This window comes from Hymenobacter negativus, from assembly GCF_017571495.1.
In the GTDB taxonomy this organism is placed as follows: domain Bacteria; phylum Bacteroidota; class Bacteroidia; order Cytophagales; family Hymenobacteraceae; genus Hymenobacter; species Hymenobacter negativus.
In genome coordinates this window covers 396,184-850,021 of record NZ_JAGETZ010000001.1, presented here as the reverse complement: position 1 = coordinate 850,021, position 453,838 = coordinate 396,184, and the positions used below count along the sequence as shown (strand labels likewise).

Below are 453,838 nucleotides of genomic sequence, written 5' to 3'. Positions count from 1 at the left end.
CCGCCTGCTGCTGTGCGTGGCCGATGTGAGCGGCAAGGGCGTACCAGCTTCACTGCTGATGTCGAACTTCCAGGCCGGGCTGCGCACGCTGCTACGTCAGGGCGTAGCGCTGGCCACTATTGTACCGGAGCTCAATCACTTACTGTTTCGCAACTCGGGCGGTGAGAAGTTCATTACGGCCTTCTTTGGCATCTACAACCGCCGCACTCGCCACCTGCAATACGTGAACGCCGGCCACAACGACCCGCTGCTGCTGGCCGACAACGGCACTGTGAAGCCCCTCAAGGACGGCACGGTCATGCTCGGCATTATGGAAGAGCTGCCGATTTTGCGGGTGGGCGAAATCGCGATTCCACCGCACTCGCTGCTGCTGCTCTACACCGATGGCCTTACCGAAGTATTTGACGAGCACAGCAATGAGTTTGGCGAAGAAGGCGTGCTGGAAGTGCTGCAGCGCAACCGCTACCTGCCGCTGCCCAAGCTGCACCAGGAGCTGCTGCGGAGCATCAACGCTTTTAGCGCCCACGATGCCCAGTTTGCCGACGACGTGACGATTCTGAGCTGCCGCTTTAAGTAGGAAATGATGCAGCCCGCCGCGCTGATAGCAGAAATAAACCATGCCCTCGTTTCAGCTTTCGACCAGCTAAACGAGTGGTTTGCCGCGCCCGGGCCTTTGCGTGTTTATCGGCCAGCCAGCGGTGGCTGGACCATTGACGAGATTCTGGAGCATGTGGCGCTCACAAACCATTACCTGCTCATCCTGATTGAAAAAGGCGCGACGAAAGCCCTCAAAAATCTCAACAACCTCGATTTGGCAACTGAGCTGGCAAATCTGCATTTCGAGCGGGATAAGCTGAACCAGATTGGCCAGCACCGGGCCTTCCCCTGGATTCGTCCCGAACATATGGAGCCGAGAGGAGAAAAATCACCTCTTGAAGTAGCGATTACGCTGCAGCAGCAACTGCACCAATGCCAAGCCGTATTGGCGCGTATGCCCAACGGAGAAGGCGTGCTTTATCACACCACCATGACGGTAAATGCCCTCGGAAAAATTGATGTGTACGAGCTGGTGTATTTCCTGGCGAAGCACGCGGAACGTCATGTGACCCAAATTCAGCAAGTTGCCGCTGAATGTTCGTAGTGCAAATACTCCGTTACCCATCCGCCTCCCAACCGGAGCTTTCCAATAGCCAGCCAACCCGACTATTTACTTTGTGAGGCGGCCTTACTGATGGCTTGCCACAACATCTCAGCGCTACGGGCCCACGAAAACCGGGATATGTTGGCCAGGCCCTGTGCCACCAATGACTGCCGCAATTCGGCCTCCTGCCACAAACGGCCCAGGCCGGCGGCAATGTCTTCAGCATTGCGCGGGTCGACGAGGAGCGCACCATCGGGCCCGGCCACTTCCGGCATTGAGCTGACGCTGGCCGTTAGCACCGGACAGCCACTGGCCTGCGCCTCCACAATGGGAATGCCAAACCCTTCAAAATAGGGAACGTACACCGTGGCCCGGGCTGCAGCATAGAGGCCGGCCAGCTCAGCGTCGGCTACGCGACCGGTGAAATGCACCGCCTTTTGGTGCTGCATCTGCTGGTAGGCATCGAGGATGGGCCCTGCTTTCCAGGCTTTGCGGCCCACAATGAGCAACTGGGCATCGTGCGCGGCCGGGCCATTGTTTTCCTTGAATAAATCGAAAGCGCGGAGCAGGGTGCCGAGGTTTTTGCGGGGCTGCAAGGCCCCAACGAATAGAAAATATGGCTGGCCGTGGCTGAATTTACGCCGGGTTTCGCGCTGGCTGGCCTCGGGCTGAGGCTGGAAAAAGTCGGCCGGAGCATTGTACGCTACGCTGATTTTATCCGGAGCAGTACCGTAGGTCTGCACCACATCGGCCTTGGTGGCTTCCGAAACGACTACCAATTGCGCCGAAGCCCGGGCAAAGCGCGGCATGAAGAAGTGGTAGTATTTCCGTTGCAGAAAGCCTACATCAAGCGGAAAATGCTCAAAGGCTAAGTCGTGGATTACCGTCACGCGCGGCACGGTGGTGTTCAGGGTCGTAAAGCCGTCGGTGCTGAGGAAAGCAGCCGGTTTGTGCCGGGTCAGCCAACGTGCTACCGCGCCCTCAAACCACGCAATGAACAGGAACGGGTGCCGCGCCGGTGGAAACAACACATGCGGCACCACGTTGGGCCCAAACAGGTAGCGCGCATCGTAGGCCCGGTCGAAAAGAAAGTGAAACGTAACCTCCGGATGCTGCGCTACCAGATGCATCAACGTCTCGTACGTGAAGCGGCCAATGCCTTCCAGATGGTCGCCGGGCAGCAGAAAGCGGGTATTGATGGCAACGTGCATCGCAAACGCAGGGTTTTAGCAGGTTAATCGGATTAGGAAACCAGAACGGCTTTTAGGGGCGTCATGATTTTTTTCCTGGCAGCAGCTGGCTGATTTCGCTCTGGCGCACCAAGCCGGTTCCCAGCACAATCAACCCAAAAACCACGGCCATGATGCCTGATTCCAGCCACCAACTCAGGTACAAGCCGTATTGCAGCCCAAACCACACGCCGCACAGCAGCCCAAACGCCAGCAGCAGCCGCGCCAGTAGCCGGAATGGCACACCCACGCCCGTGCGCCGGCTCACCAGCACCAGGTAGCCTACCGATACCGCCGCCGCGCATACAAGCGTATCGACCGAAGCAGCAACGGCGCCGAAACGCGGTAAGAACACCACGTTCAGGCCCACGTTTAGAATGATGCTGAGGGCCACCAACCAGCTTACGGCGCGCTCGTGAGTGGTACTGGTGAGCAAGGTGCTATAAATGGCAAATAAGGCGTGTACTAGTACGTTGATGAACAGTATCTTCAGACACAGGGTCATGCGTGCAATTTCGGCCGGGCTGCTATGGCTGAACTGCCAGAATACGACCTCGCCCCGGAAGAGGATGAAAGCCACGACGAAGAGCATGGGCAGCGTGACCACGCGCTGCCCAAACCAGAGCAACTGGCGCTGAGCGCCGGCATCTTTTGGCACGCTGGCAAACTTGGCAAAAAACAGCGGCAGCACCGTCCAGGCATACATCATCACGGCATCGACCCAGCGGTAGGCACCCGTGTAATAGCCGGCCTCGGTGGGGGAGGCCAGGCGCTCAAGCATCAGCATATCAATGCGTTCATTGACCCCGTAGAGCAGGGTCATGAGGGCAAAGGGCATGCTGGCTCGCAGCGCAGTACGCGCCAGCGGGCCATGCCAGCGGTATCTAACGCGGCCAAAAAAACGCGTCATCAACCCGTAGAGCAGTACGGTGGTAAATACTGCCGCGCCCAGCCTCACGCCGACGTAGCGCGGCAGCGTGAGGCCCACCGGGATGAGGACCAGCACGGCGCCGAGCAACAGGAATTTCTCCACTACCGAGAGCACGGCATCGGTATTAAACTTTTGATGCGCTTGCAGCGTGCCGCGTAAAAACTGGCCGTATTGCGCTAGTAGCAGTGCCGTGCCCACAGCCAGCAGCAGCAGCAGCTCGGGCCCCCGATAGCCCCATAGGTAACCTGCCAGGAGCATAGCGGCCAAGGCTACAAAATTGAGCGCACCACGCAGGGGCAGCAGGGTGGGAAAGGTTTCGGCCATGAAGCTGGGCTCGGCGGCCACGCGCTGCACGGCGTAGGGCGTCAGGCCCAAGTCGGAAATAGCGGCCACTACCATTGCCAAAGCCGAAAGGGCGGCTATAAGGCCAAAGGTGGCATGCCCGAGCTGGTCCTGCACCAGGTTTTCGACCACGACCCAGCCGGGTTTCACCAGCAGGTTGAGCAGGACGACGAAGCTGATATTGCCGAAAAACCGTTTGATGCTGACGAAGAGGCTAAAACCGAAATAAATCCCAGCGCGCCGCGTTGGGGAGCGCAAAGCTACACAATGGGCCGGGCCAGCCGCCGAAATTACCGTACCGGGGCCATTTTTCGGCTATCTTTGCCTGCCCTCATCCCGTTCCTGCGCCTTTCAAATTACGAGCGGGGATATGGGTGCCTTTTTCGTTTTTATGTCAACACCTTCTTTCTCGCTGGTGGGCCTGGGGCCCATTATCAACCGCTGGAAATACTTTGTAGCCGGGGCCGTAGTACTTGCTGCTATTGTGAGTGTTATCGTGGCGCTGCTGATGCCCAACGTATACCGCTCCACCGCCATTTTCATCCCCACCAACCCGCAGACCACCGACCCCGACCGCCTGGTTGACGGCGGCAAGCTGGAGCTCAGCGGTCGGGCGGAAGACTTGGATCGGGCCATCACCATCGGCGAATCGCAGCCGGTTGCTGAGCTGGTTATCAAGAAGTTTAATCTTCATAAGCACTACAAGGCCGGCGCGCCAGGCGACGATGTTGCTGATAACTCTGTACTGAGCGAATTTACTAGCAACCTGAGCATTGTGCACAATGAGCGCGATGCCATTGAGCTTACCTTCAGTGATAAGGATAAAAATATAGCGGCGCAGATAGCCAATACGCTGGTGCAGGTCATCGACTCGGTAAACCAGCAGCTGACGTTGGAAAACCGCCGTCAGGTGCTAAACCTCTATCGCCAACGCTACGAGTACCTGAGCACCAACTACGAGCGCAGCCGCCGCGAACTGGTTGGGGCCCGCCACCGCTACGGCATCTTCGGGCTCGAAATGCAGGGCCGCTACATGGTGAAGCAACTCATCGAGACGGAAGCCGCTCTGCGCAAGGCCGAAGCAAGCGGCGGCGATGTGGCCGGCCTCAAGCGGATGCTGCGAGGCCTAACCCGGGCTGACGGCGGCAACCTCATCAATCTGGAGCGTTACGTGCAGGGCGCTGACTCGCTGTCGATGTTCACGACCCGCGTAGCCGACTTGCAATCCCGCCTCATCGGGGCCCGTTCGGCTTATGAGACTGCTGAACTGAGTATTAAAGGACGGATTTCAAGCCTGTACCTGGTACAGAAGGCGTATCCGGCTACCCGAAAATTTAAGCCGGTGCGTTCACTTATTGTGCTGGGCTCGATGCTGCTGACTTTTGCGCTGTCGGTGGTGTTCATCGCGCTGCTGGAGTTGTACCGTCATAACCGGCCCACCGCCGTCCGCCCCGCGTGAATCCGTCCGTGAACGAGCGCCTGGGCCAGTGGTGGCGGTCGTTGGAAGGACCGCAACTGCTGTTTATGGGCTTTGTGGCGCTGCTGCTGCTGGGCGGAGCCGCAGCCGCACTGGCCGAGATGCCGGCGCTGCTGCTGCCTGCCGTGCTGGCCGTAGGCCTGACGGTGGCCCTGGTGGAGTGGCGCTGGATTTACTACACATTATTTTTCCTATTACCCTTCACGCAGGAAATCAGCCTGTTTGGTGGGTTGAGCATGGACGTGCCTTCCGAGCCATTGATGTTGGCGCTCACGGCCTGCGTGGCCGGCGCTCTCATGCTGGGAGCCGGCCACCTGCCACGCCGGGAATGGGTGCACCCGCTACTGGTTATTCTGGCCCTGATGGTGCTGTGGACGGCTATCGATACGATTTTTTCGGTTGATAAGCTCAAGTCCTTCAAATATTTGCTGGCTAAAGGTTGGTATATCACGCCCTTTCTGCTGGGGACTTTGCTCATTGTGCGGCAGCCGAAGGATGCCTGGCGCTTCGTGGTGCTATACACCACCGGAGCCTGCCTGAGCGTGCTGTATGTAGTGAGCCGCCATGCCACCGATGGCTTCAGCTTTGCCAAAATCAACTGGGCGCTGCACCCGTTTTTTCGCAACCACGTCATTTATGCCACTATGCTGGCACTGCTGGTACCGTTTGTGTGGTACGCCATGCGGGCCACACAAAACCTGACGGCTCGGCTGGTTTGGCGCATTGCACTGGGCATCCTGTTGTTCGGGCTGCTCACGTCGTTCACCCGTGCTTCCATTCTTTCGATACCGATTGCGGGCCTGTTTTATTGGGTGATGCGCCTGCGCCTGACCAAGGTGCTGCTGCTGACGGTTGCCGTGAGTACAGTGCTGGGCGTGGCGTATGTGGTGACCGGCGACCGGTACATGGAGTACGCTCCCAACTACGAGCGCACGGTGTTCAACGGCAAGAACTTCGAGAAGCACCTGGAGGCTACCTACAAAATGCAGGACGTTTCGGGCATGGAGCGCATCTATCGCTGGGTAGCCGCTGCCCGCATGATTGGCGACAAGCCCCTGACCGGCAGCGGAGCGGCTACCTTCTACCCGGAGTATAAGCGCTACACGGTGAGGAGCTTCCGTACCTACGTGAGCGACAATCCCGAGAAATCGACCACCCACAACTACTTTCTGCTGCAACTGGCCGAGCAGGGGCTGCCGGGCTTTCTGCTGTTCGTCACGCTCATTGCCACGGCGCTGCTGGCGGGCGAAAACCTCTATCACCGCTCGCGCCAGCACCCCGAAGTGCGGCGTGTGGTGCTGGCCGCGCTGCTTTCGTTCGTCGTCATCGTGTTTCACCTCACGCTGAATGAGCTGGTGGAAGTAGATAAGATTGGGCCGGTGTTCTTCATCTGCCTCGCCCTGCTGGTTCGGGCCGACTCCTGGCTGAAAGAAGCTCCGGCGCTGAAAGAGGAGTAAGCGTTTTATCGTTCCGCACTTAGCGCCGCGTCCGTACTTTTGCTGCTGTTATGGCCCGTTCGCATCCCTACAATTTTACGCATGTGCTATTGCCGCAATTGGCGTGGCGCCGGCCGTTGTCGGTGCGCCGCGAGCTGAGCGACCCGTACCTGGCCAAGGAACTGCTGCACTATGTGTGGGACAAGGCCGCCGAAAACCTGCCCCTGGCCGACCGGGTGGCACCCCGGGGCCTGCGCCTGAGCTGGCACGAAGTAGCTGGCCGTGTGGCGGCCCTGCTGCACCTACCGGCCCCACAAGCCACCATGGAGGCCCATTTCTCGGCCCTCATCTACGAAGAGGAAGATGAGCCGGCCGAAACCGAAGCCGAGGAAAAGCGCCCGCGCTATTTCACTCTCGAAGCCACCTTGGGTCTGAGCGGGCCAGCTGGCACGCCCACCGTGGTGGGGGAGTGGGCCGGCGACGTGCACCGGCATCTGGGCCGTGGACCCGCGGGCGGCCAGCCCAACACCGCTGACGCCTTCCTGGAAATACTGGCTGCCGTGCTTGGCCCGTTGCCCGATACCACTGTGCCCTTCATGCGCGTGGTACGTTTCTGATGCCAACGGTAAATGCCTGGCTCGAAGCGGCGCTGCTTACCCGCCCGCCCCGGCTGTTGCACGCCTTGCTACCTGGCTGCGAATGGACCGGCCCGCGCCGTACCCCCACCGGCGCTCCGGTGCTCTACCTGACTTTCGACGACGGCCCCATTCCCGAAGAAACGCCCTGGGTGCTGGAACAATTGGCGCTTTACAACGCAAAGGCGTCGTTTTTCTGCGTGGGCGAAAATGTGGAGCGCTACCCTGATATTGCCCGTGCCGCCTTGGCAGCCGGGCATCGTCTTGGCAACCATACCTACCACCACCGCAGTGCCTGGGCTACTGCCCACCCCGACTACCTGGCCGAAGCTGCCCGGTGCCAGCAGGTACTGGCCGGCGTAGGGCTGGCTGAATCGGTGGCTAAGCCCCTATTTCGTCCGCCCTACGGCCGCCTGACCTGGCCCTTGCTCCCCGCCCTGAAGGCTGATTTTCGCCTCATCATGTGGTCGGCCCTCACCCGCGACTACGACCCCGCGCTCAGCCCCGAAAACTGCCTGCGGTTTGCCTTGGCTGCCGTGCGGGCCGGCGACATCGTGGTGTTTCACGATAGCCGCAAGGCCAGTGCGCGGCTGCGGTTCGTGCTGCCGCGCCTGTTGGCACACTTCGCCGAGCAGGGCTTTCAATTCTGCGCATTGTGAGTACTATATGGCTGCTGCTGATGGTGGGATTTCTGGCGTTGTGGCTGTTGGGCATGGCCTACACGGCGTGGCGCTTCGGCAGCCGAAGCGGGGCCAGCCTGACGGGGCCACTGCCTGTGCCGTTGCCGCGCGTGAGTATTCTCATCGCAGCCCGTGATGAAGAAATGGCGCTGCCCCGCTGCCTGGCCAGCCTGCGGCAGCTGAACTACCCGGCTGAGCTACTGGAAATACTGGTGGGCGATGATGCCAGCACCGACCGCACAGCCACTGTGGCGGAGGCTGCGATGCAGGGCTTCGCGGGCCATTTCCGGGTTATTCCCATCACCGAAATGCTAGGCCAGGCGCGGGGCAAGGCCAATGTGCTGGCGCATCTGGCGCGACTAGCAACTACTAACTTTTTCTTTATTACCGATGCCGATATCAGTCTGCCTACGACCTGGATAGAGGCGGTGCTGGCGCACGCCGCGCCCGGGGTGGGCACCGTCACGGGCATCACGGCTGTGGATGGGTCCCGCCTGTTTCATCGGCTGCAAGGCATCGACTGGCTGCTGTCGCTGAGCATGGTGCAAGTGGTGAGCGACCTGGGGCGCCCCGTAACGGCCATGGGCAACAACATGCTCGTGACCCGCGCCGCCTACGAAGTCACAGGCGGTTACGAGGCCTTGCCCTTCTCCGTGACGGAGGATTTCGCGCTGTTTCAGGCCGTGCTGGCGGCCGGTTTTGGCTTCCGGCAGGTTTTTAACGCCCAAGTGCGAGCCGACTCATTGCCGATGCCCACCTGGTCGGCGCTATTGCGGCAGCGGCAGCGCTGGCTGCGCGGCGTGGCGGGCTTGCCGTTGCGGCTGCGGCTGGAGCTGCTGTTTTTCAGTGGCTTCTGGCCGGCGCTGGTGGGCGTGGCCTTTTGGGCTGGGCCGGGGCTGGCGCTGGGCATCTGGGGCGCGAAGGTGCTGGTGCAGGGCACACTGGCGGGGCTGGCTCATTGGCGGGCCGGGGTGCGGCTGCGCTGGTGGCTGCTGCCGCTGTTTGAGTTGTACACCCTGGCCATTACCGGCGCCATTCTGGCCTTTCAGCTCCGCGGCGGGGCCGTGATATGGAAGGGGAGACGTTATCAGTGATATACTGGATTACAAGAAGTACATTATGGGCTAAGCCGCCGCATGAAGCTGCTCCTTGCGGGCCAGAAGCAGTTCGCGGGTTTCGCGGTGGTCGGGGTCGTCCACACAGCAATCCACGGGGCACACTACGGCGCATTGGGGCTCTTCGTGAAAGCCGACGCACTCGGTGCACTTGCCTGGCACGATGTAAAAATCTATTTCCGACAGTGGAGCATGCGGGAGCAAGGCCAACTCAACCTCCCCATCGGTGTTGGCAACGGCTTGCAAGGTGGTGCCATCGGCCCAACGCCAGGTCGCGCCTTGCTCATAAATGGCATTGTTAGGGCATTCCGGCTCACAGGCGCCGCACTGAATGCAGTCGCTGGTTATGAAGATGGCCATGGGGTTGGGCGAGGAAGGATTTCACAAACAGCCCAAAGCTACTTTCCAAGGGCGCGAAATTACTAACTGGGAGCTTTCACCGACCAAAACCGCGCTGATTGTGCTGCCGCGCCCGACCTTTGCAGCTTCAAACCATTGCCATGCACATTACCGACTCGCACGCCCACCTCTACTCCGAACAATTTAAGGCCGACCGGCTCGATGCGCTGCGCCGTGCCCAGGACGCCGGCGTGCGCACCATCGTGATGCCCAATATTGACCATTCCAGCATCAACGCCATGCTGGAGCTGGAAGCTCAGTCGCCGGAAACCTGCTTTGCTATGATGGGGCTGCACCCGTGCTCGGTCACGCGCGGCTTCGAGCAGCAGCTGTATGAGGTAGAAACCTGGCTGAACCGCCGACCCTTCGCGGCCGTAGGCGAGGCTGGGCTGGACCTGCACTGGGACAAAACCTTGCTGGCCGAGCAACAGGAAGCGCTAAAAATCCAACTCAGTCTGGCCAAAAAGCACAAGCTGCCCATCGTGCTGCACACCCGCGAGGCCTTTGCCGAAACCGTGGCCCTGGTAGAAGCCGCCCAAGATGGCACGTTACGGGGCGTATTTCACTGCTTCTCGGGTTCGGCTGAAGAGGCGGAGCAGGTTATCCGGCTGGGATTTAAGCTGGGGATTGGTGGGGTGGCTACCTTTAAAAACGGCGGGGCCGACAAAGTGCTGCCCGGCATTGGCCTGGAGCATTTGCTGCTGGAAACGGACTGCCCCTACCTGGCGCCCGTGCCGCACCGGGGCAAGCGCAACGAGCCGGCTTACCTGCCGCTGGTGTTGCGCCGCGTAGCTGAAATGCTAGGCAAACCCCCCGAAGAAGTGGCCGAAGCTACTACCCGCAACGCAGCCGAGCTATTCAATCTATAACCAGTTGAGCAGCGTTATTTATGCCAAAAAGAAGGCCCTGCAAATTATAGCAGGGCCTTCTTTTTGGCATAAATAACGCTGCTCGTTAGGCGGCTTGTTCCAGGCCGGTGAGCAGGCGTTCGATGCGGTCGGCATAGCTATTCACCTGGTCGAGGCCGGCCCGGGCTTCTTCGAGGTGGCCGCGCTGGTAGCGGGTGGCCAGGTCCTGGCCGGTGCGCAGCATCTGCTGGAGCACTTGTTCTAGCTCGCGTACGGCGGACTGGCCGGGAGTTTGGGGCTTAAGAACGGTTTGAATCCACTGGCCGAGCGGGTTTTCGGCCACGGAAAAGAGGGCCGGCTCGGCCTCGCGTACCCCGTAGAGCACCGAGCGCAGCCGCGACTTAAACAAGACCTGCTTCACGCGGGCCTGCTGAAAGTCAAAGGAGGTAAGGGGCATGAGAAGGGGAAAAGGCGAAGCGAAAAAAAGAGACAGGCACGCGGCTGAACGGACCTACTGGGCAGTGCCATCGGCCTGGCCGGCAGCTCCCAGTTGTTCAAGGACCAGGCGCGCCAGCACAAAGTCGGTGACTTCGAAGGCGAACACCATGATACCGGCCGGCTGACCGTTTTCGCGGAACTGCTGGTAGGTGAAATTGAAATACGAGTCGTGCAGTGTGCCACTGGCGTCGCGCTCCAGCTGCAGTTTCAGTTCGTTGCCGTGGAAGGTTTCGCCAGTCTGGTACACCTTATCCAGAATATCGATGATGCCTTGTTCTTTTACTTCGGGCAGCACCTCGGCCACCGTGTGGTCTACCAGCTGCCGGTGTGGGAAGAGCTGCTGATACTTTGGGTTCACAAACTCGTAGCGGTGCTCGGGGCCGCGCAGGATGCAAATCATGGCTGGCGCCTGCATAAACAGGCTTTCGTAGGTTTCGCGCTGGCCCTCGGCTTTCTGGTACATCTGGTAGGCCTGCTCCGAAAGCACAGCTTGCTGCTCGTTAGCCTGTAGCAGTTCCTGCACCATCTGGCGCTGCTCGTTAATGTCGGTAGCGCCGCCCACCCACATGGTGATGTGGCCCTCGGCGGCGCGGCGCGGGGTGGCGCGCGAAAGTATCCAGCGGTACTGGCCGTCGTGGCGGCGCAGGCGGTATTCTACTTGGTATGGGTCGCCGGTAGCAGTGGAGTGCCGCCAGGAATTAAGCACCCGGTCTTTGTCGTCGGGGTGCAGGCGCTCGGCCCATTGCCAGCCGGTTTCCTGGTCCATTGTGAGGCCGGTGAAAGCCAGCCAGCGCGGGTTGAAGAAGTCGCGGCTGCCATCGGGCTGCGCCGTCCAGATGAAGACGGGCAGGTTGTTGAGCATGAAAATGGTGCGTTCCCGCGACTCAGCCAGCGCGGCCTGGGCCAACGCGGCGGCCTGGGCGGCCCGGTACTGCTCGGTCACATTCTGGGTGCGTTGCACAATGTATTGCAGCTGGCCCTGCTCGTTGAGCACGGGGTAGTGAGTAGCCTGCCAGTACATTTCCTCAAAACCGCCGCCCTGCTCGGCGGGCACCTCCAGGTCGTAGCGAATGAGGGGCATGGTGTGAGGCTCCAGGTGCTGGCGTACGTGCTCGTGCGAGGCAGCAATGACGTCGCCCTGGTTCTGGTCGACCGACGGGTAGGCTTCGAACAGCGTGCGGCCCAGCACTTCTTCGCGCGATTTCAGCGAAGCAGCTACGTGGCTGTCGGTATTGTCCAGGATGGTCGCGTCCGGGGCCATCACAAGAAAGCTGTCGGGTAGGGAACGGAACAGGTGCTGATAGTCAATGGAGGCGGGCATGAGCAAAAAAAAGCAAAGCGGTTAGCACAACCGCAAACGAAGCATGAAAGTAAGACAGGGTGGCAGGCCACCGCCGTGGGGGCGGCTATTGTGCCAGGGTATTTTGCTCTAGGGTATGCAGCAATGCCTCAATGCGGTCGGCATAGCTGTTCACCTGGTCGAGTCCGGCGCGGGCTTCCTCAATCTGGCCGCGCTGGTAGCGGGCGGCCAGGTCCTGGCCGGTGCGTAGCATTTGCTGAAGCATGCGCTCCAACTCATGCACAGCGGGTTGCGTGCCCAGCTGAGGTTTCAGCGACGACTGCAGCCACTGACCGAGCGGGTTTTCGGTCACAGAGAAGAGGGAGGGCTCAGCCTCCCGCACCCCGTAGAGTACCGAGCGCAGCCGCGACTTAAACAAGACCTGCTTCACGCGGGCCTGCTGAAAGTCAAAGGAGGTGAGGGGCATGCAAAGACTGGGAATACGAGGTTGGGAAAACAATTACCGGGCCACGGCCCTACACAACTGACAAATTAGCCCGGCGGAAAGCCGGTGGGACCGGCATCACGGAGGCGTTCGAGGGCATGCCGGGCTTGCACCAAAGCGGTGACATCGAAGGCCGAAACCATGATGCCAGTGGGCTGATTGGCCTCGGAAAAACGCTGATAGGTAAAGTTGTAAAACCCACTAAACGCGGTGCCATCGGGGCGCTGCAATTGCAGGGGAACCTCATTGCCGTAGAACGTTTCGCCGGTGCTGTACACGTTTTCGAGCAGCTCTACAATGCCCTGCGACTGCAGCTCGGGCAAGGCGTCTACCAATGGCAAACCCACCAACTGCCGGCCCCGGAACAGGTCCTGGTAGCGGGTATTCACGAAATCGTAGCGGAAATCGGGCCCGCGCAGGATGCAGATAAGCGCTGGTGCCTGCATAAACAGGCTTTCGTAGGTTTCACGTTGGACTTCAGCCTGTCGGTAGGTTTGGTAGGCCTGGTCGGAGAGGATGGCCTGCTGCTCGTTGGCTTGCAGCAGCTCCTGCACCATCTGGCGCTGCTCGGTGATGTCGCTGCCCGCGCCTACCCACATGGTGATGCGGCCCTCGGCATCGAGCCGGGGCGATACCCGAATCAGCAGCCAGCGGTACTGGCCATCGTGGCGGCGCAGGCGGTATTCGTGCTGAAACAGCTGGCCCTTGCGCAGGGCATCCTGCCAGGCTTGCACCAGGTTGGCACGGTCGTCGGGATGGGTAATGTCATCCCAGGTTGATTCGGTTATCAGCTCCTCGTGCTTCTTACCCGTAAGCTCCAGCCAGCGGGGATTGAAGTAGTCGGGTGTGCCATCGGGCCGGTTGGTCCAAACCAGCACCGGCAGGCTTTCGAGAATGAAATCGGTGCGTAGCCGGGCTTCGTCGAGGGCCTTCTGGGCCTCGGCGGCCTGTAGGGTGGCACGGTGCTGTTCGGTCACGTCCTGCGGCATTTGCAGGATGTATTGCAGCTGGCCCTGGGCATCGAGAATGGGATGGTGCGTGATTTGCCAATACCGCTCCTCGGTGCCGCCGCCCTGCTCGGCGGGGCGTTCCAGGTCGTAGCGCAGCAGGGGCATGGCATCGGGGCGCAGGGTGCGGCGCACCTGCTCGTGTGAGGCATCGAGGTCGCGCTGGCTTTCGGGGGCCGAAGGGTAGGCATCGAAGATGTTGCGGCCCTGCGACTGTGCGCGCGGCAGCATGGACACGGCTACGTGCTGGTCGGAATTGTCGACCACGGTGCCGTCGGGGGCCAGCAGCAGGTAAGAGCCCGGCAGCGCATGAAACAGGGATTGGTAGTCGACGGGAGTAAGAGAGGCCATGGTAATGACGGTTTCGGCACGAAAAGTAGAGTTTAGCACATGAGGGCGTTGTGAAGCCTGTTATGCCGGGCCGCAAAAGTACCGGACGGATTCCCGCTGGAACGTTCTCATGCCAACGACTGGGGCGGCGAGAGGTTCGGTTGTATCGGCCAGCAGCTCGGCTAAACCGGCCAGCGGTTCATCTGGCCCGACGAGCGGTCCATCCGGGCCGATTGGCGCTTCGGAGGCTTTTAATTGAACCCTGGCTGGCCCGCCGTCACCTTTGAGCCATCAACTAACCGCTGGCTCCCGATGAAAACCTCACTTCTCCCGCTGCTCTTCCTGCTGAGCGCCCCTGCCACCGCCCTCGCCCAAGCCGCGCCCGCCGAAAGTTCCCCCATCCGCTCAGCCACCCAGTCGCTCAGTGGAGTTGTGCGCGATGCGGGCGGCCAGCCGCTGCCGGGCGTGAACGTGTTTCTGAAAACCACGTTCGACGGGGCCAGCACCGACTCGCTGGGCCGCTTCTCCTTTCGCACCGACCATGCCGCCGGCCCGGCCGTGCTGGTGGCCACCTTCATCGGATACGAGCCGCTGGAAGTGCTGGTGACGCTGGGCAAAGGCCCTATCAGCCTGCCCAACCTCAAGCTGAAAGCCAGCCGCGCCGCCCTCGGCGACGTGGTGGTGACGGCCGGGGCCTTCGAGGCCAGCGATGAGAAGCGCGCCGCCGTGCTCAAGCCCCTCGACATCGTGACCACGGCCGGCGCGCTGGGCGACATTGCCGGGGCGCTCAACGCCCTGCCCGGCACTACCCGCAACGGCGAAACCGGCCAGCTCTTCGTGCGTGGCGGGGCGGCTTCGGAAACCAAAACCTACCTCGACGGCCTGCCTGTACAAACGCCCTACGGCAGCGCGGTGCCGAATGTGGCTTCCCGCGGTCGGTTTTCGCCTTTCCTGTTTAAAGGCACGGTGTTCAGCACGGGTGGCTACTCGGCCGAGTATGGGCAGGCGCTGAGCGCCGTGGTGGCCCTGAACTCGACCGACCTCGCCCCCGAAACCATGACCAGCCTTTCGCTGCTGAGCATAGGCGGCAGCGTGGCTCGCACCAAGCGCTGGGACCGCACCAGCCTGGCCGTGACGGCCGACTACACCAACCTCGCACCTTACTATAACCTCGTGCCCCAGAACCTGGGCTGGGAAAAAGCGCCTTTGCAAATGGGCGGCTCGCTGAAGCTGGCCCACAAAGTAGGGGAGGCCGGCATGCTGAAAGTGTACGGCACCTACAGCCGCCAGCGCCTGGCCCTGCGCCAGCCCGATGCCAACCCCGAGTTTGAAGCCACCGGCCACCCCGTGAGCCTGGCCAACGACAACGCCTACCTCAACGCTACCTACCGCGCCCCCCTCACCCGCGGCTGGAGCCTGAACACCGGCCTGGCCCTGACCCAGGATGACAACCTCATCCGCCCCGACGTGCAATCCTTGCACGACCTCGACCGCTCGGCCGTGGCCCGGCTGGTGCTCACCAACGACTCGGCCAGCACCTGGTTCAACCTCAAAGTGGGCCTCGAAGGCTATGCCCAGCGCTACCGCCAGCAATACCAGGCCACGGCCGAAGCGCCCACCCAGGACCTTGGCGTGGACGAGCAGCGCGGCGCCGCCTTCCTGGAAAGCGACCTGATGCTGAGCAACAAGCTGGCCGGCCGCGCCGGCCTGCGCACCGAATACTCAGCCCTGCTGGGCCGCTTCAACGCCGCCCCGCGCCTGGGCCTGGCTTATAAAACCGGCGAAAACAGCCAGCTCTCGGCTGCCTGGGGCTACTTCTACCAGTCGCCCACTACCGACTTGCTGCGCATCAGCCACGCCCTGCAGTTTGAGCGAGCCGAGCACTACATGCTCACCTACCAGCACCAGGTGAAGGAGCGCACCCTGCGGGCCGAAATCTACCAGAAGAACTACGCCCAGCTCACCACCTTCAGCGCCGCCCAACCCTACAACCCCACCACCTACCAGAACGCCGGTAGCGGCTACGCTCGGGGCCTGGACGTGATGTTCCGCGACCGCACCACCTTCAAAAAGGCTGATTATTGGGTGAGCTACGGCTTTGTGGACACGCGCCGCCTGTTCCGCACCGACCCCATCTCGGCCGTGCCCACCTTCGTGGCCCGGCACAACCTGAGCGTGGTGGGCAAGTACTGGGTACAGAAAATCCACACCCAGGTGGGCTTCACCTACAGCTACGGCTCGCCCCGCCGCTACAACAACCCCAACCTGCCCGGCTACAACCAAAGCAGCCTGCCCAGCTACCAGGACCTGAGCCTGAATGTGAGCCACCTCACCCATTGGTTTGGGCAGTTCACCATCATTTACGTGTCGGCCAGCAACATTCTGGGCCGTCAGAACATCTACGGCTACACCTTCGCCGGCCAGCCCGACACCAGCGGCCAGCTTCGCAGCGCCGCCGTGACGCCCCCCGCTCCCCGCATGTTGTTCGTGGGCGTGTTCATCTCCATCAATAAGACCAGCAAGGTCGATTTGAACGAGCGGCCGGACTGAGGCAGGTGGATGGTGCAGGGTGGTTGGTTTGGATACCGCTGGCAGCCTATTGGGGGCCGCACCTGTCAGGTGGGGGTATCCAGGACCCCCGCACCTATGCCTGTTCCTTTATTCTTCGCTCGGTTGCTGCAAACGGCCTTATTGGGGCTGTTTGCAGTCCTGTTTATTTCGTTGTCTGTTTCCACCGAATGCTACGAATGTAACACGCTGGCCACCATCCGCGACCTTAGCGACCCGGCCGGCTGCGGCTCCGTGTTGGAGCTGGCTACTGGCGAACGGCTGGAGCCCAGCGGCTTCACCTGGCTGCGCTTCAATAAACTCAATGGCCAGCGGGTGCGCATCGGCTACCGGCCAATTGCTGCCAGCAGCTGCCTCGTTGGCCAGACGGTGGAAATTACCTGCATCGTGGCTGATGGCTGCCCGCCAGATGAGCGGTAGGTAGACCCAACTAGTGCGTTCGGCTGCGCGGCGTAGCCTCGCCCAAATAGCCGGCACGAGTTACGGCTAAACATGCGTCAGTGGAGGGACTGGGCGTTTATTCTTACCAGGACCTGCGCAGTCGAAGAGCCGCGACGCGGCAGCATGTTGGTAGATATACTAGAAAAAACAACACAGAGCCGCAATACGGGGTACCACCGTTGAACAATTAGTGCCGCCGCGTCGCGGCTCTTCGACTGCGGAAGTGCTACTTTAGACTTGCTCCTAAATAACCCAAGTTGCGGACAATGCGGTTAAGCACCAGCGGGGTCGTACCCGGAGGCCGACCTATCGGTAGTAACAGCCGCTATGGGTGGATTTTAAATCCCCAGCGGGGTCGTACCCGGAGGGCGACACTCGTTGGACAAGTGTCGCCCTCCGGGTACGACCCCGCTGGGGCTCTCATGCCATCGTCCGCAACTTGGGTTAAATACAGAAAATTGTAAAGTCGGCTGCGCTCAGCAGGACGTTCTTTTTTCATTTTTGCGTATTCGGGAACAAGTCTTTTCTATAAGCCGGCCGGCAAGCCCGCTTAATGATGGTGGTGATGGTGTGACGAATGGGTTTCGGCCGACATGGTTTCCTCTAGGTTGTTGGTTGAGCCGCTGGGCAGGTCGAAGGAATCGGCCGATGCGTTGGGGTCGAAGGAATCGAAATCGGTGTCTTCGGAGAAAGCGTTGTTTAGCCGCTGGTGCAGCCGGTCGAGCAGGCCGGCTGCATTGGACTGAGGTGGTGGGGTGTAGTGCACGGCCAGCGCCAGGGAGGGCAGCGCGGCCGGCGCGTGGTGCTCGATGTAGGCCAGCGCCGCCTTGGGTACCCGCACTTGCTCCGAGTAGAAGACGTCGCAGCGGCCGTGGTCGGGCAGCAGAAACAGGACGGCCTGGTAGCTGCTGAGGCGGCGCAGGGCCGGCCCCGCTACCGCCGCGCTGCGCAAAGCGGGGGAGCCCGGCGGCAGGGGCTCGAAAATGGTGCTGTAGGGCTTGCGGTCCAGGGCGGTGAAAAGGGGCGCGTTGGCCGCTACACTGGCCAGATAGCTGGCGCGGGCCAGGCGGCAGTGGGCATTAAGCTGGGCATCCTGCACGTAGTAGGTCACGCTGTCGGTGCGCAGGTCGGCGATGAGGCCGTACCGCTCGGTAGAATCGGCGAAGCCGCCGGGGCGCACCTCCCGCCGCAGCCGGGGGCCGTCGAAGGTGAGCGTGACGTAGTCGGTGCTGCGAATGCCCAGCACATACCGATGCTCCACCAGCCGGATGGTGCCCACGAAGGGCTTTTCGGCTGCCTTCGCCGGACGGGTGGCGGTAGTCGCGGCGGGCTTGTCGGGGGTGGGGGAGCAGCCGGTCAGCAGCACGCCCAGGAGGGCTACGGCCGGCAAGTGGTGCGAAAGAGGAAAGGTCATGATGGTGCAGAAAAGGCGGAAGGTACGGGTGTGGCGTCGCCAAAACGAAGCATCCGGCGTGGCCCTATTCATTAGGGTGACTCTCTTCGTCGCCAGGCTTCCTATCCCGTGCTTCACTCTGTCGGCGGATTTATCTCAGGTAGCGCAAACAGCTTTTGAGATAAGCCACCGTATCGAGGACGGATGGCGCGCAGGCGTTCCCGGTAGACAGTGTCCCGTGGCATCAAAAGCAATATTCAGTGCGAAAGGCTCAGTTCCGGTATACAACACAGCTTCTCTGCATTTAAATAAAGATAGTGCTCAACGTATAGTTAATGGGAAGGCGAGCGTTACTACCTAAATCCACCTTCTTATTTCCATACATGAACTCCCCTTTACGTTTGCTGACGCTGGCCTTCCTTACCAGCAGCACATTTGCTCTTACCGATTGCAAAAAATCCAGCGAGCCAGAGCCCGCCAAACCATCTCAGCGGGAAGTATGGCTAACAAGTTCGGGGTGGAAGCTGGAGAGTTTCGCTATAGTAGAAACTACTGCTGCGGGCGTAGTGACAACCACCACCTATCCGCTTACAAGCTATGACCCCTGCTCTCTGGATGACTTCGAATATTATCATGCCGACAAATCCTTTACCATAGACGAAGGACTGATAAAGTGCAGTGCTACTTACCCGGGGTACCTTATTAGTGGAACCTGGGCTTTCGCGTCGAACGAAACGGAGATTGTGCTCAATCCCGGCCAACCAGGGTCAACTCCTAAGTATGTACGGAGCCTGACGGCTACTACCTTGACTTCCGCATCCGCACCCTATACCAACAACGGAAGCACGTTCGTTGATATAAGAACCTATTCAGCTCATTAAAGGCGGGCCCCTGGCGGCTACGACCTCGCGCCAGCCGGGTCAGTCGGCCCGTCGGAAGTTATAGGCCAGCCCCGGCAGCGTGCGTCCGTAGCCCCCATCAAGGCATGCATTGGCATAGGGCGTCAGCTCGAACACCACTTGCACATTGCGGTAGCTGGGCCGGGGCTTGATGCGCGCTCCGGCCGTGAGGGGGGTAGCCGTTTACCAAGGGCAACTCGTTGAGCGCCTCGTTCGGCCGAAGCACAGCTTCGGGGTACAGCGTACGCTAGGGCAAGCAGCTTCTTCGAGAAGCAGAGTGGAGGTAGGATATTTTTGTAGCTTCAAAAAATATCCTACCTCATTCATGGCTCGTAAATCAATCCCGTCTACCACACTGGTGCAGACCGTGCGCCACTATTTTGGCTTGCAGCAAAGCGAGCTGGCTGCCTACCTGGGTGTGACGGCGGCCTTCATCGGCCACCTCGAAGCTGGCCGGAAAGTGCTGCCCAGTCAGGTGCTGCTGCGCCTGGCCCCGCTGGCTGCCTGGCTGCCCGCCCCCGATGCCCCGGCCAGCCCAGCGGCCCCCGTCCCTGAAGCCCTGCCCGACCCGGAACCCCTGAAGGCGCGGTGCGACTTTTGCCAGTACCGGGCCGCCAACCTGCGCCGCCGCCTGCGCCCGCTGGAAGTGCACGCCGCCCAGGCCCGGCGCTGGCAGCAGGTGCTGCCCGCTCTGCTGGCCGCGGCCGATGCGCGCACCCGCCCCTGGCTGCTGCGCCGGCAGGAGCAGGCCGCCCGGGAGCTGGGCCCCGAGGCCGTGGCCGAGCGCCTGGTGCTGCGCCTGCAGGCCGAGGCCTTTGAAACCGAAGCCGCAGCCCTGGCCACCCTGCTGACCGGTGACGAAGCAGGGCGGCTGTAAGGCGCTAAGATATATTTTGTATCAACAAGTTGAATTACGTATAAATATGGATATGTTTGGAAAACACAACTAATTTCCTTCAACCCTTTTACCCACTTTTTATGGCCCTTGACCTAACCAAGCTCACTACCCGCGCCGAGTGCGACGAAGCCCTCGAAAGCCTCGAGGCAGAGCTGGATACCTACCAGCACCGCGACGACAGCCTCGACTACGCCGACCGGCAGGCGGGCCGCACCAGCACCTCGGTCACAGCCCAGCTGGCGGGCGTGAATGCCGAAATTGCCGGTCTGGAGGCCATGCTGGCCGTGCCTGGGCTCACGGCTGCCCAGCAGCGCACCACCAGCGGCAAGCTGCGCCGCGCCAACGACCGGAAGGACAACCTCACCGAGCGCGGCCAGGCCCGCACCGGCGCCGTCGCCTTCCTGGCCGATGTAGACACCGAGCAGGTAAATGCCCAAGTAACGGTGCTGACCAATGCGCAAACCCTGGTAACGGCCCACAAGCCCACCCTGCCCGCTTAGAGCAGGAATGTATTAGCATTAATCCATTAAAAAGGCCGCTCCGTTACCGGAGCGGCCTTTTTAATGGATTTACGACCCTGCACTACTTCCCAAACCGGTAGCGCAGGCCGAGCGCGGCGCTGCCGGTGAGGCCTCCCTGGTAGTTGAAATAAATAGGCGAGGTGAGGGAGCGGTTGAGCAGCAGGTCCAGGGAGAGGTCGAAGCGCGGGGTCAGGCGGTAGCGGGTGCCCAGGCCAGCCGTGAGCAGCAGGGCGTTGTCAGTGCCGCGGTTGTCGTAGGGATTCTCGTTGCGGCTGCCGCCCACGCTGTCGATGTAGGTGCCGTGGTCGGCGCCGCGGCGGTATTCCAGGGTGAAGCCACCCAAGGCGTCGAACTGCAGGCGGTGTTCGGGCTTGCGGGTGAGGGTGTAGCGGGCCAGCACCGAGGCCGAGGCTGTGCGAATGTTGCTCTTGCCCGTGTAGCGGTAGTAGGTGCCCTGAGGCCGGTTGAGGTTATAGAAGTAGCCCTCTCCCTCGTAGGCATAGGATGAGCCGCTGTACGCCAGGCCTACCTGCACCGCTAGGCGCGGGCGCAGCTGATAGCCCGCCGTGAGCTGCAGGGGCACCGCGAAGCCGGAAACGCCCGGGCGGCTTTCGAGCGGCTGGTAGTAGCTGCGGTAAGCGGCCAGCCCCACAAAGAAGCGGGGCGCGGGGGCCGGGGCGGTTTGGGCCTGGCCGGGTAGCGACACTTGCAGCAGCAGGCCGCTCAGAGCAATAACGGAAGGGTAGCGCATACGCTGGATAAGGAGGAAAAGAGGGTTGGAATGCTGGTAGGAGCCGCCTGGGCGGTGCGGGGTTGCACTCGGCCGGCCAAAACCTGCGCCCGACTGGTCCAGGCCGGCTGTCGCTTCATCGGCCTCATCCGACGCTTCGGTCACGGCAATTTTCGGCCGGCCCGGCCGGCTGCCACCTTTGAATCATCAACCCGGCCACTAATTCTAACCACCTTTCAACCCCCAGCCCCAACCGATGAAAACTGCCCTGCTCACCCTCGCCCTCGCCGCCGCTTCGCTTGCCGCCGTGGCCCAGTCGCAACCCGCCGCGCCCGCTGCGGCCGCCGCCAGCGCCGCGCCCGCCGATTCCTACACCACCCTGATGGCCTCCACCATTGCCGACCTGATGAACACCGGCGACCCGGCCGCCCTCAAGGCCGTTGCCGCCAAGCTGGAACGGGCCGCCACCGTGGCCCCCGCCGACTGGTTGCCCCGCTACTACCAGGCCTATGCCTTGCTCATCAACGTGTTTCAGAGCAAGGAAGACGGCGACGCCAAAGACCAAACCCTCGACCAGGCCGAAGCGGCCCTGGCCCAGGCCCGCAAGCTGCACGGCGACGAATCGGAGCTGCTTACGTTGCAAGCCTACATCTACCAGGCCCGCCTGGCCATCTCGCCCATGGCACGCTCCATGAAGTACTCGGGCCTGGTAAATGAAACCGTGGCGCAGGCCAAAAAGCTGAACCCGGACAACCCCCGCGCCTACCTGGTGGGAGCCAACAACGTGAACTTCACGCCCAAAATGTTCGGCGGCGGCCCCGAAGTCGCCAAGCCCCTCTACCAGGAAGCCCAGAGCAAATTTGCGGCCTTCAAACCCGCCACCGCTCTAATGCCCAACTGGGGCCAGCGCCAGCTCGAAGGCCGGCTGAAGCAGTACGAGGTAGCCACTGCGGCCACCAAGTAAGGCCAAAAGCGGAGTTGGTTAACCTTCGAACGTCATGCTGAGCGTGTTGTTCGAAGGTTTTTCAAAACGCTATTCAACCATTCTGACTTCTGCTGTTAGCCCCTTACTTTGATGCAAACTTCTCTGTCTGCTGCCGTGGCTGCTCCCGATTCTTCCGCTTCTGCCATCCCCAATGCGTTTCGGGCGGCGCCCACCTCGTTGCGGGCATTGGGACGGACCGTGCGGATTATCCTGGTTATGGCCTTAGGCATCAGCGTGCTGATGAACCCGAGTGCGCTGCACAGCTGGAAAGCCTTTGCCATCACCTACGCTTATACCGTGTTTTACAGCGTCAGCCTATGGTTCACGAATGGCTACGTAGTAGAATGGCTCAACCGCCTCTACCCGTGGTCGGCGCAGCCGTTGCGCCGGCTGCTGCTCACCCTGGCGGTGTCGCTGGGCGGCTCCGCGGCGGTGATTGTGGGAATGAATGCCTTGCTACTGCTCATTCAGCACGAGCCAATGGCCCGGCTATGGTCGGGGGCCATGTACTGGCAGGTGCTCATGCCGCTTATTATCACGGTCATCGTTTCGCTGTTCAACCACAGCCGGGCGTTTTTCTTTCAGTGGCGCGATGCCGCCGTGCGGGCCGAGCGCCTCGAAAAAGAAACCGCCGTAGCCCGCCTCGATTCCTTACGCCGGCAGGTGGACCCGCATTTTTTGTTCAACTCGCTGAATGCGCTGACCAGCCTGGTGGAAGAAAACGACCCCGCCCGCGCCGTGCGCTTCATCCGCCAGCTTTCGCAGGTGTACCGCTACGTGCTCGATAGCGAAAGCCAGGAAATGGTGCCGCTAACCCAGGAAGTGCGTTTCGCCGAAAGCTACCTGTACCTGCAGAAAACCCGCCTCGGCAACGCCCTGGCTGTAGAAATGGACCTGCCACCCGCCGTGCTGGCCCCGTACTACGTGCCGCCGCTGGCCCTGCAGCTGCTGCTCGAAAACGTCATCAAGCACAACGCCGCCTTCCAGGCCAACCCACTGCGGGTATCCGTCGCGCTCGACCCCGCCGCCCACACCCTGACCGTGCGCAACACCCTGCGCCCGCGCCGCCTCGCGCCGGGCGAGTCGTCCGGCCTGGGCCTGAAAAACCTGGCCGCCCGCTACGCCTTCCTGACCAATAAGCCGTTGGCGATAGGGGAGGAAGCCGGTGAGTTTGTGGTAACGCTGCCACTGCTGGTGCTGTAGGTTTTAAACTTAAAAGAACCTTATCCAGCGCGCAACGCAGCATCTTTGCCGCAGTAGTAATCCCGTTTGATGGCGTTAGTATTGCGGTAAAGATGCTGCGCCCTACATGACGTTCTGCTTCTCCTACAGCTTATGCCCCTCCGTGCCCTCATCGTTGAAGACGAACCCCTCGCCGCCCGCCGCCTCGCCGACATGCTGGCCCGCCAGCCCGACCCTTTGCAGGTTCTCGGCACAGCCGAGGCCGTGAGCCAGGCCGTGGCCATGCTCGAAACCGGTCCCGCCCCCGATGTGCTATTCCTCGACATTCACCTGGCCGATGGCCTGAGCTTCGAGATTTTCGAGCGAGCCACGGTGCGCTGTCCGGTCATCTTCACCACCGCCTACGACCAGTATGCGCTCCAGGCCTTTAAGGTAAATAGCGTCGACTACCTGCTTAAGCCCATCGATGAGGAGGAGCTGCGCGACGCCCTGCGCAAGCTGCGCGAACGCCTGCCCGCGACGCCGGCCGCCGCTCCGGCGTTCGACCCGGCGCTGCTGGCCCAACTCATGCAGCAGATGCAGCAAGCGGCACCGCCGGCCACCAGCTACAAAACCCAGTTTGTGGTGCGGGTGGGCGAACACCTGAAAGTGGTGCCCCTCGACCAGATTGCGTACTTCTTCAGCCTCGAAAAAGCCACCTTCCTCCAAACCACCGAAGGCCGCAAGTTCGTGGTCGACTACACCATGGACCAGCTCGAAACCCTGCTGGACCCTCGCCGCTTCTTCCGCCTCAACCGCGCCTATCTGGCCCAGCAGTCGGCCATCCAGGACATCATCCACTACACCAATTCCCGTCTCCAAACCGTGCTCAAGCCCACCGCCCCTGATGCGCAGGTGCTAGTGAGCCGCGAAAAGGTGAATGTGTTCAAGAGCTGGCTGGATAGGTAGTGGAAGGGTTGCGTTTCGAAACGCAACCATTTTAAAAATCCTTTTTGAGTCGCCGCAGCTCCAGCGCAAAACCGGGCATTAGCGGCCCAGCCACCAAATCCTGTTCAAATCCCACTGTTGGCCGCACGGGCTGGCCGGGCTCAAAAATATAAACCGACTCAGTGCCAGGGTCGATAAGCCAGCCGAGCTTCGCCCCAGCTTCGAGCCAGTGCTCCATCTTGCGCATGGTGTCGGTGAGGCGGTCGGTAGGCGAGAGCAGCTCTACTACAAAATCGGGGCAGATGCGGGCGAAGCCGCGCCGGTCATCCGAGCTCAAAGCATTCCAGTTTTCCCAGGCTATCCAGCTGGCATCGGGCGAGAGCATGGCTCCGGTATCGAGCGTAAAGCCAGATGAAGAATCAAAGGTCTTGCCCAACTTATGCTGGCGATTCCAAATCACAAGGTCAGCTGCAATTTCACTATTAGCAGCGCCGGTTTCAGAGTTGGTAGGGGGCATAATAGTGATTTGATGTTGGGCATCGCGCTCGATGCGCTGGTCGCGGTTGTCCATGCAGAACTGGTAGAACTCCTCGTCGGTGAGGCGTTCGAGCAAGGGGCTTTTTAGCTTGATGGCAGTCATGACAAGGGAATTAAACAAACAAGATACGCCGAAAGCTACCCTTCCAGCCACGTTTTTACGGTGCTGGCTTTCTCGCGGCTCACCAACACTTCCTCTGGGGCGGCGGGGTGCAATTCGACCAGCAGCTTGCCGTTGAAATGCGGGTGCAGGCGGCGCACGGCCGGCAATTGGGCAATGATTTGGCGGTTGAGGCGGAAGAACTGGGCGGGGTCGAGCAGGCTTTCGAGCTGCTCCAGCGTGTAGTCGAGCACGAAGCGGCGGCCGTCGGTTGCGACCAACGTCACAGTTTCGTTGCGGCTGATAAACCACGCCGCTTCGGCCACCGGCAGGGGCAGCAGCACGTCGCCCTGCCGCACCAGAAACCGGGTTTTGTAGGGCCGGCCGGGCCGGGGCAGGGCATCGAGCAACCGCTCGATGGGAGAGGTGGGCGCTGCTGAATCAGGAATACCTCTTGATTCCCATTGCCGCAGCTTGGCCAAGGCGGCTTGCAACTCGGCCAGCTTCACGGGTTTCAGCAGGTAGGCCACGCTGTTGGCCTGGAAAGCCCGGATGGCGTAGGCATCGAAGGCGGTGGTGAAGATGACCGGGCTGGGTACCACGGCCTGCTCCCAGATTTCGAGGCTCAGGCCGTCGGCCAGCTGAATGTCGCTGAGAATGAGGTTAGGGGCGGGGTTGGCCGCCAGCCAGGCCAGCGCCCCGGCCACGGTGTCGAGCACGGCCAACACCTGGGCGTCGGGGGCGGCCTGGACGAGCAGGCGCTGCAGGCGTTCGGCGGCGGGGTACTCGTCTTCGAGGAGCAGAATGGTCATGGTGAGGGAGGCAGCAACGGAAGTTTTACCGCGAATTTGTCCGGTGTTTCCTGGATTTCGACGGGCACGGCCACGCCCAGCAGCTCGTAGCGGCGGCGCACGTTGGCCAGGCCAGTGCCGGTGCCCGGGGCAAGGCCGGCGGTACGGGGCCGCAGGGTATTTTCGACCAGTAGGAAATCGGGGGCGTCGGCCGGGGCCGCGATGCGCAGGTGCAGCGGGTGCTGGCGCGAGGCCTCGTTGTGCTTCAGCGCGTTTTCCACCAGCAGCTGCACGCTGAGCGGGGCCACACGGCGGGCCAGGGCGGCGGGCGGCACGTCAATGTCGACCACCAGATTGTCGCGAAACCGGGTTTTGTGCAGCGCCAGGTAAGTCTCGATAAAGGCCATTTCCTCGGCCAGCGGCACGGTGGACTGGCCCTGGGCCAGCAGCACGTAGCGGTACACATCGGCCAGCTGTTCCACAAATTGCTGGGCCGGCGCGTTTTCTGGCTCGATGAGGGCGGCCAGCGTGTTGAGGTTGTTGAATAGGAAGTGCGGGTCGAGCTGGCTTTGCAGGGCGTCGAGCTGGGCCTGGGTTTGGGTGCGGGCCAGCTGCTCGGCGCGGTGCAGGTTGCCTTTCCACTGCTCGAAAAAATACATGGCCTCGTAGAGCGTGAGCACGGCCGCCGTGGGCACCATGCTGAACTTGGTTTGCTCGAGCAAGGAACTCCACGACAGCTCAAAGTAGCGGGGCATCAGCCAGTGCATGGGCAGAAAAAGTGCCACCGACGCCAGCGTGGTGAGGAGTAGGGCCAGGCTCGCCAGCAGCCAGAGGCGCCGCGGCGTCTGCTCGGGGCGGGGCAGGCGGCGCAGTAGCCCGGCCCACAGCTGGCGGTTGCTCAGCCAGTACCCCGTGGTGAAATACACCGAAATGACCCAGTGCCCAAACAGCAACCGCCCACTGTACCCCCCAGTGGGTAGCGTCAGGACCGTAATCAGCAAACCCAGCAGCGGAATGCCTCCCAACAAAAAGCGGCGGTCGTTCATCACCCGACCAAGGTACTGGACTTTAGCCACTGATTATCTCCAAATCAGCAACTCGCTTCCGCCGCTGCCAGTACACCATCCCCATGAAGCCCCACGCCGCCACCGAGCCCAGCACCGAGGGCACAAACTGGCTGTACGGCTGATAAGCGGCCAGCACTGTGCCCGTAAAAGCCGACAACAGCGCGGCATACGTGCTCATCATCTTCCAGATGTGCTCGTAGAGCCAGGCCCCGCGCCGCCACCGTGCCCGCCACCCAAACCGGCTCAAATCGTACACCGTCATCGTCAGCAGCACTCCCAGCGTGCTGTACATCACCACCGGCGACCACACCAGCCGAATGCGTGGCAGGAGCAGCAGAAACGTTAGTCCGCCCACCAGAAACACGGCCGAAAACACCCCGTCGCGCAGGGTAGGGCCCGTGGCCCGGGTGCGCAACGCCCGGTAGCCGGAATAGGCCTGGTACACGCTCAGCAGCACAATCACGGTAAGAAACGGTCGGAAGTTGAACACCGCCAGCCCTAGCACAGCCGTGATGAGTGCCCCCGTGGCCAGCCCCAGAAACCAGCGGCCGAAGCGGACGTGGGCCGCCCCGCCCTTAGCCGTGAGCATGGGCCCGAGCCCCACCAGCAGCGCCAGCGAGCCAAAGGCAACGTGCACAAGAATGTTGAGCTGATGCAGCGAGGGCATGATGAACAGGCGCGAGTATGGAGTAAATCAGGATTGGGGCTGCGGAAGGATGCGGACCGTGGCTGTAGGGATAGGGGCCTACCCGGAGGACTTGCTCCTCCATTGTTCAATTGCTGCCCGCCCACAGCGGGCGCCCGGCCATAGCCAGCGCAAACAAGCCCCCCACGGCCGCGGCGTAGAGCGCCGCCCCCATCCAGGTGAGGGGCGCGGCTAGGCGCGGCGTCCAACTGCTCAGGGCCCAGCCCAGCAGCGGCAGCACTTGCAGGGCGTGCATGCCCAGGAAGTGGGCAATGCGTAGGTCGCCGGCGCGGGTGCTCCAGCCCAGGCCGGGCAGGCCGGGGCCGCCGTCGGGGGCGCCCACGGTGTGCTGCATGTTGTGAATCATCATCCCGCCCAGCACGCTGCCCACCAGAAACAGCAGCAGCCCCAGGCGCACGCCCCACACGTAGCCCACCGGCCCGTGCAGCGGATGCTGCCACACCAGAAACAGTGCCCACACCGTCATTAAGGTATTTACCAGGATGAAAATGCCCATCAGGCCGAACAGGATGCCGTTTAGCGCCGAGGTACCGTTATAGTGTGAGGTGGTGCCTCGGGCCGCCTGCACAAAAATCACGAATTGCTCCACCACCATGCTCACTGCCACGCCCCAGCTGATGTAGTGCACGGCGCGCTGCGCCGCCAGCGGCAAATCGGCCAGTAGCCAGCCCAGCGTCCAGGCGAAGGCGAGGATGGACAGCGAGAACTTCAGCGGCTTCATCCAAACCGGCGCGCCCGTCACCAGGCGGTGGTCGACCAGTAGCAGCGTCAGGGCCAGTATGGCCAGGGCCACATTCACCCAGCCGGTCCACGACAGCAGCGGGTTCACGCGGTGTAGCACCCGCAGCGCCGTCGTTAAAGACGAAAAAACGGACCCGGTCGGGGCTCCCGACGAAAAAAGCGGCGTTTCAAGCAGGGCAGTTTTCATGGCATAATGGAGTTTAAGGAGGGAAGTGGAGTTGTGTGATACCGTGCGCCGGCTGACTGTCATCTTCAGTATTTTGCGCACGGTAAGCAGAGACGGAGGGCCTTGCCACCGCTGAATAGCAGGCATTAAATCAATCGGGGCAGGAATGGCGCGGCCTTGGACGGCCCCATCCCGAGCCTCCTGCCGGCTACACTTACCGCTGTTTGTTCTTCTTTTTCGGGCGGCTAGCCAGTTCTTTAATCCATTGAAGGGCCGCGTCGGAAGGTTCGTGCGCGGCATCGAAAGCCGTGTTATGCCCCAAAGCCGGAAACAACCGGTACTCGTAAGGCTTGCCCTGGGCTTTGAGCACATCAAGGTGTTCCATCGACAAGCTCACCGGAGCCTGCACGTCCTTCCCACCAAAAAGCCAAAGCCCGGGGATGGAGAGCGTAGCGAGGACGGCACGCGCATCGGTATCTGCAAACTGGTACCGGTCGGTGTCGTTGCGCAGGTGTTCGCGGGCCTCCGCTTCGGTGTGCGTCTCCCAAAAATCGCGCTTGCCCTGCGTAAAAAACTGAAAGCGCAACTGCTCGCGGGCCGTAACAACGGGTCCGCTAAATACCACCATGAACCGCACCGTGCTGTTCTTTCCGGCGGCCATTGGGATTACCCAGCCTGCCTGGCTAGCACCCAGCAGGCCAATCGGCCCGTGCTGGGCAGGCAAATGCGCCAACAGCGCATTAACGGCAGCGCTGGCATCGCCCGCCAGCAGGTCGAGATTGGCCGCGTCAACGTTGTTGGTGCCGACTTCCGGGCCCGCATACACTCCACCCGATTCGCCCACGCCGCGCTTGTCATACGTCAGCACCGCAATGCCGCTTCCTGCCAGAAGGGTTGCCCAGCCCGTCATCCGTTTTTCCTGGCCAGACCCGTGTACGAGGACGACCGCCGCCACCGGATGCCTGGGCGTAAACACGGTGCCGGCCAGTGTCACTCCCGCACAATCGAACCGGATATTTTCCGTGGTGAAATCCGGTAGCTGTGCCTGGGCCGGTACTACCAAGAGCAGGAGCATCAGCAATAACAGATAGCCGCGGCCATATTGCCGCACAATGTCTCCCATACCGGGGAGCCTTTTACGTTGCCCGGAGTTCCGGCTGCGGGTGGTGTGGGGTCCGTTAGTGCTCATCGGCATTGGTCTGGGGGTAGGTTTCTTATGATGTCATCCTGAACACAGCGAACCGAAAGCCCTGCACCCAGACCTGTATAGTCGCACGGACGCAGTAGCGCGGACTACAGCGTCCGTGCAACAATGCCCTGAATGCGAGACTGCGCTAAATGGCCGCCACGGCCGGCCGTGGATAACGCCGCCGCGCCGCCGAGTACAGCAGAAGCCCCAGCGGGCCGAGCATGAACGTGGCCACCAGGCAGGGCAACAGCAGCAGGTGGGGCACCCCGCGCCGCTGGGCATCGCGGCTTTCCCAGATGCCCACCGCCATATCAAAACACAGATAATGCACCCAGCCCGCCGTCAGCGCCCACGGCTCACGAAACAGGGCCGCCACCTGCGCCAGCGAGTTAAATCCCGCGCCCGGCGCGGGATGGGCCACGGTCTGGTAGCCGATGACCACCACATAAGTGGCAGCCAGCAGCAGGGGCAGGGCGCCACTGAGCACCACGGCGCGGGTGCCGCGCCAGCGTGGGGCCAGCAGCAGCAAGAGCCAGCCCAGCACGGCCACGTTGTTGGCAATTTTAAACAGCAGGTCGGGCGTAAGCATGGCGGGCGGGGTTGGGATAACTGCGTCAAACTTACGTTTTGAAACTGCCGGCCGCTAGGGCATCCGGGGCGAAGCGACTGATTCGGCAGGCGAAGCAGCGGGAGCGGCGGGGCGAAACAATCCATTGCAGAAAGGTCACGTCCTGCCTTTTCGAGCCATTGGGCATCTCACTCAGTCTGCATTTCTCCCCGCTTCAGAGGTAACGTAGCCAATTCCTGCGGATTTAGGGCTACCGCGCCTCCTTGCTAATCGGCTTCCGGTACCGACGCGGAAGTAGTGGCGGCCAGCACCGCCGGACCAGCCTGATAACTACCAGCGGTCCGCGCGGTTATTATCCGGCTGCGGCTGCCACCCGCTGCACTGTTCCTACGTATCTGGCACCTATGTCTTTGTTTCGCTATTTGTTGGGTGGGCTATTGTTGGCTGCACCGGCGGCCCTGGCCCGCCCGCCCGCTGCCGCATCCCGCGACTCGCTCAAGGGCCGGCCGGCTATTCCGCGACTGCCGCACAACCGCTTTGTGGCGCAGTACGACTCGCGCTATTCCATCATCAACCACCACCTCACCACCATCAACGGCCTCAAGCTGGGCATGGAGTTTAAAAGCCGTTTCCGGACCGGGGCGGCTATTTATTTCCTCAGCACTGGCGTGCCCACCCGCCAGGCCAAGCCCGACAACGCCGCCGAAGATGCCGACGCCGAGCTGCGCTTTCGCTACCTGGCGGCCTACGCGGGCTACGTGCTGCTCGAAAACCGCCGTTGGGAACTCAGCGCTAATATGCAGCTGGGGCTCGGCTCCGTTTACGTCCTCTACGAAGCCGACGACGGTGACCTCGACAAAACGCCCCGGGAGTTTCTGGGCGTCGTCGAGCCCGCGATGGCCGCGCAGTACCGCATCTTCCGCTGGGGAGGGGTGGGCACGGGTGCTGGCTGGCGGCAGCCGGTATTCATACCCAAAGGCATCCAGAAAGAGCTGAATGGTCCGGTGTTCTACCTGCGGGCCAACCTGTTTCTCGGCGAGCTCATCAAAGTGTTCAAGGAGAAAGAGCCGTTGTTCACCCAAACTAATATGCGGGGCAGCTAGCAGCCGTCCGGAAAAGCCCCAACCCCGCACCTATTTCCCCGTCGAGTACGTGAAGCCGGCCGATAGATTCGTGTTGACCGGACTGCGCCCGGCCACGTTGATGCTTTCGAGCGAATAGGTGTAGGTGATGGTGAGCGCCAGGCGGCGCGAGAGGCGCATGGTGGCGGCCGCGTTGCCATTCACGCGGTAATCGGTGGTGGGGGCCTGCACGGCGGGCTGGTAGTACACCAGGGCGTCGAGCACCACCGGGCCAGTGGTGAAGTGCGTTTTGAGGCGCGCTGAGTGGCGCAATACCTGCCGATGCAGCTCGGTTAGGTACTGGGTTTCTTCGTACAGCAGGAAGTAGCTCAAGCTGATTTCGTTCTTGAGCGTGTCGCCATAGAGTTGGTAGCCTGCACCCAAGCCACCCACCACGCGGTAGTTGATGGCACGCAGGTTGCTGCGCTCGGCATTGGCCAGGCCGTAGCCTTTCCAGCGTCCGCGCTGGTACGAAGGCGTGGCTAGCAGGGCGGCCTCGCGCTCGTTGAGCAAGCCGTTTTGTCGGCCGTAGCTGAAATTAAAGCCCAGCGGCAACCGCCACCGACCACCCTGGAAGGCAAAGTTGGCCGTGTGGCTGGTGCTCAGAAACACCCGGTTCACGGTGCCGGTAGTGTAGAGGCCAGTGAGCGAGGCCGTGTAGCGCACGCCGCGCCCGCTGGCGTTGTAGGTCTCGAACTCGGTGGAAGGCAGCCCGGCGGCGCCCCCGGCCGCCGGAGCCACGGTGGGCACAGCAGTCGTATCGGTGCGGGCGGTGGTGCTCTGGGTGGTGTCGGCCGGAGCCAGCGTTTGGGCCCGGGCGCTGTGCCACATGCTGCCAAACAGTAACAGGCTAACGACCAGACGAATGATTGGAGGGCTTGGAAGGAAAATCAGGCAGTTCTTCAATACACAGCAGCAACGTGAGCGGGCACCGGGCCCAAAACAATGCGGCCGGTTGTTCGGAGCAGAACAACCGGCCGTAGCCAACAAAGTACGCCCTCAAGGCAACGCTAGTCAATTAAGCTGGACTGCAGTGCGCGCTATGGTCCGCTATTACTTATGCTCTAAATGGCCCGTCGCAGCCAGGATTTTACAGTACCCAAAGCCCTGCGAACGCAAACGGGGGCTCCAAATCGAAGCCCCCGTTTGGGTGAGTTGCCGGGTGGGCAGGTGCCTGCCAAGCGTTAGTTGTAATTGGGCAGGAAGGAATACTTTTTGCCGTAATCCAGCATCTGCTGCGGGAAGTTGGTGGGGTACTCAATGGTCACGTCCGTCACCTGGTCACCGTTCAGCGTAGGCACCAGGCGCGGCTGAATGAAGCCCTGGTAAGGCGCAATGTGCAGCTTCTCGTAGCGGGCCAGCACCTCCTTGTGCAGGGCTTGGTCGACTTGCACGCCGTAGGTTTCGATGAGGTTTTTGCCAGCTTTGAAGTCGCCCTCGCTTGTGAGGCGTTGCAACTCCCGCAGCAGCTCGCCGAAGAGCGTGCGCAGCTTTGCGTAGTCGTTGATGTGCACGAAGGTTTTGCCGTCGCGCTTGGCCAGCTCCACCACGTTGTCTTTTTTGCCGTGCTCCAGCACCCACTTGGCCACCATTTGGCGGTTGCGCATGTGGGCTTCCTCCACGGTTTCGCCCGGTTGCAGGCGCGTGAGCTGCGTGATGAGGCCGCCGCGCAGGTAGGAGTCGTATTCGGCCTTGGCCACGTCGGGCGATGGGGCCACGCCCAGCTCCTGTAGCTTGGCATCGGGCAGGTAGTAGAGGGCCACGAGGTCGGCGCGGGCTTCTTCCAGGGCCGAGGCGTAGTTTTTCAGGGTTTCCTTGGTGGTGCCCACGCCGGGGTTTATCTGCCCCGATGCGTGGCCGATAACCTCGTGCATGTCGGTGTGCAGCTTGCCAGCCAGCGCGCCGTATTGGCGGGCGCGGGCAATTTCTTCGGGCGAGTACGCAAACTCATCCAGCATGCCGGAGCTGGCGCTGGCGCGGTCGTAGGCCTCCACAATGTTGCCAAGGTTCACCGATTTAGAGCCGTACTGCTTGCGAATCCAGGTAGCGTTGGGCAGGTTGATGCCGATGGGCGTGCTCGGGGCAGCGTCGCCGGACTCCACCACCGTCGTAATGACTTTGGCGGTGATGCCCACTACGTTTTTCTTTTTGTGCTGGTCCATTATCGGCGAGTGGTCCTCGAACCACTGCGCCTGGTCGCCAATAGCCTTGATGCGCTTGGTGGCTTCCTCGTCGCGGAAGCTCACCACCGATTCGTACGTGGCGCGGTATCCCAGCGGGTCGCCGTATACCTCAATGAAGCCATTCACGACGTCAATGGCCGACTTCGTGTCCTTGACCCAGGCAATGTTGTAGTCGTCCCAGGTTTTCAGGCTGCCGGACTGGTAAAAGCTGATGAGCTTGGTCAGCGCATCTTTTTGCTCGGGCGTTTCGGCCACGTTGGCGGCCTTCTGCAGCCAGCCCACCATGCGCTTAATAGCGGGCGCGTACATGCCGTTGGTGCTCCAGGTGCGCTCTTCCAGTTGTCCGTCTTTATTCTTGGCCAGCTGCGAGTTCAGGCCGTAGGAAATCGGGGCTTGGTCGTTTTTGTCGATTTTCTTGGCATAGAAGGCTTCCACTTCGGCCTGCGTCACGCCCTCGCCATAAAAGTTGGTGGCCGACGTTTTAATCAAATCCTGGCCCGCCACTTGGTTCACTCGCTTCGGGGCCACGTTGGGGTCGAAGATAATGGGCGTGATGAAGCTGATGAATTGGTCTACGGTTTCGCCCGGCTGCAAGGGCAGCGTCTTGGCATCCACGGATTTCACCAGCTTGGCAAAATAGTCCGGGGTGCATTCGGGTACAAACTTGCGGGTGGAGTAGTGGTGGTGAATGCCGTTGGAAAACCACACGCGCTTGGCATACACGCTCAGCTTCTGGGCGTCGTCGGAGGAGCTCAGCTGCTGCTGGTTCGCTTCCCAAATGGCCTCCAGCGTGCGGCGCACGCGCAGGTTGTGCTTGTAGTTCTGGTCATACACGATGTCGCGCCCGCTCAGCGCCGCCTCGTAGAGGTAATACAGCATTTCCTTCTGCTTCGCGCTCAATGCCGTGAACCCTGGCACCTGGTAGCGCAACAGCCGCAAGTCCGCAAACTGCTCGTTGATAACCTTAAACGATGCTGTATCGGCCGCTGCGGCAGTCGTGCCGCTCTTATTCGCCTCCGAAGACGAAGTGGAAGAATTGCACTGGGTGAGCGTGAGCAAACCCAGCGCCGCAACGGGAAGTAACCTGCGTTTCATAAGCAAAAAAGTGAGCTGTAGTGGAGCACAAAGCTAGCCTTTTTGCCGTAGCGCGAATTCGCCGCCACCGCACGAGCCCCGGCGTGTTTCCTCGTTGCAGCCGTTACCATGTCGGCGCTTAAGTTGCCCACGGCGAGGTGCTGGCTATTGCGCCGCTACAGCGTGCGCAGCGTAGCGGCTCGGTTCAGCTTGCCGGTGGCCGTGGTCTGGAACTCGGGCACATACACCACCTGCTTCGGTTGCTCGTAGCGGCCCAGGCGCTCAGCCAATAGCTTTCTTAGCTGCTCTTCCTGCGCCGCTGTCAGCGCCGGGCCTTCTATGAAAGCCGTTATGGCCTGGCCCAGGCGCTCATCGGGCTGGCCCGCCACAAAGCAGCGCCGCGACTCCCCGATTTCGGCCAGGGCCACGTCCAGCACCAACTCTACTTTCTCGGCCGGCACCTTCACGCCGCCGGAGTTTATCACGAAGTCGGCGCGGCCCAGCCATTCAAAGGTGTGGGAATCGAGCAGATTCACCACATCATTAGTGGTGATGAGCTGGTCGTCGGTCACATCGCCGCGCAGGGTCAGGCAGCCGCGCTCGTCCTGCCCCGCCGCAATGCCCGACAGCACTCGGAACGAGGTACTCGCCTGCGGGCCATTCAGCCGGCGCAACGCTACGTGCGAGCAGGTTTCGGTCATGCCATATGTCAGCCACACGGCAGCGCTGAGCGGCTGCAGCTCCTGTTGCAGCGTGGCATCGGCCGGCGCGCCGCCTACTAAAATGGCCTTCATTCGGTTGAGCCGCTTCGCGTGGCCGGCTGCTAGTATCGTCTTCAATTGCAGCGGCACAAAGGCGGAGAAATCAAATTCTGCATTGGCCGCCACGTGGGCAAATGGGTCGGCGTGCGGCTCCACAATGGTCAGGTGCATGTTGCGCTCCAGGCCGCGCACCAGCATCATCATGCCACCGATGTATTCGCAGTTGAGGCAGACCAGCGCCCGGTCGCCGGGCCCAAGGTCAAAAAAGTCAGCGGTGCGTCGGGCCGACGCCTCCAGCTGCCGCCGCCGCAGCACGATGGGCGCGGGTGGCCCCGTGCTGCCCGAAGTCGTCAGGTTAAATTCCTGCGTGCCATTCAGCCACTGCCGGATAAAGTCCAGCACCTTGGCTTCGTAGCCGTTCAACGGCTCTGCTAGGCGGGCCGGATATTCTTGAATGGCGGCGTAGCTGAACTCGCGACCATTGAGCAGCAGGGAAGTGGGAAGGGGAGGAGTCATAGGGTAAAACTACGGCGCATTGGCATGGTCCGGCCCATCCAGCGCCCGCCACCGGCCTGGCGAAGGCCTTGTAGCCACTTGCCTTTCAGCTGAAAAAAGCGTATTATTACTACACACCATCCAAGCTCAGCCATGAATTCCCACCCGCTTCCATTTGTTGCCGGAGTGCCGGCTGTACCCCAACCCACCGCCAACGTGCCATGCCGCAGCTTCACTACTGCCGAAATCAAAGCCCGCGCCAAGGCTATCAAAAAACAGCGCAAGCAGGAAGACCGGCGGTTCTTCTTTAGCTGGTGTTCGTGCCTGCACGCCATTGGGTTCAGCTACTAACGCAGCCAGTTCAAGCTGCAAGTTGGCTTAACAAGAAACCGCCCGACCCGCAAAATGCGAGTCGGGCGGTCTTGTAATACATCACTTTGAGTTACTTATTGCACCAGCAGCTTCACGTACTCGACGTGGGTGCGGAGTTGGAGCGTAACGATATAAACCGAGGGCGACAGGTTGGCCGGCAGTAAGTAGCCCAACGGCTGTTCCGATACGATTTCGGCGTGCGTGCTGGCTCCCACGGGCAGGCCCCGGGAATCACGCAGCACGATGTCGGCCGGGCCGTCGTAGCCCGTCACCGTCAGCCAGGCTTTGGTACCAGCCTGCACCGGATTGGTAATGGTGACCACCGGCTGCTCGGGCGTGGAGGCATTCAGGCGGCTGGCTATTGCCGCCGACGAAGACCAGGCGACGGACTGGGTCGAAACGCGCAGGGTGTAGGCCGAACTGCTGGTCGCGCCGTTGTAGCCGTACACTTTCACGTAATAGGTGGCCGCTGGCGCACCGTTGTAGACAATGGTTTCGGCCGTGGTGCTGGCTGAGGTCGAGGAGTACAGCAGCGTGCCGCCGGCGTCATAGAGTTCCAAGTCATAGTCGGCCGGCAGGGTAGTGAGGGTCACCTTGATGTTGTTGTTGGTCGTGCTGCTGCTGAAGCGGTACCAGTCCACATCAGCCGCCGGGCACACGTAGGCCGTGTTGTTCACGTTCACGCCAATGGCTTTGCCAGTCGCCAGAGTTTCGTTGGCCTCGTAGCTGTCGGTGGGGCAACTGGCGCTCCCGCCACCCGCCGACGACCAGGTGGCCGCGAAGCCGGGCCGCGTGGTGGCGCAGTCGCTACGCAGCTCCAAGAACATTTTGCCCGACGAGGCCGTGAGTGTGCCTGGGCTTGCTGTGCCCGAATATTTGCCGATGAGCGGCGCCTGATTGTTGGCCCCGTCATACACCAGTAGGTGGTCGTAGCCGCTTTCCACGTCGAAGCTGCTGAAAGTCAGGCTAACGCTTGTGGCACCCGTTGGGGCAATGAGCTGGCACTGGCGCACGTCGTCGGGGTAGTTGGCGCTGGCCCCGCCGGCGTCGTACACGGTGCCCGTGGCAGCCGTCAGCGTCGTAACCGTGGGGGCGTTGTTGATGAGGGTGTAGAATTTCTCCCAGTTCCAGTTCACGCCGGGGTCGGTATGGGTTTGGTTGGGGAAGTGCTGGTGGCCTTTGATTTTCACGCATGCGCCCGTGCTGAAGGTCCCCGTGGTAGCCGCCCCGTAAAATGTGCGCAGCCCGCTGATGCCGTAGCCGCTCGCGCAGATGTCGCGGGCCAGCGCCGCCGAGCTATTATACATCGCCGTAGTGTACCAGGAGGCATCGTCTACGTAGCCTTCGTGCTCCGTGCCAATGGTATAGGGGTTTTCCGAGCCGATGTGCCAGGCCTTGTTGGCCTCGCTCACCATCTGCGTCACCTGCCCATCGCTGGAACGCACCACGTAGTGCGCCGATACCTGCGCCGAGCAGTTCTTAAACCACGAAATGCAGCTGGCGTACGTGCCCTGCACCGTATGAATAGCGTAGTGGGTAACGGCCACGCCGCCACGCGAGCTGTAGTTGCACGTTGTTAGGTCCGTGATGGCGGGGCCGTAGTCGCTCGAAGCCACCCGGGCGTAGGTCGAGCTGTTTGGGTCAAATGTCTGGCCTTCGCCTCGCACCTGCCGCTCCGATACCTGAGCTGTGCCGGAGCTCAGCACCTGGTAGTTGGCGCCAAAAATTCTCTGCAGGTCCAGGTGATAGTCCGGAAAGCCGTAGCGCTGCTGGTTTTCGGCCTTGTTGAGGAACGTCAGCACACTGTAGAGATGCGAATCGAGCGTGAAGGTGCTCACCGCATCTTTTGCCAGGGGCAACTCGCTCAGGGCCAGCAGCACTGGCAGGTGGCGGGCCGGGTCGGCAGCGGTGAGCTTTTGCTCCGTGGCCAGTCGAGCATAAGCCGCCGCGTAGGCCAGGATGTGCGCCCGCGGGCTCGTCTGGATAAGGTCAGCATTTACGTCGGCGAGCCGGGCCACCAGCCCCAGGTTTTCGCGGAAATAGCCTTTGCCGTCGGCAATCAGGCCCATCACGCCAGCGGCCAGGGGCATGCCTGTGCAACTGGCTTGCTCAGTAGGGCCAAGGTGCCGGATGTGGGTTTGGGTGTACGCCACCGCTTCCAGCACCCCGCGCGGAATGGCAGGGTAGCGGCGGTAAGCTTCCGCAAAATCAGTGGCGTACGGCGTGTCAGCGCTCACGGCTTGGCCAGCCGCCTGGCGGGAGCCCGTCTGGGCATGTAGGGTGGGGGACAGGCCCAGCAGGCCCGCCCACAGGAGTAGACTTTTCTTCATAGTAGACTGCCGAAAGGGTTCGTGGTTCAGGAGGATTTCGGCAGTCCTAAAGTATCGATTGTTCTTTGTATTTGCTATCGAATATGTAGGTAAAATCAGGTTAAATTTTCGATAATTTCAACAAAACAGCTATTAAATAGGGGGAAAAAGCAAAGCGCCTGGCTAAATAGCCAAGCGCTTTGTGAAATGTCAAGAAGCAATGTTGCGTTACGGGAATTTGGGAAATTTCGAGAAATCGGGTTGACGCTTTTCCATGTAGGCGTTGCGGCCTTCCTTGGCTTCGTCGCTCAGGTAGTAGAGTAGTGTGGCGTTGCCGGCCAGCTCCTGAATACCTGCCTGCCCGTCGAGTTCCGCATTGAAGCTCGACTTGAGCATGCGCAACGAGAGCGGGCTTTTCTGGAGAATCTTGTGGCACCAGGCCACAGTGGTTTCTTCGAGCTTATCGAGCGGTACTACTTTGTTTACCAGGCCCATGTCGAGGGCTTCCTGGGCGTCATACTGGTCGCATAGAAACCAGATTTCGCGGGCCTTCTTCTGGCCCACCACGCGGGCAAGGTAGGAGGCGCCAAAGCCGCCATCAAACGAGCCCACATTCGGGCCAGTCTGACCGAAACGGGCGTTGTCGGCCGCCACGGTCAGGTCGCACACCACGTGCAGCACGTGGCCGCCGCCAATGGCCCAGCCCGCCACCATGGCCACCACCGGCTTCGGGATAGAGCGGATGATTTTCTGCAGTTCCAGCACGTTGAGGCGGGGTACGGTGTCCTCGCCCACGTAGCCGCCGTGGCCGCGCACGCTTTGGTCGCCGCCCGAGCAGAAGGCCCGGCCGCCCTCACCGGTTAGGATGATAACGCCAATATCGGTGCGGTCCTGGCAGATGCGCATGGCATCAATCATTTCCTGCACCGTGAGCGGCGTGAAGGCGTTGTGCACCTGCGGCCGGTTGATGCTGATTTTGGCGATGCCGCCAAACTGCGAGAAGATGATTTCTTTGAACTCCTTAATCGGAGTCCAGACAATGGGTTCGGTCATAGACTTTTGTCATTCTGAGCACAGCGAAGAATCTTATCACGTCCGCGCTGCAAGAGTTACTAAAACCAACGAAAGCAGCCGTGATAAGATGCTTCCTTCGTCAGCATGACAGTTACGAAAAGGCGTGTTTCACCGCCGCCCGGTATTCTTCGAAGAACGCCGCGTTGGTCTTCGAGTCGGTGAAGACTTCCAGAATCGCCGCGCCGGTTTCGGCCGCAAAGAAAACCGGTAGCGCGGCTTCAAGTTCAGCATACGAGGAAACCGGGAAGTAGCGCAGGTTGAAATCCCGGGCCGTGTTCTCGGCCGTAAGCAACTGGCGCGTCTCGAAAAACTCGTCCAGCTCCGGCTGTTGGCGCGGCCCATCGATGATGCGGAAGATGCCGCCGCCGTGGTTGTTGAACAGCACCACGCGCAGGTTCGGCGTGGGGTAGTTGTGCCAAAAGGCGTTGCGGTCGTAGAAAAACGCCACGTCGCCGGTCATTAATACCACCGGCCTGCCGGGCTGGGCCAGCGCCGCACCCACGGCGGTGGAGTTGCAGCCGTCGATGCCACTGGTGCCGCGGTTGGCGAAAACTTCAATCTGCCGGCCTTGCGGGATGCCGAGGATGTTGGCGTAGCGCACGGCCATGCTGTTGGCTAGGTGCAGGGCGGTTTGGGGTTGCAGTGCTGCCAAAGCCACGCGGAAAACAGAGAATTCATTAAACACCGCTTCCGAATTGAAAAACGAATTCAAAAAAGTCGTGGCTCCGGCTTCGGCCTGCTGCCAGGGCTGCAAGGTTTCGCGGGCAGGCAGTTGGGCCGGCGCCCAGCGTGAAAAGAACTGTTCGGGTTCACAGCGAATAATTTTGGTAAGGCTGCGGAAGGTGTCTGCTACTGGTCCGGTTGCCTGAATATGCCAATGTTGCGAGGGCGCTGCGTCTCGCAAAAACAACTTTAAGCTCTTGGAAATCAATGATTGGCCAAATGTGATAAGCAGGTCCGGCTGTAAATCCTGTTTGACCGCTGCTGGCATGCCCGCTAGAAATACATCCTGATGCGTCATCAACTGGCCGGCCGATGCTAATAAGCTGGATGCATCGGGATAATAAGCTCCGGAACCCCCTTCCCGAATTGGAATCGGGCTGGCAATGTTGGCGATGCTGTCACTTACTACTGGCACGCCAAATACCTCTGCGAATCGGAGAACTGCTGCTGTAACCCGTGCATTTGCCGGTTGCTGGCCGACTACTAGTAGCATTCGCTTCGCCTGCTTCAACTCTTGATAGACGTCTGCATCAATGCTTGAAGAGGGCATCGGTGCTTCCCGGGTAATCTTCACATCCTTCTCATACCCAATGCCCTCGCCAGCCTTGGGGTAAAACGGCTCCCGCAGCGGCACATTCACCTGCACCGGCCCGGCGGGCGCGGCCTGGGCCAGGTTGATGGCCTCGTTCACAATGCGCGCCGAATGCCATTTAGCATCGGCGTGCGTGGTATCCACCGGGAACTCGAACTCGCCCTTGGCATGCGCGCCGTATAAGTTGCGCTGTCGAATGGTCTGTCCATCAAGCTGGTCAATCCATTCCGGCGGCCGGTCGGCGGTGAAAATCACCAGCGGAATGTGCTGGAAAAATGCCTCTGCTACAGCCGGCGCGTAATTCAATCCGGCCGTACCCGACGTGCAGACCAGCGCCACCGCCCGCCGCTGGGCCTGGGCGATACCCAGACCTATGAATGCCGCCGCCCGCTCGTCGGGTACCACCCGCACCGTTAGTTCCGGGTGACGGGCAAAAGCCAGCGTAAGCGGTGCCGAGCGCGAACCAGGCGAAAGTACGACATCGGTAATTCCGTGGCGGGCGCAGATTTCGGCGATATTATAAACAGCCTGCATTTTTAATCAATGAACAATTAACAGTGAGCAATGAGCAATTTTTGAGAGCAGCTAGAACACATTATTCATTGCTCATTGTCAATTGTTCAATGCAGCACCGCACTTATGGTTTGCATTTTCATCTCCGTTTCCTGCCATTCCCGGGTCGGGTCGGAGTCGATAGTGAGGCCGGTGCCGGCGTAGAGGACGGCCTCGGTGGCGCGCATCTGCAGGCAGCGCAGGTTCACGAAGAGGCGCGAGATGCCGGGCGCGGCCACATTCACGGGGCCTAGGAAGCCGCTGTAGTAGGCGCGGTCGTAGCCCTCGTGCTGCTGTAAAAAATGCATTGCCGCTGTTTTGGGCATACCGCCTACAGCCGAAGTCGGGTGTAGCAGGCGCAGCATATCGGTGCCCAGTGAGGCCGGCGTAGGCACATTTTTGAGGTCCACTTCAAAATCGGTGCGCAGGTGCAGGAGCTGCCCGGCGGCTACGGTGCGCGGGCCGGTTTCGTGGTACTCACGCAGCCGCAGCTGCTTGAAGCAGCTCACAATGTAGCGGGCCACCAGCGCTTGCTCCTCAATTTCCTTCTGCCGCCAGATGGCATCCTGCGGCAGCAGACCGGGCTTGAGCGGCTGGGTACCCGCCAACGCCATGGTGTGAAACTGCCCATCGGCCGTCACTTCCGCCAGCAGTTCCGGCGAGGCGCCCAGCCAAGTGCCCACGCCCGGCGCGCTCACCAATGACACAAACGCCCGTGGGTACTTCTCGCTCAGCTCCATGAAAGCCGCCAGCGGGTCGAAGCCCGGCGACAGCGCCCGGCGAGTTGCCCGCGACGACACCACTTTCACCACCGATTTCCCGGCAATGGCTGCCACGCCTGTGCGGACCAGCGCGGTGTACTCGGCCTCGGTGGCGGTGTGGGGCACGGGGTTCTGGCTATGGTGCCAGACCAACTCAGCCAGGGGCGGCATGGCTAGCCAGGCCGTGAGGCCAGGCAGCAGCTCGCGGGCAGCGGCTGTCACGGTCACTGTTTCGGGCTGGGCCAGGTCGTAGCGCACGTCAGCGGGCAGGAACAGGGCCGGGTTGTGGTCCGAATCGCGGAAGGGAAAGAACGCAAATCCTGCCGGGGCCTGGTCGTTGAGAGCCGGCGGCAAACCAGTATAGCTGGCTTCGAGGGAGCGGGCCGCCAGCATGCGGGGGTGCTCCTGGCCGGGCTCACGCCAGATGGCCAGCGGCCGGCCGGTGCGCAGCGCCCCCGCCGCCAGATGGCGCAGCCGGGCCGGGGCATCGAGCTCGGCCGCCACGGCCGGCCAGGGCAATTGTCGAAGTTGACCGGCCTGCATCTAAACAGCTTTTGGGCTAGCGGCCGGCAAGTCAATCACGGCCATCGTGATGCGGCTGAGGCAGACCAGCGCGCCCGTTTCCTCGTGCGTGATGCGGATTTCCCACACCTGCGTGCTGCGCCCGATGTGCACCGGCGTGGCCCGGCCGCGCACCCAGCCATCGCGCACCCCTTTGATGTGGTTGGCGTTGATTTCCAGCCCCACGCATGCTTGCTTGGTCCGGTCCACGCGCAACATGGCAGCGATGCTGCCCAGCGTTTCGGCCAGCGCCACCGAGGCCCCGCCGTGCAGCAGGCCCATGGGCTGGTGCGTGCGGCCGTCTACCGGCATGCGGCCTTCCAGATAATCATCCGTCACTTCGGTGAGCTCCATGCCGAGGGCATCGGCCAGAGTAGGGCGGGAGGCGGTCCAGCGCCGTATTTCTTCCAGGGTCATAGGTTCGTTGTCAGGTATCTGTTGTCAGTTGTTAGTCTGTGGAAGGAAATAACCTGCGGACATTGTTGGGCTAACAACCAACAATCCGCAACGAACCACTAAAAGTCAAACCCCGTACTTTGAGGGATTGTTGACCGATTGTTACGCAAAATTACACGCAACGTGAGGCCCCGAACCATTTTCCTGCTGCGCCACGGCCAGACTGATTTCAACGTGCGCGGCATCGTGCAGGGCAGCGGCGTCGATTCCAGCCTGAACGACACCGGTCGCCGCCAGGCTGCGCAGTTTTTCGCCGCTTATGGCCACATTCCCTTCGATAAGGTTTACACCTCCACGTTGCGCCGCACCCACGAATCGGTGCAGCAGTTTCTCGACCTTGGCTTACCCCACGAGGCCCACGCCGGCCTCAACGAAATAAGCTGGGGCGTGCGGGAGGGCACTCGCATCACCATGGACGAGGACGCCGAATACCGCGCAGTGCTGGCTGGTTGGGTAGCCGGCGACGACAACGCCCGCCTCACCGGCGGCGAAAGCCCGGCCGAAGTAGCCGCCCGCCAGCGCCCGTTCATTGAGCTGCTGAAAGCCCGCGACGACGAGCAAACCGTCCTCGTCTGCATGCACGGCCGGGCCATGCGCGTCATGCTTTGCCAGCTGCTCAACTACCCGCTCAGTTGTATGGAAGGCTTCGAGCACAGCAACTTGTGCTTGTATAAGCTGGAATATACCGGCTCGGTTTTTACCATCAAGAACTTTCTGGACGTCGCGCATTTGCAAGCAGCTGGTTGAGAAGTCACCCCTACTTATATAGCATCGGTTTGGCGGACGCCGGATGAGCATGGCGTTTTAGTATGACGACTTTTTTCGTTATTATAGGGAAGAGTTTCATTCTCCCGGCAATAACATTGCCCCCGCCAACTTTTCCGGCTAATTTTGGCCTTCTCAACCCTAGCGCTTCTATATCCGATGGCCGAAATCATAAAAATGCCCAAAATGAGCGACACGATGACCGAAGGTGTCATCGCGGCATGGCTCAAAAAAGTGGGTGATAAAGTTAAATCCGGGGACATCCTGGCCGAAGTCGAGACCGACAAAGCCACCATGGAGCTGGAAAACTACGAAGATGGTACCCTGCTCTACATCGGGCCGAAAGAAAAGGACGCTGTGCCGGTTGATGGTATCCTGGCCATCGTGGGCAAGGAAGGCGAAGACATCTCTGGCTTGTTGAACGGCCAAAGTGGCGGTGCTGCTCCGGCTGCACCCGCGCCCGCCGCAGCACCTGCTCCCAAAGCTCCTGAGCCCGCCCCGGCCCCTGCCCCTGTTGCTGCTGCGCCAGCCGCCCCCGCTGCGCCTGCCAATGGCAAAAAAGCCACCGTGGTGCGCATGCCCAAGATGAGCGACACGATGACCGAAGGCACCATTGCCGCTTGGTTGAAAAACGTGGGCGACAAAGTGAAGTCGGGTGATGTGTTGGCCGAAGTCGAGACCGACAAAGCCACCATGGAACTGGAAAACTACGAAGACGGCACCCTGCTCTACACCGGCCCCAAAGCCGGCGAAGCCGTAGCCGTCGATGGCATTCTGGCCATCATCGGCGAGGAAGGCGCCGATATTCAGGCCCTGCTGGGTGGTGGTTCGGCTCCGGCGGCTGCTCCCGCTCCGGCTGCGGCTGCGGCTGAAGCCCCGGCTGCTCCCGCTGCCGCGCCGGTTCAGCCGGCCGCTGCCGCCAACAACGGTCGTATTCTGGCCTCTCCGCTGGCCAAAAGTATTGCCAAAGAAAAAGGCATCAACCTGTCGCAAGTAGTAGGCAGCGGCGACAACGGCCGCATCGTGCAGCGCGACGTGGAGAACTTCCAGCCGGGTGCTGCGGCCCCGGCAGCCCAAACCGCTCCGGCTGCTCCAGTTGCTCAGGTCGCTGCTTCGGCTCCGCAGGCAACTGCCCCCGCTGCTGCTCCGGCTCCGACCGCCAGCGCGCCGGCCTCGACCGATACCTATACCGACACGCCGGTATCGCAGATGCGCAAGGTCATTGCCAAGCGTCTGTCGGAAAGTCTGTTCACGGCTCCGCATTTCTATCTCACGATGGAAATCAACATGGACAAGGCCATGGAAGCCCGTGTGAAGCTCAACGAGCTGTCGCCGGTGAAACTGAGCTTCAACGACCTCGTGCTGAAGTCGGCGGCTATTGCGCTGCGTTCGCACCCGGCCGTGAACTCCTCGTGGCTCGGCGACCGTATCCGTCAGAATAAAGTCATCAACGTGGGTGTGGCCGTGGCCGTAGACGAAGGTCTGCTGGTGCCGGTTATCCGCAATGCTGACCAGAAAGGCCTCGCTGCCATTGCCACCGAGGTGAAGGAATTGGCCGGCAAAGCCAAATCCAAGAAGCTGCAGCCGTCCGAGTGGGAGGGAAGCACCTTCACCATCTCGAACCTGGGCATGTTCGGCATTGATGAATTCACGGCCATCATCAACCCACCCGATGCCTGCATCCTGGCCGTGGGTGGCATCAAGCAAACGGCCATTGTGAAGGACGGTGTGCTCGCCATCGGCAACATCATGAAGGTGACCTTGAGCTGCGACCACCGCGTGGTGGACGGCGCTACCGGCGCTGCATTCCTCCAAACGCTGAAGAGCCTGTTGGAAGACCCCATGCGTTTGATGATTTGAGCCTGATATTAACCAAAAAAAACCAGCCTTTGCGGGCTGGTTTTTTTTTGCCAAAATGCATCGGGATAAGCCCACCCTGTTCTGCATAATCTAACTAATATGACTACTGCCCCGCGCCAGGAAATGAGCGCCAGCACCAGCGTGGGGCTCGATGTGCTGCGCATTGTAGCAGCATTGGTAGTGGTGGTGTTTCACGCCAGTGGGCAGTGGCTGACAAGCTATCCGGCGGCTCACAGCGCGCTGGGCAAGATGTCGCATGCGGCAGTAGTCATATTTTTTGTTATCTCGGGCTACGTTATTGCCTTTACTACAGCCACAAATAATCGTGGAGCGCGTCGCTACGCCGTGGCCCGCTTGAGTCGGCTGTATGCTGTGCTGGTGCCAGCGCTGCTACTTACAGCGCTGGTAGAGGTGGTGGTGCACGGCGACGCGGCACTCACAGCGCGTTATGTAAGGGAGCACGCGGGGCTGCGCTATGTGATGAGCGCCCTTTTTCTGAATGAATCCGGGAGTTTGTCAGCTGCTCCGCCCCTCAATTCTCCGCTCTGGTCGTTGAGCTACGAATTCTGGTACTACATACTTTTTGGCATTTGGTGTTACGGAAGCGGCCGGCGGTGGGCACGCTGGGCACTGCTAGCGGCGGGCGTCGTTGCCGGCCCCAAGATTCTATTGTTGCTGCCTATCTGGCTGTTTGGCGTGGCGGCCTACCGTTTGCCCCGGAATCGTCTTTCCGCTGGGGTTGCGTGGCTGCTGGTGGGCAGCTTATTTGGCGTGCTGGCAGTTGCGGTGGCGTATTTGCCGGCCCTGCCAATGACAGTGGGCGACCAACCGCTGTTCATGGCCGGCCAGTTTTTGACGGATTGGCTGGTGGGTGGAATTTGCGCCTTGGCCATCTGGTGTTTGCCAGCCGGACCGGGCCTGGAAGGCCGGAGCTGGTCAAAATCCCTGCGCGCTATCGCCGATTTGTCATTTCCAATCTACACGCTGCATTTCCCACTGCTGGTGCTGTGGCGGGTCTTATTCGGATTGCAAGCCAATGATTTCGGGCAACTCGGGGTGGCAACGGCGACCGTTATTTTCCTGGCGGTAGCCATCGGGTTGTTACTGGAGAAGCAACGACCCCAGTGGGTTCGCCTGTTTGCGTGGGCCAGCGATGCCGTCAGCCAAAAGCCATCGGGCCGCTGATAACGATTATTGGATAAGTAACGAATCGACTTTAGGGCTGATGGGGGAGGAAGGACGTTGTATTTTTGCGCCCTTATGCAAGCAAAAATCCGCTCTACTACCGTCCTCGGCATTCGCCACAACGGCGAAATCGCCGTAGGAGCCGACGGCCAGGCCACCATGGACAAGCACGTGGCCAAAAACAATGTGCGTAAAATTCGCAAGCTGCAGGATGGCAAAGTCGTGACTGGTTTTGCCGGTTCCACGGCCGATGCCTTCATGCTGCTCGACCGCTTCGACGAGAAGCTGACCAGCTACGGCGGCAACCTCAAGCGCGCTGCCATCGAGCTGGCCAAAGATTGGCGCAAAGACCAGTACCTGCGCAAGCTGGAAGCCATGATGGTGGTGGCCGACAAAGACGAGCTGCTCATCCTCAGTGGCACCGGCGACGTATTGGAGCCCGACTCCGACGTGGCCGCCATCGGCTCGGGCGCGATGTATGCCCAGGCAGCCGCGCTGGCGCTGAAGAAGCACGCGCCGCATTTATCAGCCCGGCAGATGGTGGAAGAAGGCCTGCACATCGCGGCCGACATCTGCATTTACACCAATCATAACCTGATGATTGAGTCGCCCTCGTAGGCTCTCAGTTGCACAGCCAACCCGGACGTCATGCTGAGCGTAGCCGAAGCATCTCGCTCGCACCGCTGCAATCGGTATTGATTACTGCGGTGCGAGCGAGATGCTTCGGCTACGCTCAGCACAACGTTCAATTATTACAGACAACAATTCCCCCAACCCATGCAAATCACCAACTTCATCCGCCACCACTTCCGCCATTTCAACGCTGCTGCCCTTGTGGATGCGGCCGATGGCTACAACAAGCACCTCGCCGATGGCGGCAAGATGATGATAACCCTGGCCGGCGCCATGAGCACCGCCGAAATGGGCATCCAGCTGGCCGAGCTGATTCGGCAGGATAAGGTGCAGATTATCAGCTGTACCGGTGCCAACCTGGAAGAAGACATCTTCAACCTCGTAGCCCACGACTTCTACGAGCGGGTGCCGCACTACCGCGACCTCACCGCCGCCGATGAGCACGAGTTGCTGAAGCGCCACATGAACCGCGTGACCGATACCTGCATCCCCGAAGAGGAGGCCATGCGCCGCATCGAGCACACCGTGCTCAAGCACTGGGAAAAGGCCGACCAAGCCGGTGAGGCATACTTCCCACACGAATTCTTCTACCAGATTCTGAAGTCGGGCGACCTGGAGCAGTACTACCAGATTGACCCCAAAAACTCCTGGATGCTGGCCGCGGCCGAGAAAAACCTGCCCATCATCTGCCCCGGCTGGGAAGATTCCACGCTCGGCAACATCTACGCCGGCCACGTGATTTCGGGCGACATCAAGAATGTGCACACCATGAAGACGGGCATCCAGTACATGATGTATCTGGCTGACTGGTACACCAAAACCGCGACGGAGGAAAGCAAAATTGGCTTCTTCCAGATTGGCGGCGGCATTGCCGGTGACTTCCCCATCTGCGTGGTGCCCATGCTGCACCAGGACTTGCAGCGCCACGAGGTGCCGCTGTGGGGCTACTTCTGCCAGATTTCGGACTCCACCACCAGCTACGGCAGCTACTCCGGCGCCGTGCCCAACGAGAAAATCACCTGGGGCAAGCTGGGCGAGAAAACCCCGAAATTCATCATCGAGTCGGACGCCACCATCGTGGCCCCGCTGGTGTTCGCCATCGTGCTGGGGCAGTAAGCTGGCTTCATAACAATGCGAAAAGCCCGCCGCTGTTATTCAGCGGCGGGCTTTTTTGCTGGTTGGGAGGTGGCTAGCGGCGGGCGGCTTCGGGCTTGGAGCGGTAGCCGATGCCCTGACTGGCGGGGCGGCCGTAGGCGGCTGGCACCAGATACTTGCCCCGGTTTTCGGGCTCTTTTGGCTCGACTACGGGAATGCGGTTTTCGTCGGCCCACTTGTCGTGGCGAATGCCCGTGACCTGCCAACTTACTTTCCCGCCGGGCTGGCCGGCAATGCGGAACCGGTTGCCGGCCACTTCGGCCAGCACGTAAGGCGTGAAGGCCGCGCCAATGGGCGTGAGTTGATAGCGGAAGTCGCGGTTGAGGGCCTCGAACCAGTCGGGCAGTTGCACCGTGGCTTCTCCTTGGGCGTTGAGCGTGATGTTGCCGTTGTAGACGTTCATCATGTCGGGGCTTTCCACAAATGAGTGGTAGAGGTACTGGTTTTCGGGGTCCAGCGGGTGGTCGATTTTGAAGGAACCGCCGCTCTTGGCCAACGTGCCTTGAACCTGCACGTTTCCGAGAAAATTAGCTGCTTTGCCTTGCATAACGCTTACGGAGAAGGCGCCGTTGTTGGCGCTGCCCGCCGTGGCCGATACCACCAGGGGGGTGCTGGCGGTGTTGCCAAGGTTGTAAAACGCTCCACCAAAAGGACTCAGCGTAACGCCCGGCGTGCTGCCCTGCTGTGCAAGGGTCAACTCGTCGGAGTTGGCAGTCAGGATGGAATTGCCGCCGGCATCGACCACGACGAGGCCGCGGTTATAACTATTGGAGCCGAGGCTAGAGGCATTGGGATGGATGATATACAGGCCGGCTTTTGCGCTATTTGTGCCAGAGGTGATGATTTCGACGGCGTTGCCGGTGCTGGCGCTATTGCTTTGACTAAAGTAGCCAGCGCGGCCGGTGCCACTGACTTGCACTACTAGCCCGTCGGCCGTGCCCGAGGCAAAGCCGTTGAGCGCCCGGCCACTATTGCCACTGGCAGAGCCGTTGATGCCCCAGCCGCTGCTGCCGCTGGCCACCCCGCGCACAGCCGAACTGGTAGTGGTAGTACCCAGTACGCCCACGCCGCCGTTGGTGCTGCTGCCAAATACGCCCGCGCCGTTGCTGGCCCCCGCGGCGGTGGTGCCCTGCACGCCGTAGCTGCTGGTGCTGTATCCCTGCACCCCGCTGTTGCTGGTGCTGATGCCGTAGGTGCCCACGCCGCTGCTGCTCGTGCCCGTCACGCCGTAGCTGTCGGTGGCGACGCCGCTCACCCCGTAGCCGCCCGCGGCCGAAGCTGTGCCGCGCACGCCGTAGCCGTTGCTGGTTTGGCCCAGCACGCCTACTGCCGCGCCGCCCCCGTAGTTGGTGCCTACCACCCCGCCCGTGGAGTTGTCGTCGGCGTTGCTGCTGCCGCTGACGCCCGCCGCCAGTGTGCCGCTGGTCGCGTTGACGGCCGTGCCCACCACCGCGGCTTGGCCCGCGCCCCGGGCGTTGGTGGTGGCCACCACGGCCGAATTGCTGTTGCTGGCTCCGTACACGGCGTAGTCGGCGTCAGCCAGGCCTACCACGCCCGCGTCCTCAATGTTGGGTACGGTGGTACCTTTCACGCCGACCACGCCCTGGCCGGTCCCGGTGCCGTTCACGCGGCCCACCACGCCCTGCCCACTGGCCGAGGCCCCGCGCAGGCCAATTCCGCCTCCGGAGTTGGTGATTTGAAACACGCTGCCGATGGTGCTGGCTGTGCCGGAATAGGGCAACGTGAGGCCACCACTACCGCTGGCCGCATCGAGGTACACCCAGCCGCCGGTGCCGACATAGTACCAGAAGCCGGTTTGCGCCCCGCCCGAGGCCGAACCGTCGGTTTGGTAGACCATCAGGCCTTGTGGGGGCGAGGTGATGGCCAGGCGTTGGGCTTGCGTGAGACGCGGAATGAGCAGGCCCTTGTCGGTGGCCCGAATTTCCAGAGCGGATTTGGCATCGGGCGCGGTGGTGCCGATGCCGACGCTTTGAGCGGTGGCCCGGTGGCCGGCCAGGCTGCCGGCGGCCACGAGGGCCAACAAGCGAAAAGATGATTTCATAAGGAAAGGGATAGCAACGCGGGCCCGCCTCCACGCATGGTTTCAAATCAATCCTCAAAACTATTGGCCGTTTTCAGCCGCAGAAATAGGTAAGATTACCCAGGGGGGCGCCGTATATTCGTAAGCCGGCAGGGCGTATTTCGGCCTCGTACCTTTCATGCAAGTTCTTAGCCTCCACCACGCCAGTCAGCTCAGCGACGCGCTGGCGGCCCTCTATGCGCAGCCCGACCCAGCCACGCTGTTCGACCGGCTGGCGGCGGCCCTGCAGGGATTGTTCGGGGCCGAAGCGGTGTGCTTTGATTTATTTGACCAACAGGGCGGGGCGAGGTTTCTGGGCGCGTGGCCGCAGCATTTGTTCACGGAAGAGAAACTGGCGGAAACGGGGCCGCTGCTGTCGCAGCATCCGTTGTTTTCGGAACTCATTGTCAAGCAAAGCGTGGTGCCGCTGCGCACCAGCGACTTTGTGACAGTGGCCCAGTTTGCCCGCACCGACTTATACAACCACCTGTACCGCGCCAGCGCCCTCACCCACCACCTGATGCTGGCCGTGCCGGTGCCGGGCCAGGGGCTGGTGACGGGGGCCTTGTTCCGGCGTCGCCGCGATTTTACCGATGGCGAACGAATTCTGCTCGGCTTTGTGCGGCCTCACGTGGCCGGGCTGCTGCGCCTGAGCCAGTTGCCAAGGCGCCAGGCCGCACCAGACCCGGCGGCAGTCCAAGTGCATTTCGGCCTCACGCCCCGGGAAGCTGAAATCGTTCATCAACTCGCCCTGGGCCGCACCGACAAGGAAATCGGGCACTGGTGCCGCATCAGCCCTCGTACCGTCCAAAATCACCTGCAAAGCATCTATGCCAAGCTGGGGGTCGACAACCGCACAGCTGCCTGTCTGCGGGTGGTAGCGGGCAATTGAGTGAGTGGCCCGGGCAGCCGGACGACATCGAAAAATAAAAGCAAAAAGAGCCTGCCGCTTCATCAGCGGCAGGCTCTTTTCGTAGTGCCTAATGCGGCGGGGCTACAGAGCGGTAGTGTCGGCGGGTATGGGCACGCGGGCCGACGGGCGGCCGCCGCGCTGCCGGCACTGCGCTACCAGGCGGTCGGCGATGTCGCGTTGCGTGCTGCTGCGTTCGTTGTTCTCCTGTTGGTGGAGGCGGGCGAAGCTGCTGACGTTGAACTCCTGGAAGTCGTAGCGGGTCGAGTCGTCGGTGGGGGAGAAGATGATAGGACTTTGGGGAAACACGCCCACGTCGTCGCGGCCCAGGCTCGTCCACGAGGTGGTGGAGTACGGGGCAGCGTTGGGGTCGTCGTCGTAGTTTTCGGATAGCTCCGTGAGTTCGCGCAGGTGCTTGCCGGCGCGGTCCACCACGTAGTATTCGTTGTCGGAGGTGCTGTAGTAGCCTTCGTTGGGGTACTGGTTTTCGGGGGCGTTGGAGTCCCAGGCTGGGTTTTGGGTGATAACGATGCCGTTGGCGGGCACGTGGTAGATGAGGCGTCCGTCGACCTTTTCGGGGGGCAGGCCGCAGGGCTCGCCCAGCACCAGCAGCACGGGGCCTTCGTAGCCGTCGGGAATGAGGAAGGTGGCGGCAGGCTGCTTTTTGGCCAGCCGTTGGCTCACTACGGCCGTGCCAAACCAGGCCAGGATGGGAAACAAAATGGCCAGCACCTTGAGCCACGCTGGCGGCTTCGGCCCCGACACCAGCACCAGCACGGCCCCTGCTATGTAGAGGGGCACGCAGAAGATGAAGAGGAAATACAGAATGGAAAAAAGCCACACTGCCATGCCCATCAGGCACAGACCCACTACCAGCAGGATGCTACGAGCGGCGGAACCGGTGGACGTGTTAGGCTTGGGCGGCGGTTGGTCCATAGTGGTTGGGGTTTCTATTCCCTACTCCCCGCAACGGGGGCGAGTTGCGTTGTGCTGAATACGCGCCCGTCGGGGGCATCATGTAAAAGAGCCGGCCACTGATGAAGCGGCCGGCTCTTTGGCGTTGAATCGATTAGCGAAATTAACGGGCGGTCATTTTATCCATCACTTCGCTTAGTTGCCACTGAGGGACAGTATCAAATTCGATTCCGGTTGCTCGGTAGGATTTGAAATACCTGACGTATTCGTGTAATCCATTTATAACAGCGGCCACGTAAGCAGTCCTGCTAAATTCGAATCGGGTCATTTTTTCGAAAGGTATTTTGGGTACTTGCCAAACTACTGAGTTATGGAAGAGCGAAACCTGGATTCCATGATAGATGCCAGCGCACTCTGGCACTCCACAGGAACAGGTCCAGATAAAATGCTCGCCCGATTCCTGGGCTGAATTGTAAAGGGCCAGGATATCAATTGAAAAGTTCGGCGCTACTACTACCCTATTAATGGCTACTGCCATCGTCAGTTCGGGCGTTGGCTGTCCTGCCGGAATTTCAAATCTGACTTCAGGCTGTATTGTATCCATATTGAGCGCTGCCTTTACGCCAGTTCCAGCTCTCGCTCTTGCGCCACGCCCACGGCCTCGAAGGCCTGGCCCAGGTCCAGCATTAGGTCGCGGGCATCTTCTACGCCGATGCTGAGGCGTATCATTTGAGGGGTGATGCCCATTTCGGCTTGCTCGGGGACGGAAATGTCGGAGTGCGTCATGGTGGCGGGGTGCTCGGCGAGGCTTTCGGTGCCGCCGAGGCTTACGGCCAGCTTGATGAGGCGCAGGGCGTTGAGGAAGCGGAAGGCTTCGGGCTCGCCGCCTTTGATGTCGAACGAAATCATGGAGCCGGGCGAGAGGCAGTGGCGGCGGTAGATGTCCTGCTGGGCGGGGCTGTGCTCCAGGTGGGTGAGGTAGTAGGTGCGGGCCACCAGCGGGTGCTGGCGCAGCCAATCGGCAATGAGCTGGGCACTCTGGGCGGCGCGCTCCATGCGCAGCTTCAGGGTTTCGAGCGAGCGCATGAGCATCCAGCCGGTGTTGGGGTCGCACATGGTGCCCATGAAGGTGCGCATGGCTTTTATCTCCTTCATGAGGGGCTTGCTGGCCAGGGCCGCACCGGCGATGAGGTCGGAATGGCCGCCCAAAAACTTGGTGGCCGAGTAGAGCACCACGTCGGCCCCGTGTTTGATGGGATGCTGAAAGACGGGCCCGAGGAAGGTGTTATCGACCACCAGGCGGATGGGGTGCTCCGTGGTGCCGTGCTGGCGGGCCAGGGCGGCACAGGCTTCCAGGTCGACGAGGTGGTTGGTGGGGTTGGCGGGGGTTTCCACGAAAATCATGGCCAGGCGGCCCTGCTCGATGCCGGCCACCTGGGCAGTGAGCTCCTCCGGGGTGGCGGTGGGGCGGAAGCCCACGGCGGTGATGCCGAACTTGGGCAGTACGTTCTTGAGGAAGAAATCGGAGCCGCCGTACACGGGCTCGGAGTGCAGCACCACATCGCCGGGCTTGAGCAGGGCCAGCAGCGTGGTGCTGATGGCGGCCATGCCGCTGGCGAAGCTGGCCGCCTCCTCGGCGCCGTCCCAGAGGGTGAGGCGGTGCTCCAGAATCTCCAGGCTGGGATTGTTGAGGCGGGAGTAGATGAGGCCCATTTCCTCGTCGGGGTTGGCCTGGCGCAAGCCATACGCCAGCTCGAAGTAGGCTTTGCCTTCCTCGGCGCTTTTAAAAACGAAGGTGGAGGTTTGGAAGATGGGCGGTTTGATGGCGCCCTCGCTCCAGGCGGGGGTGTAGCCGTAGCTCATCATCAAACTTTCGGGGCGCAGGTGTTGGCCGCCGATGTGGGCGTGGTCGTGAAGGGTGGGCATAAAGGGGGGTTGGGTGGGATGGAGAATAAGTGGAGCGAAGGTAGTATTTTGTTTTGAGTGGCCCCAAAAAAGCCCCGCCGCTGGAGAGCGGCGGGGCAGATGCAGCACAGATGGCCCGCGTCGTTTAGAAATTGTGCAACGATTGCAGGCCCGGAGACCTGCCCGTAGCCAGCACGGGCTGCCGGCCCGCGCCTTCGTTCAGACGGTAGCCTACGGCCGGGGCGCGGTTGCCGGCGCCGACTTCGGCAGCAGGGCCCGCTGGCGTTCCACTTCTTTCTGGAAGCCTTTCTTGTAAGCGCCCCAGTTTGAGGCGAACATGACCACGAGGGTGCCGCCCAGGACCAGCCCGTAAGTGGCCAGGGCGGTGACTAGGCCGCGCCACCAGCGCCCCCAGCGACTAAGTGGCGTTGCGAGTAGCAGCTGCCCATAGGCCCAGGTCTGGTAGAGAGTGAAGACGACCGAGCCCGCCAGAGACATGGCTGCGTAGCTGGGGCCGGTGCGGGCCCAGTAGTAGGCCGGCATGAGCAGCAGCGACAGCAAGTTGCCGGCGGCCGTGACGTAGAGCACGGCCACGAGGTTTTCGGCCAGGTTGAGACCGTTGCGGCGCAGCACACGCCGGGCAAACAAGGCAATGAAAGGTGCTGCGGCCACATAGAGCCACCCCATGTAGCGCATTACCCATTCGCTGGCGTGCACGTTGGCTTCGCGCAATTCGGCCACCGTATTGGGGTCGAGGGCGGTCTGGGCCAGCTCCCCGATGTGCAGCTTGGCAGCCACGAAGCTGGTCACGCCCGTGACGAGCAGCAGCAGTGAGATGGGCGCAAAGTGCCGGGCTCGCTGCCCCTGCAGGTAGCCCAGAATGGTGGCCCCGGGCCGCAGCAACAACTCGCGCAGGGTATAGAAAATGCCCTTGTCGACGTGCCAGATGGTGTGCGGAATCTCGTGCAGCAGGTGCCCCATGCTGAGGCGGTGCGTGGCAGCCGACTGCCCGCAGTGGGGGCAAAACTTGTCGGTGAGGGGCGTGTCGCAGTTGAGGCAGGCCATGGGGTGGGCGTGGCTGACGGCGGGTGGGGCCGCTTCGGTGGCCGCGACGGTGCCCGCGGTGGGGGAGGTAGCAAGGTCCATTTTTGCAGAAAGGAAGGTGGTGAGTGTGGGTAAATTAAAGCAGAAAAGCCCGCCCGAACAAGGTGGGGCGGGCTGCCTGGGCGTGGGCGGGGTGGGCTACGGGGCGGTAGGGGCAGCGCCCGGAGCGGGCTTGGTGGGCTGCGTAAAAATTTTTGGGTCGTAGAGGGCCTTCACGTCGTCGGGGGTGTCGATGTGTTGCTTCACCTGCTCAAGCAGGTTGAGCTTGAGCTGGCGGGCGGCGGCTTTGCGCAGCTTCTTTTCTGCCTTGCTGTCGCCCTGCACGGCGCCTTTGCTTTGGCCTTGCAGCTCACGGTCCGTGTCGTAGTTCTTCTTGAAAGAGGCGGCTTTGTCGGCCAGGTCCTTGCCGAGGGCATCCTTATAGGTAGCGGTGAGGGTGGCCGCGCGCTCGAGCAGGGTGGGCAGGGTGAGCAGCGTGACGCCGTTGTATTCGGAGCGGCCCTGGGGCAGGAAAGCGGCCAGGGCCACGGCATCGGGGGTTTTGCGGCCGAAGACGTAGGCCACGTCGACGAGCAGCTCTTCTTTGGCGAAGCGCCTGAAGTCGGCCAGCAGCTGGTTGACCACGTCGGTGCTGCCCATGCGCTGGCCCAGGTTCACATCCTGCGTGCCCAGGAAGGTCGCGTAGGCGTCGTGGTGGGGCTGCAGGGCGGCTATCTGGGCTGTGTATAGGCCGGCGGCGTTCTGACCCGCCATGCGGGTGAGGGTGCCGGCCATGAGGTCGCGGAAGTCTTCGCGGGCCAGGTTTTTGGAGGCGAACGGGTTCTTGAGAAACGGTAGGAACATGGGAAACTGGGAATAAATGATTATGGAAGTGGTAAGGTAGGTAAACTATTGCTTCCCAGTAATATTTTCACCGTAGCAAGGAGTCATCCAAACGTTTGGAGGACTTCCTTGCCGCTCAAAACCTCTTTCCAAACGTCGGGAGGGGAGGGTTTGACCCCAAAACCTCTTTCCAAACGTCGGGAGGGGAGGGTTTGACCCCAAAACCTCCTTCCAAACGTTTGGATGGCCAGTGCAAGGGCCAAAACCTGCTTCCAAACGTTTGGATGACAGGTTTTGGCCCCAAATCTCCTTTCCAAACGTTTGGAAGCCTCCCTTAAGCGCCAAAACCTGCCTTCCCGACGTTTGGAAGCAAGGGTAGGGGCTGGGCCCAAACGATAACCGCAGAAACAGCCGAGCCGGCGGAATGGCGGCCCGCCTTACCTTTACCCGGTGCCCAGCAGGCGCAGAAAGCACCTGTTCCGACTCCGGCTTCATTCACACCACGCCCTCAAATGAGCTTGTGACTTGGCTTAGCGCCAAGGCCAACGTAGAAACGACCCTGTCCCTGGGCGAGTCGCACGGCCGTGTGCACCTGCTACCGGCCGAAAGAACCAAGGCCGTTGAAAGCAGCTACCTGCAAGTGGGCAGCTCCTTTGTAGGGCATCCCTACACCGACCGTGTGCAGTGCACATATTTCTGTAGCGGCTAACTTTCTATATATGCTGTGTGGCTTAACAAATAATGTATTAGTCGAGCTAGTGCTTGGTAAAAGGACAGCCACCGTTCACCTGCCTGACTGGTACTTGGCCGGCAGGTGTATTTGGGCTGGGGCTTTTTGTGATGGGTACGAATTAGAGGCTTCAGCAGTGGCATCGCGTGGCAGCTGGAGCTGGTTGGGAGATGCTGTGGACACGCTGCTCTTTGACCAAGATACCTGCTTGCTGCACAGTGTAGCGCTCCGTTTACCTGATTCGGTGCAGTTGGTGAACCACCACTTTCATGCGGCTGATTACCTCATTGATAGGGGTACCCTGCAATTGAATTCCGAGGCAAAATTTTTCCGCGTTGAAACTTGTAGCACAAGCGCATATCATATAGATGACGACACGCTTTTCCTGATGGCTACAGGTAACGCAAATACATTTCGTTACGATTTTGCCCTTACGGTTTTCGACGATTTTTCGATATTATTCCGCAAACAGCGTTACGCTGGCTGGATGCTACAACAGGCATCCAGCCACCTGGTATCAGAGGGTAGTTCTCGCCAAAGGCGTTATGGAACAAGCGCTAGTAAGCAAACTGCTTTGCGGCGCTACCTTGGGTATTTCAATGAGGAAACTGCTGGTCGTATGGAGGAAGAGGACCCCGCTATTAAAGAGGAGTTAACGGCCTTTTTGGCTGAACTGGACCTAAAGCACGACCCGCAGCTTAGCGGCATTTCGGAAGGCATTGCCAACCTGCTCCACGTATACTTTGGCATTGAGGCAGTGCGCTCTTCGTACTTGTAAACGTTCCGGTTTAAAAATAGCACCCCTTGATTGACGACCAAACCCAGGCTGCTGAGGAATTGCAGCAGCGCTTACGCCAAACCGTAATCGTGCATGATGAGCTGCCTACCGAGATTCGGACGGTGGCCGGCGTTGACGTGGCATATGAGCAGAACAGCAACCGCTTGGTTGCCGCCGTGGCGGTGCTCGACGTCGCCAGCCTGCAGGTTATCCGGATTGCCTCGTACCACGGCGAGGCCACCTTTCCGTACATCCCGGGCCTGTTCTCGTTTCGCGAGTTACCGGCCGTGCTAAGCGCCCTCGACCAACTGCCCGTGAAGCCCGATTTGCTCGTGTGCGATGGGCAAGGGCTCGCCCATCCGCGCCGGTTTGGGCTGGCTTGCCACCTGGGCGTGGTCACGGGCATTGCCACCATTGGCTGCGCCAAAACCCGCCTGATTGGCGAATACGAGCCACTCGGTGCCGACCGGGGTGCCTACCAGAGCCTGGTAGATGAGGGCGCGGTAGTGGGACGGGCACTGCGAACCCAAACGGGCAAAAACCCCGTCTTTGTTTCCGTGGGGCATAAAGTGAGCCTGGAAACGGCAACCGACTGGATATTGCGCCTGACGCCGACGTACCGCCTGCCCGAAACCACCCGCGCCGCCGACCAGGCCGTGAAAGCCCTGCTACGGGCACCCCGCTAATGATGACGGCTGGTATTTTAAAACTGCGCTTGGTCTGATTGGTTAACTATCGGCTTATTCCTTCCATTATCCTCATGCCTAGGCCCATTCCCCAAAAGCTTTTCGCCCGCCAGCACGAAATCACCGCCGATTTCCTACGCGAAGTAGACCGGCACCTGGCCGATATCGTGGCCGGACGGGCCACTGAAATGTTCGAAATCCGCGACTTTGCGGGCATTCTCTGCATCCACCCCACGCACCTGAGCAACACCATCAAGGGAGCCACCGGTCACTCGCCATGTTACTTTTTCGAGGCCCGTATCATGGACGTGGCGCGGCAGTTGCTGCAAGACCCCAAGTACTCGGTGGCTGCTATCGCCGCCAACCTCACCTACGACCCTTCCAACTTCACCAAGTTCTTTAAGCACTTTCAGGGCTGCACGCCCAAGCAATACCGCGAGCAGGTGTGGGCCGCCCGCCGCGAAGCTCCGGAATCGGAAGGTGTCACCATTTAAACTGAACTACTCACCATAAACCCGGCGTGCCGCTCCTGGAACTTTGCCTCATCATCCACCCTAATTACTTCAACCGATGAGCAGTTCCAAAATAGCCCTCGTCACCGGCGGCAGCCGGGGCCTAGGCAAAAGCATGGCCCTGAACCTGGCCAAGAAAGGCATCGACGTACTTCTTACCTACCACACCCAGCAGGCCGAAGCCGAAAGCGTAGTGGCCGAAATCCAGGCGCATGGCCAGCGTGCGGCCGCGTTGCAGCTCGATGCTTCCAAAGTGACCAGCTTCGAGGCCTTCTTCGCCCAGGTCGGCACCACGCTGACGGAAATATTCGGCGCCGAGAAATTCGATTTTCTCATCAATAACGCTGGTACGGGCTTATATGCCCCCTTCGCCGAAACCACCGAGGAGCAGTTCGACCAGGCCATGAACATCCACTTCAAAGGCCCGTTTTTTCTCACCCAACAAGCACTGCCGTTGCTCCGCGATGGGGGCCGCATCATCAACATCTCGTCGGGGCTGACGCGCATCATCAACCCCAACTCCTCCGCCTACGCCAGCATGAAAGCCGCTATGGAAGTGCTGACCAAGTACCAGGCCAAGGAGCTGGGTGCCCGCGGCATCGCCGTCAACATCGTAGCACCTGGTGCCATTGCCACCGATTTCGGCGGTGGCCGCGTGCGCGACAACCAAGAGCTTCAGGACTACATCGTGTCGCTCACCGCCCTCGGCCGCGTGGGCCTGGCCGACGACATTGGCCCGGTAGTGGCCTTCCTCTGCACCGACGAGGCCCGCTGGATAACGGCTCAGCGCCTGGAGGTCTCGGGTGGCCAGAGCATTTAAAGCAGAATCAGGAACTGTGCCGCGACATGAAAAAGCCTTCCCATACCTTGATGGGAAGGCTTTTCGTATTAATCGATAAGGCTCTTGTAGATGGCGAAGCTGTTCAGGAAGTAAGTCAAACAGTGCTGTCACGCTCAAAAAGCAGATTCACCACGAGCGGAGCTTAGGCTAGCAGAGAGGTCGCTGTATTGTGCCCGGCGACGCACCACCCCTTTAATGCGCGCAAAATTGCCGCTGAAAGTCAGCAGCACCGGCGTGGCGATAGCCGAAGCAGGCTGCCCGTTTTGCAGATTGGGCAGGGGCACCAGCTGGCCGTTGGCATCGGTCCGGAAATAGCCATAGTTGCCGGTGGGTAGCGTGAGCACCTGCGCCCCTTCCCGCCGCAGCGAATCGAGTAAGGCTACGGCTGCGGTTTGGGCAGCTGCAGAGCGGGCGTAGAGCTGCCCCCAGATGGCATTGGCAGGGATGCGGTAAAGGATACCGTTGCGCACAGCTACGGTGTTGCTGTCGCAGGTTGTTAGCTCTATGCGGTCGGGCAGCACCAGCAGGGTGCCAGTGGTACGCTTTAGGCCAGCCGTTAAACCGAGCGAGTAAGTACCGACCGCAGTGCTGGCAAGGTCGATGATGGTGCTGGCCGGACCAATGGACGTAAGGCAAATATTGGGGGCCACAGCGCTTCCGAAGGCAATTTGCATGCCCCCGTCGACGGGGGTAACGGTCCGCGGCAAGGAGTAGTTAACGCAAGGGTGCATGACGTCGTCGCGGCACTGCAGAATGAGAGCCGGCCCGGTAGCAAGCAGCGATTCACGCGGCTGCATCACCACCCTGCCTGCAGGCGAGGCCGAAGGGCCGCTACAAGGAAGCAGTTTGGGCGCCGCTTTATCAGATTTGCAGCCGGAAGCCGCCGTCAGCACTAAAAAGCCAAGCGTGACAACACGTAGAAGAGTAGCTGATGTCATGTGCTGGGTCGAATGGATAAGTGTGAATGCGCGCCAGGCCCGCCTGTTATCCTGGGCAAAGTAGTGGCTAGAAAGTTGCTCTTAGTCTTTGGCGCTATGCTCCTGACCGGTGCAGTCGGCAGTTGGTTGCATGCATCTGTGGGCCCTGTATCTGTGACCGTTGCACCGAGTTTATGACAATTGTTTTTAAACTAAAAAGGCCTTTCCATTGGGTAATGGAAAGGCCTTTTTGATGACTTTGGGAAACAAGCTATTTGGTTTTTGCTTTTCGCTGCCGGTATGAATCGACCTGTTGCCGTAGCACCGCCAGCAGGCTGCCGTAGCGCTGACGGGCTTCCGTGTGGCTCTCCAGTCGTTGAAGCTGAGCGCTAATCAACTCCGAGAAATCCTCGGTGGAATAAGAACGTTTCGACGGGGTGGACACGGACAAAAACGAAAAGGACAACCGGGCAAAATAGCCAGACAGTTTGCGGCCAGTACGTAGCCACTCCAAACATAGTGTGGAAAACTTAGAAACGAAACAGCGGCCGGGCCGGATTCCAGATGCCCCACGGAATCATGAGCAGCACCAGCAGCAAAGCAATGCCGAAATAGGTGAATAATTTCTTGTGCTTAAGGGTCGAATCAGTTGCTTTCTTCATGGCAATGCGACCCACCTGCGCCAGCACAGCGGCCAGAATCATCACCACAACATGCTCCATGCCGAAAAAGCGGGCAGTCGGGTCTTTCATGGCGCCGGCCTGCTTCATGGCATTGAGGCCCCAAGGGCTAAGGCCAAAGTATAGGCCCAGCCCGATGAGCACCTGCAGCCACATAAAGCCCGAAAAAGCGGCACTCATGCCATTGTCGGCGCCCACAAATGGGCGGCGGCCCGTCCAGCCCACGTAGGCGCGGTACACAGCAATAAGGCCGAAAATGAGCACAAACCAGCGGGACCAGGAGTGCAGAACGAGAAGCGTTTGGTACATAAAAAGAGGAAATAGGTAAGCAAAAATCAATTAGAAAAGCCGGCCATTTGGCACTAGCCAGCTGCTGCCAGCACCAGCCGCTTCTTGTCGCGGTGCACCACAAACATCACCACGAACAGCGACACGTACGGCAGTGCACACCCCACGCCAAACCAGCGCCAGAACGACCGGCCATGGCTATAAGCCATGAAAGCCGTCATGATGGGCATGAAAAACAATGGCGTCAGAATGACAATAAGGGCCTCAATCATCGTAATAAATCAGGAACAGTACGCGCAGGCAAAGGTACGGCTGTTGGCTCGTTGGGGCGGTATTAGTAGACATCGGCAGCTAAGAGCGTGGCGGCATCTGCCGTTGCTGTTGCTCGGCTAGGTCCTGGGCCCGCCGGTCGCGCATTGCCATAAACAATGCGATAAATACGGATACAAACGGCAGCAGTAGCCCAATGCCAAACCAGCGCCAAAACGACCGGCCGTAGTTGTAAGCAATGTACCCGGTGATGGGGGCGAAGACCAGCAGGGAAACCCCGAAAATGAGCAGCAGGCGAAGGAAGAACATAAGAAGAGAAAGGATATAAGAAGTATGGCACAGAGTCCCCCGAAATGCCACTTTAGCCCACGTTGGGTAAGTAATTCCACCGCGAGCCGAAACTCAGCTTTGGGGACCTCGTGCCCGGTGGCGCGGCCTAGCGCACCTTGCCGCGCTTTACCAGATAGGCATACAGCACTTTCTCGAAGGGCTCGCGCACATCTACGGGCACGAAATCGATGCGCAGCTGACCGCAGCGCTGCGCCAGCTCCTGCTCGTAGGCCGTCATAGCAGCCTGGTATTGCTCCTTAATCTGGGAGGGCTGGAGCTTGATTTCGAGGCCAGTTTCTACGTCTTCGAAAATATAAGGCCGTTCGGCAAAGTCGAAATTGGCTTCGGTGGCGCGGTCCAGGATGTGAAAGAGGAGCACCTCGTGGTGCTGGTGCTTGAGGTGCTGGAGGGCCGCCAGGGCCGCATCCTGCTCGGCAGTGCCACGCCCCAGCATGTCGCTGAAAACAATAACGAGCGAGCGTTTGGGAATCTGTTGGGCAATGGCGTGAATGGTGCCGGCCACATCGGTGCCCCGTCCCGATTTGGGTACCGGTGGCCGCTCCAGCAGCTGTTGCAGCGCCAGTAGCAGCGTATGGCGGTGGGTGCTGGTGGAGCGCACCGGCGTTTGGAGCTCAATGCTGTCGGCGAAGGTGACGAGGCCCACAGCATCACGCTGGCGGGTGAGCAGCGTGGTGAGGGCTGCCGAAGCCAGAATGCTGAACTTCAGTTTGTCGTGGCCCGGCGTCGGGTAGTACATGCTGGGGCTCACATCGAGCAGCAGGTGGGCGCGCAGGTTGGTTTCTTCCTCGTAGCGCTTCACAAACAGTTTATCGGTGCGGGCAAAAACCTTCCAGTCGATGTGGCGCGTGCTCTCGCCGGGATTATAGAGGCGGTGCTCCGAAAACTCCACCGAGAAGCCGTGGTAAGGCGACTGGTGCAAACCCGTGATGAACCCGTCAACCAGCTGGCGGGCCAGAAACTCAAGGTTTTCGAAGGAGCGGATGGAAGCGAGGTCGAGCGGCATGAGAGCAGGGAAGGGGAGTAGCAGGGAGCGGAAAGGAATGAACAGAGACTATTGAGACTATAAAGAACGTCATGCAGCGCGCAGCGGAGCACGACGTTCTTTATAGTCTCGTTGCTTCAACACCCGCCCCGCGTCCGGCGTTTATCTTTGTTCTCTAATTCGTAAGTTAGGTCTTTCAACCAAACGACTGTTTCTATTTCCCACCCATACCCCCAGCCCATTCCCGTGGACGACCGTCACGAACAGGAAGAAATTTATTCCCAACGCATTAAAGCCGGCAAGCGCACGTATTTCTTCGACGTGAAAGCCACCCGCGGCCAGGATTACTACCTGACCATCACCGAGAGCAAGCGCCGCCAGAATGGCGATGATTCCGTCTCGTACGAAAAGCACAAGATTTTCCTCTATAAGGAAGATTTTCTCAAGTTCGTTGATGCCCTGCAAGATGCTGTGGACTACGTGCGCGAAGAGCTGCTGACCCCCGAAGAGGTAGCCGAGCTTGACCGCCCGCGCGAATATGATGACCGCGACCAACCCCGCCGCGAGTTCGACCGCCCCGCCTTCGACCCCAACCGGGCCGACGATGCCTACTAGTTTTTAAGCTGTTAGGTAATAGCTATTAGCTGATAGCTGGTTAAGATTTTAACGGCGCGAATGGACTGCCATCCATTCGCGCCGTTTTGCGTTGGCGTAAGCCGTACCTTTGCGGCCGAATTGCCCGCAATTCAACACTCAATATTCAACACTCAACCCTACATAAATGGGCCTCCGCTGCGGTATCGTCGGCTTGCCGAACGTCGGTAAATCCACCCTTTTCAACGCGCTTTCGAACGCCAAGGCCGAATCGGCCAATTACCCTTTCTGCACCATTGAGCCCAACGTGGGCGTCATCACCGTGCCCGATGAGCGTCTCCAAATCCTGGAAGCCCTGGTAAACCCCAAGCGCGTGCTGCCCACCATCATTGAGTTTGTCGACATCGCCGGCCTCGTGAAAGGCGCCAGCAAAGGCGAGGGCCTGGGCAATAAATTCCTGGCCAACATCCGCGAGGTAGACGCTATTATCCACGTGGTGCGCTGCTTCGACGACCCCAACATCGTGCACGTGGCCGGCGGTGTGGACCCCGTGTTTGACAAAGACGTTATCGACACCGAATTACAGCTCAAAGACCTGGAAAGCGTCGAGAAGAAGCTCCAGAAGTCGGAGCGGAGCGCCAAGGCCGGCGATGCCGTGGCCAAGAAGGAAGTGGTGTCGCTGCAGAAGTTCAAGGCTGCCCTTGAGGCCGGCCAGAATGCCCGCGCCGTGGACGCCTCGGCCGATGACCTGGAGGCAATTGCCGACCTGCAGCTGCTCACCATCAAGCCTGTGATTTACGTGGCCAACGTGGACGAGGCCAGTATTGCCAGCAACGGCAACAACCACGTCACGGCCCTGCGCGAGCACGTGAAAGCCGAAGGCGCCCAGGTAGTGCTGGTGTCAGCCGCCATCGAAGCCCAGATTGCCGAGATGGAAGACCCCGAGGAAAAAGCCATGTTCCTGGGCGAATACGGACTCACCGAGTCGGGCCTGAACAAGCTCATCCGAGCCAGCTACGAGCTGCTGAACCTGATTACCTACTTCACCGCCGGCGTGCAGGAAGTGCGCGCCTGGACCATCCACCGCGGCGACAAAGCGCCCGCCGCGGCCGGCGTCATCCACTCCGATTTCGAGAAAGGCTTCATCCGTGCCGAGGTGATTAAGCTGCCTGATTATCAGGAATACAAGACCGAAGTCAAAATCAAAGAAGCTGGCAAAATGGCCGTGGAAGGCAAAGACTACGTGGTGCAGGATGGCGACATCATGCACTTCCGGTTCAATGTGTAGTTAAGTACGAAGCATACCAAAATAAAAGCCCTGACCGTTACGTCAGGGCTTTTATTTTGGTATATGATAAAATCGGCCGTTCTGCTACTCGCCTTTACGCTTGCTGTGCATGCGTGTAATGATGTGAAAACAACCAACGGCCAAGCGACTACTGCCGAAAATGCAGAGGTTTATAATGTGGATACATCAGCGTATTATTTCCCGAAAAAAGCATTTCGGGACTATAATGATAGCACCAAGGGCAATAGTTTCAAGCTCGATTGGTATTCAGGTATGCTCCGTGCATTGAAGGAGCCGGTGTTATTCACCGAAGCAGGGGAAGGCGAAGTTTATCGGTTTACCTGCCTCCGCACTTTTCATGCACCCTTTGCCATTCGCGTCATCCATAAAACGGGAGATATTACAATGCTTGTTCTGAAAATTTCAGACGGCGCAGGCGGATATACATCAAAGAATTTGGTGAGAAACGAAACCAAAGCATTATCGGAAGCTGATTGGGCCCGGCTCACTGCTGCCTTGAACAGCACTGCATTCTGGAATATGCCCACTGAAAAACCTGATTTCGGATGTGATGGCTCAGAATGGATTGTTGAAGGCAGGAAAAATGGCGAGTACCATGTCGTTGCCAGATGGTCGCCTCGAAAAGGTGATTTTTACGGTCTTGGCAAGAAAATGATAGAATTAAGTGGTGCGCGAATTACCCCGCTGTACTGACCATTATTTGCCCACCACCTTATAAAGCATTCCTTTGCTCAGCTTGTCGGTGGTTTTCATGCCATTGAGAATGGCTAGTTCCTCGTAGCGCTTCGAAGGAACCCCAGCAGCAGCGAGAGCTGAAGCCAGTGTAGTAGCCGAAGCCGCCGTTTTGATGCGGATGTGCTCGGGCTGGCGGTTCAGCTTGTTGGCATCGGTGAGGCGGCCGTAGCCTTGAGCCGCTTGCTGAAACTGCGGTGCGTAGGTGCTGAACGAAGCCGGCGCGGCGAGGCCCACAAAAGCATAGATGCTCTTGCCATCCTGAATGAGCTGGGCCAGGACGTGGGCCGGCGTGCTGGAGCTGGAGCTCTGGCTGGAAGCCTGCTGGTCGCCTTCAAACACGAGGGCGGGGAAGCCATTGATGGTGGTTTTGCTGGCGTTGGCCGAGGCCAGGCCGATGGACTTGGCCAGGCTTTGGCCGGCTTCATCCAGGGAGTTGCCACTGGCCCCCAGGAATACAAGCAGGGCTTTGCCGTTGGGTTCCTGCATCTGGAATTGCTCGGGCGAGTTTTGCGACTTCCAGCCCGAGGGGATGGGGAAGCGGAATTTCAGGTCGGGGTGGTAGAACACGCTGCTTTCCACGAAGCCCTGGCGTGGGTCTTCGCCGTAGTTCAGGCCTTCGATTTGGCGCAGGTACTGGTCGCGGTTCACGGCCAGGGTGCGGTTGCCGACCGATTGCTTGGCTTGAGCGGCCAGCTGCTTCACGCGGGTGTAGCGGTCGGCCGAGTTGGGGTGAGTGCTGAGGAAGGTGGGGATGCTGCTGCCGCTCTGCTCTTCGGTACGTTGGAGCGTCTGGAAGAAATCGGCCATGTAGCTGGCGTCGTAGCCTATTTTGGTGGAGTATTTCACGCCCAAGCCGTCGGCTTCGTTCTCGTCGTCGCGGCCATATTTTAGCATGCCCAGGCCCACTACCTGCTGGGCCACACCGCCCACCGACTGCATCACGCGAGGGGCAACCACCGAGCCGAGTATCATGCCGATGCTGGCAATGGTGCTGCGCGTTTGCTGCTTTTTGCCGTGCTGGGCGGTAATGTGGCCCAGCTCGTGGCCGAGTACGCCGGCAAACTGGGCTTCGTTATTAAAATAGGCCATGATGCCACGCGTGAAGTACACGTGGCCATCGGGGGTGGCAAAGGCGTTGATAATGGGCGAATCAACTACCGTAAAGCCGTAGTCGCCGGGGCGGTCCGATACGGCCGTCATCTGCTTGCCCTTGGCGTCGATGAGCTTTTGCAGGGTGGCGCTGTTGTAGAGGCCAAACTGGGCGATGACGGCCGGGTCGGGCTTGGCGCCTTGCAAGGGCTTGGCAGTGGGCATATTGGGGGTAGCCGGGCTGCGGGCCGCCCAATCGGTGATGCTGGAAGAACTAGCCAGCGGCAGCAGCAGGGCAAACAAAGCGCCGGTGCGCAGGGAGCGGAACAAAGAAGAATTCATGAGGATAAATAAAGCGGAATTACCCGATACGAGCTACGGATGGGCTTGCAACGGCGGCAGGCCCGGCGCGGTTACGCCAAGGCTTCCGGAGGTGAAAGTGTCGTCGGATTGCTAACGCCGAAGGCGAGTACCAATGCGCCATAGGCTATTTCCCTGCCAATTTGCGACCAGACTCCTCACTTTCACTTGAAACACACCTGGCAGCGGGTAGCATTGCAACTGTTTTACCTGCTTACTTGCCCTGTGTTTCAATGACTATTTCTCGTTTTTGGCCTGTGTGGCTGCCGGTCGTTTTTTTGTTTGGGGCGTGCAGCCGCCAGCCCACGGCTAGTAGCGCCAGCCAGTTTGCGGCCGCGCCACCCACCATCGACGGGCAAGCCTCGGAGTGGACCGACTCGCTGCACTACGACCCTGCCAGCAAGCTCCAATACCAAGTGCTAAACGACGGCCGCATGGTGTATGTGCGCCTCAAAGCCGCCGACCCCATCACGCAAGCCAAAATCGTGCGTCTGGGCCTCACCATCTGGCTCGATACCACTGGCCGCAACCAGCACCAGTTTGGCGTGCATTACCCGCTGGGGCGCCTGGGCACTGGCCGTGGCCCGGCGGGTGAAAACGGCTCCCAACCCGACAATCCCGATGCCTCAGCCCCCAACCGCCAAGCCGAACGCCAGGCCCGCATGACCCAGGCCCTGGCCGAGATGACCGAAATGGAGCTGCTCAACTACAAAGGCAGCAAGGAGCCCACCCTGACCGATGCCCAGTCGCAGCTGGGCGTGAAGGCTGCTGTGGCCCTCAATGCGCAGGAAGACCTGACGTACGAGCTGGCCGTTCCTTTGCGACTGCTCTATCACAAGCTGCCTGCGCTGGCTACCGGCCAGAAAGCCACAGTGGGCGTCACATTGGCCGGCGGCAAGCTCACCATGCCCAGCCAGGGCGGTGGAGGCGGCATGCAGGGCGGCGGTATGCGTGGTGGGGGCGGGGGTATGCGTGGCGGCGGTGGAATGGGTGGCGGGGGCATGCGTGGTGGCTCGCACGGCGGCGGAGGCCGTGGCGGCTACAGCGGCGGCCAGCAAATGGCTCCGCTGGCCCTGAAAACCAGCGTGCAGCTCGTGGGGCGTTAGTTGCTTGTTGATTTATTGAACTGACAATGAGCAATTGAAACGATACTACTGCCGGCTGTTCATATCTACGGCTTTGTAGCCGATGAGCAGGTCGGCGCGGGTGCCGGGGGGGCGGTAGTAAACCAGCAGGTCGTACTGGTTTTCGGTTTCGTAGTGGCTGCCCTCGAAATACACTTCGTTGGGAGCGGTGCCCTGGGCGCCGGCTACGGCAAAATCGTAGTTATAGTAGCCTTGCTTGAGCAGGGCGTGGCCGGTGTAAAGCTGCTTGGTTTCGTCGTAAGTCAGCTTGAACTCGTCCCTCAGCTGCCAGTCGCTGAGGGCCCCAAACACGTACACCGGGCCGGGCGCCGGCTGGTCGGCTTTCAGCTGGAAGGTGACGTCGGCGTAGTCGGCATTGGTGGCGCCATTGCCATATTCACGGCTTTCGAACACGCGCTGGCCGTTGGAATCCACGTATTGGTTGTAGGCCGTGAGGTTGCGGGTTACTTCCTGCTGCAGCTCCACGGTGGTAACGGGCACTGCCCGTGGGTTGACGTGCAGCACACCCAGGCCCACCGTTTGGGTAGAGCGGGTATCAAAATACCGGTACTCGCTGAGGCCCGGAAAAGCGTTTTCAAAGTTGAAGTATTGGTAGTCGAGCCGCCGCTCGGTGTCGCGTACGAAGGTGGGGTGCAGGTTGTACTTGGCATTGTCCCAGCGGAAGTTCTGGCGCAGCACCACCTTCACTTCCACGGCCGGGTTCACCAGCTCCACACTGCCGTAGCCCACGCTAAAATCGAGCTGCTGCATGGTAAACCGCTCTTTGCCGCCAATGACGATGCCCGGTGCCAGGCCCACCTGCACCTGGTTTTCATACACTAGCAGCCGGCGTGAAAGCAGCGGCACCCCCGCTGGCGTTTGCACCACCATCAGGTAGTTGCCGCTCAGTTTCACCTGCGGCGCCCGCGTTTTGTAGTGGAAATACGGCGCCTTGGTGCCCGTGCCCACCCGGTAATCGGTAATCAGAAACTCGTTTATCTCGTTCAGAAACTGCATGTCCGTCAGCACCGAGGGCTGCCAGTTGGCATCGCAGTGAATGAGCTTGGCGTTGAAGCGCTGGCTTTGTTCGCCCAGCACATCAAACTCCAGCACGATGGCCGGCGACTGGCCCAGCGGCACCACCGGCGGCTGAAACACTTCGTTGGCCTGGCCCGTGCCCGTGTAGCACTGCACGCTGCGCACATCGGGCGAGTAGGTGTAGTCCTGGTAGCGCAGGGATTTATCGGCGTAATATTCCGGCGGCTTCTGGGTTCCGGGCGTGGTACTGGTGATGGGCGTGCCCAGCGGCACGCAGGCAGCGGCAAGCGAGAGGAGGGAGAGGAAGGGAAGGATGCGCATGGCTCGAAAGGTACGGAAGCTTGCCTTCAGGTAAAATGCGCTGCCGGGTTCGCCTTACCGATGCTACATTTAGCCATTGCTGAAACAACCCCTTTTGCCATGAAACCCTCCCGACTTCGGACGCTGCTTATTGGCCTGGGAGCTGGCGTGGCTTATGGTTTTTTGGCCATGCTGGTGGTGCTGGCCAATGAAGACGGCGTTTCGGTTGGCTACATCTACGTGTTGCCGTTGGTGCTGGGTGCGGTGCCGGTTCTGTTCTCCACGCGGGAGCAGCTTCAGGCTTACAAAGACTATATACTGCTGCCGTGGGGCATCGTGCTGACGGTGTTTTTCCTGTCTTATATCAGTGGTTTTGAAGGCCTCATCTGCCTGGTCATCATCATTGGGCCATTCCTGCTGCTGGGAAGCTTAGGCGCCCTGCTATTTCGGTTCATCAAACTACGGGACGCTGGCAATGGCACGCGGCTCTACGCCTCGCTGCTGCTGCCGTTTCTGGCGCTGCTGGTGGAAAAGGCCATCCACCCCGTCGACCAATTTCACACGGTCACCACATCAGTTTACGTGGATGCTTCGCGGGCGCAGGTTTGGTCTAACGTTCAGAATGTTCGCCACATTCGGCCCGGCGAAATAACCACGCACTTTGTGCACCTGATGGGCGTGCCCAAGCCCCTGGACGGCGCACTCGACTACCCCGGCGCGGGTGGAGTGCGACGCATTACCTGGGAAAAAGGTATTCGGTTTCAGGAGCGCATCACGGCCTGGCACGATAGCACCGGCTTCGCATACGACATCGATGTGGACCCAGCCTCCATTCCACCCACCACCCTCGACGAGCACGTGATGATTGGCGGCGAGTATTTTGACGTAGTGCGCGGCAGCTACTCCCTGGCGCCAGCCGGTCCGGGCCGTTGCCGCGTCACGCTCACCTGCACCTATCGTGTTACCACCAACCTGCCGACCTATAGCCGCTGGTGGGCTGATTTCGTGCTCGATGACTTCAATACAATGATTCTGGAAGTAATAAAGCGACGGAGCGAGCAAGTGGTATCTTAACAAAAAAGGTGGCCTCTCACAAGGCCACCTTTTTTATTTAAACGAAGCTATTGGTTACGCTTTGACCAGGTCAAACCGCCCCAGGTTCATCACCTTGGCCCACACGGCCACGAAGTCCTTCACAAACTTCTCCTGCGAGTCGGCGCAGGCGTACACCTCGGCCAGGGCGCGCAGCTCGGAGTTCGAGCCGAAAATCAGGTCGACGCGGCTGCCGGTCCACTTGGTGGCGCCGGTTTTGCGGTCACGGCCCTGGAAGACGTTCTGGGCATCGGAGGTGCTGCTCCAGGTCGTATTCAGGTCGAGCAGGTTCAGGAAGTAGTCGTTGGTGAGCGAGCCCGGCTGGTCAGTGAACACGCCGAGTCGCGATTGGTCGAAGTTGATGTTGATGGCCCGCAGGCCGCCAAACAGGACCGTCAGCTCAGGAGCGGTCAGGGTCAGCAGTTGGGCTTTGTCAATCAGTAACTCTTCGGCGGCGGCGCGGTGGTGCGTCTTCAGGTAGTTGCGGAAGCCATCGGCGGCCGGCTCCAGGGCGGCGAATGAAACCACATCGGTTTGCTCCTGCGAGGCATCAGCACGGCCTGGGGTGAAGGGTACCGTCACGTCGTGGCCCGCATTTTGGGCGGCTTGCTCAATGCCGACCACACCAGCCAGCACAATGAGGTCAGCCATTGAAACCTGCTTGCCGCCAGTCTGGGCCGTGTTGAACTCCTGCTGAATGCCGCCGAGCTTGTTCAGCACAGTCGATAGCTGCGAGGGGTTGTTCACTTCCCAGTAGCGCTGCGGGGCTAAGCGCAGGCGTCCACCGTTGGTACCGCCGCGCTTGTCGGAGCCGCGGTAGGTGGAGGCCGAAGCCCAGGCAGTGGACACCAGCTGCGGTACCGTGAGGCCAGCCGCCGCAATCCAGCCTTTCAGCGTGGCCACATCCTGGTCGTCAATCACTTGGTAGGTGATGGCCGGAATGGGGTCTTGCCAGAGCAGCTCTTCGGTGGGCACTTCGGGGCCGAGGTAGCGCTCTTTCGGGCCCATGTCGCGGTGCGTCAGCTTGAACCAGGCGCGGGCGAAGGCGTCGGCAAACTGGTCGGGATGCTCATGGAAGCGACGCGAAATCGCCTCATACGCTGGGTCGGCCCGCAGGGCGATGTCCGAGGTGAGCATGAAAGGGGCGTGCTTCACGGCCGGGTCGTGGGCATCGGGGATGGTGCCGGCACCGCCGCCGTTCACAGGGCGCCACTGGTGCGCGCCGGCCGGGCTCTTGGTCAGCTCCCACTCAAAACCGAACAGGTTGTCGAAGTAGTCGTTGCTCCACTTAGCGGGCGTGCGGGTCCAGGCGCCTTCGAGGCCGCTGGTGATGGTGTGCTCCGAGTGGCCCTTGCCGAAGCTGTTGCGCCAGCCCTGGCCCAGTTCTTCGAGGTTGGCCCCAGCGGGCTCGCGGCCCACATATTTGGCGGGGTCAGCGGCGCCGTGGGTTTTGCCGAAGGTGTGGCCGCCGGCAATCAGGGCCACGGTTTCTTCGTCGTTCATGGCCATGCGGCCGAAGGTTTCGCGGATGTCGCGAGCCGAGCGCTCCGGAATCGGCTCACCGTCCGGCCCTTCGGGGTTCACGTAAATGAGACCCATTTGCACGGCGGCCAGTGGGTTTTCCAACTGCCGGTCGTCTACGTAGCGCTTGTCGCCGAGCCACTCGGTTTCGGGGCCCCAGTACACGTCTTCCTGCGGTTCCCACACGTCGGCACGGCCACCAGCGAAGCCGAAAGGCTTCAGGCCCATCGACTCCAGGGCGCAGTTGCCGGCCAGAATCATGAGGTCGGCCCAGGAAATTTGCTTGCCGTATTTCTGCTTGATGGGCCACAGCAGCAGGCGGGCCTTGTCGAGGTTGGCGTTATCGGGCCAGCTGTTGAGCGGGGCGAAGCGCTGCGCGCCCGCGCCGGCGCCGCCCCGGCCATCGGCAATGCGATAGGTGCCGGCGCTGTGCCAGGCCATCCGAATGAAGAAGGGACCGTAGTGGCCATAGTCGGCTGGCCACCAATCCTGCGAGTTGGTCATCAGCTCGAACAAGTCCTGCTTTACGGCGTTCAGGTCGAGTTTCTGGAACTCCTCGGCATAGTTGAAGTCCTTGTCCATGGGGTCGACAAGGGGCGAGTGCTGGCGCAGGATGCTTAGCTTGAGCAAATTGGGCCACCACTCACGGTTGGTGCGGCCCCCACCGGCTGTCTGCTTCACCGCGCCATTGATAAAAGGGCACTGGGCGGCGTCCGCATTCAGGTCGTGGAGGATGGAATTTTCCGGGGGAAGGTCGTGCAGATTGGCGCTCATGTTGAGGTTGAGTTTTGTGTTGTGCTTTTACAAGGCAAATTTCAGCAAAAAGTTTGCGGTTTCGCTTGTGAAGCTGCAACGTAATGTGGGCGATGGTCGAGATAAAATGATTCCTCCTCTTCGCTGATTGGCTGGAAGCGGAAGGTCGACAGTTAAAGGCCTTCTGGATTGTACTTTAACTTTCGCCGGTGTTGTGCGGAGTCCTACGTATTGCGATGGTCGTACATTTCGAAGGGCAAGCAAACCGCTGATGAAGTGTAAAGTGCTCTGCGTTCAATAGTTTAAGAAATACATACTCCTGCTTTATGGAACAAACTGCCTTCAAAGAAGCCATTAAACCTTTTTTCTGGTCCGAACACGACGCCACCGCCTCATTGTGTCTGGAGGTAGGAAGCTACCGGACTGATTTATTCGCTACCCGCGCCGACGAAGGTTTTGAGGGTACTGGCTACGACTGGGCCTCGTTGGCCGACGTGTTTCTGGCGGAGCAGCCCGCCGCCATGCAGCAGGCCATTCGCTTCGACCCTGAAGGCAGCATGTTCTGCGCCTACTCAGCCGACAAACCGGCGCTGCAACGCTTTGCGCTTGATTTCAAAGCCGCCTGCGACGACGAGGAACGAGCCCAGGCCTTGTTCGCGCGGGCCGAGCTGGATTAGCCAGCTGGGAGATTGGTAACGTAATGAGCCGGGGCGATACCCCGAAGACATGCGCTTGCCAGCCCACAACTGGGCAGCATGGTGGCACTCGGCTGGGCAGCCACCTGTATTTAATATTCATTGTCAACTCAATGGACGACACCTGGAACTACGACCTGATGGGCTTGCTCAGACAAGCCTGGGCGGGCCAGTCGGCGCCCCTCACCGACTTCCTGAGCCGTTTTGCCCCGCTAGCGGCTACCAACGCCGACCACAGCGCCCTGCTGGTGCTGCGACGCTTCGACGCCGCATCCAGCCAGGACCAGCGCCGGGTGCTCAACTGCCGGCCCGGTGGGCTCAATTTTCAGCCCGGCATCACCATCACCACTTACTCCGACACCGGTGGGGCTCAAAGCAACGCCTATCTGCCTATGGGTTTCAGCTATAATGGCCTGCAACTGCGGGGCCAGGAAGTGGACCTGCTGCGGGCTGACGCACCAGCCCTGACAACCAACATCACGGAGTTGCTTCGTAAGCTCAATTTCTGGGGCACCTTCGCCGAGGACGCCCTGCGGGCTGCTTTTGGCCGCCTCTGCAACGAGTATTACGCGCCCCGCCAGCCCGCCGCTCCCGCCCCAGATGCGCTGGAAATTGAGTTGCCTAGCGCGGGTAAGCTCACTTATAACTCCCGCTACGAGTGGTACGAAGGCAAAATTGTGGTTGACAACCAGCCCGTGGCGCTTACCGTGGCCTATGTGGCCCCGCCGCAGCTGACGCCGCAACTGGCCTGGGTGGAGCAGCAGCTACGGGCGCGCTTTTGGGAACCAATGCTGGTAGCCATGACCGACCAGATGCTGGCCTTGAAAAACGAGACGTGGCTTGACGATGACGAAGGCGAGCAGGAACTTCGCAAGGAAGAATTCCAGCAGCGCGCAACCATCAGCGACGTGACCTTTTATGCCGACGGTTCGGCCGCCATTTATTGCGACGACGATGACATGTTCTTCGGGCATACCATCGAAATCATGGTTGATAAAAACGGCCAATACCGCACCGCGCAACTAGCAGGCTAGCGCCATATGGGACTGTATCTGGAAGAACTGAGCGCGTTGCGCCAGCGCGCCGCCACCGGGGTGCGGCACGGCCTGGCGCTGCTACACCAAACCAATGGCGATGTCGCGGCTGCCGAAGCCCTGTTTCGGCTGGAACTGACGCAGCTAGTGGCACAAAAAGCCGACGTGCCCGAAGCCGCCGCCCGCCAAGCCTTGGAACTTGCCGGCTACAACGTGCCGCAGGCGTTGCAGCAGTTGGAACAAGCCCGTTACTCGCTCACGCAGCGCATTCTACGGCGGTATCGCGAGCCCGCCAACGCCGTGCGCCGAGTGGCCGACGCCGTGGAGGAGGCCCGGCAGATGCCCCGCAAGCACTGGCTCTGCATTGATGCCGCCCAGCTGCTACCGTCACCCCTGGCCTGCGTGCTGGTGGTGAGCGAGTGGCTGGCCTATGAAGACTGGGAGGGCCTGGACGCAGCCGTATACTTCCACCTCGATGCGGTGCTGGCCTGCCTCGACCAGTCATTGGCACTCCCACAGGCCAGCCAGGCCTTGCGGCACGTTGCTACCCTGGAACATGCGCAGGCCGAGTCCCGTCGTCGCGATTTGGCCCGTACTGGCAGCTTCATGCCCACACTGGAGTTTGAGGCAGCCAGTGTGGCATTTGAGGCACAGCGCCCGCGCATTGTGCAAGCCCTGTACGAGTTGATTGAACACAACATCGGGCTCTTTCCGTGAGTGAACACCCAGGTTTTACATCCTCAAAATAGCTGTTCCGCCCGCATGCTGACCGAAACCCAACGCCAACTGCTCGCAGAACTGCAGCAGGAGGTACAGTCCCATGGCCTCCAATCGGGCGAAATCATCCTGGAGCTGTCTGAAGTTGCGGGCAGCCGGTACGCCGTTGAGCCACTGCTGGTGGCTTTCTTCTCCCAGCAAGCTATTCGGATTTTTCCGGAAGGCTCAGCGGTAAGTGAAATAACATATCAGCAGGCAGTTGCGTCGATGAAGTATGGACTGAGTTCGAAAATCAACTACACGCGCATCAACCGCGAGTTCTCACCCTCGGACCAGAACCGAATCGTGCATTCTTTTCTGCGCCTGTTCGATAAGCCCCGCTTCTATTCAACCAGCGCCAGAATTTATCGGGCCAACCTGGACCTAGAAGATTTTTGGGAAAGCGGCGGGGCCATTGTCATCGACGAGCACGCCATCGGCATTCTGTGGGAAAACGACCTGTACGCCAAGTTCCGGTAGCTCCGCTACATTCGCTGGGCACTATGAGCCCCGCACCAGTAGCAGCCGGCCTTGCTAGCGCATGGAGGTTTCCTCTGTTCGGGATAGATATCTACCCCTTGCCATTTCAAAAACACAGCCTCAGCATACACACATGAGACTTCTGGAAATCGTAAAATTGCTTGATGGCCAGCCCAATGCCACGCGGCGAGCGTTGATTATTGAGCACCTCGATGCATGGGACGTGCGCTACGTAGAGCAGAAGTACGCAACCGGCACCAATCTATTCGTTGACCTGGGTCGGGCAGAACGTAAAATTGGGGTAGGTACTCATTTTGACCGCGTGCCCGTTTCGGCCGGTGCCAACGACAATGGCTCGGCCATTGCCGTTGGCTTGGATATTATTCGCAAGCACCAGGAGGCTGGCAGTGCCGCCGGCGTGCGGGTATTCTTTTTTGACGAGGAGGAAACGGGCCTGAAGGGCTCGCGGACCTACGTCGCCCAGTACGGTATCCAGAACCTGACGGGACTGCTCAACATGGAGCTGGTTGGCATGGGCGACAAATTTGCTCTGTGGCCCGTAGACGCCTCTGGCAGCGGGCCGTTGCTCAACGCGTTTGAAACCGTGGCCAGGCAGCAGCAGGTGAGCAGCAGCCGGTTCGACCAGATAGTAACGAACACCGCCGACCACTTGCCTTTTCGCCAGGCTGGACTGCGCGACGCCTTCACCATAACGTGCATCACCGACCAGGATATTGCTACTGCGCAGCACTACTTTCAAGCAGTAGAGCAACAAGCCGATACCAGCAAATTAATGGCTATTCTGACGCAGGCCCCGCTTTTCAGGCATTACCACCAGCCCACCGATACCTATGAAAAGCTGAATGAAGCCGCATTAGCAATGACATCGGCCGCCATCTGGGAAACCATTTTAACAATACAGTAAGCCCATTTCAGCCAGTAAGCGGACAGTGATAAGCTTCTGTGCATAAATGGAATTCCTGCCTAAATAGCCTTTTGCGTTTACAAATCTTCAAATGAAAATTTATTCAGCACTACAAATCGGTGAGTACCACATAAACCACTGCGAAGACTATCTATTTGTTGGAGATATCGGCGATAACAAGGTGCTGTGCGCCGTTATGGATGGTTGTACAATGGCAATAGATAGTTATTTTGTATCAACTCTGGTTGGAAAAATACTTCGGAAAATAGTGACAGAAAAAGGATATAAGGAACTGTATAACACTGAAGTTTCTTTGGATGTTGACGAATATTTGAAGTCAATATTAAAAGATTTGTTTAAGGAGTTGACTATAACTAAGCATCAGCTTATGCTTGACCAGAAAGAATTATTGACAACTCTTATCATTCTACTTGTTGACAAGCAAACTGACAAAGGGATTGTGATGGTTGTCGGCGATGGACTGGTAAGCATAAATGGTGTTGTTACTGAATTTGACCAGGATAATAAACCAGATTACCTAGGCTTTTATTTGAATGAGGACTTTGATAAATGGTACAATAGTCAAGGTCAAAAAATAGTATTTGATAGCGTTCAAGATATCAGCATTGCTACGGATGGAATTTTTATGTTTTCACAAGTAAAGAAGGTTGGCCAAGTAAGTGTAATCGACCCAATAAATTTTTTAATAACTGATAAGACAAATGCGGAAAAAGAAGAAATGTTAAGTATGAAATTAAAAAAGCTAGAATATAGCTGCGGTTTGAGGCCAACAGATGATTTTGCCATGATTAGGATTATAGCATAATTTTCTGATAATGAATATTGACTTACTTAAAATAACTGCTATGTGTAAATTTATTGCACGACATACTTGCCTATTGCTAGTAATTATTCTAACTTCTTGTGAGGTGAGGTCAACTAATAAGAATGCTGAGGGAAGGGGAATTGAGTATCCCAAAGTCGACTCAACAGCAATCGTACATACTGATGTTTCGACCAAACAAGCTTTAGTAGATGACACAACCGACTATAGCAATGCTGATTATGCTACCTATTATATCGTGGTAGCGGATACGAGCTTTGACTACCATATTCTTCACAAGGAAATGTTTAGTCTCAGTAATCAGCTAAGTATACCTATTGACACAATGGGAAGACTTTATAACAAGACAAAGAATCTTATTGCCCTGCCTGATAATGATGAAGATGAAATGTATGCGGGTGATTACTTTCCGAGGCGTACCCTGTCAGAGAACTTAAGCTTAGAGTATTTGAATTGCTACCAAAAACACGCAGGAGAAAAAACAATTGCTTTGGTGGCTGGTATTTACGAGACAGATAAAAGTGCGGACAGTGTAGCGACTGTTTTGCGAAAGGTAGAGAAAGGAGCGTTTAAAATTAAATCAACTATTTATGTGGGCTGTATGCACTAAAAGCCAAAGCACTACGCTTTCATCATTGGTACATTTTTATGTAGTAGTTAATATTGTTTCTGCATATAAGGATTGCTACTAAAAAGTAAAATTCCTCAAATATTCGCAAACTGTTGTCAATAAGAAAAGCCTCTCCTGAAGCTACTGACTTCGGGAGAGGCTTTCGGTTTTAATAGCCTTGCTGGTTACATCTCTGCCAGTATTTCCCAACGGTCATTTAGCTGGGCCAGCTCTTTTTTAACGGTTTCAAACTTCATCGTCGCATCTTTCAGCTGCGCGGCGTTTTCGTAGATTTTCGGGTCGGCGAGCTGCTTTTCGTAGCCGGCCAATTCCTTTTCCAGCGTGTCGATTTTGGCTTCTACTTCGGCCAGCTCCTTGAGGGCTTTCTTCTGGTCGGGCGACGAAGTTTTGGCGGGCATGGCTTCGGCTTTTTTGTCCTCCTTCGGCTGGGGCTTATTGGCCGAGGGGCTGGGCAGGCCGGCTTTCTTGGCGGCTTTCTCCCGGTCTTCCTGCCACTGCTCGTACTCCACGTAGGTGCCGGGGTACTCCTTCAACTGGTAGTCCTCAATAAACCAGATTTTGGTGGCCACGTTCTCCACGAAATACCGGTCGTGGCTGATGACGATGAACGTGCCTTCGTACTGCTCCAGCGCTTGGATGAGGATGTTGACCGACACCATATCCAAGTGGTTGGTCGGTTCGTCGAGCAGCAGGAAGTTGGCTTCTGAAATCAGGGTTTTGGCCAGCGCCACGCGGCTTTTTTCGCCGCCGCTCAGCACCTTGATTTTCTTGAAAACCTCCTCGCCCGTGAACAGGAACGAGCCCAGTACCGAGCGCAATTCCATGTCGTTGCGCTTCGAGCCGGCCTCGCTCATCTCCTGTAAAATCTCGTTGTCGAGCGTCAGGGATTCCAGCTGGTGCTGGGCGTAGAACGACATAATCACGTTGTGGCCCAGCTGGTGCTTGCCATTCGTGGGGGCCTCGGTGCCGGCCACGAGGCGCATCAGTGTCGATTTGCCTTTGCCGTTGGCACCAATTAGCGCGATTTTGTCGCCCCGCTCAATGTGCACATTGGTATCGCGGAAGATGAGCTTCTGGTCGTACTTCTTCGTCACATGCTCCATGCGAAGGATGTGGCGGCCGGGCTCAACTTTGAAGGTAAACTTCATGTTGATTTTGGCCGCGTCCTGGGCCACGTCCTCGATGCGCTCCAGCTTGTCGAGGGCTTTCACACGGCTCTGGGCCTGCTTGGCCTTGCTGGCCTTGGCCTTGAAGCGCTCGATGAAGCGCTCGGCCTGCCGAATCTGGGCCTGCTGGTTTTCAAAAGCACCCTTCTGGATGAGGTTGCGCTCCTCCTTTTCTTCTAGGTAATAGGAGTAGTTGCCGGCGTAAGGCACCAGCTTGCCGCCGGTTACCTCCACCGTTGTATTGGTGGTGCGGTCCAGAAAGGCGCGGTCGTGACTCACGATGATAACGGCGCCCTCGTAGTCGGCCAGGTAGTTTTCAATCCACTTGATACTCGGCAAGTCCAGGTGGTTGGTGGGTTCGTCGAGGAGCAGGAGGGAAGGCTGCTGAAGCAGGATTTTGGCCAGCATTACACGCATGCGCCAGCCACCTGAAAAGCTCTTGAGCGGCTTGGCCAGGTCTTCGGTCGAGAAGCCCAGGCCTTCCAGGATTTCCTCGGCGCGGGCCTGCATGGTGTAGCCGCCCAGCGCCTCAAACCGCTCCTGCATGGTGGCCAGCTTGTCCACCAAATCATCGGAGTAGTCGGTTTCGAACAGCACCAGGATTTCATCAATCTTCTTCTGCAGTTCCAATGCTTCCTCGAAGGCTTGCATGGCCACGTGCAGGATGCTCTCGTGGGTGTCATAGCTCAGCAAATCCTGGTTAAGGAAGCCCAGGCTCACTTCCTTACTCATCGAAATCGAGCCGCCGTCGGCCTTGTACTCGCCCACCAGCAGACGCAGCAAGGTCGATTTACCAGTGCCATTGAGGCCGATGAGGCCGATTTTATCCTTGGGCTTGATGTGCAGGCTGGCGTTGTCGTACAGCGTACGGGAGCCGAAGTGGAAGTCGAGGTCGGAAATGCTTATCATGGAGTCGCGGGGTATTCGGACACAAAGGTACGGCCTACGCTTGGGGCTACCGTCCATTAAAAAGCGACGGGCCGGTTTCTTAACCAACAATTGGCGCCGAAAAGTGCATGGATAAGCCTACAAGCCGCTTGGCCGCGACAAAGTACCGGACACAGGTGAAGCACCAGTGGCAGAACGAAGGCCGTAAAATCGGGTATGCCGTTCCGAAGAAGTGGCCTCTATGGATGCTCCCGGCCGCTTTCGGCTTGCCCGGTTCGCAGCGAAGAAGCCCGGATGTACAAATCAGGCTGGAGCACCAGGTGGCGTGGGGTAAAGGGCTGGTTTTGCTCCTGCATTATCTGGAGCAGCAGGTGGGTGGCCGACCGTCCCATCAGCTCGCAATGCTGGTCGATGGAGGTGATTTTGGGTACGGTAAGGCGCGAAAAAACTTCGTTGCTGAAGCCTACCAGGCCAATGTCTTCCGGCACGCGCAGGCCCCGCTCCTGAAGCAGTTCAAGGGCCCCGGCGGCTGAAAAGTCGCTGCCCGAAAACACCGCATCGGGTGGCTGGGGCAGGGCCAGCAGCTGGTGCATTCCGGCGCGGCCATCCTGCATGGTCATGTCGCTCACGAGGATGAGGTCTTCCTGCACCGGAAGGCCGTACTCGCGCAGGGCATCCTCGTAGCCCTGGCGGCGCTGCTTGTAGATGCTGAGCTGCTGCGGGCCACTGAAGTGGGCAATGCGCCGGTAGCCCTGGGCCAGCAGGTGGCGGGTGGCGCGGTAGCCACCAGTGCGGTCATCGAGCACCACGGCATTCACCTGGTAGCCTTCCAGAATGCGGTCGAAAAACACCAGCGGAATGTCACGCTTGCGTACTTTCTCGAAGTGCTTGAACTCGGTGGTGGTGCGTGAAACCGACACCAGGATGCCCTCTACCTGAGCATTCATCAGAATTTCCAGATTCTCGCGCTCGTGCACCAAGTCTTCGTTCGACTGGCAGATGAGGACGTGGTAACCCGCCTGGCTGGCCGCGGCCTCGATGCCTTTGACCACCTGCGAGAAGAAGTTACCGTCGATGTGGGGCACCACCACGCCCAGCATGTTGCTGCGGCCCCGGCGCAGGCCCGAAGCCAGGCTGTTGGGGTGGTAGCCCAGTTCCTGGGCCAGGTCGGTCACGCGTTTCACGGTGGCTTCGCTGATGGCGGGGTGTCCGCTAAGCGCCCGCGAAACCGTGGAAACAGAAACGTTAAGCTGCTTGGCTAAATCGGTGATAGAGGCGCGTTTTTTTGCCACAGTAAGGAAGGGAAGGCCGGGTGCGGCGTTGGCTACGTTGCTTCGCAAGATATTGATGCAAAAACGCATGCAAATATTGCACAGAATTGCCCTGCCAACGACTTGCCTCGTCGCCGATGAAAATTCCAGCCTGAGCACAGCTGCGCATAACCTTGCCAGTGCTTACATGACTGCGTATTAATCCGCAGGCGCCACTTGCCAGAAATGAGGTCACGCTCGAAACGCGCCCGGCTCCCTAACTTTGGACTATGCTCAATTCTACTCCGTTACGTTCCTCCCGCGTTAGCCTTGTTGCCTGCCTGGCAGGAGCTTGGCTGGTTTCGATGGCCGCCGCCCACCCCGCCACGGCCAGCCCAAACCCTGGCCGCCCGGCCCTCGATTCTGCCCTGACGCGGCGCGCCTATGCGTTGGGCCCGGAGTTGGAGCGCGCAGAGTGGGATGAATTTTCGCAAACCCTGCGCTACCGGACACAGCCGGTGTGGGCTGGCATCGGCAATCATGCAGTAGGGCTGCGGGGAAGGAATTTATATTGCCCTAACAATTTGAGCGTAGGTGAGCGCAATCAATTGGGCTTTAATCAGTGGGTGAAGTACAAGTCTACTGGCTATGGCTGGACGCCGAACAGCGCGCTGATGCAATTCAGCCACCTGCAGTTCGATTTGAAACCCCGGAACCGGGGGCACTGGAAAACCACGGCCGGCCTGCGGCAGCTCAACAACTACATGGACGACTTGGACTTGGAGCGCCGGGCAGTGGAGTATGAGCGCCTGAGCATGGTGTTGCGCGAAAAAGCCAGCAAAATGCGCAAGCTGGAGCAGGCGCTGCCCGTGCTGGTCTTTACACTAAGTGATAATGGCCAGGTAGTGGGCGTGGGCGTTGATGCCACTCGCACCAAAACCAAGCTTTCCAGTCGCAGCCGGGGCCTGTTGCTGAAAGCCGTGCGCAATGAGCGTTTCCGCCTGCCCGCCCGGCAGTATCAGGTAACTACCAAGAAAACCAACTTTCAGCCGATGACAGTGCACCCACTGGAGCAGCCGCGTCCATTTCGCGAAAAGCTGGCGCGGCTGGCGCTGGGCTACCGGGCCCGGCAGGTAGTGGGTGGCGTAGCCTGGGTGAGCCGGCCGGTGGTGTTGCCGTTGCGCGGCTTACTCTACCGCAAAACCGTTTTGCATGGTCGCTGCGGCGAAACCCGCATCGAATGGATACCGCGCTTCTGGGGGCGGCACTAGAGGCCTCAAGCACGTTGCCCGCGAAGCGTATCAGGCCGCCTAAGCTACTACTTCGGAGAGGTGCCTTGGAGCTTTTAGCTGGATGATACCCAGCTTGTCCAGCGCCACAATAACCGGGTAGGAGGGGTCGAACTCCCATTTCTTGACGCCGAAATTGACACGGCTGGGTAGCTTGTGGTGGTTGTTCTGAAACAATTCGCCGCCGGTTAGAAAATCGAAAAACAGCGAGTTGCGGCTTTTGTCGTGGTTGTCGAAGTTCTGGTAGCCGTATTTGTGGCCGGCCCAGTTCACAATGGCCCCGTGCACCGCGCCCATCATGAGGTGAATGGGGAGAAGCAGGTACTGCCACCAGGCCGTGGCAAAGTTGATGTAGAACAGCATGTAAGCTGTGCCCCAGGCCAGGCGCGAGTACCAGCGGTGGGCAAAATCTTCCAGCACCGGCCATTCCGGGTAGTCGCCCTCGAAGCGTTGCGCGGCCACCGAAGTGCCCTGAATGCACTCCTGGTACGTATTGCGCGTTTTCCACATCATCGCAAAGGCGTTGGCGCTGTTATGGGGCGAGTGTGGGTCGTTGGGCGTATCAGAATAGGCGTGGTGCATGCGGTGCAGCAGCGCGTAGGCCCGTGGCGACATAAAGCTGCTGCCTTGCGCCACATACGTCAAGATGAAAAACAGCCGCTCGGCCAGTGGTGACATCGTGAACATGCGGTGCGCAGCGTAGCGATGCTGAAAAAACGTCTGCGTAAAAAGCGACAAATACCAGTGCCCGACAAAAAACAGGAGAATAGCCATCAAGGAAATAAATAGGTTAGCTCGCAGGTCGAAAAAAGAAACCCGGAGACCTATTTAGTGTGGCTCAGTTGCTTCGCTTTGGCTAGTGCTGGGGCAAGGTACAGCTAATCTCAGTTGTATGAATTGTGGCCGAGCCGAAGCAGGGCTGGGCCTTTGAGGTAAAAAGCCCATCATGCCGAGCGCAGCTATTTCGGCAGCGGTGCTTCGTCGGCGCTTTCGCTGAGCTTTTGGGCCAGCTTCTGGGGCACACCCACGTTGTTGAACAGGCCGCTTACCACGCCCTGCCGCCAGAGCGTGAATACCGAAAAGCGTGGCTCGCGGGTACTACTCATTTCGCCCGATACCAGCTTGCCGCGCTTGCGCGGGTTCTGGTCGCGGATGACGATGACATTCGCCGCTTTTGAAATGACGCGCTTTAACAACGTTTTTTTCATTTCCTCGTCCTGATAGCCCAGCAGCTCCATTTGCAGGCCCGTGTATTCGGTCCGCATAGTACCAGTCACGCGCTGGCGGTCGGCCTGCAGGCTGAAGCGGATGCGCTGCACGTCGCCGCTCTTGAACTTGACCAGCCGGGTGGGCACCGTCATGGGGTTGACGAGGGCGAATTGGCCCGGGCCGAAACTGCCCCATACCCGGTGCCGGCCCTTGGGGTCGAGCACGTACGCCGAAATCTGCGCGTCAATCCGGCACTTGTTCTGGAGGTAGGTGGTGGCCCGGCCGGTAAGGGGCGTGGCGGGCGTCATGTGGCGGCGGTCGTTGCTCAGATTGAAGAAGCTGCCGTTGAAGCGGTTAATGCTCATCGTGCCCACAATGGGCGTGCGCGGGCTGCGGTAAGTGGTGTAGAGGTTGCCGTTCACAAGGTCAAGGCGGCGCACATCCACCGTGATAGGCAGCTTGCGCATTTCCTCGGGCGAGATTTTCGAAAGGTTCGGATTGATGGGCCCGCGGCCGTCGGAGGCAATGAGTACCCGTGGGCTCTGGGCCGTGGCCCGCGTCAGGCGGAAGTCGCCGTGGCGCACCAGGTTGGGGTAGTCAAGACCGGCCAGCGTCAGCGAAGCTACCTTGAGGGTGACAGCCGGCGCCTGGTAGCCCTTGTGCAGGTTCATGCCCACGGGCGAGTAGCTGGGTTTCAGTCGCATGTCTTCGAAACGCAGCAGGCGGGCGTCGGTATCAATTTTCACCCGCTCGGTGCTGGCAAAATAGAAGGGTGGGTCGAATGGCGACGACAGCCGGCCCGACTGTCCCTGCCAGGACCGCGCGTAGGCAATGCGGCTGGACTCGTCGCTGGCCGCTTGGTCGATGCGGATTTCACGGCCCGTCAAATCCAGGGCGCAGATGTGGGGCGAATGGCGCCAGCGGCCAATACGGACTTCGGCGTTGCGCACGCGCAGCTGCGTCAGGTCGGAGCGGTAGGCTACTTTGCTCAGCAGCTGCCATAGCGGGGGCGGCGGCTGGGTAGGCGGAATGAAGAGAAGCTTCGCCCCATCTAATTCAAGCTGCTTCGCCTGAAAGTGCTGCTGATGCTGCAGCTGCGCGGCATCAAAGCCGGTGAGAGCCAAGCGCGGCAGCGTCAGGTTGACGCGCACGCCGCCCGGCTTGCCCTGGCCCGTCACAGGCTGGCGCACCCGCAAGGAGCGCAGGTCGAACGTGCCGGTTTCGGTTGATAAATGCAGGCTGCTTAGCGCTACCGCATGGGCCGCCAGCGTGGCCTGGCTGGGTCCCAGGTCGACCTTCCAGGCTTTGGCAAAGAACACACTACGACCATTTGCCGCCGTGGCCGAATCATAGTGAATGGCCGTTGCCGCCATTTCCAGCTGCCGGATAATAGGGTTCTCCGGTGTGCCGGCCAAGTGCAGGTAGCCGCCACGCACGGCCAGATGCGCCACGTCAAGCCCCTGCAGAAAGGCTGGCGCAGTGCTCGGTTTAGGCGAAGAAGCTTTGGCGGGCGTCATGGTCAGCCGTGGCCCCTGCACCAGCAGCGAATCGGCCCGGAAACGATGCTGGTGCTGCAACATAGCCGCATCCAAACCAGTCAGTACTAGGCGGGGCAGGGCCAGGTCGAGGCGCAGGTTACCGGGTTTGCTGGCTGCGAGGGGTAGAATCCGGACTGAATCGAGCCCCACCCTTTTGTCGGCGGTAGAAATATTCAGCCCGGCCAGTGCCAGCGAATGGCCCAAGGCCCGGCCCTGACTGCGTTGCAGTTTCAAGCTCCAAGCTTCCGCATAACCCAGCCGTTGCGAATCGGCGGCGCCTTCGGAGCTGATGAGCAGGTTGTTGGCGCTGAGGTCGGCACGCTGCAGGCGGACGGTGGTTTGGGTGCTATCGGGCAGGTAGGAGACTTGCGTATGCTGCAAGCCAAAGTAGTTGATGTCAAGCCCTTTTAGCTTAAGTGGCAGGCGCTGGTGCAGGGGCTGGCTGACGTTGTGGGTAGGCTGTGTTGCCAGAGCCAATACGTCGAGGCGCACCGAATCGAGCACCACGCTGTCAACGGGCACCTCGCCCCTGCGCAGCAGCGCGAGCAGGCCCACACCGGTCACGTTCAGCTCGGCCGCGTCGAGGCGCAGGCGGGGGAGGGTGTCGGCGACCTGGGCGGCGGGGCGCAGGCGTACCCCGCGCAGCCGGATGGCGCGTTGCATCAGGCTGGTATTCAGGTCTGAAATTTGCAGCCGATACTGGCCGTGGGTTTGCTTGTTGACTTGCTTTTCCAGCGTGTTCAGCAACCAGGCATCCAGAAAATGCAGCCCCACCAGCGCGACTGCCAGCAGCAGCCCAGCTATTCCCAATAGCCACCAGCCCCAGCGCCGGCCGTGGGCAGGAGTAGCAGCAGGAGAGGAGTTGACAGGGCGAACGGTTTCGGACACGGGAAGCAGGGCAAGAGTAGCGTAACGGGAAAGGTCCCGGCTAGGGTTGTGCGCAGGGCGGCCCGAGTCGATGGAAACAGCCGTTTTCCCGACCAGCCCGTCCCTAAATGCTCCTCGCGCCCGGCACCCCGTCGGGCACACATTGGCCGCAGGCCCTACATTTGGGCATGCACAAGCCTTCCTCTCCCGATGCTGTTGGTGCCGCGCTGCTGGCCTCCTTCCGCCACAACTTTCAGCAGTACAAAGCCCTTTCCGACCGTGCGCTGGCTCAACTGAGCGAAGCCGAATGGCTGTACCGGCCCGCGCCGGGCAGCAACAGCGCGGCCGTCATAGTGCAGCACATGGTGGGCAACCTGCGCTCCCGCTTCACCGATTTCCTGACCACCGACGGCGAAAAGCCCAGCCGTCAGCGCGACCAGGAATTTGCCGAGCCGCAGGACGCCACCGCCATTCCAGCCCTGAAACAGGCCTGGGAAGCCGCCTGGCCTATCCTGTTCTACTTGCTTGAGTCGCTACAACCTGAGGATTTGCTGCGTACTGTTACCATTCGGGGAGAAGCGCATACGGTGCTGGCCGCTATCCAGCGGCAGGCGACGCACTATGCCTACCACGCCGGCCAGCTGGTGCTGCTGGCCAAACTTATCCGCGGTGAAGCCTTTCAGTCCCTAAGCATTCCCCGCGGTCAGAGCGAGCAGTTCAACCAGCAAATGACCAGCGCCCGCTAAAAACTACCCCATGCAGCACGACGATAAATTTCTAATCCTTCGGGACGTAGACGCGGTTATTCAGCAGGAAGTCGAAAAAGAACGTACCAGTCCCATGCTCGCCATCACCTCTTTGCTTAGCCCGCCGCACGTCTTACGCATCAACGCCATCATCAAGCGGCTGGAAGAAAAATTCGGCCTCGACGACGTACAAGCTACCCTCGACCCACACCTGACCTACCAGCTGGCGGGCGTGCGCAAGCTGAGCTCCCTGAAGCAGGTGCTGGCCGAAGTGGCCGCCACCACCGAGCCATTTCCAGCCTTCACCACCGGTCTGGGCGTGTTTCCGGGCGAAAATCCGGTTATCTACATCCCCGTGCTGCGCTCCGATGCGCTCAACGCCCTGCACCGGCGCATCCTGGACGCCACGGCTCCGCTGTGCCTGCGCACCGATAAGTTCAGCGGGCCCGACTGCTGGCTGCCGCATATCTCGCTGGCCCTGCACGACACCACCCCCGACCTGCTGGGCCCCGTACTGGCCCTGCTTAACCAGGAAACTTACAACCTCCAAATCACCATCGATAACCTCGCCATTCTACGACAGGAAGGCGAACTATTCGTAAAAGAAGAGGTATTTAAAATGGGCGGAAAGGTGCTTAAAAAGCAGAAAGAAGCTGCGGAAAGCACCCAGGAATCATAACCAGGGACGACGTCAAAAAAGAAAGTCCGACAGTGCACTGCCGGACTTTTCTGTTCTTTTCTAAACTGTCGGAGGAATCTGGGTGCCCTGGTCGAGGCTCTGCCAGAGGTACTTGCAGGCCAGCGAGCGGTACGGCCGCCAGCTTTCGGCAATGGTCACCATGCGCTTTTGCAGCGCGCGGCCGGTTTCGGGCAGGCCGTAGTGCTTGCGCATGGCGTTTTGCACGCCCAGGTCGCCTTCGGCAAACACGTCGGGCTGGTCGAGGGCAAACATTTGGAGCATCTGGGCCGTCCAGCGGCCTACCCCTCTAATGGCCGTAAGGTGCTGGGTGAAGGCTTCTTCCGAAAGCCCGGTCAGGTGGTCGTATTCTAGCAAGCCCCGCTCGTTATACTCGGCAATAGCCTTGAGGTAGCCCGCCTTCTGGCGCGAGAGGCCGGCGGCGCGCAGCTCATCTTCGCTCAGGGCCAGCACTTCGCGTGGCTCGGGGTAGCCTTCGGGCGGAAACAGGCTTTGGAAGCGCTTCCAGATGGCCGCCGCCGCCTTAGTCGAAATCTGCTGGCTGACAATGGCCCGCAACAGCGACAGGTACAGGTCTTCGTGGGGCCGGGGGTGAATATCACGCCCGTTGGCAATGATGCCGGCCATAATGGGGTCAGCGGTCGAAAGATGCTGAATAGCAGCTTGATTAAGCATTACGGGAAGAAATGTGAGTGAACGTAGAGGCATCCGGCAAATCGGCTGGAATCACCGGCAGCTTGATAACGTCGAGCACCTCGCCGAGTGGCGTCAGGCGCAGGGCCGTGAGGCTGCCCCCAAAACAAGCCCCCGTATCAATGTACCAAGTGTTGGATTCCCGGTCGAAGTACGGCTCCTCATTGGGTGTATGGCCTACTACCTGAATCTGCCCATCGAGCCGCTTAAGCGTGCCGCGCGCCCAGAGCAGCCCATCATAGCTTTCCGAGTCGAAGGCATTGGGCGAAGTGCTGATGCCGGCGTGGCTCACCAGTATATGCTCGTTTTGCCACAGCAACGGGCGTTTCTCCAGCCAGGCCAGATGATGGACCAGCAGATTCGGCCGCAGTTTGTATTGACTAACGGTGCTCCGGCCACCCCAGCTTAGCCAGCCGGTATAGGGGCCATTGGGTCCAAAGTGATACAGCAGCCCATCCTCATGGTTCCCCTTCAGAAAGGTGGTCGAGTCGGGATAGTCGTGGCTTAGCTGCCGGGCCAGTTCCACCGCGGCCGGAATGTGCGCGCCCCGGTCCACCAGGTCGCCTACCTGAATGAGGTGGTCGGTGGTTGGGTCCCAGTGCGCGAGTAAGCTGTTGAAGGTATGAAAGCACCCGTGCACATCGCCAATGATGAACAGATTCATGGAAGTAGATGGTGGGTGAGTAGGTGAAAATGGGGCAGCCGGAGCACTGCCGAAGGACCTTCTAACATTCAAACGACTCGTAGTAATTCAATCGGCTCAGACATTAGAAAGCCCTTTACGGCGCCCTGCCTGCCCCATTTTTACCTACTCACCCACCATCCCGAGCGCCGCCTCAATACGGGCCAGCATGGCATCGTCCACGTCCAGGTGCGTCACAAACCGAATCCACTGCGGCCCAAAGCTGCTGGCCCGGATACCCTGCCGCTCCAGTGTGGTCAAGAAATCAGCGGCCGGGTGGCTGTCGTGCAGCCGGAAAATCACGAGGTTAGTTTCCGGGGCCAGCACCTCGGCCACGTAGGGCTGCTGGCGTAGTACGTCGGCCAGGCGAGCGGCGCGGCGGTGGTCGTCGGCTAAGCGGCTTACATTATTTTCCAGGGCATAAATGCCGGCGGCCGCCAGGTAGCCAGCCTGCCGCCAGCCCCCACCCATCACCTTGCGGATGCGCTTGCATTTCCGGATAAAATCGGCCGAGCCCAGCAGCACCGAGCCCACCGGTGTGCCCAGGCCTTTGCTCAGACACACCGAAATTGAATCGAAAAGCTGCCCATAGTCTTCGCTGCGTTGCCCGGTGGCCACCAGTGCGTTGAAAATGCGGGCCCCGTCCAGGTGCCGCGCAATGCCGTACCGCTTCGCTACGCTGCTGATGGCCGCCAGGTCTTCCAGACTGTAGCAGGTGCCGCCGCCCCGGTTGTGGGTGTTTTCGAGGCACACGAGGCGCGTGGTGGGATAATGCACGTTCTCGGGCCGGATAGCAGCCTCGACCTGCGCAGCGGTGAGGCGACCCCGGTTGCCAGGCAGCAGCGCCACCGATGCCCCTGAGTGGAAGGCAATACCGCCCACCTCCCAGAGGTAAACGTGGGCCGTCTGCTCGCAAATAACCTCGCTCAGCGGTTCGGTGTGGGCCTTGATGGCAATCTGGTTGGTCATGGTGCCCGAGGGGCAAAACAGGCCTGCTTCGAGGCCAAAGCGTGCGGCGGTCATTTCCTCGAGGCGGCGCACCGTGGGGTCTTCGTCGTACACATCATCGCCGACGGAAGCGGCAAACATGGCTGCCAGCATGGCTGGGGTGGGCCGCGTCACGGTATCAGAGCGCAGGTCAATTACGGGCAGGGAGGCGGTTTCAGAAGACATATTAAAAAGAGGAAATGGACCGAAGCAAAAGATAAATTGGAAAGCAAAATCAGGGGCCATCAGCAGCCGGAATGGCAAAAGTAGCGCCTGAAATCGCCCATATTTCATCGGTCTGAATGTGCAGTAATTCAGCAAAATGCCTCATGGGCTTGCACTTTCAACCTGAAATCCCTACTTTTGCCCTCCGTTTCGTAAGCCCTAGACTTTAATCATCCCGGTACCATGACCGTTACCCGCCTCAAGCGCAAGCACCGCAAGAACATTGCCCGCGCCAACAACAAGCAGCACATCATCAAGGAGTTGCTCCGCACGCCCGTTCTGAAGAACGTGGACATCGAGGAGTTGAAGTCGCGCTTCACCACGACTGGTGCTACTACAGCTGCCGCTCCTGCTGCTAAAGCCGAAACCAAAACTGCTGCTAAAGCCGAAACCAAAACTGCTGCTAACGCTGAGGCTTTCGACGACGCCGAAGCCGTGACCAAGCCCGTTAACGAAGACGGTCAGGAAGGCGAGCACCCCAAGCCCGAAATCGCGCTGTAAGGTTTTTCGCTGTCTTTGCTCGGAAGGCGAGACGACGCAAGTTGTGCTTTCCCTCAGCAGGCAGTCTATTGACTACGACAAGCCCCGTTCCCTGTTCAAGCAGGTTGCGGGGCTTGTTGGCTTTAGGTTATCCCAACAAGCAAGGTTATACCTTCCTGCCGGGCGGCGCGAAGCATCTCGCGTGTACTGGACTCAATCAAATGGATTGCTACTGCAAGCGAAATGCTTCACTGCGCTCGCCAGGACGCACAGGTAACTAAAAGCAGTTTCCGCTGAAAGGAAACTACCAAAAGCGCTAGCGCCCGCGCTTGCCCAGCTCCACCGCCTGCAAGTCCACTACTTTCCCCTCGTCAATTCCAAAGCGCAGCAGCGTACGCACCTGATGGAAGCCGTGCTGGCCGGCGGCGCCGGGGTTCAGGTGCAGCAGGCCGAGCTTTTTGTCCGGCATCACCCGCAGGATGTGCGAGTGGCCGGTGATGAACAGGCCGGGCCGCCGGCTGGCCAGCAGGGGGCGGGCTGCTGGCGCATAGTGCCCCGGATAGCCGCCAATGTGCGTAATCAGCACCCGGAGGCCTTCAATTTCAAAATCTTGTACCAAGGGCTGGGTCTGGCGCACGTCCGTGCCGTCGATATTGCCGTACACGCCCCGGAAGCGCGGCGCTAGGGCCTGCAGTTCGTCCACTACACGGGCGTCGCCAAAATCGCCGGCGTGCCATATCTCGTCGCAGCCGCGCAAATGGTGCGCTATGCGCTCGTCGAGGTAGCCGTGGGTGTCGGAAAGCAGGCCTATGCGTGTCATGGCGCAAAGATGGGCCGGCGAATCGGTTCGGCCCCGTATCTTGCGCCCGGTGCCGACGCTGGTATTCGTATTTTTTCTTTAGATGTTAGTGACCGTTGCGGCTCAACGTCTTTTTTCAACTCGCTTTTCCCGATGAATATTTTCATCAACGACATTCCGCTGGTTATCAAGAAGCTCAGCGAAAAAGTGTATAAGCACAAGTTCGACCTGATACTCAATCCAGACGATGACTTTACGTCGAAGGATTTGGTGGGCGATGTGTTGGTGCGCGACGCTGGTCCCCTGTTCATCGACCGTCTGCTGCGTCTGATGGAGGTGAAAAAGCTGAAAAAGCTGAAATCCCTGACCATGCTGGTCAAAAAGAAAAAATTCATCACCCTGCACTTCAAAGACCAGTTTAAAATCGCCAAAGCCGGCGGTGGACTCGTCACCAAAGGCGACCAGGTGCTGATGATTTACCGCCTCGGCAAGTGGGACCTGCCCAAGGGCAAGCTCAAGAGCGACGAGGACCAGGCCGCGGGTGCCCTGCGCGAAGTAGAAGAGGAAACAAACATCAAGCTGGAACTGGGCGAAAAGCTGCCCAGCACCTGGCATAGCTATGCCTACAAAGGCAATAAGATGCTGAAAAAAACCAGCTGGTACCTCATGAAGTCCCTCGACGACAGCCTAATGAAGCCCCAGACCGAGGAGTATATTGAGGAGGTGCGTTGGATGTCGCCTCAGGAGGCACTGGCCAAACTGGACGATTCCTACGCTTCGATTGCGCTGGTAGTGCGGCATTACCTTACCAACATGGCCGGCAAGCCCTCCAAAGCTCCGGCCAACGGAAAATAAATAGCGGTAAATTGTCGGCTATGCGGCTAGCTGTACATTCTTTGGTAAGTATGCTCGTGCTGGGGTTTGTGGGCGCCTGCTCAGGGGCACACGAATCCCGACACGAGCATACAAGCACAGCGGCGGCACCATTGAGCAATGCTCCCCGGCTAAACGTTCCCGTCCTGCTCAGTCTCACCATCGATGAGTTGGGGCAGCAAATTGGCCATTCGCGGCCGGTCCCCCTGAATTTTAGGGACCCCACATTGCCTCCGCTACAGCAAAAAGGGGAGCACGTCGATTCTACGGCATGGTTTGAGTACCGCGGCTTGAACATGGTGGTTACCTATGACCATCGTTCCCGGGCAGTGAAAGACCTGCTGGTAGTGGGCGGCAATGAGGACGAGCTGATGCAACGGTGCCAGCTACAGCTTGGCAAGTCAGAATACCTGGTGCTGCCGGTTTTTCAGCGGGAGCGTCCAACGAAACTGATGGGTCTGCGCGTGCTTGCTCTAAACACTCGTTAGGAAATCGTCGCTATTCCTATTCGGCGCGGGCAGGCATCGGAAAAGGCACAAACGCATCCACATTGCCACCAAACCGGTGAATGTCGCGAATGATGGTGCTGCTAACGGCTCCCAACGTAGCGGATGTAAGCAAAAAAACCGTCTCCAAACCGGGATAAACGTGCTGGTTGCCGTAGGCAATGGGCTTCTCGTACTCGAAATCCGGGCTGTTACGCAGGCCGCGTAGCAGAAACCTGGCCCCGGTTTCGCGTGCAAATTCCGCCGTAAGCCCTTTGAACGTGCGCACCGATACCCGGGGCTCGTCTTCGAACAACCCGGCAATGAACTCCTGCATCTGTTCTATCGGCAGGTAGCGCTGCTTGCTGCTGTTGGTGCCGATAGCCACGATGACCTGGTCGAAAAGCGCCATACCACGTTGCACAATGTCCAGGTGGCCGTTGGTGAACGGGTCGAAGGAGCCGGGAAAAATAGCGATGCGGGACATTGGATGGGATTATAGGTTTTAGGAAAAGACGGCCATACTTCGGCCAGCTCAGCATGAAGTTCAATTGCCCCTTTGAGCAGGTTCAATCCCAGCACTAAGCGAAGTGCAGGCTGAGTAAATCGAAATAGCGGTACTCAAACACGTCGTTCAGGCGGTAGCTGTACTGCACATTGCCCGGTCGAAACCCAAAGCGTACGTTGCGGATATAGGTACGCAGCAAGCTAAACACGGCCGAATCAGGCATTAGCTCGCCCCACACGGTTACTTCGTCCTGCTCCGGATCGAGGCCCAGCTCCTGCATTACCAGGATGGTGTAGTACACCACGTCTTCAGCAGTGGTGCAGGCGAACACGTTGCAGTATTCCAGATGCTGGCCCAGTACTACCAAGGTGAGTTCCTGTGGACCAGGATTGAGGTAGAGTCGGCGGGGCGAAGCTGCGCCGCGCTGGTTCACAATGCCAGCCAGCAAGGCGCTGGTGTGGTGTAGCATGCGGCCCGTCGCACCGTAAGTGGCGGTCAGCCAGTCGGCCAGCGCTGCATCGGCGGCAAACACATTCACCAGCTCCAGGCCAGGGTGGGTGGTATGGCGCACGGTTTCGGTCGGGGTGGGGGTGTGGTGCAGGCGCAGGGCGGCTAACTCATCGCCGGCCCGAAACAACGGCGACGGCAACAGGGTGAAGGCCCGGCCCGTAACCGCCAGCCGCACCGCGTTCCAGCCGCGCAGGCTCAGGAAATCGTGTTGCTCGGCCAGCGCGGGCACCCCGCCGGTGGTCAGCTGGTATTCTTCGAGCGCCACAAATTTGCGGCGCTCTACGTCGGCCACAGCCAGGCACAGGCGACCGGGGCTCGCCAGCAGGTACAGATTATAAGCACCCGGGTTGGCCGGGTCAAAGGTTTCGTCGCGCAGGCGCAGCAGAGTGGGCAAGGCAGCCGATGACGCAGAAGGAGCAGTAGCAGGCACGAATTGAAGCTAAACCGGCCCAGTGGCCGGCCCTAAAGATAATGCTTCGCGCCGGGAGGGGGTACCTATGGCCCGCTTGAGGCTGGCCCATATCGGTGTTACATCTCTTGTAAAATAGCAGCAAAATCAGGGCTATAGCCGCATGAAGGCAGATTGCCGCGCGATTAAACGAAGTGCGTTTGCGGCACAAACAGGTCGTCGGGGCTGAGCACCATGCGCAGTACCGGGTGGACCTGGACGGGCGGCAAGTGCAACAGTTGCCGGGGCGTTTGCCACGCTAGCTCCGTAATCAACTGCTCACCAGCCGAATGTTCAGGGTCATGGCCAAGCTGCGGCTGGGCGTTAGTATCAGCCAGAACTTCAAAAAATAACTCCAGCGCCTGAAGCTTGTCGGTGCTGAACTCGTGCAGGTGCAGGAAGCGGCCGACTTCCACAGTCAGGCCGGTTTCTTCCCGAAACTCCCGCACCAGAGCCTGCTGAATGCTTTCGCCAAACTGCCAGCCGCCGCCTGGTGGCGACCAGAACGGGGCCTCTTTGGGCAGCAGGCCGCGATGCGCCGCGAGCAGTACCATGCCGTTGCGCACCAACAGACCGCCCACACGTACGCGCACCTTGCCAGCATAGGCCTGAAGCAGAATGTCGGAGGAAGCAGGTTGTAGCTCGGGCATAAGTATTGAAAAAGAAAATGGAGGGGAAATCGTAGCGTGTACGACTAACGCCCGATACACAACAATGTTTTATTCGTCGAAGGATAAAAGGAAATTGTAGATGGAGCACTCGTCCACATGATGCCGTGCACCAATCCTTGCCACCTAACCCTACTGCCGGCATTAGGGAGCAACAATACCCAGGACCGTGGCAGTACCTTTGACTGTAGTCGCATAAACTGGCCCTGATTAATAGTCAAGGCAGTTTCGCGGGTTTAAGAAGTTCTAAAATTTAGTGTCTGGTACAAATCGGTACAAACTTGTTCCATCTTCTGTTCCTACTGCACGCATTTACTAAGCTAAGCAATTTGATGTCTCTCATTTCAGATAATCAGTCCCCTACTTCTAGCAACGCGACCGATTTAGAGGCCCGTATCCGGCGCAAGCTCACCGGCCAGCGCTTCATGCATCTCATCGGAGCTGACCTGACCACCATCACTCCCGGCCGCGTCGAGGCCGAACTGGATTTGGTCGACAAGCATCTGCAACAGCGTGGCTTTGCCCATGGCGGCCTCATTGCCACGCTCGCCGATTTAGTAGCAGGCTTCGCCGCCGTGACCTTGGTGCCCGATAATTTCGGCGTAGTCACTTCCGATTTGAAAATCTCCTACCTGCACCCCGGCGTAGGCAAGCGCATCAAAGCCATTGGCTGGGTATTGAAGGCCGGCCGCCGCCTGCACTTCTGCGAAGCCGAGGTGTGGTGCGATGAACTGCTCATTGCCAAAGCAAGTGCCACCATGGCCGTAATAGAGCCAAGTTAAGCAACTGGCCATGGGTGTTTTCAAGATAATATCGGGGCTAGCTTGGACTTGTATAGGCGCCTTTTTTACTGTTGGTTCTATAACTAAGATGCGTAGTTAAGCCCTAGAGCGATACTTGCAAAGCATATGGCATAGAATATCAGGAGTGTAAGGATAGGTATGGATACAACTCAGGTCAGAGTAATAATGGGGAGGGCTGCAGAGGTAAGTACCTTTCAGCAGGAGCAGATTTATCACTACACCCATCAGCCGGGCTCTTCTGCCAGTTATCAGATTAAGTTCGGTGCTACTTATAAAGTGATTGAGATGAATAATCTCGACTAATTTTCGGTTTACTAATAATGCTCTCCCTTCGTACCCCTTCCGTTCGCGACTACTTTCCCTACGAACCCACCGACGACCAAGCCCTACTTTTCACGCAGCTTGATGCGTTTTTGAAAGACCAGCTGCCGGGCCGTAAGGTATTTGTGCTGCGCGGCTACGCGGGCACCGGCAAAACCACCGTGGTGAGTGCCTTGGTACAGTGGCTACACAAAATGCAGCGCAAATACACCCTGATGGCCCCCACTGGCCGCGCGGCCAAGGTGATGGCCGGCTACGCGGGCGTAGCCGCCAGCACCATCCACAAGAAAATCTACCGCCAAACGTCCGGTGCGCCCTCCGAGCGGCTCAACTTCCAGCGCCAGCCTAACCGCGCCGAGCAAACGCTTTACATCGTGGACGAAGCCTCTATGATTTCGGACGAGAAAGCTTTCGGCGAAAACGGCCTGTTGGATGATTTGATGGGCTTTGTGTTTGAGAAAACCAGCAACAAGCTCTTGGTCATCGGCGACACGGCGCAGCTGCCGCCGGTGGGCCAGCTCCTGAGCCCGGCCCTCGACCCCGAACTGCTGGGTCACCGCTTCCGGGCCGATGTGGGCCACGTGGAGCTACGCCAGGTGATGCGCCAGGCCCAGCAGTCGGGCATTCTGGTGAATGCCACGGAGCTGCGGGAGGAATTGCGCGAAGAGGCGCCCAATATTCAACTGCACACCAAGGGCTTCCGTGATATTTTTAAGATGGGCGGTGACAAGCTGGAGGACGGCCTGCGCTGGGCCTACCGCAACTTTGGCCACGAGAATACCACCATCATCTGCCGCTCCAACCGCAACGCCAACCAATACAACCAACTTATTCGGCGAGCCTTGTTTGATGCCGAGGAGGAGATTGAGGGTGGCGACTACCTGATGGTGGTGCGCAACAACTACTTCTGGCTGCCGAAAGAGTCAGAAATTGGCTTTCTGGCCAATGGTGACTTTCTGGAAATCAGGAAAGTAATTCGGCGGGAGGAGGTGTATGGTTTCCACTTTGCCCAGGCGCTGGTACGGTTGGTGGATTACCCCGACGAGCCCGAAATTGAAGTAAAACTGCTGCTCGATACGCTGCACACCGAAAGCCCTGCGCTGCCTTCGGACCGCAACAATGCGCTGTACCTGGCTGTGAGCGAAGATTACGCCCACCTCAAAACCAAAGCCGAGCGCTATAAGGAAATGCGCAAAGACCCGTACCTCAACGCGTTGCAAGTGAAGTTTGCCTACGCCCTGACTTGCCACAAGGCGCAGGGCGGCCAGTGGCAGGCCGTGTTCGTCGACCATGGTTTTTTGAAGCCCGACGAGCCGCTGGCGGGGGAGTTTGCACGCTGGCTCTACACGGCCATCACGCGGGCGTCGGAGCGGCTGTTTCTGCTTAACTTCCAGCAGAAGCTCATCAGCGACCCAGTGGAGGAAGACTAAATCAGCCCTGAAGCACGGAATTTTACGCGCATCGGCTTCGTTACGTGCAGACTTCACCGTTCCTTCAGCTATGCTTGGCTAGTTTGGTCAGAAATTTGCGAGTGTGGTTGAAAGCACTAAATTTGTTAAACCCCAAGGCCCTTTAACGTTTCCTCTCTTTTGATTTTTATGAAAAAAACCTTGCTCCTCGCTCTGAGCCTGACTGCTGCTGCTTACACCGCGCAAGCCCAGGCCCCGGCTACCAAAGCCGCCACGACTGCTGGTCCGGCCATCACGTTCGAAGAAGTGAAGTACGACTTCGGCTCTGTGGTTCAGGGTGGTACCGTTGACCACACCTTCAAGTTCAAGAACACCGGCACTGCGCCTCTCGTGATTTCGAACATCGGTGTGAGCTGCGGCTGCACCACGCCGGAGTGGACCAAGGACCCCGTGGCACCCGGCAAAACTGGTACCATCTCGGCTCACTTCAACTCGACCGGCAAAATGGGCATGCAGAACAAAGTGCTGACTATTGAGTCGAACGCCACCGGTGGCAGCACCACCGTGTCGCTGGTGGGCGAAGTGAAAGAAGCCGGCGCTACTGCTGCTGCTACTCCCGCTGCTGCCGAAGCCGCTCCTGCCGCAATGACCAAAGCCGATGGCAAAAAGGTGAAAGAAAAGGCTGATGGTGCCAAGATTAAAGCCAAAACGAAGTAATTAGCTTCCATCCATAAGGCATAAAAAAGCCGTTCGCTGATGCGAACGGCTTTTTTATTTAATAGTACAGCCGCTGATTAGAGCTCGCGCACGGCCAGAATGAGGCTCACCCAACCAGCCAGAAACAGCAGCCCGCCAATGGGTGCCACGGCCCCAAGCTTGGTGACGCCCGTGAAACACAGCGTGTAGAGCGACCCGCAAAACACCACAATGCCGCCGGCCCACAGCCAGCCCGTGGTGCCCAAGGCGCGCAACTCGGGGCGTACTGTCCAAAGCACCCCAATGGCCAGCAACGCCAGCGCGTGGTAGAACTGATAGCGCACGGCGGTTTCAAAAGTGTCGAAGCGGCCCGCTTTCACCAGCATATCGTGCAAAGCATGAGCCCCAAAAGCCCCGATGGCAACCCCAAGCCCCCCGAAAACGGCGGCGAGCTGAATTAAAAGTCGAGCAGTCATAACAATCAGTAAAATGAGTTAGCGCCAGGCCGGCAGCCACCGGCCACGCGGGGGCAAAGATAGCGCCGGACCCGCCCAAGGCTCAGATTTGGCGCTTGAGGCGGATGGTGGTGCTGTGCAACTCGCCATTGGGGCGGCGCAGCAACAGGAGCAGTGTGCGGCCATCCTGCGAGTGCAGCATGTGGCTAAGCTGGGTGAGTGTAAAAACGCTAACTGGCAGGAAGTTGATGCTCAGTAGCTCTTCGTCGATTTCGAGGCCAGCTACCGCTGCCGGCGAATCGGGCATGACGCGCAACACCAGAAAGCGGCGATAATCGGGCCCGGTGGCTAGCAGCTCCATGCCGCTCATATCGTGCTCAAAAGCATCGCGGAAGTGTGTGTTGGGCCGCAATAGCATGCGCCGATGGGGATAGTCGATGACGAGCAGAAAGCGTTTCAGCAATTCATAGCCCACATTGCCATTGCGCGGCACATCAATGCGCTGGTGTACGTCGCCCGAATTGGGATAGGAGGTGAGCACCGACGGTAGCTGGAAGTGGCCCAACTGCAGGCGGGGCACCCGCCCCAGGTAGCCCTGCACGATGCCCGTAAGGCCGCGGCCAAGGTCGGTAGGGAGGCGCTTGGCCGGCCCCACCAGGCGTGGGTCGGAGTCGAGCTCCAGCGACAGTGCATGGCTGGCACCGGTATCAAGCACCAGTTTGAGTGACATATTAACCGAGTCGGAAAGCTGGACCGGTGCCGTGAAATAAGCCTTGCCGCGCTCCAGCGACAGCGGAATATTCGCCCACTTCCGGCCTTTGGGAGCCCGGTACGTAGCAGAATCGTTGAGTAGCAGATGGCCTGCCTCAGGCTTGAGGGTGACAACGAAGCTGCGGAATAATTCGGAGCCCAGAATGCCGTGAATCGGTATGCCTACGTAGCCTGAGAGGTTGAGTACGTCTTCGGACAGCACCAGCCAGCTCATGCGCGGAGCTATGATACCGGGCATAGTGACCTGTACATTATCAGACTGGTAAGCCAGAAGGCCGGTATCGCTGCCGCCAGCTCCCACCACCCGGAACCGTTCACCGTGCGACAGCCCGAGCGAGTCGGCCAGGGCAGGGGAAGTAATAATGGACGTGGAGACGCCGGTATCGAGCAAAAAGTTGAAGGGCCCGTACCCGTTGAGCCAGGCATTAACCACCAGCAGGTTGCGTTGCAGCTGCATGGGGATGAGCACCCGGTGGCGGCGAGCTGATTTAAATTGAAACGGAGCCCGTTGGACAATGCGTTGAGCGCACGCAGGCTGGCTCATTTCCCCGCAAAAGCTCAGGAAAACCAGCAAACACACAAGGCGCAGGATAAGCATGGATACGAAGCACAACCGGTCCGGTAAATAAAGCGAAAAGAACTGCCATTTTCACCGGGGCTGCACTAGTCGGGTAGCTCCCACGTACCGGCCGGGTCGTAGCGCAGGGCGCCGTGCTCGATGTGCAGCGGCGCAGCCACATTGTTGTGGTAGAGTTGGCCCGTGCCCAAGCCCTGCGGAAAGCCCTGCACATCGTATTGGCCCGTGAGCTGGGCTACGGCATTCAGGCCCACATTCGATTCCAGGGCCGAGGTAATCCACCAGCCAATGCCCCGGGCTTCGGCCAGGGCAATCCAGTGGTGAGCGGCAGCGTGTCCACCTAATAGCGTGGGTTTCAGGACCACATAAGCCGGCCTGACTTCGTCGAGCAAGGCAGCCTGCCGGGCTGGGTCGCTCACCCCAATCAGCTCCTCATCCAGCGCAATGGGCAGGGGAGAGGTGCGGCACAGCTCCGCCAGCACGGCCGGCTGGCCGGCAGCAATGGGTTGCTCGATGGAATGAATATGAAACGCGGCCAACTGCGCCAGTTTGGCCGGCGCATCAGCAGGCGTAAACGCGCCGTTAGCATCAACGCGCAGTGTGAGTTTCTCGGCGCCAGCTACGGCCCGGATTTCGGCTAGGATTGCCAGCTCGGTGGCAAAATCAAGCCCCCCGATTTTCAGCTTGAGGCAGGAGTATCCGGCGGTGAGCTTCTGCTGAATTTGTTCGCGCATGAAGGCCGCATCGCCCATCCACACCAATCCGTTGATGGGCAGGGCAGCCTGACCCTGGCTGAAGGCATTGGCGTAGAGCTGGCGTCGGCCGCCAGCAGCCAAGTCGAGCGCCGCTGTTTCGAGGGCAAACGTGAGCGACGGCAGGCCCGAACCTACAAACGCCGGGGCATCGGCTGCCACAAAGGAAGCCAATGCCCCGGCATTGAAACGCTGGCACAAGTCCGCAACCGCTGCTCCGAAATGAGCACCGAACTCGGGGCTGAGACCAGCAAGGGGAGCTGCTTCGCCTAAGCCGATAACGCCGGGTGTGGCGTCATCGGCCAGGTACAGGTACCAGGCTACGTGTTCGGCTAAAGCCCCGCGGGAAGTGCGGGCTGGAAAGTTGAAGCGCAGCGCACGCTGCGAAAAGGTAAGACGAAGCATGGCGCAAAGATGGGCGCCATGCTTCGGTTGTGGCCCAAAGCCAGACTACTTGCTGTCGCTGGCCTTGCCACGACGGCTCACGAGACCGCCTTTGCGACCGGCATCCCGTGCCTCATCGGCCGAAAAGCGGTGACCCCGGCCACTGGCGTGCGAAGCCTTGCCGCCTTCGCTGGCAATGCGGCGCTGGGTTTCGGGGCTCATGGCGGCGAAGCCGCGGCGGCTCTTGGTGCCTACGCGGTTGGCAGGACGGGTAGTAGCTTTGGGGGCTGCTGCCGTGTTGGGAGCAGTACCATTGTTGGAAAGGGAAGTTGCCATTGGAGTATTAGGGGACTGGAATGTGTAGTACAATTGTAGTGCATCGTCTTTACACCCGTACCGTTCCTGGCTCAATTAGTTGGATTTTTGGCCGAAAGTGCGCATAAATACCACTTTCTACGGAAGAGCTTCTACGTACTTTTCTGCTGCCCAAACGTGTTTGTTCGTTATGGTGGCAAAACCACTGACTTACGCTAAAAAACGGTTCCGTAATAACCTCCGCCCTGCTAATCCAGTTAGTGCAATAAGTTCTCACCCACGCAGATTCTGTATGCACCAACTTCACATCTCGGCGGCTCCGGCCCGTGTATCCTCTTCCTGGCTGGGCCGCTACCAGGCAGTGCGTGCCCAAAGCCAGGCCCTGTGCGCACCCCTGCTGCCCGAAGACACCGTGGTGCAGCCCACGCTCGACGTGAGCCCACCCAAATGGCACCTGGCCCACACCACCTGGTTTTGGGAAACCTTCTTGCTGAAAGAATACGCACCGGGCTACCAGCTATTTCACCCCGAATACGCGTATCTGTTCAATTCCTATTATAACTCACTGGGTTCGCGGGTGAACCGGGCCGACCGGGGCACGCTTTCGCGCCCAGCCCTGGCCGACGTGCTGGCCTACCGCGCCCATGCCGATGCGGCCATGGTGGTGCTGCTCAGCCAAGGCGAAGAACTGCCGGCTACCTTCTACGAACTGCTGGAGCTGGGCCTACAGCACGAGCAGCAGCACCAGGAACTGCTGGTAACCGACATCAAATACATTCTGAGCACGAGCCCGCTGGCGCCCGAGTATCTGCCGGCCTCCACCCTGCTAATGGAGGCGGAAGCAGCACCTGCGTCCGCAACGTGGCTGCCCGTGCCGGGCGGAATCTATCGGGTAGGATTTCAGGAAAAAGGTTTCTGTTTTGACAATGAACTGGGCGTGCACGAGGTCTTAGTAGCACCCTTCGAAATCCAGAACCGCCTAGTGACCAATGCCGACTACTTGGCATTTATGGAAGCAGGAGGCTACCGCGATTTTCGCTACTGGATGGGCGAGGGCTGGGACCTAGCCCAGACGCAAGGCTGGGAGGCCCCGCTGTACTGGGTACAGCGCAATGGGGAGTGGTATCGCTTCACGCATCATGGCCTGCGGCCGGTGGTATTGTCGGCCCCGGTCACGCACGTCAGCTTCTACGAGGCCGACGCGTATGCCAACTGGGCGGGTGCCCGCTTGCTCACGGAGGCCGAATGGGAAACGGCTGCTCGCCACTTTGGAGCCACCTCACGCGCCGGCACTTGGCTGGAAAGCGCCTGCTTCGACCCGCAGCCCCTGCCCACCGAAGCCAACCCCGCCCAGTGCCACCAGCTGCTGGGCGACTGCTGGGAGTGGACTTACTCGGCCTACCATGCCTACCCCGGCTACCGGCGTGCGGCCGGCGCCTTGGGCGAGTACAATGGTAAGTTTATGGTAAACCAGCTAGTGCTGCGGGGCGGCTCGTGTGCCACGCCCAAAAACCACATCCGCATCAGCTATCGTAATTTTTTCCACGCCGACAAACGCTGGCAGTTCACAGGCATTCGGCTGGCGAAGTCAGTGAACAGCTAGCAACGCGTTGCTCATTATGATGTCCTGTCATTCATTGCCAGCTGCCAAAATTTCCACCAAAGCTTCCAGTTGTATGCATGCTGTGCAGCGGAATGCTAAACGTTACCTAACTACATGTTGAATGTTTTAACTGAGTTGGCGCAGCATGTGGCTAAAGGCCTGCGGCGCATGCCTAAAACGTTGTCGTCGATGTATTTCTACGATGACATTGGTAGCCGTCTGTTTCAGCAAATCATGGATTTGCCGGAGTATTATCCTACCCGCACGGAGTTTGCTATTTTTCGGGAGCACGGGGCGGCCATTGTGGCTGCTTTGAGCCCCGCCGATGGCGGCGAGTTTGCACTGGTGGAGCTGGGCGCCGGCGATGGCGCCAAAACCAAGCTGCTGCTGCGCGAATTACTGGCGGCTGGTCCGGGGTTTACCTACGCACCGGTTGATATTTCGGCGGGTGCCATGACGGGGTTGGTGGCTGCGTTGCAGCAGGAACTGCCAGCACTACGTGTGGAGCCCGTGGTGGAGGATTATGCCACGGCCCTCGACCAACTGCGTACCTGGCCCGGCAGCAAGGCCGTGCTGTTTTTGGGCTCCAATATTGGCAACTTCGGCCCGGCTGAGCGGCTCGATTTCCTACGGCAGCTGGCCGCGCCCTTGGCTCCGGCCGACCGCCTGCTCGTTGGCTTCGATTTGCAGAAGGACCCGCGCCGCATTCGCGCCGCCTACGACGATGCGCAGGGCGTGACTGCTGCTTTCAACCTCAACCTGCTCACCCGTCTCAACCGGGAGCTAGGCGCCGATTTTGACCTCGCCTATTGGCAGCACTACACCGACTATAGCCCCCTGAACGGGGCTGTGCGCTCCTTTTTGGTGAGCACCCGTGCGCAAAAAGTGCGCGTTGCGACGTTGGAGGAAACCTTCGATTTCGCGGCTTGGGAGGTGATTCATACCGAGAATTCCTATAAATTCACCATGCCTCAGATTGAAGCCCTGGCCACAGAGGCTGGCTTGCGCGTGGTGGCCTCGTTCACAGACGCGGCCGGCGACTTTGCCGATGTGGTGCTGGCTGTATAAGCACTCGTACCATTATTCTAGACTGTCATTCTGAAGCGTAGCGAAAGGCCTTACCCCGCTTGTCCAGTTAATCCAATGCAACCAGTTGCGACGTAAGAAGGTCCTTCGCGCTGCTCAGGATGACAGATACAGCACCAGCTGAAGTCATTCGTACTTCATAACTCATATATTCTCCCAAGTGGTCAGTCTCGCTTCCGGATATGGAAATTTTGCAGCGCCTGAAGTGGCGCTGGAAGCCGCTAAAGCAGTATTGCGTGATGCCCAGGCCCAAGGCGTTCCGCTGGTTGTGAGCCCGGCTGCGGGCTTGCCGGCCCTGCGCGAGGCCATGGCCCAACGCTACCAGCAACGCGGTGCAGTTGCTGTTACTGCTGAGCAGGTAATCATTACGGGCGGCGCTAAGTCCGGCCTGTTTGCAGTGCTCAGCGAACTGCTGTGCTCTGGCGATGAGGTGTTGATGCCCACCCCCAACTGGTTTGGTTTCTTTGACTTGGTGCGACGGGCCGGCGGTGAGCTGCGCACGTTCCCCCTGGCGGCAGCCGACAACTACGCTCTTACACCCGAAACGCTACTCCAGGCCCTCACGCCGGCTACACGGCTGCTCATCCTCAGCAACCCCAATAACCCCACGGGTCGTGTCTATGCCCGAGAGGAGTGGGCCGCGCTGCTAAGTGTCACCGCCGAATTCCCCAACCTGTGGATACTCAGCGACGAGATTTATGAAGGCATTTGCTTTGGAGATGCTCCAGTAACGACGCTGCTGGCCATGCCCGGCTCGCACGAGCAGCATGTGGTGATAAGTGGCTTCTCTAAATCATTGGCTCTGACTGGCTGGGGAGTGGGCTGCCTGGTTGCCCCCGTAGTGTTGGCCCGGGCCGTAGCGGCCCGACAATTCAGCACCGGGGCGGCGGTGCCCGTGCTCAGCCAGTTGGCCGCGCTGGCTGCCACCGAGCACGCCGATGCTATTGGTGCGGCGCTGTGCGCGCAGCTTGGCCCCACCCGGCAGCAATTGCTAGCTGCTTTGGCTGCCCTGCCCGGGGCTCCGGCCGTGGTGGCCCCCGAAGGCACTTACTACGTTTTTGCCGATTTCACCCGCTTTCTTACCCCAGGCCTGCCGGCGGCGGAGGGCTCTGCTACCTTGGTGCGCCGGCTGGCCGAAGCCGGGGTGGAGGTTGTGGACGGTGCCAGCTGCGGCGCCCCGGGTTTTGTCCGGCTGTCCTACGCCGTGGACGAAGCTGCCTTGCAGCAGGCGCTGGTCGCCATTGCCACCGTAGCTGCTTAGTGTTAGGCTCTGCCGGTACACAGCAACGCCTGCAAGCCGGGTTCAGCAGGCGATAAGGCAAGCCGTATCTTTGCCGGCCTATTTTTACGTGAGATAATGCTACAATATATTCGCCCACACCTGCGGCCTACCTTGCTGCTTGCCTATCCGGTGGTGCTCTCGCAGCTAGGGCACATCATGGTGAGTTTCGTCGATTCGGTGCTGGTGGGGCGCACGGGCACTGTGCCGCTGGCCGCCGTGAGCCTGGGCGTAAACAGCACCAACGTCATCATGATTCTGGGCATCGGCCTGAGCATGGGCAGCGTGCCCCTGGTGGCCGCCGCCGATGGCCGCCGCGACCAGCCAGCCCTGTCCCGGCTGCTGGTGTCATCGGTCTGGTTGAGCATGTTGGCGGGGTTGGCGCTGGCGGGCATTGGTCAGTGCGTGCCGCCCCTCATGCATTTCCTCGGCCAGCCGCCCGCCGTGGAGGCCATGGCTGCGCCGTGGGTGCGGGTAATTAGCTGGTCGTTTCTGCCACTCATGGTGTTTCAGGGCTTCCGCGAATTTGCCGAAGGACTGGGCCTCACGCGGCAGGCCATGTGGCTCTCGGTGCTGGCCAATGTGGTGAATGCTGCGCTCTGCTACGCACTGGTTTTCGGCCATTGGGGTGCCCCCGCCATGGGCCTGATGGGTTCGGCCTGGGCCACGCTCATTGCCCGTATTCTGATGGCGGCCCTCATGGCCGCCTACGTGCTGCTGGCACCGCGCCTGCACACCTACCGCGCCGCCGTGCACACTTGGTTGCCCGATGCTGCCACCTTGGGCCGGCTGTTGAATGTCGGGGCTCCCATCGGTGTGCAGATGGCTTTCGAAGTAGGCGCTTTTGCTACCGCCGCCATCATGATTGGCTGGCTGGGCGCCGTGCCGCTAGCCGCGCATCAGGTGGCCATCAACCTGGCTTCAATAACCTACATGGCGGCTAGCGGAATTTCAGCGGCGGCCACCATTCGGGTGGGCAAGCTGCTGGGCGGCGGCAATTTGGCGGCGGCCCGGCAGGCTGGTTTTGCGGCCTATTTACTGGGATTTGGTTTTATGGGTACCATGGCCATACTGTTTATTGCCACGCGGCACGTGGCGCCGCTGCTCTATAGCCACGACCCAGCCGTGGTGGCCCAGGCGGCCACGCTGCTGCTCATCGCAGCTCTGTTTCAAGTTTCAGACGGCTTGCAGGTGATGGGCCTGGGCGCCTTGCGCGGGCTCGAAGACGTGAAAGTGCCGTCCGTGGTAGCGCTGCTGGCCTATTGGGCGGTGGCGCTGCCGCTGGGATATTTCTTGGGTTTCGGGCTGCACTTGGGGGCGCCGGGAGTATGGTCGGGGCTGCTGGTAGGGCTGAGCATTGTGGCTGGCGTGCTGCTTGTGCGGTTTCGACGCGAGACGTCGCCGGAGTTTGCGGCTGCTCATCCGCTACCCGTCGAGGTGCATTAAAGCAGATATTCCTTTCATGGAGGCGGTTACTATTGCAGCCGGGGCGCAATCTTTGCCGGGTGCGCGTTGTTGCGTCCCGCGCAGGCCATGGTCTTGTTCTTTTCCGCCTTTTTTTCTGGATTTATGCTTTCTTTTTTGACTTCGCTGGGGTTGTTGGCTGCGTTGCTGCAAGGCCCTGGTGCCAGCCCCCGCCCGGCTACTCCCGCGCAGGCGCCCGCCACGAAGCCGGCGCCCACCCAAACGCCCGCCGCTAAGCCCGCGCCTGCGTCGCCCATTTCCTGGTCGGCTACGCGCCGTCTCACCGTGGCCGACTACCTGGGCCGCCCCCGGCCCGGCGACCCGCTGGCTGCTACCACCTCCACCGACCTCAAGGCCAATGCTGCCTGTAAAGACTACGTTTTCACCGGAACGGTTACGGCTACCTTCGACCCCAATACCTCGTGGTTTCGCAACCCTCAGAAGGCGACCGAAGTGTTAGTGCGCCACGAGCAAACGCACTTCGACATCACCGAACTCTACGCCCGCGTGATGCGCCAGAAACTGGCCGTGTTTGCCACCAAAGCCGACTGTATGAAGCTGCAGCCCGCTTTCAACAACCTCACCAAAGGTGTGTACAACGAGTGGGACCGGGAGCAAAACCGCTACGACCAGGATACTAACCACGGCTTGAACGCTGTGCGCCAGGCCTTCTGGGAAAAGCAGATAGCCTCCCGGCTGGAACTGCTCAAAGCCTTTGCGGTAGAGTAGGGCCAGAGGTTGTAACAAAACTGCTTCCATGAATCCTGATACCCCAAACACCCTCACCTGGACCGAGTTTGAGCGCGTGGACCTGCGCATGGGCACCATTGTAGAAGCGCGTCCTTTTCCGGAAGCGCGTCGGCCGGCTTACCAGCTACTGATTGACTTCGGGCCGGAAATCGGGCTGAAAAAATCCAGCGCTCAAATCACGCACCATTACACGCCGGAGGGCTTGGTCGGCCGGCAAGTACTGGCAGTAGTCAACTTCCCACCCAAGCAAATCGGAAAATTCCGCTCCGAAGTACTGGTAACCGGCTTGGCTGATGCCGATGGTCACATTGTGCTGGCGGCCGTAGCTGGTCCCGTTCCCAACGGCAGCCGGCTTATTTAGGAGCTTATGTAGCAAGTCAGCAGTGGAAGCCCGGACATCAGTGTCCGGGCTTCCACTGCTGACTTGCTGCTGAAAAACTATTTGGTTTCTTCGCCCTCCCACCGTTTAGCAGCAGCGGCGGCTGAGTCTTTAGCGGCGGCGGCTGGGTCGAGCCGGTGCTGGCGGGCTGTGAGCGTGTCGATAACTGCGCCGTAGATGTCGTGCAAATCCTTGCCGTGGATGCCGTAGTAGCGGTAGCTGCGGTGAAAAGCCGAGTCGGATACTTCACGCCTCCACAGCAGGGTTTTTTGCTGGGCCAGGAACAAGGCGCGGCTCGAATCGGGGGCGAGGCGGCTGCTTTCGACGCGGGCTTCCAGTTCGTGCAGGTCGGCTAGCAGCGGAATCAGCTTTTCCTTGGGCAGCAGGTCGGCCGGGGGCTGCGGCTGCTCAGGAACGTCGCAGGCAGACAACAGAAGTAGGAGGGGGGCCAGAGCCAAGCCCAGATGGCGGCAGCGGAATAATTTCACGCCGTAAAGTTACGTTCGCACCGTAGCTTCGCCCACATGAATCCCTCCGTGCCCCCGGCCCTCACTGCGCTGGTGCGCCGCTTGCGCCACCTCGAAATCCGCATCCGCAAAGCGGTAGAGGCCCAGCTGCAGGGTGATTTTCACTCTGTTTTTAAAGGTACGGGACTGGAATTCGACGATGTGCGCCTCTACCAATACGGCGATGAGGTGCGTGCCATCGACTGGGCTGTATCGAGTAAGGGCCACGGCACGTTCGTAAAAACCTACAAAGAGGAAAAGGAACAGCAGGTATTGGTGCTGCTCGACGTGAGTGGGTCGCTGGATGTGGGCGATGGCCAGCGCCGCAAGCTCGACGTGGCCCGCGACATTGCCGGGCTGCTGGCGTTGTCGGCTGCCCGGCAGGGCTCGGCGTTGGGCCTGTTCGCTTTCTCTGACCAAAAGGAACTGTACTTGCCCCCCGCCAAAGGCCCCCGGCCGACGTATGCGCTCATCAATCGCTTGTTTTCCCTGGTGCCGGTTTCGGCCCGCACGGGAGTAGGAGCGGGCATCCGGCAGGCGTTGGGGCTGCTGAAGCGCCGCAGTCTGGTGGTACTCGTGTCCGATTTTATCGATGGTAACTACGAGCGCGAGCTCACCATGCTGGCCCAGCGCCACGACCTGATTGTGGTGCAATTGCTGGCCCCGCGCGAGCGACAGTTTCCGGCCCTCGGCATCGTGCCCCTGCGCGACACCGAAACCGGCCAGGTGCGCTGGGTAAACACGGCGTTGGCCGGCTTCCGGGCCAGCGTAGAAGCTACCGCCGACCGGCGCGAGGCCGAGCTGATAAACATTTGCCGTCGCCACCGCACCGGCTTCCTGGCCCTGAGCACGGAAGGGGACTTCGTGCCTCAACTCGTGAATTTGTTTCGTCACCGCCGTCAGATGGGTCGCCGTGGGTAAGCCAAGGATGAAGATTGAGAATGGCCAGCCTGTGCTGCTGCGCTTGTTGAAGCAGCTCTACCGCACAAATAAGCTGATTTGCTGCTGCGGTAGCGTTGCTGCATTTGCGCTCAGTATGGCCGTGTTAATCCTGGGCTTTCTGCCTACTAACGCCGGTGCCCAAACTGCACCCCCAGTGCCCCAGGGCCGTTTCCTGAAGCAAACCGTCCTCATCGGCGAGCCGCTGGACTATGAGCTTCGCTACGAGCACGCGCCCGACCTGGAAGTGGTGTTTCCGGATTCGCTGGCGCAATTTGCCCCGTTTGAGTACGCCGGCAAGACCTTCTTTCCGACACGCACCCGCCAAGGCGTCAGCCTCGACCGCGCCATCTACCACCTGCGCACGTTCCGGCTCGATTCGGTGCAAACGCTGGCCCTGCCTGTAGCCGTGCTACAAGGCCCCGATACGCTGAGCATTCTGCCGCCGCCCAGCCGTGTACGCCTGCGCCGCACCGTAGCGCCGCTGTCGGCAAACACTGCGGAACTGCCTGCCCTGCGCCAGAACCTGGCCTTGGTGCCGGTCGAGCCAATTTTCAATTACCCGTACTGGATAGCCGGGGTGCTGGCGCTGCTTGCGGTGTTGGGCGGCAGCGCGGCGCTGTTTCGGCGGCGGCTTACGCGGCGATACCGGGCCTACAAGCTGCGCAAAAACCACGGCTATTTTCTGGCCCAGTTTGCCCGCCACGTCGAGCGGTTTGAGCTCTCGCGCTCGGCCACCAATGTGGAGCGGGCCGTGGTGCTCTGGAAAAACTACCTCGCCCGCTTGGAAAACAGTGACCTGAACTCTTTCACAACCCGTGAGCTCGTGGCGTATTTCGAAAATGACAGCGACGTGCGCAAAGCCCTGAATGCGACTGATAAAGTAGTGTACGGCAATCTGCAAACCGAAGACGCCGCCGAAGTAGACCGTGCCTTCCAGCGCCTGCGCGGCTTTGCCGAACGACGATACGCGTCGCTTAATGCGGCGTAAGGAATTAGGGGTGCCTGTTATAATGAGCTTGCGAAGGACATTCTCATCAAAGAACGGTTTGTAGCAGCATTCATTTACTGCAAGCTGTTTTGTGGTCGTAAGGTCCTTCGCAAGCTCAGGATGACAGACGCCCCAATTCATTATTCTTCGATTAAGCGACGCGTCAACTTCCTACCTTCGTGCTTGCTTGAACGACTTCTTTAACCTTCTTCGGTATACCACGCTGGCCAGCTACCAGTGGCAGCAGCCGCGGCTGCTGCTGCTCATTGCTGCGGTGCCGCTGCTGTTTTTTCTGCGGCGCTTGCTGGCGCGGCGGCGCGCGCACGTGGGAGTGGCCTTTGCGCCTGGGCCAGTGCGGCGCGACTGGACGGCCGTCCTACGCTTCGTGCCCGATGTGGTGTTGGGACTGGCCTTGAGCTTCGCCATTGTGGCACTGGCCCGCCCCCAGCGCACCGACGAGCGAGTAGAGCAATCGGGCCGCGGCATCGATATCGTGCTGGCTCTCGATGTGTCGGGCTCGATGGAAATTCAGGACCTGCGCCCCAATCGCCTCGAAGCCGCCAAGCGCATTGCCGCCGACTTCCTCAAAAGCCGTATGGGCGACCGGCTGGCCCTCATTGCCTTTGCCGGCGAAGCCTACTCATTGGCGCCCCTCACCACCGACTACGACCTGCTGCGTGAAAACCTCGCCAGCCTGCGCATCGGCCTGATTCAGAACGATGGCACGGCCATTGGCACGGCGCTGGGCGTGGCTACAAACCGCCTGCGTGAGTCCACGGCGCGCTCGCGGGTAGTGATTTTGCTTTCCGATGGCGAGAGCAACGCGGGCAGCCTCGACCCCATGCTAGCCGCGCAGCTGGCCCATGCTTTTGGCATTCGCATCTATACCATCGGGCTGGGCAAGGATGGTTTCGTGCCCTACGGCCAGGATTCGCTGGGTCACGTCCGCTACGTCGAAACCCGTCTCGACGAAACCACCATGCGCCAGCTCGCCGCCGCCGCCGATGGTCGTTTCTTTCGCGCCACCGACACGGCCGGGCTGCGCGAAGTTTTCAATCAAATTAACCGCCTCGAAAAGTCCGAAATCAAGCAGCTCCGCTTCCGCAATACCAAGGATTTTTACCGGCCGTACCTGTGGCTGAGCATTGGGCTATGGCTGTTGTGGTTGTTTCTGAAAAGCACGTTTTTGAGTAACCCGTTAGAAGACTAATGGCGGTTTCCTACTGTCATCCAACACAGCTTTTCGTTGTGTTGCCTGCAGTTCTAAATGGCTTCACTACCCGCTTCAGCGCACTCAAGCAACCGTAAAGCCGTCGAAATTCGTTTTCAGTAGCTTATGGCAACGGCCCGAGGTCCTACTTTTGTTTAGGCAGCCCGACCCTATTCTTGACTTTATTCTTCCGGCTGCCTTGCTCACATGACTAAAAGCCTGTTGGCTCTCGGCGTGGCGTTGTTGACGACGTTTTTCACCTTACCCGTCCGCGCCCAGGGCCATATCATGCGGGTGCGCCTCACCGATGGCGCAGCCACGCTCAACGCCAACCTACCCCGCGACTACACCGACCGGACTTTCATCAAAGGCTTAGCCATGTACCGCAACAAGATTGAGGACCTTACCGGCTGCCTCATCTTGCTCGAAGACCGGGACAAAGCCAGCATCATCGGGCAATTTATCAAGCCGGGCGAGCCGCCGCTGCGGAACCAAGCGTTGTCAGATGTGCTGTACAGCTCCAAAATCAGCGCCGCCTTCAAGATGAACGGCAGCTACATGGTGGCCTCGGTGGCAGCAAGCCACGCCTCGGTGGTGGAACTCATCATCACCGACGTTGGCGGTGTGCTGGTGCCCGAAACCGCCGTGCCGTACCTCGACATCTGCAAAGCGGCCAAGAACGTGGATAAAGAGCTAAAAAAGCGCATCTACTACATCCGCTCGGCCAAGCTCTCCAGCGTGCACAGCCGCGTCTACCAGGAAATCGGGGCCGAATCCGGCGTTTCCGGTACTGTGTTCAGCGCTGGCGGCAAGGTTTACAGCAGTTCCGACCAGTTCAAGACCGACTACGTGGTGAGCGTCGACCTGGTAAGCCTGAACAACCTGCTGCTCACCAAAAACTGCGACAACCTCATCAGCAGCAACGAACTGGCCGGCCGCCTGCAATCCGACCGCGCCCGCCAGGATGCCGACCGCGCCGAGCAGGAGCGCCGCCAGAAAGAAAGCGAGTTGAAAACCGCCAAGGCCGAAGCCGACGAGTTGAAGCGGAAGGTGGCCGACATTCAGGAAAGCCTGAAAAAGCAGGCCGTCACCGCCGACGACTACAAAAGCCAGGTTGAAGCCCTGCGCCGCGACCTCGTGACCGCCCAGCAGCGCGTCAATCAGGTCAACATCGAGTTCAAGCAAGTGGAAAACAATACCAAAGTGGTGATGGCCAATTCCGAGCAGCAACAGCAGCAGCAAACCAGAACTACCGCTGCTGCCACCGCCCCACTCGTCCAGAAATCCGACGTAAACGTGATTTCGGAGGTGAAAAACCTCTCGGAGGAAGAGGTGAAGAAAATGGGGTTCAAGGAAGTGAAGCCGTAAACATGAACGATGTAGGGGCGGGGCTGGCCCCTACCGGACGTTCGCACCGTTTCACCGATTCCATTCAATGACGGGCCAGCCCCGTCCCGACACTGCTCAACGTCTTAAAGCAACCTAATGTCCATCGCCGACAATATCCACCGCATCAATGCCGAACTGGCTGGCACGGCCGCCCGCCTCTGCGTGGTCACCAAAACCCACCCCGTCGAGAAGCTGGAAGAAGCCTATGCCGCCGGGGCCCGTTGCTTCGGCGAGAACCGACCCCAGGAAATGGCCGCCAAGCAGCCTCAGCTGCCCGCCGATGTGGAGTGGCACCTCATCGGCCAGCTCCAGACCAACAAGGTGAAGCTGCTAGCTCCCTTCGTGCACACCATCCAGAGCATCGACAGCGCCAAGCTGCTGCGCGAAATCAACAAGCATGTCGCCGCCAATAACCGCATTGTCAACGGCCTGCTGCAATTCCACATTGCCCGGGAAGAAACCAAATCCGGCCTTTCGCTGGCCGAGGCCGAGGAAATTCTGGCTTCCGAAGAATACGGCCAATACCAAAACGTGCGCCTTACCGGTGTGATGGGCGTGGCCACATTCACGCACGACGAAGCCCAGTTGCGCCAGGAGTTTCAGCAACTGCGCGGCTACTTCAGCCATCTGAAAACCACCTATTTCGCGGACGATGATGCTTTTCAGGATATTTCGATGGGCATGAGCGGCGACTATCCGCTGGCCGTATCCGAAGGCAGCACGCTGGTTCGCGTGGGCAGCGCCATCTTCGGCAGCCGGGGATAAGACCACCACTGCGTACCTCTGTGTAACCCACTGCGGGAACTTACGCCAGGAAGCGCGGCGGTAGAAATTCACCTATCTTCCGGCTTCCGTCTGTTGCATCTCCCACCATGCCCGCCACCACCGCGTCCTCGCTGCCACCGCCGGCCATTCAGGCCAACCAGCACATCTACGACGACTATTTTCGGGAAGAGTTCACCCAGACCCTGGACGAAAATATTCTCCAATTACTCGACCGGGTATGGTTTCGCTCTGAGCTGGTGGGTTTTGAAAACTATCCGCAGCGCAACAACCCCGACCGCCCGCTGATTTTCGCCAGCAACCACTCCGGCATGGCTTTCCCCTGGGATGCCATTGTGGCGCTGTCGCACCTGTGGCGACACCTGCTCCAGAAGCACGGCGAACTCAGCGACTTGCCCCGTCCGCTCTCGGCCCCCTTACTCTCCCAGACGGCCCTGATGAACCCGTATCTGGTGAAGGATTTCTGGAAGAAGTGCGGCTGCGTGGATGCCACCACGCTGAACTTCGAAACCATGATGTACTACCAGGACCACAACCTGATGCTCTACCCCGAAGGGGTGCCCGGCATCGGCAAAGGGTTCAACCGGAAGTACGAGCTGCAGCGCTTGGCCACCAGCATGGTCCGCCTGGGCCTGCAGCACGGCACCGACATCATGCCCTTCTACACCATCAACGCCGAATACCTCAATCCCTACGCCTACAGCGTGGAATGGATTAACAAGCTGACCAAGAAAATCGGTATCCCGTTTTTGCCGCTCACGGTGCTATTGCTGCTGGTGCTGGTGCAGCCCTGGGCCTTCTACCTGGCCCTACCCGCCAAGCTGACCTTCGTGATGGGCACCCGCATCCGGCCCTCCGACCTTACCGATAAAACCACCGACGAGCTTACCCGCGAAGAATACCTGGCCCTGAGCGAGGAAATCCGCCAGCGCATGCAAACGGAGATGGATGCTGCCGTCAAAACCTACGGCCAAAAGCCCTACCGCTGGGGCGAGCTGTGGCAGCGCATGAAGGAAAACCGGCGCTTCTTCCCTTTCTTTTTGCCCTTCGCCTGGCCCGCCATGTTCACCGAGTTCGAGCGCCTTTATGTGAAGCAAGGCCGGCGCAACTTCCGCATGCAGCTCGACCGCCGCGGCGCCTGGCTCCGCATGCTCTGGCGCAATCCCATAACCCTGGCCTATTTCATCCCGTTGATTGGCTGGATTCCATTGGCTATCAAAGGCTACAAAGGCAATAAGCTAGGGCAGAAACCGTAGTTTTCTGTCTGTCCTCCTGAGCAGCGCACAGGTCCTTATCAAGAAAGAACAGGTTGCAATAATTCCAATCGATGCAGCCGTGATAAGGTCCTCCGCACTGCTTAGGAGGACAGATACCCACACCCTCCCGCATTCTCCAAATCCCACCCAATGCCCTCGTTCCAACACCTGCTGCTCAAGCAATTTCTCACGGCGGCGGCCGTGCCATTGGCCCGCCGCAAGCCCAGCGTGGGCGCCATCCGGCTGGCCATGGAAGCGGGGGCGCTGTTTCAGTTCATGCCCTGGCGTGTCAATTTGGAAAGCTTTAAGCTTGATAATCGTCTCGAAGCCGAGTGGCTGCGCCCCCGCGCCGCGCATCCCACGCGCGTGCTGCTCTACCTGCACGGCGGGGGCTACGTACTCGGCTCGCTCAATACCCACCGCAGCCTGGTGGGCAGCCTGGCGCTGCGTTGCGAGCTCAACGTGCTCACCATCAACTACCGCAAGGCGCCCGACCACCCGTTTCCCGCAGCCCTCGATGATGCCCGGCGTGCTTACCGCTGGCTGCTGCGCCAAGGCTACCAGCCGCAAGATATCGTAGTGGGTGGCGACTCGGCCGGTGGTGGGCTGGCCTTGGCGCTGCTGCTGGCCTTACGCGACGCGGGCGAGGCTCTGCCCGCCGCCGGCATCGGCCTCTCACCCTGGACCGACCTCAACCTGCCAGCCGGCATCCTCCGCCGGGTCTCGCAGGAGGAAACTCTGCTGCTCGAAGCCCTGCAAATGCGGAGCTGGGGCCCTCTTTACGCCCACAAAACGGCCCTGACGCACCCGCTGCTCTCGCCTGCGCAGGCCAATTTGCACGGCCTGCCGCCGCTGCTCATCCAGATTTCTACGGCCGAAGTACTCTACGACGACGTAGTGAAATTTGCTCGGAAGGCGCGGGCCGCCGGCGTTCCCGTGACGCTGCAGCCCTTTGAGGGATTGGTGCATTGGTGGCACCTGTTCTGGCGTGTGGTGCCCGAGGCACGGCAGGCGCTCGACCAGGTAGCCAGCTTCCTGGCGCAGTTGTGGGTCAGTCAGGAAAAAGCCAGCGTGCCTCTGGTTCTGCCGCCGTCCGTGGCCGAACGCCGCTCCGCTACCCGCCGCCGTGCCGCGTGAGTCGGCCATCGCACAGTAGCTAGACTCAAGTGTGTCAGAAAAATAAATCCCCGTTTTGATGATTTTGAGACACCTTTCGAAAAAACCGGCGTACATAGCTCCACTATATTGCATAGTGTTTGTAGGTTTGCACCGAAAATAGTAGGCTTGCATACTAGTTGGTTGATGAAACCATCTTGACATCAGTTGTTTACCTGTTTTCATTTTTCACCCAACCCATTCCTTCACCATGGAAGATTTATTTAAAAAGTTCGTTAATGCTGGCGTGGGTTATATCGCCCAAGGCAGCAAGTCGGTTCAAAGCACCATTGACAAGCTGGTGAAAGACAATAAGATGACCCAGGCCGAGGGAAAGAAAATTGTGGATGACCTGATGAAAAGCGGCGAAACCAAGCGCGCCGAACTCGAAAAGCAGTTTCAGGGCCTCTTGGACCGCGCCAAAAGCACGGTAGGCCTGGGCGACGACAAACCCGCTGCCAAAGGCAAAGCCGCCGCTAAAAAACCAGCTGTTGCACCCGCTACCAAATCGGCCTTGGCCACAGCCAACAACGTGGCCAGCAAAGCTGCCGGCACCGTGAAGAAAGTGGCTGATAAAGTGAGTGCTGCAGCCGATTCGGCCCAGAAATCTACCGCTGCCAAAGCCGCCACTGCTACCAAGCCCGCCGCGAAACCCGCTGCTGCTAAAACGGCTGCCAAACCTGCTGCGAAAGCCGCCGCAAAACCCGCTGCCAAGCCTGCCACCAGCAAGCCCGCCGCGAAAAAAGCGGCTCCTGTTGCCCCCGCCGCTCCGGCCGAAGGCAACGCTTAAGTAACTCTAGCTGTAAGCCCAAAACCCCGCCTGCTCGTGCAAGCGGGGTTTTTTAGTGCCGGGCCGTACCGCCGCCCTGGCCTAATCTGCGAAATCAAATTAATCTGCGTAAATCTGCGGTCCGTAAAGCTGCGGTCTATGTTCAAAAACACGATTTCTAACCTCTCCCGCATCCGGCAAGTGGCTGAGGTATTACTGCGCTACGGCTTTGAAGACGTGGTGACAAGTACGCCGCTACGCCGCCTCGTGAGCCAAAGCCGTCGCCTGAAATGGCAGCACGAAGACCGGCAAGTGTTCGAAACCACACGCTGGGAGCGGGTTCGCCTCATAATTGAAGAGTTGGGCCCCACTTTCATTAAGCTGGCCCAGGCCATGAGCAACCGCGCCGACCTGTTGCCCGAAGCACTGATTGACGAGTTTGAGAAGCTGCAAAGCAACGTGCCACCGTTTGATGTGGTGCTGGCCCGACAGATTATCGAGGAAGAACTAGGCCGCCCGATTTCGGAGGTGTTCAGCGAGTTTGATGATGTGACGCTGGGCTCCGCCAGTATTGGGCAGGTGCACCGGGCGCGGCTGCTGACGGGCGAGGAAGTGGTGGTGAAGGTGCAACGGCCTGGCGTGCGCGAAAAAGTGCGCTCCGACCTGGCCTTGCTGCACGAACTGGTGCGCCTCACGGCCGGCTTCCTGCAAAAGCACGGCTTGGCCAACCCGCAGGACATCGTGGATGCCTTTGAGCGCAGCATGAGCAAGGAGCTGGATTACACCGCCGAAGCCCGCTCGATGGAGCAGTTCCGCAAGCTCTACGAAGACTACACCACGTTCTACGTGCCCAAGCCGTTTCGGGAGTTGAGCACCTCGCGCATCCTAGTGATTGAGTTTGTGAGTGGCTGCAAAATCACCGACAAGGTGCAGCTGCAGGAATGGGGCCTGAGCCCGGCCACCGTGGCCGAAAACGGCATGGACATCTACCTGACACAGATTTTTGAGTTCGGGATATTCCACGCCGACCCGCACCCCGGCAACGTGCTGGTGCGCCCCGATGGCACGGTGGTCCTCATCGATTTTGGCATGGTGGGCCGCCTCACCAAGCAGCAGAAATATGCGTTTGCGGGCGTATTCATCGGCATGGCGCGGCAGGATGCGCGCAGCATGGCTCTGAATTTCCGACGGCTGGCCGTCACGGCCGAAATCCCGGATATGCGGGCCTTCGAAGCCGATTTGAGCCAGCTGATTGAGGATTTCGCCATGCTCGATGTGAAGGAGATGAGCATGAGCGACCTGGCCGATGCCCTTCAGAACATCATCTACAACTACAAATTGCAGGTGCCGGGCGCGGTGTTCCTCATCCTGCGGGCGCTGGTTATTCTGGAGGGCATCGGCAAGGTGCTGCATCCAAATTTCAACACCTTCGAGTTTGTGGCTCCCTACGGTGCCAAGATTATTCGGGAGCAGTACTCGCGCGAAAACCTGCTCACCGAGGCCGAATACACGGGCACGCAGCTGCTGGCGCTCATCCAAACCCTGCCGGCTGATATCCGCCAGATTGTGCGCAAAATCAGCAAGGGCGAGCTGCGGGTGCGGTTTGAGCTAGTGGGCTACCAAAGCCTGATGCGCAAGGCCGACCAGCTGGTGAGCCGTACCATTCTGGCGCTGCTATCGGTGGGCGGGCTGTTGTTTTCGGGCTTGTCGCTGATGGGGCATTATTCACCCGATATGCCCTACCGGCGCGGGGTGCCCGAAATAACCTGGTGGAGCCTCGGTGCTACCGGTTTTATGCTGCTCGTTCTACTCCTGCTCGGTACCGGACGTAAGGAGAAGCTAAAATAGCCCTGGTAATAGGGCAGTAAAACGCTGTTTGGAAAATCCCTTTTTCATGCTTGATATTTACTGTGAATCACTGATTTGTAAAAAGTTGTGATGTTGCTTTCAAAGGTTGTAAAGGTCCCAGGTAAGTAAGAATCGCATTGATTACCGCTGAGCTGCCCCGCTACCTTTCGCTTCCTGTCGCTGCTGGCAGGAATAACCCAAGCGGAAGCAACAATGAATACCTTAACTACAAAATGGGGCCGGTGCGGCGCGTTTACCATCCTGCTGGGAGTACTGCTCAGCCCTGCGCCGGCAGCTGCTCAGTCCAGAATGTCCGACCTGGATTCCGACGCGACCTACGAAACGCAGAAGCACCTCACACTGGCCGTCACAAAGTTTCCGGAAGCCCGCACTGCGCTCACGGCTTTTATCCGGAAGCGCTCAGTGCGGGTGCAGAAGCAGGAAGAAACCCCATCGCAGCTGAAGGCAGAATTTGCGCTGCCCAAGTCCGATTTGGTTCGCCTCGATTCGCTGACAACTGCCATGGGCTTTGTGCTCGAAAACAACCTTAACGCCCACGACCTGGGTGGGCGCGTTGGGGAGCTCAGCGCGGAAGAGCAGCGAGACGTGACGCAGCTGGCGACGTTGCAGCAGCAGCTGGGCACGGCTGCCGGTAGCAAGGATGAGCGGGCAGAGCTGCGCCGCGAAGTGGAGCGTACCACCAACCGGCTGGCCGATTTGCGCCAGCAGCTGGCCGCCATCAACGGGCATGCGGGCCAGGCGTATGTGTCGTTGCGACTCTACGACGAGGTGAGCTTTCCCACAGGTAATCGCCGGGTTAGCTTCGTGAACATGCCGGGCGTGGAATACGGCTACCTGCGCCTCGATAATCCCAAGGTGGGCCTGACCAGCTCGGTTTATCAGGGCTACGCGCTCAAATACCTGGTTACGCGGGGCAAGAGCTACCTGAACCTGGGCGTGTACCGGCCAACGGAAAAGAATTCGACGGACGAAGATTTCGTCAACGAGCTGTTTGTCATCAACTTTGGCCAGGATTTTTACCCGCGCAACTTTGGCCGGGGCCGGCGCCGGTATCTGAACCTGTACACCAGCTACCAGCTTGGCGGCTTCATCCTGAACCGCAATAGCGACAAAGGAAACGAATTCATTCCCAATCTCAACCTGGGCCTGGGCCTTGAAATCCTCAAAACACGGCACATTCTGCTCGATACCAAAGCCAGCTACTTCGTGCCGCTGAATGACCGCAGCCGCGACCTACGTGGAGTTTTGGGGCAGGCATCCTTCAATTTCGTATTCTGACCCGATGGCGTTGGGGGAGGGGACTGCCTGGGCAACGGATTTGGTCTGGCAACAACCTCCCCCACGCTTTTTGGACTGGTCATCGCAATAATTTAAAAACGAGGTTTTGCAGCCGGGCCCGTCCGAACCGACCTTTGCCGGCGTGGAGCCACATTTCCGTTCCATTTGATTAGATGCCTGCTTCGTTGAGCCCCCGTGAGGTTGTCGCCATTTTTGGGATTTTACTGGGACTCGTACCGCGTTTTTCCGCTGCTCAGGTAGTATCCGTCGGCCCGCCTGTACTTCGTGAGGTAAGCTTACGCACCGATACGGCTACCTATTTGCTCTCCCACAATACCGTTGCCGTGCAGGGCGTGCCCACGCTGTATTTCTGGTTTCGGCAAGATGATGAAACCCTGGAGCTGCGGCTGTATCCGGCCGAAGCTACCAGCGCCAAGCCGCTCCGCCTGCGCCGCAGCCCTGATTTTCAGCAGCTCGATTCGCTGACGAAAGAAGGCGACGGCGGCTTTCGCACCCGTCTCAAGTTCTCTAACCTGACCAGCAGCCGCTTCCTGCGCCTGGTGGTAGAGCAGGCCGCTGATTCGGCCGGGCGCACCCCACGCCGCGAAATAGTGCCGCTGCTGCCGCTGGCCCGTACGTCGCTGGTGCTGCGCGTGGCTGACAATGAGCTGTTTGTGGGCGAAGAAAAAGTGTTTGAGCTGACCAGCTCAAACCCGCGCAACATCCACGCCACCGGCGAATGGGTGCGCGGCACCGAGTTCGACTACCGGCTGGTGGCCGAAGCCAATGGCACGCTGCGCCTGCATGTACTGCCAAACCAGCTAGGCGTTCGCTCGCTGGCGGTGAAGCTGCAAACCGAGCGGCCAACACTGGTGGCGGGCAACCGCATCAGCTATCAGCTGCCCGTGCTGAAGCAGGAATTCAACGTAAAAGCCAGCCGCCTGCGCTTCCTGTCGCCCGACAAGCGCAGCGTGACCATGGACGAAAGCAGCCGCCGCAAGGGCACGGAACTGATTCTGGATAACGGCCGCAGTTTCGAGCTGCACCGCACCTACCGCGTGGAAGACCAGGAGGAGCCTGGTGGGGAGCTCATCGCCGAAATCTATACCCGGCAGTTTCTCAGCAACGACCGGGTGCTCTGCTACCTGCGGCCCTACAACACGCACCGCCAGACCGAGGGCTACCTCTACATCAAGGAAAATGACGTGGCCCGCTACCTCACCAACCTTGATATTACGCCGCAAACCGTGATTCGGAACGTGCAGGTGCTGCACCGCGGCGGCGAGTGGACGCCTAGTCTGAGCGTGAGCCCCGGCGAAACCGTGGACGTGCGCCTGGAAGGGGAGGGCCTGCAAAAAGCCCGCATCTCCTTCGAGGATTTGCCCATCATTCCCTCCGACTCCTCGGTGCGAACCGACGCCCGGCTGGTGTACCGCGTGCGAGTGCCGGTGAGCTTCGACAAGCGCAAGAGCAACGTTTACAACGCCGGTCAGGCAACAGGCTACGCCCTGAGCATCCGTGAGTTCCAGCGGCCGCATCCGCTCGATTTCATATCGGTGGCTTACGGCGACGCCGCCCGGCCCATCACCAAGCTAAACGGCCCGGTGCTGTACGACGGCACCATCCGCGACGTCGTATTTCAGTTCAACCCCAATGCCATTGATACCCCCGAGTTGCTGTTTGGCAAGCAGTACCTGAGCTTCGAAATCCGCACGCTGAACGCCAAAGGAGAGCTCATTGAGCTGCGCAACGTGGAAAGCCTGCTGGTGTGCCCCGGCGACAACTCGCCCCGTGCCACCTTCTACGCCGACAAGCAGTGCCGCACCGACCCGCTCAGCCTGAACTCGCTGCTGGGCCGCAAAACCTACGACCTCGACGAGTGGAGCCGCATCGTGGTCACGGTGAAGCACCAATCCAGCCAATACGGCGAAACCGGCTACACCCAGACGGTGGAACTAGTGCTTAAGCGCCGCTACAAATTCGATATTGACGTGAGCTTCCCGGCCGGCCTGCTTACCCGCAAGCAGGGCGACGACGGCTTCGGCGACCTAGGCGGTATCTCGCTGGCCACGCTGGCGCAATTCAGCTTCTACAGCCCCAATAAAATCAACCGTCTGCGGCCCTACAAGATTGGTGCGGGCTTCGTGGCCCTCAACGCTTTCAACCTCGGCAGCAGCAGCACCAACCGCGACCTGGGCGTGGTGATTCTGGGCTCGGTATATCCCACGCGGCGCGAGGCCAAATTCACCTTCCCCCTCTACCTGGGAGGCGGCTATTTGCTCGGTACCAGCCGGTGGTTCTACATGCTGGGGCCAGGCATTGGGGTGCGATTGTAGCACAAGGTTTTGCGAGGTTAAACCAGAATGGTCCTGCTGAGCGTAGTCGAAGCGTCTCTGCTACGTCATAAGAATTGTTCACAATGGGTTTCACCTCAGACGAACCATAATCATGAAAGAAAGTGGGGCCACAACCAAAACACAAAATGCCATCAAATTGATGAGCATGAGAGCTTCACTGAGGCTTTGTAGTTTTGAACGTAAATAATTAATGGAGGTTAATAAAATCAAAAGTATATCAAACAGTATTAGCTATATAATTAAATCCATGTATAAATTGCTGCCATTTCCCCGTCAGAATTATTTCTGAAAAGAAAGAAAAACACAAGCTCTATTAGCAGTAGCAAATATAGAATATTCTTGTTGTGGAACATTGGGAACTGTGGACTAAAAAAGTCCTGCTGAGCGTAGCTGAAGCATTTCTACCGGAGTAATTATTTATCCTCGCAGTAGAGATGCTTCGGCTACGCTCAGCAGGACCGTTCTGGTTTAATCTCGCAAAACCTTGTGCTATTGCAGCTTCATATCCGCAATAATCGCCTTGATTTTATCATGGCCCAAGCGTTGCGCCAAGTCGTAATCCACTACTGATTTCAGCGGCTGCTTCACGCTGAAATAGAACTTGATTTTGGGCTCGGTGCCGCTGGGACGAGCCGAAATTTTGCTGCCGTCTTCGGTGAGGAACTGGAGCACATTGGAGCTTTCCAGGCCGGTTTCGGTAGTAGCACCGGTGCTGAGGTTGTGGATTTTGCCGGTTTTGTAGTCGCGGATTTCTACCACTTTCAAGCCAGCAATTTGCTGCGGAGGGTTGGCGCGTAGGCTGGCCATCATTTCCTGAATTTCCTCGGCGCCGCGCTGGCCTTTTTTGGTAAGGGAAATCAGGTCTTCCACGTAGAGGCCGTAGTGGGCATACATTTCCACCATTTCCTGGTAGAGGGTGCGGCCCCGGTCCTTAGCCACGGCGGCCATTTCGGCCACCAGCGCGCAGGCCGAGATGGCGTCCTTATCGCGTACAAAATCGCCAATGAGGAAGCCGTAGCTTTCCTCGCCGCCGCCGATATATTTCTCCTGTCCTTCCAGGTCGCGGATGAGGCCGGCAATGTACTTGAAACCGGTGAGCGTCTGGTAGCTCTTCACCTGGTGCTGGCGGGCAATGTCGCCCAGGATTTCGCTGGTCACAATGGTGTACACGATGAAATCCTGGGGGGTAGCCGTGCCGGCGCGGTGCCGAGCCGAGAGGAGGTAGTTGGTGAGCACAGCGGCCGTTTGGTTGCCATTGAGTAGCACCCATTCGCCCTCGTTGTTTTTCACGCCAACACCCACGCGGTCGGCGTCGGGGTCGGTGGCCAGTACGATGTCGGCATTGGTGGCCTGGGCTTGGTCGAGGGCCAGTTGCATGGCGCTTTTTTCCTCTGGGTTGGGCGACTGCACGGTGGGGAAGTTGCCGTCGGGAGTAGCCTGGGCCTGCACCACGTTCACGTTGGTGAAGCCGAATTCGCGCAGCAAGCCCGGCACCAGCGTGATGCCCGAGCCGTGGATGGGCGTGTACACAATGTTCAAGTCGTGCTGGCGCTGAATGGCGGCCGGGTCGATGCTGAGCTTCTTGGCTTCGGCGAAATACTTGGCGTCAACATTGGCGCCAATGCGGACGATTTTCGACGGGTCGGCCTCAAACTTCACCTCGCTGGGGCTGGTGATTTTGTTGACCTCAATAATGATATTGGTATCATGTGGGGCCACCACCTGGGAGCCGTCGTTCCAGTACACTTTGTAGCCGTTGTACTCCTTGGGATTGTGCGAAGCCGTTATGACACAGCCGCTTTGGCATCTCAGCTCCCGGATAGCAAATGACAGCTCCGGCGTGGGCCGCAGGGCCTCAAACAGGTAAACGGTGATGCCGTTGGCGGAGAAAATGCCAGCGGCGATTTCGGCAAACTCGGGGCTGTTGTTGCGGCTGTCGTGGGCAATGGCTACTTTGATTTCCTGGCCGGGAAAGCTCTGCAGCAGGTAGTTGCACAGGCCTTGGGTGGCCATACCCAGCGTGTAGCGGTTCATGCGGTTCGAGCCAGGACCCATCACCCCGCGCAGGCCGCCGGTACCAAATTCGAGGCTGCGGTAGAAGGCATCGGTGAGGGCGTCGTCTTGGCCGCTGGCCTGCATTTCGCGGATGGCGGCTTGCGTCTGGGCGTCGTAGGCGGGCGTCAGCCAGGTATTGATGGTGTTTTGGATTTCGGGGGCAAGAGCCATTGGGAGAAAGAAAAAGGGTTTCGGTTGGGGTCAGAAACGGCCGTAAAGGAAAGAGGTTTGGACGGAAAAACCGCAGGGCCTCGGTTACCGCTCTAATAAGCTAATTAGGCGAAACATGGGCTAGGGAATTTCGATTTTCTGCGAGGAAATACCGGCCGCAGATTCAATTTTCAACAGATACATGCCGGCAGAAAGCGGCGCTACGTCCAGCGTCTGCGTGGCGCTGCCGGGTGGCATTTTGGCCGAGCAAGCGGTACGGCCCTGCATGTCCAGCAGCGTGAGCACCAACTCGCCAGCCGGCCCCGCGGCCCGCTCAACGCGAATCGTTTGCCGGGCAGGATTGGGCGTGATGCTGAATCCGGCGATTGCTGCTGCAACTGTGGCCGTGGGAACGGCCGGCGCGAGCCAGGGCTGGGTATTCAGCGCGTACAGTCGCTGTGGTACCGTGATAATATTGACAATCCGCTCATTAGAAATAAACACGCGGTATTGGTCTACGAAGGCAAGTCCCTCGGCTTGCCCGATGAACAGAGCATTGGGCAGTTCAATCCGGCGCTTGTTGCCGCGCAAAAACTGCCCATTGCTGAAATCCGACAGCAGCCACAGAAAGGTGGCCCCGGTGCCGCTGTTGTAGCCCAGCAGGCCTGCGCCGGTGCCGGCTGCGTTGAGGTCGGCACCGGTGATGAGGCCATTGGTGTTGAAACTGCCTTTGAGGTGCGCGACGTAGGTGCCGGGCTGCGCCGGAATGGTGTAGTACTTGGTGCGCAGGTCGGCCCAGTTCTTTGTGAACAGGTGCAGCGAATCGTTGGCGTAAAAGAAGGCCTCGCAGTCGAAATTGTGGTTGTTGGTGCCAGGGCTGAAATTTGTCTGGTCAGGGTAGCTGAAGTTGATGGCCTGCGCCGCAACCGATTCCATAGGGGCGGTGCCGATGGCCGATTTTTGCACCCGCAACACCTTCAGGTCGCGCCGGTTGCCATCGTTGTTGCCGAAGTCGCCTACGTAGAGGCTCTGCGCATCGGCGGCAATGTCCTCCCAGTCCACGTTGGGGAAATTGGTAATGGTTACCTGTTGCACCACGCTGCCCGACGTAGAATCGACCTTGAACAAGATAGGCGTATTGCCGCTGTCGTTGAAGGTCCACAAACCCTGGCTGGTGAATTGCAGTCCCGAGCTTTCGGGTACGGCGCTGGCTAACGGCGTTTTAGTAACCAGTGTGGTTGTGGTGATGGCATATTGGCAGGAGCCGTCGTTGCTGGTAGCGCTGGGGTTGTAATTGGTGGCGCGCGGGTCGGTGCAGCCGTTTTGGGCTTTGGCCTGAATGGGAGCCAGTGAAACCAATAAGGCTAGAGGGTAAATAAATCTGGGCATCGTGCAATATAAAGCCAGAACGCCATGCTGAGCGCAGCCCAGGCATCACTCCCATGCTACTAATAATGTTTAGTAACACAGTAGCGATGCCTGGACTGCGCTCAGCATAGCGTTCTATAAATGAGCGAATTGCCTGCCCTTACAGATTGCCGCGCAAGGCCTGCTCGCGCTCAATGCTCTCAAACAGCGCTTTGAAGTTGCCTTTGCCGAAGCTCTTGGCACCTTTACGCTGGATGATTTCGTAGAACACGGTAGGCCGGTCCTCCACGGGTTTGGTAAAAATCTGGAGCAGGTAGCCTTCCTCGTCGCGGTCTACGAGCAGGTTCAGAGCTTTCAACGATTCCAGGTCTTCATCAATGGCGCCGATGCGCTCCAGAAGGTCCTCGTAGTAGGCGCCGGGCACGGTCAGGAACTCCACGCCACGGCGGCGCAACTCCGTTACCGTTGCGCGAATGTCCTTGGTAGCGATGGCAATGTGCTGCACACCAGGCGAGTGGTAGTAATCGAGGTACTCCTCAATCTGCGACTTCTTCTTGCCTTCGGCGGGCTCGTTGATGGGAAATTTGACATAGCCATTGCCATTGGAAACCACTTTCGACATCAAGGCCGAATATTCGGTCGAAATGTCTTCGTCGTCGAAGGTGAGGAGCAGCTTGAAGCCCATCACGTCCTCGTAAAACTTCACCCACTGGTTCATTTCGCCCCAGCCCACATTGCCCACGCAGTGGTCGACGTGCAGCAGGCCCACCGGATTACCCTGTGGCACTCCGCTGCTCTTGGCCACGTAGCCGGGCATGAACGGGCCGGAATAATTGGTGCGGTCTACGAAGGTGTGGATGGATTCGCCGTAGGTGTAGATGCCCGAGAGCGTGACAGAACCATGCTCATCCTCAATGGTGTAGGGCTCAAAAGCCGACTTGGCGCCGCGCTTAGTGGTTTCTTCCCACGACTTGCGGGCATCGTCCACCCAGAGGGCCATCACCTTCACGCCGTCGCCGTGCTTAGCTACGTGCTGGGTAATTTCGGAGTCGGGCAGGAGGGAAGTGGTGAGCACCAGCCGGATTTTGCCCTGCTGAAGCACGTAGCTGGCGCGGTCGCGCAGGCCGGTTTCGGGGCCGGCGTAGGCCACTAGCTCGTAGCCAAAAGCCGCTTGGTAGTAGTAAGCCGACTGCTTGGCGTTGCCGACGTAGAATTCAACGAAATCGGTGCCTTTCAGCGGGAGAAAATCCTGGGCGGGCTGGGCCAGCACTTCGGGCGAGGTCATGGTTTGCATAGGCGAAGAAGGAGATTTGGGGGTGGGTGGTTAATCGAAGTAAAAATACGGTTTTGATTGGTATCGCGCCGAATTTGCCGGGCCGCGGCGTCGCTGCGCGCGGCATGCAGCGTAGGTTTGCCAAAACCTTCCCATTTTTGCAGGCAATCATCTGCCTTAGCGCCACCCAATGAATACTGAAGAACTGAACCGCGCCCTCGTGGCCCTGATTGAAAAGAAGGCCGAACTGCACACGCTGAAGTACGACGATGCCCGCTACGACGACGTAGAAGAGGCCCTGCACGACCTCGAAGACGACTTCAACGACGAGTACGGCGACTTTCTGGAAACAGCCCTCGACAAAGTGCACACCGACCTGAAGTCGGACACCGACGTGTTGCTGCCCACCGCCTACCTGCCCAGCACGCCCGGCTCCACGCCCTCACCCAAAGAAGGCGTTTGGGTTGATTCCGAAAAATATCCCGGTAAGGAAGCCCGCATCACGCTGATTCCAAACCCCGTTCGCATCATGCTCACCGTAGGCAAGCAGGTGCAGCAAGAGCTGTGGAAAGCCTAAAAAGGTTGAGTTTTGAGGGTTGAATGTTGAGTGATTTTCTGAGCAGGAAACAGATACAATGGATAATTCAACCCTCAACATTCAACCCTCAAAACTTCTCTACCGCCTTGCCGAACCTGCCGACTGGCAGCTTGCTCAGGAAACCGGCTTTTTTATTAGCACTGACCTGGCGGCTGAAGGATTTATTCATTCCTCGGAGCAGCACCAGATTCTGGAAACGGCCCGCCGGTATTATGCCGGGCGGGCCGATTTGGTTTTGCTGGAATGGGACGAGGACGTACTGGCCGCGGCTAGCGTGCGCGTAACGCGCGAATGGATGCCCAGTCGGCAACAGCATTTTGCGCACGTTTTTGGGCCGGTGCCGCTGGCAGCGGTGCGCCGCAGCTGGCCGTTTGGGGTTGATGAATCAGGAGCTTTTCACTTGCCGGCAGATTTGTAAATTGGCGTAAAAATAAAATTTCGGGGGGCATGCAACCGAAATGTCCCAGGCTGCATCTTCCCGCCAGAATCCCACCACTAAACCACGCGGTTTTATGGACCTGTCTACGCTTCGTCCCCTGCGTTTGCTGGCTCTGGCCGGCTTGGCTACGGCCTGCGCTCCCACCTATCAGCTGGGCCTGAAACCCGCCCAATCCACCAACCTGTTTGTAGAAGGCCGCGAACAGGCCCTGGCTACCGCCGACAGCGTTGAAGTGCGCCTGAGCTTCATTTGCTACGAGGCCAACCGGGTGGTTTTTGAGGCCGAATACCGCAACCCCACGCACCACGCGCTGGTAGTGGACCCGGCCGCTTTTCAATACGAGGCCAGCCGCCAGTCCGCGCCCGCTCTTACTCCCAAAGCCAAGCGCCCCAAGCCCCTGCCAGGTGCTGAAGTAACGGCTGCCGTAGCTGCCGCCAGCATGTCGTTGCCGCTGCCGCCGCTGCCGCCCCAAGCCGTGCGCGCTTTCGACCCCGAGCCTGAAATATCCGCGCTGCACGACAAGGCCGAGAGTGAGGCTGCCAAAGCTGCCCGCTTCGATTGGCTAGGTTTGGCCTTGGGCGCGGCCAGCCTGGCGACCGATGTAGCCAGCATCGGCAAGCGCGAAACGGTGGCGCAGTACCAAAGCCGCGCCGCCATTCACGATGTGGCCGTGACGTATAATGTCATTTCCGCGGCCACTAAAATCGAGCACGCTGTAGCGTCGGATGTATTGCGGCAGCGTGCCGCCATGCTTCAGGAATATGCGCTACGCAAGGTGACGCTAGAGCCCGGCCAGCAGGTGCGCGGCTACCTCTACTTCCCTCGCTACGATGCCGCCGACGCGCTGGTAGTGAAGGCGCCGGTGGGTAGCAACGTGGTGCCGTTAGAGTTTGCGCAGGTGCGGCGTCGGCAGTAGGTCCCTGCCCTTTAAGTAGGAAAATGCTTAGTTGAATCTACTATGCCTTTCGCATAGCGTCAACGGCATAAATACCTGTTAAGACCACCATCAAAATATCAAACTGACAAATTGCCCCATATCTAGCAGCAAAATCCCTAAACTCTTATGAGTTTTTATTTTGCTGCGTGTCACGTTTTAAAAAATATACGGCCCTTGCTTCGCTGATGCCAACGAGTCAAGGGCCGTAATCGTGTGCTCAGTCGAACTACTACGTCAATTCAAACTGCAGTCGCAACAGATTCGCGTACAGCCCGCCCTCGCGCTCGCTCAATTCCTCATGTGAGCCGGCTTCTACGATGCGGCCGCCGTCGATGACCAGGATTTTATCGACTTTGCGGATGGTGCTCAGGCGGTGGGCAATGATGAGGCTGGTGCGGTGCTGCATCAACTCATCTAGGGCGCCTTGCACCAGCTTTTCACTTTCGCTGTCGAGCGAGGACGTGGCTTCGTCCAGAATTAGGATGGCGGGGTTTTTCAGGATGGCGCGGGCAATGGCCACGCGCTGGCGCTGCCCACCCGAAAGCTTGATGCCGCGGTCGCCCACTACTGTATCGAGCGCATCGGGAAAGGCCTGGATGAACTGCCAGGCGTTGGCGCGCTGGGCGGCTTCGATAATTTCAGCATCAGCGGCGTCGGGCCGGCCGTAGGCAATGTTCTCGCGGATGGTGCCGCCAAAAAGTAACGTTTCCTGCGGCACGATGCCGATGTGGCGGCGCAAACCGGTGAGGTCGTAGTCCTGCACGTCGTGCCCATCTACGATGATGCGGCCGCCGCTGAGCGGATAGAATTGCATCAGCAGCCCCGCAATGGTGCTTTTGCCCGCGCCGCTGGGGCCGACGAGGGCAATTTTCTCGCCCGCCGCGATATGGAAGTCAATGTCGGAAAGCACTGGCACGTCGGGCCGTGTGGGGTAGCGGAAAGCCACGTGCTCGTACCGAATGTCGCCGTGAATGCGGGTTGGCACCAGCCCTACAGCGGGCTCGATGTGCGTGGGCTCGGGCGCTTCGTCTAGGATTTCGAGGATGCGCTCGGAAGCACCGAGGGTGCTCTGAACTTTGCCGTAGATTTCGCCCAGCCCGGCAACCGAGGCTCCGATGAAGGCCGTGTAGATGATGAAAGCCGTGAGGTCGCCGATTTGCAAATGGTTGGGGTCGGTGACGGGAGTATGCACCAGCGTGGCGCCGCGCCACAGTACCAGGATGATGCCGCCGAACAGGCCGATAATCACAAATGACACGAAGCCGCCGCGGTACAGGTTGCTTTGCAGCGCGGCCCGTACCACCTTGCCCAGCGAGGCGTTGTAGCGGCCAGTTTCAAATCGCTCATTCGTGAAGGCCTTCACCGAATTGATGGCTTGCAGTGTCTCTTCTACAATGGTGTTGGTATGGGCTAATTCTTGCTGCACCGTCTTAGAAAGCGTCCGGATTTTACGCCCGAATAGCCCCGCTGCCAGCACAATGGGCGGGAAAGTGAGTAGCATAAACAGCGACAGTTTCCACGACACCACCATGATGAAGCCGATGCCACCCAGTAGCGTAAATACCTGCCGAAACAGCTCAGCCAGCGTCAGCGAAAACGAGTCCTGAATCTGGCTCACGTCGGAGGTAATACGCGAAGTGATAGCGCCTACGCGGTTTTTCTCATAAAACGGGATGGGCAGCTGCACGAATTTGGCATAGAGTGCCTGCCGAATGTCGCGCACCGTAAACTCGCTCACCTGCGTGAAAAACCAGATACGGCCAAAGGAGAACACGCCCTGTAGCACAGTCACCGCAAACAGCCCAATGGCCACGCGGTTGATATCAAGCGTCAGGCCGCCGGGCAATACCAGCGGCTGGCCGGTGGCCACGTTCACGAGCTTGCCGGCTATCCATGGGAACGACATGGTGCTGATGCTACTCAGTACCAGCAGCACCATCCCCACAATAAACTTGCTCCGGTAAGGCAGCACGTAGCGGAAAATCCGCAGGCCGCGCCGGAGCGATTCCTTATTTACTTTCGGTTTGGGCAGGTCGGCGGTCGCATCGCTGCCGCTGGTATTTAATCCACTTCTTGCCATTGGGCGGGGATAATTCGGCTAATAATAACGTGGCAAATACGCCAGGTAGGGGTGAGGAGCGGATGAAGGCGGCATGAGGAAGTTGTGAATCAGGACGTCATGCTGAGCGCAGCCGAAATGACGTTCTTTTTCGTAGGGGTACTACTTCTCAACGCTCAAAACTGCTCCGTTGGCAAAGGGCACCGGCAATTGAATCATGACCGGCACGGGTACGCCTTTGCGGGTAGCCGGCTGCCAAGCAGGTAGTTGAGCGGCCGCTCGCAGCGCCTCCGCATCGCACTCGGGCGAGAGCGATTGGGCCACTTTGAAGTCGCTCAACGTCCCATCCGCGCCCACGGTGGCGGTGAGCAGCACGTTGCCGGTAATGTTTTTGACGCGTGCCGCCTCTGGATATTTTACATGCTGCTGAAAAAACACGCCCAGCGCGGGTGCGCCGCCGGGGAACGACGGCGCTTTATCGGGCCGGTTGGCGGCGCCGTGAGCCTGGGCCTGCATGTGGCCAGATTTTAACACGATGGGGGCTTTGGCGGGAGCCGCCGGCGTACCGGGCTGTTGGGCAAAGGCTGCCGAAGTAGCGGCCAGCAGCAGGAGCAGCGAGAGGATGGGTTTGGTCATAAAAGCTTAAACCGCAGGTTCGGCGATGGGGTTCATCCCATTGGGGCGCGAAATGGCTAGTAAACCCAGAAATACCAACGCTCCGTTGAGCAGCAGGATTTCGAAGCCGAACTTGTAGCCGTTGAGCCACTCTACGGAGTGCGACACGATGAGCACCGTGAGCAGCACGGCGGCCACGCACACGGGCAGCACCAGCCGGTCGCGCAGCCCGCGCCCGGTGAAGATGCCGAAGGCGAACAGACCCAGCAGTGGCCCGTAGGTGAAACCCGCCGCTTTGTATACGGCGTCAATCAGGCTGCCTTCTTTATAGAGGCGGAAAATGAGAATGATGATAATGAGTGCCACCGACCAGCCCAGGTGCGTGAGCTGCCGCACGCGGGTCTGCTGGGTTTCAGGGTATTGCTTGATGTTCAGGAAATCGATGCAGAAAGAAGTGGTGAGCGAAGTCAGGGCCGAATCGGCGGAGGCGTAGGTGACGGCGATGATGCCCAGAATGAAGATGACGCCCGCTGCCAGCGAGAACTGCTTAGTAGCCAGGAAGGGGAAAACCTTGTCGGTATCGAAGGTGCCTTTTAGGTTGTGAAGCTGAGGCATTTCGGGCAGGTTCAGGCCCTTGGCGGCAGCGTATTGGTACATGAGCACGCCCAGCGTGAGGAACAGAATGTTGACGCTCACGATGACGGGCGTGAACCAGAACAGGTTCTTCTGGGCCTCGCCGAGGCTGCGGCAGCTCAGGTTTTTCTGCATCAAATCCTGGTCGAGCCCGGTCATCACGATGGTGATGAACATGCCGGAGGCAAACTGCTTCCAAAAGAATTTATCGTCCCGAAAATCGGAGAAGTAGACCTGCGACATGGGGCTGTCGCGGACCGACGAGACGAGCTGCTTGAAAGAGAAATTCAGCGCATCGGACATGAAGTAGATGCTCAGGGCCACGCAGCTCAGCATGGCCAGCGTCTGAAAGGTATCGGTCCAGAGAATGGTTTTGAGGCCGCCCTTGAAGGTGTAGAGGTAGATGAAAAAGATGCTGACCATTACCGTCACGGAAAACGACACCCCCATCTCATCGAATACGGCCAGCTGCAGCACATTGGCTACCAAGTACAGCCGCAGGGCCGAGCCCAGCGAGCGGGAGATGAGGAAAAACAGCGCCCCTGTCTTGTAGCTCCAGTAGCCAAAGCGCTGCTCCAGATAGGTGTAGATGCTCACCAGCCGCAGGCGGTAGTAGAGCGGCAGCAGCACCGTGCCGATGACGAAGTATCCCGCCACAAAGCCCAGCGCCACGGCCAGGTAGCTCCAGCTTTTGCCGTACACGTTGCCCGGCACCGAGATGAAAGTGACGCCCGAAAGCGAGGTGCCAATCATGGCGAAGGCCACCATGTACCACGGCGCGTTGCGGTTGGCCACGAAGAAGCTTTCGCTGGTGGCGCCGCGCGAGGTGAGGACGGCAATGATGATGAGAACGGCGAAGTAGCCCGCAACCAGGCTCAAGACTAACGTTGGCGACATGAATTTAGCAGTTAGCTAATGGCAGCTGGCTGTTGACTTAAGCTGTAGCGCAACCAGAAGGGGGCAAAGGTAGCGCCGTAAGCGGCGTGGCGGCAGTGCTCATTGCCTTAGCGGAAGGCATGAAAACCGCAGGGGAGCATCCGGGAAGCTGGTGAAGCGTTTTGGAACCGCGGCGGAGTATGTGGGAATTGTGGCGGAACACCTTGGAATACTGCTCCTGCTATTCCCACTCCTGCCAGCGCAACACTTCGCCCACGGCGGGCGCGTGCAGTTCGCCGCGCAGCATGCCACCGGCCGCCACCTTGGTTAGCTCACGTAGGGGCTCGGAAGCAGGCTCGTCGGCCAGAGAGAAGGTGCCGTAGTGCATGGGTACGACGTGGCCGGCGCGCAGCACGTTCACGGCCTTGGCAGCCTCGTGGGGGTTGACGTGGCTTTTGGCCATCATGTATGCTGGCTTGTAGGCCCCGATGGGCATTAGGGCAATGTCGATGGGGCCGAAGCGCTGCTCAATTTGCTCGAAATGGTCGGCGTAGGCGGTGTCGCCGGCGAAGTAGATGAGCTTGTCATGCACCCGCAGCATGAAGCTGCCCCAGAGCACGCGGTTCATATCCAGCAGGCCGCGGCGGTGCCAGTGGGCGGCGGGCAGGTAGGTGATTTCGAGCGGCGAATTGGGGCCGAGGTCGTACTGCTGCCACCAGCCGGCCTCCTGCACGGGCAGGCCGGGCGCCATGCCGCGCAGCAGCGGCCCCATGCGCAGCGACGACAGCACCTGCATCTGTGGGTTGTGCGTAGCGAGCAGCTTGATGGATTGCTCATCCAGATGGTCGCGGTGGCCGTGTGAGAGCAGCAGGTAGTCGATGCTCCGAATGGCCTCGGGTGGGCAGGGGAGGGCGTGGCGGTGGCGTAGCCCCAGCGAGCTAAATAGCACGGGGTCGAAGAGCAGGGAAACGCCAGCGGCCCGTAACAAAAAGCAGGAGTGTCCCAGCCACACCAGCATGTCCTCAGTAGCCGAAAACGCGGCCGTGCAGTCCACCACAGTAGGGGCCCAGGTGTCGGCCTTTTTTTCTTCCTTCTGCGGGTTGGTCGAGAGCTGCCACTTGAGCACGTTGGCGAAGCTGGGCTCAAATAATTCCTCGCCGTTGGCGAATTCCGAGCCGAACAGTTTGTTGCCGGGGTAGCCGGGCTTGATGGTGGGCAGGGTGTCGTTGCGGAGGTAGGAAATGCGTTGGGCCATAAGGCGGAATTTGGAGAATAGCAGCGGCCTAAGAAACGGGCTGGCTGCTCAAGTGTTTTAAATGCCGCGTACGCCAACAGAGCGCGTACCCCGAATTTCCGGTTCGGCCCTTCAGAACCTAAACCATTCAACACAGGCGGAATTGAAAATTCGGGGTACACGCTCTGCCAACCAGCCTTGCCACCAATGAAAAATGCCCCGCCAAAAATTGACAGGGCATTTAAAATCGGCTCAATCGGCGTTGCTAATTCGGCAGCGTCAGGAGGTAGCCGATGGTGAAATTGGCGTCCCAGTCGAACACAAACTGCTTGCAGCCGGTGGCCTCGGCAATCGATTTGTAAATGTTCAGGCCGGCTTTCGACTTGGCGTTGTCGAGCTGGTAGGCGCTGGGCGCGTCGAGCACGGTGTAGCGCTCCTTGCCGTTGCGCACCTTTTTAGCCATCTCAAACGGTACCCCGCCGATGATGAAGCAAGTGGCGCGCAGGTCGGCCGGCACTTGGTTGGCCTTTTCTTTCACTTCGGTGGCCACGGTGGCGTCGGTGGTGCCTTTCTCGAAGTACTTAGCGCCGAAGGTTTCCACTGACTTCGGCTGGTTGCCGTCGAGCCACGAAATCTTGGTGTTGCCCGAGCCGATATCAGCCACGAAAGCGCGGTCGGCAAACGAGGCAGGCAGCACCGAGCGCAGGCCCAGCACGCCTTCCTTCTCGGGCGTCACGGTGTTTACCACGTAGCCCAGGCCTTTCAGTGCTTTCACAATTTTGCCGGTTCCTTCGGCCTTCAGTGCACCGGAACTCACCACGAAGTGAATGTCGCGCCCACCCACACCGAAGTCCAGCATCTGACCGATATAGGCCTTGAGGCCCTTCCGAATGTCGTCGTCCGAGGCCATGTTTTCCATCACCAGGCTGTTGCCGAAATCGGCTTTTTCCAGCTTCCAGGTGCGCTGCGGGTCAATGCGGACAATGAACGAATTGAAGCCGCTGGCTCCCAGCTCTACCACGCCTTTCAGCTTGCCGTTCACCGGCTCGGGGGCGGTGTAGGTGAAGGCCGCTTTGGCGCCTGATGCCGTCGGGGTTTCACCAGTAGGCGGGGTGCTGCTGGTGTCAGCTATCGGGTCGGTGGCCGAGCGGGGCGATTGAGCCGTTTGGGCCAAATCGGGATTGGAGGCCGTGAAGCGGCGAATGCCGAAATACAGCCCGATGAGAATGATGGCTGCAATGATGGCCTTGCTGGCAAAGGTGAGGCGCATAGAAAGAAGAGTGAGTGAGATGAAAGAAGACGCTTATATTGCTGCAATGTTACACGCCGTGCGATGATACAACTGCCTAAATCGAGAAATAACGCCGTCGTGCCGAGCGCAGCCGCAGCGCCTCTACTGCTGTACTAACCCTGCTCAAAAGGATTACTACTGCGATAGAGCTGCTTCGGCTGCGCTTGGCACGCCGGTGTTTTGCGCCAAAGATGCCCTTGGCTAGGTCTTCCGAATCTCGTCCTTTAGGTGTTCGATGAGCTGCACGAACTCCGGCCGGGCCTGAATGCCGTGCTGCCAGGCCAGCCCCATCTCGGCCAGGTTATACTGGTGCTGTTTGCTGATGGTGGCACCCGGCACGCACTGCCCGGCCGCGTCGCGCTCTGGCCCCAGCAGCCACAGCGTATCCGATAGCGCAGTGGTGGTGGCCAGGTCGTGCGAGACGATGACGACGGTGTTCAACTCATCCAGTGTGGTCACTTCCATGATGATTTTCTTCACCTCGTCAATCATCGCAATGTCGAGGCCCGAAAACGGCTCATCCAGAATAATCAGGTGTTCGGAGCAGAGCAATTGCTGGGCAATGGCCGCCCGCTGCCGCTGCCCGCCCGAGAGCATGGCGGGGTACTTGCGCCGGTGCTGGGCCAGGTCGAAGCGCGTCAGAAAATCCTCGGCGCGGGCTTTGGCTTCGGCGGGGGCGTGCTTGCGGCCAGCAGCCACCAGCAGGTTGTCGAGCAGGGTGCGGTGGTTGAAGAGTGGGTAGCGCTGCTGCACGAAACCCACGTCGCCGGGCACCACGGGCCGCTGGGGGTTGGCCACCTGCACAGTGCCGGTGGTGGGTGGCAACAGCCCCGCAATGATGCGGCACAGTACCGACTTTCCGATGCCCGAGCGGCCATAAAATCCCACTACCTGGCCCTGCTGCACGCCCGGCCGCACCACATTCAGCACATCCAGGCTGATATCGCGCAGAATAACCTCGCCCCCAAACTGCATCGAAATGTCGCGTAGCGACAGAATGGGTTCTTGGTAAGTATAATCGGACATTATTTTGCGGTGCTGAGGGTGGAGTAGGGGAAGAACATGCGGCGCAAAAACTCAAATACGTAGTCCTGTACCGCGCCGGTGGCCAGAATGACCAGCTGAATGGCCACCACGCCCGCCAAATGCAGGTATCGGTTCTGTTTGTAGAGCAGCAGGCCGATGCCGCCTTCGGACTGGTAAAGGGTTTCGACGAGCGTAATCATGGTCCAGATGATGGCGAAGTTCTGGCGTACGACTTCGAGCATCTCATCGAGCTTGCCCAGCACCACCACTTCGTAGAAGCTGCGCCACTCGCTCATGCCCAGCGTGCGGGCGTGGTCCATTTCCTCCTGCGTCGTGGTCAGAATTACGCTCGTCATACCCGTTACCAAATACACGGTAGCTCCAAAAACCAGCACCGATAATTTTACTTGGTGCCCTGAACTCACCATCAGGGCCATGAAAAAGGTGAGGCCGGTGAGCGTCAGGTAGCGCATTTTGCTGGCCGCATAGGCAATGGGCCGGAAGAAGGGCAGCGCCGTCAGGTAAGAGATAAGCAGCGCTAGCACCGTGGCAATGGCCAGCGCGCCCAGCGCGGTCGTCAGGCTGGCCCATAATTCCTGAATCAGCCCCTGCGTGGTAACCAGGTCTTTGAAAGAGGCCAGCACTTCCCGCAGCGTTGGGAACAGCTGCAGGGGATAAAACAGCCACAGCAGCAGCAGGAAAAGCACCTGGCACGCCACCATGGTAAGGAATACCGAGGGGCGTGGCTTGGCGTTAGGAACAAATAAGTCTTTTATCATAGCGAAGAGGAAAGAAGGAAAGGAAAGAACGTCATGCTGAGCGCAGCCGAAGCAGCTCTACCGCGAGCGTAAATAGTTGCTACTGCGGTAGAGCTGCTTCGGCTGCGCTCAGCATGACGTTCTGATACGTTGGTTGGGCGATTAGTTGCCCAGCACGATTTCTACGCGGCGGTTCTTGGCCTTGCCGGCGGGCGTGCTGTTGCTGGCTATCGGTTCGGTAGCTCCGTGGGCGTACACCTGAATACGGCCGTCGGGGAAGGCACTGCTACTCTTGCGTTCCAGCCACTGGCGCACAGCCATGGCGCGGTCTTCGCTGAGCTGCTGGTTCACCTGCGGGTCGCCGGAGTTGTCGGTGTGGCCATGCACGGCCACTTTCAGGCTGCCGGCCACCACCAAGTCGTCAAACAACTGGTTCAATTCTTTTTCGGCAGCGGGGGTGAAGGTGCTCTGGGCCGAGTTGAATTCGATGTTCCAGGCGCGCTTGCTCACGTTCTGGCGGATTTCCTCGCCGGCGGCAAACTTCTGGGTTTCGGCTGGGGCCACGTTCTTGCCCTTGTAGCGGGCCTGAATGTTCTTCAGCGGTGTGAGGTCCAGCATCTGGTCGAGCGGCACGTAGCTGGGCAGTTCTTTGGGGTACAGCTTACTCTGCACGTCGCCAAAAGCCTTGTACACCGAGGCGTAGATGTTGGTGCCGCCCTCGTTCAACCCAAACAGGTTCAAGTTATCGCTGAAATTAAATACCTTGCTACCACCCAATTCCACTACTTCGCCGTTGCGGTCGGCCTCGCTCACGCCTTTGTAGTACTTCAGCCAGTAGCCGCCATTTTTGTCCTTGTCGCCATATACAGCGGCCGAAATATCGGCGGCGTGGCTCAGCGCCTCGGGGTGCGATTTGACTTGGTCGCCGGCTACGGCGTGGGCCAGAATAAGGCCTTCTACTTCCTTCTGGTGGGCGTCGTACCAGCGCTTGGTGGTCACCATGATGTTGGGCATCTGGTTAGAATATTCCTTGGTCGATACGATTTTCACCAGGCCACCCTTTTCCTTGGCAATGTTCACGTCGCCGGGCGTCCAGGTGGCCACAGCGTCGGCTACGACGTCAATTTTTACACCGGTGTTTTTGCCGTCCACAATTTTATCGCGGCTTTCCGGCTTGCCCAGAATGTACTTCTCCGCCGCTACCAGAAAGTCGCTGGCCGACATGAAGTTCACGGCCTGCGGGTCGTAGGAGGTTTCGTCGGGGTTCACTTTCAGGCCGTTGTCGGCGCACCATTTCAGGGCAATGTTCTGGTCGCCATCGCGCAGGTAGCAGGCAATGGTTTTGCCCAGGGCCAGTTTGGGGTTATCCAGCCACTCTTTCGGGCCCATCAGCTTGTCTTCGCCAAAGCTTTTGCCCACCGAATACGGGATAATCTGCAGTTGCGTACCGGCCTTTTTTAGCTCTTCCTGCACGGCCGAAAAGCCGGGTAGGCCGTCGCCCATGATGCTCACAATCAGGCCCGGCGTAGCGGGGTTGGATGAAAGGTCGGCCGCGTTTTTTACCAGGTCGGCCTGCATCTTGCTCACGTCGTCCTGACGCACAATCTGCATGTCGATGCCATTGGCGGCCATGGCCGAGCCGGTGGTGGTGCGCGGGCCGCCGTTAGCCAACATACCAGCCATCTGGCTGTTCCAGGCCATTACTTCCCACACGATGGGTGTGCCTTTTTCGGCCGGGGTGCTGCCAGGCAGTGCGGCCAGAGGTACCACGGTATTCACGCCGTTGCCGCTGCTGGCTGCCGGCAACTCAATCGAATTGAGCAGCACCGACTCCGTCGCGGCTTTCTTAAACAGCAGGTTGCTGGACGTAAGCTTGTTGATGCCAAAATATAATCCGACAAGGATGATAATGGCAATGAGGACTTTACCGCGTGTGGTCATTTAGGGAAAATGTGAGAATGTGCTGAATGTGGGAAGTATGAGAAGCAAAGAGATATGCGGAGTATGAAAGATGTGAGAATGCGTACGCGCAAATCATCACATCTTTCATACTCCGCACACTTTCACATTCCCTTAATCAAGGAGCTTGCCGTAGGCATCGTCTGTGGCTTGGCGCGTGGCGGCCACATTCATGCGTACGGGGGCCTCATTGTCCATAATGGCGTTGAATTCGCCCTTCTGGTATTTGTCGAGCAGGCGCTGGCCTTTCTCGCTCATCACGCCGTTCTGGATGTCCATCTCCTTCACGAATTCCTGCGAGTAGCGCATGGCCTGCTTGATTTGGCCCAATTGCTGGGCCATGTCCTGGGCCACGCGGTCAGTGGCCAGGTCGAAGAAGTACTTCTTGTCGGGGTCGCCGCGCAGGATGTTCATCGCGGCGCGCATGCCCGAGCTGGTGCGTTTTACCAGCGTGTACTCGTCCTTCAACAGGTTGACTTTGAACTTGCTGTTGTCAATCTGGCGCAGCGCGGCTTTCAGAATCTGGCGCATCACCAGGCTCACGTTGGCCGTGGTAGTGGCCATGGGCTGCAGGCGGCGGTTGTAGTCTTCGAGCTGGGCGGCGCGGCTGGCGTAGCTATCGGCGCTGTCCTTTTCGCCTTGGCGCAGGGCCGAATCAGCCAGCGCCAGATATTCCTGCATCTGGGTGCGGTTGGCGTCCATCTTGCGCTTCACCAGCTCATTGGCTCCCTCAATGTGGCCCACTTCCTCCTCCATGTTGCGCGCCTCCTTCTCGGTGTTGCGGATGTAGTCTTCCATGATGCCGATGGGGTCGGTGTTCACGAAAAGACTGGCTGCCGTCCGAAAAATGCGCTGCCCCATGTACCACAATCCAGTCTGAATCCGCTTATTCGTAGCCAGCAGAAACAGCACGAACAGCACTCCCAGGCCAATGCCCAGCTTCACTGTATCAAATACAATATCAATGAGGTAGGGCAGAATCTGGCCCCAGTAGTACACGCCCATGCCGGCGAGCACAGCTACGAAAACCCAGGCGGCTACTTTCTCGGGTTTTTGCCAGGAGGGCAGGCCATCGGCGGGCGAAGGCGGGCCAAGCAAAGGAGTATTCATTAAGCGTAAAGAAAGAAATGGAAAGGAGCTGGCTTAAGCCAGCCGTACTACTTATTTAGCCGTGGCATTCAAAAAGGACTCCGCGGCCTTGCGGTGGGCCTGCAAATCGGCCAACGCCGCCGAGTTGGCCAATTCGTACGATGCCAGCGCCGCCTGTGTTTTCTGCCGCTCTTCGGTTAGCTGCTGCTGCACCTGCTGGAGCTGCTGCTGCTTGGCCTGAATCTGACGGGAGAGCTCGGCCAACTCGGCGGCCAGCTTTTTTTCCTGGGCCGTGAGCTGCACCACGGGGCCGGGGGCCCCGCCCGGCGCATTGGCCTCGCCCATTTTTTCACGGTGGCGGGTCAGCACCTTTTCGCGGTCGGCGGCCAGGGCCTGCTCAAACTGGGCCGCCGAAGCTAGCAGGGCCGGCACCGTCCCACCATTCACCGCCGAAAAAGCGTTGTAGGCTGTTTGATAAAGCATGGGGCCACTCAGGCCAGCGGCGGCCATGCTCTTCACCATTTTCATATAGGCCCCGAAATCCTTACCATCGCCGGCCAGCAGGCCCGCAATGTGGTCGAGGTGGCGCTGCTCGGCCTGCCCTACAGCGGGTACTGCAATGGGGCCAGGAGCGCCCGCTGTGACTGGCGCCGCCGGCTGTGCCGACGCGCCAAACTGGGTGGTGGGCGGCGTGGCAGGCGCCGGAGCACCTTCCTGTGGCTCGATAAAAAAATCTTTAGCAGCGTTCGTTAGCTTATCGAAAATCTCCATGATGGGAATAGAAAAGGAAGTGAAGCAAAGCGATGGTTGAAATGCCCAGTCCGGGCAGGACTAATGGGTATTTACGGTGTAAGAACCGCTTTCAGCTATTCAAAGGTAAATATATTAGGCAATCAAGCGCCGAGAATGGTAGGGCCAAAAAAAGCCCCGGCGGGCCGGCTCGCAGGCATGCGATACCGGCCGCCGGGGCCATCTTCAGCTAACGCCAAAAATTAGTTGGACGCCTGGCTAGCGAGCCAAGCTTCGCGCAGGGTTTTTTGGGCCGGCGACAGCACCATGCGCTCCACCGCTTCCACAGGCTTCACGCCCACGTTGGGGTCTTCGGCTAGGATGAGCTGGGTAGTGCGCTCCACCCCGCCGCGGGTTTTCACTTTCACGAATACCACGTCGCTGGGCGAGTGCTTGTGCAGCACACCGTCGAGGTCGCCGGCGCTTTTCAGCTCCTGGCCGTCGAGTACTACCAACTGGTCGCCGCGGTCGATGCCAGCCTTGTACAGGCCCGAGCCAATCTGGGTGTTGTTGGCCACCAAGCAGCGGCCCTCTTCGTCAAATTCTACCTGGTTTGATAGCGCGGCGCCTAGGGCTCGCGTCGGAATTACGGCTAGGCCGGCCACCAGCAGGTTTTCGCTGAAGCGCGGCTGCTCGCGGCCGTACACATACTGTCGGAAAAAGCGGCTGGCAAATACCGTGTCCTTACTCACCTCGCCCAGCACGCGCTGCAAATCGCGGGTGGTGTAAGGCGCGGTAGGCGCGTAGACGCTCTGCTTCTTGCCGTATTGCAGCCACAGGGCCTGCATGAACTTGTCGAGCGAAGAGCGGTGGTGCTGGCGCAGCTGCAAATCGAGCACCAGGGCAATGCCGGCGCCCTGGTCGTAATACGACAAGTTGGTGTTCACCAGGTTGATAGGAGCACCGTTGCCCGCACGGTCGGTGAAGGCGGCCTGGCGGCTCATGTCAATGGCCGACGCGTAGCGGGCGCCGGGGCTGTTCTGGCGTAGGTTCACCCAGCGGCTGATATCATCAAAAAACTCCTCGTCCTCAATCAGCTTGGCCCGGCGCAGGGCCAGGCGGCCGTAATACTGCGTGAAGCCTTCGGCAAACCAGAGGTTATCACTCATGTTCACCCGCTGAAAGTCGAAGGGCTCCAGGTCTTTCGGACGCAGGCGCTCCACGTTCCAGGCATGGAAAAATTCGTGTGCTACGGTGCCCAGGTTACGGGTTTCGTCCTCGTCCTTCAGCGGGCGTGGGCTAGTGAGCGAGGTCGAGTTTCGGTGCTCCATGCCATCGCCGGAAGCTTGGCTCAGGTAATCGGCAATGAATGTGTAGCGCCCAAAATCAAAAACGGGCATTTCGCCAAACACGGCCTTCTCCTCTTTCACCACCTTCTGAATTTTCTTGGCATAACCGTCCAGCTCCGCGTTCGAGCCGAGGTAGAGCGCAGCCAGCTCAATGGTCTGGTCGCCTTCCTGCCAGCTCCGTACCTGCTGTGCGCCCAGGGAAATGGGGCTGTCCATCAGGTACTGCATGTTGGGGGCCGTGAAGATATTCTTCTCGGCACCGGGGCGTAGCTGCGTCGCTACTTTCCAGGTAGCAGGCAACTCAAATTTGACTTCGGCCGCACGGCCTTCCAGGCCGGTGGCATAGCACATTGCGGCCGGCGCGTTGAGATGGGCGTGCTGCTGGTCGATGCCCACGTAAGTGCCATCGGTCTGGTCGCCGTAGAGCGTGTAGCTGAAAATAACGGTGCCATCGGCGGCTGGCGTCACGTCCCAGCCATAGGGGTCGGGGCGGTCCAGCTGCAAGGGATGGTTGCTGCCGTCAGTAGCCACCACGTAGTACACGTTTTTGGAAAAGTCGTGCAGCGAGTAGCGTCCCGGCGAGCTGCGCGCCATGCGTACATGCAGCGGTCCGGCAGGCACGCCTGAGAACGTGGCCGTCACCTTGGCTTCGTGGTGCACGGCGTTGGGGAAGGCAAAGGTGTAACGCACGGCCGGGCCCGTATCGGGCTTGGGTGGAGCGGGAGCCTTGGCGGCTGGCGCTGGCACTGGCAGCACAGGAGCATCAGCCGGTACGACCGATGGGGCAGGAGCAGGCGCGGGCACTTTACTCATCGGAGCCGGTTTTACGGGGGCTGCGGCCTTGGCTGGCACCACTGCCTGAGCCGGTGCGGGCTTCCCCGGAATTGGCTTTGCGGGAGCGGGCTTAATAGGAGCTGGAGTTTTGGCCCAGGGCTTGGCTGGAGCTTTCACCAAGGGCTTAGCTGGAGCTTTGACCCAAGGCTTAGCAGGAGCCTTTACCAGCGGTTTAGCTTTAACGGGTGCCTTGGCTTTAGCAGGAGCTGGAGGAGCTGTTTGAGCTTGAGCCTCCAACGCACCTAAGCTCAGGGCTAATAATATAGTACTAGCGTGCTTCATGGACAGAAATAATAGGAAAACAAGGAATGGCGCAATGATGTCGAGCAGGGACTAAGTGCAAAGTTGCGGAAAATTTACAATAGAATAAGCTGCAATATACTCTTAATGGCTCTTGGTAATGATAAAATTATGTTTTAACTACGTAAGACAGTGTTATTAAATATCAAGGGAGGTGCTCAGCTGCCATATTCGTGAAAAACAATACCTTCCACCGCTCCCCAAAAGAAATAGCGGCGCTGGCCTGGCCTCATCCCTATCCGGGCCAGCGCGGGGTGTAGTCGAGGTAATTCCCGCGCCCGCAGCCCGGTAGTGAGGCGAAAAAAGAAATACATTGCCAAGAGCAGCAAGTAGCGCCAGCCCCGGCGGGCAGGTCTGAAATCGGCCAGCAGCCAAGGCGCGCCCGGGCGCAGCGCAGCGCGCAGTCGGGCCAGGGCCCCAGTGATTTCTGCTGCTGCAATGCAGTCGAGCACAAAAAAGGTGATTACTACGTCGAACTTTTCGCCTGGTAGCAGCGCGTCTTGCGTACCGTGGCGGAAATCGACCTGGTCCATGGCGGTTGGGATTTCGCGGGCCAACCGGGCGCGGGACCGGGCCAGCATCCGGGGCGAGGCTTCGAGGTAGAGCACCGTGGCCGCTGGGCGGCGGCGCAATACCTCCGTCAGTACCCAGCCCGTGCCGCCACCCAGGATGAGTACGTGCGGGGCCCTATCCGGCAAGCCTGCCAACGCTGCCCGCTGGGCATTTCGCAGTGCTGGGCCGAAGACGAGACCAGCCAGCACATCGTAACACCAAGCCACCCGGTCGTAGCCAACGAGTGATTCCGGGGATTCGCGGGTAAAAAAAGAGGTGTTATTAGCTTCTGACATGCAAAAAACAGCGAAAAACAAAAAAAAATGGCGCGACAAGTCGCTGAAAAACAATTGGCGGTAGCTTTCAGCGTCGAATTTGGCAGAAAAATTTGGGAGCTGGGTTTGCGTCGCTACAATTCAAAGCGCTATCTTTGCAGCATCAAAAGGCCGCTCCTCCTCACGAATGAGCGGCTTTTTAGCCCAGCATGCGCTTGTGGCGAAATTGGTAGACGCGCTGTCTTCAGGCGGCAGTTCCGCAAGGTGTGAGAGTTCGAGTCTCTCCGAGCGCACGTAAACAAAAAGCCGGTCCACATGGACCGGCTTTTTTCGTTTTGCGTAGTTGAGTTACTTGTTCGCTAAGTCGCCTGTTGGCTGCTGTGTGCCTATGAATCGCCTTACCTCCCGTTTGCTGGCGTTTGCTGGCCTGCTTACCATCGAAGTTGGCTTCGGCATTGTACTGTTTGTGGTGGCATTTGCCATGTTTTTCTACATGGCGCGCGTGGTTTTTGTGCATCATTCGATGGCGTTTGACAGCTGGGCCACGGGCGTAGTCAACGGGTGGCAGCACGCACAACCATGGCTCGACTGGCCTGCCGATTTTGTGACTTTCTTCGGGTCGCTTTTCTTCTTGCTGCCGGCTAGCATTATTGCGCCGCTGTGGCTGCGCCACGCCGGGCATCGGCGTGAGGCCCTGGAATTTGTGTTCACCATGCTGGGCAGTGTCCTGCTAAACCAGCTATTGAAAGTATACTTCAACCGCCCCCGACCTGCCAACAAGCTATTGCATACCTGGGGGTTAAGTTTTCCGAGCGGACACGCTATGCTGGGGCTCACGTTCTACGGCTGCTTAGCCTGGCTGCTGGCGCGGCATTTCGGCCGGCCCGGCTGGGTGCTGCCGCTGCTGCTGTGGTCGGGACTCATCGGCCTCACGCGGATATACCTGCACGCCCACTATGCCACCGACGTAGTAGCGGGTTTTGCTGGCGGGGCCGCCTGGCTGGTTGCCATGCGTGCAGGCCTCCACCTCCTCTGGAAAGAAGAAAAGGCCGTGTTGGAAGAAGGAGCGCCGAACGAATAGGTGAATAAACCGCAGCTGTCATCCTGAGCAAAGCGAGGGATGACAGCGATTCTCACGTGAGGCACCTCTGCTCCGCCCGGCATGACAGGCTGGGCGCTTCTACAACTGCACCTGTACCCGCAAGGCCAACAGCCCTTTCACTCCCTGTAGTTCTTCGAGTTCCAGCTCCTCCACGCCGGGCATGAGTAGGCCGCGGTCCTGTAAGTAGTCGATGTACTCGTAATATTCCACGGCTTCGCGGCTTTGGGCATACACCAGCGCGATGGTTCCGGGCTGGGTAAGGCGCTCGCCGGTGCCTAGCACGGTGGCTTTGTCAATGCGCTTCTTGATGATTTCGTAGCGAATGTTGTAGGCGCCATCTACATCAAACTGGCGCTCATCCTGCCGGAAACGGATGCTCAGCGGCTGGCCGTGAATGAGGATGAGCTGGGTCGTATCGAGCGGAACGGGCAGCGTAGCCTTCAGTGCAGCGGTGCGACGCGTGATTTCTACCATGGTCAGCAACTGCCAGAGACGCAGGTTTTTTAAGAAAACCAAGTCGAAGGGCTTATCCTCGACCAGCGTGCTACCCACATAAATGTTGAACTCCACGCCATCGGTTTTATAGCGTTGGAAGTAGTGTGGAAACATCTGCTGGGCCTTTTCCTCCTCCTCGTCGAGGTAGTCGCTCACGGCATCGTTCAGCGTGGTTACGCTGGTTTCGAAGTCCTGGCGGCGCTTGTAGAGGATGCCCAGCCGAGGGTCGATGTTGTCCCAGTAATTGGTGATGACTGGGCGTAAATCGGGTGTGTGCGTCGCCAGATACTCGAACAGGGGCTCTACTTCGCGCTTCAGCGAATCGTAGATGTTGGCTTCGTCGCCGGAAAGCAGGCCATCGCGCAGCCGTTTCAGGTGCTTGGTTACGTAAAATTTTAGCTCGTCCAGAATGGGCAACTGCTGGTATTCCGAAGCCTTTTTCAACACCTTGTTGGCCAGCGTGAGGTGCTCAATCAGGTCACCCTGAATGGCCTCGTTGCGCACCGTGCTGCTACCCCGAATGTCGCAGGAGCCGTGCAAAGGGTACACTTCTTCAAACACGATGGGTTCCATCTCGGCGGTGCGGTTGCCATCGTCTAGCTTGGTGAGCAGGTTACGGGCTGCATCGGCAAAGCGCCATTCCATAGTGGGGTGAATGGCCGTAAATTTCTGCTGGATAATGGCTTGCACCCGCGTTTGCAGGTCTTCCGCATTGCGCTTCACCGCTACGGCAAACAGTGGTACGAACTGCGCCACCTTGTCCATATCAAACTCATCGAGCCCGTTCACGGTAGGGCAGCCCAGTTCCAGCAGGCCCACGGTATCGTTGCCATAAGGCAGCAGCGCCAAAATGGCTGAGTGAATGCCGAGGCTGAGAATCTGCTGGCGCAGGTCCTCCGGGATGTCGGCCGTGGCTACGTCCTTTAGCACTAAGGGCTCGCGCTCGCGAAGCAGGCGGTCGTATATCAGCCGGAAGCTGCCATTGGCCGACTGGTGCTGCACCTGCTTGGTGATGAAGCTGTGGTTGATTTTGCGGCCAAAATCCACAAAGGCCCGCTTTTTCTCATCATACGCCGCAATACCCAACTGCAGGGCCGGCTGCGCAAACAGCACCCGCAGCTTTTCCTGAATCTGCTCAAACCGGGCGGGCGTTTGGAGCACATCGCGCTCCAATAGGTCGTATTTCAGCTCCGACAGGATTTCCTGGTCGGTCACGTCCACCAACTGCAACACATTGAATCCTTCAAGCTCAAAATGCTCGGCTGGCAGCAAAGCCTGCCACACTTCCAGCCGGTGGCGGTTGTGCAGCAGCAGGTCCAGCTGCTCGGCGTTCAGCGTTGGTGGTTCACCCACCACTTTCACCGTCACAAAATCAGAGTTGAAATCCAGTCCATAATGCCGGTAAAGGCCGATTTTATAATCGGGAACCGTAAACACAATCGTACCCTGGGAAGGCAGCTCCGTGTTGTACACCCGCTGCAACACCAGTTGGTAAGCCATCAGGCTCAGGCGCCGCTCCATGGCCGCCAGGTCCACATTCAACGGTTGCTTGATGATGCGGTCCTTGTTGAGCATCACATCCTCGAAATGCTGCGTCGAATAGAAGCTGCGCCGCTGAAACGGGCCAATGACCCCAATAATGTCGTTGGCAAACGACGCCGGTGGAAAAACCGCCAGCATCAGGGTTTCCACCAAGTCGCAGTTGCATTCCAGTACCGAGTAATCGGTGATAGGACCCCGGCACCAGGCGGCGGCGGCTACCTGCTCGCCGATGGCGCGCGCCAGCAGAGCTACCCCGGCATTGGTCGCGTTTTCGCGGGCGTGCCAGTAGGCAATGAGCGGCTCCAGGCTGAGCGTGGAGCGAAAGGGAAAAACCGAAGCCAGGGCTGGGGCTACCGGCACTAAAAGAGGAGTGGAGGCGGGCATAAGACGAAAACACGGTGGCCCGGCCAATCGTTGCAGCGCGGTGTAGGCTATACGGTGTGCGCTACCGACCCGGTTATTTTGGAATGGTCAGGACAGAATTCTGCTGGAGGTCCGTTAGCTGACCGTTTAGGTAAACACCTTTGGCAGTGTTGTGATAACAGGTGCAGCAACCGGAGCCGTCGTAGCTGCCCTTAAGCAGTACGCTATCGATAACCAGAGCATTGGTGAGTATAGGCCTACTGTTTTGTTGGTCCTTGAGGTATTGTATCACGTAGCGGTACTGGCTGAGCCGGGCGGACCCATTTCGCGTGAAAGGTGCGGTATTACTTAACTCGATGGATTCACCTGTGCGTGGTAGCGTCACCGATTCCGGGACAGTAAGACTAGTGAACTTCTTTGGAAAGCGCTTAATGATGATGGTGTCGAGTTCGGTAGCTGAAAACCCGTTGATTCCAGATGGGTCAGGCGTTAAGCGCAACTTAATAGAATCCTCCTGCTCATCATTGCAGTTGCACACGTTATTGGCGCAGCAGCCACTCAGCAACATGCCCATGAATAACGTAATAAGCCGAAGAGAGGAAGTTGATGCCATGTCGTGCCAAAGATAAGGCCCGTAGCACCCACCGCCCAGCCGGGAAGTGAGGCGCTACGGGCCTTGTTCAACGTTAATAGCTCTGGTAAAATTGAATCAGATAAAAATAAAAAATAACCTAGCGGTTTTCCTTCACCGAAGACGAAGCGGGCAATGTGGGGTTTTCCACCGTGCCGCCGGCCATCAGCAGGGGACGTAGGCGGGCGGTAGCCGTATCAAGCTGCGGGCGAATCTGGGCCATAGCTCCGCGCAGGGCAATGATGTCGGCCAAGCGGGGGGCAGCAGTTTGCGAGTAGCCGTGGTACATGGCCACTTTCACTTCAGAGTTGCCCGTGCCGGCATAGGAACCCAGCAGGTTGCCGGCGGCGTCGCTCACCTGCACTTCGGCTTGCAGGGTAGTCTTATACCACTCCAGCGGAATGCCCAGCACGGCGGGTACCATGAAAGTGAGCACCTGCAAGCCCTGCACAGCACGGCCGGTACGCAGGGTCTTTACCTTTTTTACCACCAGTTTGGCGTAGCCGTAGGTAGCGGTATCGGTGGGTTCGGTCAGGTTGACGCGGCACTCTTGTTGAAACAGCTTGAGCGGGTCCTCGGGGAGGGCACCGTCGTTCATTGCCAGGGGGCCTTGGTCGGCCAGTACTTCGAGTGCAGGCAGACGTTTGGAGATGGAGGCTGTGGGCGTGCTCCGCATCTGGTTTTTAACCGAAACACAGGCAGGTGCCAGCAACAGGGTAGGGGCCAGGGCCAGCAGCGCAAAAGGGCGGACTAGTTTCATAGTAGTAAGGTAGAAAGTTAATATTATTAAAGGGGAATATTAAATTGTGATGACCTCACGAAACATAGTGGAACCTGCTTCCGGGTTATGCTGTAAAATTAGATGATTTACATCAGCTATCCAGCCTTTTTTCGGTAAAAGGTGCGAAATTCTTTTGTAATGGCATAAAATTAACCGGTCAATGATATTTTTAGTTCGATGGGTATAAAAATAATTCTATTGCGCAACCGTTAACGGCTCAGCTGTTGGGTCGGGTCCGCGGTAGTCGTCCACAAACTCGCCCTCCCAGCGGGCTACCACGGCCGAGGCTAGGCAGTTGCCCAATACGTTGACGGCGGTGCGCGCCATATCCATCAGCGCATCAATGCCGAGAATGATGAACACCGGCCAGGCCGGAAGGTTGAACGAGGCTACCGTAGCCAGTAGAATAACCAGGGAGGCCCGCGGCACGCCCGCCACGCCTTTGCTGGTGAGCATGAGCGTGAACACCATCAGCAGCTGCTGTCCAAAGGTGAGGGGCACCCCGGCCGCCTGGGCCACGAACACCGCCGCGAGCGAGAGGTAGAGGGTGGTGCCATCGAGGTTGAACGAGTAGCCCGTTGGCATGACGAAGGCCACGATGCGGCGCGGCACCCCGATGCTTTCCATGGCCTCCATGGCCCGGGGCAGCGCCGCTTCGGATGAGGTAGTGGCGAAGGCTATGCTCACCGGCTCGGCCACGGCTGCAATGAAGCGCTTGAGTGGCAGGCGAGCCAGGAAAGCCACTGGCAGTAGTACAAGCAGCACAAAGGCCGCCAGCGCTCCGTAGAGCGTGAGCAGCAGTTGAAAAGCATTGAGCAAGGGAGCAAAACCCATCTTGCCCACGGTGTAGGCCAGGGCTCCGCCCACGCCCAGCGGCGCGAAATACATCACCACGTTGGTGAACTTGAACATAACTTCCGACAGGCTTTCGCAGAACTCCAGCATCACGCGACGGGGCCGCTCGGGGGTGAGGGCCAGACCGATGGCGAAGATGATGGCGAAAATGACTACTTGCAGTACTTGGCCTTCGGATACTGACTTGGCAATGTTTTCGGGGAAGATGTGCAGGATAATGTCGGCCGCGGTTTGGGGCGCAGCAGCAGTTAGTGCTTCCTCCTTCACCCCGGCCTTGCTGATGCCCACGCCGGCCTTGGTCAGGTTGATGGCGGCCAGGCCGATAAACAGCGCGAACGTGGTCACCACTTCAAAATAAACCAAGGCTTTAATGCCCATACGCCCCACTTGCTTAAGGTCGGCGTGGCCCGCGATGCCGACCACCAGGGTAGCAAAAACCAGCGGGGCAATGATGGTTTTCACTAGCCGCAAGAAGGCGTCACTCAGTACTTTCAGGTTCATGGCTACGCCTGGTGCGTCGTGGCCCAACTCGATACCAACCAGCATGCTCACCACAATCCAGAGGGTGAGAGAGCGCCGTGGTGCCACCGCGGCACCAATGGCCAGCAGCGCCACCCAACGGGCGGCAGCAGGCACGGCCGGCGATAATGTAAATAAATTGTTGGCTACCAATAAGGTAGCAATTCCAGCCAGGACGGCCAAAAGGATTGCAATAAGGGGTAAACGAGATTTTGCCATGCAATGAAAAGTGGGGCAGTAATTACAGAACCAACCTCAAAGAACGACATTCTTGCGCCAGCGGCTCCAGTCAGACTCAATAGAGGCAGCACGGCGCGTACAAAAAAGGCTATGCATCAAGGCGGTACAGAGCCTTTTGTGGCATATGCGGGAGCAGGGCTACGGCAGCGAGAGCAGGTAGCCGATGGTAAAGTTGGCATCGTAGCCGAACACGAACTGCTGGCAGCCGGTAGCATCTGCCACCGCCCGGTAGATGTTGAGTCCCGCTTTGCCCTTCGCCCCAGCCGGCGACGCATAGGCGCTGGGCGCACTTAGCACTGTGAAAGGCTCTTGGCCCTGGCGCACGGCCTTGGCCAACTCGTAGGGAGCCCCGCCAATGATGAAGCAGGTGCGGCGCAGCTTGGCGGGTACCTGCCCGGCCTTGACTTTTACTTCCGTGGCCACGATGGCGTCGTTGAGGCCTTTCTCATAATACTTAGAGCCATGGGTATCCAGTGATTGTGGCAGGCCACGTTCCAGCCAGGAAATCTTGCTGTTGGCCGAGCCAATGTCCAGCACGAAGGCTTTATCGGCGTAGGCATTGGGCAGGGCAGCCCGCAGGCCCAGGGTGCCTTCGCGCTCGGGCGTCACGGTGTTCACCTTGTATTTCAGGCTTTCCAGCTCCTGCACGATGCGGCGCGTCACGTCGGCGGTGGCTGCCCCGGAGCTGACCACGAAATAAATGTCGCGCCCGTTTACCCCAAAATCCAGCATTTTACCGATGTAAGCCTTGAGGCCGCTGCGGATATCGTCCGCGGTAGCCATGTTTTCCATCACCAAGCTGTTGCCGAATTCGGATTTCTCTAGCTGCCAGTTGTGTTGGCCATCAATGCGCACAATGAACATATTGAAGCCGCTGGCCCCCAACTCTACCACGCCCTTGAGCTTGCCACCAACCGGTGCCGTTGGCCGAAACGTGAAGGCCGCCGGGCTGGCCGCCGGAGCTGGAGTTGGAACTGCTGGAGCCGGAGCTGCTACCGGAGCAGGCTCTGCTGCTACAGAGGGGGCGGTGGCTTCGGTTGTAGCGGCTGATTCGGCGGGAGGGTTTTTCGGCACGTATTCTCCATTCAAGCTGAGCAAGTCGCCTTCTTGCATGTGTACCCGGGTGCCATTTGTGAGCAGCACCGATTGGGTGCGGTATTCCAAGCGAACACCGTTGGGAAGGGCCACGTCTTGGGTAAGGGGCTTGGCTTTGTTGCCGGTTTGCACCACCAGAGCCTTGTTTTGTACTGTGAACCATGGGATGACGCTATGGGCTGCCGGTGTCGGTGTCTGAGCCTGCACAGGCAACGCCAGACCTATCCACATACCAACTAAAGAAAGCGTGAGCCGTAAAGATTTTTTCATGAAAAGGGGGGTGAGAAGAGCATTTATGTAATAACCAAGAATAGTTATTACTCAGCAAAACTACTGTGGCGCGTACCCATTCAACCACTAGCTTAGACCGATTAGAATGAAAATTAGGTTGATTAGCAGAAATTCCAGCTGAACAGCTGCATTTACCTGATGGCTGCGTAAAGACTGCTTGCATCTTGTTGAAACTGCGCTGCCGCCTTCGCCTCATTCCTTCCCATGCCCGCCTGGTCCCTCACCCCGCTCTTGCTGCCTCTGCGCTACGTGTGGAAAATTTCCCGCAACGCCTCCTCCATCAAAACTAACCTGCTGCTGCGCATCAGCGCCCAAGGCCACACGAGCATCGGCGAAGCAGCGCCGAATGTGCGCTATGGCGAAACCCCGGAGCTGTTGCAGGAGCAGTTTTCCGTGCTGCAGGATAATGGCCTGGCAGCTGTAGCCTCCCTGCAGGAACTCGACGCTTTACTTGCCGTTCAACCAGTTTCGCACGCTTTGAGCTTTGCCCTCGAAGCGGCTTTGGTGCACTGGCTAGCGGCCTGTGCCGGGCAGCCGGTGTGGCAGTGGCTGGGCGTCCCGGCCCCGGCACCCAGCGTACCTACCGCTTTTTCCCTCCCTATTATGGAGCCCGGTGCAGTGGCCGGCTTCCTGCGGGACCAGAACGCAGCCCGCTTCGAACTGCTGAAAATCAAGGTGAACCAAGCCGAAGGGCTCGACCTGTTGCGTGAAGTAGGCCGCGCTTTGCCCGGCCACGCCCTATTAGTAGATGGCAACGAAACCTGGCCCGATGCCGACAGCGTGCTGCATTTTCTGGCGCAAGTCGCTGCCTTGCCCGGCCTGCGCCTGCAGCTACTGGAACAGCCCATGCCCGCTGCCCTGGCTGCCGACTACCGCTACCTGTGCCTGCGCAGCCCCGTGCCGCTCATCGCTGACGAGTCGGTGACCGACACTGCTGATTTTGCCGAAATAGCCCAGCAATTTCATGGAGTGAATATGAAGCTGATGAAAGCCGGTGGGTTTCGGCGTGGCATTGAGTTGCTACGTCGTACCCGCGTCCACCGGCTCGTACCCATGCTGGGCTGCATGGTCGAGACTACCGTGGGCATTGCCGGCGCCCTGCAAATAAGCGCCCTAGCTGATGTGCTCGACCTCGACGGCTTCCTGATTGTGCAGGACGAACCCTTTGGGCTGGTGACGGAGGCTGACGGGCAGCTAGCGCTTAAAGCGTAGAGCCAACGTAGTCTTCTGGTCCGGCCCGACCACTCGTGGCAATCGGACCGGGCCCGACATCTGCTCCTTTATTTAGAAGCCAACTGGGAATCAAGCTTCGTCAGCTCGTCGTCGATGGCTTTTGTTTCGGGGGTAGCGGGTTGGCTCTGGCTGAGCAGGTTGACTTTACGCGTTAGTAGCTCAATCTTTTTATTGAGCAGTGACACCTGCGTGGCAGGAGCCGCATAGCCGGGGCCATGTTGCACATAGGTGTCGTACTTGGCGCCGGCGGGTGCTGTTTCGCCCCGGGCCGCCGCGGCGCTGCCTGGGGTGGCAAACACCACGCCGCCATCAGCTTTCACATAATCGCGCTCGCGCAGGGTGATTTTCTTGCCCTGTGGGTTGATTTTATCGGCTGGCATTTCAATGATGCCGTTTTTATAGTTGATTTTGACGCCACTGGCCAGCTTCACATTCTGGGTGAGGGCTGTGATTTGGCTGCCGTCGCGACGCACAACCTCGCCGTCTTTCATCACAAATTGGGTGCGAGGCGTGGTTTTCACGGGGAAGCCGCCGTCCTGGGCAGCGGCAAGGTGCGGGGTAGTGGCCAGACAGGCGGCCGTGAGCAGTAGGAAGGCGAAACGATTCATGGCGAGGAGTGTGCGGTGAGGAAATGGAATGTTTGCGGGAGTACGTTTGCGGCAGAAATTGGGTGAGAAGTTCTGGTATTGTGCCAGATTTTTTTTAGAAATGTTGGAACGGTGTTGCAACATTAAATGTATGTACATAAATTTGCATCCGATTCCACTGCCTCCCATGCGCATCGAAGACGAAATCAAACAGCCCATTTTCCGCGACGAGTACCAGAAGGCATTTATCAACCTGATATATACCTCTAACTGGTTGCAGCAGCGCCAGGCCGCAGCCTTCAAGGGATTCGGTCTCACCTCGCCGCAATTCAATATCCTGCGGATTCTGCGGGGTCAGCATCCACTGCCGGCCACCGTGGCTCTGCTCATCGACCGGATGCTGGACAAAACCAGCAACGCCTCCCGAATTGTGGACCGGCTCGAAGAAAAAAAATTAGTGACCCGCACCGTGTGTCCAGCCAACCGGCGCGCCGTCGACATCCGAATTACGAAAGCCGGGCTAGAGTTGCTCGAACAGGTTGATGAATCGGGCGTCTTGGCCTCTGACGGAAACTGCGCCCTGAACGAGGACGAAATGCGCCAGCTCAACTTCTTGCTCGACAAGATGCGCGACATCGAATAACCGCTTACCCATTCCATTGCCGTGCTGCTTTGGCACGCTTTTTCGCTACGGCCCGACCGTGGTTTTTGCTCCATCCTTTACTCATTACCTTTTTTCCAATACTTTTTTCTCATGAAAAAATTCCTGTTGCCCGCCCTGTTTGCCGTTGCCGTTATCGGCGTAGCTCCCGCCGCTTCGGCTGCCAAAGTAGCTCCCGCCAAAGCAGCCGCCGCTGACCCTGCTTACAAACTGCAGCCGCAGCTAAGCACCCTGGGCTGGGAAGGCAAAGCCGTAACCCACGGCCACAACGGCACCATGAACTTCACCGGTGGCGACCTGATTGTTAAAGGCAGCTCCATTGTGGGTGGTACTGTGACCGTGGACATGAAGTCCATGAAAGCCACCGACATCAAGGACGCTGACAGCCAAGGCAAATTCGTGGGCCACATGAGCAGCGATGATTTCTTCGGCGTAGCTACGTACCCCACTTCGACCTTCAAAATCGTGAGCGTAACACCTATTAAAGGTGCTGCTAAAGACGCTGATAACGTGACCATCGCCGGCGACATGACCATCAAAGGCGTAACGCAGCGCATCAGCTTCCCCGCCAAAGCCGGCGTGAAAGACGGAATTGCTTCGGCCACTGGCAAGGTGACCATCGACCGCACCAAATTCGGCCTGAAATACGGCTCGAAGTCTTTCTTCGAAAGCATCGGCGACAAAGCCATCAACGATACCTTCGATTTGACTTTCAACGTCATTGCCAAGAAAGCCTAATGACGGACGATGTCCATTGGGCATCACAAAAAAAGGCCTCGCTGCGAGCAGCGAGGCCTTTTTTTGTGGATAATGACGGCTAGCGGGAAGCGGGCGCTGATGCCGGAGCGGTGTCGGGCAGTGCGCCGGCGGGTGGGGGAGTGGGCAGCCCCGGCTGCACCAGGCCGGCCCGTGGCTCCAGGCGTATCGGGGCCACGGCTGTTTCGCGCAGGCTAAGGATGCCGTACGCGGTTTCGCCGGGCTTGAGGACGCGGTTGGTGAGGTCGTAGGCGGCAAATTCTTTGCGCAGGTTGGCATTGGCACCGCTGGCACCCAGCATGTTACCACCCGTAATAAATGGGCCGGTGGGCAGAAAAGTGCCGCCGCTGGCCTGGCCCGTGCGCGGGTCGGTAGTGCCGCCTACCTGCACATTCAGCAGCAGGTAGAGCAGGTAGATGGCCACGCCCTGCCGCAAATCGTGGGCCGCTACCGCCGAGGGTACGATGCCAATGGACCGCTCGCCGTAGAGCAGGTTTAGGTCGCGGGTGAAATTCACTTCCCGGTCCCAGTTATTGGTAACTTTCACAGCCACCACGCGGTAGCCGAATTTGTCCTCCTTTTTAACGTATTTCTTGTTGGCGTGCCGGAGGCGCAACGCATCAAACTGGTATTCGAGGCTTACCGGACCCGTAGAAGCCGAAGGCGTGTAGGTATTGATGCTTTTAGGCCGGATAAGTTGATAGGAGCCGGCACAGCCTGTAGTAAAGGCCAGCCAGCCGGCTGCCATAAGCGTCGTAAAACGTGGGGGCATAAATTATTTTTGGGGTAGACAATTCTCAGCAAAGCTAAGTGGGAATGTCGAATTGCCGGGGTAACTCAAACTTGAGGTTGTGGCTTTTTTTGCGGCGGTGCAATTCGCTCAGAATATCGTCTAATTCAGCCTTGTATTCCACCCACAGGTCCTCGTGCAGGCTTTTGAGCACCAGCGCAGGTACCCGGGCGGCCAGGCGGGCAGTGGCGTTATAGAAGCCGTCCCACACGCTATCAAACTGCCCGGAGTAGTTGTCGATGCACTGGCGTAGGATGTAGACCAGCAGGTCGATTTCCAGCTGCTTGTTCTTGGTGATGCGGCGGGCGCGGGCGGCTTCCTGCACGCTGGCCCGCACGGCCTTCACCAAGCTGCGATTGAGCAGGCGGCCGGTTACGGCTACATTAAAGAGCTCGTGGATGCGGTCGGCGGTTTCTTCCTGCACCTGGCCCAGGGTCACATCAGCCAGCAACTCAAAGCGGAAGGTTTCGTAGAGCTCGGCGTCGCGGCGCACGGCGCGCAGGAGCAGGGCTTCCTTTTCGGGCTCGGAAAGGCGCTTGATGGCTTTTTTGAAATCGGCGGAGGGAACGGGCATGGAGAGCGGGGTAAAGGTTCGCGCTGCTGCGCTGCTGCAAAACAGCTTGGTTTGGCGAAACGAATTCGCCGGATTCAGGGTTATTAGGAGCTACCTCACGCGGCCTTTCCTGCGTAAATTTGCCTTATGAACACGCGTCCGCAAATTGATTACGATGAAGAGGTACTGTTGCTCGAAGAAGAAGCCGAGCTGCGCAACCTCGTTGTGTACAACGACGACATCAACACCTTCGACCACGTCATCAAAACCCTGATTGATGTGTGCGGCCACCAGCCCGAGCAGGCTGAGCAGTGCACGCTGCTCATCCACTACAAAGGTAAGTGTGCCGTGAAAATGGGCACCTACGAAGAGCTAGAGCCCATGTGTAGCGCCATCCACGACCGCGGCATTTCGGCCGACGTCGTTTAATCTTTGGTGCTTGGTTGTTGGTGCCTGGTGCTTGGTTTCAACCGCACTTTCCTACCAAGCACCAGGCACCAACAACCAAGCACCAATTATCTGAATGGAATTTCCCTCAAAGCTGATTGAAAACGCCGTGGGTGAGCTCTCTCGCCTGCCCGGCATTGGGAAGAAAACGGCCCTGCGCCTGGCCTTGCACCTGCTGAAGGCCGAGATGGACACCACTGCCTCGCTGGCCGAAGCGCTGGCTAAAATGCGTTTCGAAATCACCTATTGCAAAACCTGCCACAGCATTTCCGATGCTGAAGAGTGCGGTATTTGCGGCAATAAGCTGCGCGACCACAGCCTGGTTTGCGTGGTATCGGACGTGCGCGACGTCATCGCCATCGAAAACACGGGCCAATACAAAGGCGTGTACCACGTGCTGGGCGGCGTGATTTCGCCCATCGAAGGCATTGGGCCCGCTGATTTGCACATCGATTCGCTGATAGAGCGCGCCGCCGCCGAAGATTCGGAATTGCGCGAAATCATCCTTGCCATCTCGCCCACCATGGAGGGTGACACCACGGCCTTCTACCTCTCGCGCCGTCTGCGCGATTTGCCCAATGTACACCTCAGCACCATTGCCCGCGGCATCCCAATGGGTGGCGAGTTGGAATACGCCGACGAAATCACCCTCGGCCGCAGCATTGTGGACCGCCAGCGCCAGGCGCGCTAGAACGAGTACCCCGAAATTTCATTTCGGCTCCGAGAACGATAAATACGACAGTCGTTCTGGCGCACCGAAATGAAATTTCGGGGTACTCGTTCTAATTTCGCCCTCCGTGGTCAAGCTCTCCGTCGTCATTGTCAACTACAACGTCTGCTATTTCCTGGAGCAGGCGCTGCTCTCGGTACGGCGAGCCGTGGAGAAGTTGGGGCAGCCGGTGGAGGTGTTCGTGGTCGATAATAACTCGGCCGACGGCTCAGTGGCCATGGTGCGGGCCCGCTTTCCGGAGGTCATTCTGATTGCCAACCGCGACAATCCCGGCTTTTCTAAAGGAAACAACCAGGCCCTGCGCCGCGCCACCGGCCAGTACCAACTGCTACTCAACCCCGATACCGTGGTGGAGGAAGACACCTTTCGGACCTGCTGCGATTTCATGGATGCCCACCCTGACTGCGGCGGCCTGGGCGTGAAAATGCTCGATGGCCAGGGCAAATTTCTGCCCGAAAGCAAGCGCGGCCTGCCCACGCCCGACGTAGCCTTTTACAAAATGTTTGGGCTGGCCAGCGTGTTTCCAAAGTCACGCACCTTCGGGCGCTACCACCTGGGCTTTCTGAATAAGGAGGAAACGCACGAGATTGAGGTGTTGAGTGGAGCCTTCATGCTGCTACGGAAGGCCGCGCTCGACCAGGTTGGCCTGCTCGACGAAGACTATTTCATGTACGGCGAGGACATTGACCTCTCGTATCGTCTCACCCAGGGCGGCTGGAAAAACTATTATTTCCCAGGCACGCGCATTATCCATTACAAGGGTGAGAGCACGAAGCGCACCAGTGTGAACTACGTGTTTGTGTTCTACCGGGCGATGGTAATTTTTGCCCAAAAACACTTCGCGCCGGGCCGGGCGGGCCTGTTTTCGCTGCTGATAAATGCCGCCATCTGGCTGCGGGCGGGTGCTGCCGTTGCCGAGCGCCTGGTGATACGCACCGCCCCGTTGCTGCTCGATGCCAGCTTGATTTGGGGTGGTATGTATTTCCTCAAAGACTATTGGGAGGACAACCACAAGTTCGTGCCCGGCAACTATCCGCCCGAATATATGGAGGTGGCCGTGCCGGTCTACATCCTAATCTGGCTGATTTCGGTGTTCCTCAGCGGGGGCTACGACCCACCGGTGCGTACCTCGCGGGTGGTGCGGGGCGTGTTTGTGGGCACGCTGATTATTTCGGCAGCCTCGAATTTTCTGGATGCCTGGCGCTTCTCCAAGGCCCTGATTATCCTTGGCGGGGCCTGGACCGTGGCCGCGCTGGTGGGCCGGCAGCTGCTCACGCACTTCATCAAGTACCGCAACCTGCACCTGAGCGAGCGCCGCCAGAAAAACATCGCCATAGTGGGCTCGGGGCCGGAGAGCCGCCGCGTGCGCGCCCTGCTGGAACAGGCCCAGGTATCGGCCCGTGTAATTGGCTACGTGAGCGTAGGCAAGGAAAAAGCACCTGCCACAGCGGCTAATGATGCCGACCATTCGCTCAGCCATTCGCTCACCCAGTCGCTCATCGAGCCGCTGGGCGAGCTACGCCAGCTGGCCGATATCATCCGGTTGTATGCGCTGAATGAATTGATTTTTTGTGGCAAGGACCTACCTGCCAGCCAGATTATCACCCTCATGCTGAGCCTGCCCGCCGACCCGCCGGTGGCCTACAAAATCCTACCCGAAGACAGCCAGTACATCATCGGCAGCAGCAGCAAGGACTCGCCGGGCGACTACTACACCCTCGACATTGCCCTCAACCTCTACCAGCCCCAACAAGCCCGCGCCAAACGTTTGCTCGATGTGCTGACCAGTGCCGGACTGCTGGGGCTGGCCCCGTTGCTGGTCTGGTTCCAGCCCAAAAAAGCGGGTTTTCTGCGTAACTGCGCGTCCGTGCTGCTTGGCAACCGCACCTGGGTCGGCCTGCGCTACCTCGACGGTCCGGCCCGCGCCGTGCCCGCCGTGCTCTCGCCTGCTGATGCTGCCAACGCCGCCACGCCACTCAATGAAGTGACCCTGCGCCGCCTGGAACTGCTGTATGCCAAGGATTATGAGCCTGGCACCGATTTGCGAGTGCTCTGGCGCTGCTGGCGCCGATTGGGAGAATAAACTGACCAAATAAGGAATGGCGGAAGACCAACAATTTGCGGCCGATGTGTTGGCCTTGCTACCGGATGGAGCCACTTGGCGCTTTCACGGGCCTGATAACGAGTGGGCTGCCTTGTTGCCCGGCCTCGACTCCTGGCAAGGGGAGCTGGCTTGCTGGCAAATCGTCGTTGGCGGCCCCGAGCGGCAGGCGTTGCTTGAGCTGTTGTCGCGCGAAGAGGACTATGGGTCCGGCTTTTTTGACCAAGTAGAATCGGTAATAGTAGAGTTCGATGGACAGCGGTTGTTGGAAGGGTTCGATGGGTTGGAATTCGTATACGTTTCCAGGTACTTGCCAATTCCTGAGGCGTTCTATTCCAAGTACTTCGCCGCCCATGATGAAAGGGTGGAGCAGGCAAAAGACTGGTAAAGCCAGTTGGCTTTTGGCCGCACGCGACCCAAACAGAGGGGCTTGATGTTGCCTGAGGCATCTGTTTCTACCTTTGCCACTCCTACACCGCCGATGCCATGCCTGAAACCGCAACTGCCCTCGCTCCAACTTCACCGCTTTCTGACCGCCTGCTGGCGATGACCGAGCCGGCCACCATTGCCATGGTCAAGAAGGCCCGTGAGCTGATGGCCAAGGGTATAGATGTTATCAATCTTAGCTTTGGCGAGCCTGATTTTCAGACTCCGCAGTACATCAAGGACGCGGCCAAGCAGGCCTTGGACGACGGCTACACCTTCTACACACCCGTGCCTGGCATCCCGGAGCTGCGTCAGGTCATCTGTGAGAAATTCAAGCGCGACAACCAGCTCGATTTCCAGCCCAACCAGATAGTGGTGAGTACTGGGGCCAAGCAGGCCCTGGCCAACGCCGTGCTCAGCCTGGTGAACCCAGGCGATGAAGTCATCGTGTTTTCCCCCTACTGGGTGAGCTACGAGGAAATGGTGAAGCTGGCCGAGGGCGTGACCGTGACTCTGCGCGGCACTCTGGCCAACGAATACAAAGTGACCGCCGCCCAGCTTGAAGCCGCCATTACGCCGCGCACCAAGCTGGTGATGTACTCATCGCCCTGCAACCCGACCGGCGCGGTTTTCAGCCGTGAAGAGCTGGGCGCCATTGCCGAGGTACTGGCCCGGTACCCGCAGGTGTACGCCCTGGCCGACGAGATTTACGAGTACATTAACTTTGTGGGTGAGCACGCCAGCCTGGCCCATTTTGCGGAAGTAGCCGACCGGGTTATCACCGTGAATGGCTTCTCCAAAGGCTACGCCATGACTGGCTGGCGCCTGGGTTATCTGGCCGCCCGCCCCGACATCGCAGCCGCCTGCGAGAAGATGCAAAGCCAGATTACCTCTGGTACGTGCTCCATCACCCAACGGGCGGGGGTGGCGGCTCTGCGTGGCGGGCGGGCCTCGGCCGATGAGATGGTGGCTGCTTACCGCCGCCGCCGCGATTTGGTGCTCGGCATTGTGAAGGACATCCCCGGCTTCAAGACGCCTACGCCGAGCGGCGCCTTTTACATTTTCCCGGAAGTATCGGCCTATTTCGGCCGCACCGCGCCCGACGGCAGCACCATCAACAACGCCCTGGACCTGGCAATGTTTCTGCTGAACGATGCCCGCGTATCGGCCGTGTCGGGCGATGCGTTTGGGGCACCAGAGTGCATCCGCTTCAGCACCGCTGCGGCCGATGAGAAGCTGGTGGAAGCGTTTGGCCGCATCAAAGCCAGCCTGGCGAAACTTTAATTTCACTGGTTGTATATTGCTGGTTGTCAGTTGTTAGTCCCGGGATTAGCAACAAGCAACAAGCATCTGACAACCGACAACGAGTAACTGACAACTGAAAACGCTAGCCGACCTTTTTCAAGACTTCAACAACCTGCGCGTCCTCATCATCGGCGACGTGATGGTGGATGCCTATGTGTGGGGTCGCGCCACGCGCCTCTCGCCCGAGGCGCCGGTGCCGGTGGTGCACGTGGCTCGCACCGAAAACCGCCTCGGAGGAGCTGCTAACGTAGCTCTGAACGTGCAGGCCCTCGGCGCCACGCCGCTGCTCTGCGCCGTGATTGGTAATGATACGGGTGGCGACCAACTGCTACAGCTGCTGCACGAGCACGACCTGCCTGCCGATGGCCTCATTCGTAGCGAGGCCCGGCCTACTACGGTAAAGCAGCGCATTTTGGCGCAGGGCCAGCAGCTGCTGCGCATCGATTCGGAGATTGAAACCGACCTGAACCACGAGGAAGCTGCCCAACTGCTCGCTGCCTACGACGACCTGCTGACTCGCGCCGACGTGGTGGTTTTTGAGGATTACGACAAGGGTGTGCTCAGCGAGGCCATCATTACGGAGTGCATTGCTCGGGCCCGGCAGCGCAACATTCCCACGGTGGTGGACCCCAAGAAGAAGAATTTCCTGGCCTACCGCCACTGCACGCTCTTCAAGCCCAATCTGAAAGAGCTGCGCGAGGGCCTGAAGCTGGAGTTCGGCGAACCCAATACAGACCGCGCCGGCTTTGAAGCCGCTGTGACCCGGCTGCGCGAGACATTGACGCCTGAAATCGTGCTGGTAACGCTCTCGGAGTATGGCGTATTTGCCCAGCAGGAGGAAGTGAAAACCTATCTGCCGGCCCACCTGCGCACTATTTCCGACGTGTCGGGCGCTGGTGATACCGTTATTAGCATCGCGGCTTTGTGCGTGGCGCTGGGCCAGCCGGCTGCCTTCACGGCGGCGCTGGCCAACCTAGGCGGCGGGCTGGTGTGCGAGCAGGTGGGCGTGGTGCCGGTAGAAAAGCAGCGGTTGCTAGAAGAAGCGCAGGAGGCAGGCCTGTAAGTAAACTTGGCTTGGCTGTTCAGGCTGTTCTGTTGCGAGTTACGCTTGGCTAAATTCGCATTGGTAAGCAGCAATGCCAGCAACACTTGCTGTCGACTACACCGGAAACCACATGAAAGCCTTCCTGCCTCTTGTTAGTGCGGCGCTGCTGGCGTGCCATAAGCTATTTCCGGAGCTGGGCCCACAGCCCATTCCTGCTCCTATCCTCAGCGCCTCAATTAGCTTCGACCGGCTACTGTGGCTTCGGGAGCAATCTTTCTCCGTAGTCGACCACTACCTGCGAAATCGTGGGTGGAAGTTCATCAGCAAGCGGAAAGATGCAAACGCGCAGAACTCTGAGTACGCTTATACCGCTTGTAAATGGGCATATCCTAACCCATTATCGCCGCAAGCGGGGGATACCCTCTTTCTGTCTACGTCGAAGTATCCGTTGGAAATGGGCATGGTGTGCTACTATTCTCCCACGCCGGAGGAATACATGCGGATACGCGCGGTGGTCAAAGCGCGTCACTTTCCTTATTCAGGCCACAGCGGCCCTGAAAACAGTGACTTTATGATTTTTGAGGGCCCTCATCAGAGTGTGTCGCTATCCGTCCGCGCCGAAGAGCCAGGGCAAAAATATCAGGTTGGCATCGAGTATCGGAATCCTAAAATGGTAGAGTTTCTTCCGCCGCCCCTGCCTCCTAAGCAGGGTCGATAGTTGCCCACCAGTTGATTCGTTGCGGTGGTTTGGCTAAAGCTCTTAATAACCCAAGCTAAATTGCGGTCAGTGAATGGGGTGATATGTTATTGATAACCAGCAACTTAGAACCAAAAACGCAGTCGTCGCCAGTGGTGATTAGCCGTCCTGGCTTCAGAATACGCCCGTGGAAAAGCAGCGTTGGCTGGCAGAAGCGCAGTAGGCAGGGCTGTAGAATAATCGGGCTTTTTTTATATCCAGTAGGGAAGATTGTCTGGGGAGAAATACGCTGTAAGGTGCTCGAAATCACCGCCGGATTTGCAGACTTCAATGTATTCCAAAGCTTGGGCGGCTTCCTTGTTGGGCTGTTCTTTGAGGTAGGAAATAGTGGGTTCAACGCCGGCAAAAACGACTAGCTGGATGTCAAATTCGCAGGCGGTGTCGAAACTTAACTGCTTGGTTCGCCAAAGCAGAAGGCTGTCGCTAACGTCCTGGTGCAGCCCAATCAAATAACCGGCAAGCCGTAGTTCATCGGTGCCCATTGGTTCACCGCCATGCTCATAATAAGCTTGGTAGAGGGCGGTTAGCTCAGCCAGTAACGTGCGGGCGAAGTCAATGGACGGTTCGGACAGATAGTGTTGGTAAAGCTCGAATCTGGCACCATCTACCTGAATCAGGCGGTGAATAGCCTCGCTGGAAATACTGCCAGTCTCCTTATACTCCGTGAGCGCATCGCGTTGTATCATACTGACAAGTCTTTTATCACCCGCGCCGGGTTTCCCACCGCCAGTGAGTACGCTGGAACATCTTTTGTGACGACCGACCCGGCCCCGATAACGCAGCCGTTGCCGATGGTGACGCCCGGGCAGACGATAGCCCCGCCGCCCAGCCAACAGTCGTCGCCGATGGTGATGGGCTGACCCAGCTCCACGGTGCGCCGCACCACAGCATCGAGCGGATGGGTAGCGGCGTAGAGTTGCACACCCGGACCAAACAGGACGTTGGAACCGATGGTGACGCTGGCCACATCGAGGACCACGCAATTCACGTTGAAATACACGTTGTTGCCGCAGTGGATATGACTGCCGTAGTCGCAGTGGAAGGGCGGTTCGATGTAGAAGTTCTGACCTACGTTGGGCAGCAGCTCAGCCACGATGGCGCGGGCCGCGTCGGTGAGGAGATATTCCGTCACGTTCAGGCGGTGCAGCAGGCGCTTGGCGCGGGTGCGGGCGGCTACCAGCTCGGGGTCGGAAGCGAGGTAAAGCTCGCCGGCCAGCATTTTCTCTTTTTCGCTGCGCATGAAGTGGAGGTGCTTAAAAGAAGGAAACTAATGCACTCCTATCCGGTGCCAAGCCCACCAGCCAATAAATCCGATGGCCAGCAGGATGGCAAAGGCCATCCACAGGAACTTTGCCTCGGCGGACATGGGCTTCTGGCGCTGGCGGCCACTACTATCAACTAGAATACCAAACACGTCAGGGAGAAACCAGCCGACCAGCAGTATTGGCACAAGCAGCAGGAGTAACCCCAGCACGCGCAGCAACTGAGAGAAAAACTTGGAGCGTATGAGCGGGCTATCCAACCTAAGCCTTCTTCAGGAACTCGGTTTTAAGCACCATGGTGCTGCCACCAGCGCGTCCTTCAATCTCGGCCGGGCTGTTGGTGAGGCGAATGTTTTTGACCAGCGTGCCGCGCTTCAGGGTGAGCGAGGAGCCTTTTACTTTAAGGTCTTTGATGATGGTGACCGAGTCGCCTTCGGCGAGCAGGGTGCCGTTGCTGTCTTTTACGTCCATGAAATAAGTTGGAATGGGAGAGCGAATGGTTATTTCAAGCCCGCGGCTGCCCCCATAAAGTAGATATATAGCAGAAACGCCAGGGGCGAGAGGCTGCCCAGCGTAGCCAGCACTACGAGGATGGTTTCGCCCGTGGTGCGCTCGGGCCTCCGCAGGTACCAGCGCCACATGAAAAACAGGACGCCCAGCAGCAGGGCCAGGGTGAGGTAAAAAATGGGGCCGAACATGGGAGAGAGTCAGTTTGGATTTAAAGCCAGGAAGCCGGGGTCCAGAAGTGGCTTTTGTAAGCTGGCCAAGCTCGGTGAATTGCTTCTATTAATTCCTTGCCGCCTGCTGTTACGGAATCCTCATGCGAGAAATAAAGGAGAAACTGAAATGCAGCATCGGTGTACATATGTTCAAGGCCATTATAGCCAAACACACATTTACCTAAGTCAACAAACGATACTGCTCCCCCTTCCACAATCTCATAGGCAGTTGCTATGTCAAATATGTCTGCAAGAAGTAGTTTGATGGTTTCGGCATCGAACCATTCAAGAAATGCTTCCAAGTCATAAATCTCCAGTTCCTCTGAGTTATCAGCAGGGCCGATGATGGGGACCCAACCAAAAGGCAGGTCGCAATTCCACCGGGCATTCAATTCAAGCAGAACCAAATCTTCAGACATAAGCCAATAAATTACCCCCGCCACGCCTTCACCGTTTCCACGAAGACGCGCACGTTGTCGGGGTTGGTGTCGGGGTACACGCCGTGGCCGAGGTTGGCGATGTGGGGGCCGCCGGCGAACTGGCGTAGCATGGCTTCGGTGGCGGTTTTCACCTGCTCGGGGGTGCCGTAGAGAGCGCAGGGGTCGAGGTTGCCTTGCAGGGTTTTGTCGCCGGCCTGGGCACGCACCTGGGCGGCGTCCTGGTTCCAATCGAGGCCGATGGTGCGGCAAGGCATGGCGGCAAACTCTGGCACGGCCCACCACGCGCCTTTGGCAAAGACGGTGACGGGCACCAGCGGGGCCAGTGCCTCGCAAATGCGGGCGATGTAGCGGGCCGAAAACTCGGTGTATTGCGCGGGTGGCAGGATGCCGGCCCACGAGTCGAATACCTGAACCACCTGCGCCCCGGCCGTTACCTGGGCTTGCAGGTAGGCAATGGTAGTGAGGGTGATTTTCTCCAACAGCCGGTGGGCCAAAGCAGGCTCGCGGTAGAGCATGGCGCGCGCTTTGGAGAAGGTTTTGGAGCCGTGGCCTTCCACCATATACGCCAGAATGGTGAAGGGTGCGCCAGCAAAACCGATGAGCGGTACCCGGCCATTGAGGGCTTTTTTAGTGATGCGCAGGGCCTCCAGCACGTATCCGAGGCCTTCTTCGGGCTCTGGAATGCGGAGCTTATCGACGTCGGCAGCCGACTTGATAACTTCGGGGAACAGGGGGCCGCGGGCTTCCACCATTTCGTAGGGCAGGCCCATGGCATCGGGCACCACCAGGATGTCGGAGAAGATGATGGCGGCGTCCACGTCCAGCGCGTCGATGGGCTGGATGGTGACTTCGGCGGCCAGCTCGGGGGTTTCCACCAGCTCTTTGAAGCCGGAGAGGCGGGCGCGCAAGGCGCGGTATTCGGGCAGGATGCGGCCGGCCTGGCGCATCAGCCAAACGGGGGTGCGCTCGGTGGCTTCGCCACGAGCGGCGCGGAGGAAAAGGTCGTTTTTCAGCATAATATCGGGCACAAAGGTAGGGGAGAGGCGCGGGCCTGACCTTGCAAAGTGCCTGCCTGGGCGGGTTTGACGCTATAGAATACCGTTTTAAGGGTGCGGAATGCTGTTTTGGGGCTGCGGCATGGGCTAGTAGCGCGAACTTTTAGTTCGTGTCCCCGCGCGATGCCTGGACGGCGCTACTGGCGCGGGGACGCGAGCCGAAAGTTCGCGCTACAGTGCTATTTGCCGAACTGCCGCAGGTTGTAGGTGAAGCTCAGGAGGAAATACTGCTGCAACACGCGGCTGCGCACGTCTTCCACGTAGGTTTCGGTGGTATTGCGGACCACGCTGCGGTTCTGGTGCAGCAGGTCGTAGACCTGGAGTTTGAGCTCGCCCTGCTTGTTGGCGAAGAACTGGCGGGCTAGGGCCACGTTCCAAAGGGCAATGCGCTGGTTGAAGCCGGCGGCGCGGCCGGTGTTGTTGTTCAGCCACAGGTCGGAGGTGACGACGAAGCGGGCCGGAAGCTGGTAGAAGACGTTGGCCGAGAGGGTTTGGGTGAGGTAGGCCGCGTTTTGGGCGGGCAGGCGCGAGTAAGTGGCGGTTTGGTAGGTCAGGTTGGCGTTGAGGCCGAATTCGAGCTCATCGTTGAAGGCCGAATTGATGCCGGCGTCTTGGCCCAGGCTCCAGGTGCGGCCGGTGTTCAGCGCGCCGTTCACGAAGCTGGGCGACTGCACGAAAGCGGCGTTGGTGGTCAGGCTGAGGTTGATTTTGTGAGTAGCCAGCCGCTGGCCCAGCGCCAGGAAACCGCTGAGGCTGTAGTAGCCGTCGGCGTTTACGGGCCGGGTGGTTTGCACGCCAGCGGGACTGAAAGCGGTGGCCGACACGATGCGGTGGTCGACGCGGCTGCCGTTGAGCTGGCCAAACACGCTGCGTTGGGTGGCGGCGTCGAACTGCGAGTAGGTGGCCGCCAGCGACTGCACGTATTCGGGGCGCAGGCTGGGGTTGCCCACGTACACGCTCAGCGGGTTGGCGTTGTCGCGCACGGGTTGGAGTTGGGTGGCGGTGGGCAGGCCCAGGCGGGTGCGGTAGGTGAGGCGCACCGTGCGGCTGTGGCGGCCGGTGTAGCTGAAGGTGGCGTTGGGCAGCAGCGTGGTAAAGCGCCGCCGAATGGTGGTGTCGGCCGTTTCGTTGTGCACAGCCAAGTCACCGCGCAGGGCATCGAGGCCCACGCCGATGGTGTAGTGCAAGCGCTTCTTTTGCAGAGTGGCCCCGGCCCGGTGGGCCTGGTACTGGCTCACGAACTGGTTGCTGAGGCCCGGATTGGGGCGGTCGTACTGGCCGGTGGCTTCGGTGAAATCGGTGGTGCGGCGCTGGCTGCTGGTGCGGGCGTCGGTGCCGGTGTAGTGTATGTCGAGCTTGGTGCGCAGGCTCAGCGGCTCGGTGTAGGCCAGGCTCAGCACGTGGTTGTGCACGGGCGTGGCCTGCTCGGTGCGCTGGTTGAGCACCTGGGTGCTGGCCGTGCCCAGGGTGTCGAAAAACGTGTTGGTGGCGCGGTTATACGCCGTGCCGTCGGTGTAGCTGAGGGTGGAGTTGAGGTTGGCCGAAAAGGAGCGGCCCAGCCGGGCAAACTTGCGCATGAGCAGAGCATTGCCGCCCCCGTTGAGGCTGTTGAAAGTGGCATCGTACTGGTTCTGGCCCTGGTTGAGCAGGCGCAAGCCGCTGGTGGATTCCTGCTGATTCCGGCGGGTGAGGTCGGTGGTTTGCTGCCACACGTAGGGCGTGAGGCGCAGCGAAGTAAGCGAGTCGAGAAAGTAGTCGAGCCGCAGGTTGAAGCGGTGGCCGGTGGTGGTGGGGCGGTCGAGCAGGCGTTGGGTGATGATGAGTGGGGCGCTGGCTTCGGGGCCCGTCGTGCCGGCCACATTTTCGCGCCGGATTAGCTGGTCGGTGGTCACGGTGGCGCGGCTGGCGAGGTAGCTGGTGGCTACTTCGGCGTGCTTGCCCCAGGCGTCGCGGTAGTTGGCGCCGGCCTCGCCCGCTTCGGTGATGCTAGTGGGCTGGGTTTCGGGCTGGCCGCCCGGCGCCTGGGTGTCCGGGCCGCTGTCGCCGAGGGCGGGGCCGCCATTATTCGAAATGCCGGGCTCGTTCACGTTGTTGGCCTGGGCCAGCACCGAGATTTGGCGGCCGTTGTCGAAGCGGTTCAGGCCCAGCTTGGCTTGGTAGCGGCCGGTGGTGCCCGGGCCCCCACCGTTGGCCCCGAACCAGCCCTTGCGCTTGTCGCGCTTGGTTACAAGGTTGATGGTGCGCTGGCGGTTGCCGTCGTCGATGCCTGAAAAGGCGGCCTGGTCGTGCTGCTGGTCGTATAGCTGCACCCGGTCGATGATGTCGGCGGGCAGGTTGCGGGTGGCCAGCTTGGGGTCGTCGCCGAAGAAGGGCTTGCCATCCACCAGCACCCGGCTCACGGCCTGGCCCTGCGCCCGGATGCTGCCATCGCGGGCCACTTCTACGCCGGGCAGCTTCTTGAGCAGGGCCTCCACGGCCGCGTTGGGCTGGGTTTTGAAGGCGCGGGCGCTGAAGTCCAGCGTGTCGCCGTGCACGTCTACCGGGGCGCGCTCCTGGGTCACCACCACCTCGCCCAGCTGGTGGCTGAGGGGCCCCAGGCGCAGGGTGCCCACGTCGGGGGTGGGCTGGGCGGCCGTCACGACCACCGGCAGCAGCCGGGGCCGGTAGCCCAGCGTCGACACCAATACCACATATTGCCCCAGCGGCACTTTGGGCAGGAAAAACCGCCCGTCGCCGTCGGTGATGCCGAACGCAACGTAGCTCGAATCGTGGGCCAGCAGCAGCGAAACCGAGGCTTCGCGCACGGCCTTGCCGGTAGCCGAATCGGCCAGGGTGCCGCGCACCGTGCCCGGGCCCGGCGGGGGAGGGGCCTGCGCCCGGCTCCCCGCGGCGGTGAGGCCGACCAGCAGGCACAAGAGAAAAAACAGACGCATAAACGGGGCTATTTCTCGTTCTGGATGAGCTGCTGGCGGAAGTCGGCCAGGGCCTTTTCGCGCAGGTCCTTTAGTTCCTCGGGCGTCACTGCCTGAGCCGTTTGGGCGGGGCGTACCTCGGCTTCGGGCACCGCTTTGGTATCGATTTTCGTGGCCTGGTACTGCTCCCGCTCGCTTTCCAGGGCCAGCACCACGCCGTGCTCGGGCACCAGCTCCCGCTTGGGCGAATAGGTGAAGGGCAGGTCGGTGGTGTACCACACAGTGTAGGTTTCCTTGTTGAGGAGCACCGTGGCCTTGTGGCAGAGGTAGCCGGCAATCTTCTTCGTCTGGGGACTCAGCTTCCAGCCGGCGACCGGGGCGAAGGGCTTGTCGCTGCGGTAGGCAGTGGGCGTCGGGTCCTTCAGGGTGAGTACCGTGGTGGTGGCGCGGCCGGCCAGGTCGAGGTAGGTGGTTTCCTCAAAGGGCCGCTTGATGACGGTGGTCTGGGGCACGCCCGGCGCGCCGTTGGTGGAAGTAGTGGTGGTGCTGATGGCGCTGCTTTCGCGCTCCTCGCGGGCGTAGCTGCCCGCGAAGGTGAGCGACAGGCCGATGGTGCGCGACATGGGAATGTCGGTGGGGAAATCGGGGCTGCCGGGCTTCACCACCTGCCCGTTCACCACCACGCGGATGTCGTTGGGGTCGATGAGTTTGGTGACTTCGTACTGGATGTGGCCGGTGGTTTGGGCGGTGGCCGCGCCGCCGAGCAGCAGGCCGAGGGCGGCGGTGAGGGCGAGGATTGGGGCAGCGTTTTTCATGAGGGCTGAGGGGTTGAATTGAACGCCACAAAGCACCGAACTGCGTTTGTAAAGTACTGTTATACTGTGTTAAATAGTGTTAACGGCGCGGGCCGTGCCCCTTCGCTACGTACTTTTGTTTGGCCGAGCCGTCACCTGATTCCTTCCCGCATGAAACGCCGCATTCGCTCCATTTTCCTGCTTATGGTGGTGTGTATGGTGGGCATCAACGGCTTCCAGGCGTATTGGCTCTATACTACCTATCAGCTCACGGCCAGCCAGTTTGCCCGCACCGTGCGCGACGCCCTGGCCACGGTAGTGCAGCGCCAGCAGGTGAACGCCGCGCGCCAGCTGCTGGGGCCCCAGGCCGGCAAGCGGCCGAAGCGGATTGTCTACGCCACGTTCGGCAACGATGCCAGCCAGCCCAACCGCGTTGTGGTCATACCCCGGGCCCGGCCCGATTCCACGAAGGTGGCGCCCCGGCACCCGCGCCAGAAGGTGGAAATGACGGTAACCACGACGACCACCAGCACTAGAATCAGCAGTGGTAACGCCGTCGATACCCTGGCGCGCAGCATTTCCCGGCTCATCATCAACGACTGGGCCGGCCCCCGCACCATCGACCTGAGCCAGTTTGCCACCGCCTACCACGCCGAACTGCGCCAGCGTGCGGCCGATGCTCCCTTCGTGCTCGATACCCTGCGCCTGAAGCCCGCGCGGGGCGAGCGGGCCCTGGCGCCACCCCGCCACCTGCCCGCCGGCTACACCCTGCTCACGCCGCCCACCCTGCTCAACCCCGTCACGGACCTGCAGGTGCGGGCCGCGTTTGAGCCGCCCACGTCCTACGTGCTGCGCCGCATGGGCGGGCTGCTGCTGGGCTCGGGCCTGCTGCTGGCCCTCACCACCGCCTGCTTTCTGCTGATGCTGAGCACCATTCTGAAGCAGAAAAAGCTATCGGACGTTAAAAATGACTTCATCAACAACATGACGCACGAGTTGAAAACGCCCCTGGCCACGGTGTCGGCGGCAGTGGAGGCCCTGCAAAACTTCGGTGCCCTCAACGACCCCGCCAAAACCCAGACCTACCTCAGTATCTCACGCACCGAGCTCCAGCGCCTGTCCGACCTCGTAGAAAAGGTGCTGAACATTGCCGTAGAGGAGCGGGAGCAGCTGGAACTCCGGCCAGAAGCCGTGCAACCCGCCGAGCTGGTAGCCGAAATAGTAGCCCGCCACCAGCTGCAAGCCGCCAAAACCGTGAAATTTGACGTGGAAGTAGCCCCAGCCCCGTTTGTCAGCTTCGACCGCCTGCACATGGGCAACGTCATTAACAACCTCATCGACAACGCCATCAAATATTCCAAAGAAGCCGTCACCATCACCATCCGGGGCCAGCAGGAACCCACCGGCTGGCTCCTTTCCGTGGCCGACAATGGCCCCGGCATCGAGCCGGGCTACCAGCACGCCATCTTCGACCGCTTCTTCCGGGTACCTACCGGCAACCTCCACAACGTGAAAGGCTTCGGCCTGGGTTTGTACTACGTGCGGCAAGTGGTGGAACGCCACGGTGGCCGCATCAATGTGCGCAGCGGGCTGGGGCGGGGGAGTAGGTTTGAGGTTTGGATTCCGGCTACAGCCTGACGCGGGTAACCTCACGGGACCCCTGCGGGGCGACCCCTCTCCTGCGGAGGGGAGAGCCTGACGACTTTTAACGCAAGATTTTATAATACGCCGCCGTGGCTCCCCGCTCCGCGGGAGAGGGGCCGCCCCGCAGGGGTCCCGTGAGGTTACCCACTAGCTTATGCCCACCATCCTCCTCATCGAAGACGAGCCCTCGCTCGCCCTCATCGTCAAAGACAGCCTGGAGAGCCGGGGCTTCACTGTGCAGTTCGCCGCCGACGGCGAGGCGGGCCTGCACCTGTTCCGGCAGCAGTGCCCCGACATTGTAGTGGCCGACGTGATGATGCCCAAGCTCGACGGCTTTTCACTGGCCGAGCAAATCCGGCGCGAAAGCGTTACGGTGCCCATTCTCTTCCTCACGGCCCGCTCGCAGCCCGCCGATGTGGTGCGCGGCTTCGAGCTGGGCGGCAACGACTACCTGAAAAAGCCTTTCAGCATGGACGAGCTGATTGTTCGCATCAAGGCGCTGCTCATGCGGTTGCCCGTGGCAGCGTCCGCGCCGTACGGTCCGCTCGCCATCGGCCGCTACCAGTTCGACCATCCCAAGCAGAAGCTGCGCCTCGGCCTGCTGGAGGAAAACCTCACCAACCGCGAAGCCGAGTTGCTCAAGCGCCTCTATGACCAGCGCAACCAGGTGCTGGAACGCACCGCCGTACTGCGCGAGCTCTGGGGCGACGACTCCTTTTTCAACGGCCGCAGCCTCGACGTCTTCATCACCCGCCTGCGCCGCTGCCTCAAAGACGACCCGCAGGTACAAATAGTCAACATCCGCGGCATTGGCTACAAGCTCATCGTGTGAGCAATAACGCGAACCTTCAGTTCGAGCCCCCGCGCCGTTAAAGCCTTTTGCAAGTCGAGACGCGCCCGGACGCGAACGAAAAGTTCGTGCTACTTCGCCAAGCCCGGAAACAGCGTGCTGATGGCCGAGGCCAGGAAATTTACCCCGATGGCCAGCGTGAGAAAGCCCATAATACGCGACATGGCCGCCATGCCCGGCTTGCCCAGCACCCGCGTGAGGCGCAACGAAAAAATGAGGATAATAAAAGCCGCCAGCGCCACCAGCACGAAGCCGGCCACGGTCATGGCTTTATCTACATAAGTGGGCCGGATAAGGCCGATGCACAGGGCCATGGAGCCCGGCCCCGAGAGCATGGGCATGGCCAGCGGCGTAAAGCTGATGTCGTCCTTGTGCTTGCTTTCCTCGAGGGCATCGGGGCCCACCCGGTCGCGGTTGGCGCCGGGCGTAAGCAATTCGAAGGCCGAGCGCATGAGCAGGATGCCGCCCGCAATGCGCAGGTGCTGAATGCTGATGCCGAAAAAGTTGAGAATATACTGCCCGCCAAAAAAGGCCACGCTCAGAATGGCCACCATGTAGATGCAGGCGCGCAGGGCCGTGCGGGCCCGTTCGGAGGCCCGGTCATCGGCCGTGAGGGTGAGGAACACCGGCATGGCCCCGAAGGGGTTGACGATGGAAAACAGGGTGGTGAAGGTGGCGAGCAGAACTTCCATAGCCTGCAAAGGTAAGGGTAGGGGCGGGGGCAGGCAGAAAAGCCCTATTTTGCTGCCCCAACTACGCCCCAGCTTTCGCCGTAGGGCAACAACTTACTTTTTTGCTTCCCACTTGATGTTTCCTGATACTTCCGCAACGGCCGCCCCAGGCGGCCCCGACGACCGCCCCGCCACCGAAACCCCCATTGTGGGCATCATCATGGGGTCGAAGTCGGACCTGAAAATCATGTCGGCCGCTGCCGATTTGCTCCGCCAGTTCGGCATTCCCTACGACATTACGTTGGTATCGCCGCATCGCACGCCCCACCGCATGGTGGAGTACGCCGAAAACGCCCGCAAGCGTGGCCTGCGCGTGCTCATCGCGGGCGGAGGGGGCGCGGCTCACTTACCGGGTATGGTAGCGGCCTTCACCACGCTGCCCGTCATCGGGGTGCCCATCAACAGCACGTTGTCCATTCAGGGGCTCGACTCCATTCTGAGCATGATACAGATGCCGGCCGGCACGCCCGTGGCCACCGTCGGGCTCGACAATGCCACCAACGCTGCCGTGCTGGCCACCCAAATGCTGGCCATCAACAACGCTCGCCTGGCCGATGCGCTGGAAAAATACCGCGCTACTATGAAAGACCGGGTGATGCGCACGATTGAGGAATTGCGCAAAGGCGGATTTCAGGACGATGTGTAGCCGCGGAATCAGACTGATTTCGTTTAATGCGCGCCAGACGAGCGCAGGATGACAGGTGAGTTCCTGGCCGCTACTATTCAAATTCCCACCCCTATTCAATGCCCACCGTTCTCTCTGCATTACTAGCCACTGGCCATTGGGCTACGTGGATTTTGGGCAGCCTGGGCCTGTTGGTAACGCTGCTGCCCATCTTCCGCCAAACGGCGTGGTGGATTCGGATTTGCGACTTCCCGCGCCTGCAAATTGTGGCCGGATTGGTCTTGAGCCTGGTTGGTGCCCTGGCACTGCCCACGCCGCGCAGCTTCGGCCACAGCTTCTTTGTGGTGAGCCTGGGCGTGGCCATCGTCTATCAGCTCAGCCGCATCTGGCCCTACACGCCGCTGCACCGCAAGCAGGTGAGCGATGCCCGCCGCCCCGACGATGACGACGACTTCCACCTCAGCCTGATGGTGGCCAACGTGCTCATGTACAATCGTGACGCTTCGCGCTGCGTGGGCCACATCCACAACCTGCGGCCCGACATCGTGCTGGCCGTCGAAACCGATGACTGGTGGCTAAGCCAACTCCAGCGCATCGAAAAAGACTACCCCTATACCTGCCACGCCCCGCTGCCCAATACCTACGGCATGCTGGTATTCTCGCGCCTGCCGCTACGGGCGCCCGAAATTCGTTACCTACTCGACCCAGATATTCCTTCTTTTCACGGGCGGGTGGTGCTTCCCAGCGGCTTGCCCGTGCAGCTACACTTCCTGCACCCCAAGCCCCCGGCCCCGCAGGAATCGAAAAACAGTGCCCGCCGCGACGCCGAGCTGCTCATGGTAGGCAAGATGATTCAGGAGCACGATGGCCCGACCGTGGTCGCCGGCGACCTCAACGATGTGGCTTGGTCGCATACGTCCGAGCTGTTCCGGCGCCTCTCGCGCCTGCTCGACCCGCGTATTGGTCGCGGCCTGCTGCCCACCTTCCATGCCGACCATAAGCTACTGCGCTGGCCCCTCGACCACGTCTTCCACTCGGCCCACTTTCGCTTGCAGGACCTGCACCGCCTCACCCACATTGGCTCCGACCATTACCCCATCTACATCCGGCTCAGCTACGAGCCTACTGGGTGGCAAGAGCAGGAATTGGAACTGGAAGAAGCCGATGCCGACGACGAGGAAGAAGCGGAGGAAAAGATTGAAGAAGGCGTCGAGGACGTGTTTCTGGGGGAGTAAGCAAATGGTAAAGCTCAAAAAAAAGTCATGCCTCGGCTCCGCCTGGCATGACTTTTTTTGAGCTTTACGGGCGTGTCTACTCAGTGTCTACTTCGCCGAAACGGCCTTTTTGGCCGTCACCAGCTGCACGGTTTCATAGGCGGAAGCAGGGGCCTGGCGGCCGTTGCTACCAACGTATATGGGCCGGATTTGCACCGTGAGGCGGCGGTTGGCGGCAGTGAAATCGGTGAGGCCGGCGGCGAAGGCGGCAGGAGTGCTGCCGGTTAGCTGGGCGGGTTTCACGTTCATGTTCACGGTGATGGGCAGGGTCTCGATGGCGCTGGCCTCGAGCTCAGTATTGAGGCCGGTGACGCCGCTGGTAAGCTGCTTGCCATCGAGCAGTAGCTTGTATTCAAGCTGTTTGAGTTGTACGCTGGTCACGCTGGGGTTGCGGGCATACACACGCATCTTGAGCTGGAGCGGCAGAAGGCCTTTTTTTAGGGCTGTTTGCAGCTGCTCCTGCTGGGGCGAAGGAATATCCGACGCCTGACGCACAAAGAGAATGTCTTGGCCGCCAAGTGTGGCTTCGTCTACAAAGTTGAGGCGGTATTGCATCAGCGTATAGGCCTCATTTTCCATGGCCTCGGCCGATGCGTTTTTGCCGGTGGGTTTGTCCTTTACCTGCTCACTCACGCTACAGGCATTGGCGGCAATCAGAAGAGTGCCCAGCGCCAGAGCGCGGGCGGGCGATAGGAGAGAAGAAACTTTCATAAAAAGGAATCAATAAAGGCGAAAGCGAAGTGTGAAAGGCCATTCGCGACTATGGGCGTGCTTACGCGAACCATTGTTGAATGGACACAAATCCCCGTCGATTCTTAAAAAACAGCGGTAAATCACCAGGCTGTTTATGCTGAGCAGTGGCAAAGACGAAAATCCGCCAGCGCCCTTCCTGAATTGGTACATGGATTTGGCATTTCTGGCCCAACGGCGCAGCCGTCCGACTGGTTGAGGGGCGCCCTCCCACAGCCGCATCGGGCGACGATAACCTGGTAACGATAACCAGTCCGACCGGAACCGTCCGTACACCAACCAAGAAAACCTGTCAACCCGCCTTTACGGCTACTGCAGCCAGAAGCGGACGGCAATCCAGAGCAGCAGGCAGGCCACGCCCAGCGTCATGATGCGCAGGCCGTGCACCCGGTCCTGGGTGGTGTGGGCGTATACCTGCCGCCCATCGGCTAGGGTCTTTTTGTGGGCATACAGGTTCCAGCCGATGATGATGGACAGCGGTCCGCCGAGCAGCGCCAGCCCGTAGCCCCAAATAATGAGGCTGTTGCCGGAGGCTTCGGGCTGGGCCAACGTTGCAACACGGTGTTGCCGCAGTTGCCGAATGGCCTCGACGGATACATCGCGGCCCCGCTGCCGCAGGATTTGCCCGGCCAGTGTCACGTCGAGATTGCTCCATTCTTCGGGCTTGGCCAGCAGGTCGAACAGCTCCGCATCGGTGAAAGTGAACAGGTAATGGTCGGGGCTGATGGCGGCCAGTGCCTCGCGGTTGGCGTCCTCCTCCAGTCGGCGCACCCATTCAAAGTCGCCCCCGTGCAGCTTCACTTCAAACGTGGCGAAGGTGTTATGAAAGGTGAAAGCAGGGTTGAAGACGGCCTCTCCCGTATTTACGCCCGTTTCGAACGGAATTGCCCGCTGCCGCAACAGCGCCAGCAAAGGCTCCGCCGCCGCTTCTGATGGATAGGACTGATAGGTCTGGAACTCGGGCATAAAGTGCGCTAATAACCACAAGACGTGGCCAAACAAAAGAACATAAAAAAGGCCGGACCGGCCTGGGCTCACTTCCCGCGCTCACAAATGAGCTGGCGTACCACCGTTTGGTAAGTCAGGTACTGCCCGCGCACGCTCCGCTCAGTCACGGAGTTGGCGTTTATTATCAGCCGGCCTGCGGAGTCCAGGCCCATCAGCGACACCGTACCGTTGCGTTTTGCCGTCCCGTACAGCAGCAGGTAGCGCTGGTTGAGCAGAACGAAATTTTTATTTGCCCGCTTCTTGCGCAGCGAGGCCGGAGCCATTTCCAACGTGTTGCTGGTAAAAGTGAGAGTGGCCGCGCCGGGTACATCCTGGGCCACCGCACTGCGGTAAAACCGCTGGTCGGCCAGCGAGAACGAGTCGATGTGGGTAATGAGGCGGTTGGCTACGCTGTGCCATTCGCCCACCAACCGTTGCGGGTCGGCAATGCGCGTGGCGGTATCGAGCTGGGCATGAGGGCTGGCTGAGTTGGCGCACCACCAGGTCCGTACGCCGGTAGCCGCCACAAAGTCGAGCCCCGCCTGCGTGGCCTTGATTTCCGGGGCCAGCAGCCGCTCGTAGCGCTTATAATCTTGCTCCCACTGCCCGGGCGTGAGCGAAGGCAGGGCCATGCAATAGGTAAGCGGAAACCGTGAGGTATCGGCCGTGCTGGGCCGTATCGCCAGCGGCACGGCAATTTTGGGAGCTGGGGCTGCCCCCACACCACCCAGTGCCGGCTTCTCCTGCGCCACCGCTGCACCTGCCCGCAACAACAGCAAAAAGCCAAACAGAAAAAGCCTGAAATTCCAGCTGCTCAACATGCCATAAACCTACAAAAAAAGGCCGGAAGCATTGCTTCCGGCCTTTTAACCAGTTCATAAAATCCGCGGAATCCGCAATTCTTATTTGCCGTCTACTTCTTCGTAGTCCACGTCGGTTACGTGGTCAGCGGGCTGGCCTTGGGCACTGCCGTTGGGCTGGCCGTCGCCGCCGGGGAAGCCACCGGCACCGGGCTGGCCACCTTCGCCACCGCCAGCGGCGTACATCTCCTGCGAAGCAGCCTGCCAAGCGGCGTTGATGGCCTCCAGAGCGGTGTCGATGCGGGCGAGGTCTTTGGCTTCGTGAGCCGATTTGAGGTCGGCCAGTGCACCTTCGATGGCAGTTTTGTTGCCACCGCTCAGCTTGTCGCCGTACTCTTTCAGCTGCTTCTCGGTTTGGAAAATCATCGAGTCGGCGGCATTCACCTTGCCGATGCGCTCGGTTTCGGCTTTGTCGGATTCAGCATTGGCGGCAGCTTCATCGCGCATGCGCTTGATGTCGTCTTCGCTCAGGCCGGAGCTGGCTTCGATGCGGATTTTCTGCTCTTTGCCGGTGCCTTTGTCCTTAGCGGTTACGTTCAGGATGCCGTTGGCGTCGATGTCAAACGTTACCTCAATCTGGGGCACGCCGCGCTGAGCAGGCATAATGCCATCGAGGTGGAACTTACCAATGGTGCGGTTCTGGCTGGCCACCGGACGGTCGCCTTGCAGCACGTGGATTTCTACCGAGGGCTGGTTGTCGGAAGCCGTCGAGTAAGTCTCCGATTTCTTGGTCGGGATGGTCGTGTTGGCTTCGATGAGACGGTGCATCACACCGCCCAGCGTTTCAATGCCAAGGGCCAGCGGAGTCACGTCGAGCAGCAGTACGTCTTTCACCTCACCGGTGAGTACACCGCCTTGGATAGCAGCACCGATGGCCACCACTTCGTCGGGGTTGACGCCTTTGGAAGGCTTCTTGCCGAAGAATTTCTCCACTTCCTCCTGGATGCGGGGAATGCGGGTCGAACCACCCACGAGGATAACCTCGTTGATGTCCGAAGTCGACAAGCCCGCGTCTTTCAGCGCCTGTTTCACGGGCTCCATCGAGCGGCGCACGAGGTCGTCGGCGAGCTGCTCAAATTTAGCGCGGCTCAGCTTCACCACCAAGTGCTTAGGACCCGAGGCCGTAGCAGTGATGTAAGGCAGGTTGATTTCGGTTTCGGTCGAGCTGGAGAGCTCCACTTTGGCTTTCTCAGCGGCTTCCTTGAGGCGCTGCAGGGCCATGGGGTCATTGCGCAGGTCGAGGCCTTCGTTGTCCGACTTGAACTGGTCGGCCAGGAAATTGATGATAACCTGGTCGAAGTCGTCGCCGCCAAGGTGGGTATCACCGTTGGTGCTCAGTACTTCAAACACGCCATCGCCCAGCTCCAGAATGGAGATATCGAACGTACCACCACCGAGGTCGTACACGGCGATTTTCTGGTCTTTGTGCTTCTTGTCGAGGCCGTAAGCCAGGGCAGCGGCGGTGGGCTCGTTGATGATGCGCTTCACGTCGAGGCCGGCGATGGCACCAGCTTCTTTGGTGGCCTGACGCTGGGCATCGTTGAAGTAAGCGGGTACCGTGATAACGGCTTCGGTTACGGTCGTGCCGAGGTAGTCCTCAGCGGTTTGCTTCATTTTCTGAAGCACCATGGCCGAAATTTCCTGGGGCGTGTAGTTGCGGTCGCCGATTTTCACAGCTACCGTGTTGTTGGGGCCGGCTACTACCTGGTAGGAAACGTGCTTCTGCTCGGCGGTCACCTCGTTGAAGTGGCGGCCCATGAAGCGCTTGATGCTGGAAATCGTATTCTGGGGGTTGGTCACGGCCTGGCGCTTGGCGGGGTCGCCCACTTTGCGCTCGCCCTTGCCCCCGTCGAGAAATGCAACGATGCTGGGGGTGGTGCGGCGGCCTTCGCTGTTCGGAATCACAACGGGTTCGTTGCCTTCCATCACGGCCACGCACGAGTTGGTGGTGCCGAGGTCAATGCCGATTATTTTGCCCATGTTTTTGGGTGTTGGTTGGTTAGGAGTGGAATGTCAGGTCAAAGCGGGCTTTGCAGCCGCTGCCCGACGATTACAAGCAACGTACCAGCCCCGTTTTGGTGACAAACTGTCACCGATTTCTAGCCAAAACCCAGGTTCGGTGCCGGGGTGGCCGGTTTTGGGGAGAAGGAGCGAGGCGGGCCTGACAGGGGTGCAGGGATGACGGTCTGAAGCAGACTACTCTTGTTGTACAGAAACTATAGCATCCCTACCATGCCCATGTCGGTATCGAATGAGCGCAGACAATAAGAACAGCACTATTAATGCAGCAACGTGATGCACAAAGGAGGAAGTATCTATTTCACAAAGTGGGAATGGCCCTAAAAAAAAGAAGGTATACCAAGCAAAAACAAATAGTGATGAGTAAGTAGATAAAAGTAGAAATTGATAACGCCAATTAATAAAAAGGAGCAGTAATGCTACTGTATAACAGATTAGAAATGTTGCTGTGGAAATGGAGCATTCGTGGTAATACATTATTTCGCTAAACTGCTCCCTAATCAGATACACGTCTCTTGTATCCTCGCCGATTATAATTATAGGGCAGGTTATAAGCAAAACAATTGCTCCGAGCTTAAACAAAATGGCTAGTGCTTTCAAGTTTTTCATTTCAGCAAATCTACAAACGACCTAGAACCCCCCCGAACCTGCTGAATAGCCTCCCCCAAACGCCAAGCGGCGGCCCCGTTAACGGAGCTGCCGCTGGCATTTACGGGCAAAACGGCCTACTTCTGGATGCCGGCGGCCCGCAGCTCGGCTTTGTATTCGATATCGTCGGGGAAGTTGGCGTCGAGGGCTTTGGCGAGGCTGGAGAGCACCGTGGCAGTGGAAGCGCGTAGGTGTCTTTAGTGGCTACAGCTTTACAATTTTTGCTGTCGGTTTTGATGAGGTACTTACCAGTTCGTTGCAGCGCTGTGACTGGGTCACCCATTACTTTCGGGTCATAATTCTCCGCCAGTCATGCTCAATATTATCCTTCCCAGCCTGCCCTACCAGCGCGTGGTTGACCCGATGTGGCAAGAGGAAATGGCCGTGGCCCAGCAGCAAGGACATACCGTGAGCCTCTACGATGCCGAACGGGAGAAGCTTTATCAGCCGCTGAACCCGGAGTATCCCAGCCTGTACCGCGGGTGGATGCTGACAGGCCCGGAATACCAGAAGCTGGAGGCTCTGACGCCGTTGCTCGTGCCGCTGACCATGTACCTCGATTCGCATTCTGCGCTTGGCTGGTACGAGACCATTGCCGCCTTCACGCCGAAAAGCTATTTCGTGCCCAGTGAGGAGCGGGGCGGCACCATGGCCCTGGTGCGCCAACACGGGTGCTGCTTTATCAAAGGATTGAGCAAGTCCTACGGCTCCGATTCGGTGGTTACTTCGCTGGCTGAGCTCGAACAGCTGGTCAGGAAGCACGCCATTGACCCGGACGATGCCTTTTTTGTGCGCGAATTCATTAAGCTGTCTCCTCAGCCCGAACAGCGGTTTTTTGCTGTGCGCGGACGGGTGTTTGGCGCGGGTGGGCAGAAGTTTCCGGCGGAGCTAGCTGCGGTTTTGCCAGCCTTGCAGACTCGTTGGTTCTACACCATCGACGTGGCCTTTGACTTCAAGGGCAAACCCCTTGTGATAGAGGTGGGCGATGGCCAGGTTTCCGACACCAAAGAATGGACGGTGGCGGAGCTGTACGAAACAGCGGTAAAATACCTGTCTGAACAGGCAAGCAACAGAGCCGGGGCTTACTAAAATGACGAGCAAAATCCTGCTGATTCTGGACCTTGACGAAACGTTAATTCACGCCACGGCAACCAAACTCGGCGATGATTTCGCGTTTCAGCTCTACCATTATTACGTGTATAAGCGGCCCGGGCTGGATGCGTTTCTGGCCGCGTGCGCGGAGAAATTCGACCTAGCCGTGTGGTCGTCGGCCAGCGACGACTACGTGAAGCAGGTGGTGGCGCAAATATTCCCGCTGGAAATGAAGCCGGTGTTTGTGTGGGGTCGTTCGCGCTGCACGCCACTGGTTTCACGGCAGAATGACGGGTATGGCGATTACAATCCGGATGGGTTCAGCCATCACGAATATGCCAAGCTGCTCAAAAAAGTAAGGCGACTCGGCTACGATGCCCACCGGGTACTTATTGTGGACGACACACCAGAAAAAGTGCGCAACTGCTACGGAAACGCCATTTATCCCACGCCGTTTCTGGGCGACCCGGGTGATAGCGAATTACTGATTCTTGCGCAGTATTTACATTCGTTGAAAGATGTGGCAAGCGTCAGGAGCATCGAGAAGCGTCTTTGGCAGCAGCAGTTTCTACCTGGTGATGACCGGGGGCATAGGCTGTAGATGCGGCCCTTCGCGTCTCAATCGTTAATTGACAGAGCGGACTGCGCAAATGGCGCAGCCACCGATATGTGAGGAGTCGCACTGCTGCCACCCATTGCTGTCCAACGGGCGCCGGTCAATTGAAGCGACCGAATCTGCTGCTGCCAGAGGCCGGAGCGCGACACCTGCAGGGACCACAGCTGGCGCCCGCGAAACTGTGCCAGGTTCTGGAACCGGTCGGGTGGGCGAAAACACAAGGGTGTAGTGCCTTGGTCTGTACCTTTGGCCTCTATATGGGGCGTAACCAGGGTGAGGAGTATGAGTGCGTTGGTGTCCCGTGCTAGAACCAACGCGGCGAGGCATAGGCCTTCCTTTAACTGGTACTCAGCGCTGGAGTGGCTGGTTATTAGCGCTTGCTCTGCTCCCCACTAGTTTGTTTTTCGAGTAATGGCTACCGAGATAAAAGCAATTAAATGTCCGCAGTGCGGCAGCCCGCATAAAACAGAGCTTAAGCCCGGAAGCTACCGCTGCAATAGCTGCCAGACAGACTACTTCCTGGACGAGAACCGGCTCATCATTCAGCACAACCACACCTACCAGCCACCGGCGGTGCCTGCGCCCGCAGCCCGGCTGAGTCCTGTGGCGAGGGGCGTGCTCTTCGTGGTGGCAGCAGCTTTGGCCTTTCTGGCAATGCGGATTGGCCGCAGTGGTACCACCGTTCCAAGCGCTACGGACCTGCCCGGCGCTTACCTCAACACGTACTATGGCAGAATCGAAAAGACGGTGCCCCTGGCCGGAACCGACGGGCAGCCACTGCTGCTGGTGCTGGCAACCCGAAGCTACCGGAATGAATCCGATAAGGCGGAAAACGGACCGTACATCACGTTCTACGACCCGCTGAAGCACAAAGAACTTAGCACGCAGCGGCTCGACGGGCCGCCTGCGTCATCGACTGAGGTCGAGGCCCGGACTTTCTCCGATGGTCGGCAGTATATCATTGTCAATAAAACCACGCTGTATGTGGTGGACAAAGCTGCGCTACGGCTGGTGGTGACCGGTAAAGAGTGGTTTGAGCGGCAGCCCGCGTTGCGGGCCGGCGTGGCCAGCGTGCAGTTCATGTCTTCCAACGACGGCGATGGACTGGTTCTGCTCACCAACGATGGCAAGAGCTTGTTTTACTACCCGCTGGTAAACCGTATTTACACCGAGACCGAACTGGACGACGCAGATAGCGGATTTGACAAACTGCTGCCCGGTGCCACGCTCAAAACGTCCTTTACCTTCACCGACCCCAACCCCAGCTGCAAAGGCACCCCGGTGAAGCTGCTGCAAATCAAATTCAAAGACAACGGCGGCGGCCCGAAACACCTCTGTGAAAATGTGATGTGCTCACAGGTTCCCACCGGCAACAACCCGGATACCAACGTAATAGAATACCGCAACGAGGACATGAGCAGCGCCGACTACTACCGCGTCACGTCGTACCGCGACCTTACCCCCGGTCGCCTCTACTTTAAGCCCACGCTGCTCTATTCCGACGCGCAAAACGTGCTCATTACTACCCGCGCGACGCCCGCGCCGGAAGCGCCCCTCAACCTGCAGTGCCTGGACCCCGCCACGGGCCAGGTGCGCTGGACCACTCCGCTCGACAAGCAAGCGGAAGTGCACCAGCTGGTGCCTTGCAAAGACGGCTTTCTGGGTATTGGCTACGGGCCGACCAGTATCGTACTCAACACTGCCGGTAAGATTATCAGCCGCTTCAAAATTGAATAACTAACCGCCATGGGCTTAAAAAACTTTCTGTCCGCGCAGTTTGCCTCCGTAATTGAGTGGCCCAACCAGGCCCCCGACCTGCTGGTGTACCGCTACCCGGCGCCCACTGCCGAAATCAAAAATGCCAGCAAGCTGCTGGTAGCACCGGGGCAGGGCTGCCTACTGGTGTACGAAGGCCAGGTGACCGCCGTGCTGACCGAGGAGGGCCTTTACCCACTCGACACCGCCAACCACCCTTTCATCACCAGCTTGCTCAGGCTGCGGCAAGGGTTTGAAAGTGAGCACAAGCTGCGCGTTTACTTCTTCCGTCAGGCCGAGGTAGTGAGCCAGCCCTGGGGCACCGCCACGCCCGTGAAGTACGTGGACCCGGTCTATGGATTTCCCGTGGAAATGGGCATGCACGGCAGCTACTCGTTTAAAATCGTGGATGCCCAGCGCTTCTTTGCTGAAGTTGTGGGCTCGCGTGATGCCTATACGGCCTCGGAAGCCCGCACCCTGATACAGGCCCGCATTGGGCAGCACGTGGTGGTGGGCATTGCGGCAGCGGCTATTTCTTGCCAGGTCATCGACTCGCAGCTGGCGCAGCTATCGGCTGCTTTGCGTGCCGCGCTAAATGCCGAGTTTGCCGGGCTTGGCTTTGAGCTGACCGATTTTAAGCTGTCCGGGACAGCGTTTGACAAAGACACCCAGGCGCGCATCAAGCAGATTGCCGATATGCGGGCGGCCACCCTGGCAGCTGCCGAGGGTTCGCTGAGCTACGCCGAATCGCAGAAGCTCAGTGCCTTGCGCGACGCCGCACGCAACACCGGCGGCCTGGCCGGCGTGGGCGCCCAGCTTGGCGCGGGCTTGGAGTTGAGCAAAGCATTCGGCTCCACCCCGGCACCTGATGCGCCCGACCCCGTAGCACAGCTGCAAAAGCTGAAGCGCCTGCTCGACGAAGGCATTCTCACCCCGGAAGAATTCGAAGCAAAGAAGAAAGAGTGGCTAGCCAAGCTATAAATCCCGGCTTCACAAGCGTGGCGAACGTGCGGATGAGGCAGGATGCATTAATGGGCCGCGGCTGTTAGAAATGCGTGAAGCTGCTGCTCCCAATCGGCCCCGTAGCGCTTCCAGTACGGTTCGTGGCCAACGCCTGGGAAATCGTGGCGCATTTTGGGCCCGGCCAGGTGGGTGAAGATGGCATCGGTTTCGGCGCGGGTCACGCGCGGGTCGGCGGTGCCCCAGAGCAGGAGGGTGGGCGTTTGGATTTGGGTGGCGTAGCGCTCGGCATTGAGGCCGAAAGCCCAGAACCCGTTTTGCGCGCCGCCCCAGAACACCAGCAAATCAGCCATCGGGAAGCCGGGAACGTGCATGGATTCGAAGCGGTTGTAGGCGGTTTGGCGCATGTTGCCGTAGGGGCATTCCAGGATATTGGCGGAGGGGCGCACGCCCAGTTCGGCCTCGGCCCGCATGATGGCCACGGCACCCATGCTCACGCCATAGAGAATGAGCGAATCGACGGGGTGCCGGGTGCGCAGGTAATGCACGGTGGCGGCCACATCGTCGGCCTCGCGGTAGCCTACGGTGGTACGAAAACCGGCGGAGTTGCCGTTGCCGGCCTGGTCCACGAGTAGCACGGCGTAGCCCAGGTGGCGGAAGTAGCCGGCCTCGTGGGTGAGGTGCGACTTGCTGCTGGTGTAGCCGTGAAACAGGGCTACGGTACCGCGCGCCCGGCCGCTGTCGGGCCGGGCGTACCAGGCTTCAAGCGGGCCGTTGGGGCTGGTAATGGTGACGGTTTTGACCGGGAAGCTGGGCTTGGGGCCGTTCTGTGGCTTCGGGTTGCGAATGCCGGTGAACAGCAGCCAGAGCTTCTGGCCGGGGCCGAGCTGCTCGGGGTTGGGCGAGTGCAGGCCGGGCTCGTTGGCGAAATGCGTGAAGCGCCAGGCGTGGAAAAAGGCCACGGCATTCATGGCGCCGAAGGCAAACAGGAACAGCAGGAGTAGCCGTCGGCGGAAGCGGGTTTTCATGGGGGCAAATGGGCGATGTAGAGACGTGATACTTCGCGTCTTATTGTGCGCGCCGTTTATTCTGGCGCCATCGCCTAACGCTGAAACGCGAAGTATCGCATCCCTACCATTTAAAGTAAACAGCCATTCGCTTACCAGCTGCTGCCCGCCCCGCCGCCGCCCGATGAGCCGCCGCTGCTGGAGGAGCTGCTGCTACTGGAACTGCTGCTGCCACTGCTCCACGACGAGGAGGAGCCGCCACCGGAAGAGTTGTTAGACGGCGAAGGAAGCTGCGGAATGGTATATTTTTCCTGATGTTCGTGCCCGCAGTATTCGCACTTGAAATGCTGCCAGCCCCAGCCCTCGGCCGACCGGGTAGCTGCCTGCACCACCTGCTTGCGCTTGGGGCGATAGGTGCGGTGGTGGCACTCTGGGCAGGGCTGGGCACTGCTCGTCAGGTTGCGGTAGCCGAACACCAGTTGCTCGTGGCACTGGTCGCACTGCCATACGTCGTAGTCCACCGACTTCACCATTTCCTCGGCCACCTGGCCCAGTTCCATGTGCTCATCGTCGTCTTTTTCGCTCAGCCGGTGCATGGGGGTAGCACAAGTGGGGCAGGCGTAGGGAGCATCACGCAGCTGCTGCATGCGGCGGCGGTGCCAGGGCCAGTACAGCGCCAGCAGCACCGGAAACGCGACGGCCGTAAAGTCGAGCTTATAATGAGCTTCGTGCAGGTATTCGTGCAGGGCGTGGCGGCCCTGCGGCGCATACACGGCCCGCGCCCGCACGTTCACCACCGCCAGATAGGCGTGCACGTAGAGGAGTGGCGGCCCATACACCAGCGGAAAAAGAACCCAGACGTTGGGCAGGTGCGCGAAAAAAGCCACCACCACAAGCCCCAGCGTGAGCACCAGGCAAACCACAAAAAGCCCCCGCACCAGCCCGCCTACTGCCGTCATGTGTTCCCACAGCAGCCCGTACAGCACTAGGCACAGTAAGCCTGCCGCAACGGTCCCAATGAGGCTAAATAGCCCCGACACGGCCTTATCGGAGGCCGCTTCCCGGCGGTCCAGCTGCTGGTTTAAGTCCGTTATGGAAGGCTGCGGAACTTCCATGATGGCGTCGTAAGGGTCCTGAAAAAGGAGGGCGCTGTCCGCTTTAAACTTGTCGCGGGCCGACTGTGCCGAATCGGGATTGAGCTGCTGGATGATGGCGCCCACGCCTGCCTGCACGGCCTCGTCGTAGTGCTCGGCGCGCATCAGCGGCACCATGTCGCGCTGCTGGATGCGGTAGCAAATGGCATCGGGCAGGTCGGCTTCCAGGCCGTAGCCGGTTTCAAATTCGATGCGGCGCTGGTCCAGCACCAGCAGCACCAGCAAGCCGTTGTCCTTGCTCTTGTCGCCGATTTTCCAGCGGTCGAACAGCGCGGTAGCGGCCGTTTTGGGCACGGTCTCCCCAATGCTCCGGGCGAGAACCACGTCGATGTGCGCCCGGCCCGACTGGTCGAGGGCTTGCAGCGTGGCGTTCAGTTCCTGCACCGTAGCCGTCGCCAAAATGGTGTCGGGGTCACTGACGTAGGCTTCGCCCAAGGTTTTGGGGTCGGGAATCCGGGTCAGGTAGTTGGCATAGTCAGCCGGGGGGGCTTCCGGCGTGCCACAGGCCGTGAGCAACAGGCCCAGGCAGGCCGATAGAAGGACGAGGTACAGGTGTCGGCAAACCATCAAATCAGAAAAAGAGCGAGCGGAAAGGCATGCTGGCAGCAGCATGGTAGCGTTTATACCCCCAGTTGAGCGGCCGGGTTTAAAGTCGCTGGCGAACGGGGCTACACTGTTGCTGCCTGCCTAGTGCCCGCGCCTGGTGCCCCCTCTCCGGGGAAACTGCGCCGAAGCAATGTTCGGGTTTCGGCCCCGAACTGGTCCCGACGGCTTTTCCGGGCGCGCCGCCGTGCTTAGCTGCCGCAGTTCCGCCACTTCTGCCGCCGTGAGGTCGCGCCACTGGCCGGGCTGCAAGTTGCCCAGGCCCAGCGGCCCAATAGCGGCCCGCACCAGCCGCAAACACGGCAAGCCCACGGCTGCGCACATCTTACGCACCTGCCGGTTCATGCCCTGCGAAATCTGGATTTCCAGCCAGCTGGTGGGGATGCTGGCCCGGTAGCGGATGGGCGGGTTGCGCGGCCAAAGGTGGCCCGGCTCATGCAATTCAGCCGCCTTGCCGGGGGCGGTGAGGCCTTCTTTTATCTGCACGCCGCGCCGCAGCTGCTCCAACGCTACTGCCGAAACAAGGCCTTCGACCTGCGCCCAGTAAGTTTTCAGGACCTTGAATTTGGGGTCGCTCAGGCGGTGCTGGAGCTGCTTGTCGTCGGTGAGCAAGAGCAGGCCTTCGCTATCGAAATCGAGCCGGCCCACGGGGTACACGTCGGGCACCGGCACGAAATCCTTGAGCGTGGTGCGGCCGTGCTCGTCGGTGAACTGGGTGAGGACTTCGTAGGGCTTGTTGAGCAGGATATAACGCATAGTAGCGCGGACTGTAGTCCGCGTCCCGGACGATAATCGGTATGACGGCGCGGGGACGCGAACTACAAAGTTCGCGCTACTTCTCCCACCACCGCTCTTTCGGCAGCGCGGTGCCCAAAGTTATCGGCTCGCCCAAATGTGGCGTCGTTATCGGCTGACCCAGGCGCGCCGCCTCGGCGGTGGCGCGGGTCACGGACTCGTTCCAGCCGTGATTGGCTTCGGTGAAAGCACCCCAGTGCACGGGCAGCATCACGGCGGCGCGCACGTCGCGGGCGGCCTGCACGCTCTGCTCGGGGCGCATGTGGATGTCGGCCCAGTTGGCATCGTACTGGCCGCATTCCACCAGGGCCAAATCGAAGGGGCCGTACTGCTGGCCGATGGCGGCGAAGTGCGGGCCATAGCCGCCGTCGCCGGTGTAGAATACGCGCTTGGCGGGGGCCTGCATTACCCAGGAGCACCAGAGGGTGGAGTTGCGGTTGCCCAAGCCCCGGCCCGAAAAATGGCGACTGGGCGTGCAGCGCAGCACGAGGCCGTTGGCCAGACGCGTGCTGTCGCCCCAGTTCATTTCCACGATTTTCTCATTCACCACGCCCCAGCGGCGCAGGTGCGGCCCGATGCCCAGCGGCACGTAAAAATGCCCCACTTTATCCTTGATTTTGTGGATGGTGGCGTAGTCGAGGTGGTCGTAGTGGTCGTGCGAGATGAGGACGGCGGCAATGGGCGGCAGCTTTTCCGGGGTGATGGCCACGCTACGGTTGTAGCGGTTGGGCGTGGCCCAACTCACAGGGCCCATTTCCACGCTCAGCATGGGGTCGAGCAGGATGTTCTGGCCGGCCAGTTCTACCAGGCTGGCCGAGTGGCCGAACCACGTCACGCGCGCCATCTCGGGCGTTTTGCGGGTGATGGCCAGCGAATCGAGCGGTTGCTGCGGGAGCGGGCCGGGCGGTGTGGCATTGGGGGCCTTGTGGAACAGGAACTGCCACATCACCTTCGGCATGCTACTGCCGGTCAGTTCCCGGGTTGGAATCATGTTCACAAATTCGCCCTCCTTCGCATTGTAATGGCCCGATTTGGCATAGGCTTCCTTGTCGGTCTGGGTAGGCTTGCCGCCCAGCTGCGGGCTGAGGCCGGTGAAAGCCACCACCGCAATGAGCAGGGTGCCGAGGATGCCGCCAGTCGTCATAAGGAGGATTTTGAGGGGTTTGCGCATGGGATTTAGTCGCGCGGGGCTGCTTTGCCGTAGGCCAGCGCCACAATATCGCGCACTTCGAGCACGGGTTTGGAGTAGCCGAAATCGGCCGCGTTTATCATGGCGCGGCCCACTTCGCGCATCGTGCTCACATACTGCGGGGCCAGCCGCCGGGCCACTGGGTAGAGCCAGGCAATGGCCGGATACCATTTCAGGATATTGCGCTGGCCCTCGGTGGTCTTCATAAAGCCCGGCCGGAACATATAGGCGGCCCGGAAGGGCAGGGCCAGCAACTCGTTTTCGGTGCGGCCCTTCACGCGGGCCCAGTGCTGGCTGCTTTTTTCGGCGCTGTCGGTGCCCACGCCCGACACGTAGATGAACGTGAGGTCGGGGTTCAGGCGGACCAGGGTTTCGCCCACGGCCAACGTCATGTCGTGGGTGATGCGCTCGTATTCCTCCTTCGAGATACCCACGGAAGAGATGCCGGCGCAAAAAAAGCAGGCGTTGTAACCCGTTAGTTGGCTTTCCACGGCGCTCAGATTAGCCAAATCGGGCACCAGCAGCTCGGTCATTTTAGCGTGGGTGCGGTTCGTGGGCTTGCGGGTGAGCACCAGCACGTGCTCCACGTTGGGGTTTTGCAGGCATTCGAGCAGAACGCCCTCACCCACCATGCCGGTGGCCCCGGTGATAATGGCTCGGATTTTCATAGTAGTTCAGTAAAGTAGGAGGGAGGACGTTTTGGGGTCGGTTCTACTTTACGAACAAGCTAAAAGAACGGTATAGAAGCGCGACACTTCGCGTCTCCGTTGAGCGATTCGCAACGACTCTGACGCCGAGACGCGAAGTGTCGCGCCTCTACACCGTTCAGATTTATACGCTTCCCGAGTACTTCCGCACGGCCCATTCCACCGTCAGAAAGGCCAGAATGACGAAGAAAATCCACTTCAGATTTATCAGGTCTTTCAGGTCTTCCTCGGCCGTAATTACCGGCTTGTAGTTAGCCTTGGCGATGTCCTGGGCCAATTTATCGAACTGGGCGGGGTAGTACAGCTGTGAGCCACTGCGGCGCGAGAGCTGCGCCAGCAGGTTATGGTCGGCCTTCGATTCCAAAGCTTCCAGGGGCTGCGACTGCACCAGCAGTTCACCAGCGTCCTGCTGGGCTTGGCCGCCGAGGGTAGCACGGGCCTGGTAGCGGTAGAGGCCGGCCGGCAGCGGCCCCAGGTGCAGGGGCGAGCCGTCCTCCGCATTAGCGAAGCTGAAGCGGCGGGCTTGCTGCTTTTCGTCAGTTAAAACCAGGTCGATTTTTTGGTTGTAGAGGCGCTCGAACACGGCGTTGTAGGTCTCCGCGCCCAGCGTCACGTCGTCCTGGGTGCCAAAGGCGTCCTGCGTGGGGTACACGTCGAGGCGCTTTTTGTTGGCGTTTTGGGTCAGGAGATGGAGCGTGCGAATGATGAGGCGGTCGTAGGCTTCGGGCTTGTCGTCGTGGGCCACGGCCTCGCTCAGACGCCACTGCCAGCTGCCGTCGGTGAGCAGCGTGGCCTGCCGCTGCGTGGCCGGCCCGCCGAACACCAGCAGCGGCTTCTGGGTGGGCACGCGGCCCACCTGCTGCCAGAGCGCGGCCTCGGCCCCGGGCCCCAGGCGGTAGTCGCCAAACGGCACGGGCGCGGGCGGGTATTGCGCAAAGCGGCGGGCCGATTCCTCGTCCGTGGCAAAGCGGGCGAAGCCGGGGTTGGGCACGGGCGTCACCTCATCGGTCTGGGCCCCGCGCGGCTGAATGGTGAGGCCGGCCCCGAGCTGATTATACGCCCCCAGGTCCGATTGTGCGCCCAAAACGTAGAACGCAGGCGTTTTGCGGGCTTTCACCTGGGCCAGAATCTCGTTGCCGAGCCCGCCCTGAGCCGGCAGTTGGTGCAGAATGGCCACATCGAAATCAGCACCCGCTTTCAGGGGTTGCACGCCGGAAATGGCCAGGGTCAGGTCGAAATTGTCGTTGGCCAAAATGGCAGCGCGCAGGGCTTTCAAATCGGGGTGCGGGGCCGCGCCGGCCAGCAACACCCGCAGCTTGCCCTTCACGATTTCGATGAAGGCAGTGCGCTGGTTATTTAGTTCGGTAAACTCGCCCGGCTGGGGCACGATGCGGACGTTGTAGCGGCGCTTGCCCGGCGCGGGTGCCGTAATTTGGAAGGTAGTCCGCACCCGGCGGCGACCGGCGGGCAGGGCCACCCGGCGGCTGTCGAGCACCTTGCTGCCATCGCGCAGCTCCACGGTGGCCGCGCCGCCCGCGTACCCTTCAAAGCCCAATTCGGCTTCAATCGGGAATTTATTGCCACTAAACGCCACCCGGTTATAGGTGAGGCCGGTGAGGCGCAGGTCCTTCTTGGGAATGGTGTCGCCCACCGCCACACTGTAAATCGGGAAGCTGAACTCCGAGTACGCCGGGCTGCGGCCCTGATTCACGAGGCCATCGGACACAAGCACCACGCCGGCCAGGTTGCGGCCATCATACGCTTCACGGGTGCCGGCTAGCAGCTGGTCGAGGTCGGTGGTGGTGGCCGAAAAGCGCAGCGAATCGAGCCGGGCCGGGCGGCCCGTCGGGGCTGTCAGCGTCCGGGTTTCGACGGTGAAGCCCCGGCCGCGCAAGGTTTCGGCCAGTTTGGCGAGGCCGCCGGTAGTCTGGCTGAGCACGTTTTTGGGCGTAAACAGCTCCACCGACTGCGAGTTATCAACGGCCAGCACCACGGTGGGCTGCTCGGTGCGCGTGGTAGTGGTTTTGATGACGGGGCCCAGCAGCAGGTAGCACAGGAAGCTCACCACGGCGAAGCGCAACGCCGCCAGCGCGTAGTTCAGGCGCTTGCTCCAGGGCGCTTTGGCCGAGTATTGCAGGGCAGCGTAGCCCGCGCCCACGAGCAGGCAGACGAGGATGAGCCAGGGAGAATATTGGGTGGTCAGCAAACGAAAGTCGGATTGAATCAGCGCTAAAGGTCGGTCTGCGCCGTGAAAGTTGCAGCCTCCCGTTGCATCAACGGCTCAGCACGGTAACCAGTTCGGGACTGTTGAAGATGCTGACCGGTGAAATCACCGTTTCGTTCAGCGGCAAGTTGTTGCCGTATCGCTCGGTCAATTTGGCTTTCACAGCGGGGTTGCTCAGGTCAAAATCGCGCAACTGCTGGAGTTGGCCGACTTTCCGGTGCATGCCTTGCTCATACACTTTCCAGATGAGCTCAGAGCAATAAATCCGGTCGTCAGACCAGCCGAAGGTCAGGTCATAGTCGCGGCCCAGCATGGTTTGCCCAGCGGCCAGCATCCGCTGCCAGGCTTGCGGAGTCAGCGCTTTATCGGCGTCGCGGAGCCGTTTCACTACATAATGGTCGCCTTTACCCCGGATTATCCACTTGCGCAACGAGGTGAATTTTACTGGCTGCACGGCTTCCAGTACCATCCATTCGCCATTTTGTTGGCAAACCAAGCCGCAGTGGCTGTAGGGCGAATGCGTGGCCAGTTGAATAGCGCGACTCTGCTCCGACTTGGAGGTATGGAAAATCAGGTCGCCGTCGTGGAGCAATTTGCGGTCGGCCGCCGCCTGGCCGAACGTGTGGCTGTAGGCACGCCGAATGGGCTTTAATGCCAGCACGAAAAGAAGCAGGAGAATCGGTAGCGGGATTAGAAATTTCCGGGGAATGGACATGGGGCACTAGCAGTAATTTATCACTCCGTTTCTTCTATGTCTTCAGTATCGTCCTCTTCTTCTATTTCATGTTCTGCGGTTTGCCATTTTTCGCCCACTGCTTCCCGCAATGCGTGCCAGCCGTAATTCAGCTGAAATAACTCATTGACCGTTGGGTCGCGTTTTACTATTGCCTCTAACGCGACCACTTTTAAGTCGGCCACGTCATAAGTTGTATCGCAAAGAAACTGCCAGCTGCCATCGTCGTCGTGGACTACGCGCAGAATCGGCAAACCTTCTAAAACCGGACGTGTGGTGTAAACACCCAAATTCCGGTCCTCCCGAAATTTGAAGTTATGGTCCCGGTCAAGTAGCGGCTGGGCAGCTTTCCAATCAGGATTGAAGCCATCATCCCACGGATAAAGTGCTTGTTTGTCGGGTCATACAGTTTGCAGCGCCGGAAAATCCCAGCTATCGTAAAACCACGCAGCGTAGCCGAAATAATCCTGGTAGCGAGTTGGGTCTACGATTACAAAACGCATGTCGAAGTCCTGCAGAAAATCAGGATAGCCAACACCAAGGTCGGGCTTGGGCTGCTTGTCCAGCAGCCTTTTGCCCTCCCAAAGCACCGAATGCAATAAATCTAGCCCAAAGCCAAAACAAATAAGCTCGGGGTACCCATACGTTTTATATAGGCCGATTGTATAGGCGAAGCTGGGAGAGTAGCCGTCGCCATTAAACAGCGCAACATGAAACCCATGCTCCTTCACATCACTGAGAATCCGCTGCTCCGCTTCTGCATTATGCGCAGCGTGTTCTTCCGGCGTGGCCATCGTTTCTTCTACGTCAGCATTCCGCCGTCCACCTGCAACACCTGACCGGTGATGTAGGCCGAATCATCAGAAGCCAGAAACGCCGTGGCCTTGGCTACGTCCTCGGGCCGGCCGCCGCGCTTGAGCGGGATGGCCTTGCGCCACTCGTCTACCTGCTTGGGGTCGAGGGCATCGGTCATTTCGGTTTCGATGAAGCCGGGGGCAATGGCGTTGCAGCGAATGTTGCGCGAGCCCAGTTCTAAGGCCACCGATTTAGTGAAGCCAATGATGCCGGCCTTGCTGGCGGCATAGTTGGCCTGCCCGGCGTTGCCCTTGATGCCCACCACGCTGGTCATGTTGATGATGGAGCCGGCCTTAGCGCGCATCATGGGCTTGGTGGCGGCTTTCGTCAGATTAAATACGGACTTGAGGTTGACGGTGAGGACGTTGTCCCACTGCTCCTCGCTCATGCGCATCAGCAGGCCATCCTGGGTGATGCCGGCGTTATTAACGAGGATGTCGAGCTTGCCAAAATCCGCCACCACATCGGTGACGAGTTGTTCGGCCTGGGCGTAGTCAGAGGCGTCGGAGCGGTAGCCTTTCACCTTGGTGCCCGCAGCCGAAAGCTCGGTTTCGAGGGCCTGGCCCTTCTCCACGGACGACAAATAGGTGAAGGCGACATCGGCGCCGAGCTGGGCAAAATGCGCCGCGATGGCGCGGCCAATTCCTTTGGAAGCACCCGTTACGAGGGCTACTTTTCCGGTGAGTGTGTTGGTCATGGGGCGAAGGTAAGTAGCGCGGACGTAGCGCGAACTTTTCAGTTCGCGTCTCCAAACGACTCGCACAGGGCTTTAACGGTGCGGGGGACGCGAACTAAAAGTTCGCGCTACTACGCGCTACAGCAACCTAACTTCGCCCCACCATTATGCCCCACCACGACATCTGTATTCTGGGCGCGGGCCCCGGCGGGGCCACCGCCGCCCTGCACCTCGCCAATGCCGGCCAGCGCTGCCTGCTCTTGGACCGCGCCGCTTTCCCGCGCGACAAAACCTGCGGCGACGCCCTCAGCGGCAAGGTCATCAACGAGTTGAAGCGCATCGAGCCCGGCCTGCACGCCAAACTGGCCGCCGCTCCCATTCAGATTCCGAGCTGGGGTATCGACTTCATCGCGCCCAACGGCCGCAAGCTCAGCATCCCCTTCAAGCCCAAGTTCGACAAAGCCCACGACCCCACTGCCGGCCACGTGGCCAAACGCATCGACTTCGATAATTTCCTGGTCGAAGAAGTGCGCCAGCGCCCCGAAATTGATTTCCGCGAGAATGTGGACGTGGCCCGTACCGAGCGCATGCCCACCGGCTGGCAGCTGCTCGACAAAGCCGGCCAGGAAATTGCCTCCTGCCGTCTGCTACTCGTCGCCAATGGCGCCCAATCTGAATTCGCCCGCAAAGTGGCCGGCCATGCCCTCGAGCCCGACCACCACTGCGCCGGCCTGCGCACCTACTATGACGGTGTAGCCGGCCTGAGCCCCGATAATTTCATCGAGTTACACTTCATTAAGGATTTCCTGCCCGGCTACCTCTGGGTGTTTCCGTTGCCCAATGGCCAGGCCAATGTGGGTGTGGGCATGCTCTCGAAGACCGTGGCCGACAAAAAGGTGAATCTGCGCCAGCGCCTAGACGAGATTCTCACAACGCACCCCGACTTAGCACCGCGCTTCGCCGGGGCCACGCGCCTGGGCTCCGTGAAAGGCTTTGGACTGCCATTGGGTTCGAAGCGGCGGGCGCTGTCGGGGCCGGGGTATTTCCTACTCGGTGATGCTGGCTCGCTCATCGACCCTTTCTCGGGCGAGGGCATTTCGCACGCCATGGTGAGCGGGCGGCACGCGGCCATCTGGGCCATTGAGGCAGTAAAAACGAACGACTTTAGCCCGGTGTTCCTCAAGAATTACGACAAAGCCGTTTACAATCGCCTCGGCCAGGAGCTGCGCCTAAGCCGCGTGATGCAGCGGCTGCTCAACTTCCCCAGCCTGTTCAACATCGTGGCCAACCGGGCGGTGAGTAATCCCACGCTGGCCGCCACGCTCTCCATGATGTTTATGGATTTGGACTTGCGCGAGCAGCTGCGCAAGCCGAGCTTCTATTTCAAGCTGTTTTTCGGCGGGAAGTAGCGGAACTGCCTGCCATGCAGAACACAATGAAGCACCTTATCGCATCTGAACGAATTGTTCCAACGTGATAAGGTGCTTCACTGCGTTCCGCACGATAGGCGCACAGGTTCCTAGTGCTGGCCGGGCTTGGGGTGGTAGCCGCCGGTGGTGCGGGAAACGGGCGTTTTGATGGGAGTGTGGCCTTCGTCCGTGCCCACGTAGCGCTTCAGGCTCTTGGCAGCTTCGGGGTTGAGCTGGGCGGCTTTTTCAAGGTCGCGGCGAGCTTCCGAGAGCTTATCGAACGAGGAATAGCTGATGCCGCGGTACTCCCAGGCATCGGCGTAAGTAGAATCCAACTGGATGGCTTTAGTGAAGTCACCCACCGCCGACTTGTATTGGTACGACTGCATTTTGGCCACGCCCCGCCCGAAGTACGACTCTTTATCCTCGGGGCGGTACTTGATGGCGCCCGAAAAATCGGTAACTGCGGCCTTGTACTGCTTCATCATCAAGCGGTTTACGCCTCGGTTATAGTAGGCGTCGGGGTTGTCACGCTGGTAGCGGATGGCGGCGGCGTAGTCGGGCAGGGCTTCGGCGTAGTTTTTCAAATAGCTTTTAGCCTTGGCACGCTGCAGGTAAGCGGTCGAGCTTTTGGGTTCCACTTTCAGAATGGCATCGGCGTTGGCCAGCATGTTACGGTAGTCGAGCGCGGTCATTTTCTTCTCCTTTTCCCGCTCGGCCGAAGCGGCAGCGGCCGAAAGAATTTCCGGAGCGCCCGTGGTGCCGGCCGTCGCGGCTTCGGAGGCTACGGCGGTAGCGGGCGTGGCAGCAATGCCATTGGCCTCGCCAGTGGTGCGGGCATCGGGGGCAGAGGTGGCGGCCCCGGTCGAATCAGGCCGGCGGGCACCGGTGGCTTCCGGCACGGTCATCAGCTGGCTCGTGTTGCTGGGTTTCTCCTTCTCGGTAACGGTGGTGGCGCAATTGGTGAGGAAAGCAAGCAGCCCAAGGGCCGCCAAAGGGAAGCGAAAACGTGATTTCATAAAAGCAGAAATAAGTAGGCCGGGCAAGCTGTGCCGTAGCCGGAGGCTTATACGGGACGAAGAGCAGATTGGCTGCCAGCACCTATTACGCCCTAATCTTGTTGGCGAAAGCAAACGGTTGCAATGAGCAGGTGTGGCCCGGTAAGAGGGCGCGGCTATCTTTGCGGCCACAATTGGGTGGGTCCCCCAGCCGGGCCCGGTGTACTTTTTTTCTTTCGCAGATTTTATGGCATTGCAATTTGATTTGGTCGTGGTCGGCAGTGGCCCCGGCGGGTACGTGGCCGCAATCCGGGCCTCGCAACTGGGCTTGAAAGTGGGGGTTATCGAGCGCGAGTCGCTGGGCGGCATCTGCCTCAACTGGGGCTGTATTCCGACGAAAGCGCTGCTCAAATCGGCCCAGGTATTTGAATACTTGAACCACGCCAGCGACTACGGCCTGAAAGCCGAAGGCGTCGGCTATGATTTTGGCGCTGTGATTTCGCGCAGCCGCGGCGTGGCCGATGGCATGAGCAAGGGCATTAACTTCCTGTTCAAAAAGAATAAGATTGAGACCGTGATGGGCACCGGCAAAGTGGTAGCTCCCGGCAAAGTAGAAGTGACCAAGGCTGACGGCAGCAAGGAAACGGTGGAAGCCAAATCCATCATCCTGGCCACCGGCGCCCGCTCGCGCGAACTGCCGACGATGCCCGTCGACAACAAGAAAATCATTGGCTACCGCAAAGCCATGGCCATGGAGCAGCTGCCCAAGCGCCTCGTGGTGGTGGGTTCCGGCGCCATCGGCGTCGAGTTTGCCTATTTCTACCGCACCATGGGTTCGGAGGTGACGGTGGTGGAGTTCCTGCCCCGCATCGTGCCGGTGGAGGACGAGGAAGTATCGCGCCAGATGGAAAAGTCGTTCCGCAAAATCGGCGTGAACGTGCTCACCAGTGCCGAAGTAATCAAGGTGGATACCGCCGGCGAAGGCTGCAAAGTGACCATCAAAACCGCCAAGGGCGAGCAGGTAATTGAGTGCGACGTGGTGCTGAGCGCTGTGGGCGTGACCACCAACCTCGAAAACATCGGCATCGAAGAGCTGGGCATCAAAGTAGAGCGCGGCCGCGTGATTGTGGACGATTTCTACCAGACCAATGTGCCCGGCATCTACGCCATCGGCGACATCGTGCCCGGCCCCGCGCTGGCCCACGTGGCCTCGGCCGAAGGCATCATCTGCGTGGAGAAAATTGCCGGCCACCACCCCGAGCCGCTCAACTACCAGAACATCCCCGGCTGTACCTACGCCTCGCCCGAAATCGCCAGCGTAGGCTACACCGAAGCCGAAGCCAAAGCCAAAGGCTACGACGTGCTGGTGGGCAAATTCCCCTTCTCAGCCTCGGGCAAAGCCAGCGCTGCCGGCGTGAAAGACGGCTTCGTGAAAGTCATCTTCGACAAGAAATACGGCGAGTGGCTCGGTGCCCACATGATTGGTTCGAACGTGACCGAGATGATTGCCGAAGTAGTGGTAGCCCGCAAGCTGGAAACCACCGGCATGGAAATCATTAAGTCGGTGCACCCGCACCCCACCATGTCTGAAGCCATTATGGAAGCCGCCGCCGCGGCGTACGGCGAGGTGATTCACTTATAGAATTCTCTCAAAACCACAAGCAAAAAGGCTCGGCTGAATAAGCTGGGCCTTTTTGCGTTTGCAGCATATTTAATATCAACTACCTTGGTATGCAGCAACAAGGATTTTTAAATGAACCTGACCAATAATATCCTGCTCTACCAAGCCCCTGATGGGCAAACGCAACTCGAAGTGCAACTGGACCACGAAACTGTGTGGCTGACGCAGACGCAGATGGTGGAGCTTTTTGATACGACCAAGCAGAACGTTAGTCTGCACATTCGGAATCTTTTTCGGGAAGGTGAATTAAGCGAAGATTCAACTGTCAAGGAATCCTTGACAGTTGTTGCTAACGGTAAAAACTACCATGTTAAACACTACAATCTCGACGTTATTATCTCTGTCGGTTACCGGGTGAAGTCCTTGCGTGGTACCCACTTCCGGCAGTGGGCCACGAGCATTCTGCGCCAGTATCTCGTGCAAGGCTATGCACTCAACGAGAAGCGCCTGCGCGAAAGCGCCCGCCAGCTGGCCGACCTCAAGCGGCTGGTGCAGCTACAGGGTGAAGTAGCAGCTAATCAGGAGCTGACTTCTGACCAGTCAGATGCGCTACTGCGGGTGCTGGGTGACTACGCCCGCGCGCTTGATGTGCTGGACCAATACGACCACCAGCGCCTGCGGGTGCGCGGTACCGCTAGCGAAGAGCCCTTTGAGCTAACCTATGAAGCCGGGTTGGAAGCCGTAGATAGCCTGCGTACGCAGTTTGGCGGCAGCGCGCTTTTTGGGCGAGAAAAGGATGCCTCTTTTCAAAGCTCGGTCCGGTCCATCTACCAAAGTTTTGGCGGCGAAGACCTATACCCGAGCGTGGAGGAAAAAGCGGCCAACCTGCTGTATTTCGTGGTGAAAAACCACTCGTTTTCGGATGGCAACAAGCGCATTGCGGCCTTCCTATTCGTGTGGTTTCTGGACCGGAACCGGTGCCTGTACCATCCCGATGGCTCGCGCCGGCTGGCCGATAACGCGCTGGTAGCGCTCACGCTGCTCATTGCCGAGAGTAAGCCAGAGGATAAGGCTACCATGGTAACGCTGGTGGTGAATTTGATTAATCAAGATAACTGAAAAGGCCCCCCGCAGTGTGCGGAAGGCCTTTATTCAATGGTCGGCAAGTTTTGAGTGGATTGCTACTCAATCTCCGATTTCTGCTTCTGGAACATGGCCTGCCCGCGTAACAATACGCGCAGGCTCTTGCGTTTGAGCGAAAGATTGGGTACTACACTGCGGTCGTCTTCGAGGCGGTTTTTGTAGGCGTTCAGGATATCGCGGTAGGAGATGATGCCGCTCACCTGGGCCTCGCTGCCAAGCACGGGCAGCACGTCCACGTTTTCGCGGGCCATGCGCTCCACGGCGGTGCGGAGGGTGTCGGTGGCCAGCACGGTGGAAGAGCGGGGCTGCAGCAGGGCGCTGATGGGGGCCGCATCGTCGGCGTGCCAGCCGGCCAGGGCCACAGTGCTAATGATGCCGGCAAAGGCGCCGTCAGGGTTCACCACCACCAGGTGCGGGCCGGTGCGCTCGGCTTCGCGCTCGGCCCATTCGCGCACTTCCCGGATGCTGTTGTCGAGGCCGATGGCGACCATGCCATTTTGCAGCACGCGGGCCACGTTCACTTTGTCGAGCAGGTCGGGTTCGTAGTCGACGGGTGTTTTCACGCCGCGACGGGCAATTTTTTCGGTCATGATGGTATTGCCCATCATCAGGAACGATACCAGGTAGGCGGCCGTGCAGGCCCCCAGCAGCGGCAGCAGTGCCTGCGCCTGGCCCGTCGCTTCTACCGCAAACACGATGGAGGTGAGCAGCGCCCGCGAGGCACCTGCAAACATGGCCGCCATGCCCACCAGCGCCGCCAGCGGCAGCACAATATCGGAGCCCGGAAAGAAGTGCTGAATGGCCACGCCCAGCAGCGCGCCCGTAGCTCCGCCAATGGTGAGCAGCGGCGCCAGGGTGCCGCCCGAGGTGCCGCTGCCCAGCGAAATGGCCCAGGAGGCGAACTTCAGAAAGCACAGCGTCAGCAGCAGGCTCAGCGGCGCGGAGCCGGACAGCACGGCGGTGATGTTTTCATAGCCTACGCCCAGCGTTTGGGGGGCGAAGTAGCCGATGCCGCCCACGGCCAGGCCGCCCAGTGCCGGCCACCACGCCCAGTGAATGGGCAGCTCCTCAAACAGGTCCTCAATGAAATACACCAGCTTGGTGATGCCCACCGATGCTAGGCCCACCAGCAAGCCAATGCTGCTGTAGATGGCCAGCGCGCCGTTGCTGGGCGTCAGGAGCGTGGGCATGGGGAACGTGGCGCCCTGCTCGAACAGCAAGTGGTGCCCGGCCGCGCCCGTGATGCAGGCCAGCGCTACCGGCAGCAGCGAGCGGGGCGAAAACTCGAACAGCAGCAGCTCGATAGCCAGAAAAACCGCCGCGATGGGCGTGCCGAAAATGGCCGACATGCCCGCCGTGGCTCCCGCCGCCAGCAGCACCTTGCGCTCGTGATGCGTGATTTTGATGAGCTGGCCCAGCGTGGAGCCCAGCGCGCCGCCCGTGGCAATAATGGGCCCCTCGGCGCCAAACGGCCCGCCCGTACCGATGGAAATGGCCGCCGATAGCGGCTTGAGGTACATAATGGAGGGCTTGATGCGGCTCTGGTTGGTCAGAATCTGCTCCATGGCCTCGGGGATGCCGTGCCCGCGAATGGCTTTGGAACCATAAATGGCCATCAGGCTGACCACCAGGCCACCAAGCGCCGGCATCAGAATGACCCACAGGCCGAGGTGGTTATCAGCGGGGCTGTGGTACTCTACCGCAAAATCACCGTGAAAAACCAGGTTGGTAACCAGATTAATCAAGTACACCAGCAAGCGCGCCACCAGGCTAATGGTGACCGCGACCAACACCGCCAGGGCCGAAATGCGCACTAGGCGCTGCTTGTCGGGGGCCAGACGAGGCTTTACGCCGTCATCGGCCAGGGTTGAGTCGAGGGAGGGGGCAATGGGAATGCCGGCGTGCGCAAGCGTGGGATGTTTCATAGAGCGAAAAAAGAGGTAAAGGCCACCTGCAAACAGGCAGGAGCACCTATACGAACTTCGCTCAGGCCCAATGAGTGCCGCATGAAGGGAACTTTTATGCGGGAAGCAACGCAGACGCGGCCCTGAAAACCCCAGTCCTATACCGTTTCCGCTGCTGCCGGCACGGCTGCTGCCTTTGGTTTCTGGCTTACCAGCCACACCCCCACGAAGATGAGTACTGCCTGTCCGGCTTTGCCCCAAGTGAGGTGGTCTTTGCCCAGGGCCACGGCAATGAGCACGGCCAGCACCGGCTGCAAATAAATATAGACGCCCAGAAGGGCGGGGGAGGCGTATTTCAGCGCCCAGTTATTGAGCAGGTAGGCCAGGATGGTAAGGAAGACCACCATGTAGCCGATTTCCAGCCAGATTTTGAGCGGGAAAGTGGCGTAGTGGGCCGTCAGGGCATCGCGCCAGCCGAAGGGCACCGCAATGATGGCCCCCACCAGAAACACCCGCGCCAGCACCGTGAAGGCGTGGTACTTGCGCATCAGCGGCTGCACCAGCACCAGGTAGAGGCCAAACACCGTGGCATTGGCCAGAATAAACAGGTTGCCCAGCGTGGCGTGCGGGTAGATGGCTGCCTGCGCGTTGCGGCTGAGGATGAGCGAGGCCGCGCCCGCCGCGCCCACCGCAATGCCCAGCACCCGCGGCAGCGTGATTTTTTCACTGAGCAGAATGGCCGAGGCGATGACCACCACAATGGGCGCGATGGTCTGGAGCAGCGACGCGCTGATGGGCGAAGTCAAATTCAGCCCCGAAAAAAACAGCAGCTGATTGACCCCAATGCCGCAAATGCCGCAGAGAATGGACCGCCGGTTGTCGGTCCAGCCGATGATTTTGTCTTGCGGGGCCACGAAGTATTTCACCAGCGCAAAGAAGCTCGACGCGCCCAGCACCCGCAGCGTGACGATGCCGAACGGCGTCATATAGAGCGGCATCACGTCTTTCGACAGGGAATAATTGGCCGCGTAAATGACTGCGACGAAGAACAGGGCCGCGTGCACGCGGAATTGATTGGGCATAAGTAGGGGAGAGTAGCGCCAACTTTGTGGTTCGCGTTTTCGCGCCGTCAGAACTCGTTGCGGTGCCGAACGTTCTAAAATGCGAACCACAAAGTTGGCTCCGCCGTCTTCGATTCGCGCTATTTCGCTACTTCCTATGTCCTCCCTTTTCCCTGACGACGAACCCACCGCCTTCACCCCAGCCGCCGCGCCCGGCCCTGATGCCCCGCTGGCCGAGCGCCAGCGCCCGCGCCGCCTGGCCGACTATGCCGGCCAGCAGCACCTGGTGGGCGAAACCGGCGTGCTACGCCGCTATTTGAACTCCGGCCGGCTGCCCAGCCTCATTCTGTGGGGACCGCCCGGCGTGGGCAAAACCACCCTGGCCCACCTGCTGGCCTCGGAGCTGAAGCAGCCATTTTCCGCGCTCAGCGCCATCAACGCGGGCGTGAAGGATGTGCGCGACGTCATTGAAAAGGCCAAGCGGCAGCGTGGTACGGTGCTCTTTATTGATGAAATCCACCGCTTCAGCAAGGCCCAGCAGGATGCGCTGCTGGGCGCGGTGGAGCACGGCACCGTCACGCTGATTGGCGCCACCACGGAGAATCCGTCGTTTGAAGTCATCCCGGCGTTGCTCTCACGCTGCCAGGTGTACGTGCTGGAAGCGCTGAGCGCGGACACCCTGCGCGGCCTCGTGAAAAAGGCCCTGACGGAGGACGCCGCGATGCAGCAGAAAAAGGTGAGCCTCAAGGAAGACCACGCCCTGCTAGCCCTGAGCGGCGGCGACGCCCGCAAGCTGCTCAACCTCCTGGAAATTGTGGTGCAAAGCACCCCGCCCGATAAGAAAGGAACCATCCTAATCACCGATGCGGTGGTGCAGCAGGTGGCCCAGCGCCCACTGGCCCGCTACGACAAAGGCGGCGAAATGCACTACGACGTCATTTCGGCCTTTATTAAAAGCATGCGCGGCTCCGACCCCAACGCCGCGCTCTACTACCTGGCCGTAATGCTGGAAGGCGGCGAGGATGTGAAGTTCATTGCCCGCCGCATGCTCATCCTGGCCAGTGAGGACATCGGCAACGCCAACCCCAACGCCCTGATGCTGGCCACGAGCTGCTTCCAGGCCTGCACCGTCATCGGCCTGCCCGAGTCCGACCTCATCCTAGCCCAAACGGTCATTTACCTGGCTACTTCGCCCAAAAGCAACGCCTCCTACATGGCCATCCGCGCCGCCCAGGCCGAGGTGAAGGCCCACGGCGTGCACCCCGTGCCGGTTCCCTTACGCAACGCCCCCACGCGCCTCATGAAGCAGCTCGGCTACGGCAAAGAATACGCCTACTCGCACAACGGCGAAGGCAACTTCGAGGAGCAGGAGTTTCTGCCCGACGCCCTGAGCGGCACCCGTTTCTACGAGCCCGGCCACAATGCCAGCGAAGCCAAAATCCAGGAACGCCTGCGCGGCTGGTGGGGCGAGAAATACGGTTACTGAGCCGCCCGCGGGGCTTTTGGGTGGTCCCCCGCGGGCTTTCGGGCATTCCGCGGGCCTGTACGCCATGCCCCTGCGATGTTCCGTGCCTCCCCCGCGGATTTCCGTCGTTCCCCCGCTGGTTTACGCCTTTCCCCCGCGTATTTACGTCCTTCCCCCGTGGGTTTACGCCTTCGTAAATCGGCAGGGGAAAGACGTAAACCCACGGGGGAAGGCCAAATGGCCCGCGCCGCCTACATTTACAGCCATCATTCTAATCCGTTTTTATGCGTCAATTTTTGAAATTCGTGCTCGCCACCGTTGTCGGCCTGTTCGTCTTTGGATTTCTGGGTTTTTTGGTGATGGCCGGCATCATTGGAGCGGCCGTGAGCAGCGACGACCACAAGGAAACCGCCGCCAACTCGGTGCTGGAGCTCAAGCTGAACGACCCGCTCAATGAGCGCGGGCGCGACGGCCGCCTGGGCGCCTTCGGGGGCAATAGTGGCTCGACCGGTTTGGTCGAGTTGAAGGAAGCCATCGGCCGGGCCAAGGGCGATGCCGACATCAAGGGCATTTTGCTGAACCTGGGTTTGGTGCAGGGCGGCATGGCCTCGCTGGAGGAAGTGCGCGACGCGCTGCTGGACTTTAAAAAATCCGGCAAGTTCATCGTGGCCTACCACGAAATCGCCTCCGAAAAGAGCTTCTACCTCTCCTCGGTAGCCAACGAAATCTACCTGCACCCGCAGGGCACGCTGGAATTCAACGGGCTCAGCTCGGAGGTGATGTTCTACAAGCGCCTGTTCGACAAGGCCGGCATCGAGCCCTACATCTTCCGGGTGGGCTCGTTTAAAAGCGCCGTGGAGCCGTTTTTCCGGGAGAATTTCTCGGATTCGGCCCGCTACCAGACCGTGTCGTTCCTCAACTCCATCAACGGCTACATGATTGGCCGCGTGGCCGAGGCGCGCCACATCGAGCCGGCCCGCCTCAAGGTGATTTCGGACTCCATGCTGGTGCACAACGCCCCCGATGCCCTGCGCCTGAACCTGGTCACCAAGCTCGGCTATTTTGATGAGGTGGAGGACTACCTGCGGGGCAAGCTGGGCGTGGCCAAAGACAAAAAGCCCAGCCTGGTGAGCCTCAGCGACTATACCGAAAACGATGATGCCGACGAAAAAGAGGGCAACACCAGCGGCAACCGCATTGCCGTGGTGTACGCCGACGGCGACATTGTGACCGGCCGGGGTTCCGACGACAACATCGGTAGCACCAAGTTTGCCGAATCCATCCGCAAGGCCCGCCTCGACGACAAAGTGAAGGCCGTGGTGCTGCGTATCAACTCGCCCGGCGGCTCCTCGCTTGCCTCCGATATTATTTACCGCGAGGTGCTGCTCACCAGCAAAGTGAAGCCGATTATCGCCAGCATGAGCGACGTGGCAGCTTCCGGGGGCTACTACATTGCCATGGCCTGCGACACCATCGTGGCCCATCCGAACACCATCACGGGCTCCATTGGCGTGTTTGGCGTGCTGCCCAACATTCAGCCGCTGCTGGCCGACAAGCTGGGCATCACCGTGGACCGCGTGACCACCGGCAAGTTCTCCGACCTGCCCACCATCACCCGCGCGCTCTCCGACTATGAGAAAAAAGTGCTGCAAGGCGAGGTGAACAGCATCTACGCCGATTTCACCAGCAAAGCCGCCCTCGGCCGCCGCATGCCCGTAGACCGCCTGCGCCGCCTGGCCTCGGGCCGCGTCTGGAGCGGCCTCGAGGCCAAAAACAACGGCCTCGTGGATGTGCTGGGCGACTACGAAGACGCCCTGAAAATTGCCGCCCAACGCGCCCACCTCAAGGCCGACGACTACCGCGTGCAGCGCCTGCCCCGTCAACGCTCCTCCATCGAAAGCCTGCTGTCCCGCTTTGTTGGCGATGAGGATGACGAAGCCAAGGCCCGCGCCATCAAAGCCGAGCTGGGCCCGCTTTACCCCGCCTACGCGCAGTACCAGCAGCTCATGCAGATGCGCGGTGTGCAGGCCCGTCTGCCCTACTTGTTAGACATTAAATAACCCAAGCTGCGGACTAGCCGCGTAGCAGCGAAAGGTTGGCAAAGAAGCACGGTTCTAGTGATAAAAAAAGCCGCGTAGCAGTGACAGATTACCGATTGGTTCTGTCATCGCTACGCGGCTTTTTTTATCCCAATTATCGGGTTGCTACAAATCCATCACCGGGCTATGGCTACTCTGCAACCTGGCCGCTTCAGCGTCTGCCTGCTGAATAATTCAAACAACGAGTCTATTCGCGGAGGGCACTTGGGACCAGGCCGGTCTGGCGTTTGAAGAAGTTGCAGAAATGCGCCGCGTCGGCAAAGCCCAAGCTGTTGGCAATTTCGGAGACGTTCCAGTTGGTCTGCTTGAGCAGGATTTTGGCTTCCTGCGCTACCCGGCTGCCGATGAGGCCGGTGGTGGTACGGCCGGTGGTTTCTTTCAGTACCCGGTTGAGGTGGTTGACGTGCACCGCCAGCTGGTTGGCGTAGTCCTTGGCGGTGCGCAGCCGTAGCTGTTGCTGCGGAGTTTCGAGGGGAAACTGGCGTTCCAGCAGCTCGGCAAACAGGGCCGTGACGCGGGCCGAAGCATTGGGTGTGTGGACCTGGGCCGGTGCGGGTTGCAGCTTCTGCCCATAGTGTATCAGTTCGAGCAGGTAGGTGCGGAGCAGGTCATACTTATGGGCATAGCCGGAGGCTATTTCCTGCGTCATGCGCAGGAAAATACCCTCAATGGCTGCGTAGTCCGTATCCGATATCTCCAAGGTAGGGGTGGCGCCGGGTTGGAAAATGGGCAGCTCATCGAGCACAACCCCACTCTTGGCGGGCAGCAGGAACTCATCGGTGAAAACGCAGAAGTAGCCGGCTTGGTCTTGGTCTTGCGGCAGCCACCGGTAGGGCACGCGGGAGGTGGCAAACCACAGGCCGTTGCGCTCAATGTCCACCACTTTGTCGCCGTTCTCAACCCGGCTGCGCCCACGAATCAGGCTGATTTTACAGAATGCCCGCCGGTCGAAAGTCATTGGTGGCCGTTGGAACTTGGTGGCCATTAGGTCGGCCACGTTGAAGACGTTGAAGTGGCCGATTTCCCGCTGAATGCCCGGGGCCACTAGCGTACTGGCTTCGGCGCCGGCCACCGGACGGAGCTTGGTGTAGAGTTCTTCGAGCGAATTAGGCTTCATTATAAACAGCTGTGAAAATCAAAGGTAAGCAAGCCACCAGCTATTGGCGTCTGGCTCTCAGCGATAAACAAAAGGCCCGGCCGCCCCACACCGGGCAGTCGGGCCTTAAAGGCACGTGGCAGGAAGGATTACTCCACCGTGAGGCGGCGCACTTCGGTGCCGCTGCGCACGATGTATACCCCGCTCGGCAGCCCGGCGGGCAGCGTGAGGCGAGCCTGGCCGTCAGTGTTGGCCGGGGCATTCAGTACGGAACGGCCCAGGGCGTCGAAGATTTCCACGGCCGCGCCGGCGGTGGCACCAGTCACGGAAAGGTCGCGGTGCGCCGGGTTGGGGTACAGCTCCAGGTGGGTGAAGCTACCCAACTGCACGCTCCGCACGGGCGAGTATTCGGCCGCGCCATCGGTATCGACCTGGCGGAGGCGGTAGTAGCGCGTGGTGGCCTTGGCGAGGGCTTTGGAGTCGAGGAACTCGTAGTCGGTGCGGTGGGTAGAATTGCCCTGCGCAGCCACGGTGCCAATGAGCTCAAAGGTTTTGCCATCGGTGCTGCGCTCTACCTCAAACCGCTCGCTGTGCAGCTCCGAGGCCGTGACCCAATCCAGGTGTACGGCTTTGTCCTGCGCTGCCGCAGTGAAGCTGATGAGCTTGACCGGCAGCGGAGCCACGACGTTGAAGGTATAATCCTCGGTTTCGCCGTACACAAAGGTGTCGCAGCCGCGGCTGGCCGTTACGAGGGCCACGCCCGTCGATTCGGTTCGGATGCGCATGCGGGTGGCGCCGGTCATCGCTGTGGCGGGCACGGTCATGCTCGTGCTCAGCGTGCCGTTGCTGGCGGCGCTGGTGATGCTGTTGAACTCGCTGGCGTCGAACGTGCCGTTGTGGTTATAATCGACCCACACGCCCGCGCTGATGCTTGGGCTGCTGGCAAACGTAGTGTTCAGCGTGTAGCTCGTCCCCTTCGTAAGCGTAGCGGTGGCCGTGGTGGTGGGGACCACCGTGTAGTTGGAGCCGCCGGCGCAGGTTGTGCCGTTGCTCATGCCGTTGATGCTCACGTTGGTGATGGCGCCGTAGGTGCTGCAACCCGAGCCGTGCACCACGCTGCAATAGCATTGGTCGTAGGTGTTCTGGCCCACTGCCACCGAGTTCGACGTCACGGGCGCACCACCATTAGCGCAGCTCACGATGAGTTGGTAATCTGTCGGCACCGTTTGGCCAGCCACCGCGTAGCTGAAGGCGGTAGCGCCCGTGATGTCCGCAAACGCATTGCCTGAGCCCATCAAGCGGCTTTGCCACTGGAAGGTGTAGCCCGTGGTGCCCACGGGAATGCTGCTGGTGCTGAGCGTGAAGGACGAGTTGGCGCAGGCGTTGGTCACATCGGCCGTGGCGGTGATGGTCGCGGGCGGGTTGGTGCACTGCTGGGGCGGGCCCACGGTGAAGAGGTAGTCCTCGGTTTCGCCGCCGTAGCCGCTGGCATCGCAGGCGGCGGTATTGGCGAAGAGCGAGTTGCGCTCCCGCACCCGCATGCGGGTGGCGCCGAGCGGCGCATTGGCCGGCACGGTCACGTTGATGGTGTAGGTGTAGTTGCCGCTGCTAGCCGGGGTGCCGAGCAGGTAGTATTCCACGTTGTCAGTCGGGTCGAACGTGCCGTTGTGGTCAAAGTCAATCCAAAGGGCAGCCTGCGAGGGAGAGGCATTGGCCCGGATGCTCACCGTGATGGGGTAAATGCCACCCTGGTTGAGGGTAGTAGTCAGCGCAGGGTCGCCGGTGTAGTTGTTGTAGCCTGCCGAGGTGCTGCTGGTGCCGCCGGTGGTATTGGTGAAAGGCGTGCTGCCCGTCATGCTCACGGCCGATACATATTCGTTGGTGGGAGTGGCCGACGGCGTGCAGTAGCAATTCAGATAGCCCAAGGTTACCGTGAATATATTTGAGGGAGCAGTAGCCCCGCCGGTGGCGCAGGTGGTCACAATGCGGTAGTCCGTCGAGGCCGTCAGGCTGGTGGTCAGCGACAGATTGGTGGCTCCGCTGATAGGGGCAAAGCTGTTGGCGCCCGCTGCGCTTTTCTCCCATTGGTAGCTAAAGCCGCTTTGGCCGGCCGTCGCGCCAGTGGTCGTCAGGGTGAATGAGGCCCCGGCGCACGGCGCAGCAGCCGGGCCGCTCACTGTGAGGAGGGTGGGAGTGGAGCAGACTACTTCGGCCCCAATAGTGACGAGGTAGTCCTCGGTTTCGCCAATCCAGGCGTTGGCGCAGGCGCTGGCACCCGTGCCGGTGGCGTCGTTGTGCAGGCGCACGCGCATCCGGGTAGGGCCCAGCAGGGCCGTGGCGGGAATGGTGAGGTTGGTGCTCCCCGTCACCGCGCCGGTAGTGGCCTGGGTACCAATGACGGTGTACTCGCTGGCTTCGAACGTCCCGCTCTGGTCGTAGTCAATCCAGACCATCTCGGTAGGCGTGCTCGACGACGGCGAGAGGGCGGATACCGTGATAACATACGTGCTGTTGCGGTTGAGCGTGGTCGTCTGGGTAGGGCTGGGGCTGCCCGTATAATCAGCAAACCCCGTTGGGGTGCTGGTCTGCGAGCTGCCGCTGGTGTTGTTGATGTCCTGCAGCGTTACGTTGGTGAGGTAGTCGTTGGTCGCGTTGTTGGCGTTCTGGCAGTAGCAGTTCGCCAGCAGGCTTTGGGCAATGGTGATGGCCGGCGACGTAGCACTGGCTCCCCCGTTGCTGCACGTAATAATCACCCGGTAGTCGGTAGCTTCGCGCTGGTTGACAATGGTCAGGATGGCTGTCGTGGCGTTCGTCGTCACGGCGTTGCCATTCACATCGGTGATGGTAGTGGGCACGCTGGTGTAGAGCGCCGCGGCACTGGGCTTATACTCCCACTGGTAGGTAAGGCCGGTGGTCCCGAGTGCGGGGCCAGTAGCCGTGAGCGAAAATGTAGTAGCCGGGCAGGCCGTGCTGGTGACCGAAGTAGGTACCGTAGCGGCGGGCGTACCGGCGCAGGGCGTAGCACCGGCTACCAGCACCGCGTAGTCCAGCGTGACACCGGTGGTGGTAGTGGCGTTGCTATTGCCGGCGGTAGCAAGAATGCTTGCGTTGTTACGCTCAGTTCGCACGCGGAAGCCCACCGTGCCATTGGTAACGGCAGCCAGCGAAGTGCTGGGAATGCTAAAGGTCAGCGTTGTACTGCCAGAACCGTTGGTGTTCTCGCCAAAGTATTCGCCGGTGGGCGCTCCGGCAGAGTTCAGCACCGCCCCGTAGATGCCATCCTGGTTCAGGTCAATCCAGAGAGCGGCGCGGCTGGCGTTTGTCGTCGTGACGGTCAGGGTGTAATCGTTGCTTTTACTCAGCGTGCCGTTCGTAGCAGCATCGCGGTAGATGCCATACGTGGCGTAGGGCTCGGTCGTGGTCCCGCACGTAAGGCCGGTCTTGTTCATGACCACGTTGGCTGGGGTAGCCGTTTCGGCAATGCTGACGGCAGAAACGGCTCCATAGGTGCCGCAGCCGCTCGTAGAAGTAGCCGGGTAGGGAAAGCAGTTTACGGGGTCGGTCTGGCCCACCTGCACCGAGGCCGAGGGCGAATCCGTACCGGGCTGGTCAAAAACGCACTGCACCAGGCAGCGGTAATACGTAGCGGTGGTCTGGTTGAGCACCGTGCAGGTGGCATTAGTTGGCCCCGTGCTGTAGGGGCTGGCCGAGGTGCTGGTGGTTAGGTTGTTCCACGATGTGTTGTTGGAAGAATATTGCCACTGGTAGCTGTAGCCGGACCGGGCCAGCAGGCCATTCAGCGTCAGGGTGAAGCTGGTGCCGGCGCAGGTGGCCGCCAGGCTGGCCGCCGCGCTGTGGCTCGTGGGCAAAGCGCACTGGGCAAGGCTGGCCGCATTGGCGTTCAGCGTCACGCCGAGCACACTCACCGCGTTTGAGGTGCTCGTGTTGGCAACCGTAATGCTCATAATGGTCTTCCCGTATTCACTGCCGCTGAGCACGAGCTTGTTTTCGAACAGGTTGGGGGTGGTGGTGCTGGTTTGCACAGCGTTGCTGGGCTGCAACCGGCCTTTGGCGTACACCCCAATCGACGTGGCTGCGTTGGAGCTGCCCGACGTGGCCGAACTAGCTGCACTGAACCAGTTATTGAAGTTGACGGCATAAGCGTGGGATGTGCCGTCCGAGAAATTCACCGTCATCGTGCCGGTCGAAGTCGTCCCATTGGTCGAAGTCGTTAGCACGTATACTTCGGTGGCAGCCGTGGGCGTGAAGCTTACCGAGCCACTGCCCACGCCGCGGATTTGTAGCGCATTGATGCCGGTATAGCTGGCCAGTTGGTAGGTGAGGCCGCTGGTCGCAATGCTGCTGAGCAGGCCGGTGGTCGTGGCACCATTTACGCCGGCCACGGGCAGGCCGCTGGTAGCGTGCGCCGTTGTTGAGCTGTTGTAGTCCGTCGACATCAGGAAATAGCCTGCGCCATCGGTGTCGGCCGTTGCCGACGTGTTGGTGTATGGCGTGGAGGTGGTGCCGGCCGTTATCGTGTTGCCGCTCGTGCCGTTCACAATGACGTCCTGCCCGCTAACGCTGGGCGTACCAAAATTGCCGCCGTTGTATGGGGCCGGCGTGCCCCCGGCCGGAAAGGTCAGCGGCATCGGAAGGTAGTTATTGGCGGCGGCTGGTGGTGCGGCGCTGATGGCCATTATCTGCACATACGGCCCCGCCGTAGCTGATTTGGTAAACGTAACGCCCGTGATGCTCTTGCTCTGGTTCGCGCCCGAAATCGCCACAGCGTACTGGTACAGGCGGGGGTTCGGGGTTACCGTATTGGCAATGATTTCATCGAAGTTGGTGCCCGTAATCAGCAGTCGGTCATTCACCGAATACGCATAGCCGGAATTATTGAACCAGTCCTGCACCGTGATGGTCGCTGACTGGCTGGTGCCATCCGAAAAGTTTACCCGTGCCGTAGTCGCATCCGAGCCGCTACCGCTGGTGGCCAGCACATACAGCGTGCCGGCCGAAGTTGGGTTCGTGAAGGTGAGCGTGCCGGTAGCCGTGGCTGCCGGGCTTGAGCCGCCCACGCCGTACAGGCGCAGCGAGTTATTGCCGGAATAAGGTTGCAGCTTATACAGCACGTTGGGCAAAGCCGCGCCCAGAAAGGTTCCACCAAACGGCAGGCCCACATTGGGATGGAAAAAGCCGGGTGCTGTCGTCGTTGTGTAGTCGTTCGACAGAAAGACGTAGCTGTTGGCATCCACCGAACTGTTGCTTGAGCTGCCGGCCGTGGCATTGCCCGTGCCGTTGGCCACAATGTCGGCATTGAAACCCGTCAGGGCCACCGGTTGTGGCACCGTCTGCGCTTGTGAAGTGAAACCCATACCCAAGGCAAGTGCAAGAAGCACGAGCTTGAGAAAAGCAGTAAATGGTTTATGCATAAACGTTTGATTAGGTTGCTGACCGCTAAATGTATAAGCGAATCAACTTATCACTAATCACGTTTTAGTATTAATATAGTAACATGCCGGTCAAATTATTATATTTATTTCTGTTTATAGTTTATTTTTTACTGTTTTGAGTATTCGAAACGTTTGTGGAAAACGAATTTTACAAAATCACATCCGTGCCTATAATATAGAAACTTAGTGAGATAATTCAAATTTTATCGAAAAAACAATATCAGTTTATCGTTTGAGTAGGCAGGCATGCAGGCTTTTAGCGGGCTATCCGCCAAGGCGGTGCTGCCCGTACATGCCAGCTTTCGGGCCCACGTCCTACATTCGCGCCATGCTGAATCAACTCAAAGAAACCGCCGCTTACATCCGCGCCAACTCCCAGAATTTCCTGCCCGAAACCGGCATTATCCTCGGTACCGGCTTGGGCGCGCTGGCCCGCGAAGTCGATGTCGAGTACGAAATCAATTACGCCGACATCCCACATTTTCCACTGTCCACCGTCGAAAGCCACGCCGGCCGGCTGCTGCTGGGCCACATGGGCGGCAAGAAAGTGGCCGTGCTGCAAGGGCGCTTTCACTACTATGAGGGCTACACCATGCAGCAGGTAGCCATGCCCGTGCGCGTGCTCAAGCTATTGGGCATCAGCCGGCTGCTGGTTAGCAACGCGGCTGGCGGCCTGAATCCCGATTTCAACATCGCAGATTTGATGCTCATTGATGACCACATCAACCTGCAACCCGGCAACCCACTCATCGGCACCAACCTGGATGAGTTGGGCCCACGCTTCCCCGACATGTTTGCGCCCTACGACGCCAACCTGCTCCGCCGGGCCGAAGCTGCCGTCGCGGCGCTGGGCCAAACCGCTACCACCCGGCGCGGGGTGTATGCCAGCGTGCCCGGACCCATGCTCGAAACTCCCGCCGAGTACCGCTACCTGCGCACCATTGGGGCCGATGCCGTGGGCATGAGCACGGTGCCCGAAGTCATTGCCGCCCGCCACTTAAGCTTACCAGTGCTGGCCATTTCAGTCATCACCGATTTATGCGCCCCCGGCCACCTCAAGCCCGTGGTGCTGGCCGATATTTTCGCCGCGGCTGCTACTGCCGAGCCCCGCCTCACTGCGCTGGTGAAAGAAGTTGTAGCGGGCTTCTAGGTGTTCGTTGTTAGTTGATAGAACAACATTAGTTTGTTCTATCAACTAACAATGAACCCTAACGAAGAATCTTCGTCATCCGCACGCCGCTCAGGACGGCGAAGATGCCGACGCCGCCTTGCACATTGCCGTAAATGGCCGAGGGCTGGCCAAAGGGGTTGCCGTTGGCACTGCGGGCATCGCGCACCGACTGGCGGAAGCGGTACATGGCGCGCTCGGTGTGGTAAAGGGTGGCCGTAATGGTGTCGCCGGGATAGAAGCGGTAGCTGGTGCCAAACACAAATTGTTGGCCATTGAGTAGCCGGTCTTCCAGCGAGTTATCGGTCTCGGGAGCTTTCAGAAGCACGCCGCGGGCCGGGTCGCCCTTGTGCAGCTGCAGGCGGTAGCAATCATCGAGCGGGGCCGGGTCGCGGAAACTGGTGAGAAAGTACGCCCGGCGCTCGGTAGGGCTTTTATCGTTGAATTTATAGCTGACCGAGTCGATGGGCACTGGCGCCAGCATGGTGGTGGTGCTGGTGGCATGGCGGCCTTTGGTGTCCACCACATCCAACTTAAATACGTCGCCGGGGCGGGCCACCAGCGGGTCGCGGCCAATGTGGCTATGGAATTTCACGCCCGTAGTATCGGTCAGGGCCGCGTAGTTGGGCGAAAAGGCAAGAGGCACCTGAGCGCCGTTGGGCAAGGTCAGGGTGACGGTTACGTCGTTGGGCACCTGGGGCAGTACTGGGCTAAGGTAGGGCACGGAGGTGGTCACGGCCAGGCTCGGCACCTTACCCGCTTCGAGGTAGCACTCCACAATGAGCTCGGACGAGTAGCTTGGGAGCGGCACGTCAATGTTGTTCTGGAGACTGCCGCAGCTGGCCAGGGCCAGGAGTGGGAGCAGGGCAGCGGCTTTGAGGAAACGAGTCATAGCATTAAAAGAGGTACTGGTTCCAGTCGGTCATCGGGAGCGCTACTAAGGATGACACAATGCCTGCTGCTAAAACCGAAAATTGTATGTGAGTGAAGGGATAACCGGGAACAGCGACACCTGCTGTGCCCGGAAGCCGGTGATGCGGTCGGTGGCCTTGTCCTTTACCGTTTCGAAGAACACGAAATAGGCGTTGCGGCGGTTGTAGGCGTTGTAGATGCTCAGGGTGAGGTCCTGGTCGCGCCGGGCCCCAATTTTGTACACCACGCCCAGGTCGAGCCGATGGTAGGGGATGAGGCGGTAGGAATTGCGGTCGGGGTAAATGGGCACGGGGCGTGGGTCCAGGCCAGTGCTGGAGCCCGGAATATCCTGAATGCCGAAGCGGCCGAGCGGCAGCGTGGTAAGATTGCCCGACGTGTAGATAAAGCTGGCCGTGAGGTTGATGCGCTGGTTGAGCTGGTGCAGCACCACAATGGTCAGGTTGTGGCGCCGGTCGTAGTTGGGGTGAAAATCCTGGCCGTTGTTCACGCCATTGGTGCCGCGCTGGGGCTGGAAATTGCGCCAGGCCCAGGCCAGCGTGTAGCCAATCCAGCCCGTGGTTTTGCCGGTTTTCTTTTCCAAGTACAGCTCATTGCCATAGCTCCAGCTTTTACCAAAGATGAATTCACCATCCAGCTCCGGGTTGGCAAACAGTTGGGCCCCGTCGCGGAAATCAACCTGATTGCGGCCCCATTTGTAGTACACCTCATTGGTGAGCAGGTACTTGCCGCCGCCCAGCAGAAAGCTGGCCCCGCCGCTCACCTGCTGGGAGCGCTGGGGCTTCACGTTCAGCCGCGAGGGGTACCAGATGTCGGTGGGCAGTGTTGCCCCAGAGTTGGTCACCAGGTGTACGTACTGGTACATCATGGCGTAGTTGAGCTTGAACGAAGTTTTATCGCTGAGCGAGTAGCGGGCGGCGGCCCGCGGCTCCAAGCCGCCGTACTGGTCCGAACCGCTGCGGAAACCAGCAAGACGCAGCCCGCCTTCCAACTGCAGCTTGTCGCTGTACTTGTAATTGTCGGACGCATACACCGCGCCATCCAGGCCGTAGTAGTTCACATCGGAGCCGAAGTTCACGCGGCCGTCGCCAGAGTTGGCATCCAGCCGGCCCACGCCAAACTTGTGCTCGGTGAGCATGGCCCCGAACTTCACCTGGTGCCGGTCATCGGGCGTGTACTCAAAATCGGTACGAGCGGTGTAATCCCGGATTTGGGAGCCCAGCGAGAAGCTGAACTGGTCGAGCTTATTGGTCAGCTCGTACTTATAGTCCGATACCGTGGCCGAAGTGTTGACAAACAGCTTGGGCGAAAACACGTGGTTCCAGCGCAACGAACCCACCGTATTGCCCCACTGAAAGTTGAAATTGAAGCCGTTGGTGCTGCTAAAGCCAAAAATATCGCGCCCCAGGTAGCCGGTCAGAAACAGTCGGTCTTTCTCACCCAGCGTATAGTTGGCCTTGGCGTTGAGGTCGTAGAAATAATAGTCCGGGATGGGGCTGTAGTCTTCCTTGCCCTCGTTGGCCTTGTTGAGGGCCCGCGTAAAAATGTCGAAATACGTGCGCCGCCCGCTCACGATAAACGAGCCCTTGCCCTTGTTGATAGGCCCCTCGTAGGTGAGGCGCGACGAAATCAGCCCCACGCCGCCAGTGGCCACGTAGTGCTGCCGGTCGCCCTCGCGCAGCTTCACATCCACCACCGACGACAGCCGCCCACCAAACTGCGCCGGAAAGCCCGATTTATACAGGTCCACGCTCTGCACGGCGTCGGAGTTGAACACCGAAAACAACCCGAATAAGTGGTTGGGGTTGTAAACAACGGCGTTGTCCAGAAGCACCAGGTTCTGGTCTGCCGAGCCGCCGCGCACAAACAGGCCGCTGGTGCCCTCACCACCGCTCTGCACCCCTGGTTTCAGCTGCAAGGTCTTCAGTATATCCACCTCGCCAAACAGCGCCGGCAGCAGCTTGGCTTCCTGAATGCTGAGGTGCTCAACACCCATCTGGGTGGTTTTGAGCTTCTGCTCCAAGGTCACGGTGCCTTCTACCACCACTTCGCCCAGCTCGTTGCCGCCTTCCTGCAGGTCGAAGCTGAGGCGCTGGTTTTTGGTCAGGTTGATGTCGCGGGTAATCTGCTGGTAACCAATGAAGGCCACGACTAGTTGGTGCTTGCCGGCGGGCAGGCTCAACGAGAAGTGTCCTGCCGAGTCGGCGGCCGTGCCGGTATTGAGAGCGGGCACGGCCACGCTGGCGCCAGGCAGCGTTTCGCCGCGCCCGCCGCGCACCGTCCCGCTAATGGTGAAGCGCGTCGCATTTTGGGCATTGGCCAACGGCCCGTTCAGCCCCAGCACTACGAATAAAAGAAGCCAGTAATAACGTGTAGCTGAATCTAAAACCATAGAGTAACAGTAGGGAAGCTGCAAATGTAGCGCCCTCCCCAACGCCCAAAATCGCCGGATAGTTTACGGCCGCCCAATTCGGCGGCCTCGCCCAGTGCATGGATGCTATTTGCCCACGAAAGGCTGCAAGGCCTGCGTAATTTGGGTGGCGGGTACCACGCCTGCCTGCCGCCACACCGGCTGGCCCTGATGGAACAAAATCAGCGTGGGAATGCTCTGGACGCGGTACTGCTGGGCCACGGCCTGGTTCTTGTCCACATCAATTTTGATGACGCGCAGCTTGCCGCCGTGCTGGGCCGCCACTTGCTCCAGAATGGGCGCCATGGTTTTGCAGGGACCGCACCAGGTAGCATAAAAATCGACTAAAACCGGCATGCCGGGGCTATTGATGAGTTCGGGGAATGACTTGCGGGGCATGAGCTAAAGGCAAAGGTGAAAACGTATAACAGCCTCTAAACGAAAAAAGCCTGGCGCATAGCCAGGCTTTCCGAATGATTTACGCACAAAATAAAGCCTTATGTCGGGCTACTTATTGACAACGGTAATATCGTTGGCCACTTCGGGAAACGTGAAGCGGCCGCCCACGGCTTTCACGCCTTTCACGCGGCACTCCCAGGTATAGCGCCCGGGGATGGCCGAAGCGGCCTCGCCGGTCTCCGCCTTGAAGTACTGGGGGTCCGAAGGGTCGGTAGGGAACAGCACATCCACGCCGGTTTGGCCTTTGGCGAGCTCCTTGGTCAGGTAATAGTCTTTGCCCGTCTTCTCGCTGTGTACGATGAAAGTAGCGGTGTAGGGACCCAGTTGGCCGTATTTGTCGAGAACACCTAGCTTGATTTGGGCTGTAGTGCTCACCATCCAGGTTTGGGAGTGTGCCACCTGCGCCGTGCCCAACGAGAGCAGCACACCAAAGGCACCTGCCCACGGCAGGCGTTTAAGCAGAAAAGAATGTACCGGTATTATCATAGTAAAAAACAGGATGAAGTTGTGAAAAGTGTTTAAGTGAAACAGGGCTAAAGGATTGACACCGCATACAATGCAGCCCAAGATAGTTCGGGCGTAATGATTCCGCAACTTGCACAGCGTCCGTTGTGTTAAGAATCATCGAAATCGATTTGCCTCACTGTCCTGATTTGCTGCCATGGCCCGACAGCGCTCTCTACCCCATTTTAGGGTACCCGCGACCCCACCTGCTGCCGGCCCCCAGTGTGGCCTTTGCGAGCGCACGGTTCAGGCTACCTCGCGCCACCATCTGGTGCCCCGCGAAGAAGGCGGCAAATACGGCCCCACCGTCGACCTGTGCCAGCCCTGTCACAGCAGCGTCCACCGCTTCTTGAGCAACCGCGACCTGGCCCGGCGTTACCCCACCGTAGAAGCGCTACGCCAGGCCGAGGAACTACAAACCTACTTGCGCTGGATTCGGAAGCAGCGGGTGGAGCGCATTAGCAACCGACGCGGCCGGCGGTAGAATGGCCCATAGCATTCAGCGCAAAGCAGCGGCCTATTTGCACTGACTGGGCTAGGACGTTTGGCCAGGCTGCTGGAGAAGTCTTGGCCTGCCGGTCTATCACAACGTATTATATTTCAAGGTATTTGGGAGGATGGGTCAACTGCTATCCGGCCGGTTTTGGGGAAGCACACTTTTACGAAACAGGCAAAGTTTTGCTTTACTTCTACAGCTAGCAACCATTCTGTTAGTCTAGCATTCCAACTAACAGGAGCGTAGTAGAACAGAGAATGATGTATTTACATTAAATGTATGTACATTTGTTTTGCAGAGCAACACAGACTGTTTGGCTCTGCTCCTAAAACATACCTTAGATATAATAATATGGAAGTTGGAATTGATAGTTTTGCCTCGCACCTGCTCCAAAATGGGGGCGACCACCTGAGCGGTACCGATGCCATGCGCCTGTTGCTTGAACGCATCGAGCGAGCCGACCAAGTCGGCCTCGATGTATTTGGCATTGGCGAGCACCACCGGGCCGAATACCTTGATTCGGCCCCGGCCGTGATTCTGGCCGCCGCTGCTGCCCGTACCCAGCGCATTCGCCTGGCCAGTGCCGTCACGGTGCTTTCGGCGGCCGACCCGGTACGTGTTTTCCAAGAGTTTGCCACGCTGGACCTGATTTCGCAGGGCCGGGCCGAGATGGTGGTCGGGCGCGGCTCGTCTACCGAAGCATTCCCGCTCTTCGGCTTCAGCCTGAATGACTACGACGAGCTATTTAGCGAAAAGCTGGGGCTGTTGCTGGCCATCCGCGACCAGGAGAAAATACGTTGGTCGGGCCAGTACCGGCCGGCGCTCACGGGCCAGGGCATTTACCCGCGGCCAGCACAGGCGCAATTGCCCATCTGGCTGGGCGTGGGAGGCACGCCCGAGTCGTTTGTGCGGGCCGGCACGCTGGGGCTGCCCTTGATGGTGGCCATCATCGGCGGCGACACCCACCGTTTCCGGCCGCTGGTCGACCTCTACCGCGAGGCTGGGCGCCGCGCCGGGCATGCTCCCGAGCAACTTAAAGTGGGCTTGCATTCGCTCGGCTACGTGGCCCCCACCACCGAAGAAGCCGTGGCTGATTTTGTGCCCGGCTACATTGAAACGTTTAGCAAGCGTGCCCGCGAGCGGGGAGGCAGCCCCCTCACGCGGGCGCATTTCGCGGCGCAAGCTGGCCCGCTTGGGGCGCTGCTGGTAGGCAGTCCCGAAGAAGTAGCAGCCAAGATTCAGCGGCACAGCGAGGCGTTGGGTGGCATCTCGCGGGTAACATTTCAAATGGATGTGGCGGTGCTGCCACACGAAAAAATCCTGCGGGCCACCGAGCTGATTGGTACGCGCATTGCGCCGTTGCTGCGCTAACTCTTCGCTCCGCAAATGTTACCCGATAGCTAGCCAGCTGCTACCAACGCGAACAGGCTATCCATCGGTGCCACTATACAAGGTGTCGTTTTTGACGCAGCTTTGTGTTATGAACCGCTATTTCGTGCCTTTTGCGCAGCTTCGGCAGCAGCCTACTATTGTGGTCGACAGCGTGGGGCTGGGCGCGGTGCTCACGCTGGCCCACTGGCGGGCAGCCCCCACGCCCGAGCCCTTGCGCGACGATACCAGCGCTGGCTCCGCGCTACGGGCCCTGCGGCAGCCCGAAACGCCGGGTCTGGAGGCGACCGCTGTCACAGCTAACCACTTTGATATCGACGGCTTTATCGGCGTCTGGAGTTTGCTGAATCCGGCGCTGGCCCTGCAGCACGAAGAACTGCTGCGAATGGTGGCCGTGTTGGGTGATTTCCGGGAAATAGACTGGGCACACCCACTGGCCGATACCGCGCTGCAACTGGTTTGCTGGCTGAATGCCGAAGAGAAAGCGCGCTTCTACGAGCCTTTCGGCGCGCCCATCCGTCGCCGTCGGGAAGACGAGGCTTCGGCGGAGAAGTTCGAATGGTTTTTGCCTCGCTTCGCCGAAATCCTGCAAAATCCTGATGCCGGCCGCGCCGCTTGGCAGCCGGAATATGACCGGGTGAAGGCGGCTGTATCGCAGCTGCGCGAGCCCCAGACGCAGCTACGGCGCTACCTGGAAATCGGTTTGGCCGTGGTCGAAGCGCCTGATTTCGTACCGTACTACGCCCTGTTCGGCCCCACGGCGGGCAGCGACATTGTACTTAGCCTGTACGCCGGCCACCACTACGAGCTCGAATACAAATACACCACCTGGATTGACCTGGATAGCCGGCCCACACTGCCGCGTCTCGAGCTGGCGCCGTTGGTAGAACGCCTGAATGCCTTGGAAACCAGCGGCCAAATCTGGGCCGCCGACGGCATCACCGATACCGGCCCGCTGTTGCGCCTGACTGGTAAGAAGCTCACCAAAGCCGAGCGCTACGCCGACCCGGATGGCCGCCCGATTCACGCCTCATCCATTGCGCCGGAGGTAATGGAGCGGGAGGTAGTGGCGTTTTTTCGGGCGGGTTATGCGGGTATTCAGCCTAAGAAATACTGGACCTGGGCCGAGGTGAAAGCAGCCGGGCAGTAGCGTAGACTTTGCGAGTCTGCATTTGGGCGAACATGCTGCCAGGCACGGATTCGCAGAGTCCACGCTACACTGCGCAGCTGGTTTCGTTGCCCATGATGCCTACGATGTGCACGCTGCTGTTGCCGCCCGCGCCGGGCCGTACCCGAATCTGGGTGCCAATGCGGTCCTTGAGGTCGGAGACGTGGGAGATGATGCCAATCATCTTGCCCGAATGCTGCAGGCGTTCCAGCGCATCCAAAGCCGTGTTCAGAGCTTCAGGGTCGAGCGTGCCAAAGCCTTCGTCAATAAACAAGGACTCGATGCGGGCTTTGTGGCCAGCCAGCTCGCTGAGACCCAAGGCCAGCGCCAGACTCACCAGGAAGCTTTCGCCACCCGAGAGCGAGGCCATGGGGCGCACGGTGTCGGCCTGGTCGTGGTCGATGATTTGCAGCTCCAGGTTGCGATTGGGCGTTTTGAGAATGGTGTAGCGACCCGTGAGCTGGCGTAGGCGCAGGTTGGCCAGCCGGGCCAGATGCGTGAGCGTGAGGCCTTGGGCAAACTGGCTGAACTTGTCGCCCCGCGCCGAGCCAATCTGCTCGTTCAAATCCTGCCAGCGCTGCTCTTCCTGCTGGCGGAGCAGCAGCTCCTGGAGGCCAGCGGCCTGCTGGGCACGGGCGTCGTCGTCCTGCTTCAGCTGGTTGCCCACCGCGCCCAGCTTCTGCTGCAACACGTCATCGGCAGCCGACAGCGTGTTGAGTTGGGCGGTGAGCTCGGCGGCGGTGTGGGGCGTGAGGCCTGCCTCGGCGTGATGGTTGAGCTCGGCCGTGAGGTCAGCGAGGCGGCGGGCGGTGGCGGCCTGCGCGGTGAGGTGGTCCTGGCGGTGCTGGGTCAGGCGCCCGGCTTCGGCGGCGGGCAGGAGCAGGGCGCGGGCCTCGGCGGCAGTAGTCAGGTTAGCAGCAGCGAGGGCAGCGGCTAGCTCGGCTTGGCGCTGGGCCTGAGCCGTGCGGTGTATTGCCAACTGCGCGTGCAGGTCCTTCTGCCGGTTTTGCTGGATTGCGAGGACCTTCTGTTGGTCGGCCAGTTGCGTTTGGGCGAGTTGCTGGGCTTGGGCCAGGCGTTGCGTGGCCTGGTGCAATTGCTCGGTTGCGGCAGCTGGATCGGAGCCGGTGTAGTAGGCCTGCCGGGCTGCCTGCTGCTGGGCTATGGCCTGCTGCTCGGCTTCCAACGCGGCTTCGTCGGCTATAAGCTTGGTGGCCTGCTCGGTTAGGGCCGCGGCGCGGGGTTGGTGCTGGCTTTTTTTCTCCAATAGCTTTTTCCCCAGCTCCGCGAGGGCGCCGGTTTGGGCTTCGTAGTAGTCGGCCCGCTCACGCAAAGTGGCCAGAATACCGTCGTAGGGCGGCCGGGCGGGCAGCTTCAGATGGTGTGGCGCGAGGAAGTCGCGAATCGAGCTTTCGAAAATTTCGGCCTGCTCCTGCCAATGCACCAGCTCTTCCGCCAGCTTGGCCAACTCCTGTTCGGTGGCAGCCAGCCGGTCTTCGAGGCGCGGAATTTCCTGCCGGGCGGCCATGGCCGCTTCGCCGGCTTTGGTATATTGCTCCCGCAGCTCAGCTAGCTTTTCATCGAGTTCGGCCAAGCGGCGGCGGGCCGCTACGGCGGCGGCTTGCTCGGTAGCCGTTGTTTCGAGAAGGATGCGCACAGCGGCGGGGTCGGCCGGCTGCGTGGGCACGGGCACCAAGGTTGCTGCCATAGCTGCCGCTTGCTGGCGGGCGGCTTCGGCCGCGGCGGCGGCTTCGTCGCGTCGCTGCTGACGCTGCTGCTGCTCGGTTTGGCGGCGCGTGAGGGCCGTGGTAGCCTGTCGCAATTCTTCCTCTAAAGCCACTAAAGCCTGCTGCTGCTGTGCTACCCGCTGCTCCTGCTCGTCGGCCTCAGCGGTAAAATCGGCGGCGAAAGCGTGTTCCAGCGCCCCGCAGAGGGGGCAGGGCTGACCGGGCTGCAGGTGCTGGCGGTGCTGATTGAGGTCAGCCAAAGCCTGCTGAGTACGCAGCTCCCGGCGGTAGCTGTCAAGCAGTTTCTGGCCGTCGGCGCGGCGGGTTTCGAGATGGCGGGTGGCGGTTTCGGCGGTAGTCAGGGCCGGCGCTTCCTCGTCAATTTGGGCGGTCAGAGCATTGGCGCGGGCCTGCTGCTCGTGGGCGGTTTCGGCCTTAGGCAGCAGCTGTTGCAGGGCCTGGCGATGGGTGGTGAGGTCATCGGCGCTCTGCACCAGCGCGGCGGCCGAGGTGCCCAGCAGCAGCGCGTCGCGCTCGGTGCGGCAGGGCTGGCCCTGGTCTTTAATGGCCTGCTGGCGGGTCAGCGCATCGGCTTCAAGGCCGCGCTGGCGGCGCAGGTCCAGTGCGGTTTGTTCTTGGCTTTTGCGCAATTCAATCCGGCGGGCATCAAACGCGGCCAGTTGCTTTTGAGCCCCCAGCAGGTCGATGATTTCGCGGTCCAGCGCCAGTACCTGGTTTTTCAGGTCATTCTCGGCACTGTGCTCGATGAGCCAGTTATCGAGCGTGGCGCTCTGGCTTTGCAGGCCTTTGATTTCGAGAGCCTCCCGGCGCAGGTCGGCCTCGGCTTGCGCGTGGGTGCGCTGGCTCTGAATGTGTGCTGCCCGTTTCAGTCCGAGCTGGTGCCGGACGGCGGCAATCTCGGCATCCTGCTGCTGGGCCTTGCTCAGCACGGGGCGCAGGCGGTCTTCTTCGGCCAATGCTTCGCTGTGTGCAGAAGCAGCGGCAGTATGGGCTTGGGCAGCCGTATCGGCTGCCTGCGTCAGCCGGGGCAGGGCTTCGGCCAGTTCCCGCAGCTGCTTTTCGTCGCTACTGACTTCCCTTTCGGCCGCTTCGGCCAGTTCCAGGGGCTTATCAACGGCGGCAGCGCGGGCGTGGCCTTCCAGCCGGGCAAACTCAGGCCGCAGGGCTTCGTCGGCCTGGCGCAGGCGCTCAGCCTCGCGCTCAGCCTCGCGCAGTTGCCGGTCGAGCTGGTCCAGAATGGTGCGCCAAGTCAGGCAGATGGTCAGGTCCTGCTGCTCTTCGTAATGCTGCTCGGCCTGCTGGTGCAGTACGTCGAGCTGGCTTTCCAGGTCGGCCCGTTCTTCGTCGGTCAGCAGGCGGGTGGCATCCAGCTTGGCGCGTAGCAGTCTGGTTTTTAGCTCCTCTTCCTTCGCTTTCTCAAACGCCGCCACGCTTAGCCGTGAGTAAATGCCCACGTTGGTCATCTTCTCCAGCAAGGCGCTGCGCTCCTTTTCCGGGGCGTGCAGGAAGCGGGCAAACTTGCCCTGGCTCAGTAGTACCGACTGCTCAAACTGTCCAAAATCGAGCCCTGACACTTCGCCCACCCGCTTCGGCACCGCTTCCTTACCCGAAATGACAGCGATGTTCGACGGGCTCAGCACCAGCGTCATGGCATCGGGATTTAGAGCGCCTTTGTCCTCGCCGCGCACTTTGCGCTTCACCTCCCAGCGCGAGCGGTAGCGTACGCGGTCCACCACGCCGGTGTCGGCGTTGGTTTCGTGCACTTCAAACTCCACTTCAGAAAAAGCGTCTTTGGCGTGGCGGCTCACCATCTCACCCACCTGGCGGTCGTGGCGCGGTACCCGGCCGTAGAGGCCCACCGAAATAGCATCAAGCAGCGTGCTTTTGCCCGCGCCAGTGGGCCCCGTGATGGCAAACAGCCCCGTGTCTGCCAGGGGTGTTTCATCAAAGCGAATCAGAAACGGACCAGGTAGCGAGTTAAGGTTAGCGAAGCGGACGCTGATAATTTTCATCGAATACTTTTCCCATCAATACACCCCGAAGATACGGCAAGCAGTAGCGCGAACTTTTAGTTCGCGTCCCCGCGTCGTGTTCCTTAGATAAGCGAACTAAAAGTTCGCGCTACTACGCGCTACTGCCCGTTCCACGCCTGCGGGTCGGCCTCATTCAGCAATTGCCGTAGCTCCCCAAACGTAGCGGTGAGGGCTGCCGCCCGCTCGGGCGGCAGGCTGGCCACGCGGCGCCCAAATACTTCATCCACCGTCAATTCGTGCAGCAGGGCCAGCGGAATGGCGCTTTCGGCCAAATCAACTACTTCCGTCAGGCGCTGGTGGCGCACGCCTTTGGGAGCCAGCACCTGGGTTTTTTGCAGCTGCAGCACGGCCTGCACGCGGCGCTGCACCTCGGCGGGCGTCTCGTCGGAGCGCACCAGCACATCGGCCCAGGCCACCAGCTGGAAGGCGGAGTTGTCGTAGGCCAGAATGTCGGCCTCTACCTCTTCCAGTGTGCCGTGGAAGCGCTGCAGGCGCCGCGCCACCGGCACCGGAATGCTGGTAATAACCGGCGCGCCAGCTCCCTCAAACTCTAGTAGCAGCACCTGTTGCTTGTCGTCGGCCTCGGTGAAGGAAAGGGGCACCGGCGAGCCCGAGTAGCGGATGTGTGTCCGGCCGCCCACCAGCTGCGGGCGGTGCAGGTGGCCCAGCGCCACGTAGTCGAAGGCGGCGGGAAAATGCTCGGCCCCAATCAGGCCCAGCCCGCCGATGTGCACGTCGCGCTCGGCACCTTCGCGGGCCTCGCCGCCGGCCGCGTAGAGGTGGCCGGTGGCCAGCACGGGCACGTCCTGCTCGCGTAGGCGCAGCACGGCATCGTGGGCAGCCAGGGCGGCGTAGTGGTCGGCAATGCTCTGGCGGATGCGGATTTGGCGGTCGTCGGGGCTTTCGCCCGCCACGGCCAGCCGGATGTCACGGTCGCGCAGAAACGGCACCGCGCACACTACCAGCCCCGGCCGACCGTCGTCGGCGTTCAGGTGCAGAATCTGCTCGGTGGGGTCGGCGGGCACGCCGCCCACTACGTGGATGCGCAGCTGCCGCAGCAATTGCCGCGAGGCGTTGAGCATGGTGGGCGAGTCATGGTTGCCGCCCACCACCACGATGTCGCGGCAGCCGGTGGCCTGCATCTTCACCAAAAAGGTATAGTACAGCTCCTGCGCCGTGTAGGAGGGCGACTGGGTGTCGAAAATATCGCCGGCAATCACCAGCACCTCAATGCTCTGGGCCTGCACCGTGAGCAGCAGCCAATCGAGAAAAGCCTGTTGCTCGGTGGTGCGTTCCTGGCCCGTTAGGAAGTGCTGGCCGAGGTGCCAGTCGGCGGTGTGAAGGACGCGCATAGGGTAGAGTTAATCTCAAAGATACCCAGGCAGGGGGCAGAAAAGTTCAGGCTTGGTGCTGCAGTGGTGTTTTTCGCAGCCTAAGCCGGTCGGCAGTATTCACTCGCTGCCGACTACCAGTTCACCAGGCCAAAATCGGTGAGAAGCCGGCAGACGTGGCCAGTCCGGTCGTAGCCGATATAGGAGGAGTAGCATCCGTCGCCCAGGCCCGTAGAAAAGGTGGCTAGGTTGTATTTGCCAAAAGGATGCAAGAATCCACGGTAGCCATTCTCAGCGGCTTTCGTCACAAAAACGGCTTTCCAGGTAGCCTGGTCTTGCGCGGCAAAGGCGTCGCTGGCTTGCTTATCAGCAAATATTCCGGCGCCCGCATCCACCGGGTAGCAATAGGTATGGGCATCGTCGAGCGCGAGGGGCGGCTGGCCGGGTAAGGTGGCCAACTGCCAGCGCACCACGGGCGCCGCCGAAAAAACTACCCGGCTAAAAGCCACCCGCTCATCGTGGCGGAAGCGCGCCAGCGCCAGCTGCACCGGAAACTGGCCCTTGGGGAACAACTGCGCAAATCCCTGCGCATCGTGCACATTAATAGGGTCGCAGGCCACCAGTGTGCCCGACTCGCTTTTCAACCTTCCCAGGTCACTAACGCTGAAGCGCAAGCTGTCGGCACCCTGCACCGCTAGGGTGGCAGGAGCAAAGGCTGCCTCAAAAATGAGTGGGTGCGTGGTCCGTGGCAGCGCCGTGACCACCGCGGCCTTGGCTGTATCCGGCGGCACCATGCTTTCCTCCTGCATCCTGGCATCCGTCGTTGCGGACAGTGGGGCTAGCATACCATTTTTGCGGCAATAAGTAACCAGCAAAACGGCTATCAGGAGTGCGTAGAAAACAACTTCGAAACGCTTCATGCTGTAAATCTGGCAGCAACCGGGCCGGCTAGGCGCCATCGGGCCCGGTTGGGCAGCGAATGATTTAGCTTCGCTTGCGAAGCGTCAGAGTAGGCTCAAATTGCGGTTGAGTGCCCCGCAACGTATTGATTGCCTTTACGAAATGGCTGCCCTTGAACAAGTAGAAACGGGCGTACTTAACACTGTCAGGTAGGGGCTGGCCCTGACGCAGCTCTGTCTCGAACAAACTGGTGTATTTCGGGCAATAGTCCGACTTATACACTGGGTAATTTATGGCTAGTAGCGGCTTGTCAAGGGTAGGCTGGAGTTTGATTTGTGCCATGTCGGCAAAATACTCCGCGACCACATAAAGCTGGTAGCCCTTATGGCGACAGATGTCCTGCACGCTTTGCAAAGAAGCACAGTTACTGCCATGGCAATGCGGTGCCCAGACGTAAACCAGCGTGCTGTCGCCGGGCGGCATGGCGTTGAGCAGGCTCCGCGCATTCACCGCGTAAATCAGCCGGCCGTTGGCCACCGGAATAGCTTGATTGGCGGGAATAAACCGAATTTTCTCCCGCTCCGCTGCGGGCAGTTTCTTATAGCCGCTGTGGAACCCGGGAGAATTAGTAATGGTGCAGGCTTGGGTCAACAATGCTACGCAGATAACGGCTAGTAGGGATGCTTTCATAGTCATCACTGGGTAAAGCAGGCGACTCAACTTGTTCTGCTGGCGCGTGTTTGCAATGCGCGGCCACTAGGGCAGAGCATTTTTAATTATACATCTCCTGCCAATGAGCAGTATCAGCACTGTTTTTCAAATTTTGATGCTCTGGAAGACTGTATGTAGGGCTATTCCAGTTTGTCTTTTGAAACATATCTGTCGTAAAACGCACCTGTTCCTTTTGCGTCAAGTCGCCCAACAATTACCTCGATGGAACTATTAGCTAACTCAAAACCGGGTCTCAAATGGTAGTGTTCACGCGCACCTACTGGTAAATATTTGTTGTCAACTTTCTCTTGATTCAAGTCGGCAATTTCAACCAGCAGTTTAGCAAAAGATTTTAGCCCTTCCGGGTCCCCGTGAATTAGAATTTCGTTCCATATCACCGATTTCTCGTCGTCTTTACCTTCATTACGGGAAATAAAAATATCTAAATGCCCTTCAATTTCGTTGCCTCTCATTCTTTTGTATCTCATTAGACTTTAAATTTTAGGGCAGTCTACCTCTAATCAGTAATCATCTCACGTAGCAGATACTAAGCCATAGGTCAGCGCAAGAATGCCTGCCGTTAACTGAAGATGAAGTCCAGTAGCGGCAGGCATGCCAGATGTGCTTGTAACTGCAATTGCTTAATGCACCACCGCCTTCTGAAACTCCGTAATGGCCTCGCCTAAATCCAGCACTTCGGTGCCGGGCAGGGCCTGGTGCACGATGCTGGCCCCAGCGGCCGAGCGGTAGCCGCCGGCGCAGTGAATGAGGATGGGCTTATCGGTGGGGATTTCGTGGGCGCGCTCGCGCAGCTCAGGCAGCGGGATGAGCAGGGCATTGTCGAAGACCGGGACTTTGGCCTCGGCGCGGTTCCGGATATCCACGATGGTGAAGGCTTCCGGGTGCTGGCGCACGGCGGCCACGTCTACGTCGGGGGAAGTTTCGGGGGCGGCGGTGGGAGCCAGCAGGGCCCCTTTGATGTTGGCCTCGTAGCCGATTTTGGCGGTTTTGCGCACCACCGTGTCCAGTGCAATCTGCGAGTCGGCCAGCAGGTAGAAGGGCTCCGTAGGGCCCACCACCGACCCCAGCCAAGTTTCAAACTTGCCGCCGTCCTGCAAATTGATGGCGCCGGGCAGGTGGCCGGCGCGGAATTTGGCCGCCGGGCGCGAATCGATGATGAGCACACCGGGCTCCAGGGCGGTGGCGGTGCTCAGGTGCGGCACGGCCCGGATGCTGTCCTCGAAGCCGCGGGCGCCCTGCTTGTTCAGCTTCACGTCGTGGCCGAAGTATTTAGGCACGAAGGGCTGGTCTTCGAGCAGCACTTTGATGAACTCGCCCTCTGACATGGGTTGCAGGGCGTAGTTGGTTTTCAGCTCCTTGGCAATGGTGGAGTCGAGGTCAGTGCTGGTGGTTTTGCCGCAGAGACTGCCGGGGCCGTGGGCCGGGTATACCTTGGTAGTGCCGGGCAGGGTCATGAGCTTGTTGCGGGTGCTGCGGTACATCTGGGCTGCCAGCTCTTCGCGCTTGTGGCCGCCCACGGCCTCGTCTTCGCGCAGGTCGGGCCGGCCCACATCGCCCACAAACAGCGTGTCGCCGGTAAACACGGCACGGCTCTGGGCTAGCTCGTCCATGAGCAGGATGCTGATGCTGTCGGGCGAGTGACCAGGAGTGTTGATGGCGTGCAACTCGTAGTTGCCGAGCTTGATGCGGTCGCCGTCGTCGAAGGCTTTGTGCGGGTATTTGGCACCCACCAGCTGGCTGCAATAGATGGTGGCCTCGGTTTCTTCGGCAATTTCCAGGTGCGACGACACAAAATCGGCGTGTGGGTGCGTCTCAATTACGGCAATGATACGAGCGTCGTGCTCGTCGGCAAAGTCATAGTAGGGCTGGGGGTCGCGGCCCGGGTCGATGATGGCGACCTGACGGCCGCAGCGCACGGCGTAGCTGGCGTGGGCCAAGCCCTTGTCGTAGAACTGCTGGATTTGCACGGCCGAGGCCGTGCTACTGGGGAGGGGAGGCATGGGAAAAAGGAGATTTTAAGCCGGGTGGTTTGGCCAAATATAAGCAAGCTGCCCGATGCAACAGCCGGTTTGGCCAAGCAGGAAACACGAAAAAGCCCCAACCGAGGAGGTTGGGGCTTTGTTTGTTAGGTGCTGAAAATGAAGGTTAAGCTTTGGCTTTTACCTTCATTTTGCCACCACCCTGGCCTTTGCCGTGGCCGTGGTGCTCGTCTTTCATCTTGTCGAATTTGGCGTATTGCTCGGGCGTCAGGATGGCCTTGAGCTGGGCTTCGTACTTCTCATGCGAAGCCTTCATTTCGGCGCGGCCAGCGTTTTTATCGGCAGCATACTTGGTTTTGAGGGCGGCGCTTTCCTGCTGGCGGGCCAGCAGCAACTGCTCTACTTTGGCTTCCTGGTCGGCGTTGAGGCCAAGCTCTTTGGCCATTTTGCCGGCTTTGTGGTCGGCCATCTTGGCGGGGTCTTTGGGGCCGTGGCCGCCTTTGCCTTTGTGCATCGGTGCTGCGGCAGTGGCAGGAGTGGTTTGGGCAAAGCTGGTGCCGACGGTAGCAAATGCAAGGGCAGCGAGCAGGGCAAGGGTCTTTTTCATGACTTAAAAAATATAAAGAAGTAAGAAGGGGTGAGGGGAGGTAAACCTGAAGCGGCCGCCGCTTCCTGGTTGCCGAGGTGTTTGCAAGCAGCATGCCACGAGCAAGCTGCCCGCAAAAAACGCCCGCATCTGTCGATGAACGGGCGCTTTTTGTGGATGGAACCGGCCGAAATTACTGGGCTACCGGCATGGTCATGCCCTGGCCGCTGGCACGGCGCTCGCGCATCTTGTCGCGCTGCTCGTCCTTCATCTGGCTGAATTTGGTGTACTGCTCCGGTGTCAGAATGCCCTTAACCTGGGCGTCGTATTTGGCCATGGAAGCTTTCAGGTCCTGGCCCATGCCACGCTGGCGGCCGCCGGTCTGCACCTTGTCGCGCATGGCCTGCATTTCCTGGCGCTGGGCTTGCAGAATGGGTTGCAGCTTGGCCTGCTGGTCGGGGGAGAGGCCGAGTTCTTTGGCAAGGTACTGGGCGCGGCGCTCGGCCATCTGGTCGGCCGATTTTGGGGTGCTGGCCGAAGTGGGCGGGGAGGTGGGAGCCTGGGCGAAGCTGGTAGCAGTGGTGGCGGCTACGGTAGCGAGCAGCAAAAGGAGCTTTTTCATGAAAGTAAAAAATGAAATAACAACGAATGCCGGTTTGGATGCAGCAAGGCCAAGCAGGTTTAAAGCCCGCGCCGTGTCCGGACAGGATTTGGTCTGCAATATTAGGGCGGGTAGTAGAGTGGGTGGTAGCCGCAGAGGCTGCTAAACGGCCCCGACGCCGATTTGCTGCCTATATTTCGGACCCGCCGCTATGGCTAAGTTCGGCGTTTCGGACTACTAGTGCCAGATGGCTTTGTTTCAACCTCTTTTTATTTCACACTTCTTCCTCCTTTACACCTAACACATGGCAAGTATTTTCGCCAAAAAACCGTTGGCCGTGCTCCTGGGCGAGGCCAACTCCACCGGGCACGGCACCTTGCAGCGCACGCTGGGCGCCGGCAACCTCGTGGCCCTGGGCGTGGGCGCCATCATCGGGGCGGGCCTGTTTGTGCGCACCGCCGCCGCCGCCGCCCAGGCCTCCGGGCCGGGCGTGACGCTGGCCTTCATCGTGGCCGCCATTGGTTGCGTGTTCGCCGGCTTGTGCTACGCCGAGTTTGCGGCCATGATTCCCATTGCCGGCTCGGCCTATACCTACGCCTATACCACCATGGGCGAGTTTGTGGCCTGGGTTATCGGCTGGGCCCTGATTATGGAATACGCGCTGGGCGCGGCCACCGTGAGCATTGCCTGGAGCGAGTACCTGAACAAGCTCTTGCAGGTTTTTGGAACGAGTATACCCTATAATCTCAGCCACTCGCCCTTCGAAAGCGCCGTGGTGAACGGTACGCTGGAGCATGGTCTTATCAACCTGCCGGCCCTGTTCATCATCGTTATGCTGTCGCTGCTGCTCATCAAAGGCACGCAGGAGTCGGCCATGTTCAACGCCATTGTGGTGGTGCTGAAAGTGGCCATTGTGCTGGTATTCATTGCTGTAGGCTGGCAGTTTATCAACCCTGCCAACCATACACCCTACTTGATTCCGGACAACGCTGAGCCCGTGAAAAACGCCGCTGGCGTGGTAGTGCGCGAGTACTCGGCCTGGAACAAGCACGGCTGGGGCGGGGTGCTGGGTGGCGCAGCCATCGTATTCTTTGCCTTCATCGGGTTTGATGCCGTGAGCACCGCCGCGCAGGAAGCCAAGAACCCCAAGCGCGACATGCCCATCGGTATCCTGGGCTCGCTGGCGGTGTGTACGGTGCTCTACATCCTGTTCGGGCACGTGCTGACGGGCGTGGCCAACTGGCGCGAATTTGCCGACCCGGCCCTGGGCGGCGAGGCCTCCGTGACCTACGCTATCAAGGCGCACATGCCCGGCTACGAGTGGCTGGGTACGGCCGTGACGGTGGCCATTCTGCTTGGCTTCTCGTCGGTTATCCTGGTGATGCTCATGGGCCAGAGCCGGGTGTTCTTCTCGATGGCCAAGGACGGCCTGATGCCCAAAGCCTTCTCCGACCTGCACCCCAAGTTCAACACCCCCTACAAGTCGAACCTGGCGCTATTGGTGTTCGTGGGCGCATTCGCAGCCTTCGTGCCCGGCTCGCTGGCCGGCGATTTGACCTCGTTCGGTACGTTGCTGGCTTTTGTGCTGGTGAGCATCGGCGTGTGGCTCATGCGCCGCTCCGACCCCGACCAGCCCCGGCCGTTCCGCTCGCCGCTCTCGTCGGCCAGTTTCCCGCTGGTGCCCATCTTGGGCGCGGCTATCTGCACGCTAATGATTCTGGCCCTCGACTCGAATACCCTGAAACTGGCCTTGGGCTGGATGCTGCTGGGCTTCATTGTGTATTTCCTCTATGGCAAGAACAACTCCATGCTCCAGAAGGGCGTGGTGGTGGTGCCCACTGAAATGGAAGAAGAGGCCTTCATCAAGCCCGACCCCAATAACCGGTAGTTGTGCCACAGGCTCACATTAAAAAGTCCCGTCAGCAGATGCTGACGGGACTTTTTAATGTGAGCCTGTCGATAAAGTTCTAAGTCCGAAATCAACGGGTCACTTTTTCCATTTTTGCGCAATGCGTACCGCTGTCTCCAGCATGTGCGGTTCCCACGCTTCAATCTTCCACGCCGAGTTGGCCAGGGAGGAGGCGTGAAGCCGCTGATGGGCTTCTTCGAAGGTCGCAGCGTTTTCCAGAATATCCGAGAGTTGTACCTGCTGCGTGTGGAGTTGGCTGTCCTCAATGGCGGAACCCAGCACTGGAAGTTGCAGCGGCCGAAAGGTGTTGGCTAGCTCATGGTTTAAGAAGCGAGTGCGGTGCTGTTGTACCAAGTTGGCCATTCGCTGAAAATCGCGCTGGAACTGGGCTTTACTGCTTTCGCTCTGCAAACCGGTGCCCAGTTGTTCAAGCACCACAAATTTGAGATTGGCGCACTTGGGCATTGTAAGTGCTAGAAGACGGAAAACTTCCTCGGGCACGGCATCGTCGTGCGTATCCCGGCGCACTTTCTTGTGAGGAAGAACGGCGGAATTATCCCAACTGCCACCCGAAATGTGGATTTCCCGAACGCAATCCAGCGGGTATAAGTCGATTAAGGCTTCGTAGGAAACGGAGAAGTTATGAAGCTGGCAGTACAGGTTGTGCAAGTCCAGGATGATGAAGCCGTTGACGGGGGCAATCAGCTTTTCCAAAAACTCGCCGTGCTGCTCAACTTCCTCCAGCGAATAGGCAAAAGCCAGATTTTCCAGTCCTACAGGACATTGGCAGGCATCATAGATGCGCCGCAGCCGGTCCTGGCCGATACGCAAAGCCGTAGCCGTGTAGGGAACGGGCAGGGGAGCACCGCTATGAAAATTCTGGCCCGTGAAGAAGCCGAAATGCTCCGTGATGTGGTCAAATGCAAACGTTGCCGACACCTGTCTCACTTGCGTCAGCCAATGCTGCTGTTCGGGCGTCCACCGACTGGAGAGCAGAGAAAAGAAAACGCCATGGCCCACCAGCCGCTGTTGGTTGCCATAGGCATGGAGTAGCTCGGTAAACCACTCGGGCAGCTCATTGGCGCGAAACAAGGTGTCGAACGACCATTCCAGTGCTTCTACCTGGCCGGCTTCCAGCAGTGGCAGGGCCGCGGTTAGGATGTCGCTATCCAGGTTGCAAGCCAGCGACGCCAGAATAGGGGGCGTTTCATCCATGATAAGCACAGTTTAGCCCATGCCGCAGCCGGGGCAGTTGTACGGTACCCGCACGGGTTCTTTTTCGCCTTTGGCGGTTTGCTCCTTAGGTGTTGGTGCGTCCTTTTTGGAGCAGCTTACCGTGGCTTGTACCGTGACGCCAACCACAATGGCGCCGAGCAATGCTTTGGGGAGTTTCATGGTGTACAAGGGTTTAAGTAATGGATACAGGTTTGTTTTGGAAGATGACCGCCGCCTAAGGCTACAGGTTGCACGCGGTGCAAGTATTTCACCAGCTAAGTAACTAGTTAATTGCGGTTTCAAAATCAGTGGCGAGTAGCGCGGCCTTTCCAGTTTGCTTTCCTGCGCCGCTTGGCCGTCGTTCCAAGACGCGAACGGAAAGTTCGCGCTACGGCCCAACCGATACATTAATGCCGAAATGACTCTAAGTGTCTTGCTTTTGAGTGCTCGCAGTTGGCTACGTTGCGTACTAGTCGCACAAGAACGGCCGGACCTGACCGAAATTCAGGTGTGGCTCCTGTCCGAACCGCTAAGACGCAATCAATTGGGAGGTATTTGGCCTGCAACTAGCTGGTGGCTTGCAACAACATGATACCACGTTTCAGATGCTGTAGGGAGTTTTTAGTAAGGTGGGAGAAAAAAACGCCGAGGTATATCGGCTAATTTTTTCTCCCAACGCAACCGAGCGGGGCAATCAATGGTCATCTTCGCGTCATCTACTCAGCACCTGCTATATGTATTCCCTTCGCCAATTCACTAGCATCATTATTGGGGCAGCTGCTTGCAGCGTGGTTCTGGAGGGGTGCATCGACAAATGTGTTGGCGTGAATTGTGCGCCTTGCAACGGACTCCTTGATAATATTGTGGTGGTATTTGACCGCGACAGCCTGCAGGGCGGCTTTCGCAAGGCCGAAATGGAAGGAGCCTATGCGGTACGCTATGCGGCGCCGGGCTTCACTACGCCATTTGATACCATACGCCAGATGCGTGGCGGAGTGGATTTTCATCATGGCGTCAGCTTGCGTGTGCTGCCTTGGCCAACGGTGCCGGCTGTACAGGGACCGTATGAGCTGAAAAACTACAGCTACCGCTTCGTACTGCCCGCTGCCAACCGGACGTATGACCTGAGTGGCATCGAACTGCAAACCGGGGAGGGCACTGGCGGCGATTGTTGCGACTGTGGCGTGAACACGCGCCGCCGCTTCACGCTCAACGGTGCTCCCGTGGTGGCCGATGGGGCGGCGTACGACCAGCATGCTGCCATTTTTCGGCGTTAACTGGTTGCTTTAACCTCGCTTTTGAGCTTAAGCACCCGGTCGCCATTTTCCTGCACAATAACCAGCGCCGGATTATCGGCGGTGCCGTTGCGATGAATTTCGGAGCCCTTGATGGTGCGTGAAACGGGCTCTTTGTGCACAGATTCAATTTTGCCGGTGGCCGTACCGGTGCCGTATTTCCAGCTGACCTTGGTGCCTTTGCGCATGGAGAAGTGATTAGGTAATTTCTTTGACTGGTACTGGCAAAAAGGCAATAGTGTTGTGTCGCGGAAAAGGACGTAGCGCCAGGCTCGTCAGTGCATCAAAATAATATGCTAATCAATTAGCTAGTCCATCACAATGCTCACACCTCTTCTAAAAGGTTTCATGAGCTTGCCAATGTTATTTCTCCTGCGGCATCAGGCGGCTACGGTAGCAGCTATACTGGTCTCCGGGGCGCTGCCCGGCGGCTGGGGCAGCACGAGTGTAAATTATGCTGAAGGAAAGCAAGCGGTTGAAAAAAAGCCCGTTCACAAAGCTGTTTTCAATGGAAGACGAGAAAATTCCAGCGTCGTTTTCTATGCAGATGGCACCGTGCTGGCGCGCGACGCCCGTGCTCAAACCACCTTGCCGGTTGCCGGTGCCACGGTCACGCTGACTGGCTCAACCGGTGGCCCGCAAACCATCACCAGCGGCCCCGGCGGCAAGTTTGGCTTCCAATTAGATTCGGGGATGAGCTACAGCATCCGGGCTGAGCGCTCCGGCTACTTCGCGGCGCGAGCCACTCTGAGCACTGTGGGCCGCATGCCCAGCCCAAACCAGCTGCCTATTACGCTGACAATGCATAAAATCAGCAAGGTTATAGACTATTCAATTGAGGACGTGCTCTATGATTATAATAAGTACGCCATTCGTCCAGATGCTGCTAGCCGGCTCGATGACCTGGTGCAAGCGATGAAAAACCAGCCCGATATCGCCATCGAGCTGCTCTCGCACACCGACCAGCGGGGCAGCGAGCACTACAACCGCAACCTCTCGCGGCAGCGTGCCCAGGCCATTGCCGATTACATGGTGAAGAAGGGCATCGCCGAGTCCCGCATCACGGCCAGGAGCTACGGTGAAACCCGCCCGCTTGTGCGGTGGCCCAAAACGGAAGCTGATTACCAGCGCAACCGCCGTACCGAGTTCAAGGTGACGCGAATGGCAGGGCCCCAGCCTTCCTGGGAATAGCTTTCCGAAAGTAAAAGACGGAGCAGGACCAGTTGGAGGTGGCTACTCAATAAAATGCGATTTTGCATATTAGTTATATGCGATTGATTTTATATAAAAATTATTGTTCAAATTGCCTGTATGGCGTGACCCGGCTGGGTAAGCCGGTGGTCGGATACCCTCTATGAAGCTGCTTTGGGCCTGCTCCTTTCTTATTCGTCGGATAGGAATGTTGGTGTCGTTGGTTTTTAGCCGATGCCCAGGCACTGAGAGAAGTTGACCCTCCGCTGGTCTAGCGGCTGGTTATCCAGGCCCTGGCTGCTGCCCGCACCGCGCACCAGCGCACCACCGCCCCTGTAGTAGAGCTGACGGCCCGCGAAAAGGAAACCCTGCACCTCGTGGCCGAAGAAAAATCAAACCACACAGACCATTGCCGAAGCCCTGTTTATATCGGAGCGCACCGTGGAAACGCACCGCAAGAACATCCTCACCAAAACCAGCTGCACGTCGGTTATCGGCCTGATTCCGTATGCTATTAAGCACAAGCTGCTGGTGTGAGGGGGAGGTCCTGGCCAGCACCTGTCACTTGGAGCCCCGAGCAGCACCTTCCAGCCGGCGAACGATGGGTTGTAATAGGAAAAATTACTGCAAATCGTTCGTCGGTAATAGGGGCCTGCCCGGTGCTTGGGATGTTAAGTGGGCTATTACTCCGCCCATTCCGCCGTTCTTTTGCGTAGTTCACCCAGCATGGCCTTTCTGCCGCGCCCCCGCAAATGCTCCGATTTCTGTTTCTGCTTTTCCTGATACCTTTTCTTGCCCCGGCCCAAACGGCCTTCGTGCCCGATGACCGGGCGTACTACGGCGTCATTGACCGGGGCAGTGGGCGCTGCCTCGACATTGCCAGCGCCAGCACGGCCAGCGGCGCGGCAGCCGTGCAATGGGAGTTTACCCACGCCAATAGCCAGCAGTGGCGCTTTGTACCCATTCGGCAGGGCAGTGAGTATTTCCGCATCGAAGCCAAACACAGCGGCCAGTGCCTGACCGTGGACAAACCGGGCGAAAATATGCCGCTGGTGCAGCGCCCGTTCCAGGGCGGCGAGCAGCAGCAGTGGCGGTTGGTGCCGGCTGGCCCCATCGGCAGCTTTCAGCTCGAAAACCGCAGCGAAAGCCGGGTGGCGGCGCTGGCTACATCGGATAAATTCAACGGCACGGCGGTGCTGACTCAGAAAAATAACGGCCGCGCCAGCCAGCAATGGCGGCTGTTTCGGCTGCGGCTGAATGTGCTGGAAGGCCCCTCGCCGTTTGGCCCGCCGCAGCCGCTGGCCGGCCCCGTGAACACGCCCGGCAATGAGGTGCACCCCGTGCTCAGCCCCGACGGCAGCAGCCTGTATTTCACCCGTACCAAGTTTGCCGGCAACACCGAAGGTAACACCGACTCCGGCGATGCCTGGCTGAGCCAGAGCTCCGACAAGGGGCAGACCTGGGGCCCGCCCACTCGCCTCGATGGGGTAAATACGCCGCAGAACAACGCTGTGGAATCAACCACTGGCACGGGCGGCCAGCTGCTGCTGGTGCGTGGCACCTACGGGCGCGAGGGCTTCGTAGACGAAGGCCTGAGTCGGGTGGCACAGTCTGCTGCCACGGCGGCCGGGGCCACACCCAAAAGTATCAAGCCCGAAGCGCTGCGCATTGCCAACTTTTACTCTGCAGTGCCAGGAACGGGCTTTTTTATGTCGGCCGATGGTAAAACCCTGCTTCTCTCACTGGAGCGCGGCGACTCCGAGGGTGGCAACGACATCTACGTGAGCCGGCCCGATGGCAGCGGCGGCTACACCGAGCCTCAAAGCCTGGGTCCGGTGCTGAACTCGCCCGGTTTCGACTTTGCTCCCTGGCTCGCGGCCGATGGCAAAACCCTTTATTTCGCCTCCTACGGGCACATGGGCTACGGCTCGGCCGACCTCTTTGTGAGTCAGCGCCTCGACGACACCTGGTTTCGGTGGAGCGAGCCCCGCAACCTGGGCCCGGCCCTGAATGGCCCCGGCTTCAACGCCTTCCTGACCCTCACGCCCGACGGCAAAACGGCCTACTACTCGTCCTCCACCACGGCTAGCGGTACCAAGGACATTTGGCGCACAGGCCGCGCCACGCCCCCGGATTCGCTGCCCAAACCAGTTGTAGCGGAGGCTTCGGAAAATGCCGGCCGCGCCTACCTCACCGGCCGCGTGCTCGACGCCCGCACCAAGCAGCCCATTGCGGGCGCCACCGTGAAGGCCAATTTATTGAGCACTGGGCCCACCAGCCCGCAGTTTAACGCCACCAGCAAGACCGACAACTTAGGCAATTACCAGATGTCGCTGTTGCAAGGAAAGTATGCCCTCTCGGCCAATGGCGGCGGGCTGCTGACGGTGAGCGATACGCTGGTAGCGGCAGGCTCGCCCCGGCGCGACTTGCTGCTGCTGCCCGCCGCCGTGGGCGCCAAAGTAGACCTGCCCACCATCATATTTGCCCAGGGCAAAGCCACGCTACTCGGCTCGTCTTACCTGGAGCTAAACCGCCTGGCTGTGGCCCTGCAAGCCAGCCCCGCCACCGAAGTGCGCCTCGAAGGCCACACCGACAACGTGGGCCCAGCCGACAAAAACCAGCAGCTTTCCGAAGACCGGGTGGCCGAAGTGAAACGCTATCTGGTGGGCCGCGGCATCGGTGAAAACCGCATTTCTACCGTAGGCTTCGGCGGTACCAAGCCCCGCTACGGCAACGACCGCGAAGAAACCCGCCGCCTGAACAGAAGGGTAGAGCTGGTAATCGTGAAGTAAATTTTAGGTGTCAGGGTAAATTCGAATTCAGGACATCGTAGGGCGGACTTTTAGTCCGCCCTACTGCGGGTGACCTACACACCGATTCCGAAAGAGCCTTGGGTTTAATGCCAGGTTTCGTTGATTCTGACAACTAACGCCGTCGCCAGATAAACCCATCGAGCACATAATGTGTGGATTGCGGCAGCGCCAGTAGTGGCACCAGCCACATGAGCAGCCCCGGATTTGCGATGGTGGGCAACTGCTGAAACCAGCCGAACACGCTGCCGTGCTCGCGCCACACCAGCCCATCCCACAGCCCTTCTTCCAGAAAAGCAAAGAGCACTACCGCTCCCAGAAAAATGGAGAGGCCGTAGCGCCCGGCCCAGGCTCCCCGGCGTGGTGGGGCGGGTGCATCAGGCCGCGACGGTCCGCCATTCCACACCAAGGCGAGGTAAGGAATGCCGTGCGAAACCACGTTGAGCAGCGTGAAAGCCAGGTCACCGTTAAACAGCACAATGCCCACGTACCACGATACCAGCGTGCCGGCCAGCAGCAGGTTGCGCGGCAGGTTGAACGTACGCTTGCGGTGCCACAAGTAGCTTTCCCGGGCGATGTAGGCCAGAATCAGCCCCGCATAAAGCATGGTGGCAACCAGCCGGCCAGCGGGCCAGTCCAGCTGCACGAAGTCCCCATCGACAAACCAGTTGAAGTTGCGGTCCGGCGAGAAATGCCAGTAGAGCAGCGGGTAGATGGTGGCGTAATAAACAAGCGCCGTGGCCAGCCAGCGGCCCGGTGCGGGGGACTCCTGACGGCTATAAATTCGTAGGAAGCCATACTGTTGTCGGATGAAGTGGAACACCGCCAAATATGCCAGCACCCGCCAAAACAGCAGCCCGCCCAGACTGTGCAGGACCACGCCCACCACGTAGCAAGCCACCGGTGCCACCCATAGCAGCGTGCGCCGCTCCCTTCGTTTGATGGGGTCGAAATAAGTCTGGAACAGCGTGCCGTAGACGTGCGCCACGTCAATGAGCACCACCAGCGCCACCCAGGCCAGCAGCGGCATGGCTGCCGTGCTGCGGTAGTGAGCCGGCAGCCCCAGCACCACCAGCAGTGCCAGAAACGGTGGCGCCAGGATGAGCAGGCCGTCGTAGCGTGGGGAGCGAATCCAAGGCATAGGAATAGTGGTTAGTGATTAACGGTTAATGATTAGTGGTTAACGGTTAATGCCTGTCATCCTGAGCGCAGCGAAGGACCTTCTTACATCTGCGCTATGCGAATCAATATAAATGCTACGACAAGTAGTTCGCTCGTGATAAGGTCCTTCGCTGCGCTCAGGATGACAGGCATTAACCGTTAACCATTAACCACTAACCACTAACCACTAACCATTAACCACTAATATCTCCTGTGCCGCCCGGATTCCTTGGTAAAAGCCCTCCTCGAAAAAAGAAATCCCGCTGAAATCGGTGTGGGCGAAGAAAATGCGGTTGCGCACGGGCTGCATGGCGGCCTGCCGCGCTGCGCCCCAGAGCAGGCCGGGCGTGGGCGCCACCATGCCGTGGCCCCACACCCACAAGTCGGCTTGCTGAATGTAGGGCGTCACGCCGGGGTGGTAGGTTTCGAGCTCGGCCACCACCCGGGGCAGCCAGTCGGCGTAGGCGGTTTGGTAGGCGCGGCGGCGGGCCGGGGCGGGGGCTTCGTCGGTAAGGGGCCAGTACATGGTGATGACTTTGGGGCCGCCATCATCTTGCTTTACGGACTGTTGGGTGGCGTTTACATAGCCCAGCGAGGCGCTGCCGTAGCGCACGTTGTCCCAGCTCAAGGGGCGGCCGGGGCCCTGGGGCAGGCCGGTCACGGTGAGGTTGGCAATGAGCCAGGGGGCGTGGTGCAGGGTGCCGGGCGGGGGCAGCGCGTGGCCGGGTACGGCGGCCAGCAAGCGGTGGGCAATGTGCTGCGGAGTGGCCAGCAGCACCTGCCGGGCCTGTACGCGGGTACTTTGGCGGGTGGCCACGTCATAAGTCAGCACTTCCACGCCGCTGGCGGTTTCGCGCAGGTCATAGGCCAAAGTGCGGGTCTGAATGGGAGCGCTGGCTTGGCGACGCAGGTTGTCGGCCAGGAAGTGGTTGCCTTCGGGCCAGGTCAGCACGTCGCTGCCAGTGGCGTTGTGGGCGAGGCCCTTGCGGCTGGCGAAGTAGTGCAGTCCCGCCCAAGCGGATACCTGCGCGGCCGTCGCGCCGTAGTCGTCGCGGCAGCCGTAGTTGAGGTACCACAGCAGTGCCGGCGCGGTGAAACCTTCACAGGCCAGGTAGTCGGCCAAGGAAATGCTATCCAACTGCTGGTATTCCGCATCGGCCGACGACTGGTCGAGTGGGATGCGGAAGGCGTCGCGGCCGTCATGGCCCTTGGCCACTTTTAGCGTCTCAACCAGTTTGAAGAAACGGGCAAACTGCGCTTGGTCGGCTGCCGAAAGGCCGAGGCCAGGCACGAGGCCTTCCTGCCAGTGCCCCTGGATGTTGAGCCGCTCCTCGGGGTCGTGGCAGAGGTGGTACTCGTTGTAGATGGGCCGGCCATCGGCCGCGTAGCCGGTGAGGGTGCCGGCTTCCTGCAAAAAATCAAGCAGCTCCGTATTGCGCACATCAGGCACGGGGAGGTAGTGCGCCCCCCACGGGTAGGCCGACGCGGCATTGCGGCCGGCGGCGGCGTTGCCCCCGATTTCGGCGGCCAGCTCCACCAGCAGCGTGTTGGGCTGGCCGTTGCGGTGCAGCCAGCGCCGCGCCGAGAGCCCCGCCACCCCGCCGCCAATTATCAATACCTCCGTTTGAATGGTGCGGGTGGGCGCGGGAATTTTGCCAGGGTCGCGCAGCAGGTGGCCGGTGGCGGCGTCCTGGCCCAGCAGCTGACCTTTGATGTGGGCCAGTGGAGCAGGAGCGCAGCCGGGTAGCACCGGCAATAGCAGCGCCCCGGTGAGGGCCGCACCGCCTTGGGCCAGAAAGGAGCGACGGGTGGGCATGGGGTATTGGTGGAAAAGTGAACGTCATGCTTCGGCGGCGCTCAGCATGACGTGCTATTGGTTCGCATTACTGCCGGAATTAATGCACGTACGGTCCCCAGTCTTCCTCAAAATACCGCACCAGTACTTGGTTATTCAGCTGGTTAACCTCGGTGGGCACCTCGCTCATGTCAGGCGGGAAGCGGAGCATGTCGTGGATGGTGGCGGGGGTGATGTAGCGCAGGCCGGGCGGCAGCGGGCTCAGGTCGCCGCGCCAGTGAGTATCAGGGCCGGCCAGCACGTAGCCCCACTCGCCGAAGGAGGGCACGTAGAGATGGTAGGGGATGGTGTGCAGGCCCACCGCCGCCAAGGTGTGCGCCACGCACCAAAACGACTGCCGGGCCAGAAACGGCGAGGTGCTTTGTACCACCAGCCGCCCGCCGGGGGCCAGCCGTTTCGCCAGCGCGGTGTAGAAGGCGGCCGAGTACAGCTTGCCGATGGAGTAGTTGCCGGGGTCGGGAAAATCGACTATGACGGCGTCGTAGCGGGCCGTGTCCTGGCGAATCCACTGGTAGGCATCGGCGTTGATGACCTGGACTTTGGCGTTGTTCAGCGAGCCTTTGTTGAGGGCCAGCAGCAACTCGTTGTGCTTGAACAGTTCGGTCATGCCCGCGTCGAGGTCGACGAGGCGGATGCTTTGCAGGTGCGGGTATTTCAGCAGCTCGCGCACGGCCAGTCCGTCGCCGCCGCCCATCACCAAGACGCGGCGGGCCAGGGGCAGCGCCTGCATAAGGGGGTGTACCAGGGCCTCGTGGTAGCGGTATTCGTCGGCGGAGCTGAACTGCAGGTTGCCGTTGAGGAAGAGGCGCAGCTCGCGCGGGTTACGGGTGATGACGATGCGCTGGTAAGGCGTCGATTTTGAGTAAATTACCTGGTCCTGAAACGCCAGTGTTTCGGTGTAGGCCAGCAGCTTGTTGGCAAACACAAACAGTGCACTCAGCCCCAGCAGCGCCGCCGCAATGCCCACGCCGAAGCGCCGCCGGTAGGGCCGGGTTTCGGGGAAGCGGGCCAGTACCACGGCGGCCACGGCTAGGTTCAGAGCCCCAAAAACCAACGAGGTCCGAATCAGCCCGAGCTGTGGCACCAGCACCAGCGGGAAAATCAGCGAAGCCAGGAGGGCCCCAATGTAATCGACGGTAAACACCCGCGCTACCAGGTCCTTGAACGGGTAGCGGTTTTCCAGAATCCGCATCAGTAGAGGGATTTCCAGTCCCACCAGCACGCCCGTGAGGCCCACCAGCGTGTAGAGCAGTAGCCGGAACGAGGCCACGTACTCGAACGACACGAACAGGAGCGGGGCCATGCACCCGCCCACGATGCCCACCAATATTTCGAGCCGGATAAACCAGCGCAGCAGCGAGCCTTCCAGGAACTTGGAGAGCCACGAGCCGATGCCCATGGCAAACAGGTAGGCCCCGATGATGGTCGAAAACTGCGTGACTGAGTCGCCCAGCAGGTAGGAAGCCAGCGTGCCCGCAATCAGCTCATAAATCAGCCCGCAGGTGGCAATGACGGCCACCGCCGCCAGCAATAAGCCGGGCAGCCGGGCCTCAGGCCCACCCGTGCCAGCGGGCGCCGTTGCCGCTTCGGGTGCGGGCGCATCCAGCAGCTCAGCCATGAATGGCAGCGCTGATGATGAGAGCTACGGCCAGCATAAACGCGGCGGCGATAATGGCCAGCGCAGTGTTGTGCTCCTCCATGATTTCCCGACGCAAGGTGCCGGGCGTCAGCTTGTTGAACAGGTAGAAGCTGACAACCAAAATGACGATGCCCAGCAGCGAATAGATGATGGAAGCCGCAAGGGCTTTGGCGTTGAGGTATTCCATGGGAAAGAGCAGGTCGTGGTGGATTATTTGTGGAAATACAGGCCCCGGCCGGCGTGGCCATGACTACCGCGCGTGCCGGGCGCCCCCAGGGTTTCGGTGCTTTCGTTATCGTCGCCGAGCAGGCGGGTGCCGGTGGTTGCGCCCCAGGCAAACCAGCCCAGCGGCAGCAATAGTAGCAGCGCGTAGAACCACACGGGCCGTATCGAAATGAAAAAGCGTTCGAGCATGGGTGGTTGAGGTTATTAGTAGCTGGTTGTCAATGGCTGGTTTGCATCCTGACAACTGCTTAGCTAGTCAGCAGAGGGGCCGTAGTCGCTTGCGCTCCAGCGTTTGGTTTCGTGGCTGGCGCGGCGCAGATATTGCCAGATGGGATAGATGAGTATTAGGAGCAGCACTACGAAAAAGTTGGACCAGAGTGGCGGGTCGGCCGTCACGCGTACCTCAATGCCGGGCGCGGCGGGGCCACTTTCGGTGAAGGGGTAGAAGTTGAGGTGATAGCGGCCGGCAGGCACGCGCGACAGCACCGCGTCGGCGTTGCGGCTGCCTTCACTCCAGCTTTCGCCGCCCTCCACGCCGTTGTAAAACTCAATGTTTTTGGTGAACTCGAAGCCCTGGCCGGTTTGCTCGTTCACGAGGCTCACGGGCAGCTCCAGCCACTGGTTGTTGAGCGTGGTGGTGAGGTCAATTTCTAACGCGGCCTGGTGGTCGAGGGTAAACGAGGGCGACACGAGAACCTTGCCGGTGCCGGGTGCCGACTTGGCCGTGGTATCGGCCACCACCTGCAGGCTGGCTTTGAGCAGGTCCCGGTCGGGGTAGCGCAGATGCTGGCCTATCTGCGTCAGTAGAAGTACGAAAAAGGCCACGGTAGTGAGCAGCCGTAGTGCCGGCCACCTGGTCGTGGACGGGTCGGGCTGTACCGCGCCCACGCCTTCCCGAATGGGCATGGCGCTTGCAATTAGGCCAAAAGCGGCGGCTACCTCGCTCGGTTCAACGTGCTCGGCACGGTACCAGGTCACCGTCTTATCCGATGCTCGTTCCTGCACCAGCATGAGCGGCGGCAGAATGTATTCGGCAATCTTTAGTTGGTCGTCGCCTTCAATGTCCCAATCAAACTCACCTACTGCCCAGGCCACCCGCGCCTGGTAGCGGTTGTAGAGATTGTACGTGCCTTCGGGAGTGGTGACAGACCGGCTATTGAACCGGGCCTGCGCTGGTTTTTCCTTGTTGGGCCGGGTGAGCATCCAATGGCCACGATACTGCGCCAACTGGGCGTATTCGGCTGTTTCGGGGTGGTAGAGCTGGTATTCCGTCCAGCGGTATTGCTCGGAGCGGTACTCGTAGCGCTCCACAAAGCCCACCACCCGCCAGCGGAACCCGCCCAGCATCCCCAGCGTGCCAAGCGGAATGAGCGGCACTTCGTGAGTAGGGGTTTGATAGCTGCCAATCACCTTTGGCGTTTCCTCGCCCGAGTAGCGGAAATAGGCGTGGCAGTTCGGGCAGGCGTAGTATTCGCTGCCCGCCACGTCGTAGTAAGTGATGTAAGCTGTGCATTTGGGGCAGTTCAGCTGGGCCGATTCGGGCCGGGGAGTAAGGATGTCACTCATCGGCGAACTTCGGTTTTGTGCTGTTCGAGGCCCTCGAAAAATGCGAGCGTGGCCGCGTAAATCCCGCGCACCGCTGCTGAGTTGTCGCGCCGGAAGTTTGATAGAAACACATCGAACGTTGCCAGCCCATGCTCCGGCCAGGTGTGGATGCTCAGGTGCGACTCGGTGAGGGCCAGCACCGCCGTGAAGCCGCCCGGGCCGCTGGCATCGGCCGGGAAGGTGTGGTAGGCCTCGCCCACCTTGGCCAGCCCGAAGGCCTGCACCTGCGTGTCGAAGAAGGCGCGGCAGGCCTCGGCATCGCGCAGGGCGGCGGGTGGGGCCGCGAAGGTGGCCAGAATGTGCAGGCCGGGAGCGTATGGAACCATGGGAAAGGCCGGAAAGGCAGGAACGGAGCGCAAGATAGTTGCCGCCGCCGGTTGTTAGTTGGCAGGACTTTCCCGTAGTATCGCCCTAATGGGCCTCGCATTACACGCTGCTCACCCTTCCACTATGACCGCCGCCATCCTTTCTGAAAACAACATTCCCGGCCTGCCCTCGGCCTCCGGGGTCGAAATTATCGGGCCCGTGGCCTACGTCATCGGCGATGATTCGCCCTACCTCTACCTGCTCGATGCGGCCACGCTGGCCGTGCTTTCGCGGGTGCCGCTGTTCGAAACGGATGCCTTTGGCAGCGGCCGCATTCCCAAAGCCACCAAGCCCGACCTCGAAGCCATGGCCGCTCTCACCTGGCCCGATGGCCGGGCCGGCGTGCTGGTGTTGGGCTCGGGCAGCACCCCCGCCCGCGAGGTCGGCTGGTTTGTGCCGGTAGCAGGGCAGGCACCCCAACGCGTTGACTTAGCGCCGCTTTATGCTCAGCTGCGCGCCCATCTGCCAACCGGTGTCGTGCTCAACCTTGAAGCCGCCGCTACCACCGAAACCGAACTGCTACTGTTTCAGCGCACCGTGGGGCGGGCCGATGCGGCGCTGCTGTTTGCGCTGCCACTGGCACCGGTACTGCACCAGCTAGCCGGCCGGGCCGGGGCCGTGGTGCCGGTGCCGCACCAGCTGGTGTTTGAGCTGCCCAGTATCGATGGCTGCCCGGCCGGGTTTTCCGGGGCCACCTTCGTTAGTGGGCGTCTGTTCGTATCAGCTTCCGTTGAGAATACGACCGACGCCGTGCTCGACGGGGCTGTGCTGGGCTCCTTTGTTGGGGTGGTGGATGTGGCAGGTCAAAAAGCCACTTTCGCCCAGTTGGCCTGGGCTGATGGCCGCCCGTACTATGGCAAGGTGGAAGGCTTGGCCGTGCGCCAGCAGCTGACCGATGGGCAGTTTGAGCTGTTGCTCGTGACCGATGATGATGCCGGTGGCAGCACCGCAGTTACCGCTCATCTTATGCTCTGAAATCTCAGAAAAAAGTGAAACGAGCAACGGGTTTCGCTTGAAAGTGAATTGGCTACGGCAGGTCCCGCAGCCACGAAACGGCTTCTTCCTCGCCTTCGAACAGGCGGTAGGTGTAGGGCGACTGCTGCACCTCGGCCATTACCAAGTTCAGGGTTTGGCGGGCATACTCGTTGCCGGGTACCACCACGGCACCGTAGAGCGCGTAGCCGTCGCCGGTGCTGCGGGTCAGCCATTCGTTGCCCAGCCAGTGGCGTTCCTGCTCGGTGAAAGGGAGCATGGCGCGCTGGTCGGCCAGAAGTTTGTGCCAGCCGTGGCGGCGCAGCAACTGGTGGGTGTGCGTGAGAAAGGCCTGGAAGGAGGTGAAATCGCGGGAGCCCGCGTTGTATTGCACGAGCGCATAACCGTCGGGGTGCTCCATGAGGCGCCCCACCGGGTTCTCAAAATATAAACGCATGATATTATAACAGGCTGGTAGATAACTAAATAAAACGATATCAGGTTGTGGCGTCGAGCTGACACAACCTCATCATTATGGCTCATCCTACGCGAACCAGAATGTTTTGTTGAGCAAAAGCTAACTACCCGTACCGTGATGTAAATTTGTTGGCCCAAGCCTAAAGCCGCTCTGCTGCGCTCTACCTCCCTCCATGAATTTGCCCTCCCGCACCCCGGAAACCCTCTTTTTTCAAAACGCGGCGGGCAAGCTTTACTACCAGCCCGGTGGTTTTGTACGCCTGTCCTGGAGCGCCGACCGGGCTCCATTCGATGTCCTGAAAGCCTACTACGCGCAGGTTTTAGCACTGATGCAGAGCACAGGAACCCGCAAAATACTGTCGGAGCACGGGCAGCGGTCGCCGCTGTCGGGGCCGGCCCAGCAGTGGCTCACCGGTGAATGGATTCCGCAGGCTATTCGGGAGGCCCGGGCCCGCTACTGCGCCATTGTGGAGGGCAGCGACCCCATGCACCGGCTTTCTACGCAGTCGGTGGTTTCGTCATCGCCGAGCGGGCTCATTTTCCAGCGCTTCAACACCATAGAGGCCGCCGAAAACTGGCTGCTAGCCGTCGATTTGAGCAAATAGGCAGTGGCCTGCTCACAGCCAAACGCTAGGCGCTTTCTGCTGCCTGGGTCGGCTTGCCTTCGGCCTTCAGGACATTCTTGCTGGCGGGGTTTACCTTACGGCCACGCGGCGTTTCCTCGTCGCCCAGCACCATGCCCCAGGGCTTGAGCGGCTCGATGCGGTCGAACACGATTTTGATGATGGCAATGATGGGCAGGGCCAGAAACATGCCCGCCACCCCGCCAATGGCATTGCCCACCAGCACGCCCACGATGGCCACCAAGGCATTGACTTTGATTTTGGAGGCCACGATGCGGGGGATGAGGTAGTGGTTGTCAACGAATTGAATAACCATGTAGATGGCCACCACGCCCAGCGGGTAGCCGTAGCCCTGCTTCGTAACGAAGGCCATGAGTACTGGCAGCGCAATGGCCGTGAGCCCGCCCACGTAGGGAATGAAATTGAGCAGCGCGCCTAGCACGCCTAAGAGCAGGGCGTAGGGGATGCCCAGAATAAACAGCGCTGAGACGTTGAGTACCGCCACAATGCCGCCCTCAATAAGCAGCCCGACCATGTAGCTCTGAATGGCGGCTTTGCTCTCGCGCAGCACCTCGGTCACGCCCGTATCGCGTCGGCGGCCCGAGAATACCTGCACCAGAAAATCGACCAGCCGCCGCTGGTACAGGAACAGCAGGAAGATATAAACCGGAATAAGCGTGGCCATCACCAGCAGCCCCGATACCGCCGACAGCGTGCCACCCAGCAGCGACGAGGCCCGGTTGCCGGCCTCGCTCACCCAGCTTTGCAGCTTCTGGTCGCTCAGCCCGAAGCGCGATTGCAGCCACTCGTGCAGCTGCGCCGTGGTTTGGGCAAACTTGACCTTGAACAGCGGCATTTGGCTGGAAAGCTGCCCGGCCTCCAGGTAAATAAAGTAAACCAGGCCCAGCAGCGTGGCCACGCCTAGCACCACCGTGAGCGTGATGGCCAATAACTGTGGCACGCGCCGCCGCAACAGCCACTGCTCCACCGGGTGCAACATAATGGCAAAGATGGCCGCAAATACCAGCGGGAAGATGATTTCGCTGGCAATGTGCAGCGTGAACACCAGCAGCGCCAGGCCCAGTAGCACCAGCGGCGCCTTTACGTAGAGGGGAAATTGCAGCTCGCGGGGATGGTCGTTGGGTTGGGGCAGCATGGGGGGAAGTGGTGTAGACCAGCAGATTTTTTCAGCTGGAGCGTTGGCCCACTTACGGGCTGTAGGAAGCCACGTTGCTCAAGCCCGGCCGGTGACGGCAAAACCTCGGCCGGGGCACGCCAGGGCCGGCTGGCTGCCAGCTTGGGAATAACCAGCCCAAGTACCCCGAATATTCAATTCGGCTTGCGGCTGCTTGTTCCAACGCAAGCCGAACTGAATATTCGGGGTGCCTAGCGCGTAAAATCAGGCACTACTTGCAGGAACATGGGCGAGGGTACCTCCGTGCTTTGGCCGGTGGGTGTAAGCAGGCCCGACTGTGGGTCGACGCGGTAGCTGACAACGTTGTTGGAGTTCTGGTTGGCTACCAGCAGCAGGCGTCCGCTGGGGTCGAGGGTGAAGTTGCGGGGCGTCTTGCCCTGCGTGTCCACGTCCTGAATGGGCACCAGCGTGCCGTTGTTCGAGTCGATGGCAAACACGGCAATGCTGTTGTGACCCCGGTTCGAAGCGTAGAGAAACAAGCCGTTGGGCGCAACGTGGATGTCGGCGCAGGAGTTTTCGCCGGTGTAGCTAGCCGGCAGGGCCGACAGCGTTTGTAGCTCCTTGAAGTGGCCGGTCGTGGCGTCATAATCAAGCGCCGTAATGCTTGAATTCAGCTCATTAATCAAGTAGGCCCGTTTGCCGTTGGGGTGGAAGGTGAGGTGGCGTGGCCCGGCCCCGGGCTTGGCTACAAAGGCCGGCTCGGGCTGACGCGTGAGCTTGCCGGCCGCGGGGTCGAGGCGGTAGGAATACACCTGGTCGGTGCCCAGGTTCACGGCGAAGGCGAACTTATTGGTGGGGTCGGGGAGGAGGCAGTGGGCGTGGGAAGCATTCTGGTTTTTGTGCGGGCCCCGGCCGATTTGCTGGTCTGTAGTTGGGGTGCCCAGCTGCCCGTCGGCATTCACCGGGTAGTTGCTCACGTTGCCCCCCGTGTAATTCGCCACCAAAACCATTTTGTTGGTGCGGTCGAGGCTGATGTAGCAGGGCGACGCCCCATTGGAAGGCTGCTGGTTGAGCAGCTTCAGGTCGCCTGATTTCTGGTCGACTGCAAAGGCGCTCACACCCCCGCCGGCCGCGCCCTTGAAGGTCTGGGTTTCGCTCACGGCGTAGAGGAAGCGCCGGTTGGGAGCAAGGGTGAGGTAGGTAGGGCTTGCCCCGCCGCGTAGCGCACTCACCCGCGTGAAGGCTCCGGTGGTCGGCGACACCCGGTAGAGGAAAATCGTATTGTCCTGCTCGCCAGCCACGTTGGTGCCGATGTAGAGCAGGTAATCCTTCGCGATGGTGGGATTAGAACTAGAACTAGTGGAATGCACGCAGCCGGTGGCCAGCGTAAGGGCCGTCAGGCTGAGTACACTAGCGGCATGCCAGCGGCGAAAAGCAATAGGGTGGGACATAGATGAGCGCAAGGATGAGTTGCAAAAATGCAACAATCTGCGTCGAAGGCCATGCTTACGCGCTAAGTCTGGACGGATTCTTCCGTCCTCAAGCGGTTACTTTTGCCCCTACGCTCACTTTCTTCACCCCTTAGCGGCCCAGTGCCGCACTCACTCCCCGCCCCATGTCCAGCACGGAAGCTCAAACCCAATTAGCTCAGGAAAAACAACTCGTTGCCGCTACCGCCGCCGGCTGGGTGCGCGATGGCATGCTCGTCGGCCTGGGTACGGGCAGCACGGCTGCACCATTTATTGAGCTGCTGGGCCAGCGGGTGCGCGAACAAGGCCTGCGCATTCAGGCCACCGCCACTTCGAAGGCCAGCGATGAACTGGCCCGCCGCGTCGGTATTCCGATGATAGAGCCCCGGCGCGGCCTGCGCTTCAACCTGACCGTAGACGGCGCCGACGAGCTGGACCCACAACTGCGCCTCATCAAAGGCGGGGGCGGGGCTTTGCTGCGCGAAAAAGTCATTGCTACGGCTTCCGACTACCTGCTCATTGTGGCCGATTCGAGCAAGGCCGTGGCCCAGCTCGGCCGCTTCCCACTGCCGCTGGAAGTGGTACCCTTCGCCCTGCCCTGGGTGCTGGATGCCGTGGCGGCCCTTGGCGGTGCACCCGTCGTACGCGTCAACAAACATCACCCCGAGCAGCTTGCCCAATCCGACCAGGGCAACCTGCTGGTCGACTGCCATTTCGAAGCCATTGCTGACCCACAAGGATTGGCATTGCAGCTGAAAACCATCCCTGGGATGGTCGAGCACGGCTTATTTCTGGGGCTGGCGCGGGCGGCTGTAGTAGTACAGAATGGGGCGGTTCAGGTGCTGCGGGCCGGAGTTTCGGCAGCGGCGGCAAGTGGTTTTGCGGAGCTGCCCTAGGGCGTTCAGGATTCGTGCTTTACACGGGGCATCCTCTCCGATGAAGAGGGGGAACCTCGGCAGCTCAACTAATATGAAAAAAGCCGCCCATCAGGCGGCTTTTTTGCTAGAAACACTTGCTAAAGGGCTTAAAAACGATGTCAGGCTACCCTCTCCATTGGAGAGGGGCCGGGGGTGAGGTTCCGCCCGCAGCACAACGCCTGAACGTTCTACAGCTCCCTCGTTAGCACAACTTAAACCAACTCCGAGGCAGCCGGCTTATCCAGAAACCAATCGGCTTCGCCTGCTGCGGGGGCGATAAGCTGCGCGGGGTATTCCTCACTATTTCGCTCGCCCTGTATTACCCGCCGGACAGCGGCCGCCTTATCGGCACCGAAAACCAGGAAAGCCACGGCGCGGGCCTGGTTAATCAAAGGAGCGGTTAGCGTAATGCGGTCGGCGTTCAACTCCTCCACGAAAACGGCCTCTGTGCTGGCAGTGCTTACGTGCAGCACGCTGGTGTGCGGGAAGAGTGAGGCCGTGTGTGAATTGTCGCCCAAGCCCAGCAGCACGAGGTCGAAGCGGGCCGGCTCGGAACCAAAAAAGTCGTTGACAGTCTTGGTGTAGGCTTGCGCAGCTTCTGCGGGTGGGAGTTCGGTATTCACCGGAAAAACCTGGGCCGTGGGGATGCCAAGCGGGGCCAGCAGGGCGGTTTTGGCCATCAGGTAGTTGCTTTGCGGGTCGGTGGCGGGCACGTTGCGCTCATCGCCGAAAAAGAAAAACACCTGCGCCCACGGCACCCGCTCGCGGTAAGCGGGCGAGGCCAGCAGCTCGTACAGCTTTTTGGGTGAGCTGCCGCCGGAGAGGGCCACCGAAAAACGGCCCCGCGCCGCAACGGCCTCATGAGCTTGCGCCACGAAGAAGTCGGCCAGCTGGTGCAAAACTTCCTCTACCGAATCGAAAACGTGTTGGGGCATGGCTATTTCTTTCCGTTGAGGGGCAGGGTGAACCAGTGGAAACCGTCGCGGGCCACGAGGGCTTCGGCCACTTCCGGGCCCCACGAGTCGGCCGAGTAGTTGGGGAAGCTCAGGCTAGGCCGGTTCTGCCAGGAAGTGAGGATGGGCATCACCAAATCCCAGGCTTCCTCCACTTGGTCGCCGCGCATGAACAGCGTTTGGTCGCCGAGCATGGTGTCGAGCAACAGGGTTTCGTAGGCCTCGGGCGTTTCGTTGGTATAGGTACCTTGGTAGTCGAACACCATGTCCACGGTGTTGAGCATCATGTCGAGGCCGGGGCGCTTGGCCTGCACCTGAAGCCGGATGCTCATCTCGGGCTGAATGCTGATAACCAAGCGGTTTTTGCGCCAGCCCTCCACGGTTTCGGCCGGGAAGATGACGTGCGGCACGTCCTTAAACTGGATGGTGATGATGGATGCCGAGCGGTGCAGGCGCTTGCCGGTGCGCAGGTAAAACGGCACGCCCTGCCAGCGCCAGTTGTCGACAAAAAACTTCACGGCCGCGAAGGTTTCGGTGCTCGAAGTGGGGTTGGCGTCCTTTTCCTCGCGGTAGCCGGGCACCTGTTTTCCCTCAATCCAGCCGGGGCCATACTGCCCGCGTACGGCCGACTCGCGCACCATTTCGGGGGTGAAGCGGCGCATGGCACGCAGCACGTCCACCTTGCGGTTGCGCACCTCATCGGCGGTAAAATTCACGGGCGGTTCCATGGCCACCAGGCACAGCAACTGCAGCAGGTGGTTCTGAATCATGTCGCGCAGGGCGCCGGAGCCGTCGTAGTAGCCCGTGCGCTCGCCCACACCCAGCTGCTCGGTCACCGAAATCTGGACGTGCTCAATGGTATTGCGGTTCCAGAGCGGCTCCATAATGGCGTTGGCGAAGCGAAAGGCCATGATGTTCTGCACCGTCTCCTTGCCCAGATAGTGGTCGATGCGGTAAATCTGGCGCTCTTCATAGTGCTCGGCCAGCAGTTGGTTCAGGGCCCGGGCCGACTCCAAATCGTGCCCGAACGGCTTCTCAATCACGATGCGGACGCGGGCCGGGTCGGTGCCCGCGTGGCTTTTGGCCACGCCCGTGGCAATAATCGGGAAGAACTCCGGAGCCACCGCCAGGTAGTAAATGACATTGGCTGGGGCATTCCATTCTTTCTCGAAGCCTGCAATGCGCTGGCCAAATTCCTCGTAGGCCTCCGGCGCTTTCACGTCGGCCACTTGGTAATTGATATGTGGCGCAAACTTATCCCAGGCCTCTTTTTTGGCCTTGCCGCTACGCGAAAATTGATTGACATCGGCCAGCAGGTTGGTGCGGAACTCCTCGTCGGTGAGCTTGGAGCGGCCCGTGCCAATGATGGCAAACTGCGCGGGCAGCCAGCCATCCAGAAACAGGTTATATAAAGCCGGCGTGAGCTTGCGGGCGTTCAAATCGCCGGTGCCGCCGAAGATGACGAAAACGGTGGGCGGAATAGTGGTTTTGGTACTCATTGGTTAGGTGCAGAGGGGAGGAGAAGGGAAAAATCGCCTGTCATCCCGAGCGTAGCGAAGGGCCTTATTACGTTTGTACCAGCTGATTTACTGCAAGCTGTTTAGCTGTGATAAGGTCCTTCGCGCTGCTCGGGATGACAGGCAGACTACGCATGACGTTCTAATCGGCTAGCTGTTCGGCTTCACCGGCTCTTTCTCGGGGCCGCCTTCTTCCACCTGCGCATCCTGCTTGTTGGAGGCATCTTCATGCTCCGGCGTCCATTGGGTGTGGAAGACACCTTCCTTGCCAATCAGCTCGTAGGTGTGGGCCCCGAAGTAGTCGCGTTGTGCCTGAATCAGGTTCGAGGGCATACGGCCGGTGCGGAAGGTTTCGAAATAGTTCAGCGAGGAGGCGTAGGCCGGCAGGGCCAACCCGGCCGTCACGGCCGCTGCCACCACAGCGCGGGCGCCCGACACGGATTCCTTTACCAGATTCTGCACTTGACTATCGAGTAGCAGGTGGGCCAGGTCGGGAGCCTGTTGGTAGGCATTAAAAATATCATTTAAAAAGCCCGAGCGAATGATGCAGCCGCCACGCCAGATTTTAGCAATTTCGGCCAGTTGCAGCTCGTAGGAGTAGTCTTTGGAAGCCTTTGCCAGCAGGTGCATACCCTGCGAGTAGGTAATCACCATGCTGAAGTAGAAAGCCTGCTCCAGCTGCGTCAGGAAGGCTTCGTGCTCTACCGGCAGCGCCCCTGCCGCCGGGCCGTAGATGCCCGCCAGCTGCTCGCGCAGGGCCTTATATTTCGACAAATCGCGCATGGCCACGGCGGTATCGACGGTGGGCAGGGGCACTTCCAAATCCATGGCTACCTGTGAAGTCCACTTGCCGGTGCCTTTGGCGCGGGCTTCGTCCTTGATGTCATCGAGCAGCAAATGGTCGGTATTGGGCGCGATGAAGCCGAAGATGTCCTTCGTAATGTCCAGCAGGAAGGACTGCAGGCGGCCTTCGTTCCATTTGGTAAACACCTGGCCAATGGCCGTATTATCCATCCCCAGGCCGGTTTTCAGCACGGCGTAGGTTTCGGCAATGAGCTGCATTAGGCCGTATTCGATGCCGTTGTGCACCATTTTGACGAAGTGACCAGCCGCCCCGGGCCCGATGTAAGTCACGCAGGGTTGGCCATCGACCTGGGCCGCAATGGCCTCAAACATGGGCTGCATCACGGCGTAGGCCTCTTTATCGCCGCCCGGCATCATGCTCGGGCCAAAGCGGGCGCCTTCCTCGCCGCCGCTCACGCCCATGCCGAAGAAATGAAAGCCAGCCGCTTCTACGGCCTTGGCGCGCCGCTCGGTGTCGGTAAAGTGAGAATTGCCGCCGTCGATGATGATGTCGCCGGGGGCCAGCAGCGGCTCCAACTCGGCAATCACACTGTCTACGATGGGACCTGCGGGCACCAGCATCATGATAGCGCGCGGTGTTTTGATGCTGCCCAGAAAGCTGGTGAGGTCGGCGAAGCCTTCGGCCGGTTTGCCGGCGCCTTCCTTAGCCAGCAGGCCAATTTTGTCGGGGTCCTTGTCATAGCCAGCCACGGAAAAGCCGTGGTCGGCCAGGTTCAGGAGCAGGTTGCGGCCCATGGTGCCAAGGCCAATCATGCCAAAGGAATGCATAGCGGGGGTTGCGCTCATCGAAGTTCAGGGGTTAAGGTTGGAGTCGTAAGTACGGCAGCAGGGAAAAAACTGGTCAGGAAAGCCCGAAATCAGCACGAAAGTTTTGGGAAGGTCGGGATAGTTTTTTAACAATAAAGCGGTTCAGGAGGTCATCCGGCACGAAAAAGAAACGTCATGCACCGTGGAGCAACGCATGGCTACCGCACTAGTAAAATCAATTACTAACGCAGTAAAGATGCTGTGCTCCGCGCTGCATGACGTTCTAAATACGGGCCTTGTATGTTCTGGCTGAGTTCCTGAGCAGCCAGACTGCAGGTGCAAAGTCGCGCCATTCAGATGTAGAGAAAATGAATGCAGCGGCTGCTTGCTGCCTCATAAAACATTCATTTCATGCCCATTAATCTTGTGTTAAAAATAGGGTGCCAATCATTGGTGCCCTGTTGTTAGCGTGTCGTTATTTCCCCGCCATGTCCTTTTTTATTCATCAGCGCTCCAATGGTTCCCCGGTAGCTGCGGCCCAGTGGTTTCCCGGCCAGCACCTGACCGGGGTGGCCGATGAAAGCCCCAGCCACCCCGGTGGCGACGGCCTGCTGCCAAGTCCACCGCACGCCTACCTCATCACGCCCCAAGGCCGTTTCACGCTATTTGCCGGCGATTGGGTAATTACCGAGCCCGAAGGCCGGATGCACGTCTGCCACGACCATCTGTTTCGGCAGAACTACCTGCCGGCGGAAGAGCAGGAAGAATTACGGAAATCCATTCTGCTCGCCAAGTAGCTCCGGTACAACCGGCGCGGCCTCATCCCCAGCCTCACTTCAATGGAGATGGGAGCCAGATATCAGGCAGGCCGCCAGCCCGAAGCAGAGACGCCAATCGGAGCGTTTCTGATTCGGTACGGATGGTTAAAAAATCGGAAGGCTTACTGGAAGCCCAACGCCTGCACGGCTGCCAGGTCGGCGGGGCTTACGGTGCCTTCCAGCACCAGGCCGGTGGTGCAGGAGCAGGCATTGCAAACGGCTGCCGGATACTTTGCACTGGCTCGGGGCTGGTAGAGCGTGATGCCCTGCTGGGCCAGATACGCCGTTGCCACGGCAGCGAGTTGTTGGGTGCCTTGGGCCTGGCCCCAGCGGTCGGAGCAGTAGGTTTGGGCGTAGCTGACCTTTACGGTGGTCTGTTCCGGTTCGGGGTCGGACTTCTCCTTGCAGGAGCAGCTGGCGGCGGTGATGCTGCACAACCCGCTGAGCAGCCAGATGGTAAGACGAGTACGTTTCATAAAACCAGGAATTAAGGGTACTCGGGGTTGACCGCTACTGCGCCACTGGGGTTGCGTGGAGGCTGGTCGCGCTACCATGCAGAATCAGTTGTGGGGGTGAGGGACCGGGCCACTTTAGGCCGGAGAGCCATCCTGGCGGGGACAAAGCGACTGGGTGCCGGCCAAGAGCCCGTTGAAAATCAGGTAAAATTACCTGTCTGAGTAGCGTAGGAATACGGTTGCGTTGCCAAAAGTGAGGCTATAGTTTTGGGTTTAGTAATCAACCGTTTACCCTAAATCCTATGAGCCCTGAAGCAACCGTTCCCAACCCCCAGGTGCCCTTGGCAGTACTGTTGTGCTTTGCTGCCTACACCGACAATCCCGACCAGAAGGACCCGAACAATCTCGGGGTGTACAACATCCAGACCGCGGTCTGGAATTTTCAGACCAGCTACTACCCGAAGTGCGAGGTGGTGTGGAGCTCCAACCAAACGGCCGACGATAACTACGCCTACATCGCCCGGACGCCCGACAACCAGTTCTTCCTGGCGGTGCGCGGCTCGCTGCCGTTTGAAGTGAATGGCTCCATCGTCCTCAACTGGGGCGTAATTGCCAACTGGCTGCTGGAAGATTTCGACGTGTATAGCCAGGCGCCGTGGCCTTACGCGGCGGGCGCGGCCTACGTAGCCTCCGGCACGATGACGGCGTTTAGCAACCTGCTGACTGCCGAGGATATCATGGGCAGCGGCCTGACTGCCTACGACTACCTCAAGCAAAACGCGGTGGCGCAGGGCCATCCGGTGTACATCACCGGGCACAGCCTGGGCGGCAATATTGCTAACACATATGCCTCCTACTTTGCCTACCAGCTGAAAGCCGATGGGCTCTCGAACAGCAACAACTACCTCTATACCTTCGCGGCCCCGGCGGCCGGCAACAAGGACTTTGCGGCCGATTTGGACAGCAAGTTTCCCACCAACCGGTCGTTCCACTACGAAATCGACAACGACATCATCCCGAAGTTTCCGGTGCAGTCGCGCATCAACGGCGTGTCGGATATGTTCTCGCCCAACCCCGAGGCGGCCCACATCTACCTCGCCGACACGTTCATTAACCTGCAGGAGCTCCTGGAGGGCGTGGCCATCACCATTGCGGCCTCCGTAACCTCGCCCTACGCCCCGCAGAGCACCATCACGACCATGCCCTACCCGCTGACCGATGAGTACCTGAGCAACACCTTCTCCGATTGGTTCAACCAAGCCTCGTATCAGCATACCTGCATCCACTACCTGTTTATGTTCATCATCAACGCCGATGACATCGTCGCGAAGCTGGCCCCGCGCATGACGAAGGCAAAATCGATGCACCTGCAACCCGTAGCCGCCTAAGCAGTTGCTGCACCAGGGCGCAGTAGTGGGGACGCAGTAGTCCGCGCCCCCACTACTGCGCCCTGTATACCAGTTCCGAAACTACTCCAAGCAGCCATCGAACCAGTTGTTTCACAGTCGTAGTTGCACGGCCCTGGCACGCATCACAATTTCAGCGCCCGCTCAAACCAATTGAGGTAGCCGAACGAATACGCCCGGACAACAGTCCCGGGGGTATCCGTTCGGCTACCTCAATTGGTTTGAGCGGGGTGGGCCTATAGCTCGGCGCGGCGGGTGACTACGGCGGTGCGGCTGGTCGTGAGGCGGGCAATGCGGCCCTGGGCATCGTCCACGTCTACTTCGCGCAGCACCAGGTACACGGGCTCCCGGTCAGCCTGACGGAAGGAACGCTTCTTTTGCTCGTACTGGGCATCGGTAAGCTCCTCGTCGGTGCGGCGGTGCTCGTCGGTGCCGGGCGTTTGGGTGGCCAGGGAGGACGTGAGTTCCGTGATTTTGCTGGTTAGCCGGACCAGGCGGGCGCTTACGTTGGTGGCGTCGTCGGTGGCGTTGTCGCGCTGGTAGTCAAAATCCCCTTCGCGCTTGGTGATGATGCGCAGCCGCTCATCAAGGGTGGCAATAATGGCGTCGCACTGGGCAGTAGTGGTTAGCAGGTTTACGGACAGAGCCATAAGAAAGGGATTGGGGATTAAGTGAGCTCTGCAACAGGGTGCGGCATCAACGGACTAAAATATTTTAATATTGCGTGGTGAGTACAACTATTTACAGTGGCTATTGCCAATGGCTACCAGTAGCTTAGCATAGGCCATTTGTCAATTTGTGCTTAGGTCGACAACTGGCGTACGCGGAATACTACGCCCTGCCTGATGTTCAGGTCCCCAGCAGCTCTACCAGCGTGGTAGCCTCTTCGTCGAGCAGACGCAGGCGTAGCGCCAACAGGGCCCGCGCCGTGGGGCTGGGCAGCTGGCGGGCGAGGCGAACGGTGGCCAGTTCTAATAGCTCCAGCCAAGCGCGTTCGCGGGTGGGGTCGGCCGCCGGGTCGGGAGGACCGGGGAGGGGGGTAGCCAGGGCGGTGCTCAGGGCCGCCAGCGCCTGCCGCCGTCGCCGCAACGCGGCTTCCTGCACCGGCCAGGCATCCTGCTGCGCTCGCACCTTCCGGGCCTCGTGGCGGCAGCTGCGCAAGCGGGCGCACAGGGCGGTAGCTTACGCTAGTGTGGGGCCGGGCGGGGCGGCTTCAGCCGGCAGGGCAGCGGGCAGCAACTCGGCCAGCCGCAGCAGCCGTGCCTGGGCTCGGGCTGAGTAGCTGCGCCGTCCGCATTCCACATGGCCCACCTGCGATACAGTCACCTCCAGCAGGTCGCCCAGCTCTTCCCGCGAGATACCAAGCCGGCCCCGCACAGCTGCCGACAACGAACTGGAAGGCAAAGCATGACGTGGCATAAGGACTTGGCGACGGAGAGTACCATTCGTTTCGGTTCTCAAACGAATGGTACCTCTGTTCATTGCCTGCCGGGGTACCATTCGTTTTTATTTTCAAATGATTGGTACTCTCTGTGTGGCGTGAGGTTTATGTATGTTGACGAGTTGAAGGTGGCCTTCGCAGAGAGAGCTCGTGGGACAGCCAATAATGGATGTTATAAACCACCGTTTGGCTGAACTAGGCTCTTTTACCCACTTACGCGGAGTAGGTGTTCTACCTGCTCTTTACTGCTGATTTCTTGGAGCCACCGCAAGTTGGCCAGCAAGCCTTTGGTCAATTCTATTTCAAACTTTTTGTGCCGCCGGTCCTGCACGACTTGGATGCCTGTCATCACCGTATCCTCGCCTATCTGGCGGTAACTACCGGCAAAGAAATAGTGGTACTTACCCGCTGCGACGGATTCAAACGGTTGAAACGAAACCAGCTTTTTTAACAGCAGGTAGGCGCGTTCGTTGACGTTAAACCCGACACGAAGCTGCTCCCCGTTTAGGTGAAGCAAGACTTCCCCGCCAAAGGCCGATTCCTCCTTGAATGCCCCCAGTATTTCCACTATATCCTGTTTCCACGTGCTCATTCCTTGTCGCTGATAGAATGGGCATAATTACGCTCTTAATTTTAAACGAAGTACGGTTAAAAAACCATTTTCGTGAACGAAACGGTCACGATTAGGGCGCTAGAATTTGACGTCGAAGCGGCCACTGGTCACGCGCAGCGTGTCGCAGCCGCCGGGTTCGTACAGCGTGAAGGCGAACCGGCCGGACGCGATGCGTTGTACCCCGTCGAACCGTCGTAATTCTATTTGCCCCGTTTTAAAGAAGGCTCCTCTATAAGCGCAGGTCGCATTGCCCGAGAAGGCGTAGAATTGATCCAGGCCGGGTGTGAACACGGCTTGGTTGCCGGCGACAACGATGGAGAAGGCCGCCACCGGTGGGGCCGTTAATTGTCCATTCATCACGAGCGTGAACGAGCGAAGCAGCTGGTCTTGGTGCCCGTTCGGATACAAGGTTGCCCCAACGGCAAGTTTGGACGCAGAAATCCATTCCCCTGACACCGCAATCGAACTCGTCGTGGTGTAGGCAATCCCGTTGACCAAGCAGCCAAAAGTGCCTGCGCCGGTCTGGGTTTCGGGTGGCAACAGGCTCAGTGGGTCTTGTGGGAGCAGCGGCGTGGGGGCGTCGCGCTTGCATTTGCTGCATTGCGTGAGCAACAGCAGGGACAGATAAAGGGGAAAGCGGCGAAGCATGAGTGAGGAGCAGCTTTGGAACAGCAATTTAACCCTCGGTAATTTAGACCACCGTGGCTGTTGCAGAACTCTGCGTCCCCCCAGGAAGGAAGGATTCGAGGTGCTTAAACAAGCTGGAAAGGCTGTCAGACGCGCCTTTTACGCCTACTTAGTCACTAATCCATGCTATTTTCGAACTGCCGAATGGCTTCTGCAACAGCCACCACCCTTTCGCTGAACGCAGGGCGGGCCACCACGCATCTACTGACAGGAGCCGGTGGAGGTTATCTTTCGCCTTTCAGAGCGGAGGGCCAATGGGGCGGCACTCTAGCGGTCTGTTCGGCCCTTCCTTCTCCTCCACCTGCCTTGCCCATGAGCGTTGTGACCACGGTCTTGCTGATTTTCCCAGGGTCGGAGCACGAACCGGCCCGCATACGCGAAGTCAACGCGTTCGAGTCCCCGGGGCAGACGGTAAACCTGGTGTCGGTGGAAGCCCCGAACGCAGCCCTTTCGGAGTTCCACTGCTGGTACGGCGGGACCAAAAGCGCACTGGGGCACCTGTACCTGGGCTCCTTTAATCATTTCGATTTGGACGGGTTCCGGCGCCACCTCTCCCAACAGGTGCAGTGGGAAGACCCCGAGCACGTGCAGGTGCTGATTCGCCGCGAAAACGAGTGGGCCTACAGCCTCTATACCCATGCTGGAGCGCAACTAGTGTATCAAGCGCCAACACAATAGCATGCCGACGCTTTAGCCTAACGGTACGACCCTTTGACTGAACTTGCCAAGCTCCTACTCAGGCTGCGTAACTATGGAGTTGAAGCAGGTTGTTTGCCCTGCTTTAGTTCAGTTTGCGGCGGCATTCGCTGCCTTTGGCTGGGTTCGGACTTCGGCGCCTTGCCCGCTGTCCGTTCCCGTCCGAGACGTGCCGCTGGATTCCGGCGCCGCCGAGTTGCTGCATGCAACGGCGAAAGCGTGCCGACTCAGGACGCGGGCAGGACGGCCGTCGAATACGGGGCCACGAGCTGCCATCCCAGGCGACGGTAGAGCGCCCGTCCGGCTTCGGTGGCCACAAGCAGGCGCTCGGAAACCCCCGCTTGTGCGGCCAGCGCATCCAACGCGCCCATTAAGGCGGTGCCTAGCCCCCGGCGGCGATGGGGCGCGAGCGTTTCGATGCGGTCAAAGACCGCAGTCCCTTGGTGCAGCACGACTCGCCCGCTCGCCGCCGGCTGTCCCGTGGCATCCGCGAGGCGGATAACCGACGCACCATGTTCTACGCCAACCGTCGCGCTATACCCCGCGGGCAGGGAGATGGCCCTGGCCATCGCCATGGGAAGGGACATGAGGTAGCGGGGGCTTTCAATTTTCCAGGGGGCGGGAAGGGCGCACCGCAGGTGCTCGGGCTCCACCGCGGCCTTTACATAAATGAAGGGGGCGTGGATGCGGGCGGCACAGGCTTGCAGCGCGCGTCCCGCGTCCACAAACACGTGACGCCGTAGCTGCTCAGGCCATCCCACCTCAACGAGCAAGCCTCCGCCATGGCGTGTAGGAAGGGGCAAGCCGCGGGCCAGGCTCCAGCCCGTCAACCAGCGGTCAAGAAGGTCCAAATCAACGGACATAGATCGGGAAAATAGGAGGCGAGAGGGCCTATCCGGTACCAACCACAAAGTAACAGCAGAGGTCCAGATGATAATAGCATGACGCTTGCCCTAAACGTAAGCATGACGCTTGCCCTAAACGTAACCCTCGGTAAGTTAGACCACCGTGGCTGTTGCAGAAGCCATTCGGCAGTTCGAAAATAGCATGGATTAGTGACTAAGTAGGCGTAAAAGGCGCGTCTGACAGCCTTTCCAGCTTGTTCAAGCACCTCGAATCCTTCCTTCCTGGGGGGACGCAGAGTTCTGCAACAGCCACCACCGTTAAGGTGAACTAACTAAGGGTGCTTGATAATGACTTCCGTCTGGGGGGCGTTTAAGCCTCTGGAAAGAGGTCAATCAGACGAAATTTTGAGTCCCACTGCTCTTTCACAATGAGTTGCACGTCCTCCGGGCATTCCCATGTCATGTTTTTCATGAAAACGAACAGCTCGTCGAGGTTTAAATGGTTGTAGGCCCCAATGAGTAACTGGGCTTCCAAGTACTTGCTGCCGGCGTACCATCCTTTTGGCAGGGTGGGGGAATCTGCAGAGACCGCATCGAACTGGGTGATGTTGTTATAAACGTGCTGCCGTAACTGTTGCTGAATCTTTTCCTCGTCCTCACTTAAGGAGAAAGCAATAAGTAAATTGGTTACGTCACTCATGGAGGGGTAAAAGGGCTTGCTGTAAGAATACGAAACAGGGTCAATCGCTTTACCCTACCAAGGCTTTCGCCACATTACAAGTAACGCTCGGTAATTTAGACCACCATTTGGCTGGACGTAATCTACCAGGGGCTGGGAATACTCGCCTGACATGCGGTGGGCGGCGTTCCCGCCCCTGGGCAGTATCTTATTCCCCTCGACCCCCCTTTTCCTTATGATGAGTACCCCTTTCCTACTGCTTTTCGGGTTGGCTGCCCTGCCTTCACTCGGTCAAGAAGCCGCCCCTTCGCTGGCGACCTACCGCGTCCGCAGGTTTTCGGTTGGGGTGTTGGGTACGTACAATGGCGTGGGCGTTCAATCGGATTACCGCTTTACCCCGCGCTGGGGCGTCAAGCTGGCCGGGGTCCAGCAATTTGGCTACGAACGCGCCGCCGAGTACGGCCGCGCCGGCATTGGGCTCCTGACTTACTCTTTGCTCACAAACGCCAAGGTGGTGGAACCCGTCGTGGGCGTGGGAGCCGTCTACTCGCTGTACCACTGGGCGCTGGCCGGGGGCAGCGGTGCGGTGACCGACCTCAACGTTGGGGCCGGCTTCGGCACCAACCTGCGCTTCAGCGACCGTTTCCGCACCGGGTTCAATATTTTTGCCGTCAACGGGTTTCGGGCCGAATACCAACGCGGCGACATGGTAGTAACCGGCCGCCGAGTGGTCGTTTTTCCCACGCTCACCCTGGACTTTCTGCTTTAGCCTCCCGCCGAACAGGTAAGCGTTCAGGCACATGCCCGGAGCCGGAAGTGGGTTGTGTTTTCGCCTAGGGTAACGCAATACCAAACGCAAGTGTTAATGGCAGGACCATTTGCGTGAACTGAGCTAATAGAAAGGTTGTATCTTATCCGTCAACGTTTTATAAAAGAGAGGTCATGCTGAAGGTTCGGCTTCGCAATAGCGTTTGGTTTCTGCTTATCAAGTACGCCGCCTTCTTTTTTGTGCTCGCCTGTGCGAGCCGGTATCAAAGCCTCGTCTTGGACAAAGCCAGGACCTCGGTGGAAATAGTCGAGCAAACGCTAGCCTACATGCTCTATGTGTTCGTTTACTCCCTGCCCCTGATTGGGTTATTTTGCCTGCCGTTATATCTCCTGCTGAGGACAGTAAATGGCGTCCTTTTTCTGGCAGGATTAGCGCTTTTTTTCGGAGTGGAATACGGGGTGTATACCCGGGGGTATTCACCTTCTGATTTAACCTTGGGAGGATATAATGCCGTTATCGGGGTGCTGCTGCTAGGGATGTTTTTTCACCAGGCCATCCAGCGAAAGTTTGGGCCGCCGCGTACCACCGGGTAGGACGCTTTTCGGCTGGGCGGCTTCAAAGGCCGTTCGCTTGCCTGTTGACTTAGCCAAACGTTTAACCCTCCTTCAATTGAAAGGCGGGGGTTTAGCTTCGGACTGTTTTCGTAAACTTCAGGACTATGTAATACGCCTTGTATCCTGCCCTAATGAGACGATTCGTGTGGCCAGTGGTTCTGAGTGGCTTGCTGACTGCCACGGCTGTCTCGCCCGGGCTGACGGCTCCTACAAGGTCGCTGACCAAAGCACTGGCCGCGGCCGGCCGGGCCCGGGGAAATTCGGTCGCTGGGTCAACCGACGCACCCGGCCGGTAGGTATGACCCTCGAAAAAGTGCTGCCCATTCGGTTGGCAAAAAAAGAAATACGGATGGGGCAGCACCTATGAGAAGTCGTTTATGTAACGGCTCGCTATCTCATTCCGACCCTTTCGCTGAACGACTGCTGCTTGGGCAATTGTGGCAATATTGAGCAGGTAACAGGAATATTCAGCCCCTTTCTTCTTGCATCATGGCACGCCTTACCCACCTCGTTCCTCGCGACAATGGCGATGAGAACGCGCTCAGGCGCTTACGACATCTTCCTATTGACCAGCAGTTGCCTATCGCTGGCGCCTTGTTGGGTTGTATGCTCGACAGCAATTGGCCCGTGTACGGACCGGCATGTGACATATTGCGGCCGCTAGTGACACACAGGGTACATGCCCGACGCGCACCGGGATGTATCGCCCACGGTCCTGGGCCTAATCGGTCACGGCGTGCTGATCCTGGGGCTGCTGGCCCTGATGTAGCTGTACGGCTTTTTCTGGCTCGTGACGACGGCGCTCTATCCGTTTTTCCATCAACGTGCCTTTATGACGGGCCCCACGAAAAGGACGTATTAGCCGCTTCGTTGGCCACGCTGGGGACATTTTATGGCTTGTTGCAGGTGATTGTCCACTACGGCGATGTGGCCATCGACTGGGTAATGGGGTAAACGGCACGCCCCTCTGCGCCAAACACTCCCATATAGGAAACTACGAGGCAAGCATCTATCTAACCCTCCTTAACTTGACCGGAGCACGTTGTCCTTGCGGGTGAGTCGTGCCAGCCGCTATCCAAACGCTTGTTCAATTGAGCCTAAGTTTGTGCCTTGCCACTTCACGCTTATGACCATCGCCACGCTCCTGACGGAACTCGAAACCTTTCCCTACCATAACCGGGTAAAGCGCTTGGTGACGCTCGGGCAGCAGGCCCGCACCGACACGGTGGTGGCTGCCCTGCTGCACTCCCTGTCCACGGCCGAGGGCTTCTACGAGCGCCAATTGGCGCTGCTGGCCTGCTACGGCAGCATGGACGGGAAGCAGGTCGTGGCCGCGCTGGGCGACCCGTCACGCCTGCTGCGGGACCTGGCGCTGCGCTTGGTGGCCCACATCTGCACCGATGCGCAGGTTGGGGCGGCGTTTGCCGTCCTGCCCCGCCGAGCGCAACCCAAGCTCCTGCGGATGCTGCTGCGGCAGCGGCGGGGAGCCGTTGTGGATGCCCTGCTGGAAGGACTGGCCGCTGGTCCGGATGCGCGGCTGGCGCAATTGCTGTATTTTGGCACCGCGGCCTTGGTGGAGAAGCACATGGCGGCGGTGATGCCGGGCTGGGGCAGTATGGATTGGGAGCGGCTGGCCAAGTACCACCCGGCTATTGCGTTTGCGCAACTGCACGACCAGCTGCGCACCCTGACGGCCCCGGATGCACGGCTGCTTTACCACGTGAACGCGGTGCTGGCTCCCCTGGCGGAGCGTGAGACCGACCACGCCATAACGCTGGTGCGCGCGTTGCTGCGCCAAGAGCCGCCCGCCCGCATCGCGCTGCACCACCTGGCCCGGCGGCGCCCCAACGAGGTGGTGGATTTACTGCTTGCGCACGAAGACGGCGCGGCGGTGCGGCTTCCCCTCAACCGGCTCGCCCCCCGCCTCACCGAAACCCGCCTGCTGGCTGTGCTCCGGCACCGGCCCACCCTGGTCGCCGACCGCGAAGCCTGGCTGGGCCGCGTGCCCCCGGCGCTGCGCCGGGCCGCATTTGAGGTGGCCGGCAACGGGTGGCGCAGCGCCGAAGGGGTGGTGCCAACGGGTGTGGTCGCGCGGCTGCCCGCCGAACTGCGCGCCGCCGAAGCCCGCCGCCACCTCGCCCTGCCCGCGCTGGCGGCGCGGCCGGCCCAGCGGCTGCCCTATGCGGCCTTTTTGCCGTGGGACGAAGCCCACACCGTGCTCACTCCGTATGTGCGCAACCCCGATGCCGACCTGCGCACCCTGGCCCTGGCCACCCAAATTAAGGTAGCCCGCTTTCACCGGGCCCAACTACCCGCCGCGCTGGCCCTGGTGCGCGCCCGTGCCAACGAGCAGGACCCCGTGCGCCAGGCGATGCTGGCGGCGCTGGCCGGCCTGCCCCCGGCCCGCTGGCAAGCCGCTCATTTAGACGACCTAAGCCTGGTTCTCCGCGATGCCCTGAACGCCGCCGACTTATCAGCGGGCACTGCCCGCTCGGCCGAGCACCTGGTGGTGGCGCTGGTGCCGTTTCAGCCCAAATGGGCGGCGGGGTGGCTGGCCGAGCTGGCGCGGGCGCGTGGGGTCATTTATTTCCCCAACTTGGGTGAACGGCTAACCGCGGCCGACGTCCGCCGCGTGGCGCCCGCCCTGCTGCCGGTGCTACAGGCCTGGGCCACCCGCGAGCGAGAAGTATGGTTAGTCGAGGCAGCCCATCGACTGGGCCGGCGGCTTCGGGTGTTCGAGGGCCTGACCGACTTGCTGGAAACTGTACTGGTCACCACGCGGCAGAGCTACGTGGCCTCGCAGATACTCCAGCTGCTGGGCGAGCACCAGTCCGCCCGCCTCGGTGCCCTGGTTCCGGCCCTGCTGCACAGCGACCCCAGTGTGGTCACGCTACCAGCCGTTTACACCTACCTGCACCGGCAACGACAGGATTTGCTCACGCCCTTTCTGGGGCAGCGCGCCTATAAGGGGCGGTTTTCAACCGGAAACACGCGCTTCGTGCTGCCCTTGTTTACGCATTTTTACCGCTGGACCCCGACGCAGCAGCGCCTGTTTGCCGAAACGCTGACGCAACTGACGCAGGATGGACAGCGCGACACGCCCGCGCTGTTTCAGGCGATTCACCAGTTGGCCGCGCTGCCGGCAGTGGTGCCGACGAGCCTATTTAGGCTGGCCGATGCGCGCCTGGAGCGGGTGGCCGTGCGCGACACGGCCGTGCGGGCCCTGGCCCGGCTCGATGGCGGGCAGGGCGTACCGGTGCTGGTGGAAGCCCTGGCCGACACACGGGCGCGCATCGCCATCTATGCCCTGCGCTCAACGCTGCTGGAAATGCCCGCTCCGCAGGCCCTGGCCCTGCTCCAAACGGCCCCCACCGAAAAAGTAACGGTGGCCAAAGAAGTGCTGCGCCTGCTGGGCGAACTGGACACGCCGGCTGCCTACCCGCTGCTGCTGGAAATGGCCGCCCGCCCGCTTCACCGCGACGTGCGCGTGGCCCTGCTCCGGGCCCTGTGGGACCACCCGGACCGCGCCGAAACGTGGCCCCTGCTGCGCGCGGTTGCGGCCGACCCAGACCCGGCCGTCGCGGCCGGCGTGGCCCGGATTCCGACCGACCGCCTGTCGCCCGCCGGGCAACAACAGGTGCTGGCGCTGCTGGGAACACTGCTGCGCCACCCGGATGCTCCGTTGCGGGTACAGGTGCTGGGCCGGTGCGTTTCGCTCCCGTTGGCCGACCCCGGCCAGGTGCTGCTGCCGCCGCTGCTAGCCGACCTGCACTCGCCGCTGCCCGACGAATACCGCGCCGCCGCCCGCGCCCTGTTTGCCACCTACGCCGTGTCGCACCCGGCCCTCATTGCCGAAACCGTGGCCCGGGTGCGGCCCGAGCGGCGCGTGCTCCACGCCACGCTCGACGCGCTGCGCGCCGCCCTGCCCGGCAACCGGAGCGCTTTGCAGCCCCTGGTACAGGGCCTGCTGGCCGCCCTGCGCCCCGACCCGCTGACGGTGCGGCTGCAAGTTCAATTGGCCGTGGCAGGCCTGCCCTGGCCCGAGCTGGCCGCTTTCCTCAGCGAGTTGGCCACTACCGACGCGCTGGACGCCGAATCGTTGCTGACGGCCGCGGAAGCCATTGCCAGAAGCGGGCAGCGCGCGGGCCAGCCGCTGGCGGATGATTCGCTGGTGTCCTTTGAGCGGGCTTTGGCTGACCATTCCGATGCCCGACTGCGGCGCCTGGCCCTGGCCGCACTGCTGGCGCAAGCCACCCAGCCCGCCGGCTGGACCGCGGCGCTTCGCACGCGCCTCAACCAGTACCACACGGACCCGGCCCCGCTCGTGGCCGCCGCCGCGCAGTTCACGTTTCCTCCGCCCATAGAGGAAACAGCACCTGGTAATACCTAAGATTTTCAAGGCAAGTGTGTTAGCCTGCCTCACCGCATTGCCCTGTTAAGCAGGTCATCCATAGGTGCCTGCAGGGCAAATCGCTGGTCCCGGGCCGGGCTGTTTCGGCTAGCGACCAGTCTTTAGCTTGACTGCTGCCGGTTCGATTGATGTGGGCCAGACAGGCAGTACGAACCGGTTCTAGTCAGATGCAAAGGCTTTTAGCGATTACGACCATTTAGTTGAACCATGAGCAAGCATTTGCGCTACGGTGCCTTCTTTTTCCTCATGGCCGGGCCCCTGTTCATGCGTTGCGGGGAGCCATCCAGCGCCGGGCACGACATCCAGGCGCTGGAACTGCTGCATTTCAACGGCCAGAACGAAACATGGGTCTACCGGATGGATTCGGTCGGCCGGGTACAAGCTCTATACCTCAACGCGGCCGCGCCCGATTCCGCCGTCCATTGTTTTGCCCTGTCAGAACCCCAACGACGGCAAGTACTGACCTTAGCCCAGCAGGTGGTGCGCTTGGATTCAATCGGGACGGGCGGCATCCGAATTGAGCCAACGGACGGGGCAATTGTCAAGGTGCTGGTCTACCGCAAAGGCCAACGCCTGTTCTCGTACGGCAATGCTCCCGTTGCGGCCTACGCGGACCCCCAGGCAATTGTCTTTCACTTGGCGCAGGCGCTGCGCGAGGCGGGCGCGTCGCCCGGGAAGCCGTCGCCGTGCGTCGAGGCCTTCTCCGCGCCGGTACTGGCCCAAGGCCTAGAGGACCTCTTCCATTTTCCTCGTCCCGACACGCTGCCCAAAGGCGCCGCGCAGGAGTAACCAGTCAGTCTTGTGACCGGTTAACACCTTTCACAAAGGCTCGTTAATTTAGACCACCGTTAATTTGAACCTGATTAGAGAAGTGAGGCTATCGAAGAAAAAGCCACTCGAAGCAAGTGCCAGGCAAATACGATAAGGCGAAGCACCCAGCCACGGCTGCCACCCCGAGCAGCAAGGCCGCCCGGTGACGCAGGGCCTTGTGCTCCCAAGCCGACAAGCCCATCATCGCCGCCCAAAACAACAAGCACGGAACATGCAGCATGCTCAATAGCAAGTGCGTGTTGTACCCCCACCCCGACAGGACCGCACCCGGGGGCTGGTCCGGCAAGTATTGCGGCCAATGCCCTAAGGCGATGCGTGCGTACACCATGCAGGCAAAGGCTGATAGAACGGAGGCAACCAGCACGCCGGATACCACCAAGGCCAGCCAACGTTCTTCTTTTCACATTTCGGGAGGGGGATGGCTTCCGAGGGTGGATGCATGTGCAGTGGTAGCGCAAGGAGTGACTCTTCTCTAGCAACGTACACTTGGCAGGCTTATTCTAACGCTCGGTAATTTAGACCACCCTTTGCTTAAACTGTGGCAGGGCATTGACAGGACTGCATGGACAGCTGCGCTGGTAAGCACCACGGGACCTTACCTAGTCGAGATGAAGCCGCTTTCGCCGTTGCCTTTCTGCCCGTTTGCTCCTGCGTATCCACACCACTAAAAGGCCAACCACCCCATTAATGACAAGTGCGGCTCCAGCCAAAAAATGGGCTGTTTCGACCGACATGTTGTGTCCGCTCGATGGAAAAAGGAGCCAGAAGCACCCCAATGCCAACAGAGCTAGACACAGCAACCCTAACAGGACGTACCTCATGGCATTGTATGCTGTAGCTTGTTAGGCAAAGAAACGCTCGTTATTCTAAACGAAGTACGTTTAACGTACCGTTTGCGTGAACCAGTAACTGTGCTTTATTTGCTCATCAGACGGGCCATCAACTGCGTGGCTTCCTGGTTCAGGTCGACTTGCCGTTGCTGATTGGAAGGGTCTGCAGTTAGTTCTTTCAAATGCGCCACCAGTTCCACCAACGCGCGCATCCGCGTATCTGAGTCCGGTGACCATGTTTGGCCATTCCACCACCCCGCCCAGCGTTGGAACGCCATAAAATAGTAGGTCGTGCCGTCCAGTTGGTAACGTGGGGCGGGGGCAGGATATTGGGTCTGGGACAAGGCTTGGCGAATGACGGCAACCACGGCCGTAGCCAACGGCTCGGGCAACGTGGCCATACGAGTTTGCGCCGTTACGCGCCGCGCCGGGTGCTCCCGGAGCGCGGCCCGGACTTGCTGCTGGCAAACGCGGCTGATGACGGTATAGGTACCGGCGTTCTGCTCCACCGAGACCAGGTATTCAGGCGCAAAGGCGGGCACCACGACGATACGCGCCAACGGCTTGTCGGAGAGACCGGCAAATAATACTTGCTGGATGGCCGTGTGGAAGGGCTGGTAGCGTCTGTCTTCGAACAGCCCTCCCCTGCTTGGTTCTAGGTGGTCGTCAACGTGCTGGGCATGTCCAACCAAGGGATAGGCACAACAAAGCACCGAGTAAGTCAGCACGCGTATCCGCTTAAAGCAAGAGAGCATATAAATGTAATGACGAAGACCAATTTAAGGCTCGTTTTGCTGAACTCCTAACGGGTCTGCCTTATAAGGTAAAAGCGCGCATTTTAACCCTCCAAAAAATGGTCGTATTCTGAGGTGGCCAAGCAAGCCTTGGTGCGTCTGGGTAAGCGCACCAAGGCCTAGAGTAAGGTGCTGGGGTGCAAGGCGTGGTAGGAAATTACCAGATTCCCCCGCAACTCCCTGCCTGGTTTGTGGGCTCCGTACCGGTCTGAGCTTCTATTAACTGCTTCACAGCGGTGGGCCTCCCTGCTCAGGCCGTTGGGTGAAGTGCCTGCTGGCGGTAGTAGACCAGTAGTTTGCGCAGGCGGGCCGCAGTGATGCCACAGTCGCTCACGTCCAGCCGCCGGATGGCGGTGGGAGTTCGGTAGGCCAGCGACACGGTGCGCCATTTGCCGTTGCGCACCACCACCACTTCCTCGTCCCAAATGCTGCGCCAGGCGTCCAGTGGGTCGGTGCCGAGCTGGATGCCCAGCACACCCAGTCGAAAAACAGGCTGGTGGCGCATCAACTGCATGGCATAGTGCCCCGCGCACCCGGCAGCGACGACCACCACGACCCAGCCGAAGGCGTAGCCAGCCAGGGACTTGAGCGCAGAAAGTGAGAAAGCGAACGGGAGCAGTGGCTTGTGCAGCAGCATGGCAGTGCCTCCTACACTCAGCAACGAGAACCACATAATCCACATTGGCACTTTCCACCGGGACAAATACACGACGGTTTCGGGGGCAAAGGAAGGGGGCATGGGGAGAAGCGTAGCAGCAATAAATTCTACGTGGAAGCCCCGTGCAAAGCTGCACGAAAGCCAGTGAGTGGGTCATTGCCACGCAATTGGGCGGGAGCAAGGGCGTGGCAGGCTAGGCGCTACTCACCATCAAAAACGCACCTAATGTGTTAACCCACCAATTCCCGCAATCAGCCCTACGACGAAGCCGCTGATGGTGGCCAGGCCCGAAACCAGCAGCAGTAGTACCAGTGGAAGCGTTTTGCCGCTCGTAGAGGGCAGAATACGTAGTTTGTCGCCGAGAAGAAACTGGGTGGTGTAGGGGTTGATTAGTTCGTATTCACCGGGCAGGTCGGCCACAAAATCGGCGATACGTTGGGTGGTATCCCCGTCCATATTGGTCCGCTTCGACCAGTTCCAGAAGCTGGGCTGCAAGCGCTGCACCGGCCCGTCGGGCAGCCGGCGCACCCGAATTTCGACATCAGGGATAGTGAACCAGGTGCCCCAGCGGCCGGGACGGGTGCAGGACAGCTCGTAGGCCCCCGCCGCGGTGAGGGTGAAGCGAAACACGTCCTGGGCGGCCGGGAAGGCGAAGGCATTGGCCTCCGGACTAAACAGCCGGGTGGCCCAGCCAATGCCCCGCCCCAGCCCATAGATTCCTAACAAAAAAGCAGCGCCGCAGGGCCAGGCCAGCCAGACGGGCAACGCAGCACTACCAGGCATAGCCGCACGAGAAAGGTGAATACGGGATGGTACGCGGCAACCAATCCAATGTTGGCGTCGGGCCCCATGATGCAGATGCAGAGCAGCATTCGGTGAGCTGCTGAATAGGAAAGCCCAGCACCATCTCCCGCGTGGTGCTTTTTCTTACTTCGAGGATGCGAGATGCGATTACACGTGCTGCACCAACGTTCGCGGCCCAGGTTGCCGGGGCGCTACCTTGTGGCAGCCGGCCGCCCACTGGTTGCCGCCCAGCGCGAGCAGCGCCAAGGTTGGGCGGGGCAGTCATTTACAATCCAATGGAAGAGTTAAGGAGGTAAAAGTTTCGCTGGTCAGTGGGGGCTTAAATTAGCATAGTGCTAGCTTTGCCGCCCGGGTTCTTTCGTAGCCTACTATCATCTTTTCTTAATTCAATTTGTTATGAGTAAAGTTTTCCTCGCTTTCAGAGGGATGGGCGTAGCGTGCTGGCAGCTTTGCCTGCTGTTTATAGCGATAAGCGCTGCTTTGGTAGCGCCAGCCCATGGCCAGGTATGGCAGTGGGGGGTACAAAGGTCCTTTGGTAGCCCGGAGTATGTGCGCGACATAACTTATTCCAACGACCCCAATGGAGGAACAGTAGTAGCCGAATTGAAGCAAAGTTTTGTCCCCAATGCCGGTACTTTTATAACGAAGTTCGATGCAAACGGCGCGGTCGTATGGTCCCAACCCGTCAGACTTGCCCGCGCGAATACCAACCTCAATTACGCCATAACAGTAGAGGATGTGCAGCCTACGACGGGCGGCTACTACGTAGCCGGCTGGCTGCCCAATGACTCCACCGTTACGTTTGGTACAACGGTGCTTACAGCACCAGCTACTGGACAAACCCTCTACCGGGCTTTTTTAAGCGAGAGTGGTGCGTGGCAAACAGGGGTGATTGCCACGTTTTCGAGCCGTGCTATGCAATCGATGCTGCTCCGCACGGATGCTAGCGGCACCGTCTACGTAGCGGGCTTGTTCGGCCCCGGAACCGTAGCTTTTGGCAGCCAAACCGTGACTGTACCTACCGGTTCCAACGCGGCTTTGGAGTACGTAGTGGCCGCCTGCAACCCCGGTGCGGGTGGTTGGACCTGGGCTACCGTCACAACTACCACACACGAACTGCTTAACGGCATTCCCCGGTATCTATCCGATATGACGGTGAAGTATGGAACTGTCTGGATTACTGGCATCATTTCCGGGTCCTCAGTATCCTTCCCCCGCGCTACTGGTTCTGCGCTGACCCTCTTGCCCGGCGGCGGAACCACTAACGCCGGGGGCAACCGCGACGTGTTTCTAGCGGCGGCCAGTGGAGGAAGCTGGACGCATGCCAGTAATTTTGTTAATGACTTCTTTAACAACGGGCCTACAGGAGGCAAAGTAGCTATTGATGGGGCCGATAATGTGTACATTACCGGATACTCAGGCAGTGCCAGCGCCAATGGCGTTAGTTCGCCCGACGGGAATTTTATTGCCGCTTTTAATCCCTACACCAGTAGGTTCCAATGGGCAAAAGCAATTTCTTATGCTGGTAATGGTGCATTAGCTTGCAACGATAGTAGCACCGGTGCCATAGTATCAGGCGATTTATCGGGTTCAGCTACGTTCGGCGCAACCACGCTTACATCTTCTGCTTCCGTATCCGGCTACGTGAGTCGAATCACGAGTGCGGGTATCTGGCAATGGGCCGTAGGCTTTGGTGGTGCCAACGCCAATCTCGGGCATAGATATCTGAACGCTCATTTTTCCGGTGCTGTATACATAGCCGGCGAGTACAACGGTAGCGGACTGACGCTGGGTAGTACCATACTGCCTGTTGCACAAAACGGTGGCGACATCTTTTTGGCAAAGCTGACGGATACTCCTGTGCCCACCATTACCACCAGCCTTAACACAAACACCGCCGCGCAAAACATGGGAACTGCTGGCGACAACATCACTATCACGGGCACTAACCTGACGGGCGCCACCAGCATTACGTTTACTGGTACCACCAATTCGGTTGTAACCAGTGGCTTTACGGTGAATGCGGCTGGTACGCAGATTACGGGCGTTATCGTGCCAGGAGGAGCCCGCACCGGCCTCTTTAGTGTATCCACTCCCGGCGGCATGGCTACCAGCCCGCAGGTTTTTACAGTGATATCAACTTGGACGGGTGCCGTGAGCACAGACTGGGCTACCCCCAGCAATTGGCAGGGCGGCTCGTTGCCCACCATCACCGAACGGGCCCTGATTCCCACAGCAGTTCGTAATCCCCTGGTATCAGGCAATCAGGTAGTAGGCATTCTCGGCCTGTTTGGCACCGGCGTGGTCACCATCGCCGACAATTCCAGCCTGAGCCTCTATGGCGACGTGCCGGAAGGCGATGGGCAAGCCGGATTGGCGCTGGTCGTGCGCGGCGATGACCCTAACGCGGTGATGGCGCAATCTGTGGGGCTGCGCAACGGGGTGCTTCGCTTCGTGGGGGCGAACCGCCAGAAAATAGATGCCCGCAACGGTGCCCAATATCATTTCGACAACGTGTATGTAGGACCAGCCGGGGTACAGCTGTACCGGGTTTCGATGCGGCTCCACGGTACGCTGACACTGACGGGTGATATGGATGCCGCCAATGCGTTTGCACAAAACAATAAGCCGTTGGTGCTGATGTCGGATGCAGTTGGTACAGCGCTGGTCGCAAATTCGGGCGGACAGGTACTTGGTCCCGTCACGGTGCAGCGCTACATCGACCCGAGTGTGAACAACGGTCCGGGCTACCGTCATTACAGCTCGCCTGTGACCGGCAATACGCTGGCTGACCTGGCCACCCCCGGCTTTGCACCCGTCTTCAACCCGGCGTATAATTCCTCCTCCACGCCACTTATGGTCACCCCTTTTCCTACGGTATATGGATACAACCAGAGTCGATTGGCCACCACAAGTAATAATGTCCCCACTTTTGACAAAGGCTGGTTTTCGCCCGTCGATGCCAGCAGCCAGCCTAATGCCACCGTGCCAGGAATAGGTTATAGTGTGCACCTGCCTGCTTCGGAAACCGTCGACTTCGTGGGTGCGCTGAACTCGGGTAACTATTCAGTGCCGTTAGTGCGTGGCGGGGGCCCGGAGGCTGGTTGGCAGTTGGTGGGCAACCCATACCCGGCGCCGCTCGACTACAGCTTGGTAGCGCCTGCTGACCGCACCAATCTGGATGCGGCCATGTACGTTTTCGAAAGTACTGCTTCCTACAGCGGTACTTACCGCAGCTACGTTAACGGGGTGGGCGACCCAATGGTGGCCAGCAGCCAGGGCTTTTTCGTGCGCGTGAGCGCCGGCCAGACCAGCGGCACCCTTACCTTCCGCAACAGCCAGCGCCTTACTCAGGCTGCCCCCTCCACCTTCCGTCGGGGTGCTGCCGATACCCGGCCACAGTTGCAGTTGGCGCTGGCCGGCACCAGTGGCCTCGTAGACGGGCTAGTACTGTATATGCAAGCTGGAGCAACGGCGGGCATGGATGCTCAGTTCGACGCCGTGAAGCTCCATAATTCCACAGGGCTGAACCTGGCAGCCGTGGCCACCACTGGCGAGGAACTTGCCATTGATGGCCGGCCGGTGCTAGGTACTTCCTCCATAACCATCCCACTCGCTGTGGCGGTGCCCGCCCCTGGTACCTACCATCTGCGGGTAGCAGGCTTGCTCAACCTGCCCGCCACTATGCAGGTCGAGTTGCTCGATAATCTGACGGGGCAGCGCCTGGACCTGCGCAGCCTTCCCGCCGCTGGCTATACTTTCCCTGTAACTGCCGCACAGGCGGCCGCTGGTTTTGCCGGGCGGTTCTTTGTTGCCTTTAATCCGGGCGCCGCGCCATTGGCGGCAAACACGGCGGCCTTAGCGGCAGGAATGAGCCTCTACCCAAATCCCGCCCATAACACAGTTACGGTCCTGATGCCTGCCAATACCAGAGCTGAGAATGCGACGCTGACTCTCACCGATGCGCTGGGACGCATTGTGCAGGTGCGGAACATCAGCCAGGCGATGACCGAAGTCCCCATTGTGCTGGATTTAAACGGATTACCTAGTGGCATGTACACCCTATTGGTGCGTACGGGCGCTGCTAAGGTGGTCCGGCGGCTAGTAGTAGAGTAGCCTGATTAATTTAGTTCAACAGCAAAAGCCCTGGCCACAGCCAGGGCTTTTTGTTTGAGGCGTTAGCTAACCCAAGCTGCGGAGTAGTCGTGCACCAGTAAAAAAGTTGAGAGAACTGAAACCAGGACAAAAGGGGGTATTCAATACGCCTTGCCACTTGTTTGAATTTTTACATTATTGGTTTGATTCGTGATTTCCAGCCGCTGCTAGCCGCCGGACCTTTGTTCTGCAAATGAGCCTTGGCGCGGCTGCTCTCCCGATACCTTGCCTGTCCAGCACGAGAGCAACTGCCGCCCATTTGCAATTGGTAATCAGTTGACTTTTAATTAGTAATTGCAATGAAAACGAGAAAACTCGGCACTGGCGGCCTCGAAGTTTTGGCCCTCGGCATGGGCTGCATGGGCCTGCGCTTCGGCCTGGGCCTGACCGCCGACCAGGCCAAAGGCATCCGCATGATTCGCGTCGCCATGGAGCGCGGCATCACCTTCTCCGACACCGCCCAGGCATGAACAAAATCGAATACCTCGACGATAACCTAAAAGCCGTAGACCTGGAGATGACCACCGCCGACCTGCCAGAGATTGACCGTCAGTTGGCTGGCATCCAGGTGCAGGGCGAGCGGCTCGATGTTGGCCTGCTGAGCATGCCGGAATAATCAATGGATTTCCCAGAACGTCATGTTGCGCTTGCCAGAGCATCTCTACCACCGTGCTAGAGCGGTTTCGGAATCGATAGGTAGTTCGCATGCAGTAGCGCGGACGCTGTCGTCCGTGCTACGACGATACACAACCAAAAACAGTAAACGGAAAACAAGTCATGCAAGCAGTTGAATTGAATAATGGGGTGAAAATGCCCCTGCTAGGTTTCGGCGTGTACCAGGTAACGGATGCGGCCGAGTGCGAAAACAGCGTGTACGAAGCCATCCGGGCCGGTTACCGGCTGATTGATACGGCCGCAGCCTATGGCAACGAAGAAGCGGTGGGGCACGCCATAAAACGCAGCGGCGTGGCGCGCGAAGAGCTGTTTATTACCACCAAGCTGTGGGTGCAGGACGCCAGCTACGAGGGTGCCAAGCAGGCGTTTGAAACCTCGCTCCGGAAGCTGGGACTGGATTACCTGGACCTGTACCTGATTCATCAGCCCTTCGGCGACGTGCACGGCGCGTGGCGGGCCATGGAAGAGCTCTACCACGCCGGCCGCATTAGGGCCATTGGCGTCAGCAACTTCTACCCCGACCGGCTAATCGACCTCATGGCGCACAACCAAGTGGTGCCGGCCGTGAACCAGGTCGAAACCCATCCCTTCCACCAGCAGCTTGACGCGCAGCAGTTCATGCAGGAAAACAAGGTGCAGATTGAATCGTGGGGGCCGTTTGCTGAAGGCCGAAATAACTTGTTTCACAACGAGTTGCTGGGTGAAATCGGCGCGAAATACCACAAGAGCATCGCGCAGGTCGTGCTGCGCTGGCTGGTGCAGCGCGGCGTGGTGGCCATTCCCAAGTCGGTGCGCCGGGAGCGCATCGTGGAGAACTTCAACATCTTCGATTTTGAGTTGAGCGCTGGGGATATGGCTGCCATTGCCACGCTCGACACCAGGGCCAGTGCCTTCTTCGACCACCGCGACCCGACTATTGTGCAGTGGATTGGCAGCATGAAAATCCACGACTAGCCGCCATGCAAGCGCCTTCTCCCATCGCCACGGACCAAGAAATCCTAATGCTGTCCAGCGATAAGTTTCGTTGGAAAACCACGGGCAATATTGATGCTGTGGCCGATTTATTCGACGATGAATTGGTCTTTGTGCACCTCGACGGGCACATTTCCTCTAAGCGGGAATGGATAGATGAACTGCGCGCCAAGCGGTTCGTGTACCACACCATCACGTTCCGGGAAGCCTCTGCCAAGGTGTATGGCAGCACCGCCGTGCTGGTCGGCAAAGCGACGTTCAACGTGACCATGAACGGCCGCCGGGGTACCTACAACCTGGTCTACACGGAAGTATACACCCGGAAAAACGACCAGTGGAAACTGGTTAATCTCCACACCTGCTCGGCAGGGTATTAGTTCTTTTATTATCCTCACCTCTTTAACTAAAAATCATGAAAACGAGAAAATTAGGTTCTGGTGGATTGGAAGTTTCGGCCCTCGGGCTGGGCTGCATGGGCATGAGCTTTGGCCTGGGCCCGGCCGCCGACAAGCAGGAAATGGTGCAGTTGATTCGGGCTGCCGTAGAGCGCGGCGTCACCTTCTTCGATACGGCGGAGGTGTATGGCCCGTTCACCAACGAAGAGTTGGTGGGCGAGGCACTCCAGCCTTTCCGTGACCAGGTGGTCATCGCCACCAAATTCGGGTTCAACACTGCCGTGGCTGGCACGGCAGGCGGGTTGAATAGCCGGCCTGAGAACATTAGGGCCGTGGCCGAAGCCTCGCTCAAGCGCCTGCGCACCGACCGCATCGACCTGTTCTACCAGCACCGCGTTGACCCGAGCGTGCCCATTGAGGACGTGGCTGGCGCAGTGAAAGAGCTGATTCAGGAAGGCAAAGTGAAGCACTTTGGCCTGTCGGAGGCAGGCGTGCAGACCATCCGCCGGGCTCATGCCGTGCAGCCCGTAGCGGCTTTGCAGAGCGAATACTCGCTGTGGTGGCGCGAACCCGAGCAGGAAATCCTGCCCGCGCTGGAAGAGTTGGGCATTGGCTTTGTGCCCTTCAGCCCGCTGGGCAAGGGCTTTCTGACCGGCAAAATTGACGAGAATACGGAGTTCGATAAGTCAGATTTCCGCAACACCGTGCCGCGCTTTTCGCCCGAGGCGCGCAAAGCCAACCAGGCGCTGGTAGACTTGCTCGGTCGCATTGCCCAGGACAAGCAGGCCACCCCCGCGCAGATTGCGCTGGCCTGGCTGCTAGCCCAAAAGCCCTGGATTGCGCCCATTCCTGGCACCACCAAGCTCCACCGCCTGGAAGAAAACCTGGCTGCCGTCGACCTCGACCTGTCGGCTGCCGACCTGCGCGCAATTGAGGAAGCCGCCGCGCAGATTTCCGTGCAGGGTGCCCGCTACGCCGAGGCCCAGCAGAAGATGATAAACCGCTAGGCTGCGGAAAGCAGCGGCGGCCGGGCCGCCGGTCGCCGCTGCCATCCCATTCCAATCACATGAAAAAAGTCCTTATCCTGGGTGCCAGTGGCAACATTGCACAGCACGTCATCGAGCTACTCGTCGAAAACGAGGAGGTTCACCTCACGCTATTTGTGCGCAGCGCCCGCCGCCTGCGCCGCCAGCCCACCAACGCCCGCGTGGTCGAAGGCGACGTGCTGAACGCCGCGCAGCTGCAAGCCGCCGTCACTGGCCAGGACATCGTGTACGCCAACCTGGCGGGCGACCTGGAGCGCATGGCCCGAAATATTGTGCAGGCCATGACCAAAACCGGAGTGAAAAGGGTCATCTTCATCAGCTCCATCGGCATCTACGAGCAGCCGTTGAAGGCCGTGCTGAAGCCCTACCGCGCGGCTGCCGACGTGCTGGAAACGTCGGACCTGGATTACACCATCCTGCGGCCAGCCTGGTTTACCAGTGCCAGCGAGGTAGACTACGAAATCACTCCAAAGGGCACACCCGAGCGCGGCTCGGTAATTTCGCAGAAAAGCCTGGCCACGTTCATCACCAAAATCATCGGGTCACCAGCACAGTATGCCCGGCAAAGCCTTGGCATCAACAAGCCCAACTCGTAGCCAACTACTTACTGCCATGAACAACGAAGTAAAAGCTACCAGCGCCGAAATAAATAGCCAGGAGCTGCGCTTGAAGGGCTTCAAGGTCTACGAGGTGGGCACGTCAGTCAATCCGGTGCCGTCTTACAGCCGGCGCGACTTTTACAAAATAGGCTTGTTTACCGGCGAGGTCACCATCCACTACGCCGACCGGGCCATTGCGATGAGCGGGACCACCTTGCTCTTCACCAATCCGCACGTGCCGTACTCCACCGAGCTACACTCGGCTACCATGACGGGTTATTCCTGCCTGTTCACGGAGGAGTTCATCAAGGCCGGCGACCGGTCCGACAGCCTGCAGCACTCGCCCCTGTTCAAAATCGGCGGCACCCCTGTGTTTTCGCTCACCGCCGAGCAGGCCGCTTACATCACTGGCATCTACCAGAAGATGTTGGCCGAGCAGCGAACCGACTACGTCTTCAAAAACGACCTGATTCGCACCTACATCCAACTACTCATCCACGAGGCCCTGCGCATGCAGCCGGCAGAGAACTTCTTCCAGCCCAAAAACGCCTCCTCGCGCATTGCCTCTTTGTTTCTGGAGTTGCTGGAGCGCCTGTTTCCGGTGGAAAGCCCCGAGCAGGTGCTGCCCTTGAAAACGGCCCAGGACTTCGCCAATCGGCTTTCGGTACACGTCAACCACCTGAACCGCGCCGTGAAGGAAGTGACCGGCAAGCCCACCACCGCCCTCATCGCCGACCGCATTATCAGCGAAGCCAAAGCCCTGCTCCACCACACCAATTGGGACGTGGCCGCCATTGGCTACGGTCTGGGCTTCGATTCGGCGTCCTACTTCAACAGCTTCTTCAAAAAGCACACCGGCAACACCCCCCTGGCCTTTCGCAGGGCGGTGTGAACTGTACCCCGTAGGCTTCGGGATACACGTTCCGCCAACGCAAATGGCTTTTGCTATTGCCCCGCAAAGTTGCTAAATGCCGCCCGCGCTTCAGCAGTGCTGCCCCTGCTCCGGCAGCAGAAACTGCCGGGCTGCGAAGGAAATTAGTCGACTAAGAGTTGGGTGACTGTCGCGGTGTTCTGCGCCCAAGCGGCGGTGTATGTTTCGTCGGCCTCCGGATGCCCTACCAGCTCCAGGTTCTGGGCTTGAGCCTTCACGGTCAATAGCTGGCCAATGGTCAGCTTGCTTTCCAGCTTCCGCAGCAGCGTCTGCACGCCGGCCTGGTTCAGGTTTTGCACCAGTTGGCCCTGGAAAGGCATTTCCAGCCAGATAATCTCACGCTGGGCCACGTCCAGAATCCCAAATACCAGGCCCTTCGCCAGGTTCTGCGTCACGCGCACCTGATGCTGTACGCACGAGGGGTCGTAGGCCACGCCACTCGCTGCTATCTGCATGGGATGCTGGCTGCTCATCCAGCCCACCGTGAGGTTGGGACTGAGCGCCCCGGCACTGTAGGCGTTGCACGTGAAGGTGACGTATTGCGCCTGCGCCCGCTGCAGGGCCGCCAGGTCCAGCTCGATGTATTCGGCCGTTCCAACCTGGTTGGGTACGTACTGGATGTCGCCGCTGTGTTTGCAGCCCGTCGTGACCAGCTGGGAAAACGAGCAATGGTCCATTTTAGCGGCATAGGCAATGGTGCAACTCAAATCCATGTCCAGGTGCTGCGCGGATAGGCCCACGCCCCACTGCATAAACAAGCGCACTGCCTCGCCCTCCACCGCAAACCGGGTGCCCATGAGCGCCGCCGGCAGGTCCTGCACCGTGTCGCTCCGGTCGCCAATGGCCAGGGGAATTTTGAACAAGGCCGGGTCGATGTACATGGTGCGGTGCGGTGTAGGCAGGGCCGCAAACCGCCGCCGCATGGCCAGCATGCACAAGTCTACCACTGCTGCCTGCATGGCTTGCAGTTCCTCCGGCGTGTAGTTCTTCAGCAGCTGATTAGCCTTTATTTGCTTGCTGCTGCCACCCAGAGGCTTCACCGTGCGCTTGTTGCCAGGAATGAAATAGTCCTCGGCGTACATCGCCAGCGTAACCACCAGCCGGGCCGGTACTTGGTCGAGCACTTCGGCAAACGCCGCCACGGCGGGCTCGGCCCCAAACCAAAGCATGTTGGCAAACAGCGAGCGGGCAAACAGCCCCGGCCGCTGCTTCAGCAGTGCAAAAGTGTGGTCGGCGTCGAGCCGCAACCGGAAATGGTCGACGCGCCCCTGCCATACCTCGTACGTTTGGTTGTAAAACACGTCCAGCGTTTCGCGCAGCTTGCCCAGCGCTGGCCGCTTGCTGTATTCAGCCAGCCGCAGCGCCCGAATGAAGCGCACCCACATGCCCCGTTTCGGGTGCATGATTTCGCAGAGCTGCGCGGGGCTTTGCGGCAGTGCATTCAGCCAGCTCGCCACCATGGCGGCCTCGCGCCGGCTGTATTTGAGCTTGAGGTCGGCCCGGGCTTGCGCCTGTGCCTGCGCGCTGCGGTCCACCGACCAGCCGATGCTACGGGCGTTTTTCTGTCGGCGCTGCCGGATGACTTTTGGCTCCACCAGCTGCAATAAGCCGGTTTTCTGATACCACAAGTACCGCAGAACATCAGTCGGCGTCGAGAACAGCGCTTGCGCCTGAGCGGGCTGGCCGAGCTGCACGTAGGCGTCCACCACAGCCAGGCGGGTTTCCTTCATGGCAATGGGCACCTCCGTGGGCAGCGGCAGCTCTGCCAGCAGCCGGCGCAGGCTGTCCACCTGCGTGGCATCGAGCGCTGTCTTTGAAGCCAGTAAATCGCGAAGCAGGTTTGCTACGTCAGCCTCCGTCCACAAGTCCAGTACTTTCAGCTTGCTGCCTTGCCCTACGTGTTCAATCTCAGCAAACTTGAAGGGAGTGCCGCAGAACGGGCAGCCATTGTAACGAGCCAGCGGAAAGGTATCGGGCGGAATGATGTGGCCACAGGGTAATAGGGTGCCCTTCGCCTGAAAAACGTTGGCGAAAAACGTCAGCACATGGTCCAGCCGGCTTTCGCCGGTGGGCGTGCCCCAGGCTTTCACCAGCGGCGTCCAGTTCTTTTTCACGCCCATCACCTCGCGCACCACCTCCAGCAGTTGCGCCTGAAAGTCCGGTGTCGTATGTTCCAGCGCCCGCAGCAGCGGTTCCGAAACGCCATAGCCTAATTTGGCCAGGTTGGCCACCAGCACGGCCGTGGCATCGGGCAGGGTAGGGGGCTCCGGCAGGCTGCTGGTTGAAGCGTCGGATGGAACGTAAACAGCTTTCTGGCGCAGGCTAACCTGCAGTAGGGCTTGATTCATGGAGCAGGTGGAAAGCTGCAAAAAAGTGTGAAACAGGCGGGATTCGAACCAGCGTTTTCGGAATAAGCTCAGAAGTAAGTCTTACTTGACCTGGCTTAGGTAATAATAAAACTATAGATGTCCGACGTCCTGCCATTAGACGACTGTTTCAAAAGGCGTAGCCCAGGTGCCCCACACCTAAACCACCGGGTGAAGCAGGTTGGATTCGAACCAACGACCCTAAAATCCCAGAAGTAAGCGCTGGTTGACCCTGATGGATAATTCCAGCGCTGTTTCATGCTCTACCGCTGAGCTACTGCTTCAAAAAATAAGCTGCCAACGCAGCTTGGTGACCGTCGGCCGCGAAAAAACCAGGTAATTGAACAGCTATTTTTTTCAGAAAAAGAAGTAAGCCGCTCTTGACCTGGCTTTTTCAAACCGGAACAGGTAAGTATTGGGGTGCAATGTAACAACCCGACCAGTATTTCATACTCCGAGCCTGGTATTCACTGCCGGTCCGGCGGGGCAGATGAGCCCAACCGCTCGGTAAGTGCAGTAGGCGTGCCGGTTCGGTCCCGGCTCTGGGTACCACGCAACGCAAAAATGCCAGAAACGAGGACCGGCATTGCTGCTTTCTGGCTCATTTCTGGCGTTTTTTCATCTGGCGGCAAACGAGTAGGTGCCTAGGGCCAGCGTGGCCGTGACACTGGCTAAAGCAAGGAGCGGGGAGAAGATGCCCGTCACGCTGCCGGTGGTGGCTTGGTTCTGCGGGGTCGGGTCGCTGCTGGAGGAACAGGCGGGGGCCCAGAGCAGGGCGCTGGTGGAGAGGCAGAGCGCCAGGACGCGGAGGGTTGGGGTCACGTGGGGAGGCAGAAGGGAGCATTGCGAAAAAGCATCTACGTCCTTTCGCTGGAGGGGCTCGGTGGTCAACAGGTCGTAAAACGCATAGGCTGAAAGGCCCCGCAATTTGCGGGCGTAGGTGTAGTGGCCAGGCGTCAAGGTAATTGCTAAGAAAGAGCCTTCTTTCTTGGTTCTGGGCCTTTTCTGTGTTGTAGGCTTGCTTGCGTTCGTCTCGCTCGTTGTCGTATCCGCACTATCCTCCTCCAGCGAAGAAAGGGCTTTTACGACGTTCATGATAACCCCATATCGCTCCGTACCGGGCATCGCATCAAACCCCGGCGTGCGTAGTATCTGCGCGGTTTCTTCTAGCGTTGTTCTAAAAAATTTGCGTCCCACTTGCATTAAGAATGCCCCATCCTCCACCACCGTGCGGCAAGTGATGGAAGCTTGAGGGTGGCGCTGAAGCTGTAACAAGAAACCTTTCATATGCACAGTAAAACTATCCCTCGTTAATTTAGACCACTGTTTTCTTATACTGTAACCAATGCAAGTTGAAGACCTTCGGTATCAAGCAAAGGACCGCGAATGGTTCGGGCACGTGAATACCTTTTCCTCGGTTAACGCGGTGGTGTTAACGGTGGAGGGCGACCCAGACGCGGCAAGCCTGGCCCCCAAACTGGCGTTGGTGCGTGAACTGGCCGCCGAGGTTAATCCGCTCTTGGAGCAACTCTACCAGTTGGCCTACCGCAAGTATGAGGGCACGCCCTGGGTGAAACCGCTGGCCGAAATACGGACCATGTACTACTTATTTGGGGTCACTCTTAAGCGCGACAACACCACGTGGTGGTTCGTGTTAGAGCCGGAGTTCAGCGTGGAGACTATTTACAACCACGTGCTTCGCTTTACTAGGGTCAACGGGGCAATTACATGGGCCAATTTCGACTACGAGACACCCGCCTAATCTCGCATAGCATTGGACAGAACCTAATAATACGCTCGTTAATTTAGACCACCGTTTGTGTAAACTACGTTCGTCTATATGCCCCAGCTTTTTCGTGAGGGATTCGCTACTGTCCTACATAACATGAGCAGGCATTGCGTGCTGTTGGGAGTTGGGCTTACGGCCAGCTTGAGTGCCTGTGCCCCTGCCACTAAAGGTGGCACGCCGCTGTGTGCTGGTTATTACGTCGATGAAACGGAAAGCGCATCCGGGAAGTCCGTACTTTTCCGCAAACCCGAAGAGAACTATTCGGTAATCGTGGAAGGGGATTTACTGGAAGTGCAGGGCAATTGCTTTTACATCTTTGCCACGCAACGAGGGAATGGCCAGGAGGTGATTTATACGGTGGTCAACATCTTGGAAAATAGAGGCTACTATGCTCAACCTGTGAGCAAACAGTACTACGACTCGTTATTTAAAAAAACGGTAATGGGCTACCACTTTACCTTTTGATTCACCTTCCGCCGAAACCTAGTTAGAGTATGTAAAATGGTTCGTTATTCCATTCGGACCGTTTGAGTGAACGGTACATGCTAGTCCTGTTTAGTACCTTCATTCATTCACCTTTCCCCTGGTTATGCAACGCACACCTTTGTATCTGCTTGGCTTCATGTTCCTGAGCCTTTCCTGGCCCGCTTCCGCGCAAACAAGGCCCGTCCCTGCACCCAAAGCCCACTTGGGGAAAGGGGTGCCGCGCCCCAACGGCGCAGCCGCTCCAAAACGCACGGCGCCGGCCCTAGCTGTTAAAATGGACACCGCCGCCTTTCGCCGCTCTGGCCGCCCTGCTGATGGACCTAACCGAATTCCAATCCTCCCCCAGGTGAAGAAATAAGGTAGGTGTCCTTCGTTCAGGCAACAGCTCCTGTTTTTGAACGGAGCGCGTTTAGGCCACGACCGTTTACCTGAACGCTCATTTGCATCTTGGAAGCAACAAGTAGCGCAATACCAGCTAGCATGATGAACACGACTGTAAAAGCCTTAACGCTGTTCGGCCTGATGGCCGCCGGCTATGGCCTTTTTCGGGCAGCGAATTTCCGCTTCTCCACCGTGCTAAAGGGGCCGCTACGGGTTACTTATTTCACCAACGAGCGGTTTGTCGTTGCCGGTGACCGGTATCTGACTTGGATGGATGGTGAAGTAAATTGTCCTTCTTCCCGCCAAGGCATCAGCCTGGCGACCATCGATGTCCGCTCCTTCCATTCCCTGACGCCCAGCAATAGCGCGGATATGGATTTTGCCGACAAAGACTTTACCTATACCATTCATGATGGGGAAGACCCGTACATGATGAGGGGGTGTAGATAAGTAGGCTATCCCTCGTTATTCTAAACAAAGCAGTTTTACTTTCGGACCGTTTTGCTAAACTCCTTTCCGTAGGCTGCCCGGCCCATAGAAGAGAAGTATTCCAGGTTTTCACGAAATGCCCGCTCGTTAGCCGGCAAGCGGTCGGGTAGCGCCCTGCGCCGTAAGCAGAAGCTCCGCTCCGCATCATCGAAACCAGCGGACGCCAGTAGTCCTAGCGCCGGCTGGCCCAGCGGACCAAGTAGTGCATAACCGGGTGGGCGCTGCTGTCCTGAAAGTGGCCCCCGGCGAACACCTTACCGGCGGGTGTCACGGCCAGGGCCTGGACCGTGTTAATAGCGGCCGCCGGCTCAGCCGGCCCGAGTTGTCGCCACGTGTGGCCGTCCCAGCGTAGCAGACGAGGCCGTCCGCCCACCGAATCGACCAGCTGGCCGGCCGCGTACAGGCGGCCGGCCGCCGCTTGAGCCAACGCGTAAATGGTGGCGTAGGGGTAAAGCCCGCCCGGCCCGAAGCAATGCCAGGCGCGGCCATCCCACCGCGCCACGGTATTGGCCGTATCCCCCCTGACAGACCGGTGGCCCTCGCCCCGGCCAGCGGCACAGAGGGTGCCATCGGGCAACACGGCCAGCGCGTGGACGACGCCGGGGATGCCGGCGCCCATTTCCGTGCCGTAGTCGTTGTGCGCCGTGCCGATGGTGGTCCAGGTCGTCCCGTCCCAGCAGGCCACGCGGCCGCGCACATCCGGGGTGGTCCGCTGCCCGTTCCAGAGGTCCCCGCCCGCGTATACCCGGCCATCCGCCGCGGCGGCGAGCGCGTGCACCGTCCCCGGCACCCCCCGGCCGGGGACGGTCCAGGCACGGCCATCCCAGCATGCCACGCTGCTGGCCGCGGTGTCGGTTGGGTAGGTACTGGCCGCATACAGGAAGTCGCCCCCGGCATACAGCGTACCGGTGGCGGTCACGGCCAGCGCCAGCACCGCGCGGCTCCGAGGCAGCACGCTGGAGTAGCGTTGCTGGAAGTCAGACGTGTAAAGGCGGCGCTGGTTGGCGTCCCAGCGGCGCTGCGCCTGTGCCTCGCGCTGGGCGATGATGGCTTCCTCCCGCTGCCGAAAATCGCCGACAACGCCCCACCGACGGCCATCCCAGCGGGCGAGGCCGGTGACCGCCACTTGCCCCGCCTGCACAAATTCGCCGCCGACGTACACCTCCCCTTTGGGGCCGACCGCGAGTGCCCGGACCGTGGCGGTCGGCAGGTACTGCCGGCCGTTGCTGTAATTGGTGTACTGGTAGGGCACCCCGACACCGTTGTCCGCCCCTTGGCCGAGGCTGTGCCAGCGGTGGCCATCCCAGCGGGCGACATTTCGAGCGGCTAGCCCGCCCACCCTCGTGAAGCGGCCCCCGATGTAGAGGTTGCCGTGCGCCCACACCAGGGCCAGTACCACGCCGTTCGGGCCTTCCGGGACGGAAAATCCTCGTTGCCAGCACCAGGCGAATGGGGGAGGGACGCCCTGTGCGAAGTCTGCCCAGGGGAACGCGAAAATCAGTAGTAGCAGCCGGCGAATGCGATGCAACGAAGGGAGGAGGAACATGACTATTAAATGCCGGCGCTGCTGTTATTGCACAACTGCTGTCACAAACAACCAACAAAAAGCAGCCAAGTACAGCACAGTCAATCTTAGAAACCACTAGGTCGCTCCTAATTGCTCTTTTTAGCGTTTGGGACCGTTTTCGTGAACGAGAAGCGCTTGCATAAGAAACGGAGCGCTGCGACCGGGTGCTCCGGCGTAGTTTTTGCACCAAGGGGGCCGACCCATTCCTTGCGCGCATGAAAATTTCGCTACTTCTGGCCCTGTTGCTGGTACTCAGCCGCGCGGGCTTCGCCCAATTCCCCCGCGTCTTCATCGGTAGCCTCGACGCCACCAGCCCAACGACCCGTCAGATGATGATCACCACGGGCACCGCGTCCACCTGCGCCAGCCCTAGGGCGTTTCCTGGCCTGAACCCTCCCACGCCGACCGGCACGTCTTTTTACGCCACCCACACGATTGCCAACACGGCCGCCAGCCCGATGTGTTTTACCCTCGCCCTGAACTCGACCTGCACCGATGCGCGGGCCGGCCTGCTGGTCAGCGCGTACGCCGGCACCTTCGACCCCGCTAACCTGGCCACCAACTACCGGGCCGACAACAGCATTTATGTTGGCCCCCCGATGACGCGCTCCTGCTCGGTAGAGGCCGCTGCCGGCGAAACGCTAGTGCTGGTGGTTTCCTCCCTCGACCGAACGCCCTGTAGCCGCTACGCCCTCACCGTGACGGCGGCCGCCGGGCCCTTGCCCACCGCGACCGCCCGGCCCCGCGAAGCCCTGCGCGCCGCCCCCAACCCGGCAACCGACCGGCTTACCCTGCACGGCACCCCCGGCCAGGCCTATCAGTTGCTCAATCGGCTGGGCCAGACGGTGCGTGCCGGCGCGGTGTCCGAGCAACCCGTCGACGTCAGCACCTTACCCGTCGGCCTCTATTTGCTGCGCGACCCCGCGACCGGCCGCGCCAGTAGAGTAGTTAAATTATAGGCTCGTTTACCATTGGACCCTTTTCCTGAACTATGGTCATTCTAAAAGTAGCAGGGTATGTGGACCCGGAGACCGTCGCCGAAATAAAGCGCCGATTTGCCGATGCCTACCCGGAGTTGAAGGGAATGGGGTTATTGACTCTATTGACCCGACGCAACCCCGAAGAAGTTCACATCGGTCACCGGTTTCGCTTTGGACTGGACAAAAGGAGAGAACGCGTTTTTGCCCTCGACTATGAGTTGGTGTTTGTCACCCAGCAGTACCTTAAGCCGTTTCCTTCTATTCCCGCCGGGTGGCACACCATCAGCCTGTTTCGGGTGTTACAGGACTCTGCTATTTTCCGGGACACGTTGCCCTTGGCGCATGACTGGTACGATAACACCCAAAACCTATACATCTCCGATTTGCCCCCGCTGACTACACCGCAGCTTTTTGAGCAAATCAGCTGACGCTATGGCCTATTCGGCTTTATCTGTTGTTTGGACCGTTTCGCTAAACGGCTGGTACTTGCCTTAAAGAGCCTCTTGGCGAAAGCAAATGCCTTCCAAGTGTAGGGTATCGGACCTGAAAGTGACCTCGTAGGCCGCATCATAGCGGCAGTCCAGCACGGCGGCATTCCAAGGGGCGCTTTTGTCCACGGCGTACAGCGCGGCCTGGGGCAACAGGGGCGCGGGCAAGGTCAGCGCAGCGTCGAAGAAGCACATCCAGCCCCGTAACGGCAACAGCGTTCGCGTGTCAGGATTGACCGAGAACCGGGCTCCCCGCCAAGGCAGGGCGGCTGATTCTTCGGCGGTAATGACTTCCGCCACCACCAGCTCCGTTGCGTCGGCCGACCGGAATAAGGCAAAATTGCCGGTCTCCGTGTTGAAAAAGTGGTGTTGCGCATCGAACCGAAACAGAAGGTCTTGTCCCATTGCTTCGACCACCTCCCAGTACCGGGTCCGGTCGTGTTCAGCACCCTGCCAAACCTGCGCGCTGGCCAAAGAGCAGACGCACAAAGGCGCGCCTTCTGTTTCGCCGTAGGCAACAAACTCGCACACTTGGGTTGTCATGTCAGTTTCGATTTCGGCCAAGTCAGGTAGTTAGGCCCTAAGTATGTTACTACGCTCGTTAATTTAGACGACCGTTTTCGTGGAATTATAGCCAAGAACTCAAGAATGCCAGGAAGCCGTAGGAGAACACGCCAAGCAACGCGTAGAACACCCTTCTATTTCCCTTGTCTCCTTGATAGGCGTCCCAATAGCTGGCGGGGTGCCTCGTGTAGTAGAGCACACTTGCCCCCGCCGCCGTCCCGCAAAGAACAACGTACAACAAACGAGAAATGGGGGGCAAGTACTCGTTGTCGAAAAGCTTCATCAGCAAGGCGTAAAGCCCAATGATAAAAAAGGCGAGGAACAGCCATAATCCCGTATGCGCAGTGGCTATCCGACTGTATGGAGGCTGTCCTTTGGAAGCAAGGTTATAATAGCAGCGGAACAGCGTGTCCAGTAAGCGGAGCATGGTAGGATAAAAAATAGTCGTATGCGCTGGGAGAACACAAATATGTTTAACAGTTCTTAATCCCTCGTTAATTTAAACCACCGTTAAAGTGAACGGGTGGGCTTAAAAAACACGGTCCTCGTCCGTTAGCGTTGCTCGCCACGCCTCGATTTCCGGGTACTCCACCCCTCGGAACAGAAGCACACGGTGGGTAAGTAAGTACTGGTATTGTGATTCGGTCAGCAGCAGAAAATACACGGCCTCGTCGAATCCAATTGGATGGTAGGCCGCATCGGCTCCTTCTTGGTGGAACAGTGAATTCAGAAGTCTGGACACCCCCGCCAGGTAGTCGGGATAGGTACGAAAGAGAAAGCCCCCGGCGTGTTCCCCGGCCCGAACGGTGAGTTCACCGCTGTGGGGAGCGATGGTACACCGCGGGGCGTGCCGCCCTAGCGGGGAACGGTCCAGCAACCGCTGGGTGAACGGGCGATAAAAAGCGTCGTGGCCGTGCAGCCGAATGGCTAGGTCCCGTTCTACCATCGAATGACCGACAAACTTTTCCCAAAAGGGCAGCAGCAAATTATTGATGCTCAAGAAATCGAGTTCCAGCCCCTGGAAGAAAGCCTCTTCGCGGGCCATTTCTTGCGGCGTTACCACGCCGCTGCTCACCAGCATGGCACACAATTCTTGGATTTCTGCCGGGGAATAGTTTGTGTCGATTCTTACTTCCATTGGCTTAGTGCGAGACCACAATATAAATGCTCGTTTTGCTGAACTGCCGCTGACCAGCTCACTTTAGCGGCTAGCGGGGCAGTCGGCGTTCAAAAAACTGGTTCAGTTAATGAGTTCAGAAAACTAACCTTCGAAGATGAGTTTCGTGAACCGCAAGGTCTCCAATAAACGGACGTTTTCTGGAGGGTTTTATCTAGTGCCAAAACGGCCCGGAAACGCAGTTTTCCGGGCCGTTTTTTTACACCCTTTTTTGGAGGCTGTTTTTGCTTAGTTTAGGTTTACCAAGTTCTATAGGGAATTTGTGACTTATGTATTTTCGGGTACATACCAAGTTTCGGGTACAGCATCATTCTAAAAGCATTGAAAGCTAGTGTTTGCTGAGCACTTGGCCCAACTATTACTTCGTTAACATGCAACTCCCTAATGTTTGGGTTGTTGTCGGGATGCAGACCCGGATAAATAGGGATTTCAAGGTTGAGGTAAGGGATAATGATATTATGACCGCTTCTGAACTGCAAGTATTCCTTGATGTTTCCCAAACGGCTTTGATGGGCTATCATTCTCCATTCCCTTTCCTCACCAAAAGTCGGGTGCTTTATCAGGCCCAGCAGGAAAAAAGACGAGATTATTTTATCTGAAATGGCCTTTTTGGTGTACTTAGCCGCGTTTCCTAATTGGTAATCGGCATGAACTTGTTCAGGTCTCAGCCCAATAATTCTGTTTAATATAAACTCCCGTTGGGCTTCCTCTTCATATACACATGGTTCGAAAATGAGCTTGTACTTCGCAACCATCTGGTCCAGATGCCAATCATCAAAAGAGAACGAATATCCTCCGTTCGGACAGTAACCACGCCACTGGCTCAGTAAATCTGGTGATTCTGAGAGGGAAAAGCTGTAAATATCTTGAAAATAATCAAAGAAAATAATGTCTTGTATTGCGTCCTGAAAGTCTAGTAATGGCTCATCGGTATTGACGTCTTTAAATTCTTTTAGAACTTTAGTTAACATTTCGACAGCATATGACCATTCTTCAGCATCGTTCATATACAAAAGATGCGAAAACCATAAGCGCTTGCTATCTAGCATGCCTAATACTCCATTAGCATCGGAGTAGTGGTACAAAGGTGGACGTGGAGCAGAAGTCCTTACGTGATTTGAAATCATGATTCTTATAAAGGAGAGTGATTAATTCGTTGAATAATACGAACTAATTCGAATATGAGAGTTGCAATCTATGCTCGCGTTTCTACGCGCGACAAAGGCCAGGACCCGGAGAACCAAGTGCACCAACTCCGCGAATTCGCCGAGAAGCACGGCACTATATACAAGGTGTTCACCGAGGAGGTATCCGGTGGCAAGTCCGACCGCACCGAATTCAAGCAGCTACTCCTCGAAGCCTACCAGAAGAAGTTCGACCTGGTCGTGTTCTGGCGCCTGGACCGCTTCAGCCGGGAAGGGGCGCTGCCCACGCTGAAGTACCTGAAGGAACTGCGCGACCATGGGGTGAATTACAAATCCTTCACCGAGCCCTACCTCGACTCCCTCGGGCCGTTCGGCGATGTCATCGTTTCGATGCTGGCCACCATCGCGGCCCAGGACCTGATTAAGATTTCAGAGAATACCCGAGCGGCCCTGGCCAAGAAGAAAGCGGCCGGAATGAAGCTCGGTGCCCCGACAAAAGCTTCGGTGGTGGTAGAGCAGGCGCGGGACCTCAAAGCCCAAGGCAAGTCAAACGGCTTCATCGCCCGCACTCTGGGCATTTCTCCCAGCACCGTTGCGAAATATATTACTGCTTAATATGAAAACAGGAACAACCAGGGGGCCCGCAGATATATGCTTACTGTGCAGGGAAAGACCTGCTGATAAGAGAAACGCTCATATAGTTACCGATTTTGCAACGAAGGGCCTTTTTGGGGAAAAGCACCAAGGGAAGTTATACCTAATGGTCGTGAAGGGGGATGACATATCCTTTGAGAAGAAGACTCAGCAATCGACCCCAAAAGAGGACTTTATGTTGTGTTCCGAATGTGAGCGGCGTATGGGAATAGTTGAAACAGACATAAGCAACTCTTTTTACAGGCGCTACCGGAAGGCAAATCATCGTGCTGATTTTCCGATAGTACACAGGAAATTACTGGGTGGAAACGAGCTCAATTTCTTATTACCCTCAAAGGTCGACTCATTGATGTTTAGCCTATTTGTATGGATGCAACTATGGCGAGCTTCCGCCTGTCAACATGAAGCATTCAAGCACATTAAGCTATCAGATGACCAAGAAGAGCAGTTACGCTTTCACCTGTACAACTTCCTTAAAGGTACCAAGCAGCAAACCCTAGACTTCTCGGCTAGCCATCGTGATAGCTTTGCACCTTTTGTTTACAATGCAATAATCCCACAAGGTCGGATTAGAGGTGATGCTCAGGTGCTTGGCATGAGAAGCATATATGATGGTCCGAGCATGGCGTATGTTGCCGGGCTGCTAGTATTTTATCATTTTGGATTAGCTGAAGTGCCTCGAATGGGATTTAATGACGGTAGTAGGAGTTTGGAAATACCTATGGTTACAGTTAAACAGTGGGACCAATGGAAAATGCGTTCCATTCTTCCTTCTTCATATCATCCATTCATGCACTTATTTCCCACTGTAGTCAACTCACTTTGACGAGCGGATAGTGTCCTTTTTCTCGGTAAGAACAATGCCAAAATTTGACCATTATACTTATCTGCCGTGTCAAATTTATGGTGGTCACATCGTTATGATATTTGCTCAAAAAAATGCCCTAGCAGACAGTTAGGGCATTTTTTTTGCAGTATGTAATGCGCCGTGAGGTTGCATCGTTTCAAGGCATTCTACCACCACGCCAAACCGATGGACTATTTGATTAGCATTGGCGTTGACGAGGGGCAAACACATCATTTCCCACATTTATGAGCACCAGTACAGAGCCCGCCCAACTCCCTATGCCTGAGCCGTCGCTCAGTGTGAGCAAGTTTTATGCGTTGAACGATGACATGGATGCGGTACAGGCTGTCCTGCGCCGGGTTTTCTTCGAGTTCCTGCGCACCGGCCAAACGCTAACAGAGCCCGAGATTGCTATGCTTCACTCTGTGGCGAATTTGGTAGCGGAGCTAGGCACTGAAAAGCGAAACATCGCAGCATAAAAAAAAGGCCCTGAGCGTTCTCAGGGCCTTTTTTTATGCCATTGCCAGCTTGGCCAGCTCCGCACCGATATCCTGGGCATTGAGTTGCTCGATGGCTGCACGCTTCATGTCGGCGTCGACGTGCACGTATTTCATGGTCGTCGTAATCTTGGAATGCCCCATTAGCTTCTGAAGCACTTCCACCTTGCCACCCCGCCGGATGAATTCGGTGGCAAACGTCTCGCGGCCGACGTGGTGATGCATCCGCGATTCAATGCCCAGCCGCTGGCCAATGGCGACGAGCAGCCGGTTAGAGGTAGGGTCGGCGTAATTATAGAACCCCGGCAATCCCTCTTCTTCCTGCGCATCCTTTAGGTAGCCCAATGCCCGATAGGTAAGGGGCAGCATGCTTTCCTGTAGCGTTTTGGCGTAGGTCTTGTGCATTTTCCAGGTCATTTCCTGGTTTTCAATGGTCGCATTTTCAATGTTTTTCAAGTCCCCCAGGCGCAAGGAGGAGCAGCAGTTGAAGAGGAACCGGGCCAGCACCCGCCGGTGATTGGTGCGCGGGGCACACATTTTATAGTAGGCCTCCAGCTTTTCCAGTTCAGCGGTGCGTAGCGGCTTCCACTGGCCTTTCACTTCCTTATTTTTAAAGTCGGCGTAGGGGTCCTCGAATTTCTTGCGGTCTTTCCGGGCCAGGCTCAGGTACGTTTTCACGTCTTTATGCCGGCCCCACCGCGTGTTGGCGCCCGGCACGTGCTTCTTGAGGTAAGCATCGAACTCATCGGCAAAATCAGTCGTGAGCGTGCTGAAGGGAATGAATGGCCGGAATTTTACCAGGGCGTTGTAAGTGCTCAGGTGGTTTTTGCGGGTCGTAACGCTGATTTTTTCCTTGCGGAAACGCTCCTGCACTTTGGCTTTGTAGTAGGCGCAGAAATCATCCTTACTGCCGGACGTGCTGTATTCCTGCTTGAATCGCTCCAGTGTCAGCGTCTGGTCGCTAAGGCGCCACACAACAAATACTTCGTTGGCTTTGGCCAGGGCCTTCCCAATGGCCAGGTTGTGGTCCCGCACTCGCCTGGCCAGCAACTGCACGGTACCGCCGGCCGCAGCCGTCAGGCCCTCCAGCATGGCCTTGTAATCCGGGCCGCGTTCGGCAGGGGGGAGGGATGCCAGGCACTGGCCGAGTTCTTCGTCGAAGAGTTCGGGCGGCCAGTTGATTTTCAGATTGTCAACCCACACCTTCCGCTCGATGATGACTTGCATCTGCACCTGGCAGGTACCATCGGCGCGTGCCGGCTTACGAAGCTTCACTTTTGCAGAGGTCATGTTTTACAGAAAAAAATGTTGTTAAACAGTTGTTAAACCACAAATGCAAAAAGCCGAAAACCGACCCCCCACAGATGATGTGAGAGGTCGGTTTTCGGCGATTCTGACCGCGTTTACGTGGTCAAATAACAAAAAAAGTACCCGGAGCCGGAGTCGAACCGGCACACCTTGCGGTATTGGTGTTTGAGACCAACGCGTCTACCGGTTCCGCCATCCGGGCAGGATGAGCTTATTTCAGAACAATTCCGCTCTGCCGGTATCAGGAGCGGGCTGCAAAGGTAGCAACTTGCTGCTGGATGCGCAACAGATACCGCTTTTTTAGATAGTACGTGCGGATTTGTTGGAGGGCCGCCGGACGGTGGTCGCCGGGGAGCTGCTCATACCCAGCGAGTACGGGCTCGATGCCGGCGTCGAGCGTTTCAGAAATAACTGTGACTTCGGCGGCCACGGTGGCTTGCGCGTCGGCGTCGGGCTCCATTTCCAGCTCCATAAGCTGCTCGTTGAGGTCCATCATGTCCATCAAAAAGTCGGGCGGGAGCTGCTCCTGCTTGCCTTCTTCAAGCAGGCCATGTGAGCGCAGGAGGTAGGCCATGCGCTGGTCGGGGTCGGCGAGGGTGCGGTAGGCATCGGTATTAAGGGTGGCCTGGCGCAGCATCTCGGCCTGGTTCTCGGGCGAGGACGTGGCGTGGAAATCGGGGTGCGTTTCGCGGCTTTTGGCGTAGTAAAGGCGCTTGAGGGCTGCCTCGTCGGGCCGGAACGACTCGGTCAGGCCGTAGAAAGCGAAGTAATCGGGAGAATCGGGCATAAGTAAAGATAGGCTGGGATGCAGCTGGCAGTCGAAAGCAATACCGCTCAAACCGCTCGATGGTTTTGTCATACTTCAGCCATTGCCCAGGCCGCACCATCAGGCAAACTGTGCCAATAGTACGGCCGGCTGGCAGAAAGGCTACTGGACTGTCACCGACGAGAAAGCCACTGCCGAAGCCGCGAAGAGCCGCTTAGTAGCTGGCCAAACCTCCCCAAACAGCACCGATTTTCGGTAGGTATTTAGCGCCGCCTCATCGTCCCAGCGGCTGTGGGTACAGTAGATGGCTGGGTTCTGCAGGTCTTGCCAAAGCTCCATCGACTGGCAGCCGGGCTGCTGCCGAATTCGGTCTTCGGAAGCGCGGAAAATGGCCAGGAATGCCGGAACATTCTCCGGCTCAAACGTCATACGAACAATTCGGATTAGCATGCCGCAAAGATGCGGCGCAGTCAGCACAACCATTGTCATCCGGCCCGGCTTGTTCGAACAGTATACTTTTTTCGCTTTTAAAGGTTGCCGGGATTAAAGCCTCATTATAATGAGAAAGTTACATTCGCCATAGCTTAGGTTGTGTGCAGGTATAATGCCATGCTAATCAGCTTGCTAGCCAACCCATGAGCTTAATGCTCGTAAAGGATGGCCAAAGAATTATCTTCCTTTTACATTCTAATTGTTCCATGAAACGTTCCTTTTTGCGCCCCTTCGCCCTGTCCTTGCTGGCCGTCCCAGCCCTGGCCGGCGCCCTCACGCTGAGCAGCTGCAACAGCCAGCCCACAGCCACCGAAGCTGATAAAACCGCCACCGTGGTATCGGAAGACACCAACGCGGCATCCGATAGCTCCGCCGTAACCGCCACGACCGACAGCACTGGCACTAAGGCTCCATAAGTACCCAGTAAGTCTGACAGAAAAAGCCCCGACTCTGCATTGAATCGGGGCTTTTTCTATAAAAGGCTATGCCTCTTCTTGAGGATTACCACCCTTCGCTCGCAATAAAAGCCTGCTGTTATTCCACCTTAAACCGCACGTCCACCTGCGAATCGAAATGCAGGCCCAGTAGCTCCGACGCGTTGCCTTGGCAAATGCCCAGGCACAGGCAATCCTGACTATTGAATACAGCCACGGCCTCGCCGGGAGGAGCGGCCGAAAAGTGCGGGTGCAGCTCGTGCACCACGTCGCGCCCGAAGTGAATGGTGAAGCCCCGGCCGTGGCCCACCGCCTCCACCGCCGTGCGCGAAATGTTAGTAATCAGGTTGCCGTAGTGGTCCACATGCGCCACGTGGCCGGTCACGCGGTGGTCCTGCAAGCGCACTTGGCGGTTGTTGAGCTGGTGGAATGTGGTTACCAGCGGGCCGAGGTCGGTGAGGGTCGCGCCTTGGGCCAGGGCCACGGCGGCGGGCAGCAGCACGTCGCGGGTGGGGGAGGCGGTGATGGCGGCGGGCAGGGCCACCAGCTGCTCGGGCGCGCCGCTGGTGAGCAGGGCCAGAATGCCATTGTCGCCGGCCACAAAATAATGGCCTTGAAACAGCGCCACCTGCCAGCCCGGCTCCGGGCCCACGCCGTGGTCGTCCACGCCGATGACGTGGACGGTGCCCGCCGGGAAATCCCGAAACACAGCTTGGAGAACGTGAACGGCGTGCGCGATGTTAAAGGGTTCAACGCCGTGGCTGATGTCCACGACGGGTAGGCCGGGGGCCAGGTGTAGCAGCCGGGCTTTTAGCGCCGCCACGTAGTGGTCGCGGTAGCCAAAATCTGTCAGCAGCGTAATCAATCCCATGCCTTCGTTCCGTAGTTTTTCGTAGTATTGTTCCAGCGCCCGAACCGGGGCAAAAGTAGCCGGTTTGGGGCGATAACGGGCGGTTTTTCCCACTCCCAATCTCTTTCCCCCTCTCTTCCAACTTGGTCGAAAAAATCATCACCCTCGAAAACGTGTCTTTGGTCGATTTCCTCGGCCCCGACAACCAGAATATCCGCCAGCTGGCCGCCGCTTTTCCCGGCTCCAAAATCATCAGCCGCGGCAACGAAATCAAAATCCAGGGCCAGACGGAAGTCATTGCCCGCATCAACGACCTGCTTTCCTCGCTCATCGAGCACTACCACCAATACGGCCAGATTACCGATAAAACGGTGAACCAATACCTCTCCGCCACCAGCGAAGAGGCCGAAGGCCGCGTACTAGCCGCCTCGCCCGACGTTATTCTGTTCGGGGCCAAAGGTGGTGTTATCAAAGCCAAAACCCCCAACCAGCAAAAGCTGGTGGATACCGTGATGGCCCACGACCTTACCTTCACCCTTGGCCCTGCCGGCACCGGCAAAACCTACATTTCGGTGGCACTGGCCGTGCGGGCGCTCAAGAACAAAGAGGTGAAAAAAATCATCATCTCGCGCCCCGTGGTGGAGGCCGGCGAAAGCCTGGGCTTCCTGCCCGGCGACATGAAGGAGAAGGTAGACCCTTACCTGCGCCCGATTTATGACGCCTTGGAAGACATGATTCCGGCCGAAAAGCTGAAATTCTACCAGGAGAATAAAATCATCGAAATCGCCCCGCTGGCCTACATGCGCGGCCGGACCCTGAACAACGCCTTCGTGCTGCTGGACGAGGCCCAGAACACCACGCCCTCGCAGTTGAAGATGTTCCTGACCCGTATGGGTCCCACCGCCAAAGTGATGGTGAACGGCGACCGTAGCCAGATTGACCTGCCCACCCGCCAGAAGTCGGGCCTGATGCAGGCGCTCGACATCCTGAAAAACGTGAAGGGCATCGGCTACGTCGAAATGACTTCCGAAGACGTAGTGCGCCACCGCTTGGTGAAGGAAATCGTGGAAGCCTACGACAAATTCGACAACGACGAGCAGCTGCACCAGGCCCAGGCCAACGGCGCTACTCGCCGCGATGAGCGCCACGAGCGCCGCTTGCGCGAGCAGGGGCTGCTCGAAGAAGCGCAGCCGACTGTTGAGGAGCCCGCCTTGCCCGTGAACCACGAGCAGGCCTTATAATACGAACTGCATAAATCCCCTCTGTCATCCTAGGCGTAGCGAAGGACCTTATCACGATTGAATCCGTTGTTCAACCGCAGTAAGGTCCTCCGCTACGCTTAGGATGACAAATTTTTTACATGATACCCATGCCTGCTACCGCCTACCGCATCACCGACCTGCGCGACCTTGACGCTGCTTTCACCATCCGCGAAAAAGTATTTGTAGAAGGCCAGGGCGTGCCCGCAGCCCTCGAAAACGACATCCACGACCGCACCGATGCTCGCCACTACCTGGCTCGCGCCGCCGATGGCACCCCCGCCGGCGCTGCTCGTTGGCGCGAAACCGAAAAGGGCGTAAAGCTGGAGCGCTTTGCTGTGCTGGAAGGTTTCCGCAACCAGGAAATAGGAGCTACGATACTCCACGCCGTGCTGGCCGACGTGCAAGCCGAGCTACCCGATGCCAAAATTTACCTGAACGCCCAATTGGGAGCCGTGCGGTTTTACGAGCGGCATGGCTTCCAGAAAGAGGGCGAACTGTTTGAGGAAGCCGGGATTCAGCACTACAAAATGGTGCTGTAGCCTGCCCTCTGTAAGGCCACGCCCTCATGCGCATGCGAGTGCCAACTGATACCTCATCTGTGCACGGCGACGCGGTCTCGCAGCGTCCATGCTACAGCAGCGCTGGGCGCTGGGTGATTTCGTGGTAGCAGATGTGAGCCTGGCTGAAATAATGAAACACCATGCTCTTACGCGTCTGCGTAGGGTCGGTGTGGGGCTCGCCTCCGTGCATCAGGTTGGCGTGCCACACAAAAACGTCGCCTTTGCGGGCCAGAAAAATCTGCTTTTGCAAACCCATTTCAGCTACCCGGCCGGCGATGAACCGCTCGTATTCAGAGTAGTCTTTGTCGCCGATGAGCCAATCGGTGCCCTCGTTGTGGTAGTCGGCGTTGAGGTAGTAGGGTAGCTTGTGGCTACTGGGGTAGTAGTGCAGTGGGCCGTTGCCGGGCGTGATATCTTCGAGTGCTACCCAGGCCGCCGCCATGCCGCCCAGCGGAAAGGTGCTCATGTGAATGCTGTCGGAATGGGTGCGCTGCTGGCTGCCGGTGAGAAAGTTAATGCTTTGAAAAAGCGTGGCATCGTGCCCCAGCAGCGCGGAAATCAGCTCCCGCAACGCACCCTCGCCCGCCGCCCGAATCTGCTCGGATTTGCGGAAGGCAAACATGAACTTGTTGCGGTAGCGCAGGCTTATTTTTTGAGTGGCAATGAGGTTAGCTAAATCCTTATTGATAGCATCTGCTTCCTCGGTGCTGAAAAAGCCGGATAGCACCGCAAAGCCATTGTCCTCAAATCCTTGCAGACTGGTCTGACTGGCTGCGGGCAGCGCCTGGAAGGCCGGCACAGCGGTTAGCCGGCTGGCCAGCGGCAGCACCGGCGGCAGGCCGGCATCGGCTGGCAGGTGGGCAAAGTCGCGACTGCTGATGGGGGAGTAGTACTGCTTATTCAGTCCCAGCTTTTGATAAACCGGCAGGTTATGGGCCAGTCGGCGGCGCTGAAACACATTGTAGGCAGCATAGCTAAGCTTGAGGCGGCGCAGAAAGGAGAGCATGAGCAGGGCAATGTTTCGAGGCCCCAAGATACAGCCGTCAGTAGCTGCCGAGCAGATTAAAGTTGGGAGTTGATAGGTAAAACACTACATTGCTCGTTGAATATATTCTTCTTTTTCTACCGCTTATATGATTACCTGGGCTGCTTTCCCTTTTGTGCGCTACACGCCCGCCCTGATTCTTGGCATTGTGGGCTACCTCTACCTGGGAACTGATTGGCCAGAGTTGTGGCCGGTTGCCCTGGGCCTGACCGGGCTGAGCGTGAGCTTTCTTTTCTGGAGCACACGCCAGCGCAACCCCACCTTGGTAGATGCCGCCGGGCTCCTGTCCCTTCTCACCATCGTGGCCTTCGGAGCTACGCTCACCCAGCGAGCCACCGACAGCCGCCGCGCCGACCATATCTACCGCTTCGCCAACAAAATAGAATGCTACCAAGCGGTAGTGGACGAAGCCACTGTGGTGCGCGCTGCTACCTATGCCACCACATTGCGAGTGCAGGCCGTGCGCGTAGCGGGCCGTTGGCGGGCCGCCACTGGTGGTGTGCGGGTGTCGCTGCCCCGCGTGGCAGGCATTGCGCAGCCCCAATACGGCGAAGTCTGGCTCATTCGCGGCCACCCCGACCCCAGCAAGCCGCCCCTCAATCCCGGCGAGTTCGACTACGCCCGCTACCTGGAGTACCGGCAGGTGTACCACCAACACTATGTCCACCCCGACCAGTATCGGGTTCTGCGGATAGCTCCACCCAATCTGCTCATTGCCATTAGCATGCAAACCGCTGCGCAACTCGACGGCGTGTTCAAGCACTACATCCATGCCAAGCGGGAGTATGCCATTGCCTCGGCGCTGGTGCTAGGCATCAAAGACGATGTGGATGCGGAAACCAAGCAGACTTACAGCAGCACGGGCACTTCGCACATCATGGCGGTGAGCGGCTTGCAGGTGGGACTGCTATACCTTGCCCTGACGTGGGCGCTGAAAACGTTTTTCGGCCGGGTGCCGGGGTTCCGCATCTGGTCGGCACTGCTGGGGCTGGGCGTGATTTGGAGCTATGCCTTTCTCACGGGGCTTTCGGCATCGGTGCTGCGGGCGGCGGTGATGTTCACCTTTCTGATTATTGGGCGGGCCTGGGGACGGCAAAGCTCCATCTTTAATACGCTGGGCGTGGCGGCGTTTTTTCTGCTGCTCTGGAACCCGTTTCTGGTGGCGGATGTAGGCTTTCAGCTCTCGTTTTTGGCGGTGTTGAGCATTGTGTACGTGCAACCGCGCATTGCCGCGTGGCTCGATGTGGAGGGCTATTTCTACGCCCTTCGCCGGCCTTGGCATCCTACGGCAGTGCAGTGGTTCTGGAAGGGTAGTGGCTGGTCGTTGAATAAGATATGGCAGGCCGTGGCGCTGTCATTGGCGGCACAAGTAGCTACGTTCGGACTAGGGCTGTATTATTTTCATCAGTTTCCGTTCAGCTTTTTGTTTTCCAATCTGGTAGCCGTGCCAATTTCGAGCGGCGCGGTGTACGTGGGGTTGGCATTGTTACTGGTAAAGGGTTTGGTTGAATTGCCCAGCATGTGGTTTCCGAAAGCCGCCGAATGGCTGGATTGGGGGCCAAAAAGTGTTGCCTGGATTTTTGAGAAAATGGTCTGGGCTTTCAATGAATACATTGCCTTTATCAGCCACCATTTTTCCGACTGGGTGGTGCGCGAGGTTCACGTATCCGCCTTGCAAACGGTGCTGCTTTTTGGTATGATTGGAACCGGCCTGGCTTGGCTCAATACGCGCCGGCTGGGCTGGTTGCGCGGCACGGCGCTGCTAATGCTGTGCTACGCTAGTAGCCGGATAGCCGAAGCTCGCGCCGTTGCACCCACCGAGGAATTCATCGTGTACAGCATTCCGCGCCGCTCAGCAGTGGGGTTCTGGCAGGGCGCAGCAGCCGAATTCGTCACCCCCGATTCGCTCCCACTCACCGAAACCGAGCGCACCTACCGCCTGCTGCCGGGCATCATTCAGCGGGCAGCGCGGCGCACGGCCTACCGGATAGGTTGGCGCGGCTGCACGGTGCCTGTTGCGCGCCTCGCCGACCCGGATAGCGCCAATTCAACGTTGTATTTCAAGCCTGGCCCCGTGGTGTTGGTTCATTGGCGCGGCCTGCGGGTTGCCTTCATCTCCAATCGGATTTCCACGGCCACTGCGCCCATACCCGTTGATGTGCTGGTGCTGCGCCGCAACGCCCGCGTAAAGCCTGAGTCCGTAGCAGCAGTATTCGGAAATAAAGCCCGGATTGTCTTCGACTCATCCTGTAAAATCTGGTACGTGGCCCGACAGGACTCCAGCCTGCGCGCCCATGGTTTTCGCACCTGGGACGTGACGGCGCAAGGTGCCTTCCGCTGCCCACCGCCGCTGGCCGGAAAGCCATATCAGGCAACCCTGGCCCCGGGTCGCTTCGAGTTAGAACCGAAACAGCCAATGAGCCCGCTGTCAACCAGTTTCGACGCCTCAACCCAGTGATTGGCCGAGTTTGGCAGTCCATCCGCGTATTTTTTGCGTTAATTGCCTCAGAGGATGCCACCAATTCACCCCCGGCGGCATCTAGTTTGTCAGTACCCATCCGTCCGCGCCGTTCCCGACCCTATGGAAAACCTGCTCACCCCCGAACTCGAAGCCCTTCGCTACATTCAGTACGAAGTCCAGGACCGCATCGGCTACATCACCCTCAACCGCCCCGATAAGCGTAACGCGCTGAATTCTGACGTGGTAACCGAGCTAAAGCAGGCTTTTGAGTTTGCTGAAAATGACGACGAAGCCAAAGTAATTGTGCTGCGCTCGGCTGGTGAAGTCTTCTGCGCCGGCGCCGATTTGGCCTACATTCAGGAACTGCAAGGCTTCGGCTACACCGATAATCTGGAGGATAGCACGCACCTCATGCAGCTCTTTCACCAGATTTATACGCTCAAAAAGGTCGTGATTGGACAGGTGCAGGGCCACGCGCTGGCTGGCGGCTGCGGCTTGGCCGCCATCTGCGACCTTACCTTTGCCGTACCCGAAGCCAAATTCGGCTACACCGAAGTAAAAATCGGCTTCCTGCCGGCCATCGTCAGCGTATTTCTGCTGCGTAAAATTGGTGAGGCCCGCACCAAGCGCCTGCTGCTCACCGGCGACCCGATTTCGGCCCAGGCGGCGCTCGATATGGGTCTTATCACCTTCTTGGCGCCTAAGGAGGAGTTGGTAGCCAACGTACACGCCTTTGCCCAGCGCATGTGCCACGAAAACTCGGCCCAGAGCATGGAAACGACCAAAGAGATGCTGGCCCGCCTGCCCGAGCTCGACCTCGAAGAAGGCCTGCGCTACGCCGCCCAGCAAAACGCCGAAGCCCGCGGCTCCGAAGACTGCCGCCGAGGCATTGCCGCCTTTTTGAGCAAGGAAAAGATTGGTTGGTAGGCTTGTGATGAGTGATGGTTAATAATCAGTGGTTAGTGACCAGGTAGTGTGATTCCGCTGATTGTTAATTACTAATGCTTAATATTTAATCACCGAACCCGTCATTTCTGAACAACCCTTTTCCTGTTCTGGTTACCCCTGCATGAGCGTTCTCGCAGCCATTAGCATTACCCTTGCCACCTTTGGATTCATGGAATTCTGGGCGTGGTTCATGCACAAGTTTGTGCAGCACGGGCCGCTGTGGTTTTTGCACCGTTCGCACCACGTGCGGCACCCACACCCGGTGGAACGCAACGACCTGTTTTTTCTGATTTACGGGGCTATTTCGGCGGCTTTGTTTATCACCGGTGATAATGGCTGGCGTTGGTGGTTTTGGGTGGGTGTAGGCATTGCCTGCTACGGTACGGTGTATTTTTTTGTACACGATGTGTTGATTCATGGCCGCCTGCGTTTTTGGAAGAAGTCGCAGAATGCTTATTTGAGGGCCCTCAATATGGCCCACAAAACCCACCACAAGACCACCGGCCGCGACGGCTCGGCCGAGTTCGGTCTTTTATGGGTATCACCAAAATATTTGGACCTGGCACGAAAGCAGTTAAAGATTAAAAAAGAAAAAATTAAGAATGAACACAGCGCAGCAGAATATTAAGGCAGATTCCGCGCACTAATTTTTAATTCTTCATTCGTAATTTTTTAATTTATTTGAAATGGGCCATTACTCCATCAGCGACCTAGAGCAGCTTTCGGGCATTAAGGCGCACACCATCCGGATGTGGGAGCAGCGCTATGGCCTATTGCGCCCGGTGCGCACGCCCACCAATATTCGGATGTATTGCAACGACGACCTGCGCCGTCTGCTCAACGTGAGCACGCTGTGCGGCCGGGGCAAGCGTATTTCGCAGGTGGCCTGCCTCAGCGATGCCGAGATTCAGGCGGCGGTACTGGCCTGCTGCGACGATTCCCACGACTATCACCAGCAGGTGAATGCGCTGCTGGCTGCCATGCTCAGCTTCGATGAGCAACGCCTTAACCACCTGCTAAACGAAGCTGCCGACCGCCTGGGCTTCGAGAAGATGATGCTTTTTGTGGCCTATCCGCTTCTGCAGCGCATTGGCCTGATGTGGCTGGCCGGGACCGTAAATCCGGCCCAGGAGCACCTGCTGGCGCATTTGCTGCGCCAGAAAATGCTGGCGGCTACCGATGCCCTGCCGTGTGTGCCATCATCGGCTCGGCGCTGGGTGCTGTTTTTGCCCGCCAATGAATTGCATGAGTTGGCGCTGCTTTTCATGAACTATGCCCTCCGTGCCCGCGGGCAGCACACGCTTTACCTAGGACAGAACCTGCCCACTATTGAGTTGCGTGCGGTTTGCGAAGAATACCGGCCCGATGCTGTTGCTACCGTGCTCACCTCACAGCCTGAACGCAGCAAAGTAGGAGATTTTGCCCGTGAGGTTGTGGCTCTGTGCCCCGATAAGCTGGTGGTACTCTACGGCGCGCTGGCCCGGCAGGAAGGCTTGGACTTGCCCAAGAACTGTGTTACGCCCGAATTGATGACCGATTTTCTGGCGCTGGTGGCTGAGCACGAGCCGGAGCCTGTGGCCGCCTAGCGTGAATAGGAGCGGGTTTGCCCCAGCTTGCTATAATGCTTCCTTCAACAGCCCGTGCCGCAAAGACACTTCTCTAACACGTTGGGGAAAAAGCTTCACACAAACATCATGGGACACCGAGAATTTTCGTCGGATTAAAACACCGTCGGGCGTACCTTGCCGCGCCTGAAGGAAGGTGTTAGGCGTGCCGAGCAAAATACTTTCGGCGGAGGCTGGCCTGATTTGCGACCGGCGCGTATATTTGTTTAACAATCGGCCACGAAAAGCTAAACAGCATGACTTCGTTCGAATTTACCTCGCAAGTGCAGAAGATATCGCTCACCCTCCGGCCCGCCGCCATGAATTTGACGCGAGACGCTGATGATGCGAAGGATTTAGTGCAGGAAACCCTTCTAAAGGCCCTGCTCAATAAAGACAAGTTTAAAGCCGGTACCAACCTGAAGGCGTGGTTGTATACCATCATGCGCAACACCTTCATCAACAACTACAACAAGATTACCAAGCGCAGCTCCAACATTGATTCGACGGAGTATTTCCAGTATTTCAACACCGACCAGAATTACATCACGCACAACGGCGCGACGTCGGATTTTGTAGTGCGCGACATCAACGAGGCCATCGCTGGCTTGGGCACCGACTACCGCACGCCGTTCATGATGTACTACATCGGCTACAAGTACATGGAGATTGCCGAGAAGCTGCAAATTCCCATTGGCACCGTTAAAAACCGCATTCATATTGCTCGTAAAGAGCTGAAATCTGCGTTGCATGTGTATGCTCCGGTAGGTGCTTCATCCGCCGACATGACTGATGTCATTGAGGACTAATTGCCTGACATAAATGCTGTGGCCGCCGGCCTTGTTGCTGCTTCGGTGGCGCGGGGCCGGCGGTTTTTTTTCGCACTTTCTTCGTTCTTCATTCACTAGCTCTGTTTTTGCCTTTGTCCGCATCCGCTGCCACTTCCGCCGTCACCGCTGTAACCAGTGCCGTCAACGCCACCATTAGCGTCGCCACAATGCCATCCTCGGATTCGCCGAAGCATGCCGTTATCATTGGGGCCGGCTTTGCCGGGCTGGCGGCGGCAAGTACGCTGGCACAAGCCGGCTGGCGCGTCACGGTACTGGAAAAAAACGAAGGCCCTGGCGGCCGGGCCCGGGTTTTTCGCGCTCAGGGCTTCACCTTCGACATGGGGCCGAGCTGGTATTGGATGCCCGACGTATTCGAGAAATACTTTGGTCGCTTCGGCAAGAAAGTCGCCGACTACTACGAACTGCTACGGCTGGACCCCTCGTATCAGGTTGTTTTCCGTGGGCCGGAAGCCGTGGATATTCCGGCGAAGATGAGCGAGCTACGGGCCTTATTTGAGCGCTACGAGCCCGGCAGCGCCGCTCGCCTCGATGAGTTTCTGAAACAGGCAGCCTATAAATACGAGGTGGGAATTAACCGGTTAGTGTACGCGCCCAGCCGCTCGCTGCTGGAGTTTGCCGACCTTAGGTTGCTGGTGGATATGGTGCGCATGGATGTGCTGCAAAGCATGCACAAGCACGTGCGCCGCTTCTTTAAAGACCCACGCCTCCTGGAATTGGTGGAATTTCCCATCTTATTTCTCGGTGCTACTTCGGAAAATACGCCCGCGCTATATTCACTGATGAACTACGCCGACCTAGCGCTGGGCACTTGGTACCCCAAGGGCGGCATGCACAAGATTGTGGAAGGCATGGTGCAACTCGCGAAAGAGCTGGGAGTGGAAATCCAGTACAACCAGGAAGTGACGGAAGTTGTGGTTGAGAACGGCCGGAGTACCGGCGTACGCACAGCTACTGGCTTTTTTCCGGCTGATGTGGTGGTGGCCGGAGCCGACTACCACCACATTGAGCAGGAGGTACTGAAGCCAGAGCACCGCCATTACGACGCGAAATACTGGGACTCGCGCACCATGGCCCCATCAAGTCTGCTATTCTACCTCGGCGTGAACCGCAAGCTCGACAAGCTGCGCCATCACAACCTGTTTTTCGATGAGGACCTGAACCAGCACGCCCGCGAGATTTATGAGCAGCCGCAGTGGCCCACCAAGCCGCTCTACTATGCCTCGGTACCCAGCAAAACCGACCCCACCGTAGCGCCTGAGGGCCAGGAAAACCTGTTTCTGCTCATTCCGGTAGCCCCCGGCCTGCCTGATGACGAGTCTACTCGCGAACGGTACTACAACCTGCTGATGGACCGCCTTGAAAAACACTGTGGACATCCCATTCGCGACGCCGTCGTATTCAAGCGTAGCTATGCCCACCGCGACTTTATAGCCGACTATCACAGCTTCAAAGGCAACGCCTATGGCCTGGCCAACACGCTGAAACAAACCGCTATTCTGAAGCCGACGCTGAAAAGTAAAAAAATATCAAATTTGTATTTCACGGGCCAGCTTACCGTGCCTGGTCCTGGTGTACCACCGTCGCTTATTTCGGGGCAAGTGGTAGCTGGCGAAGTATTAAAGGAGTTTTGAATGTTGAATCTTGAGTGATGAGCTAGTAAAACGACGTTACGTTGCCTGTCTTTGCTTATTCAGTACACTCCATTCAAAACCCAACATTCAACCCTCAAAATTTCCTTGTGGACCACGTTAAACTTTTCACCGACACCAGCCTGGCGTGCAGCAAGCTCATAACTGGGCGCTACAGCACGTCGTTCACGCTGGGCATTCGCACGCTTGATGAGCGGCTGCATCTGCCGGTGTACGCGGTGTATGGCTTTGTGCGCTGGGCCGATGAAATCGTGGATACATTTCATGACCACGACAAGGCGGCGCTTTTGGCCGACTTTCGCCGGCAGACCTACGAAGCGCTGGATACTGGCCTGAGCTTCAATCCAGTGCTGCACTCGTTTCAGCATGTGGTGCGGCGTTATGGCATCGACCGGGAATTTATTGAGGCCTTTCTGCACAGCATGGCGCTCGATTTGGAGGACCAGAGCTACCACCCCGATTTGTACGAGGAATACATCTACGGCTCGGCTGAGGTGGTGGGCCTCATGTGCTTGCGTATCTTTTGCGATGGTGATATGGCGCTGTTTGAGCGACTGCGGGAGCCGGCGCGTCGGCTAGGCTCAGCGTTTCAGAAGGTTAATTTCCTGCGCGATATTCGCTCCGACTACGAAGACAGGGGCCGCGTGTATTTTCCCGGCGTGGTTTATACGCATTTTAACGACGCTACCAAAGGCGAGATTGAGGCCGATATTAAGGCTGATTTTGAAGCGGCGTATGCGGGGATTCAGCAGCTGCCGCGCTCGGCTAAGCTGGGGGTGTATCTGGCCTACGTATACTATCTGAAGCTTTTCTATAAAATCAAAAAGCTGCCGGCTGCCCGCATCTTGGGCGAGCGGGTGCGGGTTCCCGACAATACCAAGCTGCTGCTGCTGCTAGGGTCGTATTTCCGCTATCGGCTGTCGCGGATTTAAGTCACTTAAATGGCTTGTGCGTATAAATCTTACCCATGGCTCTTTGTCTTCAGGTACTAAAAAACTGAATTGTTTGGCTCTGGATTAGTTTTGCGGCTATGAATGTTTTTGTTCGATGGGGCTTTTGCATAGTGTTTATTCCGGTGGTGTGTGGCTTTGGCCCGGCGCACAACGGAGCTACGCCCGCAGTTGCCACTGTTTTTGATACTTCTTTTTCAACCAACTACGTGTCGTCTCCTTTCCACCCCGCCATCCTGCGCCGCCATTACGAGCTGGCCGCCGCCGATAAAGCCGCTGGCGAAAAATTTTACAAGCTGCTAGCCGATTACAAAGAGCGCGACGCATTGGTGCTGGGCTACAAGGCGGCTTCAGAAGCCATTCGAGCCCGTGATGCCTCGATGCTCAACAAGCTCACCTACGTGCAGGACGCCGCCCGCACCTTTGAGCAAGCAGTAAGCTTGGCGCCGCAAAATCCCGAAATTCGCTTCCTCCGCTTCTCGGTAGAAAGCAACCTGCCGGCCTTCCTTGGCCTGAGCAAGCACGTGGACGAAGACAAAGAAATGCTGCTTAATGCCGCGCTCAGCCACCCCGGTTCGGGCCTGGATACGGAGGCTTTTCGCACCGTGCGCAGCTTTCTGGTAGGTCGCGGGCACGTCAGCGACTCGGATGCCCAACGCCTGAGCAAAGTGGCAGAATAAGGAACAGAAGCCTCGGCTTCTGCTCCGTGTCCTTGTGCTACATTCGCTTCATGCGATACCTTTTTCTGTTTGGGCTGCTAATGGCCATGATGGGCTCCGTTCAGGCGCAAATCACCGTTTCGGGCCGGCTAGTTGATGAAAAGCAGCAGCCCGTGCCCTACGCCAGCGTGGCCCTGGCCGATGGCCGCACCGGCACAGCTAGCAACGAAGCGGGCGAGTTTAGCCTGAAGCTGTCGGTATTGCCCCAGCTGCTGACGGTGCTGAGCATTGGCTACGAGCGCAAGGTTATTTCCGTGACCCAGGCCGGTGCCATGTCCACGCCGGTGCTGCTGCGCGCCAGTGCCGTGCAGCTACCCGAAGTAACCGTGCGAGCCAACGGCGAAGCCGAAGCGCTGGTGCGCCGCTGCTACGCCAAACTGTTGCGCCACCGGACTGATGTGCAGTACGGCCGAGCCTTCTACCGCCAGAAAACCCAGCAAAACGGCCGCTACCGCGAGTTTTTCGATGCGTTTTACGACGTGAAACTCACGCCCCGTAACATGCCAAGCTGGGTGCTGGGCGAAGCCCGCTACGCCCTCACGAAGGGTGGCATGAGCTTTAGCAATTTCTCCGCCATCGTGCGCAGCTTGCCGGTATTTATTGCGCTCGGCGACGAGCCGTCCAAAACCTCGCTGCCGCTCAGTCCGGAAGGGTTGGCGAAATTCACCTTCGTGCTCCGGCAAACCCTGCGGGAGCAGGGGCGCGAACTAACTGTTATCGATTTTGCCCCGCGCCCTGGCACTGAACAAGCTACCCGTGGTAGTCTATACATCGACCCGCGCACGGCCGCGCTGTTTCGTGTCGACCAGGAATTGCCAGCCGCGCAGATGTTTAACATGCCCAGCAACCTCTCCGTGCAGCAGGAGCGAGCCACAGCGCACATTGTATCCGATTTTGCGGCGTATCAGGATTCGTTGACGCGCTTGGCCAGCACCCGCGCCACAGCCACCATCAGCCTGCTGGTGCAGGGCTTTAGCGATGAAACTTCCGTGAGCTCGCACTTTTTCTTCTATGAATACGGCCCGCCGACCACTGGCGAGCGGTACCCGGATACCGACCGTTTGACGGTGGATATGAATCTTATTCGGCGCCAGCGCTACAATCCGCTTTTCTGGCGCGATAATGCTGTAATAAAAGCCAGTCCCATTGAGGAAACCATCATTCGGGATTTTGAGGGACAGAAGGTATTTGGGAAGCTTAACTAGCTGCAAATTGCGTATTTTCGAGGCAATTGCTCCAGTTAGCGCAACCTTAACAGGGCCTTCATGGTTAGCCTTGGCGTATGCCTGCTTTGCACCTCAGTGTCCGAATCGACCCCAACTCCGGCTTTTGCTTTGGCGTGATTTACGCCATTCAAATGGCTGAAGACCTGCTTGATGAGCAAGGCTACCTGTATTGTCTGGGCGATATTGTGCACAACGACGAGGAGGTGCAGCGCCTGGAAGCCAGGGGCCTGCGCATTATCTGCCACGACCGACTGGCTGAGCTGCGCGATGAGGCGGTGCTCATCCGTGCTCATGGCGAGCCGCCGGCCACCTACCAAATGGCGCTGGAAAATAACTTGACCCTGATTGATGCCAGCTGCCCGGTGGTACTCAAACTTCAGAACCGCATCAAGACCTCCTACGACCGGAAGGAGAAAATATTTATTTACGGCAAGCACGGCCACGCCGAAGTGCTGGGCCTGCTGGGCCAGACCAGCGGCGATGCCGTGGTGTTCGAGAACTTAGATGAATTGCTCAGCCACGAGCTGCCCGATAACATTACGCTCTACAGCCAGACCACCAAGAGTACCAACAGCTTCTATAACATTAAGGACCAGTTGGAAACGCGGGGCTATCAGGTGAATGCCAACGACACCATCTGTCGGCAGGTGAGCAACCGCGACAAGGACTTGCGCCGCTTTGCTGCCCAGTACGACCAGATTGTGTTTGTATCAGGCACGAAAAGCTCCAACGGCAAGGTACTGTACCAGGTGTGCCGCGAAACCAACCCCCAGACTCATTTCATCTCAAATGTAGCTGAAATCGATTCCAGTTGGTTTCAGCCGGGGCAATCGGTGGGCATTTGCGGGGCCACAAGCACACCCATGTGGCTAATGGAGCAGGTGCGCGACCGCCTGTTGAGTTTGTAAGAAAACTTGCTATTCACTTGACGCCTACGCTTCCTACATCGGCCCGTAAAGTAGCGCCCGCGCCCATCGGTACGACCGGGGTGGCCATCGGCGGCTTGGTGATAGTAGGATGGGCCACCTTGTTGGGCTACCTGCTGGCCTGGTACGAGCCCAACTGGCATTCGCCCGCGCCTTATCTGCTGGCCCTGCTACAAACCCACCTCTACACTGGTCTGTTTATTACCGCGCACGATGCCATGCACGGCGTCGTGAGCCCCAACAAGCGGCTGAATAATGGTCTTGGCACGCTGGCCGCTGGGCTTTTCGCCTACAACTGGTTTCCTGGCCAACTTCCCAAACACCACGCCCACCACCGCCACGTCGGCACCCAGGACGACCCCGATTTTCACGACGGCCGCCATCCCGGCTTTCTGCGTTGGTTCCTGCGCTTCGCCTGGAATTACGTAACCTGGTGGCAGGTACTGCTGATGGCGGTTACCTATAATGCGTTGAAACTGTTTTTCCCGCAGGCCAATGTCATTGCCTTCTGGATGATTCCGGCCGTATTGGCCACGTTTCAGCTGTTCTTTTTCGGCACCTACCTGCCGCACCGTGGCGAGCATGCACCCGATAATCCACACCGGTCGCGTAGCCAGTTTCGGCACCACCTGTGGGCTTTCGCGAGCTGCTATTTTTTCGGCTATCACTACGAACACCATGACCAGCCCTACCTACCATGGTGGCGTCTGTGGCGAGCGAAGGGATAAATAATTATCTGTTATTGGAAGTGGAGCCCGGTTAGACGGCACACCATTTTGAGATGTAAAAAGCCCCGGTTCTGCGCAGAGTCGGGGCTTTTCATTGTGCAGGCTTTCTCCCTTTTCAAGACTGACTGCGTTTGGAAGACGGATTAGCAACGCTCTCTCCCAATGTCAGATGGACCTAATGCACAGGGTTGGTCTTCTTGCAGCAATCCGGCAGGCGGTTGTAAGCGCGGGCGTCAGCGGTAAGCTCATCCGCGTCATAACCGGTTTTTTGCACGGCGGTGCGGAGCGTGGCAGGTGTGGTCTTGTCAGCCTTGTAGGTCACGGTGAGAACTTTCGTGGGTACATCGAGCACGGCACTTTGCACGCCTTTTTCGTAGGCAAGGCTCTTTTCGATTCGTGCTTTGCACATGTCGCAAACGGCCGACGTTTTGAACTGGGCCGTAGCCACACCGGAGGTCGCCGCCTGCACGGCGGCCGGGGCCGTCTGGGCTTGGGCAACAGGAGCAGCAAAATTCAGGCAGGCGAAAAAGGGGAGGGCAAGGAGGAATTTCATATCAGGATTTGAAAAATTCTTGAGTGACGACAGCCTCAACAAAATTGCTGCCGAAAAAATTGAAAATGAGCCGGCAACTACCAGCCGATGTTGGTTACTCGATGCGGTAGCGCAGGCCTGCATAGGTAAGGCGGCCGTAGACCGGTCCCCATACCATGGCCGCATCGAAGTTTGGACCAAAGGGAGTTGCTGCGCCCTCAATGGGGTCGGGCTGGCGGTAGTTGGTGAGGTTTTCGACGCCCACATACACTTCCAGCCGCTTGAAGGCACGGGTAATCTGGGTGTTAAAAAGCCCGTAGCGGGGAGCTATTGTGGGAACATATTCCTGGCCGCTGCCGTGCGAATGTGAATCGGAAACGTGCGCCACTGACCGCTCGCCGAACCATTGTACCGTAAAATCGACCCGCCACTTATCGAAAGCGCTGGCATAGCCCAGGTTAACAAAAGCGCGGTGGGTAGGCGTGAGCGGCTTGGGCAGCAGAATGTTGTCGTAAGTAGTCCGTACGTCGAGGTACTTATAGGCACCTTTCACCTGCAGGCCCTTCAGCGGCTCAATCTGCAGCTCGCCTTGCAGGCTGCGGGCGTACGACCGGCCGCCGGCCTGCAGGTTCCCAATTTCAATGAGACTGGGTGAGGTGTACATATCGGCCACCACCTGGTTCTGAAATTCGGTGTGATAATAATCGACCACAAACGTGGCCGGCCGGTGCAGCACCGTGAAATACTGCGTGGCGCTGCCGCCGAGATTCCAGGCCTTTTCGGGCCGCAGGTTGGGGCTGATGACGAACTCGCGGGCGCTGGCCAGCATGGCGGCGTTGTCGGCAATGGGATTGGCCACGCGGAAGCCGCTGCCAGTCGCTAGGCGCAGCACCGTGTTTTTGAGTACGTCGTACTTGAGGTTGAGGCGGGGCGTCACTTGCCAGCCATACAGGTTGTGGTGGTCGGCGCGCAGGCCAGCTACCAGCGTCAGGTTGCGGCTGTTCTGATAGGTATACTCGGCGAAGGCACCGGGCACCAGTTCGCGGCGGGTGCGGTGCTCGCGCGTATCGATGTCAGCCGGCGTATCGGTTACATACGTGCGGCCATCACGCAGGCGCTCGTCGTAGTCGTCATACAGAAAGCTCAGGCCCGTGCGGTATACGTGGGCCGTATTGCCAATGGCGCTCTGAAACAACAGCGTGGCCAGGCCGGTGCGCTGGGTGCCGTCGTAGCTGCGCGAGGTGCGGTTGGTGACGAAGTAGGGCGGAAGGTTGGGGTCGTGGTCGGTGTGGTAAGACTGATAGCCGTAGGAATACCGCGAAGTGAAGTCGTGGTTAGTCCCGCTCAATAACAGGCCCAGGCTCTGGAAAGGCCGTGAGGGCCAGGTGTAGGAGGTTTTGGCGTAACCGGTGTAGCGGGTGGTAGCCTGCGTGGTGCCGTAGCTCTGCGTGAAGGCCTCCGTGCCCGTGTTCCGGAAATCAAGCTGGCCACCCTGGCGGGTTTCGCGCAATGCGCCCAGACCCACCTCACTTACAAAGCCATTGCCTGAGAGGTACTTCCACTTATTGAACGCATTGAACTGCGTGGCCAATGGCAAATCCAGAAACTTATCGCCGTTGCGGTCCACACGGTTGCCCAAATGGTCGGTATGCAGCAGCAGCACGGTGCTCCACTTCGGGCTGATGCGCGCCGACGTATTCAGGTTGACATCGAATTTGCCCAAGTCGTTGGCGTAGATGTTGAACAATAGCTGGTCGGTTTTTTCGGGCTCCTTCAGCTTCACGTTCACCTGCCCCGAAATGGCCTCGTAGCCGTTCACCACCGAGCCCGTGCCCTTGATAATCTCAATGTTATCAATCCACGGCCCGGCCAGGTAGCCCAGCCGGTAAGGAGCCGCCAGCCCGCGCAATGCCGGCTGGTTGTCCACGGTCAGCAGCGAGTAGCTGCCATCCAGCCCGAGCAGTTGAATCTGCTTGGCCCCGGATACGGCGTCCGATGTCGTAACCTCCACCGAGGCATTGGTTTCAAAGCTCTCGGCCAGGTTGCAGCAGGCTGATTTTGTCAAGTCGCGGCTCGAAATCACCTGCACGTTGGCCGGGGTGATGGCCGAATAGGCGGGGCCGCGAGCCGTCACGGTCACCTCGCTCAACTCCTGCCCCGCCTTTAAAGCCACCCGCAGGTAGGGCGCGCCAGTGGCGGGTACGGCGATGGTATCGGGGGCATAACCCAAAGCCTGCACCACCAGCCGCGAAGCTGCGCGCGCCGGCCTTATCAGCATAAAGCGTCCTTTATCGTCAGCAGTTGTGGTAATTGCCGGCGCATCGGCGTCCGGGGCATCGAAGAGCCAGCGCAGCACGGCACCGGGTAGGGGAGTGGCCTTGCCGGCCTCCGTTACCTCGCCCCGCACTGGGGCAATGGCCGATGATTGTGCCATCGTCTGGCCCGGCCATAAGCCGGTGCCCAGCAGTATCAGCAGAAAAAAGCACGGGATTTTCCCGCCTAAGGATTTCATAATGTCTGTAAGTTAGGTGTTTCTGAAAAAGATGACGCCACAGGGGTGCATCAACCAGCCTTAAGCCGCCAACGGGGCGGCAAGTGCTTTCAGAAAAACCTAGACTACCAGCGTACAGGCAAACGTCAGTAGTCCGCGTCCACCCAATGGCGGGGGCGACGAATCGGCCGCGAACCAGCGCGGTCCGTTGTCTTTCAGCTTGACCACTGCGGCCTGGTTGGGCCAGTTCAACGCCGGAATTTCTACCGCCAGCAAGGGGGAAGGAATCAGAATTTTGCTGGCCTGTTCGTGGGTGGGCAGCGTGAGCTTGTGGACCTGCTTGCTGAAATCGCAGCAGTTGTCCTTCGCAGTAGGCGTGGCGGGGGCCATCTCGCCGGTACAGCCGCGCAGGTCGGCCCGGCCCGCCACGGACACGGCCACCGTGCTGCGTCCGCTCATACGGCAAGTCAGGCGCTGCACCGTGAGGCCCACCGAAGTGATGAGCACCAATACAGCTAGCAGCAGGCTGACGAAGCGACGGAACTGAGAATGAGGACGCATTGGATTGGCAAAGATAAGGCCTGCCTGCCGGAGGCGGACGTACGAAAATCGGCCCGGGGACGTGCAATATCTGGCTCTGGTAAGAAGCACGTTGACGATTGTGTAAACGTCTGCCATTTTGACAAGACCTATAAGTAAAGGCGTTTTATCCGTGCCAGTTAGTAGCCAAAAACCTTGAAAACCCGTTTTAAACGTCAATTAAGCCGTTTTGCATTTGTGGTAGGAAATGGTAAATTGTGGTTGATTTTCGATGGGGTTCCCGTACATTTGCCAATGTCGCCGTTCTCCCAGCCGGTGGCCTGTGCCCATGAACCTGCTGTCCGGCGAATACGAATGCAAGCTCGACCCCAAGGGGCGGCTGGTGTTGCCGGCCAAGGTGAAGGGCAATCTGCCGGAGCAATCCGGCAACCAACTGGTGCTGGTGCGTGGGTTCGAGCCCTGTCTGGTGCTGTATCCGCGGGCAGCTTGGCGCGTTATTCACGAGAAAGTGATGGCGCTGGACGAGTTCAACGAGGAATACCGGCAGTTTCAGCGCAACTTTTTCCGGGGCATGACTGAGGTGGAGCTGGACAGCATCAGCCGCTTTATGCTGCCTCGCACCATGCTGCGCTACGCCGGTATTGAGAAAGAGGCCATCATTGTGGGCTTGGGCAACCGTTGTGAAATCTGGGACCCGGCCCGCTACGATGAGTACCTCATCAAAGACCAGCAAAGCTTCAGTAAGCTGGCACAGAAGTTTTTATCGACTGATACTCCGCCGCTCGCCGGCATGGCCGCATGAGCACAACCGAATACGACAACGACCAAGCCTACCACCGGCCCGTGATGCTAGCCCAGTGTCTGGCTGGCCTCGACCTGCGTCCCAATGGCCGCTACGTCGACGTCACCTTTGGTGGGGGTGGGCACTCGGCCCGCATTCTGGAAAAGCTGACCACCGGCCACCTTTTCAGCTTCGACCAAGACGCTGATGCTGAGGCCGAAGCGGTGAAGCTGGAACGGCCGCAATTTACATTTGTGAAAGCTAACTTCCGAGATTTGCTACTTGAACTACAGCAGGTTGGCGCTGTGCCGGTAGATGGCCTGCTAGCCGACCTGGGGGTAAGCTCGCACCAATTTGACACGCCGGAGCGCGGATTTTCTACTCGTTTCGATGGTCCGCTCGATATGCGGATGGACCCCCATGGCCCTCTCACGGCGGGCGACATTCTCAATGATTATAAGGAGGCGGACTTGCATCGCATCTTCGGCATGTATGGCGAGGTCACCAACGCCCGTACCTTGGCTCAGACCGTGAGCGCGGCCCGGCGTGGCCGCCGCCTCGAAACCATTGCCGAGCTCAAGCAGGCTATTCAGCCCTGCACGCCGCGCGGCAAAGAGAACAAGTACCTGGCTCAGGTTTTCCAGGCCCTGCGCATTGAAGTGAATCAGGAAATGCAGGCTTTGCAGGAAATGTTGCTCCAAACAGCCGACGTGCTACGTCCCGGTGGCCGGTTAGTGGTGATGAGCTACCATTCGCTGGAGGACCGACTGGTGAAGAACTTTATCGCGAAGGGCAAGTTTTTTGGCGAAGTCGAAAAGGACTTCTTTGGCAATGAAAGCAAGCCGTTTGAGGCTCTGAACCGCAAGCCTGAGGAAGCCGATGCGGCCGAAGTGGCGCTGAACAGCCGGGCCCGGAGTGCTAAATTGCGGGTTGCAATCAGAAAATAAGAGATAAAAATGGCCGCAAACACGCTCCGTCCCTCTGACAGCCCGCGCCGTGCCAACGTGCCCCGCCCGGTGGCCGCGCCCGAGCCGGAGGAGCTGCCCGCCGTGGCCGAATACGTGGCCCCCGAACCAGAGCCGGTACCTAAGCCCGAACGCGAAAAGCGCCCCCGTAAGCCCGTTGTGGAGGCTGGACCACGCAGCTCGTGGAGCATCTTCTCGCTGCTGGATCGGGTAACGAGCGTGGACAGCCTGTTTCGGGACGGCCTGCCGGTGCGCTACCTACCCAAGCTGCTGTTTGTGATGCTGTTGGTGCTGCTTTACATCGGCAACACGCACTATGGCAACCGCATGAACCGCAACATTCAGCGCCTCAAGCAGGAAACTGAAGACTTACGCGCCGATTACACGACCCTGAAGTCCGACTACATGGAGGCCAGCAAGCAGAGCGAGGTGGCCCGCAAAGTGGCCGCCATCGGGCTGGTGGAAAGCTCGTCGCCGCCCTTCCGCATCACCGTGCCAGCCGGCCATCTCGACGCTGCGGAGCTGGAACTGATGCCCGTGCTCACGGCCGATACGCTGGCTGCCCGCGCCGCTCGCGACTCGATTGCGGCAATGCAGGCTGACTTGCAGGCTGGGCGTCGCCGCGTTGCCGAGGACGGTAGTGACGTAGATAGCGGCCCCGAAATCATTGCCCCACCGCAAGCACTTGATGGTGACTCAGTGCCGATTGCTGTGCCAGAAGCGCGCCGAGCGACCAGCGCCCGCGCTACCACGGCTAAGCCCGCCCGCAAGGTGGTTGTGAAAGCTTCCAAAAAAGCTTCTACCAAGTCGAATAAGGCGAAGTCAACAAAGCCCGACAGCAAGCGTAAGGTACAAAAAAGTACAAAGGTGTCCAAGGATAAATCGGCAGATAAGCAAATAGTTAAAGCTCATTCCCGATGAAAAGCAGTGTTAAAAAGTCGATAGTAACGCGGGTACGGCTGGCCTTTCTAGGGGTAGCCGTATTCTCGTGTGCCATTTTTTGGAAGGCTACGAAAATCCAGTTTCAGGAAGGGGCTAAGTGGCGGGCGCTGGAACAGGAACGGCGAATCAGCTACCAGTCAGTGCCAGCTACGCGGGGCAATATCTACTCGGATAACGAGAGTATTATGGCTACCTCGCTACCATTTTACCGGGTGGCCTGGGACCCGGGCGTGGTGGAGGACAAGGTATTTGAGGCCAATGTGGACTCGCTAGCTTGGTACCTGTCCCACTTTTTCCAAGACCGCAGCAAACAGGAGTACTTACGCCGGCTAAACAATGCCCGCACGGCCAAGCAACGCTACATTCGCCTCAACTCCCGCCAAATCAACTTTCAGGAGAAAAAGATGATGGCGCATTGGCCCGTATTCCGCGAGCGGCGCAACCGGGGCGGGGCCATTTTTGAGAAGGTGGATAAGCGCTTCCGGCCCTTTGGCGGGCTGGCACAACGCACCATCGGCTTCGTGAACGAAGACCACCACGGCGCAGGCTTGGAGTACACGTTTGAGCAAAGCCTGGCCGGCAAGCCAGGCGAGGCGTTGTTTGAGCGGGTGCCGGGTGGCGTAAAGCCGGTATACGATGGCACCGAAATCAAGCCCCTGCCGGGTTACGACGTGAAAACCACGCTCGATATCAACCTGCAGGACGTGGCTGAAAACGCGCTTTATAAGTCCTTAGTGGATAACAACGCTCAGTACGGCTGCGTGATTCTGATGGAAGTGGCCACCGGCGAAATCAAGGCCGTGGCCAACCTGGGCAAGGCGTCGGATGATACCTATAAAGAGGATTACAACTACGCTTTTGCCGACCAGGGCCGGACCGAGCCAGGCTCCACATTCAAGCTGGCCTCGATGATGGCCTTGTTTGAGGCCCGGCCCGACGTGACGCTCGACGACGTGGTAGATACCGGCAACGGCCGCATGTACGTGGGCGGGGCCGTCAAATCAGACTCGCACGGCTACGGGCGCATCACGGTGCAACAGGTGTTTGAGAAATCGAGCAACATCGGCGTGGCCAAGCTGGTGGACAAGTATTTCTCCGGCAACCCGACCGAGTACACCGATTACCTGAAGAAGTTCGGCCTTGATAAGCCACTGGGCTTCCAGATGACCGGTGAGGCGCTGCCCTATGTGAAGGACCCTAAGGACCGTAGCTGGAGCCGTACTTCGCTCACTACCATGAGCATTGGCTACGAGTTGAAGCTGGCCCCGCTGCAAACTCTGGCCCTCTACAACGCTGTGGCTAATGGCGGCGTGAAGGTTCAGCCCATGATTGTGCGGGAAATCAAGCAGGCCGACCAGGTGCTTCAGCACAACGAAACCAAGGTGCTGAATCCCAAAATCTGCTCCGATGCTACGTTGGCCAAGTTGAAGTCGATGATGGAAGGTGTGGTAATTGCTGGTACGGCCCGCAGCATCCGGCCCAAAGACTACGGTATTGCTGGCAAAACCGGCACAGCCTGGAAGTTCAAGAACGGCCAGTATACCAAGACTTACTCGACCAGCTTCTGCGGCTATTTCCCTACCGACAAGCCGAAATACAGCTGCATCGTGGTCGTGGATTCGCCCCGCAACGGCCGCATCTACGGGGCTGATGTGGCTGCGCCGGTGTTTCGCGAAGTGGCCGACAAGTGCATGGCCCGCGACCTGCTGAGCCAGCGTCCGCTGCTGGCCAAAGCTCGTCTCAACAAAAGCCACGTGCCGCTGGTGCGCGCCGGCATGCAGGACGAGCTGGCGCTGGTGTGCCAGAAGCTGGGCCTGGCCGGCAACACCCAGGCCACCGGCGGCGAAGAATGGGTCCGCGCCGCTTCCGATACTGCCTTTCATGCCCGCACCGTGGCGTTGGTTGAAAATACCAGTGTGCGCCCCAACCGCGTGCCCCAGGCCCGCGGCCTGAGCCTGCGCGATGCCTTGTTCCTGCTTGAAAACCGGGGCCTGCATGTGCGCGCCGTGGGCACTGGCCGGGTGCGCGAACAGTCCATTGCGGCGGGCACGCCCATCAAGCGCGGCGAGCTGATTACCCTTACGCTGGCCGAAACCGGCCCGCGCCTGGCCGCTCCCATCGCTTTGCCCGAGCCCGAACACACCGACCTCGCCGAGAACAAGCTACTGGTGCCGATGGACCTTGAGGCTGCCGGCAAGCCGCGCAAATCATTCGCCGACGGCGAAAAAGCCAAGGTGCGGCCCGAAGCGCCCGAACGCTCGGCTGGGGTGAAACCCAACGCCAAACCGGCTACCAAGCCCGCCACCACTGCGACCAAGCCGAAGGAAACGACTGCCACCAACGCAGCAAAGTCTTCGTCAAAAAAGGCTGATAAGTCCAAAGAGGGCGCTCGCCAATCAACTCCCAGCAAAACCCCGAAAAAGTCCGCTTCGCCTAAACCCAACGTGCGCCGCGCTTAATCCTCTTCCAACAAAACGCCGCTTCACCAAGCATCTCAAACCAGGTAGTCCCCAATCGTCAGGTTTCCCTATCCTCTGGCTTCGCGCTTCAAGCGAACCGGGACCGGGGGAGAGGTGCCACGGCCGCGCAAGCTCATATGATTTTCCTCCCGCTCTTCTCCCTGCTCACCGACGTAACCGTGCTTACTCAGCACGGCCCCACCGATGTGCCCATTACTGGCCTCACCCTCGATTCGCGGGAGGCAGGGCCAGGCGTGGCGTTTTTTGCCTTGCGTGGTACTGCTACCGATGGCCACAAATTCGTTGAGGGCGCGGTAGAAAAGGGCCTTGCAGCGGTTATCTGCGAAGAGTTGCCGGCCACGCTGAACCCCGCCACTGCCTACGTGCTGGTACCCGATAGCGCCAAGGCCCTGGGCCACATGGCCGCCGCGTTTCATGGGCATCCGTCGCGGCAACTGAAACTGGTGGGCGTGACGGGTACTAACGGCAAAACCACTTGCGCCACGCTACTACACAAGCTGTTGCGCGAGCTGGGCTACCACTGCGGTTTGCTCAGCACGGTGCAGAACCAGATTGATGAGGAAGTGATTCCAAGCACGCACACCACGCCCGACGCCATTCGCCTGAATGCGCTGCTGGCCCGCATGGTGGCGGCCGGCTGCACCCATGCCTGCATGGAGGTGAGCAGCCACGCCGTGGCCCAGCACCGCGTCACGGGCCTGCGTTTCGCGGGCGGCCTGTTCACCAACCTCACCCACGACCACCTGGACTACCACGGCACGTTTGATAACTACCTGAAGGCCAAAAAGGGCTTTTTCGATGCGCTGCCCAAAACGGCCTTTGCCCTTACCAACGCCGACGACAAGCGCGGCCCGGTGATGCTGCAAAACACCACCGCCCGCCGCGAAACCTACTCCCTGCGCGGGGCCGCTACCTTCCGTGCCAAGCTGGTGGCCAACGAGGTACACGGCCTGCACCTTGAAATCGACGGCCGCGAAATCCTGTTCCGCCTCATCGGGGTGTTCAACGCCTATAACCTGCTGGCCGTGTATGGCGCAGCGGTGCTGCTAGGGGAGGACCCCACCGAAGTCCTGACCATCCTCTCGGGCCTGACCACTGCGCCCGGCCGTTTCGAGCCGGTGGTGTCCGAAAACCAGCGCATTACCGGCATTATCGACTACGCCCACACGCCCGACGCGCTGGAGAACGTGCTCCAGACGCTGCACGAAATCCGCCAGCCCAGCCAGCACATCATCACGGTGGTGGGCTGCGGCGGCAACCGCGATGCGGGCAAACGCCCCATCATGGCCAACCTGGCGGCGCGGCTTTCCAACCAGGTCATCCTGACTTCCGATAACCCTCGTTTCGAGGACCCGCTGGAAATTCTGGCCCAGATGCAGGCCGGAGTCACCGCCCCCGATTCGGCCAAAATGCAGACCGTGCCCGACCGTCGTGAGGCCATCGCAACGGCCGTAAGCCTGGCCGGCCCCAACGACATTGTGCTGGTTGCGGGCAAAGGCCACGAAAATTATCAGGAAATTCGCGGGGTGAAAGCTCCCTTCGATGACAAACTGGTGCTGACCGAAATTTTTTCAGAACTCAATAAATAGGCCCTCATGCTGAGCGCAGCCGAAGCACTGTTACCGCTTCGTTGCAATCGACCTTGATTACTGCTGCACGCAAGATGCTTCGGCTGCGCTCAGCATGACGGCCTGGCTTTTAAAAGCCCTCCCGAATGCTTTTTTACCTCTTCCGTTACCTGCACGACCATTTCCACCTGCCCGGCACCGGGGTGTTCCAATACACCACGTTCCGGGCTGGGCTGGCGGTGGTTATTTCCCTGCTCATTGCTCAGACGTTTGGCCACCGGCTCATCCGGCTGCTGCAAAAAAAACAGGTGGGCGAAAGCATCCGCGACCTTGGCCTGCAAGGCCAGAACGAGAAGAAAGGCACGCCCACAATGGGTGGTCTTATCATCATCCTGGCCATTCTGGTGCCGGTGCTATTGCTGGCCCGACTTCGTAATATCTACATCATCCTCATGCTGCTTAGCACGGTATGGCTAGGTTTGATTGGGTTTCTGGACGACTACATTAAGGTCTTCCGCAAGAATAAGGAAGGCTTGAGTGGTCGGTTCAAAGTGCTGGGCCAGGTGGGGCTTGGCATCACGGTGGGTTGGGTATTGTTTTACAGCAACGAAGTAACGGTGCGCGAGTACCTGCTGCCCAACGGACAATTCTCGGCGGTGGACGCCAGCAAAGTATTCAAAGACGTGCACCTGATGATTACCACGGTGCCATTTATGAAAAATAACGAGCTGAACTACGGCGACTTATTCGCCACGGCGGGCACGTTCTTCAACGGCCTCTACGGCTTCCTTTACATCCCCATTGTCATCTTTTTGATTACGGCCGTGAGCAACGGCGCCAACATCACCGACGGCCTCGACGGACTGGCGGCGGGTACTTCGGCCATTATCGGCATCACACTGGCCATTTTCGCCTTTGTAAGCGGCAACGCGCTACTGGCTGATTATCTGGATGTTATGTTTATTCCCGACTCGGGCGAGCTGGTTATTTTCTGTACCGCCTTCGTGGGCGCCTGCATCGGCTTTTTGTGGTACAACAGCTACCCGGCCCAGGTTTTCATGGGCGATACCGGCTCGCTGGCGCTGGGCGGCATCATCGCCGTGCTGGCCCTCATTGTGCGCAAGGAACTGCTGATTCCGGTGCTGTGCGGCGTATTCCTGATTGAAAACCTGTCGGTTATCGTACAGGTCAGCTATTTCAAGTACACGCGCAAAAAGTACGGTGAAGGCCGCCGCCTGCTGCGCATGTCACCGCTGCACCACCACTACCAGAAGCTAGGCTACCACGAATCCAAAATCGTGTCGCGCTTCTGGATTGTAGGCATCATGCTGGCAGTCATTACTTTGGTTACGTTGAAGCTGCGCTAAAAAACGCTTATCATCCTGAGCGGAGCGAAGGACCTTATCACGGTCGCGCTGCTTGGTGTAAAACCTAACGTGATAAGATGCTTCGCTTGGCTCAGCATGACAGACAAAAAAAATATCGTTATCCTCGGAGCCGCCGAAAGCGGCGTCGGCGCAGCCTTGCTGGCACAGGCCAAAGGCCACACCGTATTCGTGTCGGACCGCGGGGCCATTCAGCCCGATTACAAGCAGCAGCTAACCCAGGCCGGCATCGAATTCGAGGAAAGCCAGCACACGCTGGAGCGCATTCTGCAAGCCGATGAAGTCATCAAAAGCCCAGGCATTCCCGAGAAAGCGCCGGTCATTCAGGCATTGCGCGAGAAAAACATTCCCATTATCTCCGAAATCGAATTTGCTGGCCGCTATACCAAGGCCAAGTGCATCTGCATCACGGGCACCAACGGCAAAACCACTACCACGCTGCTCACCTACCACTTGCTGAAAGAGGCCGGCCTGAGCGTGGGCCTGGCCGGCAATGTGGGCTACTCGCTGGCCGAGCAGGTGATTGAGGATAAATTCGACTACTACGTGGTGGAGCTGAGCAGCTTCCAGCTGGACGATACTCACGAATTTCAGCCTTGGATTGCCATCCTGCTCAACATCACTCCCGACCACCTCGACCGCTACGGCTACTCGCTTGAGAGCTACGCGCAGGCCAAGCTGCGTATCACGCGCAATCTGGACAGTAGCGGCGCATTCATCTACAATGCCGACGACGAGGTGACGAACAAGTATTTCCAGTCGGCCTTTCTGCAAACGCGCCAGCTGCCGTTCAGCCTGCACCACCGGCACGATGTACACCTGGCCGGCTACTACGTGGCCGAAGACTTGCTCTGCACCAATCTGGCGCCGGGCCTCGCCGAGGACGGCGTGGAGCTTAGCACGGCCAATTCGCCCCTCATCGGCCAGCACAACCGGCAGAATACGCTAGCGGCGGTGCTGGCTGCCCGCGTAGCCGGCCTCGAAATCAGCCAGATTGAAGCGGCCCTGGCCACGTTCCAGAATGCCGACCACCGCCTGCAGCTGGTGGGCGAAGTCAATGGCGCCCGCTACATCAACGACAGCAAGGCCACCAATGTGGAAGCCGCCTGGTATGCTCTGGATGGCATCCACCAGCCCATCGTCTGGATTGCCGGCGGCACTGATAAGGGCAACGACTACAGCAGCCTGCTCAACCTGGCCGAGCGCCGCGTGAAGGCCCTCATCTGCCTGGGTGTCGACAATGCCAAGCTCCGCGCCAGCTTCGACGACCTTGTGCCCCACGTGGAGGAAACCCAAAGCATGGCCGATGCCGTGGCCCGTGCGACGGCCCACGCTGCTCCCGGCGACGTGGTGCTGCTCTCGCCATGCTGCGCCAGCTTCGACCTGTTTAAAAACTACGAAGACCGGGGCCGGCAGTTTGCTGCTGCCGTGCAGGCGCTCCACCAAAACGGGCCAACTCAAGCCTAATTCGAGAAATCAGTTTTAACGTCCCCGATTATGAAAAACTGGCTGCAACGCAACCTCAAAGGCGACCCCATTCTGTGGGCCATCGTGCTGCTGTTCTCGTTCATCAGCATTGCCGTGGTGTATTCGGCCACCGGCACGCTGGCCTACAAGAAGATGAACGGCAACACCGAAGCCTTTCTTTTCAAACACACCAGCTTGATTCTGATGGGGTTGGGCTGTATGTGGCTGGCCCACCGTATCGACTACCGGCATTACTCGCGCCTGTCGCTGTATGCGCTGCTGGTTTCGGTACCGCTGCTGCTCTTCACCTTCTTCATGGGCGGCGACATCAACGGCGCGTCGCGCTGGATGACCATTCCGGTTATCAACCAGACGTTCCAGCCCTCCGACTTGGCCAAGCTGGCCCTGATTTCGCACCTTGCCAGCATGCTTAGCCGTCGGCAGCAGCATTTGGACGACTTCAAATCGACACTGCTGCCGGTAATGCTTTGGGTAGGAGCCATCTGTGGCTTGATTATCCTGAGCAATGCCTCTACGGCGCTGCTGCTGTTCGCCACCTGCATGCTGCTGATGTTCATCGGCCGGGTACCCCTCAAGCACATGGCCGTGATGGTGGGCATTGGCGTGGTGCTGGGCGGCGCGGGGCTGGCGGCCGGGCAGCGCCTGGGCACGGTGATATCCCGCGTAACCAACTTCGCCGACAAAACCAAGAAAACCCCATTTCAACTCGAGCACTCGTTCATTGCCATTGCCACCGGTGGTATCGCCGGCAAAGGCCCGGGTAAAAGCACCGAGCGTAACATCCTGCCGCACCCATATTCTGACTTCATCTACGCCGTCATCATCGAAGAATATGGCCTGCTGGGCGGCGCCGTCGTGCTATTCCTCTACCTGGCCTTTCTCTATCGAGGGCTGAAAACGGTGATGAACAGCTATGGGGCTTTCGGTGGGCTGCTTTCGGCAGGGCTCAGCTTCAGCCTTGTCTTGCAGGCGCTGGTGAACATGGGCGTGGCCGTCGGGCTGGGTCCCATCACCGGCCTGCCGCTACCGCTGCTGAGTATGGGTGGTACCTCGCTCATTTTCACTGGTATTAGCATCGGCATCATTCTGGCTGTGAGCCGCGGTGAACGCGAGCTTCGTCCCATGACCGGCGAGCCCGAGGACACGGCCCGCATCCCCAGTCAACGGGCGGCGTATGCCTAATTTCCTAACAATGAAAAACAACGGTTAAGCCAAACATAAGGCCACGCTTAGCCCGACGCCCTGCTATCAATGACCAATTCCCCACTTCGTTTTATCATCTCCGGCGGCGGCACGGGCGGGCATATTTTCCCGGCGGTGGCCATTGCCAATGAGTTGCGTCGCCGTCTGCCAGAGGCTGAAATCTTGTTCGTGGGGGCCAATGGGCGCATGGAAATGACGCGCGTACCCGAAGCCGGCTACAAAATTGTGGGCCTTGATATTACGGGTTTGCAACGGCGTCTCACGCCGCAAAATCTGATGTTTCCGGTGCGTGTATTCCGCTCGGTGCGCAAAGCCGGCAAGCTGATTGAAGAGTTTCGGCCCGATGCGGTGGTAGGCGTGGGGGGCTACGCCTCGGCCCCGGTGCTGCTGGCCGCTACCTCGCGGGCCATTCCCTCGCTCATCCAGGAGCAGAACTCCTACGCTGGCTTGGTGAACAAGCTGCTGGCCAAGAGAGTGAATAAAATCTGCGTGGCCTACGACGGCATGGAGAAGTTCTTCCCTGCTGATAAGCTCGTTCTTACCGGCAACCCCGTCCGCACCGAAATTGCCAGCGGCAACCGCGTCGAAGCCCAGCGTTTCTTCGGTCTCGACCCCAGCAAGCAAACCCTGCTGGTAATTGGTGGCAGCCTCGGAGCCCGCACCCTCAACCAAGCTACGGCCGCTGCCCTGACACACCTGCGGGAAGCCGGCATCCAGCTGCTCTGGCAAACCGGCAAGCTCTACTTTCCCGAAGCCCAGCAGCAAGCCGACCAAGCCAACGGCTTGCACGCCCTCGAATTCATCCAACGCATGGACCTGGCCTACGCCGCCGCCGATGTCGTCATCAGCCGCGCCGGAGCCCTGTCCGTGTCTGAGCTATGCCTCACGGGCAAGGCCAGCATTCTGGTGCCCTCGCCCAACGTAGCCGAAGACCACCAGACCAAAAATGCCCTGGCGCTGGTTAGCAAAGGGGCCGCCGTGCTCATCACCGATGAGCACGCTCCCGCACGCCTCTACGACGAAGCCCTGCGCCTCCTCGCCGACCCCGAGCGTCAACAGCAGCTCAGCACCCGCGTGCGCGAGCTGGCCCGCCCCGATGCCACCATTACCATCGTCGACGAGCTGTTGAAGCTGGTAAAACGATAGATGGACAAACAGACCTAAAAGCACGTCGTGCTGTGCGCAGCACGACGTTTTGAGTAGCTATACCAAGCATAAAATTGAAGCAGTTTCCCTACGTTTTCTTTCTCGGCATCGGCGGCATCGGCATGTCGGCCCTGGCTCGTTGGTTTCAGGCCAATGGTCACCAGGTGAGCGGTTACGACAAGACCGAAACGCCCCTAACACAGGCGCTAAGCGCGGAAGGCATCGCGGTCCATTACGTTGATGCCGTCGATAACATCCCGCTTGAAGTCCGTGAAAACAGGGAGCAAACGCTGGTCGTGCTGACGCCGGCCATCCCAGCTGAAAGCGTGGAGTGGGCATGGCTGCGCGCCGAAGGCTTTGACATCCGGAAGCGCAGCCAGGTGCTGGGTGTGCTGACCCAAGGCCGCTACACCATCGCGGTAGCCGGCACCCACGGCAAAACCACCACCAGCAGCATGGTGGCGCACCTGCTGCACCACGCCGGCCTCGACGCCGGCGCTTTTCTGGGTGGCATCTCCGTAAACCTGGGCAACAACCTGCTGCTGCCGGCCAGCTCCGAAGCGCCCATCGTAGTAGAAGCCGACGAGTACGACCGCAGCTTCCTGACACTGTTTCCCGACGTGGCCATCGTCACGAGTACCGATGCCGACCACCTCGACATCTACGGCGACCAAAACGCGCTAATTGAGTCGTTTCGCCAGTTTGTGGCTCAGATTAAGCCCGGCGGCACGCTGCTCGTCAACCACACCGCGCACCCGAGCGTGGCCGCTGCCGTGCCGGCTGGCACCCGTGTCATCCGCTACGGTCTCAATCAGGAGCAGGGGCCCGAACTATTTGCTGCCAACATTACGGCGCAGGGCCACCAGTTTCATTTTGATTTGCAGGGCCCAAACGGGCCGGTAAATGACTTGGAATTGGCTGTGCCCGGCTTCCACAATGTAGAAAACATGCTCGCCGCTGCAGCAGTGGCGCAAATTCAGGGTGTAAGCGAAGCAAAAATGCGGGCTGCTGTAGCAGCGTACCAAGGCGTGAAACGGCGTTTTGAGTTCGTTGCGACCACGTCAGAAAATGTTTATTTAGACGATTACGCCCATCATCCACGCGAAATTGAGGCCTTCCTGCGTTCCGTCAGGGCACTGTATCCGGGCAAGCGGTTGCGCGTCGTTTTTCAGCCCCATCTTTTCACCCGTACCCGCGACTTTGCCGAAGGCTTTTCTAAAAGCTTAAGTATTGCAGATGAGGTGTTTTTGTTGGATATTTACCCAGCCCGCGAGAAGCCATTACCCGGCATCACCTCCGAAATTCTGCTGGCCGACATCACCGCGCCGACCAAGGCCATTGTCACCAAAGCGCAGGTGCTGGCCGCCGCCCAAACCGACAATTCCTTCGACGTGCTGGCCACAGTAGGAGCCGGCGACATCGATACACTAGTGCCCCAATTGAAACTGCTGCTCAGCGAGCGGTGGAAGTAATTGTCGCCCCTCAATCAACTGCCATGCTGCGCATTCTGCGAATCGAGCATAATGCGTAGCATGACAGGTATTCCATTTAACTAGCTCTCCCAATCCTTTGGACCGCACCGTTAGAAATTTACTTGTTGCTTCGGCCTGCCTGCTGGTGCTGATTGGGCTAGGCGTGTTTGCGGCAGTGCGCCAGGCCACGCGCCCGGTCGACTCCGTCAAGGTAAACATTGCCAACGAGTTCGATAATTATTTTATCAGCGAGCGCGGCGTTACGGCCCTGCTTACCAAGGGCGGCAAAGAGCCTGTGCTGGGCTCCCGTCCCGAAGGCCCGCGCCTGCGCGAACTAGAGGCCCGCCTGAAGGCTCATCCCTTCGTGCGCGACGCTCAGGTGTACCGCGACCTGGCCGGTAATCTGCATGCCGATGTGCGCCAGAACCGGCCCATTGCCCGCCTCACGCACTCCGACACCCGCCTCGATACCTACCTCGATGCCGAGGGCCATTCTCTGCCGCTTTCACCCTTGTTTACGGCCCGGGTAGCCACGGTAACACGGCCTGGAGGCGCCAGTGTGCCATCTGGATTTTTTCAAGATAGTGTCGGGAGGCGGTATCTAGAGTTTTTGCGCTACGTAGACGAGCATGAATTCTGGAAGGCCCAGGTTTCGGAGGTGTTTATTGAGCCGGGCGGCAAGCTGTCGTTCACGCAGCAGGTAGGCGACCAACGTATTGAATTCGGGCCGCCCGAAAATATTTCCGAAAAATTCGCTAAGCTTATGGTATTTTACCGTCAAATTCCGTCAGTTTTGGGGTGGGATACTTACCACCGCGTAAACGTCGAATACCAGAATCAGATTATTTGCGAATAGTAATTCGCTGAAACATAGGCTGTAAAGCCAAGAAAACTTACTTCCCAACCCACGCATCTTCACTGCTCGCCAGCACCGCTTCACATGCAACAAGACAAAATCGTCGTCGGGCTCGACATTGGTACCACAAAAATCTGTGCCCTAGTGGGCCGCAAAAACGAATTCGGTAAACTCGAAATCCTGGGCATGGGCAAAGCTGTGTCGGAAGGGGTTTCGCGCGGCATCGTGCTCAACATCGATAAAACAGTAGACGCCATTAAACGGGCCATTCGGCAGGCCGAAGAACAATCCGGAATTAGCATTGGAGTGGTAAACGTCGGCATTGCCGGCCAACATATCAAGAGTCTTCAGCACAACGGCAGCATCACCCGCAACTCGCACGACACTATCGGCCCGGACGACGTGGCCCGTCTCACGCAGGACATGTACCGCCTCGTGACCCAGCCCGGCTCCCAAATCATCCACGTGATGCCCCAGGACTACAAAGTAGACTACGAGGAAGGCATTTCCGACCCCGTGGGCTACGAAGGCGTGCGCCTGGAAGGCAATTTCCACATCATCACGGCCCAGAGCACGGCCATCAACAACATCAACAAATGCGTGACCAAGGCCGGCCTCGAAATCGCCGACCTGATTCTGGAACCGTTGGCCAGCTCCATGTCCATCCTCTCGGAAGAGGAGAAAGAAGCCGGCGTAGCCCTGATTGACATCGGTGGCGGTACCACCGATTTGGCTATCTTCAAAGATGGCATCATTCGGCACGCCGCGGTGCTGCCGTTCGGTGGCAACATCATCACGCAGGACATCAAAGCAGGCTGCAATGTGGCTCCCGGCCAAGCCGAGCAATTGAAAGTGAAGTTTGGCAAAGCCATTGCCCAGGAAGCCAGCGACTACGAAATCGTGAGCATCCCCGGCCTGCCCAACCGCGCGCCGAAAGAGGTATCGCTGAAAAACCTGGCGTACATCATCGAGGCCCGTATGTCGGAAATTATGGAACTGGTGTACGCCGAAATCTACCGCATGGGGCTGCACGACAAGCTGTCGGCTGGCATCGTGCTCACGGGCGGCGGTTCACAGCTCCAGAATTTGGAGCAGCTCACGGAGTACATCACGGGCCTCGATACCCGCATTGGCTACCCCAATCAGCACCTCGGCAAGAGCCGTATTGAAGCGGTGAAATCGCCAATGTATGCCACTACGGTGGGCCTCGTGCTGTCGGGCTACCACTCGCTCGACGAGCGTCAGGTATCGCGCCCCAGCTACGAAGAGGAGCAGCCCGTTGCACCTGCCTACTACGCCGCGCCAGTTGTGCCGCAGCCAGCCCCTGCGCCGGTTGTTGAAGCTCGTGCCGTAACACCGCCTGCTCCGGCCCCTGCGCCCACGCCAGCCAAGCCAAAGGAGCCCGGTGCTGCCAGCCGTTTCTTCAAGGACATCATCAGCCGCACCAAAGGCCTGCTGATTGACGATTACGACGATAAACAGTACTAAATCATTTAACAATTATCATTTATCATTTAACAGTTGACGTTCTTGGTTTTAGATGAATCCGTCTTTGCTGAAAATGTTAAATGTTAGCTGATAAATGTTAAATGAATTCATATGAATTACAAATTTGACATTCCCGCCCAGAACAAGTCCATCATCAAGGTGATTGGGGTTGGCGGCGGTGGCTCCAATGCCGTGAAGCACATGCACAAGCAGGGCATCAAGGACGTGGAGTTTATCATCTGCAACACCGACCACCAGGCGCTGCAAAGCTCTACGGTGCCCAATAAGCTGCAAATTGGCGTGGACCTGACCGAGGGCCTCGGCGCGGGTGCCAAGCCCGAACGCGGCCGCCAGGCCGCCATCGAGAGCAAGGAACAAATCCGCGACTTGCTCAACCACGGCACCAAAATGCTGTTCATTACGGCTGGGATGGGCGGCGGTACCGGCACAGGCGCGGCCCCGGTTATTGCGCAGGTTGCGCAGGAGCTGGGTATCCTGACCGTGGGCATCGTGACGGCTCCGTTCATGTTCGAGGGCAAGAAAAAGCGTCAGCAGGCTGAAGAAGGCATAAAGGCGCTGAGCGAGCACTGCGATACGGTGCTGGTAATTCTGAACGACAAGCTGCCCCAGATTTACGGTAACCTGACCATGGGCGCCGCCTTCGCGAAAGCGGATACGGTGCTGACCACGGCCGCCAAGTCCATTGCCGAAATCATCACGGTGACGGCCGATGTGAACGTGGACTTTGAAGATGTGAAAACGGTGATGAAGGACAGCGGAGCCGCCGTAATGGGCAGCAGCGTGACCGAAGGCGAAAACCGCGCCCGCCGCGCCGCCGAGGAAGCGCTGAACTCACCACTGCTCAACAACACCGACATTCACGGAGCACAGCGCATTCTGCTCTCCATCATGTCGGGCGTGGAGCACGAACTGGAAATGGACGAGCTGACGGAAATCACGGAGTACATCCAGGAGAAAGCCGGTCAGGACGCGGAAATGATTTTCGGGCACGGTGTGGATGACACACTGGGTCAGAGCATTCGGGTGACGGTAATTGCCACCGGATTTGCCCGCGAGGCCCATTCCATCACGACACCCACTGCGGGTGGTGCTAGTGAGCCTATTGTAGCTCCGGCCCCGGTAGCGACCACGCCTCAGCCAGATGCCGCCCCCACATCGGCTCCTACTACGGCTCCTTTCGTGCCCAGCTTTGGCAGCCCTGAGCCAGCCCGGGTGACATTTGACCTAAACGGCCCTTCGGCGCATACGGCGCCACCGCTGGCCGGCATCCCCGCCACGGCCCCCGGCGAGCCGGTTCTGACGTCGAACAACACGCCTGCCCCTGCGCCCGAAGCACACCGCCCGCGTCCTGCCATGGATGCCCAGGCGCTGGAGCGTCGCCGCCGCTTGCAGGAACTAAGCAACGGCCTGCCGCCCGAGGCAGTGGCCCAATACGACACGCCCGCTTACCTGCGCCGTCAGGTGAAACTGGAAAACGTAGAGCCCAGCTCGGCCCAGAACATTTCCCGGTTTAATTTATCAGATGATAATGAATTACTGGGCGATAACCGGTTTCTGCACGACAATGTAGACTAGTTAATTACTTTCTCGAATAAAAATGCCGCTACAGGACTTCTCTGTAGCGGCATTTTTTATTCGATGTAATAAGCAAGAAATTCACGTAGTAGGGAGTACGTATCCCTTGGTTCGAAATAGATAGGACTTATACTGCTGATATTAGCGAAGTGTTGTTTCCGGAATAACATTTTCGTTCTTGTCAAATGGAAATACTGGGAGACAATAATTACGCTTTTGAAGTGCAGGCTATCTTTTAATCGGAGCGTATTTTTTACGGTTGCAAGTGTGTTATCGCCATGGTTGTCAACAATTATTGCCGAATCAGGTACACCATTATTTGTCAAGAAGGCTTTCATTTTGTCGCCTTCCAGAAAACCTTCTTTCCCAAGGCCACCGCTGACGATTAGCTTTCTTGCTCTTCCATTTAAGTAGAGCTTTAATCCGCAATTCATCCGCTTCTTTAATCTGTTCGATAAAGTCCCGTCTTCGTTGACCTTATTGCCTAATATGACGGCGATATCGGCTATTTTGCCATCATCACTTAAGCCATCTATAATAGTATATGCGGAGTGAGTAAAGACCCAAAGCACGAGTACTAATAGAATCCATTTGAGAATAATATACGGTTTCATAAAATAATTTGGAATAGCTGTCGATGGCTTATGAATACGCCAGCCGGTCCTTCCACCTGTTCAACGGGGCCTCCAGCCAGTGCCAGGAGGCGGCGGCAAGCACCAGCAGAACCGGGGTGAGCAGTAGCACCGTAAGCCACGGGCTGAGCCAAAGCTGACGGGTTTCGGTGCCGGGAAAGAGGCGGAAGACGGCCCGTTGGTAGAACACCACCAGCAGCAAATGGTATAGGTAGCAACCATAGCTGCGCACGCCTACCCATTGGAGCGCTGGCGAGAGCAATAGGCGGGCACTACCGGTTAGGGTGCCTGCAGGCTGCTGGATAGCCCAGTTTAGGGTGAAGGCGGAGGCGAGGCTGCCGGCGCTGGTAGATACTAGCAACCAAGCTTCATGCGCGCCGCTCAGGTGGAGGGCTGCCCACAGGGCCGACCAACCAACCCAGGCCATTAGCACCCAGCGGCCCCGGGCAAGTTGCTGCACCCACGGCTGGTGCTCGATGAGGCTGAGCAGAGCCCCGAGAGCGAACATATCGAGGCAGGAGGGCAGCAGGACAAACACGAAATCGGACGTGACCCAGGTGGTCCAGACGATGCGGAAAACGAGGCTGGCTATGGCCACCACGAGCAGCCAGCCGGCTCGTCGGCCCACCACAGCCAACAGCAACGGCCAAAGCAAGTAGAATTGCTCATCAACGGCCATGGTCCAGTAGTGGCCCACGCCCTCGCCCCAGTGGTGGAGGCGGTAGAACAGCATGTTGGAAACCGGGAGCAGAAACCAGGCCGGGTACTCGCGCAGCGTGGCCAGGGGCAGCAATGCGCCGAGGGCCAAAGCCATATAATAGGGTGGCAGAATGCGCAGCATCCGCCGCTTGTAGAACGTGCCGAGCCGCTGCAGCCACGTGCCGGGCGCGCCCGGGTATACCTTTTTCTTCCAGATGATGCCCGAAATGAGGTAGCCGCTGAGGACGAAGAATGGGATGCGCCCCATCTCCCCAATGGGAAAAGGCGGACGGACCCAGTGCGCCAGGATGACCAACCACACGCAGATGGCCCGGATGCCATTGAGTCCGGGGCGATAGGCGAGGGGCGGGGCAGAAGGCAACATGGACGGCGGAAATAGGTTAAAAGAGAACGTCATGCTGAGCGGCACCGAAGCACCTCTACCGCAGAGGTAAATAGATTACCTGCGCGGTAGAGGTGTTTCGGTGCCGCTTAGCATGACGTTCTATGAAAGTGCTGAAGGGCCGCTGGCCTTAGCCCACGGTGTGGTACACGGCCTGCACGTCCTCGTCGTCTTCGAACTTCTCGATGATGGTCATGATTTCGTCGAGCTGCTCGTCGGTAAGGGTGACGGTGGTGTTGGGCACGCGCTGCAGGTTGACGCTGACCACATGGCGGCCCTGGGCTTCGAGTGCTTTCTGCATCTGGCCGAAATCGGTGAAGGCGGTTTCGACCACGATGTACTTGTGCTCGGCGCCGTGCTCGTCTTCCTCGGTGGTTTCGTACACGTCCTCAGCACCGAAGTCGATGAGCTCCAGCTCCAGCTCGTCACGGTCGAGGCCCTCGGCGGCCAGTTTGAATACGCCCTTGCGTGTAAAGGTGTAGTCGCTGCTGCCGGCGGTGCCCAGCGTGCCCTCGTTGCGGTTAAAGATGAGGCGCACGTTGCTCACGGTGCGGGTGGGGTTGTCGGTCGCAGTTTCGATGACGACGGCCACGCCGTGGGGCAGGTAGCCTTCGTACACCACTTCGGCGTAGTCTTTTTCCTCCTTGCTGCTGGCGCGCTTCACGGCGGCTTCCACCCGGTCTTTGGGCATGTTCACGCCTTTGGCATTCTGCATGGCGGCACGCAGGCGGGCGTTGGTGTCGGGGTTGGGGCCGTTTTCCTTCACGGCCATCACGATTTCTTTGCCGATGCGGGTGAAGTCTTTCGACATTTTATCCCACCGCTTCATTTTGCGGCCTTTGCGAAATTCGAATGCGCGTCCCATGTGCTGTGACTGAGTAACTGAGTAATTGAATGAATAAAGGGCGCGAAGCCAGCGCTGCGCGGGGTTTGCCACAAAAGTTTGGGCGAAACGGGCCGCAAGTTAGCCAGAAGGCGCGGGGGGAGCCAAATGCCAACCGCAGCTAGGGCTAGCGGCGCCGCTTTTTGCTGATATTAACGGCAGGGGCTTTCGGCTGAGGCTCGGGAGCTACCAGCTCGTACACGCCCCGGTTGCCGGCGGGGTAGCCCAGGATGGTGATGATGAGCTGCCGCGTGGTGGGGTTGAAGCGGAAGGTGCCGCGCTGCACATCAGCCCCTTTCTGGTCGCGGAAGGCAAAGCGGATGCTGTCGCCGGTCAGGGTGAAAGTGCCGTCCTGCTTGAACAGCATCGGGCCGTTGTTGCCCGCGATGCTGAGGCGCTTGGCGTAGCTACCCGTCGAATTCAGGGTGAGGGTGCCGCCCACACCGCGCACCACCGTGGGCGGGTCGGTGCTGGTGGTGTCGTACACGGTGTAGGCCGTATAGGTGTAGGTGGTAAAAAAGTTGGGCAGGGGCCGGGCCGTTTGGGCACGGGCAGTTCCGGAAAGCAGCGCTATTAGTAACAAGGCACTACCGGTCGGCATCGAATGCAAAAGGAAACAGCGCATCAAGAGTTGGCAAGGGTGAAGTCACGGCGAAGCGGTGCCCGAAGGTAGCTGGAGCAGCGCTTGGAGAAGAATTGGCTTCCTGACAAACACAGTGCCTGATACGCAGGAGACAGTGTCATCTTACACGCAGAAGAGGTGTTCCGAAGCCCACCCTGGGATTTGGAACACCTCTTCTGCGTGTAAGGGCGCTTTATTACCCGTCAGGCTAGCTGCCCACGCCGCCCCGATACAGCGGAGGCGGAGGCGTGGGCGACTGGTAGCCGCCAGCTCTTTTAGATGCTGCTTTGTAAGCTTGCTGATACTTCTTCGATGCCTTGATACTGGCGCTTTTGCGCCGGCCGCCAGTGAGCAACCAGGCCGCACCCGCTGCCAGAATACCGGTGCCGATGATGGCCGCCTGCATCGGCAGCTTATCCTTGGGTGCGGGCGGCAGGTGCTCCACGCCGCTGGCATCGGTGCGGGCGGGCTCGCTCACGTAGCGGCCGTGCGCTGGAATAGGGTAATTATCGGCCAGTGCTTGCAGGCCAGCGGCGGCTTGCGGGCCGATGATGACCGGGCCGTGGCCGCAGCCAATGGCTTTTGGTGCCAGCGCAGCCAGGGTTTGGACAGACTGACGGGCGGCTTCCCAATCGTAGTTAAACGGTGTGCCGGCGCGGCTGATTTTGGGCAAGCCCAGCAACACGGCGGGTACTGAGTCGTGGTGGCAGGTGGCAAAAGCATCACCGCCAATCAACACCCGGTCGGCTTCGCGGAAGAAGGCCAGTTGGCCCGGTGCGTGGCCTGGCACGTGGAACCAACGCCAATTCATAAGGAATGGGGTGGACGGGTCGTCGGCATCAAGGGCCTGCACGCGGCCTTCAAGGTTGGGCAGCTGCGAGGGGAAAAAGCGGCTCATGAAGGCCAGCGAGCCGCCCACGGTGGGGTCGCGGGGCGGGTACTGGGCTTGGCCCGTCACGTAGGGCAGTTCCAGCGGGTGCACGATGACGGGCACGTTCCAGTGGTCGGCCAGCTCCTTGGCCGAGCCGAGGTGGTCGAGGTGGCCGTGGGTGAGGATGATGGCTTCGGGATGAGAGCCGGGGTAGAACAGCTTGTCGGCGGCGTCGAGGATGGTTTTCTTGCTGCCGGGCAACCCGGTATCAATAAGGACCCACTCGCCGGGCGTGCCGGTTTCGACGAAGTAAACGTTGACAAAGCGCTGAATGCGCAGCTGGGTGACGCCGGCGGCTAGGGTATCCATAGGATTTGCGAAGAGGTTGGTGGAGTCCGGCTTTACGCAGATTTTGCCCGTGGGATATGTTTTACTCCACTTTGGCCCCCGGCGAATCCTGGCCACCCTGGTGCAGAATCAGCTTTTCGACGGCGCCGCTGGTGCTTTTCACAAATTCAACCTCGGCCGCTATGCCTTGCACGGTGAAGCGGGTGGGCGACGTAGCCATCAACGCAAACGGCTGCTGCCCGGTAGCTTGCGCCGAAAGCTGGCTGCCTTGCGCTTTCACCGTGATGAAGAAAGTAGGCGACAGCTGGTACTTGCCCACGTAGGGCACCAGGGCAGCGGCATCCAAGGCAATGGTTTTGGGCGCGGTGGGCTCCGGCTTGGGGCCGGTGGTGGGCCGGTGGTAGAGCACGCGCAGCAGGTCCATGCTCACTTCTTTCACGTGCGGGCCGCCTTCGTTGTCGAGCACTACCACCAGCCGGCGGTCCTGCGGGGCCCGCAGCAGGTAGGTGCCGAAGCCGTTGACGTGGCCGCTGTGGCCCAGCAGCGCCACGGTGTCTTTGCCCACCACGGCTTTCGAGGCCACCCAGGCATAGGCGTAGTCACTCTTGAAGGGCTTGAAGAGAAGTGCCTTGCCAGCTTCAGACAGCAATTGTGTGGTGTACAGTGCCTGGTCCCACTTATATAGGTCGTTGACGGTGGAGTACAGCGAACCGGCCGCGTAGGGCACCGTCATGTCGATATATGTTGTGTTATAGATAACGCCGGTCGAGGCTTTGTCGTAGCCAGCCGCCCGCTTGGGTAGGATGTTTTCAGCCAGGTCGTAGCCGGTATCCTGCATGTGCAGGGGCTGCAGAATATTCTCGGTGAGCACCTGCGTGTAGGTTTTACCCGTTACTTTTTCGATGATGGTACCGAGCAGAAAGTACCCCGAATTGCTGTAGTGGAAGGACGAGCCCGGCTCAAATTCCAGCGGCAATTCGGAAAAGGTGCGCAGAAAGGCGGTGGGCGTAGTGGGCAGAACACTGGCCGCTTCAAAATTGGGTTGAGATGTGTAGTTCGGAATGCCCGAAGTGTGCGTGAGCAAGTGGTGAATGGTGATTTTATCGCCGTTGGCCTTGGGATAATCGGGCAGGTAGTCGGTGATGTGAGCCTCGAGCTTCAGCTTGCCCTTCTCCACCAATTGCATCACCAGCATGGAGGTAAATTGCTTGGTGAGCGAGCCCAGCCGGAACTTGGTGTCGGCCGCGTTGGGCTGGCTCCATTCGCGGTTGGCCAGGCCGTAGCCTTTGGTGAAGACGACTTTGCCGTGGTCCGCCACCAGCACCGTGCCATTGAACTGGCCAGCCTTAGCGTAGGACGCAGCCAGCGCATCAAGTTGCTTGGGCAGGCTTTGGGCCTGGGCGCGGGCAGGCAGTTGGAGCAGGAGGGAGGTGACGAGAAGCGAGCAGAAAAAAGGAGTTTTCATGGAGTGATGGAAAATGAAATGTGGAATTTGGGCTTTGAATATGTGTGACGTTCGCGCTGGTGACATTAGGAACTTCACCCCCGGCCCCTCTACAAAAGAGAGGGGAACCTGACGATTTTCGTCCAGCGCATTTTCGGTCCCCCCTTCGCGGGAAAGGGGCCGGGGGTGAGGTTTCGTCTGGACGACTGCATCAACTCTACCCGTCGTCGTGCGTAATTGGGCCATCGCCGGGCACGTACTCCAGCAGGTCGCCGGGCTGGCAGTCCAAGGCCTTGCAGATGGCTTCGAGGGTGGAAAAGCGCACGGCCTTGGCCTTGTCGCTTTTGAGGATGGACAGGTTGGCGAGGGTGATGTCGACGGCGGCGGCCAGGGTGCTGAGCGACATCTTGCGTCGGGCCAGCATCACATCGAGGCGAACGATAATGGGCATATAATCAGGGATGAATTAGACCGTAAATTCGGCATCTTCGGCCAGTTCCACACCGCGCTGGTAACCCGTGGCGATGATGAGCAGCAGCAAGCCAATCAGCCAGTTGGATACTAAGGAAGTGCCGAACTGCGTAACCGGCGTGAGGCCGGCGGCACTGGCGGGAGCCACCGTGGCCAGGTAGTGGCCTATCCACCAGGTGGCCGTCCAGTGGTACACGTCGCAGGCAATGAGCAGCCCGCCCAGCCAGCGCAGCCGCCGCACGTTGGTCGGCGTGAAGGGCGCGCCGGGCCTGATGTCGCGCAGAATCCGAAACACCAGTACGGAAAAGAGCAGCGCGGCCAGCACGTAGGGCACGGGCTGCGGCTGCGAGCTCACCAGGCGCAGCAGCAGGCGGGTGGCGGGGTTGGGCTCGCGGTGTACCAGGCTGCCGGTGCTGGCCCGCCGCACGTACTGGCTGGGCTGGCCGGTCAGCACCTGTTCCTCAATGGTGCGTAGGGTTTGGTGGGGCGTGGCGGCGGGGGCAGCTTGGCGCACGTTCAGCGTCACTACATCGCCGGGCTGCACTGGGGCAAACAGGGCCAGAAAGAGGTAGAACGCCAGCGCAAGGGCCCCGGCAATGCTGGTGAGCAGAAAGGTGAATTGCAAAAACCGGATGATGACTGCGTTCAGGGATTTCATGTGTGAGCCAGAATAAGGGAGTGGTGTTTGAATGGCTCAAAGGAAATTGGTTTTTATCGAAAAACAATAAATAATATCTGTTTTAAGGAAAATATTTTTTGCTAATCGGTTGTGCTGTCCGCTGCTGGGTGCTGGCCGTGCCACTGGGGGAACCAGCAGCAATAGATTGGAATGGGCAGCCCGAAAAAATAATGGCAGGCCCTGTAACGAATCAATGAAAAGCCGGTACCCCTTCCATCAAAACCGGGCAAGCAACCGTTCGTCCCGGCCTCCCAATTAACCGCCAACCCTTCTTTCCCAATCTCATGAAACTCCTGCTTTCTGCACTGGCGCTGGCATGCAGCACCCTCTCGGCCGCCGCCCAAACCGAGCCCCCATTCAAAACCACCTGCGACAATGGCGGCAACTGGGGCCACAGCAAGCCCCTGAAAGGCTTCTGCGAAACCCGCGACCTGACCATGAGCGCCCCCGCCGGCCAGCCCCTCACCGTGAGCGCCGACCCCAATGGCGGCATCACCGTGCACGGCTGGGATGGCCCCAACGTCCGCATCCGGGCCAAAGTCCAGACCTGGTCCGACACCGAGGCCGAAGCCACCACCCGCGCCAAGCGCATCACCATCGCCACCGCCAACAACACCCTGCGCGCCACCGACCCGGAAAAAGAAAAGAACTGGAGCGTGAGCTACGAAATTTTCGTGCCCCGCGCCACTGCCCTGGCTCTCAACACTGTGAACGGCGGCATCAGCCTCGACAACCTCAATGCTGCCATCACATTCGAAACCACAAACGGCGGCGTGAACCTCGCCAATCTGGGCGGTAGCGTGAAAGGCGAAACCACCAACGGTGGCGTCAACATCACGCTCAGTGGCAGCAAGTGGGAGGGCAAAGGCCTCGACGTGGCCACCACCAACGGTGGCATCCGCTGGAAACTGCCTCGCGCGTATTCGGCCCAGCTCTACACCAGCACCAACATGGGCGGCATTCGCACGGCCTTGCCGGTCACGAAATCGGGCATGTTCCACAAGGAAGTGACGACCAGCCTCGGCCAGGGCGGCGCCCCGGTACGCGCCGTAACTACGAATGGCGGTATCGACGTGAGCCAGGAGCGGGACTGAACGACGTAGGGGCGGGGCTTGCCCCTGCCCGATGGTCGAACGACATATGCGGATTCAGACTGCTACGGCAGCGGCTGGAGCACCACCCGCCGGTTGTGGACCCGCAGGCCGGGCACTTGGTTATCGGCCACCGGGCGGGTACCGCCAAAGCCCACGGCTTGCAAACGGTCACTGGCAATGCCGTGGTTGACCAAATAGCGCCGCACGGCTTCGGCCCGCTGCTGGGAGAGCCGCCGGTTCAAGGTCGAGTCGCCCTGGTTGTCGGTGTGGCCCTGCACTTGCAGCCGCAATGCCGGGGTTTGCGCCAGTACCGTGGCCAGTGTATCGAGGCAGGCGGCGGATGAGGGCAGCAAATCGGCCTTGCCCTGCGCAAAGTAGAGGGCCCGCAGCGTAACCGCCTGCCCGCTCCCAAGCTGATTCATAAGACCAACCGGTGGCCCGGCCACGGCGGCCAGCGGCGCAACTACAACCGGCGGCACGGCGGGCACAAGACGGGGCCTGCTAAGCGCCGGAACCGCTGTGGGGCGGGGAGGCGGCCGGCGAACGGCGACGGTAGGGAGTAGGGACGACGTAGCCTTGCGCGGGCTCGCCATCGGGGCCACTTTGGGGCCTGGCGTCACAGGGGGCGCTATAGGCACTGCGGGATTATGGCTGAAAAGGTAGCGCGTGGGAATGGTACTGGCGTGCGGCTGCGATGCCGTGAGCCCCCAGAGCGTGCGCCAAGAGGAGGCGCTGCTATCGGCGCGGGCGAGCTGCGCGGGCTGCACCCACCCCAGCCAGCCGCAGGAGTAGGAGCCGTACTGGCAATAGTCGAAGCGTAGGGCGTAGGCGTGCCCGGCGCGCAGGTCCACGTCCACCTTATACGTCTGAGGGGGCTGGCCGCGCCATTCGTCGAGTAGCTGGCGGCCATCGAGCCACAGTCGGGCGCCATCATCTACGGTGATGTAGAGCACGTAATGCCCGCTGGCCGGGGGGCGCAGCCAGCCCGTCCAGCGCGCCGAGTAGTCGTTGACCGGAACGCCCTCGGCCGGCGACTCTTGTCGCAGCTTGAAGTCGATGACCGCATCGACCTGGCGTAGGCGAAAGTGCTCAAAGTTGCGCCCTTCGTAATAATCGCCCTGCAAGCCGTCGCCCACGGGGGACGTTGCTGGTTGCGCAGCCAATGGCTGCCACGCAAGGGCTGCCAGCCATATACTTAGGAGTAGTGGAAGAGGCCACTTCATAACAGTGGTGCAAAAAGCAAGGGGGGGGTAAAGTAGATAGACTTAGCGACGGGTTTGGCCCGTTCGTCTGCCCCGAATGTCCGCTGCCACTCGGTCAGCAGCGTTCCATGCTATCCAATCGAACGCATTGACAGCTGGCCAAACGCGGCGCACATGGGCACGGCGGGTATCTTGCAGCCCGTACCGGAGGCTAGCTTGCCCGCTCACAGGCAGTCAGCGACAGCGCGTTGCCGGGTACCCGTTTCGTCCGCTTTTTCGTTGTCTGCTTATGCTGTACACCCTTGCCTGTGGTAGTGTCTTTCTGTTGGCCTTCCTGGCTTTTGCCAATCCGATGAAGGTGAACGTGCTGGCCAACCGGTGGCTTGGCTTGTTCCTGTTTTGTCTGGGCTGCACCTTACTGGGGCGGGCCCTACCCGGGACAGCCGCTGTGGTGCACTACCCAAAACTACCCGGGCTGCTGGAACTCACCCAACTGGCCATGGCGCCGGCGCTGTACCTGAGCGCGGTGCTGTTTACCGCTCCGCAACGTGATTTCCGGCCTACCGACGCGCTGCATTTTCTGCCTTGGCTGCTGTTCCTGTGCTACCTCACGCCGCTTCTGCTGCCAGGCCAGCCCCCAGGGCAACTACCGCTGCCGGGCTGGGCCGCTCTGCTGCTGCGAAACCTGATTTTTGCATCCACCAAGGTGCAGGCCGTGGCGTACTGGGTGGCGGCTTATGTTTGCCTGGTTCGGCACCAACGCCACATTCGCCGGGTGGCGTCGCAGCTGGAATACATCAATTTGCAGTGGTTGCGGCATGTACTTTGGGGCTTGGCAGTGCTCGTGCTGCTGTGGATGAACGAGCTGTTTCTGCACCTCGGCTGGGCGCTGGCCCTCACGCCGGTGAGTTACCTGGTGGCCGTTTATTACGTGGCGTATTGCGCCCTGCGGCAGCGGGAGGTGTTCGCCTTCCCGGCGCCCGCGCGGGCCGAGTTGCAGGAGCTGCTGCAGGAAGCCGACGCCCCGCTCGCCGAGCCCGACGTGCCAGCCCGGCAGCCGCGCCTCTCGGCTACCCAGCTGCAGTACTGGCAGGAGCGCCTGCGGCAGCTGCTGGCCACCGAAAAGGTGTATCTGGAAGCCGACCTGGGCCTGCCCGGCCTGGCGCAAAAAGCCGGCCTCACCACCCACGAGCTGTCGTTTGTGCTCAACGAAGGCTTCGGAGTCAACTTCTTTCAGTTCATCAACGGCTACCGCGTGGAGGAGGCAAAGCGGCTGCTGGCTTCGGCGCAGCACCAGCACCTGAGCATGGTGGGCATTGCGTTCGAGGCAGGGTTCAGCTCAAAGACGACCTTCAACACCACGTTCAAAAAGGTGACGGGCCTTTCGCCCAGCCAGTTTGTGCAGGCGCAACGAGCCGGGACTACTCCGTCGGCGGAATCGCCTGGCGACCTGCTGCCCCCAATCGGGGCGGCTGGATAAGCTCGAACGCCGGGCCCATCTCAGCAGCCGCAGCTGAAATCCGGGTAGTCCGAATACCCTGGCGCCTGCTTGTCGTCGATGCGGATGAGGTGGTCGAGGCGGATTTCCTCGCCCGATTTCAGGCGCATGTACTCCACTTTATCGCGGATGAAGAGCGTGTCAATCACGCCTGATTCCATACACAGCTGGCGCAGGTCGTTGAAGTATTGCAGGGCCACGCGGCGGCGCAGGGTGGCAGCAGCTTCCAACTCGTCGTAGAAGTTGCAGTCGATGGGTTTATATTCGGTGCTCATAGAGAGCAACAGGTCCTCGCATAAGGTTGTTACTTGTGAGCAAATTAAAAGCATTAGTATGAGATATATGTACGCAGCCTGTGGGCTAACCTCGCTGTTATTTCATGCGTCGCCAACGATAGCACAGAGCCCAACTACACAGATTAGCACAGTGGGTACGTCGGTGGCACTGCCCCTGTTTGCAACGATAAACGTATTGCCGCAACGACTTGTGGACGAAGACTCAATTAATCGATTAAGCTATGCTCGCAACCACATCCGTACTGTTACGGTCAGGCGCAAAGTAGAACCGTTTGGCCCGGATACTGCCGAGTATTTTGAGCTGGACCGTCGGGGTAATAAAATTCGCATCGACCAACCACACGGTGGGCAAAGCCGGCGGCAAAGCTTCGACAAAGCGGGGCATTTGGTTGAAGTAATTTTAACAGCGACACCGGGGTATCCCATCAGTTCACGAATTGTGTACGACCCGAGAACCAACGTACACACTACTTACGTCACTGTACGAGATGCTGCCCCAGTGCTATGGCAGCAAGTTCAGGAGTCCCATCGCGGTGATACGCTTGTAACAGAAGCGCTTTTTCAGCCGGTGCCAAACTTGGAGACCGGGTCTGTGCGGCGCCTTACTTACCATACTTATCCCACGGGCCAAGACACGATGCGCTGGGAAATAACTGGCTACAATACCACAGACCAGCTTACCAGTTTTAGTGCAATGTAATTTATCCGAAAGAAAAGGCAAGTAGTTGAAAATGGTGACCTTGTATTTGCGTCAACGCCAAAGCAAGGGGAGGCAAAACAACCCGTGCCAGCTGCAAAATTACTGCGGGAGAGTAGACAGGAGCGAGGACGATATATACCCAACAACTTCAAAAGCTACGACCAATATGGCCGGCTTGTCCAAATCACCACCAGGCAAGCGCCCGACCCCATAAATGCTAAAACCAATACAAAAAGCTCTGCTGATGGTAGGATGACGATAAAGTCGGTAGCCAGTCCAGTAATTGGTTCTATTACGCATTATACTCGCACTCCCGACGGACGCATCAAGCGGGAAGACAGGAGCTACGAGCTGCTGCCAGATGCTACAGGCTATGGGGTAACTAAAGGGCTATTTAAGCCCACCTTTATAGAGTATGAGTACAGCGGCAAAGGTTTGCTTATGCGTAAAATCGACCATGGTAGCAATAATGGCCAAATAACTGTTTATGAGGTAGAATATACTTACTTCTGATTCAGTGCAGAGGAAGGCAAGTCAGCTTCAGCAAGAAATACCTGTGGCAGTGTGTAGTGTGATAGGTACAAAAGCTAGGGTAAGCCGTGACCCTGCTGGACATTTTCCTATCTTCGCTGCACCACCCAAACCTCCGCTTCATGACGCCCACTTCTTCTCAAACCGCCGAGCTCAACCTCGAAGCCAACTCCCTCTCCACCGCCTCCGGTGCCGCCGCGCCAAAGCACGACGGCAAACGCCCGATGTTCTATGAGTTCAAACCTGAGGAAACCATCAAGGCTGCCCATGGCACCACCCTGCGCTGCAAAACCTGGGAGGCCGAAGCCGCCCTGCGCATGTTGGAAAATAACCTCGACCCCGCCGTTTCACTCGTTTATGATGAGCTGATTGTGTACGGCGGTGCCGGCCGCGCCGCCCGCAACTGGAAGGAGTATCAAACCATCGTGAAGACCCTGAAGGAGCTGGAAGCCGACGAAACCATGCTGGTGCAGAGTGGCAAAGCCGTAGGCGTGCTCAAAACCTGGCCTCATGCTCCCCGCGTGCTCATTGCCAACTCCAACATTGTGCCCGCCTGGAGCACCCAGGAATACTTCGACGAGCTCGACAAAATGGGCCTGATGATGTACGGCCAGATGACGGCCGGCTCCTGGATTTACATTGCCACCCAGGGCATTCTGCAGGGCACCTACGAGACGTTTGCTGCCATGGCCGACCAGCATTTCGGCGGCAGCCTGCGCGGCACCATCACCGTGACGGCTGGCTTGGGCGGCATGAGCGGCGCCCAGCCCCTGGCCGTAACCATGAACGACGGCGTCTGCCTCGTCATCGAGCCGATTGACGAGCGGGTGAAGCAGAAGGTGCGCGAAGGCTACGTGGATGAGCAGGCCCACGATTTGGGCCACGCCCTGGAGCTGTGCGAGCGCGCCAAAGCCGATGGCAAAGGCTGGTCGGTGGGCCTCACCGGCAACGCCGCTACCATCCTGCCGCGCCTGCTGGAGCTGGGCTTCCAGGCCGAAATTGTGACCGACCAAACCTCGGCCCACGACCTGATGGACTACATTCCCGAAGGCGAGATAGGGGAGGTGCTGGCCTTAAAAACGGCCAACCCCGAGGAGTTCAAGCGCCAGGCCCTGGCTTCCATCGTGAAGCACGTGGAGGCCATTCTGGAGATGCAGCGGCGCGGCACCATCGCCGTAGACTACGGCAACAACCTGCGCGGCCAGGCCGAAAAAGGCGGCCTGAACGTGCGCGACGAAAACGGCCAGTTCCTGTACCCCGGCTTCGTGCCCGGCTACATCCGGCCGCTGTTCTGTGAGGGCAAAGGGCCCTTCCGCTGGGCCGCCCTCAGCGGCGACCCGGCAGACATTCTGCGCATCGACCGCGCCCTGCTCGAAACTTTCCCCGACAACAAGCTCCTGGCCCGCTGGATTGAAAAGGCCCAAGCCAAAGTGCCCTTCATTGGCCTGCCCGCCCGCGTGTGCTGGCTGGGCTACGGCGAACGCGAGAAGTTCGGCCTCGTTATCAACGACCTTGTGGCGCGAGGCGAAGTGTCGGCTCCCATCGTCATCGGCCGCGACCACCTCGACTGCGGCTCGGTGGCCTCGCCCAACCGCGAAACCGAAGGCATGAAGGACGGTTCCGACGCCGTGGCCGACTGGCCCCTGCTCAACGCCCTGGCCAACTGCGCCAGCGGCGCCGACTGGGTGAGCCTGCACAACGGCGGCGGCGTGGGCATCGGCAACTCCACCCACTCCGGCATGGTGATAGTGGCCACCGGCACTCCCGAAAAAGCCGAACGCCTCAAGCGCGTGCTCACCACCGACCCCGGCATGGGCATCTTCCGCCACGCCGACGCCGGCTACGAGCTGGCCCAGGACGTGGCCCGCGAGCGCGGCGCCAAGATTCCGTCGATGAAATAGGTAGTAATTAAGGTAATTGGAAGCCGGTGGAAGCGAGTTGTTTCTACCGGCTTCTTGATGATAAGTGTTTTGCTATGCGTGTTGTCGCCTGCCTCTTTGGAATAGTACTGCTAGCTGGTTCGGCTTGTCAAAAAAAGGTGCCAGCAGGATTTGTGGAGAGAAGGGCCGATTTTAAGTCATTTAAGTTCTACCCAAATTTGGAAGGCAATATCAAACTGAATGTGCCGGTTAAATTTGATACGCTGCTAAATTGGGTTGACCGTTCGGATGCCGGAGGTAGTACAAAGCTCCGTTTTACTAGTTCCAAAGGCTGCCTAACCCAAGAGTCAGGATATATTCACGTTGATATTTGTGACGATGATATAGATAGACTGACAATTGAGTCTTATCCAATAGGGCCGGCAACAAGGATAAATAATGATACTGCTGGGTTTGCTTATGCGGCCATGCGTTTGCAGCAGGCTGCCCGGTCTTATGTCAACAAATTTGCTTGGCACTCCAAATCAGTCAAAACAATCAATGAGAGACAATTCAGGGTGCTGGAATATTGGGGCTCACAAAATTTAGGCAGAAACAAACAGGGTGAGTTTGTTAAGGGACCATTTGAACGCCTTGTTGCAACTACCAGATTAAATCAAGGCGGAAGAGAATGGGGAATCACAATGCTCTTTGAATGCAAGAGGTGCGATTATGCAGGCTTTGCTAAAAACGCTCACACCGCTTTAGAATCAGTCATTATTGACACCATTGCAAGTAGAATCAGCAAGTAGTCTAATTCTATCTGGCTAGCTGCTGATTCTTCTGCTGCATAGCAGTCTGTATTACTAAAAACACCTGTCCAACATGCTTCTATGAAACACTCGTTACATCTGGCCCCTGCCTTGCTGCTCCTCCTAGCTTCCTGCCAAAGCAACCCCGATACTCCCGCCGCAGCCGTTGCCCCGCCCCCGGCGGCCACTCAGCCCGCGCCCCCCAAGGCGGAGCCCACGACGTCCGAGCACATCGAGGCTGGCATGCTTGCCATCACCGGTCTGCCGAGCGAGGAAATTTCCACTGCGCAACTCACCCGCCAGCTGGGCCGCCCCGATAGCATCGCCAAAGGCGCCGTCGAGTGCGGCGGCAGCCTCAACCTGCCCACGGATACCCCCGACGGCGACTTCTGGTACTATGGCAAAACGATGTACGAGGTGAACGGTACCCGCGCCATCCTGCTCGGTTTCGATGTGACGTCGGGCAAGTTCAAGGGCAAGCTTGGGAAGCTGGTGCTGGATAAGAACACCACCCTGGAAGACGTGCGGCGCTTCTATCCCGAATCGGCCAAAGCAGCCGACAAGCCCGCTGGCCCCGGCCGTACGGGCGAAGAAATGAGTTTGCCCTACTACGACAAGGGTGTGCCAGTAGAGGGAGCCCTAGAGCTTTTGTTCCAGAAAGGCCGCCTGCAAGCGGTAGAATTTTTCAATCCCTGCTAGCGCTACGCCATAAAACTGACGCGCCGCAAGCCGCTGATTGGCTGCCAGGCTCTGTGGAGCGCTTTCGCTATTGCCGGCTGAAAAAAGCAATTTGCCTCCGAAGCGGTTTAACTCCCTGCGGCTGCAATTCGTAGCCGCGCAACCCGCTTAACCTTTCACAGCATGAACATTGGAATCATTGGCGCCGGCCACATCGGCAGCGCCCTCGCCGTGCGGCTCGTCAGCCTCGGCCACTCGGTTAAAATTGCCAACTCGCGCGGCCCCGAAACCCTGGGCGACGTGGCTCAGAAAACCGGCGCTACCCCCGTTACGGCCGAAGAAGCAGCCCAGGGCGCCGACCTCATCGTGGTCACCATCCCGCTGAAAAACATCCCCGACCTGCCCAAAGACCTATTCGCGGGCGTGCCAGCCGAGGTGCCCATCGTCGATACGAGCAACTACTACCCCATGCTGCGTGACGGCCAAATCGCCGAGCTCGAAACCGGCGACCTCACCGAGAGCGAGTGGGTGCAACAGCACCTGGGCCGCCCGGTGGTGAAGGTGTTCAACAACATCTACGCCGACCACCTCCAGAACAAAGGCGTACCCGCCGGCACGCCCGGCCGCATTGCCCTGCCCGTGGCCTCCGACGATGCTGCCGCCAAGCAAAAAGTGATGGCCCTGGTCGAAGAGCTCGGCTTCGACGCCGTGGACGATGGCACCCTGCACGAGTCGTGGCGCCAGCAGCCCGGCACCCCGTCCTACGGCGCCGACATGCCCGCCGACAAGCTGCGCGAGCACTTCGCCAGCCTCGGCTCGAAGCGCACCGAGGCCCAGCACGCCGAATACAAAGCCAACCAGGCCAAAGCCGAGCAGGCCATGGCCGACCAAGGCATCCAGCTGAAATAAGCGGTTGGCAACTGCTAAACAAAAACGTCAGGCCGCGCGGCCTGGCGTTTTTTTATGCCTCCTGCGGTAGCCCCGGCCGCTGGCAGCCGCTTTTCGCTACCCTGGCCTGCCTTCCGCCCGTTCCCAGTAGCTTCTTCTTTGAGAAACTGGTGTAGCTTAGTGCCGCTTCTATATTATTGGCTCTGGAGCCAGCTATGTTATGGTCCAGAACTCGGCAAATGAGCATTGAGTCAAGATTCTGACATCGGAATGAGGATTATAATTTAAATTTTTGCTGAAAGTCATGGCAATAAACACAAATTCAGCTGTGATAGAATTTTTGACGAATTCTGTCAATCTAGACCCTGGACAAGTTCTAGGAGCAAGAAAAAGCCATAAATGGTTATTGGAGCAGATTCAATATTTGCCGAATAGACATAATGATTTTCCGCCTCTATATCCTGAAATAGATATACATTACGGTTCTTTTGCTCGCAATACAAAAATTCGAGAATTAGATGATGTTGATTTAATAGTTGGAATTTATGGTTCTGGTGGAACTTATGAGCATTATGGAGATGAAGTCAGAATTACTGTACCCGATGGCACAATACTTCGCAACCTATGCCATGATTCGAGTTCTTTTCTCAATTCTAAAAAAGTAATTAATATATTTAAAAAATATTTGGGTGAAATTCCCCAATACAGTAATACTGATATAACAAGAAATGGGCCTGCAGTTGTCCTAAATCTTACATCTTATACTTGGAGTTTCGATATTGTTCCTAGCTTTTTTACTAACACAAATGCAGAAGGTAAGTCCTATTATTTGATTCCTGATGGGAATGGACATTGGATGAAAACAGACCCGCGCTTGGACCAAGAGCGGATTAATAGGATAAACTCAACTCTTGGAGGCTATATAAGAAATCCCATGCGTTTAATTAAATATTGGAACAGGAGGCCAACAATGCCAAGCTCACCTTCTTATCTTTTGGAGTGTATATGCCTAAATTATTTTGAAGGGCAAAGTAGTATTTCAAAATACCCCGATATTGAATTTCCATACATACTTAGTTATGTGGCTCAAAACATTATTTATAATACTAACGACCCGAAAAATATTGAAGGTAATATTAATCGGCTCTCCCCAGAAGAGAGAAAAAAAGTGTCAAGTAGAGCATCAGTAGATTCTTCTAAAGCTCTAGCTGCTTTAGCTGCTGAAAAGTTAGGTAACCACAAAGAAGCTATTCGAATTTGGACTGAAATATTTGGTTCTGCTTTTCCAAGTTTTGGTTAAAGCAAGAGTCTTGTAGTTTTTAATAAACTTATATTTTGAACTAAGTGATGGACTTGAGAGCGATAAATCAGAATCGATTTGATGTTGCCAAGAATTTTTGGTTGGCTTCTGTGTCGTTGAAATTTTTGATGTTTAGCATTGGCGCTGTGTCAATATTTGTCATTAACTTATCTAATTATATACCCCAGATACTGCTGCTCCTTGCTGTCATTTCTGAAGTGTTACAATGGCGTTCTGATATAATTAAGAGTAAATCGGAATCGCTTTTGCGTAAATTAGACCTATGTAGGTCATTTCAAAAAGAAGTGTCAGCTACTGATAAACGTGAAATTGTGCTTGATATTCCGCGGAGTATTAGAGCTCAATTTGAAAACGATATTATGTCGGATACATATTTCACAAATTCGGAGCCGCCAGGGCCAAGAAAATCAATTAAGAATTTAATCGAATCTGCTTGGTATACTAGGCATCAAAGCGGAGATATGGCCATTTTCTGTATCTTACTAATTCTGTTTCTTGTTTTTGTGTCTATTGCTGCCTTAATTGTAACAAGTAGAGAAATTGAAGAGGTTAATATTCGCAACAACGTGAGTAAAGTCGTTACATCATGGCTACTCCTTGTTTTTTCCTTGGGAATATTCAGGAATGCTTGGGGATATTATAAGATGTACTTGCGTTGTCAAAAAACAGAAGATGCTAGTGAACATCTTTTGAGAAACGACAATATTCTAGAGGCTGATGCAATTAAACAGTGGTATGAATATCAGTTAGCGCGTTCATCAGCACCCTTGCTGCCAAACTGGCTATGGTCTATCAGAAAATCATCTCTTGACGATGCTTGGAAACGTACATCGATTGAATGAATTAAAATGAGAGCAATACTTGGGAATTTATTTTTTGGCCAGTATTGTATATCCGAATTTTTCCACTACACAAAACGGCCCCGCTGCACATCCGCAGCGGGGCCGTTCCGTTTCCACCCCTCTAAAAACCCTACGGAAGCGTCGGCTTCACCTCGCCCGCGCCGCCGTACTCCTTCCGAATCCGCTTCATCAGCGTGCCCAGCGAGTAGGTTTTGGCCTTTTTCGGATTCGTTTCCTTATACATCAGCATGCCCGTGCCCAGCACGTCCGCGATGTATTCCCAGAGCGCATTACCCGCCTTCGTGTTCTCGTCCGTGAATTCGAGCGTGGCGTTGAGGCTGCTGTTTTGGGCGGTGTTGAAGGCCTTGAGCTGCTGTTGCGCATCGGCAAACGCTTTCGTATCGGCTGGGGTGTGGCCCTGGGTCGTGAGGGCCTGCTGGTTGGCGGGCACCGCCAGCAGGCCGAGCAGGTAGCCCAGGGCCCCGTCGAGGCCTTCCATGTCCTGGGTCGAGATTTCGTTGCGCACCTTGCCCAGCCCAAAATCATCGACGCCGACCGTGAGGCCGTCCTTTTTGCCGGCCCGGTTCAGCCGGATGTTCAGCCAGTTCAGCGGGTCGCGCAGGCTTTTGGCTACCTGCGTCATCGTCTTGGTCACCTCCTTGGCCGTGGCCCGGCGGGCGCCCGTGGGCACCAGTTTGGCAAAGGCCGCCTTGCGGGCGTTCCAACCTGTGAGGAAGTCCGCGTCCGCGTAATCGGGCGAGGCCTTGCCAAAATCAGTTTTGTCCGTCTCAAACATGGCCGTCACCATGTCATCGAGCGGGCCTAGTTCTTCGAGCCGGCAGCGAAAGAGCCGGGCCGTGTCTGCGGTAGTTGTTGCCATTATTCCACTGATAGCTAGTCGCTGGGCCACTGTAGCCCGGCCGTGCTAAATATAGCGAAAGCACCGCTATAAACAACCCGCCTGCGGCCGCCCGTTTAGCCCTTGCAAATCTTCCCTAAGGCCCCGCAAATCCGCCCGTAGACCTCGCCACCCCACGCCTAAGCCCCGCGAAACTGCCCATGCCCCCGCAACCAGCCGCCTAGTCCTCGCCAACCCGCCCATAGGCCCTGCAAATCCGTCCATACACCGCGCAAACCCACTCACAGGCCTCGCCAACTCCTGCATAGGCCTCGCGCCAGCCCAAAGACCTCGCGCCAGCTCAAAGGCCTCCGCATAACAGCCGCGCCGCTGCGCCGTTAGCTACCTTGCCGCCGCGCTCACCCGTCCTTCAACCCCCGCCGATGAAAAAGACCCTACTCGCTCTCCTGCTGGCCGCCCCGCTGCTGGCCCCGGCCCAAACCCCCATCAGCTACACCGTCAGCGGCAAGATTGGCAACCTCAACGCGCCCGCCACCATCTTCCTCTTTGGCCCCGGCTCTCCCGATTCGGTGGTCCTGAAAAACGGCGCGTTCGAATTCAAAGGCACCTCCGACCGGCCCTTTCCGGCTACTATCGTCCTGCGCCGCACCGGCCAGTCGAAAGACCTCTTCGCCGCGAAAGAGCGCCTGCGTTTCTACCTGGAGCCCACGCCGGTGGTCATCACCAGCGCCGACTCGCTGCTGGAAGGCCGGGCCAAGGTCGTGGGTGGCCCCCTCACCGCCGACGACCAGAAGCTGAGCGCCGCCATGCAGGCCGTTATCGAAAAATCGCGGGCCTTCAGCGCCGAGGCGGGCAAGACGACCGAAGTTCAGCGCCGAGACTCCGCCTTTGCCGCCCGCATGCAGGCCAGTTTCGATGCCATCGGCAAAGCGTACGTCCAGGTCTATGCGCGCTTCATCCGCGAGAATCCCACTTCCTGGGTCAGCTTGTATTCCCTATACGGCATGAAGATGCTGGAAACCCCGCAATACGCCGTGGTCGGCCCGCTCTACAATGCCCTCAGCCCCGAGCTGAAGAACAGCCGCATGGGCCGCGACTACGGCGATATGGTGGATAAGCTGAAGGACCTGGCCATCGGCTCACCCGCCCCCGGCTTCACCCAAAACACGCCCGAGGGCAAGCCGGTCTCGCTGGCCGGCTACCGCGGCAAGTACGTGCTGGTCGATTTCTGGGCCTCCTGGTGCGGCCCCTGCCGGACGGAAAGCCCCGCTATTGCCAAAGTTTACAACCAGTACAAGGGCCGCAACTTCGACATTCTCAGCGTGTCGCTCGACGACGGGAAAGGCCGCGCCAAATGGCTAAAAGCCATCACCGACGACCACCTAACCTGGACCCAGGTATCGGACCTGCGCGGCTGGCAGAACCAGGCCGCCCAGCTCTACGGCGTGCGCAGCATCCCCCAAAACTACCTCATCGGCCCCGATGGTAAAATTCTGGCCGCTAACCTGAAAGGGGAGGAGCTCAAAACCACGCTGGCCAAACTCATCAAGTAAATGCGCCTGCTCTCTGTACTCGTTCTGCTATCAGCCCCCAGCGGCGCGGCCCTGGCCCAAACCAATTGCCCGCCGCCCACCCTCCAAGTGCTGCGCAACAACGAGGAAGTGCCCGCCACCGGCGCCCCCCTGGCCCCGCACGCCACGCTGCGCATCAGCCCCAGCTCGGCCTGCTCCGGCACCCGCTACCAATGCACCGGCGTCGAGCTGACGTTGCTGCGCGGCACCCGCCCCCTCACGCCCACGCGCACCGTCCGCCGTCCGCAGGTCGACCTCACGGCCTGGCTGCCCGAAGCCCGGCCCGGCGACCGCCTCTACGTTTTCGTGCCCTACAAAAACCTGCTGGTGCTGGCCGCCAACGGCAGTACCACCCCGTACCCGCTACCCGAAACCAACCCCAGCAAAAGCCGCGGCCTCGACCTGGCCACCGACGACGTCAAGGGCATCAGCTTCACCTGGGTAGTGCGGTAGCTCCGCCGCCGCTACCGCTTCTGCGGTGCCACGCCCTGCACCCGGGCCCTAAATCCCCGTCGGCTTGCCGTCCAGGCTCCGCGCGTTGCGCTGCTCCCAATACTCCTGCACCTTGGCGGGGCCTTTCTTTTCCAGGGAGTTGCTCAGCTCTTCGCGCTCGGCTTGGTAGGCCATAAAGGGCACGGCCATCCCGCAGGAAGTCGTGACCAGGTCAATCTCGACCACCAGAATCTGTCGGGCCCCGGGCAGCGGCGGGAACAAGGGGCTGAACTCCGCCCACTCGACATCGCGTGGGTGGAAAACGCGGGCCGAGCCGTAGAGCCGTAGAATGTTCGGCTTGCCCTCGAAGGCGCAAAACATGATGGTGATGCGATTTTGCTCGCGCAGGTGGGCGGCCGTCTCGTTGCCGCTGCCCGTGAGGTTGAGCCAGGCCACGCGCTTGCCATCGAGCACCCGGAACGAGTCCAGGCCCTTGGGCGAAACGTTGACGCGGCCATCGGGGGCCGCCGTGCCTACGAAGAACACGTGCTGCTGCTCGATAAAGCTGCGGATGGTGTCGTCTATTTCGGTGTATTGCTTCATGCGGTGGGAGGGAAGGTAGGCCAGTCTGTGCAAAACAGGAAGCCATTCAGGCCACTGCCGCACTACTGATGAGAACCCAAATTACGCCGGCTAGCCTATACAAATCCTTGCCGGACCCTCGCTTTCCGCGCTTTCGTCGCAAGGGGCCTCCCGCTCTTGGCAAGGAAAGCCGAAGGTGGGGATATGGCTCGCCACAGCGCCAGTATATAAAAATCAACTTCCGCGCACCAAGCCAATTATATCCGGCACTCGGCCATTGGCGCTAATCCTTGCGTAAGCTCCCCTTAATGCCCGCCGCCGCGCCCCGCGCGCCGGCCTGAACCCGCCCTTATGCAAGAACAAATACGCCTGGCCGAAGCCAGCGCCAAGACCACCGCCTGGAAGAAATTCGGCCCCTACCTCACCGAGCGCCAATGGGGCACCGTGCGCGAAGACTACAGCCCCTACGGCGACGCCTGGAACTACATCACCCACGACATGGCCCGCGCCAACGCTTACCGCTGGGGCGAAGAAGGTCTCGCCGGCCTCTCCGACGACCAGCAGCGCCTTTGCTTTTGCCTGGGCCTCTGGAACGGGCAGGACAACCAGCTCAAGGAGCGCCTCTTTGGCCTCACCAACGGCCAGGGAAACCACGGCGAAGACGTGAAGGAGCAGTACTACTACCTCGACAGCACCCCCACGCACTCCTACATGCGGATGCTGTATAAGTACCCGCAAGCCGCCTTCCCCTACGACGACCTGCGCGCCACCAACGCCGCCCGCACCCGCCAGGAGTCCGAGTACGAGCTGCTCGACACCGGCGTCTTCGACGAAAACCGCTATTTTGACGTCTTCATCGAATACGCCAAAGCCGGCCCCGACGACATCCTCATCCAAATCAGCGTGCACAACCGGGGCCCCGAAGCCGCTACCGTGCAGGTGCTGCCCCAGCTCTGGTTCCGCAACACCTGGATAACCGGCTACGACGACCACCGCCCCAAGCTGCGCGCCGTGGGCAACGCTGCCATCGAAGCCGAGCACCGTGACCTGGGCCGCTACCAGTGCTACTACGACCAGCCCGCCGAGCTGCTCTTCTGCAACAACGAAAGCAACCCGCGCCTGCGCCGCCGCAAGCCCAAAGCCCGCCACTACTACAAAGACGGCATCAATGATTACGTGGTAAACGGTCAGTCAACGGCCGTTAACCCCCACCGCCACGGCACCAAGGCCGCCGCCCGCTACCCGCTCACCGTCCCCGCCGGCGAGGCCCAGGTAATTCGCCTGCGCCTCAGTCAGCCCGTTCACGAAGCCCCGTTTGCCGATTTCGACCAGCTCTTTGCCTTGCGCAAGCAGGAGGCCGACGAGTTCTACGACTGCATTCAGGAGAACCTGGCCGACGCCGACGCCCGCAACGTGCAGCGCCAGGCTTTCGCCGGCATGCTCTGGAGCAAGCAGTGGTATTACTACGACGTCAGCCAGTGGCTCGACGGCGACCCCGGCCGGCCGGCGCCGCCCAAAGAGCGCCTCATCGGCCGCAATTCTACCTGGCGCCACCTGCACAACGCCGACATTATTTCCATGCCCGACAAGTGGGAATACCCCTGGTACGCGGCCTGGGATTTGGCCTTTCACTGCCTGCCGCTGGCCATGGTGGATGGGGATTTTGCTAAGCAGCAGCTCCGCCTGCTCTGCCAGGATGGCTACCTGCACCCCAACGGTCAGATGCCCGCCTACGAGTGGAAATTTGAGGACGTGAACGCCCCGGTGCATGCCTGGGCCACTTGGCGCGTGTACCAGATGGACCGCAAGCGCAACAACGGCCAGCCCGACACCGCCTTCCTCGAAGCCGTGTTCCAGAAGCTGGTCATGACCTTCACCTGGTGGGTGAACCGCAAGGACCGCGACGAGCTCAACATCTTCGAGGGCGGCTTTCTGGGCATGGACAACATCGGCGTATTCGACCGCTCGTCGCCGCTGCCCACCGGGGGCAAAATTGAGCAGAGCGACGGCACCAGCTGGATGGCCATGTTCGCCCTCAACCTCATGCGCATTGCCCTGGAGCTGGCCAAAACCAACCCCAACTACCAGGAAATGGCCGTTAAGTTCTTCGAGCACTTCCTCTACATTGCCGACGCCATGACCCGCGGCGGCGGTGGCCAGTTCAACCTTTGGGATGACGAGGACCAATTTTATTACGATGTGCTGCATGCCCCCGACGACTCGCGCACCCGCCTGCGCATCCGCTCCATGGTGGGCCTCATCCCGCTCTTCGCCGTCGAAGTCATCGACGATGAGCTGCTGAAAACCGTGCCCGAGTTTGAGGCCCGCGCCCTGGCCCTGCTCCAGCGCCGCCCCCGCCTGGCCGAGCTGGTGAGCCGCTGGGAAGAGCCCGGCCAAAGCACCCGCCACCTCATGGGCCTCATGCGCCGCAGCCGTCTCAAAAGCGTGCTCGCCCGTATGCTCGACGAAACCGAATTCCTCTCCGAATACGGCATCCGCTCGCTCTCGCGCCACCACCTGGAGCATCCCTACGAGTACCACACCGACGAAGACAGCTTCTCGGTAGCCTACGTGGCCGGCGAGGCCGAGTCCGACATGTTTGGCGGCAACAGCAACTGGCGCGGCCCCGTCTGGTTCCCGGTCAACTACCTCATCATCGAGTCGCTCCAGCGCTTCCACACCTACTACGGCGACTCCTTTGTAGTGGAATACCCCACCGGCTCCGGCAACCTACACACCCTCGCCCAGATTGCCGATGCCCTGTCGGCCCGCCTGTCCCGCCTCTTCCTCAAGGACGAAAACGGCCGCCGCCCCGCCTTTGGCCCCATCGAAAAGCTCCAGACCGACCCGCACTTCAAAGACAACCTGCTCTTCCACGAGTACTTCCACGGCGACGATGGCCACGGCCTCGGCGCCAGCCACCAAACCGGCTGGACCGGCCTGGTTGTGCGGCTGCTGAAGAAGGTGTAGGGCAGGCAAGAGCCCAGAAAGGCCGGCATGACCGTACTGCTTTTCGGCTTTTCTGATTCCCTTACTTTTGCCCAGCTCCTCCAACCCGCCCGCCATGTCCTTCCGGTTACTACTGGTTCTGCTGCTTTCATTGCTCGGCACCACCCAATCGGTGGCGCAAGCCCCGGCGCCCGCCGACCTGGTGAACCCGCTGATGGGCACCGATTCCAAGCCCGACCTCTCGAACGGTAATACGTACCCCGCCATTTCGCGGCCCTGGGGCATGAACTGCTGGATGCCCCAAACCGGCAAAATGGGCAACGGCTGGGCCTACCAGTACGGAGCCGATAAAATCCGGGGTTTCAAGCAGACGCACCAGCCCTCGCCCTGGATGAACGACTACGGGCAGTTTGTGCTCATGCCCGGCACCGGCAAAATCAAGGTGGGGGAGGATGAGCGGGCCAGCTGGTTTTCGCATAAGGCCGAAACCGCCCGGCCCTACTATTACAGCGTGTACCTGGCCGATTACGACATCGTGACTGAGATGGCGCCCACCGAGCGCGCCGTCCGGTTCCGCTTCACTTTCCCGCGTACCGACAGCGCCTACGTGCTGCTCGATGCCCTCGACAAAGGCTCCTACGTGAAGCTGCTGCCGGCCCAAAACCGCATCATCGGCTACACCACTCGGAACCGCGGCGGCGTGCCCGCCAACTTCAAAAACTACTTCGTCGTGGAGTTCGACCACCCGTTCACGGCCACGCACCTGTTCAACGACAAAACCCTCACGGCCACCGGTACCGAGCTCACGGCCGACCACGCGGGCGCCGTGGTCAGCTTCCGCACCGGTCGGGGCGAGCAGGTGCAGGCCCGGGTGGCCTCCTCGTTCATCAGCCCGGAGCAGGCCGAGCGCAACCTTCAGGAAATTGGGGCCGATGACTTTGAAACCGTGAAGCAGAAGGGCCGCGATGCTTGGAACAAGGCCCTGGGCCGGGTCGAAATCGGGGGCGGCACCGAGGAGCAGCAGCGCACGTTTTATTCCTGCCTGTACCGCTCGCTGCTGTTTCCGCGCAAGTTTTATGAGCTCGACGCGGCCGGACAGGCCGTGCACTACAGCCCCTACAACGGGCAGGTGCAACCCGGCTTTCTGTACACCGACACCGGGTTTTGGGACACCTTTCGGGCCTTGTTTCCGCTGCTGAACCTGCTCTACCCATCGGTGAATGCCGAAATCCAGGCCGGCCTGGCCAATGCCTACCGCGAAGGCGGCTGGCTGCCGGAGTGGGGCAGTCCGGGCTACCGCAACATCATGGTGGGCAATAATTCGGCCTCCGTGGTGGCCGAGGCCTACCTCAAAGGCGGGCGCGGCTACGACATCAATACCCTCTACCAGGCCCTCACGCACGGGGCCAACAATGCCGGCCCGCTCGAGGCCGTGGGCCGCGCCGGCGTGAGCTACTACAACAAGCTGGGCTATGTGCCCTACGACGTAAAAATCAACGAAAGTGCTGCCCGCACCCTCGAATACGCCTACGACGATTTCGCAATCGCGCAGTTGGCCACGGCCCTGAAACGGCCTAAGAAGGAAATTGCCCTCTACACCCAGCGTAGCCAGAACTACCGCAAATTATTCGACAAACAAACCGGCCTGATGCGCGGCCGCAACCAGAACGGCACCTTCCAAACCCCATTCAATCCCTTCAAATGGGGCGATGCCTTCACCGAAGGCAACAGCTGGCACTACACCTGGTCGGTGTTTCACGACGTACAGGGCCTGATGAACCTGATGGGCGGCCCCCGGCCTTTTCTGGCCACCCTGGATTCGGTGTTCACCCTGCCGCCTACCTTCGACGAGGCCTATTACGGCGAGGTAATCCACGAAATCCGGGAGATGCAGATTGCCCACATGGGGCAGTACGCCCACGGCAACCAGCCGGCCCAGCACATCATCTACCTCTACAACTACGCCGCCCAGCCCTGGAAAGCCCAGTATTGGGCCCGCGAAACCATGAATCGCCTCTACCGCCCCACGCCCGACGGCTACTGCGGCGACGAAGACAACGGCCAGACCTCGGCCTGGTACGTGTTTTCGGCCCTGGGCTTTTATCCGGTGTGCCCCGCTTCGGACCAGTACGTGCTCGGGGCTCCGCTCTTTGCCAAAGCTACCCTGCACCTCGAAAACGGCCACGATGTAGTGCTGAACGCCCCCGCCAACAGCCCCGCCAACCGCTACATCGGCCAGTTGAACATGAATGGCCAACCCTATGGCCACAACTGGCTCAGCCACGCGGCCTTGCAGCAAGGCGCCACGCTGGATTTCGACATGGTGCCCGCGCCGGCTACCACCCGCGGCACCGCCGCGGCCGACGCCCCTTTTTCCGCCTCAAGCCCCGCAGCTAAATAGCCGCCCCAACCACCGGCGGGCCTGCCACCTCGGCCCGCGTGCGCGGCAGGCTCTCAGGAAACTCCCGCTGCAGAAACACCACCAGCCCCTCGCGCACCAGGCAGCGCAGGTCCCAAAGGGCGCTGGCATTGGCGGCGCTCACCAGCGCGCGCAGTTCCAGGGTGCGCTCCTTCGAGTCGGTGACTTGGAGCACGCACACGCGCTGGTCCCAGAGTGGGCTGGCTTCCAGCAGGCGGCGCAGCTCCGTGCGCAGGGCCTCGATGGGCACGGTGTAGTCGGTTTGGAAGAAGACGGCGCCGGTGAGGCGGGCGCTGGTGCGCGTCCAGTTCTGGAAGGGCTTTTCGATGAAGTAGTTGAGCGGCAGCACCAGCCGGCGCTCGTCCCAGATGCTGAGCACCACGTAGGTGAAGGTAATTTCCTCTACGCGGCCCCACTCGCCTTCCACTACCAGCACGTCGTCAATCCGAATGGGTTGAGTGAAGGCAATCTGGAACCCCGCCAGCAGGTTGCTGATGGAGCGCTGCGCCGCAAAGCCCACAATCACGCTGGCAATGCCGGCCGAAGTTAGTAGCCCCGTGCCCAGCCGCCGCACCGTTTCAAAGCTCATCAGAACCAGCCCTACGGCCACAAAGCCGATGAGCGAAGCTGCCAGCTTCTTCAGAAACTGGAGCTGCGTGAGCAGCTTGCGCGCCCGCAGGTTGTCGGGCGAGCCTACCTGGTAGCGCAGCTGCACCAGGTCCTGCAACACATCCAGCGTTTTGATAAGCCCCCAGGCAAAGGAGAGAATCAGCACGAACTCCACGAAGCGGCGCAGCACCTCAAAGGGCTTGGGCGGCAGCGGCACCAGCGGCAGCAGCAGCGAAACAGCCAGCACCGGCAAAAACCACGCACTGGCCGTGCCCAGGTGCCGAATGATGGAGCGCGGCAGGGTCGACTCCTCGCGCCGGCCATAAGCCCGCAGCCCGCCAAAGATTACAAACCGCACCACCAGCCCGGCCGCCAGGCCGCCCAGCAGCACGGCTAGCCCCGTGAAAATATCCGGGAAATGCGTAAGTAAGTGCGTGAGATTTTTAGTCATAAAAGCCGCGCCAAAGGAGTAGGTTGTACCCCGCTGGGGCTGGAAAGGTTGGTGGGAAGGCACCCGTTCGCGCCCTCAGGCCTGCTACCCCAGCACCTCCCGCACCTTCGTCCACCGGATGTCCGGGTAGCGGGCATTGTCGAGCGGCTCCGCTAGCTTGGCCTGGCCGCTGAGCATGTTGTGCAGGTACTGCATGCCCTGCCAGGGCGGAAATACCTCATCCTTGGCGGGCACCAGGGTACGGGTAACATTAATCATCGTGCCCAAAAAGCCCAGGCTGCCCACGCGGAACAGCTTAAAGTCCTTGCCCAGTGCGGCACTGGCTTCCGTCCGCAGCTGGCGGATGCTGGCCACTTCGCCGGCCACGCGTAGGTAGCGCGGGGTGGTGGGGTCGAGGGCGGCCGCGGCGGTGTAGTTGGCAGTGTCTACCATGGTGGTAAAGTCGAGCGGCTGGTCGGCATCGCCCCAGTACACCACCCGGCGCGGGCCCGGCAGCACCACCGGCGCCTGTCCCTTCAGCAGGTCCATAAACATGCCGTTGAGGATGGAGGTAGCCTGAATCGGAGCTTTGTCGAGCCGCTGCTGAAACTCCCGCCGCAGGTCGAAATTGCGGTTGGAGCCCTCCGGCAGCTTCGTAAAATCAGCCGAGAAATCGGAGGGGATGAAGCGCGGCACCCCGGCAGCTACGGCGGCATCGAGCAGGCGGCTTTGGGTGTCCACAATGGTATCGCGCAGGCCGGACAGGGCCGAAATCACGCAGCTTGCGCTGGTGCAGGCCTGCGTGAGGGCCGCCGCGTCCTTGTAGTCGACCGGCACTATTTCCACGCCTTGCAGGCGCAGAGACTCGGCTTCGGCGGTGGCGGTGCTGGTGGGGCGCACTAGGGCCCGCACGGTGGCGCCGCGCCGGCGTAGGTGGTGGGCAATGAGCAGGCCAAGGGCCCCGGTAGCGCCGGCCAGCACGATGGGCCCCGTGGGGGCAGGGGAGGGAGTAGGAAAGTGATTTGGAGTTTCTGCTGGCATAGCGCGGGTACTAAAAGGATGGAAAAGGAAGCGGGACCTGAGCAAGCGGCTCGATGGCGGGGGCTATACGAAGGTTTGGGGGTTTTAATAGAACCCGGCCCCGTGGGCTATTGCCCTGGCCGCCTCGCTGCACCACCGGTTGGTTCACTGGGGAAATAGCGCAAGCTTTGTAGTCTGCGCTACTTGGCGGGCAGGCCCCGGAGCGCTGCCAACGCTTCCTCCGTTTCCTTGCGGTCCTTGTCCGCTTTGCGCTCTTCCTTGTCATCGTCGTGGTCCTGCTGCTGGGCGATGGTGGGCACGCCGTTGGCGAAGAAGACAAGCAGGGCCTGGCGTAGGGCAGGGGTGAGGTGCTCAAACTTGCGCTTGTGCAGCTCGCGCAGCAGCTCGCCGTAGGTTTGGTCGGCTAGGGCGTACGCAGTGGGACGGGTGGGCTGGCCAGTGTCGAGGTTGGTATCGGGCAGGGGCGCGGTGGCAGTGGTATCGGCCGGCTGCTGCTTGGTGAGCTTGCAAAACTGCGCCATTGAGGCCTGGTAGCTGCGGTGAAATTGCAGAGCCCCGGCCTCATCCGTGAGCGTGAAGGCGTAGGGTTTCAGCGGGCCGATTTTGGGCAGCAGCTTGAGCACGCCGGCCAGCAGCCGGGCCCCAAAACCGGGCCGCTCGTAATCGGTGCCGTATTCTTTGCGGAACTGGCGCGGGTGGTTGTTGTAGAGGTAGTCGCGGCGCCGGGCGCGGGGGCTGAGCGCCCGGATTTCCTTGCGCTTGTGGTGCCAAGCTGCCCGGGCCGCCGCCGGCAGCAACTGGTTCACGGCAAAGCGGAAAGTGGCAATGCTGGCGTCAATGCTCAGAAATATCTGCTTCAATTCCAGCCCATACGTCTGCTGGAAAGCGCGTTCCAGCACGTCCTTCGCCACCCGGAAGCCGATGGCCTTGTGGTAGTCCTGGGTGCGGTAGCGCCCGGCCGCCACCTGCACCACATCAAAGGAAAACTCCAGCTCGGTGTGCCGTTTGGTGGACTGCTCATAGGTGACCACGGCCCCAAATTTCTGCTTCAAATCGGGGTAAACCGTACCGATAATCTGGTTTGTACCCTCGGGGTGGCCCACGTTATCGGCGGCGTAGTGGGCCAGCGCGCCGAGGGCGAAGGCGTACTCGTTGCGGTTGCGGGCCTGGCGCAGCAGGTTGCGCACGAAGTCGCCGGCCCGCACGTAGTGCGTCAGGTTGGTGAAAAGGGTGGAACCCAGCGGGTAATAGCCCATGTCCTGCAAAATGGCCCCGCCGTAGGCGTAGCTTTTGGCTTCTTCCAGGGCCTCCGGATTGCCGTTGGGGTAGTGGTGCTGCAGCAGCGGGACGATGCAGGCATCCCAGGTTGAATCGACGACGGCCTGGTGGGTAAGCACGGAGTAGGCCCGGGCGGGGACGGCCGCAGCCGCCAGCAGCAAAACCAGCAAAAAACGAAAAAGCATGAAGCGGGAGCGTAAGCGTGCCTCAGCAACGTGGAAACAGGACTGGCCGTTGTCACAGGGGCCGCGCCAGTTAGGCACGCGGGTGATGCAGCACAATAGAAACCAGCTATATTTCGTTAGGTGAATCAGCCGACGCATCCAGCTGCCGGCCGCCAATTTCGGTATGAAAATCAGTGTTCTGGTCCTGTTGCTGCTGGCCGGCTTGCGGGGCTGCTTTGCCCAAACTTCCGCTCCTGATACTGCCGCAACCGGACCAGATGCGCCCACCGCGCTGGCCGCTTATTCAGCCCCGGCCTACCGGGCTGCGTTGCACCGTTTCGAGGCGCGGCGCCTGCGCCTGGCCGGCCGCTACCGCCGCGCCGCCACGCCCGCTGCCCGCGCCGCCCGCATCGCCGAGGCGCGCCAGCTATTGCTCACGGCCCTCGACAGCACCATCTTCCCGGCCTGGGAGGGTACGCCGTGGGCGTTTTACGGCACCACCTGGGAGCCCCGGCGCGGCAGCATTGCCTGCGGCTACTTCGTGACGACCACGCTGCACGATGCCGGCCTGCGCCTGCAACGCACCGTGCTGGCCAAGCAAACCTCCGAAACCATCATCAAAAACCTGACCTCCGAAGCGCACATCACCCGCTACCGGGGCGTGACGCAGGCCGACTTCGTGGAAAAAGTGCGGGCGCTGGGGCCGGGCCTCTACGTGCTGGGGCTCGATTTTCACGTGGCCTTCCTGCGAGTGCGGGAGGGTGGGGCCGTGCAGATGGTGCATTCGTCCTACGTAGGGCCCGGCACGGTGGTGCGCGAGGCCGCCGAAAGCAGCGATGCGCTGGCCTCGAAGTACCGCGTGCTGGGCAAGGTGTCGGCTGATAACGTCTTCGTGCGCCGCTGGCTGCTGGGAGAAGCCCTGGCCGTGCACGGCGCCACCGTGAAGGAGTAGCGTAGTTAAATTCCGCGGCGCTACTCCAGATGCACAGAGCCGGAATCTGCCTAACTTGGCGGCTGCCAACTTCTTCCGCTTCGTATGTCACCTGCCTTTTCGCCAACCCTTCCCTCCAGCCGGGCCACCACGCCCCGCGTTCAGGCCATTGATGTCGTTCGGGGGCTGATTATGGTCATTATGGCGCTCGACCACATTCGGGATTTCTGGAGTCCAACCACCGTGCGGCCCGAGGACGTGGCTCATGCTTCGGCATTCCTGTTCTTTACGCGCTGGATTACCCATTTCTGCGCGCCAACTTTTGCGTTTCTGGCGGGCACCAGCGTATTTCTGTATCAGCAGAAACAGCCCGGCCGGGGAGCGGTTAGCCGGTTTCTGCTCACGCGGGGACTGTGGCTGGTATGCCTGGAAGTGGTGGTAATGAACTTTCTGCTGCAATGGGGGGCGTATAGCCTGCTTCTGCTCACCGTAATCTGGTCGTTGGGCTGGGGCATGGTGGTGCTGGCCGGCCTCGTCTGGCTGCCCCGCTGGCTGGTGGCCACACTGGCGCTGGCCGTCATTTTTGGGCATAACCTGCTGCCCATCATCCAGCCCGTAACCAGTGCCACCCTGCCATGGGCCTTGCTCTACGACAGTCCCTTTCTGTTTCTGCTCTCGCCCAAATTGCCCGTGCTGGTAGCTTATGCTATTCTGCCCTGGGCAGCAGTGATGGCTGCTGGCTATTGCATCGGACCGTGGTTTCGGCTGCCGCTGCCGGAGCGCAAGCGCCGGTTGCGCTGGGCCGGTTCAGCGGCACTGCTGCTTTTTGTGGTGCTACGGGCCAGCAACCTGTACGGCGACCCAGCGCCGTGGGCCACCCAGGCGCGAGGCCCGGTTTATACCGTGCTGTCGTTTCTGAATGTGACGAAATCTCCCCCATCGCTGCTGTTTCTGAGCCTCACGCTGGGCGTGGCGTTGCTGCTGTTGTCAATAGCTGAGGAACTGCCGGCTCGCCTGCGCGGGTGGCTGGGCGTGTTCGGCAAAGTGCCCATGTTCTACTACGTGGTGCACTTTGCACTCATCAGCTTCAGCACGCTGGTTTGGACGTGGGTGGCGTTTGGCAAGCCCTTCAATCTGGCTTTTGCGCCGCCCGGGGCGTCCCAGCCGGCTGCCTATCAGCCCAGCCTGCTGCGCGCTTATGCGGTGTGGGTAGTTGTGGTGCTGCTATTGTACTGGCCGTGTCGCTGGTACCAAGGCTATAAGCAGCGGCATTCGTACTGGTGGCTGTCGTATCTGTAGCGCTAGCGCTCAGATGGCCTGTGCCGCCGGGCACTGCCCACATGCTCTGGACAAGCGCAACACTCGCCAACCTCGACCGCTGGTTTTCCGTTTGGGTCTTCATCAATTCTTAACATTTCGATGAAGCTCTTTACCTCTTTCGCCTTGGCAGCTTCTTTGCTGACCGCCACTGCGCCCACTGTTTCGGCCCAGCAAGCCGATTCTCCCTACCATACCCGCTTCGCTGTCGACGGCCCTATCATTCTGGGCCTGGGGGCGGTGAGCGGCTTCGGCCTGTACCGCGTGCAGCAAAAAAGCGGCCTGAGCGACGCCGAGCTGGCCAACCTGAAAAAATCAGACGTGCCGCGCTTCGACCGCTTTTCGGCCGGCTACTACAGCGAATCAGCCCAGACGACCAGCGACTTCCTGTGCTACCCCACGCTGCTGGTGGCGCCCGGCTTGCTCGCCCTCAACGACAACGTGCGCGGCCGCTACGGCCAGGTACTGGGCATGTACGTAGAAGCCCTGCTGGCCTCCGATGCTCTGTTCACGACCAGTGTGGGCAATATTTACCGCTACCGGCCCTACCTCTACGGTACCGAGGGCGGCAGCGGCCGCAGCGGCAAAATAGCTACCAACTCCTTCTTCGCGGGCCATACGGCGCACACGGCCACGGCCACTTTCTTCGCTGCCAAGGTGATGCACGATTTCAACCCGGGCTACGCCGGCGAGCCCTTTGTGTGGGGCGCGGCCGCCGTGGTACCGGCCGCCGTGGCCTACTACCGCATCCAGGCCGGCAAGCACTTTCTTTCCGATAACATCGTGGGCTACACCGTGGGCGCTACCATGGGCATTCTGGTGCCGCAGCTGCATAAGAAAAAGAATGGCTCGGGCATGTCGTTGGCACCCATGCAGGGCGTGAACGTGAATGGCTACGCCTATTCCGGCATGCTGCTAACCAAGCGGCTGTAAGCACGGTACCCTAAACGATAGCCAGCTGGGACAAGGACCCCGAATTAGAAATTCGGGGTCCTTGTCCCAGCTGGCTTTTTACTTATTTCACCGTACCGGTGCTCACCGCGCCAGTGGTTTTATCTACCTCGAAACGGGCGGCGTTGGGCATGCGCTTGGCCCAGTCGGTACGGGGCACCAGCACTTGCCAGGTAGCCTCGTTGTCATTCACGCGGGCCGAATCAACCACAAACAGGGCGGCGTTGGGCTGGGTTTGGATGTACTTGCCCACGGCGGCCCGGGCATCGGCTTCGGAGAGCTGTGTGGGGGCGGCGGGCGGTGTAGCGACGGGCGCTTCGGGCGTAGTGGGAGTGGCGGTGCTGGGCGGCGTTTGCTGGCAGCTGGTCAAGGTGCAGGCAGCACCAAGCAAGAGAAAGGCGAGGGGTTTAAACATGCCGCAAAGCTACAGAACGCCTTTTTGAGAAGCAGGATATAGCTTTTCATGGCGGCAACAATAGCTGTGGCGTACCTTGAGCGAAAATTTACCACCCAGTAAATCTTCCTCATCTTCCTCACCTCCTTTTGTTGCCCATGATGCACCACTACCTCCGCAAGTGCCTGCTATTTGCGCTGTTATTCACGGCGCTGGCGGCCCAGGCCCAGATTGAGCCCGCCGCCCAGTACACCACCCTCACCCCGGCCCAGCTAATGGCCTGGACGCCCACCGGCGCCACCGCCCTGCCGGCCAACGTGAGCACCGTGCCCCTGGCCACCCGCCAGAATGCCCTGGCCCCGCAGCTCAACCCGGCCCAGAGCTTCAGCGCCAAAGTGAACTGGTGCCCTGATGGCATGAACAACTTCTCGGGCTACCTCACCGAGCGGCCCCAGTTCAACCTCTACAACTTCACCCACTGGCAGTACATCGACGTGCTGACCTGGTTTGCCAGCCCGGTGGGCATTCCGTGCCGGCCGTGGGTGGAGGCGGCCCACCGCAACGGCGTCAAGATTATCGGCACCGTTTTCACCGACCGGGCGGGCTTTGTGGCGCTGTGCCAGAAGGATGCTTCGGGCAACTACATCGGCGCTCAGAAGCTGGTGGACGTGGCCAATTACTACGGGTTCGATGGCTGGTTCTTCAACGAAGAATCGGCCCTGAGCACGGCCGAAGCCACCGAACTGATAAACTTGCTCAAGCAGCTGCAAACCATCCGGCCGGCCGGCATGGAAATCCATTGGTACGACTCCATGCTACCCAGCGGGACTATTTCATACCAGAATTCGCTGACGACAGCCAACGCGCCGCTGCTGCAAAGCGGTGCTACCCGGGTGAGCGACGCCATGTTCACCAACTATTTCTGGACCGGCGCCGCCACGTTCAACTCGCTGACGAACGTGGCCGCCAGCATCGGTCGCAGCCCCTTCGATATCTACACCGGTGCCGATATCTGGCCCGGCCGCAACCCCCAGCAGCTGTTCAACAATACCACGTGGCTGAGCAACTTCTACACCGGCGGCAGCCCGGCCCAGCCCCGCTCGTCGCTGGCCGTGTTTGCCCCCAACATGACTTACAACGGCAACCAGAATACGTTCAGCACCAATCCCGCCGACTACGCCAACTTCTACCGCACCGAGCAGCGCCTCTTTTCTGGCGACGACCTCGACGTGACTTCTGAGGATGTGACCGGATGGAAGGGCTTTGGCTACTACCTGCCGGTGCGCAGCGTCATCAACTCGCTGCCTTTCAACAGCTACTTCTCGGTAGGGCAGGGGAAAATATTTGCCAACAACGGCGAGCAGGTGGCCAAAGCCTGGACCGATATGGCCAAGCAGAGCATCATGCCATCCTGGCAATGGGCCAAAACCGGCGCGGCCAGCATCGCGGCCTCGTTCGATTTTACGCGCGCTTACTACGCTGGCACCTCCATCAAATTTGCTGGTGCCCTCAGCGGCAGCAACAGCGCCGACCTTAAAATCTACCAGACCAAAATTGCCGTCACGGCACCCACGCGCTGCGACTTGACCTACAAAATGGGTGTTGCCGGGGCCAGCAATACCAAGCTGGCGCTCTACTTCTCCGACAACCTAGCCGTGCCCGAACTGCTCGACCTGCCCGCCGTGACCGATACCCTCTGGCACACCAACACCTTCAACCTGGCGCCCTACGCCGGCCGCGAACTGGCCATCATCGGCGTGCGGGCCGCGAGTACTGCCGCCGTGCCCGCCTACCGCCTCAACCTGGGCCGCCTGAACCTATACAACAGCGCAGCCCTCACCACCCGGCCCACAGTGGGCTTCTCCACCGAATACACCACCGTGCTCACCACCCAGCCGGTCACCTTCGCCAACTCCTCAACCGATGCCACGTCCTACACCTGGACTTTTGCGGGTGGCAACCCGGCCACCAGCACCGCCGTGCATCCCACCGTGGCCTACACCACGCCCGGCACCTACACCGTGAAGCTGCGCGCCGAAAACGCCATCGGCCGCGACTCTGTTACCCGCGTGGGCTACATCACGGTGGTGGCTGCGCCACCGGTGGGCAGCAATACCGCCCTGCTTTTCGACGGCTTGAGCAAATACGTTGATGCCGGCGTTATCAACCTCAACAACAGCCCTTATACCATGGAATGTTGGGTGAAGGTGAACAGCTTTAAAACCGGCTCGCCGTTCATTTCCAGCATCATGGGCATGGAAGATGGTAACAACGTTGCCGAAGTTCGTCTCGGCGATGCCGGTATCACGGCCGACCGGCTGCAGTTTGTGGCCAACCTAGGCGGAGCCACCCGCAAGCTGGCTTCCAACTCAGTGCTCACCGCCGGCACCTGGTACCACATTGCCGCCACCTACGACGGGGCCAATGGCGGCGCCATGATGAAGCTCTACATCAACGGGGTGCTCGATGCGTCGATGACGGCCGGCGGCAACGCTTTCGCGAATGCAGCCTTCTCTATAGGCCGCAACTACTCCAACTCGCGCTGCCTTGATGGCTCCATCGACGAAGTGCGGGTGTGGAAGCGCGCCCTGACCGCTGCCGAAATCCTGGCCAACCCCTGCGATGTGCCCCCGACTTCCACCAGCCTGGAGGCCTACTGGAAGTTCAACGAAGCTACCGGCACCGTCACCCAGGACCTCACCGGCCACAACCACCTGGGCACGCTCCTCAACATGAGCCCCAGTGACTGGTCGGCCAATGTGCCCACGCAGTGCGCCACCGTGACGGCCACCCTACCCGGCCGTACCGCCTCCGATTTGCAGCTGCTGGTGTACGGCAACCCCGTGCCCGGCCACGCCGCCGAAATCGAAATCCGGGGAGCCACCGGCCAGACCGTACAACTCCAGCTGTTCAACAGCCTGGGTATCCTGGTGCTGACGCAGGAAGTGCAAGTTGTTGCCGGGCAGCGGCTTGCCCTGCCAATGCCCGCTGCGGCCGGCCTCTACGTGCTGCAGGTCCGCACCGCTACCGGCACGGCCACCGCGAAGCTGCTAAAACCGTAACAACCCCCACAAGGGCATAAAAAAACCAGGTAGCGCCTAGCTGCCTGGTTTTTTTATGCAATGAAAATTCCTGCGTTAGTAGAACGAGTGCCCCGAAGCAATACTTGGTTTCCACAAGAACCAGCTGGAACAACTTTTTGAAGTCCGTTCGGCCTATTCCTGGCTAACTCAAACAGCGGTTAAACAACTTCCGGAAATAGCTTCACTATATCTATGCCGAGCTATTGCTTTCCTGCTTACAGGAATTAGATTTGCCATGTTACCGGTTTTCCACATCATCCCTTTTTTTAAACCACCCCCATGAAACAACACTACAAAAAACTGCCCAAGTACCTTGCCGCGCTGGGCCTTCTGGCGCTGAGCGCCCTGCCAAATGCCGCCCAAGCCCAAGCCAACACAGCCCTGCTGTTCAACGGCAGCACGAAATCTGCCAGCACCACGGCTAACGTCAATCTCAGCGGTGCGGCCCTCAGCATGGAATGCTGGGTGAAAGTGACAGCCTTCAAAACGTTGTCGCCCTACATCACCAGCATCATCGGGATGGAAACCGGCAGCAACATTGCCCTGCTCCGCACCGGCGATGTGGGCCAGTCCCCTAACAAGCTTCAGTTTGTGCTGCAGCTGGGCACGATATCGCAAAAGCTGTCTTCAACCACGGCGCTTGCCACCAACACCTGGTACCACGTTGCTGCTACCTACGACGGCTCCATGATGCGCATCTACCTCAACGGGGTGCTCGATTGCAGCCTGGCCGCTACCGGCACTGCCGTGGCCAACGCGCCCTTCAGCATGGGCCGCACCTACGAAGACCTGCGCATCCTCAACGGCTCGCTCGATGAAGTGCGGGTGTGGACCCGCGCCCTGACCGCCACTGAAATTCTGGCCAACCGCTGCCAGGTAGCGCCCACCGCTACCGGCCTGGCCGGCCTCTGGCGCTTCAACGAAGGCAGTGGCACCACCGCCGGCGATGCCAGCCCCGGCAACCACCCCGCCACCCTGCTGAACATGGTGGCCGCCGACTGGAGCACCACCGTACCCACGGCCTGCGCTACGACCACGGCCACACTGGGCGGCCTGAATACCGCCAGTGGCCTGCAGGTAGTACCCAGCGAAAACCCGGTTGCAGGCCGCCAGGCCGAAGTTGAAATCCGGGGCGCAGCCAGCCAGACCGTTTCGGTACAAGTGCTGAACAACGTGGGCCAGGTGGTGCTCACGAAAGAAGTGAAAGCCACTTCCGCAGCCGAGCGGGTGGCCGTGGAGTTACCCCAGGCAGCCGGCCTCTACGTGCTGCGGGCCAGCACTGCCGCTGCCGCCGCCACGGCCAAGCTGCTGAAGCAATAATTGTTGCTTTTAAACAAATAGGGAAGGGGCTCTTCAGTTGAAGAGCCCCTTTTTTATGCCCATGCAGCACGCACGACCTTCCGGAAACGAAACCGGACCTTCAGACCTCGCCCGAATAGGCGTGGCACCTATTCAACTGGGCCCTTAATACGGATGCATAATTATTCTTATGGATAAAATAAATTGCTCGTTGCTATAGGATTATACTTCGGCGTTCGGCTAGCTTTGAGGCCATTATATAGCCGTCTTGCGCTCTGCCAATAAACCGCGCACTGCCTTTATGTTTCGACTTCTCTGCCTGCTGATAATCGGCGTGTTGGGTGCAAATGGTGCCCTGGCGCAGGATGCCGCTTACCTGCCCTATTATTCCCGGGATACCACTCAGCTCTACCAGCTGGCCGTAGCCCAGCGCAACGACGTGAAAACGCACCTCGTGGTGCCCAAAACCGGCAGCAGCGAGTACCGCGAGCACTACAAAAAAGTAGTGAAGGAAGCGTCCGACGATGTGTTTAATTCCATCCGCTATTCGGCCTTGCTCGACCCCGTGGTGGAGCCCTTCGTGCAGCAGGTATTTGCCCGCATTCTAAAGGCCAACCCGCAGCTGCCCACCGCTCGGCTCGTGCTCACCCGCAACCCCGAGCCCAACGCCCACGCCGTGGGCAACGGCACGGTGATGCTCAACCTGGGCTTGCTCCCTCGCCTCGAAAACGAAAGCCAGCTGGCCTTTATTCTCTGCCACGAGCTGGCCCACGTAGCCTGCCGGCACATGGAAAATGGCCTGCAGGAGCGCCTGACCACCCTGCACAGCAAGGAGTTGAAGCGTGAGTTTCGGCGCATCATCAACTCCGAGTATAACATCGGCTCGCAGATTAAAGCCCTGGCCCTGGGTTTCTCGCTCAACAACAGCTACCACCACCGCCGCTTTGAGCGGCAGGCCGACTCGCTGGGCTACGTGCTCCTGACCCATACCGCCTACGAAGCCCCCCAGGCTTACCGCGCCCTGGAATTGCTCGACACCATCGATGAGCCCGAAAATCCCGCGCCGCTGGCTTTGCCCTCTTATTTTAGCTGCGCCGATTTTCCCCGGGCTTTCGGGAATGCCCCGGCCAAACCAACGTCCATTTTCACGGTGAAGGCGGCCGAGAAAACCGTGCTCGAAAGTACCGACACCCTCAAGTCGCATCCTGACTGTGCCAAGCGCATGCGCTTCGTGCAGACGTTGGCGCACGACCAAGTGGCAAAAGGCCCGCAACCGACCAGCCCGCCCGATTTTGCCCGCATCCGCAGCCTGAGCCGGCTGGAAGTCGTGCAAAGCTGGTTCGACTACGACTGTTATGACCATGCGCTGTTTGAGGCGCTGCAGTTGCTGCCGCAGCAGCCCAACAGCCCTTTTCTGCGCTCGGTAGTGCTGCTGAGCCTGTTTGAACTGCGCCAGCATTTGCAGGACCACACCTACACCGAGGTGGTTTCAAATATCTCCACCCATCAGCCGGCCAATTTCAATGCGCTGCTGCGCACGCTCCACGACCTGCGCTACGAAGACTTCACGGGCCTGAGCACCTGCTTTGCGCAGGCCAGCGCCCCGGCCGCTGCCATGCCCGCCGACGAATACACCCTGGCTGCCCGCTACGCCACCACCGTCCTGGCTACTGAAGCAACATCTGCCACGGCCAAAGGCCTGCGTGACCAATACCAGAAGCAGTACGCTGGTGGGCGGTTCGACAAACTGCTGTTTCCGGTAACTCCCGCCAAGGCCATGCGGCGCTAAGCTTGCATCTCATTTCCAGTTATTTCCCACTCCTATTTCTCAACTTTTTACTGCACTCTTTTTCATGAAGTTTACCAAACGTGCGGCCCTGGCCGCTCTGTTCGCGTTGTCGGCTTCGGCTGCTTCGGCCCAAACCAAAACGCTGGATGGCATCCAGAATATGCACCGCACGGCGGTGTCGCCCATCTATGCCGGCAACGAGGTGAAAGGCTACCTCATGTTCGGCCGGGGCGACAAGGCCGACCGGAAAAACGACAACTACCTGCTCGATTTCTACGACCAAGACCTGGGCAAGGTGTCCAACGTCACCATTCAGAAACCTTCCGGACGCTATAGCCTGATTAGCAATACTTTCAATGGTTCGGCTTTCGCCTTCTATTTCCTCAATTCCAAGGAGGACAAGCTGGAGATGGAAACCTACGACACCGGCCTTAAGAAAATAGGCACCAAGGTGATTGACGACATCTCGAAGGCCGATAAAATGATGATTTCCACCCAAATGCGGGGCCAGGAAACCAACGGCGGCATGATGGGCAACGGCATGACGCTGTTTCCGGTGCCCGGCCTGGGGTTTGTGCGCAACAGCTACACCGGCATGGCCAAGGGCTACGCCATGGTGATGTACGATAACAACCTGAATGCCAAGTGGCGCGTGGCTTCCGACGAGAAGTCGAAGTTTTACGAAACGCTGGGCCTGACCGAGGCCGTGGACAAGTACGTGTTGGGCATCAAGATGCAGCGCGATGGGCTGATGTCGCGCAAATTCACGTCGACGATGGTGGCCATTGATGCCACCACGGGCAAAAAGGTGTTTGACATGCCCGTGGAAACCAGCAAGACCGAGCAGCTCTCGCTCAGCTCCTTCACCTTCGACCCCGCCACGCGCGAGTTTGTAGCCGTGGGCGAGTATTACAAGCTGGACGACAAGCCCTTCGTGAACAAAAGCCAGGGCTTCTACATCAAGCGCTTCACCGAAGCCGGCAAGTTGATTGGCGGCAAAAACTTCGGCTGGCAGCGCGAGGTGATGGCCATCATGCCCAACGAAGCCAAGCCCAGCCTAGAAGACAACTACGTGAACTACGCCCATTCCATTGTGAAGGGCTCCAATGGCAAGCTCTACATCGTGGCCGAGCAGTTCAAAATCGTGGGCGACGGCTTGGGTATTGCCCTCACCGCCCTCGGCGGTCGCGGCGCCAGCGTATCGAAGGGCAAAGTGGGCAACATGTTCGTGTTTGAAGTGGACCCGCAGGCCAACCTGACGGCCGTAAAATTCTACGCCAAAGACCCTTCCAACGCCTCCCTGCCCGAAGGCAGCGGCTTCATGAGCGCCGGCATCCTGGGCCACATCATGAAAGCGCAGGGCGATTTCGACTACCAGTTCATGCAGAAGAACGACGCCAATTCGCAGTTCAACGTGGTGTATATCAACTTCGATAAGGAAAAGGGCGAAGCCACCAAAAAAGTGGTGGGCAACATTGCCTTCGGCGACAACGGCAAGTACGCCGTCGACAAAATTGACCTCACCAGCGGCTCCACCTATTCCTACGTGTACCCAGCCAAGCCCGGCTACGTCATGATTGCCGACTATTACAAGAAGAAAAGCCAGCTGGGTATGAAGCTGGTGAAGCTGAATATCTGATGCTTAATGAGTAAATGATGCAAAAGGCCCGGTAGCTCTACCGGGCCTTTTTTGTTGGCAAATGGCTTCGTTTCGGCTGGTCGGCTCTGCCACTGGGCCGGGGCGCGGAAAGGCTACAGCTTCTCGCCGCAACGCCAGCAGAACTCGGCATCGACCCGGTGTTCGGGGGCCTGGCAGACGTGGCAGACGAACTGCCGGTAGGCCGGCGGTGGGGGAGTAGCGGGCCCTGTTTGCGGGGCGGGCGTGGCCATCTGGGCCGATACAATGCCCGTGGGCACGGCAATGATGGCGTAGCCCATAATCATGAGCAGCGAGGCCAGCGTCTGGCCCAGGATGCTGACGGGCGAAATGTCGCCGTAGCCAACCGTGGTAACCGTTACAATGGCCCAGTACACGCTTTTGGGAATGCTAGTGAAACCGTGCTCGCCGCCTTCTACCACGTACATCAGCGTGCCCACCACAACGGTGAGCATGAGCACTGCCGCGAGAAACACCACAATTTTGAAGCGGCTGGCTTTGAGCGCACTCACGATGAACTCGCCCTGCCCCACAAACTGCCCCAGCTTGAAAATACGGAACATGCGCAGCAGCCGCAGGATGCGAATGGCTAGCAAATACTGCCCGCCCGCAAATGCCAGGGCCAGCAGAGCGGGCACCGTGGACAGAAAATCAATAATGCCGAGCAGGCTAAAAGCGTACGTCAGGGGCCGGCGTACCACCAGCAGCCGGGCCAGATATTCCACCAGAAACAGGCCAGTGAAAAGCCATTCCACCGCCCGCAGCACGGGGCCGTATTCGGCATTGATGCGGCGTACGCTGTCGAGCATCACCGTGGCTACGCTCAGCACAATGGCCGCCAGCAGCACAATGTCGAATGCCCGCCCGGCGCGGGTGTCCGACTCAAAAATGACGCTGTAGGCGGCGCGCTGCCAGCCGGGGGCCGAGTCGCGGGGACGGATTTCCATACCCCCTCAATACGGTACCCGAGCTTTGCCGTTGGCTGGGCGACGCGCTAGGCCGTTTTTACGAAGCGAATCAGCTCGCGCACCTGGTTCAGGAAGCGGGCATCTTCGGAGAGCTTGGCGATTTCCTGGGCGGTCTGGCGGGCCAGGGCTTCGTGCTCGCGGGCGTTCTGGCGGGTGAGCTCCTCCACCAGGCTGTCGAGGCGGTCGAAGTGGCGGGCATCGGCGGCTTGCTTCTGGGCCAGCTGGTGCGCCCAGGAATCCGTTTCAGAAATATCGAGCGAGTTATTGATGCTTTTCAGTTGGGATTCTAAGTCCTGCACGCGGGTGCGCAGCTCCATCACGTCTTCACGCGGGTAGTGCACCTGGTGCTTCATCAGCCGCAGGCGGTCGGCCAGGTGCTCGTAAGCGCGGGCCGCCGGGCGGGCAAAGGTGAGGGCCAGCGCCGCAATGGCCGCCGGGTAACCCACCGCTACCACCTGAAAGTAGGCGAGCACAAACAGCACTGCCGCCGTGAACAGGTGCAACACCACCGCCAGCGTGCGAAACCGCGTGGCCATGCGCCGGGCAAAGGCCACGTGCTCCTCGTTCACGGCAATGCCTCTTTCCCGCGAAGCCTGCGCCTCTTCGACCACGCCGAGGGCGGCAAAGTGCGCGTTCCAGGGCAGGGTAGTGACCACGCCCAGCCACCACAAAATGCCCACGCCCACCATCCAGTCGATAAGGCTGCCCACCGGCACATTCAGCCAGTGCAATCCAAAAAACAGCAATAGCGCCCCGATAGCGAGGAAAAACAGCATGGCCACGAAGCCACCAAATGACATGGGGGAAGAAGTATTCATAAAAACGGGAAAGGTAGAGGCGCGTATTTGTGCCTCGTTATTGAACGTTGGATTGGGCGAATGGCGTGGGCGACGAGCCGCAAATAGGCGCCTCTATCCCAGATTTCAGCGAGCCAGAACAGCCGTGCTTGGCGTGAGCCGGCCACCCTGCTGCTGCAAATCGGCCTTGGCCTTCTCCCAGCCCTCGGCCGAGATGGCGCGGGTAGCATCCTCGATGATGGTAGCGGCGAAGCCCTCCGCCAACGCGTCTTTGGCGCTGAAATAAACGCAGTAGTCGGCCGCGAGGCCCGCCAGGTACACTTCGGTCACGCCCCGGCCGCGCAGGTAGTCGGCCAGGCCGGTGCTTTTGCGGTGGCCATTGTCGAAAAATGCGCTGTAGCTATCGATTTCCGGGTTCATGCCCTTACGGAAAATGGCCTCGATGCGCTCAGTTTGCAGGGCTGGGGCGAGGGCCGCGCCCTCGCTGGCCTGGGTGCAGTGGTCGGGCCAGAGCACTTGCGGCAAGCCATGCAGGTCAATTTCCTCGAACTGCGTACGACCGGCGTGGCTGCTGGCGAAGCTCTGGTGACCGGCCGGATGCCAGTCCTGCGTGGCTACCACCAGCTCAAATTGTGGCTGTAAGTCGTTTACCAGCTTAATGATGGCGTCGCCCTCGGGCACGGCCAAACGGCCGCCGGGCAAAAAATCGTTTTGAATATCAATGAGCAGAAGCGCTTTCATAGAGAGGGGAAGAGGTATTTAAGCACAAAAGAACGTCATTCGGCGCGCAGTGGCCCCAAGGTCGGCGCAACCAGGCAGCTTTACCAGGCCTCGGGATGACAGGCGACGTCAGGTGCAATTGCCCGGCACGTTGGGCAAGAGCTAAATCAAGCATTTACATCATCGCTACGTTTACCCAGGCACCGGCGTCATTTCAACGCCCCATCATTATGCCAGACCTTAAAAATCAAATTGTTCTCGTCACGGGTGCCACTTCTGGCATTGGCGAAATCACGGCTATGGCACTGGCCAAAATGGGCGCCCACGTGGTGTTGCTGGCCCGTAGCGCCGCCAAAGCCGCCGCCACTCAGCAGAAAATAAAAGCCGCTGCCGGCCACGACCAGGTCGATATTCTACTGGCCGACCTAGCCGACCTGGGCCAGGTGCGCCGCACCGCCGCCGAGTTCAACGCCCGCTACCCGCGCCTCGACGTGCTGGTGAATAACGCCGGCCTCATCCTTGGGAGCGAGCGTCAATTGTCGCCCGACGGCTACGAGCTAGGGGTGGCGACCAACCACCTTGGCCCGTTTCTGCTCACCAGCCTGCTGTTCGATAAGCTGAAAGCAAGCCCGGCAGCCCGCATTGTGAACGTGGCTTCGAAAGTGTACCACATTGCCCGACCCAATCTGGCCGATTTTCAATCAGCGCAAGGCTATGGTGCCATGCGCGTGTACGCCAATACCAAGCTTTACAACATCCTGTTCACGCAGGAGTTGGCGCGCCGTCTGCGCACCCACGGCATTGCCAATATTAGTACTAACGTGCTGCACCCCGGTGTGGTGGCCAGCAGCTTTGGCAGCGGGGTGGGTGGGGTCATGGGCCTGGTTGCTCAGCTGGGCCGCCCGTTCATGATTTCAGCGGAGAAAGGCGCCGAAACCAGCATTTTCCTGGCTTCGGCGCCTGAGGTAGCCAGCACCAGCGGCGGCTATTTCGACAAGAAAAGGGCTGAACCCGTGAAGCACCGTTTCAACACGCCGGAAAATGCCCGCCGCCTTTGGGAGCTGAGCGAGCAACTGACGGGCACGCAGTTTCTGGATTGATTGCATTGGTTTGCCCCTTTTTCTGAATTCCACCCTGACTATACTACGCTGGTTTGTGGGGTGGGTGCAGGGCCCGCCACTCATCTTCCAGAATGCCCATTTCGACCAGGGTCCAGTAGTCGTCGCCGTGGCGCACTACATCACGCAGCCGGCCTTCCTCCTGGAAACCGCATTTGAGGTAACAGTTGATGGCTGCATGGTTGAAATCGTACACGCCCAGGCTGATGCGGTGCAGCTTCAGGTCCTCAAATCCAATGCGGAGCAGGGCCTTTACCATGCCCTGGCAGATGCCGCGCCGTCGCTCGGTGGTGTTGCCCACCAGCACGCGGGTGATGCGGCCGGCCCGGTCGCGCGTGCTGATGCCCCCCAACGAAATATGCCCCACCGTAACGCTCGTTTTCGAATCCACGGCTTTGTAAATGAACACGTCGGGGTCGTTAATGTCGTTTGAGCCTTCCACATACCACGTCAGGCCGGCCTCGGAAAGCGGGAAGGAGAACATCGAGCCGCTCCACTCTTTCATGAGCCGCTCGTCGTCAACCCATTCCATGAGCTGGGTGAAGTCGTCGGAGGTGAAGGGTTCCAGTTTAATCATGAAGTACGGCGCCGGGGCGAAAAATAAGGTCAGCAATAAGCCCGCAAGATAGGGGCTGAACTGGGCTCAAAAGCACCTCTCCTGCACAGGATGTCGTGCTGAGAGCTATCTGTCATCCTGAGCTTGCGAAGGACCTTGTCACGTTATAACGATTCGCTCCATAGTGATAAGGTCCTTCGCAAGCTCAGGATGACAGACCGGCGCACGCGAGATGCTCCGCTCTGCATGACGTTCTAAAAACGCTAGGCCTCCAACTGCAACACCCCGCGGCTGTGCTCGCGCACGGCTGCGGCCAGGGCCGGGTTATCGGCCAGCTTTTGGCCGAATGAGGGCACCAGTCGCCGGAAATGGCCCTGCCATTCAGGCGAGGCGGCCCGCTCCGGGAAGCATTTCTGTACCAAATCGAGCATGATGGCCACGGCCGTGCTGGCTCCTGGCGAAGCGCCCAGCAGCGCGGCAATGGAGCCGTCGGCCGAGGTCACCATTTCGGTGCCGAATTCGAGCACGCCGCCTTGCTTTTTGTCTTTCTTGATAACCTGCACGCGCTGGCCAGCCACTTCGAGCTGCCAGTCGTCGGGGTTGGCTTCGGGATAATATTCGCGCAGGGCGGCGGTGCGCTCGGCCGGCGTCTGGAGTACCTGGCCGATGAGGTATTTGGTGAGGCCCAGGTTGCGGGCGCCGGCGTAAAGCAGCGGCCGGATGTTGCCCAGTTCGATGGAACGGAACAAATCGGTGTAAGAGCCCTTCTTCAAAAACTTGGTGCTGAAGCCCGCATAGGGCCCGAACAGCAGCTCCTTGCGGCCATTTATCTGGCGGGTGTCGAGGTGAGGCATCGACATGGGCGGGGAGCCCACGGCGGGCTTGCCGTATACCTTGGCCTCGTGCCGGGCAATGATTTCGGGGTTCTGGCACTTCAGCCACTGCCCGCTCACCGGGAAGCCGCCAAAGCCATTGGCCTCCGGAATGCCCGATTTTTCGAGCAGCGGCAGCGAGCCGCCACCAGCCCCGATGAACACGAAGCGCGCCCGGGCAATCACTTTTTCATCGGTGGCCAGGTTGCGAATCTTGAGGCGCCAGGTACCGTCGGGCTCGCGCTTAATTTTTTCCACCTCGTGGCCCAGGTGGAAGTCGACGCCCGGTTGGTCTTTCAAATAGTTGGACAGCGAGCGGGTGAGGGCGCCGAAGTTGACGTCGGTACCCACGGCCATGCGCGTGGCGGCCACCGGCTGGCTGGGGTCGCGCCCGTCCATCACCAGCGGAATCCACTCGGAAATCTGCCCGGGGTCGGTGCTGAATTCCATGCCCTGAAACAGCGGCGAGTGCAGCAGCGCGGCGTGGCGCTTGCGCAGGTATTCCACGTTGGCCTCGCCCCACACAAAGCTCATGTGCGGAATGCTGTGGATGAAATCGGGGTTGGGCAGCTGGCCGGCTTGCACCAGCGAGGCCCAGAACTGCTTGCTGAGCTCGAACTGCTCGGCAATTTTATCGGCCTTGCTGATGTCGATGGAGCCATCGGGGCGTTCGGGGGTGTAGTTCAGCTCGCAGAAGGCCGAGTGGCCGGTGCCGGCGTTGTTCCAGGCGTCGGAGCTTTCGGCGGCCACGGCGTCGAGCCGCTCGTACCCGCTGATGATGAGGCTGGGGTCCAGGGTTTTAAGCAGCACGCCAAGGGTGGCGCTCATGATGCCCGCCCCGATGAGCAGCACGTCGGAAACAGATTCTTCGGGGGAGGGAGAGGCGGTTGGATTCATGCAAATAAGATAAGTAAGCCGCAAAGCAATACGGCAGACAGGCAAAGGAGGCTGTTTGTTGGGGAAAAAACCAATCGGCCTACCTTCGCGTCCCCGAACCGCCACCCCGCGCCCCGCCTGCCTTCGCCTCATGCCCGACCTCAACCTGCCGCTGCTGCCGCTGCCCACCCGCGCCGATGCCGCCGACCACACCGCTCCCCGCCTGCTCATCATTTACACCGGCGGCACGGTGGGCATGGCCCAGAACAGCAGCGGCGGGCTGGTGCCCATGCAGTTTGGTCAGCTCGACCAGAAAATGCCGGACCTGGCCCGCCTGCCTTTCCGCATCGAGCTGGTGAGCCTGCCCGCGCCCATCGACAGCAGCAACGTGACGCCGGCCGACTGGCTGTTCTGGGCCCAGCTTATTGGCCGGCACTATGCCGATTTCGATGGCTTCGTGGTGCTGCACGGTACCGACACCATGGCCTACTCGGCCGCCGCCCTGAGCTATGTGCTCGAGCATCTGGGCAAGCCGGTGGTATTCACGGGTGCGCAGGTGCCGGTAGGGGCCAGCCGCTCCGATGCCCAGCGCAACCTGGTGACGGCTCTGGAAATTGCGGCGGCGCGCTACCCACGCTCCCACACCGTGCGGGTGCCCGAGGTGTGCGTGTTTTTCAACGACGTTCTGATTCGCGGTAACCGCGCCAAAAAGGTGGAAAGCCAGCAATTTGCGGCCTTCAAAAGCGAGAATTATCCGCCGCTGGCCCGCGCGGGCATCAACCTGGAATTCGACGACAAAAGCATTCGCCTGCTGCCGGCGGCCCGCATTAAGGTGCACACGCAGCTGGAAGTGGGCGTGGCCGTGCTACGGCTGTTTCCGGGCATCACGCCGGATGTGGTGCGGGCCATTCTGAGCATTGCGGGCCTGCGCGGCTGCGTGCTCGAAACCTACGGCTCGGGCAACGCGCCCACTGCGCCCTGGTTCCTCAACTGCCTGGCCGAGGCCCGGCAGCGGGGCGTGTGGCTCCTCAACGTGAGCCAGTGCGAGGAAGGCCGCGTGGTGCAGGGCAAGTACGAAACCAGCTCCCACTTCGCCGACCTTGGCGTGGTGGGCGGCGACGACATCACCACCGAAGCGGCAGTGACCAAGCTCATGTTCGTGCTCGGCCTCGGGCTGGACGAGGCTCGTACCCGCGAGCTGCTGGCGCTGAATTTGCGCGGTGAGATAACGCTTTGATTTTTAGTTGCCAGTTGTTGGCTGGCAGCTGTCAGTTGGGTTGCCGTGGATAAAACTGCTAACTGACAACCAACAACTGACAACTTCCCGCTATCTTTGCAGCACGAACCGCCAACCTTGAGAGGTGTCCGAGTGGTCGAAGGAGCACGCCTGGAAAGTGTGTATAGCCCAAAAGGTTATCGTGGGTTCGAATCCCATCCTCTCAGCTAAAAGCCTCGTTTCCAAATTGGAAACGAGGCTTTTTCTTTTTCAGAGGTACGTTAGGGGACGGGTGCTGATAGGCTTTGCCGTAACATAAAAAAGGCCCGAACCAGATGGTTCGGGCCTTTTTTATGTTACGGCAAAGCCGGGTTATTCGAGCACGACTTTGCGGGTCAGAACCTGCGAGCCAGCTTCTACGCGCAAGGTGTAAAGGCCGGCGGCCAGGTTGCGGGTGTTCAGGGTCTGCTCGGCGGCAGCGGTCAGGTTTTTAGTCAGCACGACCTGGCCCAGGGAATTGAGCAGGGTCGCTTGGCCCGCGCCGCTCAGGCCACTCAGCTTGAGGGTGAGCTGGCCGGTGTTGCTGGGGTTGGGGTATACCAGCAGGGCATCGGTATCGGCCTGTACGCGGGTTGCCGTAACCAGGCCAGCGCCGGTGATGGTGAAGGAACCTTGTGTGTCGGAGCTGCCGTAGCCACTCACGGCCACGTAGTAGCGCTGGCCCGCCGTCAGGCCGGTCACGCTCACCGGTGTCGTTAGGGCAGTGTTGTTGGCCCCCGATGAAGCGCAGGACATGAGCGTAAAGGGACCCGCAGAGCAGCTGGGGCTAGCGTACACCCGCACCGTGCCGGCCGCAGAACCGGTGAGCGTGAGCGTGGCCGTGGTGCCAGTGGGCGTGAATGCAAACCACACGTCCTTGGGCTGGCTGGCCGTCGAGCAAACGGGGTTTGGAAGCGTGGCTTGCACGGTGGTGGTAGCGCCTACATTGGATGCCGCCAGCACCGTCCCGCCCAGCGTCGTGGCCCCGCAGGGGTCGTCGTTGGCAGGGGCCGTGAGCGGAGTGTTGAAGCAAGTGGGGCCAACCCAGGTGCTGCTGCCATTGGCGGTACCGCAATTGGTCCGCACATAAAAGCAGTAGGCAAAGTTGGCCGCCAGGTTGCTCAGAGCATAGGTCGTAGCCGTCAGGCCAGTTACCACCGTGCCTGTACCTTGGGTAAAGCCTTGCGGGCCATATTCCAGCTCGTAGGAGCCACCAGCTGGCAGGCCGTTAGACGGGGCCACCCAGCTAAGGGTAGCCGTGGTATTTGTTAGGTTGCTCACAGCTGGGCCGGTGGGCACGCCACAGTTCGAGGGCGAGGTAGCGCACACGGCAATCAGGCCGGTTGTGCCGCCGCCGTATTCCCATACCCGCACGTAGAGCACTTCGCCCGGCGTACGCCCGGTAAGCGTAATGAGCGAGAAGTTGCCAGTGGGGCTGTCATCATCGTCACACTCCACTTCGGTGAGGGCGCTGCAAGTACCGGAGTAAATGCTCATCCCCGTGTCGGTGATAGGGCTCCCGGCAGTAGGCGTCACAGTTTGCACGGTGACCTGGCCGCTGGCTGGTACGGTTACGGTAAACCAGAGGTCTTTGCCTTGGTAATTGGCACAGGTCGGCGCGGGGGCGCCCGTGGAGTTCGTGGCAGCCGTGTTATCGGCGGAAGTCTGGCCCACGCAGGTGCCGTACTGAATCGGGATGTTGAGGGCTCCCGCGCAGTCGTCGTTCGCCGGGGCGGTCGGGGCGGGCGTCAGGCACACGGTGAATCCGCTGGCTGTTATGGCTGGTGCGGTCGTGGCCGAAGAGTAAATCCGCAGGAAATAAGTCTGACCAGCGGCCAAGCCGGGCACAATTGCCTGCGTGGGCGTCGTAGTTGTGCCAAGCAGGCCGCAGGCCACACTGGTAGAAGTAGTGCAGCTCCCTGAGCGCACGTCGTAGTAGCCGGTGAACTGGGCGCCCGTGGCAAGCTGCACCGACGTAGCCCCGGCCACGAAGGAATACCACACGTCGCGGGCCACCGTGCCCCCGCAGCCCGTCGACGGAGCCAGGGTTTGGGTAGCGCCCACCACGGTGCCGCTCACTGGGGTGGTGCAGGAGGAGGCAATGGTGAGGGCAATGGCTTGGGCGCAGTTGTCGTTTGCGGCCGGGTTCGGATTCGTTGTAAACGTGCCCGCGTTCGAAATGCTGCTGGTTCCATTGGAGCCGCCGCAGTTCTGAATCACGTAGAACTGATAGGTGGTATTGGCCGTCAGGCCCGTCAGCGTGGGGGTCAGGCTCGTGGCGGTTGTCGAAGAATAAACATTGGTAGAGGAGGGAAGCGCAGCCGGATTAAAGCCGGTAGGCCCGTAGAGGATAGTAAACGGGCCGGGCGTGGTATTGGAGACCGAATACGACACGCTGGCCGTGGTATTGGTTACCCCCGTAACGGCCAACTGGCGCGGGGTCGGGCACAGAGCCGGCACCGGCGGGGTGAACGTATAGGTTTGGCCCGCGGCCGGTTGCGTGGCAATGTTGGTGGTTTCGGTGGTTGAACTCACGGTTGGGGCAGTGCCCAGGCTGCTGAGCGACAGGAACTCGCCCACGGCCACTCCCGACAAGCCCACCGAGGCCGAACCGCTAACTACGCTACCCGTACCCGGCGCGTAAACGAACTGAACCACGTTGGTGCCTTCGTAGAGCTTGGCCTGAAACGAAACGACGGGCGTTGTCGAATTCCAGTTCCACTCCCAGTCCTTCCATTCAAACGTGAATACCCGGTTCGGGGCTACTCCCGTGGTGAGGTAGCTGGCCCGGCTGCTATTGGTTACGCCGCCAACCGTTGCCCGGCCATCAAGGTCGTCCCAGAGCGGGGCCACCAGCGGACGGCTTGCCGCGGCCACCGTGTTCAGGTTATTCGTCGTCTGGGTCACGGCTCCGGTATTGAACGAAAGGAAGCCGTTCGAAGAAGCCTTAACCTGGGTATAGGTAACGCCATCGAACACGAAGCTGAAACCCAGGGGCAAGGCCGGCGAAATGCCGGAATCGGCCTGCACAGTGGGCACATTGGTGGCCCCGGCTGCGGTGGCAATGCTCGTGTAGGTGCCCGTGGAGGGAGCAAAGGTGTATTGGTCTACCTGGGCCTCTGCCTGCAGGCTGCTTCCGAGCAGCGCTGCCAGCACCAACGACCAGCTCAGTGCCATGCGCTGTCGCGAAAATAAAGGTGTATGCATGTGGGTGAATGGGGGAAAAAGTAAGAGGAAAAGGGTGAGAGGAAAAGGATAAAAAGTAGATAAGATGGGTGAAATAGTTATTGCGAAGCAACAAATAAAGCGACAAGCCATATAAAAGGCCTCGTCAATCGGCCTTGTTTTCGCTTGAGACTTCAAAGAGCGCCCGCCGGCGGGGGCTTACGCAGGCGCTTATTGGCGGGTTCGTTGGGGCGGGCCCGAGCGGCCCTGTACTCGACCAGCAGGCCGGTTTCACAAGCCGTCTACTGCCGCCCGACCCCCTAGTGATAAGGTGCTTGCAAATTGTTGGGGACGCGGTGATTTTGGCGGTAGGAGGCCTGTCCCGGTTGCCGTGCCTGGCCCGATGCCACTAAAATGTACCTACTGTGGTGCTTGGTCAAAACCAGTTCAAATATTTATACCCACAGGTTCCCGCCAGCCCACAAAAAAGCGCTGGCTGTCAGGCCAACGCTTTTTGGGTTTGCAGCAGCCTTGCCGGCGTAGTTTAGCTTACGCCAATGGTTTGTGCTGGCTGATTGGTGGCGGGGTTTTTGGGCAGCGTCACGGTCAGGATGCCCTCGGCGTAGGCCGCCGTGATGCCGTCGGTGAGCACTTTGCCATTCAGCTGGAAGGCGCGCTCGAAGGAAGCGTTGCGGAACTCGCGGCGGGTGTAGCGCGGGTCGGGGGCCGCGTCATCAGAGGCCGTATCGGTGCCTTGGTAGGCGATGGTCAGCACGTCGTGCTGGACCGTGAGGCTGATATTCTCTTTCACCAGGCCGGCTGCGAACAGGCTCAGCACAAAGCTGGTTTCGGTGGTTTCGATGTTGACGGGAACGGGCTGCCAGGCGCCACCAAAGAACTTGGCCCACGGTGGCCCGCCCCGGTGGCCGCGCTGGCCAAAATGACGGCCCCAGTGGCGGCCCCGCCCGCCGCAGCCGGCATGGCGGCCTTGGTAGGCATTAGCATTGGAATCGGAAGCTTGTTGGGTGTACATGATGGAATGGAGTTGAGTGGATGGAAAAACGCGGTGGCTTAGCCCACCGGCACAGAATGTGCGGCCCCCTGCGGGCGGCGGCTCGATGGCCGCGACCACTGGTTGTCGACGGGGACCGGGGCGTCAGCGTCACCCTCAAAGGAGGAGCGGTAATCGGCCATCCGGCGGCGCCAGTGGGCCGCGGTGGCCCGGCTCCGGCCGCCACGCAACAAGTGGAATACAACGCGCAGGACCAGCAAGGCCCCGATGACTTTCAGGATATTTTTCATGACAGGAAATAGTGGGGTGAACCGGCGCAGGCGGTGGGCGGCGAATGCCAGCCGTTTTCAGGGCTAGCTCAGCTGGGCATTCGGGGCGAGTGGGCCGTCCTGGCCTTCAATATGGAAATCGAATGAGCGGCTGCTTTTACTCTAACAAAAGGCAAATATTTTTAATAAACTCGATTTTAGCCGGTTTACAGGCTGTAAAGCATGTCTTTAAGAGGTGGGTGGGCATGACGCTATTCATTCCTTTCGACTACCTGAACAGATGCTGTATGCAACAAAAATGCCCGGCCAAAACCGGGCATTCAATACGTGATATAGCCGACTGGCTCACGCCTGGGGTGGAGGGGCCTGGGGCGGGCGCCCGCCACCCCAGGCGCGCGCCCGGGCCTGCCACTGCTGCCGAAACTGTTGCCGCTCGTCGTCGCTCATGCGCTGCCATTTTTCGTGGCCTTGCCCGTGGCCCCGGCCACCGGCGCCGCCCCGGCCATAGGAGCCGAATAGCACCCGGCACAGCACCAGCAGGCCCACGCCCTGCCAGTAGTTGAGGCGGCCTGCGTGCAGGGCATCCGGCAGAATGGCGTTCCAGAGCGCCATCACTACGCCGCCCAGGGCCAGGGCGGCGGCCCCGGCCACCAGCGGGAAGAAAAGGAAGCGGCCCCGGCGGCCCCGACGTTGACGAAGGAAGGACATGGTCGAAAAAATTAATAGTTTATAAATTCCTGGTACAGGCCTTCCAGCCGCTTGCGCAGGTGCTTCACGGCGTAGCCTTTGCGCGAAATCAGGGTTTTGATGTTCTCCCCGGTTTCGTCGGCAATTTCCTGAAAGGTGCGCTCTTCCAGTTCGTTCTGCACGAATACGTCGCGCTGGGCGGCCGGCAATTCCTCCAGGGCTAGAAACAGCTGGTCCCAGAACAGCTGCCGGAGGTCCTCGGCTTCGGGCGTGGGGGCTTCGGCGTAGAGAATGTCGCGGAAGCTGAGGCCGCCGTCTTCGTCTTCGTAGCTGTAGTCGTCGAGGCGCTCTTCGCGCTTCTTGCGCGAGCGGTCCACAATCTTGTTGCGGGCCACGCGGTGCAGCCAGCCGCTCACCTGGTCAATGGCACCCAACTCGGGCAGGCTGCCGAACTGGTACCACACGTCCTGCAAGATGTCCTCGGCATCCTCGTCCGTATCCACCCGGCCGCGCACGAAGGCAAACAGCTGCTTGCTGTATTGCTTCACGGTCTGGATGAGGGTTTGTTGGTTGGGGGAGGTCACGGCGGCAGAAACAGGCGGCTAGTGCAGAAAACGATTCAGCCCCGCGCTTTACTTTAAACCGACTGTAGCTGCTGACGGGGAGGAGCGGGGCTTGCCCCTGTTTCTACCTCGGGCGTATAGCAAAAAGCCCGTCCCCAACCTGGGAACGGGCTTTCTTCGCATCAAGCACCAATCTACTTCACCACTTCCAGCCAGCCTTTCCAGGTTTGGCCGGCGGCGGAGCGCAGCTGGTAGAAGTACACGCCGGCGGCTACGTTCGGAGCACTGCCCCAGCCCTGGGTGTAGTTGTCCTGCTCGAAAACCTTGCGGCCCCAGCGGTTATAAATCACCACCGAAACCGGGTCGGGGCTCACGTAGGGGCGGAAATCGTCGTTTTTGTTGTCGCCGTTGGGCGTGATGACGTTCGGGTACTGGAAGTCGCGGGCCAGCACGGTGATAATAACCGAAGAGCTGCCCGGGCAACCGGCGGTACTCGTGCTGAGCAAGCGAACGGTGTAGGTGCCGGGGGCGGCAAAGGCGTGGCTCAGGGTGAGGCCGCGCCCGGTCTGGCCATCGCCAAAATCCCAGCTGAGCGTGGTAATGGGCGTGATGAGCGGGCCCGACGCGCCGAAAGCTACCGGCTCGCCGATGCGTACTTCCGTGACGTTGGCCAGGATAGCGATAGCCGGGGGCGTGGCCACGGTAACTGTGGTGGTAGCACTGCCGGTGCAGCCAGCGGCCGTGGTCACGCGCACGGTATACGTCGTGGTGGCCGTGGGGCTGGCCGTAACGGTGCGGCCGCTGGTGCTGCTGAGGCCGGGCGCCGGGCTCCACACGTAGGTGGCCCCGGTGCCGGCATCGGCCGTGCTGAGGGTGGCGCTGGAGCCGGGGCATAGCGGGGCTACGGCCGGAATGGCCACCGTGAGCGAATTGCGCACGTTTACCACTACCGTGTCGCGGCTAATGCAGCCGCCGGGCGTGGTGGCCGTCACGATGTACTGGGTAGTGGCGGTGGGCGTGGCCACCACCGTGGGGCCGCTCGTGGTATTGAGGCCGGTAGCGGGGCTCCAGGCGTAGATAGCCGACTGCACGGGCGTGGCTCCGGCCACGGTGAGCGTGGCCGACGAGCCGGGGCACACCGTCTGGTCGGGGCCGAGGGCGGCGCGGGGCAGGCCGAACACCGTCACGGTATCGCGGCTGATAACGGCGGGCTGGCAGCTGGTGGAGTCGAAGGCCGTGAGCGTAACGGGGTAGCGGCCGGGCAGGGTGTAGGTGGTGCTCACGTTGTTGGGCTGGGTCGAGGTCTGGCCGTTGCCGAAGTTCCAGGTGGTGCCGTTGTTAGAAGGGGTGGCACGGGTGAACGTAACGGTGAGCGGCGCGCAGCCGACGCGGGTGTTGGGCGTGCCGTTGGCGGCCGGCACGAAGCTGGCATCGAGGCGGGCAATGTCCATCTTGAAGGCGGCCGCATTGGTCCCAGCCCCGCTGCCGATGGCGCGGGCGAAGGCATTGGCCGTGAGCGGAATGGTAGGCGGTGCTCCGCCCGACTGCTGGGCCCGCACGCAGATGGCCTGGTAGATAATGCCCTTCTTGTCGAAGCGCGAGGTGCCGCCATCGACGTGGGTGGTGCCGGTGCCGTAGTAGGAGCCGTACACCAGCCGCCGCGCATTGGCCGATAGCTGCATGAGGTAGAGGTAGCCGTAGGTGTTCAGGTTGGCATCGGCCTGGCTGCTGGGCGTGCTGTTCGACACGGTGCGCAGCAGGGCATCGGTGGTGGTGGGCATGCCCGCGATGCTGCTCGCGCCGTAGCCCGAGAGCAGGATATTGCCGCAATTATCGACCAAGAAGGCCGTGGGGGCCAGGTTGGTGGGGTAGGGGTTGGCGCTGGTGGCCGTGCCCGCGCCGTTGCCGAACACGGTGGAGAAGCCGGTGGTGGTAAGCTGGTAGTTCAGCTTGTGGATGAACTGGCGGCTGTTGGCGTTGCGGTAGGTGCCGGCCGTGACGGGGTAGGCGCCGTTGGTCTGGCCCAGCACGTACACCGCGCCCTTGCGGTCGAGCTGCACGAAATAAGCCTGGTCGTAGCTGCTGGTGCCCAGGTAGGTCGATTGAACAATGGCATTGCCGGCCGGTGCGATGTGGGCCACGAAGCCATCGGCAATGCCGCCGCGGTAGGTGGGGTTGAGGCTGGTATTGATGCCGGGAATGCCCGCGTTGGTACCGGGGAAGCTGGTGCTTATCGTGCCGCCGGCCACAAACACACCGTTCAGGCTGTCGAGCTGGATGCTGTAGCCCGCGTCGTCGGAAGCACCGCCGAGGTAGGTGCTCCAAACCAGCGAGGAGAGGTTGGAGTTGAGCTTGGTCACCACGGCATCGTGGCCGCCCCGGTTGGAGGCTTGCAGGCCGCCCAGGGTGGGGTAGTTGGTAGAGCGGGTGAGGGAGGTGAGGTAAATGTTGCCCGACGGGTCCGTAATCACGTCGCCGCGGTAGTCATCGCCGAAGTTTGCGTAGAGGTTGCTGCTTGTCGCCATCTGCCCATCGGCGGCCGAGCCCCCCAGATAGGTCGCACTGAGCGTGGTGCCGCCCACGGCGAAGTTGAGGCGGGCCAGCACCAGGTCGGAAGTGCCGCCGTTGTAGGTGCGGTCGTAGGCATTGCTCGAAACCGGGAAGTTGGTGCTGGCCGTGGAGCCCATGAGCACCAGCGACGAGGTGGTGCCATTCATCACCAAGCTGTGCACGTAGTCGTCGTCGGAGCCGCCCAGGTAGGTCGAGCGGATGTGGCTGCTGGCGCCGGTGGGGGCGTTGGGGTTGTAGCCGCTTATCACGATGTCGATGCCGCCGTTGTAGCTCGCATCGTAGGCCCCGGTGGTGATGGGGTAGCCCGTCCGGAAGATGATGCCGCCGGTGTAGAGGTTGCCCACCGTGTCGTGGGTGGCGGTGTAGCCCCAGTTCTGGCCCGTCGAGCCGGTGTAGGTGGCGTACACCAGCACCGGGTCGATGGTGAGCGGGTGGCGGTGGTCGTAGCCCTTGGGCAGGCCAAAGCTCACCGTGTGCTGCGGGCCCAGCACGTACTGGCAGGGCACGGCCACGCGGCGGCCGTCAATGGTTTGGTAGGCGTAGGGCTTCTGCTCGGTCACGCGGCCCACGCTGGTGGCAATGTGCAGGGCGCCATCCACCACGGTCAGCGACTGCTGGCCCTCGTAGCGCAGCTGGATGCGGGCGGCATCGGCCCCGGCGGCCAGCTCGAAATCGTACTCCAGGGAGGTGCCGTGGGCGTAAAGGTGCAGGTCGGTGCCGGGATAGAGCTGGCGGTAGCGCACATCGGCGAAGGAGGGCACGTTGGTGGCCCAGTGGGCGGGGTCGTTGCCGAGGAAGTAGTCGGTGGGGGCGCCGGTGGGGTGCTCACTGCTCACGTCAGCGTTGGGGTTGGCCCCCACGAAGTTTACAGCGTAGGCATGCGCCTTCACGCGGGCCGTGCGGCTGGCGCCGTCGTGATGCAGGTGGTCCACCTGGCGGGCATCGTAGCGGGCCACCAGCAGGCGGTTGCGTTCCAGAAAGAGCTGGCCGGCGGGCACGTCGGCGGCAAAGAGCACCGGCTTGGCCCACTGGTTCTGGTTGGGCACGAAGCGCAGCGGGGCCGTGCCGCCGGGCGCCGCCACCGGCCCGGGGGCCGACGCCTGCGCCGCCGAAGAAATGGATAATAACGCACTGCCGAGGCAGAGCCAACGCGTAAGAATACGACGCATGAATAGGAGGGAAGGTGGAATTAAAAAGATGTTAAAACGGCGATAAAAAGCCTTGCTGGGGGCAGGGCCTAGCTATCCGACTGCAAAGGTCCGGCGATTAAATGGATTTATCGCCCTAGTTCTCGATTTGGTAATTTCGAGAGATATTGTCCCATAACTGGATTCCTATTATTAGCTGCTTGCTTTCGCCTACCTTACCACCTTCTATCATCTTAACTCCTTTGCAATATGCCCATTGAGTATTCCCTGGCCGAGCGCGGCAACCCTGGCGACCCCAAAGCCCCCAAGAAGTTTTACGCTGCCGCCAAGAGCACCGGCGAAACCACCGTGCGCGGCCTGGCCAAGCGCATTTCGGACATCTCCACCGTGAGCACCGTCGATGTGATGGCCGTGCTCGAAGCCCTGTTCCAGGTCGTGCCCGGCGAACTGACGGAAGGCCGCATCGTGCGCTGTGGCGATTTTGGCTCGTTCTTCACCACCCTCAAAAGCGACGGCGCCGCCTCGGAGAAGGAATTTAATACGGCCCTCATCGGAGCGGTTACGGTGAAGTTTCGGCCCGGTAAGCTCTTTGCCCAGGCCATTCAAGGGGCCGACTTTAAACGCGTCGAGAAGTAAGGTCCAAGTCCCCGGCGGGTTTTGCCCCAAACCCGCCGGGCATTGACCCGAAACCCGCCGGGGTTTTGCCCGCATGCCCCGCAGGCCCGCCGGAACCCGGCGGGCCTGCTACTTTTGGGACCTTCGTGTTTCGCCCCGCTTCTTCTCGTGATGACCGACAAAACCACCGCTCCGCCACCCGCCTACTTCCTCTCCCTGAGCCTGGAAAACGTGCGCAGCTTCGGCGAGAAGCAGACCATTTCCTTTGCCCGCCCCGATGGCCGCCCCGCGCAGTGGACGATTATTCTCGGGGATAACGGGGTGGGGAAGACGACGGTGTTGAAGGCGTTGGCGGCGTTAGTACCAGGAAAAGAAGTGGATTATGACTATCACGAATTGAAGGGGCCTGAATATTATCCACCGGTTTATGCAAGTGGCTGGAAAAATAAATGGCGCGCTCTACGACACGATGGTAAGTATACTTCAACAATGGCTTATGAAGCATACAAGGGTGACCTTTTGTCAACAACTAATTTGAATTTATCCAAAGAAAATCGGATACATGTTCAAGTAGAACATACCCAGATTTCTTTTGCCAGAGAAAGGTATTCCTCAACAACCGTTGATGAGACATCACTAGGTCTAATAGCGTACGGTTATGGTGCTGGCCGTACTGTTGGCAATTCTACAATCGGTGAGGTGCCTGCTAGTGACGACACCTGTATTAGCCTCTTTGATGACCGGGCCGACCTCCTTAATCCTGAAGAATGGTTTCTTAATATAGACTACGGTAGCAAGCTAGCTGGCGAGAATGCCGACCAACTCAATAAGGCTCGTACCCTAGTCGAAAAAATGTTAAAGACGGTGCTGCTTGGCGTCACTGAGCTACGCATAGCTTCTACTGGTACGCCGCAGAAGCCGCAGATAAGCCTGCAATTCCTGCTGTTCGATACCTGGGTGCGCCTGCGCGACATGAGCCTGGGCTACCAAACCCTGGTGGTGTGGCTCACTGACTTCGCCAGCAAGCTCTTCATCCGCTACCCCGACAGCCCAAACCCGCTGGAAGAGCCCGCCATCGTGCTCATCGATGAAATCGACCTGCACCTGCACCCCAGCTGGCAGCGCAAGCTCATCGGCTTCCTGAGCGGCATCTTCAAGAACACCCAGTTCATTGCCACGGCGCACAGCCCCCTAGTGGTGCAGGCCGCCGGCGATGCCGGGGCCAACGTGATACTGTTGCGCCGGGAAGGCGACCAAACCGTGGTGGTGACCGACGTGGAGGACGTGCGCGGCTGGCGCGTCGACCAGATTCTCAACAGCGAGCTGTTTGAAGACACGTCGACTCTATCGGTGCAGACCGAAGAAGAGCTGCAGCGCCGGAATGCGCTGTTGCTTAGAAAGAAGCTCACGGTCAAAGAGAAGGCCGAGCTTGAGCGCCTGAACGCCAAAGTAGCCGCGCAACCCATTGGCGATACGCCGCCCGAGCGCAAAGTGGAAAGCCTGCTGGCCCGCCTGGCCCGCAATCTGAAGGAAGAAGACATGTTGGACTAGCCAGCCATGATTCAGATTGCCAAAAGCCGCCCCATTCCAGCGCCTTTGCCCACGCGCGGCACCCGCCACCGCCAGCAGCTGGAGGCCCTGCACACCGCCGACCCCGCCGCCTGCGAAGTTCCCGATAACACGATTCTGCATTCACGCGATGGCATTTACAACGACACCGGCGTGAAGACCCAACTGCGGGCCGACCAACACGATAAGTGCTGCTACTGCGAATCATTGTTCACCGCCACCAGCTACGGCGATGTGGAGCACTTTCGGCCCAAAGCCGGTTACCAGCAAGAATGGGAAGGCCCACTGCACAAGCCGGGCTATTACTGGCTGGCTTATGACTGGAATAACTTGTTCTTCTCGTGCCAGATTTGCAATCAAGACTATAAGGGCAATTATTTCCCGTTAGCCAACCACGCTGCGGCACGGGCCAAAACCCATCACGATGACATCAGCCAGGAGAAGCCGCTTTTGCTCAACCCCGCATTGGATGCTCCCCAGCACCACCTGACATTCGTCAAAGATGCTATTAAAGACCTCGACGACAGAGGTAAGGCCAGTATCAAAGGTTATGGTCTGGACCGGCCGGAACTGATAAAAAGTCGGGTCGACCACTTAAAGGGGTTGCAGTATGCGCGCATGGTAGGCGCTTTCAAGTTCACCTTGCCGCTTGACCCGCGAGAAGATGAGTTCTTGCAAGAACTCAATCTTACCATTGCTGAAGGCAAGCAAGCTGCCGCCGAAGCGACCCGACTATGGCGGGAAGCGGCTTTCGATGCTGCCGAGTTCGCCGGCATGGTGCGGGCCAACTTCCCGCACCTACCGCAACAGTAACCCACGCCTGCCCCAACCCCATCCGTAAAAACCCGTTACCTTCCCCGGCGCAATCCTCTAACCCCCGCCGCCCTTATGGCCCCCACTTCGACTCCCACGCCCGCTGCCACTCCCGGCATCGAGAAAGACAACAAGCGCATCACCACCGGCTGGACCTTCTACGACTGGGCCAACTCCGTGTACCCGCTGGTGATTACGAGCAGCATCTTCCCCATCTACTGGTCCAGCGTTATTAAACGCCTCACCCATTCCGATAACGGACAAAGCCTTGTCAACTTTCTCGGAATGAAGGTGCCGGGCACTTCGCTCAACCAATACGCCATTTCGGCTTCCTTCCTGCTTATTGCCTTAGTCAGCCCATTCTTGACGTCGTTGGCCGACTTCTCAGGGCGGAAGAAGCTGTTTTTGCAGGTGTTCTGCTACATCGGGGCCATTTCGTGCGCTGGCCTGTATTTCTTCGACACTGATACGCTCACGTTGTCTACGTTCATATTTATTGCCGCTACCATAGGTTTTTCTGGTAGTATCGTATTCTACAATTCCTATCTGCCGGAAATAAGCTCGGAAGAAAAATTCGATTCGCTTTCGGCCAAGGGCTTCTCGATGGGGTACATCGGCTCGGTGATTCTACTTGTGGTTTGCCTTGTCATCAATCAGTTTCATGATAAAGTCGGCATCGACGGCATCAAAGCAGCGAAGATATCCTTCCTGCTTACCGGACTTTGGTGGGCTGGCTTTGCCCAGATTCCTTTCGCGACGCTGCCACCTGACCAGGGGCGCCCAGCCGATGCGCCCGCAGCCGAGGGGGGCTGGCTACTCAACGGCTTCCGCGAACTGGCCAAGGTATGGAAACAGTTGGAGCAACTACCCAACGTGAAGAAATTCCTGTTGGCCTACTTTACTTATAACATGGGGGTGCAAACGGTGATGTACGTGGCTACGCTCTTCGGAACTGACGAACTGCATTTGCCCGAGGACCAACTCATCATCACCATTTTGCTGCTGCAAGTAGTGGCCATCGCAGGTGCTTACCTGTTTGCTAAGCTCTCTGAACGCATCGGCAACACGCGAGCCCTGAGCTGGTCGGTGTTCATCTGGATGCTGATTTGCATCGCTGGCTATTTCGTGCAGGCCGGTTGGAGCTTCTTTGTGCTGGCAGGTGTCATCGGTCTCACTATGGGGGCCATCCAGAGCCTAAGCCGCTCGACTTACTCGAAAATCATTCCCGAGAATACTCCCAATTCCGCCGCCTTTTTCAGCTTCTTCGATGTGACGGAGAAACTGAGCATCGTCATTGGCACGGCTACCTTCGGCATCATCAATCAGGTTATGGGTTCGATGCGCTACAGCATCTTGGCCCTGATTGTGTTCTTCATCCTGGGCTTGATTTTCCTGCTACAGTTGCGTGGTAAGAAACTGCGCGAAGACTCGCCTACGGCTCCAGCTACGTTTCCGGGGCCGCCGCCTGCGTCGGCGGTAGCCAGCACGCCTGCCACGGTAAAATAAGTAGCTTTGGGGCGGTCTTGGCACTGGTGCAACTGACAGCCACTGGGCCCCGGCCGCCCCACTCCTTACCCTTCCCCGCATGTACACCTCTTCCATCCAGAAGAACATCCTGGCCGAGCTCAACCACGAGCTGGTTCAAACCCGCCGTATCCTCGAACGCGTGCCCTACGAGCAGGCCGACTACAAGCCGCACCCCAAGAGCATGTCGCTCTGGCAGCTGGCTACCCACATGGTAAACCTGCTGGCGTTCAAAACCCTGTTCGTCACCCACGATTCCCGCGATTTCCTTGACCCCAACGCCCCCAAGCCCGGCCCCACGCCCACCAGCCTCGAAGAGCTGCTGGCCCGCTTCGACGACTACAGCGCCACCCTGAAGCAGGAACTGCAGCAGAGCGACGACGACAAGCTGGCCCAAAACTTCAAGCTTCACCGCGGCGAGCACGTGGTATTTGACTACCCCAAAGCCACTGCCATCCGCATTATGGGCCTGAACCACAGCATCCATCACCGCGGCCAGCTCACGGTGTACCTGCGCCTGCTCGATATTCCCGTGCCCGGCCTCTACGGCCCCAGCGCCGACGAGAAATAGGGCGGTTGATAGGAGTAAACGCAAGAGCGTCATGCTGAGCGAAGCATGACGCTCTTTTTTGCTATTGCTATTACTTCCGATTAAACACTTGTTCGCCTCCAATCCAGGTTTGCAGCACCTGTGCGCCGCGCAGCTTCTCCTTTGGGGCGGTCAGCAAATCAGTATCCAGCACCACGAAATCGGCCAGCATGCCGGGCTTGATTTGGCCTTTGCGCTTCTCCTCGAAACCGGCGTGGGCGGCCCAGGTGGTCATGCCGCGCAGGGCGTCGGGGCGGCTGATGGCGTTTTCCATCTGGAAGCCGGTGGCGGGGAAGTTCTTGGCATCCTGCCGGGCCACGGCCGAGTGGAAGCCGAATAGCGGGTTGATGTCCTCCACGGGGAAGTCGGAGCCCAGGGCCAGCTGGCCATACTGCTTCAGCAATTCGGCGTAGGCATAGGCCGTTTTGAGACGGGCGGCACCCAGCCGCTCGCCGGCCCAGTACATATCGGAAGTAGCGTGGGTGGGCTGCACCGAGGGCACGATGCCGAACTGCCTGAACTTGGGCATGTCGGCCGGGGTGATGACCTGGGCGTGCTCGATGCGCCAGCGCCGGTCCTTTTGCCCCTTCAGCGCCTCGCCGTAGATGTTGAGGATGATGCGATTGGCCGAGTCGCCGATGGCGTGGGTGTTCATCTGGAACTTCGAGGCGGCCAGTTCTTTCGCCAGAGCGCAGTATTCCTTTTCAGTGGAAAGCAGGAAACCAGTTTCCTTCGGCCGGTCGGCATACGGCTGCACCAGGCAGGCCCCACGCGAGCCCAGCGCGCCGTCGGCATACACTTTGAAGGAGCTGACGGTGAGCTGGTCGGTCAGGATGGGGCCGTTTTTGAGGTAGTAGGCACGGTTTTCGGCCGTCGGGGTGAGCATGGCGTAGAGGCGCAGCTTGAGCTTGCCTTGTTGTTGCAGGGCCGCCATCTGGTCGATGTCGGGCTTGTCGAGGCCGGCGTCGGCGAGGCTGGTCAGGCCCACCGCCAGGCAGTTCTGCTGGCCCTGCATCAACAGCTGCGTGGCTTCAGCCTGCGATGGTTCGGCAATGTTCTTCCCCACCAGGCCCTGGGCATTGTCAACGAGGAGGCCGGTGAGGCGGCCCTGCGCGTCGCGCGTGATGGTGCCGCCGCTGATGGGCGTACGGGCCGTGACGCCGGCCAGGTCCAGGGCCTTCTGGTTGACCAGCGCGGCGTGGCCATCAACCCGAATCAGCGCCACCGGGACGTCGGGAAATAACTGGTCGAGCTTGTCTTTGGTCGGAAATTGCTTGTCGGGCCAGTCGTTTTGGTCCCAGCCGCGGCCCAGCAGCCAGGCCGCTTGCGGCTGCTGCTGGCGATGCTGCCGGAGCTTCTGCAAGACGTCTTCCCAGGAAGTGGTACCTACTAGGTTGGCGTAGCTCAAGCCCAGCGAGTAGCGGTAGAAGTGGCAGTGCGCGTCGTAGAAGCCGGGGTAGATAAACTTCCCACCCGCGTCCACTTCCCGCGCCGCCTGGTACTTCGCCTTTAGCTCAGCTGCCGGGCCCACGGCCACGAACTTTCCATCCTTCACCGCAAAAGATTCGGCCTTGGAAAACGTGGAATCGACGGTATAAACGGTGGCATTGGTCACCAGCAAATCCACGGCTTCGCGCTTGGCCCCGCAGCCGCTCAGGAGCGCGAGGGCCAGGAGGGGAGCGGCGAACCGGCCATTTAGAAAAGAAGTAAGGCGCACGATGAAAGGGAAAAGAAGTAAAATAAAAGAACGCCATGCCCCGCGCCGCGCAGCATGACGTTCCATCTGGTAACCAGCGGCCGGCGACTTACTCAACCACTACCTGCGTGCCCAGCTCGAAGTGCAGGTGCGGCTCGAAGCGCACGGGAAATGGCCGGGCGTCGTCGGCTTTGCCCTGAAGCAGCAGGCGGCTGCGGCCGTACTCGGTGCCCTGGTTGTCAAGCAGGCGCACGCGCACGGTATCCTGGAAAGCGCGTTCAAAAATGACATATAGCAACAATTGCGGCCGGCCAGCACGCGCACTGTCGTCGCTGGCCACAAAGGACTTGCCCAGGCGCAGCCCCCGCGCCTGTAGCGCCGCGCTGAGGCTCGTCTGGGCCGCCGCTCGCTGGGCCCCGGTGGCCAAGCCATCGGCTACTACAGTGGCCGACTGCCCCACGGTTTCGCTGGTTTCGCGCAGGGTTTCCTTGGCTTTATGCTTCACGCGGTCACAGCCGGCAAGGCTGAATAGCAAGACAGATGCAGTGGCGATGCTTACTAATCGAAAACAATAATCCGTAGATGTCCGCATGAGGCCGTGTCGGTTGCAGTCAGTGAAAAGGGGGTATGCCTGCGGTTTTACTCGAAGCGCATGTGCTTCACCGACTCGCCCGAGAATTGTAGCTCCTGCAGCGACTCGATGCCGATTTGCAGGTGTTGCTTCACGAAGTTGGTGGTCACTTTCGAGTCCGATTCCGAGGTTTTCACGCCTTCGGGCGTCATCGGGTTGTCGCTCACCAGCAGCAGGGCGCCGTGAGGGATGTCGTTCATGAAGCCGCACACGAAAATGGTGGCCGTTTCCATGTCCACGGCCAGGGCGCGCACCCGGCGCAGGTAGTCTTTGAACTCGGCATCGTGCTCCCACACGCGGCGGTTGGTGGTGTATACCGTGCCGGTGTAGTAGTCCAGCTCGTGCTTCTTAATCATCGACGAAACGGCGCGCTGCAGGCGGAAGGAGGGCAGGGCCGGGATTTCCTTGGGCAGGTAGTCATCCGAAGTACCATCGCCGCGAATGGCCGCGATGGGCAGCACCAAATCACCGAGCTTGGTCTTTTTTAGGCCGCCGCACTTGCCCAGAAACAGCGCCGCCTTGGGCTTAATGGCCGAGAGCAAATCCATCACCGTAGCGGCCATTGGCGAGCCCATGCCGAAGTTGATGATGGTGATGCCGTTGGCCGTGGCCGTCTGCATGGGTTTGTCGAGGCCACGCACTTCAGCCCCAAACTGCTCAGCAAACATGTACACGTAGTTGCTGAAGTTGGTGAGCAGGATGTACTGCCCAAACTCGTTCAGGGGCACGCCGGTGTAGCGTGGCAGCCAGTTATTAACAATTTCTTCTTTGGTCTTCATAAAGGTGGTTGAGTGGCTGAATGGCTAAGTGAGGGAGTGAGAAAAGGGTATGCGTTTCGGCGTCACTTAGCCACTCAGTTGCTCAGTCACTCGATACCAGACCCCTACCTTTGGAGGTGATGCAAGCCCTGGACCTGCCGCCTTTCGAGGCCAAACTTACGCAATCGGCCACAAATCAGCCCCTCATCTGGGATATTCTTCGCCGTAAGCACGTCGTGCTCACGCCCGAGGAATGGGTACGCCAGCACGTCGTTCACTATTTGATAAACGACCTCGGCTACCCACGCGGCCTACTAGCCCTGGAGCGCGGCCTGCGCTACAACCAGCGCCGGAAGCGCACCGACCTGCTGGCTCTCAACCCGGAAGGCCAGCCCCTGCTGCTGGTCGAGTGCAAGGCTCCCAGCGTGGCCATCACGCAGGAAGTCGCCCGGCAGGCCACCACCTATAACCAGACCATCGGGGCCCCGCTGCTGCTGCTCACCAACGGCCTGGTGCACTACTGCTGGCGGGTCGATTTTGAGAAGCGGACCAACCAGCGGCTGGCCGAAATTCCTACGTTTGCGGCGGCCGTAGCGGGCTAGCGGCGGCCCGTCGCGCTTGGTGCATGGCTATTTTTGCCGCTTCAACGTGAGCCAGGGGTGGATTTCCCGGCTCCCGAAACCAACCATGCGAACCAGACTACGACGCCAGGCCCGGCGCATCCGGGTGATTGTTTACCGCGAAACCTTATTCGACTACAAAGAGCATTTCTGGACCTTCCTGGGTGCTTTTGTGGGCATCGGGCTCATTGGCTGGCTCAACCAGCGGTGGCTGGCGGTGGCCGATGCGCCGCTGCTCATTGGCTCGTTCGGGGCGTCTTCGGTGCTTATTTATGGAGTTATTAATAGCCCGTTGGCGCAGCCTCGCAACTTGCTGGGCGGGCACCTGCTCAGCGCGTTCATTGGCGTCACGGTGCATCGGCTGTTTCCGCAGGAGCTGTGGCTGGCGTCGGCGTTGGCAGTTTCGCTTTCCATTGTGGGCATGCAGGTTACTAAAACGCTGCATCCCCCCGGCGGGGCTACGGCCCTTATTGCCGTCATCGGTTCGCCCCAGCTGAAGGCGCTTGGCTACTGGTACCTGCTGGCGCCTGTGCTGACGGGTGCCCTGATTCTGCTGCTGGTCGCTGTCATCTTCAACAACATTACCACGACGCGCCATTACCCGGCAAATAAGCATTGGTACCGGTTCTGGCGGCGTCGGTACTGGACCACGCATTCGCGGGGAAATAAGGTAGAGTAGTTTTTAGGGTGGTGCATGGGAAGGAAGGGCAGGCACCGATGAAAAGGCGCGCCGCATCGTAGGCCTGAGTTGCTCTCGCTTTTTGCGCCTCCCTAAAAAGCGAGAGCAAAATTAACTGCGGCTTTGCTTCTGGATTTTGAGCTGGCTCAAAAAGCGAGAGCAACTCAGTGCCGCACGCCCAGCGGCCTGCTTGTTGGGGGCTTCGGGGTTGCTTTTTGTGCGGCGCTAGCGGCGTCGGGCCAACAAAAAGCCCGGCCGCAACTACTTGCGGCCGGGCTGAAGAAAGTGGCGGGAAATAACCGGCCTTAGTCTTTGGGCTTAATCTTGGTCTTATTGCGCTTGTCCTTCACTTTCGTGTCCGACGGTACTACCGTGGTAGGAGCGGTTTGGGTGACGGTGGTGGAAGGCTCACTGGTCGTGGTGGTCGACTCCGTGGTGGTCGTTGAAGGAGGCGTCGCGGTCGGGTCGATAGCCGGAGCCGGGGTTACCGTTGTTTGCTTGGTCGTCGTCGTGGTGGTGCTGGTCTGCGCATTAGCGGAGTAGCCGCACGCGACGAACAACAAGGCAAGAAGGAAGGGCTGCTTTTTCATAGTACCAATGTGGTTTGGTGGAAGAAAGTCACTGCGCTGGTAAGAGCAACAGTTGAGCTGCCTCTAACGAAAGCACGGCCAAAAGGTTGGTTTAAGCCGCAATGCCCCTGCCCGGAAGGCAGCCACCGCGGGATGAGAAACGCTGAGCAACTCAGGTAGTGAGCGGAGGGATGCCCACTCGGACGGGTGGCCGCCACCGGGCATACAGCGCCTTGCCCCAGCGAATGGCCGGCAGTTCCAGCCAGTGGTAAGTGAAGTGGGCGATGCCGAACATGAGGCCGAAGGCCAGCACCACGGCCAGGCCCAGCACCAGTTTGTTCTGCTGCCCAAAGCTGAAGAAGGTAATGACCCGGTACAAAAAGGGATGGTGAAACAGGTAGATGCTGTAGCTATACAGGCCCACCCGCGCCGTGAGCCTCTTCAGCCCTCGGCCTAGTGCCGACGTGACCGGGGCCTTCTGGTGCAAGTACCAGTCCATCAGGCACACGAAAAACAAACTGAACAGCAAGCGTCCCAGTACCAAGTAAATCAGCGTCAACTTCGAGAGGGTGAGCAGCACGTAGAAGCCCACCAGGTAGCCGGGGCCGCGTTTGAAAACGCGCTGGCCCAGAAAAAATCGTTCGCCAAGCCAGGCCCCAATCACCCAGTTTAGCCAGAGGGCGGGCGGGGAAATCCACGGAGTGGAGGAGCGCACGCCGAAAATCAACAGCAGCGCCAGCGTGAGGACTGCGCACCCCGCCACCGCCAGCGTGGCCTGCCCTATGCCCAGCCAGCGGCGCAGCAGCAACAAGACCGGGTAGAGCAGGTAAAACTGCATTTCCAGGCCCAGAGACCAGAACGACGGATTGATGGTGGTATAGGAGCGCTCGAAGAGGTTATGGGTAAGCGTGAGATGGGTGAGCAGGCTGAACGCGCCGCCCGTGCCCAGGCTGAGGCCGAACACGGCCAGTGCCACTAGGTAGGGCGGGTAGATGCGCCAGAAACGCTTATTGAAGAACTCACTGAGCCGAAAAGCAGCGCCGCTTTTCAGAAAGCCCCAGTGAATGAGGAAGCCGGAAATAACCAGAAACAGCGTCACGCCATGCGCGCCCATGGCCCAGGGCGTCATCGTGAGCACCACCCTGCCCGGCGCAAACCGGCTAAAATCTATCCAAAGCCCGGACGGACTGAAATCGATAAAGTCGTAGTCCCCAAAGATGGCTATCAGGGAGTGGCCACTGAAAACCAACAGAATGGCCACCCCGCGCAGCACGTCGATTTTCTCGTTGTGCTGACGCAGGTCGATGGAAGGCGGGGCAACAGTTGGCTGAGAACGTGGTAAGGTCATGGCAATCTAGCTAATGATGGCTTGGTAGCGGGCCAGGGCTTCGAGGCAAAAGGCCGTGGTCATTTCCTCGGAGCCCCAGCCGACCAGCTTTTTGGACCCCCCGTAGTACACCAGCCAGCGCGGCCATTCGCCGTGCGGTAGCTGGGCGCCGAGCAGAAACTGCACCGCCGGCCGCAGCTCTGACGGCCAGGCACCCCAATTGAGCAGCGTGCAGACAGCCAGGGCGGTGTCGAGCACGGTGTCGCCCAGGCGGCCGTCGGGCCGGGCGGCGGCCACAATCCGGTCGATGACGGGCTGCCGGGCGGGCTCCAACTGGGTGATGCCACGGAAGAAGTTGCGGGAAATGAAGTAGTAGACCACGTGCGCGTCGGGGTACCACTTATCGCACCCGGCCTCCTGGTTTTCGGCAATGAGGCGCAGCAGCCAGGCAATGACGGGCTGCGTTTCGGGCAGGTCGCCGAGGTAGTAGAGCGCATTGGCATTGACCACGGGGTCGACATCGCCCGGCGTGGCCTCGACGCTGCGCCAGAGCACTAGGTTGCGCAGCGGGTGGGCCAGCCGGGGAAGCGTGATGCGCCAGTGGGTGCGGTTGGCATACCAGCCCCGCGCCACAAACCAGGTGTAGAATAGGCCCTGCCGGTTGCGGTTGGCTAGCAGCAGCGGCACGTTGGTGGGCATGGGGCAGGCTATCCCCCGAGCTCGCAGCAGTGCCGACACGCAGGCGGTGTCATCCATATCAAGCGGCAGCGGGCCCCGCAGGGGGTGCAGCCCAGTGAAGTGGTGCCACAGCCCCCCGCGGTTCATCTGATACTGCAAAAAGCCGGTCGTGCGCGTCAGTATTTCATCGGCTGGCGGGTGTTCGGCCAGAAAAAGCAGGCTGCCGGCAATAAGCGCCGTGGGGAATATGCAACTGTCGGGCACGCACCATTCCTGCATGGCCGCATCGGGGGCGAAGTAGCTGCAAAACTCCCCGTTGGGGTACTGGTGCTGGTGCAGGTAGTCGAGGCCCCGGGCAATGGCTTCGGCCAACTCCGATGCTTCCATCGGCCGGGCTTGGGCGGCGGCTAGTTCCATTCTACTTCGACCGTGACGAGTTGCTGGAGAATCTTATGACTGTTTTTTGTGGCGCTAACGGCGTCCTCTACGTGCAGTCGGCCGGGTGCGTCTTCCCAGCCCCAGAGGGCGATGGCGTGCCGGTGCTCGAAATCGGCAATTGCTGCTTTCACCAGGTAGTTGCCGGCTGTAAGGGGCAGGCCGCGCAGGCGGCAGATTAGTTGGTTCCGCCCGGCCGCCAGCACCACGGGCTCCGGCGGGTAGGCGGCCGTGATGCAGGTGCTGCCGTCGCCGGTATAAATAAGAAAGCCCCATACCGCACCGGGCACCGGCCGCAAGGCCTGGTAAGTGAGGGTAACCAGCACATCATCGCCGGACTGCACAACCGGGCCGGGGCCCATCAGCGCCAGGTGTTCGATAACCACGGGGCGCGCCTCGCTCAGGGCGGGCATGGTCCGGTCCGGCAGTTCCGACGCGGCGCCCGCTCCGGCTTGGTGGGAGAAATAATAGTCCAGCGCCTCCGTAGTGGTGCCTGCAAAAGCCAGCCGACCCTTCTCCAGCACCAGGCCGCGCTGGCACACGGCCTGGATGTGGTAGGGCTGGTGCGACACCAGAATGAGCGAACCGCCCGCCGCCAAATAGCCCAGCATGTGGTGGATGCACTTGCGCTGAAAATCGGTGTCGCCCACGGCCAGCACTTCGTCTACGAGCAGCACGTCGGGGTGCAGGTGGGCGGCCACGGCGTAGGCCAGGCGCGCCACCATGCCCGAGCTGTAAAACTGCACCGGCATCTCAATGGCCGCGTCCAGGCCCGTAAAATCGATAATAGTGGGCAGCAGTGGCAGCACCTCGGCCCGGCCCACGCCCAACAGCGCAGCCCGTAGAAAGATGTTTTCGCGGCCGGTTAGCACTGGGTCGAGGCCCGCGCCCAACTCGATGAGGGCCCCCACCCGGCCCCGCAGCCGGATGGAGCCGGCATCGGGCTTGATGAGGCCGTTGAGCAGCTTGAGCAGGGTGCTCTTGCCGGCCCCGTTGTCCCCAATAATGGCCAGCGCCTCGCCTTGGCGCAGCTCAAACGAGAGGTCGTGCAAGCTCCAAAACTCGGCCCGGCGTAGCGCCGGCGCGGGTGCGGCGCCCGGCCAGGCTTCGGCGGCAATGTCGCGCAGCCCGTACCAGAGCGAGGTGCGCAGTTGAGTACAGAATTTCTTGGACAGGTTACGCACCGTAACCACAGGAGCAGTGTCAGACATAGGACGCAGGAACGGGCGAAGCCAGCAGCGGCAGCTTGTGCAGCACCCGCAGGTTTTGCGACGGCAGGTAGTCGGGCAGGACGTTGGGGTTGGCCAGCCGCAGGCCCGGGCCCTGGGCCAATAGCCATTCCACCATCAGCCGGGTTTCAAGCCGGGCCAGGTGCGCGCCCATGCAGGCATGGATGCCGCCCCCGAACGATAAATGACGCGCCGGTTTGCGCTGCAGGTCCAGTAAATCGGGCTCGGGAAAACGCACGGGGTCGCGGTTGGCCGCCGCTACGCCGCAAATAATCAGGGCATCGGCGGGCAGGGCCTGTCCGCCCAACACCACCGGCTGGGTGGTGCGCCGCGGAAAGGTGTGCAAGGGTGATTCCAGGCGCAGCATTTCCTCCACGAAGGCCGGCACCAGCGCAGGGTCGGCCCGTAGTTGCCCGGCTACCTCGGGCCGCACCAGCAGGTGATAGGCGGCGCTGCTCATCAGCATGCTGGTGGTGGTAAGGCCAGCCAGCCAGAGAATTTTGGCCAGGTCAACCGCTTCGGCGAGTGAAAACTGCCCCGCCTGCCAGTGGGCCAGCAGGTGGTCGAGCAGCACCGGCTCGGCCGGCGTTTGCCGCTGCTCAAAGTACTCCTGAAAAAACGCCTGTAGCACGTTGAAGTACTCGAACTGGTATAGCTGGCTGGGCAAGCGGCTGCTCAGCTGCTGGCGCTCGGCCAGCGTGAGGCCCAGCAGCTCGCCGCTTACTTCCTGGGTCAGGGGCAGGGCGAAGTCGTGCACGAAGTCGAACGCGCCCCGGGCCAGCAGCGTAGTGCCCAGTTCGGCCATGCCGGCGCTGGCAAACTCGCCCAGCGCCCCGAGCTTTTTAGGCGAAAAGTAGGGCTGTAACAGGGCCCGGGTTTCGGTGTGCAGGGGCGGGTCGGCGCCCACCAGTTGGGTATCGACGGGGGCATTGGGGCTGCTGGAATACACCAGGGGTTCACGCAGCACCTCGTTGATGAGGTCGGCATCGAGCACCAGCCAGCCGTTCTCGGCGGCCAGGAAATGCAGCGGGCCCTGCCGCCGCAGGTAGGCAAAGCTAGGGTAGGGGTCGTGGGTAAGGCCGGGGGCCGACAGCCGGAGTCGCGCCGAAAATTCGGGGAAGGCCAACTCCTGGCGGGGTGCCGCGGGCAGCCCTACCACACGTTGGCGCTGCAGGTAGGCGAAATTTTCTTCCACCACAGCCCATTCAGACTTGCCGGCTTGCAGGGCGGGCAGTAGCTGCGCCGACCCCAAGAGGGCCGAAAGATGCTCGCTTTTAACAAATGGAAACGGGTAGTTGCCCAGCGGCAGCAGCAGCCGGTAGCCGTCGGCCAGGGCGCTGGACAGGGCACCGTGGAACTGCGCCGCGCACTCGAACACCGCCAGCCAGTATTCGGGACCCAGCACGGTGCCAGCCTCCACCCGGTGCCCACGCGTAGCCAGATAGCAGGGCCGAGCCAGGGGCAACGGCTGCAGCCCAGCCAGGGGCCGGCGCCTGGCGGCTCGGTGCGCCGGCAGGGGCACATGATAAGGGGGGATGGGGGTGTGGCCCAGCACCTGGCTGGACAGGCCGTGGGCCGCCAGGTAGGCCTGGCCCTGTGCCAGCTCGTCGAAGGGGCAGAGCAGCAGGGTACTGGCCTCCGCGCGCACCAGTATAAGCGACAGCTCCACCGGGCTGCCAGGGAGTAGCGCCACCAGCGCGTCCTCGCTGCCGGGCACCAGCAGCACCCCGTGGCTGGGCGTGGTGAGCTGGCCGATGGCGTAGCAAGACGCACTCACCCGCAGGGCATCATTTAGGCTAAGGCCTCCACAGGCGTACACGGTGGCAATTTCTCCCACACTAATGCCCAGCGCGGCATCGGGTTGTACGCCCCGCGCCCGCCACATATCGGCCAGGGCCAATTGCAGCACCACGATGCTGTGCATGAGGCGCGGCTCGTCGCTGAAAAAATCCGGCCCTGCTTCGCCGGTAAAATGCGCCAATAGCGAAGGCCCTTGGAGCTCCTGGGTGGTGAAAAGCTCACAGGCATCGACGGTGGCCCGGAAAACCGGGTCGCGGGCGTACAGCTCACGGCCCAGTTCGGGCCAGGTGGCCGAGCGGCCGCCAAATACGAACAGGCAGGGCGGGGCGGGCCGGCCGTGGCGCAGGTAGCGTAGCTGTTGCTGCCCGCGCCGCGCCAGCCGCTTGAGTGAAGCGGGGGCGTATCGGGCCAGCAGCGGACGAAAAAGATGGAGCATCAGAGGCGGGCGACGAGGTGGGGCTGGGCCAGTCGGTAGGCCAGCCAGGTGAGTAAAAAGAAAATACCGCCAAGCCCCGCCACCAGCCCAAAGCCGGAAGCCGGAGCCACCGGGCCGGCCAGCAGCCAGTTGCGGGTGGTGCTGAGCAGGGGCGTCACCGGGTTTAGGTTAAACCACTTGGCAAAAGCCGCGGGCGGCAAGTACACCACGGGCGTAATCAGGAACCACAGGTTGAGGACTACGGGCAGGGCCTGGGCCACGTCGGCGTACAAAAGGCCCAGCAGCGCCAGCAGCCAGCCCAGGGCCAGGCCCAGCAGCAGCAGCGCAGCCAGGCCCAGCGGCACCAGGGCCAACGTGCCCGTTAGCGGCACCCCAAACCAGAGCATGAGGCCCAGCAGCACGCCCAGCCGTAGCAGGCTGTTGAAGACCACTACAGCCGCGCCGGCCGTCACGAAGGCCTCGTGGGGCACTCGGACTTTTGCTAGGGTGGCTTTGGCGTTGGTGAGCTGTTGCAGGGGGCAGCCCAGCGCCTCTACGAAGCCTTGCCACAAAAACACGCCCGCCAGCACGAAGGCCGGGTAGGGCACGCTATCCGATTCCACGTTCAGCACCCGGGTGCGGCCCAGCAGCACCCATACCAGCCCAGTTACCAGGGGCGGCAGTAGCAGCCAAGCGTAGCCCAGCAGGCTTTGGCGCACCTGCACCTTCAGGTTGCGCACGAACAGCTGCCAGCCAATGCGGTACACCACTCCCAAATCGGCCCGCACCTCGCGCAAAAACGCGCGTGGCATGTGCAAGGGCGACTGCGAAGTGTAGATTGTTTCTTTCATTTGAAGTAAAGTTGCGACGGCGGAGCTTCTATCAAGGCCGGTAAAGTATGATGAACGACCCGGCCGCGTCCGAACCAACAGCCCGGCAGCGGGCGGCCTACACCCTGTTTCAAATGGCGCGGGCCAGCGAGTGGTGGGCCTACAAGTTCGCCCCAATTCTGGCCACGGCCTACGCTACGGCCACTGTTGTGCGGGTGCCGCTGTGGCCCCTGCTGCCCCGGCTCCTGCTGTTGCTGCTGGCCCTCACGGTAGGCGCCACCTACGTCAGCGTGCTCAACGACTGGACCGACCGGGCCGACGACGCCGCGGCCGGCAAGGCCAACCGCCTGGCCCGGCAATCGGGCCGCGTGGTGGCGGCAGCCCTGGTGGGGTGCGCGAGCGTTGGCCTGGCCATTGGCGCGTACTTCTGGCGCCTCAGCCCCCTGGCCGCCGGGCTCTACCTGGGGGCCTGGGTGGCTTATTCGCTGTACTCGCTGCCCCCGCTGCGCCTCAAGGTGCGCAGCGGTTGGGGCCTGCTGGCCGATACCGCCGGGGCCCACCTGTTTCCGCAACTGCTCACGGCCACGCTGGTCAGCCAGTGGGCGGGCGTAGCACCCGCCGCCCCGTGGCTGGGGGCCGTGGGTGCTTGGGCACTGGGCTGCGGGCTGCGCAACATCCTGTGGCACCAGCTGGGCGACGCCGCCAACGATGCGCAAGCTGGCGTAAACACCTTCGTGGTGCGCTGGGGCGCGCCGACGGGCCGGCGGCTGGCCGTGGCCGCCCTGCTGCTGGAAGGCGCGGCCCTGCTGGGGCTGCTCTACCTGCTCCGGCAGCCGCTGGCCTACCTGGGGCTGGGGCTCTACGGCGTCCTGACGGGGCTGCGCGCCCGCGTGTGGCGGCAGCCGGTGGTTATCGCCCAGCCCCAGGCCGGCCAGCACATCCTGCTCAACGAGTATTACGAAGTCTATTATCCACTGGCGCTGCTGCTGGCGCAGGTGTGGCGCTACCCCGCCGATGCTGGGGTGCTCGCCCTGCACGGCCTGCTGTTTGGCGTGCACAGCTGGCAACGGCTGCGGCTCTGGGGCAGGGCCCTGGCTGTACTCAGTGGTAAAATCCGGCGGCATCATGCGGAAGGGGCGTAGCGCCGGGCCGGAATTTTTATGGGAGTTTTGGCAAAATAGGTTCTGCCGTAGTTCAGCACCTCGTGCGCAATGCGCCAGCCGGTGGCCAGCGGCGCCAGTTGAAAGGCCGTGGCCATATGGCGCAGCAGGGCGGCCTTATCGCGGACCTTGTAGCTGTTGTAGGCATAGTTGACGTGGTGCTCTGCCTGGCGCTGCCGAAAAATCACCACCTCGCGCCGGCTTAGCTGCGATCGGTAGCGCAGCAGCAGCAGGGGCTCATCATGCGAGCTCAATTCCTCTGCCACGGCTACATAATCACGGCCGTCGTAGATGTTTTCGCCGTGCACGCGCTTTAGCCAGTGCGGCACCATCGTGAAAAGGACAGTTGTGGGCTGGTTCATCACAATGTCGAGCAGCAGGCACCAGTCGTCAGCAATGAGCATCTGCTCGTTCCAGCTCTCGGGCATGGCGCTGCGGCGGATGATGAGGGCCGAAGACGGTGCGGGGCAGGTTTCCAGCATCAGGCGCCGGCTCTGGGCGGCATCCAGGTGCCACCAGTCGCCCACGGCCCGCGTGAAGTAGCGCCGCCGCGCCGCTGCGCGCTGGAAAAAAATCTCTAGCCCATTGTGGCTATTGCTAACCTGCCAGTTCATAAACACAAGGTTCACCTCCGGCTGCATCTGCCGGAGGCCGCTGCTCAGAAAGGTAGGGTCCCAGATATCGTCCGAGTCGAGCGAAGCGATGTACTCGCCCCGACACCGGCGCAGGCCGGCGTTGCGGGCCGCAGCCTGGCCCTGGTTGTCTTGGTAGTAATACTCCACTTCCGCGAAACTGCTGACCACCCGGCGGGTATCATCGGTCGAGCCGTCGTCGATGATAATCAGCTGCTTATACGGATAGTCCTGGGTCAGTACGCTGCGAATGGCATCGGCAACCAGATGAGCCCGGTTATACGTCGGGATAATGATGGAGACTAAACCGGTTTGCATGTAGCAGTAAAGTTTACGTAGTAGAGTCAGGGGGTAGTAGCGCCTATTGCGTGTGTGCAGCAGTCAATTATGAAGCAGCTGAAGTAGATGCCGACCCAGTTGTTCGCCGGGGGCGGGAGGCAGTTGGGCGCGGGCGTGCGCGGCCGCCCGCCGCCCCACGACTGGCCAGTCGGCGTAGCTGCCCCACGCCCGCTCCAGGGCCTCATCAAGGGCCGCCACGGTGGCGGCCCCGGCCAGAAAGCCCGTTTCGTTATCCACCAGCAGCTCGGCCGTGCCGCCGGCGGCAGTGGCAATGGCCGGCCGGCCGCAAAGCATGGCCTCGGTCAGGGCCAGGGGCAGGCCCTCGTAGCGGGAGGGCAATACCAGGGCGTGGTGACTGGCCCATACGGTGGTGATGTCCGGCACCTGTCCGGCCCAGGTCACACGGTCGTGTAGGCCGAGTAGCGCCGCCATGTCCCGCAGGGCCGGTTCGTCGCCGCCGTGCCCGAAAAAAGAAACGTGCAGGGGCCGCTGCCGCCACTTGGGCAGGGCCAGTACTTGCAGCAGAATGTCCTGGCCCTTGTCGAATACTTCCAGCCGGGCCACGCAGGCCAGCCGCATTATGGCGGTGGCTGGCGGCCAGGGCAGCTCCCCGGCGTAGGGTACGTTGAAGGGGTTCGGAACGACGCTGGCGTGGTCGAGCACCTGGCCCAGCTGGTGCTGGGTTACCGTCAGGTTGTGCCGCGATACGAAATAGCAGTGCCGGGCGGCGCGGTAGGCCAGGCGGGCCATTTCACGCTGATGAACCGGGGGAAAGAGCACTTCGGCCGCCTTTTGGGCTATCACTACAAAGGGCTGCTTGAGGCATCGGCAGATGTCGGCAAATGCAAGCCCGTCAAAGTTGGAACCCTGGGCCACCACCGCAAGGTCGGGCTGCTGCTGCTGAAGGTGGCGCCGGACCTGTGCTAGCTGGCTGCTGCTGGGCGTCCACTGCCGGTGGGCGGGCAGCGCCCGGTTGAGCAGGCGCTTGGCGAGTGTCGGTTGTTGGGCTAGTCCTGTTACTGTGCACCCCGTGGCCCGCAACTGCCGAATGCGAGGATGCTGCGCATCGAAGGCCGTTTTGAGGACTGCAACCTGGTGTCCGGCCTGCTGCAGGTGAAGGGCCGCCTCGGTCCATAGCTCCTCGCTGCCGCCCCAGGGTAGTATGCAGGAGCTAATGACACTGAAACGCATGCAAAGACCTGAAAGTTAAACTCCCGCGCGCCGGGGAAAAGAACAAATGTCCGGCTTATACCAATGCGGCGGTATGACATAAACATGTCATATTAGTAAGTCAGGTGCCTTAGTATAATGATTATTGCATGCGTTCAATTAGTGCCTCAAATACAGGGCACTATTTGCCCTGCACTTACCTAAAAATATTAAGTGTACAAAAAATAGCGATAAAAATTATGCTGCGCAGGCTCTATTTATACAGCCGGTTGTCCAGCAGTCCGTTCACGTAAAACTGTACGCAGGCGCGCAGCTCATTGCCGTACTTTTTCACCAGCGCCGGGTCGGGGTTAGCCACCGGCTCATTGGGAATAAAATGGGTTTTGTAGGGGTAGAGTCGCACCTCATTCTTGTTGGTGAGCTCGGTTACAAAGTCGGAATGCACGAGGTAGTACGAGTCGCCGTCGCGGAAAATGGCGCGGCCGGGGCTAGCCGTTTCAAACACCGAAGAGCCGAACGGCAGCAGTGCCTTTTGCTCCTGGGGCAGGCCCAGGACGTCGAGCACTGAGGCCGGCACGTCTACCTGCTCGGTGATGCGGTGGGCATCGACGGCCGGTAGTGGGTGGCCGGGGCGGAAGAGCAGCAGGGGCGTTTTGTGGTAACCGAGCGGGTTTTGGTAGCCCGGTCGGTCCGTTTGCGAGGTGTGGTCGGCCGTGAGCACGAAAAGCGTGTTGGCATACCACAACTCCTTACTGGCCGCCCGAAAAAAGCGCCGTAGGGCCATGTCAGCGTAGGCCACAGTGGGGTGAATGGGTTGCGTGCCCTTCGGAAACTTGCCCTTGTACTTAGCGGGCAGCGAGAACGGCTCGTGCGCGCTGAGCGTGAAAAGCGTGGCCAGAAACGGCTGCTTGGTGGCCGTAAGCTGGTGGTTGAAGTACTGCAGATAGGGCTCGTCAAAAATGCCCCAGTGCCCATCGTAATCGGGGCTGGCGGCCCCGCCAGGGTATTCATTCAGGCCATAATAATGCTGCATGCCCGCAATGCCCGCAAACATGTCGAAACCCATCGTACCATTGGCGCCGGCGTGGTACATGGCCGTGTTATAGCCGTGGCGGCCCAGGATTTCGCCCAGCCCATGCAGCTCCGCCGTCTGAAAGCTGGAGGTGATAAAGGGCTCGTCCATCAGCGAAGGCAGGCCCGAAAGCACGGCCGGCAGTGCCTCAATGGAACGCCGGCCGTTGGCGTAGTTCTCCCGCATGAAGCGTGCCCCCGACACTGTGACCAGCGAATCGAAAAAGGGCGTGAAGCTGCCCTGACCATTATTTTCTACGCCGGTGTATTCCGAGCCAAAGCTTTCCAGCAGCAGGACCACCACGTTATCGGGTGGCACAGGTGGTCGGGTGGGCAGCACCGGCTCGGCCAGCGCGGGGCGTAGCTTGGTTGTGGCCGGGAAGTAGCTGACGCGTTCCACCGCCACCTCATCAAAGGATTTCAGCACCGTGAACGTGCTGTTCAGGGCCAGGTGGCCGAGCACGGCAGGCTGCAAATCGAACGCCGTGCCGGTGCGCAAGGGCTTGAGCTGCCAGCCACCGCGCAGGCCCAGCACCACCAGGCCTACCGCCAGCACAAACTCCAGGCTGCGTTGCAGCCACGGCCGCCGGCTGGGCTCGGTGGCCAGCTCTGCCGGTGTAGGCATGGGGCAGAAGCGCCACAGCAGGTACACGAGCAGCAGCAGCGGCGGCAGCAGGTAAATGTATTGCAAGCCAATCTGGCCGGCCTGCTGCGCAATATCGTGCCCGATGGTGTGCCACTCATTGCTCAGCCGCCGCCCGATGAACTTGAAATACTCAAAATCAATAACGTTGAGCAGGAAGCCCGGAATATTGAGCAGTACAAACAGCCCGCGCAGCCACTGCTGCCCGCGCCGCGCCGTCACCGGTACCAGCAGCGACGCCAGCACCAGTGGTAGGTTCAGCCACAGCAGTGCCGCTACATCAAACCGCAGCCCGTGCACAAATGCCAGCGCCACCGAGCCAAAGCCAATGCCCCGAAACGTGACGAGGTTGAAGCAATAGAAACAAAATCGGAGTAGCGTATAAACGGCCATCAACAACGCAAAACGGCGCAGCAGCAGGCGGATAATAGGAGAAGGTATCATCTAATTTGTCCTTGCGAGTGGAGCGCAGCGCAATGCGGCAATCCGTCCTCAAAACGCGACCAGCCCACTGTGTGACGAGGCTCACCGACTAATATTTTTCAATAGTAGCGAAAAGCCCCGACGCCGTTGCAGGCATCGGGGCTTTTCACATTTCAGGGCTGCTGGCATTAGGAGGACGGATTGCCGCGCTTCGCTCGCAATGACAAAAGCTCTACGCTAGCTTATACCGAGGCCAGCTCCAGCACGGTATCCACGCTGGTCAGGGGCAGCCCCCAGGCTTCGGCTACGCCTTTGTACACTACTTCGCCGTGTACCACGTTCAGGCCGAGGCGTAGGGCCTCGTCGCGGCGGCAGGCTTCCTGCCAGCCCTGGTTGGCCAGTTTCACGGCGTAGGGTAGGGTGGCGTTGGTCAGGGCTAGGGTGCTGGTGTAGGGCACCGCGCCGGGCATATTGGCCACGCAGTAGTGCACCACGTCGTCGATGATGAAGGTCGGGTTTTCGTGCGTAGTGGGGTGGCAGGTTTCGATGCAGCCGCCTTGGTCCACGGCCACGTCCACCACTACGGTGCCGGGACGCATGGTCTTCAGCATGTCGCGGGTGATGAGGTGCGGAGCCTTGGCACCGGGAATCAGCACCGCGCCCACAATCAGGTCGGCCGTTTTGATGGCTTCGCGGATGTTGTACTCGTTTGAATACTGCGTCACCACGTTCTTGGGCATAAAGTCGTCGAGCTCGCGCAGCCGGTTCAGGCTGATGTCCATCACCGTCACCTGCGCACCAAGGCCAGCAGCCACTTTCGCAGCCTGCGTGCCCACAATACCGGCACCCAGCACCAGCACGTGCGCGGGCTTCACGCCGGGCACACCGCCCAGCAGAATGCCGCGGCCTTTCAAAGGTTTCTCCAGGTATTTGGCGCCTTCCTGCGGGGCCATGCGGCCGGCCACTTCGCTCATCGGGATGAGCAGGGGCAGGGCGCGGTTGCTCAATTCCACCGTCTCGTAAGCGAGGCAAATGGCTTTGCGCGCTATCATGGCGTGGGTCAGCTCCTCGCCGCTGGCGAAGTGGAAGTAAGTGAACAGCAGCTGATTCTCTTTGATGAGTGGGTACTCCTCAGCAATAGGCTCCTTCACCTTGATAATCATCTCGGACTGCTCGTACACCTCGGCGATGGTTGCGAGCATGGTCGCGCCAGCCGTCTGGTACTCCGCATCGGGAAAGCCGCTGCCTTCGCCAGCCGTGCTTTGCACCAGCAGGGTGTGGCCATGCTTGCGCAGCTCCGCTACGCCGGCAGGCGTAAGGCCCACGCGGTTTTCGTTATTTTTAATCTCCTTAGGAACGCCGATTATCATAAGTGGGGGAGTGATGGTGGGGTGAGGGAGGTGAGTTTTCGAGCCGCAAAGATAGGTGGAGAAAGCCGCTACGCGGCAGCCCATTCCTCTGTCTTCGCCCCAATCCCAGGCGCAAATAAAAAGGCCCTACCACGCCGGCAGAGCCTCTCTAAAAATAACGTCTACAGAATCCGCGAAATCCGCCGAATCCGTGGTGCAGACTACTTAAATGGTACCGCCGTGCCGCTTTCTTTCACCATGCTGTTGCCAATGAGGTCGCGCACGATGTTGGCCTTGAGTATGATTTTGGCATCGCCGCTCACGTCGTTGGAGGCGATGGTAACCGCATCGCTCACCTGGCCAAGCTGGCGCTGGCTGTAAAGCAGCTCAATCATCTGGCTCTGGCCGGGCGCGATGGCTGTAGGGGGCGTTTTGTAGCCCACGCAGTAGCAGCCGGCGGTGAGGGCACCCAGCACCAGCGGGGTTTTGCCGGTATTCTTCACCGTGAAACGGGCGATAGGCTGCTGGCCGGCCTCCATTTTGCCAAAGTCGTAGCTGGTTTTGTCGAGCACCATGTGGGGCGAGGCGGCTAGCTGGGCAGGCGTCAGGGTAGGTTTGATTTGGTCTTTGGTGAGAACGGTGCCCTTGATGCTGAGGACCTTGCTGGCATCGGTGGCGTTGCTGGTCACAGTCACCGTCTTGTTGAACACGCCGGGGCGGCCGGCGCTGCTGTACATGGCTTTGATAATGCCGGATTTGCCGGGCAGTACCGGGGTTTTGGTCCAGTCCGGAGTAGTGCAGCCGCAGCTGGCCTGCACGTTGGCAATGACCACGGGCTGGTTGCCGGTGTTCTTGAACTTGAACTCGTAGGTGGCCATCGTGCCTTCAGGCACGTTGCCGAAGTCATGGTTATCGGTTTCGAACTGCATCACGCCTTGAGCGTGGGCCGCACCGGCGAAAGCCAGCAGGAGAATAGTAAGAAGTTTTTTCATGATTTCTAACCCTTGAGTGGCCGAATCAAAAGACCGGGCCGGGTGGTTCTGATGAAGAAAGAGATTCGTAAGCGAGGGCCATAAGCTGAGAATCAACGCCGGACCACACGCACCTTCGTAGCCCAAATATACGGCCAAACCCGCCTACGCCACCTACCCGGCCTCAATTCCGTATTTTTGCGTCACGGCCCCGGGCCGCCTCTCTTCCTGCTTAAAATTCCCACCGCATTCTTACCCGTATTTATATGTCCGCTGCTGAAACCGCCATGCCTGCGCTAGCCGCCCCGCTCACCAAGGCCGATTTCCTCACCGATTACCGCTTGGCTTGGGAAAGCCGCCACGCCTCGCTGGCCGGCCGCAAGGAGGTCTTCATGGGTAAGGCCAAATTTGGCATCTTCGGCGATGGCAAGGAGGTGCCGCAGCTGGCCATGGCCCGCGCCTTCCAGAACGGTGACTTCCGCGCCGGCTACTACCGCGACCAGACTTTTATGGTAGCCATTGGCCAGCTCACCTGGCAGCAGTATTTCGCCCAGCTCTACGCCAACCCCGACGTGGAAGCCGAGCCCGCCACCGCCGGCCGCGCCATGAATGGCCACTTCGCCACCCGCATGCTGGACGAGGACGGCAACCTCACCGACCTTACCCAAACCAAAAATTCCTCGGCCGATATTTCGCCCACCGCCGGCCAGATGCCACGCTTGCTGGGCCTGGCCTACGCCTCCAAGCTGTTCCGTCAAAACCCGGAGCTGCACCAGTTCACCAACCTTTCCAACAACGGCAATGAAATAGCCTTCGGCACGATTGGCAACGCCAGCACGTCGGAAGGCATGTTTTTTGAGGCCCTGAACGCGGCTGGGGTGCTGCAGGTACCCATGCTGGTGAGCGTGTGGGACGACCACTACGGCATCTCGGTGCCGGCCGAATATCAGACCACCAAGCAGAGCATCTCGGAAATCATGATGGGCCTGCAGCGTGACGGTGAAGGCCAACCGGGCTTCGAGATTTACGTGGTGCGCGGCTGGGATTATATTGGCTTGGTAGAAACTTACCAGCGCGCCGCTGCCGTGTGCCGCGAGCAGCACGTGCCCGTCCTCATCCACGTCACGGAACTCACGCAACCTCAAGGCCACAGCACCAGCGGCTCGCACGAGCGCTACAAGAGCAAGGACCGCCTGACCTGGGAAGAGGACCACGACTGCCTGCACAAGCTGCGCGAATGGCTGCTGGCCGAGGGCCACGCCACTGAGCTGGAGCTCGACGACATCGAAAAGGAAACCGCCGCCGTCATCAAAACGGCCCGCACGGCCGCCTGGGCCGCTTTCTTCGACCCAATTAAGGCCGAGCGCGACGAAGCGGTGGCTTTGCTCGAAAAGCTGGTGGCCGACACCGGTACCGAAAACACGTTGCACGAGCAGGTAGAGCAGCTGAAAACCAACCCCACGCCCATTCGGGCCGACATTGTGCGGACCATGCGCCGCATTCTGCGCCAGGTGCGCAATGAAAAGCGTAGTTTCGGTCGTCGCGCTGTGCAGCGCCACCTGGAGCAACTGCTGGCCGAAAATGCCGACCGCTACAACTCCAACCTGTTCAGCCAAAGCGAGCTGGCCGTTGGCAATATCGAGGAAGTGCCCGCCACGTTCGCGCCCGACGCGGCGCAGGTAGACGGCCGCGAGGTGTTGCAGGCCTGCTTCGATGCCAATTTCCAGCGCGACCCGGCCATCTTCGCCATTGGCGAAGACGTGGGTAAGATTGGCGATGTGAACCAGGCTTTTGCGGGCTTGCAGGATAAATTTGGCGAGTTGCGCGTGACCGATACCGGCATCCGCGAATGCACCATTATTGGGCAGGGAATTGGGGCGGCGCTACGTGGGTTGCGGCCGATTACTGAAATCCAGTACCTGGATTACCTGCTCTACGCCATCCAGATTCTGAGCGACGACCTGGCCAACCTGCAGTACCGCACCAAAGGCGGGCAGAAGGCGCCGCTCATCGTGCGCACCCGCGGGCACCGCCTGGAGGGCATCTGGCACTCCGGCTCGCCCATGCAGATGATTCTGGGCAGCATTCGGGGCATTCATGTGTGTGTGCCGCGCAACATGACGCAGGCCGCCGGCTTCTACAACACGCTGTTGCGTAGCGACGAGCCCGCTCTGGTGATTGAGTGCCTGAACGGCTACCGCCTGAAAGAAACCATCCCGAGCAACGTAGGCGAATTCACGCTGCCGCTGGGCCGCCCCGAAGTGCTGAAACAAGGTACCGACGTGACGGTGGTGACCTATGGCTCGATGTGCCGCATTGTGCTGGACGCCGCCAAGCAGCTGGCCGAGGTAGGTATTTCAGTGGAAGTTATCGACGTGCAAACCTTGCTGCCCTTCGATACCGACCAACTCATCCTCGACAGCATCCGGAAAACCAACCGCGTGGTGTTTGCCGATGAAGACGTGCCCGGCGGCGCTACGGCCTACATGATGCAGCAGGTGCTGGACGAGCAGCAGGCCTACCGCTTCCTCGATGCGCAGCCGCGCTGCCTTGCCGCGCAGCCCCACCGCCCGGCTTATAGTTCCGACGGCGACTATTTCAGCAAACCCAATGCGGAGGACGTGTTCGATACCATCTACGAGCTGATGAGCGAGGACGCGCCGGAGCAGTTCCCAGCCATTTACTAAATAGGAGGCAAAAAAATAACGCTGACCTATTCGGTCAGCGTTATTGCCTCGGTGGTTACCGTGTTGCTGACGTGCAACTGCCGGTCTAAAATCGTGAGCTGAAACTTGAATACATCGCCGGGACTATAAGACCCACTTGTTCCATTGCCATCCAGAAATATTGGGAATACATAGTTCAGCTGACCTTTGAGGGGGGCCGGCTTGGCGTCTGTACCATCGAGCCGGGGAAATCGGGCATCATACTGCCCAAATTTGCCAAAAGTACCTGGCGGCGTTATGTAAGGTACAAACGTCCCGCCAACCAGCTTCAGTGGCTGAATGTAGTAATTGAGAGTGTTGTCGGTATGGTTGCGTGCGGCGGCGGCAGATGTAGCCGGGTCGGTATAGGGCGACGTTTTAATGTCGTCATCCGATAAGCCTAGGTCGCCGTCGCCGTCGCGGAAATTTAGCACAAAGGTGATTTCGTTGCTTGTACTGTTTCCGCCAGCGGGCGGAACGACTACCTTTCGAACTTCTTTGACATCAATCTCGGGAGTAAAGGAATAATCGGGTGCTTGAATGCAACCACCGAGGCCCGTTCCGGCCAGGCCTAGCAATGCGGCACCATTAAGGGTACGAAGCAGATTCATATTAGACAGGAAGTGAGAAGACCGCCACATAACGACCAAAGTAGGGCCAAAGTACGTTTTTCCCAACGAATAGCGACACTTGTTGGTTCGTCTGTCGTTGCTAACCCCGCTAACCGGTCATGAGTTTCCGTTCTGATTTTTTACAAAGCCTGCCCACGCTTATGCCAGCTGCCTTTGAGGCGGCGGCGTTGGCGCTGTTTCGGTACCAGGCCACGCACTGCCCACCCTACGCCGCCTACCTCGCACAGCTGCACCGCAACGTATCCACGGTTACCAAGCTGACTGAAATTCCCTTCCTGCCCATCGAGTTTTTCAAAACCCACGAAGTGCGCACTGATATTGCCGGCTGGGAGCCGCAGGAAACCTTCCTGAGTAGCGGCACCACCTTGCAGCAGCGCAGCCGCCACCTCGTGCGCGACCCGGCGCTGTACCGCGAAAACGCCGCCCGTATCTTCGAGCAATACTACGGTCCGCTCACAGATTGGACGTTTCTGGCGCTGCTGCCCTCGTACCTGGAGCAGGGCAATTCATCGCTGGTGGCTATGGTGGACTATTTCGCCCAACAATCCGGCCAGGCGCAAGCCGCCTTTTTCCTGCACGACCATGCCGCTTTGCGCGCCGCCCTGGCCGAAGCTAAGCAGGTGCCCGGCCGCCGCGTCATGCTCATTGGCGTGAGCTATGCGCTGCTGGATTTTGCGGCCGAAGCCGGCGCCACGCCGGAGCTGCAAGGCCTCACCGTTCTCGAAACCGGTGGCATGAAAGGCCGCCGTCGCGAGATGATTCGGGAGGAACTGCACGCGGAGTTGCAGCAGGCGTTTGGCCCGGCCGGCATCCACTCCGAATATGGCATGACCGAATTACTCAGCCAAGCCTACTCGCTGGGCGACGGCCGGTTCCACTGCCCAGCGCCGCTACGCGTGCTGCTACGCGACCCGTCAGACCCGTTTTCAATTGGTGGCCGGAAGGACGGTGCCATCAATGTGGTTGACTTGGCCAATATTGATTCCTGCGCCTTTATCGAAACCAAGGATTTGGCCCTGATGCACGAAGATGGCAGCTTTGAGGTGCTGGGCCGGATGGATAATTCGGACGTGCGCGGGTGCAACCAGATGGTGTGAGTCATGCGCTATCAGTTAATATCTTGCATTAGACAAACAGAATGTAATAGCAGGATAATCTTATGGCAGCTTACTTCAACTCTGACCTGATACGTCGACAAGTTATTGCCGGCATTGCAGCCGCTATTTTGGCTTGTTTCATTTCTGGCTTGCTCGCCCTTCACATCAACGGCAATAGGAATCCTGTGGCAAGTTTCCTATGCACCGGTGCTGGTACTTATATCGGAATGTTACTTGGTATAACTATCAGCGGCTATATTTATTTGCGGGTCAGCCTTGAAGAAGGAGCGTTTTTACCTTTCCTCTTAAAGATTTTCATGAGTTTTTTGGGATTGATAGCTGGCGTTGTATTGGTTTGCCTAACGGTGCTACGCATTTCAAATTCCACTGATTTCTTCCCCACGTTACTACTGGTTACTTCGCTGGCTTTGCTGCCATTGATGGGGGCGATTGCAGGTTTTAACCTCCGGTTTCCTTCCTCACGGAAGTTTAAACTCTAAAGCAAATAGGCCCGAAGCTCAGCTTCGGGCCTATTTGCTTTATGTGAATGAGCAGCTTAACCTACTTCCCCGCAAACGCCTTCGCGTCGCTTTCCGAAATCGTATCGTCGCTCATAATCACCAGGCGTTCCACCACGTTGCGCAGCTCGCGAATGTTGCCGCGCCAGTCGAGCCCTTTGAGGTAGTCCAGGGCGGAAGGGTCTATTTTCTTGGGCTTGTTGCCGTAGTCGGCGGCAATGTCGTTGAGGAACTTCTCGATGAGCTCAGGGATGTCGTCGCGGCGGTCGTTGAGGGCGGGAACTTGGATTAGAATGACCGAGAGGCGGTGGTAGAGGTCTTCGCGGAAGTTGCGGTCGGCAATTTCCTGGAGCAGGTTTTTGTTGGTGGCGGCGAGGACGCGCACATTCACCGAGATTTCCTTTTCGCCGCCCACGCGGGTGATTTTGCTTTCCTGCAGGGCGCGCAGCACCTTGGCCTGGGCCGAGAGGCTCATGTCGCCGATTTCGTCCAGGAATAGGGTGCCGCCGTCTGCCTGCTCAAACTTGCCGATGCGCTGCTTCACGGCTGAGGTGAAAGAGCCTTTTTCGTGGCCGAACAGCTCGCTTTCGATGAGCTCCGAAGGGATGGCGGCGCAGTTTACTTCCACCATCGGGCCGTTGGCGCGCGGGCTGAGTTCGTGCAGCTGGCGCGCCACCATTTCCTTGCCGGCGCCGTTGGGACCGGTGATGAGCACGCGGGCATCGGTGGGGGCCACCTTCTCGATGGCTTTGCGCACGGCACCGAGGGCATCGGAAGAGCCCACCATTTCGGAGCCCTTGGAAGTGACGGAGAGCTTCTTTTTCAGCGTTTTGCTCTCGGTGACGAGCTTGGTGCGGTCGAGGGCATTGCGGACGGTGACGAGCAGGCGGTTGAGGTCGGGCGGCTTGGGCAGGAAGTCGTAGGCGCCTTTCTTGGTGGCGTCCACGGCGGTGTCGATACTGCCGTGGGCCGATACCATGATGAAGGCGGCTTCGGTTCCCATTTTCTGGGCGCGCTCCAGCACTTCGAGGCCGTCCATTTTGGGCATGCGGATGTCGCAGAGCACCACGTCGTACTTCTGCTGAATGAGCATGTCGAGGCCGGCGGGACCGTCTTCGGCCTGGTCTACTTTGTAGTCTTCAAATTCCAGAATCTCCTTCAGCGTGTTGCGGATGGCTTTTTCGTCGTCGATGATGAGGATGCGAGGCATGTGTTGGGAACGGGAAGTAATGCGAACAGAGAGGAGCGAAGGTAACGAAAAGCGGCGCGCGGCGCTCGTCTGTGAAGAAAATCAGGATATTTGGCGCAGGAGTGCCGCAACATTTAGCGTCTAACAATTGCTGCTGCTTTGCTGGGGGCATCTGCCACGCCTCTCCCGGCTATGCAAGCCGCTGCTGCAACGCTGCTTACGTCTGACTCGTTACTTACTAACCTTTTTTCACTTCAACCCATTCATGAAAAATTCCCTAATCCGGCCCTTCCTGCTGTCGGCGGCTATTGCCGGAAGCTTTGGCTTCTACGCCCTCAACAGCAAGCCCACCGTCGTGGCCGACCCCAATAATGCGGGTCTCAAGCTGCTGCCCGGCTTCGGTGCCCTGGTGGTGGCTGAAACCGGGGAGCGGGCCCGCCACATTGCCATTACGCCTCAAGGCAACCTGTACGTCAAGCTAAACCGGCCCACCAAAGACGGCAAAGGCATCCTGGAGCTGAAGGCCGGACCCACCGGCAAAGCCACCGTGACGGGTGGTTTCGGCAACTACGGCGGCACAGGCATGGTGGTCAAAGACGGCTACTTGTATGCCTCCTCTGATGACGACGTGTTTCGCTACAAGCTGGACGCGAAAGGTGAAGTGACTAACCCCACGCAGCCCGAGAAAATCATTACCGGCCTGATAAACCGCCACCAGCACGAGGGCAAGTCCATTGCGCTCGACAACGCGGGCAATATCTATGTCAACATTGGGGCGTATTCAAACTCCTGTCAAGTAAAGGACCGGCAGAAGGGCTCGCTCGGCCAGCAGAACTGTCCGATTTTGGACTCGGCGGGCGGCATCTGGCAATTCCGGGCCGACAAACCCGGTCAGAGCTACGGGGCAGGCACGCGCTTTGCCACCGGCCTGCGCAACGTGGTGGGCCTCGATTGGAACGCGCAGTCCAATCAGCTTTACGTGATGCAACACGGCCGCGACCAGTTGCACGACATCTTCCCGGAGCTTTACGATACCAAACAATCGGCCGAACTGCCCGCCGAGTGCATGTACGCCCTCTCCAAAGGGGCCAACGCCGGCTGGCCGTTCCTCTACTACGACCCCATCCAGCACAAGAAAATACTGGCGCCGGAATACGGCGGCGACGGCAAGAAGGAAGCTGACCCCAAGTACCTGGAGCCTGCTGTGGCTTACCCCGCCCACACCGCGCCCAATGCATTGCTTTTTTACACCGGTACCATGTTTCCGGAGAAGTACCGCAACGGTGCGTTCATCGCCTTCCACGGCTCTTGGAACCGCGCCCCCGAACCTCAGAAAGGCTATTATATCGTTTTTCAGCCCTTCAAAAACGGCAAGCCCAGCGGCCAGTGGGAGGTGTTTGCGGATAACTTTGCCGGCTCACCCGCCAATGCCATCGCGGGCCACCCCGACCACAAGCCCTGCGGCTTGGCCCAGGGCCCCGATGGTTCGCTCTATGTGTCGGAAGACAAGGCGGGTACCATCTATCGCATTGTCTACAACCAGAAATAAGCTGTTTCGTGAAGAACTCTTTCATTATGTTGGCGTTGCTGGTGCTGGGTGCCAGTCCGGCTTTTGCTCAGAAGAAAACGCCTGCTAAAGCTCCTGCCCAAAAAGCCGCCACAACCGGAGTGCCGGCCGCCGTGCTGCTCAAGGGCAAATCCGTTTACACGCAGTCCTGCCTCAGCTGTCACCAAGCCGACGGCGCTGGCGTGGACGGTTTGAACCCGCCCTTGGGCAAAACTGACTACGTGCTCGGCGACAAAACCCGCTTGATAAACGTCCTCCTCAACGGCCTGCAGGGCCAGGACATCAACGGTGAACCCTATCACAACGTGATGCCCTCTCAGGACTATCTCACCGACCAGCAAATGGCCGATGTACTTACCTACGTGCGCAATAGCTTCGGCAACAAAGCCAGTGTCGTGACAGTGGCCGAAGTGAAAGCCGTGCGGGGAGCCAAGAAGTAGAGCCACCGGTCGGACCACCTGTAGCGGTCGGACCGGATAGAAATAAAAAAAAGGCCACTCCCGCGCGGGAGTGGCCTTTTTGATGCGAGGTGATGGGTCTGTAAGCCGGGTTTTGTCCGTAGCCGAAGCCACTGCCTCACCATTTATCTAGGCCAGTCCTCGCGGAAAGGCTCCATCAACCTACCCGCTGGCGCCGGACGAGCCGCCCGGTGCCGATGCGGCCGAAGCCGCGCCGGCGTACCAGCTTATTTGGTCTTTCAACCCCTGAGGTTTACCCAGCCGGGACGGTTGCCCGCCCGCTGGTGCGCTCTTACCGCACCTTTTCACCCTTACCGGCCACCCGAAGGCGACGTAGGCGGTAGTTTTCTGTGGCACTCGCTGTCCTGGTTCGCATTATACTCGCCAGTCCTTCCCGTTAGGAAGCAGGGTGCTCTGCGTTGCCCGGACTTTCCTCGTCGCCCGAAAGCGCCGCGGTGAGGCGACCCATCACTGCGGGCAAAGGTAAGGGTATTAATTCGAGTTGTTTTCCTCTTCGTCCTCGCTGGTGGGGTAGTAAGATGAAATTTCTAGACCGGCTCCGATTCTGCTGAGAAGCAAAAGAAATTCTACAGGAAAATGAAATGATTGAACCCAAACATCTTCCTCAAACAGAGTAGTTGTCAGACCAAAATCGAAGAAGAAGGTAACCCGCTCTTCTATTTTGCCAAGAGCTTCCAATTCATCTACGTGCTGCCAAATAAACTTTCCCGTGTCAATTATTTGACCATTGAAATCATTAAAGTCAGCATTACTTGCGGTGACACAAAATCCTGAATCCTTGGTTACCCAGCTTTCCAAAGGCGTTTGCTGATAATCCCCAGTTCTAAATACCTCATGAGAATTAAGGTTAGAGGTGAGCAGGTAATAATCCACATCAAAGTTCTTGGCAGAAAACCTTAGTTGACAGGACATAATAGCTATTATAAAATTCTACTTCCCCTCCCACGTATTATCTGCCGGGTAGCTGTCGGGTACGAGGGTGCTGCCGAGCGTCACGCGTTTCAGCGGCTGCTTGGTGGCTACGGGGATAGTGACGGCCGTGGCCGACTCCCAGACGGCGATGCTGCGGTGGATTTTCTGGGTGGTGTTGTCGGCGAAGGTGAGGGTGAGGTCGATTGGGATGGGCTTGCTGCCTTTGGCTTGCACGGTGAGGTCGTACCCGGCGGCGGTTTTATTCACGCTGGCAATGGCCAGGTCAGGGTAGCCGGCGTCGAAGAACCAGCGCTGCCAGAACCAGTTGAGGTTGCGGCCCGCTCCGGCGTTCATGCTGTTGAAAAAGTCGTAGGGCATGGGGTGCTTGCCGTTCCACTGGCGGATGTAGGTATGCAGCGCCTTCGTGAACAGCTCATCGCCGAGCATGTCTTTCACATAGAGGTAGCCCATGCCGGGCTTGGGGTAGGAATTGAGGAAAAAGGGCACGCCGGTTTGCTGGGTGCTGAGCGTAACGATGGGCAAGTCCTGCTCGGTGGCGGCATAATTGCCGTAACGGGCCACGCCATAGTCGTCGTCCAGCTTGGGGTCGATGATTGACGAAATCAGCCACTCGCCGATGGTGGCCCAGCCCTCGTCCATCCAGCCGTACTTGGTTTCGTTGATGCCCATGTAGAAGGGGAACATCGTGTGGAAGATTTCGTGGTCGGTCAGGGTGATGGCGTCTTCGCGGGTTTCGGTGGGGTTGTCGTTCACCATCATCGGGTATTCCATCTGGTCAAGGCCGTCGAACACCGTTTCGTGGGCGTAGGGGAAGGGCCACTTGGGGAAGGTGTAGCTCATGGCCTCCACCGTTTTGCGGCTGAAGTCGATGACTTCCTTATAGTCTTCGTGCTTGGGGTTGTACACGGCATCGACGCGGGTGCGGCGCTTGGTGGCAGGGTCCACCATCAGGCTAGTGCTCTGCCACACGTAATGGTCGGCGGTGGCAAATACGAAGTCCGTTACGTTTTTGGCTTCGAAGCGCCAGACGTTCTGGGCATTGGGGGTAGTAATGCCGAGCAGCTTGGCCTCAGCCGGCGTGATGATGCTCACCACGGCGTCCTGCTGCTCGGCGGCGCGCAGGCGCTGGGCGTATTTTTTAGTCAGCACCTGGTCGGTGTTGGTGAGGTCGCCGGTGGCCCAGACCACGAAATCTTTGGGCACGGTGATAGCCGCTTTGAAATTGCAGAAGTCGTTGTAGAACTCCTGGTCGCCGGTGTAGGGCACGCGGTTCCAGCCGTCAATGTCGTCGAACACGGCGATGCGCGGGAAGAAGTAAGCCACAAAATCTGCTCCCGGCTCAATCTCGCCGGTGCGCTGGTGCGAGCCCTTATTGAGAATGTAGGAATAAGTAGCCGTCACGGTGGCCGTCTGGTGCGCACCAATGGCCTTGCGCAGTGGCACGGCCAGGTTGGTGGCGTCAATGCGCAACTTTTTCACGTCGAAGGTTTCGCCGTTGATGGTCAGCGCGCTGATTTTCATGCCCTCGCCAATGTCCTCGGGGGCGAAGGCCTTGCTGCGCGGGGCACCCTTCTGGTAGAGGTTGGGGTAGAGCTTGAACCAGACCTGGTCCAGCTCGCCGGGGCTATTGTTATGGTATTGGATGGCCACGGTGCCGGCCACGCGGCGGGTGCCAGGGTCGAAGGTGATGTTGAGGTCGTAGTCGGCGGTGTTTTGCCAATAGTTGGGACCGGGCTGGCCGCTTTCGGCACGGGTGCCCCTCGTGTAGGTGGCTTGCAGGTTGCGCGGCACAGGCAGCGGGGCCTGGGCCAGGGTAGATAGGGGGAGGAGTAGGGAAAGGAGGGGAAGAAAGCGCATGAATTAAGACGGATGACAGATGGCGTAGGATGACGGACGGCGCTCACGAGTACAGGTGGCTAACCCGGCAGGCAAGCTACTACGCCAAACCCTGTGGCCTCGGCCACGAAGTGCAGCGCACCGCCCACGGCTTCGGCTCGTTGGCGCATGTTAGTGAGGCCGTGGCCACCGGGACGGGAGGCCGGGGCAGGGCCGGGGGCATTGTCGCGCACCGACAGGCAGAGCTGGCCTGCGTCCAGGCTCAGGCGGATGGTGACCTGGGAAGCTCCCCGGGCGTGTTTCACCGCGTTGTGCAGGGCTTCTTTGTAAATCAGGTACAGTGTCTGGCACACGGCCACGTTGGGATTGCGGGCAGCGGCCTCCGCTGTAATGGCAAAATCGACGGCCAAGCCAGCCGGTGGGAGCACTTCGTGGGCGTGTTCGCGCATGTGCATCACTACCTCGGGCAGCTCGGCCGAGCTGGCGTGGAGGCCCCACACCACATCGGCCATCTGGCGGGCGGCGCGGCGGCTGGTATCGCTCAGGCGCTCCAGCCGGGCCAGGGTGGCTTCGGGGGCGGCGGGGGCTTCGCGCAGCAGGTCGCTTTGCAGACTGATTTGGGTGAGCAAGGCACCCACGTCGTCGTGTAGGTCGGCGGCCAGGCGGGTGCGCAGGGCCGTGTCGTACGTGGCCTGGCGTAGGGCTTGGCGGCGGCGGTATTGCCAAAAGGCCCACCCAGCTAGCAGCAGCAGCCCCCCCGCGAGGCTGCTCACGCCCGCCACCTGCTGGCGGTAGCGCAGGCGGGTCAGCTCCTGGGTTTGGGCGGCCAGGCGACGGTCCTGTTGCAGGCTGCGAATCTGAGCCTGCTGCTCAACATCGTTGAAGCGGGCCTGGGCCTGGGTGAGGGCGGCCGTATTCTCGTGGGCGTGCACGGTGTCGCTCAGGGCCTGCAGGCGACGCAGCGTATCGTAAGCGGCGGGCTGGCCTAGGGCGTGCATGGCCTCGGCCAGCAGGTCCAGATTCTCCACCTCAATCTCATTTGATTGAGAGCGTCGGGCCAGGGCTACGCCCATTTGGGCTTCGGCCAGGGCCAGAGCCGGGCGGTGCTGGGCTAGGTAGCGGGCGCCCAGGTAGCCGTGGGCTTCGGCTACTAACTGGTCGAGGTGGGCGGCGCTGCCCAGCCGGACGGCCCGCTGCCACGAGGCCACCGCCGAATCGGGCTGGTGCTGGTATTGCTGTATCTGCCCCAGGCCAATGGTCACCGCCACGGGTAGCTCCGGCCAGGTACAGTGGGGGAGTAAGGCCACCGCCTGCCGGAGTAAGGGGGCAGCCGCGGCCTTCTGCTGGTGGTTGAGATAGTAGTTGGCGAGGTTGTAGAGCGTCAGTACCTCGTTGTTGTAGCCGCGGGGATGAGCCTTGGCGAAGGTAGCGCGGGCCTGGCCGTAGTAGCGCAGGCCGTCGGCCACGTTGCCGGTGTTCACGGCCATGCTGGCCATGCCGGCGTAGGCACTGCCCGTCAGGCCAGTATGGTGGGCCTTTTGCGCGGCCCCCAACATCAGTTGGTAGTATTGCTGGGCGCGGGCGTAGCGGTGGGCCTGGTATTCGAGGCCGGCCAGGGCGCCATAGGCATTGGCTTCCCCGCGCCTGAAGCCAATGCGGCGGGCCAGACTCAAGGCCTCCTGCACATAGGGCGGGGCCGAGTCGGGACGGGCATAGATGAGGGCCTGGTATGCCTCCATGGCTTTGAAAACCCGCTCCGTATCGGGCAGGCCCGCTTTCCTCACAGTAGCCCGTAGCGAATCGAAAGGAAAAGGCCGGGTTCCGCCTGAACCGGACTGCGCCCTGCCTGGCCTGGCCAGCAATAGCAAGGCCAGCCCCAGCCTGTAGGAACATAAGCGAAGCGCCATATTAATATTGTCCAGAAAAGACAGAAGTCAATGGCAAAGAAAGCGCAAAAAAACGCTTGTTTTGGTATGAACCTCGTTTGCATCCGGCCATCAATAGGCTGCTGCTTACAATTACAGTTCTTAAGCAAGCATCCGGTGCAGTCCGCAGGCCGGACGCTTGCTTAAGAGCGCTTTTACGCGGCAATTAAAAAGAGCCTCCGGCTATAAGCCGCCTACTGGGCAGGGACAGGTTTAAGCTGCTACTCCACCGTAAGGCGCAGGGCAGTGGAACCTGCCCGCACTACGTACAGGCCGCTGGGCAGCCCGGCGGGTAGCTGGAGGATTGCCGTGCCGCTGGCATCTGCCGTAGTGGCCGTCACTTCCCGGCCCCGCACGTCGAATGCGCGCACGGCGGCACCGGGTGCGGCACCGCTTAGCGTAGCCAAGCCAGTAGCAGGCGTGGGGAATAGCGTGGCCGCGTTTGCCCCGGGCCGGGCCACGCCGCGCACCGGCGAGTAGTTGGCCGTGCCGTCGGCATCGAACAGCCGCAGCCGGTAGTAGAGCATAGCAGCCGTGTGGGGCAGGTGGGCATCGCGCAGCGCATAGGCTTGCTGGGCAGCGCTACTGCCCGCCGCCGGCACTATACTCAACAAGCCAAATTCGCTGCCATCAATGCTGCGCTCCACTTCAAAGCGGGCGCTGTTTTTTTCCGAAGCCGTGGTCCAGGCCAGGCGCACGGCCTCGGAGCCGTCGAAGCTTGCCGTGAAGGCGCTCAGCTCCACAGGAAGCGGGGAGCCGAGTGTGATGCGGTTGGAAAATGCTCCCTGGTCGGGGTTGGCCAGGCCGGCATTGAGGGCCCGTACGCGGTAGAAATACGGGCTGCTGCTGTTGAGGCCGGTTAGGTCGAAGCTGGTAGCGGGCGCGGCAATGGTGAAAGGCGAGCCGGCAATAGCGGCGCTGAAGCTGGCATTGGTGGCCACATCCAGCAGGTAGCCGGTGACCGTGCCGAGGGCTGGGGCCGTCCAGGTAGCGGTGAAGCCGGTGGCGCTGCGGTTGGTGGGGGCAGTGGCGGTGGGCACCGCTGCCGCATAGCTGGCCACATAGTTGCTGGGCGCTCCCGTGAGGCCAAAATTGCTGAGGGTGCCCGGGTAAGCGTTGCTGCTCAGGTCAAGCAGGGTGGTTTGGTCGGCGTTGGAGCCGGCGTCGCTGCCTTGGTCGAAATTGAAGTAGGCCATCAGGTTGGCGGGCAGGGCGGGGGCGAGGCTCCGCATGTCGGCTGCCACGTCGGCGGCCGTCAGGCTGGTATTGTAGATGCGGACCTCATCGAGCCGGCCCGTGAGCAGGTTGCCGTAGATGGTCGACTTGCCCAAGGTAAGGTTTTCGCTGCCGCTCACGGTGCCGGTGGTGCTGGTGCCCGTGCCATCGGCCACGCCATTCACGTAGAGCTGGTAGGTGAGAGCGGCCTTGTTCCACACGGCGGCTACGTGCACCCAGCGGTTAGCAGGCAGCACCGCAGTGCCGTCGGCCCGCCGCCAGGCGGTGTTGCCGGTGCCGTTGGGCCAAACTTCGGCGTGCAGGGTGTTGCCGTTGATGTACAGGTTATAATCGCCGGTTTTGCGGATGATGGACTGTGCGCCCGCCCCGCCATTGTACTGCACCCAGGCTTCAAGGGTGAAGTTGTTTGGCCCGAGGTTGTGTGCGGCCGGGGTAGGGCCGAAAGCTACGTAGTCGTCGGTGCCGTCGAAGGCCAGCGCATTGCCGGGAGCCGTGCCTACCGTGAATGCCCGGCCAGTGCTGCTGCCACCGGGTGAAGTCACGGTGGCCAGCCCTGAGGTGGCGCCCGCCGGCACCGTTGCCGTGATTTGGGTGGCCGAGTTCACCGTAAACGCCGCCGCCGTGCCATTGAAGCTTACCGCCGTGGCCGTGCCCAGGTTGCTGCCCGTGAGCACCACGCTGGTACCCACCGGTCCGCCCTGTGGGGCCAGCGTCGTCAGGGCGGGCGCGGGCCCGTAGCTGAGTTGACCCACCGTTACCGTTTGCAGGCCGACTGCCCCGCCGCAGGCCCCCGTGAAGCCAAAGCGCACGTTCGGATTGCCGCCAAATACGGTGCTCGTCAGGTTATCGGAATAGCTGAAGCGCTGCACACCGTCAAGGTAGCCCGTGAGGGTGGTGGTGGCCGCGCTCCAGGTCAGGCGGAGCAGGCGACTGCCCGTGAGCAAGGTTGAGGGCGTGGTGATGGGCACGTAGCGGTAGGGGAAGTAATTTTTATTCTTCACCAAAGCGAGGTGGCTGCCGTCCTGGTCGTAGCGCCCGCCGGTGGTGCCGCCGCTGCCGTTGGCAATGTCCAGCTCCAGGCCCAGCGACTGGGCAAAATCGGTGCCCGAGCCGCCGTAGTAGCCCATGCCCGAGCCCAGCGAGGCTGTAGTAGCCGTGGCCGAAGAGTTGTGCAGCACGAACAGCATGCCGTCGCCACCCGGCTGGGAAGTCACAAAGGTCAGGTCGAAGTTGTAGGCCAGGCTGATGGTGGCATCACTCCAGAAACCTCCGTACACGTTGCTGGTCGCGGTGGTCACGGTGTAGTTGCCGTTGCCATTGTTGGCCCCCGTGCCCACCGTGCTAAAGGTCATGGGCTGGCCCGTGGCCGCCGAAACCGCCGCCACGACCAGCAAGCCGATAGCCAACCAGTGCCGGAGCCGAGGAAAAGAAAGAGAGAGTAACTGAACAAGCATAAGCGGAAATAACTAAGATAAAGAGGGTAAAATAACGGTGACTTTTAAGCTGTTGTAGCTGCACGGGGCCGTTGCGGCGCGCTCTTCAACCGGCCGGCAGGGGCTGCAGCCGGGTTAGTCGGATGAGGATTGTGGTAAGGAATTGGCGGTAGCCGAGGGGAACCATGTGAAGGGGGGCACGGGGGGTAGGGCCGGCCGGTGGGTAGTGGCCGTGAGCCGGCCTAGCACCAGCAGCGCCATCAGCAATAGCCAGCGCCCGATAAAAGCCAAGTCTTTCATTGAGTAGGAGGTAAGAAATTGTAAGAGTGGTGCAAAAGCAGCGGCGCGCAATAATTACTACCCCACGCAGCGTGCCCCGAAGGCCGCCGTGGCCATGGTGTGGCGCAGCCCATAGCTGCCATTGGCCCCGTAGTGAATGTTGTTCCCCTGGTCGCGGCCATTATTGGCGAACGAGTGTAGCACGCAGCCCAGCAGGGTAGGTACTTGCAGCGTGGCAGGCCATGCCGGGGCCGAGGGAAGAGGCTACCTATCCCGCCGCTTTGGAGGAATATATTCCAAAGCCGGCCGTGAGGGGATTCGGAGGCCCGGTGCATACCACCGGGGAGCTGATGTTGCCGCGGCGCATTTCCAGCGCGCCATCGTTGGCAGGGGCGTCGCCCGTTTGGGCGCTCGGGCTGGCCGTGCCTACCTGATGCACGGCCAGCAACAGCCTGGGATTAATAATCGAGTAAAGTTGATTCATACGCCCGCCGCTTATTTTAACTGTAAAGTGAGAATAGAATTTGCTGTTGACAAAGCACGGTTCCAGTCGCACATGGCGGTATGACATGGATATGTTTATTTTTTGCTAGTAAACGGTGTGGAATCTAATTTTTTAGTGATAAAACCTAATTTTAGTGCCTAATTATTGCGAGGCATGTTGTTTCACTGATATCAATAGGGGTTGACCAACCCGTATTTCGCTACCGACGCTGCCGCCGTAGCGCGTGGGCCATGAGTTCACTTTTGGAGTTGATTTGCAGCTTGCGGTACACGGCCCGGATGTGGTTGCGTACGGTGTCGATGCTGATAAAATGGCGCTCAGCAATCAGCTTATAACTCAAGCCATCTTCAATGCCGCGCACGATTTCCAGCTCCCGCGCCGTGAGGGCCTCGGCGGGCAGCAGGTCGTCGAGTGGAATGTTGGGTGGCAGCGGAACCGGAATCTGCGCGAAGGCCTGTACCACGTAGCGCGCCACGCTGGGGGACATCGGCGAGCCGCCGGCTGCTACCTGCAGCAGGTGCTCCTTGAGTTGGGCCAGCGGTGTATTCTTCAGCAGGTAGCCCACGGCCCCGGCCCGCAACGCCTCAAATACCCGCTCGGCATCGGCAAATACGCTCAGCATGAGTACCTGAGCTTGGGGCAGCTGCTGCTTAATCAGAGGCAGCCCGCTGATGCCCGACAAACCCGGCAGGCCAATGTCGGAGAGAATAAGCTGCGGCGGCACCGCGGCCGTGGGCAACTGCTCCAAAAACGCTTCGACGGAATCGACCACCAGCACGCAACGAAATTCCGGCTGGGCACTCAGGTACTCGTGCAGGGTTTCGCGGATGGAAACCTGGTCTTCAATAATGGCCAGTGCGAGGGGGAATTGCATGACGCAAAGGTGCAGCCCAAACCCGCGCCGCGGTATGCCACGACCGGGTATGTTTTACAGAAAATCCGGCCGCTATAAAAAAGCCTCCGGCCAAGCGGACAGAGGCTTTCGCAACACGGCAAGGCCGAGTACTACGCTCAGGGAGCAAAAACGGCAAAGGAGAAGTAGCCGTCGACCTGACTACCACCGGGAGAATAAGTGCCGATTGTAATGGTGCCAGTGCCAAAGCCGATACAGTTCGCGAATCCTGGACCACCCATGCAGGAGGCCAGCACCGTGTAGCCAGCGGTACTGACTCCGCTCAATCCGCTGGCCGCTGTGAACGTGATGGTGTAGACACCCGTGCTGGTGCGCACAGCCGTGTAGTTGCCCGAAGTGCTGTAGAGCGTAGCAGGATTTCCGCCTATTTGCCCGTATGCCACGGCCAGCATGTTGCGGGTGCCGGTGCCGGGGGTCAATATTTTGCCGGCCGTGCCGCTGGTGCCCACGCTCAACGTGCCACCCACCGTGCCGTTGCCGCCCACGTTGAAGCCGCCGGACTGGGCGGTGGCCGTCTGGTTCTGGATGAAGGCCGTGCCACTGGGAGCCGGGATGCTGCTGATGCTGCCATCGGGGGCCACCGTGAGCACCCGGCCGCTATTAAAAACCTGCAACGTGTTGGCGGCTGCGCCACTGGCCACGGCGGTGAGGGTGCCGGTGGTGGCAACGTTGTTAGCCGTCGCGTCGAGCGGTACGGTGCCGCGCAACACCGCTGTGCTGCCGCTCACGTCAATAATCTGGAGCACATTGGCCCCGCTCACGCGGCAGGCCACGTAGGCCAGGCTGCCGCTCAGGGCCACGCTCACGGGGGTGGTGGCAGTGGCAAAAGTGCTGCGCAAGGTGGGCACGCCGGTCGGGCTCAGGCTGTAGGTATTCAGCGTGTTGCTGCTGATGGTGAGGGAGCACAGCGTGGAGGTAGTAAGGGCTACCGGCACGTCATAGCCGCCATTGTAGCCCGGAAACCCGGTGTTGCCCACGGCCACCGGTGCGGCCGGGTTGGCCACGCTCATGATGGAAACGCCCCCGTACATGCTGCTCACCGCCACGAAGCTGCCCGCCGCCGCTGCCGCTTGTGGCGTGTAGCTGAAGGGGGCCGTGAGGCTGCTGCCCAGCTGGGTGGCCGTGGCCGGCGTTGTGATGTCGTACACGTTGAAGACGCCGGGGCTGCCCGCCTTGTCATACACCGCAAAAAGGCGGTTGTCGAGAATGGTCATGGCCCCGTTGACGGCTGATAGGGCCCCGGGCGGAGGCACGAGCGTATTGACCAGCGCGGGCGTGCCGCCGCTCAGGGTGAAGAGGCGCGTGAGGCCGATGTCGCTGCCATTGCCATTGGCCGTGTTGCAGAGTACGGCGGCCACTGTGCCGTTGGTGGCGACTTCCTGGGCATTGGCCAAGTTGGTGGCATCGGTGAGGGTGCCGCGCAGCACGGGCGCGTTGGGGTTGCTCAGGTCGTAGAGGCTCAGGGAGCTGGCGCCCCGGTTGAGCACCACGGCCAAGGTGCCGCTCAGGGCCACCAGCGGGTTATTGAGGCCGGGGGTGGTGCTGGCCAGTGGGGCCGCAGCGGCCCCGTCGGTGGGGTACAGGGCGGAGGCCGGGGTCAGGTTGCCGTTGGCATCGGCCTGCACCAGCCGGGTGCTGCTGCCGTTGAGGGCGCGCACCCGCACGTTGCCGTTCACATCGAGCGGCTGGGTGGGGCTGGTGGTGCCAATGCCCACGTTTTGGGACTGCGCAGCAAAAGGTAGAGCCAGTAGCAATAGCGCACGGCTCCAAAGAGAGAAGAAGTTGGGCATAGAGAGAAGAATGGTGATAAACAAAAAATCCCCCGGCCCAATCGGACCGAGGGATGCTACAAAGGTAAGAGTTGCTTTCGGGCGGCAGCACTATAGGAATGACGGTGCCTAAATGATTTAGGTACGGGTACCGACGTGTATTGGCTGGGGCGCAGTGCTTCCAGGTTGCTCCGTTTTTTTCAAGCAGTCAGCGTAGTAGTGGCGCTGCTCAGCCACAACAGGCACGTTGTTGAAATAAGGCGGGGGCGTAGCGGTAGCCAAGCTGATAAATCCTTCATCGTTGCGCTGGTACCAGCGCTTCACAGCATCAAGCCAGCCATGAAAAGGAGATGACCGAGGAAGCTGGGAACCCCGGTAGTTTACTGCTCTGCCTGCTGGCCCACTACCCGTACCAGGCTGTCCGGCGTCAGCGTTTGCTCGCCGTGCCAGCGGTAGGCCACCAGCTCGCCGCCCTTGGCCACGCTGTAGTCGAGGCACACAGAGTGCGGCGTGAGCAGCCGGGGTTCGCCGCGCAGCCAGTAGTGGCCGAAGAAGACGGGCGTCTCGTCCTGGTAGTAGCTGGCGTCGGGCAGGGCGGCCACGTCTACCGGCAGGCCGGCCAGTGCCTCAATGGACTCCAGAAAGTAGTCGTGGTAGGTGGCCGCCACGGGGTTGCGCCACCACGCGGTGCGCACCATGGTGCGGCGGTGGCCGTCTTTGTCGAAGAAGTGGTGATTGCCGGGTAGCGCGGTTTCGTGGCCCTTTAGCGTGACTTCGATGGCCGCCAACTCGTCCGAACCCGTTCGGCTGGCGCGCAAAAGAAAGTCATCGGTCAGGCGGGCATCGGGGAGCTGCTCGCGCAGGTAAGCAATGTAGCGGGCATCCCAGCAGGCGTGCACCACGCGCAGCCCCGGCAGCTCCAGAAACAGCGGCAGCTTCATGAACCACGCCAGGTAATCCTGCCATTCGGCAAAAAGCTCTTTGCTGCTGAACGCCCGAATGGTTTCGAGGTGTTGCAGAATGTGGTGCGGCAGGTGGGGCCGCAGGTGCCCGCCGCCGGGGTGAAAAGTCCAGAAGGCAAGGGCATTGTACTCGTGGTTGCCCATCACGGCCAGGGCCGCGCCGCCGTCCACCATGCCGCGCACCACTTGCAGCGTTTCGCGAATGGCCGGGCCGCGGTCAATAAAATCACCCAAGAAAATTACCTGCCGCCCCGCCGGGTGGCGGTGAATGCCTTGGGCATCGGGCTCGTAGCCCAACTGGTTAAGCATGAGGTGTAACTCAGCCGCGTGGCCGTGAATATCGCCGATGAGGTCGTACATAAAGGAAGGGGATTAACAGAAGAACAAGTATAGCGCTCGGGTTGCAGAGCCGTTTGGGAAGTGCCAGCACCACTACGCGGGCAGGCAGGCCACCAGCCGAAAGCCGGCTGTTTCGGCCACGATGTGGAGGGCTCCGCCCACGGCCTCGGCCCGGCGGCGCATGTTGGTGAGGCCGTGGCCGCCGGGGCGGGCGGTAGCGGCGGGGCCCGGGGCATTGTCGCGCACGTTCAGGCAGAGCTGGCCGCCATCCTGGCTTAGGCGAATGGTGACCTGGGTAGCGCCCTGGGCATGCTTCACGGCGTTGTGCAGGGCCTCCTTGAAAAGCAGGTACAGCGTTTGGCACACGGCCACGCTGGGGCGCAGCGCGGCGGCCTCCTCGGTCACGGCAAAGTCAATGGCCAGGCCAATGGGCGAAAGCACTTCGTAGGCGTGCTCGCGCATGTGCATCATCACCTCGGGCAGCTCGGCCGAGCTGGCGTGCAAGCCCCACACCACGTCGGCCATCTGGCGGGCGGCGCGGCGACTGGTGTCGCTCAGGCGCTCCAGCCGGGCCAGGGTGGCTTCGGGGGCGGCCGTCGTTTCGCGCAGCAGGTCACTTTGCAGGCTGATTTGGGTGAGCAGCGAGCCCACGTCGTCGTGCAGGTCGGCGGCCAGCTGGGTCCGCAACTCGGCATCGTGGGCCAGTTGACGGGCGGTCAGCCGGCGGCGGTAGCGCACAAATAAGCCGATGCCCAGGCCCAGGCCCAACAGGGCCAGCAGCCCCACCAGCGCCACCTGCTGCCGGGCGCGCAGGCGCAGCAGCTCTTCCTCCTGGGCCTGGCTGCGGGTGCGGGCCGTGAGTAGCGCTACCTGCTGCTCGGCGCGGTCGGTTTCAAACTCGGCGCGGGCCTTCTGCACCTCTTCCTGGCTTTGGCGCTTGTACTGGTCTTCTTCGAGGTGGCGGGCCTTTTCCTGCCAGCGCAGGGCTTCCCGGAAATCACCCCGGTCCTTGGCCACGCTGCTGAGCACGAGCAGGGCGCGGGTATTCTGAAGCAGCTTGGTGCCCTGCGCGGCCAGGCTGGCTTTGGCCCAGTGTTCGGCTTCGGGCAGGCGATGCTGATGGAAGTAGATGGCGGCCAGCGAGCTCATCTCGGTGGCCACCTGGGTGGTCTGGCCCTGCTGCTGGCACAGGCGTAGGGCCAGGGTTTGGTAGTAGATGGCCGAATCGCCCCGGCCCAGGTCGCTGAAAGCCCCCGCGATGCTGCCGTAGCAGGAGGTGAGGATGCCTTCCTGGTTTTGCTGGCGCAGGCCCCGGATGGTCTGGCGGTAGTAGCCCACAGCTTCGGCCGGGCGGTGGCGGGCCCAGGCAATGTTGCCCAGGGTTTGATACACGGGCGGCAGCAACTCGTCGGCGTGGCGGGCCTGCAGCATGGCCAGGGCTTGGTGGGCGTAGCGGTCGGCTTCGGGCAGGCGGCCAGCCTGGTGCAGCACGGAGGCTAGGTTACCCAGGGTATTGGCCTCGTCGGCGGCCCGGCCCAGGCGGTGCTGCTGGCGGGCGGCGCGCAGCAGCACAAAGGCCGCCGAATCGGCCCGGCCCTGGTAGAGGTAGACTACGGTGGCCGTGCCCGAGAGCTCGGCCTGGGCGGCCACATCGTGCAGACGGCCGTACTCGGCATGGGCGCGGCGCAGGTAGGCCAGCGCAGGACGGGGCTGGTCGGTGTCGCCTAGCAGCCAAGCTAGATAAGCGTGGTTGGCGGCCTGCCAGCGCAGGGGAGCTTCGCCCAGCAGCTTCTCGGCCCGGTGCAGCAGGGGAGCGGCGGCGGTGGGGGCCCCTACCTGCAGCAGCAGGAAACCCCGCAGGCTGAGGGCACGGCCCACGCCCGCGGAGTCGGCTTGCTGCCGGGCCAGGGCATCGGCAGCCTGGGCGTAGGCCACGGTTTGAGCCGAATCGACGGTCGTGGCAAAGGCAGCGGTGGCGCGCAGGTACAGGGCCAGCCGGGCGGTGGGTGTATGGGCGGTAGCCGCGGCCGGGCGCAGGCTATCGGGCAGCGGTGGCAGCGGATGGGCAGCGGAACGAACCTGCGCCATTACGGGGCCGGCCAGTAAGCCAGCCAGCAGCACCCCGTACCGGGCAAACAAAAGCATAGTAATGGACCCCGAAAAGATGCGATAAGCCCAGCAAATAAACAGACAAATCTGCCCATCAGCATTTTCAAGAGCCCACCAACAGCCTGTTCAAGAAAGAAAAGCTGCTAAATAGCTGACTCCATGACTTGAAAAAGCCTGCGCCGTTGGCCAAGCGCTGGAAGGTGCAACAAAAGCGGCGGGAGATGCGCCAGTGATAAGAGCCATGCTACTTAGGCTAGCTGCCAGGCGTGTGAGCAGGCTCCCGGTGGCCAGCCACGGCGCTGAAGTTGCCATTGGCATCAGCCGTCACCACGCGGGTGCCCGTGCTGCTCAAGCTTGCGGCCTGGATGTTAGACGTATCGCGGGGAGTAGGCGCGCACCACTGTTGCTAGCCGGTTTCGACATAGCCCACCTGCGCGCGGCCCGCGCCCAGCTTCTGCTGCGTGAATACCGAGCCGCCCGCGCATGGGGGCCGATGCTGTGGTTGAGGGAATTGGTCCGATATGAAAGCAGTTGGGCCCCTGCCGTACACTTTGCAAGCTGACCACTACATTTAAGGGCGCCTTGCTAATGAGGAGCCCATCTACCTAATGGAAGACCTGCCGCCCTCATCCTCCGACCCCACGCTGCCAACCACCCCCGAGGCGCGGGCCGCATACATCAAAGAAGCGCAGGGCAAGCGCGACCTGACCGGGCTATCGCGCCTATTTGAGGCCGAGCTACTGGCGCTGCCGGCGTTTGCGAAGGCCATGGCGCCATACTTCGCCCAAAGCCAGCCGCACATGGCCCGCATGTATGCCAATGCCAAAGCCGCCGCCTACATCAAAGGGCCAATGCTGCTGAAACGGGCGGGGGCACACTTCGTAGAAATCCGTGAGGAAGCAGCCCACGACCTGTGGGAGATTCAGCAGAAGAAGCTCTTCGACTTGCAATGCCGCTGGCGGGCCGAGCAAATTACCCTGCCCGGCGTGCGCCACACCCAAGAGTTCCGGCAGTGGGAAAAGTACATTGAGCACTGCCCCTGGCTGCCGCCCATCACCGCCGACGAAGTGGCCCTCTACAAGGATTATCTGCGCTCCGACTCCTACGAGCCCAACCGCAACTGGTCTTGGCAGGCCTACGACACCTTCCGGAGTAGCGCCGCAGGCAGCGAAGACGCCAACGACGAGGACGACGATGGGTACGACTCCGCCGAGCGCCAAGCATACCGCACCCTGCCGTCGTGGTACAGGTACCACGACGCGGCCATCGGCGCGAGCTCCCTAATGGCCCTTCCCGACGTGCGCGGCGAAAAAGAGGCATACTACATTGGCATCACCGAAGCCGACAAAGCGGAGAAGCTGGCCGCCCAGCGCGGCCGTGGCGACATGGCCGCGAGCCTTCCGTGGCACCCATTTATCGGCGCTAAGGACTACAGTCCGTATTTCCAACAGTTTGAAACCCCCGCCGAGCTGCCGCGCCTGCTGCGCTGGTACGAGGCCGACCGCGCCGATACCCTGCGCCGCAACGGTTATTTGTACGAGGCTACCCACTGGATAGAGCGTGCGTTGGAGAGCCAAGCGTCGCCGTGGCCCATCGCTGCTCATTCCGACTGGCGACTAGCGGTAATAGCAGCCGGGATGCGGGCGTGGGGGCACCAACTGGCCGATGTGCTGACCGAGGTCTGGCAAGAGCAGGAGCAAGGCCGCACGCTGGGCTTACCCGTCACAGGCCCAAAGGTGTACGGCGACCGCAAGCCGTTCGCGGAACTCGACTGGGCTGAGGAAGAAACCTACCAGCCTAAATTTATTTTACGCGGCCGTGAGCTGGCTGGCGAACCGCGCGACTTCAACTTCTAGTCGGCACCGTCGCGCGCACCTGACAGGGCTACGGTTAGCCGACCGGTGAGCTGGCGGGCAACTCCCGTCCGACTTTGGCTGCTGTTTGCCGTCCGCTGGGCAACCCTGCTTCTGCGCCTAAGACACCTTTGCCCGGCCGGCGGCCAGGTGTTGTTTCAGCGTGGACACGTCGGGGGTAGAGGCTTGAGGCTGGTCCTGCATTCAGCATTTCGCTTTCGCTACCGGCGCTGCCGCTTCAGTGCGTGCGCCATCAGCTCGGCTTTGGAGTTTACTTGCAGCTTGCGGTACACGGCCCGGATGTGGTTGCGCACAGTCTCGATGCTGATGCAGTAGCGGTCGGCGATGAGCTTATAGCTGAGGCCACCCTCAATGCCGCGCACGATTTCCCGCTCCCGGTTGGTGAGGGGCTCGGCCGGCAGCAGGTCGGCCAGGGCAATTCCCGAATTCAGCGGGGCCGTGGCGGGCATCTGCGCGAAGGCCTGCACCACGTAGTGCGCCACACCGGGCGACATGGGCGAGCCACCGGCTGCCGCGTGCAGCAGGTGCTCCTTAAGCTGGGCCAAGGGGGTGTTCTTCAGCAGGTAGCCCACGGCCCCGGCCCGTAGCGCCTCAAATACCCGCCCGGCATCGGCATACACGCTCAGCATGAGTACTTGGGCCTGGGGCAGCCGCGTCAGGATAAAGGGCAGGCCCTGCGTGCCGGTCAGCCCGGGCAGGCCGATGTCGGAGAGAATAAGCTGCGGCGGCACCGCGGCCGTGGGCAGCAGCTCCAAAAATGCTTCGATGGACCCGGCCACGAGCACACAGCGGAATTCCGGTTGGGCACAGAGGTACTCGTGCAGGGTTTCGCGGATGGTAGCCTGGTCTTCGATAATGGCCAGGGCAAAGGGGAATTGCATGACGCAAAGTTCCCATCCAAACCCACGCGGGGGTATGGCATAAACATGTTGTTTTTCAGTGCGGTGCCCAAACACGGAAAAGCCCCCGGCCAGGTAGCCGGGGGCTCGCGCAAAACTTTCAGATTGCCTAATAGGCAGCATTTTCGTAGTGTGTTTTTACTAAAATACACTTCGTATCAATGCTTTACCACTGCGCTCACTGCGGGAAAGGCAAAGCCGTCCATACAAGCTGGAAAAGCCTGTGCTACTTCAGCCGGACCAGCGTGGCGCCGAAACCAAACTTCCCTTTCTGAGCGTCCTCGAAGAACTTGATGTCCTTATTGCGGCTGAGCTGGCGGTGGATTTCCTTGCGCAGCGTGCCGCTGCCCAGGCCGTGGATGAAAACAATTTCGTGCATGTTGGTGGCCAGGGCGCGGGTCAGGGCATCCTCAAACGCATCAAGCTGGAGACGCAGAATAGCCGTGTTGCTCAGCTCCTCCTTGTTGTCGGGGCGCAGGGCTTCGAGGTGCAGGTCAAACTCGTGCGGCGGCGCCACCACCGGCGCGGCGGGCTTGGCAGGCGCGGCGGCAGCCACTACGGCCACTGGCTTGGCCGGCGCATCACCGCTCAGCTGGGCCTTGAGGGCGGCGGCATCCACGCCGACAGGTTTAGCAGGCTCGGGGGTGGGAGCGGGGGCCTCCTGGGCCAGCTTTTCGGGCGCGATGGCCGCGGCGGCCTTCTCATCCAGCTGGAACAGGTAGGCATCCTTGCCAATCACCGGGGCGGGCCGCTGGCTGCTGTAGAACGTGCTGGCTTTGAAGGCCTGGCGCTTGGTGAGCAGCTCGTAGGCCGCGTCGCCATTCGGGCGGGTGGGCAGCAGCTGAAACACCACGGCGGGCCAGGTTTCAAAGTCCTTGAGGTGCAGGAAGGAGAGGGGCTTGGTGCTGGCCTTGGGGCCGAGCTTGTCGGCGGCCAGGGCGCGGTAGGGGCGGGCACTGGTTTCTTCGCCGTAGGTATACAGCACGTCGGCCTCGGTATTATTGATGAGCGTGACGCCCAGCAACTCCGGCGACTGATGCACCAAGGCCAGAAACAGGCCTTTGGCCGCCGCCGGCTGCTTGGCGTTGCCACCGCTACTGGCTACCGGGCCGCTGCTACCAGCCGGCTTCGCGATGCCCGCGCCGCTGGAGGCCGCCGCAGCTAGGGCCTCTTGCAGTGAGGGCTGGGCCGGTTTGGCGGGGCCGGGCGTGTGGACCGTATGCTTGCTCTTGTCTTTCTTGCTGGCGTTGGCGTTGCGGCCGGGTGTCTGGCCTGGGCCGTAGTCGATGGCGGCGCGGTCGAAGTTCTTGCCTTCTTCCTGGGCCACTACCACCACCTCGCGCCGTAGCACGGGAATGGTAAAATCATTGTCAATGGCAACTTCCACCAACTCGCTATCGAGCAGGCGGGTAACGATGCCTTCTTCGGTGCCGGTCAATAGCCGGACTCTGTCTCCTACATTCATAACATTTCGGGTTTGCGCCAGGCGGCGCGGTTTTCAGTGAGTGAAAACAACAGCCGGGGCGGGGTGGGTTCGTCAAAAGTACGGTTAGAAGAGGCCGTGCGGATGGATAAACAATTTCCTGCGGTCCGCCGCCTACATATAGAGGCCGTGAAACTGGAAACCGTTGCGCCCGTTGTATTCCAGCGCCGGGGCCGGCAGGTGGAAGATGCTGAGCGTGTAGAACACGCGTTTCAGCAGTACGCTGCGGGTGGGAATACGGCGCAAATCCACATCGAGCGACAGGTAGAACTGGCGGTAGGGGCGCAGGCCCGCCGCCGCGTTGGTGCCGTCGTCATTGTACACCATGTCCTGGCCGCCGTAGCCGACGGCCGGCTGCAGCCAGCGCGGCCAGCGGTTGCCCGGTTTCAAAAAAGCGCCCACGTCGGTGCAGAGCCAGTAGGTCTGGCCGTTGTAGTCCTTGAGTAGCCGCTCGGGCACGTTGCTGCCCAACACGTTGGGCCGCTGCTTGGCGTAGCTGGTGAGGTGAAACGACCATTTGGGCATAATGCGGACGTCGTGCCAGGCCAGCTGCTGGGCCAGCAGCCCGGCCGAGCCCAGGAAATTGGCCCCCAAGTCCGTCGCCGAAGCCCCGTAAGCCGGGTCGAAGCCATCCAGGATTTCAATAGGGCTCTGCACTACGAAGCCCACGAAGGAGCCGTACCAAATGGCCTTTTTCTCGCTCAGTCCGGCCCAGCGGAGCATGTCCACGGCACCCCGGCTTTCCTGGAAGGCGCCCCAGAAGTGCCCACACTTGTCAAGCTGCTGCCACTCGGGCAGGTCGTTGAACCAGTGCAGCGAGGTCCGCTCACCGGTGTACCAGGCCGTGGTGAGGCCCGTGTAGATGACGCCATAGCTCAGCGCGGTGCCACCCACCAGCAGGCGCAGGCGACGCTTGCGCAGTGCGGCCGAGTCAGAGAGAGTGCGTGCGGCCGGGCCCATGAGCAGCACGCGGTCTGTGGCCAGGCTGTCTGGGGAAGCGGGGAATTGGGCCTGGCTGCGCAGCGGTGCCGCCGTGGCCAGCGCACTGGCCGCTAGCAGGAGCCTGCTTCGTCCCAAACTCCAATTCAAAAAGGCTGATGCCATGCGTCTCGGTCGAGCAATAAAAGCCAAAGGTAAGCCCGGAGAAACCCGTTGTGGGATGCACATTCCGTATCTTGCGACTTGGTTTGTCCGAGAAATAATTAAATAAATCAAAGGCAAACGTTTCCACAAATGCCCTGACCAAACTCTCTGCCAACCCCGGGTATTTACTCCATTCCTAACTCCCACCATTCCCAATTCCCACATGCAAACATTTCGACGCTTGGCAGCCCTGCTGCTGACCCTAGTTGCCTGGACTACCCAGGCCCAGGTCGTGACCACCTCGCCGGTGTTCTTCACCGACACCACGCCGGTCACCATCACTTTCGACGCCACGCAGGGCAACGGCGCCCTAGCCAACTTCACCGGCCCGGTCTACATCTGGACCGGTACCGTGACCAACCTGAGCAGCAGCAACACCAACTGGCGCAACGTGCACAGCCCCAGCTTTGGCACCGCCGACCCTACGGCCCTGATGACCCGCGACGCCGGCAACCCCAATATCTACCGCATTACCATCACACCGCGCACCTACTACCCCATTCCGGCGGCCGAAACACTGCTGCGTCTGGGCATGATTTTCAAGAATGCCGACGGTTCCATTGTGGGCCGGGCCACGGGCGGCGGCGATATTTTTGTCGATGCTGCGCAGGCTGGCCTCACGGCGCGCATCACCAGTCCAACGCCGGGGGCAGGCGGCAACCCGCTGTTCGTCAACCTTAATGCGCAGGTGAGCGTGACGGGCACGGCTTCGGTTTCGGCCAGCCTGGCGTTTAGCCTCAATGGCACGCCGGTGGCGCAGCAGGCCAGCGGCACCACACTCACTTCCAGCGTCACCATTGGCCAGACGGGGCGCAACGTATTGCGCTTCACGGCCACCAGCGGCGCTTCCACGGCCGTCGATTCCATCATCTTCGTGGTGCGGCCTGCGGTTACCATTGCCGCTTTGCCGGCCGGTACCAAAGACGGCATCACTTATCTGAACGGCGGCACATCGGTGATTCTCAACCTGACGGCTCCCAACAAGCAGTTTGCCTATGCCATTGGCGAGTTTAATAACTGGCAGACCCTCAACGGCGCCTACATGAACAAGACGCCCGACGGCAACAACTGGTGGGTGCAAATCAACGGCCTGACGCCCGGTCGCGAATACGCCTACCAGTACCTCGTGGACGGCACTCTGCGCGTAGCCGACCCCTACTGCGAGAAAATCCTCGACCCAAACGACGACCAGAACATCCCGGCCCGTACTTACCCAAATCTGAAATCCTACCCCACGGGCCAGACCACGGGCATCGTGTCGGTGCTGCAAACCAACCAGACGCCTTACGTCTGGACGGCTACCAACTTCCAGCGCCCCGCCCGCACTAACCTGGTGGTGTACGAGCTGCTGATGCGTGATTTCACCAACTACCACGATTACCAGACCGTGCGCGACACCCTCAGCTACCTTTCGCGCCTGGGCGTCAATGCCATCGAGCTGATGCCCATCAACGAATTCGACGGCAACGACAACTGGGGCTACAGCCCCGACTTCTACTTCGCGCCCGATAAGTACTACGGCACCAAGGTGGCCCTCAAGCAGTTTATCGACGAGTGCCACCGCCGCGGCATTGCCGTAATTCTCGACATGGTGCTGAACCATTCCACTGGCCAGAGCCCCATGGTGCAGCTCTACGCCGATGCCAACGGCGCGCCCTCGACCACCAATCCCTGGTTCAACCAGACGGCTCCGCATCCTTACAGCGTGTACAACGACTTCAACCACGCCAGCTCGCTCACCAAGTACTTCTCAAAACAGGTGATGTCGTTCTGGCTCCAGGAATACCACATCGACGGCTACCGCTTCGACCTGGCCGGCGGTTTCACCCAGACGCCTACCACTACCACCACATACCCCAATTACGACCAGTCGCGCATCAACATCTGGCAGGACTATTACCAGCACATGGTCAGCGTCGACCCCAACCTGTATCCCATTCTGGAGCACTTCCCCGACAATTCCGAGGGCACCGTACTGGCCAACTACGGCTTTATGCTATGGGGCAACGCTACTTATAACTACAACGAGGCCACGATGGGCTACCTGCCCGGGTCCAACTTCAGCTACGGCTACTACGGCAGCATCACCCAGGGCGGCCGCGGCTGGAACGGCCCCAACTTGGTAACCTACATGGAGAGCCACGACGAGGAGCGCCTGATGTATAAAAACCTCACCTTCGGCAATTTCGACCCCAACGGCAGCTACACCACCCGCGACCTCAACACCGCCCTGGCCCGCCAGGAACTAGCCTCGGCCTTCTTCTTCACCGTGCCCGGCCCCAAAATGCTGTGGCAGTTTGGCGAACTGGGCTACGACAAGTCCATCTTCATGTGCTCCGATGGGACCCTGCCCGCACCCTACGGCAACGACCAGTGCAAGCTGAGCGCCAAGCCTCCCGTGTGGACCTACTACCAGAATCCCAACCGCCGCCAGCTTTACGAAGTAACCCGCGCCCTCATTGCCCTCAAAAAGCGCGAGCCCGTGTTTGCCAACCCCACCAGCTACACCCAGTCGCTGGCCGACGCCGGCAAGTCCATCCACCTGAGCGATGCCAACACGAGTGTGACCGTCATCGGCAACTTCGACGTGACGAGTACCACCATCGACCCGGCCTTCCAGCGCACGGGCAAGTGGTACAACTACCTCAGCGGCGACAGCATCACCGTGACCAACGTCAACGCCCTCATTACCCTGGCGCCCGGCGCCTACGCCGTCTACACCTCGCGCCGCATCCGCAAGGCCGCGCTGCTCCCCACCAAAGCCAGCACCACCGACGCCCTGCGCCTCATTGCCGCCCCCAATCCCAGCAGCAGCACCGTCAGCATCCATTACGAGCTGGCCGCCCCGGCCACCGTCACCCTCACAGTGCACAACGTGCTGGGTGCCACCGTTCGCACCATTGCTGGTAGCGTGCCGCAGGCCACGGGCGCGCACGAGGTCACCCTCCCCGTGCAGGACCTGGCCGATGGCATCTACCTGGTGCGCCTCAGTACCGGGCAGCTTATCCAGACCACCCGCCTGGTCGTGCAGCATTAACTAATACGACTCCCATAAAAAAGGCCGCCTCTGCACAGAGGCGGCCTTTTTTGGCTTTAAGCAACGTGCTTTCTAAATAAGCTATACGGCTATCAGCTAAATAGCCTAGGCTTGCCTAGCGTGAAAGGCCACCAGGTCATCAATAGGGGAGCGAATGATTTTGCCGACTTCCATGCCGTGGTTTTTGGCCACCTGGGTTAGCACGTCGCGGAAGTTATAGCCTACCGAGCCTACGCAGTTGAACGTGTATTCCTGAAAGCGCGGGTAGTGCAGCACCAAGTTCTGGAAGAAGGTCTCGAAGGCATCGAACACGATTTCGCGACAGTAAGGCACATTGTTGTGGTCGTAGGCAAACTTGGCGAAGCTGGCCAGGTAGCGGTTGGGCAGCGGCTGGTTGTAGAGCCGGTCCAGAATTTCGTTGCGGGTGCCCAGGTGGTATTCTTCTTTCAGCGCCTCCTGGAGGCCATCCGGCAGTAGGCCGCGCAGGTAGTCGCGCAGCAGCCGCTTGCCAAAAAACGACCCCGACCCTTCATCGCCCAGGAAATACCCCAGCGAGTCTACATTATAGGTAATCTTCTCACCATCATAGATGCACGAGTTGGTGCCAGTGCCCAGAATGGCCGCGAAACCAGGTTTGTGGCCCAGCAGGGCCCGGGCCGCCGCCAGCAGGTCTTCGGTCACGTGGGCTTTGCAATTGGGAAAAAGCTGACGCAGCGCCGCCGCAATGACTTCAGCCTTCTGCGCCGATGAAACCCCCGCGCCGTAGAAGTGCACGTCGGTTACCTGCTCACGGGGCAAAGTATCGGGTAGGTTTTGGTTGAGGGAGGCCACGATAGCCGCAGTGTCCACAAAGTCAGGGTTGTAGCCCTCGGTATTAAAGTATACGCGGTTGTGGGCGTCGTCGAGCTGGCACCAGCTGCATTTTGTAGAGCCGCCATCGGCAATCAGTATCATAGGGGAGGGAATTGTTGAGCAGGGGAACGAAAGTAGCAATCAGTGCGGGAACAGGTCATAAAGACCGATTCGAGCAAACGATTGCAGCAATTTATTTTCAAAAAACATCCGTTATAGCGTGTCTGATTTTGAGGGTACTTGAAAAAGCCTGGCCTATTGCAGAAAATAAGAAGCCCAAGGTACGGGCCAAGTCCAACGGTCGACCCATAGGTAGAAGAGAGGAGCCCCAATAGAAGCCAAAGCCCCAGCGGGGCCGTACCCGGAGGGAGACCTCACCAAATAAGTGAGGCGCCTCCAGGGACGGCCCCGCTGGGGCTTTGCTTACCTGTTGCACCGCAAAACCAGCGCGG

At 59.7% G+C, this 453,838-nt stretch carries 411 protein-coding genes, 5 tRNA genes, 1 other RNA gene and 2 pseudogenes (1 of these 419 cut by a window edge); 196 read left to right on the top strand and 223 right to left on the bottom strand.

Features of this window, described 5'->3' with window-relative positions; all coding sequences use genetic code 11:
* Together J4E00_RS03800 and J4E00_RS03795 are read left to right on the top strand one after the other, a co-directional pair.
* Window positions 1-577: the 3' end of a PP2C family protein-serine/threonine phosphatase gene (locus J4E00_RS03800; protein WP_208173675.1), read on the top strand. The gene continues 740 nt to the left of window position 1, outside the view; only the last 577 of its 1,317 coding nucleotides appear in the window; its start codon lies beyond the left edge, outside the window; its stop codon occupies window positions 575-577.
* A 3-nt stretch (window positions 578-580) separates the two neighbouring features.
* Window positions 581-1,141 (top strand): DinB family protein, encoded by a 561-nt coding sequence (locus tag J4E00_RS03795; protein ID WP_208173674.1) that lies wholly within the window; start codon window positions 581-583, stop codon window positions 1,139-1,141.
* Window positions 1,142-1,203: 62 nt separating this feature from the next.
* On the opposite strand, the gene J4E00_RS03790 is transcribed toward J4E00_RS03795, so the two are convergent.
* The gene (locus tag J4E00_RS03790) at window positions 1,204-2,352 is read right to left on the bottom strand and encodes a glycosyltransferase family 4 protein (RefSeq protein WP_208173673.1); all 1,149 of its coding nucleotides are present in this window, start codon (window positions 2,350-2,352) and stop codon (window positions 1,204-1,206) included.
* Window positions 2,353-2,413: 61 nt separating this feature from the next.
* Window positions 2,414-3,901 carry an oligosaccharide flippase family protein gene (locus J4E00_RS03785; protein WP_208173672.1) on the bottom strand — a complete coding sequence of 496 codons (1,488 nt, stop codon included), beginning with the start codon at window positions 3,899-3,901 and terminating at the stop codon, window positions 2,414-2,416.
* A gap of 133 nt (window positions 3,902-4,034) precedes the next feature.
* On the opposite strand from J4E00_RS03785, the gene J4E00_RS03780 reads away from it, so the two are divergent.
* The 5 genes from J4E00_RS03780 to J4E00_RS03760 are packed head-to-tail and all read left to right on the top strand — an operon-like array spanning window position 4,035 to window position 8,965.
* On the top strand, window positions 4,035-5,102 hold the full coding sequence (locus tag J4E00_RS03780; RefSeq protein ID WP_208173671.1) for a hypothetical protein: 1,068 nt from the start codon (window positions 4,035-4,037) through the stop codon (window positions 5,100-5,102).
* Entirely contained in the window at window positions 5,099-6,577 is a 1,479-nt protein-coding gene (locus J4E00_RS29945; protein ID WP_208173670.1) for an O-antigen ligase family protein, read from the top strand. Before J4E00_RS03780 ends, J4E00_RS29945 begins: the two co-directional genes overlap by 4 nt.
* A gap of 50 nt (window positions 6,578-6,627) precedes the next feature.
* On the top strand, window positions 6,628-7,173 hold the full coding sequence (locus tag J4E00_RS03770) for a hypothetical protein (protein ID WP_208173669.1): 546 nt from the start codon (window positions 6,628-6,630) through the stop codon (window positions 7,171-7,173).
* A complete protein-coding gene (locus tag J4E00_RS03765) occupies window positions 7,173-7,850 on the top strand; it encodes a polysaccharide deacetylase family protein (RefSeq protein WP_208173668.1) in 678 nt (225 codons plus the stop codon). Before J4E00_RS03770 ends, J4E00_RS03765 begins: the two co-directional genes overlap by 1 nt.
* Entirely contained in the window at window positions 7,847-8,965 is a 1,119-nt protein-coding gene (locus J4E00_RS03760) for a glycosyltransferase (protein ID WP_208173667.1), read from the top strand. The genes J4E00_RS03765 and J4E00_RS03760 overlap by 4 nt, the downstream gene beginning before the upstream one ends.
* A 30-nt stretch (window positions 8,966-8,995) precedes the next feature.
* Here the strand turns inward: J4E00_RS03760 and J4E00_RS03755 are convergent, their stop codons facing one another.
* Window positions 8,996-9,346, bottom strand: coding sequence for a 4Fe-4S binding protein (locus J4E00_RS03755; RefSeq protein ID WP_208173666.1), 351 nt, complete (start codon window positions 9,344-9,346; stop codon window positions 8,996-8,998).
* A gap of 140 nt (window positions 9,347-9,486) precedes the next feature.
* On the opposite strand from J4E00_RS03755, the gene J4E00_RS03750 reads away from it, so the two are divergent.
* Window positions 9,487-10,254, top strand: coding sequence for a TatD family hydrolase (locus J4E00_RS03750; protein ID WP_208173665.1), 768 nt, complete (start codon window positions 9,487-9,489; stop codon window positions 10,252-10,254).
* Window positions 10,255-10,339: 85 nt separating this feature from the next.
* Here J4E00_RS03750 and J4E00_RS03745 read toward each other — a convergent pair whose 3' ends face one another.
* The 4 genes from J4E00_RS03745 to J4E00_RS03730 all read right to left on the bottom strand — a co-directional run bounded on the left by J4E00_RS03745 (window position 10,340) and on the right by J4E00_RS03730 (window position 13,912).
* Complete coding sequence (locus J4E00_RS03745; RefSeq protein WP_208173664.1) at window positions 10,340-10,690, bottom strand: hypothetical protein; 351 nt, start codon at window positions 10,688-10,690, stop codon at window positions 10,340-10,342.
* Between the two features lie 54 nt (window positions 10,691-10,744).
* Window positions 10,745-12,052, bottom strand: a complete 1,308-nt coding sequence (locus J4E00_RS03740) for a PAS domain-containing protein (RefSeq protein ID WP_208173663.1) — start codon at window positions 12,050-12,052, stop codon at window positions 10,745-10,747.
* An 85-nt stretch (window positions 12,053-12,137) separates the two neighbouring features.
* Window positions 12,138-12,497 (bottom strand): hypothetical protein, encoded by a 360-nt coding sequence (locus J4E00_RS03735; RefSeq protein WP_208173662.1) that lies wholly within the window; start codon window positions 12,495-12,497, stop codon window positions 12,138-12,140.
* 65 nt (window positions 12,498-12,562) lie between these two features.
* Window positions 12,563-13,912, bottom strand: a complete 1,350-nt coding sequence (locus tag J4E00_RS03730) for a PAS domain-containing protein (protein WP_208173661.1) — start codon at window positions 13,910-13,912, stop codon at window positions 12,563-12,565.
* A 252-nt stretch (window positions 13,913-14,164) separates the two neighbouring features.
* Between J4E00_RS03730 and J4E00_RS03725 the strand changes: the two genes are divergently transcribed.
* A complete protein-coding gene (locus J4E00_RS03725) occupies window positions 14,165-16,402 on the top strand; it encodes a TonB-dependent receptor (protein WP_208173660.1) in 2,238 nt (745 codons plus the stop codon).
* Window positions 16,403-16,498: 96 nt separating this feature from the next.
* Complete coding sequence (locus tag J4E00_RS03720; protein WP_208173659.1) at window positions 16,499-16,840, top strand: hypothetical protein; 342 nt, start codon at window positions 16,499-16,501, stop codon at window positions 16,838-16,840.
* A gap of 571 nt (window positions 16,841-17,411) precedes the next feature.
* Here J4E00_RS03720 and J4E00_RS03715 read toward each other — a convergent pair.
* Window positions 17,412-18,275, bottom strand: coding sequence for a hypothetical protein (locus J4E00_RS03715; RefSeq protein WP_208173658.1), 864 nt, complete (start codon window positions 18,273-18,275; stop codon window positions 17,412-17,414).
* A 1,203-nt stretch (window positions 18,276-19,478) separates the two neighbouring features.
* Here J4E00_RS03715 and J4E00_RS03710 point away from each other — a divergent pair.
* The gene (locus J4E00_RS03710) at window positions 19,479-20,030 is read left to right on the top strand and encodes a helix-turn-helix domain-containing protein (RefSeq protein WP_208173657.1); all 552 of its coding nucleotides are present in this window, start codon (window positions 19,479-19,481) and stop codon (window positions 20,028-20,030) included.
* Window positions 20,031-20,131: 101 nt separating this feature from the next.
* On the top strand, window positions 20,132-20,551 hold the full coding sequence (locus J4E00_RS03705; protein WP_208173656.1) for a hypothetical protein: 420 nt from the start codon (window positions 20,132-20,134) through the stop codon (window positions 20,549-20,551).
* An 82-nt stretch (window positions 20,552-20,633) separates the two neighbouring features.
* On the opposite strand, the gene J4E00_RS03700 is transcribed toward J4E00_RS03705, so the two are convergent.
* Window positions 20,634-21,323, bottom strand: a complete 690-nt coding sequence (locus tag J4E00_RS03700; protein WP_208173655.1) for an outer membrane beta-barrel protein — start codon at window positions 21,321-21,323, stop codon at window positions 20,634-20,636.
* A gap of 235 nt (window positions 21,324-21,558) precedes the next feature.
* On the opposite strand from J4E00_RS03700, the gene J4E00_RS03695 reads away from it, so the two are divergent.
* The 3 genes from J4E00_RS03695 (at window position 21,559) to J4E00_RS03685 (ending at window position 24,417) form a co-directional block, all read left to right on the top strand.
* On the top strand, window positions 21,559-22,266 hold the full coding sequence (locus tag J4E00_RS03695) for a hypothetical protein (RefSeq protein ID WP_208173654.1): 708 nt from the start codon (window positions 21,559-21,561) through the stop codon (window positions 22,264-22,266).
* A 111-nt stretch (window positions 22,267-22,377) separates the two neighbouring features.
* Window positions 22,378-23,490 carry a sensor histidine kinase gene (locus J4E00_RS03690; protein WP_208173653.1) on the top strand — a complete coding sequence of 371 codons (1,113 nt, stop codon included), beginning with the start codon at window positions 22,378-22,380 and terminating at the stop codon, window positions 23,488-23,490.
* A gap of 132 nt (window positions 23,491-23,622) precedes the next feature.
* A complete protein-coding gene (locus J4E00_RS03685; protein WP_208173652.1) occupies window positions 23,623-24,417 on the top strand; it encodes a LytR/AlgR family response regulator transcription factor in 795 nt (264 codons plus the stop codon).
* A 31-nt stretch (window positions 24,418-24,448) separates the two neighbouring features.
* On the opposite strand, the gene J4E00_RS03680 is transcribed toward J4E00_RS03685, so the two are convergent.
* The 7 genes from J4E00_RS03680 to J4E00_RS03650 all read right to left on the bottom strand — a co-directional run bounded on the left by J4E00_RS03680 (window position 24,449) and on the right by J4E00_RS03650 (window position 30,282).
* On the bottom strand, window positions 24,449-25,036 hold the full coding sequence (locus J4E00_RS03680; protein ID WP_208173651.1) for a Uma2 family endonuclease: 588 nt from the start codon (window positions 25,034-25,036) through the stop codon (window positions 24,449-24,451).
* A 35-nt stretch (window positions 25,037-25,071) separates the two neighbouring features.
* Window positions 25,072-25,845, bottom strand: a complete 774-nt coding sequence (locus J4E00_RS03675) for a LytR/AlgR family response regulator transcription factor (RefSeq protein ID WP_208173650.1) — start codon at window positions 25,843-25,845, stop codon at window positions 25,072-25,074.
* Window positions 25,842-26,900, bottom strand: coding sequence for a sensor histidine kinase (locus J4E00_RS29940; RefSeq protein WP_208173649.1), 1,059 nt, complete (start codon window positions 26,898-26,900; stop codon window positions 25,842-25,844). The genes J4E00_RS03675 and J4E00_RS29940 overlap by 4 nt, the downstream gene beginning before the upstream one ends.
* The gene (locus J4E00_RS03665) at window positions 26,893-27,558 is read right to left on the bottom strand and encodes a hypothetical protein (protein WP_208173648.1); all 666 of its coding nucleotides are present in this window, start codon (window positions 27,556-27,558) and stop codon (window positions 26,893-26,895) included. The genes J4E00_RS29940 and J4E00_RS03665 overlap by 8 nt, the downstream gene beginning before the upstream one ends.
* 106 nt (window positions 27,559-27,664) lie before the next feature.
* Window positions 27,665-28,525: a hypothetical protein gene (locus J4E00_RS03660; RefSeq protein WP_208173647.1), complete on the bottom strand. Its 861-nt coding sequence runs from the start codon at window positions 28,523-28,525 to the stop codon at window positions 27,665-27,667.
* Between the two features lie 193 nt (window positions 28,526-28,718).
* Window positions 28,719-29,579, bottom strand: a complete 861-nt coding sequence (locus J4E00_RS03655) for an alpha/beta hydrolase family protein (RefSeq protein ID WP_208173646.1) — start codon at window positions 29,577-29,579, stop codon at window positions 28,719-28,721.
* A 259-nt stretch (window positions 29,580-29,838) separates the two neighbouring features.
* Window positions 29,839-30,282, bottom strand: coding sequence for an ABA4-like family protein (locus J4E00_RS03650; RefSeq protein ID WP_208173645.1), 444 nt, complete (start codon window positions 30,280-30,282; stop codon window positions 29,839-29,841).
* Between the two features lie 383 nt (window positions 30,283-30,665).
* Between J4E00_RS03650 and J4E00_RS03645 the strand changes: the two genes are divergently transcribed.
* Window positions 30,666-31,364, top strand: a complete 699-nt coding sequence (locus J4E00_RS03645) for a hypothetical protein (RefSeq protein WP_208173644.1) — start codon at window positions 30,666-30,668, stop codon at window positions 31,362-31,364.
* Window positions 31,365-31,394: 30 nt separating this feature from the next.
* On the opposite strand, the gene J4E00_RS03640 is transcribed toward J4E00_RS03645, so the two are convergent.
* The 3 genes from J4E00_RS03640 to J4E00_RS03630 all read right to left on the bottom strand — a co-directional run bounded on the left by J4E00_RS03640 (window position 31,395) and on the right by J4E00_RS03630 (window position 35,916).
* Window positions 31,395-32,213, bottom strand: a complete 819-nt coding sequence (locus tag J4E00_RS03640) for a DUF481 domain-containing protein (protein ID WP_208173643.1) — start codon at window positions 32,211-32,213, stop codon at window positions 31,395-31,397.
* A gap of 353 nt (window positions 32,214-32,566) precedes the next feature.
* Window positions 32,567-34,660: a dipeptidyl-peptidase 3 family protein gene (locus tag J4E00_RS03635; RefSeq protein ID WP_208173642.1), complete on the bottom strand. Its 2,094-nt coding sequence runs from the start codon at window positions 34,658-34,660 to the stop codon at window positions 32,567-32,569.
* Between the two features lie 155 nt (window positions 34,661-34,815).
* A complete protein-coding gene (locus J4E00_RS03630) occupies window positions 34,816-35,916 on the bottom strand; it encodes an AMP-binding protein (RefSeq protein WP_208173641.1) in 1,101 nt (366 codons plus the stop codon).
* A 132-nt stretch (window positions 35,917-36,048) separates the two neighbouring features.
* On the opposite strand from J4E00_RS03630, the gene J4E00_RS03625 reads away from it, so the two are divergent.
* Window positions 36,049-36,246 (top strand): hypothetical protein, encoded by a 198-nt coding sequence (locus J4E00_RS03625; protein WP_208173640.1) that lies wholly within the window; start codon window positions 36,049-36,051, stop codon window positions 36,244-36,246.
* Window positions 36,247-36,341: 95 nt separating this feature from the next.
* Here J4E00_RS03625 and J4E00_RS03620 read toward each other — a convergent pair whose 3' ends face one another.
* The 5 genes from J4E00_RS03620 to J4E00_RS03600 all read right to left on the bottom strand — a co-directional run bounded on the left by J4E00_RS03620 (window position 36,342) and on the right by J4E00_RS03600 (window position 43,256).
* Entirely contained in the window at window positions 36,342-38,597 is a 2,256-nt protein-coding gene (locus tag J4E00_RS03620; protein WP_208173639.1) for an N-acetylmuramoyl-L-alanine amidase, read from the bottom strand.
* A gap of 207 nt (window positions 38,598-38,804) precedes the next feature.
* Entirely contained in the window at window positions 38,805-39,629 is an 825-nt protein-coding gene (menB, locus tag J4E00_RS03615) for a 1,4-dihydroxy-2-naphthoyl-CoA synthase (RefSeq protein WP_208173638.1), read from the bottom strand.
* Window positions 39,630-39,741: 112 nt separating this feature from the next.
* The gene (gene menD / locus J4E00_RS03610; RefSeq protein ID WP_208173637.1) at window positions 39,742-41,499 is read right to left on the bottom strand and encodes a 2-succinyl-5-enolpyruvyl-6-hydroxy-3-cyclohexene-1-carboxylic-acid synthase; all 1,758 of its coding nucleotides are present in this window, start codon (window positions 41,497-41,499) and stop codon (window positions 39,742-39,744) included.
* Between the two features lie 86 nt (window positions 41,500-41,585).
* Window positions 41,586-42,821 (bottom strand): chorismate-binding protein, encoded by a 1,236-nt coding sequence (locus J4E00_RS03605; protein WP_236049398.1) that lies wholly within the window; start codon window positions 42,819-42,821, stop codon window positions 41,586-41,588.
* The gene (locus tag J4E00_RS03600) at window positions 42,822-43,256 is read right to left on the bottom strand and encodes a hotdog fold thioesterase (RefSeq protein WP_208173636.1); all 435 of its coding nucleotides are present in this window, start codon (window positions 43,254-43,256) and stop codon (window positions 42,822-42,824) included.
* 162 nt (window positions 43,257-43,418) lie between these two features.
* On the opposite strand from J4E00_RS03600, the gene J4E00_RS03595 reads away from it, so the two are divergent.
* The 5 genes from J4E00_RS03595 (at window position 43,419) to J4E00_RS03575 (ending at window position 48,854) form a co-directional block, all read left to right on the top strand.
* Window positions 43,419-44,042: a histidine phosphatase family protein gene (locus tag J4E00_RS03595; RefSeq protein ID WP_208173635.1), complete on the top strand. Its 624-nt coding sequence runs from the start codon at window positions 43,419-43,421 to the stop codon at window positions 44,040-44,042.
* A gap of 177 nt (window positions 44,043-44,219) precedes the next feature.
* Window positions 44,220-45,920 carry a pyruvate dehydrogenase complex dihydrolipoamide acetyltransferase gene (locus J4E00_RS03590; RefSeq protein WP_208173634.1) on the top strand — a complete coding sequence of 567 codons (1,701 nt, stop codon included), beginning with the start codon at window positions 44,220-44,222 and terminating at the stop codon, window positions 45,918-45,920.
* A gap of 99 nt (window positions 45,921-46,019) precedes the next feature.
* Window positions 46,020-47,105 (top strand): acyltransferase family protein, encoded by a 1,086-nt coding sequence (locus J4E00_RS03585; RefSeq protein ID WP_208173633.1) that lies wholly within the window; start codon window positions 46,020-46,022, stop codon window positions 47,103-47,105.
* Window positions 47,106-47,180: 75 nt separating this feature from the next.
* Complete coding sequence (gene hslV / locus J4E00_RS03580; RefSeq protein ID WP_208173632.1) at window positions 47,181-47,723, top strand: ATP-dependent protease subunit HslV; 543 nt, start codon at window positions 47,181-47,183, stop codon at window positions 47,721-47,723.
* 159 nt (window positions 47,724-47,882) lie between these two features.
* A complete protein-coding gene (locus J4E00_RS03575; protein ID WP_208173631.1) occupies window positions 47,883-48,854 on the top strand; it encodes a deoxyhypusine synthase family protein in 972 nt (323 codons plus the stop codon).
* 73 nt (window positions 48,855-48,927) lie between these two features.
* On the opposite strand, the gene J4E00_RS03570 is transcribed toward J4E00_RS03575, so the two are convergent.
* On the bottom strand, window positions 48,928-50,955 hold the full coding sequence (locus J4E00_RS03570; protein ID WP_208173630.1) for a hypothetical protein: 2,028 nt from the start codon (window positions 50,953-50,955) through the stop codon (window positions 48,928-48,930).
* A 157-nt stretch (window positions 50,956-51,112) separates the two neighbouring features.
* Between J4E00_RS03570 and J4E00_RS03565 the strand changes: the two genes are divergently transcribed.
* Window positions 51,113-51,865: a helix-turn-helix transcriptional regulator gene (locus J4E00_RS03565; RefSeq protein WP_208173629.1), complete on the top strand. Its 753-nt coding sequence runs from the start codon at window positions 51,113-51,115 to the stop codon at window positions 51,863-51,865.
* Between the two features lie 102 nt (window positions 51,866-51,967).
* Here J4E00_RS03565 and J4E00_RS03560 read toward each other — a convergent pair whose 3' ends face one another.
* The 4 genes from J4E00_RS03560 to J4E00_RS03545 all read right to left on the bottom strand — a co-directional run bounded on the left by J4E00_RS03560 (window position 51,968) and on the right by J4E00_RS03545 (window position 56,650).
* Window positions 51,968-52,819 carry a DUF6843 domain-containing protein gene (locus tag J4E00_RS03560; protein WP_208173628.1) on the bottom strand — a complete coding sequence of 284 codons (852 nt, stop codon included), beginning with the start codon at window positions 52,817-52,819 and terminating at the stop codon, window positions 51,968-51,970.
* A gap of 597 nt (window positions 52,820-53,416) precedes the next feature.
* Window positions 53,417-54,724 carry a cystathionine gamma-synthase family protein gene (locus tag J4E00_RS03555; RefSeq protein WP_208173627.1) on the bottom strand — a complete coding sequence of 436 codons (1,308 nt, stop codon included), beginning with the start codon at window positions 54,722-54,724 and terminating at the stop codon, window positions 53,417-53,419.
* A gap of 210 nt (window positions 54,725-54,934) precedes the next feature.
* A complete protein-coding gene (locus J4E00_RS03550) occupies window positions 54,935-55,849 on the bottom strand; it encodes a DUF3667 domain-containing protein (protein WP_208173626.1) in 915 nt (304 codons plus the stop codon).
* A gap of 96 nt (window positions 55,850-55,945) precedes the next feature.
* Window positions 55,946-56,650, bottom strand: coding sequence for a hypothetical protein (locus J4E00_RS03545; protein ID WP_208173625.1), 705 nt, complete (start codon window positions 56,648-56,650; stop codon window positions 55,946-55,948).
* Between the two features lie 499 nt (window positions 56,651-57,149).
* Between J4E00_RS03545 and J4E00_RS03540 the strand changes: the two genes are divergently transcribed.
* From J4E00_RS03540 to J4E00_RS03520, 5 genes are all read left to right on the top strand, one after another.
* Complete coding sequence (locus J4E00_RS03540) at window positions 57,150-57,338, top strand: hypothetical protein (protein WP_208173624.1); 189 nt, start codon at window positions 57,150-57,152, stop codon at window positions 57,336-57,338.
* 196 nt (window positions 57,339-57,534) lie between these two features.
* Entirely contained in the window at window positions 57,535-58,137 is a 603-nt protein-coding gene (locus J4E00_RS03535; protein ID WP_208173623.1) for a hypothetical protein, read from the top strand.
* A gap of 26 nt (window positions 58,138-58,163) precedes the next feature.
* Window positions 58,164-58,823, top strand: coding sequence for a deoxyribonuclease V (nfi, locus tag J4E00_RS03530; protein ID WP_208173622.1), 660 nt, complete (start codon window positions 58,164-58,166; stop codon window positions 58,821-58,823).
* Between the two features lie 74 nt (window positions 58,824-58,897).
* Window positions 58,898-59,317, top strand: coding sequence for a helix-turn-helix domain-containing protein (locus J4E00_RS03525; protein ID WP_208173621.1), 420 nt, complete (start codon window positions 58,898-58,900; stop codon window positions 59,315-59,317).
* Between the two features lie 76 nt (window positions 59,318-59,393).
* Complete coding sequence (locus J4E00_RS03520) at window positions 59,394-60,155, top strand: SDR family oxidoreductase (RefSeq protein ID WP_208173620.1); 762 nt, start codon at window positions 59,394-59,396, stop codon at window positions 60,153-60,155.
* A gap of 134 nt (window positions 60,156-60,289) precedes the next feature.
* Here the strand turns inward: J4E00_RS03520 and J4E00_RS03515 are convergent, their stop codons facing one another.
* The 5 genes from J4E00_RS03515 to J4E00_RS03495 all read right to left on the bottom strand — a co-directional run bounded on the left by J4E00_RS03515 (window position 60,290) and on the right by J4E00_RS03495 (window position 63,685).
* On the bottom strand, window positions 60,290-60,883 hold the full coding sequence (locus J4E00_RS03515; RefSeq protein ID WP_208173619.1) for a hypothetical protein: 594 nt from the start codon (window positions 60,881-60,883) through the stop codon (window positions 60,290-60,292).
* Window positions 60,884-61,623: 740 nt separating this feature from the next.
* Window positions 61,624-62,082, bottom strand: a complete 459-nt coding sequence (locus J4E00_RS03510) for a hypothetical protein (protein WP_208173618.1) — start codon at window positions 62,080-62,082, stop codon at window positions 61,624-61,626.
* Window positions 62,083-62,135: 53 nt separating this feature from the next.
* Window positions 62,136-62,333, bottom strand: coding sequence for a hypothetical protein (locus tag J4E00_RS03505; protein ID WP_208173617.1), 198 nt, complete (start codon window positions 62,331-62,333; stop codon window positions 62,136-62,138).
* A gap of 79 nt (window positions 62,334-62,412) precedes the next feature.
* Window positions 62,413-62,640: a hypothetical protein gene (locus J4E00_RS03500; protein ID WP_208173616.1), complete on the bottom strand. Its 228-nt coding sequence runs from the start codon at window positions 62,638-62,640 to the stop codon at window positions 62,413-62,415.
* A 127-nt stretch (window positions 62,641-62,767) separates the two neighbouring features.
* Window positions 62,768-63,685 carry a DUF58 domain-containing protein gene (locus J4E00_RS03495; protein WP_208173615.1) on the bottom strand — a complete coding sequence of 306 codons (918 nt, stop codon included), beginning with the start codon at window positions 63,683-63,685 and terminating at the stop codon, window positions 62,768-62,770.
* Between the two features lie 225 nt (window positions 63,686-63,910).
* Here J4E00_RS03495 and J4E00_RS03490 point away from each other — a divergent pair, with 225 nt between their 5' ends.
* The 3 genes from J4E00_RS03490 (at window position 63,911) to J4E00_RS03480 (ending at window position 66,260) form a co-directional block, all read left to right on the top strand.
* The gene (locus J4E00_RS03490) at window positions 63,911-64,279 is read left to right on the top strand and encodes a DUF3276 family protein (RefSeq protein WP_208173614.1); all 369 of its coding nucleotides are present in this window, start codon (window positions 63,911-63,913) and stop codon (window positions 64,277-64,279) included.
* Window positions 64,280-64,445: 166 nt separating this feature from the next.
* Window positions 64,446-65,546: a redox-regulated ATPase YchF gene (ychF, locus tag J4E00_RS03485; protein ID WP_208173613.1), complete on the top strand. Its 1,101-nt coding sequence runs from the start codon at window positions 64,446-64,448 to the stop codon at window positions 65,544-65,546.
* A gap of 63 nt (window positions 65,547-65,609) precedes the next feature.
* Window positions 65,610-66,260 carry a hypothetical protein gene (locus J4E00_RS03480; protein ID WP_208173612.1) on the top strand — a complete coding sequence of 217 codons (651 nt, stop codon included), beginning with the start codon at window positions 65,610-65,612 and terminating at the stop codon, window positions 66,258-66,260.
* A 3-nt stretch (window positions 66,261-66,263) separates the two neighbouring features.
* Here J4E00_RS03480 and J4E00_RS03475 read toward each other — a convergent pair whose 3' ends face one another.
* On the bottom strand, window positions 66,264-67,733 hold the full coding sequence (locus J4E00_RS03475; RefSeq protein ID WP_208173611.1) for a M48 family metalloprotease: 1,470 nt from the start codon (window positions 67,731-67,733) through the stop codon (window positions 66,264-66,266).
* A 251-nt stretch (window positions 67,734-67,984) separates the two neighbouring features.
* On the opposite strand from J4E00_RS03475, the gene J4E00_RS03470 reads away from it, so the two are divergent.
* On the top strand, window positions 67,985-68,857 hold the full coding sequence (locus tag J4E00_RS03470) for a hypothetical protein (protein WP_208173610.1): 873 nt from the start codon (window positions 67,985-67,987) through the stop codon (window positions 68,855-68,857).
* A gap of 45 nt (window positions 68,858-68,902) precedes the next feature.
* Here the strand turns inward: J4E00_RS03470 and J4E00_RS03465 are convergent, their stop codons facing one another.
* Window positions 68,903-70,234, bottom strand: a complete 1,332-nt coding sequence (locus J4E00_RS03465) for a DUF5103 domain-containing protein (RefSeq protein ID WP_208173609.1) — start codon at window positions 70,232-70,234, stop codon at window positions 68,903-68,905.
* A 99-nt stretch (window positions 70,235-70,333) separates the two neighbouring features.
* Here J4E00_RS03465 and J4E00_RS03460 point away from each other — a divergent pair, with 99 nt between their 5' ends.
* Window positions 70,334-71,287: an SRPBCC family protein gene (locus J4E00_RS03460; RefSeq protein ID WP_208173608.1), complete on the top strand. Its 954-nt coding sequence runs from the start codon at window positions 70,334-70,336 to the stop codon at window positions 71,285-71,287.
* A gap of 54 nt (window positions 71,288-71,341) precedes the next feature.
* Here J4E00_RS03460 and katG read toward each other — a convergent pair whose 3' ends face one another.
* The gene (katG, locus tag J4E00_RS03455) at window positions 71,342-73,600 is read right to left on the bottom strand and encodes a catalase/peroxidase HPI (protein WP_208173607.1); all 2,259 of its coding nucleotides are present in this window, start codon (window positions 73,598-73,600) and stop codon (window positions 71,342-71,344) included.
* Window positions 73,601-73,905: 305 nt separating this feature from the next.
* Here katG and J4E00_RS03450 point away from each other — a divergent pair, with 305 nt between their 5' ends.
* The 7 genes from J4E00_RS03450 (at window position 73,906) to J4E00_RS03420 (ending at window position 78,923) form a co-directional block, all read left to right on the top strand.
* Window positions 73,906-74,256 carry an Imm51 family immunity protein gene (locus J4E00_RS03450; RefSeq protein WP_208173606.1) on the top strand — a complete coding sequence of 117 codons (351 nt, stop codon included), beginning with the start codon at window positions 73,906-73,908 and terminating at the stop codon, window positions 74,254-74,256.
* 131 nt (window positions 74,257-74,387) lie between these two features.
* Window positions 74,388-75,308 carry a DUF2262 domain-containing protein gene (locus tag J4E00_RS03445; RefSeq protein WP_208173605.1) on the top strand — a complete coding sequence of 307 codons (921 nt, stop codon included), beginning with the start codon at window positions 74,388-74,390 and terminating at the stop codon, window positions 75,306-75,308.
* A gap of 6 nt (window positions 75,309-75,314) precedes the next feature.
* Window positions 75,315-76,025, top strand: coding sequence for a hypothetical protein (locus J4E00_RS03440; RefSeq protein WP_208173604.1), 711 nt, complete (start codon window positions 75,315-75,317; stop codon window positions 76,023-76,025).
* A 45-nt stretch (window positions 76,026-76,070) separates the two neighbouring features.
* Complete coding sequence (locus J4E00_RS03435) at window positions 76,071-76,544, top strand: hypothetical protein (RefSeq protein WP_208173603.1); 474 nt, start codon at window positions 76,071-76,073, stop codon at window positions 76,542-76,544.
* Between the two features lie 133 nt (window positions 76,545-76,677).
* A complete protein-coding gene (locus tag J4E00_RS03430) occupies window positions 76,678-77,469 on the top strand; it encodes a M28 family metallopeptidase (protein ID WP_208173602.1) in 792 nt (263 codons plus the stop codon).
* A 91-nt stretch (window positions 77,470-77,560) separates the two neighbouring features.
* Window positions 77,561-78,295, top strand: a complete 735-nt coding sequence (locus J4E00_RS03425) for a protein phosphatase 2C domain-containing protein (protein ID WP_208173601.1) — start codon at window positions 77,561-77,563, stop codon at window positions 78,293-78,295.
* A gap of 10 nt (window positions 78,296-78,305) precedes the next feature.
* Window positions 78,306-78,923 carry a hypothetical protein gene (locus tag J4E00_RS03420; RefSeq protein WP_208173600.1) on the top strand — a complete coding sequence of 206 codons (618 nt, stop codon included), beginning with the start codon at window positions 78,306-78,308 and terminating at the stop codon, window positions 78,921-78,923.
* 185 nt (window positions 78,924-79,108) lie between these two features.
* Here the strand turns inward: J4E00_RS03420 and J4E00_RS03415 are convergent, their stop codons facing one another.
* Together J4E00_RS03415 and J4E00_RS03410 are read right to left on the bottom strand one after the other, a co-directional pair.
* Window positions 79,109-81,019, bottom strand: coding sequence for an ABC-F family ATP-binding cassette domain-containing protein (locus J4E00_RS03415; protein ID WP_208173599.1), 1,911 nt, complete (start codon window positions 81,017-81,019; stop codon window positions 79,109-79,111).
* 218 nt (window positions 81,020-81,237) lie between these two features.
* Entirely contained in the window at window positions 81,238-82,290 is a 1,053-nt protein-coding gene (locus tag J4E00_RS03410) for a LacI family DNA-binding transcriptional regulator (protein ID WP_208173598.1), read from the bottom strand.
* 248 nt (window positions 82,291-82,538) lie between these two features.
* On the opposite strand from J4E00_RS03410, the gene J4E00_RS03405 reads away from it, so the two are divergent.
* A complete protein-coding gene (locus tag J4E00_RS03405) occupies window positions 82,539-83,519 on the top strand; it encodes a hypothetical protein (protein ID WP_208173597.1) in 981 nt (326 codons plus the stop codon).
* A gap of 39 nt (window positions 83,520-83,558) precedes the next feature.
* Here J4E00_RS03405 and J4E00_RS03400 read toward each other — a convergent pair whose 3' ends face one another.
* Window positions 83,559-84,311 carry an acyl-CoA desaturase gene (locus tag J4E00_RS03400; protein WP_208173596.1) on the bottom strand — a complete coding sequence of 251 codons (753 nt, stop codon included), beginning with the start codon at window positions 84,309-84,311 and terminating at the stop codon, window positions 83,559-83,561.
* 185 nt (window positions 84,312-84,496) lie between these two features.
* On the bottom strand, window positions 84,497-87,172 hold the full coding sequence (locus J4E00_RS03395) for a hypothetical protein (RefSeq protein ID WP_208173595.1): 2,676 nt from the start codon (window positions 87,170-87,172) through the stop codon (window positions 84,497-84,499).
* A 167-nt stretch (window positions 87,173-87,339) separates the two neighbouring features.
* Between J4E00_RS03395 and J4E00_RS03390 the strand changes: the two genes are divergently transcribed.
* Window positions 87,340-87,897, top strand: a complete 558-nt coding sequence (locus J4E00_RS03390; RefSeq protein WP_208173594.1) for a DUF1572 family protein — start codon at window positions 87,340-87,342, stop codon at window positions 87,895-87,897.
* Window positions 87,898-87,907: 10 nt separating this feature from the next.
* On the top strand, window positions 87,908-88,576 hold the full coding sequence (locus J4E00_RS03385) for a 2'-5' RNA ligase family protein (RefSeq protein ID WP_208173593.1): 669 nt from the start codon (window positions 87,908-87,910) through the stop codon (window positions 88,574-88,576).
* Between the two features lie 60 nt (window positions 88,577-88,636).
* On the opposite strand, the gene J4E00_RS03380 is transcribed toward J4E00_RS03385, so the two are convergent.
* From J4E00_RS03380 to J4E00_RS03370, 3 genes are all read right to left on the bottom strand, one after another.
* Window positions 88,637-89,269 carry a DNA-3-methyladenine glycosylase family protein gene (locus J4E00_RS03380; RefSeq protein ID WP_208173592.1) on the bottom strand — a complete coding sequence of 211 codons (633 nt, stop codon included), beginning with the start codon at window positions 89,267-89,269 and terminating at the stop codon, window positions 88,637-88,639.
* Window positions 89,262-89,951, bottom strand: coding sequence for a metallophosphoesterase family protein (locus tag J4E00_RS03375; RefSeq protein WP_208173591.1), 690 nt, complete (start codon window positions 89,949-89,951; stop codon window positions 89,262-89,264). The genes J4E00_RS03380 and J4E00_RS03375 overlap by 8 nt, the downstream gene beginning before the upstream one ends.
* A gap of 144 nt (window positions 89,952-90,095) precedes the next feature.
* The gene (locus J4E00_RS03370; protein WP_208173590.1) at window positions 90,096-91,142 is read right to left on the bottom strand and encodes a threonine aldolase family protein; all 1,047 of its coding nucleotides are present in this window, start codon (window positions 91,140-91,142) and stop codon (window positions 90,096-90,098) included.
* Between the two features lie 222 nt (window positions 91,143-91,364).
* On the opposite strand from J4E00_RS03370, the gene J4E00_RS03365 reads away from it, so the two are divergent.
* A complete protein-coding gene (locus tag J4E00_RS03365) occupies window positions 91,365-91,682 on the top strand; it encodes a hypothetical protein (RefSeq protein ID WP_208173798.1) in 318 nt (105 codons plus the stop codon).
* 295 nt (window positions 91,683-91,977) lie between these two features.
* On the opposite strand, the gene J4E00_RS03360 is transcribed toward J4E00_RS03365, so the two are convergent.
* The gene (locus tag J4E00_RS03360) at window positions 91,978-92,481 is read right to left on the bottom strand and encodes a metallophosphoesterase family protein (protein WP_208173589.1); all 504 of its coding nucleotides are present in this window, start codon (window positions 92,479-92,481) and stop codon (window positions 91,978-91,980) included.
* Between the two features lie 132 nt (window positions 92,482-92,613).
* Between J4E00_RS03360 and J4E00_RS03355 the strand changes: the two genes are divergently transcribed.
* Together J4E00_RS03355 and J4E00_RS03350 are read left to right on the top strand one after the other, a co-directional pair.
* Window positions 92,614-93,315 (top strand): NUDIX hydrolase, encoded by a 702-nt coding sequence (locus J4E00_RS03355; RefSeq protein WP_208173588.1) that lies wholly within the window; start codon window positions 92,614-92,616, stop codon window positions 93,313-93,315.
* A 245-nt stretch (window positions 93,316-93,560) separates the two neighbouring features.
* Window positions 93,561-93,821, top strand: a complete 261-nt coding sequence (locus J4E00_RS03350) for a hypothetical protein (RefSeq protein WP_208173587.1) — start codon at window positions 93,561-93,563, stop codon at window positions 93,819-93,821.
* 16 nt (window positions 93,822-93,837) lie between these two features.
* On the opposite strand, the gene coaD is transcribed toward J4E00_RS03350, so the two are convergent.
* The 3 genes from coaD to J4E00_RS03335 form a co-directional block, all read right to left on the bottom strand.
* Complete coding sequence (coaD, locus tag J4E00_RS03345) at window positions 93,838-94,305, bottom strand: pantetheine-phosphate adenylyltransferase (protein ID WP_208173586.1); 468 nt, start codon at window positions 94,303-94,305, stop codon at window positions 93,838-93,840.
* A gap of 94 nt (window positions 94,306-94,399) precedes the next feature.
* A complete protein-coding gene (locus J4E00_RS03340) occupies window positions 94,400-95,230 on the bottom strand; it encodes a DUF3822 family protein (RefSeq protein ID WP_208173585.1) in 831 nt (276 codons plus the stop codon).
* A gap of 200 nt (window positions 95,231-95,430) precedes the next feature.
* Window positions 95,431-95,934: an NUDIX domain-containing protein gene (locus J4E00_RS03335; RefSeq protein WP_208173584.1), complete on the bottom strand. Its 504-nt coding sequence runs from the start codon at window positions 95,932-95,934 to the stop codon at window positions 95,431-95,433.
* Between the two features lie 350 nt (window positions 95,935-96,284).
* Between J4E00_RS03335 and J4E00_RS03330 the strand changes: the two genes are divergently transcribed.
* From J4E00_RS03330 to J4E00_RS03315, 4 genes are all read left to right on the top strand, one after another.
* Window positions 96,285-96,734: a PaaI family thioesterase gene (locus J4E00_RS03330; RefSeq protein WP_208173583.1), complete on the top strand. Its 450-nt coding sequence runs from the start codon at window positions 96,285-96,287 to the stop codon at window positions 96,732-96,734.
* A gap of 138 nt (window positions 96,735-96,872) precedes the next feature.
* Entirely contained in the window at window positions 96,873-97,058 is a 186-nt protein-coding gene (bamE, locus tag J4E00_RS30195) for an outer membrane protein assembly factor BamE (RefSeq protein WP_410779741.1), read from the top strand.
* 17 nt (window positions 97,059-97,075) lie between these two features.
* Complete coding sequence (locus J4E00_RS03320) at window positions 97,076-98,506, top strand: ATP-dependent RecD-like DNA helicase (protein ID WP_208173581.1); 1,431 nt, start codon at window positions 97,076-97,078, stop codon at window positions 98,504-98,506.
* A 168-nt stretch (window positions 98,507-98,674) separates the two neighbouring features.
* Window positions 98,675-99,202 carry a DUF1573 domain-containing protein gene (locus tag J4E00_RS03315; protein ID WP_208173580.1) on the top strand — a complete coding sequence of 176 codons (528 nt, stop codon included), beginning with the start codon at window positions 98,675-98,677 and terminating at the stop codon, window positions 99,200-99,202.
* 77 nt (window positions 99,203-99,279) lie between these two features.
* On the opposite strand, the gene J4E00_RS03310 is transcribed toward J4E00_RS03315, so the two are convergent.
* The 4 genes from J4E00_RS03310 to J4E00_RS03295 form a co-directional block, all read right to left on the bottom strand.
* Window positions 99,280-99,657, bottom strand: a complete 378-nt coding sequence (locus J4E00_RS03310) for a DUF423 domain-containing protein (RefSeq protein ID WP_208173579.1) — start codon at window positions 99,655-99,657, stop codon at window positions 99,280-99,282.
* A gap of 82 nt (window positions 99,658-99,739) precedes the next feature.
* Complete coding sequence (locus J4E00_RS03305; protein ID WP_208173578.1) at window positions 99,740-100,864, bottom strand: aspartyl protease family protein; 1,125 nt, start codon at window positions 100,862-100,864, stop codon at window positions 99,740-99,742.
* A 206-nt stretch (window positions 100,865-101,070) separates the two neighbouring features.
* Window positions 101,071-102,141 carry an o-succinylbenzoate synthase gene (locus J4E00_RS03300; protein WP_208173577.1) on the bottom strand — a complete coding sequence of 357 codons (1,071 nt, stop codon included), beginning with the start codon at window positions 102,139-102,141 and terminating at the stop codon, window positions 101,071-101,073.
* A gap of 45 nt (window positions 102,142-102,186) precedes the next feature.
* A complete protein-coding gene (locus J4E00_RS03295; RefSeq protein ID WP_208173576.1) occupies window positions 102,187-102,456 on the bottom strand; it encodes a KGG domain-containing protein in 270 nt (89 codons plus the stop codon).
* A gap of 271 nt (window positions 102,457-102,727) precedes the next feature.
* Between J4E00_RS03295 and egtB the strand changes: the two genes are divergently transcribed.
* From egtB to J4E00_RS03265, 6 genes are all read left to right on the top strand, one after another.
* Window positions 102,728-104,038, top strand: coding sequence for an ergothioneine biosynthesis protein EgtB (gene egtB / locus J4E00_RS03290; protein WP_208173575.1), 1,311 nt, complete (start codon window positions 102,728-102,730; stop codon window positions 104,036-104,038).
* Between the two features lie 114 nt (window positions 104,039-104,152).
* Entirely contained in the window at window positions 104,153-105,106 is a 954-nt protein-coding gene (gene egtD, locus J4E00_RS03285) for an L-histidine N(alpha)-methyltransferase (protein WP_208173574.1), read from the top strand.
* A gap of 178 nt (window positions 105,107-105,284) precedes the next feature.
* Window positions 105,285-106,385, top strand: coding sequence for a pyridoxal phosphate-dependent aminotransferase (locus J4E00_RS03280; RefSeq protein ID WP_208173573.1), 1,101 nt, complete (start codon window positions 105,285-105,287; stop codon window positions 106,383-106,385).
* A 96-nt stretch (window positions 106,386-106,481) separates the two neighbouring features.
* The gene (locus tag J4E00_RS03275) at window positions 106,482-107,849 is read left to right on the top strand and encodes an MATE family efflux transporter (protein ID WP_208173572.1); all 1,368 of its coding nucleotides are present in this window, start codon (window positions 106,482-106,484) and stop codon (window positions 107,847-107,849) included.
* 123 nt (window positions 107,850-107,972) lie between these two features.
* Complete coding sequence (locus tag J4E00_RS03270) at window positions 107,973-108,596, top strand: DUF922 domain-containing protein (protein ID WP_208173571.1); 624 nt, start codon at window positions 107,973-107,975, stop codon at window positions 108,594-108,596.
* Window positions 108,597-108,624: 28 nt separating this feature from the next.
* Window positions 108,625-108,978, top strand: coding sequence for a tRNA-binding protein (locus tag J4E00_RS03265; RefSeq protein WP_208173570.1), 354 nt, complete (start codon window positions 108,625-108,627; stop codon window positions 108,976-108,978).
* A 77-nt stretch (window positions 108,979-109,055) separates the two neighbouring features.
* On the opposite strand, the gene J4E00_RS03260 is transcribed toward J4E00_RS03265, so the two are convergent.
* On the bottom strand, window positions 109,056-109,427 hold the full coding sequence (locus J4E00_RS03260) for a DUF4296 domain-containing protein (RefSeq protein ID WP_208173569.1): 372 nt from the start codon (window positions 109,425-109,427) through the stop codon (window positions 109,056-109,058).
* A 93-nt stretch (window positions 109,428-109,520) separates the two neighbouring features.
* Here J4E00_RS03260 and J4E00_RS03255 point away from each other — a divergent pair, with 93 nt between their 5' ends.
* From J4E00_RS03255 to J4E00_RS03205, 11 genes are all read left to right on the top strand, one after another.
* Window positions 109,521-110,423: a DUF58 domain-containing protein gene (locus J4E00_RS03255; protein WP_208173568.1), complete on the top strand. Its 903-nt coding sequence runs from the start codon at window positions 109,521-109,523 to the stop codon at window positions 110,421-110,423.
* 115 nt (window positions 110,424-110,538) lie between these two features.
* Window positions 110,539-111,432 carry a hypothetical protein gene (locus J4E00_RS03250; RefSeq protein ID WP_208173567.1) on the top strand — a complete coding sequence of 298 codons (894 nt, stop codon included), beginning with the start codon at window positions 110,539-110,541 and terminating at the stop codon, window positions 111,430-111,432.
* 187 nt (window positions 111,433-111,619) lie between these two features.
* Complete coding sequence (locus J4E00_RS03245) at window positions 111,620-112,642, top strand: vWA domain-containing protein (protein ID WP_208173566.1); 1,023 nt, start codon at window positions 111,620-111,622, stop codon at window positions 112,640-112,642.
* Window positions 112,643-112,849: 207 nt separating this feature from the next.
* A complete protein-coding gene (locus J4E00_RS03240; RefSeq protein WP_208173565.1) occupies window positions 112,850-114,010 on the top strand; it encodes a hypothetical protein in 1,161 nt (386 codons plus the stop codon).
* 117 nt (window positions 114,011-114,127) lie between these two features.
* The gene (locus J4E00_RS03235; RefSeq protein ID WP_208173564.1) at window positions 114,128-114,796 is read left to right on the top strand and encodes a YggS family pyridoxal phosphate-dependent enzyme; all 669 of its coding nucleotides are present in this window, start codon (window positions 114,128-114,130) and stop codon (window positions 114,794-114,796) included.
* Window positions 114,797-114,903: 107 nt separating this feature from the next.
* Window positions 114,904-116,070, top strand: a complete 1,167-nt coding sequence (locus J4E00_RS03230) for a hypothetical protein (RefSeq protein ID WP_208173563.1) — start codon at window positions 114,904-114,906, stop codon at window positions 116,068-116,070.
* A gap of 150 nt (window positions 116,071-116,220) precedes the next feature.
* Window positions 116,221-117,207 (top strand): alpha/beta hydrolase, encoded by a 987-nt coding sequence (locus tag J4E00_RS03225; protein ID WP_208173562.1) that lies wholly within the window; start codon window positions 116,221-116,223, stop codon window positions 117,205-117,207.
* 229 nt (window positions 117,208-117,436) lie between these two features.
* The gene (locus J4E00_RS03220) at window positions 117,437-118,015 is read left to right on the top strand and encodes a phasin family protein (protein ID WP_208173561.1); all 579 of its coding nucleotides are present in this window, start codon (window positions 117,437-117,439) and stop codon (window positions 118,013-118,015) included.
* Window positions 118,016-118,153: 138 nt separating this feature from the next.
* Window positions 118,154-119,842 (top strand): ABC1 kinase family protein, encoded by a 1,689-nt coding sequence (locus J4E00_RS03215; RefSeq protein ID WP_208173560.1) that lies wholly within the window; start codon window positions 118,154-118,156, stop codon window positions 119,840-119,842.
* 213 nt (window positions 119,843-120,055) lie between these two features.
* Window positions 120,056-121,141 carry a hypothetical protein gene (locus tag J4E00_RS03210; RefSeq protein ID WP_208173559.1) on the top strand — a complete coding sequence of 362 codons (1,086 nt, stop codon included), beginning with the start codon at window positions 120,056-120,058 and terminating at the stop codon, window positions 121,139-121,141.
* A 173-nt stretch (window positions 121,142-121,314) separates the two neighbouring features.
* The gene (locus tag J4E00_RS03205; protein ID WP_208173558.1) at window positions 121,315-123,477 is read left to right on the top strand and encodes a hypothetical protein; all 2,163 of its coding nucleotides are present in this window, start codon (window positions 121,315-121,317) and stop codon (window positions 123,475-123,477) included.
* 510 nt (window positions 123,478-123,987) lie between these two features.
* Here J4E00_RS03205 and J4E00_RS03200 read toward each other — a convergent pair.
* The 3 genes from J4E00_RS03200 to hppD form a co-directional block, all read right to left on the bottom strand.
* Window positions 123,988-125,724, bottom strand: a complete 1,737-nt coding sequence (locus J4E00_RS03200; protein WP_208173557.1) for a phospho-sugar mutase — start codon at window positions 125,722-125,724, stop codon at window positions 123,988-123,990.
* 120 nt (window positions 125,725-125,844) lie between these two features.
* Complete coding sequence (locus tag J4E00_RS03195) at window positions 125,845-127,092, bottom strand: T9SS type A sorting domain-containing protein (RefSeq protein WP_208173556.1); 1,248 nt, start codon at window positions 127,090-127,092, stop codon at window positions 125,845-125,847.
* A 139-nt stretch (window positions 127,093-127,231) separates the two neighbouring features.
* Complete coding sequence (gene hppD, locus J4E00_RS03190) at window positions 127,232-128,365, bottom strand: 4-hydroxyphenylpyruvate dioxygenase (RefSeq protein WP_208173555.1); 1,134 nt, start codon at window positions 128,363-128,365, stop codon at window positions 127,232-127,234.
* 169 nt (window positions 128,366-128,534) lie between these two features.
* Here hppD and J4E00_RS03185 point away from each other — a divergent pair, with 169 nt between their 5' ends.
* From J4E00_RS03185 to J4E00_RS03175, 3 genes are all read left to right on the top strand, one after another.
* On the top strand, window positions 128,535-128,921 hold the full coding sequence (locus tag J4E00_RS03185) for a hypothetical protein (protein ID WP_208173554.1): 387 nt from the start codon (window positions 128,535-128,537) through the stop codon (window positions 128,919-128,921).
* Window positions 128,922-128,979: 58 nt separating this feature from the next.
* Window positions 128,980-129,360, top strand: a complete 381-nt coding sequence (locus J4E00_RS03180) for a DUF952 domain-containing protein (protein WP_208173553.1) — start codon at window positions 128,980-128,982, stop codon at window positions 129,358-129,360.
* 94 nt (window positions 129,361-129,454) lie between these two features.
* Window positions 129,455-130,297, top strand: a complete 843-nt coding sequence (locus tag J4E00_RS03175) for a hypothetical protein (protein WP_208173552.1) — start codon at window positions 129,455-129,457, stop codon at window positions 130,295-130,297.
* A 250-nt stretch (window positions 130,298-130,547) separates the two neighbouring features.
* On the opposite strand, the gene J4E00_RS03170 is transcribed toward J4E00_RS03175, so the two are convergent.
* From J4E00_RS03170 to J4E00_RS03115, 12 genes are all read right to left on the bottom strand, one after another.
* Window positions 130,548-132,398 carry an ABC transporter ATP-binding protein gene (locus J4E00_RS03170; protein ID WP_208173551.1) on the bottom strand — a complete coding sequence of 617 codons (1,851 nt, stop codon included), beginning with the start codon at window positions 132,396-132,398 and terminating at the stop codon, window positions 130,548-130,550.
* 141 nt (window positions 132,399-132,539) lie between these two features.
* A complete protein-coding gene (locus J4E00_RS03165) occupies window positions 132,540-133,013 on the bottom strand; it encodes an energy transducer TonB (protein WP_208173550.1) in 474 nt (157 codons plus the stop codon).
* Between the two features lie 6 nt (window positions 133,014-133,019).
* Window positions 133,020-134,522 carry a sodium:solute symporter gene (locus J4E00_RS03160; protein WP_208173549.1) on the bottom strand — a complete coding sequence of 501 codons (1,503 nt, stop codon included), beginning with the start codon at window positions 134,520-134,522 and terminating at the stop codon, window positions 133,020-133,022.
* 220 nt (window positions 134,523-134,742) lie between these two features.
* Entirely contained in the window at window positions 134,743-135,756 is a 1,014-nt protein-coding gene (locus J4E00_RS03155) for an MBL fold metallo-hydrolase (RefSeq protein ID WP_208173548.1), read from the bottom strand.
* 244 nt (window positions 135,757-136,000) lie between these two features.
* Window positions 136,001-137,005, bottom strand: a complete 1,005-nt coding sequence (locus J4E00_RS03150; RefSeq protein ID WP_208173547.1) for a hypothetical protein — start codon at window positions 137,003-137,005, stop codon at window positions 136,001-136,003.
* Window positions 137,006-137,227: 222 nt separating this feature from the next.
* Window positions 137,228-138,052, bottom strand: a complete 825-nt coding sequence (locus J4E00_RS03145; protein ID WP_208173546.1) for an ATP-binding cassette domain-containing protein — start codon at window positions 138,050-138,052, stop codon at window positions 137,228-137,230.
* Complete coding sequence (locus J4E00_RS03140) at window positions 138,052-138,831, bottom strand: ABC transporter permease (RefSeq protein ID WP_208173545.1); 780 nt, start codon at window positions 138,829-138,831, stop codon at window positions 138,052-138,054. Before J4E00_RS03140 ends, J4E00_RS03145 begins: the two co-directional genes overlap by 1 nt.
* 141 nt (window positions 138,832-138,972) lie before the next feature.
* Window positions 138,973-140,751 (bottom strand): OmpA family protein, encoded by a 1,779-nt coding sequence (locus tag J4E00_RS03135; protein ID WP_208173544.1) that lies wholly within the window; start codon window positions 140,749-140,751, stop codon window positions 138,973-138,975.
* A 132-nt stretch (window positions 140,752-140,883) separates the two neighbouring features.
* Window positions 140,884-141,879 carry a PspA/IM30 family protein gene (locus J4E00_RS03130; protein ID WP_208173543.1) on the bottom strand — a complete coding sequence of 332 codons (996 nt, stop codon included), beginning with the start codon at window positions 141,877-141,879 and terminating at the stop codon, window positions 140,884-140,886.
* 51 nt (window positions 141,880-141,930) lie between these two features.
* Window positions 141,931-142,629, bottom strand: coding sequence for a hypothetical protein (locus J4E00_RS03125; RefSeq protein WP_208173542.1), 699 nt, complete (start codon window positions 142,627-142,629; stop codon window positions 141,931-141,933).
* 221 nt (window positions 142,630-142,850) lie between these two features.
* Window positions 142,851-144,749, bottom strand: coding sequence for a M61 family metallopeptidase (locus J4E00_RS03120; RefSeq protein ID WP_208173541.1), 1,899 nt, complete (start codon window positions 144,747-144,749; stop codon window positions 142,851-142,853).
* 479 nt (window positions 144,750-145,228) lie between these two features.
* Entirely contained in the window at window positions 145,229-145,918 is a 690-nt protein-coding gene (locus J4E00_RS03115) for a class I SAM-dependent methyltransferase (protein ID WP_208173540.1), read from the bottom strand.
* Window positions 145,919-146,108: 190 nt separating this feature from the next.
* Between J4E00_RS03115 and J4E00_RS03110 the strand changes: the two genes are divergently transcribed.
* Both J4E00_RS03110 and J4E00_RS03105 read left to right on the top strand, forming a co-directional pair.
* Window positions 146,109-146,190 (top strand) — tRNA-Leu (locus J4E00_RS03110).
* A gap of 95 nt (window positions 146,191-146,285) precedes the next feature.
* Complete coding sequence (locus tag J4E00_RS03105; protein ID WP_208173539.1) at window positions 146,286-146,978, top strand: phosphatase PAP2 family protein; 693 nt, start codon at window positions 146,286-146,288, stop codon at window positions 146,976-146,978.
* A gap of 99 nt (window positions 146,979-147,077) precedes the next feature.
* Here the strand turns inward: J4E00_RS03105 and J4E00_RS03100 are convergent, their stop codons facing one another.
* From J4E00_RS03100 to J4E00_RS03080, 5 genes are all read right to left on the bottom strand, one after another.
* Window positions 147,078-149,420: a GAF domain-containing protein gene (locus J4E00_RS03100; RefSeq protein WP_208173538.1), complete on the bottom strand. Its 2,343-nt coding sequence runs from the start codon at window positions 149,418-149,420 to the stop codon at window positions 147,078-147,080.
* Window positions 149,421-149,493: 73 nt separating this feature from the next.
* Complete coding sequence (locus tag J4E00_RS03095; RefSeq protein WP_208173537.1) at window positions 149,494-150,012, bottom strand: hypothetical protein; 519 nt, start codon at window positions 150,010-150,012, stop codon at window positions 149,494-149,496.
* 118 nt (window positions 150,013-150,130) lie between these two features.
* Window positions 150,131-150,790, bottom strand: coding sequence for a hypothetical protein (locus J4E00_RS03090; RefSeq protein ID WP_208173536.1), 660 nt, complete (start codon window positions 150,788-150,790; stop codon window positions 150,131-150,133).
* 216 nt (window positions 150,791-151,006) lie between these two features.
* Window positions 151,007-152,368, bottom strand: a complete 1,362-nt coding sequence (locus tag J4E00_RS03085) for a dicarboxylate/amino acid:cation symporter (protein WP_236049396.1) — start codon at window positions 152,366-152,368, stop codon at window positions 151,007-151,009.
* A gap of 195 nt (window positions 152,369-152,563) precedes the next feature.
* A complete protein-coding gene (locus tag J4E00_RS03080; RefSeq protein ID WP_208173534.1) occupies window positions 152,564-153,790 on the bottom strand; it encodes a DUF6799 domain-containing protein in 1,227 nt (408 codons plus the stop codon).
* Window positions 153,791-154,015: 225 nt separating this feature from the next.
* Here J4E00_RS03080 and J4E00_RS03075 point away from each other — a divergent pair, with 225 nt between their 5' ends.
* A complete protein-coding gene (locus J4E00_RS03075) occupies window positions 154,016-155,023 on the top strand; it encodes an enolase C-terminal domain-like protein (protein WP_208173533.1) in 1,008 nt (335 codons plus the stop codon).
* A 68-nt stretch (window positions 155,024-155,091) separates the two neighbouring features.
* Here J4E00_RS03075 and J4E00_RS03070 read toward each other — a convergent pair whose 3' ends face one another.
* On the bottom strand, window positions 155,092-155,652 hold the full coding sequence (locus tag J4E00_RS03070; RefSeq protein WP_208173532.1) for a DUF6799 domain-containing protein: 561 nt from the start codon (window positions 155,650-155,652) through the stop codon (window positions 155,092-155,094).
* A gap of 166 nt (window positions 155,653-155,818) precedes the next feature.
* On the opposite strand from J4E00_RS03070, the gene J4E00_RS03065 reads away from it, so the two are divergent.
* Entirely contained in the window at window positions 155,819-156,274 is a 456-nt protein-coding gene (locus tag J4E00_RS03065; RefSeq protein WP_208173531.1) for a MarR family winged helix-turn-helix transcriptional regulator, read from the top strand.
* A 111-nt stretch (window positions 156,275-156,385) separates the two neighbouring features.
* Window positions 156,386-157,030 (top strand): YceI family protein, encoded by a 645-nt coding sequence (locus tag J4E00_RS03060; RefSeq protein ID WP_208173530.1) that lies wholly within the window; start codon window positions 156,386-156,388, stop codon window positions 157,028-157,030.
* A 79-nt stretch (window positions 157,031-157,109) separates the two neighbouring features.
* On the opposite strand, the gene J4E00_RS03055 is transcribed toward J4E00_RS03060, so the two are convergent.
* Together J4E00_RS03055 and J4E00_RS03050 are read right to left on the bottom strand one after the other, a co-directional pair.
* Window positions 157,110-157,820 (bottom strand): hypothetical protein, encoded by a 711-nt coding sequence (locus J4E00_RS03055; protein WP_208173529.1) that lies wholly within the window; start codon window positions 157,818-157,820, stop codon window positions 157,110-157,112.
* Window positions 157,821-157,854: 34 nt separating this feature from the next.
* Entirely contained in the window at window positions 157,855-158,412 is a 558-nt protein-coding gene (locus J4E00_RS03050; protein WP_208173528.1) for a hypothetical protein, read from the bottom strand.
* A gap of 126 nt (window positions 158,413-158,538) precedes the next feature.
* Here J4E00_RS03050 and J4E00_RS03045 point away from each other — a divergent pair, with 126 nt between their 5' ends.
* The 7 genes from J4E00_RS03045 to J4E00_RS03015 all read left to right on the top strand — a co-directional run bounded on the left by J4E00_RS03045 (window position 158,539) and on the right by J4E00_RS03015 (window position 165,163).
* A complete protein-coding gene (locus J4E00_RS03045) occupies window positions 158,539-158,820 on the top strand; it encodes an ATP-dependent Clp protease adaptor ClpS (protein ID WP_208173527.1) in 282 nt (93 codons plus the stop codon).
* 94 nt (window positions 158,821-158,914) lie between these two features.
* Window positions 158,915-159,529: a recombination mediator RecR gene (gene recR / locus J4E00_RS03040; protein ID WP_208173526.1), complete on the top strand. Its 615-nt coding sequence runs from the start codon at window positions 158,915-158,917 to the stop codon at window positions 159,527-159,529.
* A 106-nt stretch (window positions 159,530-159,635) separates the two neighbouring features.
* The gene (locus J4E00_RS03035; RefSeq protein ID WP_208173525.1) at window positions 159,636-161,651 is read left to right on the top strand and encodes a glycosyltransferase; all 2,016 of its coding nucleotides are present in this window, start codon (window positions 159,636-159,638) and stop codon (window positions 161,649-161,651) included.
* A 16-nt stretch (window positions 161,652-161,667) separates the two neighbouring features.
* On the top strand, window positions 161,668-162,057 hold the full coding sequence (locus J4E00_RS03030) for a hypothetical protein (protein WP_208173524.1): 390 nt from the start codon (window positions 161,668-161,670) through the stop codon (window positions 162,055-162,057).
* Between the two features lie 98 nt (window positions 162,058-162,155).
* Window positions 162,156-163,379: a pyridoxal phosphate-dependent aminotransferase gene (locus tag J4E00_RS03025; RefSeq protein WP_208173523.1), complete on the top strand. Its 1,224-nt coding sequence runs from the start codon at window positions 162,156-162,158 to the stop codon at window positions 163,377-163,379.
* Between the two features lie 94 nt (window positions 163,380-163,473).
* Window positions 163,474-164,463, top strand: coding sequence for a bifunctional heptose 7-phosphate kinase/heptose 1-phosphate adenyltransferase (locus tag J4E00_RS03020; RefSeq protein WP_236049441.1), 990 nt, complete (start codon window positions 163,474-163,476; stop codon window positions 164,461-164,463).
* 112 nt (window positions 164,464-164,575) lie between these two features.
* The gene (locus tag J4E00_RS03015) at window positions 164,576-165,163 is read left to right on the top strand and encodes a hypothetical protein (RefSeq protein WP_208173521.1); all 588 of its coding nucleotides are present in this window, start codon (window positions 164,576-164,578) and stop codon (window positions 165,161-165,163) included.
* Between the two features lie 230 nt (window positions 165,164-165,393).
* Here the strand turns inward: J4E00_RS03015 and J4E00_RS03010 are convergent, their stop codons facing one another.
* The 9 genes from J4E00_RS03010 to J4E00_RS02970 form a co-directional block, all read right to left on the bottom strand.
* Window positions 165,394-165,888 (bottom strand): hypothetical protein, encoded by a 495-nt coding sequence (locus J4E00_RS03010; protein WP_208173520.1) that lies wholly within the window; start codon window positions 165,886-165,888, stop codon window positions 165,394-165,396.
* Window positions 165,885-166,442 (bottom strand): sugar O-acetyltransferase, encoded by a 558-nt coding sequence (locus tag J4E00_RS03005; RefSeq protein WP_208173519.1) that lies wholly within the window; start codon window positions 166,440-166,442, stop codon window positions 165,885-165,887. The genes J4E00_RS03010 and J4E00_RS03005 overlap by 4 nt, the downstream gene beginning before the upstream one ends.
* 27 nt (window positions 166,443-166,469) lie before the next feature.
* A complete protein-coding gene (locus J4E00_RS03000) occupies window positions 166,470-166,676 on the bottom strand; it encodes a hypothetical protein (RefSeq protein ID WP_208173518.1) in 207 nt (68 codons plus the stop codon).
* A 49-nt stretch (window positions 166,677-166,725) separates the two neighbouring features.
* The gene (locus J4E00_RS02995; protein WP_208173517.1) at window positions 166,726-166,935 is read right to left on the bottom strand and encodes a zinc ribbon domain-containing protein YjdM; all 210 of its coding nucleotides are present in this window, start codon (window positions 166,933-166,935) and stop codon (window positions 166,726-166,728) included.
* Window positions 166,936-166,964: 29 nt separating this feature from the next.
* Window positions 166,965-167,162, bottom strand: coding sequence for a hypothetical protein (locus J4E00_RS02990; RefSeq protein WP_208173516.1), 198 nt, complete (start codon window positions 167,160-167,162; stop codon window positions 166,965-166,967).
* 20 nt (window positions 167,163-167,182) lie between these two features.
* Window positions 167,183-167,602 carry a hypothetical protein gene (locus J4E00_RS02985; protein WP_208173515.1) on the bottom strand — a complete coding sequence of 140 codons (420 nt, stop codon included), beginning with the start codon at window positions 167,600-167,602 and terminating at the stop codon, window positions 167,183-167,185.
* 11 nt (window positions 167,603-167,613) lie between these two features.
* Window positions 167,614-168,642, bottom strand: coding sequence for a uroporphyrinogen decarboxylase (gene hemE, locus J4E00_RS02980; protein WP_208173789.1), 1,029 nt, complete (start codon window positions 168,640-168,642; stop codon window positions 167,614-167,616).
* A gap of 215 nt (window positions 168,643-168,857) precedes the next feature.
* Window positions 168,858-171,611 (bottom strand): outer membrane beta-barrel protein, encoded by a 2,754-nt coding sequence (locus tag J4E00_RS02975; RefSeq protein WP_208173514.1) that lies wholly within the window; start codon window positions 171,609-171,611, stop codon window positions 168,858-168,860.
* 8 nt (window positions 171,612-171,619) lie between these two features.
* A complete protein-coding gene (locus J4E00_RS02970) occupies window positions 171,620-172,405 on the bottom strand; it encodes a GLPGLI family protein (protein ID WP_208173513.1) in 786 nt (261 codons plus the stop codon).
* A gap of 150 nt (window positions 172,406-172,555) precedes the next feature.
* Here J4E00_RS02970 and J4E00_RS02965 point away from each other — a divergent pair, with 150 nt between their 5' ends.
* Window positions 172,556-174,022, top strand: a complete 1,467-nt coding sequence (locus J4E00_RS02965) for a sensor histidine kinase (RefSeq protein ID WP_208173512.1) — start codon at window positions 172,556-172,558, stop codon at window positions 174,020-174,022.
* Window positions 174,023-174,182: 160 nt separating this feature from the next.
* Window positions 174,183-174,860 (top strand): response regulator transcription factor, encoded by a 678-nt coding sequence (locus tag J4E00_RS02960; RefSeq protein WP_208173511.1) that lies wholly within the window; start codon window positions 174,183-174,185, stop codon window positions 174,858-174,860.
* Between the two features lie 89 nt (window positions 174,861-174,949).
* Here J4E00_RS02960 and J4E00_RS02955 read toward each other — a convergent pair whose 3' ends face one another.
* A complete protein-coding gene (locus J4E00_RS02955) occupies window positions 174,950-175,570 on the bottom strand; it encodes a MarC family protein (RefSeq protein ID WP_208173510.1) in 621 nt (206 codons plus the stop codon).
* A gap of 199 nt (window positions 175,571-175,769) precedes the next feature.
* Between J4E00_RS02955 and purE the strand changes: the two genes are divergently transcribed.
* Together purE and J4E00_RS02945 are read left to right on the top strand one after the other, a co-directional pair.
* A complete protein-coding gene (gene purE / locus J4E00_RS02950; RefSeq protein WP_236049439.1) occupies window positions 175,770-176,255 on the top strand; it encodes a 5-(carboxyamino)imidazole ribonucleotide mutase in 486 nt (161 codons plus the stop codon).
* 98 nt (window positions 176,256-176,353) lie between these two features.
* Window positions 176,354-177,469, top strand: a complete 1,116-nt coding sequence (locus tag J4E00_RS02945; protein WP_208173508.1) for an endonuclease/exonuclease/phosphatase family protein — start codon at window positions 176,354-176,356, stop codon at window positions 177,467-177,469.
* 87 nt (window positions 177,470-177,556) lie between these two features.
* Here J4E00_RS02945 and J4E00_RS02940 read toward each other — a convergent pair whose 3' ends face one another.
* From J4E00_RS02940 to dnaK, 4 genes and pseudogenes are all read right to left on the bottom strand, one after another.
* Window positions 177,557-178,219 (bottom strand): hypothetical protein, encoded by a 663-nt coding sequence (locus J4E00_RS02940; protein WP_208173507.1) that lies wholly within the window; start codon window positions 178,217-178,219, stop codon window positions 177,557-177,559.
* Window positions 178,220-178,567: 348 nt separating this feature from the next.
* Entirely contained in the window at window positions 178,568-179,224 is a 657-nt protein-coding gene (locus tag J4E00_RS02935; RefSeq protein WP_208173506.1) for a hypothetical protein, read from the bottom strand.
* A 68-nt stretch (window positions 179,225-179,292) separates the two neighbouring features.
* A complete protein-coding gene (locus J4E00_RS02930) occupies window positions 179,293-180,066 on the bottom strand; it encodes a hypothetical protein (RefSeq protein ID WP_208173505.1) in 774 nt (257 codons plus the stop codon).
* Window positions 180,067-180,147: 81 nt separating this feature from the next.
* A pseudogene (gene dnaK, locus J4E00_RS02925) lies at window positions 180,148-182,091 on the bottom strand (molecular chaperone DnaK); the annotation flags it as partial.
* A gap of 993 nt (window positions 182,092-183,084) precedes the next feature.
* Between dnaK and J4E00_RS02920 the strand changes: the two are divergent.
* From J4E00_RS02920 to J4E00_RS02905, 4 genes are all read left to right on the top strand, one after another.
* Window positions 183,085-183,861: an ATP-grasp domain-containing protein gene (locus tag J4E00_RS02920; RefSeq protein WP_208173503.1), complete on the top strand. Its 777-nt coding sequence runs from the start codon at window positions 183,085-183,087 to the stop codon at window positions 183,859-183,861.
* A gap of 1 nt (window position 183,862) precedes the next feature.
* Complete coding sequence (locus J4E00_RS02915) at window positions 183,863-184,465, top strand: HAD family hydrolase (protein WP_208173502.1); 603 nt, start codon at window positions 183,863-183,865, stop codon at window positions 184,463-184,465.
* Window positions 184,466-184,891: 426 nt separating this feature from the next.
* Window positions 184,892-186,217, top strand: a complete 1,326-nt coding sequence (locus tag J4E00_RS02910) for a hypothetical protein (protein ID WP_208173501.1) — start codon at window positions 184,892-184,894, stop codon at window positions 186,215-186,217.
* 9 nt (window positions 186,218-186,226) lie between these two features.
* Window positions 186,227-187,216 carry an SPFH domain-containing protein gene (locus J4E00_RS02905; RefSeq protein WP_208173500.1) on the top strand — a complete coding sequence of 330 codons (990 nt, stop codon included), beginning with the start codon at window positions 186,227-186,229 and terminating at the stop codon, window positions 187,214-187,216.
* 47 nt (window positions 187,217-187,263) lie between these two features.
* Here the strand turns inward: J4E00_RS02905 and J4E00_RS02900 are convergent, their stop codons facing one another.
* The 10 genes from J4E00_RS02900 to fabG all read right to left on the bottom strand — a co-directional run bounded on the left by J4E00_RS02900 (window position 187,264) and on the right by fabG (window position 197,159).
* Entirely contained in the window at window positions 187,264-188,223 is a 960-nt protein-coding gene (locus J4E00_RS02900; RefSeq protein WP_208173499.1) for an alpha/beta hydrolase, read from the bottom strand.
* 131 nt (window positions 188,224-188,354) lie between these two features.
* Window positions 188,355-189,923 (bottom strand): TPM domain-containing protein, encoded by a 1,569-nt coding sequence (locus J4E00_RS02895; protein ID WP_208173498.1) that lies wholly within the window; start codon window positions 189,921-189,923, stop codon window positions 188,355-188,357.
* A gap of 120 nt (window positions 189,924-190,043) precedes the next feature.
* Window positions 190,044-190,715 (bottom strand): pseudouridine synthase, encoded by a 672-nt coding sequence (locus J4E00_RS02890; protein WP_208173497.1) that lies wholly within the window; start codon window positions 190,713-190,715, stop codon window positions 190,044-190,046.
* Window positions 190,716-190,791: 76 nt separating this feature from the next.
* Window positions 190,792-191,925: an MBL fold metallo-hydrolase gene (locus J4E00_RS02885; RefSeq protein ID WP_208173496.1), complete on the bottom strand. Its 1,134-nt coding sequence runs from the start codon at window positions 191,923-191,925 to the stop codon at window positions 190,792-190,794.
* Between the two features lie 5 nt (window positions 191,926-191,930).
* The gene (locus J4E00_RS02880) at window positions 191,931-192,611 is read right to left on the bottom strand and encodes an NAD-dependent epimerase/dehydratase family protein (protein ID WP_208173495.1); all 681 of its coding nucleotides are present in this window, start codon (window positions 192,609-192,611) and stop codon (window positions 191,931-191,933) included.
* Window positions 192,612-192,774: 163 nt separating this feature from the next.
* On the bottom strand, window positions 192,775-194,856 hold the full coding sequence (locus tag J4E00_RS02875; RefSeq protein ID WP_236049395.1) for a VWA domain-containing protein: 2,082 nt from the start codon (window positions 194,854-194,856) through the stop codon (window positions 192,775-192,777).
* Between the two features lie 67 nt (window positions 194,857-194,923).
* The gene (locus J4E00_RS02870) at window positions 194,924-195,535 is read right to left on the bottom strand and encodes a YiiX family permuted papain-like enzyme (RefSeq protein ID WP_317196586.1); all 612 of its coding nucleotides are present in this window, start codon (window positions 195,533-195,535) and stop codon (window positions 194,924-194,926) included.
* 74 nt (window positions 195,536-195,609) lie between these two features.
* A complete protein-coding gene (locus J4E00_RS02865; RefSeq protein WP_208173493.1) occupies window positions 195,610-195,897 on the bottom strand; it encodes a hypothetical protein in 288 nt (95 codons plus the stop codon).
* Window positions 195,898-196,008: 111 nt separating this feature from the next.
* On the bottom strand, window positions 196,009-196,401 hold the full coding sequence (locus tag J4E00_RS02860) for a DUF4262 domain-containing protein (RefSeq protein WP_208173492.1): 393 nt from the start codon (window positions 196,399-196,401) through the stop codon (window positions 196,009-196,011).
* 8 nt (window positions 196,402-196,409) lie between these two features.
* Window positions 196,410-197,159: a 3-oxoacyl-[acyl-carrier-protein] reductase gene (gene fabG / locus J4E00_RS02855; RefSeq protein WP_208173491.1), complete on the bottom strand. Its 750-nt coding sequence runs from the start codon at window positions 197,157-197,159 to the stop codon at window positions 196,410-196,412.
* A 146-nt stretch (window positions 197,160-197,305) separates the two neighbouring features.
* Between fabG and J4E00_RS02850 the strand changes: the two genes are divergently transcribed.
* Complete coding sequence (locus tag J4E00_RS02850; protein WP_208173490.1) at window positions 197,306-198,547, top strand: NAD(P)/FAD-dependent oxidoreductase; 1,242 nt, start codon at window positions 197,306-197,308, stop codon at window positions 198,545-198,547.
* Window positions 198,548-198,657: 110 nt separating this feature from the next.
* Here the strand turns inward: J4E00_RS02850 and J4E00_RS02845 are convergent, their stop codons facing one another.
* On the bottom strand, window positions 198,658-199,566 hold the full coding sequence (locus J4E00_RS02845) for a tetratricopeptide repeat protein (RefSeq protein WP_208173489.1): 909 nt from the start codon (window positions 199,564-199,566) through the stop codon (window positions 198,658-198,660).
* A gap of 226 nt (window positions 199,567-199,792) precedes the next feature.
* On the opposite strand from J4E00_RS02845, the gene lpdA reads away from it, so the two are divergent.
* Together lpdA and rhuM are read left to right on the top strand one after the other, a co-directional pair.
* The gene (gene lpdA, locus J4E00_RS02840) at window positions 199,793-201,187 is read left to right on the top strand and encodes a dihydrolipoyl dehydrogenase (RefSeq protein ID WP_208173488.1); all 1,395 of its coding nucleotides are present in this window, start codon (window positions 199,793-199,795) and stop codon (window positions 201,185-201,187) included.
* A 111-nt stretch (window positions 201,188-201,298) separates the two neighbouring features.
* Window positions 201,299-202,285 carry a virulence protein RhuM/Fic/DOC family protein gene (rhuM, locus tag J4E00_RS02835; RefSeq protein ID WP_208173487.1) on the top strand — a complete coding sequence of 329 codons (987 nt, stop codon included), beginning with the start codon at window positions 201,299-201,301 and terminating at the stop codon, window positions 202,283-202,285.
* A 62-nt stretch (window positions 202,286-202,347) separates the two neighbouring features.
* Here rhuM and J4E00_RS02830 read toward each other — a convergent pair whose 3' ends face one another.
* Both J4E00_RS02830 and J4E00_RS02825 read right to left on the bottom strand, forming a co-directional pair.
* Window positions 202,348-204,234 (bottom strand): chloride channel protein, encoded by a 1,887-nt coding sequence (locus J4E00_RS02830; RefSeq protein ID WP_208173486.1) that lies wholly within the window; start codon window positions 204,232-204,234, stop codon window positions 202,348-202,350.
* A 137-nt stretch (window positions 204,235-204,371) separates the two neighbouring features.
* Entirely contained in the window at window positions 204,372-205,295 is a 924-nt protein-coding gene (locus J4E00_RS02825; protein ID WP_208173485.1) for a DMT family transporter, read from the bottom strand.
* Window positions 205,296-205,431: 136 nt separating this feature from the next.
* On the opposite strand from J4E00_RS02825, the gene J4E00_RS02820 reads away from it, so the two are divergent.
* Both J4E00_RS02820 and sppA read left to right on the top strand, forming a co-directional pair.
* Window positions 205,432-206,760 (top strand): replication-associated recombination protein A, encoded by a 1,329-nt coding sequence (locus J4E00_RS02820; protein WP_208173484.1) that lies wholly within the window; start codon window positions 205,432-205,434, stop codon window positions 206,758-206,760.
* Window positions 206,761-207,023: 263 nt separating this feature from the next.
* The gene (gene sppA, locus J4E00_RS02815; RefSeq protein WP_208173483.1) at window positions 207,024-208,799 is read left to right on the top strand and encodes a signal peptide peptidase SppA; all 1,776 of its coding nucleotides are present in this window, start codon (window positions 207,024-207,026) and stop codon (window positions 208,797-208,799) included.
* 226 nt (window positions 208,800-209,025) lie between these two features.
* Here sppA and J4E00_RS02810 read toward each other — a convergent pair whose 3' ends face one another.
* Both J4E00_RS02810 and J4E00_RS29935 read right to left on the bottom strand, forming a co-directional pair.
* On the bottom strand, window positions 209,026-209,955 hold the full coding sequence (locus J4E00_RS02810; protein ID WP_208173482.1) for a helix-turn-helix domain-containing protein: 930 nt from the start codon (window positions 209,953-209,955) through the stop codon (window positions 209,026-209,028).
* A 128-nt stretch (window positions 209,956-210,083) separates the two neighbouring features.
* Window positions 210,084-215,333 carry a GEVED domain-containing protein gene (locus tag J4E00_RS29935; RefSeq protein ID WP_208173481.1) on the bottom strand — a complete coding sequence of 1,750 codons (5,250 nt, stop codon included), beginning with the start codon at window positions 215,331-215,333 and terminating at the stop codon, window positions 210,084-210,086.
* 382 nt (window positions 215,334-215,715) lie between these two features.
* Here J4E00_RS29935 and J4E00_RS02800 point away from each other — a divergent pair, with 382 nt between their 5' ends.
* Window positions 215,716-216,537, top strand: coding sequence for a purine-nucleoside phosphorylase (locus J4E00_RS02800; RefSeq protein ID WP_208173480.1), 822 nt, complete (start codon window positions 215,716-215,718; stop codon window positions 216,535-216,537).
* 58 nt (window positions 216,538-216,595) lie between these two features.
* Here J4E00_RS02800 and J4E00_RS02795 read toward each other — a convergent pair whose 3' ends face one another.
* The 4 genes from J4E00_RS02795 to J4E00_RS02780 form a co-directional block, all read right to left on the bottom strand.
* Window positions 216,596-217,447 (bottom strand): DUF4249 domain-containing protein, encoded by an 852-nt coding sequence (locus J4E00_RS02795; RefSeq protein ID WP_208173479.1) that lies wholly within the window; start codon window positions 217,445-217,447, stop codon window positions 216,596-216,598.
* Window positions 217,448-217,516: 69 nt separating this feature from the next.
* Window positions 217,517-219,877 (bottom strand): TonB-dependent receptor, encoded by a 2,361-nt coding sequence (locus J4E00_RS02790; RefSeq protein WP_208173478.1) that lies wholly within the window; start codon window positions 219,875-219,877, stop codon window positions 217,517-217,519.
* A 105-nt stretch (window positions 219,878-219,982) separates the two neighbouring features.
* Window positions 219,983-220,294 carry a thioredoxin gene (gene trxA, locus J4E00_RS02785; protein ID WP_208173477.1) on the bottom strand — a complete coding sequence of 104 codons (312 nt, stop codon included), beginning with the start codon at window positions 220,292-220,294 and terminating at the stop codon, window positions 219,983-219,985.
* A 108-nt stretch (window positions 220,295-220,402) separates the two neighbouring features.
* Window positions 220,403-220,840 carry a hypothetical protein gene (locus tag J4E00_RS02780; protein ID WP_208173476.1) on the bottom strand — a complete coding sequence of 146 codons (438 nt, stop codon included), beginning with the start codon at window positions 220,838-220,840 and terminating at the stop codon, window positions 220,403-220,405.
* A 175-nt stretch (window positions 220,841-221,015) separates the two neighbouring features.
* Here J4E00_RS02780 and J4E00_RS02775 point away from each other — a divergent pair, with 175 nt between their 5' ends.
* The 3 genes from J4E00_RS02775 to J4E00_RS02765 all read left to right on the top strand — a co-directional run bounded on the left by J4E00_RS02775 (window position 221,016) and on the right by J4E00_RS02765 (window position 223,893).
* Window positions 221,016-221,342, top strand: coding sequence for an HNH endonuclease (locus J4E00_RS02775; RefSeq protein WP_208173475.1), 327 nt, complete (start codon window positions 221,016-221,018; stop codon window positions 221,340-221,342).
* Between the two features lie 363 nt (window positions 221,343-221,705).
* Window positions 221,706-222,725, top strand: a complete 1,020-nt coding sequence (locus tag J4E00_RS02770) for an Atu2307/SP_0267 family LLM class monooxygenase (RefSeq protein WP_208173474.1) — start codon at window positions 221,706-221,708, stop codon at window positions 222,723-222,725.
* A gap of 109 nt (window positions 222,726-222,834) precedes the next feature.
* The gene (locus tag J4E00_RS02765) at window positions 222,835-223,893 is read left to right on the top strand and encodes a DUF6687 family protein (RefSeq protein ID WP_208173473.1); all 1,059 of its coding nucleotides are present in this window, start codon (window positions 222,835-222,837) and stop codon (window positions 223,891-223,893) included.
* Window positions 223,894-223,957: 64 nt separating this feature from the next.
* Here the strand turns inward: J4E00_RS02765 and J4E00_RS02760 are convergent, their stop codons facing one another.
* The 8 genes from J4E00_RS02760 to J4E00_RS02725 form a co-directional block, all read right to left on the bottom strand.
* Window positions 223,958-227,671, bottom strand: coding sequence for an AAA family ATPase (locus tag J4E00_RS02760; RefSeq protein WP_208173472.1), 3,714 nt, complete (start codon window positions 227,669-227,671; stop codon window positions 223,958-223,960).
* Window positions 227,672-227,790: 119 nt separating this feature from the next.
* The gene (gene sbcD / locus J4E00_RS02755; protein WP_208173471.1) at window positions 227,791-229,044 is read right to left on the bottom strand and encodes an exonuclease subunit SbcD; all 1,254 of its coding nucleotides are present in this window, start codon (window positions 229,042-229,044) and stop codon (window positions 227,791-227,793) included.
* Window positions 229,045-229,157: 113 nt separating this feature from the next.
* Window positions 229,158-229,868: a DUF4241 domain-containing protein gene (locus tag J4E00_RS02750; protein WP_208173470.1), complete on the bottom strand. Its 711-nt coding sequence runs from the start codon at window positions 229,866-229,868 to the stop codon at window positions 229,158-229,160.
* A 139-nt stretch (window positions 229,869-230,007) separates the two neighbouring features.
* Window positions 230,008-230,613, bottom strand: a complete 606-nt coding sequence (locus J4E00_RS02745; RefSeq protein WP_208173469.1) for a hypothetical protein — start codon at window positions 230,611-230,613, stop codon at window positions 230,008-230,010.
* A gap of 161 nt (window positions 230,614-230,774) precedes the next feature.
* Window positions 230,775-231,122 (bottom strand): hypothetical protein, encoded by a 348-nt coding sequence (locus J4E00_RS02740; protein WP_208173468.1) that lies wholly within the window; start codon window positions 231,120-231,122, stop codon window positions 230,775-230,777.
* A gap of 153 nt (window positions 231,123-231,275) precedes the next feature.
* Window positions 231,276-232,655 carry an MBL fold metallo-hydrolase gene (locus tag J4E00_RS02735; RefSeq protein WP_213017901.1) on the bottom strand — a complete coding sequence of 460 codons (1,380 nt, stop codon included), beginning with the start codon at window positions 232,653-232,655 and terminating at the stop codon, window positions 231,276-231,278.
* Window positions 232,656-232,800: 145 nt separating this feature from the next.
* Window positions 232,801-233,241: a hypothetical protein gene (locus J4E00_RS02730; RefSeq protein ID WP_208173467.1), complete on the bottom strand. Its 441-nt coding sequence runs from the start codon at window positions 233,239-233,241 to the stop codon at window positions 232,801-232,803.
* Between the two features lie 172 nt (window positions 233,242-233,413).
* Window positions 233,414-233,842, bottom strand: a complete 429-nt coding sequence (locus J4E00_RS02725) for a hypothetical protein (protein ID WP_208173466.1) — start codon at window positions 233,840-233,842, stop codon at window positions 233,414-233,416.
* A gap of 283 nt (window positions 233,843-234,125) precedes the next feature.
* On the opposite strand from J4E00_RS02725, the gene J4E00_RS02720 reads away from it, so the two are divergent.
* Window positions 234,126-235,709: an amino acid permease gene (locus J4E00_RS02720; protein WP_208173465.1), complete on the top strand. Its 1,584-nt coding sequence runs from the start codon at window positions 234,126-234,128 to the stop codon at window positions 235,707-235,709.
* 99 nt (window positions 235,710-235,808) lie between these two features.
* Here J4E00_RS02720 and J4E00_RS02715 read toward each other — a convergent pair whose 3' ends face one another.
* Entirely contained in the window at window positions 235,809-236,945 is a 1,137-nt protein-coding gene (locus J4E00_RS02715) for a DUF692 family multinuclear iron-containing protein (protein WP_208173464.1), read from the bottom strand.
* Window positions 236,946-236,957: 12 nt separating this feature from the next.
* Entirely contained in the window at window positions 236,958-237,125 is a 168-nt protein-coding gene (locus tag J4E00_RS02710) for a hypothetical protein (RefSeq protein ID WP_208173463.1), read from the bottom strand.
* 554 nt (window positions 237,126-237,679) lie between these two features.
* Between J4E00_RS02710 and J4E00_RS02705 the strand changes: the two genes are divergently transcribed.
* Window positions 237,680-238,222: a hypothetical protein gene (locus J4E00_RS02705; protein ID WP_208173462.1), complete on the top strand. Its 543-nt coding sequence runs from the start codon at window positions 237,680-237,682 to the stop codon at window positions 238,220-238,222.
* On the opposite strand, the gene J4E00_RS02700 is transcribed toward J4E00_RS02705, so the two are convergent.
* Window positions 238,219-238,428 (bottom strand): DUF2945 domain-containing protein, encoded by a 210-nt coding sequence (locus tag J4E00_RS02700; protein ID WP_208173461.1) that lies wholly within the window; start codon window positions 238,426-238,428, stop codon window positions 238,219-238,221. The two genes, J4E00_RS02705 and J4E00_RS02700, sit on opposite strands and share 4 nt — an antisense overlap.
* A gap of 172 nt (window positions 238,429-238,600) precedes the next feature.
* On the opposite strand from J4E00_RS02700, the gene J4E00_RS02695 reads away from it, so the two are divergent.
* Window positions 238,601-239,431: an OmpA family protein gene (locus J4E00_RS02695; RefSeq protein WP_208173460.1), complete on the top strand. Its 831-nt coding sequence runs from the start codon at window positions 238,601-238,603 to the stop codon at window positions 239,429-239,431.
* Between the two features lie 227 nt (window positions 239,432-239,658).
* Here J4E00_RS02695 and J4E00_RS29380 read toward each other — a convergent pair whose 3' ends face one another.
* The gene (locus tag J4E00_RS29380) at window positions 239,659-239,805 is read right to left on the bottom strand and encodes a hypothetical protein (protein ID WP_236049393.1); all 147 of its coding nucleotides are present in this window, start codon (window positions 239,803-239,805) and stop codon (window positions 239,659-239,661) included.
* Window positions 239,806-239,872: 67 nt separating this feature from the next.
* Here J4E00_RS29380 and J4E00_RS29375 point away from each other — a divergent pair, with 67 nt between their 5' ends.
* On the top strand, window positions 239,873-239,968 hold the full coding sequence (locus tag J4E00_RS29375; protein WP_317196585.1) for a hypothetical protein: 96 nt from the start codon (window positions 239,873-239,875) through the stop codon (window positions 239,966-239,968).
* Window positions 239,969-240,183: 215 nt separating this feature from the next.
* A complete protein-coding gene (locus tag J4E00_RS02685) occupies window positions 240,184-242,223 on the top strand; it encodes an RICIN domain-containing protein (RefSeq protein WP_208173459.1) in 2,040 nt (679 codons plus the stop codon).
* A 133-nt stretch (window positions 242,224-242,356) separates the two neighbouring features.
* On the opposite strand, the gene J4E00_RS02680 is transcribed toward J4E00_RS02685, so the two are convergent.
* The 7 genes from J4E00_RS02680 to J4E00_RS02650 all read right to left on the bottom strand — a co-directional run bounded on the left by J4E00_RS02680 (window position 242,357) and on the right by J4E00_RS02650 (window position 249,052).
* Complete coding sequence (locus tag J4E00_RS02680) at window positions 242,357-243,382, bottom strand: hypothetical protein (protein ID WP_213017900.1); 1,026 nt, start codon at window positions 243,380-243,382, stop codon at window positions 242,357-242,359.
* 207 nt (window positions 243,383-243,589) lie between these two features.
* A complete protein-coding gene (locus J4E00_RS02675; protein WP_208173458.1) occupies window positions 243,590-245,218 on the bottom strand; it encodes an FAD-dependent oxidoreductase in 1,629 nt (542 codons plus the stop codon).
* 79 nt (window positions 245,219-245,297) lie between these two features.
* A complete protein-coding gene (locus J4E00_RS02670) occupies window positions 245,298-246,875 on the bottom strand; it encodes a polyamine aminopropyltransferase (protein ID WP_208173457.1) in 1,578 nt (525 codons plus the stop codon).
* Window positions 246,868-247,083 (bottom strand): DUF350 domain-containing protein, encoded by a 216-nt coding sequence (locus J4E00_RS02665; protein ID WP_208173456.1) that lies wholly within the window; start codon window positions 247,081-247,083, stop codon window positions 246,868-246,870. The genes J4E00_RS02670 and J4E00_RS02665 overlap by 8 nt, the downstream gene beginning before the upstream one ends.
* A gap of 23 nt (window positions 247,084-247,106) precedes the next feature.
* The gene (locus tag J4E00_RS02660; RefSeq protein ID WP_208173455.1) at window positions 247,107-247,310 is read right to left on the bottom strand and encodes a hypothetical protein; all 204 of its coding nucleotides are present in this window, start codon (window positions 247,308-247,310) and stop codon (window positions 247,107-247,109) included.
* A 63-nt stretch (window positions 247,311-247,373) separates the two neighbouring features.
* Window positions 247,374-248,687 (bottom strand): DUF4178 domain-containing protein, encoded by a 1,314-nt coding sequence (locus J4E00_RS02655; protein WP_208173454.1) that lies wholly within the window; start codon window positions 248,685-248,687, stop codon window positions 247,374-247,376.
* Entirely contained in the window at window positions 248,684-249,052 is a 369-nt protein-coding gene (locus J4E00_RS02650; RefSeq protein WP_208173453.1) for an S-adenosylmethionine decarboxylase family protein, read from the bottom strand. Before J4E00_RS02650 ends, J4E00_RS02655 begins: the two co-directional genes overlap by 4 nt.
* A gap of 124 nt (window positions 249,053-249,176) precedes the next feature.
* Between J4E00_RS02650 and J4E00_RS02645 the strand changes: the two genes are divergently transcribed.
* Window positions 249,177-250,067 carry a DUF6929 family protein gene (locus J4E00_RS02645; RefSeq protein ID WP_208173452.1) on the top strand — a complete coding sequence of 297 codons (891 nt, stop codon included), beginning with the start codon at window positions 249,177-249,179 and terminating at the stop codon, window positions 250,065-250,067.
* A gap of 52 nt (window positions 250,068-250,119) precedes the next feature.
* Here the strand turns inward: J4E00_RS02645 and J4E00_RS02640 are convergent, their stop codons facing one another.
* On the bottom strand, window positions 250,120-250,521 hold the full coding sequence (locus J4E00_RS02640) for a hypothetical protein (protein ID WP_208173451.1): 402 nt from the start codon (window positions 250,519-250,521) through the stop codon (window positions 250,120-250,122).
* 193 nt (window positions 250,522-250,714) lie between these two features.
* Between J4E00_RS02640 and J4E00_RS02635 the strand changes: the two genes are divergently transcribed.
* On the top strand, window positions 250,715-251,146 hold the full coding sequence (locus J4E00_RS02635) for a hypothetical protein (RefSeq protein WP_208173450.1): 432 nt from the start codon (window positions 250,715-250,717) through the stop codon (window positions 251,144-251,146).
* Window positions 251,147-251,171: 25 nt separating this feature from the next.
* On the opposite strand, the gene J4E00_RS02630 is transcribed toward J4E00_RS02635, so the two are convergent.
* Both J4E00_RS02630 and J4E00_RS02625 read right to left on the bottom strand, forming a co-directional pair.
* A complete protein-coding gene (locus J4E00_RS02630; RefSeq protein ID WP_208173449.1) occupies window positions 251,172-252,320 on the bottom strand; it encodes an AI-2E family transporter in 1,149 nt (382 codons plus the stop codon).
* 230 nt (window positions 252,321-252,550) lie between these two features.
* A complete protein-coding gene (locus J4E00_RS02625) occupies window positions 252,551-253,750 on the bottom strand; it encodes a lactonase family protein (protein ID WP_208173448.1) in 1,200 nt (399 codons plus the stop codon).
* Window positions 253,751-253,914: 164 nt separating this feature from the next.
* Here J4E00_RS02625 and rpiA point away from each other — a divergent pair, with 164 nt between their 5' ends.
* Window positions 253,915-254,664, top strand: coding sequence for a ribose-5-phosphate isomerase RpiA (gene rpiA / locus J4E00_RS02620; protein WP_208173447.1), 750 nt, complete (start codon window positions 253,915-253,917; stop codon window positions 254,662-254,664).
* A gap of 233 nt (window positions 254,665-254,897) precedes the next feature.
* Here the strand turns inward: rpiA and pgl are convergent, their stop codons facing one another.
* The 3 genes from pgl to gndA all read right to left on the bottom strand — a co-directional run bounded on the left by pgl (window position 254,898) and on the right by gndA (window position 258,805).
* Window positions 254,898-255,620 (bottom strand): 6-phosphogluconolactonase, encoded by a 723-nt coding sequence (gene pgl, locus J4E00_RS02615; RefSeq protein WP_208173446.1) that lies wholly within the window; start codon window positions 255,618-255,620, stop codon window positions 254,898-254,900.
* Window positions 255,621-255,622: 2 nt separating this feature from the next.
* Window positions 255,623-257,137, bottom strand: a complete 1,515-nt coding sequence (gene zwf, locus J4E00_RS02610; RefSeq protein ID WP_208173445.1) for a glucose-6-phosphate dehydrogenase — start codon at window positions 257,135-257,137, stop codon at window positions 255,623-255,625.
* A gap of 168 nt (window positions 257,138-257,305) precedes the next feature.
* Window positions 257,306-258,805, bottom strand: coding sequence for an NADP-dependent phosphogluconate dehydrogenase (gndA, locus tag J4E00_RS02605; RefSeq protein ID WP_236049391.1), 1,500 nt, complete (start codon window positions 258,803-258,805; stop codon window positions 257,306-257,308).
* A gap of 449 nt (window positions 258,806-259,254) precedes the next feature.
* On the opposite strand from gndA, the gene J4E00_RS02600 reads away from it, so the two are divergent.
* Entirely contained in the window at window positions 259,255-259,563 is a 309-nt protein-coding gene (locus tag J4E00_RS02600; RefSeq protein WP_208173444.1) for a hypothetical protein, read from the top strand.
* A 143-nt stretch (window positions 259,564-259,706) separates the two neighbouring features.
* On the opposite strand, the gene J4E00_RS02595 is transcribed toward J4E00_RS02600, so the two are convergent.
* The gene (locus tag J4E00_RS02595; RefSeq protein WP_208173443.1) at window positions 259,707-260,060 is read right to left on the bottom strand and encodes a hypothetical protein; all 354 of its coding nucleotides are present in this window, start codon (window positions 260,058-260,060) and stop codon (window positions 259,707-259,709) included.
* 281 nt (window positions 260,061-260,341) lie between these two features.
* Here J4E00_RS02595 and J4E00_RS02590 point away from each other — a divergent pair, with 281 nt between their 5' ends.
* A complete protein-coding gene (locus J4E00_RS02590) occupies window positions 260,342-261,427 on the top strand; it encodes a lipase family protein (RefSeq protein WP_208173442.1) in 1,086 nt (361 codons plus the stop codon).
* A gap of 254 nt (window positions 261,428-261,681) precedes the next feature.
* On the opposite strand, the gene J4E00_RS02585 is transcribed toward J4E00_RS02590, so the two are convergent.
* From J4E00_RS02585 to J4E00_RS02565, 5 genes are all read right to left on the bottom strand, one after another.
* Window positions 261,682-262,095 (bottom strand): hypothetical protein, encoded by a 414-nt coding sequence (locus J4E00_RS02585; protein WP_208173441.1) that lies wholly within the window; start codon window positions 262,093-262,095, stop codon window positions 261,682-261,684.
* A 199-nt stretch (window positions 262,096-262,294) separates the two neighbouring features.
* Window positions 262,295-262,606, bottom strand: coding sequence for a hypothetical protein (locus tag J4E00_RS02580; RefSeq protein WP_208173440.1), 312 nt, complete (start codon window positions 262,604-262,606; stop codon window positions 262,295-262,297).
* 21 nt (window positions 262,607-262,627) lie between these two features.
* Entirely contained in the window at window positions 262,628-262,864 is a 237-nt protein-coding gene (locus J4E00_RS02575) for a helix-turn-helix domain-containing protein (protein ID WP_208173439.1), read from the bottom strand.
* A gap of 227 nt (window positions 262,865-263,091) precedes the next feature.
* Window positions 263,092-263,478: a hypothetical protein gene (locus J4E00_RS02570; RefSeq protein WP_208173438.1), complete on the bottom strand. Its 387-nt coding sequence runs from the start codon at window positions 263,476-263,478 to the stop codon at window positions 263,092-263,094.
* 99 nt (window positions 263,479-263,577) lie between these two features.
* Window positions 263,578-264,147 carry a hypothetical protein gene (locus tag J4E00_RS02565; RefSeq protein ID WP_208173437.1) on the bottom strand — a complete coding sequence of 190 codons (570 nt, stop codon included), beginning with the start codon at window positions 264,145-264,147 and terminating at the stop codon, window positions 263,578-263,580.
* A 351-nt stretch (window positions 264,148-264,498) separates the two neighbouring features.
* Between J4E00_RS02565 and J4E00_RS02560 the strand changes: the two genes are divergently transcribed.
* Window positions 264,499-264,864 (top strand): hypothetical protein, encoded by a 366-nt coding sequence (locus tag J4E00_RS02560; protein WP_208173436.1) that lies wholly within the window; start codon window positions 264,499-264,501, stop codon window positions 264,862-264,864.
* Between the two features lie 245 nt (window positions 264,865-265,109).
* On the opposite strand, the gene J4E00_RS02555 is transcribed toward J4E00_RS02560, so the two are convergent.
* The gene (locus J4E00_RS02555; protein WP_208173435.1) at window positions 265,110-265,745 is read right to left on the bottom strand and encodes a GNAT family N-acetyltransferase; all 636 of its coding nucleotides are present in this window, start codon (window positions 265,743-265,745) and stop codon (window positions 265,110-265,112) included.
* A gap of 352 nt (window positions 265,746-266,097) precedes the next feature.
* Window positions 266,098-266,427, bottom strand: a complete 330-nt coding sequence (locus tag J4E00_RS02550) for a hypothetical protein (protein WP_208173434.1) — start codon at window positions 266,425-266,427, stop codon at window positions 266,098-266,100.
* Window positions 266,428-266,641: 214 nt separating this feature from the next.
* Here J4E00_RS02550 and J4E00_RS02545 point away from each other — a divergent pair, with 214 nt between their 5' ends.
* From J4E00_RS02545 to J4E00_RS02525, 5 genes are all read left to right on the top strand, one after another.
* Window positions 266,642-267,175, top strand: a complete 534-nt coding sequence (locus tag J4E00_RS02545; protein WP_208173433.1) for a hypothetical protein — start codon at window positions 266,642-266,644, stop codon at window positions 267,173-267,175.
* A gap of 173 nt (window positions 267,176-267,348) precedes the next feature.
* Window positions 267,349-267,768 carry a hypothetical protein gene (locus tag J4E00_RS02540; protein WP_208173432.1) on the top strand — a complete coding sequence of 140 codons (420 nt, stop codon included), beginning with the start codon at window positions 267,349-267,351 and terminating at the stop codon, window positions 267,766-267,768.
* Window positions 267,769-268,278: 510 nt separating this feature from the next.
* Window positions 268,279-268,743 (top strand): DUF5071 domain-containing protein, encoded by a 465-nt coding sequence (locus J4E00_RS30190; protein WP_208173431.1) that lies wholly within the window; start codon window positions 268,279-268,281, stop codon window positions 268,741-268,743.
* A 172-nt stretch (window positions 268,744-268,915) separates the two neighbouring features.
* On the top strand, window positions 268,916-272,179 hold the full coding sequence (locus J4E00_RS02530) for a hypothetical protein (RefSeq protein ID WP_208173430.1): 3,264 nt from the start codon (window positions 268,916-268,918) through the stop codon (window positions 272,177-272,179).
* Between the two features lie 228 nt (window positions 272,180-272,407).
* Complete coding sequence (locus tag J4E00_RS02525; RefSeq protein ID WP_208173429.1) at window positions 272,408-272,989, top strand: hypothetical protein; 582 nt, start codon at window positions 272,408-272,410, stop codon at window positions 272,987-272,989.
* A 958-nt stretch (window positions 272,990-273,947) separates the two neighbouring features.
* On the opposite strand, the gene J4E00_RS02520 is transcribed toward J4E00_RS02525, so the two are convergent.
* From J4E00_RS02520 to J4E00_RS02510, 3 genes are all read right to left on the bottom strand, one after another.
* Window positions 273,948-274,616, bottom strand: coding sequence for a hypothetical protein (locus J4E00_RS02520; RefSeq protein WP_208173428.1), 669 nt, complete (start codon window positions 274,614-274,616; stop codon window positions 273,948-273,950).
* Window positions 274,617-274,905: 289 nt separating this feature from the next.
* Window positions 274,906-275,394, bottom strand: a complete 489-nt coding sequence (locus tag J4E00_RS02515) for a hypothetical protein (protein WP_208173427.1) — start codon at window positions 275,392-275,394, stop codon at window positions 274,906-274,908.
* Between the two features lie 141 nt (window positions 275,395-275,535).
* On the bottom strand, window positions 275,536-276,096 hold the full coding sequence (locus J4E00_RS02510; RefSeq protein WP_208173426.1) for a hypothetical protein: 561 nt from the start codon (window positions 276,094-276,096) through the stop codon (window positions 275,536-275,538).
* Window positions 276,097-276,666: 570 nt separating this feature from the next.
* On the opposite strand from J4E00_RS02510, the gene J4E00_RS29930 reads away from it, so the two are divergent.
* The 8 genes from J4E00_RS29930 (at window position 276,667) to J4E00_RS02470 (ending at window position 284,851) form a co-directional block, all read left to right on the top strand.
* A complete protein-coding gene (locus tag J4E00_RS29930; protein ID WP_208173425.1) occupies window positions 276,667-280,233 on the top strand; it encodes a T9SS type A sorting domain-containing protein in 3,567 nt (1,188 codons plus the stop codon).
* Window positions 280,234-280,571: 338 nt separating this feature from the next.
* Window positions 280,572-280,742, top strand: a complete 171-nt coding sequence (locus tag J4E00_RS02500; protein ID WP_208173424.1) for a hypothetical protein — start codon at window positions 280,572-280,574, stop codon at window positions 280,740-280,742.
* On the top strand, window positions 280,739-280,888 hold the full coding sequence (locus J4E00_RS02495; RefSeq protein ID WP_208173423.1) for a hypothetical protein: 150 nt from the start codon (window positions 280,739-280,741) through the stop codon (window positions 280,886-280,888). Before J4E00_RS02500 ends, J4E00_RS02495 begins: the two co-directional genes overlap by 4 nt.
* 161 nt (window positions 280,889-281,049) lie before the next feature.
* Entirely contained in the window at window positions 281,050-281,901 is an 852-nt protein-coding gene (locus J4E00_RS02490) for an aldo/keto reductase (protein ID WP_208173422.1), read from the top strand.
* Window positions 281,902-281,906: 5 nt separating this feature from the next.
* Complete coding sequence (locus J4E00_RS02485; protein ID WP_208173421.1) at window positions 281,907-282,296, top strand: nuclear transport factor 2 family protein; 390 nt, start codon at window positions 281,907-281,909, stop codon at window positions 282,294-282,296.
* A 35-nt stretch (window positions 282,297-282,331) separates the two neighbouring features.
* Window positions 282,332-283,321: an aldo/keto reductase gene (locus J4E00_RS02480; RefSeq protein WP_208173420.1), complete on the top strand. Its 990-nt coding sequence runs from the start codon at window positions 282,332-282,334 to the stop codon at window positions 283,319-283,321.
* A gap of 59 nt (window positions 283,322-283,380) precedes the next feature.
* A complete protein-coding gene (locus J4E00_RS02475; protein WP_208173419.1) occupies window positions 283,381-283,956 on the top strand; it encodes an NAD(P)H-binding protein in 576 nt (191 codons plus the stop codon).
* A 16-nt stretch (window positions 283,957-283,972) separates the two neighbouring features.
* A complete protein-coding gene (locus J4E00_RS02470) occupies window positions 283,973-284,851 on the top strand; it encodes a helix-turn-helix domain-containing protein (protein WP_208173418.1) in 879 nt (292 codons plus the stop codon).
* A 143-nt stretch (window positions 284,852-284,994) separates the two neighbouring features.
* On the opposite strand, the gene J4E00_RS02465 is transcribed toward J4E00_RS02470, so the two are convergent.
* From J4E00_RS02465 to J4E00_RS02450, 4 genes are all read right to left on the bottom strand, one after another.
* Entirely contained in the window at window positions 284,995-287,238 is a 2,244-nt protein-coding gene (locus J4E00_RS02465; protein WP_208173417.1) for a hypothetical protein, read from the bottom strand.
* Between the two features lie 28 nt (window positions 287,239-287,266).
* A tRNA-OTHER gene (locus J4E00_RS02460) sits at window positions 287,267-287,388 on the bottom strand.
* A 40-nt stretch (window positions 287,389-287,428) separates the two neighbouring features.
* Window positions 287,429-287,540, bottom strand: a tRNA-OTHER gene (locus tag J4E00_RS02455).
* Window positions 287,541-287,874: 334 nt separating this feature from the next.
* Window positions 287,875-288,078, bottom strand: a complete 204-nt coding sequence (locus tag J4E00_RS02450) for a hypothetical protein (protein WP_208173416.1) — start codon at window positions 288,076-288,078, stop codon at window positions 287,875-287,877.
* Window positions 288,079-288,601: 523 nt separating this feature from the next.
* Here J4E00_RS02450 and J4E00_RS02445 point away from each other — a divergent pair.
* From J4E00_RS02445 to J4E00_RS02435, 3 genes are all read left to right on the top strand, one after another.
* Entirely contained in the window at window positions 288,602-289,018 is a 417-nt protein-coding gene (locus tag J4E00_RS02445) for a hypothetical protein (protein WP_208173415.1), read from the top strand.
* A gap of 78 nt (window positions 289,019-289,096) precedes the next feature.
* Window positions 289,097-289,510 (top strand): hypothetical protein, encoded by a 414-nt coding sequence (locus J4E00_RS02440; RefSeq protein WP_208173414.1) that lies wholly within the window; start codon window positions 289,097-289,099, stop codon window positions 289,508-289,510.
* Between the two features lie 501 nt (window positions 289,511-290,011).
* Window positions 290,012-290,362 (top strand): hypothetical protein, encoded by a 351-nt coding sequence (locus tag J4E00_RS02435; protein ID WP_208173413.1) that lies wholly within the window; start codon window positions 290,012-290,014, stop codon window positions 290,360-290,362.
* Between the two features lie 211 nt (window positions 290,363-290,573).
* Here J4E00_RS02435 and J4E00_RS02430 read toward each other — a convergent pair whose 3' ends face one another.
* On the bottom strand, window positions 290,574-291,653 hold the full coding sequence (locus tag J4E00_RS02430; RefSeq protein ID WP_208173412.1) for a hypothetical protein: 1,080 nt from the start codon (window positions 291,651-291,653) through the stop codon (window positions 290,574-290,576).
* Window positions 291,654-292,183: 530 nt separating this feature from the next.
* Here J4E00_RS02430 and J4E00_RS02425 point away from each other — a divergent pair.
* Together J4E00_RS02425 and J4E00_RS02420 are read left to right on the top strand one after the other, a co-directional pair.
* Window positions 292,184-292,927, top strand: coding sequence for a T9SS type A sorting domain-containing protein (locus J4E00_RS02425; protein ID WP_208173411.1), 744 nt, complete (start codon window positions 292,184-292,186; stop codon window positions 292,925-292,927).
* A gap of 32 nt (window positions 292,928-292,959) precedes the next feature.
* Window positions 292,960-293,376, top strand: a complete 417-nt coding sequence (locus J4E00_RS02420) for a hypothetical protein (RefSeq protein ID WP_208173410.1) — start codon at window positions 292,960-292,962, stop codon at window positions 293,374-293,376.
* 63 nt (window positions 293,377-293,439) lie between these two features.
* Here J4E00_RS02420 and J4E00_RS02415 read toward each other — a convergent pair whose 3' ends face one another.
* The 4 genes from J4E00_RS02415 to J4E00_RS02400 form a co-directional block, all read right to left on the bottom strand.
* The gene (locus J4E00_RS02415; protein ID WP_208173409.1) at window positions 293,440-294,000 is read right to left on the bottom strand and encodes a hypothetical protein; all 561 of its coding nucleotides are present in this window, start codon (window positions 293,998-294,000) and stop codon (window positions 293,440-293,442) included.
* 64 nt (window positions 294,001-294,064) lie between these two features.
* A complete protein-coding gene (locus tag J4E00_RS02410; RefSeq protein ID WP_208173408.1) occupies window positions 294,065-294,427 on the bottom strand; it encodes a hypothetical protein in 363 nt (120 codons plus the stop codon).
* Between the two features lie 102 nt (window positions 294,428-294,529).
* Entirely contained in the window at window positions 294,530-295,138 is a 609-nt protein-coding gene (locus J4E00_RS02405) for a hypothetical protein (RefSeq protein ID WP_208173407.1), read from the bottom strand.
* A 278-nt stretch (window positions 295,139-295,416) separates the two neighbouring features.
* Window positions 295,417-296,262, bottom strand: coding sequence for a DUF2971 domain-containing protein (locus J4E00_RS02400; RefSeq protein WP_208173406.1), 846 nt, complete (start codon window positions 296,260-296,262; stop codon window positions 295,417-295,419).
* A 96-nt stretch (window positions 296,263-296,358) separates the two neighbouring features.
* Between J4E00_RS02400 and J4E00_RS02395 the strand changes: the two genes are divergently transcribed.
* From J4E00_RS02395 to J4E00_RS02385, 3 genes are all read left to right on the top strand, one after another.
* Complete coding sequence (locus J4E00_RS02395) at window positions 296,359-296,937, top strand: recombinase family protein (protein WP_208173405.1); 579 nt, start codon at window positions 296,359-296,361, stop codon at window positions 296,935-296,937.
* A 1-nt stretch (window position 296,938) separates the two neighbouring features.
* Entirely contained in the window at window positions 296,939-297,802 is an 864-nt protein-coding gene (locus J4E00_RS02390) for a hypothetical protein (protein ID WP_208173404.1), read from the top strand.
* Between the two features lie 266 nt (window positions 297,803-298,068).
* The gene (locus J4E00_RS02385; RefSeq protein WP_208173403.1) at window positions 298,069-298,302 is read left to right on the top strand and encodes a hypothetical protein; all 234 of its coding nucleotides are present in this window, start codon (window positions 298,069-298,071) and stop codon (window positions 298,300-298,302) included.
* Window positions 298,303-298,335: 33 nt separating this feature from the next.
* Here the strand turns inward: J4E00_RS02385 and J4E00_RS02380 are convergent, their stop codons facing one another.
* From J4E00_RS02380 to J4E00_RS02365, 4 genes are all read right to left on the bottom strand, one after another.
* Window positions 298,336-299,610: a site-specific integrase gene (locus J4E00_RS02380; RefSeq protein WP_208173402.1), complete on the bottom strand. Its 1,275-nt coding sequence runs from the start codon at window positions 299,608-299,610 to the stop codon at window positions 298,336-298,338.
* Window positions 299,611-299,748: 138 nt separating this feature from the next.
* Window positions 299,749-299,830 (bottom strand) — tRNA-Leu (locus J4E00_RS02375).
* A 39-nt stretch (window positions 299,831-299,869) separates the two neighbouring features.
* Window positions 299,870-300,415, bottom strand: a complete 546-nt coding sequence (locus J4E00_RS02370) for an iron-sulfur cluster co-chaperone HscB C-terminal domain-containing protein (RefSeq protein ID WP_208173401.1) — start codon at window positions 300,413-300,415, stop codon at window positions 299,870-299,872.
* A 141-nt stretch (window positions 300,416-300,556) separates the two neighbouring features.
* Window positions 300,557-300,844 carry a putative quinol monooxygenase gene (locus tag J4E00_RS02365; protein ID WP_208173400.1) on the bottom strand — a complete coding sequence of 96 codons (288 nt, stop codon included), beginning with the start codon at window positions 300,842-300,844 and terminating at the stop codon, window positions 300,557-300,559.
* A gap of 248 nt (window positions 300,845-301,092) precedes the next feature.
* Between J4E00_RS02365 and J4E00_RS02360 the strand changes: the two genes are divergently transcribed.
* Entirely contained in the window at window positions 301,093-301,302 is a 210-nt protein-coding gene (locus tag J4E00_RS02360; protein WP_208173399.1) for a hypothetical protein, read from the top strand.
* Window positions 301,303-301,420: 118 nt separating this feature from the next.
* Here the strand turns inward: J4E00_RS02360 and J4E00_RS02355 are convergent, their stop codons facing one another.
* Window positions 301,421-302,284: an SAM-dependent chlorinase/fluorinase gene (locus tag J4E00_RS02355; RefSeq protein WP_317196582.1), complete on the bottom strand. Its 864-nt coding sequence runs from the start codon at window positions 302,282-302,284 to the stop codon at window positions 301,421-301,423.
* A gap of 29 nt (window positions 302,285-302,313) precedes the next feature.
* Between J4E00_RS02355 and J4E00_RS02350 the strand changes: the two genes are divergently transcribed.
* Complete coding sequence (locus J4E00_RS02350; RefSeq protein WP_208173398.1) at window positions 302,314-303,411, top strand: PhoH family protein; 1,098 nt, start codon at window positions 302,314-302,316, stop codon at window positions 303,409-303,411.
* Window positions 303,412-303,539: 128 nt separating this feature from the next.
* Window positions 303,540-303,971 (top strand): GNAT family N-acetyltransferase, encoded by a 432-nt coding sequence (locus J4E00_RS02345; protein WP_208173397.1) that lies wholly within the window; start codon window positions 303,540-303,542, stop codon window positions 303,969-303,971.
* A 91-nt stretch (window positions 303,972-304,062) separates the two neighbouring features.
* On the opposite strand, the gene J4E00_RS02340 is transcribed toward J4E00_RS02345, so the two are convergent.
* Complete coding sequence (locus J4E00_RS02340; protein WP_208173396.1) at window positions 304,063-304,998, bottom strand: phytanoyl-CoA dioxygenase family protein; 936 nt, start codon at window positions 304,996-304,998, stop codon at window positions 304,063-304,065.
* A gap of 127 nt (window positions 304,999-305,125) precedes the next feature.
* Between J4E00_RS02340 and J4E00_RS02335 the strand changes: the two genes are divergently transcribed.
* From J4E00_RS02335 to J4E00_RS02285, 11 genes are all read left to right on the top strand, one after another.
* The gene (locus tag J4E00_RS02335) at window positions 305,126-307,495 is read left to right on the top strand and encodes a ComEC/Rec2 family competence protein (RefSeq protein ID WP_208173395.1); all 2,370 of its coding nucleotides are present in this window, start codon (window positions 305,126-305,128) and stop codon (window positions 307,493-307,495) included.
* A gap of 123 nt (window positions 307,496-307,618) precedes the next feature.
* Entirely contained in the window at window positions 307,619-308,425 is an 807-nt protein-coding gene (locus J4E00_RS02330; protein ID WP_208173394.1) for an enoyl-CoA hydratase/isomerase family protein, read from the top strand.
* A gap of 190 nt (window positions 308,426-308,615) precedes the next feature.
* Complete coding sequence (locus tag J4E00_RS02325; protein WP_236049389.1) at window positions 308,616-309,074, top strand: sterol desaturase family protein; 459 nt, start codon at window positions 308,616-308,618, stop codon at window positions 309,072-309,074.
* Window positions 309,075-309,132: 58 nt separating this feature from the next.
* On the top strand, window positions 309,133-310,032 hold the full coding sequence (locus J4E00_RS02320; RefSeq protein WP_208173392.1) for a MerR family transcriptional regulator: 900 nt from the start codon (window positions 309,133-309,135) through the stop codon (window positions 310,030-310,032).
* Between the two features lie 275 nt (window positions 310,033-310,307).
* Entirely contained in the window at window positions 310,308-310,859 is a 552-nt protein-coding gene (locus J4E00_RS02315; protein WP_208173391.1) for an RNA polymerase sigma factor, read from the top strand.
* A gap of 188 nt (window positions 310,860-311,047) precedes the next feature.
* Complete coding sequence (locus J4E00_RS02310; protein ID WP_208173783.1) at window positions 311,048-312,532, top strand: phytoene desaturase family protein; 1,485 nt, start codon at window positions 311,048-311,050, stop codon at window positions 312,530-312,532.
* A 107-nt stretch (window positions 312,533-312,639) separates the two neighbouring features.
* Window positions 312,640-313,482 carry a phytoene/squalene synthase family protein gene (locus tag J4E00_RS02305; RefSeq protein ID WP_208173390.1) on the top strand — a complete coding sequence of 281 codons (843 nt, stop codon included), beginning with the start codon at window positions 312,640-312,642 and terminating at the stop codon, window positions 313,480-313,482.
* Window positions 313,483-313,709: 227 nt separating this feature from the next.
* A complete protein-coding gene (locus J4E00_RS02300; RefSeq protein WP_208173389.1) occupies window positions 313,710-314,180 on the top strand; it encodes a hypothetical protein in 471 nt (156 codons plus the stop codon).
* A 50-nt stretch (window positions 314,181-314,230) separates the two neighbouring features.
* Window positions 314,231-315,424 (top strand): carboxypeptidase-like regulatory domain-containing protein, encoded by a 1,194-nt coding sequence (locus tag J4E00_RS02295; protein WP_208173388.1) that lies wholly within the window; start codon window positions 314,231-314,233, stop codon window positions 315,422-315,424.
* Between the two features lie 77 nt (window positions 315,425-315,501).
* Entirely contained in the window at window positions 315,502-316,353 is an 852-nt protein-coding gene (locus J4E00_RS02290) for a 4-hydroxy-3-methylbut-2-enyl diphosphate reductase (protein ID WP_208173387.1), read from the top strand.
* 17 nt (window positions 316,354-316,370) lie between these two features.
* On the top strand, window positions 316,371-317,099 hold the full coding sequence (locus J4E00_RS02285) for a fatty acid desaturase (RefSeq protein ID WP_213017898.1): 729 nt from the start codon (window positions 316,371-316,373) through the stop codon (window positions 317,097-317,099).
* A gap of 175 nt (window positions 317,100-317,274) precedes the next feature.
* Here J4E00_RS02285 and J4E00_RS02280 read toward each other — a convergent pair whose 3' ends face one another.
* The 3 genes from J4E00_RS02280 to J4E00_RS02270 all read right to left on the bottom strand — a co-directional run bounded on the left by J4E00_RS02280 (window position 317,275) and on the right by J4E00_RS02270 (window position 320,683).
* Entirely contained in the window at window positions 317,275-317,652 is a 378-nt protein-coding gene (locus J4E00_RS02280; protein WP_208173386.1) for a heavy-metal-associated domain-containing protein, read from the bottom strand.
* A 94-nt stretch (window positions 317,653-317,746) separates the two neighbouring features.
* Window positions 317,747-320,143: a TonB-dependent receptor domain-containing protein gene (locus J4E00_RS02275; protein ID WP_236049380.1), complete on the bottom strand. Its 2,397-nt coding sequence runs from the start codon at window positions 320,141-320,143 to the stop codon at window positions 317,747-317,749.
* Between the two features lie 99 nt (window positions 320,144-320,242).
* The gene (locus J4E00_RS02270) at window positions 320,243-320,683 is read right to left on the bottom strand and encodes an HYC_CC_PP family protein (RefSeq protein WP_208173385.1); all 441 of its coding nucleotides are present in this window, start codon (window positions 320,681-320,683) and stop codon (window positions 320,243-320,245) included.
* Window positions 320,684-320,990: 307 nt separating this feature from the next.
* Between J4E00_RS02270 and mraZ the strand changes: the two genes are divergently transcribed.
* The 13 genes from mraZ to ftsZ all read left to right on the top strand — a co-directional run bounded on the left by mraZ (window position 320,991) and on the right by ftsZ (window position 338,032).
* Complete coding sequence (mraZ, locus tag J4E00_RS02265) at window positions 320,991-321,464, top strand: division/cell wall cluster transcriptional repressor MraZ (RefSeq protein WP_208173384.1); 474 nt, start codon at window positions 320,991-320,993, stop codon at window positions 321,462-321,464.
* Window positions 321,461-322,390: a 16S rRNA (cytosine(1402)-N(4))-methyltransferase RsmH gene (gene rsmH, locus J4E00_RS02260; protein WP_208173383.1), complete on the top strand. Its 930-nt coding sequence runs from the start codon at window positions 321,461-321,463 to the stop codon at window positions 322,388-322,390. Before mraZ ends, rsmH begins: the two co-directional genes overlap by 4 nt.
* Window positions 322,391-322,399: 9 nt before the next feature.
* A complete protein-coding gene (locus tag J4E00_RS02255; RefSeq protein ID WP_208173382.1) occupies window positions 322,400-323,329 on the top strand; it encodes an FtsL-like putative cell division protein in 930 nt (309 codons plus the stop codon).
* Window positions 323,326-325,809 (top strand): penicillin-binding transpeptidase domain-containing protein, encoded by a 2,484-nt coding sequence (locus J4E00_RS02250; protein WP_208173381.1) that lies wholly within the window; start codon window positions 323,326-323,328, stop codon window positions 325,807-325,809. Before J4E00_RS02255 ends, J4E00_RS02250 begins: the two co-directional genes overlap by 4 nt.
* A 137-nt stretch (window positions 325,810-325,946) precedes the next feature.
* A complete protein-coding gene (locus tag J4E00_RS02245) occupies window positions 325,947-327,419 on the top strand; it encodes a UDP-N-acetylmuramoyl-L-alanyl-D-glutamate--2,6-diaminopimelate ligase (protein WP_208173380.1) in 1,473 nt (490 codons plus the stop codon).
* A 125-nt stretch (window positions 327,420-327,544) separates the two neighbouring features.
* Entirely contained in the window at window positions 327,545-328,765 is a 1,221-nt protein-coding gene (mraY, locus tag J4E00_RS02240) for a phospho-N-acetylmuramoyl-pentapeptide-transferase (protein ID WP_208173379.1), read from the top strand.
* Between the two features lie 96 nt (window positions 328,766-328,861).
* Window positions 328,862-330,250 (top strand): UDP-N-acetylmuramoyl-L-alanine--D-glutamate ligase, encoded by a 1,389-nt coding sequence (murD, locus tag J4E00_RS02235; RefSeq protein ID WP_208173378.1) that lies wholly within the window; start codon window positions 328,862-328,864, stop codon window positions 330,248-330,250.
* A 30-nt stretch (window positions 330,251-330,280) separates the two neighbouring features.
* Window positions 330,281-331,453, top strand: a complete 1,173-nt coding sequence (locus J4E00_RS02230; protein ID WP_208173377.1) for an FtsW/RodA/SpoVE family cell cycle protein — start codon at window positions 330,281-330,283, stop codon at window positions 331,451-331,453.
* A 69-nt stretch (window positions 331,454-331,522) separates the two neighbouring features.
* Window positions 331,523-332,620: an undecaprenyldiphospho-muramoylpentapeptide beta-N-acetylglucosaminyltransferase gene (gene murG / locus J4E00_RS02225; RefSeq protein ID WP_208173376.1), complete on the top strand. Its 1,098-nt coding sequence runs from the start codon at window positions 331,523-331,525 to the stop codon at window positions 332,618-332,620.
* 74 nt (window positions 332,621-332,694) lie between these two features.
* The gene (gene murC, locus J4E00_RS02220; RefSeq protein ID WP_213017897.1) at window positions 332,695-334,092 is read left to right on the top strand and encodes a UDP-N-acetylmuramate--L-alanine ligase; all 1,398 of its coding nucleotides are present in this window, start codon (window positions 332,695-332,697) and stop codon (window positions 334,090-334,092) included.
* Window positions 334,093-334,189: 97 nt separating this feature from the next.
* Window positions 334,190-334,948 carry a cell division protein FtsQ/DivIB gene (locus tag J4E00_RS02215; RefSeq protein ID WP_208173375.1) on the top strand — a complete coding sequence of 253 codons (759 nt, stop codon included), beginning with the start codon at window positions 334,190-334,192 and terminating at the stop codon, window positions 334,946-334,948.
* An 84-nt stretch (window positions 334,949-335,032) separates the two neighbouring features.
* Entirely contained in the window at window positions 335,033-336,436 is a 1,404-nt protein-coding gene (gene ftsA, locus J4E00_RS02210; protein WP_208173374.1) for a cell division protein FtsA, read from the top strand.
* Window positions 336,437-336,547: 111 nt separating this feature from the next.
* On the top strand, window positions 336,548-338,032 hold the full coding sequence (ftsZ, locus tag J4E00_RS02205) for a cell division protein FtsZ (protein ID WP_208173373.1): 1,485 nt from the start codon (window positions 336,548-336,550) through the stop codon (window positions 338,030-338,032).
* 56 nt (window positions 338,033-338,088) lie between these two features.
* Here ftsZ and J4E00_RS02200 read toward each other — a convergent pair whose 3' ends face one another.
* The 8 genes from J4E00_RS02200 to J4E00_RS02165 all read right to left on the bottom strand — a co-directional run bounded on the left by J4E00_RS02200 (window position 338,089) and on the right by J4E00_RS02165 (window position 345,063).
* Window positions 338,089-338,646, bottom strand: a complete 558-nt coding sequence (locus J4E00_RS02200) for a YdcF family protein (RefSeq protein ID WP_208173372.1) — start codon at window positions 338,644-338,646, stop codon at window positions 338,089-338,091.
* 28 nt (window positions 338,647-338,674) lie between these two features.
* Window positions 338,675-339,748: an acyltransferase family protein gene (locus J4E00_RS02195; protein WP_208173371.1), complete on the bottom strand. Its 1,074-nt coding sequence runs from the start codon at window positions 339,746-339,748 to the stop codon at window positions 338,675-338,677.
* Between the two features lie 148 nt (window positions 339,749-339,896).
* Window positions 339,897-340,631: a YebC/PmpR family DNA-binding transcriptional regulator gene (locus J4E00_RS02190; RefSeq protein WP_208173370.1), complete on the bottom strand. Its 735-nt coding sequence runs from the start codon at window positions 340,629-340,631 to the stop codon at window positions 339,897-339,899.
* 145 nt (window positions 340,632-340,776) lie between these two features.
* Window positions 340,777-341,274, bottom strand: a complete 498-nt coding sequence (locus tag J4E00_RS02185) for a hypothetical protein (RefSeq protein ID WP_208173369.1) — start codon at window positions 341,272-341,274, stop codon at window positions 340,777-340,779.
* Window positions 341,275-341,479: 205 nt separating this feature from the next.
* Complete coding sequence (locus tag J4E00_RS02180) at window positions 341,480-342,511, bottom strand: MBL fold metallo-hydrolase (RefSeq protein WP_208173368.1); 1,032 nt, start codon at window positions 342,509-342,511, stop codon at window positions 341,480-341,482.
* Between the two features lie 61 nt (window positions 342,512-342,572).
* Window positions 342,573-343,955, bottom strand: a complete 1,383-nt coding sequence (locus J4E00_RS02175) for a serine hydrolase (protein ID WP_208173367.1) — start codon at window positions 343,953-343,955, stop codon at window positions 342,573-342,575.
* A gap of 196 nt (window positions 343,956-344,151) precedes the next feature.
* The gene (locus J4E00_RS02170) at window positions 344,152-344,385 is read right to left on the bottom strand and encodes a helix-turn-helix domain-containing protein (protein WP_208173366.1); all 234 of its coding nucleotides are present in this window, start codon (window positions 344,383-344,385) and stop codon (window positions 344,152-344,154) included.
* Between the two features lie 15 nt (window positions 344,386-344,400).
* Window positions 344,401-345,063, bottom strand: coding sequence for a DUF2975 domain-containing protein (locus J4E00_RS02165; protein ID WP_208173365.1), 663 nt, complete (start codon window positions 345,061-345,063; stop codon window positions 344,401-344,403).
* 305 nt (window positions 345,064-345,368) lie between these two features.
* Between J4E00_RS02165 and J4E00_RS02160 the strand changes: the two genes are divergently transcribed.
* Window positions 345,369-346,178 carry a DUF4097 family beta strand repeat-containing protein gene (locus J4E00_RS02160; protein ID WP_208173364.1) on the top strand — a complete coding sequence of 270 codons (810 nt, stop codon included), beginning with the start codon at window positions 345,369-345,371 and terminating at the stop codon, window positions 346,176-346,178.
* A gap of 62 nt (window positions 346,179-346,240) precedes the next feature.
* On the opposite strand, the gene J4E00_RS02155 is transcribed toward J4E00_RS02160, so the two are convergent.
* Window positions 346,241-347,401: a PA14 domain-containing protein gene (locus J4E00_RS02155; protein ID WP_208173363.1), complete on the bottom strand. Its 1,161-nt coding sequence runs from the start codon at window positions 347,399-347,401 to the stop codon at window positions 346,241-346,243.
* Between the two features lie 268 nt (window positions 347,402-347,669).
* Between J4E00_RS02155 and J4E00_RS02150 the strand changes: the two genes are divergently transcribed.
* Window positions 347,670-348,860 (top strand): helix-turn-helix domain-containing protein, encoded by a 1,191-nt coding sequence (locus J4E00_RS02150; RefSeq protein WP_208173362.1) that lies wholly within the window; start codon window positions 347,670-347,672, stop codon window positions 348,858-348,860.
* A gap of 20 nt (window positions 348,861-348,880) precedes the next feature.
* Here J4E00_RS02150 and J4E00_RS02145 read toward each other — a convergent pair whose 3' ends face one another.
* Window positions 348,881-349,153, bottom strand: a complete 273-nt coding sequence (locus tag J4E00_RS02145) for a hypothetical protein (protein WP_208173361.1) — start codon at window positions 349,151-349,153, stop codon at window positions 348,881-348,883.
* Window positions 349,154-350,527: 1,374 nt separating this feature from the next.
* Here J4E00_RS02145 and hutU point away from each other — a divergent pair.
* The 6 genes from hutU (at window position 350,528) to J4E00_RS02115 (ending at window position 356,805) form a co-directional block, all read left to right on the top strand.
* The gene (hutU, locus tag J4E00_RS02140; RefSeq protein ID WP_208173360.1) at window positions 350,528-352,306 is read left to right on the top strand and encodes a urocanate hydratase; all 1,779 of its coding nucleotides are present in this window, start codon (window positions 350,528-350,530) and stop codon (window positions 352,304-352,306) included.
* Between the two features lie 74 nt (window positions 352,307-352,380).
* Window positions 352,381-353,076, top strand: coding sequence for a hypothetical protein (locus J4E00_RS02135; RefSeq protein WP_208173359.1), 696 nt, complete (start codon window positions 352,381-352,383; stop codon window positions 353,074-353,076).
* A gap of 81 nt (window positions 353,077-353,157) precedes the next feature.
* A complete protein-coding gene (locus tag J4E00_RS02130; protein WP_208173358.1) occupies window positions 353,158-353,775 on the top strand; it encodes a hypothetical protein in 618 nt (205 codons plus the stop codon).
* 126 nt (window positions 353,776-353,901) lie between these two features.
* Window positions 353,902-354,663: an NADPH-dependent F420 reductase gene (locus J4E00_RS02125; RefSeq protein WP_410779740.1), complete on the top strand. Its 762-nt coding sequence runs from the start codon at window positions 353,902-353,904 to the stop codon at window positions 354,661-354,663.
* Between the two features lie 283 nt (window positions 354,664-354,946).
* On the top strand, window positions 354,947-355,942 hold the full coding sequence (locus J4E00_RS02120) for a hypothetical protein (RefSeq protein ID WP_208173356.1): 996 nt from the start codon (window positions 354,947-354,949) through the stop codon (window positions 355,940-355,942).
* Between the two features lie 44 nt (window positions 355,943-355,986).
* On the top strand, window positions 355,987-356,805 hold the full coding sequence (locus tag J4E00_RS02115; RefSeq protein WP_208173355.1) for a hypothetical protein: 819 nt from the start codon (window positions 355,987-355,989) through the stop codon (window positions 356,803-356,805).
* 130 nt (window positions 356,806-356,935) lie between these two features.
* Here J4E00_RS02115 and J4E00_RS02110 read toward each other — a convergent pair whose 3' ends face one another.
* Window positions 356,936-357,685: a hypothetical protein gene (locus J4E00_RS02110; RefSeq protein ID WP_208173354.1), complete on the bottom strand. Its 750-nt coding sequence runs from the start codon at window positions 357,683-357,685 to the stop codon at window positions 356,936-356,938.
* A gap of 401 nt (window positions 357,686-358,086) precedes the next feature.
* Here J4E00_RS02110 and J4E00_RS02105 point away from each other — a divergent pair, with 401 nt between their 5' ends.
* Window positions 358,087-359,217, top strand: coding sequence for a TlpA disulfide reductase family protein (locus tag J4E00_RS02105; RefSeq protein ID WP_208173353.1), 1,131 nt, complete (start codon window positions 358,087-358,089; stop codon window positions 359,215-359,217).
* Window positions 359,218-359,688, top strand: coding sequence for a hypothetical protein (locus J4E00_RS02100; protein WP_208173352.1), 471 nt, complete (start codon window positions 359,218-359,220; stop codon window positions 359,686-359,688). It abuts the gene before it with no gap.
* Window positions 359,689-359,736: 48 nt separating this feature from the next.
* On the opposite strand, the gene J4E00_RS02095 is transcribed toward J4E00_RS02100, so the two are convergent.
* Window positions 359,737-360,270, bottom strand: coding sequence for a pyridoxamine 5'-phosphate oxidase family protein (locus tag J4E00_RS02095; protein ID WP_208173351.1), 534 nt, complete (start codon window positions 360,268-360,270; stop codon window positions 359,737-359,739).
* A 330-nt stretch (window positions 360,271-360,600) separates the two neighbouring features.
* Here J4E00_RS02095 and J4E00_RS02090 point away from each other — a divergent pair, with 330 nt between their 5' ends.
* Together J4E00_RS02090 and J4E00_RS02085 are read left to right on the top strand one after the other, a co-directional pair.
* On the top strand, window positions 360,601-363,219 hold the full coding sequence (locus tag J4E00_RS02090; RefSeq protein WP_208173350.1) for an MGH1-like glycoside hydrolase domain-containing protein: 2,619 nt from the start codon (window positions 360,601-360,603) through the stop codon (window positions 363,217-363,219).
* A 94-nt stretch (window positions 363,220-363,313) separates the two neighbouring features.
* A complete protein-coding gene (locus J4E00_RS02085; RefSeq protein ID WP_208173349.1) occupies window positions 363,314-365,599 on the top strand; it encodes a GH92 family glycosyl hydrolase in 2,286 nt (761 codons plus the stop codon).
* Here the strand turns inward: J4E00_RS02085 and J4E00_RS02080 are convergent.
* The 3 genes from J4E00_RS02080 to J4E00_RS02070 all read right to left on the bottom strand — a co-directional run bounded on the left by J4E00_RS02080 (window position 365,592) and on the right by J4E00_RS02070 (window position 369,160).
* Window positions 365,592-366,677, bottom strand: coding sequence for a mechanosensitive ion channel family protein (locus J4E00_RS02080; protein ID WP_208173348.1), 1,086 nt, complete (start codon window positions 366,675-366,677; stop codon window positions 365,592-365,594). The two genes, J4E00_RS02085 and J4E00_RS02080, sit on opposite strands and share 8 nt — an antisense overlap.
* An 84-nt stretch (window positions 366,678-366,761) precedes the next feature.
* Window positions 366,762-367,697 carry an aromatic alcohol reductase gene (locus J4E00_RS02075; RefSeq protein ID WP_208173347.1) on the bottom strand — a complete coding sequence of 312 codons (936 nt, stop codon included), beginning with the start codon at window positions 367,695-367,697 and terminating at the stop codon, window positions 366,762-366,764.
* Window positions 367,698-367,876: 179 nt separating this feature from the next.
* Complete coding sequence (locus tag J4E00_RS02070) at window positions 367,877-369,160, bottom strand: zinc dependent phospholipase C family protein (protein WP_208173346.1); 1,284 nt, start codon at window positions 369,158-369,160, stop codon at window positions 367,877-367,879.
* Window positions 369,161-369,323: 163 nt separating this feature from the next.
* Here J4E00_RS02070 and J4E00_RS02065 point away from each other — a divergent pair, with 163 nt between their 5' ends.
* The 3 genes from J4E00_RS02065 (at window position 369,324) to J4E00_RS02055 (ending at window position 372,320) form a co-directional block, all read left to right on the top strand.
* A complete protein-coding gene (locus J4E00_RS02065; protein WP_208173345.1) occupies window positions 369,324-370,091 on the top strand; it encodes a hypothetical protein in 768 nt (255 codons plus the stop codon).
* A gap of 84 nt (window positions 370,092-370,175) precedes the next feature.
* Window positions 370,176-371,369, top strand: a complete 1,194-nt coding sequence (locus J4E00_RS02060; protein WP_208173344.1) for a DUF1624 domain-containing protein — start codon at window positions 370,176-370,178, stop codon at window positions 371,367-371,369.
* 120 nt (window positions 371,370-371,489) lie between these two features.
* The gene (locus J4E00_RS02055) at window positions 371,490-372,320 is read left to right on the top strand and encodes a phosphatase PAP2 family protein (protein WP_208173343.1); all 831 of its coding nucleotides are present in this window, start codon (window positions 371,490-371,492) and stop codon (window positions 372,318-372,320) included.
* An 82-nt stretch (window positions 372,321-372,402) separates the two neighbouring features.
* On the opposite strand, the gene J4E00_RS02050 is transcribed toward J4E00_RS02055, so the two are convergent.
* The gene (locus J4E00_RS02050) at window positions 372,403-372,753 is read right to left on the bottom strand and encodes a hypothetical protein (RefSeq protein WP_208173342.1); all 351 of its coding nucleotides are present in this window, start codon (window positions 372,751-372,753) and stop codon (window positions 372,403-372,405) included.
* Window positions 372,754-372,890: 137 nt separating this feature from the next.
* Here J4E00_RS02050 and J4E00_RS02045 point away from each other — a divergent pair, with 137 nt between their 5' ends.
* From J4E00_RS02045 to J4E00_RS02030, 4 genes are all read left to right on the top strand, one after another.
* The gene (locus tag J4E00_RS02045) at window positions 372,891-375,794 is read left to right on the top strand and encodes an endo-beta-N-acetylglucosaminidase (protein ID WP_208173341.1); all 2,904 of its coding nucleotides are present in this window, start codon (window positions 372,891-372,893) and stop codon (window positions 375,792-375,794) included.
* A gap of 300 nt (window positions 375,795-376,094) precedes the next feature.
* A complete protein-coding gene (locus J4E00_RS02040) occupies window positions 376,095-377,135 on the top strand; it encodes a LamG domain-containing protein (RefSeq protein ID WP_208173340.1) in 1,041 nt (346 codons plus the stop codon).
* A 280-nt stretch (window positions 377,136-377,415) separates the two neighbouring features.
* Complete coding sequence (locus J4E00_RS02035) at window positions 377,416-378,903, top strand: M48 family metallopeptidase (protein WP_208173339.1); 1,488 nt, start codon at window positions 377,416-377,418, stop codon at window positions 378,901-378,903.
* A 64-nt stretch (window positions 378,904-378,967) separates the two neighbouring features.
* Window positions 378,968-380,542 carry a DUF6770 family protein gene (locus J4E00_RS02030; protein ID WP_208173338.1) on the top strand — a complete coding sequence of 525 codons (1,575 nt, stop codon included), beginning with the start codon at window positions 378,968-378,970 and terminating at the stop codon, window positions 380,540-380,542.
* A gap of 113 nt (window positions 380,543-380,655) precedes the next feature.
* On the opposite strand, the gene J4E00_RS02025 is transcribed toward J4E00_RS02030, so the two are convergent.
* The 3 genes from J4E00_RS02025 to pncA form a co-directional block, all read right to left on the bottom strand.
* Window positions 380,656-381,507 (bottom strand): ion transporter, encoded by an 852-nt coding sequence (locus tag J4E00_RS02025; protein WP_208173337.1) that lies wholly within the window; start codon window positions 381,505-381,507, stop codon window positions 380,656-380,658.
* A gap of 47 nt (window positions 381,508-381,554) precedes the next feature.
* On the bottom strand, window positions 381,555-382,346 hold the full coding sequence (locus J4E00_RS02020; protein ID WP_208173336.1) for a hypothetical protein: 792 nt from the start codon (window positions 382,344-382,346) through the stop codon (window positions 381,555-381,557).
* 105 nt (window positions 382,347-382,451) lie between these two features.
* Window positions 382,452-383,066, bottom strand: coding sequence for a bifunctional nicotinamidase/pyrazinamidase (gene pncA, locus J4E00_RS02015; RefSeq protein WP_208173335.1), 615 nt, complete (start codon window positions 383,064-383,066; stop codon window positions 382,452-382,454).
* A gap of 209 nt (window positions 383,067-383,275) precedes the next feature.
* On the opposite strand from pncA, the gene J4E00_RS02010 reads away from it, so the two are divergent.
* The gene (locus tag J4E00_RS02010) at window positions 383,276-384,145 is read left to right on the top strand and encodes an SDR family NAD(P)-dependent oxidoreductase (RefSeq protein WP_208173334.1); all 870 of its coding nucleotides are present in this window, start codon (window positions 383,276-383,278) and stop codon (window positions 384,143-384,145) included.
* A gap of 43 nt (window positions 384,146-384,188) precedes the next feature.
* Here J4E00_RS02010 and J4E00_RS02005 read toward each other — a convergent pair whose 3' ends face one another.
* On the bottom strand, window positions 384,189-384,740 hold the full coding sequence (locus tag J4E00_RS02005; RefSeq protein ID WP_208173333.1) for a GNAT family N-acetyltransferase: 552 nt from the start codon (window positions 384,738-384,740) through the stop codon (window positions 384,189-384,191).
* A gap of 242 nt (window positions 384,741-384,982) precedes the next feature.
* A complete protein-coding gene (locus J4E00_RS02000) occupies window positions 384,983-386,620 on the bottom strand; it encodes a malate:quinone oxidoreductase (RefSeq protein ID WP_262898380.1) in 1,638 nt (545 codons plus the stop codon).
* Between J4E00_RS02000 and J4E00_RS01995 the strand changes: the two genes are divergently transcribed.
* Together J4E00_RS01995 and J4E00_RS01990 are read left to right on the top strand one after the other, a co-directional pair.
* The gene (locus tag J4E00_RS01995) at window positions 386,619-387,704 is read left to right on the top strand and encodes an asparaginase (RefSeq protein WP_208173331.1); all 1,086 of its coding nucleotides are present in this window, start codon (window positions 386,619-386,621) and stop codon (window positions 387,702-387,704) included. The genes J4E00_RS02000 and J4E00_RS01995 overlap by 2 nt on opposite strands.
* 118 nt (window positions 387,705-387,822) lie before the next feature.
* Window positions 387,823-387,910 (top strand) — tRNA-Ser (locus J4E00_RS01990).
* 145 nt (window positions 387,911-388,055) lie between these two features.
* On the opposite strand, the gene J4E00_RS01985 is transcribed toward J4E00_RS01990, so the two are convergent.
* From J4E00_RS01985 to J4E00_RS01960, 6 genes are all read right to left on the bottom strand, one after another.
* Window positions 388,056-390,929, bottom strand: coding sequence for a fibronectin type III domain-containing protein (locus J4E00_RS01985; protein ID WP_208173330.1), 2,874 nt, complete (start codon window positions 390,927-390,929; stop codon window positions 388,056-388,058).
* 502 nt (window positions 390,930-391,431) lie between these two features.
* Window positions 391,432-391,920 (bottom strand): Hsp20/alpha crystallin family protein, encoded by a 489-nt coding sequence (locus J4E00_RS01980; protein WP_208173329.1) that lies wholly within the window; start codon window positions 391,918-391,920, stop codon window positions 391,432-391,434.
* 38 nt (window positions 391,921-391,958) lie between these two features.
* Window positions 391,959-392,189 (bottom strand): hypothetical protein, encoded by a 231-nt coding sequence (locus J4E00_RS01975; RefSeq protein WP_208173328.1) that lies wholly within the window; start codon window positions 392,187-392,189, stop codon window positions 391,959-391,961.
* Between the two features lie 324 nt (window positions 392,190-392,513).
* On the bottom strand, window positions 392,514-392,876 hold the full coding sequence (locus J4E00_RS01970) for a hypothetical protein (RefSeq protein ID WP_208173327.1): 363 nt from the start codon (window positions 392,874-392,876) through the stop codon (window positions 392,514-392,516).
* An 11-nt stretch (window positions 392,877-392,887) separates the two neighbouring features.
* Complete coding sequence (locus tag J4E00_RS01965) at window positions 392,888-393,439, bottom strand: RNA polymerase sigma factor (RefSeq protein WP_208173326.1); 552 nt, start codon at window positions 393,437-393,439, stop codon at window positions 392,888-392,890.
* A 173-nt stretch (window positions 393,440-393,612) separates the two neighbouring features.
* Window positions 393,613-397,158: a PKD domain-containing protein gene (locus tag J4E00_RS01960; protein ID WP_208173325.1), complete on the bottom strand. Its 3,546-nt coding sequence runs from the start codon at window positions 397,156-397,158 to the stop codon at window positions 393,613-393,615.
* A gap of 228 nt (window positions 397,159-397,386) precedes the next feature.
* Here J4E00_RS01960 and J4E00_RS01955 point away from each other — a divergent pair, with 228 nt between their 5' ends.
* From J4E00_RS01955 to J4E00_RS01935, 6 genes and pseudogenes are all read left to right on the top strand, one after another.
* Window positions 397,387-397,773, top strand: coding sequence for an HU family DNA-binding protein (locus tag J4E00_RS01955; RefSeq protein WP_208173324.1), 387 nt, complete (start codon window positions 397,387-397,389; stop codon window positions 397,771-397,773).
* Between the two features lie 150 nt (window positions 397,774-397,923).
* A pseudogene (locus J4E00_RS30185) lies at window positions 397,924-398,103 on the top strand (AAA family ATPase); the annotation flags it as partial.
* A 501-nt stretch (window positions 398,104-398,604) separates the two neighbouring features.
* Entirely contained in the window at window positions 398,605-399,303 is a 699-nt protein-coding gene (locus J4E00_RS29365; RefSeq protein ID WP_236049377.1) for an AAA family ATPase, read from the top strand.
* 6 nt (window positions 399,304-399,309) lie between these two features.
* The gene (locus J4E00_RS01945) at window positions 399,310-400,134 is read left to right on the top strand and encodes a hypothetical protein (RefSeq protein ID WP_208173322.1); all 825 of its coding nucleotides are present in this window, start codon (window positions 399,310-399,312) and stop codon (window positions 400,132-400,134) included.
* Window positions 400,135-400,209: 75 nt separating this feature from the next.
* A complete protein-coding gene (locus J4E00_RS01940) occupies window positions 400,210-401,640 on the top strand; it encodes an MFS transporter (protein ID WP_208173321.1) in 1,431 nt (476 codons plus the stop codon).
* A gap of 79 nt (window positions 401,641-401,719) precedes the next feature.
* Window positions 401,720-402,229, top strand: a complete 510-nt coding sequence (locus J4E00_RS01935; protein ID WP_208173320.1) for a DinB family protein — start codon at window positions 401,720-401,722, stop codon at window positions 402,227-402,229.
* A 70-nt stretch (window positions 402,230-402,299) separates the two neighbouring features.
* Here J4E00_RS01935 and J4E00_RS01930 read toward each other — a convergent pair whose 3' ends face one another.
* The 3 genes from J4E00_RS01930 to J4E00_RS01920 all read right to left on the bottom strand — a co-directional run bounded on the left by J4E00_RS01930 (window position 402,300) and on the right by J4E00_RS01920 (window position 405,353).
* A complete protein-coding gene (locus J4E00_RS01930; protein WP_317196581.1) occupies window positions 402,300-403,964 on the bottom strand; it encodes an amidohydrolase in 1,665 nt (554 codons plus the stop codon).
* 88 nt (window positions 403,965-404,052) lie between these two features.
* A complete protein-coding gene (locus J4E00_RS01925; protein ID WP_208173318.1) occupies window positions 404,053-404,448 on the bottom strand; it encodes a hypothetical protein in 396 nt (131 codons plus the stop codon).
* A 134-nt stretch (window positions 404,449-404,582) separates the two neighbouring features.
* Window positions 404,583-405,353 carry an AMP nucleosidase gene (locus tag J4E00_RS01920; protein ID WP_208173317.1) on the bottom strand — a complete coding sequence of 257 codons (771 nt, stop codon included), beginning with the start codon at window positions 405,351-405,353 and terminating at the stop codon, window positions 404,583-404,585.
* Window positions 405,354-405,472: 119 nt separating this feature from the next.
* Here J4E00_RS01920 and J4E00_RS01915 point away from each other — a divergent pair, with 119 nt between their 5' ends.
* Window positions 405,473-405,934, top strand: a complete 462-nt coding sequence (locus J4E00_RS01915; protein WP_208173316.1) for a type I restriction enzyme HsdR N-terminal domain-containing protein — start codon at window positions 405,473-405,475, stop codon at window positions 405,932-405,934.
* 85 nt (window positions 405,935-406,019) lie between these two features.
* Window positions 406,020-406,631, top strand: coding sequence for an HPP family protein (locus tag J4E00_RS01910; RefSeq protein ID WP_208173315.1), 612 nt, complete (start codon window positions 406,020-406,022; stop codon window positions 406,629-406,631).
* Window positions 406,632-406,936: 305 nt separating this feature from the next.
* On the opposite strand, the gene J4E00_RS01905 is transcribed toward J4E00_RS01910, so the two are convergent.
* From J4E00_RS01905 to J4E00_RS01880, 6 genes are all read right to left on the bottom strand, one after another.
* Complete coding sequence (locus J4E00_RS01905; protein ID WP_208173314.1) at window positions 406,937-407,221, bottom strand: hypothetical protein; 285 nt, start codon at window positions 407,219-407,221, stop codon at window positions 406,937-406,939.
* 151 nt (window positions 407,222-407,372) lie between these two features.
* On the bottom strand, window positions 407,373-408,548 hold the full coding sequence (locus J4E00_RS01900) for an acyltransferase family protein (protein WP_208173313.1): 1,176 nt from the start codon (window positions 408,546-408,548) through the stop codon (window positions 407,373-407,375).
* A 6-nt stretch (window positions 408,549-408,554) separates the two neighbouring features.
* Complete coding sequence (locus J4E00_RS01895) at window positions 408,555-409,622, bottom strand: hypothetical protein (protein WP_208173312.1); 1,068 nt, start codon at window positions 409,620-409,622, stop codon at window positions 408,555-408,557.
* On the bottom strand, window positions 409,613-410,851 hold the full coding sequence (locus J4E00_RS01890; RefSeq protein WP_208173311.1) for an ABC transporter ATP-binding protein: 1,239 nt from the start codon (window positions 410,849-410,851) through the stop codon (window positions 409,613-409,615). The genes J4E00_RS01895 and J4E00_RS01890 overlap by 10 nt, the downstream gene beginning before the upstream one ends.
* Window positions 410,844-413,105 (bottom strand): cytochrome P450, encoded by a 2,262-nt coding sequence (locus J4E00_RS01885; RefSeq protein ID WP_208173310.1) that lies wholly within the window; start codon window positions 413,103-413,105, stop codon window positions 410,844-410,846. The genes J4E00_RS01890 and J4E00_RS01885 overlap by 8 nt, the downstream gene beginning before the upstream one ends.
* Complete coding sequence (locus J4E00_RS01880; protein ID WP_208173309.1) at window positions 413,105-413,935, bottom strand: ABC transporter permease; 831 nt, start codon at window positions 413,933-413,935, stop codon at window positions 413,105-413,107. The genes J4E00_RS01885 and J4E00_RS01880 overlap by 1 nt, the downstream gene beginning before the upstream one ends.
* 47 nt (window positions 413,936-413,982) lie before the next feature.
* Between J4E00_RS01880 and J4E00_RS01875 the strand changes: the two genes are divergently transcribed.
* Window positions 413,983-415,056 carry a UbiA family prenyltransferase gene (locus J4E00_RS01875; RefSeq protein WP_208173308.1) on the top strand — a complete coding sequence of 358 codons (1,074 nt, stop codon included), beginning with the start codon at window positions 413,983-413,985 and terminating at the stop codon, window positions 415,054-415,056.
* Here J4E00_RS01875 and J4E00_RS01870 read toward each other — a convergent pair.
* From J4E00_RS01870 to J4E00_RS01850, 5 genes are all read right to left on the bottom strand, one after another.
* A complete protein-coding gene (locus J4E00_RS01870; protein ID WP_208173307.1) occupies window positions 415,038-416,024 on the bottom strand; it encodes a glycosyltransferase family 2 protein in 987 nt (328 codons plus the stop codon). The two genes, J4E00_RS01875 and J4E00_RS01870, sit on opposite strands and share 19 nt — an antisense overlap.
* 63 nt (window positions 416,025-416,087) lie before the next feature.
* A complete protein-coding gene (locus J4E00_RS01865) occupies window positions 416,088-417,236 on the bottom strand; it encodes a glycosyltransferase family 4 protein (protein ID WP_208173306.1) in 1,149 nt (382 codons plus the stop codon).
* 232 nt (window positions 417,237-417,468) lie between these two features.
* Window positions 417,469-419,373, bottom strand: a complete 1,905-nt coding sequence (locus J4E00_RS01860; protein WP_208173305.1) for an LTA synthase family protein — start codon at window positions 419,371-419,373, stop codon at window positions 417,469-417,471.
* A gap of 221 nt (window positions 419,374-419,594) precedes the next feature.
* On the bottom strand, window positions 419,595-420,722 hold the full coding sequence (gene ald, locus J4E00_RS01855; protein ID WP_208173304.1) for an alanine dehydrogenase: 1,128 nt from the start codon (window positions 420,720-420,722) through the stop codon (window positions 419,595-419,597).
* Between the two features lie 200 nt (window positions 420,723-420,922).
* Window positions 420,923-421,693, bottom strand: a complete 771-nt coding sequence (locus J4E00_RS01850) for a DUF1573 domain-containing protein (RefSeq protein WP_208173303.1) — start codon at window positions 421,691-421,693, stop codon at window positions 420,923-420,925.
* A 245-nt stretch (window positions 421,694-421,938) separates the two neighbouring features.
* On the opposite strand from J4E00_RS01850, the gene J4E00_RS01845 reads away from it, so the two are divergent.
* Entirely contained in the window at window positions 421,939-424,359 is a 2,421-nt protein-coding gene (locus tag J4E00_RS01845) for a thiamine pyrophosphate-dependent enzyme (protein WP_410779738.1), read from the top strand.
* Between the two features lie 26 nt (window positions 424,360-424,385).
* Here J4E00_RS01845 and J4E00_RS01840 read toward each other — a convergent pair whose 3' ends face one another.
* Window positions 424,386-424,988, bottom strand: a complete 603-nt coding sequence (locus J4E00_RS01840; RefSeq protein ID WP_208173302.1) for a hypothetical protein — start codon at window positions 424,986-424,988, stop codon at window positions 424,386-424,388.
* A 119-nt stretch (window positions 424,989-425,107) separates the two neighbouring features.
* On the opposite strand from J4E00_RS01840, the gene J4E00_RS01835 reads away from it, so the two are divergent.
* Together J4E00_RS01835 and J4E00_RS01830 are read left to right on the top strand one after the other, a co-directional pair.
* Window positions 425,108-426,106 carry an acyl transferase gene (locus J4E00_RS01835; RefSeq protein ID WP_208173301.1) on the top strand — a complete coding sequence of 333 codons (999 nt, stop codon included), beginning with the start codon at window positions 425,108-425,110 and terminating at the stop codon, window positions 426,104-426,106.
* A gap of 62 nt (window positions 426,107-426,168) precedes the next feature.
* The gene (locus tag J4E00_RS01830; RefSeq protein WP_208173300.1) at window positions 426,169-426,606 is read left to right on the top strand and encodes a hypothetical protein; all 438 of its coding nucleotides are present in this window, start codon (window positions 426,169-426,171) and stop codon (window positions 426,604-426,606) included.
* 61 nt (window positions 426,607-426,667) lie between these two features.
* Here J4E00_RS01830 and J4E00_RS01825 read toward each other — a convergent pair whose 3' ends face one another.
* The gene (locus J4E00_RS01825) at window positions 426,668-427,834 is read right to left on the bottom strand and encodes a sigma-54-dependent transcriptional regulator (protein WP_208173299.1); all 1,167 of its coding nucleotides are present in this window, start codon (window positions 427,832-427,834) and stop codon (window positions 426,668-426,670) included.
* A gap of 244 nt (window positions 427,835-428,078) precedes the next feature.
* On the opposite strand from J4E00_RS01825, the gene J4E00_RS01820 reads away from it, so the two are divergent.
* Complete coding sequence (locus J4E00_RS01820; RefSeq protein ID WP_208173298.1) at window positions 428,079-429,362, top strand: PQQ-dependent sugar dehydrogenase; 1,284 nt, start codon at window positions 428,079-428,081, stop codon at window positions 429,360-429,362.
* An 8-nt stretch (window positions 429,363-429,370) separates the two neighbouring features.
* Window positions 429,371-429,820 (top strand): cytochrome c, encoded by a 450-nt coding sequence (locus J4E00_RS01815; protein WP_317196580.1) that lies wholly within the window; start codon window positions 429,371-429,373, stop codon window positions 429,818-429,820.
* Between the two features lie 85 nt (window positions 429,821-429,905).
* On the opposite strand, the gene rnpB is transcribed toward J4E00_RS01815, so the two are convergent.
* From rnpB to J4E00_RS01755, 13 genes are all read right to left on the bottom strand, one after another.
* An RNA gene (rnpB, locus tag J4E00_RS01810) (RNase P RNA component class A) lies at window positions 429,906-430,310 on the bottom strand.
* Between the two features lie 20 nt (window positions 430,311-430,330).
* Window positions 430,331-430,771: a hypothetical protein gene (locus tag J4E00_RS01805; protein ID WP_208173297.1), complete on the bottom strand. Its 441-nt coding sequence runs from the start codon at window positions 430,769-430,771 to the stop codon at window positions 430,331-430,333.
* Between the two features lie 18 nt (window positions 430,772-430,789).
* A complete protein-coding gene (locus tag J4E00_RS01800; protein WP_208173296.1) occupies window positions 430,790-432,649 on the bottom strand; it encodes a M1 family metallopeptidase in 1,860 nt (619 codons plus the stop codon).
* A 59-nt stretch (window positions 432,650-432,708) separates the two neighbouring features.
* Window positions 432,709-434,535 carry an ATP-binding protein gene (locus tag J4E00_RS01795; protein WP_208173295.1) on the bottom strand — a complete coding sequence of 609 codons (1,827 nt, stop codon included), beginning with the start codon at window positions 434,533-434,535 and terminating at the stop codon, window positions 432,709-432,711.
* Window positions 434,536-434,774: 239 nt separating this feature from the next.
* A complete protein-coding gene (locus tag J4E00_RS01790) occupies window positions 434,775-437,243 on the bottom strand; it encodes a LamG-like jellyroll fold domain-containing protein (RefSeq protein WP_208173294.1) in 2,469 nt (822 codons plus the stop codon).
* Window positions 437,244-437,357: 114 nt separating this feature from the next.
* Window positions 437,358-437,522 carry a hypothetical protein gene (locus J4E00_RS01785; RefSeq protein WP_208173293.1) on the bottom strand — a complete coding sequence of 55 codons (165 nt, stop codon included), beginning with the start codon at window positions 437,520-437,522 and terminating at the stop codon, window positions 437,358-437,360.
* A gap of 57 nt (window positions 437,523-437,579) precedes the next feature.
* Window positions 437,580-437,705, bottom strand: a complete 126-nt coding sequence (locus J4E00_RS29785; protein WP_262898379.1) for a hypothetical protein — start codon at window positions 437,703-437,705, stop codon at window positions 437,580-437,582.
* A gap of 64 nt (window positions 437,706-437,769) precedes the next feature.
* Window positions 437,770-437,985, bottom strand: coding sequence for a hypothetical protein (locus J4E00_RS01780; protein WP_208173292.1), 216 nt, complete (start codon window positions 437,983-437,985; stop codon window positions 437,770-437,772).
* A gap of 220 nt (window positions 437,986-438,205) precedes the next feature.
* Entirely contained in the window at window positions 438,206-438,880 is a 675-nt protein-coding gene (locus J4E00_RS01775) for a response regulator transcription factor (protein ID WP_208173291.1), read from the bottom strand.
* Window positions 438,881-439,017: 137 nt separating this feature from the next.
* Entirely contained in the window at window positions 439,018-440,709 is a 1,692-nt protein-coding gene (locus J4E00_RS01770) for a hypothetical protein (protein WP_208173290.1), read from the bottom strand.
* A 117-nt stretch (window positions 440,710-440,826) separates the two neighbouring features.
* A complete protein-coding gene (locus J4E00_RS01765; protein ID WP_208173289.1) occupies window positions 440,827-441,012 on the bottom strand; it encodes a hypothetical protein in 186 nt (61 codons plus the stop codon).
* A gap of 56 nt (window positions 441,013-441,068) precedes the next feature.
* Entirely contained in the window at window positions 441,069-442,010 is a 942-nt protein-coding gene (locus J4E00_RS01760; RefSeq protein WP_208173288.1) for a metallophosphoesterase, read from the bottom strand.
* Window positions 442,011-442,082: 72 nt separating this feature from the next.
* Window positions 442,083-444,134 (bottom strand): tetratricopeptide repeat protein, encoded by a 2,052-nt coding sequence (locus J4E00_RS01755; RefSeq protein ID WP_208173287.1) that lies wholly within the window; start codon window positions 444,132-444,134, stop codon window positions 442,083-442,085.
* A gap of 572 nt (window positions 444,135-444,706) precedes the next feature.
* Between J4E00_RS01755 and J4E00_RS01750 the strand changes: the two genes are divergently transcribed.
* Complete coding sequence (locus J4E00_RS01750) at window positions 444,707-445,954, top strand: hypothetical protein (protein ID WP_208173286.1); 1,248 nt, start codon at window positions 444,707-444,709, stop codon at window positions 445,952-445,954.
* 218 nt (window positions 445,955-446,172) lie between these two features.
* Here the strand turns inward: J4E00_RS01750 and J4E00_RS01745 are convergent, their stop codons facing one another.
* The 3 genes from J4E00_RS01745 to J4E00_RS01735 all read right to left on the bottom strand — a co-directional run bounded on the left by J4E00_RS01745 (window position 446,173) and on the right by J4E00_RS01735 (window position 449,431).
* The gene (locus J4E00_RS01745) at window positions 446,173-446,853 is read right to left on the bottom strand and encodes a response regulator (RefSeq protein ID WP_208173285.1); all 681 of its coding nucleotides are present in this window, start codon (window positions 446,851-446,853) and stop codon (window positions 446,173-446,175) included.
* A gap of 244 nt (window positions 446,854-447,097) precedes the next feature.
* Window positions 447,098-448,336, bottom strand: a complete 1,239-nt coding sequence (locus J4E00_RS01740) for a Smr/MutS family protein (protein WP_208173284.1) — start codon at window positions 448,334-448,336, stop codon at window positions 447,098-447,100.
* 132 nt (window positions 448,337-448,468) lie between these two features.
* Entirely contained in the window at window positions 448,469-449,431 is a 963-nt protein-coding gene (locus J4E00_RS01735) for a DUF2279 domain-containing protein (protein ID WP_236049375.1), read from the bottom strand.
* Between the two features lie 229 nt (window positions 449,432-449,660).
* On the opposite strand from J4E00_RS01735, the gene J4E00_RS01730 reads away from it, so the two are divergent.
* Complete coding sequence (locus tag J4E00_RS01730) at window positions 449,661-452,534, top strand: alpha-amylase family glycosyl hydrolase (protein WP_208173283.1); 2,874 nt, start codon at window positions 449,661-449,663, stop codon at window positions 452,532-452,534.
* Window positions 452,535-452,639: 105 nt separating this feature from the next.
* Here J4E00_RS01730 and J4E00_RS01725 read toward each other — a convergent pair whose 3' ends face one another.
* A complete protein-coding gene (locus J4E00_RS01725) occupies window positions 452,640-453,488 on the bottom strand; it encodes an N-acetylglucosamine kinase (RefSeq protein WP_208173282.1) in 849 nt (282 codons plus the stop codon).
* Window positions 453,489-453,838: the final 350 nt, after the last annotated feature.

What these genes read in the sequence shown, in the direction of transcription:
- J4E00_RS03795 (WP_208173674.1), top strand. Translation starts at nt 581, where the DNA reads ATGATGCAGCCCGCCGCGCTGATAGCAGAAATAAACCATGCCCTCGTT.
- J4E00_RS03790 (WP_208173673.1), bottom strand. Translation starts at nt 2,352, where the DNA reads ATGCACGTTGCCATCAATACCCGCTTTCTGCTGCCCGGCGACCATCTG.
- J4E00_RS03780 (WP_208173671.1), top strand. Translation starts at nt 4,035, where the DNA reads ATGTCAACACCTTCTTTCTCGCTGGTGGGCCTGGGGCCCATTATCAAC.
- J4E00_RS03770 (WP_208173669.1), top strand. Translation starts at nt 6,628, where the DNA reads ATGGCCCGTTCGCATCCCTACAATTTTACGCATGTGCTATTGCCGCAA.
- J4E00_RS03765 (WP_208173668.1), top strand. Translation starts at nt 7,173, where the DNA reads ATGCCAACGGTAAATGCCTGGCTCGAAGCGGCGCTGCTTACCCGCCCG.
- J4E00_RS03755 (WP_208173666.1), bottom strand. Translation starts at nt 9,346, where the DNA reads ATGGCCATCTTCATAACCAGCGACTGCATTCAGTGCGGCGCCTGTGAG.
- J4E00_RS03750 (WP_208173665.1), top strand. Translation starts at nt 9,487, where the DNA reads ATGCACATTACCGACTCGCACGCCCACCTCTACTCCGAACAATTTAAG.
- J4E00_RS03745 (WP_208173664.1), bottom strand. Translation starts at nt 10,690, where the DNA reads ATGCCCCTTACCTCCTTTGACTTTCAGCAGGCCCGCGTGAAGCAGGTC.
- J4E00_RS03740 (WP_208173663.1), bottom strand. Translation starts at nt 12,052, where the DNA reads ATGCCCGCCTCCATTGACTATCAGCACCTGTTCCGTTCCCTACCCGAC.
- J4E00_RS03735 (WP_208173662.1), bottom strand. Translation starts at nt 12,497, where the DNA reads ATGCCCCTCACCTCCTTTGACTTTCAGCAGGCCCGCGTGAAGCAGGTC.
- J4E00_RS03725 (WP_208173660.1), top strand. Translation starts at nt 14,165, where the DNA reads ATGAAAACCTCACTTCTCCCGCTGCTCTTCCTGCTGAGCGCCCCTGCC.
- J4E00_RS03720 (WP_208173659.1), top strand. Translation starts at nt 16,499, where the DNA reads ATGCCTGTTCCTTTATTCTTCGCTCGGTTGCTGCAAACGGCCTTATTG.
- J4E00_RS03715 (WP_208173658.1), bottom strand. Translation starts at nt 18,275, where the DNA reads ATGACCTTTCCTCTTTCGCACCACTTGCCGGCCGTAGCCCTCCTGGGC.
- J4E00_RS03710 (WP_208173657.1), top strand. Translation starts at nt 19,479, where the DNA reads ATGGCTCGTAAATCAATCCCGTCTACCACACTGGTGCAGACCGTGCGC.
- J4E00_RS03705 (WP_208173656.1), top strand. Translation starts at nt 20,132, where the DNA reads ATGGCCCTTGACCTAACCAAGCTCACTACCCGCGCCGAGTGCGACGAA.
- J4E00_RS03700 (WP_208173655.1), bottom strand. Translation starts at nt 21,323, where the DNA reads ATGCGCTACCCTTCCGTTATTGCTCTGAGCGGCCTGCTGCTGCAAGTG.
- J4E00_RS03695 (WP_208173654.1), top strand. Translation starts at nt 21,559, where the DNA reads ATGAAAACTGCCCTGCTCACCCTCGCCCTCGCCGCCGCTTCGCTTGCC.
- J4E00_RS03690 (WP_208173653.1), top strand. Translation starts at nt 22,378, where the DNA reads ATGCAAACTTCTCTGTCTGCTGCCGTGGCTGCTCCCGATTCTTCCGCT.
- J4E00_RS03685 (WP_208173652.1), top strand. Translation starts at nt 23,623, where the DNA reads ATGCCCCTCCGTGCCCTCATCGTTGAAGACGAACCCCTCGCCGCCCGC.
- J4E00_RS03680 (WP_208173651.1), bottom strand. Translation starts at nt 25,036, where the DNA reads ATGACTGCCATCAAGCTAAAAAGCCCCTTGCTCGAACGCCTCACCGAC.
- J4E00_RS03675 (WP_208173650.1), bottom strand. Translation starts at nt 25,845, where the DNA reads ATGACCATTCTGCTCCTCGAAGACGAGTACCCCGCCGCCGAACGCCTG.
- J4E00_RS03665 (WP_208173648.1), bottom strand. Translation starts at nt 27,558, where the DNA reads ATGCCCTCGCTGCATCAGCTCAACATTCTTGTGCACGTTGCCTTTGGC.
- J4E00_RS03660 (WP_208173647.1), bottom strand. Translation starts at nt 28,525, where the DNA reads ATGAAAACTGCCCTGCTTGAAACGCCGCTTTTTTCGTCGGGAGCCCCG.
- J4E00_RS03655 (WP_208173646.1), bottom strand. Translation starts at nt 29,579, where the DNA reads ATGCTCCTGCTCTTGGTAGTACCGGCCCAGGCACAGCTACCGGATTTC.
- J4E00_RS03650 (WP_208173645.1), bottom strand. Translation starts at nt 30,282, where the DNA reads ATGCTTACGCCCGACCTGCTGTTTAAAATTGCCAACAACGTGGCCGTG.
- J4E00_RS03645 (WP_208173644.1), top strand. Translation starts at nt 30,666, where the DNA reads ATGTCTTTGTTTCGCTATTTGTTGGGTGGGCTATTGTTGGCTGCACCG.
- J4E00_RS03640 (WP_208173643.1), bottom strand. Translation starts at nt 32,213, where the DNA reads ATGTGGCACAGCGCCCGGGCCCAAACGCTGGCTCCGGCCGACACCACC.
- J4E00_RS03635 (WP_208173642.1), bottom strand. Translation starts at nt 34,660, where the DNA reads ATGAAACGCAGGTTACTTCCCGTTGCGGCGCTGGGTTTGCTCACGCTC.
- J4E00_RS03630 (WP_208173641.1), bottom strand. Translation starts at nt 35,916, where the DNA reads ATGACTCCTCCCCTTCCCACTTCCCTGCTGCTCAATGGTCGCGAGTTC.
- J4E00_RS03625 (WP_208173640.1), top strand. Translation starts at nt 36,049, where the DNA reads ATGAATTCCCACCCGCTTCCATTTGTTGCCGGAGTGCCGGCTGTACCC.
- J4E00_RS03620 (WP_208173639.1), bottom strand. Translation starts at nt 38,597, where the DNA reads ATGAAGAAAAGTCTACTCCTGTGGGCGGGCCTGCTGGGCCTGTCCCCC.
- menB (WP_208173638.1), bottom strand. Translation starts at nt 39,629, where the DNA reads ATGACCGAACCCATTGTCTGGACTCCGATTAAGGAGTTCAAAGAAATC.
- menD (WP_208173637.1), bottom strand. Translation starts at nt 41,499, where the DNA reads ATGCAGGCTGTTTATAATATCGCCGAAATCTGCGCCCGCCACGGAATT.
- J4E00_RS03605 (WP_236049398.1), bottom strand. Translation starts at nt 42,821, where the DNA reads ATGCAGGCCGGTCAACTTCGACAATTGCCCTGGCCGGCCGTGGCGGCC.
- J4E00_RS03600 (WP_208173636.1), bottom strand. Translation starts at nt 43,256, where the DNA reads ATGACCCTGGAAGAAATACGGCGCTGGACCGCCTCCCGCCCTACTCTG.
- J4E00_RS03590 (WP_208173634.1), top strand. Translation starts at nt 44,220, where the DNA reads ATGGCCGAAATCATAAAAATGCCCAAAATGAGCGACACGATGACCGAA.
- J4E00_RS03585 (WP_208173633.1), top strand. Translation starts at nt 46,020, where the DNA reads ATGACTACTGCCCCGCGCCAGGAAATGAGCGCCAGCACCAGCGTGGGG.
- hslV (WP_208173632.1), top strand. Translation starts at nt 47,181, where the DNA reads ATGCAAGCAAAAATCCGCTCTACTACCGTCCTCGGCATTCGCCACAAC.
- J4E00_RS03575 (WP_208173631.1), top strand. Translation starts at nt 47,883, where the DNA reads ATGCAAATCACCAACTTCATCCGCCACCACTTCCGCCATTTCAACGCT.
- J4E00_RS03570 (WP_208173630.1), bottom strand. Translation starts at nt 50,955, where the DNA reads ATGAAATCATCTTTTCGCTTGTTGGCCCTCGTGGCCGCCGGCAGCCTG.
- J4E00_RS03565 (WP_208173629.1), top strand. Translation starts at nt 51,113, where the DNA reads ATGCAAGTTCTTAGCCTCCACCACGCCAGTCAGCTCAGCGACGCGCTG.
- J4E00_RS03560 (WP_208173628.1), bottom strand. Translation starts at nt 52,819, where the DNA reads ATGGACCAACCGCCGCCCAAGCCTAACACGTCCACCGGTTCCGCCGCT.
- J4E00_RS03555 (WP_208173627.1), bottom strand. Translation starts at nt 54,724, where the DNA reads ATGCCCACCCTTCACGACCACGCCCACATCGGCGGCCAACACCTGCGC.
- J4E00_RS03550 (WP_208173626.1), bottom strand. Translation starts at nt 55,849, where the DNA reads ATGGACCTTGCTACCTCCCCCACCGCGGGCACCGTCGCGGCCACCGAA.
- J4E00_RS03545 (WP_208173625.1), bottom strand. Translation starts at nt 56,650, where the DNA reads ATGTTCCTACCGTTTCTCAAGAACCCGTTCGCCTCCAAAAACCTGGCC.
- J4E00_RS03525 (WP_208173621.1), top strand. Translation starts at nt 58,898, where the DNA reads ATGCCTAGGCCCATTCCCCAAAAGCTTTTCGCCCGCCAGCACGAAATC.
- J4E00_RS03520 (WP_208173620.1), top strand. Translation starts at nt 59,394, where the DNA reads ATGAGCAGTTCCAAAATAGCCCTCGTCACCGGCGGCAGCCGGGGCCTA.
- J4E00_RS03510 (WP_208173618.1), bottom strand. Translation starts at nt 62,082, where the DNA reads ATGTACCAAACGCTTCTCGTTCTGCACTCCTGGTCCCGCTGGTTTGTG.
- J4E00_RS03505 (WP_208173617.1), bottom strand. Translation starts at nt 62,333, where the DNA reads ATGATTGAGGCCCTTATTGTCATTCTGACGCCATTGTTTTTCATGCCC.
- J4E00_RS03500 (WP_208173616.1), bottom strand. Translation starts at nt 62,640, where the DNA reads ATGTTCTTCCTTCGCCTGCTGCTCATTTTCGGGGTTTCCCTGCTGGTC.
- J4E00_RS03495 (WP_208173615.1), bottom strand. Translation starts at nt 63,685, where the DNA reads ATGCCGCTCGACCTCGCTTCCATCCGCTCCTTCGAAAACCTTGAGTTT.
- ychF (WP_208173613.1), top strand. Translation starts at nt 64,446, where the DNA reads ATGGGCCTCCGCTGCGGTATCGTCGGCTTGCCGAACGTCGGTAAATCC.
- J4E00_RS03480 (WP_208173612.1), top strand. Translation starts at nt 65,610, where the DNA reads ATGATAAAATCGGCCGTTCTGCTACTCGCCTTTACGCTTGCTGTGCAT.
- J4E00_RS03475 (WP_208173611.1), bottom strand. Translation starts at nt 67,733, where the DNA reads ATGAATTCTTCTTTGTTCCGCTCCCTGCGCACCGGCGCTTTGTTTGCC.
- J4E00_RS03470 (WP_208173610.1), top strand. Translation starts at nt 67,985, where the DNA reads ATGACTATTTCTCGTTTTTGGCCTGTGTGGCTGCCGGTCGTTTTTTTG.
- J4E00_RS03465 (WP_208173609.1), bottom strand. Translation starts at nt 70,234, where the DNA reads ATGCGCATCCTTCCCTTCCTCTCCCTCCTCTCGCTTGCCGCTGCCTGC.
- J4E00_RS03460 (WP_208173608.1), top strand. Translation starts at nt 70,334, where the DNA reads ATGAAACCCTCCCGACTTCGGACGCTGCTTATTGGCCTGGGAGCTGGC.
- katG (WP_208173607.1), bottom strand. Translation starts at nt 73,600, where the DNA reads ATGAGCGCCAATCTGCACGACCTTCCCCCGGAAAATTCCATCCTCCAC.
- J4E00_RS03450 (WP_208173606.1), top strand. Translation starts at nt 73,906, where the DNA reads ATGGAACAAACTGCCTTCAAAGAAGCCATTAAACCTTTTTTCTGGTCC.
- J4E00_RS03445 (WP_208173605.1), top strand. Translation starts at nt 74,388, where the DNA reads ATGGACGACACCTGGAACTACGACCTGATGGGCTTGCTCAGACAAGCC.
- J4E00_RS03440 (WP_208173604.1), top strand. Translation starts at nt 75,315, where the DNA reads ATGGGACTGTATCTGGAAGAACTGAGCGCGTTGCGCCAGCGCGCCGCC.
- J4E00_RS03435 (WP_208173603.1), top strand. Translation starts at nt 76,071, where the DNA reads ATGCTGACCGAAACCCAACGCCAACTGCTCGCAGAACTGCAGCAGGAG.
- J4E00_RS03430 (WP_208173602.1), top strand. Translation starts at nt 76,678, where the DNA reads ATGAGACTTCTGGAAATCGTAAAATTGCTTGATGGCCAGCCCAATGCC.
- J4E00_RS03425 (WP_208173601.1), top strand. Translation starts at nt 77,561, where the DNA reads ATGAAAATTTATTCAGCACTACAAATCGGTGAGTACCACATAAACCAC.
- J4E00_RS03420 (WP_208173600.1), top strand. Translation starts at nt 78,306, where the DNA reads ATGAATATTGACTTACTTAAAATAACTGCTATGTGTAAATTTATTGCA.
- J4E00_RS03415 (WP_208173599.1), bottom strand. Translation starts at nt 81,019, where the DNA reads ATGATAAGCATTTCCGACCTCGACTTCCACTTCGGCTCCCGTACGCTG.
- J4E00_RS03405 (WP_208173597.1), top strand. Translation starts at nt 82,539, where the DNA reads ATGCTCAATTCTACTCCGTTACGTTCCTCCCGCGTTAGCCTTGTTGCC.
- J4E00_RS03400 (WP_208173596.1), bottom strand. Translation starts at nt 84,311, where the DNA reads ATGGCTATTCTCCTGTTTTTTGTCGGGCACTGGTATTTGTCGCTTTTT.
- J4E00_RS03390 (WP_208173594.1), top strand. Translation starts at nt 87,340, where the DNA reads ATGCACAAGCCTTCCTCTCCCGATGCTGTTGGTGCCGCGCTGCTGGCC.
- J4E00_RS03385 (WP_208173593.1), top strand. Translation starts at nt 87,908, where the DNA reads ATGCAGCACGACGATAAATTTCTAATCCTTCGGGACGTAGACGCGGTT.
- J4E00_RS03380 (WP_208173592.1), bottom strand. Translation starts at nt 89,269, where the DNA reads ATGCTTAATCAAGCTGCTATTCAGCATCTTTCGACCGCTGACCCCATT.
- J4E00_RS03375 (WP_208173591.1), bottom strand. Translation starts at nt 89,951, where the DNA reads ATGAATCTGTTCATCATTGGCGATGTGCACGGGTGCTTTCATACCTTC.
- J4E00_RS03370 (WP_208173590.1), bottom strand. Translation starts at nt 91,142, where the DNA reads ATGTCTTCTGAAACCGCCTCCCTGCCCGTAATTGACCTGCGCTCTGAT.
- J4E00_RS03365 (WP_208173798.1), top strand. Translation starts at nt 91,365, where the DNA reads ATGACCGTTACCCGCCTCAAGCGCAAGCACCGCAAGAACATTGCCCGC.
- J4E00_RS03360 (WP_208173589.1), bottom strand. Translation starts at nt 92,481, where the DNA reads ATGACACGCATAGGCCTGCTTTCCGACACCCACGGCTACCTCGACGAG.
- J4E00_RS03355 (WP_208173588.1), top strand. Translation starts at nt 92,614, where the DNA reads ATGAATATTTTCATCAACGACATTCCGCTGGTTATCAAGAAGCTCAGC.
- coaD (WP_208173586.1), bottom strand. Translation starts at nt 94,305, where the DNA reads ATGTCCCGCATCGCTATTTTTCCCGGCTCCTTCGACCCGTTCACCAAC.
- J4E00_RS03335 (WP_208173584.1), bottom strand. Translation starts at nt 95,934, where the DNA reads ATGCCCGAGCTACAACCTGCTTCCTCCGACATTCTGCTTCAGGCCTAT.
- J4E00_RS03330 (WP_208173583.1), top strand. Translation starts at nt 96,285, where the DNA reads ATGTCTCTCATTTCAGATAATCAGTCCCCTACTTCTAGCAACGCGACC.
- J4E00_RS03320 (WP_208173581.1), top strand. Translation starts at nt 97,076, where the DNA reads ATGCTCTCCCTTCGTACCCCTTCCGTTCGCGACTACTTTCCCTACGAA.
- J4E00_RS03315 (WP_208173580.1), top strand. Translation starts at nt 98,675, where the DNA reads ATGAAAAAAACCTTGCTCCTCGCTCTGAGCCTGACTGCTGCTGCTTAC.
- J4E00_RS03310 (WP_208173579.1), bottom strand. Translation starts at nt 99,657, where the DNA reads ATGACTGCTCGACTTTTAATTCAGCTCGCCGCCGTTTTCGGGGGGCTT.
- J4E00_RS03305 (WP_208173578.1), bottom strand. Translation starts at nt 100,864, where the DNA reads ATGCAGCTGCAACGCAACCTGCTGGTGGTTAATGCCTGGCTCAACGGG.
- J4E00_RS03300 (WP_208173577.1), bottom strand. Translation starts at nt 102,141, where the DNA reads ATGCTTCGTCTTACCTTTTCGCAGCGTGCGCTGCGCTTCAACTTTCCA.
- J4E00_RS03295 (WP_208173576.1), bottom strand. Translation starts at nt 102,456, where the DNA reads ATGGCAACTTCCCTTTCCAACAATGGTACTGCTCCCAACACGGCAGCA.
- egtB (WP_208173575.1), top strand. Translation starts at nt 102,728, where the DNA reads ATGCACCAACTTCACATCTCGGCGGCTCCGGCCCGTGTATCCTCTTCC.
- egtD (WP_208173574.1), top strand. Translation starts at nt 104,153, where the DNA reads ATGTTGAATGTTTTAACTGAGTTGGCGCAGCATGTGGCTAAAGGCCTG.
- J4E00_RS03275 (WP_208173572.1), top strand. Translation starts at nt 106,482, where the DNA reads ATGCTACAATATATTCGCCCACACCTGCGGCCTACCTTGCTGCTTGCC.
- J4E00_RS03270 (WP_208173571.1), top strand. Translation starts at nt 107,973, where the DNA reads ATGCTTTCTTTTTTGACTTCGCTGGGGTTGTTGGCTGCGTTGCTGCAA.
- J4E00_RS03265 (WP_208173570.1), top strand. Translation starts at nt 108,625, where the DNA reads ATGAATCCTGATACCCCAAACACCCTCACCTGGACCGAGTTTGAGCGC.
- J4E00_RS03255 (WP_208173568.1), top strand. Translation starts at nt 109,521, where the DNA reads ATGAATCCCTCCGTGCCCCCGGCCCTCACTGCGCTGGTGCGCCGCTTG.
- J4E00_RS03250 (WP_208173567.1), top strand. Translation starts at nt 110,539, where the DNA reads ATGGCCGTGTTAATCCTGGGCTTTCTGCCTACTAACGCCGGTGCCCAA.
- J4E00_RS03240 (WP_208173565.1), top strand. Translation starts at nt 112,850, where the DNA reads ATGACTAAAAGCCTGTTGGCTCTCGGCGTGGCGTTGTTGACGACGTTT.
- J4E00_RS03235 (WP_208173564.1), top strand. Translation starts at nt 114,128, where the DNA reads ATGTCCATCGCCGACAATATCCACCGCATCAATGCCGAACTGGCTGGC.
- J4E00_RS03230 (WP_208173563.1), top strand. Translation starts at nt 114,904, where the DNA reads ATGCCCGCCACCACCGCGTCCTCGCTGCCACCGCCGGCCATTCAGGCC.
- J4E00_RS03225 (WP_208173562.1), top strand. Translation starts at nt 116,221, where the DNA reads ATGCCCTCGTTCCAACACCTGCTGCTCAAGCAATTTCTCACGGCGGCG.
- J4E00_RS03220 (WP_208173561.1), top strand. Translation starts at nt 117,437, where the DNA reads ATGGAAGATTTATTTAAAAAGTTCGTTAATGCTGGCGTGGGTTATATC.
- J4E00_RS03215 (WP_208173560.1), top strand. Translation starts at nt 118,154, where the DNA reads ATGTTCAAAAACACGATTTCTAACCTCTCCCGCATCCGGCAAGTGGCT.
- J4E00_RS03210 (WP_208173559.1), top strand. Translation starts at nt 120,056, where the DNA reads ATGAATACCTTAACTACAAAATGGGGCCGGTGCGGCGCGTTTACCATC.
- J4E00_RS03205 (WP_208173558.1), top strand. Translation starts at nt 121,315, where the DNA reads ATGCCTGCTTCGTTGAGCCCCCGTGAGGTTGTCGCCATTTTTGGGATT.
- J4E00_RS03200 (WP_208173557.1), bottom strand. Translation starts at nt 125,724, where the DNA reads ATGGCTCTTGCCCCCGAAATCCAAAACACCATCAATACCTGGCTGACG.
- J4E00_RS03195 (WP_208173556.1), bottom strand. Translation starts at nt 127,092, where the DNA reads ATGCCCAGATTTATTTACCCTCTAGCCTTATTGGTTTCACTGGCTCCC.
- hppD (WP_208173555.1), bottom strand. Translation starts at nt 128,365, where the DNA reads ATGCAAACCATGACCTCGCCCGAAGTGCTGGCCCAGCCCGCCCAGGAT.
- J4E00_RS03185 (WP_208173554.1), top strand. Translation starts at nt 128,535, where the DNA reads ATGAATACTGAAGAACTGAACCGCGCCCTCGTGGCCCTGATTGAAAAG.
- J4E00_RS03180 (WP_208173553.1), top strand. Translation starts at nt 128,980, where the DNA reads ATGGATAATTCAACCCTCAACATTCAACCCTCAAAACTTCTCTACCGC.
- J4E00_RS03175 (WP_208173552.1), top strand. Translation starts at nt 129,455, where the DNA reads ATGGACCTGTCTACGCTTCGTCCCCTGCGTTTGCTGGCTCTGGCCGGC.
- J4E00_RS03170 (WP_208173551.1), bottom strand. Translation starts at nt 132,398, where the DNA reads ATGGCAAGAAGTGGATTAAATACCAGCGGCAGCGATGCGACCGCCGAC.
- J4E00_RS03165 (WP_208173550.1), bottom strand. Translation starts at nt 133,013, where the DNA reads ATGACCAAACCCATCCTCTCGCTGCTCCTGCTGCTGGCCGCTACTTCG.
- J4E00_RS03160 (WP_208173549.1), bottom strand. Translation starts at nt 134,522, where the DNA reads ATGTCGCCAACGTTAGTCTTGAGCCTGGTTGCGGGCTACTTCGCCGTT.
- J4E00_RS03155 (WP_208173548.1), bottom strand. Translation starts at nt 135,756, where the DNA reads ATGGCCCAACGCATTTCCTACCTCCGCAACGACACCCTGCCCACCATC.
- J4E00_RS03150 (WP_208173547.1), bottom strand. Translation starts at nt 137,005, where the DNA reads ATGCGCCTCACCTTTGCCAGCAAGGCCATCATTGCAGCCATCATTCTC.
- J4E00_RS03145 (WP_208173546.1), bottom strand. Translation starts at nt 138,052, where the DNA reads ATGTCCGATTATACTTACCAAGAACCCATTCTGTCGCTACGCGACATT.
- J4E00_RS03140 (WP_208173545.1), bottom strand. Translation starts at nt 138,831, where the DNA reads ATGATAAAAGACTTATTTGTTCCTAACGCCAAGCCACGCCCCTCGGTA.
- J4E00_RS03135 (WP_208173544.1), bottom strand. Translation starts at nt 140,751, where the DNA reads ATGACCACACGCGGTAAAGTCCTCATTGCCATTATCATCCTTGTCGGA.
- J4E00_RS03130 (WP_208173543.1), bottom strand. Translation starts at nt 141,879, where the DNA reads ATGAATACTCCTTTGCTTGGCCCGCCTTCGCCCGCCGATGGCCTGCCC.
- J4E00_RS03125 (WP_208173542.1), bottom strand. Translation starts at nt 142,629, where the DNA reads ATGGAGATTTTCGATAAGCTAACGAACGCTGCTAAAGATTTTTTTATC.
- J4E00_RS03120 (WP_208173541.1), bottom strand. Translation starts at nt 144,749, where the DNA reads ATGAGTAAAGTGCCCGCGCCTGCTCCTGCCCCATCGGTCGTACCGGCT.
- J4E00_RS03115 (WP_208173540.1), bottom strand. Translation starts at nt 145,918, where the DNA reads ATGTCAGAAGCTAATAACACCTCTTTTTTTACCCGCGAATCCCCGGAA.
- J4E00_RS03105 (WP_208173539.1), top strand. Translation starts at nt 146,286, where the DNA reads ATGAATCGCCTTACCTCCCGTTTGCTGGCGTTTGCTGGCCTGCTTACC.
- J4E00_RS03100 (WP_208173538.1), bottom strand. Translation starts at nt 149,420, where the DNA reads ATGCCCGCCTCCACTCCTCTTTTAGTGCCGGTAGCCCCAGCCCTGGCT.
- J4E00_RS03095 (WP_208173537.1), bottom strand. Translation starts at nt 150,012, where the DNA reads ATGGCATCAACTTCCTCTCTTCGGCTTATTACGTTATTCATGGGCATG.
- J4E00_RS03090 (WP_208173536.1), bottom strand. Translation starts at nt 150,790, where the DNA reads ATGAAACTAGTCCGCCCTTTTGCGCTGCTGGCCCTGGCCCCTACCCTG.
- J4E00_RS03080 (WP_208173534.1), bottom strand. Translation starts at nt 153,790, where the DNA reads ATGAAAAAATCTTTACGGCTCACGCTTTCTTTAGTTGGTATGTGGATA.
- J4E00_RS03075 (WP_208173533.1), top strand. Translation starts at nt 154,016, where the DNA reads ATGCCCGCCTGGTCCCTCACCCCGCTCTTGCTGCCTCTGCGCTACGTG.
- J4E00_RS03070 (WP_208173532.1), bottom strand. Translation starts at nt 155,652, where the DNA reads ATGAATCGTTTCGCCTTCCTACTGCTCACGGCCGCCTGTCTGGCCACT.
- J4E00_RS03065 (WP_208173531.1), top strand. Translation starts at nt 155,819, where the DNA reads ATGCGCATCGAAGACGAAATCAAACAGCCCATTTTCCGCGACGAGTAC.
- J4E00_RS03060 (WP_208173530.1), top strand. Translation starts at nt 156,386, where the DNA reads ATGAAAAAATTCCTGTTGCCCGCCCTGTTTGCCGTTGCCGTTATCGGC.
- J4E00_RS03055 (WP_208173529.1), bottom strand. Translation starts at nt 157,820, where the DNA reads ATGCCCCCACGTTTTACGACGCTTATGGCAGCCGGCTGGCTGGCCTTT.
- J4E00_RS03050 (WP_208173528.1), bottom strand. Translation starts at nt 158,412, where the DNA reads ATGCCCGTTCCCTCCGCCGATTTCAAAAAAGCCATCAAGCGCCTTTCC.
- J4E00_RS03045 (WP_208173527.1), top strand. Translation starts at nt 158,539, where the DNA reads ATGAACACGCGTCCGCAAATTGATTACGATGAAGAGGTACTGTTGCTC.
- recR (WP_208173526.1), top strand. Translation starts at nt 158,915, where the DNA reads ATGGAATTTCCCTCAAAGCTGATTGAAAACGCCGTGGGTGAGCTCTCT.
- J4E00_RS03030 (WP_208173524.1), top strand. Translation starts at nt 161,668, where the DNA reads ATGGCGGAAGACCAACAATTTGCGGCCGATGTGTTGGCCTTGCTACCG.
- J4E00_RS03025 (WP_208173523.1), top strand. Translation starts at nt 162,156, where the DNA reads ATGCCTGAAACCGCAACTGCCCTCGCTCCAACTTCACCGCTTTCTGAC.
- J4E00_RS03015 (WP_208173521.1), top strand. Translation starts at nt 164,576, where the DNA reads ATGAAAGCCTTCCTGCCTCTTGTTAGTGCGGCGCTGCTGGCGTGCCAT.
- J4E00_RS03010 (WP_208173520.1), bottom strand. Translation starts at nt 165,888, where the DNA reads ATGATACAACGCGATGCGCTCACGGAGTATAAGGAGACTGGCAGTATT.
- J4E00_RS03005 (WP_208173519.1), bottom strand. Translation starts at nt 166,442, where the DNA reads ATGCGCAGCGAAAAAGAGAAAATGCTGGCCGGCGAGCTTTACCTCGCT.
- J4E00_RS02995 (WP_208173517.1), bottom strand. Translation starts at nt 166,935, where the DNA reads ATGGACGTAAAAGACAGCAACGGCACCCTGCTCGCCGAAGGCGACTCG.
- J4E00_RS02990 (WP_208173516.1), bottom strand. Translation starts at nt 167,162, where the DNA reads ATGTTCGGCCCCATTTTTTACCTCACCCTGGCCCTGCTGCTGGGCGTC.
- J4E00_RS02985 (WP_208173515.1), bottom strand. Translation starts at nt 167,602, where the DNA reads ATGTCTGAAGATTTGGTTCTGCTTGAATTGAATGCCCGGTGGAATTGC.
- J4E00_RS02975 (WP_208173514.1), bottom strand. Translation starts at nt 171,611, where the DNA reads ATGCGTCTGTTTTTTCTCTTGTGCCTGCTGGTCGGCCTCACCGCCGCG.
- J4E00_RS02970 (WP_208173513.1), bottom strand. Translation starts at nt 172,405, where the DNA reads ATGAAAAACGCTGCCCCAATCCTCGCCCTCACCGCCGCCCTCGGCCTG.
- J4E00_RS02965 (WP_208173512.1), top strand. Translation starts at nt 172,556, where the DNA reads ATGAAACGCCGCATTCGCTCCATTTTCCTGCTTATGGTGGTGTGTATG.
- J4E00_RS02960 (WP_208173511.1), top strand. Translation starts at nt 174,183, where the DNA reads ATGCCCACCATCCTCCTCATCGAAGACGAGCCCTCGCTCGCCCTCATC.
- J4E00_RS02955 (WP_208173510.1), bottom strand. Translation starts at nt 175,570, where the DNA reads ATGGAAGTTCTGCTCGCCACCTTCACCACCCTGTTTTCCATCGTCAAC.
- purE (WP_236049439.1), top strand. Translation starts at nt 175,770, where the DNA reads ATGGGGTCGAAGTCGGACCTGAAAATCATGTCGGCCGCTGCCGATTTG.
- J4E00_RS02945 (WP_208173508.1), top strand. Translation starts at nt 176,354, where the DNA reads ATGCCCACCGTTCTCTCTGCATTACTAGCCACTGGCCATTGGGCTACG.
- J4E00_RS02940 (WP_208173507.1), bottom strand. Translation starts at nt 178,219, where the DNA reads ATGAAAGTTTCTTCTCTCCTATCGCCCGCCCGCGCTCTGGCGCTGGGC.
- J4E00_RS02935 (WP_208173506.1), bottom strand. Translation starts at nt 179,224, where the DNA reads ATGCCCGAGTTCCAGACCTATCAGTCCTATCCATCAGAAGCGGCGGCG.
- J4E00_RS02930 (WP_208173505.1), bottom strand. Translation starts at nt 180,066, where the DNA reads ATGTTGAGCAGCTGGAATTTCAGGCTTTTTCTGTTTGGCTTTTTGCTG.
- J4E00_RS02920 (WP_208173503.1), top strand. Translation starts at nt 183,085, where the DNA reads ATGCTCAATATTATCCTTCCCAGCCTGCCCTACCAGCGCGTGGTTGAC.
- J4E00_RS02915 (WP_208173502.1), top strand. Translation starts at nt 183,863, where the DNA reads ATGACGAGCAAAATCCTGCTGATTCTGGACCTTGACGAAACGTTAATT.
- J4E00_RS02910 (WP_208173501.1), top strand. Translation starts at nt 184,892, where the DNA reads ATGGCTACCGAGATAAAAGCAATTAAATGTCCGCAGTGCGGCAGCCCG.
- J4E00_RS02905 (WP_208173500.1), top strand. Translation starts at nt 186,227, where the DNA reads ATGGGCTTAAAAAACTTTCTGTCCGCGCAGTTTGCCTCCGTAATTGAG.
- J4E00_RS02900 (WP_208173499.1), bottom strand. Translation starts at nt 188,223, where the DNA reads ATGAAAACCCGCTTCCGCCGACGGCTACTCCTGCTGTTCCTGTTTGCC.
- J4E00_RS02895 (WP_208173498.1), bottom strand. Translation starts at nt 189,923, where the DNA reads ATGGTTTGCCGACACCTGTACCTCGTCCTTCTATCGGCCTGCCTGGGC.
- J4E00_RS02890 (WP_208173497.1), bottom strand. Translation starts at nt 190,715, where the DNA reads ATGCGTTATATCCTGCTCAACAAGCCCTACGAAGTCCTCACCCAGTTC.
- J4E00_RS02885 (WP_208173496.1), bottom strand. Translation starts at nt 191,925, where the DNA reads ATGCGCAAACCCCTCAAAATCCTCCTTATGACGACTGGCGGCATCCTC.
- J4E00_RS02880 (WP_208173495.1), bottom strand. Translation starts at nt 192,611, where the DNA reads ATGAAAATCCGAGCCATTATCACCGGGGCCACCGGCATGGTGGGTGAG.
- J4E00_RS02860 (WP_208173492.1), bottom strand. Translation starts at nt 196,401, where the DNA reads ATGGCCACGCCGGAAGAACACGCTGCGCATAATGCAGAAGCGGAGCAG.
- fabG (WP_208173491.1), bottom strand. Translation starts at nt 197,159, where the DNA reads ATGACCAACACACTCACCGGAAAAGTAGCCCTCGTAACGGGTGCTTCC.
- J4E00_RS02850 (WP_208173490.1), top strand. Translation starts at nt 197,306, where the DNA reads ATGCCCCACCACGACATCTGTATTCTGGGCGCGGGCCCCGGCGGGGCC.
- J4E00_RS02845 (WP_208173489.1), bottom strand. Translation starts at nt 199,566, where the DNA reads ATGAAATCACGTTTTCGCTTCCCTTTGGCGGCCCTTGGGCTGCTTGCT.
- lpdA (WP_208173488.1), top strand. Translation starts at nt 199,793, where the DNA reads ATGGCATTGCAATTTGATTTGGTCGTGGTCGGCAGTGGCCCCGGCGGG.
- rhuM (WP_208173487.1), top strand. Translation starts at nt 201,299, where the DNA reads ATGAACCTGACCAATAATATCCTGCTCTACCAAGCCCCTGATGGGCAA.
- J4E00_RS02830 (WP_208173486.1), bottom strand. Translation starts at nt 204,234, where the DNA reads ATGAAACATCCCACGCTTGCGCACGCCGGCATTCCCATTGCCCCCTCC.
- J4E00_RS02825 (WP_208173485.1), bottom strand. Translation starts at nt 205,295, where the DNA reads ATGCCCAATCAATTCCGCGTGCACGCGGCCCTGTTCTTCGTCGCAGTC.
- J4E00_RS02820 (WP_208173484.1), top strand. Translation starts at nt 205,432, where the DNA reads ATGTCCTCCCTTTTCCCTGACGACGAACCCACCGCCTTCACCCCAGCC.
- sppA (WP_208173483.1), top strand. Translation starts at nt 207,024, where the DNA reads ATGCGTCAATTTTTGAAATTCGTGCTCGCCACCGTTGTCGGCCTGTTC.
- J4E00_RS02810 (WP_208173482.1), bottom strand. Translation starts at nt 209,955, where the DNA reads ATGAAGCCTAATTCGCTCGAAGAACTCTACACCAAGCTCCGTCCGGTG.
- J4E00_RS02800 (WP_208173480.1), top strand. Translation starts at nt 215,716, where the DNA reads ATGCTGAATCAACTCAAAGAAACCGCCGCTTACATCCGCGCCAACTCC.
- J4E00_RS02795 (WP_208173479.1), bottom strand. Translation starts at nt 217,447, where the DNA reads ATGACTCGTTTCCTCAAAGCCGCTGCCCTGCTCCCACTCCTGGCCCTG.
- J4E00_RS02790 (WP_208173478.1), bottom strand. Translation starts at nt 219,877, where the DNA reads ATGGTTTTAGATTCAGCTACACGTTATTACTGGCTTCTTTTATTCGTA.
- trxA (WP_208173477.1), bottom strand. Translation starts at nt 220,294, where the DNA reads ATGCCCCGCAAGTCATTCCCCGAACTCATCAATAGCCCCGGCATGCCG.
- J4E00_RS02780 (WP_208173476.1), bottom strand. Translation starts at nt 220,840, where the DNA reads ATGATAATACCGGTACATTCTTTTCTGCTTAAACGCCTGCCGTGGGCA.
- J4E00_RS02775 (WP_208173475.1), top strand. Translation starts at nt 221,016, where the DNA reads ATGGCCCGACAGCGCTCTCTACCCCATTTTAGGGTACCCGCGACCCCA.
- J4E00_RS02770 (WP_208173474.1), top strand. Translation starts at nt 221,706, where the DNA reads ATGGAAGTTGGAATTGATAGTTTTGCCTCGCACCTGCTCCAAAATGGG.
- J4E00_RS02765 (WP_208173473.1), top strand. Translation starts at nt 222,835, where the DNA reads ATGAACCGCTATTTCGTGCCTTTTGCGCAGCTTCGGCAGCAGCCTACT.
- J4E00_RS02760 (WP_208173472.1), bottom strand. Translation starts at nt 227,671, where the DNA reads ATGAAAATTATCAGCGTCCGCTTCGCTAACCTTAACTCGCTACCTGGT.
- sbcD (WP_208173471.1), bottom strand. Translation starts at nt 229,044, where the DNA reads ATGCGCGTCCTTCACACCGCCGACTGGCACCTCGGCCAGCACTTCCTA.
- J4E00_RS02750 (WP_208173470.1), bottom strand. Translation starts at nt 229,868, where the DNA reads ATGCTAGCCCCACTGTCCGCAACGACGGATGCCAGGATGCAGGAGGAA.
- J4E00_RS02745 (WP_208173469.1), bottom strand. Translation starts at nt 230,613, where the DNA reads ATGAAAGCATCCCTACTAGCCGTTATCTGCGTAGCATTGTTGACCCAA.
- J4E00_RS02740 (WP_208173468.1), bottom strand. Translation starts at nt 231,122, where the DNA reads ATGAGATACAAAAGAATGAGAGGCAACGAAATTGAAGGGCATTTAGAT.
- J4E00_RS02735 (WP_213017901.1), bottom strand. Translation starts at nt 232,655, where the DNA reads ATGCCTCCCCTCCCCAGTAGCACGGCCTCGGCCGTGCAAATCCAGCAG.
- J4E00_RS02730 (WP_208173467.1), bottom strand. Translation starts at nt 233,241, where the DNA reads ATGAAAAAGACCCTTGCCCTGCTCGCTGCCCTTGCATTTGCTACCGTC.
- J4E00_RS02725 (WP_208173466.1), bottom strand. Translation starts at nt 233,842, where the DNA reads ATGAAAAAGCTCCTTTTGCTGCTCGCTACCGTAGCCGCCACCACTGCT.
- J4E00_RS02720 (WP_208173465.1), top strand. Translation starts at nt 234,126, where the DNA reads ATGGCAAGTATTTTCGCCAAAAAACCGTTGGCCGTGCTCCTGGGCGAG.
- J4E00_RS02715 (WP_208173464.1), bottom strand. Translation starts at nt 236,945, where the DNA reads ATGGATGAAACGCCCCCTATTCTGGCGTCGCTGGCTTGCAACCTGGAT.
- J4E00_RS02710 (WP_208173463.1), bottom strand. Translation starts at nt 237,125, where the DNA reads ATGAAACTCCCCAAAGCATTGCTCGGCGCCATTGTGGTTGGCGTCACG.
- J4E00_RS02705 (WP_208173462.1), top strand. Translation starts at nt 237,680, where the DNA reads ATGTATTCCCTTCGCCAATTCACTAGCATCATTATTGGGGCAGCTGCT.
- J4E00_RS02700 (WP_208173461.1), bottom strand. Translation starts at nt 238,428, where the DNA reads ATGCGCAAAGGCACCAAGGTCAGCTGGAAATACGGCACCGGTACGGCC.
- J4E00_RS02695 (WP_208173460.1), top strand. Translation starts at nt 238,601, where the DNA reads ATGTTATTTCTCCTGCGGCATCAGGCGGCTACGGTAGCAGCTATACTG.
- J4E00_RS02685 (WP_208173459.1), top strand. Translation starts at nt 240,184, where the DNA reads ATGCTCCGATTTCTGTTTCTGCTTTTCCTGATACCTTTTCTTGCCCCG.
- J4E00_RS02680 (WP_213017900.1), bottom strand. Translation starts at nt 243,382, where the DNA reads ATGCCTTGGATTCGCTCCCCACGCTACGACGGCCTGCTCATCCTGGCG.
- J4E00_RS02675 (WP_208173458.1), bottom strand. Translation starts at nt 245,218, where the DNA reads ATGCCCACCCGTCGCTCCTTTCTGGCCCAAGGCGGTGCGGCCCTCACC.
- J4E00_RS02670 (WP_208173457.1), bottom strand. Translation starts at nt 246,875, where the DNA reads ATGGCTGAGCTGCTGGATGCGCCCGCACCCGAAGCGGCAACGGCGCCC.
- J4E00_RS02665 (WP_208173456.1), bottom strand. Translation starts at nt 247,083, where the DNA reads ATGGAATACCTCAACGCCAAAGCCCTTGCGGCTTCCATCATCTATTCG.
- J4E00_RS02660 (WP_208173455.1), bottom strand. Translation starts at nt 247,310, where the DNA reads ATGCTCGAACGCTTTTTCATTTCGATACGGCCCGTGTGGTTCTACGCG.
- J4E00_RS02655 (WP_208173454.1), bottom strand. Translation starts at nt 248,687, where the DNA reads ATGAGTGACATCCTTACTCCCCGGCCCGAATCGGCCCAGCTGAACTGC.
- J4E00_RS02650 (WP_208173453.1), bottom strand. Translation starts at nt 249,052, where the DNA reads ATGGTTCCATACGCTCCCGGCCTGCACATTCTGGCCACCTTCGCGGCC.
- J4E00_RS02645 (WP_208173452.1), top strand. Translation starts at nt 249,177, where the DNA reads ATGACCGCCGCCATCCTTTCTGAAAACAACATTCCCGGCCTGCCCTCG.
- J4E00_RS02640 (WP_208173451.1), bottom strand. Translation starts at nt 250,521, where the DNA reads ATGCGTTTATATTTTGAGAACCCGGTGGGGCGCCTCATGGAGCACCCC.
- J4E00_RS02635 (WP_208173450.1), top strand. Translation starts at nt 250,715, where the DNA reads ATGAATTTGCCCTCCCGCACCCCGGAAACCCTCTTTTTTCAAAACGCG.
- J4E00_RS02630 (WP_208173449.1), bottom strand. Translation starts at nt 252,320, where the DNA reads ATGCTGCCCCAACCCAACGACCATCCCCGCGAGCTGCAATTTCCCCTC.
- J4E00_RS02625 (WP_208173448.1), bottom strand. Translation starts at nt 253,750, where the DNA reads ATGTCCCACCCTATTGCTTTTCGCCGCTGGCATGCCGCTAGTGTACTC.
- rpiA (WP_208173447.1), top strand. Translation starts at nt 253,915, where the DNA reads ATGTCCAGCACGGAAGCTCAAACCCAATTAGCTCAGGAAAAACAACTC.
- pgl (WP_208173446.1), bottom strand. Translation starts at nt 255,620, where the DNA reads ATGCCCCAACACGTTTTCGATTCGGTAGAGGAAGTTTTGCACCAGCTG.
- zwf (WP_208173445.1), bottom strand. Translation starts at nt 257,137, where the DNA reads ATGAGTACCAAAACCACTATTCCGCCCACCGTTTTCGTCATCTTCGGC.
- gndA (WP_236049391.1), bottom strand. Translation starts at nt 258,805, where the DNA reads ATGAGCGCAACCCCCGCTATGCATTCCTTTGGCATGATTGGCCTTGGC.
- J4E00_RS02600 (WP_208173444.1), top strand. Translation starts at nt 259,255, where the DNA reads ATGTCCTTTTTTATTCATCAGCGCTCCAATGGTTCCCCGGTAGCTGCG.
- J4E00_RS02595 (WP_208173443.1), bottom strand. Translation starts at nt 260,060, where the DNA reads ATGAAACGTACTCGTCTTACCATCTGGCTGCTCAGCGGGTTGTGCAGC.
- J4E00_RS02590 (WP_208173442.1), top strand. Translation starts at nt 260,342, where the DNA reads ATGAGCCCTGAAGCAACCGTTCCCAACCCCCAGGTGCCCTTGGCAGTA.
- J4E00_RS02585 (WP_208173441.1), bottom strand. Translation starts at nt 262,095, where the DNA reads ATGGCTCTGTCCGTAAACCTGCTAACCACTACTGCCCAGTGCGACGCC.
- J4E00_RS02575 (WP_208173439.1), bottom strand. Translation starts at nt 262,864, where the DNA reads ATGCCACGTCATGCTTTGCCTTCCAGTTCGTTGTCGGCAGCTGTGCGG.
- J4E00_RS02570 (WP_208173438.1), bottom strand. Translation starts at nt 263,478, where the DNA reads ATGAGCACGTGGAAACAGGATATAGTGGAAATACTGGGGGCATTCAAG.
- J4E00_RS02565 (WP_208173437.1), bottom strand. Translation starts at nt 264,147, where the DNA reads ATGCTTCGCCGCTTTCCCCTTTATCTGTCCCTGCTGTTGCTCACGCAA.
- J4E00_RS02560 (WP_208173436.1), top strand. Translation starts at nt 264,499, where the DNA reads ATGAGCGTTGTGACCACGGTCTTGCTGATTTTCCCAGGGTCGGAGCAC.
- J4E00_RS02555 (WP_208173435.1), bottom strand. Translation starts at nt 265,745, where the DNA reads ATGTCCGTTGATTTGGACCTTCTTGACCGCTGGTTGACGGGCTGGAGC.
- J4E00_RS02550 (WP_208173434.1), bottom strand. Translation starts at nt 266,427, where the DNA reads ATGAGTGACGTAACCAATTTACTTATTGCTTTCTCCTTAAGTGAGGAC.
- J4E00_RS02545 (WP_208173433.1), top strand. Translation starts at nt 266,642, where the DNA reads ATGATGAGTACCCCTTTCCTACTGCTTTTCGGGTTGGCTGCCCTGCCT.
- J4E00_RS02540 (WP_208173432.1), top strand. Translation starts at nt 267,349, where the DNA reads ATGCTGAAGGTTCGGCTTCGCAATAGCGTTTGGTTTCTGCTTATCAAG.
- J4E00_RS30190 (WP_208173431.1), top strand. Translation starts at nt 268,279, where the DNA reads ATGGCACGCCTTACCCACCTCGTTCCTCGCGACAATGGCGATGAGAAC.
- J4E00_RS02530 (WP_208173430.1), top strand. Translation starts at nt 268,916, where the DNA reads ATGACCATCGCCACGCTCCTGACGGAACTCGAAACCTTTCCCTACCAT.
- J4E00_RS02525 (WP_208173429.1), top strand. Translation starts at nt 272,408, where the DNA reads ATGAGCAAGCATTTGCGCTACGGTGCCTTCTTTTTCCTCATGGCCGGG.
- J4E00_RS02520 (WP_208173428.1), bottom strand. Translation starts at nt 274,616, where the DNA reads ATGCTCTCTTGCTTTAAGCGGATACGCGTGCTGACTTACTCGGTGCTT.
- J4E00_RS02515 (WP_208173427.1), bottom strand. Translation starts at nt 275,394, where the DNA reads ATGCCCCCTTCCTTTGCCCCCGAAACCGTCGTGTATTTGTCCCGGTGG.
- J4E00_RS02510 (WP_208173426.1), bottom strand. Translation starts at nt 276,096, where the DNA reads ATGCCTGGTAGTGCTGCGTTGCCCGTCTGGCTGGCCTGGCCCTGCGGC.
- J4E00_RS02500 (WP_208173424.1), top strand. Translation starts at nt 280,572, where the DNA reads ATGAAAACGAGAAAACTCGGCACTGGCGGCCTCGAAGTTTTGGCCCTC.
- J4E00_RS02495 (WP_208173423.1), top strand. Translation starts at nt 280,739, where the DNA reads ATGAACAAAATCGAATACCTCGACGATAACCTAAAAGCCGTAGACCTG.
- J4E00_RS02490 (WP_208173422.1), top strand. Translation starts at nt 281,050, where the DNA reads ATGCAAGCAGTTGAATTGAATAATGGGGTGAAAATGCCCCTGCTAGGT.
- J4E00_RS02485 (WP_208173421.1), top strand. Translation starts at nt 281,907, where the DNA reads ATGCAAGCGCCTTCTCCCATCGCCACGGACCAAGAAATCCTAATGCTG.
- J4E00_RS02480 (WP_208173420.1), top strand. Translation starts at nt 282,332, where the DNA reads ATGAAAACGAGAAAATTAGGTTCTGGTGGATTGGAAGTTTCGGCCCTC.
- J4E00_RS02475 (WP_208173419.1), top strand. Translation starts at nt 283,381, where the DNA reads ATGAAAAAAGTCCTTATCCTGGGTGCCAGTGGCAACATTGCACAGCAC.
- J4E00_RS02470 (WP_208173418.1), top strand. Translation starts at nt 283,973, where the DNA reads ATGAACAACGAAGTAAAAGCTACCAGCGCCGAAATAAATAGCCAGGAG.
- J4E00_RS02465 (WP_208173417.1), bottom strand. Translation starts at nt 287,238, where the DNA reads ATGAATCAAGCCCTACTGCAGGTTAGCCTGCGCCAGAAAGCTGTTTAC.
- J4E00_RS02445 (WP_208173415.1), top strand. Translation starts at nt 288,602, where the DNA reads ATGCAAGTTGAAGACCTTCGGTATCAAGCAAAGGACCGCGAATGGTTC.
- J4E00_RS02440 (WP_208173414.1), top strand. Translation starts at nt 289,097, where the DNA reads ATGCCCCAGCTTTTTCGTGAGGGATTCGCTACTGTCCTACATAACATG.
- J4E00_RS02435 (WP_208173413.1), top strand. Translation starts at nt 290,012, where the DNA reads ATGATGAACACGACTGTAAAAGCCTTAACGCTGTTCGGCCTGATGGCC.
- J4E00_RS02425 (WP_208173411.1), top strand. Translation starts at nt 292,184, where the DNA reads ATGAAAATTTCGCTACTTCTGGCCCTGTTGCTGGTACTCAGCCGCGCG.
- J4E00_RS02420 (WP_208173410.1), top strand. Translation starts at nt 292,960, where the DNA reads ATGGTCATTCTAAAAGTAGCAGGGTATGTGGACCCGGAGACCGTCGCC.
- J4E00_RS02410 (WP_208173408.1), bottom strand. Translation starts at nt 294,427, where the DNA reads ATGCTCCGCTTACTGGACACGCTGTTCCGCTGCTATTATAACCTTGCT.
- J4E00_RS02405 (WP_208173407.1), bottom strand. Translation starts at nt 295,138, where the DNA reads ATGGAAGTAAGAATCGACACAAACTATTCCCCGGCAGAAATCCAAGAA.
- J4E00_RS02395 (WP_208173405.1), top strand. Translation starts at nt 296,359, where the DNA reads ATGAGAGTTGCAATCTATGCTCGCGTTTCTACGCGCGACAAAGGCCAG.
- J4E00_RS02390 (WP_208173404.1), top strand. Translation starts at nt 296,939, where the DNA reads ATGAAAACAGGAACAACCAGGGGGCCCGCAGATATATGCTTACTGTGC.
- J4E00_RS02385 (WP_208173403.1), top strand. Translation starts at nt 298,069, where the DNA reads ATGAGCACCAGTACAGAGCCCGCCCAACTCCCTATGCCTGAGCCGTCG.
- J4E00_RS02380 (WP_208173402.1), bottom strand. Translation starts at nt 299,610, where the DNA reads ATGACCTCTGCAAAAGTGAAGCTTCGTAAGCCGGCACGCGCCGATGGT.
- J4E00_RS02370 (WP_208173401.1), bottom strand. Translation starts at nt 300,415, where the DNA reads ATGCCCGATTCTCCCGATTACTTCGCTTTCTACGGCCTGACCGAGTCG.
- J4E00_RS02365 (WP_208173400.1), bottom strand. Translation starts at nt 300,844, where the DNA reads ATGCTAATCCGAATTGTTCGTATGACGTTTGAGCCGGAGAATGTTCCG.
- J4E00_RS02360 (WP_208173399.1), top strand. Translation starts at nt 301,093, where the DNA reads ATGAAACGTTCCTTTTTGCGCCCCTTCGCCCTGTCCTTGCTGGCCGTC.
- J4E00_RS02345 (WP_208173397.1), top strand. Translation starts at nt 303,540, where the DNA reads ATGCCTGCTACCGCCTACCGCATCACCGACCTGCGCGACCTTGACGCT.
- J4E00_RS02340 (WP_208173396.1), bottom strand. Translation starts at nt 304,998, where the DNA reads ATGCTCTCCTTTCTGCGCCGCCTCAAGCTTAGCTATGCTGCCTACAAT.
- J4E00_RS02335 (WP_208173395.1), top strand. Translation starts at nt 305,126, where the DNA reads ATGATTACCTGGGCTGCTTTCCCTTTTGTGCGCTACACGCCCGCCCTG.
- J4E00_RS02330 (WP_208173394.1), top strand. Translation starts at nt 307,619, where the DNA reads ATGGAAAACCTGCTCACCCCCGAACTCGAAGCCCTTCGCTACATTCAG.
- J4E00_RS02325 (WP_236049389.1), top strand. Translation starts at nt 308,616, where the DNA reads ATGGAATTCTGGGCGTGGTTCATGCACAAGTTTGTGCAGCACGGGCCG.
- J4E00_RS02320 (WP_208173392.1), top strand. Translation starts at nt 309,133, where the DNA reads ATGGGCCATTACTCCATCAGCGACCTAGAGCAGCTTTCGGGCATTAAG.
- J4E00_RS02315 (WP_208173391.1), top strand. Translation starts at nt 310,308, where the DNA reads ATGACTTCGTTCGAATTTACCTCGCAAGTGCAGAAGATATCGCTCACC.
- J4E00_RS02310 (WP_208173783.1), top strand. Translation starts at nt 311,048, where the DNA reads ATGCCATCCTCGGATTCGCCGAAGCATGCCGTTATCATTGGGGCCGGC.
- J4E00_RS02295 (WP_208173388.1), top strand. Translation starts at nt 314,231, where the DNA reads ATGCGATACCTTTTTCTGTTTGGGCTGCTAATGGCCATGATGGGCTCC.
- J4E00_RS02290 (WP_208173387.1), top strand. Translation starts at nt 315,502, where the DNA reads ATGCCTGCTTTGCACCTCAGTGTCCGAATCGACCCCAACTCCGGCTTT.
- J4E00_RS02280 (WP_208173386.1), bottom strand. Translation starts at nt 317,652, where the DNA reads ATGAAATTCCTCCTTGCCCTCCCCTTTTTCGCCTGCCTGAATTTTGCT.
- J4E00_RS02275 (WP_236049380.1), bottom strand. Translation starts at nt 320,143, where the DNA reads ATGAAATCCTTAGGCGGGAAAATCCCGTGCTTTTTTCTGCTGATACTG.
- J4E00_RS02270 (WP_208173385.1), bottom strand. Translation starts at nt 320,683, where the DNA reads ATGCGTCCTCATTCTCAGTTCCGTCGCTTCGTCAGCCTGCTGCTAGCT.
- mraZ (WP_208173384.1), top strand. Translation starts at nt 320,991, where the DNA reads ATGAACCTGCTGTCCGGCGAATACGAATGCAAGCTCGACCCCAAGGGG.
- rsmH (WP_208173383.1), top strand. Translation starts at nt 321,461, where the DNA reads ATGAGCACAACCGAATACGACAACGACCAAGCCTACCACCGGCCCGTG.
- J4E00_RS02255 (WP_208173382.1), top strand. Translation starts at nt 322,400, where the DNA reads ATGGCCGCAAACACGCTCCGTCCCTCTGACAGCCCGCGCCGTGCCAAC.
- J4E00_RS02250 (WP_208173381.1), top strand. Translation starts at nt 323,326, where the DNA reads ATGAAAAGCAGTGTTAAAAAGTCGATAGTAACGCGGGTACGGCTGGCC.
- J4E00_RS02245 (WP_208173380.1), top strand. Translation starts at nt 325,947, where the DNA reads ATGATTTTCCTCCCGCTCTTCTCCCTGCTCACCGACGTAACCGTGCTT.
- mraY (WP_208173379.1), top strand. Translation starts at nt 327,545, where the DNA reads ATGCTTTTTTACCTCTTCCGTTACCTGCACGACCATTTCCACCTGCCC.
- murD (WP_208173378.1), top strand. Translation starts at nt 328,862, where the DNA reads ATGACAGACAAAAAAAATATCGTTATCCTCGGAGCCGCCGAAAGCGGC.
- J4E00_RS02230 (WP_208173377.1), top strand. Translation starts at nt 330,281, where the DNA reads ATGAAAAACTGGCTGCAACGCAACCTCAAAGGCGACCCCATTCTGTGG.
- murG (WP_208173376.1), top strand. Translation starts at nt 331,523, where the DNA reads ATGACCAATTCCCCACTTCGTTTTATCATCTCCGGCGGCGGCACGGGC.
- ftsA (WP_208173374.1), top strand. Translation starts at nt 335,033, where the DNA reads ATGCAACAAGACAAAATCGTCGTCGGGCTCGACATTGGTACCACAAAA.
- ftsZ (WP_208173373.1), top strand. Translation starts at nt 336,548, where the DNA reads ATGAATTACAAATTTGACATTCCCGCCCAGAACAAGTCCATCATCAAG.
- J4E00_RS02200 (WP_208173372.1), bottom strand. Translation starts at nt 338,646, where the DNA reads ATGAAACCGTATATTATTCTCAAATGGATTCTATTAGTACTCGTGCTT.
- J4E00_RS02195 (WP_208173371.1), bottom strand. Translation starts at nt 339,748, where the DNA reads ATGTTGCCTTCTGCCCCGCCCCTCGCCTATCGCCCCGGACTCAATGGC.
- J4E00_RS02190 (WP_208173370.1), bottom strand. Translation starts at nt 340,631, where the DNA reads ATGGGACGCGCATTCGAATTTCGCAAAGGCCGCAAAATGAAGCGGTGG.
- J4E00_RS02185 (WP_208173369.1), bottom strand. Translation starts at nt 341,274, where the DNA reads ATGCGCTGTTTCCTTTTGCATTCGATGCCGACCGGTAGTGCCTTGTTA.
- J4E00_RS02180 (WP_208173368.1), bottom strand. Translation starts at nt 342,511, where the DNA reads ATGGATACCCTAGCCGCCGGCGTCACCCAGCTGCGCATTCAGCGCTTT.
- J4E00_RS02175 (WP_208173367.1), bottom strand. Translation starts at nt 343,955, where the DNA reads ATGAAAACTCCTTTTTTCTGCTCGCTTCTCGTCACCTCCCTCCTGCTC.
- J4E00_RS02170 (WP_208173366.1), bottom strand. Translation starts at nt 344,385, where the DNA reads ATGCCCATTATCGTTCGCCTCGATGTGATGCTGGCCCGACGCAAGATG.
- J4E00_RS02165 (WP_208173365.1), bottom strand. Translation starts at nt 345,063, where the DNA reads ATGAAATCCCTGAACGCAGTCATCATCCGGTTTTTGCAATTCACCTTT.
- J4E00_RS02160 (WP_208173364.1), top strand. Translation starts at nt 345,369, where the DNA reads ATGAAACTCCTGCTTTCTGCACTGGCGCTGGCATGCAGCACCCTCTCG.
- J4E00_RS02155 (WP_208173363.1), bottom strand. Translation starts at nt 347,401, where the DNA reads ATGAAGTGGCCTCTTCCACTACTCCTAAGTATATGGCTGGCAGCCCTT.
- J4E00_RS02150 (WP_208173362.1), top strand. Translation starts at nt 347,670, where the DNA reads ATGCTGTACACCCTTGCCTGTGGTAGTGTCTTTCTGTTGGCCTTCCTG.
- J4E00_RS02145 (WP_208173361.1), bottom strand. Translation starts at nt 349,153, where the DNA reads ATGAGCACCGAATATAAACCCATCGACTGCAACTTCTACGACGAGTTG.
- hutU (WP_208173360.1), top strand. Translation starts at nt 350,528, where the DNA reads ATGACGCCCACTTCTTCTCAAACCGCCGAGCTCAACCTCGAAGCCAAC.
- J4E00_RS02135 (WP_208173359.1), top strand. Translation starts at nt 352,381, where the DNA reads ATGCGTGTTGTCGCCTGCCTCTTTGGAATAGTACTGCTAGCTGGTTCG.
- J4E00_RS02130 (WP_208173358.1), top strand. Translation starts at nt 353,158, where the DNA reads ATGAAACACTCGTTACATCTGGCCCCTGCCTTGCTGCTCCTCCTAGCT.
- J4E00_RS02120 (WP_208173356.1), top strand. Translation starts at nt 354,947, where the DNA reads ATGGCAATAAACACAAATTCAGCTGTGATAGAATTTTTGACGAATTCT.
- J4E00_RS02110 (WP_208173354.1), bottom strand. Translation starts at nt 357,685, where the DNA reads ATGGCAACAACTACCGCAGACACGGCCCGGCTCTTTCGCTGCCGGCTC.
- J4E00_RS02105 (WP_208173353.1), top strand. Translation starts at nt 358,087, where the DNA reads ATGAAAAAGACCCTACTCGCTCTCCTGCTGGCCGCCCCGCTGCTGGCC.
- J4E00_RS02100 (WP_208173352.1), top strand. Translation starts at nt 359,218, where the DNA reads ATGCGCCTGCTCTCTGTACTCGTTCTGCTATCAGCCCCCAGCGGCGCG.
- J4E00_RS02095 (WP_208173351.1), bottom strand. Translation starts at nt 360,270, where the DNA reads ATGAAGCAATACACCGAAATAGACGACACCATCCGCAGCTTTATCGAG.
- J4E00_RS02090 (WP_208173350.1), top strand. Translation starts at nt 360,601, where the DNA reads ATGCAAGAACAAATACGCCTGGCCGAAGCCAGCGCCAAGACCACCGCC.
- J4E00_RS02085 (WP_208173349.1), top strand. Translation starts at nt 363,314, where the DNA reads ATGTCCTTCCGGTTACTACTGGTTCTGCTGCTTTCATTGCTCGGCACC.
- J4E00_RS02080 (WP_208173348.1), bottom strand. Translation starts at nt 366,677, where the DNA reads ATGACTAAAAATCTCACGCACTTACTTACGCATTTCCCGGATATTTTC.
- J4E00_RS02075 (WP_208173347.1), bottom strand. Translation starts at nt 367,697, where the DNA reads ATGCCAGCAGAAACTCCAAATCACTTTCCTACTCCCTCCCCTGCCCCC.
- J4E00_RS02070 (WP_208173346.1), bottom strand. Translation starts at nt 369,160, where the DNA reads ATGCTTTTTCGTTTTTTGCTGGTTTTGCTGCTGGCGGCTGCGGCCGTC.
- J4E00_RS02065 (WP_208173345.1), top strand. Translation starts at nt 369,324, where the DNA reads ATGAAAATCAGTGTTCTGGTCCTGTTGCTGCTGGCCGGCTTGCGGGGC.
- J4E00_RS02060 (WP_208173344.1), top strand. Translation starts at nt 370,176, where the DNA reads ATGTCACCTGCCTTTTCGCCAACCCTTCCCTCCAGCCGGGCCACCACG.
- J4E00_RS02055 (WP_208173343.1), top strand. Translation starts at nt 371,490, where the DNA reads ATGAAGCTCTTTACCTCTTTCGCCTTGGCAGCTTCTTTGCTGACCGCC.
- J4E00_RS02050 (WP_208173342.1), bottom strand. Translation starts at nt 372,753, where the DNA reads ATGTTTAAACCCCTCGCCTTTCTCTTGCTTGGTGCTGCCTGCACCTTG.
- J4E00_RS02045 (WP_208173341.1), top strand. Translation starts at nt 372,891, where the DNA reads ATGATGCACCACTACCTCCGCAAGTGCCTGCTATTTGCGCTGTTATTC.
- J4E00_RS02040 (WP_208173340.1), top strand. Translation starts at nt 376,095, where the DNA reads ATGAAACAACACTACAAAAAACTGCCCAAGTACCTTGCCGCGCTGGGC.
- J4E00_RS02035 (WP_208173339.1), top strand. Translation starts at nt 377,416, where the DNA reads ATGTTTCGACTTCTCTGCCTGCTGATAATCGGCGTGTTGGGTGCAAAT.
- J4E00_RS02030 (WP_208173338.1), top strand. Translation starts at nt 378,968, where the DNA reads ATGAAGTTTACCAAACGTGCGGCCCTGGCCGCTCTGTTCGCGTTGTCG.
- J4E00_RS02025 (WP_208173337.1), bottom strand. Translation starts at nt 381,507, where the DNA reads ATGGAAATCCGTCCCCGCGACTCGGCCCCCGGCTGGCAGCGCGCCGCC.
- J4E00_RS02020 (WP_208173336.1), bottom strand. Translation starts at nt 382,346, where the DNA reads ATGAATACTTCTTCCCCCATGTCATTTGGTGGCTTCGTGGCCATGCTG.
- pncA (WP_208173335.1), bottom strand. Translation starts at nt 383,066, where the DNA reads ATGAAAGCGCTTCTGCTCATTGATATTCAAAACGATTTTTTGCCCGGC.
- J4E00_RS02010 (WP_208173334.1), top strand. Translation starts at nt 383,276, where the DNA reads ATGCCAGACCTTAAAAATCAAATTGTTCTCGTCACGGGTGCCACTTCT.
- J4E00_RS02005 (WP_208173333.1), bottom strand. Translation starts at nt 384,740, where the DNA reads ATGATTAAACTGGAACCCTTCACCTCCGACGACTTCACCCAGCTCATG.
- J4E00_RS01995 (WP_208173331.1), top strand. Translation starts at nt 386,619, where the DNA reads ATGCCCGACCTCAACCTGCCGCTGCTGCCGCTGCCCACCCGCGCCGAT.
- J4E00_RS02000 (WP_262898380.1), bottom strand. Translation starts at nt 386,620, where the DNA reads ATGAGGCGAAGGCAGGCGGGGCGCGGGGTGGCGGTTCGGGGACGCGAA.
- J4E00_RS01985 (WP_208173330.1), bottom strand. Translation starts at nt 390,929, where the DNA reads ATGCATACACCTTTATTTTCGCGACAGCGCATGGCACTGAGCTGGTCG.
- J4E00_RS01980 (WP_208173329.1), bottom strand. Translation starts at nt 391,920, where the DNA reads ATGTACACCCAACAAGCTTCCGATTCCAATGCTAATGCCTACCAAGGC.
- J4E00_RS01975 (WP_208173328.1), bottom strand. Translation starts at nt 392,189, where the DNA reads ATGAAAAATATCCTGAAAGTCATCGGGGCCTTGCTGGTCCTGCGCGTT.
- J4E00_RS01970 (WP_208173327.1), bottom strand. Translation starts at nt 392,876, where the DNA reads ATGTCCTTCCTTCGTCAACGTCGGGGCCGCCGGGGCCGCTTCCTTTTC.
- J4E00_RS01960 (WP_208173325.1), bottom strand. Translation starts at nt 397,158, where the DNA reads ATGCGTCGTATTCTTACGCGTTGGCTCTGCCTCGGCAGTGCGTTATTA.
- J4E00_RS01955 (WP_208173324.1), top strand. Translation starts at nt 397,387, where the DNA reads ATGCCCATTGAGTATTCCCTGGCCGAGCGCGGCAACCCTGGCGACCCC.
- J4E00_RS29365 (WP_236049377.1), top strand. Translation starts at nt 398,605, where the DNA reads ATGTTAAAGACGGTGCTGCTTGGCGTCACTGAGCTACGCATAGCTTCT.
- J4E00_RS01945 (WP_208173322.1), top strand. Translation starts at nt 399,310, where the DNA reads ATGATTCAGATTGCCAAAAGCCGCCCCATTCCAGCGCCTTTGCCCACG.
- J4E00_RS01940 (WP_208173321.1), top strand. Translation starts at nt 400,210, where the DNA reads ATGGCCCCCACTTCGACTCCCACGCCCGCTGCCACTCCCGGCATCGAG.
- J4E00_RS01935 (WP_208173320.1), top strand. Translation starts at nt 401,720, where the DNA reads ATGTACACCTCTTCCATCCAGAAGAACATCCTGGCCGAGCTCAACCAC.
- J4E00_RS01920 (WP_208173317.1), bottom strand. Translation starts at nt 405,353, where the DNA reads ATGAAGACCAAAGAAGAAATTGTTAATAACTGGCTGCCACGCTACACC.
- J4E00_RS01915 (WP_208173316.1), top strand. Translation starts at nt 405,473, where the DNA reads ATGCAAGCCCTGGACCTGCCGCCTTTCGAGGCCAAACTTACGCAATCG.
- J4E00_RS01910 (WP_208173315.1), top strand. Translation starts at nt 406,020, where the DNA reads ATGCGAACCAGACTACGACGCCAGGCCCGGCGCATCCGGGTGATTGTT.
- J4E00_RS01905 (WP_208173314.1), bottom strand. Translation starts at nt 407,221, where the DNA reads ATGAAAAAGCAGCCCTTCCTTCTTGCCTTGTTGTTCGTCGCGTGCGGC.
- J4E00_RS01900 (WP_208173313.1), bottom strand. Translation starts at nt 408,548, where the DNA reads ATGACCTTACCACGTTCTCAGCCAACTGTTGCCCCGCCTTCCATCGAC.
- J4E00_RS01895 (WP_208173312.1), bottom strand. Translation starts at nt 409,622, where the DNA reads ATGGAACTAGCCGCCGCCCAAGCCCGGCCGATGGAAGCATCGGAGTTG.
- J4E00_RS01890 (WP_208173311.1), bottom strand. Translation starts at nt 410,851, where the DNA reads ATGTCTGACACTGCTCCTGTGGTTACGGTGCGTAACCTGTCCAAGAAA.
- J4E00_RS01885 (WP_208173310.1), bottom strand. Translation starts at nt 413,105, where the DNA reads ATGCTCCATCTTTTTCGTCCGCTGCTGGCCCGATACGCCCCCGCTTCA.
- J4E00_RS01880 (WP_208173309.1), bottom strand. Translation starts at nt 413,935, where the DNA reads ATGAAAGAAACAATCTACACTTCGCAGTCGCCCTTGCACATGCCACGC.
- J4E00_RS01875 (WP_208173308.1), top strand. Translation starts at nt 413,983, where the DNA reads ATGATGAACGACCCGGCCGCGTCCGAACCAACAGCCCGGCAGCGGGCG.
- J4E00_RS01870 (WP_208173307.1), bottom strand. Translation starts at nt 416,024, where the DNA reads ATGCAAACCGGTTTAGTCTCCATCATTATCCCGACGTATAACCGGGCT.
- J4E00_RS01865 (WP_208173306.1), bottom strand. Translation starts at nt 417,236, where the DNA reads ATGCGTTTCAGTGTCATTAGCTCCTGCATACTACCCTGGGGCGGCAGC.
- J4E00_RS01860 (WP_208173305.1), bottom strand. Translation starts at nt 419,373, where the DNA reads ATGATACCTTCTCCTATTATCCGCCTGCTGCTGCGCCGTTTTGCGTTG.
- ald (WP_208173304.1), bottom strand. Translation starts at nt 420,722, where the DNA reads ATGATAATCGGCGTTCCTAAGGAGATTAAAAATAACGAAAACCGCGTG.
- J4E00_RS01850 (WP_208173303.1), bottom strand. Translation starts at nt 421,693, where the DNA reads ATGAAAAAACTTCTTACTATTCTCCTGCTGGCTTTCGCCGGTGCGGCC.
- J4E00_RS01845 (WP_410779738.1), top strand. Translation starts at nt 421,939, where the DNA reads ATGTCCGCTGCTGAAACCGCCATGCCTGCGCTAGCCGCCCCGCTCACC.
- J4E00_RS01840 (WP_208173302.1), bottom strand. Translation starts at nt 424,988, where the DNA reads ATGAATCTGCTTCGTACCCTTAATGGTGCCGCATTGCTAGGCCTGGCC.
- J4E00_RS01835 (WP_208173301.1), top strand. Translation starts at nt 425,108, where the DNA reads ATGAGTTTCCGTTCTGATTTTTTACAAAGCCTGCCCACGCTTATGCCA.
- J4E00_RS01830 (WP_208173300.1), top strand. Translation starts at nt 426,169, where the DNA reads ATGGCAGCTTACTTCAACTCTGACCTGATACGTCGACAAGTTATTGCC.
- J4E00_RS01825 (WP_208173299.1), bottom strand. Translation starts at nt 427,834, where the DNA reads ATGCCTCGCATCCTCATCATCGACGACGAAAAAGCCATCCGCAACACG.
- J4E00_RS01820 (WP_208173298.1), top strand. Translation starts at nt 428,079, where the DNA reads ATGAAAAATTCCCTAATCCGGCCCTTCCTGCTGTCGGCGGCTATTGCC.
- J4E00_RS01805 (WP_208173297.1), bottom strand. Translation starts at nt 430,771, where the DNA reads ATGTCCTGTCAACTAAGGTTTTCTGCCAAGAACTTTGATGTGGATTAT.
- J4E00_RS01800 (WP_208173296.1), bottom strand. Translation starts at nt 432,649, where the DNA reads ATGCGCTTTCTTCCCCTCCTTTCCCTACTCCTCCCCCTATCTACCCTG.
- J4E00_RS01795 (WP_208173295.1), bottom strand. Translation starts at nt 434,535, where the DNA reads ATGGCGCTTCGCTTATGTTCCTACAGGCTGGGGCTGGCCTTGCTATTG.
- J4E00_RS01790 (WP_208173294.1), bottom strand. Translation starts at nt 437,243, where the DNA reads ATGCTTGTTCAGTTACTCTCTCTTTCTTTTCCTCGGCTCCGGCACTGG.
- J4E00_RS01785 (WP_208173293.1), bottom strand. Translation starts at nt 437,522, where the DNA reads ATGAAAGACTTGGCTTTTATCGGGCGCTGGCTATTGCTGATGGCGCTG.
- J4E00_RS01780 (WP_208173292.1), bottom strand. Translation starts at nt 437,985, where the DNA reads ATGAATCAACTTTACTCGATTATTAATCCCAGGCTGTTGCTGGCCGTG.
- J4E00_RS01775 (WP_208173291.1), bottom strand. Translation starts at nt 438,880, where the DNA reads ATGCAATTCCCCCTCGCACTGGCCATTATTGAAGACCAGGTTTCCATC.
- J4E00_RS01770 (WP_208173290.1), bottom strand. Translation starts at nt 440,709, where the DNA reads ATGCCCAACTTCTTCTCTCTTTGGAGCCGTGCGCTATTGCTACTGGCT.
- J4E00_RS01760 (WP_208173288.1), bottom strand. Translation starts at nt 442,010, where the DNA reads ATGTACGACCTCATCGGCGATATTCACGGCCACGCGGCTGAGTTACAC.
- J4E00_RS01755 (WP_208173287.1), bottom strand. Translation starts at nt 444,134, where the DNA reads ATGCTTTTGTTTGCCCGGTACGGGGTGCTGCTGGCTGGCTTACTGGCC.
- J4E00_RS01750 (WP_208173286.1), top strand. Translation starts at nt 444,707, where the DNA reads ATGGAAGACCTGCCGCCCTCATCCTCCGACCCCACGCTGCCAACCACC.
- J4E00_RS01745 (WP_208173285.1), bottom strand. Translation starts at nt 446,853, where the DNA reads ATGCAATTCCCCTTTGCCCTGGCCATTATCGAAGACCAGGCTACCATC.
- J4E00_RS01740 (WP_208173284.1), bottom strand. Translation starts at nt 448,336, where the DNA reads ATGAATGTAGGAGACAGAGTCCGGCTATTGACCGGCACCGAAGAAGGC.
- J4E00_RS01730 (WP_208173283.1), top strand. Translation starts at nt 449,661, where the DNA reads ATGCAAACATTTCGACGCTTGGCAGCCCTGCTGCTGACCCTAGTTGCC.
- J4E00_RS01725 (WP_208173282.1), bottom strand. Translation starts at nt 453,488, where the DNA reads ATGATACTGATTGCCGATGGCGGCTCTACAAAATGCAGCTGGTGCCAG.